The sequence below is a fragment of the Paenibacillus sp. FSL M7-0420 genome, from assembly GCF_038002345.1.
In the GTDB taxonomy this organism is placed as follows: domain Bacteria; phylum Bacillota; class Bacilli; order Paenibacillales; family Paenibacillaceae; genus Paenibacillus_AQ.
Map to the genome: position 1 here is coordinate 4440093 of NZ_JBBOCJ010000001.1, position 461373 is coordinate 4901465.

Genomic DNA, 461373 nt, shown 5'->3' on the forward strand with positions numbered 1-461373 from the left:
TCGTTGTCGCCTCCGGCAGGCTTGCCCTCCAAGGTGAAACGGACCCACACCATCAGATCGGTCCCTGCTTCATTTTTACCGGTCAGCACCCAGTAGATCTCATTCTCATTCCAGACAGATTTCTGGGCCTTGGTAACCTCTGTTAGTCCGGCACGCGCCCGGGCCAGCTCCTTGGCCTCACTCCGCTCGTTCCACTGGTCCTTCATAATGTAGGCATAGAACTGGCTTAGTCCGAACAGAAGGAGCAGCACCACGGTAATCCCCAGCCAGATCCATCTTCTCCTCTTCTTCTTCACCACGCTGCTTCCTTTCCCGTTCCCCTGAATTACCGTTTAAGCAGGCTCTCGAACGTCTCCTGTGCTTTGCGGCGGATGGCTTCCTCATCAAGTGTCAGGCATTGTCCATGCTTCACAACCTGCTGGCCGTTCACCCATACATGCTCCACATCCTTGGCACTTGCCGAATATACGGCATGGGAGAGCAGATCGGTATGCGGCAGCAGATGCGGCTGGTCAATATCAAGTGCGATGAAGTCGGCCTTCATTCCTGCGGCAAGCCGGCCTACCCCGCTTAGGAAAATAGACTGCGCCCCATACTCCGTAGCCATCAGAAGCGCCTCAGGAGCCGGTACCGCTGTGGGATCACCACTTACGCCCTTGTGAATCAGAGCCGCCAGCCTCATCTCTTCGAACATATCCAGATTGTTGTTGCTTGCCGCGCCGTCTGTACCCAGGGAGACCTTAATCCCGGCTCTCAGCAGTTCAGGAACACGCGCAACCCCGCTGGCCAGCTTCAGGTTACTGCCGGGGTTATGCGACACGCCAACGTTATGGCGGGCCAGAATCCCGATCTCTTCATCGTTCAGATGAACCCCGTGGGCAATGAGCGAAGGACGGGTGAACATCCCGAGCTTCTCCAGATGTGCGACCGGACGCAGGCCGTAGTCGGCCACATTCTGCTCCACTTCATGGCGCGTCTCGGACATATGGGTGTGCATTGGCAAGTCCAGATCATGGGCAGCCTGCACAAACTTCATGAAAAACTCTGGAGGACAGGTGTACGGTGCGTGCGGTGAGAGCATGGTCGTAATTCTGCCGTCAGCCTTGCCGTGCCAGTTACGGGCAAAAGCAATCGCCTCAGCGAGCTTGGATTGCTGTACCTCTTCCGGGCACAGCCCAATTACGCCGCGCATCAACACAGCACGAATACCGGACTGCTCGGTCACTTCCGCTACCCTGTCCATATGATCATACATATCGAGGAAGGTGGTTGTCCCGCCCTTCAGCATCTCCAGCACGGACAACGAGGTTCCCCAATATACATCATCACCAGTGAATTTCTCTTCCATCGGCCACATCTTCTCCTGCAGCCAAGACTGAAGCACCATATCGTCGCCGTATCCGCGCAGCAGTGACATTGCAGTATGACCATGGGTATTGACCAGACCAGGCATGAACAGCAGACGGCTGCCGTCTACGACCTGTGCGCCATCCTCCACTGCCGGCTCAGCTTCACCTATGTAAGTAATCAAATCATTCTCCAGGGTCATGTACCCGCTCAGAACCGGCTTGTCACTGCCCGGAACCAGGAAGTGCCCATTCTTGATTATCGTGATCTTACTGCTCATCTTCAGCCTCATCCTTTCCATCATGCAGATAATAGGCCAAGCTCTGCAGATCGGTGGTGAAATCTGCGGCATGAATCCGGATATTGGCAGGCGTCTTGAGAATAACCGGTGCAAAGTTCAGAATCGCCTCGATACCGGAATCGACAAGAATATCAGCTACGTTCTGGGCTTCGCTGTCGGGCACGGTAATAATCCCGATCCGGATGCCCTGCGAGCGGATTGTACTGCTTAGCTCCTCCATCGGCTGCACAACCAGCGAGTTGATCTGCTGGCCTACCTTCGGCGGATAGGCATCGAAGATGGCAGTAATCTTCATCGTATCCTTTAAGTAAGCGTTGTAGTTAGACAAGGCATGACCGAGATTACCGGCTCCAACCAGTGCAACATTAATTTGCTGGTCAAGCTTCAGGATATGGCGGATCTTCTCAATCAGATAAGATACATCATAGCCGATGCCTTTTCTGCCAAAATCACCGAAATAAGCCAAATCCTTACGGATCTGGGCGGGATTCAGATCAAGCTTCTGGCCCAGCTCCTGGGAAGAGACTGTGGAGATTTCACGTTTTTGGAGATCGTTCAGGAAACGCAGGTACACTGGGAGCCTGCGCACGACGGCCTCCGATATTTTATCCGATTTCATGTATTCTCCTCCTTCAAGTTGATGTAACATCACAAATTCGCTTCATGTAATGCCGATTATAGCAACCGTGCCCCGCCGCCTGCCGGAGTGGCAGGGCAGGCGGGAACGGATCTTCAGGTTAATCATGACTTATTAATAATAGCAATAGCAGATGAATTAGGAAACCCCGCCGTCATCCAGCCATTCGGCAATTCTCGGGACCATCTGCTCGGTGAGCATATGCTCCATCTTGGGACCGGGGAGCGAGTACAGGAAGTACTTTCCGTAATGCGATTCGATGACTCTGGTATCGTACACAATTACGATGCCCCGGTCCTGCGCCGTGCGGACCAGCCGCCCGAAGCCCTGCTTGAAGCGGATGACGGCCTGCGGCACGGACAGCTTCATGAACGGATTCTTCTTCTGTGCCTGAAGCAGCTCCGACTTCGCTTCTGCCAGCGGGTGATTCGGCGGCTGGAACGGCAGTCTGACAATCGCCAGGCAGGTCAATGCTTCTCCCGGGATATCCACCCCTTCCCAGAAGCTGCTGGTACCCAGCAAGACCGAAGCCGGGCTATCCTGGAAGCGGCGGATCAGCTTGCTCCGGCTGCCGCCTTCCACGCCTTGTCCCAGCACCGCGATATCCTGTGAGGCAAGTGCCTCCTTCAGCGGTTCATACACCTGGCGCAGCATCTTGTAGGAGGTGAACAGCACCAGCATCCGCCCCCGTGTTGTTACAGCTGTCTCGGCAAGGGAGTGCACGAGGGTGTCCACAAAGCGGGCATCCCCTATACTTCCCTTGACGCTCGGGAAGTCCCGGGGAATGACCAGGAGCGCCTGCTCACGATACTTGAATGGCGATGGAAGCAGTGCAGTCATCAGACGCCGCTGCTCGGCAGCCTCGCCAAGACCCAGGTTATCGATCATGAACTGGAAGGATTTATCCACGGATAAGGTGGCCGAGGTCAGGATAATGCTCTTCTTCTTATCGAAGAACAGCTCCCTAAGCTGGGTGCTGACATCTACGGGAACAGCATACATTTGCAGCGACTTACCCTTATAATTACCGCTTCCCTCCAGCCAATACACGATATTCTCATCGTTCAGGCTCATGAAGAAGCGGATCTGCTCTCTAATGGATGCCAGATCCTTGAATAACCCGCCGATATCGGTCACAAGGCTGTCTGAGGAGGATTGGCTGTCCGTGTCACGCATCTCACTGAGCATTTTGTCGCCCTTGCGGATGATATCGCTCAGACTGAGGTTCAGTGTATTCTCAAGGGCAGCCAGCTCCTCCCAATCCTTCGGCTTCTTGCCCGGCTGCAGGCGTGCCACCAGCTGGCCTGCTTCACCGGCCCCGGCATCGCTGCGCTCGGGCAGCAGGCTGAAGAGCCGGTCGCTGAGCGCATCCCAGGACTCCTTCACCGTCAGCAGATCTGGATAGATCCGGTCGATCACGCCGCTCCATTCTGAAGCCTGCTCACTGCCCGAAGACTGCAGACTCTGGCGGAGGGCAGGCAGCTGCCCGCTCCGGCTATCCTTATAGAGACGGGTGAGGGTATGGGCGAATGTGAAATATTTCATCTGCATGCCAAGATGCTTGCCGGCAATATCCTCCAGATGATGGGCTTCATCAATAACAAGATGGTCGTACGCCGGAAGAAGCTGATGCCCGGCTTTGACATCTGCGAACAGCTTGGAGTGATTGGTGACCACCACATCGGAGATCCCGGCTTCATGCTTGGCCCGGTGGTAATAGCATTTGCGGAACCAGGGACAGGCGCGTCCCAGGCAGGAGTCGGTATCACTGGCTACAGTCTCCCAGAAATCGCCGCCCCGCCCGCTTAAGTTCAGCTCCTCATCATCGCCGGTCGTCGTCTGGGTCAGCCAGACGAGCATTTGCGCAGCGGTGAGCGCTTCTTCCCTTGGACTCGTAAAGTCCTTTTTGTTCATTCTATGTTCGAACTTGCGCAGACACAAATAGTGCCCTCTTCCCTTAAAGATGGAGGCCTTGAACGGGAACGGCACAACGCTGGTTAAGAGCGGGATATCCCGCTCCCGCAGCTGATCCTGAAGGTTAATGGTATGCGTGCTGACCATCACCTTCTGATCACTTTTCACACTATGGTAGATGGCCGGAAGCAGATAACCCAGCGATTTGCCGGTGCCTGTTCCCGCTTCAATCAGCAGATGCTTGTCCTGCTCAAGCGCTGTAATGACCTCATGGATCATCAGCTCCTGGGCTTCTCGGCTCTCATACTGGGGAAGAACAGCCTTCAGCCGCTTGGTTACCTCATCCATATATTCTTCAAAGGTAATATTATCCAGCGGATTGACGCTTCCTTCCTCCCGTGGCGTAGCCAGCTCTGCCCAGTCCCCCACAGCCAGTGCAAGCTGGCGGTAGAAGCTCAGCTCACCTTCCGGCTGAAAGGTCTCCATCTCCCGCTCCCGCAGCAGACCGTCGAAATACCAGGCCAAATCACTGTCTTCGTCCGCGAACAGCTCATTCAGCCGCTGAATCGTCAAGAGCGGCAGACTCTGCAGCTCTTCCAGACATTTGAGCAGCACAATAGCCGTGGCAAGCGCATCACTGTCCGCCTGATGGGGACGGTCATGCGTAATGCCGAAGTGGCTGCTTACCGCGCCAAGCTGATAGGTGCTCAGCGAGGGAAAGCATATTTTGAGAAAATCGATCGTATCCAGAATCCGCCCCTGAAACGGCAGATAGCCGCAGCGGTCCAGCGCATTCTGCAAAAAATGAAAATCAAACGCGACATTGTGTCCGACGAGGACGACATCATCCAGCAGCGGCACCAGCTCCATCATCATCTCATCGAGCTCCGGCGCATCCTGTACATCGCTGTCTGTAATTCCGGTCAGGCCCGTAATAAAAGGAGGAATTGGCGCTCCGGGCTTGACATAGGAACCATACACCCGGGAGATCGTCCCGTCTTCTTCTATAATGGCAAGGCCAACCTGGATGATCTCTCCCACAGATTGGGTTCCCGTAGTTTCAAAATCAAGCACGGCAAATTTCATTATAAGTTCTATTCCCTTTCACTTGAGACTCTTTATCAGCATAACAGAAGTTACGAAAAAAGGCGATGCACACCCCGGGAAACGGGGCGCATCGCCTAAAGAAACCGAGGATAAATTATAAAAGCGAAACCAGCTGATGGCCAAACTCCAGCTTCCCGCCCCGTCTGCGGCATACCTCCAGATTCACATTCGGCTCCGGCAGATCCGGGTCATGCAGCAGCGACAGGCTGAACAGCTCACTGGCCTCATTGAAGCGTTCCTGGGAAGCCCGGATACAGCCCAGCGCATTATAGATCATCGCCTTCAGCTTCTCCTCACGGATCAGGCCCAGCATGTGATTCAGATGTCCCCAGGCGGTATCGCCTTCTCCCTCCTGCAGATAAGCCATGGCCAGATACAGGCGGGCAGCGAGGCTGTCCGGATACTGTGCCGTAACCTCCCTGAACTGTTCAATGCATTTGCGGTACATCAGCAGCTTGTAATAGCCCTGGCCTCTGACAAAAGCATCCATCCCAAGCTCGGGCGCTTCCTCTTCCGGCAGCTCGTCTGGCGGAGCCTGAAAATCCGCCTGTTCCCGGAACTCGCTCAGCTTCTCGGCGAAGACCAGCCATTCGTCCATTACATTATCACTGATTCGGTGGAGCATATTATACTTGGATAAAAGATCGCTTCGGCGGGCACCCTCCGCAGTAGGATAGTCGGCTTTGATCTCCTGGAGCATCTTGTTCATCTCAGCAAATAAATGTTGAAACACCGGACATCCCACCCTTACTGATAATGAAGTCAGCTTAAGCTTGCCTTACTTCATTATCAGCAAGTACAGGGGTCTTCATCCCTGCCATTGATTACATGGCTCAAAGCTCAGAATTCAGGCAATCGTCGCGTGAATCTCATGATCCGCCAGCTTCACCGGCTTGTTGCCCGCATCAACGAACACTACAGTCGGCTTGTGCGCCGCCAGCTCCTCGGAGGACATGACAGCGTAGGATATAATAATCACTGTATCGCCAGGCTGTACCAGACGCGCCGCTGCCCCGTTCAGACAAATGACGCCGCTGCCGCGCGGACCCGGAATGACATAAGTCTCCAGACGGGAACCGTTATTATTATCCACGATCTGCACCTTCTCGTTCTCCAGCAGATCTGCAGCTTCCATCAGATCTTCATCAATGGTAATGCTGCCCACATAATTGAGATTGGCTTCAGTGACCGTTGCCCGGTGGATTTTGGATTTCATCATATGTCTAAACAAGAGCGTGTGCCTCCTTAGGAATAAATACATTATTATCGATCAGACGGGTTCTGCCGAACTTCACGGCCAGAGCCATTATAACCTCTCCGCCCGCATCCGTCAGCCTGCTGCCGCCTTCCAGCTCTTCCAGATCAGGGAAGGTTAGAATCTCCGCATAATCAATGACCGCAAGCGGCGATTCAGCAATGACCGAGACCAGCAGGGCCCGTGCTTCATCTACGGTACGAATGCTGCCTTCTTCCATAGCCTGGCGCACCTCGCGCAGAGAACGGGACAACACCAGCGCCTGTCTGCGCTCCTCGCTGCTCAGATAGACATTGCGGGAGCTAAGCGCCAGCCCGTCTTCCTCGCGCACAATAGGACAGGCGATAATGTCCACATTCATGTTAAGGTCAGACACCATCCGGCGGAGAACCGCTACCTGCTGGGCATCCTTCAGTCCGAAGAAGGCGTAATCCGGCTGCACGATATGAAACAGCTTGCTGACCACAGTAGTTACTCCGTCAAAATGTCCCGGACGCGAAGCGCCGCAGAGCTGCGACGTAAGCGAGGAGACCGATACGCCTGTACGGATCGGCTGCGGATACATCTCTTCTACACTGGGGATGAACACCAGGTCCGCACCTTCACGTTCAGCCAGCGCCAGATCACGCTGCTCATCCCGCGGATAAGAAGCAAAGTCCTCATTCGGGCCAAATTGCAGCGGATTGACAAAAATACTCATCACCACCGTGCCGCTCTTCTCCCCTGCCTTACGCAGCAGACTGGCATGTCCTTCGTGCAGATAACCCATGGTGGGTACAAAACCAACGGGGCCATGGCCCCCTTGACGCATATATTCAAGCGCTTCGCGCATTTCAGCAATCGTTCGGATGACTCTCATGTTATTTCGCTCCTTTGCCGGCATTGCCGTATAAAGATTCCAGGACCGTCTCGTCTGCGCTGAACACATGCTCTTCCGCAGGGAATGAGCGGTCTTTCACTTCCTGAACATAGCTGGTGATGCCTTCACGGATTAAAGTGCCGACATCGGCGTAGGTTTTGACGAATTTTTTCTCCCGGTAAGGTGAGGCATACCGCAGTACGTCATGGAACACCAGAACCTGTCCGTCACAGTAGCGCCCGGCACCGATGCCGATGGTCGGTATGCTGACTGCCTTGGAGATGGCTTCTGCCACTTCCTCCGTGACCAGCTCCAGTACCATGCCGAATGCCCCGGCTGCTTCCAGTGCCTTCGCTTCGTCCATCAGCCGCTGCGCATCCTTAGGATCCTTCCCTTGAATCCGGTAGCCGCCGATCATATTGACCGACTGGGGGGTCAGGCCGATATGGCCGAGCACCGGAACGCCAGCAGCTACAACAGCGGACACTGCGGAGCAGATTTCGAGGCCGCCTTCCATTTTGACCGCATGGGCTTGGCCTTCCTGCATCAGTCTGCGCACACCGCGCAAGGTCTCATCCACGCTTCCGTGGTAGGTCATGAACGGCATATCAGCCACTATAAAAGTATTAGGCGCCCCGCGCTTCACCGACCGGGTATGGTAGACCATATCCTCTATGGTAACCGGCAGCGTGGTGTCATAACCAAGCACGACATTTCCCAGGGAATCACCGACCAGAATCAGGTCGATTCCGGCTTCTTCCGCCAGCAGGGCTGACGGGTAGTCATAAGCGGTCAGCATGCTCAGGGGCACACCGTCCGTTTTCATTTTTTTCATCTTGATAATATTCAGTGCGTGTTTGTCTGCCATTGCTCTCATTCCCCTTTTCCATAAAATACGCGGTATCCGCGCAAACAAAAAAACCTTTTAGCATGGTCCGCTAAAAAGGTCCGAAGGGCAAAAAAGAGTCACTCGCGATCGTCCCTTCTGTCTCGGTCCTTACGGCTCAGAGCAGAATCCAACGTAACCGTTACATCCAGTTATGAAGGTACATCCGGTAAACAATTTCCTGTTAAAAGATTGAATTGCGAGAGTACAGCTCGCCATGCGATGCCGCCTCATGAGCACAGTATACCAAAAAAACACAAAAATAAAAACCTTAAAATGTGACATGGCCGCCCTCATGGTCGTGAGGAGCGGCCTTATAGACATGTCTGCAAAGAAGCTGAGGGTGTATGCGGATCAAATTAAATCATTTCAATTTCGCCGGACAGTACACTCACGACCTCACCGGATTCGTTACGTATCAGCAGCCCGCCGTTATCGCTCAGTCCGACAGCAGTGGCTCCGGTGCGGCCTTGGGGAGTATTCACACATACCTGACGCCCCAGTGTCACCGACATTGACTCCCACAGCTCCTTCACGGGCTGGAAGCCTTGCTCCAGATAGACACGATACAAATATTCGAGTTCCTCCAGCACGGCTTCCGCAAGCCTTGTGCGGTCTACAGGAATGCCCCCGCCTTCGATCAGCAGCGATGTACCGATCCCGCGCAGCTCCTTCGGGTAGTCATCCTCCGTCAAATTCGCAGCGATGCCGATACCGGCGATGCAATAATGCAGCCCGCCTTCGCGAAGCGAGGATTCCAGCAGGATTCCGCAGATTTTGCGGCCGCCGGCAAGCAGGTCATTCGGCCACTTGATGCCGGCTGGCACCCCGGTAACCTCACGGATTGCTGTGCAGACAGCCACTCCGGCGAGCAGCGTCAGCTGCGGAGTCAAAGCCAGCGGCAGATCCGGACGCAGCACCAGGCTCATCCAGATGCCTTTGCCGTGGGGGGAGTGCCATTTGCGGCCCATCCGCCCGCGCCCGCCGGTCTGCGCTTCGGCCATGACCGTTGTTCCCTCCGGGGCGCCGCCTTCGGCAAGTATTTTGGCTTCCTCCTGTGTGGAACCGACAGTATCCAGCCGCTGAATTCCTTTGGCCCACCCGGGAACGAACGCCTCCCGTTTCAACACGCCGGAATGCTGCGCATGACCGCTATTCATCTCTATCCATCCTTTGCGCTGCTTGCAGCAGTAATTGGTTGTCATTGGCAAGGTCACCTGCCGCGACAGCCAGCAGAAGCTGGTTCAGCAATACGCCCAGCCACGGGCCGGGACGCTTCTCCAGCGCCGCTGTCACCTCATGGCCGCTCACCGCCAGCTCAGCGAGCGTACGGATCGGCATCTCTGCGGTCCAGGACCGCAGGAGGCTGGTGGTGACAGGAGACGCGGCTTCAGCCCCCGCCGCATCAAGCACCGTCAGCCACCCTTCGGCGGCTGACTGGCCCTGGCCCAGCACGGCGGCGATCCACCGCCGCCGCAGCCGCTCCCCGGCGCCGGAAGCCTCCGGCCGCGCCGAGAGCAACGCCGCGTCCCAGGCTTCGCGGACGCGGAGCACGGCGACGACGCCAGTGCGCGTCGCCCCCGGGAACGTCCATGCCCGCAGGAGCTCATCGGCGCACTGCGCCGACGATCCCAGGGCATGCAGCAGGAGCGCCCAGCGCAGGCGGGCGCTCTCCAGGTTCCCGAGACCGGCGAGGCGGGCGGCGGCAGCCGCCAGGTCCCTGCCGGTCCAAGGGAACGGCGCTTTGCCGCGCGGCAGCAGGCCGCTGCGCAGCAGGAGCCCCAGCCCGCGCTGCGGGTGCGGGCCTTCCAGGATGCGCTCCACCTCGGCGCGCACCCGCTCCACAGCAATATGCGCCAGCTTGTCACGCTGGCGCAGCAGACCGCGCCAGGTATTCTTCGCAATCGCGAAATCCAGCACGGAAGCAAAACGTACGCAGCGCAGCATCCGCAGCGCATCCTCCTCGAAGCGTTCCTCCGCTTCGCCTACACAGCGGATCACGCGAAGCTTGAGATCCCGCTCTCCCCCGAAAGGGTCAATCCGCCCTCCGTCAAGGCCGCAGCAGATGGCATTGATCGTGAAGTCACGGCGGCGGAGATCCTCCCGCACATCCCTGACGAAGACGACATGCTCCGGACGCCGGTGATCGGCATAGCCGCTCTCCGTCCGGTAGGTCGTAACTTCCAAGCTGTAGCCCTCCTGCAGCACAGTGATCGTGCCATGTGCCAGTCCGGTAGGGACACAGCGCGGAAACAGGGCCATCACCTCCTCCGGCAGTGCGGAGGTAGTGATGTCTATATCATGCACCGGACGGCCCAGCAGCTCATCGCGCAGGCAGCCGCCGACGAAATAAGCTTCATGACCGCCTGCCAGCAGGCCGGCAACAACAGTCCCGGCGGCTTCGGCCATGCCGGGTGGTGCCATTCTCCATTCCATAACGGACTCCTTACCCCCGGATCGGGTCTAATCCGGATACCTTGCGCCCAAGCACACGGTAATAGATATCTTCATATTGGTTGGTGATCATATCTCTGCTGAAATCATTACAGGACCGCTCCAGACAAGCGCGCCGGAAGCTCTCAGCCATTGCTGCATCCGAGAGCAGCCGGATGGCATACTCTGCCATCGATTCTGTATCGCCGACTGGCGCAAGGAATCCGGTCTTGCCATGCTGAATCAGCTCCGGAATCCCCCCGGCCTGTGAGCCGATAGTCGGAACGCCGCAGGCCATCGCTTCCAGGGCGACCAGCCCGAAGCTCTCCTTCTCAGAAGGCAGCAGCAGCAGGTCTGCCAGCGAGATCACCTGGGCAATCTCGTCCTGCTTACCCAGGAAGCGGACATGATCGTCGAGGCCCATCTCGCTGATCTTGGCTTGAATCTTAGGCAGGTCAGGGCCTTCGCCGACCAGCAGCAGCTTGGAAGGCACCTGCCGGTTCACCTTGGCGAACACATCCACCACATCACTCACCCGCTTGACCGGGCGGAAATTGCTGATATGCATAAGAATCTTCTCATCCGGGGCCGCGAAGTCGCCGCGCAGATCCGTTACATCCCGGGGATAATAGACACGCTTATCCACGAAATTATAAGTCAAATCGATTTCACGCGTAATATCAAGCGCCCTGCGAGTCTCCTTGATCAGATCACGGGAGACTGCGGTCACCGCATCACTCTCGTTAATGCCCAGCCGGATCAGATCCTTCAGGGATTCATCCTGGCCCAGTACTGTAATATCCGTACCATGCAGCGTGGTAACCACTTTGATATCATTACCAAGGATCTGCTTGGCCAGAAAAGCACATACCGCATGCGGAACCGCATAATGCACATGGAACAGATCCAGATTTTGCATTTTGGCTACCTGCGCCATCTTGGTCGCCAGCGCCAGATCATATGGCGGATAGCGGAATACATAATAATCGTTAACCTCTACCTCATGGTAAAAGATATTTTTCTGAAACGTTCCCAGCCGAAACGGGATGCTGTGGGTAATAAAGTGAACCTCATGGCCTTTTTCAGCCAATAGCTTGCCCAGTTCAGTTGCCACCACGCCCGAGCCGCCAAGAGAAGGATAACAAGTGATGCCTATCTTTAGCCGCTCCATAGCTCCGCCCCTTCATTTAACTTAGCTCTATTACTTCAAGTAACGATATGAATTAATTATAGTTGTTTTCCGGGCTTTGTCGAGTGGCGCCTTATCCGCGTGCAGCACTGAACAGATCTACAGTATACGGTACCTTACCGGCGAACCCTTCGGCATAAGGAATGAGCCTCCGCTGGCCGAGCAGCATGTCTCTGGAACGGACGCGCTCGATATACCCTTCCGTCAATGGCGTTGCAACGGCATCATCACCCGGAGCGAGTCCAAATTGGGAACGGTAGCAGGACAATGCCTGCTCCTTCAGCGGATACTGCGCAGTCACATCTACGATTAGATCCGTCCGTCCGAGATCATTAATGAAGTAGAAATATAATTGCGGCTCGGGGATAGCGGGCTTGTCCGGCATATATTTGCGCAGCTTGGCATTAAATACCGCTTCCTCCACCAGCTTACTGCAGGCAATATGATCAGGATGGCGGTCTTCCCAGTAAGGGGCAAATACCATAGACGGGGCATAGCGGCGGATTTCCGCTGTCACAGCCGCCAAATGGTCCTCTGTCATATACAGGCCGCGGTCAGGCAGCCCCAGATTACTCCGCACCGCAGCGCCCAGCACTGCGGCAGCCTGCTGTGCTTCCTGTTCCCGCAGCTCCACCGTGCCGTTCGAGGACATCTCTGCCCGGGTCAGATCGCACATTCCTACCTTGAAGCCGGCAGCAGTATGCTTGGCAATCGTCCCTGCCATGCCGATCTCGGCATCATCTGCATGCGCGCCGAATACCAGAATGTCAAGCTTCATGACTCGTCCACACCCGGCTTGTATTTATGTACCAGCTCACGCCAGCCGAAATCCCCCCGGTCAATAGCCTTCACCAGAATTTCTGCTGTAGCAATATTCGTGGCCACAGGAATCCCGTACACATCGCACAGACGGAGCAGCGCTGTAATATCCGGTTCATGCGGCTGGGCCATCAGCGGGTCACGCAGGAAAATAATTAAATCCAGCTCATCCGTAGCCACCATCGAGCCGATCTGCTGGTCGCCGCCAAGCGGCCCCGACATGTAACGGTGAATGGAGAGCTTGGTCACTTCCATGATACGCTGGCCCGTGGTTCCGGTGGAGAATAATTTATGACCTTCAAAAACATGCTCATAAGCAGTTACGAAATTAACCATTTCATCTTTTTTGCGGTCATGTGCGATAAAAGCAATTTTCAACATTCTGTTTCTCTCCCCGTCTATTCTATAAAATGCTCAAAACCGTAAATCAAGCCGGTATAGCCCATCACCTTTTGAATCCCGAGCTTGACTCCAGGCATATACCCCGCGCGCTCATAGGAGTCATGACGGATCTTCAGCGACTGTCCGAACCCGCCGAATACAACCTCCTCCTGGGCAAAAACACCCGGAAGACGCACACTGTGAATACGGAAGCCGTTATAATACCCGCCGCGTGAGCCTTCAATAATCTCTTCTTCCTCCGGATGTCCCTGGCGGAGCTCCTGCCGCGCCTCAGAGATCATCTCTGCCGTCTTAATCGCTGTTCCTGAAGGAGCATCCAGCTTCTGGTCTCCGTGATATTCGATAATTTCGAGATGAGGGAAATACTTTGCGGCCTGGGCAGCGAACTTCATCAGCAGAATCGCACCGATGGAGAAGTTAGGCGCAATCAGTCCGCCGATTCCCTGCTCCTCGCATTGCTTGTCCAGCCCGGCGATCTGCTCCGGCGTGAAGCCTGTGGTACCGATAACCGGACGGACGCCGTACTTGACCGCCAGCGCAGTATTGCTATATGCAGAGTGTGGAATCGTAAAATCCACCATTACATCGGCCTCTGTGTCTGCAAGCGCAGTCTCCAGATCCGAAGTCACAACTACACCGCAATCCTCAAGGCCAGCCAGCCGGCCGGCATCACTGCCATGTGCAGAGCGGTCAACCGCTGCCGCCAGCTCAAGTTCATCATCCTGCAATACCAGCTTCACAACCTCTTTGCCCATTCTGCCTCCAGCTCCGGAGACAATAACTCTGATCTTGTCACTCAAATGAATTCTCCCCGCTTTCCCTGGCTCTGTTATTATTGTATATAGTGTTGCAGCGATTTCTGCAGATCCTTCATCAGCAGACGCAGTCCGCTGTCATCCGGGTGCAGCGACATGACTTCCTTCAATACTGCAATCGCCTGCAGATGTTCATTCATCCGGCTGTGCGCAATCGCCAGCCATACATAAGCATCCCCGTAGAGAGGGTCAAGCGATACGGCTTCCTTCAGCAGCGTAATCGGATGGTACGGATTCACACTGTCCGCTGCTTCATCCTCCAGCAGCCGCTTCGCTTCCTGCACAAGCTTAAGAGCCTGCAGATGCTGAAGATGCAGCTGATACTCCGGTTTGGTTCCATCCAGTCTGCGTGCGGCTACAGCATGTTCAAGCGCTTTGTCCAGCATGCCGCTGCGGGCATAGGTAATAGCGCAGCGGTATCTGACTTCCGCATCATCGGGACTTGCGGCAATGGCCGCCTCAAACAAGGTGATGGCCTCAGCAAAGTCACTGCGGAGTATCGAGCGGTAGGCCGCTTTTACATAATCATTATGGTCCATATCCTCACCATCCTTACGGCTAAATCCCGTTCGTTTGGTACAGCATATGTAGCATAGGCCTAATCGGTGTTTTTGGGCGTCCAGCGCCCGGCATCACGCGTATTGAATTTGTGCATAACCTTATTATGGGCCTCAGTTAAGTCGATACCGAGTGAATTGGCGAAACAAACGGTAATGAAGAGAATGTCGCCCAGCTCCAGCTCAATCGAATTATCGGCTTCATCCGCTTTTTTCGGCTTTTCGCCGAATTGATGGTTGACTTCGCGCGCCAGCTCCCCGACTTCCTCGGACATCCGGGCCAGCATCGACAGCGGACTGAAGTAGCCTTCTTTAAACTGTGAGATATAGGCATCCACCTCACGCTGAATGTCACCAAGACTTTTATCCATAAATTGTCGTTTCACCCCCGTGTGTTCTTGCCTTCTGTTTGCCCCTATGTTATCGTAAAGACGTTTTGAAGACAAATCTTTTTTGCAATGCCGCCTGGAGCTAACATGCTCTCCGGGGGGATCATTACATATAAATTGCCCATTTAGAGGCGTAGGCGAGGGATGTTATGAGTTCAACCATTAAAATCAGCACAGTCAGCAAAACAGTGGCCCCCATCATGCTGGGCACGGCCATCTACGCATTCGGACTCCTGTATTTCATCATTCCCAACCAGCTGATGGAGGGCGGAGTTACCGGGATTACCATCCTGCTCAATTACGCCTTTAACATCCCGATCTTCTTAACGACACTGCTGCTGAACCTTCCGCTCTTTCTGCTCGGCTGGAAGGTGCTCGGGGCGAATCAGATCGTCTATACCGGACTCGGCATCGGCTCGCTGTCTTTTTTCCTCTGGTTATTCGAGCGGATGATTAAGGCAGGCTGGATTGTGACGTTCAGTACCGAGCATGATTTTATTCTTGCTTCATTATATGCAGGGGTTACCCTGGGTCTGGGTCTGGGGATTGTCTTCCGCTTCGGGGGCACCACCGGGGGTGTAGATATTGTGGCACGGATACTCGGACGCAAGTTCGGCTGGAGTATGGGACAGATTATTCTGGCCGTGGATATCATCATTATCGGGGCTTCCCTGCTCTACATTCCCCGTGAAAAAATACTGTATACGCTCGTGGCGGTCTTCATCGCCTCACGTGTAATTGATTTCATCCAGGAAGGGGCGTACGCCGCCAAAGCCTTCACCATCATCAGCGACGAGGCTCCGCAGATTGCAGAGCTGATCACCGTAGAAATGGATCGAGGCGTTACCTTAATCCCGGCGATCGGCGCTTATTCCAAGCAAGCGAAGCATATGGTCTATTGCGTGGTCTCCAGACAGGAGATCCGCCGGCTAAGCCTGCTGGTGAAGTCAGTGGACCCTAAGGCCTTCGTCATTATCAGTGAGGTTCATGACGTTCACGGCGAAGGCTTCCGGGAGACCTGAACTATACACACATAAGGACGGACCCCACAAGCCGGCAATGGCTGCTTGTGGGGTCCGCCCTCTTTGTATCCTCTGTTGCCGCCGCTCAACCCTACACGGTTTTTAAATTCCCCTTCTGGCCGCGGTACTTACGGTAAGCTGTATACACGAGCACCGTAAGGATGAACGCGCCTGCCAGCAGGGCCCAGCCCCCGTATTGCTGCGGAGCCAGCGGCAGAGACAGGACCGGCTCGCTGCGGTCCTTGCCGAACATCACTCTTGCTGCATCCTGCCCATAGGATACAATCTCCAGCAGGCGTGCCCGTTCCACGGGCTGCTCCGAGCCTGCAACCCCACCTGCGTAAGACATCCAGGAATCAAAGCTGCTCACCGCCTCAGCAGGCCGGGAGATGATCACCGCAGGCCGGATATTCGCATACCGGCTCTGAAGTCTTGCCAGCGCCGCTGTCCAGCTCTTGAGATCATTCGCGGCGGCGCTTTGCTCCATATCGTTCAGATCCTCACGGACCAGCTTATAGTACTGCAGCCACATGGGCTGGCGGGGGTGATTCAGGCTGTTAGCGGCAAGCCGCAGCTTCGCCGCAGCCGCTTCCCATCTCTCCGGGGACGGCTGGGCCGCAGCCAGTGCCGACTTCATGTCCAGGATCACAGAGGATAGTGCATTGACCCCCTCTACTGAGGTCATCCCTTCAAAGGACGAAGAGATGAAGATCTGAGAGACCTCCTCTGCCTCCTGGCGGGCCTTCAGCACATCGCCTTCAAGCACATAGCCGTACAGAGCTTCCGCAGCCTGCTCCAGCCGCTGCGCTCCGCTTCTGGCCGTGAGAGCAGCGGGATCACTGGGCACACTTCCGGCTGCTTCTATGTAAGCTGTACTTCCCTGGTCTGCAGCGGCATCCCCTGCTTCAGCCTGAACACGGCCTCCGCTGATACCGGCCAGCAGCCAGTACAGCATGATTCCTGACAGTATGATTACTTTTCTGCGCGGCATAAGACATCCCTCCCACCTTAATGTATGGCGGAAGGACAAGAGTTAGAACAGAGGCTCAGTGCTTCATGGCAGTTCTGTCCGGAAGTGCAGGACGTCTTGTCCGGCCGCAGAACAGCCAGGCAGCAGCCGTACTGAACAGTGTAAGCCCCATGGTGAAGTACTGAACAGCGGTAAGATCATCATCAAGCACAGAAGGCAGCCAGGGATACACGCCTTGTGAATAATCCACTACATCATTAGCGAACGTCCACGCAAGCGCCACAGGCAGCATTCTCCGGAAGGTGAAGAACCGGGCATAGATCAGAGCTTCCACGGCCATTCCGGTATGGGAGATCATCAGCATCCAGTCCTTCCAGGTGAGGGAATCTCCCTGATAACCGCCGGCCACAATGATGCTGACCGCCCATATTCCGTACTTCACAGAGGTTAGGACTGCCAGCGCTTCAATCAGCTCACGCACCAGCGTCCCTGTAAGCCCTCTTGGCGGATACAGCAGCAGCAATAATGCAGCCGTGAAGAACAGACTGGCCGTAGGGCTGTCAGGAACGAACGGCAGGAGCCAGAGCGGTTCATTCTGCGCCGTGAATGTGAGCTGGTTGCCGTACCACATATATCCGTAGACCGTTCCGAGCAGATTCACGATAAACAGCAGCCATATTATTCTCCGGTCCCTAAATAACTTCTCAAACCAATGACCCGGCATATGTACAACTTCCCCCCGACTGTAGCAGCTTCATTTCAATACAACACTGATTTCATTAGAACTCTTATGACATAACAAAGACCTGAGCGCATACACGATCAGGTCCTGCGTTACTTTATTTTACTGTCCGCTTTTTTGTTTGGCAAGCCAGCCGGCCAGCTCATCGATATCCTGCTCGGTCAGCCCTGCTCCCATAGCTGTCTCCACCATTGGCGGCATCTGACCCTTACCTTCTTTTATAATAGTAAGAATCGCCGCCTTATCATGCTTATCGCCTACACCCCGAAGCGAAGGAAAACTGCCGGAGCCCTTCATATCTACCGCATGGCAGGTTATACAGGTTGCTTGCTTATAGAGTGCCATCGCCGGATCATCCTTGTCCACAATGGCAATATCCTTCGGCTTGACGGCGCTGGTGGTTGGCAAGCCCGCCGCCCTGTTCTCGGCCGCTTTCTCCTCGCGCTGAACATCCTCTGGAATCTGGCCGGTTTCAGCCATCTCATGCTTGTATTCTGTCCAGGCTGTGTTGGTCAAATAGACGATTGCCGCGAGGGACAGGAACATCAGCGAGGACGCAATCGGTCTGCGGTAGAACCGCCGTTCGGGGCCGGTATCCAGGAAAGGCGCCAGCAGCAGCGCCCCGAAGGCCACGCCTGTCACGCCCAGCGTTCCCAGCACGATATAGTCACCTGATGCATAAGGAAGCTTCAAATACTGATAGAGAAAGAGAAAATACCAGTCGGGAATCGGAATTACCGTTGCTGCCGGATTGGCAGGGAACCCGAGTGGAGCCGGCTCCGAGATGGTCAGAACCAGGATTCCCACCAGCACCACTACGCCAACCATCCATTCCTTGAGCAGAAAGTTAGGGATAAAGGCTTCCGATTTGCCCGGATACGCCGTATAATCCGGCGGGGTAATGAATCCGTTTCCTCTGCGGACCCGGGAATCCCCGACGAATATCACCTTCTCTTTGGAGTCGTCTCCGTGTGCCATGACCGTGCCTCCTATACGTTATTTTACAGCGGACCGGATATGCCTTGTCTGCGGATCATAATGAAGTGCCCGACAAGCAGTATAAGCAGAACCGCCGGGAGGAAGAATACATGTAAGGCGAAGAACCGGGTCAGCGTCTCGGCGCCGGCAATGCTGCCGCCTTGCATCAGCTCCTTGAGCACCGGTCCCATGAACGGAACCGAATTGGCGATCTCCAATGTAACCTTGGTGGCGAAGTACGCCTTATTGTCCCATGGAAGCAGGTAACCGGTAAGTCCCAGTCCCAGCATGACAAAGAAAATCAGCATCCCAACTACCCAGTTCATCTCGCGCGGGGCCTTATACGAACCGGTGAAGAACACACGCATCGTATGAAGGAACATCATGACAATGACGAGACTCGCGCCCCAGTGGTGCATGCCGCGGACGATTTTACCGAAGGCGACCTTGGTCTGCAGGTATTCCACGCTGGCGTAGGCATTAATGATATCCGGGACATAATACATGGTCAGAAACATTCCTGAGAGGATCTGTATTACAGTGATGAAGAAGGTTAGTCCGCCGAAGCAGTAGACAAAGGCTGAAAAGTGGTGTGCGGGATTGACATGCTCGGGGACCTCGTGGTCGGCAACATCTCTCCAGATCGGTGTAATATCCAGACGTTCGTCAATCCAGTTATATACGTTTTTGAACACGCCGTTCACGCCTCCTTCGCCGAAACAGTATTAGGGACGATTTCACCGAGATATACCCAGCCTCCGTCAATCTTGGTGGTGTACTGGTCCAGCGGCTTGGCAGCCACGGCCAGTTGCCGGCCCTGCTTCGTATAGCGGGCGCCATGGCAAGGGCAATGATATTCATCGGGATGCGCCTTGTTGTTATTCCAGCCTACAGTGCAGCCCAGATGCTTGCAGATCGGTGAAAGCGCATAAATATCTCCGTTCGCGTCCTTACGGATCCACGCCGTAAGCATCGCTGTACTGGCATACCATCCGTCCTGCTGCGGAAGCTCGAAGGTGAACTCCTGGGGCTCTTCTGTAATTTTGGACGCTTCTGCTACCTTGATGAATTCTCCCTCGCCTTTTTTCTGCAGAATCGGATCTACAGCAAACCGGACCATCGGCAAGATAACTCCGGCACCCATAAAGGCGGTAGCCCCTCCTAGTGTGTAGGTCAAAAACTGTCTGCGTGACATCTCGTTTCGGCTGGGCGGTTCTTGCGGAAGTGACTCTTCTTCTTCATTAAGGCTGCTCATACTGTATGTAACCCCCTTTTCAAAATGTGAGAAGGCACCTGCAGAGTTGTTGCATAGGTATTTTAGGTAAAAAATCCGTTTTCAATGAAAAATATCACAGTTCATATAAGTTCATCCTAATCATAGCTTAGGGTCTAAAACCCGTCAAGAATATTGTCTAAATTGTGACAGGCGTTTAAGGCCGTTTTTTGATAAATTGTTGATTTTCCGTCACATTTAACTCATTTTTCATTCTGCCACAGAGCCTGGATTTCACTCCGCACATATGCGCTTACCGGGGCTCTCGTATCGGCAGCTATCTCAGGCAGGCAAAGGAGTAAATCGCTTTCAAATACCTCCTCCCTGCGCAGCCCCTCATTGGCAGACATCACGATCGCGTACTGGAAGCCACTGGATTTGACTTTCCGGCAAAGTTCATTCAACAAAGCTGTCATTCCAGGCCCTGCATACTGTACCGCCGGATAAGTCACGACCCGCCCCTTGTAAGGTTGTTCGGCCAATTCCAGGAAATCACGCTGCCGTTCAAGTAACTTAACTGTCTCAGGCGGAGTCTCCGTGCCTTGAAGTCCGCTATAAGGAATAATGCAGGTATCATAGTATTGTCCATCGGTCTCCCAGGCTCTACTGTCAAAATCACTGAATTTCATAGATTCGCCCCCTCTAGCCGCATCCCGCAGCATGAATGTTCACTTTAAAAGCATCATAAACAAGTGTATACGGCTTGGCAATCCTTATATAGCAAAATAACCCCACAAAGTGGGGCTTTAGCTTAGATGATGACTCAGGTACTTTGCGGGGACCCCAAAACATATAAATTCTTATCTTCCAAAAAAAGAAATGCGCCAGGCGCATTTCTCTATGCCAAACTTTTCAGTTCTTCAGTCAGATTCCGGAAAGCCGCCTCATCACCAGCAGCCAGCGCCGTGTCGATCTTCCGGTACAACATGTCGGTACGACGCTTTCTTAACGCTTCATCCCACACCATTTCCGCAGCTAGCCCCAGCATCACTTCATAAGTAGCCTTCATTTTGTCCATTCGATACACCTCCGCTGTTTAAGAAATTCCGTATTCCAATGCTTTTTTCACATAGCTTTCACTTGTGCGTGCCATCCTCAGCAGATCCTGCTCAGTCAATTCACGGACCACTTTGGCCGGTGTGCCCAAGGAGAGCGTGTACGGAGGAATGATTGTGTTCTCGGTTACAATGGAGCCGGCTCCTACTAAAGCATATTCACCAATCTCTGCTCCGTTCAGTACAATTGCACCCATTCCGATTAATGTGCCCTTGCCTATCCGGCAGCCGTGGATGATTGCTGAATGCCCGACCGAGATGTCATCCTCCAGCACCAGCGGCAATCCGTCCGCCACATGGCCGACCACACCGTCCTGGATATTGCAGCGCTCCCCGATGATCACCGGCGCCAGGTCACCGCGAAGTACAGCGTTGAACCAGACACTGGATTGTTTGCTTATTCTTACATCGCCAACGAGCTTAGCGCCTTCCGCCACATAGACCGTTTCGTCAAGCTGCGGTATGTAACTCCCATAGGCAATCCGCATCTCTCTCCTCCTTACCTGAGCAGATGCTTCGGCACAGCCGCTTCACATCCCCAGGGTGTCATCATGGCCACTGTTCCTGCGGGTTCCTCACCAAGCTTAAGCATGCCCAGATGCAGCATCATCCGCAAGATTCGCTGTTCGAGAATGGAAGCGGCATCATCGTAATAAAAGGGCTTGATCAGCCAGCCGATTCCTTCTGACAGCGAGGCTGTGGTCACCCATCTGCCGGCACTTAGACTAATCCAGTAGACCAGCGAAGGCAAATTGGGAATAGCCCCTTTATACAGTCTTAACCAAAAGGAGAATAACTGCATCAGCTTTTCCGATTTCCCCTCCGCCAGAAAATGCTCGCCTGCCGCTGTAAGCTGCAGCCTGTAGCCCTCCTCGGAGATCCAGCGGCGGTGGCGGGCATAATCGTACAGCAGGGCAAATCTCGGCGGATAATGCTCACAAGCCCTGCCGTAGCCGAACCTCCAGCCGCCCTTGCCGAGTAAAGGCTCTGCAATCTGCAGCGCATTCATCACTCCCTGCTGATTGCGCTTATAGAGCGCGCCTTCCTGGTTCAGTTCAGGCTCATTCTCCTTCACATACCGCAGGAACAGCAGCAGATCTCCGGCCAGTAAATCCCCCTCTCCCCTGTACACCGCCGGCTCCGGGCCCGGAACAATCCGCTCCTGCAAATACTGTCCCATCTGCTCACGGAAGCGCTTCTTCAGATCCAGCGGCACCTGGAACAGATACCGGCTCTGCTGGGAAGCTCCGCTGAACAGCCAGCCGCTGTTCTTAAGCCGGCTGACCAGCTCGCGGTAGTCACCGCTTTTGCCGGGCGGGGCATCGAAGGATGCCTGCCTGGCCGCAGCCAGCAGATCCTCCAGGCTGAAGTGGCTGCGTTCATCGAAGAGCAGGCTGTTCAGCAACCGCAGCTCTCCTGGGGAACTCCCCTTAATATGGGACTCCATGAACTCCCGGCTGCCTAAGGTGATCAAAATATTCTGAATCAAATCATGTTTGGAATTCCGTTTGCATTCACACTGATAGCGTCCCGCAATGGCGGTCAGCTGACCAATGTCTGCATAAGTGAGCATATCCGCCAGATTCATCTCTCATCGCCTCACTGTTTTACTACCATTATGGGAAATACAGCCCTTTTTATTCCTTCTGCCGCAAAAAAAATAACCCGAAGGGTCGGGTTAATGCTGTTTTTGTAAAATATGACGGGTACAGTTGTACAATAAAGGATTCCATTCCTGCTCGTTCTTCTCCAGAATCGTGAGTGAGAGATTGCCGAGCCGTTCCGAATATTTGTCTTTGTAGAGTGCGGTGTAGAGCTGTGCAAGGAATCCTCCATGGGAGATGACCAGGACATTCTTACCCGGGAACCGGGCCGTAATATCCTCCAGGAACGCAAGTCCCCGGACCTGAAGCGCCTCATCGCTCTCCTGTCCCAGAGACAGCAGCTTCCAATCCTTGCCCCACTTGGCTTCACGGGCTTCGGCTGTCATGCCCTCCACCTGGCCGTAGGCTCGCTCACGGATACGGTCATCCGGCTCAAGTAAAGGAATGCCCAGCTTGGCCGCTACGATCTTGCCGGTCTCTGCTGCACGGGACAGACTGCTCGTAATACAATAGTCCCAGTGATACGGCTCCTGCAGCAGCCGGTCACCCAGCATCTCAGCCTGCCGCCTGCCTTCATCATTCAGTGGAATATCACTTTGTCCCTGAATTTTACCTACTGCATTCCAATCCGTCAGCCCATGGCGTATTAAGCCGATCAGCATCGCCTATCACCGTTCCCTTCCCTATTTATGTTTGCTTAATAATGTAACACGAATGAAAACAAATGTCTTCTTTTTTAGAACAAGTGGAAACACATACATTCTTGTATTCAAATCAAAAACCCTCTTCTCCATGCTCGGGAAGGGGGTTCTCATTGTCTGCGGTACCGGTTCAGACGGACCAGCAGGAATATGGATAATCCGACGCCCAGCGTCGACAATACCATCCAGTACTGCGGATGTGCAGGGCCCATACTGGCCACCAGCGGCTCAATAATCCCGCCCTCAGACTCTACCGGATAGGAAGAAGACCAGTCCAGGGTTAAGCCTGCCACACCTGTCTCGACGATCCCGCTCTGTGCCGCCGTCGTATTCGAGGGGGTCTTGAACACGGTGAAATATAGGAAGCTTGAGATAAACACCGCTAAGAAACAGGCAATCCAGAGGCTTAAGCGATGCCGGAATACTGTAGAACTCCCCGCAGACTTCCCGTCACCGGGCATAAGCCAGGGGCTCTCCAGATAGATCCGCTCCATCACCTTACTGTTAATCGCTTCTGCCCGCTCATCGCTGACATCGAATCTTGTATCCTGCATAAGCTCACTGGTCTCCTGCCACAGCGCCCATTCGGCACTGCAGTAGGAGCAGGTTGCGATATGTCTCTCAAGTCTAATCCGCCTGGGATCTGTGGGGGGAGCGTCCCACAAGTGTGGAATGGAATCCTGCGCTTCCCTGCAATTCATAGGCCTTACACCCTCTCAGCCTGCTCTTCAACGTCAGGCTCATAGAAATAGGATTCGAGCTGGAGCTTCACACTGCTCCTTGCCCGGAACAGCAGTGACTTCACTGAACTGACGCTCTGATCCAGAATCACGGCAATTTCCTGGTAATCCATCTGATCATATTCACGCAGAATCAGCGCGGAGCGCTGCTTCTCCGGGAGATTGTTAATCGCTTCGCGGACGAGCTCCATCCGTTCCTTGCGCAGTGCTGCCTGTTCCGGGGCAACATCAAGCGGTGCCACAGGTGTATAGCCGCTCTCTTCAAGCGACACATTCCCGGCACGGTTCTTGCGAAGCTCACTGAGCACTGTATTGCGGGCAATGGTGTACAGCCATGTGGAGAAAGAAGCATCCACTTCCCGGAAGGAATGAAGACTCCGGAAGGCTTTGTAGAAGGTCTCTGAACAGAGGTCTTCGGCAATCAGCTCCATATGGGAGTTCTTCAGCATGTGGTACACAAAAGCCAATATCTTGCGTTGATATCGTCGCATGAGTTCCGAATATAATTCTGTATCGCCTTGCTTGATTAGCTGGATCAACTGGGAATCCGTCATGGTGAGTCGGCCCTCCTCGCCCTTGCACGTGTAATCCCGTCCGGTCCGTATCTACTTATACCGGGCAGGTAACAAAAAGTTGCGGCATACCTTCATTTTTTGCAGCACAAAAATCCAATCTTCCTATGTATATTCAACTTACCGTTATTTAAGGCTTCCAACCTTCAATTCCTTTTGTAGACAGAAGAATGGCAGCATTCTCCTTACAGGACAACACAGCCCGTCTCCACTTGTTCAGCAAGCGGTTACCTATACTTGGAAGGAATCTATAAACATACTTAACCCAGTATAGCATAGTTTCTAACGGGAGGAAATTAATAGACTTTGAGAGATGCGCAGACAGTCCGATGAAAGCGGTCTTTTTTTCTTTAAATAAAGTGTTGACAATATGTAAACGGATACATATAATAAAAGTACAGTATGGTTTCTCTCCACTCCTATCCAAACACTACACGGTTCCAAGAAATTGTGAACTGTAACCGCTTATTATGTAAGCGGTCTTTTTTTTGTCCATTTTTACGAACATTTGGGTATTTACTCGCCGCTTGTATACTGCCGGAGCCGGGGCATCATCTGATAGCAGTTGGATTTGCTCTATTAAATAAATAAGAACCGAGGCATCCGGCCCCGGCTCTACTTTTACATATATACGGTATAATCATTCTCCTGCAGCAGAATTCTGGCCCGCTCCATATCGTTCTCCTGGCGGAAGGACAAGCGCATGATCCCTGGAACATCCTCGCGGCTCTCAATAATCTGCACGTTGCTAAGGTTGATGCCCTGGTCGCCCAGCTCCGTAGCAATCCGGCCGATAATGCCGGGGTGATCGGGAACATCAATATGCAGATCGAACAGAGGAGTGATCATTCCCTTCCGCCGCTCAGGAAGCTGGCTGCGGAACTGATTCGCCTCCTGGAAGGCCGACTCGATTCCTGCGCCATCCCCGCTCTCCAGCAGATGGATGAATGAGGACACCTCGTCGTTCCAGTCCTTCAGCAGCCGCAGCATCACAGAGCGGTTATTCAGCAGAATATCGCGCCAGATGATCGGATCGCTCGAGGCAATGCGGGTAATATCACGGAAGCCCCCGGCAGCCAGCGTGCTATACAAGGAGTCCGAATGATCGTAGGCATGAATCTGATTCACCAGGGCTACCGCAATAATATGCGGCAGATGGCTGATCGCTCCAACAATCTCATCGTGACGCTCCGGATCAAGCCGGACAATCTGCGCTCTCGTATGCAGCAAGAGCGACTCCAGTGCCTGATATGCCGCTTCAGGTACACCCGGCGGGGGCGTAAGCACGTAGTACGCATTCTCGAACAGTAAGGAGGAGGCAGCTTCTACTCCCGAGCGCTCCGATCCGGCCATGGGATGGCCTCCGATGAAATGTACACCGGGAATATCCAGTGTAAGGGCACACTCCGCGATGCTGGCCTTGGTGCTGCCGACATCCGTAATGATGCAGCCCGGCTTCAGCGGCAGCTTGCTTAACCGCTGAAGATAGTCCTCAAGCATGCCTACCGGCACACACAGAAAAATATAATCCGCATCCAGTGCAGCTTCCTCAAGTGATAATGTAGCCTGATCAACCACACCTCTGCTCACATATTTGGCAGCAGATTCAGGGCGGTGGGCATGGCCTACAACGGTCAGACCCTCCTTGCCTTTGAAGCATAGGGCCAGTGAGCCGCCGATCAGGCCGACACCGAAAATTGCTATTTTTGTCGTCATGTTCTTAGTACTACCTGCCTTCTGTGGTATCGTCAATCCAGCTTCTGAGCCCTCACGGTTATGCGCGAACTTCCTGCTCCTTCAGCGCCTGCTCCAGGGCAGCTACGAAGGCTGTGTTCTGCTCGGCGGAGCCGATGGTCACCCGCAGGTAGGTCGGATACCGGTGGAAGCCTGTTCTGACGATGATTCCTTGACGCAGCAGCGTATCGAAGACTTCAGCAGCCGGCTTGCGTACATCCACCATAATGAAATTCCCGTGAGCCGGGAACGACGTAAGCCCGAGACGCGCGAATTCCGCCTCAAGCTGCACAATCCCTGCACTGTTAAGCGCACGGCACTGCTGCACATATTCCTGATCGGAGAGTGCCGCCACCGCCGCCACCTGAGCCAGGCGGGTCGTATTGAACGGCTCGCGCACCTGATTAATCAGGGAGATTACCTGGCTGCTGGCCACCCCATAGCCGATACGGAGCGCCGCAAGACCATAGATCTTGGAGAAGGTACGAAGGACTACCAGATTAGGATATTTGTCGATCAGCTTAATGCCGTCGGTGTAGCTGAGATCCGTTACATATTCGTAATAGGCTTCATCCAGGACTACCATCACGCCGGCAGGTACTGCATCCAGGAACGAAATCAGCGCGTCCTCGGGCACAATGGTACCGGTTGGATTGTTGGGATTACAGATCCAGACGATCTTGGTCCGGCCGGTAATCTTCGCCAGCATCGCATCCAGATCATGCGTTCCGTCCTTAAGCGGGACTTCTATAGTCACAGCCCCTTCGATATCCGCATTGCTCTTATATACGGAGAAGGTCTGATCGGCCATAATTGTCTCGTCACCGGGCAGGAAGAAGGCACGGGCAATCAGCGCAATAATCTCGTCAGATCCGCATCCGAAAATAATACGCTCACCCGCCACGCCCAGATGCTTAGCCAGCGTCGCCGTCAGCTCAGCGGCAGAGCCGTCCGGGTATAAAAAGAGATTATCCAGCTCCGCTACAATAGCGGCCTTCGCACTTGGTGCAGCCCCGTAAGGGTTCTCGTTGGATGCCAGCTTAATGACTTCGCTTAAGCCCAGCTCCTTCTTGACTTCTTCAATCGGCTTCCCCGGCTTGTAGACAGGAAGGTCAACGATATTCGGTTTTGGATTCATGGGTGATCCTCGCTCTCCAAATATTAATTAGGTCTTAATTGTGCCACAAATTCACGAATTTGCAACAGTCCGGCGCTTCTCGTCTGCGGCTGGGACAGCAGGGGAATAACCTCCTCCACCTTGCGGACAATGGCGCTACCGACTACTACACCATCACAGATCTTGGCAAAACGGGATACCTGTTCTCCAGTGGAGATCCCGAATCCCACAGCGACAGGCAGGTCCGTAGACCGGCGCACGGACGCAATGAACTCATCTACTCCGCTGTGGAAGCTTGAGCGTTCCCCGGTTACACCGAGCGAGGATACGCAATAGACAAAGCCGCTGGCGCCGGATACGATCCGGGCAATCCGTTCGCTGGAGGTCGGGGCCACGAGCGGAATGAGATTCACTCCGGCGGCACGGCTGCGTGCACGCATGTCTTCTGATTCCTCAACCGGCAGGTCAGGAATAATCAGCCCGCTGATCTCATGGGTATTCAGCTCCGCAAAAAACGTATCCAGCCCCATCTGCAGCACCGGATTATAATACGTGAACAGGATGAACGGCAGCCCGCTGCCTGCCTGCCGGGCCTTCAGCGCCGTCTCCATGCAGGTGCGCAGATGAACCTTGCTGCGCAGGGCTCTTGCAGACGCCCGCTGGATGACCGGACCGTCGGCCAGCGGATCGGAGTAAGGAACACCAAGCTCCAGGATATCTGCTCCGGCTGCCTCCAGCTCGGCAATAATATCTAGCGTAGTCTCGAGATCAGGATCACCTACGGTAAGGAACGGAATAAGGGCAGTACGGCCTTCCGCCTTCAGCCGGTTAAACGTCAGGTCCATCCGGTTTGTCGTTTCAGTTGTCATTGCTGCTCCGCCCCTTCCGTATAAGCCATAATGGATTCCACATCTTTGTCGCCGCGGCCCGACAGGCAGATCACCACAATATCATCCTTAGTCAGCGTCTTGCCGAGCTTCACCACATGGGCAATGGCATGAGCCGATTCCAGAGCGGGAATAATCCCTTCCGTCACGCAGAGCAGCTTCAGCGCATCCAGCGCTTCCGCATCGGTCACCGGCACATACTGGGCACGGTGAATGTCCTTGAGATAGGAATGCTCTGGCCCAACGCCCGGATAATCAAGTCCGGCCGAGATGGAATGGGCCTCGATGACCTGTCCATGCTCATCCTGCAGCAGATAGCTCAGCGAGCCCTGGAACACGCCATGACTTCCCTTGCTCATGGTTGCGGCATGGAATGGAGTGTCTACGCCTTTACCGGCAGCTTCAACACCAATCATCGCCACCTGCTCATCCTCCATGAACGGGTAGAACATGCCGATAGCATTGCTGCCTCCGCCTACGGCGGCAACCAGCAAATCCGGCAGACGCCCTTCCGCCTCCAGAATCTGGCGGCGGGTCTCATCCCCGATAATCCGCTGGAAGTTGCGGACCATCATCGGATACGGATGGGGACCAACCGCAGAGCCAAGCACATAGAACGTATCTTCCACATTGCTCACCCAGTAGCGGAGCGCCTCATTCCCGGCATCCTTCAGCGTTCTGGAGCCGGAGGTCACCGGAATAACCTCTGCCCCGAGCAGCTTCATGCGGAAGACATTCAGCGCCTGACGGCGGGTATCCTCTTCACCCATGAACACCTTGCATTCCATACCGAGCAAGGCGGCTACCGTAGCTGTCGCTACTCCGTGCTGGCCTGCGCCGGTTTCGGCAATCACCTTGGTTTTACCCATCATTTTGGCCAGGATGCCTTGTCCGATAGCGTTGTTGATCTTGTGGGCGCCGGTATGATTGAGGTCCTCCCGCTTCAGATAGATCTTGGCTTCGCCAAGCTCCTTACTTAGCCGCTCTGCATAATACAGCGGGGTCTCGCGGCCCGAATACTGCTTAAGCAGATAATCGATTTCCTTCTGAAAGGCCGGGTCTGCCGAGAATTTATTGTAAGCCTCTTCCAGCTCAATCAGTGCAGTCATCAAGGTCTCAGGAACGAAGCGGCCTCCAAAAGAACCAAAACGTCCATTTTTGTCCGGTACTTGTATCATGATTGCTTCACCCTTTCTACGAAAGCTGTCATTTTGGCAATGTCCTTACTGCCGTTACTCTCAACTCCGCTGGAGACATCCACGCCATAAGGGGCATAGCCGTCCAGCAGCTCGTTCACATTGTCCGGATGCAAGCCTCCGGCTATAAATAAAGGCAGCGCATGCTTCGCCGCCGCTTGCTGGTATAAGGGAATCTGCTCCCAATCAAATGTATGGCCGGTACCGCCGCGCTCCTGCGGATCATAGGTATCCAGCAGCAGCGCATCAATGGTGCCCGCATAGCTATCCAGCAGAGCTTGAACCTCATCCCCTGCATCAGGATTACGTCCGGCAACCGAAAGGGCCTTCCAGACCTTAACCTGGGGAAAAGCCTCCTTGACCTCCGCGCAGAACTGCGGGCTCTCTTGTCCATGAAGCTGCACAACATCCAGCGGTACAGCTCTCAGCAGCTCTGCCAGCTCGGACAGGCCGGGGTTAACGAATACGCCCACCGGGCGGGGCGCAGGCTCAGACTTCCAGTTGCCCAGCTCTGCAATCAGCTCCGCAGCCACATCAATAGTAACCCTGCGGCGGCTGGGCGCAAACACCAGGCCCACGTAATCGAGCGGCAAACTATTCATAGATTTTAGCACTTCAACGCCCTGAAGTCCACAGATTTTTACGAGAGTTTCAGTCACGTTGCACACGGTCCTTCCCGGCAGGAAGCGGACCGAGCAGCTGATGGACCGCCTGCTCTACATCCGGCTGGCGCATCAGGTATTCTCCGACCAGCACACCGGTTGCCCGGGTCTTGCGGAGATACGCAATATCCTCCGGACCGGTAATCCCGCTCTCGCTGATTACGGGAAGACCGGCGGGCAGCAAGGCTGCCAGCTCCTCCGTAGCGGAGAGTGAGGTTTCGAACGTCTTGAGATTCCGGTTATTGATGCCCAGCAGAACCCCGGGATGTTCAGCCTTACCCGTAGACAATACCGTCTCCAGTTCAGTGCGGTCATGGACCTCAATCAGGATATCGAGTCCAAGCGCGGCAGCGGAGTCGGTGAACCCGGCGAGCTGCTGCGGGGTCAGAATGGCCGCAATCAGCAGAATCGCATCCGCGCCAAGCAGGCGGGCCTCATAGATCTGCTTCTCATCGATGATGAAGTCCTTGCGCAGCAGCGGAAGCTGCACCGCCTCTCTTACCTGCTGCAGATACACACCGCTGCCCTGAAAATAATCCTTGTCCGTCAGCACGGACAGGCAATCAGCGCCTCCCGCTTCATAGCCCCGGGCAATCGTCACCGGATCAAAATCGGCCCGGATCAGCCCCTTGGACGGCGAGGCCTTCTTCACCTCGGCGATCAGCCCCATCTCCCGGTTCCGGCGTTCAGTCAGAGCGCTGCGGAAGCCTCTGGTAGCAGGCAATGCGGCAATGGAGCGCTCCGCCGCGGCGAGCGAGAATTGCTGGCTTAACGCTTCTACCTCTTTCACTTTCGTGGCAACAATCCGGTCAAGATACATAATCAAGCTCCTTTGTCATCGCTTTTAACTGTTCCAGCTTGCGCAGGGCCGCCCCTGAATCCACAACCTCTCTGGCACGGTCCACGCCTTCCTTCAGTGTATCGGCAAGACCGGCGACATAGATGCAAGCCCCGGCATTAGCCAGTACGATATCACGGTACGGATTGATATTCCCCTCCAGCACTGTAGTGATAATCGCCGCATTCTCTGCGGCATCGCCGCCCATGACATCCTCCAGCGGATGCTGGCTGAGGCCAAGCTCCTGCGGTGTAATTTCGTAGGTGGTGACTACGCCCTGCTTCAGCTCGGAGACCTGCGTCGGTGCCGAGATGCTGATCTCATCCAGGCCGTCCAGACTGCTGACAATCATCGCCCGCTTGGAGCCGAGCTCACCCAGAACCTTAGCGACAATCTCTGTCTTATTAAGGTCATAGATACCCATCAGTTGCCGGTCTGCTCCGGCCGGATTGGTCAGCGGGCCCAGCATATTGAAGACCGTCCGCACACCCAGCTCACGGCGGGGAGCAGCGGCATGCTTCATGGACGGATGATAGATTTGAGCGAACAGGAAGCAGATGCCGATACTGTCCAGACATTGCCGCGCCTGCTCTGCATTCAGATGAATATTGACGCCGAGCGCCTCCAGCACATCTGCACTGCCCGCTCTGCCGGACGCCGAACGGTTGCCGTGCTTCGCTACTCTCACAGAAGCAGCAGAAGAGATGATCGCCGAAGCTGTGGAGATATTGAATTTATGAATACCGGAGCCGCCCGTGCCGCAGGTATCCAGCAGCTGGCTCCGCTCGGTAAGCACCTGTGTGCCGAAACCGCGCATCGCCTCTGCGAAGCCGGTGATTTCTTCAACGGTCTCGCCTTTGATCCGCAGCGCGGTCAACAGCGATCCGATCTGCGCGGGTGAAGCTGCACCTTCCATAATCGTGCCCATAATCTCGCGGGCCTGCGTACGGGTAAGATCCTTTCCCTCGATTAAACCGACAATTCCTGATTGTAGTAACTGGCTTGCGTCCATAGTTCATGTCCTCCTAAAATTTTTAAGTTTTATGGAGCATTCTCTGCTCTTCTGATCTCGTCTCTGCTAATTCCCGGTTCACGGGGTATATTCATACATATAATCCTGGTTGATGACCTGCTTCTCCTTCATTTCAGCGGGGAACATCGCTTCCGCCATACGGATTGCCTTCAGCATTCCCTTGGCCTTGTTCACTGTCTCCTCATATTCCTTCTCCGGCACAGAATCCCAGACGATTCCTGCTCCGGCCTGCACATAAGCGCGGCCTTTGCGGAAGATAATCGTCCGGATCGTGATGCAGGAATCCATATTCCCGGAGAAGCCGAGATAGCCGATCGCTCCGGCATAAGCGCCGCGGGCTTCCCGCTCCAGCTCGGCAATAATCTCCATCGCCCGAAGCTTCGGCGCTCCTGATACCGTACCGGCCGGAAGGCAGGAGAGGAAGGCATCGAAGAAATCCTTATCCTCTGCCAGCGTTCCGGTCACATTCGAGACCAGATGCATGACATGCGAGTATTTCTCGATCTCCATAAATGTATTGCATTTCACGCTGCCGAATTTCGAGACCCGCCCCAGATCATTGCGGCCCAGGTCGACCAGCATGAGATGCTCCGCACGTTCCTTCTCGTCCTCCAGCAGCTCTGCGGCGAGCTGATGATCCTCTGCCGCGCTCGCTCCGCGCGGCCGGGTTCCGGCAATCGGCCGGGTCTCCACCCGTCCGCCGTCCACCTTGACCAGCGCTTCCGGCGAGGTGCCGACGATGATCTCCTCATCCATTTTCAGATAATACATATAGGGGGATGGGTTCAGGATGCGCAGCATCCGGTACACATGCAGCGGAGAGACCTCGGTCTCGATATGCATCCGCTGTGACAGCACCACCTGGAAGATATCTCCGGCACGGATGTATTCTTTGGCCTGCTCTACGTTACTTATATACTGCTCCTTGGTGAGATTCGAGTGAATCTCTCCCAGCTCGATATCCTGCGGAATGCTGCGGCGGTTGACGTTCTCCTTCGGGCCTTCCTTTTGCAGCTCCTCGGCCAGACTCACTAAGCGGTTGCTCAGTTCCTCGTAGTTCGCCCGGATATCCGAATCCGTATCGCCATCCTTAATATGAAGATTCCCCACCAGCAGGATCTGCTGCTTCACATGATCGAAGACGATAATGCGGTCACAGAACATAAAGCGGATGTCATCCATATTCAGGTCATCTACCGCATGTGCGGACAGCTTCTCATAATACTGCAGCAGATCATAGCCGAAGAATCCGATGGCTCCGCCCGTAAACGGCGGCATACCGTCCAGCTTGGGACTGCGGTAGGAACGGAGCAGCGCTTTCAGCTCCTCGACAGGTTTGCCGGACAGCTGTTTTTTCTCGCCGCCGACCTCCACCTGGATCTTCCCCTTTTTGCCGGAGATCATCAGGAACGGATCACTGCCGATAAAAGAATAACGCGCCCATTGAATGCCGCCCTCTACACTCTCCAGCAAAAATGCGCGATCCTGCTCGGCAAACCGCTGGAACAGCCGGATCGGCGTTTCCATATCAGCCAGCAATCTTGTTACGACCGGGATCAGATTGTATTCGCGCGACAGCGACACCACTTCTTCAATGCTCGGATTCGTCACTTGGGTAACCTCCTAGGGGATAACGGATATTGTCCGAAATACAGAAAAACCTCTACCGGAGTAGAGGTTTGTTGATAGTCAGTATGTGAATTAGCGTCTCGGACCGTCATGAACCCAATCGAATGCTATAGATTCCTCCATGGATACAGGGATAGCGCAGATGCAACTCATCATAAGCTACGGCTATACAGGTATGCCAAAAAAGAACACTAACAATCAAGGGTCTGCTCTGCAATAGGTCCTACACTCAGCTCAACTATACTCTACTCAACTCATTCTAAACTCTGCTTTACTCGGCTAACTTCACTATACATGATGACGGTAGTCATTGACAACCCCGCGGGCTATAATTTATTACTTGCTCTGTGAGAGATCCGGGCGAAGCCGCTGGGCTTCATTCAGATACACATGACGGATATCGCGCTGGGATTTGTCGGTGTTCACCTGCACCATCAGGCGGATGCAATTCGGCAGGCTGCCCTTCACAGGGATCTCCACGGAACACATCAGCGGAACCATCTCCCAGCCTTCAATCTCACGGATCGCCCTTGCCGGGAAGGTTGCATCCAGATCAGCAGTCATCGTAATCCACACACTGCAGATATCCTCTGCGATCACATCATTGCGCTCCACAATTTCCCTCAGCAGGATCACCGTTTCACGTAAAATTTCCGTCTCTTCATTCTGGGTTACGGTCGTTGCACCGCGTATGCCCCGGTTCACCATGGGCTCCCCTCCTTCTTAAGCTGGGCTATGACTTCTGAGACATCGCTTGCCTGCACATCACTGATGATACTTACTTCACCAATGGCCTCCGGCACGATAAAAGTCATTCGGCCTTCCTTGAATTTCTTGTCATGCATCATCGCTTCCATCAGCTCTTCCCCGCTGTACTGCGAAGGAAGCCGGGTGGGCAGCGACAAGGCGTTGAGCATGGACACTGTGTCCTCGTAGATCTGTTTGTCCCGGCCCAGCCTCGCTGCGAGCAGAGCAGATCCGGCCATCCCGATTGCAATCGCCTCTCCGTGCAGGAAGGTCCCATAGCCTCCGACAGCTTCAATGGCATGTCCGATGGTATGCCCCAGATTCAGAATCGCACGCTGTCCGTGCTCGCGTTCATCACCGCCGATTACCTCCGCCTTGATGGCACAGCCGCGTTCCAGCGCATATCCCAGCGCCTCGGGGTCCAGTGCCAGCAGCTTGTCCGCATGCTCCTGGCACCAGTAAGCGAACTCACGGTCCAGAATCAGCCCGTGCTTGACCACCTCAGCCAGGCCTGAAGCGACTTGCCGGGGCGGAAGCGTAGCTAAGGTGTCCAGATCATATAACACCATAGACGGCTGATAAAAGGCGCCCAGCATATTCTTGGCCAGCGGATGGTTAACGGCCACCTTGCCGCCTACACTGCTGTCATGGGCGAGAATGGTCGTTGGAATCTGCATGAACCCGATTCCCCGCATATAAGATGCAGCAACGAAGCCGGCCAGATCGCCGACGACACCCCCGCCAAGCGCCAGCACGGCGGAGCTGCGGTCCAGACCGCCTTGAATGGCTGTGGAAATGACTTCTTCATAGACGGCCAGTGACTTCGAAGCTTCGCCCGCCTGAATGACATGGCTGACCACCGTATATCCGCTGCTGCGGAGGGAAGTCTCCACCTGCTCCAGATAACGCGGCGCTACTTCGGTATCACTGACCACCAGCAGCGGGCTGCGCTGCGCGAATCCGGCTTCGGTGCAGCGTTCGCCGATACTCTGCAGCAGACCGCTGCCGATATAAATCGGATAAGAACGTTCCCCTAAGTCAACAGTAATGCTGCGCATCTTAGTAGCTCTCCAGCTGAGCCAGGTAATTATTGTAGTTCGCGCGGATCTCTTCCAGAGAGTCACCGCCGAATTTATCCAGGAACGCCTTGGCAATCTCCCAGGCTACTACACTCTCCAGTACGACACAAGCTGCCGGAACGGCACAGGCGTCTGAGCGCTCCACCTGGGCTGTGAACGGCTCCTTCGTGTCGATATCCACACTCTGCAGCGGCTTGTACAACGTCGGAATAGGCTTCATTACCCCTCTGACGACCACCGGCATTCCATTAGTCATTCCGCCTTCGAACCCGCCCAGCCGGTTGCTCGCCCGGAAGTACCCTTTCGAGGCTTCATACATAATCTCGTCATGGACCTGTGAGCCGCGCAGCTTCCCGGCTTCGAAGCCGATCCCGATCTCCACGCCCTTGAAGGCATTGATCGACATCACGGCTCCGGCGATGGCACCATCCAGCTTGCGGTCGGACTGTACATAACTGCCAAGACCAATAGGCAGACCTTCGACAATACATTCCACAATCCCGCCGATGGAGTCGCCTTCTTCCTTGATCTTGTCTATGTAAGCCTCCATCTTCTGCTCCGTCTCCTTGTCCACTACCCGCACAGAGGATTCTTCAGTCCGGGTAATCAGCTCATCGATAGGCAGATCGTTAGCAGGTGCTTCAATCTCTCCGATCCGGATAACTTGTCCGGCAATCTTCACTCCGAAGGCTGCAAGCAGCTGACGGGCAACCGCGCCTACAGCCACTCTTGCTGCCGTCTCACGGGCGCTGGAGCGCTCCAGCACGTTACGCAGATCGGTATGGTTATACTTAAGTCCGCCGTTCAGGTCCGCATGACCGGGACGCGGACGGTTCACCCGGCGCTTCTCTTCGTCACTGCCCGGAATCGGCTCAATGTTCATAATGTTCTTCCAGTGTGTCCAGTCCTTGTTCTCCACAATGAGAGCTACAGGAGCTCCGGTAGTATAGCCGTGGCGTACACCGCCGGCAATCTGGGCAGTATCCTTCTCAATCTGCATCCGGCGTCCGCGGCCGTAGCCCTTCTGTCTCCGGTGCAGCTGGAAATTAAGCTCATCAAAGTCAAGTGTCAAATTACTGGGCAATCCCTCAATAATGGCTGTAAGCTGGGGGCCGTGCGTCTCCCCCGCTGTTAAATAGCGTAAACTCATGCTGCGTTCCCCCTTCACACTTTTGGACTGTAAACCGCTAAAATGTTAAATGTCTTTGCTTATTATAGTATAGGCTCTCCGCTTTGACAAGAAAGCAATAGCCCGGCCCGCTGCGTCCAGCAGAACAAAACAAGCGCCGCTCCTGCTCTTTCGAGTAGAAGCGGCGCTGCTGTGCCCCCCGTTCAGGAGCCTGTCTCCAGACTGTCGCTGCCTGGTGCCGGAAGGCGGCCGCCGGTTCTGCCCTCTTCCGCAGTAAGCAGGCTCTGGAGCTGCAGCTCCTCGATGCCGAGAATCTGCCCGCATTCGCGGACGGTGAGGAACCCCCGCCGGTAGGCGGTGATGACCTTGCTTTTGTCCATCTGGGTTAACGACCTTTCACTTGGCGTTAGGTTTCTTCCTACTTCCCAGTATCACTGAAAAGCGCCTAAAGCATACCCTGCACCAAGGGAGACTCCAGCAGACTACGGCTATTTCTTCCGGTAAAAGAAGGTTTCGGTCGACTCGAAGCCATATTGCGCAGGTGTGAATATCTGCTCCGTGCTGCCCACGAACAGATAGCCCCCGGGACGCAGACTGGCCGAGAATTTGTGATACAGCTTATTCTTGGCTTCTTCGGTGAAGTAGATCATGACATTGCGGCAGATAATCAGATCGAAGCCTTCGTCGAATTTATCCAGCAGCAGATTCTGCTTGCGGAAATCGATATTCTTCTTCAGTCCTTCACTGACCTTGAAGACCGGGCCATCGGGTGTAAAATACCGGTCTGCCACATCTTTGGGCACATCCTTCAAGGAGCGCTCCAGATAGATCCCCTGCTTCGCTTTGGCCAGCGCCCCGTCATCAATATCTGTAGCCAGAATTCCGGTCTGGGCCAGAATATTCTTGTCCGAGAGAATCATCGCCAGCGTATAAGGCTCTTCACCTGTGGAACAGGCGGCACTCCATAGCTTCAGTCTGCGGCCGGAGCGCTGAAGATCCGGCAGAATCACATCCCTCAGCACTTCCCAGCGGTTCGGATTCCGCCAGAATTCGGAGACATTGATCGTCATGCGGTCCAGGAACTCATAGAACAGAGCCTTGTCTTTCATCATGGCCGCATAGAACTCATTAAAGGTATTGTAGCCGTTCTTCATACGGAGCGTCGTCAGCCGCCGCTTCATCTGTGCTTCCTTATACTGCGCAAGGTCAATGCCTGTGCTTTGTTTGATATTATGAATAAATCCGGTGTAATCAGGGTCCGGGGTTAATGAGGATTCTTCACGTTCAGCCATAATAATCTCCTGTCTCCTGCCCGGATCTTACATCCAGGCCGCGATGTCTTTATGATACTGTGCCAGCTCATCCGGAGCGAAGAAATTGGCGATCTCACGTGCTGCGCTGTCCGGCGAATCCGATCCGTGGATCAGATTAAGCGGAGTATGGCTGGCATAATCCCCGCGGATAGTGCCCGGCAGGGCCTCCCCGACTTTGGTTTTGCCGATCAGGAGACGGGATAATGCGATAACATCATCGCCTTCCCACACCATGGCGAACACAGGGCCGGAGGTAATGAAGCTTACCAGCTCCGGGAAAAAATCCTTGCCGTCATGCTCCGCATAATGCTTCTTGGCCTGCTCCTCAGTAACGGTAATCAGCTTGGCAGCGACCAGCTTGAATCCCTTGTCTTCCAGGCGGGCAACGATGCGTCCGATTAGTCCGCGCTGTACACCATCCGGTTTGATCATCAGATACGTTTGTTCCATAGAGTCACTCTCCAATTCCCCTTATTCTAAATGAATAGGCTGTTTATGGTCTGATATTATCAGAAACCCCGGCATCTGTGAACGTAAATTTGCAGTGGAGTTCTTATATTTTCAATAAGCCCGGCCAGTCACGAAAAAGGCGATATCGCGCAAATTGCGCTTGGTCCGGTTGCTTGGCAGCTGCTCCAGCGCATCCAGCGCCTTGGCGATATAACGGGAGGCCAGCTCCTCCGCACGGGAAATCCCGTCGCCGGAGAGAATCAGATCGATCGCCCGGCCGACCCCGCTGTTCCCTTCACGAATCGCTGCAAGCTCTTCCAGCAGGCGGCCGCGGAGCCGGTCATCCTGCAGACTGTAGATGACAGGAAGAGTGATATTCCCCTGGCGCATATCGCTTCCGGGCGGCTTGCCAATTTGCTTCTCTGTTCCGGAGAGATCGAGCAGATCATCACGGATTTGAAACGCCATCCCAACGTTATATCCGTAATTATAGAGGAGCCTGGCCGTTCCCGGCTCCGCATCTGCAGCCAGAGCGCCAAGCTGACAGCTGACGGCAATCAGCAGCGCTGTCTTCCGGCGGATTCTCCGCAGGTAGTGGCGCACGCTCTGTCCGCTGTTGAAGAAGTCGCGGATCTGCTCCATCTCTCCGATGGACATCTCTACCATGGCTTTGGAGAGAATCTGATGAATCAGGGGATTCTTCAGTCCTGATGTCATCACGAGTGCCTTGGCATAAATATAGTCGCCGGTGTACATGGCGATCTTGTCGCCCCATTTCGCCTTGACGGTAGGTTCTCCCCGCCGGAGCTCCGCATCGTCAATGACATCATCGTGGACCAGTGAGGCGCTGTGAATCAGCTCCAGCGGAATTGCGACGCGCTTCAGCTTATCGAGATCATAGGTCCCGAATTTGCCGCCCATCAGAACGAATACCGGCCGGAGCCGCTTGCCCCCAGCTCTCAGCAGATGCAGCGAGGTCTCGCTCAGCAGGTCATCATCCCCCTGGACACTGCGGTACAGCTCTTTCTCAATCTGATCCATATCTTTGTTCAGCAAGCCGAATATTTGCAGTCGCTTCATTCTTTCACCCGTGTCAGCAGATTGTGGCTCCAAAGCTCCATCTTCACTTCCTGCGGCAGCAGGCCCATTTCATAGGCATAGCGGAAATAGAGGTTCAGACCTTCCTGCTGCCTTTCCCCAAAGTCATAACATAAATTACGGAAGTAATCTCTCCAATAGGAGGCCGTGCCCCCGATCGTGCAGCAGGCTTCGTGAATTACCGGTCCCAGCTCATTCAGGCCGCGTCTCTTGCTCCGCTCGAAGGCTTCAGCAATCTCGGCAATGGCCTCAGGATTCCGGGCCGCAGCCCTGCGGTTGACCGCCCATACAGCAAAGGTCATAATGTGGCCCGTCCATTCCTTCCACAGCTCGCCCAGATCCGTTACTTCATAGCCCTGATCCTGCCAGGAGGCGCGGATGGCATGGTCACCGATCAGGAGCCCGGCATCCGCCTGCTGCATCATGGTGTTCAGATCGGGATCGCTGCTAATGTACTCCGGGCTAGTGCCTAAGGCCTTGTGCATCAGGATCTTCAGCAGATTGACCGAGGTAGCCGAAGTATTCGTCACGGCTATCGTTCCGCTGCCAAGCTGCTGTAACGGCTTTTTGGAGAAAAGAAATATCGACCTCACCGGACCGTCCGCGCTGACGGACAGACCGGGCAGCAGCAGCAGCCGGTCGCTGGCCGCTGCGTAAGCAAAGGAGGATAAAGCCCCAACTTGAATATCTCCTGCTGCCATGCCCCGGTTAAGCACAGCTGGCACCTCACTCACCATTTCAGCAGGAAAGCTTAAAGAAGAGGGATCGAAATAATGATAGACCGGCCATGAATTGGTATAGCTGATTTTGCCGATGACGGTGTGTTTCAGGTCTGTCACCCTTCATTCCCCCCATCTGCGAAATAAAGTATGCTCAATCCCGAAGCTGTCGAGCACCTTGCCCACCATGAAATTGACCAGATCATCCATAGTGGCAGGACCGTAATAGAACGCCGGCATTGCCGGAATCAGCTTGACGCCCATCCGCGACAGCTTCAGCATATTCTCCAGGTGAATCGCATGCAGCGGTGTCTCCCGGGGCACCAGAACGAGCGGACGGCCCTCCTTCAGCATGACATCCGCTGCCCGCGTCATCAGATTGTCCGAGCTGCCATGCGCTACAGCAGACAGTGTTCCCATCGAGCAGGGCATAATAATCATCCCCTCTGTCCGGAAGGAGCCGCTGGCAATCGAAGCTCCTATATCCTGTACCGGGTGATACAGAAGAGAACCGGGATAGCTGCCGAACTGCTCGTTCAGCAGTCCTTCCCGGTCAGTTACGGCATAACCCAGCTCCTCCTTGAAGACACGCCAGCCTGCATTACTGACAACCAGATGTACTGTATAACCGAGAGACAGCAGGGTCTCTGTCAGCCGGATGCCGTAGATCGCCCCGCTTGCACCGGTAATGCCAACCACGAAGTTCTTAGGCGTAAGTTCGGTCATTTGTTGAACTGCACCACCAGGTCAATCAGAGTAAAGGAAAAGACCACAATGCTAAGTACACCGTTCATGGTGAAGAAGGCGGTCTGCAGCTTGCTTAGATCACCCGGAGACACAATGTAGTGCTCATAGAACAGAATAATATAAGCAATCACCATACCGGCCACATACCACCAGCTCAGTTCCGTGATGAACAAGAGAGAGATGAAGCCCAGGGCTGTCAGCAGATGAAAGACCTTGGCAATCCCCAGCGCACGGGCCACCCCGAAGCGCACAGGAATCGAATACAGCCCCTCCTTGCGGTCGAAGTCCACATCCTGGCAGGAGTAGATGATATCAAAGCCTGCTGTCCAGAATACGATAGTGAAATAAAAGATCATAGCAGTCAAGTCCACCGTTCCTGTAACCGCAACCCACCCGCCGAGCGGCGCAAGGGCAATTGTAAGTCCGAGAATCAGGTGACAGGCCCAGGTGAAGCGTTTGGTGAAGGAGTAGAAGACCAGCAGAAAAACAGCAATCGGCAGCAGCTTCGCTGACAGCGGATTGAGCTTGAAGGCTGCCCAGAACAGCAAAAAGAACGAGAACGCGATGAACAGCGTTACCTCTCCAACCTTCAGCAGTCCTGCCGGAATGGCTCTTCCCGCTGTCCGGGGATTCTTCGCATCACTGATCCGGTCGATCAGCCGGTTAAGCCCCATAGCGGCGCTGCGTGCGCCGAACATAGCAACAACCACCCATCCGATCTGGCTCCAGGAGGGCAGTTCACCGAACATAACTACTGAACCAAGCAACGCTCCCATAAAGGCAAAGGGTAAAGCAAAAACCGTGTGCTCAAATTTAATCATTTGTAGAAAAATACCGATTTTCTTAAACATTACAGTTCTCCTTGACTCCAAGATGTAACGCCGCGATGCCACCGTTCAAGGGGAACGATTCCACTTTTGTAAGTCCTGTATCCCGGAAGATCTCCTCTAATTGCTTCCTGTCCGGGAAGAGTGCCAGTGATTCAGGAAGCCATTTATATTGCTCATACCGCTTGGCGAAGAGCCTGCCGAGCAGCGGAAGCACACGCTGGAAATAAAAATAATAAATACCTTTGAACGGCTGCTTCATCGGCTTCGACAGCTCCAGGCAGACCACCATACCGCCGGGCTTCACCACGCGCTTCATCTCGCCCAGCACCTGAACAGGATCAGGCACATTACGAAGTCCAAAGCCAATCGTGGCGTAATCAAAGGAATTATCACCGAACGGCAGCTCCATCGCGTTCCCCTGAATCAGGGAGATGCGGTCCTGCAGTCCGCGCGCTTCCACCTTGCGCCGTCCCACCTCCAGCATGCCTGCGCTGAAGTCCAGTCCCATGACATTTCCGGTCTCGCTCGCATCAGCGAGGGCAATGCTCCAATCACAGGTACCGCAGCACAGGTCTACTGCCGAGTCCCCGCGCTTCATGTTCATCTTGCGCATGGTGAACTTCCGCCAAGCCTTATGACGCCGGAAGCTCAGAATATCATTCATCAGATCATACTTGCCGGCAATGCTCTCAAATACCGAATGGACAAATTGCTCCTTCGGCTTGTCGCCCTGCCCGCCTGTTACGGTAACTTTATCTACTGTCATTCTCTAACCCTCCACGGCAGCTTGTCCGGAAATTTTCATTTGCAGAAGCAGGCGGTCCAGTGCAGCTCTAAGCTGAGCCGCCAGATCCTCGTCCCTGATCCCCTGCAATAACGACTGAATGGACGCAAGCGAGGTATGCAGCTTGTCCGTCAGCAGCGTATCGCATTTGCATCTCAGCTTCAGCTTCTGCCAATCCTTGGGGTCCAGAGTCTGCCCCTTAAGCTGCTGACGCTCCTCTTCGGTCGCCGACTCCATCACCTTCCAGTAAGCATAGCCCACCAGCGCACTTGCCGGAGCTGCCCCCCGGCGCAATTCCAGGGCTGCTGTCTCACACTGGCTGAATTCGGCGAGCAGCTTCTGCCAGATGTCTCTAAGAGACTCTTCGATCATCGGTGTAAAAGAAAGAAACAGCCGCATATTGAGCTGTACCGTGTGCTTCAAGTATTGTTCGGCCGGGACAAGCGTTCCGCTCATCTTGCCGTAAAGATTGGCCTTCATCACATTGAAATCAGCGATAGCTGCGCTCAATGTGCCAACCATTTCAATCTGACCGTGTCTCGCGAGCAGATGGTAGAACCAGCTGCTGAAATAATCACCGGCCAGAACCTTCAGCTGGCGGGTACGCATAATATCGCCGCCGGGCTCTTCATGATTCCGGTCAATGCTCTCATGGGTATCCAGTCCAAGCTGGACGAGTCCGGTTACCAGGGTGAACAGCTCTGCCTGCTGGAAGTCTGCCCCCCGGCCTCTGCCGAGAAAAATATATAACAAATGACCCCGCCCGTCTGAGAACGGCGGCAGTTCCGTATGCCGCTGAATCATATCGTAGTCGGTGTAGGGTTTAGCCAGTTGCGGTATGCGGTACGGTTTCATTTTAGCCTCCGAAGCCATTGACGTTTGTCAAACTCTTTGTTCACAATCTTGTCTATTATATCACATGTTTTTTTGTCACGCACGGGTGAAGCCTTCTAGTTTTAATTACCCGGTTCAGGGATAAATGAACTGCTTTTTCCACAGCTCGCTTTCGCTAATGCGGAAGCCGTTCTTCAGCGAATCGGGAAGAGGCGAATTGCCTGCGTTCTCCAGCGCCTCCTGCAGCTGGGGGCTCCACTCGCTGCGGCGGATATCACCGGCAAGGAGCAGGCGGCGGGTATCCAGCCACCTATCCTCTGCCACCACACGCAGCAGCAGCTGGTCTACGTTCGAAGTCTCCTGAATCGCGAACCCGGTAGCCAGAGCCATGTTGCGGTACAGCTCCTGCGGTTCGTGGGCATCACCGTTCACCTTGAGATCCAGAGACAATACCCCGTTCTCCCAGCCTGCCTTGTCAATCATCAGACTGAAGGGAATCTCACTGAGCGCATCTACCAGATTGTCATTCTCCAGTACCAGGCCATCCGGGCCTATCGTCTGTACTGCGCTATACTTACTCTGGGCAGTTATAACGTTGCCGGCCAGTTGCGGCAGCAGCAGGGTAACAGCTGCACTAAGCAGCAACGCCGTTCCGATCAGCCAGCTCCGGTTCATAACATGCCTCCCTACTCATAGTTTCCGCTGCTATGCAGGATTATACGGCACCGCAGAGCGGCCCATATCTAGTTATATTTTGAAAAAAAGCAGGCTATGCCTGCTTTTCAGCTTTCACTCTCTAATTGTCCGTGTTTGCTCCAGATTTCAGCCTTGCCGCGGATTTTCATTGCTGAGGTGTGATCGGTGAATTGGGCAATGAGCACCTCGCCTTTGTCCAGCTTCTCCGTATGGTGAAACCGTGTGTCCAGCCCTCTGGTCAGCCCGATGACCTGAACACCGTTCTCCTTGGCCTTGACTACGATATAGTCGCTGCCGGACGGTGCAGGATTCACTTCATTCTTCTTCTCAGTCATTGTAATCCTCCTCAAAGTTTATGAGCCTCTCTCAAAAACAAATGCCGCCCTGGAAGGCGGCATCGTTGGTATTCAAGGACTATGGGGCAGATATGTAGAAATCTTTATTTGATTCCGTCTTTCAGCGCTTTACCGGGTTTGAAAGCCGGTACTTTGCTTGAAGGAATTTCGATTTCTTCACCAGTCTGCGGGTTGCGGCCTTTACGTGCGGAACGTTCGCGCACTTCAAAGTTTCCGAAGCCAACCAGCTGAACCTTATCGCCGCTTTGCAGTGCACCTGTGATCGCTTCAAAAACTGCATCTACCGCTTTCGTAGCGTCTTTTTTGGGAAGTTCAGTTGCTTCTGTAACTACGTTGATCAAATCTGATTTATTCATGTCTTCTCACCTCCCTGGTTAAAAGTTCCGGTATCATACACTCTTTCCGTTTCAACGTAAAATATACGTGATAATCCCGTTTAATACTAGAAACTGGCACCTCTCTTCTAGAAGCGCAACAAACTTATAGTAATACAGCCCACCCATAATTTCAAGGCGTTCCTCAAAAAAGGAGCAGAAAGTAGCAGGTTTCCCTTCATTCCGCTGCAATTGCGCAGTCTATTACTACCAGTTATGCCGTAAAAACGGAAGCTTTCCAGGGAGAATTCCCCTTTTCCACTCTAGCAGTGAGAGGGCCCGGAAATAGCAAAAGAGCGGGAAAAGCTCCCGCTCCAAAGGACAAGCCTATTTCATTTAGAGGATGATGGCGATCAGGCCGCCTGAACCTTCATTGATAATCCGGCCCAGCGTTTCCTGCAGCTTGTAGCGGGCATTGTCCGGCATCATCGCGATCTTGCCCTGAATGCCCTCACGGACTATGGAATGCAGGGACCGGCCGAAGATATCGGATTCCCAGATTTTGATCGGGTCATTCTCAAAGTCCTGCATCAGGTAGCGCACCAGCTCTTCACTCTGCTTCTCTGTACCGATAATCGGCGAGAACTCCGACTCGACATCCACCCGGATCATATGGATCGACGGCGCCGTAGCCTTCAGCCGGACTCCGAAGCGGGAGCCTTGGCGGATCAGCTCAGGCTCATCCAGCGCCATCTCGGCCAGAGAAGGTGCGGCGATACCATACCCCGTGGTCTTAACCATTTCCAGCGCTTCCGAGAAGCGGTCATATTCGCGCTTGGCGTGGGAGAAGTCCTGCATCAGCTGGAGCAGGTGATCCTTGCCGCGAATCTCGACCCCGACTACCTCCATCAGCACCTGATCATACAGCTCTTCGGGAGCGTAGAGGTCAATCTCGGCTACCCCCTGGCCCATGTTCATGCCGCTGAGGCCTGCCCGGTCGATGAAATCATATTCGGTAAACTGGGAGACCAGGCGGTCCACATCGCGCAGACGGCGGATATCCTTCACGGTATCACGGACAGAATTCTCATAGCTGCTGCGCAGCCAGTGATTCTCGCCCAGCACCATCACCCAGCTCGGCAGGTTAACATTAACTTCATGTACAGGGAATTCATACAGTACTTCGCGCAGGACACCAGTCACATCGTCCTCGGTCATATTCGCAGCGCTGAGCGTCATCACCGGAATATCATATTTGAGGGCAAGCTCACTGCGGAGCTGCTGGACTTCCTCACTGCGCGGCCGGGTGGAGTTGATGACCAACACGAAGGGCTTGCCGACCTCCTTCAGCTCTGCGATCACGCGCTCTTCGGAATCGACATACGAGCTCCGTGGAATCTCGGCAATCGTACCGTCGGTGGTCACTACCACACCCAGAGTCGAGTGCTCCTGAATGACCTTGCGTGTCCCGATTTCAGCCGCTTCCTGGAATGGAATCGGTTCCTCGAACCATGGCGTCGAGATCATCCGCGGACCATTCTCATCCTCATACCCTTTTGCGCCTTCCACTGCATAGCCTACACAATCGACCAGCCGGACGTTAACCTCCAGGCCTTCGGCCACCTTAATCTGCACCGCATTGTTGGGTACGAATTTAGGCTCGGTAGTCATAATAGTTTTGCCTGCCGCACTTTGCGGCAGCTCATCGACCGCTCTTACCCGGTCTGCTTCACTCGTGATGTTCGGCAGAACAATCGTTTCCATGAAGCGCTTGATGAATGTCGATTTCCCCGTGCGAACCGCGCCGACGACGCCAAGATAAATGTCTCCGCCGGTACGCTCGGCAATGTCCTTGAAAATATCCACTTTTTCCAAAAGAGATCCCCTCCTCATATTACTCCGAAGAAAAAATGCCTGAAGAGCATCGACTTCGCGTTCCGCCGGCAAACTGACCCTTGCAGGACAACCACCGGACTAAGCTTTGCCCGCCCGAAGCCTAGCTTACTTGCCTGAGGCGAAGCAAGGTTGCCCCGCGCTAAACTCCGAATGCTCGGACATGCATTTGGACTAGTATCATCATATGTATCCGTAACGGATTTATGACCAGCGTCCGCGCATTTTTGCATCTGAAATTTCGTATACCCGCTCTAGCTCGCCACTGCGTCAAGACACCCGGAAGTCTTCTCATCAAGTCTATGAGGGCGGCTTGCGGCCTAGAACTACTATCCGTTCTGAGATTTACCGTATCAAAAAAAGCAACAATCCCCCGCTCCCGGAGAACTGCTGCCTTAATTGATAATAGTATATTGCTATTCCTGCGGAGCCTGCGGGACGGGACGGCCATCCACCCACAGATAAGGGAGAGACTTGACGGGGACATAATAGGAGGCCTGCGCAAGCTCCAGACGCAGGTCACGGTCTGCCGCCGGGCTGCTGCCGTTCTTATCAATGGCTGAGGAGATATCCGCGCTGTAATCAACATAGACTGCCCCGCTGCGATCCATCAGCAGCCCGAGCGGCTGGCCCGAATATACGCTGCTTAGCTTGATTGTCCCTGTCCCTGCCCGTTTGGCATCGATAGACACCAGGCCCGGATACAGCTCCTCCCCTGCCGGAAGCTTCCCGCCGTGTGCAGACTTATAGAGGTTCACCTTGCGCTGGATATCGTTAACCTTCTGCACGGTCACCAGGTCCATTAATTTGACCTGTGGGTCCGTCTCCTCATCCAGCACCAGAAAATGGGCGCTCCCGCCCTTCTCGAACGCTGCCGCCGGGATCTCGTCCAGGTACCCTTCCTGCTGCAGCTTATTCAGGTCAATCACGAATTTCTCGTATCTGGGCGTGTCCTGATCGCTGGTCAAGATCGGCAGCAGCCCCTTCTGCTCCTGATAATCATCGACCGCCGCCTGCACCCGCTTCACACTCTCGCGGTAACTGCTGCCGGACTGCTGCTGCTCCCGGGGATACATGCAGCCGGTTAGAGACAAGATCAGCAGAACAAGCAGCGGCAGCAGCATCGCAGACCTATTCCGGCTCTGCCGGAGCTTCACCAGATGCATAGAGTCCACTCGCAGGGCTCCTCTCTGTTCGTTCAGGGTTGCATTTGCACCGGGAGTAACCATCACCATAAGTCCTCCGCTTCGCCACGGCGCGCCGCTTCCAGTCTGCGGCGTACAGCCGCCTTCAGCGGGTCCTCAGGAATATGCACATGGACGTCGCCCCATACAGCGGCCTGACAGGCCAGGCGGACGCCTTCATCCAGCAGGCTGCCAAGCTTGCGCTTCTCCGCCTCCGCAGGAGGTCTGAGTGCCACGGCATCCGTACGCTCTACGGACACTTTGCACATCATGCATCCCGCCTTGCCTCCGCAGCGGGTAGGCAGGACGATTCCGGCTTTGCGCACAGCCTCCAGCAGCGTAACACCATGCTTGACAGAAGCTGTGCGTTGTTCCGGAAGGAAAGTGACCGTTATTTGCGATTTCGCATTCATCTTACAGCCTCCTTCCTTCGAATCAGGTTATATACGTATAGATTCGGATATCCCCAGCAGCTCGTCCAGCCTAGACTGCAGGCCGCCGGCTTCCAGATGATTCTCCTCAATGAGCTGCTCCAGAAGCGGCAAATGACCGGCTACATCCCGCTTCATCAGCTCCGCAATAGCCCGGCAGCGTTCTTCCCTGCCGCGCAGCAGATTGAAGATCAGCTCATGGACAAGCGGCATCAGGGCCAGGCGGCCGCTCCCTTCGAGTGTACATTTCGGGGCATAGGACTGCAGCTTGCTGATATCCACTGCATATTGCCCGGAGCCGCTCCCGATCCTGAATCCGCCCACCAGCTCAACCTTCACCTCCCCGATGAAGTAGAGCCCGCGCAGAGAGTAACAGCCTCCGCTATAATCCTCCTCCGGTGCGCAGACAGTGTATCTCAGCAGTGCCCGATGAAGCTGCGCGGTATCCTCCAAATCACAATAGAGGTCAATATCGCGCGGAGCAGCACTCAGCTGAACCCCGTGCAGCAGCAGACCGCAGCTTCCCCCCAGCAGCCACACCGGCGGCTTACCCGGCCCGATAACATCCAGCTCCCGCGTTATGCTGCCCAGTGCCGTCTCCAGCACATAAGGAATTCCTGAACCGGCCATCAATCTACACACGCCCCATTCCTGTAAAATCAACTAACGATTCTGTCAGAAATACGTCTGCCTGAGTATAATGTAAATGCTTACATAATTGAAGCAGCCCCGCCCAGAACTCCGATCAGCAGGATGACAAAAGCAATGACCGATAAAACAGCTCTAAGCAGTCCCTTCGTCTTGCTGCGTGCAAAAGTAATCAAAAAAACGGATAAGCCCATAATCAGTACCGCAATCAGAGACAGCCACATTTTTGTCATCGGGTCCATAGGTCATGCGCCTCCATTTCACTTTTCCCGGATTGCGACTATTATAGCGTGAATCGCGGCATTTTTTAAGTATAAATTTTAAGCATCAGCCGATTTCCCTGCCAAAAAAAGGGCATAACCCGCGGAATCAGCTTACCTTCCGGAGTTATGCCCAGTCTGAAAAGGAGCCATCCCTGCAGGAATGGCTTACTTCACGGATATGCTATTTTTTCAGCATCATTTTCATTAAAGACTCCATCGTACCGGAACCGGCGCCGCCTTTTTTAACAGTATTGACGATCTCCTGCACGGTAGCCTCGCTGACTGGCACTTTAGCCATAGCTGATACCTGTTTAATTAACTGGCGGAGCTGGGCTTCATTCTGTGTGGTGCCCGGCTTAACCGTACCGGCCAGCTTTTTGATGGCACCTTCCGAAATGTTTTTGCCCGTCTTCTTGTTGATGGCGTTCAAAGCATCCTTGGAAAAATCTCTGCTCACTGTTCATCCCTCCTCCGTCAATCCCCATTAACAACATATGAGATATTCCGGCAAAAGGTGAACGTGATCAGGAATGCCACTGCTCCCAGGTCTCCTGGGAGATGGCCTCCATCTCCGTCTTACGGTCACGGCCCATCAGGGCTTCTACCGCATTACGCGGTGTTCTGCCCTTGAACAGCACATGATAGATCTGGTCGGTGATCGGCATCTGTACGCCCAGCTTCAGCGAGATCGCATAAGCCACCTCCGTCGTCCGGATGCCTTCGACAACCATCCCCATCGAGTCCAGCACCTCATTCAGCGGCTGGCCCTGGCCCAGCATGGAGCCGGCGCGCCAGTTGCGGCTGTGCTGGCTTGTTGCCGTTACAACCAAGTCACCCAGTCCGGCAAGGCCGGAGAAGGTTAAGGGATTCGCACCCATCTCTACCCCGACCCGGGAGATCTCGGCCAGGCCGCGGGTAAGCAGTGCCGCCTTCGCATTATCCCCGAACCCCAGCCCGTCGGACAGCCCCGCACCCAGCGCGATAATATTCTTCAGTGCACCAGCCAGCTCTACCCCTAGCTGATCCCTGTTGGTATACACACGGAAGTCATTGTTAATGAACAGCCCCTGCGCCGCCTTGGCACGGCTCTCATCCGGCGAAGCCACGACGACCGTGGTCGGACAGAGGCGTACCACTTCTTCAGCATGGCTCGGCCCGGAGAGCACCACAATATCGCCTTCGCTGCAGCCCAGCTCCTCCGAGATCACTGTGGACATCCGCTTCATGGTCTCGGTCTCGAAGCCCTTCGTGGCGTGAATGCAGAGCATATCTTCCTTCCAGAACGGCTTAAGGCTATGCGCCACCTGGCGCATTCCGGAAGAAGGCGCCACAATGACTACCGCCTTCGAACCGGAGACGGCAGTCTCCATGTCCGTGGTGGCAATAATATTTCCAGGGAGCTTAATCCCCGGCAGGAAATGATGATTCGTATGTGCTTCGTTAATCTCGGCAGCCTGCTCAGGCTTTCGCGTCCACAGATAAACCTCCGAGTGGTTAGCCGCCAGCACAGTAGCCAGCGCAGTTCCCCAACTGCCCGCGACCAGCACGGTTACTTTATCAGACAACGCGATTCCCCTCCTTGGCTTTGGAGCCGATTTTGTTCTCACGGCCCTGCGAGATCTTCACGATGTTGCTGCGGTGACGCCAGAAGGCGAACACCACGATGACCAGGCTTCCCCATAGCTCCGGCGTCGTATGCTCCGTGAACAGCAGACACACTGGAGTCAGAGCCACAAAGATCAGCGAGCCCAGCGAGACATACCGTGTAAGTACAATAGCGAGAATGGCAATCGCACCGGCAATCAGTGCAGGCCAGAATACCAGTGTAGCCATCACTCCAATCGTCGTTGCAATCCCTTTCCCCCCGCGAAAGTGAAAATAGACCGGCCAGTTATGCCCGATGATGGCAGCGAGTCCGCAGACCACTGCGACCCAGCTTCCCCATCCCCCGGCCCATGTGCCAAGCCAGACTGCGGCAATTCCCTTCAGTACGTCCAGAAACAGCACCAGTATGGCCGGTCCCTTCCCCATCACACGCAGTGTATTGGTCGCTCCCGCATTGCCGCTTCCATATTGGCGGATATCAATCCCCTTAAGCAGCCGGGCGAGCAGTACACTGAAGCTGATGGAGCCAAGCAGATAGCTTATAACGATAACCAGAAGTTCAAACGCCACTACTCTTCTCCCCTAACCTTCGTTCTCGGATTTACGCCGTGTAAAGAGGCGGATCGGTGTCCCCTCGAAATTGAACGCTGCACGCAGCTTGTTCTCCAGGTAACGTTCGTAGGAGAAGTGCATCAGCGAAGGATCATTGACGAATACCACGATGGTCGGCGGCTTCGTTGCCACCTGGGTGACATAGTTAATACGCAGACGGCGGCCTTTGTCCGTAGGCGGAGGATTAATCGCCACGGCATCCGATACCACATCATTCACCAGATGGGTGGTAATCCGCAGGGCGTGCTGTTGGGCGACATGCTGCACGACAGGCAGCAGCTTCTGCAGACGCTGTTTCGTAAGCGCAGACAGGAATACCACCGGAGCATAGCTCATGAACAGGAAGTGATCGCGGATGTTGCGTTCGAAGTTCTGCATCGTCTTGTCGTCCTTCTCAATGGCATCCCATTTGTTGACAACAAAGACCGAAGCCTTGCCCGCATCATGGGCATACCCGGCGATATGCTTGTCCTGGTCGATGATGCCTTCTTCGCCGTTGATTACAACGAGTACAACATCAGCGCGCTCAATCGCCTTCATGGCTCTCATTACACTGTATTTTTCCGTGTTCTCATAGACCTTGCCGCGTTTGCGCATGCCCGCTGTATCGATCAGCACATAACGCTGCCCATCCCGTTCGAACGGTGTATCAATCGCATCGCGCGTAGTCCCCGCAACATCACTGACAATAACACGTTCTTCGCCCAGAATTGCATTGACCAGTGAGGATTTACCCACATTCGGACGTCCGATCAAGGCTACACGGATGACATCTTCATCATATTCCTCATCCACTTTATCCGGCAGACGTTCAACAACCGCGTCCAGCAGATCGCCGATTCCGGTTCCGTGACTTCCTGAAATGCCGATCGGATCACCGATTCCAAGGGTGTAAAATTCATAAATATCTTCGCTGCGCTTCATGTTATCCACTTTATTGATAGCCAGAACGATCGGCTTGCCGGAACGGAACAGAATCTGTGCCACTTCCTCATCCGAACTTGTGAGTCCGCTCTTCGCCTCGCACATGAAGACGATCACATCCGCTTCCTCAATCGCCAGCTCCGCCTGAACGCGGATGGATTTCAGAATAGCGTCTTCTCCGTCAATCTCAATCCCGCCAGTATCAATGACACTGAAGGATTTGCCGTTCCAGTCGGAGACTCCATATATCCGGTCACGTGTAATCCCCGGTTTATCTTCTACGATGGCCAGTCTATCGCCAATCAGCCGGTTAAAGATCGTCGACTTTCCGACGTTAGGCCTGCCGACAATGGCCACTACGGGTCTTGCCATATTCATTCCTCCTGTCTTCCTTACGTTACTCATCATAGCAAAAAACATTCCAATTGGCTAACCGTCTTACCCAGGTATTGCCGCTATCCTGTATGCCCTGGAAAAGACAATCGGCGAACCCTCTGATCGAGGGCTCGCCGATTACTTTACCCGTTATGATGAGATAACAAAGGGATTAGTTGTTACCCTTGAATTTGTCCAGCTTGTCGCCGAAACGTTCAGCCAGTGTGAAGCTGAGGCCTTCGTTACTGAGCGATACGTTAGGATTGTTCAGCACTTCCTTAGGCGCTCTGTCTCTGCTGTTGCTGCGTTCTGGTCTGGCCGAAGGAGCCGGAGCTTCTTCAGTTTCCTTGATGCTCAGGCTGACGCGCTTCTCGGATGGGTTGAAGTCAAGTACTTTCACTTGTACTTCCTGTCCTTCCTTGAGCACTTCATGCGGAGTACCAATGTGCTTGTGGGAGATCTGGGAGATATGCACAAGGCCTTCAACGCCTGGCAGCAGTTCAACGAATGCGCCGAAGTTCACAAGGCGTTTAACTTCGCCCGTAACTACATCGCCAATGTTGATCTTGCCTGCTGCGGAATCCCAAGGACCCGGAGCAGCTGCTTTGATGCTGAGGCTGATTTTGCCCTTTTCAGGATCAACCTTAAGTACTTTAACGCGAACCTTGTCACCTTCGGATACTACATCGGATGGCTTCTCCACATGGTTCCAAGCGATCTCGGATACGTGAACCAGTCCGTCTACGCCGCCAACATCAACGAATGCGCCGAATTGAGTCAGGCGTTGAACAGTACCTTCGATGATTTGGCCTTCAGACAGCTCAGCCATAATCTTCTGCTTGTTAGCTTCGAATTCTTCCTCCAGAACTTCTTTGGCGGAGAGAATCACCTTGCTGTTCTCACGGTCAAGCTCTTTCACTTTGACACGCAGTGTGCGGCCCTTGTAGTCGCTGAAATCTTCAACGAAGTGACGCTCAACCATGGAAGCCGGGATGAAGCCGCGTGCGCCAACGTCAGCCACAAGGCCGCCTTTGACAACATCAGCTACAGTAACTTCGAAGGATTCCTGGGAAGCGAAATACTTCTCCAGATCTTCCCATGATTTCTCGCTGTCGATGGCACGCTTGGACAGCACCAGGCTCTCCTTGTTGTCGTTGATGCTGACAACCTTGCATTCCACTTCCTGGCCGACTTCTACCGCTGCTGCGGCATTGTCCAGCTGAACGGAAGACAATTCGCGAATAGGAATAACGCCGTCGTATTTATATCCAATGCTTACATAAGCTTGGTTATCTTCAATTTTGACGATTGTTCCTTTCACGGTATCGCCTTTTTTCAGAGAAATGATTTCCAGACCTTCCTGGCTTGTCACTTCTTCTTCATTGCTGGCAACAACTTCTGCAGACTCGGTTACAGCGGATTCTACAGTTTCTGCCCCTTCTACGGTCTCGTTATTCTCAACGTTATCCGCAGCTTCTTGATTCTTGATTTCTTCAGACATGTGATTACCCTCCTCGATTCAAAACCCCATTTATTTAAACCCGCGTAGAGCAGAGTTCAAAACAATCATTGCTTCGTTAAACCATTTCACTGTGTTGATTAGTATGTTCCAAAAAATAGCGGTTATGCTGTAATTTATAAGCTATTCACCGAAACAGGAGATTGCCTTCCGGACTTACCGCGAACTGGGCTTGCCGGTACTGATCATTTCATGGATGCGTCCCATAATTACATCGGTTACAGCGTCCAGAGAATCACTTCCCGCACCTTCAAATGCGCTGAGGTCTATGGGTGCCCCATACACAACAGTCATCCGGCGGAACGGCTTGTAGGACCCGATAATGGCTGCCGGTACAACGGCTGCGCCGCTGCGGAGCGCGAAGCTTGCCGCACCCTTCTTGGCTGAACCTGAATCGGAGTTCCGCGTTCCTTCCGGGAAGATGCCCATCACATGTCCGCTGCGAAGCGTATTGAGAGACGTCTTAATGGATTCTTTGCTTACGCCGCCACGCTTGACAGGAAATGCGCCCAATTGCTTAATGAGCCAGCCCAGCACCGGAACATTGAATAATTCCGCCTTGGCCATATATCGTACCTGTCGCTTCAGCTTAATTCCGATCGTCATGGGATCAAGCAGGCTGATGTGATTCGCGCAGAGCAGGACTCCACCCTCCTTCGGCACATTCTCTCTTCCCACAATCTTGAGCGGGAACAGTATGGCATAAATCATACGAAGCAAGGCCACGCAAAATGCATAAATCATAGATGATTTCTCTCCCCGTTAACATAGGTTCTGCAGTGGGAGACGATGGCTTCCACGGCCTGAAGGATATCCATATGCGTCGTATCCAGAAGAATAGCATCCTCGGCACGGCACAGCGGTGAAATCTCCCGGCCTTCATCAAGCCGGTCCCGCGCTGCAATATCATGTTCAAGCTGCTGGAGAGTCACTGTTTCCGTATCCTTCAGTTCCTTGTAACGACGGAGAGCACGCTCCTCCACACTTGCCGTCATGAAAATCTTCACTTCGGCATCCGGCAGTACGGTTGTACCGATATCCCGGCCATCCATCACGACTCCCTTGCGGAGCGCCATCTGACGCTGCAAGTGACTCAGTCTGGATCTAACACCCTCAATCTTCGAATACTGCGACACCTGGCCGCTGACCTGAAGACTGCGGATATGCGGGGTCATGTCTTCCCCATTAATCAGCACTTTCTGCACATCTTTCTCAGGCAGAAGCTCAATCGCCATATTCTGGACCTTCCGGTCCACCAGCTCATGCTCCTCTGCTGCTATGCCTTCACGAAGCATATACCAGGTGATTGCCCGGTACATGGCACCCGTGTCTACATAAATGTAAGACAGCTCCCGTGCTACCAATCGGGCTACAGTGCTCTTGCCTGCCCCGGCAGGTCCGTCGATGGCGACGTTAATTCGGTCGTTAGTATGTGTATCCTGCCTGTCCAACGGGGCATTCCTCCTCAAACACTCTTCCGCAGAAATACGCATATCGACATATCTCTCTTGGAACTTGCTGATATTCTCAAGAAAAAAGCAGGCATTGCCTGCGACTTATAAAATTATACCACAGTTTGAACCCCAGTGCAAAATGACATTGAGGTTTTTTAGGGAGAAAAAAGCTGATTCAGGGCCCTCTTGAAGATTCGCGCGCAGGGAATCAGCGGTTGCGGAAATCGAACTGGCGTTCAAAGCAGTACCGGATAATTTTTTGCCGCTCCGTATCGGAAATGGCCGAGAATTTAACCATGACCAGATTCCGCCCGGTCTCCAGCGGTTTGATCCGTACAATCTCGCCTTCGAAATTAACATGCTCCGTGCTTCCGTTGCGGTAGGAGACGAGCAGCCAGCAGGCCAGCTTGTCGGCCACCTCCAAAGCAATCTTCGCATCGCTTAAGAATGACGTCCCGCCGCCGCCAATATCCTCGGTGCGCACCAGAAAGCGGCTGCCCAGGGCATCCTTAACGGCCAGCTCCAGCTCGGCATTGACACGGAAGAAGCTGCGCCGCTGAATTTTGAAGATGGACTCCGCCGCTGGCTTGCGCAGCCGGACCATCCGGATGACATCTTCCTTGAAGCCGAGCACATGAGTATTGAAGTAATTCTTGATGCCGCCCTCTGTGAGAAAATACACCGACAGCTCATCACCGACGAACAGCTTCTTAAGCCGGCCGTTGCTCTCCTGCATAGGGATCTCTATCAGGATACTCTCATCCTCCATGTCCGCAATCCTTGCCCGGTACTGGATCTCAGACTCTGCCGCATCGCTGGACGCCACCTGGAGGTATAGATATTCATTGATTTTGGGATACAAACCTGTCACCGCCGCTTGAGTTAGTAATAAATGCTAAACCGATTATAGCACGCCCTATTGAGACCGGTCAGAAATATTATTAGGCATTGAACACCAGCAGCCGCAACCGGCGCGCAGCAACAAAATAACCCCACAAAGTGGGGCTTTAGCGTAGGTGTTGATTCAGGTACTTTGCGGGGACCCCAAAACATATAGATTCTTATTTTTCAAAAAAGACGCCCTCCGTTTCCGGAAATGCGTCTTCTCTATTATAACCGGGCTTATCCGTCTTAAGTGGAACGTCCGGCTATTTATCCTGTGCTCCCGAGGAGGTGCGGATCTGTTCCACCGCTTCCTCATTACCGTCATCGGCATTCAGATAAATCCTGAACTGTGAGCCGTTGATTTTGCCCCCGAATTCATAGGTCAGCAGCTCCACCGCATCTTCATTCTCGATCCAGGCCAGCCGGTTATAGAGCTCCTTGAACTCCGGGTTAAGCATCGCTCTGGCTTCAGCCAAGGAAAGCTTCGGCTTCGGCAGCACACGCTTCTCCTTATGCTCATTCACATAGTCACTTGCCTGAAATCCTATGGCCTCCCCCGTATCCAGTCCAACACGAACCGTCATTTTCTCGGGATAGATGAGCACGCCGTCCTGGCTGCTGACAAAGGTCAGATTGCCCAGATTATCGTACCGGTCAGCACTGACTGCGGTCATGCCGGGATATCCCTTCTTCTTCAGGAACTTGCCCGCCTTCTCCACAGCCTGCTTCATGGATACTTTGGCCGGCCCTACCTCGCGGTTGTCGTTGTAAGAGATCAGCAGTCCGCCTTCCGCCGTGAAGTCCATCGAGACCGGCTTCTTATGCTCTGCTGAAGTCACAGTCGCTGTATAAGAAGCCCACTCCGTTCCCTTCCCATTCTCCTGAATCTTCACCTGTGCCTGCCCGCCCAGCTCGGCGAACTTCATCGCCTTGCCCTTGATCTGGTCAGCGGTAACCGGCTTGCCGCCCAGCTTTTTCACCGACCGCTTATCATAGATACTTGCAACCGAAGGGCCGTAGTCCAGCTCCGGGTAAGCCGCCACGCGTTTATCCACGGTTTTGAATCCGTCGATGATCGTGTTATCTTCGGCCTTCTGCTCTGTAGCCAGTGCAGTCTCTACATCCATCCAGCGCAGCTTTTTGCCGATGACCTTGTCCTGAACCTTCTGCAGGTCCTTGGAGATTTCAGCCGAATTCTGGTAGAGTGTCTTCAGATTCGCCATCTCCCCCTCTGTCAGCGGCTTCTTGGTGAAGTCACGCACCGCAGCTTTGTAAGAGAAATTAGCGATCTTGGAGAGGAACTCCTCCGTCTCACTGAACGGCAGCAGCGTCAGCGGCAGCTGGTTAATCTCGTTCTGCGCCTCGCTGGTAATCCGCCATACATTGACCAGTCCCTTGCGGTGCATTCCATTAGAGGTGGTGTTCACCGCAAGCGTATTGCCCAGCTCACCGTGAAGCCGCTCCACATGGAAGGAGAGATCATGGAACGCGCGCTGATACTGATTCTCCGCTTTGATCAGAATCGAATTCTTCTCCTGATTCTCCTGATACCCCCAGACGAGCGCTCCAAGCAGCAAGAGTGCGGTAAGCGGGAACATTATGGCACTTAATCTTTTGTACATAGGTCCGCATAGCTCCTTTCAGTAGCTTATTGCCGTTAGTTTGACAATAACTGAGAAGTCTTATGCACTTTTTCAAGAATCCGGTCTTCAGGCCCGTTCCTCAATCTCAAAGCCGCTTACACAGCTGCACAGACATTGCTTGAAGCCGGTCTGGACAACCCCCTGCTCCTTGTTCCCTCTTAATATGTAGGTTTCGCCGCACTGCTTGCAGACAATCCGAACTTTTACTCGCAAAAAAAGACACCTCTCTCTCCTTTCTGGAATTCCTTGCCTTAAGGAACTGCCCTGTAGGATTAAGTGTGTCCATCTCGATTATAGGTTAACCTCTTCCTCACGCTTCAAAAAGCGAAACGGGGAACGGCTGTTAGCCCGCGCTACCTTCCCCATGCCTCCGTACCATAAAACTGCCATCAGAGGCACGATAAACCAGATCCAGTAGTTAGCTGTCGTCGCGAGCAGAAAATCATAGATTCCATGCCACAGCCAGGGCAGAAGCAAGGAAATCAGCAGAATCTTACGGGTCTTGACCCCGCCGGAGAACTTGGCTCTGCCCATATGGTAGCCCATAATTACCCCGAACATGGCATGTCCGGAGACTGGAAGCAGCGCCCTTAGAATCATGGTGCCGATTGAAGCATTGCTGTACCATGCATACATTACATTCTCTATTGTTGCGAAGCCGAGCGAAATCGCTACGGCATATAGTATTCCATCATAGGGCTCGTCAAATTCGGTATGATTGTAAATCATATGGTACAGCACAAACCACTTCAGGGCCTCTTCCACCCCGGCTGAGATCAGAAAGGAATCCACATAAGGACCGCCGTCCAGCCCCAGCACAAGTCCCCTCTGGATAATCATCACCGGCAGCACGATCATCAGGCCAAGCAGGAACACCTTAAGCACCATATGGAGCGGTTCCTGATCATACTTGTCTTTCAGGTAGAAAAAAGTCAGCAGCGCAAGTCCCGGTGCAACTGCTGACGAAATAACCGATAACAAAAGCACCGAATAGCCTCCCTTGCGCTAATACCTAATCTCTGCTGAAGCCGTTATGGCCGGACTGGTACCTTCCCGCTATCTCTTATTCCTGGCGTTTGAAATGATTGCACAGCGTCTGAATCGCATTCTCCGCCATAACCGTCTTGCCGTATTCGGCCAGAACAGCCTGAGTTACCGGAGAGGAATCTCCGAATTCAGCGAGCACGCCTACCAGCCCTGACAGTGCAGCCTCTTCAAATTCCTTCGGATCGAAGTAGAGGTACCATTTATCATTATAAGAATACAGTTGTCCTTGAGAAGTAATATTGCCGATGAGCACATGAGCTGCTTCCACCAGAACCTCGAAATCGCGGAAAGCATATACAATGGAGTCGCTTTGTTCAAGAGTAACTTCCATTTCGTAAATCTCTTCAGGCAATTCATCTTCCCCGGCCCCACCGTACTGATGGTGATCATATTTCCCCCGGGTCACAATAACGACCATGCCTTGCGCGGGCAATGCGAACACTTCCACGGCAAGCGGACCCGTAGCGTCAAAACCCAGCTCGCTGTACGCCTGATCCATCATTTCCGTAAAGAGGTCGTGCACCTTGGGAACCTCCTGCCACATGTCTTCCTTCTGGATGCCCCGCTCGCTCAGGTCGTCAAAAGTGAGGAAAATCCGTATCTTATCTTGACTTAATCGCTCTATTCTCATGACAGGATCCTCCTTTTGCAAGCTCATTTAATATTAATGTATGATGAGTCCCGAGTAATGAGCCAAAAATGGTTACTATGTATGTATGTTATCATTTTGAAGCTACAAATGCACGTAAATAAATATAGATTCAGCCCAATTTGCTGCCCATTATATGTAAAGCCATATTAAAAAAGAATCATTTTGGCGATGCCGGCATCGCCAAAATGATTCTGCAGCGGTTAAATCCGGTTACAAACCGGGTATGGCGGTATGAGTATCTTTGAGAATCTGCTCGACTTCATGCTTCACATCAGGGTTGCTGCGGATGAAATCCTTCAGCATGTTCAGATTTGATTCTTTGGACTTAAGGAAATCCTCTTTATGATCGCCACCGCCGGATACATGTGAGCCGGAGTGGTCATGGCTGCTGCCCGCTGCCGTGCTGCCGAAGCCGGTCATGGCCATCCCCATAATTTTGTCCTTGGCCTTGTCACCCGCATTGTAGGAAGAACCGTTCGAGTGCATCAGGGCCGACATCATGGCGCTGCGTTTTTTGGACATAATCATACTGGCGGCTGCACCAATCAGCACCCCGCACAGAAATGACGAAGTATTCATATCTCCAACCTCCTTGTATGGTAAAATCATGCTTAGTGTTCGCGGAAAGGTAGCCGCTCATACAGCCAAACAACAAGAAAGCGAGATGAAAAAAGTGGGTAAAGCAACAATAACGCTGCTCCTGGCGGCTTGTCTGCTGTCAGCTTGCACTAGCGGCGGGAATACAGGCAGCCAGGCTGCGGAGAAGACGCCTCAGCCTGCGGCAGCAACAGAGGCGGCGGAGACAGCCGCATCTGCTACACCTGGGGCAACAGCCTCAGCTGCACCTGAGGCCACCGCCTCACCGGAGGCTACGCCTGCGGCAGCCAGCGATGCGCAGGTACCGCTGCTGTATCATATGAACAAGAATTATGACATTGTCCCGAATGATCCGGCGACGAATAAGAAGGTTGTCCTGCTGACCTTCGACGACGGGCCGAAGGAAGCGGAATTAATCAATCCGCTGATGGATACGCTGGACAAGCACAAGGCCAAGGCGATCTTCTTCGTCAATGGTTACCGGGTGAAGGAGCATCCCGAGCTGCTGGAGCTGATCCACAAACGGGGCGGCGTGCTCGGCAACCATAGCTGGGATCACATCGTGCTGAAGGATAAGCCGGAAGCCGAAGTGAAGAAGCAGATTGAAGATGTGCAGAATATCGTCAAGGAAATTACCGGTGAGACCCCTCACTTCTTCCGCCCGCCGCATGGTGCCGGCGGTGACGTAGGCAAAAAAATTGCCGCTGCAAACGGCATGCTCTATATGACCTGGTCCAATGGCTCCCTCGACTGGGAGATGAAGGCCAAGGATACGGGCAAAACGGAGAAGCTGATCAAGAATGTAACCGATCAGCTGCACTCCGGCAGCAATATTCTGATGCATGAGCTTCCTTGGACGGTAGAGGCACTTGACACTCTGCTGACTACGCTTGAAGGCAAGGGCTACAGCTTTGTAGATCCGCGCAGCATTGAGCTGAAGATGCGCTAAGCTCCGAATCCGTCCATACAAGCAGAAACGGCTGCCCCGCAAGGAGGGCAGCCGTTTTTTTGTCATGCTTATGTGTCCATCACATTGAATCTCTGCGATCCGGAGTGCTGCCGTCCGCAGCGCAGGGTCAGCACATGCATCTCGGCCGGACTGCGCCAGCGCAGCGGCAGATGCGCCGTACCGAACCCCCGGCTGATCAGCATCTTCAGCGGCGGGAGACCCGCATTATAGCTCCGGGGGATCTCATACATCCCCGCATTATACCTGCGGTAGAACTCATCGGTATGCCGGTTCCCGATCAAGGGCAGTACAACCTGGCCTCCATGGGTATGCCCGGCCAGAATCAGGTCAGCCGGAACCTCCTGCTGCCGGGACAGCCAGAGCGGATCATGCACGAGGATAATCCGGAAGGCTTCCGCATCCGCTTCAGCCACAGCAGACAGCGGCCCATAGGCCTTCTTGCCGCCTTGCCGTGGGAAATCCACCCCGGTCAGAATAAACTGAGCACCGTCCCGCTCAATGACACAGTTCTCATCCACCAGCAGCCTGGCTCCGCTTCCCCGGATGATGTTATCCACCAGACTGATATTCGCCCTGTAATCATGATTCCCATGTACGGCATATACAGGGGCAACCGAAGCGGCCAGAGTCATATTTTTCAACAGGCGTTCTATGGAAGCACCCTTCTCCGTCATATCACCGCCCAGGAAGACAGCGTCCACCTTCCCCCGCAGCGGGGTCAGCATCTCCTCCGGCAGACGGCGGCGGTGAATATCCGTAATGAACAGTATCCGGTAGCCGTCGAAGACGGTAGGAAGCCGCTCCAGTACAATATCCTGATGATTCAACCGTTTCTTGAAGGCAGCAGCAACCATAAGGAGGCCCATGACCCCTGCTCCCCCAAGGCTCACACCTAATAGAATCAGGAGCACCCTAGTCAACTCCATAGGCTGCCCAGATCCGGCGCCCCGTTAATTCCCCACCACAGGAGGAAGCCCAGCAGCATCAGAAATACAACAATCAGCGAATTGATGAACATTTTGCTGAACCGGATTCTCTCTGACGGATAACTGTCCGCACGCGACGGTGTCTGCTCCCCTTCCTGCTGTGCCGCCTCACGCTCCGGCCTCCCGGGGGCCCTGCGCCCGGATAAGCGCTCCTTCCTGGACAGGGTCCCTGCCACCGGCACCGGACTTCCCGCACGCTCTTCTGCTGCCCCGGAGGCCGGCTGACGCTTGCCCGCTCTGGCCGGAGGCTGTTGTTCTCTCTTCTGCTGTTTCTGGCGGGACCTTACCCGGCTTAATTGTTCTGTCATGATACCCTCCTGTAACGAATAACCATACCGGAGAACAAATCTATAAGGAAATGGCACAAGATAGGTGCCCACAGACTGCCCGAATGGATGTAGATAAGTCCAAGACCATAGCTGCTGAGGAAGACCCAGCCCGTTGGAATCCAGTGCCGCAGATAACGGACATGAATAACGGCAAACAGTATACTCGTCCAGTACGGCCCAAGCGAATGCTGGATCGCTCCGCGGAAGAGCAGCTCCTCGCACACCGCAACCACCGCCGAAATGACCACAATATGCCACAGCGGCCGTTTGCCGAACAGCAGCTCATTAATCCCCCCGTCATCCATGCTGTCTTCAGGAACAATATGGGTCAGCAGGAAGTCAACAGCAAGCATAATAACTGCAAGGCCAAGGCCCCAGTACACGAAATGTACACTATCCGGAAAATTTAATATGTGAATAGGATTTCTTTTCTGCAATAATATCCATATCAAACCGATAAATAAGGTAAGGCCCTGAGTAATGTACAGATTAATGAGTAACAGCTTGTCTGTTAACTGCTGTGGATCGGCCTTTTTAATTTTGATGTCACCCAATTTGAATTTTTTCATTATAACCTGCCTGTTCTATAAATGTTTTTACATAAGTAAATGTTTTTACATAAGTTAATTCACCTATACGAAGGAGCACCTAATCATGAACAGCCGTACCTCCCGCACTCAAATGATGTACACACTAGGTTTTTTGTTTTTTCTAATATCCGCATTCGCTTCATTTTTCACGGGAGTCAAGGTTGGAGCTGACAAGACAGAGGCCAAGTATTCACAGCTGAAGGACCACCCAAGCGCCCAGGAATTCTCCGGCTCCTACCAGCAGCAGGATCTTGTCACCTTTTATCATAACGTATTTTTGCCTTACCGGGAATTCAAGCGCAATTGGAACGAACAGGTGGGCGTTCTTGCCCGCAGCACGGATGCACGCCAGAATGCGGCAACACTGAAGAATCTGAGTATTCTCGCGGACAAGCAGTATGATAAGGTTACCCAGGATTCGCTCTTCACCAATTCGCCGATGCTCTATGAATCTCAGCTCAATATTCTTAAGAGTCTCACACTCTTCTCCCAAGCCTCCAGTAAGGTGACTGCGGGAGCTTCCGGCGCGGAAGCCGCCAAAGTGCTGAGAAGCGACAACTTCACAACCAGTGCCGTGAGATTCGGGCTGCTCGCCCAGAAGAACTTCTATGATTCCATGCTGAAATGGGGGTCGAAGACCCACCCGTCCATTCCGCAGCAGTCCGGTGAGCTAAAGACACTCTCTTTCATTCAGTGGAAAAAAATGCCGCTCTTGCTCAAGAATGCTTCCATCGCCAATATCATGCTCAACCGCGGCATCTACGCCGGATATGATCCGCAGGATATCACTGCCAAGATTGACGACATGATCTACTCCGGGACCGCCAGCTCGCTGAAGCTGAATGATATTCAGTCCTCCGTCACCCTGCTCATCTCCACCGGTGCGGTGCAGGAGCAGGACTTCATCAAGTGGCGGGAACAATATTACGGCAAAGAGATCATGCCGCAGCTCCCTTTCTTCTACGAGTAGGACCAGTTATTGCATCATAACGAATATTACGGTCCACTTCAAGGCGGACCCGTGCAGAAGAATCCTATTGACACACTTGGCATCACCATGTTACATTATGACAAATTAATCAAGCAAAACCGATGATGGAACAAAGATTACTTGCAGTCTTCAGAGAGCCGGTGGGTGGTGAGAACCGGTGGCGGACATTAATCTTTAGCGCTCCTGAGATATTGTATTGAACACAAGAGTAGGTACAATCGGATCACTCCGTTACCAGTGTGGCCTTTGCAGGCCAATGAGGCTGCTTCTTAACCGTCGCAGTGAATTAGGGTGGTACCACGACAACTCTCGTCCCTTACTACGGCAGTAGTATGGGGGTTGGGAGTTTTTTTATTGCCATATTCCTATGAATCGGGTACCTTTGTATGCTGTTTCTTTTATGCGACAGCGCGTTACCCTGATGTCAAGCTGCTTATTACGCTCTTGTAAGTTCTGGTACTGCGGATTGCCTTACCCGGTGATCCTTGGCATATACAATAGCTTTCCCATTTGAAGGAGGACAAGAGACCATGTTTAAAGTATTAGTATCGGACCCGATCAGCGATTTGGGCATTCAGCAATTGATGGACGCAAGCGATGTGACTGTAGACAAGAAAACAGGACTAAGTGAAGATGAGCTAGTTGCAATCATTGGCGAATATGACGGCTTACTCGTTCGCAGCCAGACTACCGTGACTGACAAAATTATCGCCGCCGGTACTAATCTCAAGGTTATCGGCCGGGCCGGAGTCGGCGTGGACAACATCAAGCTGGAGTCAGCCACGCAGCGCGGTGTAGTCGTTATCAATGCTCCGGACGGCAATACCATTACAACCTGTGAACATGCTTTTGCCATGATGATGGCCTTGGCCCGTCATATTCCTCAAGCCTATGCGAAGACGATTTCCGGCGTATGGGACAGAAAAACCTTCCTCGGCGTAGAGCTGCGCGGCAAAACACTGGGCGTACTCGGCATGGGCCGGATCGGCAGCGAGGTGGCCAAGCGCGCCAAAGCCTTCGGCATGAGCATCCTGGCCTATGACCCGTTCCTGACAGCTGACCGTGCAGAGAAAATGGAAGTGAAGCTGGCTTCGGTAGACGACATTGTGCGCGGTGCAGACTTCATCACCGTTCACACACCGCTCACCCCTGAGACCCGCCACATGATCTCCCGTCCGCAATTCGAAGTGATGAAAAAAGGCATGCGCATCATCAACTGTGCCCGCGGCGGTGTCATCGATGAAATGGCGCTGGTAGAAGCGATTGACAGCGGTATTGTAGCCGGTGCTGCGTTCGACGTCTTCGAGAAGGAGCCGCCTGAAGCAGACCACCCGTTCCTTACACATCCGAAGATTATTGTGACTCCGCATCTGGGTGCTTCGACGATTGAAGCCCAGGAGAACGTGGCCATCGATGTATCCGAGCAGGTCCTCCATATCCTGCGCAACGAACCGTTCATCAACGCGGTGAACATTCCGCCGGTTGCACCTAGCGTGATGAACAAGCTGCAGCCGTACTTCACCCTCGGCGAGAAGCTGGGCAGCTTCGCTACGCAGATTACGGACGGAGCGATCCGCGAGATCCATGTGGAATATGCCGGTGATCTCTCGGATGTGGATACCCAGCCGCTTACCCGCTATGTCGTCAAAGGTGTGCTCACCCGCCACTTTGCCGGAGATGTGAACATCGTCAACTCGATGCATCTGGCGAAGACCCGTGATGTGAATGTAGTGGTGACCAAGGCTTCCAAAACCAAAGGCTTCACCAACCTCATCACGGTAACACTCAAGGCTGAGCATGATGAAGAGCGTCTGGTCGCCGGTACCCTGCTGCAGGGCTATGGCGAACGGATCGTTAAGGTCAACAAGTTCCCGGTCGATATTGCTCCGGAAGGCCATCAGCTTGTCATCTCGCACAACGATAAGCCGGGTATCATCGGACTCGTCGGCACCCTGCTTGGCGAGAACGGCGTCAATATCGCATCCATGCAGGTTGGCCGGACTATCATCGGCGGAGCGGCCATCATGCTCCTGACCGTTGATAAGGGTGTACCGAAGGAGGTCCTGGTGAAGCTGGCCGGACTGCCGGAGATCAACACCGCTGAGGAGATCATTCTGCTCTAATTCTTATTTCTTCACAATAAAACACTCTTCGGGAGTGCAGGCTTAAGGCTGCGCACTTCCAAAGAGTGTTTTTGCGTTATATAAGCGGAAACGGCTTTGCCTTCCTTTTAAAGGACGGTACTGCGGATTAGATGATCATTTGCGCTAATCCGTACTCTTGTCTAATATATACCTTATACATGACAACCATTGACATATATAAATAACACATTCAAGGGAGGTTGCAGAATGAGAGCGGATCGCCTGATCACTATCGTTCAACTCTTACAGAGCCGCGGCAAAATCAGCTCCAAAGAGCTGGCGCAAACGCTGGAGGTCTCCGAACGTACAATCTTCCGGGATATGGAGGCACTTAGCTTCTCCGGCATCCCCGTGCTCGCCGAGCGCGGCCGGGAAGGCGGCTGGAGGCTGGCTGAAGGCTACCGGAATTCCCTGACCGGAATGAACACCAAGGAGATTGCCGCACTGCTGGTGCCCGCTGATCCGGCAATTCTGCACGCTCTGGGCATTCAGGAGGAGTTCTCCTCGGCCGCCCGCAAGCTGCAGGCTGTCGCTACCCGGCAGCCAGTCACCCCCTTCAGCTTCCTCAGCCAGCGGATTCACATCGACGGAGCCGGGTGGCATCCCTCCGGGGAGACCTATCCCTGCCTGACCGCTTTGCAGGAAGCCTTATGGGAGAACCGCAAGGTGAGCATCACCTATCTGCGCGGGGAGGACGCTGCGAAGCGGCTGGTTGCACCGCTGGGGCTGGTGGTCAAGCGCGGCGTATGGTACGTAGTTGCCGAGCATAGCGGCGGGCTGCTGCGGACCTACCGGGTCTCCAGAATCACTGAGGCCAAAGTCACAGATGAGCTATTTGAGCTGCCGGAGGATTTTGACCTGTCCCGCTACTGGGAGACCTCCACCGCCGCATTCAAGTCTGCCTTGCCCAGGTACCCCTCCAGCCTGCTTGTAAGAGAGCAAACAATGAAGGAGCTGCAGAAGGAGCGATACGTCGCCCTGTTGCACCAGGAGCCTTCTGAGGCCCCGGGCTGGATCAGGGCCGAGGTCGAGTTCAACACACCGGAGTCTGCGTGCCGGATCATCCTGTCCCTGGGTCAGGGCATCAAGGTGACGGCACCGCCTGAGCTTGCGGATACGGTTGCTGCGGCTCTGCGCGAAGCGGCAGCATTATACGATTTTTAATAATAGACCAAATGCACTAGTATCCCCTATAATATTACAATACACATTATTATTTATAGGGGGACTTTACATTATGGACTGGATGAACAAGCTGCCGTTGAAACAAAAAATCGTCACCGGATGTTACCTGGTTGCCGCTTTATTCGCTGTCCCTGTCTTAATTACGCTAATCCTTATGGACAGGCTGCTCATCGGCATTATTCTTGTCGCTGTCCTGGCAGCGCTGACTTACCCGCTTGCGCGCTTCATTGAGAGAACGCTTACATCTTCATTTGAGGATATCTCCAATGTGACGCACACGATTGCCAAAGGCGACTTCACCAGCCGTGCTGACGAGAATGGCTCCATGGGCGACATTAGCCGCTCCTTCAACACCATGATTGACAAGCTCAAAAAAATCCTCACCGATGCCTCACAGATTACCCGTCAGGTTATGGACGCCAGCCGCGGGATTGAAGACAAGAATCAGAACCTGAAGTTTGTCATGGCGCAGGTGGCCTCCTCCTCCAATGAACTGGCCCTCGGTGCTAACGAAATCTCGGTGGATATCGCTGATATGACCGAATCGATCAAGGATATCGAAATCAAAGTCTCCAATTATACGAATTCCACCAAGGAAATGAATAGAAGGTCTGTACATACGCTGGAATTGGTAGAACAGGGGCGGCAATCGGTGGATACCCAAGCCGAAGGCATGCGCAAGAACATCCAGGCTACCCGGAAGGTGGCGGATACCATCGAAGCCCTATCGCATAACGCACGAGGCATTACGATGATTACCAAGACGATTACTGAAATTGCTGAACAGACCAATCTGCTGTCGCTCAATGCTTCTATTGAAGCCGCCCGTGCAGGCGAGCATGGCCGCGGGTTCGCAGTTGTTGCCCAGGAGGTCCGCAAGCTGGCCGAGGAATCCACCGCTTCAACCAAAGAGGTGTTCGGTCTGGTACGCAGCATCGAAGCGGATATCAAGCAGGCTATTGATAACATCGCCATTAACGAAGAGGTAGTCCAGGTGCAGAATGAGATGATTACGGAGACGGCCAACATCTTTGCTCAAATTGTGCATAGTGTCCAATACATAACCGAGCAGATTGCCTCTTTCTCCGCAGAGAGTGACCTTATGCTGGAGAGCGCGCTCAAGATCTCCGGGGCGATCGAGAATATCTCAGCCATCACCCAGGAGACCGCCGCAGGGACGGAAGAGGTATCCGCAGCAATGAACGAACAGATTCATGCTCTGCAATCCGTAGCTGAGGAGACAGAGAAGATGACCTCCGCAGTCTTCAACCTGCAAAAAACGATTCATATTTTCAAATTTTAACCCCGGCACAAAGAGACACGCCTGCGGAATTTTCTGCGGGAGGTGTCTCTTTTTTTGGGCAAAACAAAGATTGTTATGTAATATTCACAAATTGTTGAAATTGTGCATAACGGTAAAAAACGTGCTTTGCACTTCTTTACTATAGTCGTTCTATTGTCATAGATTGTCTATAAGCTAACCTCTCACATCACCGCTACTTAAGTCCTATCACCGAAATTTGCAATGCTGTATATCTAGCGATTTCTTAATATTTTGCAGTAAATCAGGAATGTAATGAGTCTTTGGGCTCACTTCCCATATTAACCAACCTAAATGGCCATTTGCATTTTAAGACTTTAGTCTTCCAGAGACAACCATTTTCAAAAGTTTGAAAATCCAAATATTTAGCCATTTTTACTCCTGAATATTCGTCAAATTCCGAGTTTCTTCTCACAGGGGTTATTGACAAAAGAGGAGCAAGGAATATATTGTAAAGGAAAATTCTCCACAAATTCATTTATAACCGCATACCGGCAAAATTCACCGAAAGGGAATGACGCAAAGCCATGGATCTACAGTCTCATTTCTGAAGTGGGATCATGACAGCCAGGTTGCTGAAAAACTGTGAACGCCTTAGGTTTCGCGTTTGATTATGGTGATTCGTGCAACAGACCTGTGCTCCAATGTTGAGTACAGGTTTTCTATTGCTGACGTATACAAATAACAACTTGCGGGGTGGATGTTCTGAAGACAGTTGCAGATTATATGGCGGAAGCATTACGCAATCTGGGAGTCACTCATTCTTTTGGAATCATAGGCAAGTCTATTTGCCCCATCGCTTTGAAAATGGTTGACTACGGTATAGAGTTCATCCCCGGCCGGCACGAATCCAGCTCCGGCTTCGCCGCCGGCGGTTATGCTCTGAAGACCGGCAGTCTCGGGGTAGCCTTCGGCACCTCCGGTCCGGGCGGAACGAATCTGCTCACCGCAGCAGCGCATGCCAAGGCCAATAATCTTCCCGTCCTCTTCATCACCGGACATCAGTCCATCAAGGAGCTGGGCATTCCCCAATGTCAGGATTCCACTTCCTATCTGGCTGATTTGGCGGATATGTTCCGGCCGGCCACCCTCTTCAGCAAGCTCGTTGAACGCGGCGATCACTTCAGCACGATTTTCAACCATGCCCTATCCATCGCCCTCGGTGACCGGAAAGGTCCGGTCCATCTCTGCATTCCGTTTGATGTGCAGACAGAGCGGCTCGCGGAATGCCGGATTGTTCTGCCGGAACGCGAGGGACTAGTCAGTTATCAGAACTATGACCGGGTCATCTCGGCGATTAATCAATCCGCCAGACCGCTGATCATTGCCGGTAAAGGCGTCAACCGTTCAGGTGCCCATCAGGAACTGGTCCAGCTGGCCGAAACCTTCAACATTCCTGTAGTCACCTCTCCAGGCGGCAAAGGCGCCATAGCTTATGATCACCCGCTCTACCACGGTCCGGTCGGCGTCGGCGGCTCTTCGCACGGCGATGAATTGCTGAACAACAGTGATCTGTTCATTGTTCTGGGCTCCCGGCTGAGCGACATGACCATCTGCAACCTGAAGCCGGAGAATCATCCGCAGCAGCTGATCCAGTTCGATGTAGATCCAACCTTTGTCGGCAAAATACTGTCCTCATCCACCATCGCTGTCGGCGGGGACTTAAGGGACAACCTGGCACTGTATCTTCAGAAGCTGGACTCCTCTACGGTCACCAGGCATGAAATCACAATCTCCAATGCTTACAATGACGAGCTGCCCGTGCTGGCCGGCCTCTCTCTGGCTTCGGTAATGAGCACGATGAGCGACTTGATTCCTTACAACAGCAGCGTGTTTGTAGATGACGGCAGCCATGGCTTCAATGCTGTGAAATGGTTCAATGTCCGCAGGCCCGGCAGCTTCATATTCGATGCCTACTTTGCCTGTATGGGCAATTCAATTGGCATGTCCATCGGCGCCAAGGCTGCCTCTCCCGGGGAGACTGTCTTCTGTATTACCGGGGACGGCTGTTTTATGATGCTCGGAGCTGAAATAAACACGGCCGTTTGCAAGGACATTCCGGTAATTTTCATCGTGGTGAACAATATGCAGCTGGATATGGCGCTCAAGGGCATGGAGAAAACGACCGGCCGGATTGACGGTACGATCTTCGAGGTTCCGATGGATGCCGTGAAATTCGCCGAATCGCTGGGTGCAGCCGGCTTCCGCTGCGAGACGCAGGAGGAGTTCGCTGCCGCAATCCGCGAAGCTGTGGCCCTTAACAAGGCAGCTGTCATTGAACTGCTGACTGACCGTGATGAAATGCCTCCTACGGCGCACCGAACGCTGGATCTTACGTAAGGAAGCCATATCCGCACACCTTTTCTAACCTACTGTCAGGAGGACATAACGTGAACAAGAGCATGAACAGCGGACTCGATCATTTCACTGATCTCTCAGGAGATTATGGGGCCAAGGCCCTGGCTCCGATCAAAGAGCATTTTCCGGAATTAGCCGAATATATCATGGGCAATGCTTATGGCGATATTTTTCAGCGGACCACGATTGGCTCTGACTGGAAGGAGATTGCAGTGATCTCGTCTCTGATTACGATGGGGCAATATGAACAGCTGGGGGTTCATTATGTAATGGCGCTCCGCGTTGGCATGACCGTCGAGCAGATCAAGGGTGTGCTGCTGCATCTGACCCCTTGCGTCGGTGCCCCCCGGGTGATTTCGGCCTTTAATGTGCTGCTGGATACCCTGGAGGAGATCAAAGAAAAATCTTCATAATTCTACAAATTTCGACTTTTCAATTGCACATTTCAGGATGATCTGGTTATAATGAAGGCAAAATATCCCAAATCGAACTGCGGTTTTGTCGAATAGAGTCGCAGAAATAATGTTTTGGAGGTATTGGAAATTACACTTAGGGAGAGATCAACATGGGACAATTTATTTTGAAGACAGATACTGCGAAGAAAGTAATCAATATTGAGCTGGAGGGAACCTTCTCTAACGAGGACGGGCTCAAATCCATACAGGCTTACCAGCAGACCATTAACCCGATCAGCCCTGCTGAATATGCACTAGAGATCGACTGCCGCAAGCTGAATGTAACAGCTCCTGATGTTGTACCGCTGCTTGAAGGCTGCTTCATCATGTTCAAGGCTGACGGCTTCCAGAAAGTGAGTCTTACCCTGGAAAATAACCCGATCCTCAAAATGCAGCTGGCACGCCTGGGCCGCAAAGCCGGACTTGAGAACCTGGAGATCACTTCAACCGTACAAGCTTAATAAATACAATTTAAACCTAAATCAGCCGCTTGAAACGCACATGCTAATTCATTCATTGAACCGGCTGCTAATGCCGGAAGAGAGTTTTGTAAGAAGCAGATTCGTGAGAAGTATAGCTAACAAAACTTTAGGAGGTCTGTACTATGGCGGGGATTCGCATTAAGGACATTGATATCTACCATCCAGACAAAAGAATCGGCAATGACTTTTTCATACAGCATTTTGACGATAAAGGTATTGATATCCGTGGACTGCTGGCTACTCTGGGCCGTCAAAACCGCTACAGCATCGACAGCCCGGATGAGAACTCCCTGACAATGGCTTTTGAAGCCGCAAGTAATGTTCTGGAGAAGACCGGTCTTACCGGCCCTGACATTGACCTGATCGCTTATGCAAGCCAGACTCCTGAATATATATTTCCTACGAACTCATTGATGATTCACCGCCTGATTAACGGGGCCTCGCATACCATCTGTATTGACAGCAATGCCAACTGTGCCGGAATGACCGCCTCGGTTGAACAGGTCAGCCGCCAGATGATGGCGAACCCGAGAATCCGCCGCGCTCTCGTCATCGGCTCCGATTATGTGGCGCCGCATGCGGACAAGAATGATCCGGTATATTACGCGAACTTTGGTGATGCCGCTGCCGCTGTCATTCTGGAGCGCGATGAGCATTCGGTCGGCTTCATTGACTCTATCTACCAGACAGACACCTGTGTGTACGGCAACTCTCTGTTCCCGGCAGAAGGCCTGGCTAAGCTCGGACGCACCGGTGTGGCCGCAGGAGAGTTCAATGTGAAGTTCATTCCATTCGATGATTCCATCTGTGTGGATGCTGCTTCCGAATCGATCAACACTCTGCTGAGCAACAACGGGATTGCCCCTGAATCGGTCAAGGCTGCCTGCTTCTCACAGCTGTCTCTTCCGAACATCCAGGCCGTCTCCGGCAAAACCGGCATTAACCCTGAGGCCGCAGTCTACATAGGCGATGAGTTCGGCTATACCTCGACCAGCAGCCCATTCATTGCCCTTCACAAAGCCGTCACTACAAGGCAGCTTGAACGCGGAGACAAGGTCCTGTTCTGGACCGTAGGTGCCGGATGGCAGAACGTTGCATTTGTAATGGAGTACTAGTCTTACCGACCGTTCACTTCTGTTTCAGAGTAAGCAAACGGCCCGCAGCAGAGTTTCTGCCTGCGGGCCGTTTCTGTTCTTAATGCCTCTACTCTGCTCTAAAGTCTGCCTTCGTGCTTGCCCTCATGCTTCTCCCAGCCCATCGTGCGCGATACAGCATCCTGCCAGGCGCCGTATCTGCGTTCCCGTTCCTCCGGCTCCATCTGCGGCGAGAAGACCTTCTCGGCCGTATTGAAGCTCTCCAGCTGCTCACGGGTCCATACCCCGGAGGTAAGTCCGGCGAGCAGCGCAGCGCCAAGTGCTGTAGTCTCCGCATAGGTTGTACGTGTCACTTCGCTGCCCAGAATATCGGCCTGGAACTGCATCAGCAGATTGTTGCGCACCGCACCGCCGTCTACCCTCAGACCGGTGAGCGGCATGCCGGCGTCCTTCTGCATCGCGTCGATGACATCGCGGGACTGGAAGGCCAGTGATTCCAGTGTAGCCCGTACCAGATGTGCGGAGGTGGTCCCCCGCGTCAAGCCGAATATGGCGCCCCGCGCATACATATCCCAGTAAGGCGCACCCAGGCCGGTAAAGGCAGGCACCACTACAACTCCTTCACTCTCGTCCACCTCGCTGGCCTTCTCTTCCGAGTCGGCGGGCGCGACGATCAGCCCCAGCCCCTCCTGCAGCCACTGCACAGCCGCTCCAGCCACAAACACACTGCCCTCCAGCGCATAATAGAGCTCATCGCCCATGCCCCAGGCTACAGTGGTCAATAGGCCATGACTGGATGCCACAGCTTCAGTGCCTGTATTCATAAGGATGAAGCAGCCTGTTCCATAGGTATTCTTGGCACTGCCGGCTTCCAGGCAGGTATGGCCAAAGAGTGCCGCCTGCTGGTCCCCCAGCACCGACCGGATAGGAATCTCCAGACCGAACCACTGCTGGTCACAGATACCGAAATCTCCGCCCGACATCCTCACCTCCGGCAGAATGGACGGCGGAATACGCAGCTTGTCCATCAGCTCTTCATCCCACTGGCGCTCATGCAGGTTATACATCATCGTTCTTGAAGCATTGGTAACGTCTGTAGCGTGTACGGCACCCCCGGTCAGCTTCCAGATCAGCCAGGTGTCTACCGTTCCCGCCAGGAGCTCTCCCTTGCCCGCACGCTCTCTTGCTCTCGGTACATGATCCAGAATCCATGCCAGCTTGGTCGCCGAGAAATACGCGTCGATGACCAGCCCCGTCTTGTCCGCAATGACTCCGGCCATCCCCTGCGATTTCAGCTCCTCACATTGGTCTGCTGTCCGCCGGTCCTGCCAGACAATTGCCGGATAGATCGGCTCGCCTGTAATTTTATCCCAGATAAGTGCGGTCTCCCGCTGGTTGGTAATGCCGATTGCCGTGATGTGATCAGCCGGTACGGAGCTTGCTGCAATGGCATCTCTGGCTGCTGCAAGCTGACTCTCCCAGATCTGCTCCGGGTCATGCTCCACCCAGCCCGGGCGGGGAAAGGATTGCCGGATCTCATATTGCCCCTGCGAGATCACTTCCGCCTCTGCATCAAAGAGAATTGCCCGTGAGCTGGTAGTACCTTGGTCCAAGGATAAGATCATAATGCCCAGCCTCCTGCAAGCCTTAGCTTGAAATATATGTTTCACGATGAACAATATTAATGTGCTGATTTCAACAAAAAGCACCTCTGCTCTCAGAGGCGCTGTCATGCATGGTCTTGGTTTACTGTTTTTCGACAGGAAGCCGCAGGGTAAATGTGGTGCCTTCTCCTAGCTTGCTGGAGGCATAAATACTGCCGTGATGCGATTCGACGATATTCTTCACAATCGCCAGCCCCAGCCCCGTACCGCCCGACTCTCCGCGCAGACGCGCTTTGTCGGCTTTGTAGAAGCGTTCGAAGATAAACGGCAGATCCTCGGGGTTAATGCCGGCCCCCTGATCTCTAATCTGTATCTCCACATAGCTCCGGCCTTCCAGCGTTGTTGTATCCGCAAGGATGGTTATCCTCCGGTCAGCCGGGGTGTGGCGGAAGGCATTATCCAGCAGATTGGTCAGCACCTGCTCCAGCTTGTCTTCATCGGCAGCCCCCAGCAGCATCTCCTGTTCAGGCCTCTTAAGCTCCAGCATGATATCCCGCTCCTTGGCTCTGACGGAGAACTTGCGGTATACCCGCTCCAGCAATTCTCCCACATCCACCCTGGACTTCAGCATATCCGTATGTCCTGCTTCCATGCGCGCCAGGTCCAGCAGATCCTTCACCAGACGGCCCATACGCAAAGATTCATCGTGAATGACCTGCACCAGTTCACTGCTCTCCTCCGGGGAGGAAGCCATCCCGTCTAATAGTGCTTCACTGTAGCCCTGCATCATGGATAACGGAGTGCGGATCTCATGGGATACATTGGCCACGAAATCACGCCGCATCTTCTCCAGACGCACCTCTTCCGTCACATCCCGCAGAACGGCAACAGCTCCGCGCAGATGATCTTCGGAATAGAGCGGTGCCATGTGCACCGACCATACCCCCTGCCGGACATGAACATTGGAGCGTTGATCGCCCCCGCCCTCAAGGGTGCTGAAGAACAGCGGACGCAGCGGAGGCGGCACCTCACTGGAAGCGGAGGCCTTCGGAACGAGTCCGGTATCCTCTTCCTCCTCCCAGGCAAGATCACTCCACGTTTCGAGGAGGGTCTGGCCATGCGGATTGGTGAGGATGATCCGGCCTTCGATATCGAAGGTGATTACCGCATCGCTCATGCTGCGCAGAACACTGGATAAATGCCCTTTTTCATTATTCAGACTGCGTATATTCTCTTCCAGCTCTTCCGCCATATGGTTAAATGATGTAGCAAGCTGGCCGATCTCATCGCTTGTGACCAGGGTCAGTCTTGTTCCATACTCGCCGCGGCGGATGTCATTCGCTGCCTCAATAACCTGCTGCATCGGCTGGGTGATCTTCGTGAACAGGAACAGGGCGAAGAAGGTGGTCAGAGAGAACCCGATCATGCATGTATACATGAACAGGCGCTTGATTGCCCCGGAATTGGTGAAATTACTGTCGATGTAAGGCAGCAGGAACAGCCCGAGTGTAATGAGCACGACAGCAACCAGGAAGATGATCGTGATCCACAGCTTACCGACAAGGCTTCTCCAGAAGTTCACTTATTTAGGCACCTCTAGCTTATAGCCTACTCCCCATACCGTTGTAATCATCGCTGCCGATTCCGGGGATACCTTATTCAGTTTTTCACGCAGACGCTTGACATGGGTATCCACAGTGCGCAGATCTCCGAAGAACTCATAATTCCATACATCCTTCAGCAGCTCCTCACGCGAGAACACCTTGTCCGGTGAGATGGCCAGATAATGCAGCAGCTCGTATTCCTTGGGCGTCAGACTTACCTCTTGGCCGCCTGCACTTACGCGGTGTGCATCATGCTCAATAATCAGGAACGGGAACACGATATTGTTGCTTGAATTACTCTCTTTGGACAAAAATGCCGTTGCGGAAGAACGGCGCATGATCGCCTTGACCCGGTAGATCACCTCGCGCGGACTGAACGGCTTGACGACATAATCGTCTGCCCCCATCTCAAAGCCCTGCACCCGGTTGATCTCCTCACCCTTAGCGGTAAGCATCAGGACCGGTGTGGACTTCACCCCTCTGAGCCGGGTCAGCACTTCAATCCCGTCAATCCCAGGCAGCATCACATCCAGCAGAATCAGACCGTAGTCATTCGCGGTTGCTTTGCGCAGGGCAATTTCCCCGTCCTCTGCCTCATCAATTTCATAGCCTTCTTTTTCAAGATACATTTTGAGCAGGCGGCGGATACGTTCTTCGTCATCCACCACCAGAATTCTATTCAAGTGCTCAGCCATTTACACAACAACCCCTTCATCAATTACAGTAGAACGTCACCCTGGATCATACGCATGCCTGAAAGAAGCCTGAGCTTATCAGTCGGTTCCCGCATATGAATGAAGTCCGGCGATAACCAGATTAACGCCGACCAGGGTAAACATTACGATTAGAAAGCCGAGTACAGCGAGCCAAGCGGATTTGCGTCCCTGCCAGCCGCGGGCCAGCCGCAGATGGAGATACGCACTGTAGAACAGCCAGGTGACGAGAGCCCAGACTTCTTTGGGGTCCCATCCCCAAAATCTGCCCCAAGCCACCTCGGCCCATATCATTGCAAAAATCAAAGCCCCCAGTGTGAAAATCGGGAACCCGATGGCGATTGCCCTGTAGGTAATCTCATCCAGGTCATTCTCATCAATTCCATCAAGTACCGGATGAAGGGCCTTCCCAAGCGGCTTACGCACAGCCAGCCGAAGAAGCCCGTACAGGAGCAGTCCGGACAGCAGTGACCAGATCACAGTGTTGAACTTGCGCCCTGCATTGACGCCATTCATCCAGGATGGTGCTTGAAACAAAGGCTTCTGAAGCCCGAGAAACGGCTGGAAGCTCTCAATTTCGCTATGGTACGGTGCCACAATCGGCGGCATTTTATAACTCACTTTCTCTATTGTACTATCTTCCTGCCCGGGGCTGTCAATCGTAACGTTCGAACGGACAAAAACAGATTCATAGCCCGCGCCGCGGAAGGCAAATACTGATCCAAGAAACCCAATTATAACAATGATCGAGAACAGAGTAAATTCGACCAGCCGCTGCTGCTTGCGGTCACTGCGTTCCTTGCTGTCAAACTTCACTGTCCGCAGCAGATACATCAGCCCGGCGGCAAAGCCAACCGCGAAGAAGGATTCCCCGAGGGCAGCGAGCGTGACATGAATATTCAGATAGATCGACTTCAGCGAAGGAATGAGCGGCTGTACTTCCTGCGGAAATACCGCCGCATAAGCCATTACAACAATCGAGATCGGAACCGCGAATACCCCGAGAATCATCTTGCGGTAAATGGCGAAGATCACCGTAAAAGCCACCATCACCATCATCGATAGGAAGGTCATGAACTCATACATGTTACTTACCGGAATATGACCGGCCCCCATCCAGCGGGTAATGAAGTAAGCCAGATGGCAGAGCAGCCCGAGTGAGGAGGTGATAAAAGCAATCCGGCCCCAACGTGCAGTATGCTCCTCCGGCTTCCTGCCCGACCATTTGCGGCCCATAATAGCAATGGTGAACAACATGAAGGCACCGCTGTATAAGAAAAATGCGGCTATAAAGACGTCACTGCTGAAATCGAGCAAGTTCATGCCATGCCTCCTCCGTTGTCCAATGATTTGTCATCGACTATCATGTCTATCTGCTCCAGAATAGCAACGAGCTCACGGCGGAAGCCGAACCAGTTCTTGTTCGTGTGGCCTCCAAGCACCAGCTGTCCATCCTCAACGATCAGCCAGATGCGTCTGTGCTGCCAATAGAAGCCGAGAATCAGTCCCAGCATGACAATACCCGCACCAATCCAGACGAACGGCATTGCCCGGTCCACACGTATATTGAGATAGGTGGTGGATTCCGAGAAATCCACATCCGTCATACTGCCGACCTCAAGCTCCAGAAACCGTGTGCCGCCTCCAAGCTTATCGTTGATGGCCTCCTGCTGGAAGCGCTCCTTGTCCACCTGCTTCGGGAAATAGAAATATTGCTGCCCCTCTGCCGGCAGATCCGGACCACGGATCAGGAAGAGAAACGCCGGAGCGTTCGGATAAGGGGAGGTGGAGACCGGACGGCCTTCCTCATTCAATCCGAAATCCATATACTTCTCCTTCAGTTCAAGCGTGTACGGTCCCGCCTTGAAGCTGCGCTGCGGATTCTTCATATCCAGTCTGAACTTGCCGTAGCTCTCGCCGGTTGCAGCATTGACCAGATCAGGCTGCACGGAACGCAGCACAGGCGTAAGATCATAGTCAAACTGATACGCTTTCATTCCCTGGTAGCTTAGCGGAGAATTCACCTGAATGTCGTGCCTGGCCACTTCCGCCAGCTGAGGCTCCTTGGAGGGATCGCTGCAGTCTGCCGTACATTCATATAGAACCGCCTTCGTCTCGTAGAGCTTAGGGAGAACCTTCTTGCCCCGGAATTCCTCGGGCATCTCTTGTTCACTATAGAATTCTACCGTGAATTTCTCATTCTTCAGGTACATGCTGGTGTCTGGTATCCTTACTGTCTCTCCCTGCGGGAAGGCAAGATGCTGATCCATATTCAGACCCGGCAATCCCCTGGCAAGCACAGCAAGCAAAAATATAATCAGGCCGATATGTATTACATAAGGTCCCCAGCGGCTGAAACGGTGTTTCTCGGCCAGTAAAGCGCCGCCCTCCGTCCGCACGCGGTATCCTTTCTTCCTAAGCGGCTGAACGATCCGTGCCACCCATTCCTCCGGCTCCCCCTCCACCTCTGTATTCAGCGTAAGCTTTTGACGGGTAAGGAACTGGCGGTGCTTGCGGATCTTCTGCCGGGTTAGTGCCTTGTAGAGCGGAAGCACGCGGTCCAGGCTGCAGATGACCAGAGAAGCTCCAATCATAACCAGCAGTGACACGAACCACCAGGATTCATAGGTATGCGAAAGGCCGAGTCTATAATATATATTCCCGGCTGTTCCATACGTTTGTTCATAATAGGTTGAAGCGTCAATATTCAGAAAGGTGCTCTCTTGCGGAAATATCGTACCTAGCATCGCACCCAGCAGCGTCAGCACAATCAGGTAGATGGCTATTTTGACGGAGGAAAAAAAGTTCCAGACCTTGTCGATCACTCCCGGACTTACCTTTTGTGAACGGCGGGCCACCCCGTCGTAGCGCATCTCCAGGTTCCCCGAAGCGTTCTCTTCCTTCTCATCCAGCGGCTTGCCGCAGGCTTCACAGAGTACCGTTCCTACAGGATTCTGGTGACCGCATTCGCATTTGGTGTTGCTGATCAGCGGCTCATGCTTACTCATGGTCCCACCAGCTTCCCGATTTGCTCGTCAAGCGAGCTCAGATCCAGCTGGCCGATATGAATGCTGTCCACCCTGCCCTTCGTATTAATGAAGAAGGTAGTGGGCAGCGGGGAGACCCCGTAGCTGCGGACCGCGTCGCGTCCCTTATCCATTACAACCGGAAAATCAATATCCACGAGCTTCACGAAATTGTCCACCGTCATCTGATCCTCGCCCACATTCACGCCCAAGACCACAACACCCTGGTCCTTCCATTTCTCCCACTGCGCCTGCAAGGCAGGCATTTCCTTCACGCATGGTGCGCACCAGGAGCCCCAGAAGTTCAGAACAACCGACTTCCCTCTGAATTCCTCCAGCGTATGGGTCGCACCGTCCAGCCCAAGCAATTCAAAATTTGGCGCTTTTCCGCCTTCTTTAGGCTTGCCGTCTCCCCCGAACACAGAGGAGCTGATGGCATAACCCCCAAGCAGAACGATTAGTAATAGTATCACGATTTGGATTGGCTTCCTGGCTTTGCCCATGCAGGGGTACCCCCTTCTGTGACGCAACTCATTACTTTAGTTGTAAGGTGTGAACATCCTATGAACATTATAACGAATATTGTCACAGTTTTAGGAGGGGAAATTGTGAACTTTATGTGTCTTTGCGTGTCTGATTGTCCCGGAGCATTCCCGCTTTGGCAATTTGCTGCAGATGATTGATCTCATCCTTCGTCAAATGGCGGTAGGAGCCGCGCTTGAGATTCTGGAGCAGGATATCCCCGAAGGAAATCCGCTTCAGGCGGATCACCGGATGCGACACGGCCTCGAACATCCGCCGGACCTGGCGGTTGCGGCCTTCATGGATGGTGATGCTGATTACCGCTTCCTTATTGGCTTCATCGATATCCTTGTACTCGACTTCCGCCGGAGCGGTCATGCCGTCTTCCAGCTTAATGCCGGCCTTCAGCTTGTCCAGCGCTGTGCCGTGCGGCACACCCTTGACCGTGGCCAGATACGTCTTCGGCACATGATGCTTCGGATGCGTGAGCAGGTTGGCAAACTCACCGTCATTCGTCAGCAGCAGCAACCCTTCCGTATCATAGTCCAAGCGGCCTACAGGGTATACGCGCTCTGTGATTCCTTTCAGGTAATCCGTTACTACCTTGCGGCCCTTGTCATCCGAGGCGCTTGTAATTACCCCTTTGGGCTTGTTGAACATAATATAGATTTTATTCTCGCCCCGGATCAGTCTGCCCGAGACTTTAATAATATCGGTTGCGGGGTCCGCCTTCGTGCCAAGCGTAGTTACGAGTTCCCCGTTGACTTCCACTTTACCGGCCAAAATCATTTCTTCACATTTGCGTCTGGACGCAACACCTGCTTGCGCCAATATTTTCTGTAATCTTTCCATTTTCGACTACTCACCTCAGGTTAATGATAACCATCGGAGGCATAAATCACAAGATCATTCCATGGAAAAAATGCTCCGGGGCAAGTTTCACTATGCGGCTCCACCGTAAGCGGCGACATTTGATAGCGCCCGGACAGCTCCAGTATAAGCTTCCCCGCCGCAAACAGCTGCTGCTGGCGCTCCGGAAGCTGGGGCAGCTGCTCCGCCTCCCCGTAGTTGCCTTCGAGGCAAATATGAATATGCTCCGGGTCTGTCAGCAGCGGCGCCGCATAGACCGAGCCGTTCAGCCCGACCCAGAAGTCGAAGCCTTTGCCGTTAATAGACGGACAGCGGGAATGATGCAGAATAAAGCCCTTGTAGTCCACCCTTTGTCGTCCTCCCTCCGTATTGCTGAAATAGCATATGTAGGGAGGGGGAACGTTGTGACCTGCGGACGCTGTTTTTGTGCCCTATCGGAATCGTCATTACATAGCAGCAGAGGAAGACGTAAACCTAATATAACAGGGATGTAAGGAAGCTGTAATCTAAATCGATAGTCAGAGTGATGAGAGATTCTTAGACTTAAGACGACAGCGAATCATACTATATTTTTGTAACGGAGGAAAAGAAATGTTGCTTAAAGGAACATGGAAAAAACGAGTCATCGCAATATCAGCAGTCTCGACGCTGCTCGGAGGTTCGGTTCCCGTCTCAGCCGCACAGCTGGCTCCGAATCCGGTGCCCTATGCGCATGAGATTCAATCATTGACAAGTGAAGACTACAGCGATCTTTCTTTTTTGAAGCCGCTGCTGAAGGACAAAACCGTCGTCAGCCTTGGTGAAAATTTTCATCGGGTAGGCGAATACGCCAGCATGAAGACGAGATTGGTAAAATATCTGCATGAGGAGCTGGGGTTTGAGGTCATCGCTTTTGAGTCGGGTCTGGCTGAGGCTTCCGTCGTCAACGATGTGGCTGATGAATTGACTCCAGCAGAGATGATGGATAATTCCATATTCGATATCTGGAAATCCGCAGAAACCCTGGAGTTGTTCAACTACATCAAGCAATCCCGCCAGACGGACAAGCCCTTGCAACTGGCCGGATATGATATGCAATATACATCCCCCATGCTGACGCTGGCCGCCCGCAGCAGCATTTCCAAGGTCAATGCTGCTTATGGCCAGGAATTTATGGATTTTGACAACGAGGCCATCGGGAAATTTAATGAACTGATGAGTCAATACAGCCTGGAGACCAAGAGCAATGCTGTTTACCAGAAGAAGACAGGCCAGCTGATCCAGAAGTATGTCCCTAAATATAAGGAATACATCAGGTTCATCCAAGAAAACCGGATTCAGTTGGACGCAGCTTACCCTAAAGCTCCCCACATGGTAGATACTGTCCTAAAAGGGCTGGAGGACCGGGTGGCGTTGTTCATACAAGCCCAGCTAAAGAATGTGCGGGAAATTTACGAAGCCCGGGACAAAGTCATGGCTGAGCATGTGGAATGGCTGATGAAAGCCAGATACCCCGGCAAAAAAATCATCCTGTGGGCCCACAATGACCATTTGGCTAAAAAAACCTCGAACATTCGCGTCCTCGAGCAAGGAAAGTGGCAGAACAGTTTCACCAGTATGGGCGAACTGCTGCATCAGAAGCTGAAGGATAAAATGTATGTGGTAGGCTTATATATGTACCGGGGCAAAGCGGCAGTTATTTCAACCTTGAAGGAATTCCCTATAGGTCCGATGCCAAAGGGCACTCTGGAAGCGAGAATCATGCGAAGCGGATATGCCCGGACCTTCGTAGACCTCACCGGACATACCCAGGCAGATGCAGACAACAGCTGGATGTTTCAGCCACTGTATGCTGCTGAGGACGGGCTGACCAGAGAGGTTATTGTTCCGATGGCGATGAAATTCGTACCGAAGGAACAGTTCGATGGCCTGATCGTCATAGATAGAGTATCCCCGCCAAACCGTAATTACTAACGGGGCATGACAGATCTCCTCCTGCCTCCTACCCGAATACCAGCAGACAAACGGCAATGGCAGCAATAAAGCCGACGACGTCCGAGAACAGGCCCACTTTCAAGGCATAGCGGCCGTTGCGGATGCCTACGGCGCCGAAATAGACAGTCAGCACATACAGGGTGGTGTCTGTGCTGCCCTGTATAGTTGAAGCAATCATACCGATGAGAGAGTCCGGGCCGTGGACGCGGATCAGGTCTGTAGTATAGGCGAGTGATCCAGTGCCCGTCAGCGGGCGCAGGAGACCGAGCGGAAGCACCTCTGACGGAATACCCAGTCCCTCCATCAGAGGGCTTACAAAGCCCATCAGGAAGTCCAGCGCACCGGACGCGCGGAACACACTGATCGCCACCAGCATGCCGACCAGATGGGGGATAATCGCGATCGCGGTACCGAAGCCATCCTTCGCCCCCTCCACAAAAGATTCATAGACCGGAACCTTACGCGTGAAGGCATACAGTGGAATAAAGGTAACCATTACCGGAATCGCCCAGGCAGAGATCAGACTGATCAGTTGTAACACGGACGGTCACCCTTTCACCGAAGAATGTGGGAGCGCCCCGCTCCCGTTTGCCGGGCCGCTCCCGGCCTTCAGGACTGGCGGCGGTCCGGGCGGCCTGCGAAGCAGGGTCAGGCGGCGGAACAGCCTGTCCGCAGCAATCGCCGCCAGGGTAGCCACCGCCGTCGCCGCCAGGGTGGTCCCGACGATGGCCGCCGGGTCCGCCGATCCGTAATTCAGCCGGATCGCAATCAGAGTCGCCGGAATTAGAGTGATGCTGGCAGTGTTCAGCGCAAGCAGGGTACACATGGCCGGCGTTGCGGTCTCCTTATCCGGGTTCAGCGTCTGCAGCTCCTGCATCGCCTTAATGCCCATCGGAGTGGCTGCATTCCCCAGCCCCAGCAGGTTGGCGCTCATATTGGAGAGAATGTAGCCGATCGCGGGATGCCCTTTGGGCACATCCGGGAACAGAAAGGAGACTACGGGACCCAGCACTTTGGAGATTTTCTTCAGCAGGTCGGCATCCTCCGCAATCCGCATAATGCCCAGCCAGAACACCAGCACACTGATCAGCCCGAAGCTGACGGTCACCCCGCTCTTCGCGCCATCGAATACGGCGGCGGTGAACTCGTTCATCCGTCCGTTAACTGCCGCAAAGCCAAATCCGATCAGGATCATTCCGAGCCAGATTCCATTTAACATACCTACCCCTCCCCCGGTTCATTCTGAATACTGTTTGTCTATCTACCCGTTATTCCCCTGTGTGGAACAACGCCCGCAGCGCACTGCCGAAGGCCTGCAGCCAAGTCCCCGCCGGATAGGCGGAGGCGCTCGCAGCGTTGTATTTTTCCACATATGGTGAGGTCTCCGGCGGGAGCTGGCCAGGCGTATACACCGGAACCCGCCCGATCTCCTGATCTCCCAGCTGCAAAATAATCACACCCCTGAAACCGAAGTTAACATCGCCCTCACTCCCGCTGGCATTCATACCTGCCCTGCCCGCACCTGCACTTACACCGGAGCCCGCACCTGCACTCCCCGTACCCGCAGCATTACCACCCGCAGCAGCCTGCGTATCCGCATTAAGCACCAGCTTGTTGACGAGCCTGGCTTCCTCCCCCTGACCAAGCGGATACGCGAAGGCCTTGCCGGTCACCAGACTGTAGCCTTTGACGGCCTCGCCCCGCTCGACCAGCGTCTTCAGCGGATAATGGTTGAAGCCGAAGTCCAGCAGCGAGGAATGGTCGTTCCAGTCATTACCGTCGTTCAGCGTAACCGCCACGAGCTGCTGCCCGTCCCTTGTAGCGGAGCTGACCAGGCAGCGCAGCGCTTTTTTGGTATACCCCGTCTTCACCCCGTCCGCTCCTTCGTAGAGGCGCAGCATCTTATTCTTGTTGCTCCATTTATAGTCCCATTTCTCATAGGGATTGTCCGCCGTCTTCTCTTTGGTGGCTACGATCTCCTTGAATACCGGGTTATGCATCGCATATGCGGTCAATACGGCCAGATCATTCGCGCTGGAAAAGTGGCCTTCTGCATCTAATCCATGCGGATTCGCAAAATGCGTATTTTTCAAATTCAGCTCCTGCGCCTTGGCGTTCATCAGGTAGACGAACCCCTGCTCCGAACCGCCGACATGCTCGGCAATTGCAGTTGCCGCATCGTTGCCGGAGCGCAGCATCAGCCCGTACAGCATATCCTTCAGCGTCATTTCCTCGCCCAGCTTCAGGTACAGGGAGGAGCCCTCCTTGGCAAAAGCATTTTTGCCAACCTTGACCTTCGACGTTATGTCGCCGTTCTCTATCGCCACAAGGGCGGTCATAATTTTGGTCAGACTGGCAATCAGCATCGGTTCATCCCCGCGGCTGCTGTACAGAATTCTTCCGGATGTCACATCAATCAGCGCCGCCGCCCTGGCATGGGTAGAGATCGAACGGTTCTCTGCACTAACGGCAGACACCGGCACCAGCGCAAGCAGCAGCACACACAACAGTAAGGACAGCATAGATTTTCGGGTTAATGTCTTCATGTTCATCCTCCGGCTTCTTATCCGTTCCTTACGCAACGGTTCATCAGTCTTGCCTGGTTGTACAAGTGTATGCGGGGCATGGGGCAGGTATGTCCTATCCTCCATCATCCGGCAAAAAAGGGATACCACCCTCTTAGGTGATATCCCTGACAATTCATGCTTTGCTTAATTCGCTCAATCCTAATGCGTTGACGAATGGTCAGACGAGCCGGACCCGGTCTCCACAACGGTTTTGGTTACCTTGGAGCCGGGAATATCTGAAGCTTCGGGAACCATGCCGGGCTGGAACATATTCTGGATTTTGTCGAGCAGGTTAGGCGTGGCATCAATAATTTTCTCGAACAGATGGGTCTGATTATCCAGCGGCACAATATGTACCCCTTCCCTGCCAACGACCAGAAAAGCGATTGGACGAATAGACACGCCGCCCCCGCTGCCGCCCCCGAAGGGTAGCATTTTGACACCGGACCCGCTGCTGTTCACGCCCGGACCATCATCCTCCACCCTGAAATCACTACCGCCTGCTGCGAAGCCGAATGTCACCTTGCTAATCGGCAGAATGACCGTGCCATCAGGCGTTTCAACCGGATCTCCTACAATTGTATTTACATCAACCATGCCTTTAATATTCTCCATTGCGGTCTGCATGAGACCTTGAATCGGATGATCTGACATTGTTTGTCTCCTCCTCGTGTGTATATAAATGTACCTGCAGTATTTATCTTGCCCACTATAGATTGGAGTATGTAGATTATTTAGGAACGTTCACGGCTGAGCAATTTCTTCCACCGGCCCAGACCGCCTTCCACTCTCGACACACGCCGCAGCAGGAGAAGCCCCGCATAGAGCGCATATCCGGCGGACAGCTTGCCACTGCAGACGGCTTCCGTTGCAAAAGACGGCTGATCCCGGAAGACAGGTGTCACGAATATCCCCGGCTTATGCACCAGTCTGACCATACGGGAGAGCACGCCGATCATCGTCCACTTCAGTCCCCATAAGGCCCCCACCGCCGTGGCGGTCGTTGCAGCCTCCCCCAGCGAGAAGTCCGTGGACCAGTCCAGCTTGGTGATCTGAATATGTGACAGGGTGTCTTTAAGCCATTTTTTCAGACCGCGGGTGGCATGTAGCGCAGTGCGTACATTCTTTAGCCATTGCGTCACAGATTCCTTATCGACCTGTCCCTCCTTCTCGCTATCCAGCTTCACCGGTGCGATTCCGGTTTTCTCCACCTTGAGCTTAATTCCCTGTTCAAGGCTCTGGAAGACCAGCGCAGGCACCTCATAATGAAATTTAACGAGGCCATACACAGCTCTGATATCGAATTCGATGCGGTCATCCTTACCCAGCCTGCGGACACGAAAGTGAAAATGAATCGATGACGCTAGAGCCAGCAGGAACAGCAGAACAACGAGCAGCAGCAGGATTAAGGGTATTGCCAGCCATAACGTCACACGGTTAACCTCCAAGCAGACTTTAGAATAATAAACATGGAGCCTCTGGATTAGTATGGCAATTACGGCTGGATAACATTCGGTGATTTCGCAAACTTCTCCATTTTTCATGAAAAAATGCCGCTGCCCCCGAAGGGACAACGGCCTCTCTGTCACAGCGGCAGTCCGCTGCATTATTCCGGCTCATCAAAAGTCATCTGGCTGTCCAGCTTGCTGAACAGCAGCTGGGTCTCCTCTTCCAAGCCCTCGGAGGTATCGAAGCTCGACGGCTCCGGCAGCTCCTTCAGGCTGGCCAGCCCGAAGCTGTCCAGGAAGGACTTGGTCGTGCCATACAGAATCGGACGCCCGACAGCCTCCGCCCGGCCCACCTCGTGGATCAGATCCTTGTTGCCCAGCGTATGGATGGCCCGTTCGGATTTGACGCCCCGGATCTCCTCAATCTCCACTCTCGTGATCGGCTGGCGGTAAGCCACAATGGCAAGTGTCTCCAGCGCTGCCTGGGACAGGGACGACCTGGAGGGCGAATACGCCAGACGTTCGAAATACTGCGCATGCTCCGGGAGTGTCGCCAGCCGGTAATTACCGGCAATCTGGACCACCTGAAGGCCACGGCTCTGCGAGTGGTAATCCTCTCTTAAGTCATCCAGCGCTCTTGTAGCCAGATCGGGCCGCTGCTCGGTAATCTCGGCAATCTGCCGGACCGACAGGCCTTCATCCCCTGAGAGAAACAGCAGGCCTTCAATAATTGATTTCAGCGTGTTGTAGTCCACTGACATCCTCTCCTCCTCTCCACTCCATCACAATATCCTCAAATAATTTCTCCTGGTAGCAGTAAATGGCCTTCATCTTCATCAGCTCCAGGATGGCCAGGAAGGTGGTCACAATCTCATGCCGGTCCATCTCCTCATGCAGCAGGGCAGAGAAGCGCATTCTGCCGCCGATCCCTTTGCGCTGGAGCGCTTCGGATACATCACGGATACGATCTTTTACCGAGATCTCATCCCGGGTAATCCGCTGGTACGAGGTGCGCCGGGCAGCCTTGCTTAGCGCCTTGCGGAACGCAGCGATCAGATCGGCGGTATGCAGACCCTTCAGTGTATTGTCCGTCTGCGCAGGGACGAAGGGGCCCAGATCCTCAGGCTCCTTCGTAAAAATCAGGCTGCGCTCGCTCTCCATATCCAGCAGCTGCACCGCGATGCTCTTGAACTTACGGTATTCAATCAGTCGCTGCACCAGCTCCGCACGCGGATCATAGCCGTCATCCTCATAATAATCGAAATCCTCGATTTCAATGACGGGCGGCTTCGGCAGCAGCATTTTGCTCTTAATCGACAGGAGAGTGGCAGCCATCACCAGAAATTCACTCGTGATATCCAGCTCCAGCTCCTTCATTCCCTGTAGGAATTCCATATACTGCTCGGTGATCTCGCTGACCGGAATGTCCTGGATGTCGATTTCCGCCTTGTCAATCAGATGCAAGAGCAGATCGAGCGGACCTTCGAACGTCTCCAGCTTGTACAATACAGTCACGCGGTTTCCTCCCGCCCAAAAAAAGTAAAGTGCAGCGCCGCAAGGACGCTACACAAGTAGAAAGATCTATATTCATGCTTTCTTCTCATACTTATAAATAAGCACGATTTACGCTCTTTCGTCAAGAGGTGTATTATTTGAACAGCTTATTCAGGTTAGCCATTTCGATAGCGGCAGTCGCTGCATCCCAGCCTTTATTGCCGGCTTTGGTCCCCGAGCGCTCAATGGCCTGTTCGATATTCTCCGTCGTAACCACACCGAAAATAGTCGGAACACCCGTCTTAAGATTAATCGCCGCTACGCCCTTGGCAACCTCGTTGCACACATAATCATAGTGTGTTGTAGATCCGCGAATGACGGTGCCCAGCGTGATAACGGCGTCATATTTGCCGCTTTCGGCCATTTTTTGGGCGATCAGCGGAATTTCGAATACGCCCGGTACCCAGGCCACATCCACTTCATCATCGGCGACGCCATGGCGCTTGAAGGCATCGAGGGCCCCGGAGAGCAGCTTGCTGGTAATGAACTCATTGAAACGTCCTACGACAACCCCATATTTCAAGCCCTCAGATACTAAATGTCCCTCAAAATAATTCGGCATGCTACTCATCAACCCTTCGTGTATAGGATAGGAAATCTATGATTAAATTTTGGTATTCTCATTCTGTTCGATCTTGTCAAAATTCAGCAGATGCCCAAGCTTCGCCTGCTTCGTATGCAGATAATTGGTATTGTCCTTATTCTCCGGCATCTGGATCGCTACGCGCTCCACCACCTCAAGGCCGTAGCCTTCCAGCCCCTTGATCTTGCGCGGATTGTTGGTCAGCAGCCGGATCTGGCGGATGCCGAGATCCTTAAGAATCTGTGCCCCGATGCCATAATCCCGCAGATCCGCCGCGAAGCCCAGCTTCAGGTTGGCATCCACAGTATCCAGCCCTTCTTCCTGCAGCTTGTAGGCGCGCAGCTTGTTGATCAGGCCAATGCCCCGGCCCTCCTGGCGCATATAGAGGAGTACCCCTCTGCCGGCTTCTTCAATCTGGCGCAGCGCCGCTTCGAACTGCGGGCCGCAGTCGCAGCGGTGCGAATGGAACACATCGCCGGTCAGGCACTCGGAATGCACACGTACGAGTACCGGCTCATCCCCTGAGATATCGCCTTTAACCAGGGCAACGTGCTCCTTGTCGTCCACCTCATTCGTATAGGCAATGGTCTGGAAATCACCGAAATCCGTCGGCAGATTCACTGCTACCTCACGGGTAACCAGATGCTCCTTCTCGTTACGGTAGTGAATGAGGTCCTTGATGCTGATCAGCTTAAGGTCATGCTTATTAGCGATCTCAATCAGGTCAGGCAGGCGGGCCATCGTACCGTCCACCTTCACCACTTCACAGATGACACCTGCCGGATAAGCCCCGCACATGCGGGCCAGATCAACCGCAGCCTCCGTGTGTCCGGAACGCCGCAGGACTCCGCCTTTTTTGGCGATCAGCGGGAACATATGCCCCGGTCTGCGGAAGTCGGCCGGCTTCGCCTTCGGGTCCAGCATGGCCTTAATCGTCTGGGAGCGTTCACCGGCCGAGATGCCGGTCGTCGTATCCGCGTGGTCAATAGATACCGTGAACGCCGTACCATGATTATCGGTATTCTGGGACACCATCGGATGCAGGTCCAGCTCCTCTGCACGCTCTGCTGTGATCGGTACGCAGACCAGGCCGCGTCCTTCGGTAATCATGAAGTTAATCACTTCCGGGGTAGCCCGTTCCGCCAGAGCGACGAAGTCTCCTTCATTCTCACGGTCTTCATCATCTACAACGATAACGACCTTACCGCGCATTAAGTCGTAGATCGCATCTTCAATCGGGTCTAGAATACTGTCCTTATCAGCTTGCTGGCTCATATTACTGTCCTCCTAATGGCTATACGCTCGCCTGACGGCTTGCCGTATGCCTGATCTATAGATTATACGAACCCGTTGGCCGCCAAAAAATCATGGCTGATCTTCGAGCTTCCCCCATCCTCTTCATTGCCCGCACGCGAACCGTAATGGAGCAGATGGTCCACATATTTACCGAGCACATCACATTCAATATTCACCCGGTCTCCTGCCCGCTTGTGGGCCAACACTGTCTCTCCCAGCGTGTGCGGGATAATCGATACGGTGAAGGTTTCGGCTTCCGTCTTCACAACCGTAAGGCTGATGCCGTCTATCGTAATGGAGCCTTTGGGAATGATGAATTTGAACAGGGATTTGCGGTCTGGGGCAATCTCGAACACCACTGCATTCTGATCGCGCCTGACGCTGCGAATCTCACCGGTTCCATCCACATGTCCCTGGACAATATGCCCTCCGAAGCGTCCGCCGGCCGCCATGGCGCGTTCCAGATTCATTTTGGACCCGGTGCGCAGCTCCTTGAGCGTACTGTTGCGGTAGGTCTCGGGCATAACGTCTACGGTGAAATGATGGTCTCCAAGTGAGGTTGCCGTAAGACAGACCCCATTGACCGCCACACTGTCACCGATCTTCAGATCTCCCATAATGAGTGAAGCGCCGATATTCAGCACCATCATCTCCCCGCCGCTGGTGACGCTGCGCAGGACTCCCACCTCTTCAATTAAGCCGGTAAACATACCATCCCTCCTTCCTGAATATTCGGTTACTGCAGAGGAACCGGGGTGCCGCTGATACACACATTATCCCCGAGCACTTCCACTTCCAATCCTTCAAGCTGGATGGCATCACGCATCAGCTCCACACCCCCGAAGTCGAAGGTACCCGCTGCTTGCGCGCCGCCGCCGACAATCTTCGGAGCGAAGAAGAGGACCACCCGGTCAACCAGTCCCTCCGCAAGCATCGCCCCATTCAGCGTTCCGCCGCCTTCCAGCAGAATGGACCCAATCTCCATTGCACCGAGCGCAGCCATAGCCGCCTGCAGCTCCACACGCGGACCGCTGCCCGCAGCAATCACCTCTACCCCTGCAGCCAGCAGCGCTGCTCTGCGGCCAGGATCGGCTGCCTCTGTCGTCACAACCACCGTAGGCGCGAGTCCGTCCTTGACCACAGCGCTGTCCAGCGGAAGGCGCAGCGAGGAGTCAATGATAATCCGCACCGGATTCCGTCCGGGTACATTCAGTCTAGTTGTCAGCGAAGGGTTATCGGCAATCACCGTATTCACCCCGACCATAATCCCCTGATGGCGGTGACGCAGGGTATGTACGATCTCCCGTGCCTCTGCATTCGAGATCCACTTGCTGTCTCCGGTCCGGGTGGCGATTTTGCCGTCCAGTGTGCTGGCGCTCTTCAAGGTTACGAACGGCTGCTTCGTCAAAATATACTTGATGAATTTCTCGTTCAGCCGCAGCGCCCGGCCCCGCAGCAGACCTACTTCAACATCAATCCCCTGCTCGCGCAGCATCGCAATTCCCCGGCCTGCCACCTGAGGGTTGGGGTCCTCACAGGCGACAACCACCCTGGCCACGCCTTCATCGATCAGACGCTGGCTGCAAGGAGGCGTAATGCCGTAATGACTGCAAGGCTCCAGCGTAACATAGGCTGTACTGCCTTGCGCTTTACCGGCTGCCATATTGAGCGCATGCACCTCGGCGTGTCCGGTTCCGCGCTGCAGATGGGTTCCAATCCCGATCATGGCGCCGTCCTTCACGACTACGCAGCCGACCACAGGATTAATTCCCGTCTGGCCCTGTGCCCGCTCCGCCATATCCAGCGCAAGGGACATGTAAAACTCATCGTTCATCTTATCCATGTCTTGCCTCCTATCCCAAGGCTGTAGTCTTCATGTGTACCAAACCCTAAACAGAAAAACCCGTCTCAATCTCCAGGAGGAGTTCAAGACGGGATATACGAGAGGTGATCGCAGCAAAGAATATATGCGTAAATAAACGCCGGACCTCCGGCATTGTGAAAGTTCGCACATAAGTTCCGAAAACACTGCTGCTCGGCCGCCTGTTGCAAGCGCGGCGCGTGAATCTCTCCTTCTTCCATCCAGACTATACTGTCGGTCCCGGAATTACACCGGGTCCACCGTCCGTAGCAATATCATACGAAGCGGGTAGCGGACTGAGCATCAGAAGCGGCAATTATTAAGCCAGCTCCAACAGCATCACCGCCGGTAGGGAATCACACCCTGCCCTGAAGGATTGATCTATTCAGTTGAATACCAAGTTAAGCCTACAACAAAATTATCACTTCGCCGGATGAAATGCAAGTGTGCTTCGGAAATTTACTATATTTATGTAACTTAATTCCCTTATACACCCGTCTCACGCTGCTTGTCCGCTCTCAGCAGATCGCGGATTTCCGTCAGCAGGAGGATATCCGGTGCCGGGGCAGGTGTCTCAACGACTTCAACCTTAACGGTCTCCTTGCGTCTGAACCGGCTGCTCAGCTTCACCACCATGAAGATAGAGAAGGAAATAATGAAGAAATCGACTACGGTCTGGAGGAACATGCCGTATTTGACAGCAACATCTCCTATACCAAAGCTAAGTTCCTTCAGATCAATACCTCCGCTGATCAGACCGATAAGCGGCATAATAATGTCTCCCACCAGCGAGGTAACAATTTTGCCGAATGCCGCTCCAATGATTACGGCAACCGCCAGATCAAGTACATTCCCTTTCATGGCGAAGCTTTTGAATTCCTTCCACATGACGAACCATCCCTCCGAAACTTTGAATTTGAAATTATTATAGCATTTATAGCAACACATATAGCAAGATGCAAGTTGAAAAATGTATAAGTGGAGTAGGATTAACGTATGCACTTGGATGGACGCTCCGCTGTTTAGGCGGGATGCGAAGTACCTAATTTTCTAAAAAACGCAAAGGAGCGAGTCTCCAATAACGGAGAATCGCTCCTTTTTTACATGTTAAGCTTTAGGAACCCTATCCTGCTGCTCTAATTCTGCCTAATCCTGCTTGCGTGTTCTGCGGAATACCCGGCTGAGGATGAAGCCACCCAGAATCAGGCCTGCACCCGTCAGGTAGATCGGCAGCGGGCTGCTCTCTCCGGTCTGCGGCAGTCTGCCGCTGCCGTCATTCGTACCCGAGACCGCCCCTTGCGGAACCGGATCGTCTTCAACATCTACTTCCGGATTGCCCAGCGGGATATTATCGTCAATTGGCGTTACCACTTCAGGTGCTGCCGGTACCGGAGTAACAGTTGGTGCCGGTGCAGATGGCTGCGCCGTTCCCGGCAAGCCTGGTCCTGCAGGAATCTGTGACTCATCGATAATGACTCCCGGTTCGAACGTACCGGCTGGTGTTGGTACCGGAGTAAATACCGGACCTCCGGCAGGCGATGTCGGAACAGGTGTAGCCTCTGGCCCCGTAGAATCTGTAGGCACCGGCGATGGAACTGTAGTCGGAACTGTGGTCTCTACAGGTGTCTCAGTCGGCACAGGAGTCACAGTCGGCGTTGGTGTTACTGTCGGCGTTGGCTGCTCCGCCAACTTATTATACAAGGTAAGATTCAGCACGGCCGATGAGCCGATCGTCACCGGATGCTCGGTGGAATCAAGCACATAGCCCTGCGGTGCTATTGTTTCAATCAGGACATAACTGCCCAGCCACAGATTGTTGAATGCCGCGATGCCTGCTGTATCAGTGGTACGGGTATTCACCAGCACCCGGTCATTTCCGTTCAGGCGGTATAGCTCATAGGTAGCTCCCGCCAGCGGTTTTGCAACATTGCCTGCTTCCAGCTTGAAGACATTAAGCGTCCCTCTGACGCCGCTGCCTGTTCCCGAGCCGCTGGACACTCCTACGATGATCTCCTTGGTCGTCTCCTTGGTGATAAGCTTAACGTTATTGCCGCTGAAGCTCACGGAGTTAACCAGCTTATCGCCAGTGTTCGCAACGATCAGCGACTGATATTCCAGCACATAAGCGGAATGGATGTCACCAGGGAAGCTTAAGACGAAGGACTGTCTGCCCTGTGCATCGGCGCTGATCGTCAAGCTGTAATCGGTATCCTTCACCAGCGGAGGGCCGCTCTTCGTGACCTCTCCGTTCACGGCCGTAACCGTACGGTACAGCTGGAAGCTGTCCGGCAGCAGGATCTGATTCGTGCTTGGCACATCGGTGATCACGGCATCTTTTACATGGGACTGGGTGCGGTTGATCGCAATGGTCCAGTTCAGCTTATCTCCATTCTGCGTGCCGTCTTTGAACACATATTCATCCCCGTGCGGGATATCTACCGTGGCCTTCAAATCCTTGGAGACCTTCTTCATGCCGTCCAGCAGGTTCGCTGTATTGGCTACCTTGGTTCCGATTAGCTGTCCGGCCAGGCTGGTCTTGAATACGATGTAATAAGGCGAATTAATGGCTGTGTCAAAATCAACCTTCAGCTCATTGCCGCTTCCCACGCTATAGCTGAACTCATTGCCGTCCACCTCAGCGCCTGGGCTATGCGTTCCATCCTTGGCAATATTCATCTTATATACTTTAAGTGAGCCAGGTACCAGAGACTGTCCGTCACCCAGTACATCCGTCACTACAGGATCGGCAATGGATTTGCTGTTGTAATTGACGCCTACCGTCCAGGTCAGCTCTTTGGCAGAAGCATCATACGCCCCTGATTTGAACCCGTTGTTCTTCACCTCGGAGTTAGGAATGAACTTCCCGCTGGCTTCGGTCCACTGTGGCTTGTTCTGGCTGTCCTTCCAGTCAATCCGGGCCACATTGATGAAATCATTCGTATTGCCGGTAAGCCAGTCATTGCTGAATTCCGTCTGATAACTAATGGTATAAGTCCCTGTAACCGGTGCGTTAAACTTCACCTTGAAGCCTTCATTCGGCTGAGCTGGTGAATTCACAATCAGGGTATACGCCGATGGAGGGATCACTGTGCCGGAAAGAGTACGGACCACCAGTGAACCCGAGATGTACTTCTGTCCTCCCTGCGGGAAGCTGTCTGTAACCACCACTTCGTTCATTGGGTAATTGTCGCCGTTGAATGTGATTTTCCAATCGGTGGTGTGTTTGTTGTAATTCACGCCGGACAGATTCTTATAGATAATAATAGGCCGGATCAGTTGAGAAGCGTTGCTGCTATAGGTGCTGTCAGAGACAGTGTTGGTAATATTCGTATCTTTGAACACACGGTCTGCGGCTTTGGTCGTATATTCGATCAGATAAGCCGATTTCACCGTATTCTTGAACTCCAGTCTGAATCCGTTGCCGGATTCGCCGTTGACAGGCGTGACTGTGTAATCACTGCCTGCATTCAGAGCCGTCCCTTTGGCAGCTTCTCCGGCTGCATTCAGCGTAACCGGATAGATCCGCACCGAGTTCTCCAGGAGCACCTGGGAGCTGTTGAACACATCCGTCAACACCGCGTTCTCCGGGGAGATCGTCCGGTTATTGTAGTTGTATTCGATAGCCCAGTTAATAGTCTGAGTGCCCCAGTCATAACGGACGACTTTTTTGTTAAGGCTGCCGCCTCGTTCAATGACTACTGTATCCGAAGCACTTACCGGGTCACGGCCGTCCCCTGTAAAGGTTGCCGTGTTGGTGAAGCTGGACAAGTTGTCGCTTACTACCTGCGTGGTATAAGTGATACGGTATGCCCCTGTGATCACAGGGGCCGTGAACTGAAGCTTCAGCGTCCCGCCGGAGACGCCGGCAGTATATTTGCTGCTGTCTACCAGCTGGCCTTGCGTAACTGTGCCGTCAAGCTGAACATTCAGCTGGTACACGGCAAGCGTAACCGTGCTGTCCAGTGCCAGCCCGTCAGGAATCGGGTCAGTCACAGCCGCGCCGCTTACCGGCTCCAGTCTTTTGTTCACATCGACGGTCCAGTCAATATGATCTGCGTTGAAGCCGCTGGAGATTCCCTTCTTGGTAATCGTCGAGCCTACAGTAGGCTTGAACGATACCGTAATCGTCTGGACCCCGCCGTTCACCGGGAACAGAATCTGCTGGACGGTGCTGCCGCTGATCACTTTTTTGTCAAATTGGGTATTAATACGTAAGGTCCCCTGCACATTGGCATGACTCTCGATGTAATCATTGAAGGTCATCACCACCTGATGGGTAGCCTGGCTGACCGTGAATGTGCCTACCGTCCCATCGTCCGATTCCAGTCCGCCCTGAATGTCATTGAAGAGCTGGAACTGCTCGGGAAGCTGGAAAGCAAAAGTGTCTCCCTGGCTATAGCCGTGGCCGTTAGGAAGCGACCAAGTATAGTCCAGCCTCACGGTGGAATCCACATCATACACACTGCCTGTCACCGTCTGTCCATCCGGACCATATACCGCCATGGATACGCTCGTAATAATGTCCCGGTCCTGTTCAATGGCCGCCGCTGTAGCCTGCCGGGTGAAGCCCAGCCCTGAGACCAATTGCACAAATAACATGACCAGGACTACTGCCAGGCTTGTTCTTTTTTTCACCATTTCCCATAAGCCCCCGTTCTTTCGATTGAATGATTTGAAGCATACCTGCTAAAAAGATGGCTGCTGAACGCACCGGTAAGGACACACTCCACCTGAAGTTTCGTTATGTATACGGGCTAAGAGTCCATCTTATGTAAATAAACTAGTAAACCTGACTTTTCTGCCCACTACAGACGATATATACTTATATCACCTAAGAGTAGAACTTTAGAATCAGAAATGGTTAAAATTAAAGAAATTATTATGCAACCCTTACTTCAGGATTCAAGGAGAGATTTCAAGTGAACCGTACTTTATTTTGGGACCGTGCCCGTGACAGCGATTTCGTCATGCTCTCCGCCTCCCATCTCGTTGCTCTGTCCGTCATCGCCCTATGCTGCCTGGCGCTCTTTGGGGCCCGCTTCGCCCTGCGCAGCCGGTCCGGCCTGCGGTTAGGCGTACGCCTGCTGCTGATCCTGCTGCTGGCTGCTTCTGAGGGAGGCCTGCATGTCTGGTATCTGTCCCATGACAGCTGGAGCCGCAGCTCCTCCCTGCCGCTGGAACTATGCGGAATTACCCTGCTTCTGTCAATCGTGATGCTGCTCACGCGCAGCAGGCTGCTGTACAGCTTTCTTTATTTTGCCGGGATCGGCGGTGCATTCATCGCCCTGCTTACACCTAATCTGGTCTATCCGTTTCCGCATTTCCGCTTCCTGCTCTTCTTCATCGCCCACGGGTCGATCATACTTGCATCCCTGTACATGACCTGGGTCGAAGGATATAAGCCCACCTGGCGCTCACTGTTCTTCACCATGCTCTGCCTGAACCTTGTCGCCGCGTGCGTCTACGCCGCCAATAAGCTGCTGGATTCCAACTATATGTTCCTGATGCGCAAGCCCAGCACGTTCTCGGTACTGGACTATTTCGGCCCTTATCCTTATTATCTGCTGGTTGAAGAAGGCTTCGCCTTCGTCATCTTCCTCCTGATGTTCCTGATTTTCTTCAAGCTGCCGGAGCTGTACACCGCCCGCCGTGCCTCAGCCCGCGGGAAACTTGGCAGGTAAACGGAGGGGATGAATTCAGGGGCACTTGTGCTCCTCATTCCCGCCTCGTGCCGACTTTCTGCGGTTTCAGGGGCATTAGTGCCTCTCATTCCCGCCTCGTGCCGACTTTCTGCGGATTCAGGGGCATTAGTGCCTCTCATTCCCGCCTCGTGCCGACTTTCTGCGGATTCAGGGGCATTAGTGCTCCTCATTCCCGCCTCGTGCCGACTTTCTGCGGATTCAGGGGCATTAGTGCCTCTCATTCCCGCCTCGTGCCGACTTTCTGCGGATTCAGGGGCATTAGTGCTCCTCATTCCCGCCTCGTGCCGACTTTCTGCGGATTCAGGGGCATTAGTGCCTCTCATTCCCGCCTCGTGCCGACTTTCTGCGGATTCAGGAGCACTAGTGCTCCTCATTCCCGCCTCGTGCCGACTTTCTGCGGATTCAGGGGCATTAGTGCCTCTCATTCCCGCCTCGTGCCGACTTTCTGCGAATTCAGGGGCATATTAGTTGGAAAAACGTATCTTGTTTCGGATGTTTTGGAGCTTTCGAGGAAAGTAATTGGATAAACGTCATTTAATTTTGTGCATTCCCTCTACTCTGTTCTATTGCAGCATTTTAAGTGCTGTTTTTCCAACTGTTTCCTGACAAGCCTTCCTCAGCTCCTGAGCAAGTGGAGGAAATCCAACTACTATTTGTACAATTCCCCGCACGGCAAAAAGCACCCGGCTGGATTACCCGAGGCCACTGAAAAACTAGCCTTTCTTAGAAAAAGTAAAAAAACGTATTTAAAAGACGACGTTATTCGGTTTCTCCGAATGGACGTCGTCTTTTTCTTACCTATTTCTTCAACTTTGGTTACTCCATGAGTTTCAATATTCGTTTTAAATTAACAGTGAATATCGCCATGGCTCCTTGAATCTCCATGCCAACTAAACCCGTGGAAGATGCAACATCGTACCCGTGTCTGTGTTTGAGTTCGCTATTCTTGGCTTCTATTTTGTAGCGCTCTTTCGCTTTGACCTTAAAGGGTTCACTTTCCTGAAACACAGCTTGCTTGGCATGTTCGTTGCTCTTTATACTTACCGAGTAGGTCTTACTCCGAGCGCCTTCTGTGTAGCCCCCTTCCTTTAAAGGACATCGCTTACACTGTTCAATATCATAAAAGTAGGTATCCTTTTGGTTTTTGCCCTGTCCCTTTTTGCCTTGCCGTGCTCTTCGAATGGCCAGATGCCCGGCTCTGCAGACATACATACCCGCATCTTTATTAAAATCGAATTCGTCTTCTTTTCTTCGGTTTCCTTGCGTAATCTGTGGATGTAATTTGGCCACAAGTTCAATGCCCTGCTCCGTACTGTAAGCAATATTGTCTTTTTCTGAATAGGCCTTGTCTCCAATGACTGTCTCTACGCTCATGCCCGCAGCTTTGCTCTTTTCAATAAGAGTTTGCAATTCCTTCCCGTCGTTTCGTTCTCCCGTGGTAATGGTCGCTGCCGTAATGATTCGCTCTTCACTCATCGCGATATGGGTCTTGTACCCGAAAAATGAGGAATCTGCGCTTTTGTGGCCTACTTTGGCATCTGGATCAGTAGAAGTCTGCAACTGTTCAACATCGTCAGCGACGGTTTCTTTCAATAGATTGAAGGGTTCTTTGACCTTGGGGAGTCCGGTAAAACGTCCGTCCTTTTCAATGACCTCAATGAGATCTTGGCAGTACCCGATTTCATCTTCCAGTACATTCGTAACGGGCTTCACTGGAAAGGAACTTTTCATAGATTCATCTAAGGCATAGATTGCTTTTCGTACCTTTTTGGAACGTTCTCGCAGCAACTCTTGCGGACTTTTTTGGGTATAGCGGGCTTTGGTGTGGGTAGCATCGACAATAATGGATTTGCTGCGAATGATTCCTTGCTGAATGGCAATCTCCACCGTTTTACCAATGAGTATATCGAGCAACTTCATATCTTTCAGCCGCAACTTACGAAATTTGCTCAGTAAACTAGAATCAATAACCTCTTCCTCTGGCGCCATATGTAGAAAAAACTTGAACGACAAATCGGTTTTGGTGCGTTCCACAAGATCGCCGTCAGACAAGTCATAAATGGATTTAAGCAGTAGATATTTAAACATTCGGACCGGGTCTACCGCGGTTCGTCCATTATCTTGGCAATACCTTTCGTTTAGTTCCTCATAAACAAAGCTGAAGTCCACCAACTCGTCCATGCGCCGCAACAAGTTATCTTTTGGAATGAGTATATTGTAAAGTTCGATATACGGGCTCAAGATAAAACTTTGCTGCTTAGGAAGCATGAAGACCACCAGCCTTTGATTTAATTCTTTAATTGTATCGAAAAAAAGAGACATTCTTTGTGTCGAATGTCTCTTTCAGTTCTTTATGGACTTTTTCAGTGGCCTCGGATTACCCAGCCGGGTGCTTCGGCGATGCCTTAGGAAGAGGAGAACCTTCCCCTATAGCATCAATGGAGTGCTTGTATTAAGCTTCTACAATTTCAACGGTTGTCATCTTGTCGCGGCCTTTGAAAGCGTCAACCAGATCCATGCCTTCAACCACTTTACCGAATACTGTGTGTACTCCGTCCAGGTGCGGCTGTGGAGCGTAAGCGATATAGAACTGGCTTCCGCCTGTGTTCTTGCCGGCATGGGCCATAGCCAGGGAGCCGCGCTCGTGCTTGTTCGGGTTGATCTCGCAGTTGATGGTGTAGCCAGGACCGCCGGTGCCTGTTCCGTTCGGGCAGCCGCCTTGGGCTACGAAGCCTGGAATCACGCGGTGGAACAACAATCCGTTGTAGAAGCCGTCTTTTGCCAGCTTCTCAAAGTTTGCTACTGTATTAGGCGCATCCTGATCGAACAAGTCGATCAGCACGACGCCGCCGTTTTCGAGTGTAATTTTCGCTTGCTTAGCCATATGTAAATGACCCCTTTCGAAATGACAGATGTAGAACTCGTTTATTAGTTTACTATGAAACGGGGCACAAAGCAAAGCAAGCGGGAAGTATTCCCGCCTGCCGCTATAGTACAACCCTATAGTCTTCTTATTTCGTAACGGCTTGTTTGGCAATCCGTGCAGGCACAATATCATTGGCAACAATGTCCTGATGGGACTCGCGGCGTACAACCAGATCGCTCTGCCCGTTCTGCACGAACACCACTGCCGGACGGCGGATACGGTTGTAGTTGCTGGCCATGGAGTAATTGTACGCGCCTGTGCAGGCCACAGCCAGCAGATCGCCGCTCTCCACCTTAGGCAGCTCAACGTCCCAGATCAGCATATCGCCGCTCTCGCAGCATTTGCCGGCGATGGATACCTTCTCCACGTTAAGCTCAGTCGCACGGCTTGCCAATAGCGCTTCGTACTTGGATTCATACAGGGCCGGACGCGGATTATCGGTCATGCCGCCGTCAACAGCTACATATTTGCGCACTCCCGGAATTTCCTTGCTGGTTCCAACCGTGTACAGGGTCGTTCCGGCATCCCCTACGATGCTGCGGCCCGGCTCCACCCAGATCTGCGGCAGCGAATCGTTAATACCGGTGAAGTGGGTCTTCACTGCATCTGTGATGGCTGCGACATATTCGGACACCTGCAGCGGCGTATCGCCGTCCACATAACGGATTCCGAAGCCTCCGCCCAGGTTGACTACAGGAAAGGAGATTCCCAGCTCTTCCTTGATGGTACGGGTGAACTCGGCAATACGTTCAACGGCAAGCTGGAAGCCCTCGGTCTCAAAAATCTGCGACCCGATATGCGAATGCACGCCGAGCAGATTCAGATTAGCCAGACTGTCAGCCAGGCTGACCGCTTCACGGGCCGAGCCGTTACCGATATCGAAGCCGAATTTGGAGTCGGTCTGTCCTGTGGAAGCGTAGGCATGATGGGCATGGGCTTCCACTCCAGGCGTCACGCGCAGCAGAATATTAACCGTCACTTCTCTGCGGGCGGCAATGGACTGAAGCAGACGGAGCTCCACCAGATTATCGGCGACAAAGCAGCCAATCCCTGCATCGATCGCCATCTCAATCTCATCCGGTGTCTTGTTATTGCCGTGGAAGTGAATGCGTTCCGCCGGGAAACCGGCTTGCAGCGCAGTATACAGCTCTCCATCGGAGACCACATCCAGCGACAGACCTTCCTCATCCGCAAGCCGGCACATCGCCATTGTCGAGAACGCCTTGCTGGCATAAGCCACCTGGAACCCGAGACCGGAAGCTGTGAACGCCTCCATATACTCGCGGCAGCGGCGGCGGACCAATTGCTCGTCCACTATATATAGCGGTGTTCCATACTCCGCCTTCAATTCGGTTACATCACATCCGCCGATCTCCAAATGACCTGCATCATTGATTCGGCTCGTCCCGTGTAAAAACATTGCGCAGTCCTCCAATTTCTGTGGAATTATCCGTTCCACCCTGTCTAGTATATGATTTGGGGCCCCGATGCGTTCCTGAAACAGATGCTCAGAATACAGATCCGGCTTATTGCGGGGCTGTTCAGTATATTCAGTATAACAGACAGAGGGAACACCATTGAATGGACTTTTTTGCAGTTGATTTGTATTTTCCTACGACTTGCGCGGGGCATCCTTATTCTCAGGCATCCGGGTGTTATCTCTTGTTTTGTTGAAGGATGGCCTTGTTTTGGAGCTGAGCACCGGCTGGCGCAGGAGGATCTCCGCCATAGCTTTTGCATTAAATGGTATAAACGGCCACATGTAAGGAGAGTTATACGAACGGTGCGTGGTCAGCAGCACCACCAGCAGCGTCGTCCCGATCATGAAGCCGGGGATGCCGTAAGCAGCCACCGCCAGCAGCAGCGCAAGCCGGACAATCCGGTTGGCCAGCCCCAGCTCGTAGCTCGGCGTTGCAAACATCCCGATAGAGGCCACCGCCATATAGAGCACCACTTCATTGACAAAAAGACCGGTCTGCACAGCGATATCACCGACCAGAATAGCGGCGATCAGCCCCATCGCGGAGCCGAGCGGCGTCGGTGTATGCACTGCAGCCATCCGCAGCAGGTCTACCCCCAGCTCAACGATCAGGAACTGGGCAATGAGCGGGAGATTGGCAGATTTTTGCGGACCGATGAAATCAAGCATGCCGGGCTTCAGCTCCGGATGGAGAACCATCAGCATCCACAGCGGAAGCAGGAACATCGATGCAAAGATCCCGATGAAGCGGACCCAGCGGAGATAAGTCCCCATAAAAGGCGTCTGGCGGTTCTCTTCCGCATGCTGGCACAGATCAAAGAACGTCGTCGGCAGCACCATGACACTCGGGGAAGTATCGACAAACACAACCACCCGGCCCTCCAGCAGATGGGAAGCGACGATATCCGGCCGTTCCGAATAACGGACCAGCGGATAAGGGTTCCAGCCGCCGCCGACAATCGCTTCCTCCAGCTGCTTGTCCGCCAGGGGAATGCCGTCGAGATTGACGCTTTTCAGCTTGTCCGTAACGGCCTGCACCTGGGTCTTATCCACGATATCATCGATGTAAGCTAAGCAGACATCTGTCCGGGTCCGCCGTCCAATCTGATGCATCTCCAGCTTCAGCCCAGGGTCGCGGATACGTCTTCTAACCAGAGCCACGTTGCTTAGCAGCGTCTCTGTGAAGCCGTCCCGCGATCCGCGGACCACCCGCTCAATCGAAGGCTCATCCGGGCTGCGGGAAGGATACGAACGGGTATCCATGATAATAACCTGCGATTCCCCTTCAATGAAGATCGCGCTCATGCCGGCTAACACTTTGTTGATGCTCTCGCTGAACAGCTCGCCCTTCTCCACCTGGACATGGGGAATATATTCACTCATGAAGCTGGCGAGGACATCTGTCGATACATTTTCGGGGGTCAGATACGTCAGGCGCTTCAGAATTTCATCGATAATCGTATCCTTGGCGAAGCCGCTGATGCATAGCAGCGCAGCGCTTTTCCCGCCGAAGGACATTTCCCTGAACACAATATCGAAGGAGGAGCCCAGCCCAAGTACCTCGGTCAGTGTATTTTTCGCATCCGCCAGGGATTGCGGGATCTTGTCGTTGCCTTGCCAATAGGTAATCGACTGCTCCAGGGAGTCAGAGCGTTCATTGTCCCTTTTTTGCTGCATAGGGTCCTTAGGCTTGCCTGCAGAATCCGCTCCCTTACCGGCTTTGGCCTTCTTAGGGGCGGACTGCTTGGGCGCAGACTTCTGCGATTGCTGAGGCTGACCGTCCTCCTGACCTTCCTCCTGATCCTCAGGCTCTTCATCATCTCCAAATAATCTGGCAAAAAAGCCTTTATGGCTCTTATCCTCACTTTGTTCGCCCAGTTCGTCCGAAGCTTCCATATCCTGTGACTGGCCTCTGCCGTCTTCATGGGCTCCCTGTCCCGCGCCGGAATCCGCAGCTGAATTATCCGTTCCTGAATGATCTGTCCCTGCCTGTGCAGCTCCGGTCTGCCCGGGTGTACCCGTACCTTCGGAATCTTCTGATTCCGGGCCTGCAAAACCGGCGGAGGCAGAATCCCCGGCAAAATGTGTTCCCTGCTGCGAATCGTCTGCTGCCTGGTCTCCCGCACCGGATTCCGCAGCTGCTTCCTCCGGCTGACCAGACTTGCCCAGTTCATCAGCAGCTTCCATCTCCTGAATCGGTCCATCCATATTGCCGGAGCCGTCCCCGTCCTGCTCCTCCGGCCCGGCATCGTCGCCGAACAGACTGCTGAAGAACCCTTTGATCCCTCCGCCGGACGATTCCTGATCGTCTCCGTTCTCGGATGCGGGATCATCCCCTGGACTGGCCTCATCATCTGTAGCCGCAGCATCTTTCCCGCCGACAGCCCCGCCATCTCCAGATGCAGCGTCCTTACCTCCGCTATCCTCACCTTCTCCAGTTGCAGCGTCCTTACCTCCGCTATCCTCACCTTCTCCAGATGCCGCACTCTGACCGCCACCAGCTTCTCCAAGATTCGCCGCCTGGGCTACTTCATTTCCGTCCCCGCCACTATCTGACGGAGCAGCATCCAAGCCCGATGGGCTCTCCTGCCCGCCCTCAATCGGGCGCGTCACCGCCCCCAGCTCCGCCGACGCCTCCAGCTCCTGACCCTTGCCGCTCTGGGACGCAGCCGGTTGCTCTTCCTGCTCCGGTGCCTTTTTCTCCGGCGATTTCTGCTGCGCAGAACGGTCTTTCTTTTTATCCGTCTCTACCCGATCACCGCTGTGAATATACTTCACTCCCTAGCCCCCTTTACTGTTGATAGACAAACCAGTCGAACAATGACCCTGCCACCTTGCCGCATACCATCGCCATCAAGAGACCAAGCAACAGATGGGTCATATGCAGACGTTTGGCCAGGATCGGCAGGACATTCAGCACCTCGGTCAGAGCCGCCGCCAGCATGCCGATGAATATGCCGTTGAACAGGCCGACCCCCAGCTCGATCAGCGGGCCCGCCGCCATTTTCCAGTTCCAGAAGTCACTTACCGTTCCCAATAGGGAACCGCCGACCATCGCTCCCTCATACCAGTGAACCTTGTCATAGGAGGAGGTAAGCTGCGCCAGCCGGGGGATGATGTCCAGCACTACGAATAATGCAATCACTCCTCCGCCCACCGCGATTCCCCCGGCAATCCCGAGCAGCAGATGAAGTCCGAGCGACAGCGGTGCGGTCATGCGCCCCCCTCCCGTCTGCCGGGTGCTTCGTCACTGCGGCGTTTCATTTTGCGGTACTCCTCGTTGATTACATATTGATCGATATTCTTCTGATACAGGAACATTTCTACCTCAAGGGGAGTCGGCTCCTCGTTCCATTTCTTTTTGAACAAATGATTGAAAAAAATCACCATCCCAAGTCCGATGCCCAGCGAATAGGCAATCTGAAACAGATAAGGATGCTCGTCCCTGCGTCCCGTCAGCATCTCCACAATCCGGATCTGTACCTCCAGCATGCTGACATCGGCATGGAAATTCATAATCGTCAGCGCCGAGCCGAAGAACAGCAGCAGCCAGACCAGAACGAACAGGGCTATAGAAGGTTTAGCAGCCGTAGCCGGACCTTCAATCTGTACAATGGTGCGGCCTTCGCCAATCGGCTGAATCTCCGCATCGGGATACACATCCTGAATCCGGGGAATGACGGTCAGCAGATCAATCAGAATCAGATTGCCGTCACTCTCCTTCGGCTGAAGCACAAGCAGTGTATACAGCGGCTCCCGCCACTGCGGATCAGTGATCAGATAAGCGACATCGCGCAGCAGCACCCCCTTGCCCTTGGGCACCGTCACCCGGTTCTTAAGCTGGATATATATGGATGTAGCCGGAGAATCAGTGTTCATCTGCGGGCCTCCTTAAGCTCAGGTGTGATGCGGTCCTACGGCAAGAATAAGGGTAGTATGGGAAAAAAGGCTTATTTTTACTCTTCTCCTCCGCAATTCATCGTGAGTAAGCAGGACCACCGAAACTTTTCCTGCCTCAGGGCCGTCTATAGTTACAGTTATTTACACAGAAGGGATGGAAGGTCATATGAGAAAAGCATTGCACCACTCCTTACGGATGGTTCTCTCTGCATCGATGCTTCTGGCATTCGCTGCGCCGCTCACAGCACATGCAGCCGAGAAGATCGAGGTATACGATTCCTATACCAGCAAGAGCAGTAACGTCCAGCTGTATTCGGTGAGTCAATTGGACGGGAACCAGTTCATCAATGCCGTCATTGCCCGGCAGCCGGATGGGACCTATAGTAAATGGCCGGAGGCTTTTCAGCATTTCCGGAAGAGTGACAGCGGGAACCTGCAATTGACGGGGATGGATGATCCGGAGCAAGCCTATGTCTACGATACGCAGAGCCAGTCCATTATGCGCAAAAGCGAATACACCCTATCCCCTGACGGCCGCTGGGGTGTGCTGGAGCGTTCCCGTTACGAACGTCAGCCGGAGGGCTATGTCGCGAAATTCAACGATCAGTATCTGAGAAGTACCGTAACCGGCAAAGTATCCGTCTATTATTCTATTCAGCAGTATTACAATGCCCGGTGGATCAACCAGCATACGCTGCTTGAGAGCGGATATAATGAGGCTGCCAGGCAGAATGTGATCAGTACGTACGATCCGTCCACTGGGAAGCGGCAGGAGCTGCTGAAAGGGACCTTGAACAACTGGAACTTGACGAAGGGACTGCTGCAATATGTCAAAAACGAGCCCAAACGTCTCCCTTGGATCTATAATCTGAAGGACGGATCGTCACGCCTGGTCAAGGACACCCGCGAGCTTGAAGCCTTGTTCCCTGCTCCTCCATCTTCAAGACCGGAAGTCACATTCCCTAAGGGTATGCTGTTGAAAGAGCTGCCTGTCACGGAAATGCCGATCACCTTAGCCTATGAACACAACCTGAATCTGGACGGAAAAAGTGTGGATGTATCCACAGTATTCACTAAGGGCGGACAAGAGTGGATACCGGTGAAGCCGCTTGCCGCGGCCCTCGGCTGGAAGATCGAAGTCATGAACATTAGCGCAACCGGCGACCCTTCCGCTGCTTATATCTACAAAGTTACAAACGGCAGCAGTCACGCAGTCCTCACCCCTGTGAACAGCTTCAATTCGGCAAGCAGGCTGTATATCGCACCAGCGCAGCTTAAGGAGCTTGGGTACAAGAGCATCAAGGTCACTCCATATGTGAAATAAAATCACTCCAGCGGCGGCAGCCTTCCCCTGCTTCTGCTATAAGGCAAAGAGGATGTTCCCGGACGGCGCGGCCGTGTAGGAACATCCTCTTTGTCTATGCTGCGCTGGGTCCTGGGGTATGTCCCCTCAGACTGCAGCGCTATGAAGTTAATTCTGTTTGGCCGGCTGCAGCTGACCCCGCTGCTGACTGGAGATGAAGAACAGTGCTGTCCAGATCAGCGCGAAGCCGACAATCTGCGGCAGGGTTACAAGCTGCTGATAGACCACCCAGTTAATCAGAATACCGGTCATCGGGAAGCTGAGTTCGGCCAGGGTTGCTACCGAAGCTTTGGTCGTATTCAATCCCTTGTAGTAGAGCAGCATGCTGAGCAGTCCGGGCAGCAGCGCCTGCAGCAGCAGGTTAATGGCAACTGCCGCCGAGCCGCTGACTCCGCCGCTCATCTGCCACGGGGCGCCTTCCATACTTGTAATGACGAACAGCAGCGGAAGCGCCAGAATGAAGCGCAGTGAGGTTACTGTCTCATATTTCATTGAGCCCAGCAGATAACGGCCCATGACTGTAGAGCCGCCCCACAATGCAGCAGCGCCCAGCGCCATCAGGCTTCCTACGCCCATGAAGCTGTTCACATGGCCGAAGGGAATCGTCCAGCCGAAGGTCAGCAGGTACGTCCCGGCCAGCGCAACAATAAGCAGCGGTGCGAAATTGCGCGGCAGGCGTTCTTTTAGAATAACAGCGGCAAGACCAATGGCGAACAAGGGCTGAAGCTTCTGGAGCAGCAGCACGGCATTGAAGTCTCCGCTGGACAGGGCTTTGGTGAACAGAATGGTCGCTACGGCTGAGCCGCCCCACGATACCACGAGCAGCGCTGCGGCCTGGCGCAGACGGACACCCTTCAGCTCTGCGCGATTGCGCCACATTACCGGAGCGGCAACCAGGAAGAGCACAACATGCTCAAGCAGGACAATCTGGGACGAAGTCAGGGATTTCAGCAGGATAATGCGGAACAGCGGGTCAACTCCCCATAAGGCCGCCCCCAGAACCACCAGCCAGAATCCGCTGCGCACCGGTGCGGTACGCACGCCTTGGGATGAAGCAGATACATTACTCATCTTTCATTCTCCTTGTCGATACAAACCCTCGATAGAGACCAAAAACCCCCGTGAGTCCTGAGAACAGGACATACATCGGGGGCGTTATCAATAAAGACATACGGAATAGGCCCGCCTGCCTTTATCTTATGATCCTCTCCCATCCGGACTTTACCGTCGGCTCTGGATTGTCACCAGATCAGTCGCTTCCTCTTGTGATAGAGTAACGAGTCGCGGGCTTAGTTCTCTCGAACATCACCGCCGGTCAGGAATTTCACCTTACCCCGAGAATCTTGTATTCTGTTATTATTTTCACAATCCCAGAATACCTCTGATTCTTCATTTCGTCCAGCTTTTTATGAAAATAATCATTATATTTCATTCAATAATCATCAAAGCAATCATTCTGCCAACCAAATCTGCGTGCCGCATCCAGGTTCTGGTTCGTTTGGCAGAAATGGCGGCTTGCGATACACTATAGTATGAGCATTAATCATACCCAATATAGAGATTTTTTTGGAGGTCATCATGAAAAGAAGCTTTCCGACCAATCTGCTGTATTCCATCTTTGCTCTGGCCGGCATTGCCATTAGCGGCTTTTTTACTTACTTTATTGTCTCTTTTACCGGAGGGATGCTGTTCTATGGCCCACTTGTCCTGGTCGTTGCATCAGGGCTGGCTGTATTCTCCATACTCAGCATCTTCGGCTTGTTCAGCAGGAAGGTACGCCGGATGCTCCTGGCTGCTTTTGCCGGAATCTGTGTGCTGGCAGCCGCAGGCCATGAGATCAGGCAATCGTATGTGAACAGCCTTGCGGAAGTGAGGGAGCCTGAAGTGGACTTGTACCAATATGCCCCCTTTGAGGCGAATACCAAAGTTGCCTCTATTGAGCATAAGGCGTCCTATCAGCTTACGGAGCAACTGCCCCGTTTGGATGGTGCAACCGCGCTCTATCCGCTGTATTCTGCTTTTGCCCAGGCGGTGTATCCGCAAGATACCTATAACTCCAGCATTGAGCTGACCGGAAATGATCTCGTTCTGTGCACCAGCACTTCCGAGGCTTACAGGCGGTTGATCGCCGGAAACGCTGATATTATCTTCGCTGCAGCCCCTTCGCTGGCCCAGACGAAGCAGGCGAAGCTGGCAGGCCGTGAACTGAAGCTCACCCCGATCGGGCGCGAAGCATTCGTCTTCTTCGTCAACAAGCGCAATCCGGTGGACAGCTTAACGATAGAGCAGATTAAGGACATCTATTCCGGCACCGTCACGAACTGGTCGGAGGTTGGCGGCAAGAAGGCGTCTATCCGTGCTTTTCAGCGGGCAGAGAACAGCGGCAGCCAGACCAAGCTGCAAAAAATCATGGAGGACCGCCAGCTGATGGCTCCCCCGAAGGAGAATGTCGCGGATGTGATGAGCGGGATTATCAGCCTAACCGCCAGCTACCGCAACTTCAATAACGCGCTCGGCTTCAGCTTCCTGTTCTACGCCTCACAGATGAATGCCAGCGATGAGATTAAGCTGCTGGCCATCGATCAGGTGCCACCCTCCAAGGAGACCATCCGCAGCGGCGAATACCCGCTCACCGTCGAATTCTACGCCGTAACGGCCGGCAGCACCAACCCGAACATCGAGCCGTTCCTGGACTGGATTCTATCCGCCGAAGGCCAGGAGCTGGTGGAGAAAACCGGGTATACGCCAGTTAAATAAGCAGAGGCACCAGCATCCTTTACGGGGGATGGATGCTGCTGCCTGCGCTTGCCTATTGTAATCGGTTTTTCGATTACATTTGGTCCACGCGCCCCGCGCCTGCCCATTGTAATCGGTTTTTCGATTACATCCGGCCGCACGCCGCTGCGCTTGGTATTATCCCCTTTAAGTAGACACTCGAAAAAACCTCATGTGTTAACATGAGGAAATGAGTGAACTGGGAGGGGATTTTGGTATGGCCAAAAAGGGACAAGTGTTTCAATCGTACACGGAGGCATTCAAGAAAGAGGCTATTCAAGCCTATTTTACAGGAGGGGAGAGCTATAAGGTCGTCTCCGACAGGTTGGGGATTGTGAACTGTACCCAGCTTAAAGTATGGGTAAAGAAATATCGGAATGGGGAGCCACTCCATACACCAAAAGGGGCAACAAGCCCTTTAAAAGGACGTCCACGTTCTACATTTGCCAGTATAGAAGAAGAACGAGATTACTTAAAGGCACAGGTGGACTACTTAAAAAAGCGGTATCCAAATCTGTAAAGGGAGGGAAGCTTGGACTGCATGACAAATACGCCGTAATTGAAGAACTACGTGACCAACATGGCATCACCCGCCTATTAGCCATTGCAGAGGTATCGCGGGCAAATTACTACAAGTGGCGAGGTGCAGAGGTTCGACGAATGGATGCCCATGAGCAAGAGCACGCCATGAAAGAGCATATGGTGGCGATTCACCTGGTTCATCCCTATTTCGGGTACCCTCGAATGCAGGCAGCCCTGCGGGAGGCAGGCTACCTCGTCAACCACAAGAAGGTATGGCGGCTCATGAAAGAGCTATCGATCCAGTCTGTCATTCGCAAGAAAAGGCGTCGTGCGGGCTCTACTCCTTCCGTGGTCTACCCGAACCGATTAAAGCGTAAGTTTCATGCGACAGCACCTCAGCAGAAGCTAGTAACGGACATTACGTATATCTCAGACGGCACCCGTTTTTATTATCTGTCTGCGATTCAGGACCTCTTCAACAATGAAATTGTAGCTTGGCAGATCTCGGAGCGAAACGACGTAAACCTCGTCTTGGATACGGTTGAACAGTGGACACGGAAAAGAGACGTGTCTGAGGCCGTGCTCCATTCGGACCAAGGCTTTCAGTACACGTCTCAGGCGTACAACACACGATTAGAGGCATTCAGCGTCAAGGGCAGCCACTCTCGCAAAGCAACCTGCCTGGATAACGCCTGCATCGAATCCTTCTTTTCGCATCTGAAGACAGAAAAGTTGTACCTTCACCAGTGTAAGTCAGAAGCAGAGATTCATCAAGCCGTTGAGGAGTATATCTACTTTTACAATTACCAACGTTTTCAGGCGAAACTGAAACAGCGCGCGCCGATTGAGTATCGACACGCGCTGGCTGCTTAGCTTTTTTCATCTGTCTACTTGACAGGGGTATGACCAGCTCACCCATTGTAATCGGTTTTTCGATTACATTTGGTCCACACGCCTCGCGCCTGCCCATTGTAATCGGTTTTTCGATTACATTTGGTCCACACGCCTCGCGCCTGCCCATTGTAATCGCTTTTTCGATTACATTTGGTCCACACGCCCCGCGCCTGCCCATTGTAATCGGTTTTTCGATTACATTTGGTCCACACGCCTCGCGCCTGCCCATTGTAATCGCTTTTTCGATTACATTTGGCCCACACGCCCCGCGCCCATTGTAATCGGTTTTTCGATTACATTTGGTCCACGCACCCCGCTGCCTGCCCATTGTAATCGGTTTTTCGATTACATTTGGTCCACACGCCTCGCGCCTGCCCATTGTAATCGGTTTTTCGATTACATTTGGCTCACACGCCCCGCGCCTGCCCATTGTGTCCGGATTTCCACTTACATTCCGGCCCGCACACAGACAGCAGCCCTCCCGGAGGTCCCTCCGGCGAGGGCTGCTGTCTGTAAACTTATCCCTTATAATACTCAAAAATCCGTCTGCGCTTCTCCCCGTCCGGGTCGTTCACCACACGCGAGGACTGGTCAAATATCATCGTTGCCCGCATCTCTGGTGTGTACTGCGGCCAATCCAGTCCCGGCGCTGCCGGATCTCCACCATGGGCGAAGGCTGTCCAGGCGGTCTGCATTGCCTCCGCCACTGCCTCCATGTCCGGCGTCACGTTCAGGCCATACTGCTTCAGCAGCGGGAGATTGTTGAAGACATAGAGAATCTCCGCTCCGTGAATGGCCTTCTCCAGCAGCGGATGCCCGGGCACCGTCCAGTCGAAGCGGTACATCCAGACGGGGGCATGTCCCTGCTGCTTCTCCGCGAACGAAATCGAGCTGGCCCAGAAGAACAGGTCGGTCAGCACCTCCGCCTGTCCTTCCCAGGTATGGCTGTAATCCGAGGTCAGCTCAGAGAGGTCGTCCACTCCCATCAGCTGCTCCAGCGCTTTGAGCGATTGCTCGAAATTATCGGCCTTCTGCCCCTCGCGGAAGAACAGATTGCCTTCGTGCAGATTCGTTCCGATCAGCACAGGAATACCGCTGGCGGCTCCAGCCGCAATGGCCTGTACCGGCTCAACCGGCAGGGTTCCCGGCTCAACGACCGGCTGGAAGAACATATTCATCGAGTCTCCGGACAGCTTGTACGCCATCCGGCCTGCGGCTTCCATAATCTCTCCGGCCGGGAGCTTATGCAACAGCTGTGTACCGCTGCCGGGCTGAAGGCCCAGCTCGGCTAGCAATGCGGCAGCAATCTGCCCGCCCTGCTCCCCGTTCAGCGTCTGCGCCGCCCCGCTCTCCATAATGGCCCGGGCGAACAGTCCCTTCGCCGCAGGCATCGCCAGCAGCGCGGCAATGCTCATGCTTCCTGCCGATTCACCGAAGACCGTGACCCGCGCCGGATCACCGCCGAATGCAGCGATATTCTGCTGAACCCATTCCAGGGCAGCAATCTGATCCAGGAGGCCCAGGTTGCTGCCCAGCCCTCCGCCCAGCGGAGAGAGATGCAGGAACCCGAGCGGACCCAGCCGGTAATTCACGGTAACCACCACGACATTCCCGGAGACAGCCAGATTGCTGCCCTCGAACATCGGCTGGCTGCCTGCGCCGGTAACGAAGGTGCCGCCGTGAATCCACACCATCACCGGCAGCGCCCCGGTCTCCTCCGCTGCCGCCGGGGACCAGACATTCAGATATAGACAATCTTCATCGTAGACCGGGGTGGTACCACCGAACCGCGTCCCGCTGGTGCTGACCGGCTGCAGGCTGACCGGTCCGAACTTGATGGCCTCCCGTACGCCACTCCAGGACTCCGGCGGCTGCGGTGCCCGGAAGCGCAGCTCTCCGAGCGGCGGGGCAGCGAACGGGATGCCGCGCCACACGTTCACGCCGTTTCCCGCTTCTCCCTTCAGTTGCCCATAAGCTGTATTCACCAGTTGTCCTGACATTGCACTCATTCCTTTTCGCTTTATTCCTCAGTCTTTTCTTCAATGACTCTGTAGAGCCCGGAGCGGAAGCGGAACCACTGGAAGATATGGGTCATTACCACTTTAAGCACGGCATAGCCCGGAACCGCCAGTATGATACCGAGTACACCGAACATTTTTCCGGCAAAAATAATCACAAAAATAATCGTAATCGGGTGAATCCTAAGCGATTTCCCCATAATCTGCGGCGAGATGAACTTCCCTTCGATCAGTTGAACTGCGGTCCAGACAATGACCATCTTCAGCAGCATGAACGGTGAGGTAACCATCGCCACGATCAGCGCAGGGGTAATCGCAATGGCCGGCCCCAAATAAGGAACTACAGCCGTACAAGCGGCAACGATCGCCAGAACCAGCGAATACTCCAGCCCGATAATCAGGTACCCGATATAGAGCAATGCTCCGATGCAACAGCTGACAATAATCTGGCCGCGGATATACGATGCGATCTGATTGTTCATCTCCTGCATAACCATCCGGGACTGCGGCCGCAGTGCGGTAGGGATGAGTCTCATGAGATAGTCGGGCAATCTTTTGCCGTCGCGCAGGAGATAAAAGAGAATGAAGGGTGTAGTCACTACAGCCAGAACAATTTCGGTCAGGGTTCCAACGAAGCTGCCTACGCCGCTGACAGCATTATTCAGGAAGGTTGTGGCCCAGGTCGTCACCTTGCTGGTGATATCACTAAGGTCCGTGCCTACGCTCGACTGAATCTTATTGAACAGTTCACTGCCGGTAAGCTGGAGGAATTCCTCCTGGATCTGCTCACTGTAGACGGGGAAGTTGTCAATCAGGCCCATAAGCTGGGTGCGGATAATCGGGATGACCATAAGCAGAACCAGGGTAATGATCCCCATAATGATCAGATACAGAATGACAATGCCATACGCCCGCTTCACCCGGCTTCTCTTCTCCAGACGGTCCACCAGCGGATTCAACAGATAATAGGCGATCCCGGAGAGCAGCAGCGGCGCTGCCACCGTATGCAGAAGCACAGACAGCGGCTTGAACACAAACGGAATCTTTGAGAATACGAGTATCGTTAAGCCCACCAGCAGCGCAATCAGCAGACCCACCACAAACTTGTTGTTCAGAAAAAACTTTTTGAATTTATCCGGCCATACCTGCCGTTTATCCATATCCTGCCGCCCCCTAGCTGCAACTCTTACCTGTTAAGTGTGATTATTTGCACTATGTATAAGCATAGTAACCCTGTGGCTGCAAGTCAAATCAGGGACAATCAACGCAAATAGCAGCCATTGTTAATATCAAAGGTGGCTCCTGTATAAGCTCTGGCTCTGCTGCTCAGCATAAAAATCACCGTATCGGCCACATCCTCCGCCAGCAGCGGTTCAGGATTTAACTGGTGTTCCCGGTATTCCTGCTGCCTCCAGGCGGGGATATGTCCCATCATCGGGGTGTCCGCCATGGTCGGAGCCACTGCATTCACGCGGATCAAAGGGGCAAAATTCATTGCGCAGCTCTTGGTCAAGCCAAGAATAGCAGCCTTCGTTAGACCGTATACTGCATCGGAGCTGCCTTCCTGGCCGGAGACTGATGACATGTTGACGATGACGCCCTTTTGCTTCTGCTCCAGCAGCATGCGTCCGAAGGCCTGGGAGAAGTAGACATACCCTTTGATATTGATATCCATCACCCGGTTGATCTCCTCCGGTGTATACTCCAGCAGGCTGCGGCCCAGATAGATCCCTGCATTGTTGACCAGCCCGCTCACATCGGCATGCTCTTGCTGAATGGCTGAGAAGAAGTGCTCCACCCCGCTGTAATCGGCGACATCCAGCCGGTAAGTGTAGAGCTTATCCGAAGCGGCTTCGTGCTTCAACTCCTCCAGACGGGGACCATCCAGGTCACAACCAATGACTTCAGCTCCCGCCTCCAGACTATGTCTGACAATGGCCTTACCAATACCTGAAGCAGCACCGGTCACTATTATTTTCATTCCTTGCAGCATCCTTTGACATTCCTCCCTGTAATAGACTTAATAATTACAACCTTACTGAAAGCGCAAATCAACAATGCTTCCGGTCCGCTTGAAGCCCACCGACTGATAGACCTTATTGGAATCGGGATTCGCCGCATCGGCGTAGAGCATGGGCGTCACGCCCTGTGTGCTGAGCAGCTCGGCACACAGGGCAGCTACAGCCGCACTCGCATACCCGTGCTTGCGGAACTCACGCGGAGTGAACACTTCATTAATCCGCGCTTGCCTGGCAGACTGATGGGCCAGATTAACCATGGACACCGGCTGTTCCCGGTCGATCCATAGACGGAGCTTGCCCGAATCCGTAACCGCCGCGGCATAGTCCAGATGATCCTCCGCTGCACTCTCCGTACCGAAGCAATCCTGCACGAATCCGGCTAAGTACCCGGCGATGAGCGGAATATCACCTGGCCCCGCCTGCTGCAGCTTGCCGCTGACACCATACGGCAGCTGCACCTCCGGGCAGTGATAAGCTTCCATCATCATCCGTACGTAGTGAGACTTACCGGTAAGTTCGCTGTACGCATCGGCGAACAGCTTCCCCGTCTCCGGCGTTCCGTTAACCCCCGGCAATTCGCGGTCCTCCAGCATTTCTGCCAGCTCCCGGACAAGGGAACGGCGCCTCTCTTCAGCCAGCTCTGGTGATAACCACAACCACGAGTTACGCCCGGCGGCATGGGCGAAGATCAGATCATTCTCCTCTGTCCTGATCCGCAGTGCTTCCTCGTTCTCGACAATCAAATGAATGAGATTATATTCTACCTCTTCCTGCATGAACTGCCCTGTGTGCAGCACATCATCCCCCGGCCCGAAGCTTACAAACATCCCGCTTCCCCCTCTTAGACTTTTCTATCTATTGTAAAGCCCTCTTTGGAAAAAATAAACAGCCCTTAGCCGGAGAATTCCAGCGGCGGGCTGCACTGATCACTATATTATCATTTCTTCTTCTTACCTTTGGCACCCTTGGGAGTAGCGGCCTTGAAGCCTTCTTCATACGTATAGAGCAGATTCTCTTCGAGCTGTTCTCCCTTCAGCACCTTGCGCACCAGGCTTTTGGCAGATTTAGGGGTGATATCCCTGTACCATACGCCTTCCGGGTAAGAGATCACGACACATGCATCCGAGCATCTTCCGTTGCAGCGGGTTACTGTTGTATGTATCAGCGCATCTGCCCCTTGCTTCGTAATCTCATCCTCAATCGCTTCCGCTACCTCTTCACCCTTATGCTTCTTGCAGTCACTTCCGTTACAGATCAGCAAATGGCTGACCGTTCCTTGCAGATTCCAGGTTGTCATGGCCTTCTTCGCCCCCTCTAATACAACTATACCCTGCTTGTCTCTGACCCTAAACTTTACCTTCCGATTCGAGGATCGTCAATAGCAGGAAAGACTGTTATACTATTACTGAGAATGATTATCATCTAAGAAAAGAGTGACTCGAAACATGCAGACGCGAAATGCCGGCAGTTCATTGCCTACTCCTCATAGCTTTTATATTCCGGTACATGTTACGGCACTGGATCAAGCCTCCTTTAACCGGGAAAATCCCATTTCCCCCTTCACCTCATTCCTGGTAGTTGTCACCGGCGGAAGCGGAGTCATCGAGCGAAATGGAGAACGTATCCGTCTATCCGGCGGTCATACCTTGTGCAGTGACAGTCCGGTGGATATCAGGCTGCCCCGCAACCATAAGCTGCAGGGTGTGTGGATCGAATATGCGGTGATCTCCGGCAACAGCCGGCCCTTCAGCCCGCTGAACCATGATCTGCCGGTCCGAAGCTGCCCTCCCCAGGTAAGCACGCTTGCTGTGCAGCTTCTTAGCAGCTGGAACCAGCCGGAGCAGCGCACGCCATTTGCCTTACAAGCTCTGTTCACTGACCTGCTCACTGAGCTGCATAATAGTGCTGCCGAGTACAAAGAACCGCAGGCTCATTGGATTGACCGTGTACTACATCATATAGAGTCTAATTATAATGAAGATTTGACGAGAGAACAGGCTGCCGGACTTGCCGGAGTGACCCCGGAGCATTTCTCCCGTGCCTTCCGCAGATTCACCGGGCAGACCTTCAATCAATATATAACGCTGCTGCGCATCCGTAAGGCCCAGCAGCGTATCCTTACAGGAGCCCCGAATCTGAGTACGCTGGCGCTTGAGGTTGGTTATAGCGAAGGAACCTATTTGAGCCGCAAATTCAAGCAGGTTGTAGGGATTTCGCCTTCAGCCTATCACCGTAAGAGCAAATCCGTAGTCTCGCTGAACTTCAATCATACGGCCAGCCTCCATGCGCTCGAAGTCGTTCCCCGGCTGGGAGTCTATTCGTCCTGGATGGAGAACATGCAGCCCGTTCCCTCCAGGAAGCTGCTGGATGAAGGAATCGGCTCCGCAGGTCTATACGAACGTCTATCGTCAGCCCGGCCGGATGTCATTATCAGCTACTCCTTGCCTGACAAGAGCAAGCAGCTCCTGTCCGTCGCACCGGTGATTGAGATTCCCTTCATGCAAATGGACTGGCGGGAGCAATTCCGGCTGATTGCCGAGGTGACCGGACGTCAGCCTCAGGCAGAGGCCTGGTTAAGCCTCTATGACTGGCATTGCTACCAGGCTAATCAGCTGCTGGACCGGCGGATCGGTGACCGTGGAACCGCCATGGTCCTGGAGCTTGGCGCAGAGACGGCCTACTGCTTCAGCAGCAGCTACGGGCGCGGGACACAGATTCTGTATCATGATCTTGGCTTCCGCCCGCCGCTTGGCCTCGTTGCCGAGGGACTGCTGGATAAGGGCTATCTGGAGATTGCCTTCCATAACATCGCCCGCTACCCCGCTGACCATATCTTCATTACCTCTAGTAGGGAGGCTGCTGAAGCGCTGGAGCCGCTGCAGAGCTTTCTTCACCCTGTACAGCAATATCATATCGATGACTCTCCAGGCGGAAGAATCTATTACCTGAATCAGCCTGGCATGTTCTACGGGTTCGACCCGCTCTCCTCCGAGGCTCAGCTGAAGGTCCTAGTGCAGGCGCTGACATCATAAATTTACATGGCCGGACATCACATTCAGCCATAGTCTAATCATAGCAAACTCTGTAAAGTGTTATTGAGAATGATAATCGTTCTACATTAAGGAGGCTGCATCTTGAAAATCCCGTATTTACGTTCTCGCCGCATTCACCCGAAAGCTTGGATGGTCCTGTCTTTGCTTCTGGCATTGACTCTTATCGTCTCAGCTTGTGGAAACAACTCTTCTAATAGCAGCAATGGTGCTGCTTCAGCTAAGGCTACCGGAACACCCGCTTCCTCCGCTCAGCCAGAGAAGGCTGCTGCAACCGCAGCTCCCGCCTTCCATACTGTGACAACTGTGAATGGAGATATTGAGGTGCCGGCAGCACCGAAGCGGATTGTTGCCGAGGAATATCTGGGCAGCTTGATTGCCCTGGATACGATACCGGTCGGTGCGCCCGGGCTTACCCTGGAGAATATGTACTTCAAAGAATTCCTCACAGGAGTCGCAGATACCGGCACATACGGTAAAATGTCACCGGAGAATATCATCGCGCTGAATCCCGACTTGATTATCTCCGGCAATGCAGACAGCTATGCGGCGCTCAGTCAGATTGCCCCAACGGTCATTGTGCCATATGGCGATTTGAAGAATGCGCATGAAGAACTGACCTATTTCGGTAAGCTGCTGGGCAAGGAGCAGGAAGCGGCAGCCTGGCTGGCTGATTACGATAAGCGTATTGCTGACGCCAAGGCCCGTGTGGATGCAGCCATTCCTGCCGGGGCCACCTTCAGTATTCTAGAGCATGCAGACAAGTCCACCTGGGTCTATGGGGATAACTTCGGACGCGGAGGACAGCCTATTTATCAGTCGCTGGGGCGCAAGCCGCCGGCTGGAGTGGCTGCTGAAATTATGGAGAAGCAATGGGCAGAATTATCCGCTGAGACCCTGGGTAAATATGCGGGTGATTATCTGGTCATCACTGACAATGCATGGACTGCTCAAGACTTCCAGGCAGACCCGATCTGGGGCAGTCTGCCGGCAGTCAAGAACGGGAAGATCTACGTATGGAAAGAAGAGCGCTCCTGGTACTATGATCCGATTGCCGTTCTGGCCCAGACGGAGGAGCTGGCCGATTGGCTGACCGGGGCACAACAATAATGGAGTCATGAATAAGCTGCCCGGAGCCTTCAATGGCTTCCGGCAGCTTTTCGCGTTTACCCTATCCATTACTCGGAGATAATAGCTGTAGCCCGCCGCGCCGGAACCGGCAAAATTATTCTTGCGGTGCACAAGGAGACCCCATGAAGATTATAAGTATCTATGTCCTGTTAGCTGTTCTTACGCTTATGTTAATAGTCATCATTGATGTGATGTCCGGCATCAGCCTGCGTGCATCCATTCATTCGCTCTCGACCATCTTTGCTACAACCACCCTACAGGAAGCCATCTGTATCACAATCTTCCTGCTTCTCCCGTTCGTTCAGGTAGCCGTTCATGCTTCTAAGAAGCGTCAATCCCGCCGGAAACCGTCTTAATTCTTCTAACGGTACAATCCGAACTTGCGCCGGACAAGATGAATGAGCAACAGCAGGATGGGAATCACCGCACAGAATACCAGCAGAAGCGTCTGCAGAAAAGTCTTCCCGTCATTCATATGCTCCGGATAATTCTGCGCGCTGACAAAAGAGCTGAACAGCATAATCACGCCTGCCGGAATAACCAGCCTGCTTGTATCGTTTACCTTGAACAGATCGTTGGCAATCGCAACAGCAGCATAACAGTAGACGGTCAGCTTAAAGAACGCCCCGATAATCAGTGTAAGCATAACCAGGGCATCCAGCCGTTGAATGAAATTGGCCATATTCACAAGGGTAATGGTCGTAAACATGGGAAAGGCGGTACGGCTGTACAGGTTCTCGCCAAGCACAGACATTTCGATTGCATGTGTGAAGCTGAGCAGACAGGCGCTGACAATGATGGCTGCGATTCCGGTTTTCTTAATTTTCCGGGATTTGTTGAAGTGGGGCAGAATGGTAGTGAAGCACATCATTTCGCCGAACGGAAAGATCAGGATGTTGGGATAGGCTGATTTCAAGGCTTGCTTGTAATCATTCATATGAAGCGGAAACAGATTCTTATACTCCACCAGCCCGGCTGAGATTACAGCAATAATACAAATGCACCCCATAATGATCACGATCCACAGGACAATCTCGGCAGTCCTCGCGAACACTTCTATCCCTTTGCTCAGGATATACATCACGGCAATAATCATGATGGAATTAATGATCAGAATCGGGGTTTTGTCATAGGAGGCCGAGATCAGCAGATCACCCGCTTCCCGCAGATTTCTTGAACCGTTATAGAGAAGCACCGGCAGGAACAGCAGACTTACCGGCCAGCCCAGCCATGGCCCGAGGATAGAACGCGTATACCCGCTTATGATCTGGTTCGGGAATTGGAGGCAGAGATGTGCGAACACCAGATACAGCAGAATACCCCCGGGAAGGGCAATCAGAATGGCGAGCCAGACTGCATGTCCGCTCTCCAGGCCAATAGGTACAAGCACGGCGGTTCCCAGCTCAAACAGAATGATCAATGCAAGCAGCTGGCTCGGGCCGATCACTTCTTTTTTCATAACATCAATCACCTGATTTCTGCGGTTAAGCCAATTATTTACCTTCGGGGATATAAGGTTTCAGACTCATGCCTGTACTGCGGATGTAGGCCTTGATCTTGAGGTCCAGCTTGCCTTGCGCGAAGATCCGGCCCCAGTCCCCGTCCAGCGCCGCCCATTCCTGCGGATTCGTCCGCTTCAGCTCATTGCCGAAATTGAAAATATCGCTCTCCAGCTCTTGTCCCTTATGAAAAGCCTGCATCACTTCAATCCTCGTCTTCTTCTCCAGCTCTTGCTCAAGCTTCATAATTTCTTCCCGCTTGCTGAGATCCACGAAACTGTCCGTTTCATTGACGCTCCCCTCCTCGGCAATCGTCACATGAAAGACGGGAAGGCCGTCTTCCATCGTGGTCTTCACCTCTGTTCTGGAATAAATGATATTGACGGCAATGGATTCTTTTTTATCATCTGAATCAATATCCAGCACTGTTTCTTCTATCTGGTTAAGCAGCCACTCGGTTCCCCGTGCTTCTGAGTCCTTCATCCAATAGAGCAGCTTTCCCTGCCTGAAGACCCCGAGTCCGCTCATTATCGTCTCCGTCAGGGTCTCCGACCCCTCCAGATTGCTTTTCTTCTTCCCTTCCTCAGCGTCTCCCTTAATCTTCACCGCATTGATTGTCAGATCCCCTTCTCCTGTAATGCCATGAATGACATCAAATACGCTAATGGGCCGGTTCTCTCCCCAGACGCTGGAGGTATTCTGCGCTTTTTTGACCAGCCCCAGAGCAGGCAAACTCTCTACAGGGGTCAGGAGCTTCAAGACAGCGGCGGCATCGCTGCCGCGGGCAACCAGTATTTCTGAATTGAGCCGCAGCTCATGGGACCGCTCGAAGATATCGAAGATATCGTTAATCCCATCCCGCGCCAGGGACTCTCCAAGTACAATAAGCTGCGTATGGGCAAAAAAAAGCTGGCGGGTCACATGCTTCGACGCCCGCCGCAGCGCACCGAACATCGTTTTGTCGGTGGCCGATACCACCACTACAGCAGGCTTGCCGCTTCCGGGAGAGGTACTTGTAGATGTTGAAGACGGATTAACCAGCTGAAAGGTGACCCGGTATTCATCGGTCTCCGGAACGAGATCCATCCCGATGCCGCTTACGACGGCCAGCTCATTCAATTCCCGGCTGTTCCAGCAGCCGCCCAGCGGCAGGACCAGCACTGCTATGGCGATCAGGCGCAGCAGCCTCTTACCGTTCATCCCGTTTCCTCCCGGTGTCCCCTTTCCCTGCAGGAGAGGCTGAAGAGCGGCTGCTGTTGTTCACCAGCCGCTTTCTGAGCTTCGTGAAGCTCTGGGGGGAGCGGATGAAGGTATCCTTCAGATTCCCCGGAACAAAGGGGCCTATAGGAGTCATGTACGGAACACCGAGCGAGCGCAGGCTGCACAGATGGGCAATCAGCATAATAGTAAATATAGCGATGCCATACAGCCCCATAAATGCGGCAATCGCCATGATGATAAACCGCAGCATGCGGATGGAGAGCGCCATGTTGAAGGCAGGCGTAGCAAAGCTGGATATTCCTGTGAGCGAGACCACGATGACCATCGCCGGCGAGACGATCCCTGCCTGAACCGCTGCTGTCCCCAGCACCAGACCGCCGATGATGGATACGGTCTGGCCGATCGGCGAAGGCATACGTACCCCTGCTTCCCGGATAATCTCGAAGGTAACCTCCATCAGGACCGCTTCTACAAAGGCAGGGAACGGCACCCCCTCCCGCTGTGAAGCCAGATTGATCAGCAGCGGGGTCGGAATCATCTCCTGATGGAAGTTCAGCGCAGCGACGAAGATCGCCGGACCATACATCGAAATGACCAGGCACACAAAGCGGAGCATCCGGATCAGCGAGGAGATATCATACCGCTGATAATAATCCTCGACCGTATGAAAGAACATGAAGAAGGTAGTTGGGGCAATCAGCACAAACGGAGTACCGTCCACGAAGATGGCAATCCGTCCATCGAGCAGATTGCCCGCCACACTATCCGGGCGCTCTGTATTGAACATCGTGGGGAACGGGGAATATTTATTGTCCTCCACGATCTGCTCAATATATCCCGACTCCAGAATCATATCGACCTTAATCTCCTTAAGCTTATCCTTAAAGGCCTGAATCGTCTCTTTGTCGGCAATGCCGCGGATATACATAATCGTGATATCGGTGTGGGTCACATCGCCCAGCTTCATTGTTTCGGTCCAGAGGTCCGGGTTCTTGATGATTTTGCGGACCAGGGCAATATTCGTGCTGATGGTCTCGGTGAAGCTTTCTTTGGAGCCGCGGATGGCGACCTGGGTGCCCGCCTCAGAAACCGCCCGGGACTCCCCGCCGCAGGTGCTTCCACTGATGCCTCCCCCCACTCCGTTCACCAGAATAACCGTATCGCCCGAGAGCAACGCCTCCAGCAGTCCGTTAATATCTGTAACCAGCTTCTCCTTGCCAATACTAAGGGCATTCTCTTTAATATAGCTGTAGACTTCCTCCGGGGTTACCGCAAGCCGCGCACGGTCATTCAGAGCTTGAAAGGACATCACATGCGAGATGTAGTCATCGACCATCACTCTGTCGGTAATGCCGGCGATATATATTGCAGCCACACGGGCTGTTCTATTAATTAATTCATAAGTACGTATAACCAGATCGGGACTGTTCCCGAGCCTTGCTTGAATAGTACTGATGTTGTCTTCCAGCTTAGGGGAGACCGGCGAATTTATATTCTCCATATCCGCACCTCCTGGCTCTTACTATTCGCCTGCTATCCTTTTTTTATACAGCATATGGAATGTGTAAAAGCTGAAACAAGCTGCCCCCGGTACGGAATAATCCGTGTAAGGGACAGCTTGTGCAGATAGAGCTTATGGTATAGCGCCGGTACACCGGCTGGTATCTCAGAGCGGGGGGAAGATGTTAATGATTATCTACTACGCCAAGCGCCTTGTTCTTCTCCTTGAACCGGTCATTATGGGAGGAGACGTAGGCCACCTTCTCAGCGGTAGGGTCCATGTACAGCTTCGCGCTGTTCAGGGCAAGCACCGCGTCGGTGAATGTTCCGGCAATCAGCCGTACCTTGCTCTCATGATCCACGAAATCTCCGGCAGCGAAGATACCCGGCAGATTGGTCTCCAGCTTCCCGCTGACGTTCGCACACCATTCTCCCATATCCAGCCCCCAGTCCTTGAGCGGGCCGAAGTCGCTTCTCAGCCCGTGGTTGACAATGACGGCATCGACCTCAAGCTGCTCATGCTCCCCGGTCTGTATATGGCAGACGGTCACCTGATCGATCAGCTCTCCGTCGCTGCTGTGCAGCTGGCTTACCGCACAAGGCACACGCACATCAACCGAGGAGGCCTTCATCCGGGCAATATTCTTCTCATGCCCGCCGAACTGCTCCCGGCGGTGCACCACGGTTACGCTGGCGGCAATCCCCTCCAGCTCATTCGCCCAGTCCACTGCGGAATCGCCGCCGCCCGAGATCAGCACCCGTTTGCCGCGGAAGGGCTCCAGCTCCTGTACCGTGTAGTGCAGGTTCGTCACCTCATAGCGGTCCGCGCCTTCAATCTCCAGCTTCGCCATCTGCAGAATGCCGTATCCGATGGTAAGTATGACCGTACGGGTCCAGTGCTGCTCGCCTGTGGCTGAGGTCAGGATATACGTTCCGTCCTCCTGGCGGGCCTGGTGAACAATCTGCTGTCCGAATACAAGGGTAGGATCGAAGGTGCGCGCCTGCTCTGCCAGCTGATCAATTAACTGGCGGCAGAGAATAGGTGTTACTCCTCCGACATCCCAGATCATCTTCTCAGGATAGATCAGCATTCTGCCGCCCAGCTCATCCTTCGCTTCAATCAGCTTGGTCTTCAGATCCCTCATTCCGCTATAGAACGCTGTATACATGCCTGCGGGGCCGCCGCCAATAATCGTCACATCGTATAATTCCATTGATTCGTTCATTGATATCCCTCCAAGGTCTGGTTGTATTTAAGATTTGGTACGGGCCAGAAGATACAGAAAGTATGGAGCACCGATGACAGCTACCACAATACCGGTAGGAATCTCGGACGGCTGCAGAATCCGCCGTCCGATCGTATCCGCCGCAATGACAAGCAGCGCGCCGATCAGCGCGGAGGCGGGCAGCATCAGCTGATGCTTCGGTCCAACCAGCCGCCGCGCCAGATGCGGGCCGACCAGCCCGACGAAGCCGATGCCTCCGCTGACCGCTACGCTGGAAGCCGCAAGCCCGACCGCTGCTGCCAGCAGACGGAACTGCTCTCTGTTCACATTAGCACCGAGTCCTGTCGCTGTCTGCTCACCCAGATTAAGGACATTCATCACCCGTGCCTTGTAGATGACATAAGGCAGGAGAATCACGATCCATGGCAGCAGGGATAAGACAAACTTCCAGCTGGTGCCCCAGATGCTGCCCGCCAGCCAGGTGGCAACGAACTGATACTTGTCCGGGTCGAGGCGAAGCGTCAGCACGATCATCGCCGCGCTCATGCCTGCCGCCACTGCGACCCCGGTAAGCAGCAGCCGGATCGGCGAAATGCCCTGATGCCGCTTGTAGGCGAGGCTATAGATCAGAGCAGCAGTACAGGCCGCCCCGGCAAAGGCCACCACAGGCAACAGATAGACCGGTGCCGCCGAGGTCGTCGGATAGAAAGAGATCAGCAGCATAACCATCAGTCCGGCCCCGGCATTAATGCCGAGAATTCCCGGATCGGCCAGATCATTGCGGAAGACCCCCTGCATCACTGCGCCGGATACGGCAAGTGCGGTACCAATTAACAGAGAAATGACAATCCGCGGCAGGCGGAACTGGAACAGAATCAGCTCCTGCTTCTCCGTCCCCTTGCCGACCAGCGTATCCAACAGCTCAAGCGGAGTAAGTCTTATGTATCCTGTATTCACACTTATAAGGAACATCATCACAATCAGAACGGCCAGCACGCCGATCACCCTCAGGCCATACTTACGCCTTGCATCTTCTGAAGAAATTATCTTATGGCTCTGCATCTTTACAGCTCCCTTCTTTCTTTTCGGGCCAGATACAGGAAGAACGGTACCCCAATCAAGGCTATAATCGCACCCACCGGCGTTTCATGCGGCGGATTGATCATCCGGGCAGTCAGATCGCCCCCGACCACCAGCAGCGCACCCAGCACCGCAGAGCAGGGAATAATCCAGCGGTAATCCACACCCACCAGATAGCGCGTCAGATGGGGGATGATCAGGCCGACGAACCCGACAGCTCCCACTACAGCTACCGAGGCTCCGGCCAGAATCAGGACAATTAGCGTACCGGCCAATTTCACCAATCCTGTGCGCTGCCCAAGCCCCTTGGCAATATCCTCACCCAGGCTGAGCATCGTAATCGAACGGGACAGCACGATGGCTCCCAGGATAGCCGCTATCACCCATGGGGACATGATCTGCAGCTGGAACCATTTCGTTCCTGCCAGACCACCGGCATACCAGAAGGCAAGATCTTGTCCGATGCGGAAATAAAGGGCGATGCCTTCGCTTAGCGCAGAGAGCAGCGCACTGAGGGCAGCACCTGCCAATACGAGCCTGGCCGGGGTTAGTCCGCCCTTCGCCAGCGAGCCTACACCGTAGACAATTCCCGCTCCGGCTCCGGCGCCAACGAAGGAATAGAGTATGAGATACATGAACGGCAATCCCGGAAAAAATGCAAAGCAGACAGCCAGCGCAAAGCCTGCTCCAGAGTTAATGCCCATCAGTCCCGAATCCGCCAGCGGATTACGGGTCATCCCTTGCATAATAGCCCCTGCCACAGCGAGGCCGGCTCCCACCATTACGCCGCCCAGCACACGCGGCAGCCTAAGCTCGCGGATGATCTGATGCTCGGTAATATCGGGATTGAAATGAAAGACTGCGGTCCATACGACCGACAGCTTAATATCTGCGGCCCCGAACGATACGGAAATAGCGATACCCAGCGCCAGCGCAATCAAACCGCCAATAAGAATTAATGTTGCCGCCCAGGGACGGGACCGCAGCTTCAGCGGCTTGGCCTTCTCATCCAGCCCGCTCCCGGACACTGCCTGTTGATTCATGAATGTCACCTGTTTCTTTGAAATTGATTCTCATTATCATTATCAATATTGTAAAGGAACAGGTCAAGGTTTGGCAATGGACAAAATAAAAACAAGTAGAAACGGCTTTGCCGTCCTTTAAAAGGAGGGCAAAGCCGTTTCAGCGAGAAGGCGGATCGTATCTTATCGCGGCCTTTAAACGACCAAATGGTGCCGCTAGCCCTAGCCCCATAGCCGCAACCAAATAATGAGCCTAATCCGACAGTGCCCGCATAATATTGGATTTTGCCTCTGCCGCAATCGCTTCATTCCCGTCATCGACCGCTTGCATTAAGATCAGCATGGGGATGTATACCGCGATCAGCCTCGCCAGCAGCATCGTGTCCTCGTCCGCTCCTCCGTACGTTTCGAAAAACACGCCGCGGGCGTAAGGTGGTAAAAAGCTATAAGCAACGCTCAAATCGCAAGCCGGATGGCCTACGCTCAGATCGCCCCAATCAATGATGCCGGAAACGATCCCGTTCTCATTCACAAGCATATTTTTGAAATGAAGATCGCCATGCAGCAGTACATTCACCGCCTCGACACGGTCCTTTTGCAGACTGTTAATATACGCTTCGATCACACCGGACTCCTCCGGCGACAAGTGTTCAGCCAGCTTCGATAGAAAGCCCTCCATCTTCACTTTGCGCGATGCTATGTCTGTCAAGCTTCGATGATCCTGCTGAACTCCGCACTCCAGCGCCGTCTGCACTGGAAATTCATGCAATCTCCGCAAAAATCCCGCCAGCGTCTCTGCCGATAAAGCCCGGCGTTCTTCCGTCAGACCGATTGGGAAATCGCCTGGCACGTGGGCATAGCCAAGAAATGGTGCCGGGTATTCATCACTTGCTTCGCCATAAAACAGCGGTTTCGGATAGGGGATGGTCAAATAGGCCTCCAGCTCCGGCAGCAGCTTCCCTTCCATACGAATCGCGCCAACTGCAAACGTTCTTCTTGGAAACCGGAACACGTACTCGTCACCGATGAGAAAAACCGTATTGTCCCAGCCCCAGCCCAATCGCTTCACTTGCTTCGATGACAGCTGAGGGAATTGTCTGCCGATCAGCGTCCGCGCCTGCTCTTCGTTAACCTCCCACTCCGCATCCCATACATTCGTTCCTCCCATGAATTGTCTGCCTCCTCGTTCCTTCGCTCAATCATGCATTCGATACACCGAACCCACCTATGAGGTCGCCTCATTTTTATGCTTATCAACAACAAAGTTTAACATAGCTATATTATTAAAAACAGCCTATCCTCCCAGTTCCATCCTGTTAGAGATGTAGCTGGAGCATAGGCTGTCAGATTGGCGGTTAGTTGAGTTCTATACATTCTGAAGCGTGCCGCCGAATATTTTGCGGATGTACCCTTGCAGCTTGCCGATATGCGGCACGAAGAGGCTTTTGTCATACACATAATTGGATTGGGTTACCAGCTGTGAATAGAGCAGGAAGAGGATGGCCGCGAGCTCCCGGTCAATCTGCCGCTCATGCTCCATCAGAGCATACATCTCATCCAGCGCCTCATAGAGCTGAAGCAGAGCCGCCTCATTAATGAGCTTACGGCGCAGCGGTACAAGAATATCTGTAGCAATAGCATCAATCCGCAGAATAACAGCCGCCAGTCTCTCGTTCACACTATTCTCCTCCTGCAGTGACTGAATGGTTAAGCGCTTGCTTATTACCATCCTATGTCTGCCGGACCCCAGGCATGCCTGGGCAGCGGAATCAGCTACCTCGTGTAATCCTCGTATTCGTCTCTCCTGTTCAGCTTGGAGTACATATATTCATCATTCTTCAGCTTATAGAGCTGGCCCATTGCACCAAAGATCAACACTAGAACTACAATCAGACCATAGGCATAGCTAAACTGGTTGAAATAGAAACACAATACAATGGCTGCAAAGGTCATAAGCAGCAGTGCAAGTGCGATCCGGCTCAGAATTTTCTTCATCAGGGTTCCTCCGCAGAAAGTTTTAGTCTAAATGTATCATAATCTGCGGACGAATCCTGTCGAAAGCTGGCAGCTAGATCATTTTCGAGAGTACCGTTCCCGCCAGCAGCTCACCGAGCGTCTTATCGAGCGGCAGCGGCTTATTGCCCAGGCAGGTGCGGAGCGCGGTCAGCAGCACACGGACATCATATTTGCTGGGATGGACCGGAATCACTTCTTTGTCCAGCGCCAGCAGATTATAGACGGCCATCATTGCGGAGCGGACCGAATACTCCACGGTGAACACGCAGTCGTCCGGCACTTCGGCGAACTGGCCGAGGAAGGCCAGATTCACACTGCCCTGCGGCACGACCTGCGGACGGTCACCAAGAACGCGCGGCATGAACTGTGCAGTGATATAAGGCATCATACAAGGGATGACGTTAGTGGTATGCTCCAGAATCCCGGGAATGCGGTCCGCAAGACCCATATGGTAGCACAGTTCCTCCAGCAGCTCGCGTCCGGTGCAGTCGCTCATTTTTTTCTTGATATAGTCGCCTTCGGCATCCGGGAACAGGCCATACGCCCACAGTACCTTCACATTGTCCGGCTGGTTGATGAAATGCGGCTGCTTCGGTGCGGTCCAGGACATCATCCAGCTGGAGTCTTTGATCGTGACCACGCCGCCCATGCCGGGAGCATCTCCCGTCAGCTCCAGCAGATAAGGGAATACAATCTCATCATCGGTAAAAGTCATTGTGAACGACAGCCATTTGGACTTGTCGATATCCCCGCAGAACACTTCAGGGCGGCCGAAATCCGGGGATTTGGCAGCAAGCTTCTCCCAGAGGCTCCAGCACCCGCGTTCAGTAACGGACCGGTTCAGCACCGCCGGGTGGTCCAGATCGCCAAGGGTAGAATTCTCTGTCATTGAGCCGTTCGTGACCATGACCAGATCCCCGCGTGTCACCGGAATCGTCTTCGGAGAACCATTAACCTGCACCTGAATCGCGGTTACAACCTTCTCATCGCCGCTCATACTAAGCTCCAGATCCGTAACCTCATGCCCTTTGTCAAAATGAACGCCCTCACGTTCCAGCCATTTCATCAGCGGCAGGATCAGCGAGTCGAACTGGTTGTATTCGGTGTGCAAAATTCCTTTCAGCTGGTTCATCCCGGAGATCAGGTGCATGAACCGCTCCATATAACGCTTCACCTCTACCACGCTATGCCAATTCTCGAAGGCGAACATGGAGCGCCAGAAATACCAGAAATTCGTCTCCAGGAAGCTCGGGTCAAAAAACTGCTCAATCGTCACCGAGCCCAGTCTCTCTTCGGTAGCCAGCGTAAGCTTACCTAATTGCAGCGCATGTGCGGTAGAGAGCCCAAGCGATGAGAAGTCGGCGGGGGTGCCTTGCTTTTCGACCAAACGGCAATGCGATTCAATCGGTTCAGCCAGGTTGAGCTCCCGGAATTCATCCAGCACCGTCCGGTCCGGATTGGTCAGGGAAGGGATGAAGCCGAACAGCTCCATGAAGCACTCGAAGTGCTCTTCAATCTCGCGTCCGCCCCGGGCGCTGTAGCCATCCTTGGCATTGCCCGCCCCGTCCATGGAACCGCCGTATACAGCTGATTGCTCCAGAATATGAATATTCCGGCCGGGCATATGCCCGTCACGGATCAGGAAGGCCGCCGCCGACAGGGAGCCGATCCCTCCTCCGACGAGATAAGCCTTGCGTGAAGCGATGCCTTCCTGTACCTGCGGATGAATTCTTTGATATGTACCCATGTGTCCTCTTCCTTCCTTGTTCAGGGGATAAGTGCCTGCTAACTGCCTTCACTATAACCGCCGTGAACCAGGGATTCTATGGACAGCTGGACGCAACTGTCCAGGGATTACACATCCGCCCGATATTGTGTCATAACTTCACCGGATGAACTGCAGACTGATAATGCTCAAGCCCCCGGGCAATGCATCCGTCCATAATCCGTGATACCTTGTCCACCACTCCGGCCGGATCTGTATTCGCCCCGGCTCTGAGCCAGTGGATCACCTGTTCAAGGATGGCCAGCGTGTAGAAATCGGCTATATCGAGTCTGGCCTGCATTCTCACAGGCTCCGGAATCTGCTCCTGTCCCGGCCACGCCTGCCCGTCTAGCTCCTCCACTACGCTGATCATGACGCGGTAAATCACTCCGTACAGGAATTGCTCCAGATGCTCGCGTCCCAGCGAATGGAAGGTATTCAGACAGATCGTTTTGTTATTTACGGTGTAACGCAGGACGCTTAAGAATCCTTGCTTCCAGCCCGCCCAGCAGCAGTATTGGTCCAGTCCTTCAATCACTTCTGACTTGTAGATCCAGCCGAGCAGCTCATAGATATCCTGAAAATGATTATAAAACGTATGGCGGGTCACCCCGCAATCCGCTGTGAGCTGCTGGATCGTTATTTTGTTCAGGGGCTTGGTGAGCATAAGCTTCTTCAGAGACCGGGCTAACGCGTTCTTCGTTAAGAGTGAATTGGACATCTCTGCCTCCTGTGAGCGCTTGGATTTTATATTCCAATTATAACCAATTGAGAGTTTGTTTTCATCCCGCCTGCTCCGCAGCTCTTGTTACTCCCGCTCCCCTAGCCGGACTGCATAGGTCTTGTATCCCGCTTCGCTAATCTCAAGGCAGTTCAACTGCTCCCCGTACACGCAGCCGCCGTCGATGCCTATTTTGTCGCCCAGCGGACTGAACCAGACGCCTGCCCCGTCCTGCAGATCTACCGTAGAGGTATGGCCGAATACACCCGTCTTCTCCGTAGAAGTTACAGGATGATTGTAGAAAGGCTCCCGAATCCAGATAAAATCATACTCCCGCTGCATCCGCCAGTCGGCAAGGGAAGGATTAATGCCAGCATGAACGAACAGATGGGTCTCCGTCTCATAGTAGTAAGGCAACGAACCCAGGAAATCCAGATGCTCCTTATACTCCGTACGCATGAACCGCTTCATCTCCGTGTAATCCTTCCAGCCTGAATCCGGGTGCAGCAGCACCGAATCCCGCCCTCCGCAGTAGCTCAGAAGGGTGTGGAATCCCCCATTGGTTATCCAGTGGGTATCCCGCTTATCATCCTCTCCCGCCAGCGCATCGCAGGCCATCTGATCATGGTTGCCCCGCAGCACAATCACCCCTTCCGCTTCGGCAAGCCGCTTCACCTGTTCCACGACCGCTCTGCTGTCCGGGCCTCTGTCCACATAATCCCCCAGCAGGATCAATTGATCCCTGGAGGGGTTATACTCCGCCCGCCGGAGCAGCAGATTGAATTCCTCTATACAACCGTGAATGTCACTGATCACTAATGTTCTGATGCCGCTCTCCTCCTTCTTCAGATGAAACTGTCTTGACCTGGAGTATTCATTATACTAACACAAAAAAGAGGTTCACCCGCCAAGCGTTCAGCTTAGCAGGGAAACCTCCTGGTTACATTCTATTCCATCCGCGCGGATGACGGGTGCTGTACCGGCCGTTCCGCAGCACGGTCCCAGCGCCAGAGGGCGTCATGCCCCTGCAGATGCAGGCCGCCGTACCATTCATCGATACTTTGCAGGTGTAACCGGTCGGCTGCTCCGGCCAACACCTGCTCTCCCCATGCAGTCATCGTAACGCTGCGGTTCAGGAATTCCGGTACTTCCCTGTAGTCTGTAAGCTCTGCCACACCGTCAATCTCAAGCAGAGGCTTCGTCCCGGCCGTCAGTGTGCGCAGGATCTTCCAGTATTCCGTATCGCCCATGCCAAGCCGGTGCAGCTCATCCGTAACCTGACGGAACAGCTTAAGCGGCGTATCCATTCCGTTAGCTACAGCTTGGAGGGTGGTCTCTTCGACGATCCCGAGACCGTTCTCTACAGAAGGCAGACGGGAGAGGTGGGCCTTGAAGGCATCATAGGCAAAAGCAAGCGCGCCCGCAGCCAGCTCCTCCCGCTTCGCCGCAAGCAGGTCTGCGAGCTTCCGGGGATCGGCAGCGGCATAGGCCTCCCACAGCAGGCTTCCCAGCTGCAGCTCCTTGCGGCTTATATTCCGCCAGGTTCCCGGCAGGGTACTCAGCTGAGCTTCCGTCAGCTGTCCCAGACCATGGAACAGCTCAATCCCGGGGAAATCTCCGATGCAGAGCAGGCTCAGCTTCGTGTTGCCCAGCTTTTGCCCATTGAACCAGTGTAATAGATAGGCCAGCATACTCTGGTCGAACAGATCATGCTCGAACCATAGCACCACCTCATCATACTGGCGGAATCCGCTAATCCTCCGCTCCTGCTCCGCACAGCCCGCCAGATATTCAGCCGCCGGAATGCCCATCGTGGCCTGTAGCACCTCCGCCCGCAGCAGCCGGTTCTGCTCTTCCGCCGGATCGATGAATACCGGTCCCGCCGAATAGATCTCTCTCCACACCAGCACCTCCCCCTGGACAATCCCCTGCTTCAGCTTGTCTCCCACCGTGTCACCATTCACAATATGCAGCATTCGCTGTCCTCCCTCATGTAACAAATGAAATGCAGCCGCCAGATCGACAACAGGCAATGCCCCCTTCAGCTTGCGTCTGCCGTCATACAGCCTTTTCTTCAGCGTACCCGCCGGAATTCCCAGATAGACGGAGATCTCTGGCAGCGAATATCCATAGAAGTAGAACAATTGCAGCGGTACCCGCAGCTTGGCAGACAATTCCGACACTGACCTGTGGAGCACCTGTGTCCATTCCCGGTATTCAACAATCTCCGCTGCGCCGGGAGAAGAGCCGGCGACATGCACCGCTGCCTCCAGAGGCAGCAAGGCTTGACGCTTACGCCGCAGCAGCCGGTGACACTGCCTGACCACAATGGTTTTGAACCATCCCGGAAACGCTGCAGGCTCCTGCAGGCTGGCAAGGTTCATATACGCTTCCAGCAAGGCTTCCTGTACCGCGTCTTCCGCAAGCTGCACATCTCCCAGCCTGTCGTAGGCCACTACGTAAGCCATCCCACGGACATGCCCGCTAAGCTGCCGGAAGGCTTCGGCATCGCCCTTCTGCGCCTTTTCAATCCAATGCAGCATACGTCTGCAAACCTCATTTCTGTATTTTTATCGTGTTCTAATAATAAGTGCCGGTCCGGGAGGAAAAGGTTACATAGGGGGTCCGGAATGTATTGACCAGTGTCAGATTTATATTTTGGAAAATTAAATTTGTAATGATTATATTTATTTAAATTAATTTCGAATGATATGTGTTACTATTAATTCATTTAGCCCAGCTCGGAGGCCAAGTCTGTTACCCTGGAGGATCTAGTGATACCCAAGGCCTATATCAGCGAAGACAATACACTTTCGGGAGGCTTACTATTGAATCATAAACCGGGCAAGCTTGTTCTCTCCACACTAATGATAGCAACTGCACTATATTCTTCGACCGGAACAGCTACTGGCGCTGCCGCTCCTTCATTAACTGGAATCACTGGCCACTGGGCACAGAACGAAGTTACCGATTGGGTTGACAAAGGGTTCATTCAGGGATATGCCGACGGCAGCTTCAAACCGGACAATAGTCTGAAGAGAACAGAGTTCATGGCGCTCATCAACCGCGCCTTCGGATTCACTGAAACGGCACCTGTCTCCTACCCGGATCTCTCTTCAAGCAGCTGGGCCTACACTGAGGTTGCCAAAGCCGTGAAAGCCGGATATATCAACGGATATTCAGATGGTACGATCGGTAGCGGCAAGTCCATCAGCAGACAGGAGGCCGCTGTGATCATCAACCGGTTATTGAAGCTGGATGCCGCGCAGACCCGCACTCTTTTCAGTGATTCCAAGGATATTGCCGCCTGGGCACTGGATTCTGTCAATGCTGTAGCTGCGGCAGGAGTCATGAAGGGTTACTCCGAAGATAACAGCTTCAGACCCGGCAGAGATATTACCCGTGCGGAAGCCGTAGTGTCCTTAACGCGCACCAAAGTAATTGAGGAGGCTCCGGCTAATACTCCAGTAAATGGTGGAGGCACATCCTCAGCAACCGCCTCACCGACAGCTAGTCCAACCTCTACACCCACTGCTACACCTACGCCGGTTCGGAGCACCTATGTCCCTTCCGATCCAACGGCTGCGCCTACAGCTACACCAGCACCGGCACCTACACCCACTCCTGCAACTACGCCGATCCCTACAGTTACCCCTACACCTACACCTACACCTATACCTACTCCTGATCCGGGGGATACGTCAGCCCCTCTACTTAGCAGTGTAACTCTTGAAGCAGTTACTGTAGGAGATAATGTGTACGGGACAAGCAACGAAGCAGGTTATTTGTACCTGGTTCCTTCCACTGTAGCAGTGACCACGGCAGAGCTGGAAGGCTCCATCCATGCTGCTCTGGGTAAAAAGCTGGCGGTAACCGCCTCCGTCTATTCTTCGCTGAATACTCAGGGCCTGCCTGCTGATCATTATGTTGTGTATGCTGTAGATGCCTCCGGCAATATCTCGGCCCCTTCCAGCACGATTGAGGTTAGAGCGATTGAACTGACTATAGGGCTTCCTGCCTCCTTGACAGAGTCCAAAACCTATGACGGCACTGCTTCAGCAGCTGTAACCGCGAATTCGCTGACCGGTGTGCTGAGCGGTGACGATGTTGATGTTCATACCTCTGCTGCCTACAACAGCGCAGCGCTTGGGGTGAACAAGACGATAACCGTTACCTACACATTAAGCGGAGCGCAGGCAGCTAGCTATATCGCACCAGCTCCCTATATCGTGAATACGGGCAGTATCGCACTGAATCCATTAACCATCGCAGCCCCTAATTTGACCTTGGCAAAGTTCAAGGACGGAACCACTACAGCAGCAGTGACCCCCGGACAGCTTATAGGGGTAGTTCCCGGGGAAGATGTCACTGTGAGCGCCGTTGCCAACTATGATACATCAGCCGTTGGGACGAACAAGACCATAACTGTAGTCTATACGCTTAGCGGAACAGATGCGGGCAATTATATTGCACCTGCGAGCTACATTGTCACCAACGGGGAGATTGACCGGGATCAGATCACACGCTCCAGAGTCTATGACGGAACGACTGCGGCAGCGGTAATCGTTGGTGCGGTAAACGGTATCATCGACGGAGATGATGTGACTGTGCATGCCTCCGGGACCTATGACAGTCCTAATGTCGGTGTGAACAAAATCATCACCATCTCTTACACCTTAACAGGAGCAGATGCAGGTAACTATTTCCCACCTGCTAGCTATTCCATTAATACAGGTATTATCACAGCCTTACAGTTGGACATTACAGCACCCGTTCTCACAGAGTCTAAGCTCTATGACGGGAATACATCGGCCCAGATCACTCCAGGTACCCTGATCGGAGTTATTCCGGGGGATGATGTTACAGTGAGCGCTACAGCAACTTATAACGATGCTGCTGTCGGCAGCGGCAAACTCATCACCGTGGTCTACACCTTATCCGGCGACGATGCAGGTAACTATGCGGCACCGGGGAATTACATGATCTCAACAGGTGTGATTGTAGCGCCTTAAGAAGAGATTTGTGAACATATGGTAAAAGATAAAAGCGTCCCGCGAGCCGTGAACCGGCTGGTTGGGGCGCTTTTGTTGTGGTTGGGGTTGGTTAGAGTAGGCTATAAGTCAGTAATGAATTCGGGCGGAATATAGTCTGCGAGCCAGATATTATGATTTCCGTGATAGAACTTGATTCCTTCCTGTGCGGCCCGCCCGGCATCGATAGTTAAGATCACAGGACTTGAGTCCTTTCGTCCTCCCACCAGCTTCGCTGTATCCGTATCCACCGAGAAATGAACATACTGCCTCTTCATGGGTTTCAGTCCTTCGTGCAGAATCGTCTCCACCCATTGCCTGGCTGTACCGTGGTATAGAATGGGGGGCGGAGTTTCATTTTGCTTGATTATTTTTTGCGGGACAGAGTGACCATACAGCGCCCTGATTCTGCCCTCCGCAAGCTCATGCCGCTGCTTATCCGATGCTGCGATCATCTTGTCCAGATCCTCTGCACCGACCGATTCCCACTTCTTGTCCTGATGCAGCGAGTGGAGCAGTTGCTCGATATCCACCCATCCCTGTGCATCCAATTCCAGTTCATATTCCCACGGTGCGTGACGCAGGGCGTAGGAGACCACTTTGCTGAGCTTTGCATAATCCACCTGTGTATAGACCTCCATAGTCATTTTGCATTGTTGTCAGTATTCAAAATCATCGATTGTGACGAGTTTAGCCTAGTTTAGCATATGTGAAGCTTCCGGTATAACCATGCGCAAGGCCATAGGCGTGCTCCGTCAACAAGCGAAGAGGACTGAGATTCCGTTATGTCTGCCTACGAGGCGGGTATGCCAGAGCACGCGGACTCAGAATCCGCTATGTGACCAGATTCCGCTTGATTAGGAGCCGAAAAGACAAGATAACGGAATCTCAGTCCGTTTCAGGCTCAAAAAGAGACGTTTCGGCCAAATAAGGGAATCTGAGTCCGGTTCGTACAACGACCGGCAGTGGGGGGCATGGTCTCACTTTGAGTGCACGCAAAAAGCCGCCCCCCTTGGGAGCGGCCCGCCTTGCACCCGTCACTGTACATCACATACTTAACTCTTGCTACGCACCACAGCTAACCCGACTGCTGTATCGGACTTACGGAGCTGCGGCAGTATCAGCCTAGACGCGCTGTACCTTCCACCGCTACTGCGCAATCTGCTCGCGGATGTTCGCGAGAATCTTCTTCTCCAGCCTCGACACCTGCACCTGCGAGATGCCGAGGCGGCTGGCGACTTCCGACTGGGTCTGATCACGGTAATAGCGCAGATACACGATCAGACGCTCGCGCTCGGTTAGCGCACCGATGGCCTCGTTCAAGGCCAGCTTGTCGAACCAGCGCTCCTGCGACTCGTCGGCGATCTGGTCGATCAGCGTGATCGGATCGCCGTCGTTCTCGAAGACGGTCTCGTGGATCGAAGTCGGCGGCTTGTTGGCTTCCTGGGCGAAGACGATTTCTTCGGGCGTGACGCCCAGCGCTTCGGCCACTTCACCGATGGTCGGGAGGCGGTCGAGCGTTTTGGACATCTCATCCTTCATCTTGCGCACCTTGTTGGCCATCTCCTTCAGCGAGCGGCTGACCTTGAGTGTGCCGTCATCGCGGAGGAACCGCTGGATCTCGCCGATAATCATCGGCACGGCATAGGTGGAGAACTTGACCTCATAGCTGAGGTCGAATTTATCAACGGACTTCAGCAGTCCGATACAGCCGATCTGGAACAAATCATCCGGTTCATATCCGCGGTTCATAAACCGCTGCACCACCGACCAGACGAGGCGGATATTGCAGTTGACCAGCGTGTCGCGGGCCGTATGGTCCCCGGCTTGACTGAGCGCGATTAGACGTTTGACCTCCGCATCGTCCAAATAGGTCGGCGGAGCTTTTTTTGCTTCTGCATCCATGGCTCCAACCCCTAATTGTATAAAGCTTTTTTCGAGACGATGGTTTTCTTCATCGAGATTGAGGTTCCGCGTCCCGGTTCGCTGATAACCTCGAATTCATCCATGAAATTCTCCATAATGGTGAAGCCCATACCTGACCGCTCCAGCTCCGGCTTCGAGGTATACAGCGGCTGCTGGGCCAGCTCCAGATCCTCAATGCCCCGGCCCTTATCCTCAATCGTCAGGTGCACGGTCTCATTCTCAAGCGAAGCGGATATGCTGACAACGCCTGCGGGATCACTGTCATAACCGTGAATAATACAATTGGTGACGGCCTCCGAGACGACCGTCTTCAGGTCATTCAGCTCCTCCATCGTCGGGTCGAGCCGGGAGACAAAGGCAGCCACTACCACACGTGCAAACGATTCATTCTCCGACAGCGCGGCAAACTGGACACTCATGAAGTTACGAGCTTCGCTACTAGTCATAACGCGACCTCCAAATCCGAGAGTGCAGCGCTCTCGTCGTCATATAGGGGCATGATTTTGAACAGGCCCGACATTTCCAGCAGGCGCTTCACAGGCGCTGTGGCATCGCAGACTGCCATTTTGCCGCCCTTACTGCGGATCAGCTTGTACCGCCCCAGAATCACTCCGAGACCCGAGCTGTCCATGAACTGCAGCTCCTTCAGACTCAGGATCAGATGCTCCACCTGGCCCCGCATAATCGCTTCATCCATATCCATACGTACATAATCGGCTGCGTGATGGTCCAGTTCCCCGGACAACCGGACAATCAGCACACCCCGGTGATGCTCCATCTCCACATGAGAATTCATACTTGCCACTCTCCTCTTCGTTGCTTGGACAACCGCCCTGTAACTATTTCTTTCCCCTACAAGGACAAGGTTTCTACACCGCAATTGAGGATTCCTGCCTCACGACAAAACTAGAAGAAAACCCCTAAGAACTTACACAAAGCCCCTGGTTCAATCTACAAAATGCAAGAAATTAATCATTCGTAAACATAGCGCCTGTTGCCCGCTTGAACAGCTTCCACCAGCCCGCCTTGGCTACCGTTTCGCCTGCCTTCAGCTCATATTCCTTCAGGACAGCGGTTCCCTGGTAGACCACCAGCTTGCCGACCGTCTGGCCTTCGGCCACCGGAGCCTTCACCTGCTCATTCAGCACCAGCTCATGGCGGATACCCTCCTGGGTTACTCCTTTGCGGAGCAGGACACTATAGTCTTCCTTCGCCACCAGCGGGAGCTGCGACTTCACGCCCTTCTCAATCCTCACCGTGCCGATGGTGTCGCCTTCTTTGTGAATCATATGCAATTTATATTGGGAAAAGAGGTAGTCGAACATCGCCGAGACCTCGCTGTTGCGGGTCTTGGTGTTCGGCTCGCCCAGCACCACCGCTACAGCGCGCAGGCCGTCTCTGGCCGCCGTTGCCGACAGGCAGAACTTCGCTTCGGACGTATATCCCGTCTTCAGCCCGTCAGCCCCCGTGTAGAACCGCACCAGCTTGTTGGTGTTGACCAGCCAGAACGGCTTGGTGGAATCCTTGCGCAGGTAATCCTGATACGAGCCGGTGTATTTGATAATCTGCTCATGCTTCAGCAGCTCCCGGCTGATGACGGCAATATCATGCGCGGAGGAATAATGATTCGCAGCCGGCAGGCCGTTGCAGTTGGCGAAATGAGTATCCTTCAGGCCCAGGTCCTGCGCCTTCTGGTTCATGAGATCGACGAAGGCGCTCTCCGAGCCTGCGATTTTCTCCGCCATAGCTACGGAAGCATCATTGCCGGAGGCCATTGCGATGCCCTTCAGCATATCGTCAACCGTCATTTCTTCACCCGGCTCCAGAAAAATCTGCGAACCGCCCATCGATGCCGCATACTCGCTGGTCCGCACCTTGTCGGTCAGCTGCAGTTTGCCCTCGTCCAGCGCCTCCACCGTCAGCAGCATGGTCATAATCTTGGTAATACTGGCCGGCGGAAGTTTATCATGGCTGTTCTTCTCATAGATGACCGTGCCCGTGCTGGCATCCATAAGAATGGCAGAACGCGCCCCTGGCGCAAGCGTAGCAGCCGCCCCTCCGGCATTGCCGGAATTTGCGGTGCCTTTGGCTTTTTCCTCCGCCCAGGCTCCGGTAGCGCCTCCCAGAACCGATACAGTAATGCATAACGCAAGCGTAACATAACGAATTTTCCTCACAATGGTTCCCCTCCTGAACTTAACCTTCATTTCACAGGTACTGTGTTCCAGTTTCGTCAGAATCGCAGGAAATTATTCCATTTCACGCACAAAAAAAAGGCCTTCCCCCGGTATCTTCACAGATACTTGAGAAAGCCCCTTTCCGGTACTGCTATGATAACCTAGCCGCCGATAGCCAAAGCGCTGAAAATTACAGGTCCCACCACTGTAGCAACGGAGCCGACATCCTGGTTCTCTACAATCAGCTGATAGTTCTGGACCCCGGCCGGAACGTTGACATCTACCATATGCAGCGAAATAATACCGTCGTCATTGAAATTCTCCTCCAGCTCTGTCCGAGCGTAGAAGATTTCTGTACCTGCCCGCCAGATGCGGACCAGCACATTGGGCGTATCCAGCGTAACATCCACGCCGATGGTAGCTTTCAGTTCAACCTTATTGGGAAAATGTCCTGGAACTGCGGGATCGATATAAACCGATGTTCCTGCAATCTGTATACCTGCCGGAGAAATGGGAACAGGTATGGAGACCCCGTTAGTAATAGGTGTAACTACGGATGCGTTATAATCCAACAGTGTTTTGGCCACGCATGATCACTCCTTTTCATATTCTACTAAAGTATATGAAAGATATGAAAAAGAGCTTGTGCATTTCTATCACTAGTATCACCTATTTATCTAGCGTGCGTTGCTATAATTCACTGCTGGACGGCTCCCGCCCTTATGCCCGAGATACAGCCTCGACAGTAGAGGAGAACGCACCGCCCAAGTGGCGGCCAGCAGCGGCACCCCCACTCCGATCAGCGTAAAGGGCAACAGCCCGTAATCCGTCCCGAGGAGATATTTGAGCCCGTAATTCAAAGGCAAATGCAGGTACATAATCGCAATGGAATTGCGTCCCAGACTGCCCATCCAGTCCAGCGGAACAAGCTTCGAGAGACGGTACACAGCGGCGCAGATAGTCAATGAGATGAGCATCGGCACGGCCAGATCGAGCAGCAGTGAAGTATACTCCTTGTATTTCATATTCAGGCTGTATTGAAGGACTCCCGTCCGCTCCAGCAGCAGCACAAGAGCACATAACGGAAGCAGCACCGGCAGCGCCGAATAGCGGCGGATTAGCGCAGGGATGGCCTGTTTGCCGTAGAATCCGATCGCATAATAAGTAATGGCGAGCAAGGACACATCTGCATTCCAGGGAAGGTTGAAGTTCTTGAGCGAAGTCAGGGAGATGAGATGTGACAGGAGGTAAGCAGAAGCGATCAGGAGAAATTGCGTGCGGCGGGAATAACGGACAATGTATCCGAAGAGCAGTTGAGTGAACAGCAGGCAGGTGATGAACCAGAACACCCCGTAAGGACCCGTGAGTGACAGTCCCCCGTAGAGCAGTCTCGCTATATTCTCGGCGAACCCTTTTACATTGAAGTTGAACAGCAGCAGCACTGCCGCAATCAGGAGTCCGTAGGCAAAATAGGGAGTCATCAGCCCCTTGGTCCGTTTGGCCGCCCAGCCCAAATACCGTCCGGGTTCAACCGGCTTAAATACAAGTCCGCTAAGCATAAAGAACAAAGGCATCCGGAACCAGGACAGATAATGATTCGCTGCCGCATCGCCGGAGTGGCCCATTACTACAAAAATAATACTGAATCCCTTGGCGGCATCAATCCATAATTGTCGTGGTTTGTTCACGTCTTCCTCCCATCTCCTCCCAAATCAGTTTTAATTTAAAGTAATTATAAAAGGGTTTGTTTTTATTTTCAAATTTCGATGAAATATTTCAGTGTTATTTCTGAAAGAATATTCACTTAACAACGGAACAAACTCTGTAAAAATAAGTCATTCTGCCTAGACGGGAGACATTGTCCCATCCGGGTAATAAATAGGGCTAAAGTCCGGCTGTGTTGCCGGTGACGTAGCGGGCAGGAAAAGCGTCTGGTATGGTGCGGGGAAGCAGGAGGCGGGATGCGGAATGTGGTCGGTTTTCCGATTACATTTGGACCACACGCCTCCGCAGCGCCGAATGTGATCGGTTTTCCGATTACATTTGGAACGCGCTCCTCCGCAGCGCCGAATGTGGTCGGTTTTCCGATTACATTTGGACCACGCGCCTCCGCAGCGCCGAATGTGATCGGTTTTCCGATTACATTTGGACCACACGCCTCCGCAGCTCCGAATGTGATCGGTTTTCCGATTACATTTGGACCACGCGCCTCCGCAGCTCCGAATGTGATCGGTTTTCCGACTACATTTGGGCCACGCGCCTCCGCAGCGCCGATTGTGATCGGTTTTCCGATTACATTTGGACTACGTGCCTCCGCAGCGCCGAATGTGATCGGTTTTCCGATTACATTGGACCGCGCGCCTCCGCAGCGCCGAATGTGATCGGTTTTCCGATTACATTTGGACCACACGCCTGTGTGTGTGCATATTGTATGCTGTTTTCGGCATACATTCGGCCCACGGGCCTCCGTGCGAGAACAATGTATGCTGTTTTCCGCATACATTTGCTCCACGGGCCTGCGTGTGAGCCTATTGTATGCTGTTTTCCGCATCCAGCAATAGCAAAGGGCCACCCGCTGCCGGATGGCCCCTCCTCACACTGCACATATGCTTAATACAAATGACAGGCCGTCTGATGGCCTGAATCCAGCTCCCGCAGCACCGGCGCTTCCGACTTGCAGCGGTCCATCGCATGCGGACAGCGGGGGTGGAAGGCACAGCCTGTGGGCGGAGTCTCAGGGTTCGGAACATCCCCGGTCAGGACGATGCGCTGCTTCTTCAGGCCCGGATTCGGCACCGGAACGGCAGACATCAGCGCCTGCGTATACGGATGCAGCGGCTTCGCGAAGAGTGCCTTCGTCGGCGCCAGCTCGACAATCCGCCCCAGGTACATGACGGCCACCCGGTCGCTGATGAACTTCACGACTGACAGGTCATGCGAGATGAACATATAGGTAAGACCGTATTGCTCTTGCAGATCCTGCATCAGATTCAGCACCTGGGCCTGGATGGAGACATCCAGTGCCGATACCGGCTCATCGCAGACAATGAACTTCGGATTCAGCGCAAGCGCGCGGGCAATACCGATCCGCTGCCGCTGGCCGCCGGAGAATTCATGGGGAAAACGGTGAGCCTGATAGGGGGACAGGCCCACCACCTCCATCAGCTGCTCAACCCGGCTCTTCAGCTCTCCGGCGGGAGCTGATCCGTGGGTACGGAGCGGCTCCTCCAGAATGCGCTGGACGGTCCAGCGGGGGTCGAGCGAAGCGTAAGGGTCCTGGAACACCATTTGCATATCGGTACGGAACCTGCGGAGCTGCTCGGTATTCAGGCTGCGCACATCGGTGCCGCCGAACATAATCTCGCCTTCTGTCGGCTCAATCAGCCGCAGAATGGCCCGTCCGGTGGTCGACTTCCCGCAGCCGGATTCTCCGACCACAGCCAGCGTCTCTCCCTGCTCAACGGATAAGGTTATGCCGTCAACGGCTTTGACTGCACCTACCTGCTTAGAGAAGAAGCCCCGGCGGATCGGATAATGCTTCTTCAGATTGCGGACTTCCAGTAATGTGGTCATAGTACTCCCTCCTGCTGCAGGATACAGCGGCATGTGTGGCCCGGCTGTACCTCAAGCAGCTCCGGGAGCTGCTCCCGGCAGCGGTCCACCGCTACAGGACAGCGCGACGCGAACCGGCAGCCGGGCGGCAGATTGGCCGGATTCGGCACCTGGCCCGGAATCGAGCTGAGGCGGTCCTCATCCCCCGCCAGCTGGGGCAGGGAAGCCAGCAGCCCTTGAGTATAGGGATGCAGCGGCTGGCTATACAGGGTAGCCACATCCGTCTCCTCGACGATCTGACCCGCGTACATGATGACGACCCGGTCGCACATCTCGGCGACGACCCCCAGATCATGCGTGATCATCAGGATTGACATCCCCTCGTTCTTTTGCAAATCCCGCATCAGATCAAGGATCTGTGCCTGAATCGTCACATCCAGCGCTGTCGTCGGCTCATCGGCAATGAGCAATTGGGGGTTACAGACCATCGCCATCGCAATCATCACCCGCTGCCGCATCCCGCCGGAGAGCTGATGGGCATACTGCTGGGCAATCTTTTCCGGCCGGGGAATCCCTACCTTGCGCAGCATCTCCACCGCCCGCTCAGCCGCCTCCTTCTTGCTCAGCTTCAGATGGTAACGGGCGGATTCGGAGATCTGGCGGCCGATCTTGAACACCGGATTCAGCGAGGTCATCGGCTCCTGAAAAATCATCGCAATCCGGTTCCCCCGGATGCTCCGTACCTCATTCATAGACATCTCCAGCATATCCTTGCCCTCGAAGCGGATCTGGCCGGAAGCAATCCGGCTGATGCGCTTCGGCAGCAGCTGCATGATGGAGAGTGAGGTGATGCTCTTGCCGCAGCCGGATTCACCGACAATGCCCAGCGTCTCTCCCTTGCGCACTGACAGACTGATGCCGTCCACCGCACGGATCGTACCCGCCGCTGTCTGAAACTCGGTGCATAGCCCTGATACTTCCAGCAGTTCTGTCATGATTGCCCCTCCTTAAATATCCCTGCACAAATTAAAACTTGAAGCTTCGTCGTCACTGCGGTGAACATTTGGACTTCCGGCCGCTGCCCATCCCCAGATTTCTTGATTCAATCCGCTGTTCGCGGGTGAAATCCGGTGACAAAGGCGGTCGCTACCGCTCCTTCAGTTCCAAATTTCCCCTCCGCTACTTTTGCTTTTTGTTTATTTCTTTAGTACCTCTTATATAAATCGGTTCCCTTGTTGTGTAATTAGCTCTCTTTATCCTCTACGCCCAGATATTTCAGCGCCGTCAAGGCATACACCTTCGCACACTGGATAATTTGCCAGACAGGAGCCTTCTCGTTGAAATTATGAATGGTGGACAGCTCGGCCGGGCCGTATTGCAGAACGGGAATGTTATGCGTCCGGAAATGGCGCGCATCGCTGGAGGCCCATTGCAGCACACCATAGGCTTCTTCCCCGCTTACCTCACAGATACTCTCAACCAGGTCCTTGACCACCGGCTCCTCATTGGAGGTCCAGTTGGCATTACCCTGGAAGCCGAAGCCCTTGACCTCGGATTCAATGCCGGCTTCAAGCAGCAGGGAGCGGGCACGGTCCAGCACATCCCGATAGTCTACCCCGAACGGTACACGGGAATCGACCTGAATGGTGCAGCGGTCCGCCACTACGTTCACCTTGGTTCCGCCCTGAATCGTTCCGATGTTGACCGTCACATGGTCGAATACCTGATAGGCGAGGGAATCTTCTTCTTCGCTGCCCTTCACGTAATCCTGCGAGATGCGAATAATCTCCTTAACTTCCTCGGGAATGTCCACTTTGATATCCCATAGCCGCTGTAAGGCTTCAATCCCTTTGGCGGCCTTCACAATGGCGCTGTCTCCAACCACAGGCGACAAGCTGCCGTGACCTGGTGTACCTTCCACGGTGAATTCGAACCAGCAGCTGCCCTTTTGCCCGATGGTCGGGTTCAGCGGGCCGGAAGGCTCGGCAATCACAGCAGCGGTTCCGGTAATCAGGCCGCGCTCCAGCACCCAGGGAACCCCGAGATGACCGCCGGTCTCTTCATCGGGCACTATCAGCAGGGAGAGATCCCCTTTTAGCGGAACGCCCAGCTTCGACAGCAGTGCAGTGACGTAGATTAACCCGGCCAGGCCCGCTTTCATATCCGAAGCGCCTCTGCCCAGCAGATAGCCGTCCACAATATCGCCGCAGAACGGATCGAAATCCCAGCGCGAGCGGTCTCCCGCCGGAACGACATCGGTATGTCCGCAGTAAATCAGCTTTTTGCCGGTGCGCTCCTCCGCGCCTGCGCCCAGTGTGGACACCAGATTGAACATGGTTTCGGTGGCCGGATAGATCGCGGTATCGATACCGGCTTCTTTCAGATAACCAATAATATAAGCGCTGATCTCCCGTGAATCGCCCGGCGGATTCTCCGAAGGGTAACGGATCAGCTGAGAGCAGAGCGCAAGCAGTTCCTCCTGCCCGGCATCAATGGCCTCCAGCACCTTGCTTTTCCAGTCTGTCATGGGTTACGAATTCTCCTTTGTGTTCCAGGCTGCACGCCTTGCGGCTGGCAGGAGGAACTGTGAATTTGTGACAAAGAAGAGGGACAAGGCCTAAGGCCTGCCCGCTCTCTTTTAGCCAAACCTGCTTATTCTGTAATCGACAGCGGATAGAAGCGGATGACTTCGTCCGGATAGAAGGCGTAGCCGCTGATCTTGCTGCTCATCCCTACAATGCGGTTATACTCGTAGAGATACGCCCAAGGTGCTTCTGTCGTGATGATCTCCTGAGCCTGCTTGTAGAGCTCTGTGCGCTTCGCTGTATCTGTCTCCAGGTTCGCCTGCTCCCACAGCTTGTCTACTTCAGCATTCTGGTAGTTGATGTAGTTGGAAGAGCCCTTGCCGTACAGCAGGAAGCCGAGGTGATAGCCAGGATCATTGACGAAGGAAGTCCATTTGGAGATATAAGAGGTCAGATTATTGGTCTTCTGCTGCTCCAGGAACTGTGCGCGGGCCAGCTTGTTGATCTTCATGTTGACTCCGATTTTGGCCAGCTCAGCCTGGATCAGGACCGCATCATCTTCCCAGTCATCGAAGCCGGAGCCCAGCGTGAAGTCGAAGTCAAAGCCCTTCTCATAGCCTGCTTCCTTCAGCAGTGCCTTGGCCTTGTCCAGATTGTACTCATACACATAGCCTGCATCGGTGAAGCCCGGCGTGTTGCTGGCTACCGCACTCTTCATCTGCTTGGCCTGGCCGTACATCACCCCGCTCAGCAGCTGATCGTAAGGAATCGCATAGTTGATCGCCTGACGGACTTTTACATTATCGAATGGCTTAACTTTGTTGTTCATGGCGAAGAACAGAATCCGGTTACTTGCATTGGAAGCGACCGTCAGCGCCGAATTACTCTCCAGTGTGGATACATCCTTCGGAGGAATCTCAATCGCCATGTCTACATCGCCCTTACCCAGCAGCAGCACGCGGTTCGAAGCTTCCTTGGTGAACTTCAGGGTTACCTTGCCGAGGCTTGGCGCACCCTGCCAGTAGCTGTCATTAGCTGTGAAAACAGCTTCGGTAGCCGGGTCCCACTTCGTAAGCTTGAACGGGCCGGAACCGGCGGCATTCGTCTTGAGGTAGTCTGCACCCTGTGCTTCTACCGTCTTCTGGTCCACGATGGAGAAGGTGTACATTGCCAGAATCTGCAGGAAATTATGATTGGCCCCCGTCAGAGTAACTTCAACGGTCGAAGCGTCTTTTACCGTAACGGATTTAATTGATGCCATGCCGTAGAGGAAGCTGCCGGAGCTGGACTTCGCCACACGTTCAAAAGAGTACGCCACCGCTTCGGCATCCACCGGATTGCCGCTCTGGAAGCTCACGCCGGATTTCAGCTTGAACGTATACACCGTGTTGTCAGCATTCACTTCCCAGCTCTCTGCGAGCATGGGCTTGATGTCTTCGGTATTGGCGATGCTCGCGCCATTCTCGGTCTTGATGCCGTAGGTGACCAGCTGATCATATGCGGCCAGCACAAGCGTATCGGAGGTCAGATCATTGGCTTCCGCCGGGTCGAGCGTGGTGCCGCCCTCGGAATAGGCCACCGTCAGGTTCTTTTTGAGCGGGGCTGCCGTTGCTGCTGCGGTATCTGTTCCTGCCGAAGTAGCAGCAGGGGTCTGCGGATTGGCGCTGCTGGCGCATCCGGCAAGCATGATTGAAAAAGCGACGAGTGTGGACAACAGTTTAACTTTTTTCATCGGTAATTCCTCCCTTTTCTATATCCTGCCTGCATAACAACTACTTGTGCTGCTGATGATTGTCTGCCGCTTGCGCTCCAGCTGACGTTAATTTATCTATCTCTAACGGGGACGGGCGGCCTTGGGGGGATTCCCTTGCTCCGCCTCATTTCCCCGAACGCAACCGCGGGTCAAGCACATCCCGGAAGCCGTCTCCGAGGAGGTTGAAGCCTAAGATGGAGGTGGCAATGCCGAGGCCTGGAAAAGTAACCAGCCACCATTGCCCGGAAATGATATATTCCCGGCCTTCGGAGATCATCGCGCCCCATTCGGCAATCGGGGGTCTGACCCCAAGCCCCAGGAAGCTGAGACTGGACGCGGTCAGGATGGCGAAGCCCATCCCGAGCGTAGCCTGCACCATTAGCGGAGCCAGGGCATTCGGCAGAATGTGGCGGTACAGAATGACTCTATCCTTCACACCAATGGCCCGGCTGGCTTCGATATACTCCTTCTCCCGCAGCGAGACCGTCTGGCCGAACATCAGCCGGGCGAATTCGGGAATGCCGACAATACCGACAGCGATCATTGCGCTGCTGAGACCGGCGCCGATCGAGGCGGCAATCGCCATCGACAATACCAGGGACGGGAAGGACAACAATACATCCATAACCCGCATAATGATGGTTCCGGTCCGGCCGCCGTAGTAAGCCGCAATCCCGCCCAGCGGCATCCCGATCAGGAAGGAGATCGAGACCGCGATCAGGCCGGTCCAGATGCTGATCCGTGCGCCGTACAGCACCCGGCTGAGAATATCCCGGCCGAAGTTGTCGGTTCCGAACCAATGGCTGCCGGAGGGCGGCTGCAGCTTATTCGCCATATCTGTGACGAACGGATCATGCGGAGCCAGCCAGGGTGCGAAGACGGCAACCACGGTCCAGATCAGGATGAAGGTCAGCCCGATGGCCGCCAGGCGGTTGTGCAGCAGCAGGGATAATAGGGTCCGGGGCTTGGCCGGTGCGGGCTTCGCCGGGCTGCCCTGTGCTGAATGTGCTGCAGTGCTCACAAGCAATCTCCTCCTCTCACACAAGCTGTTCTATTCATAACGGATTCTCGGGTCAATGAACCCGTAGATCAGGTCGACCGCCAGGTTAATTCCGCAGTAGAGCACGGCACTGACCAGGGTGAATGCCTGGATCGGCGCGTAATCCGCTGCCAGTATAGAGTCGGTGACATAGCCGCCGATTCCCGGCCAGGAGAAGATGGTCTCCGTGATGACCGCGCCGCCCATCAGGAAGCCGAACTGGAGTCCGAGCACGGTTAATGTAGGAATGAGCGCATTGACCAGTGCGTGCTTGTAGATGACGGCCGATTCCCGCAGCCCCTTGGCCCGGGCGGTGCGGACGAAGTCCTGATCGACCACCTCCAGCATGCTGGAGCGGGTCATCCGGGCGATGATCGCCATCGTGCCGGTACTGAGGCAGATCGCCGGAAGCAGCAGATGCGCGAGGCTGCTTTTAAGTGCAGCGGTGTCGCCGGAGAGTATACTGTCCAGCACGTACAGCCCGGTGATATGCACCGGCGGGTTAAGATCCCCGCTGATCCGGCCCATCGGCGCCGGTGCCCAGCCCAGAATGGAGTAGAAGATATAGATGAACATCAGTCCGAGCCAGAAGATCGGCACACAAGCACCTATCAGGGAAAACACACGCGAGATGTGATCCAGCAGGGATTCCTTACGGGTTGCGGCCACAATGCCTACCGGAATGGCGATTAGAACCGCAATCAGGATGCTGGCCAGGGTCAGCTCAATCGTAGCCGGGAAGCGCGAAGCCAGGTCACTGGCGACCGAATGTCCGGTGTGATAGGCGTAGCCGATATCGCCTTGCAGCAGCTGCCCGATATAAGCGAAGAACTGGATATACAGCGGCTTGTCCAGCCCCATATCCTGGCGGATCTTGTTCACTATCTCCTCCGGAGCCTGCTCTCCGGCCAGCATAATCGCAGGATCGCCCGGCAGGACTCTCGACAGAATGAAGGTGATGACGATAATGCCGAGCAAGGCTGGAATCATCTGCACCAGTCTTTTTAATGTATAAGCAAACAATGAATCAACCCCCTTACGACTTCGACTGCTGTGCCTCTGTGACGGAATTCCGCTCTCATGTCAGGTAATACGTGTATGCTGTGTCTTATTAAAGTGTTGAGCTAATTCTACATAGAATTTCACAGCCCCTCTACGTCCCGTTCAGCTAAAAAAATGCACAACCGTTTGTCGGTTGTGCACTATCAAGGACTATGAATGTTAGATTTACTCACACGACATTCCAGAAATCTTCCAAAGCGCCCTATTTTTCCTGGAGGTAATAGTAAATCAGGCACAAATGGCAGACGAACTGTTCGCGCGGATCATTCAGATCGAAGCCAGTGATATCCCGAATCCGCTCCAGCCGGTATTTGACGGAGTTGCGGTGGATATAGAGGCTGTTCGCCGTCTCAATCAGACTGCCCCGGCACTCCAGATAATGATAGAAGGTCAGCAGCATATTGCTGTCATGCTCCTGGTCGTATTGCAGCAGCTTGCCCAGCTTGCGCTCGAACAGCCGCCCGAATCCGGGACCGTCCAGCCCCTCCAGCAGATGATAGACCTCCATCTCTTCGTAGCGGGTAATCCCGCCGGGGCCTTGTCCGAGTCTTCTGGAGATGGACAGCGCTTTGCGCGCCTCGTTATAGCTGGTGTGGATGTCCCACAGGTATTCCGAGGTGCCGATACCGCAGCGGTAGCTGCTTAAGCCTTCTGCCTTGTCCTGTAGCCAGCTTCTGAGCGTCTTCTCCCACGGCTCCTCCGCGTCGCCGCCCGGCGTGAACCTGCGCCCCTCCTGCGTAGGCAGGAACAGCACCGCCCGGCTCGAACGGTACTCGGCGTGCGGCGTGACGCCGCGCTTCTTCGCCTCCCGCTCCAGCAGCCGGTTCACCGTCTCCTCGCTCGGCGCCGTCTCCCCTTCGATGACGGCCACCTCCCACTTGTGCTCAGGGTTCATCCCGAGCTGGCGGGCCCGCCGCTGCACCTCATGCCTCGACGGCAGCGGCGGGGTCAGCAGCTCATCGATGAAGTTGCCGCGCAGCCGGAATTCCGTATCCTCGGCTACCTTGCGCCGCATTATTTCAAGGGCAAACACAAGCCGGGCTTGCTCGATGCCCACCTCCTCCATATCATCCAGCCGCTCCTTGTCGACGAGCAGCCGGGCGACCGTCCGGCGGTCCACATGGATGTTCCAGCTAAGCGGAGAGCCGCTCTGGGTCCAGTCATAGTCTGCCGGGGAGGATACGATAATCTTCCGCTCCGTATCCACGAGTGCCACCGGGGCCTTAAGGAACTCGGCCACACTGTCGCTGACCGCCTGAATGCCGCTGTTCTCCAGCACCATGGTGGTCAGCGTGCGGTAGACCTCCTCCGCCCGGCGCAGCAGCATCGCCTGCCGTCCCAGCAGCAGCTCCATCACCGGCTGGGTGATATCCGTGTACGGAATCTCGGGCGGGATCTCCACAATCGGCAGACCGCAGGCATTGCTGGCCTCGATGGCACCTTGGGGGATCTCCTTCAGGAAGCGCGCCGGCTTAATTGCCAGCGCCGCTGCGCCCAGATTGTCGAGCGTGTAGATCACCTCGGTCAGCAGTGAAGGATCATGCCGGATCGAATAGGCCGTCGTCAGCAGCATCACCCCTTCGCTGATCCAGCCCTTTAGATCCGGGACCTCCATAATATCCACGAACCGGACCACCCGGTCCAGCCCCTGCTCGCCGCTAATGACCTTCGCTTTCCCAAGAACCGAGAGCTCCATCAGCTCCCGCAGCGTAATTCCTCGTGTATTCACCCTTCCGCCTCCCTCTGCTTTCTTCAGTATTTCATGATTTTTCCTGAAATATGCCACATACATGCCGCCAGCCACTTTTTGCGTTCCCGCTAGTTTATCAGAGATTCCCGCCGAGCCACAGGAAAATCATATCCAGTTGGCGATATTTTCGGTGTGAAAACGCATTAGGAAGAAATTGGATGGTGATGGATGGATCGGGAGCGGTTGCTGGGAGGGGGCTGGGGAGGGTTGAGAAGCGTAGGGGCGCGATAGGGGAGACAAATGGGAAGTTGGTGAGAGAGTGTAAGGGGAGGCGGATTCAGAGGGATTTATCCCTTTGGTTACGAGCGTGGAGCACGTTTCGCCGAATTCGGAGGGATTTATCCCTTTGATTACAGGCGGCGGGCACGTTTCGCCGGATTCAGAGGGATTTATCCCTTTGATTTCGGACGGCAGATGTATGCAGATATGTTACCTATGGCTAAGTGCTCTAACCAAATTAGTTACTCTACACCTTCTGGCTATTTCCCATTCCATAGCGCTGCATCATACTCCCTATGTACCTGACCAACTATAATTTACCAGATTGCTCTCCTCACTAATTATTCTGTTCAGTACGGCTAAGCTTAACGATTCAACGGATCTGTAACTAACTATTCCCTAATTTATCTCCCCTCCCATTCACTGAGCACAATAAATGCCAAATGTTACTCAAAAGATACTCATCCACGCCGCCCCACTCTCCTGCTTCCCCAAAGCTCTCCCCCGCCAATACTCCCCCCATAGTCAATCTGCCCAATTCAGGGGCACTAATGCTCCTCATTCGCTCCTTTTGCCCACTAACGCCCAATTCAGGTGCACTTCTGCTCCTCATTCGCTCCCTTTGCCCACTTTCGCGAAATTCAGGGGCACTAATGCTCCTCATTCGCTCCTTTTGCCCGCTTACGCCGAATTCAGGGGCACTTGTGCTCCTCTAATCCCCTAACCACAAACAAGCGTCCCCCGGGCCTGAGCCAGGAGGAGCGCTTTAAGGAGATCATAGCTATTAGTTTGCCACACATTAGTTTACACGCATTGATTTTCACACATTGATTTTCACGCATTATTTGCCGCACATCGCCTATACACGTAGTCTGCCCCACACTTACAAGGACGCGAGTTCTAGCAAATTGCAAAGCCTGCCCAACACAAAAAGCCATTCTACATGCGATGCACAGCTCCCTCACCAGAAGCTGACGCAGCAGCCGCTGCACCAAGGCAAAGTATGGGATCGAACGCCCGGATGCCCAGCCGTTCTTCCAGCTCCGCTGCCAGCCCTATGGTCGCGAAGCCGGTGCACGCCAGCACCAGCACTTCCGCGCCGCGCTCCACGAGCCGGGCGGCACCGGCCAGCGCGCCTGCCCGTCCGGCGGGTGTGTTCAGATCCAGCGTGGTTGTCACGCCGTCGGGGCGGTCCATGCCAACGTAGGCATCGCCGAGAATGCTGCGGATGAGCGGCGGCACCTCTTCCAGAATCGTCAGCACCCCCACCCGGCTGCTGTACGCCATGGCCGTATGAGCCGCGCAGGAGCCTGCTCCCAGCACAGGAACATTCACCACTGCCCTGGCTTCTGCCAAGGCAGGGTCAGCTGCACAGCTGATGCCGATTACCGTGCAGCCCTGCTGCTCCAGTTCCCGCGCAAGTGAGATAATCTTCGGAATGGATTCAGCCTCTGTCTGCGCATCATGCACACCCTGAGGCTGATCCGGGATGCAGCGGCTTATCACCGGCAGACCGTAACACCGCTCAATTAAATCTCCATGTAACTGGATCGCAGAGCTCTCCTGCAGTGTAATAACACGTATGATTCCAAGCATCCTATCTCCTCCTGATTCGCCCTGATTTAGATGCTGCAGCAGCATAACCAGCCGCCCTATTTCAGCCGTAAACAGCAATAGCAGCCGGAAATCCAAAGGTTCACTACAGTAATGATTGAACCTCGCGTTCAGCAGCTTCCATTCCGCTTACAGCAATTCCCCAGCCTGCATAATCAGCTTATCGTCGATGTACACATCCGGCTTCATGACTACTGCGTCAATATGTACGCCAGCCGCGACAACTCCGCCGAACGTGTTATTGCTGCCAAAAGCCACATGAATCGTCCCGTACACCTTCTCATCCTCCAGCACCACGCCCGTGATCCGGGCCTTGTTGTTGGTCCCGATCCCGAATTCGCCAAGCAGCCTGCCATCGCCATCTCCAAGCATGTCCAGCAGCTTCCCGCCATGCTCCCCGTCGGCATGAACCAGCCGGCCATGCTCCACGGTCAACACCATCGGGCCGTCCAAAGCACCGATCCCTGCAACCGAGCCATCCACTTTAATCTGGCCCGTAGCAGTGCCTTCCAGCGGCGCAATATAAGCTTCACCGGAGGGCAGATTGCCGGACTCTCCCGGATTTAGATATAATCCGGTGCTGAGAATACCATCCCGGCCGTCAATAGAGAAACTAAGAACCAGACCTTCCTTCTCCACACGCACCCGGCTGCCCGCAGACAATAGCGCAGCAACCTGCTCGGTCAGTGCCTTAACCTGCCCATAATCCGCAGTAATCGCCCCGTGGCTGAACATATCATCGGTGATTCCCGGCATGGTCGCTACCCGGGTTCCCGCTGCGGCTGCCTGCTTGCGCGCCGCTGTATGTGTCATCGAATGGGTCGTGATGCATACGGCCACATCCGCCTTAGCCATAGCTTCTGCAACCGGAGCCGGAGGCTCCTCCCCCGATCTGCTCCGCGGCTGCATGACCAGCAGCATCGATTCCGCTCCCAGCCGCTTGCCTGCCTCATAGACCGACTCAGCCAGATCACGCTTATCATCATCAGCTACTACGGCCAGCAGTTCTCCGCTGGCAACCCCGAGACAATCCTTAAGAACGTTCATACTAATTGCTATTCTTGCTTCACTCATCTTCATTTCCTCCCGGGATTAAACCATTTCTGCTACCAGCTTGCCCATCAGGGCATTGGACAGCACGGCGGGCACTCCTGCGGAGGCCGCCCACTGTCTATGCTGCTCCACATATCCCATACAGTCAAGCACTATCACGTCCGCATGATCCCGCAGACGCTCTGCTGCGGCGCGAAAATCCGCTTCCGTACCCGTATAAGGTGATGCCGCTGCGAATGGCAGCCGTGCTCCGGCTCCTGCGAATTTTTCAATCATTGCGTCCTCCTGCTCGGGCAAAGGGCCAATCAGTCCCAGACGGCGCCCGTCCAGCATCGCCTGCACGACCGGAGGAATGATCCGGTCCGGCTCAATCAGATGGGCAGCAGACGTATGCAGTCCCGGAAAAACTCCCGTACACGCCAGCAGGATCGTCCGAATCCCAGCGGCTTCCATAGCATCAATCTTCCCTTGGAGAACGGACTGTATCCGCTCCCGCGAAATTACCGCAGCGGACCCGTCCGCCATGCGGGTGGTCAGCACATACTCTCCCGGCCCTGGACTGTAGAATTCACGCACCTGTTCAGCCGTGAACCCGTCCAGCACCCCGGACTGAACCAGTCCCGCCTTGCCTTCCAGATATTTCTCAATGATGGGCGCGACATCCTGCCTGGGTGCTTGCCCAATCGTAATCAGCCCGATATTCTTCATTCTTGTCCCTCCAGACGCTATAGGTTACAAACCAAGCTGTGCTAACAGAGCAGGCGCTGAAGGAAGCTCAGCGCCTGACTGTACATGTACATCTGTTATCCTGTTAATGAGAGATGACTGCCGGTTTACCCAGCGTCTGCAGCACGCTCATGGAGCCGTACAGCTCGGTAATCTTCGCAAACTCTGCTTCGTTGTAGAAGGAGCATGTCCCCTGCGTTACTTCCTTGGCCGTCTCGATAGCAAAACGCACCGCCTGAGCAATATCCACCTCATGGCTGGCACCGGTACCACAGCCCGGAACCATAGACTGGGCAGTAATCGCGAGGCCCACCACCGGAGCAGAGGTAGCTACCGCAGGCTGAAGAATGGAATTGATATGATACAGCCCGTTGCCGTAAGGGGTAATATCCTGAGTCGTCACCGGAAAAGTCACCGGGTACTGTCCGGTCGTCATTTCCTTGATCCGCAGCAAATCTTCGCTGACCCGCAGAATATAGCCTTCTTTAACCGTCGGTGAGATGGCGATCCCTTTGTGGTTAACCACACGGTTGCCTTTGGTCGTATCAATCGATAGAACCGCTTCCATCTCCGGCAGCACTTCATGCTCATTCATCTGCAGAATATCTACAGGAGAATCCATGAAATCCACCGGCTCGTGCGGCAGGGTTGGAGCATCCGGGCAAATATGGGTGGTAACCAGCACATCCCCCAGCAGCACATCCCCTTTGGTCTGCATGTCTGCCAGCTTCAGCGCAGAAGCAATCGCCGCGACCGCACCGTCTGCATCAGAGACCAGGCCAATCCGGCTCGGGCGCGCCCCGATACCACCCAGTCTGCCGACAATACCAAACGTTGGGGCAGATCCGCCAGTGAGCTTGCCTTCGCTGCCCGGGATCGTGATTTTAACGAATTCTGTGCTGCCCTTCTCCCCTTCGACCTTCTGAATCTCAACCTTAACCGCAGGATATTCTGCGAATAACTGCTTGACCTGCTTACCGTTAACATAAGCGCTGTCCAGTGCGTTCAAGACTGTAATCGTTTGCTGAAGTGCCATTCTAATTCCTCCCCGGATGCATGCTCATGTTTGTCATGTTTGCATTTATACTATCTCATCTCGCAAAATGTCCACAATGTACCGCCCTGCCAAACTGGAACAGCATTTCTTGTCCTTTGCAGATAAACCTTACGCGCAGCGTACACTCTTACGGCTTACCGCCCATGAATAAAGGTTAATTCTCCCAAGCAGCGAAATATATCAGGGTACTGATGCTTTATTTTCCAGACAGGAGGTGCTTCATACGATGAAGTCTGCACATCAGATTAACAAGGACAAGCTGGTCCAGATTATCAGTGAAGAGGCCCGGCGGACGGGGTTCTCAGGGGTCGTACAGGTGACGGAACGGGAGCATGTCCTTGCAGCGGCAGCTTTTGGGATAGCTAATATCGGGGACGTACGGCTCAACCAGGCCCACACCCGCTTCGCCATCGCTTCCGGCAGCAAGCTATTTACCGCCATTGCAGTCTGCCAGCTCGCAGAGCAGGGTTTGTTTTCTTTTGACGCCAAAATACTGGACATCCTGCCGAAGCAGGAATTCCCATTGTTCGATCCGGCGATCACAGTGCATCAGCTATTGACTCACAGCTCGGGCATACCGGATTACTTCGATGAAGAAGAGATGGAGGATTTCGCGGCACTGTGGAAGGAGACCCCGATGTACACGCTGAGGCGGCCCGGAGATTTCCTCCCGCTGTTCGCCGGACTGCCGATGAAATTCGCCCCAGGCGGGCGGTTTCACTATAACAATGCAGGATATATCATGCTTGCTATGCTCGTAGAAGCCGTCAGCGGGCAACCTTTTACGGAATATGTAGAACAACATATTTTCCTGCCTTGCGGGATGAAGGATTCCGGTTACTTCGCGCTTGATGCGCTTCCGGCCCACACCGCTCAGGGATACATCGACAGCAGCAATGGGAAAAAGACCAGCAACATCTACTCCATTCCGGTGGTCGGAGGCGGGGACGGAGGGGCATTTGTTACGGCGGCGGATATGCATAAGCTGTGGAGCGGCTTGCTTGAACACAAGCTGTTACAGGCAGAGACCACGGCTCTGCTGCTGACACCGCATATATATGAGCGAAAGGACAGCTATTACGGTTATGGCGTGTGGATACAGTCCGGCCCCAGCGAAAAGGTGCTAAAGTACCATATCATGGGCTACGATCCCGGGATCAGCTTCCACTCCGCATATTATCCCGAACGGAGCTTAACAATTACTGCTCTCTGTAACAAGAGTAACGGGGCTTATCAGATGATGTCTGCGATGGAGGATTATCTGCCGGTGGGGTAGCGGTATGTTCCGTTTAGCAGTTACGGAGTATGATTCAATTATCCTCAGATACACTTATAGCCTTAGCTCAGTTTCTGGGCTAAGGCTATTTTACTTTTAATCTGCCGGGTGGAGTGGGGTTAGGGTGTGAAAGTAATAATATTGAGATTTCGATTGATAACTGTTGCTGAGGTTACATTGGTATCCGTGGTGACAATTGCACGAACTTGGTAGGATACAGAAGCTGTAGCCGGAGCTGTATCAACATAAGTGTCCGCAATAGGAAAACGTTGAGTTCCCGAAGCATTCCCGCTACGGTTAAGGGTTCTTGTAGAGATCAACGTTGCATCGCGGTAGATTCGAAGCTCAGCAACAAGTGACCAGTTGGACGAAGTGATCGCTTCTAATGATATAGCGTAATCTATTTTCAGCCGCTGGGATACCACTTCGTTCTGAGTCACCGAAACAACAACGACTTCTGTATTCAAAGGAGGATAGATAGCTATTGAGCCTGTAGTGTTGGTAAATGCCAGAGTAGGTGTCCCCGTTGCGCCTGTAGCTCCCGTTGTCCCTGTGACTCCTGTTGTTCCCGTTACACCAGTTGCTCCGGTAGCTCCCGTGACTCCTGTTGTTCCCGTTACACCTGTCCCTCCTGTTACTCCGGTTGCTCCTGTGATTCCCGTTGCCCCGGTTACACCTGTCGCTCCTGTTACTCCGGTTACTCCTGTAATTCCCGTTGTTCCTGTCACTCCTGTCGCTCCTGTTACTCCTGTTACTCCTGTTACTCCTGTTACTCCTGTTACTCCTGTTACTCCTGTTACTCCGGTTGCTCCGGTGACTCCTGTTGCGCCAGTGGTTCCGGTCTCTCCCGTCGCCCCTGTAATTCCAGTTGCCCCGGTGGCTCCCGTTCCTCCCGTAACTCCCGTTGCCCCGGTTACTCCCGTTACTCCCGTTGCTCCCGTTGCTCCTGTAGCTCCGGTAGTTCCCGTTACACCTGTGGTTCCGGTCTCACCCGTTGCCCCAGTAACGCCAGTTGCCCCGGTGGCTCCCGTTCCTCCCGTAACTCCAGTTGCCCCGGTGGCTCCCGTAACTCCCGTTACACCTGTGGTCCCCGTAATTCCAGTTGCTCCAGTTCCTCCGGTTACTCCTGTAGCTCCGGTAGTTCCCGTTACACCTGTGGTTCCAGTCTCGCCCGTTGCCCCCGTTACTCCAGTTGCCCCGGTTGCTCCCGTTACACCTGTGGTTCCAGTCTCACCCATTGCCCCCGTCACACCTGTCGCCCCGGTTACTCCCGTTGCTCCGGTAGCTCCTGTAGCTCCTGTAGTTCCCGTTACACCTGTGGTTCCAGTCTCGCCCGTTGCCCCTGTAACTCCAGTTGCCCCGGTTGCTCCTGTGGCTCCTGTAACTCCGGTAGTTCCCGTCACACCTGTGGTCCCGGTCTCACCCGTTGCCCCAGTAACTCCAGTTGCCCCGGTTACTCCTGTATCTCCGGTTGCTCCCGTTACACCTGTGGTTCCAGTCTCGCCCGTTGCCCCTGTCACACCTGTCGCCCCGGTGATTCCCGTTCCTCCCGTCACACCTGTCGCCCCCGTGGCTCCAGTTACACCAGCCGCTCCTGTTGACCCTGTGACACCACCCCCTCCAGAATAACCTAGTAATTCTGCAGAAACTAAGCGATGAGGGGTAGTTAGCTGACCTGAACTTCCTTTTCCCCATACAGATATTTCTGTGTTATCAACAGCTCCACCAGTGATTGTAAATACAAATTCAAAGGAATTAAGATTACTGTAATAATCTCTTGAAATCACCGTATTGGGTAGAATCTCATCCTGGCTTAAGATAAACAATGATCTCATCCCACTGAGATTGTAACCCTGTGTTAAGACGATCACGGGTTGGGTTGTACTTTGATTGGCGATTATTACAGTCGATGATATCGTTGGTCTTGAGCCGTTTACAGCATTATTCTCAATAGGCCCCGTATTCCATACCGCCATTCCCCGGCCTCCTTCTCCAGAATTTAGCTACTTCATTGCTTAAAGTGTCAATCTCTATTAAATGAACTGCAGATTCATCCAGAACCTATCGGCTCCTTCCATATGAATCCGGTAATAAAATATAATGTAGTCTATCCTATTCAAACCAATTTCAACTGCGTATGCTGTTGACCCTAGTAATCAGTAGTTTGGTTCCATTCGTTACGAGATTCAGGCTTATGCAAAGGGAATTACTAGGTACGTAGGGAACAGGCGGAAGAATTACCCGGATGTCTTCAGAACAAAATGCCTGCGGCATCCCCATTGTGATCGGTTTTTCGACCATATCCGGCCCACGCATCTCTACCGCACCGAATGTAGTCGGTTTTTCGACCATATCCGGCCCACGCGCCTTTGCCGCACCGAATGTGATCGGTTTTTCGACCATATCCGGCCCACACGCCTCCGCCGCACCGAATGTGGTCGGTTTTTCGACCATATCTGGCCCACACGCCTCCGCTGCACCGAATGTGGTCGGTTTTTCGACCACATCCGGCCCAGATGACCACGCGCTGTTCATGTGTTCGGACCTCCCCCCAACTTTATGCACTACTTATCCCCATCGGACGTAAATCATAATTTCCCTAATCAAAAATAAAACAAGCCGTACGCCAGCAATCTGCTGATTCGTACGGCTTGTTTGTATTAACAGGATTCCAGCGTAATACTCCGTTTCCAGCTAGTAACGCGTTACCCCGTCCTTGGTCACCAGCGCAAAAACCAGCGGCTGCGGCGGAACTGGCTGGGCGGAGATGCGGTAAGCCTCCAGCACTTTGACTTCGGCCTCCTGCACCTTGCTCTCGCTGGCATCGTTCACATGCAGTACTGCCAGCGTATCGCCTGCAGCCACGGCGTCGCCGACCTTCAGCGAGAGCTGAATGCCGACCGCCAGATCGATCACGGACTCCTTCGTCTCGCGTCCGGCACCGAGCAGCATCGCGGCCACACCGATCTCTTCAGCCTGGATGCTCTCCACATAGCCTGCGGTCGCAGCCTTGACCTCGATGAATCTGCGGGCAGCAGGCAGGGTATCAGGCGAATCAATCTGCGAGACATCGCCGCCCTGGGCTGACACCATCTGCTTGAACTTAGCGAGGGCGCTGCCATCTTCGATATGGGACAGCAGCATGGAGCGCGCTTCTTCCTCATCCTTCGCCTTGCCGCCGAGCACCAGCATCTGGCTGCCCAGGATCAGGCAGACCTCCTGCAGATCCTTCGGCCCGTGACCGTTCAAGGTTTCGATACCCTCTTTGATCTCCAGGGCATTGCCGATACCGAAGCCCAGCGGCTGGTCCATATCGCTGATGACCGCTACCGTGTTGCGGCCAAGGTGTGTCCCGATATCCACCATGGCCTGGGCGAGCGCGATGGAATCGTCCAGTGTCTTCATGAATGCGCCGCTGCCAGTCTTCACATCCAGCACGATGGCGTCAGCGCCTGCGGCGATCTTCTTGCTCATGACGGAGCTGGCAATCAGCGGGATCGATTCCACCGTGGCCGTCACATCACGCAGGGCATACAGCTTCTTGTCCGCCGGCGTGATGTTGCCGGACTGGCCGATCACCGCCGCACCGATCTCGCCCACCTGGGCGAAGAACCGTTCCCGGTCCATCTCCACCGAGAATCCCGTGATCGACTCCAGCTTGTCCAGTGTGCCTCCGGTGTGGCCGAGGCCGCGCCCGGACATTTTGGCTACCGGAACTCCGGCCGCTGCGACCAGCGGTGCAAGCACCACCGTCGTCTTATCACCCACGCCTCCGGTAGAATGCTTGTCCACCTTGATGCCCGCAATCGGGCTAAGGTCCACCTGGTCACCAGACATCGCCATCTCCAGAGTCAGGTCGCCGGTCTCCCGCGCATTCATTCCGCGGAAATACACGGCCATTGCCCAGGCGGAAATTTGATAATCCGGGATTTCCCCTTTGCTGTAGCCTTGGATCAGGAACGCTATTTCTTCGCGGCTAAGCTCACCGCCGTCTCTTTTTTTCTGAATAAGATCAACAGCACGCATCAGATCTGTACCTCACGGACGAAGGCGCGCACCAGTCCGATGAATTTTGGCTTGGTCAGGTTCGCCACTTTGACCACCTGCTCATGGGTGAGCGGCTCCAGCTCATCGCCAATCGCCATGTCGGTGATACAGGTAATGCCGAGCACACGCAGCTTGCTGTGACTGGCCACGATAACCTCCGGCACGGTGGACATTCCCACGGCATCGCCGCCGAGATAAGCCAGCATTTTCAGCTCAGCCGGGGTCTCATAAGTAGGGCCGCTGATGCCGGCATATACGCCTTCCTGCAGGACAAGCGCTTCACCGTCCACACCTGTAACGCCCCCTGCAAGCTTCTTCGCCAATGCAATATATTCAGGGTCATAGGCACTGGACATATCAGGGAACCTTACGCCCAGCTCCGGATCATTCGGTCCGATCAGCGGGTTGTCGCCGGTCATATTGAGATGGTCGGTAATCAGCATCAGGTCGCCTGCCTTGAACGCTCTGTTCATCCCGCCGCCTGCGTTGGTAATAACAAGGGTGCCGATGCCCAGCTTAGCCATTACATAGACCGGAAGAACTACCTTGCGCATCTCATAACCTTCATAGTAGTGAAAACGGCCCTGCATGATCATAACATCCTTGCCTTCCAGCTTACCGATCACGAATCTTCCGGCATGGCCTTCTACCGTTGAATGGGGGAAATGCGGAATTTCTTCATAAGGCAGGTAGACTGCATCTTCGATCTGATCGCCCAGGTCGCCAAGACCTGAACCCAGAATAAGGCCGATTGCCGGTGTATAACCGCCGAATTTGGATTGAATATATGCAGCAGCTTCCTGAACCTGAGTGCCGTATGGGACTGTTGTTGGTGTTGTCATCGATTGATCCTCCCGGATATGGATTGTGTATAGATTAACGCGTATGTGAAGCAGTACCTACATTTTGGGAATAAAAGCAAGCACAAGCTTCAGGAACTGCTCGCGCACACGCTCAGCGGTCTTCATCACCTCTGCATGATTCAGCGGCTGTGGAAGAATACCGGCTGCCATGTTGGTGATACAGGAAATGCCCAGCACTTCAATTCCGGCATGACGGGCAACGATGGTCTCGGATACGGTGGACATGCCTACGGCATCTGCTCCCTGGCGGCGCAGCATCACGATCTCAGCAGGCGTCTCATAGTTCGGTCCGAGCAGACCCGCATATACGCCTTCCTTGAACTCAAAATTCAGTGCGGCGGCAGCTTCCTTGGCAGCTGCAATCAGACGCGGGCTGTACGCCGAGGACATATCCGGGAACCTTACGCCCAGCGCATTGTCGTTCGGTCCGCTCAGCGGATTGCGGCCGGTCAGATTCAGATGATCCGTGATCAGCATGAGATCCCCTGGTGTGTATTCCGTATTCACGCCACCGGCTGCGTTGGTGACCAGCAGGCTGGTTACGCCCAGCTCCTTCATCACCCGTACCGGGAAGGCTGTAACCTCAGGGCCGTAGCCTTCATACATGTGGAAGCGGCCCTTCATCATGACCACGCGGCGGCCTTCGATCATGCCGATCAGCAGCTCGCCTTCATGTCCTTCTACCGTGGACACAGGGAAATGAGGAATCTCATGATAAGGAATAACGACTTCATCTGTGATCAGATCCGCCAGAATGCCGAGGCCGGAGCCTAGGATCAGCCCGATTTCGGGGGCGACGGTGCATTTATCTTTGATATATACGGCTGCTTCTTGAATATGGTTAAGAGTCACATTGGTCATGGTTTGGTTTCCTCCAGAATTAGATTAGTTGAGACAAAAAGCTCGTCCCGTACTGCGGCGCCTTCGCTCCGAAGTTGTCGGCGATTGTGGCGGCCACATCCGAGAAGGTCTGGCGGATGCCCAGGCTGCCTGGAGTCTTGAATCTCGGGCTGTAGACCAGGAGCGGCACATACTCGCGTGTGTGGTCCGTTCCGGCATGGACCGGGTCATTGCCATGGTCTGCGGAGATGATCAGCAGATCATCCTCACCGAGGGTAGAGAGCAGCTCAGGCAGCGCCTGATCGAATACCTCCAGCGCACGGCCGTAGCCTTCCGGATCACGGCGGTGGCCGTAGAGGGAATCGAAGTCCACCAGATTGGTGAACAGGAATCCGTCGAACGGCTTGCGCAACTCGTCGATCGTAATCTGGATGCCGTGTTCATTGCTTTTGGTCGGATAGGTTGCGGTTACCCCTTCGCCGGTAAAAATATCATTGATCTTACCCACAGCAATCACATCCTTGCCGATATCCTCCAGTGCATTCATCACCGTCGGCTCAGGCGGCTTCACCGCATAATCATGGCGGTTAGGTGTACGCACGAAGTTGCCCGGCTCGCCCACATAAGGGCGGGCAATCACGCGGCCAACAGAGAACTCGGGAGCCATCGTCAGCTCACGGGCGATTTTACAAGCGCTATATAGCTCCTCCAGAGGGATAATATCTTCATGTGCCGCAAGCTGGAACACGCTGTCCGCTGAAGTATAGACAATCCATGCGCCCGTCTTCATCTGCTCCTCGCCGTATTCCACAAGAATCTCCGTGCCGGAGGCCGGCTTGTTACCGATGACCTTGCGTCCGGTAGCCGCTTCGAATTTCTCGATCAGCTCCGCAGGGAAGCCATCAAAATAGGTGTTAAAAGGAACCTCGATCTTCAGTCCCATCAGCTCCCAGTGGCCGGTCATGGTGTCCTTGCCTACGGATACCTCCTGCATTTTGCCGTAGTAGCCTGTAGGGGCCGTTACCGGTTCAAGCGGCGGCAGCGGGGCAATATTCGCCAGCCCGAGCTGCTGCAGATTCGGAAGCTTAAGACCCGGAACCCGTTCCAGAATATGGCCCAGCGTATGGGAGCCTGTATCTCCGAAATTAGCGGCATCCGGTGCTTCACCGATACCTACACTGTCCAGAACAATAAATCCGATGCGTTTAAATGAGGACATTGCCGTCTTCACTCCTTTTATAGTTTGCATAATCTTCTCGTCTGCTCTAAGCATGAAGAAACTCCGGGAGAACCTCTCCCGGGAGCGATTTCTTCAGTATGATTCCATCATAACTTTCTTACTCACAAAAAGCATCTTTTCGGCCTAATCCGATCCGCCCGCCCGTATTCCTAAGGTCCCTCATCCCTGTACAGCCGGCTATTTCGCCCGGGGATGATGATTCTCGTAGACCTCCTTCATATTCTTGCGGGCAATTCCGCTGTAGATCTGAGTGGTCGAACTATCGGAATGGCCCAGCATCTGCTGCACAGAGCGCAGGTCCGCCCCGCCTTCAAGCAGATGCGCAGCGAAGGAGTGGCGCAGAGTATGCGGTGTGATGTCCTGCTCAATCTGAGCTTCACGCGCGTATTTTTTGATGATTTTCCAAAAGCCCTGACGGGTCAGCCGTCCGCCCAGACTATTCAGGAACAGCGCAGGCTCCTCCCGGCTCGCACGCAGCAGCTTGTCCCGCATCCCCGAGGTATAACGGGCTACGCAATCAGCCGCAATCACGCCGATCGGGACCACACGCTCCTTGCCAGAGGCGCCGCTGCAGCGTGCGAACCGCAAGGATGTGTTCACATCCTCCACATTCATCGAGATCAGCTCCGTCACACGGATACCCGTCGCATAAAGCAGCTCCAGCATAGCCTTATCGCGCATCCCCTGGGGAGCAGCTTCATCCGGAGCCGCCAGCAGACGCTCGATCTCCGTAATGCTGAGAATGACCGGCGGCTTGTGACTCGGCTTAATGGCTTCCATATCCAGCGTAGGATCTTGGACAATCAGCCGTTCCTTCAGCAAAAAATGAAAATAGGCGCGCAGCGATACCGTATTCCGGTTCACCGTGGCTGCTGCCTTCCCTGCTCCGCGCAGGGCACCCAGATAGAGCATAATATGCGTTCTTCTAATATCTTCGGCCGCGTCCAGGCCCCGCTCTTCCGTAAACTCCAGAAACTGCGAAATATCCCGTCCATAGGATTCCAGCGTACTAGGAGACAATCCTTTGTCCCCGGACAAATACTGCATAAACGGCTGTAAGTATGACTTCATCAATTCACGCTCCTGTCAGACTCAGGCTGCTTCATGCGGCTTCGCAGCGGGTTGAGATCCAGCAGCCGGAACAGCGTTGTTCCATGACATGCTATAGATTGATTCGACATACTTCTCCCTTAATCCTGCAATCCGGCCCGTTACTCCCCGTACCAGTAAAAAAGGCGCAGGCGATCCCCCGCACTTATCCCCTGTTCCCCATACTGGACATCCTGAAACGCCCGGACGGCGGTGCCTTCCGGAATCTCAACATTGCGGGCCGGGCTGATCCATGCGCTGACCCAGCTCAAAACATAATACAGCACACAGCTTACCGCCACAAGCATCGTCATGAAATACAGCCGGCGCACCGTGCGGGGCAGAGAAATAATCATCCAGGCAGCCTCCTCAAAATGATATCAGCATCTGCATCATCATCCTGTATATGCTCCCCTTCTGCTGCACTTGGGTAAGCGCAGGCAAGGCGGCGAGTAGAAAGAATGCGGGCAGAACTCGTCCTTCACTTTATGCGCCGGAGGAACGTGTTATGTATGTTAAGTAATATTTGGCTCCCTGGCCGCCCTCACTGAGACGGCTCTGCCGAAATCAGGTGCAATTTTACACCTTATTCCCCTGTTTAGTCCACGTTTGCCAAAATCAGGTGCACTAATGCTCTTCATTTGCTCAATATAGCGTACTTGGACTGGATTTAGGTGCACTTGTGCTCTTCATTTGCCCGTTTAGCCGACTTTGGCTGAATTCAGGTGCACTTGTGCTCTTCATTACTCTCCTTCAACTGCCCGTCCAGCACACTTTTAGTGAATTTAGTGGGATTTATCCCTTTCTTTTCCTTATCCAGATCACTTTCAGCCAATTCAAAGGGATTTATCCCTTTCATTCCCCGCTACAGCCCACTATCCTTGCTCTCCAGGCAATCAAAAAGCTCCCCTCCAGCCATTCAGCCGGGGGAGAGCTTGCGCGGTCATTCCTCATTTGAAGATGAGCTTAGGAATTTCGCAATGAAGCATTCTTAAGTCCACGTTCTATATACGCTTATTCGGGAGTATTATCCTCTGCCGGATTCTTATCCTTGCAGCGGTGGCATATTCCGTGAAAATCAAGTCTATGATCAACCACCGTGAAGTTGTATTCCTGCTCCAGCCGCTCTTCCAGCGGTCCGAGCCAATCCTCACGAATCTCATCCATACTTCCGCACTGCACACAAATCAAATGATGATGATGATGCTTCGCCGTATCCGTACGCAGATCATAGCGGGCCACACCGTCTCCGAAATTGATCTTCTCCACGACATGAAGCTCGCTAAGCAGTTCCAGGGTACGATACACGGTGGCAAGACCGATCTCGGGCGCCTTTTCTTTCACAAGCATGAATACATCTTCCGCACTTAAATGATCATCCTCGTTCTCCAGGAGAACTCTTAAGGTCGCTTCCCGTTGAGGTGTAAGCTTGTATCCTTGGGATTGTAGTTGTTGCTTAATCTTGTCTATTCGGGCTTCCATTGTCTGCCTCCCCCTTGGAAAATTACCACACCGGGCTTCAAGCCACTTCTTCCATTATAGGGGGATTTCCTTTAAGAAGTCAAACGGTTTTAGCATCTCGACAGGGCTGGCCCATTCATTCACAGATCCTCCATATTTGAAAATTCTTCCTCATCCGGCCGACACCAGAAGAGGCGTCACCCAGCGCATCATCACCGGAGTCACGTAAGCCTCGAAGCCTGAGATTCCCATCACCAGCAGCGCCATCCCCAGCGAGAGCAGCGTATACATCATGAACGGATGAGTCACCTGCGTGCGGCGCTGCTGTCCCAGCACCCGGCTGCGGATCATTAGCAGAGAGAAACCGAGGGCCGCCGCGCTACATACCAGCAGAACCGGAATCAGCACCAGATTATGCGGAGCGACGGAGACCAGGGCGAACAGCATGCCGTGCCAGGAATATTGGCTGACGAGCGTGCCGACGGTGAAGCCGATCAGCACGCCTTTGAGGAAATCCAGAATCAGAATTCCCGGAAGTCCGATCACGGACAAGCCGAGCACCCAGATCAGGCCAACCCACTTCAGATGAAAGGCGGCGATGCTCCAGTATGAATCCTGCGCGGCAGGCAGTCCCTGCTGATCGACCGTCACGAAGAAATTGCTTAAGTAATCGCCCAGCTCCTGCTGCTGATCCAGCGTAAGCGCAGTGACGATAAGCGCTCCGAAGACCACCCCGACCAGAAATAATACCGCGACAAAAATATAAAGAGGCGTCTGTTCCTTCACCATCAGCTTTAAACTGCGCACCCTGACATTCCCCTTTCCGGTCACATGTTACACCATATGAGGGAATGTCCTGATCTATGACTTGTCCTTAGCTCTTGAGCACCTTGCCGTAGGTGCCACCGCCTCCCGAGGAGAGGACGAGCTGCCCGCTGCGGGCCAGCACGATCAGCCCGGCCAGCTCTGCCCCCGCTACAGCGGCAAGCTCAGCTTCTCCAGCCCGGTGCAGAATGTTCATCTCTGTGCCAAAAGCCTCCAGCAGCAGGTTCAGCTTACGCTTGCCGAGGCCGGGAATGAACTCCAGCGGCACCTGGTAATGGTAAGGCGGCCGATATTCCGGAACCTGCGGCAGCGGACGGTCGGCAATGTGCAGGATGCGGTCCAGCACACCCTGGACCAGCTTCGGACTGCCGCAATACGGGCAGCGCTCCGAGGTGCTGTAGGCTTCATCGATGATGCTGCCGCAGCCGCCGCAGTAGGTCCGGTGATATTTGCCCAGCCGGGGATTCAGCCCGAAGTTGGCGCTGACCCTGCGTCCTGCCGAGCGCTGGAGCGCCAGCTTCAGCTCCTCGAAGGAGGGCTCCCGCATCTCGATGACATTGTACTCGCGGCCGATTTTGCCGAGAGAATGGGCATCGGAATTAGTCAGGAAGCTGTAACGGTCAAGCTCCGAGATATACCCTGCCATCTCTGAATCCGCACTGAGGCCAAGCTCCACCGCCGCGATGCGGTCCAGATCGAATAACTCAGCCATCCGCTCGGCCGCACATCCATAGAGTCCCTTGTGAGGCGTGAAAATATGGGCCGGAATCAGCAGTCCGCCCCGCCCGGTAATCTCGTCCTGAAGCACCCTGGAAGGGGCGTACAGGCGCTGGGAGCTGAGATTCACATTACGCATATGGGCGCTCATCCAGGTGCTGAAATCCTCCATTGTCCCGAGGTCCGGCATGAAGGCCAGGACATGGCACTCCCGCCGCCCGGGCTCGCGGATCTCAATCTCGGTTCCCAGCAGGATCGTCGTTCCCCGGTACGCAATTCCGCCGCCCGCAGCTATCGTCATCTCGCCTGAGTCCAGCGCCGCAACAATATCCCGCAGCACCCCCGGAGAGTGGCTGTCGATAATGCCGATCAGGCCAATCCCCTTGCGCTCCGCCGCTTCCCGGGCAATCCCGGCGAAGGTCAGATCACGGCTGCCGCTGATTTTGACCGCCTGGCCCTCTGAGGTCCGTCCGATATGCACATGCAGATCGCAATAGACACTGCTGAGTTCTGCCGCTAGTGCCATTGGCCTGTCAGCGTGTAGAGATGCCAGGCATAGACCGCCATCATCGTCTTCGCATCGGCAATCCGTCCGTCCGCAATGTACTGGTAGGCTTCCTCCAGCGTCAGCTCCGAGACCTCCAGGAACTCATCCTCATCCAGCGCCATCTCGCCCGGCTGGGCATCCTCGGTCACATAGAGGTGAATGATCTCGTCGGCGAAGCCGGGAGAGGTGTAGAACGACTTCAGCAGCCTCAGCCCCCCGCTATGAAATCCGGTCTCCTCCTGAAGCTCACGGCCCGCAGCCGCCAGCGGATCTTCACCCGGGTCCAGCTTGCCTGCGGGAATCTCCACCTCGGTACGGTGCATCGGCTGACGGTACTGCTCCACGACCAGCATTTTACCTTGATTCAAAGCCAGCACAGCTACAGCTCCAGGGTGCTTCACGACCTCACGGGTTGCAGTGTTGCCGTCCGGCAGTCTCACAGTATCCACCTGAAGCGAAATAATGTGGCCTGCAAAAATCGGCTTCGTTGACAATGTTTCTTCATCCAATGCGGGGTTGCGGTTGATTTCATCTTTTTTCATAGATTTGTGGTCTCCTTTGGCATCGTTATGCATAGGGTGTATTATAGCAAACTTAAGAAGAAAGAAGGAATGCAGGCATGAATAACATCCTTGTCCAAGCAAGCTCATCCGCAGTTACAATGGTAGGTAAACCGGAACAGATTATGGCCGTAATGGCCGGGTGGATGAAGCAATACGGGCGCGATATGCCCCTCTCTTACATCCTGCTGCTCCAGGCAGATTCGCGGATCAAAGCTTCCAAGGCTGGATAATGCCGCTTCGTTCTTCCGGTCAGCGTCTATAATATTCCAGAGTATAAGAAGGAGCTGTCTCCCGGATCATCCCGGAAGCAGCTCCTGTTTATTATTTGTTATGCGGCAGCAGACCGCCTTGGTATTAGCCTTGGCATGAACGGGTCCCTGCTGCACAGTGTCTTGATCGGCTCAGCCCTTCTGGCTCTCGGCCACAATGGCTACAACCAGGCTGGCCACCTTGACGATGTCTGCGGCCTTGATCCGCTCCTTCGTGGTGTGGATATCCTCGTAGCCAACCGCCAGATTCACAACCGGAACGTTCAGCCCGTTGAACACATTGGCATCACTGCCGCCGCCGGAAGCGAACAGCCGGGTCGTCAGACCCAGCGAAGTGATCGCCCGGTCAGCCAATTGAACAACCGGATCATTACCATTAAAGCTGAACGCCGGATAGATCATCTCGCTGCGGAATTCACTCTGCGCACCGTGGTCGCGTGCGGTAGTCTCCAGCGCCTCACGCATAGAGGCAATCTGCTTCTCTACCTTCTCCTGCACAATACTGCGGGCCTCCGCATCGAGCTGTACATGATCGCAGACCACATTCGTCGGTCCGCCGCCGGCGAACTTGCCGATATTCGCTGTCGTCTCGTTGTCGATCCGTCCAAGCTTCATCGCCGAGATCGCTTTGCTCGCTACCTGAATGGCGCTGATACCATCCTCCGGGTTCACGCCTGCATGGGCGGATTTGCCGAAGATCTGCATCGTTACCTTCGCCTGGGCCGGTGCTGCAATCGCGATGGCTCCCACTTCTCCGTTGGAATCCAGCGCGAAGCCCATATCTGCATCCAGATGCGCCGGGTCCATGGCGCGTGCGCCCATCAGCCCCGACTCTTCGCCTGCCGTAATGACGAACTGAATCTGGCCGTGCGGCAGCTTCTGCTCCTGAATGACCCGGATTGCTTCGAACAGGGCAGCCAGTCCCGCTTTGTCATCCGCTCCAAGAATGGTGCTGCCATCACTTCGAATCCAGCCGTCTTCCCCCAGGGCAGGCTTGATCTTCTGGCCGGGCACCACGGTATCCATATGGCACGTGAACAGCAGCTTCGGCGCGCTCACTCCGCTGTCCGCAGGCCAGGTCACGAACAGGTTGCCGGCTCCGTGCCCCGTTCTCTCCTGCGAATCGTCCTCCACCGCAGTCAGCCCCAGGCTGCTGAACTTCTCCTTGAGCACATCGGCAATCTGCCGTTCATTCCGGGTCTCACTGTCAATCTGGACAAGCTCCATGAACTCATGGATCAATCGGTCTTTTGATATCATATGGACTTCCCTCTCTTTCTCAGATACGTTACAATGGTTGTACTGCGTTCAATTGTGGGCTTATGCTCATAACTTAAACTAATCTCAAAGGAGTCACTCATGCAACGACAAAAATGGTTCCGCATTATCATCTACATCATGCTGTTCGCTATGATCGCCTCTACGGTGCTGTTCGTCATCGAACCGTTTATGGCCGGTTAATCACGCTTAGCGCTTAAGTAACAGCGTCCGGGTTCCCCGGGCGCTGTTTGGCTATACGGAAACTGCTCCAGGAAATAAGGCACCAGCTCTTCAGCGACCGTCCCGATGTCAAAAGCGCGCCCTGTACATTCCTCAAGCGAGGTCACTCCGTATTCCGCAATCCCGCAAGGGATAATGCCTGTGAAGCCGCTTTGCCCGATCCCGGCCGATACGTTGAAGGCAAAGCCATGGCTGGTGACAAACCCACGGCGGAATTTACACTTGTTGAACTTTACGCCGATTGCACAGATTTTCTCATCACCGACCCACACCCCTGTATACCCCTGCTTGCGGGTTCCCGTAATGCCATAGGCCTCCAGATACGCAATAATCACCGACTCCAGCTTGCGCAGATAGCCGTGCAGATCAACCTTGCCGTTCTCGCCCAGCTTCAAAAGCGGGTACCCGACCAGCTGGCCGGGCCCGTGATATGTAATATCTCCCCCGCGGTCAATCTCAAACAGCGCAATGCCCTGCTGCCTGAGCTGTTCCCCGCTGAGGAGCAGATGCTCCGGGTGATTCTGTGAACCGATGGTGTATGTGGGCGGATGCTGCAAAAGAATCAGCTGCTCGGAAGCAGTGCCCGCGTCAATCGCATGCACCGCTTCCTTTTGCAGCTCCCAGGCCGCCCCGTACTCCATCACCGGAAGAATGGTAACTGTAAGTTTGCTTAGGTTCAGGTTCTCCGTCATCGTAAGTTCCCCTTTGCTTCTCATTCTCCCTGTCCCAGGAGTCCGCAGCCGCCTTACTTAGTAGAGCTTCGTCTCCGGGGTGTAGCCTTCCACATTATCCTTCACGCGCTGCAGGAACCGTCCGCTGATGACTCCGTCCAGAATCCGGTGATCCAGCGACAGACAGATATTCGCCATCGAACGTACGGCAATCATATCATTGATGACGACAGGCTTTTTGACAATGGATTCAAAAGTCAGAATTGCCGCCTGCGGATAGTTGATAATCGGGTAAGACAGAATCGAGCCGAACGAGCCGGTGTTGTTCACCGTGAACGTACCGCCCTGCATATCGTCCAGCCGCAGCTTGCCCTCCCGTGTCTTGAGTGCCAGTTCGTCGATCTCGCGGGCCAGCCCGGCGACATTCTTCTGATCGGCTTTTTTGATGACCGGCGTCATGACCGAATCCTCTGTGCCTACGGCCAGTGAGATGTTGATGTCGCGTTTGACGATGATTTTGTCAACGGCCCAGACCGAGTTCATGATCGGGTAATCCTTAATTGCACTGACCACAGCCTTCATCAGAAAAGCGAGATAGGTCAGGTTGATCCCTTCCTTGCGCTTGAACTCATCCTTCAGCTTGTTGCGCAGCACCACCAGATTGGTCACATCGACCTCGATCATCGTCCAGGCATGCGGGATCTCCGAGACGCTCTGGCGCATTCTGGTAGCGATCGTATTACGGATCGGCGTAACGTCGATCAGATATTCCGAGCTGCTGCCCCGTCCGCCTTCGATCTCAATCGTCGGAATCTTCGGCGATTCGCTGAGGTGCAGGCCGGAATTGCGCACCGGCTGAAATTCATCCTGCACCGGCTGGAACACAGGCTGCTGCGCAGCGGGTGCAGGGGCGGCGTCAGGTACAGGCGCAGCAGCAGGGGCTGCTGCGGGTGCCGGCGGCTGCACGGAGGCGCCGTTCTCCAGGAACGTGAGCACATCCTTGCGTGTGATACGTCCGCCCAGGCCGGTGCCCGGCACGGCCGCCAGGTTGATGCCGTGCTCGGCGGCCAGCGTCTGCACAGCCGGAGAGTAACGGGCGCGCATTGGAGCTGCGGCGTCATAAGCCGCAGCGGGCACGGGCGGCCGCGCGGCGGCGTGGGCCGCCTGCGGGGCGGTGCCGGATGCCGCAGCCGGGGCAGCGGCAGGTGTAGGGGCGTCACCGGAAGCTGCCGGTGACGGGGCCGCCGCGGCTGGCGCAGCGGAGCCAGCCACTGCGATGCGGGCGATGATCTCGCCGACGCTGACCGTCTGTCCCTCTTCGGCCAGCAGCTCGGCCATGGTGCCGTCTACCGTTGCAGGCAGCTCCGCGTTCACCTTATCCGTGATCAGCTCGCAGATCGGCTCATATTGCTCTATCGGATCGCCCGGCTGCTTCAGCCATTTCCCGATGGTCGCCGAGACCAGCGATTCAGCCAGCTGCGGCATAATTACATCCGTCAGCGTTGTATTGTCAGACATAATGTCACTCCTTAATGGTTTGTAAGCGTGGACTTCTTGAATTTACTTCGTACAAAACTGGCTTCGGAAACATACGCTTAGTTTGGTAAGCATTAGCTTCCTGGCCTCCGAACGAACATTCAGCCATCAAATCCTGCACTTAATGCAACATTCGCTCATAAAAATCTGCCCAAAATTAAAAATGTTGCACGAAATGCAGCATTCCTGTTCATACAGGCGGCAAAGCGGATATTTTGTTGCATTTCCTGCAGCATTCTGCCTAATCCACTATTTATTTCGTATCTAAAGCCACTTTCTGCAACATTCTTGCCCGGGTCCGGGTCGCGGTGTCCAGGCAGGATGAATTATTGAACTTAGTACTGCGCCAGACGCAGCATCTCAGCCTTCACCTTGTCCTTGCTGAGCAGGAAGAATTTCTCCATCGGCGGTGAGATCGGCATCGCCGGGACATCGGGTCCGCACAGGCGGAAGATTGGCGCATCGAGGTCGAAGAGACAATGCTCGGCGATGATCGCCGCCACTTCAGCGCCGATGCCTCCGGTCTTGTTGTCCTCATGGACAATCAGCACCTTGCCGGTCTGCCGGACAGCGGCAATAATCGCCTCGCGGTCCAGCGGCTGGAGGGTGCGCAGATCCAGGATATGCGCGGTGAGGCCATGCTCCTTCTCCAGCTCCTCAGCAGCCTGCATCGCAAAATGCAGCGGCAGGCTATACCCGATCACCGTAATATCGCTGCCTTCACGCAGCAGATTCGCTTCACCAATCGGCACCGTGTAGTCGCCTTCCGGCACATCTCCCTTGATCAGCTTGTAGCACTTCTTGTTCTCGAAGAACAGCACCGGATCAGGATCGCGGACAGCGGCCTTGAGCAGGCCCTTGGCATCTGCAGCCGAATAAGGAGCCACAATCTTAAGTCCCGGCGTCCCGAAGAAGATCGACTCCGGGCACTGCGAGTGGTACAGCCCGCCGAAGATGCCGCCGCCGATCGGCGCACGGATGACGACCGGACAGTTCCAGTCATTATTGGAACGGTAGCGGATTTTGGCGGCTTCGCTGATAATCTGGTTCGTTGCGGGCAGCATGAAATCCGAGTACTGCATCTCGGCAATCGGCTTCATACCATACATTGCAGCACCGATAGCCACCCCTGCAATAGCAGATTCCGCAAGCGGTGTGTCCAGCACCCGTTCTGCGCCGAACTGCTCCTGCAAACCTTTGGTTGTTGTGAAGACGCCGCCCTTCACGCCGACATCCTCACCCAGCACGAACACCGACTCGTCACGTTCCATCTCTTCCTTCATCGCCAGCCGGATTGCATCGATATATTCCATCATCGCCATGGCTTAAGCGCCCCCCTTCAGGCCGGATTCATCGTAGACATGCAGCAGCGTATCTTCCGGTTTCGGGAACGGCGCATTCTCCGCGTAGGTTATAGCCTCTTTCAGTTCAAGATTATATTCGGCAGCCAGATCACGCTCCTGCTCGTCACTCCACAGACCGAGTCCGGTCAGATAGGTGCGGAACGCGGCGATGCCGTCTTTTGCCCAGTTCTCATCGACTTCTTCCTGCGTCCGGTAAGCCAGATCGTTATCCGAGGTGGAGTGCGGCGACAGGCGGTACATCATCGCTTCAATCAAGGTTGGGCCTTCACCGGCAAGCGCACGTTCCCGGGCCTCCTTCACCACACGGTACACCTCCAGCGGATCATTGCCGTCCACCCGGACACCCGGGAAGCCGTAGCCCAGCGCCCGGTCACTGACCTTGCCGCCAAGCTGCTTGTGGGCAGGAATCGAGATCGCATACTGATTGTTCTGGCAAAAAATAATCATAGGCAGCTTATTCACACCGGCAAAGTTACACGCTTCATGGAAATCCCCCTGGTTGCTGGAGCCTTCCCCGAAGGTCACGAAGGAGACGAACTTCTTCTTCTGCATCTTCGCCGCCAGCGCGAAGCCTGCCGCATGCGGAACCTGGGTCGTGACCGGGCTTGAGCCCGTTACAATCCGCAGGCGCTTGCTGCCGAAGTGGCCCGGCATCTGCCGGCCGCCGCTGTTGGGATCTTCCGCCTTCGCGAAGACGGAGAGCATCAGCTCGCGCGTGGTCATTCCGACAGAGAGGACAAACGCATAGTCCCGGTAATAGGGCAGGAAATAGTCATTCTCCCGGTCCAGTGCAAATGCCGCCGCGACCTGTGCCGCCTCCTGCCCGATGCCGGATACATGGAAATTGATCTTGCCCGCACGCTGCAGCAGCAGACTGCGCTCATCATATTTCCGTCCGAGCTGCATGAATCTGTACATATCGATAACCTGGCCGTCTGTGAGTCCAAGCTGCTTATGTCTGTTAACGGTGTCTACAGTACCTTGGGATTCCATATAAGAGGTACCTCCTAAAAAGTATTGCCGGCGCTCAGCTTCCAGCCCCGCTATCTCTAACAGGTTCAGGATGCGTCCGCCAGGCGGGTTGACCCTAATACTAAATATATATGCCCTGATCCTATCACCAGGTACTAAATCCATTATAATCTTTTTCGCGGCAAAAAGAAAAGCCAAAATCCCGCCGCCAAGGCAAGGCTCTGGAACCGAACAAATATAGCCGGTATGGAGCGATATCGGCGCATTACACGCCTTCCGCTCCCTCCGGCCTTCTTGTTAAGCTCTCTATCGCACGCTAGAATCCGATTGCTCTTCCATCCACCGCCAGCATCGCCTCACCCAGTACCTCCGACAGCGTCGGATGGGCATGGATGGCCTCCCCGACCTCCCAAGGCGTGGCGTCCAGCACCTGGGCCAGCGCCGCTTCGCCGATCAGATCGGTCACATGCGGGCCGATCATCTGCACGCCGAGGATATCCCCGTTCTTCGCGTCAGCCACCACCTTCACGAAGCCGTCCTTCATGCCGTAGACAATGGCTTTGCCGATGGCGGAGAACGGGAATTTGCCGGTCACCGTCTCACGGCCGAGCTCCTTCGCTTCCTTCTCTGTGTAACCGACACTTGCCACTTCCGGCCGTGTATAGACACAGCGGGGAACCAGATGCGCTTCATACGGATGGAGCGCTTCACCCGCCAGATGGTTAACGGCACGGATGCCCTCATGGCTGGCGGCATGAGCCAGCTGCAGACCGCCGATACAATCGCCAATCGCATAGATATGCGGTTCACCTGTCTGCATATTGGTATTCACCGCAATGACACCTGTATCGAAGCGGATGTCTGTATTTTCCAGTCCGAGATTCTCGATGTTCGCCACGCGTCCCACGGATACGAGCAGCTTATCCGCCGATAGACTCTGGCTCTGCTCCCCCTTGCGGGCTTCAATCGTAATCCCTGTCTCCGACACTGTGCAGGTCTCGGCATCCACCGTTGTTCCGGTGAGCACCCGGACTCCGCGTTTCTTCAGCAGACGCAGCAGCTCGCGGGCCACTTCTTCATCCTCCTGCGGCAACAGCTGCCCGGCTGCCTCGACGACCGTCACCTGCACTCCGAAATCAGCCAGCATGGATGCCCACTCCACTCCGATTACCCCGCCGCCCACAATAATAATCGAGGCCGGCAGCTCCTCAAGCGTCAACGCTTCCTCACTGCTCAGAATCACCTTGCCGTCGGGCACCAGGCCCGGCAGAACACGCGGACGCGAGCCGGTAGCAATGATAAGATTCGTAGAGACCACAGTCTCCATCTCTCCATTCTCCAGTTCTACAGCCACTGCGCCGCTTCGCGGGGAGAAGATCGAAGGCCCGATGATCCGGCCTTTGCCCTTCAGCACCTGAATCTTGTGCTTGCGCATCAGATACTGCACCCCCTGATGAAGCTGCTCCACTACCGCTTCCTTGCGCTGCTGCACTTTGGGGAACACCAGCTTGGTGCCCGTAGTCTCTATACCGTAGCTTTCGCTCTCGTTGATTTCAGCCAATACCTCTGCACTGCGCAGCAGTGATTTGCTGGGAATACAGCCGCGGTGCAGGCAGGTTCCGCCCAGCTTGTCCATTTCAATAACGACAACGGATTTGCCCAGCTGCGCAGCGCGGATCGCTGCCACATAACCGCCGGTGCCTCCCCCAAGTATCGCCACATCACAGGTCATTGTCATGATATGTATCCTCCAGTCATTCCTCTTGAATTCAGTTCAATCTATTATATTGTACTCTCTTTCGGGAGGAATACAAAACGTACAAACGTCATGTATTCATGGACTTTTGCAGGTTAAAGCGTTATCATATGGGTGAATTCAAAGAGCTGCGAAGAGGAGCGACTGTGATGAAACTGCTGATTTCACGCTTCATTGCCATCCTTATTCTGGTGATCCCCGGCCTCCTGGCGATGACGGGCTTCCTGATGATGAAAGATGATCTGTTCAACTATTTCGCGATGCATGGAGACGATACTGCTGTGCCGGAGTTCGCCTGGCTGCATTTCGGCGGCGGTCTGCTCTTATTCCTGGCCGGAATGACCTTCCTCGGCGGCTGGATTCTGGCCCGTGACCGCAAAAAGAACTACGTCGGCCCCCGCTTCCGGGAGAAGCAGCAAACGCAGCAGCCCCCGTCCTCCGAAGCCCGCTCCTAATTATATTCCATTGAAACAGGGGATGCCTCAAGCCATGAACGAACCGGCTGCTAAGGCATCCCCTTGTTGTTTGCTATCGAACTTTTAACTGGAGGACTCCCGATTCACACCAGACGCCGCGTGAACCGCACGCTGTACTCTGTGAGAGTGCGCTAAGAGTCTATCGCTCAACCACTACGTGCCTGTCACTCAAGTGCTAAGTGCAGTTTGTACAACTAAAATGCTCGGATCAGGCCCATTGTGAGGTTTAGCTGCACTTCGTACACTTATAAATCTCTGCATTGCGTTTAAAGACTAATGTGCCTGATCTTAGTTGTACGGAATACATCTATGCCAGCTTATTCGTTAATCCGCAGCATTATAGCTGCACGAAATACAACTATCCGCGAGATAAGAGATAAGCTTCACAGTATGTGGTACGATATTAGAGCTTACCAACAGCACAATTGCACAATGTACAACAGAAAAGGGTAATCTCCAGCAGAATTCAAAAGCTATTGCACTTCGTACAATAGAATTCGAACAAACCCCACTTTTCTGCTCAAATCAGCAAAATCTAATGTACCAAATACAGTAGAATACCATTTCCCACTCAAAAATCAGATTTCTATTGCACAATATACAGTTACCTTACCAATTCCACCGCCGTAGCCCCTACGTACAGCCTTCAACGCAAGGGTGAGCATTAGTGTGAGCTCCTGCGTCTGCGCCAGCATCAGCGCCAGCGTCACACTTCCTTGCCTCACCCTCACCATGCCTCAACCATCCCTCACCCTTACTCCCCAGCCGCTTCCTTACTTCCCCGCACCAGCTCGCTGTAAAGGCCGCCCTGCCGGAGCAGCTCCTCATGCGAGCCCTGCTGAAGCAGGCGTCCGCCCTCAAGCACCAGAATGCGGTCGGCTGCGCGGATCGTGCCCAGGCGGTGGGCGATCACGAAGCTGGTCCGGCCGCGCATCAGCGCCTGAAGCCCTTCCTGAATCTTGATCTCGGTGACCGTATCGATGCTGCTCGTCGCTTCATCCAGCACCAGCATGGACGGATTCGCCAGAATTGCCCGGGCAATAGCCAAGAGCTGCTTCTGTCCCTGGCTGATGCCGCTGCCGTCCACAGACAGCATCCGGTCGTAGCCGTCCTGGAGTCTCATGATGAAGGCATGGGCATTGGCCAGCTTCGCAGCCTCCTCCACCTCTTCATCGGTTGCATCCAGCCGGCCATAGCGGATATTATCGCGGATCGTCCCTTTGAACAGGAAGGAGTCCTGCAGGACGAAGGCCATATGGCTGCGCAGACTCTCACGGGTGACCGTTGACAGCTCCCGCCCGTCCAGCGTAATGCTGCCCCGGCTCGGATCGTAGAAGCGGGACAGCAGGCCGATTAGCGTCGTTTTGCCCGCACCGGTAGGTCCGACCAGCGCAATCATCTCACCGGGCCTCGCTTCAAATGAAATATCCTGCAGCGTATCCGCCCCCCCATCATAGGAGAAGGAGACCTCCGAGAACTTCACAGCGCCCTCAACACGCGCAAGCTTCACCGCCGCGCCCTCATCCCGGGCCTCCGTCTCTTCATCCAGCACCTCGAAGACGCGCTCCGCACCGGCGATCGCCGACAGCAGGGTGTTCCACTGGTTCGCCAGATCATTCAGCGGCCGAGTGAACTGGCGGGCATATTCGGCAAAAGCGATAATAATCCCCACCGTCACCAGCCCGCGGATCGCAAGCAACCCCCCGACTCCGGCCACGATGGCAAAGCTCAGATTGTTCAGACCATTCATCAGCTTGGGAATGAAACCTGAAATCGCTTGCGCCCAATACCCCGACAGCATAATCCGTGTATTACGCTCTCTGAAGCCGCTAATCACCCGCTCCTCCTGCGAGAAGGCTTTGATAATCCGCTGTCCGGACAAGGTCTCTTCGATGAACCCGTTCAGCTCACCCATATTCCGCTGCCGCTCCTTGAACAGCGGGCCGGTCCGCCGGGTAATCCAGCGCATCCCCAGCATCATCAGCGGCACCACAATGAAGGTTAGCAGCGTCAAGAGCGGGCTGAGCCACAGCATCACGCCAACCGTGCCCACCAGCGTCAGGATACTGGAAAAGATCTGAATCGCCGAGCTGTTCAGCGTCGAGCTGATATTCTCGATATCATTGGTCAGACGGCTCATAATCTCTCCCTGCTGCCTGCGGTTGAAGAAGGAGATCGGTAGGCGGTGCAGGTGTGAGAACAGATCCGTCCGCATCCGGTAGACCGTCTCCTGGGCCACTTCGATCATCCAGACATTTTGCAGCCAGGAGACCAGGGAATTCAGCAGGTAGACGAGCGCCAGCACCAGCAGGAAGACGCCCCACGTTCTGCCGCCCTCCCCGCCCAGATAATCGTCCACTGCCCGGCTGATCAGGTAGGGTCCAAGGAGCGACAAGGCTGAGCTTAGTAGAACCATGAACAGCACCAAGATCAGCTTTGTCCGGCGTTCGGCGAGATAAGTCCATATGCGGCCTAATGTGCCAGACCAGTTCTTGGCCTTCGCCTTCGGCTTCCGGCTGCCCATCGCCCCGAAGACCTTGGCTTCGCCGTGGCCTACATCCAGCTTCGGATAGCGGAACGGCTCAATGAGTGCTTTGAACATGCTGCCCCTCCCCTGTCTGCGATTGATAGATTTTGCGGTACAGCGCGGACTCATCCATTAGTTCGGAATGGGTACCCTGCGCAATGAGCCGGCCTTCGTCCAGCAGCAGAATCAGATCCGCCGAGGCGGTGGAGCTGATTTTCTGTGTGATCAGGAAGGTCGTGCAGGACAACTTCTTCAGCTCCGCCAGCAAAAGCCCCTCCGTCACCGCATCAAGCGCACTCGTGCTGTCATCCAGAATCAGGATCGCCGGTCTGCGCACCAGCGCCCGTGCAATGCTCAGACGCTGCTTCTGCCCGCCCGACAGATTAACTCCGCGTTGCCCAAGGGCAGTATCGTAGCCCTGCGGCAGCCCGGCAACTGTGTCATGAATCTGCGCTGCCGCTGCTGCCTGCTCAATCTCTGCCTGACTCGCCGCTGCATTTCCCCAGGCTATATTCTCCCGGATCGAGCCGGTGAATAGCAATACCTCCTGAGGTACATAGCCAATCGAGCCCCGTAAGGTCTGCATATCCATCTCCGTATGCTTCTGTCCGTCCACCAGGATGCTCCCGCTGCCGCATTCATACAGCCTGGGAATCAGCGTGACCAGAGAGGATTTGCCTGAGCCGGTCGCGCCCATAATCGCCACGCGTTCCCCCGGCTGCACCGTGAAGGAGATATCGTCAAGCACCTTAATGTCACTGCCGGCATAACTGAAGCTGACCTGCTGGAATTCAACCTTGCCTTGAACAGCTGACGCAAGACCTTCTCCAGAAGTCATACCCAGCTCGCCCGGGCCATCGCTTGCCGCCATCACTTCAGTGACCCGTCCCGAAGACGCCCGTGCGCGGGAGAAGCTGACCATAATCCAGGATAGCGCTGACAGCGCTCCCATCGTCCGCAGCGAGTAGTTAATGACAGCAACCGTCTGCCCCAGCGTCGCATCCCCTGTAGAGATCTCTATCCGCCCAAACCATAACACGGCCAGAATACCGGCGTTGACGATGATCATAATGAACGGGGTTGAGGTCTCGGTAAGCCGCAGCGCAGCAATAGTCGATCTCATCAGCTCTCCGCTGAAGGTTGCGAACCGTCCAATCTCATGGCCCATCCGCACAAATACACGGATCAGCCGGATTCCGGTCAAATTCTCCTGAATCACACCATTCACGCCGTCGAGCCGGCTCTGCACATTGCGGAACAGCTCGGACGCTCTGCGCATCAGCCAGATCATGAAAATCACCAAGAACGGCAGCGTCACGGTCAGCAGCAGCCCCAGCTTGATATGTACAACAAGCGCCATAATCACGCTACCGATCACAACCAGCGGAATACGGGTCATGAACCGCAGTCCCATGAAGATCGTATCCTGCATCTGCGATACATCGCCGGTAAGGCGGGTGATCAGGGATGAGGTCGGGAAGCGGCTAAAAATATCGTAAGAGAACGACTGTACCTTTTCATACAGCTTGTCACGCAGGTCGAATGCGAACCCCTGACTGGCATGCGACGCAAAAAAGGAGCTGAGTATTCCCGCCAGAAACGCCACAGCGGCACTCCCTACCAGCACCCCGCCCCACAGCCAAACGACAGCCGTGTCCTGTTGCCGGATACCGTCATCAATGATTTTGGAGATCAGCAGCGGCTGCGACAGCTCCACGGCCAGCTCAATCAGCATCATGACCAGCGCGGCAATGGCGGCGACCCTGTATTTTTTAAGAAAAGTCAACATTAGCTTCATCGAAGATACCCCATTTGCTTATTCGTAGAGCGCATCCCGCAGGCGGGTAGACATGGCAGAGCCTTGTCCCGACTTCAAAATGACCCGGCGCAGCGCCTTGTTGCTGCGGTTCAGCTCGGTGAGCTCGGCTAGCATGTCTTCCAGTAAATTCTCCGTATCGGGGATGAGCTCCCCCTTCTCCTTCAGCGCATTGATCTGTTCCTTATATTGCTCCAATTTCTCTGTCACCTGACTAACTTCCCTTCTGTTCACTATATTACCCTGCTGAAGACACAATTGCGTTCATTATAGCACATCCCGGGCGGAAGCAATGTTTGCACTGGCTACTCCGGCCCCGAGTATGATACTCTAGTAAGGTCGATTTTTTGGTCGTGTAGCAGATTAGCTGAACAGTGAAAGGATAGATGGACGTGGCACAATTATTTTTCAGGTATGGAGCTATGAACAGCGGCAAATCCATTGAGATTCTCAAGGTTGCACATAATTATGAAGAGCAGGGCAAGTCGGTGCTTCTCTTCACACCTTCCATTGATAACCGGGATGAAGTGGGATATATCTCCTCCCGGATCGGACTGCGCAAGCAGGCCATTCCGATCGACGAGCAGACCGATATCTACAGCATAGTCAGCAGCAGTCTGCCGAAGCCGCACTGTGTACTGATCGACGAGTGCCAGTTCCTGAGCAAGGACTGCATCCTGCAGCTGGTGCGTATTGTGGATGAGCTGGACATTCCGGTGATGGCCTTCGGCCTCAAAAATGATTTCCAGAACAATCTGTTCGAAGGCAGCAAATACATGCTGATCTACGCCGACAAGATTGAAGAAATGAAGACCATCTGCTGGTTCTGCGCACGGAAAGCCACCATGGCGCTGCGGGTCGAGAACGGCAAGCCGGTATACAGCGGCAAACAGATCCAGATCGGCGGCAATGAAGCCTATTATCCGGTCTGCCGTAAATGCCACAAGAATCCCCCATTGTAAAATACCCAGCCTGGGAATTGCAAAACGCATTTCGGCCCTAAGAAAGGCTGAAATGCGTTTTTTCAGTAACCTCTATCTTCAGATCAGTACAGAATCTCAATCTGTCTATATTCCTTCACAGGTTCAGTGCTTATGAATACATCCGGTTCCGTATGGCCGGTCACAAGCGCATTCAGCGTGTTCAGCTCATAATACCATTCTCCCGTATCCTGATAGAGATGTCTGCCGTTATAAGAGATTCTGCCAGATTCATTGGGACCCAGGCCAAAGGCCCGCTCGCTCAAAGGATTATACCGCTGGTCATACCGTACCGGCTTGCCGCAAGCCATGGAGTAGTGATAACTAAACAGGTATTCCCGTTCAATCTTATCCACTTTGACGCAGCCTATAGTCCAAGACTCAGCCCCGAGGTCCAGGATGACGCTCTTGTTTTGAACAACCTCGAACCCTGTCTTGTTCTGCACAATCACTAAATGATGGAAGGGAAGACCATAAGACAAATCGTAACTGAACAAGGTATCCGGCAGAGAAAAGTTAGCCCTGTAATTGTTGCGCGCAGTTGAAAAAGGAGCGCCCCTCACTTCCTTCTCCCATCTGATGGTCGTAAATTGTAAGAGCAATCTCTCTTCGTTCCGGCGGCCTTTATGCCAGGTCTTGTACATTTCCTCCCACCTTTATTCAAGACTTGTGAATCGCTCCCAGCGCCCGGTGCTCTGCCTCCTTGCGGACGAACAGGTCATACTGAACGTTAACCTTACCGCCGAATTTAGCCCGCTGGGTTGTCGCCTTCATTCCGCCGTTCATCCGGGAACGGTGCGGGATGCCCGCTACTGCAAGGCGGCTTTTGACCTGAAGATATTGTCCTTGATCGAATGTAGTGTACACTAATGTGCGCTCCCTCGGGACGAAGAAATGCCAGATGCTTCTTAGTAAGCCCACATGTGTCACCTCCCTCTAGTTCAGATAACGTTCATGAAGAACCCGTAGATGATGCAGCTCATGTCCGATGATTAGACAAAGCTGAGCTCGCACAGACATGGCAGTCCCGCCAAAGTTACCTGTACGGGCATAGGTGTCCTCAGCAAGACTGTCTGCCAGCGCCAAGGTGGACTCCCGGACGCTCCGGTAGTGTGCAATCATCTCTTGCAGGGTGAAGCGGTCGAACGCCCCGGCAGCCGCATAATCATTCTCCTCATAGCCCGGCAGCGGCGCCTGCTCCCCTCTCGCAAAACACAGCAAGCGGTAAGACATAATACGGTCATTATCCGTCAGATGCCCTAGCATTTCCTTGATACTCCACTTCCCGGGGGCATAGCGGTAGGCCCCTTGCTCCTCTGTCAGCCCGCCAAGCAAAGTCAGCACCTGCTGAGTCTGCTCTCTTAGAATGACGCGAAGTTCTCCTTCCGGCGGCACCAGTGAAATATATCTGGACTGAAATTCGGTATACTCTCCTTGCGCAGGACGCTGAATCATGGTAAAAACCCCTCTCCAAACCAATTTTTAAGAAATATTTGCCGGATTGTGTCAAAAGCTGTTGTTGTATCTTAGCCTATTATGTATAATATCACCAGGATTACAGATTAGTTAATCTATTTCCCGGGAGTGTAAGCATGCTGGATTTTGTGCTTTATATGGTATTTTCTATTTTAGAAACATCTGCAATGTTTTATTTGGCTTTCAAGGTTTTTAAGATTGATGTATATCCTGTAGAAATGATATTTGCTTCTACATTAATGGCATTTGTCTCGTTTGTTCTCCGTAATGATTATGAAATGGTGCTAACAGATGTATTCTTTCAATATTTGTTGACCTTCTGCTTTATCTGGCTTTTATTTCGAATTCATATTTTTTACGCTGTTTCTATGACAGGACTGACATACCTTGCCTATATGTTCATTCAATCCTCATGCTATCTCTTTATGAAATTAATAGGACTGTATCAAGTTGGATTACCTTATACGTCAATAGCTGTATACGTCCTTCAATTTATTTCTGCTACCGCAGCTATAACTATTGGAACTTATATCGGCAAGAAGAAAAAAGGATTTGACTTTGTGCCTGACAAACAAAATGTCAAAGTTAAAATTGAACAACGTGAAATTAAAATTTTAATTCTAAGTGCACCCTCCTTAATCTTTGTTATATTATTGGTGATCCTAACAGAAAAATATTCGCAATATTTCTTCCTTATGCCCATGATTTATGCTGTTTTGCTCTATGCTTACCTATATCTTTCATATAAAAAGGATCGAACGCACAATGAATTTATTAGCTAATCGAATTGCAGTCACAATCAAAAATGCTAATCCCGAGGAAACTCATTCCATAGAAATCATGCAATATGCGCTTGGCATTATCTTAAATACGTTGTTAATCATAGTAAGTACAGCAGTTATAGGCCTTATTGCCGGCCGTTTAACAGAATGTTTAACCTTTCTGTTAAGCTTCTGTTTCCTTCGCCTCGCCTCTGGCGGGTTTCATTTAAAAACAGCTATGGCTTGTAATATTGTCACTACTTTATTAAGTACCCTGCTCCCTTCTTTAATCGCATTTTCAGAATTCGGCCTTTGGATTGCTAACTCAGCCAGTTTACTCATCATGATTTTATTCGCTCCAAACCCTGACAAAAACGCAAGAATCCCCGCTTCAATTTATCCTATTTTGAAGTTGGTTTCTATAGTAATGGTCTCCTCTAATTTCTTACTTCAATCAACTGTGCTAGGATTGGCATTTTTAGTCCAGTCATTAACAGTAATTCCCTGGACAAGGAGGCAAACACATTGAGAAAAACTATCGCAAGACAGCTTTCATCCGCTCTTGCCGGATCAGCTCGTTTTTTTGTTTCAATCATGAAACCAGCGATTCACAGCCCGGAAGCACCAAAAGAATTACGCAAGTAATTACACAAGGATGGGGAGTACATGCGTGTCTTACAAAACGACGGCTCATCCCGCAGTATCAAGGATGAGGAGATATTGTATTTCTCTAATTACAAGAATACAATATTCGTCCATACGAAAGAAGGCGAATTTGTTCTCCCTACCACCCTTTCCGATTTGTATGCAGCTTACGGAGAAATGGGCTTTGAACGTCTTGACCGCAGTAATGTAGTCAACATTGGCAATATTGACGGTTATGATCAGGAACGGAAGATTGTTCTGTTCAATCAAGGGGAACAATTTGCAACGGTATCTGAATCCAAGGAACCACGTATCCGCAGATTTCTGGCTTCGCATAAGAACGAACCACAGTCATAGAATGTAAAGAGAGCAGCGATTCCCTTTTCAAAGGGGGGCGCTGCTTTTTTTGTAGTCATGACAGGCTAAGAAAAACAAATTCAATCATTATCACATATTATCCAACTTATGTAAAGATAAATTCAGAGGGCGAATGACAGCAGACGGATTATATTCCAGATGGTACCATTTACATAGAAGCATTTCATTAATATCTTAATTATCTTGTCCACTACTCTCAACCATGATGGAGGAATACAATGGATACTTACTTTCATCCTTCTCCGCGCCCCTCATCACTTGAGCTATTGTCTGACGAACAATTAATGAACATCTACGAATTGGCGCTGGAAGCCAAGGCTTCACCGGATTTTATCCAGATTATCAGGAATGTACTCACCACGCGGAATCTTTCAGGTACCCAACATCATTAGAATGCGAAGCTCTCCACCCATATGGTATACCTCCACAGATGCCAAAAAACCATCCTCCACAAATGTGTGGGGATGGTTTTTTGTGTGTAAACAAACTTTTGTCTACTCGATAATTTCAGTCTTGAACACATTCTCCAGCTTCCCGCCAAGCCGCTTCTTGAGGGGAACCTTGATATCGCGTCCCAACTCCTTGAAGAAGGTCTCGGCATCACATTTGACGTTCTGGGCCATAGCAATGACGGTTCCATCGGCAACGATATTCTGGTTCACTTCAAGCGGCACATCTACTTCAATATCGTATTTTTTAGTTAGTGTCTTGATGTATCTTGCAAAAATCTCCAACAGCTCTTCGTTGTTGAAATTCTCGATGGCCGCTTTCCCTTTGCTGGTGAACTTCATATTGATTCTCATGATTCTTATCCCCTTTTCTGTCTAACCATTTGTAGTTTGTTTATGGATCAAGATGAATAGATGGCTGCAAATAAGGGCAACATTATTCATTTTGCAATCACGCTAAGCCGGGCCCTTCTTTACTTGTACACGCCCTTGATCTGTTGTACTTTGAACTGGGTGAATTCCTTCAAGGCCTGAATCACCTGGTCCTGTTCCTCTTCCTTCAGCTCAAAGATGCCTTCACGCAGCCATTCTCCGAATAAGTATGCCTGACGCCCTTGGCGCGGCTGCCTGCGGAGACTGTCCAGACTTCCCTCGAATATATCGTTCAGAACATCGGTCAGGTTGTACTTCTCGATCTTCTCTATAACCATTCCTGCCCCATATTCCGTCTCATAAACGATGACCTCGTCAGAATCAAAGGAAACATATGACGTTTCTTTGTCTTCCTTCGCCCGGAATTCCTTCAGCTTGTTGAACGCCGTCTCGTAAATGTAGTCCTGGGACTGATTATGCTTAGGCAGCTTGTAGCCCTGCTTCAGCGTCTTGATGTACTCAATATCAGGCATATAGTCGGCCAAATGATACATCCGGTTCTTGAGATCCCCTCCGAGTGCTTCAATGATCTTATCCAGGTTATCCTTAAGCGGGATACTCTCTCCCCGTTCAATCTTGCTGAGCTGTGAATAACTGATGCCGCTCTTCTCTTCCAGCCCCCTGAGCGTTAACCCGCGGGCCTTCCTGAAGTGCCGGATGAAATTCCCCAGCTCATCGGGGTAATTATCGAAATCGTTCATAAGAGCCACCTCTACCTATATCATAACACAAGACAACAATTTGTGTTTCATAATAACAATTGTTTGTGTAAATTCTTTGGATCAGAAGCGTAAAACCCTCCATATCCCCTTAATATATGGGGTTAATTCCCATAAATGAGAGGCGATCCATTCCGTTTTCCTTATTCTCTCAAATACACCCCAATCTTATCCGATATACTCTAATGTAAACTTAATACCACAACTGGAGGAATGTTCATGTCTTACACAATGGAAGTCAATATTGCAAAAAACCAGGTGATCGTCAGAGCCTACGGCCTGACTGAGAGTGACGTACCCGCCTACATAGCAGATTTTGAGAACGCTCTGAAGCAGCTGAAGCCTGGCTTTACCGGAGTAACTGATGTGACAGGTTCCCCAACCGTGCTCTCTCCTGAAGTAGCCGCAATGCTCGCTCCCACCGGTGACAGCGCGATAGAAGCAGGGGTAGGCGGCTGGGTATACGTTGCAGACTCCCCGGTCTGGAAAATGCAAATGAAAAGACTGTTCGGCAAATTTGCCGTACATTATCCTACATATCAGGAAGCCGATGCTTACCTGAGCAGTCTGGGCAACCAGTCCGTTAACTGAGCAGGAGGAGGGATTCCAACATCCTGAGGATCGACATATTCAGGTATGCCTGCACATGTCAAAACCGTTCCTTACCGGAACGGTTTTGTGTGTTGTTTGCGGATTCACCACGTATAATAACCCAAGTGTTTTTTATTATTCAGCAAGATCTTCGTCAATGCTGCAACACACAATATAATATAGATTGCCAGGAAAACCGGCATAGAAAGGAACCCCCTCTAAAAAATGTTACTGGCTACGGTACTTGTTGCATCATTTGGAGAAATTCTGGTGTTTAGAGCAAGTTAGTGGTCGGTTTGTTGCTTGTTTTTCCATTACATTTGGTTCAAGTGCCTCTGCCCCGCTTAATGTAATCGTTTTTTCGATTACATTTGGGCTGCATGCCCACGTAGCGCCGAATGTAATCGGTTTTTCGATTACATTTGGGCTGCATGCCCACGTAGCGCCGAATGTAATCGGTTTTTCGATTACATTTGAGCCGCATGCCCACGTAGCGCCGAATGTGATCGGTTTTTCGATTACATTTGAGTCGCATGCCCACGTAGCGCCGAATGTGATCGGTTTTTCGATTACATTCTCATTGTGTTCGGCTTTTCGTGTACATCCGACCTGTCTTCAGTGAAACAAAATACCACTTGCTATTGGGGAATACAATTTCCCATTAGCAAGTGGTATTTATTTTTTATCCAGCCCCTAACCCCTTCAACCCACCTTATGCTCAATCCGCAGCTTGTCGGCTACCATGGCAATAAATTCTGAGTTAGTTGGCTTGGATTTGGAGATATTAATGGTATAGCCGAACAGGTGGGAGATGCTGTCGATATTGCCACGGGTCCAGGCGACTTCAATCGCATGGCGGATGGCGCGTTCTACGCGGGAAGGCGTGGTCTTGAACTTCTCGGCTATAGCCGGATACAGCGTCTTGGTGATGGCACCAAGGATCTCAATGTTGTTATAGACCATGGTGATGGCTTCACGCAGGTACTGATAGCCTTTGATATGCGCAGGGACGCCGATTTCATGAATAATTGAGGTAATATTCGCATCCAGGTTCTTGCCCTTGGACAGCGGAACCACATTACTGGAAGATCTGGAAGAAGAATAGCCGGACATGCTTCCGGAAGTGCTCATACTGCCCTGCGTGCCGACCAGCTGGCGCACACGGTTCGCCAGAACCTCCATGTCAAACGGTTTCAGAATATAATAAGAGGCGCCAAGCTGAACGGCTCTCTGCGTAATATTCTCCTGGCCAAAAGCGGTCAGCATAATGATCTTGGGCTGCGGGTTCAGATCCATATCACGCAGGCGTTCCAGCACGCCGAGGCCGTCCAGATGCGGCATAATGATATCAAGGATAAGGACATCGGGGACCTTGCGTGCTCCGCTGAGCATCTGTAGTACCTCTTCCCCATTATAGGCAATGCCTGTCACGGTCATATCTTCTTGTTCAGTAATGTACTCGGCGAGCAAATTCGTGAACTCCCTGTTATCATCGGCCAACAACACTTCAATATTCTGCACTGGCTACTTCCTCCTTATATATCTGCTATTCAGAAAATAATGATCATCTTCTCTCCCTATAACTTTCGACATCAGGTTTTAATATCCTTCTGTCGAAAATTATTTTTCTTTATTTTTTTTCGGTGTTGATTTATAATTAAATATTTTGTTTCATGTTTCGAGGATAATCGCTGCCCTTCGACAAAAAAATCTTAAGGCTAAACCGCCTTAAGATTGTATTGAGGCTCCTGATCCTGTTGAACCACACCGGAGTCCCTAAGCATCCACTCAATGAAGCAGCCATACCCTGACTTGGGATCATTGACGAACACATGGGTCACTGCACCGATTAGACGGCCGTTCTGGACAATCGGGCTGCCGCTCATTCCCTGGACAATCCCTCCGGTCTTATCGAGCAGACGCGGATCGGTGATGCGCAGCACCATCCCCTTAGTAGCAGGGGTCTGCTGACGGGCCACATGGATGATCTCTACGTTGAAGCGTTCGACCTGTTGACCATCGACAACGGTAAGAATTTGCGCCGGTCCTTCCTTCACTTCAGTGCTCATGGCCACCGGAATCGGCTCCTGATATAGGCTGTGCTCAGGATTACGGGTCATTTTACCGAATATTCCGAAATCCGTGTTGCTCTCCACATTCCCGAGAACCTGGCTTTCCTTCAGAAAATGGGCCCGTTTCTCCCCAGGATCGCCATCCTGGCTCTTGGAGATTGAAGTCACGCTGGACTGCACGATATGGCCGCTGCCAACCACAATCGGCGTACCTGTGTTCATGTCGGTGATGACATGCCCAAGAGCCCCGTACACACCCTGCTTCGGGGCGTAGAAAGTGAGGGTCCCTACACCTGCTGCAGAATCACGGATGTAGAGCCCGAGCCGCCACACCTTGTCTGTGCGGTCATACGCGGGCTTTAGCTGAGCTGTGTGCTCTTTACCGCCGCGTTTGTAAACGATGCTTAAGGAATCATTACTCCGGCCGGCTTGCTCGACCAGCCTTGCTACCTTCGATACCTCGTCCAGCTTCACCCCGTTGATGGAGATCATCAGATCGCCGGGCAGGATGCCGCTGTTCTCGCCTGGTGAAATCTTGGACTGCTCCGACACTTCAATCAGATGATGACCTACAACCAGCACGCCTGCCGACTTCACCTTCACGCCAATCGTCTGACCTCCGGGGATGACCTTAAGTTCATTCTCGGTTCCCTGTACCGCCCTAAGCGGCCGATGTTCAAGCGGTGCTGCGTGGATCTGTGAGGGTCCCGTTATGCCTGATAAACTGAGAAAGAAGGCAAATAAAAGGCCGGGCATTAACTTCCTGAGGTTAGGCTTCAATGGCTGTCACACTCCCTTTTGCTTCTTTCGCTTGACGAAAAAGGTGGTCGCCAATTGCGTACCTATAAGATAACCTTGCCCCCAGGCTTTTATTACTGTCAATCATTGTCCCGCTTAGCTTGCAGCTGCCTTGCTGGCCTCGGCCAGACCCAGCATCTCCTGCGCGTGATGCAATGTTTTTTCGGTAATTTCCACACCGCCCAGCATCCGGGCCAGCTCCATTACGCGGCCTTCGGCCGAGAGGGAGTCCACCTCAGTCATCGTGCGTCCGTCTTCGACTTTTTTGGCAATCAGGTATTGATGATCCGCCATACAGGCCACCTGCGGCAGGTGGGTAATGGAGAACACCTGGCAGGTGGAGGACAGCTTATACAGCTTGTCCGCGATGGACTGGGCCGCCCGTCCGCTGACCCCGGTATCCACCTCATCGAAGATAAGGACAGGAATCGCATCATGCCGCGCAAAAATACTCTTCATCGCCAGCATGATCCGCGACAGCTCTCCGCCGGAGGCAATCTTGCCCAGCGGACGCAGCGGCTCGCCGGGATTCGGGGAGATCATGAATTCAGCACTGTCGATCCCCTGCCGGGTCAGACGGTACCGCCGTCCCTGATACTCCATGCCGCGCGGATCTTCGAGCGTCTCCATCTTCACCTGAAGGGAGGTCCGCTCCATCTGCAGGTCCTTCAGCTCCCCTTCGACCTGTGAAGCAAGCTCCGTCGCACACTGCCGCCGCGCTCCGCTCAGCGCTTCGGCTGACTCCATTAAGATATGAAGCAGGCCATCGCGTTTGGCCGTTAATTTCTCAATATATTCGTCCTTATTCTCCAGCAGATCCGTCTCCCGCTCAATCTGCTGATAATACTCCAGAATCTGCTCCACGCTATCCCCGTATTTGCGCTGCAGTCCGGTGATCAGATCCAGCCGGTTCTCAATATCCTCCAGCCGTGCCGGATTGAACTCGATCTCTTCACGGTAGTCGCGCAGCTGAAACGCCGCATCCTCCAGCTGGTAATAAGCCGACTGCAATTGCTCGAAGACGGCCCGCAGACCCTTCTCGTCATACCGCACCGCATCTTCCAGCCTGGAGATTACATTGCCAATGGACTCCAGTCCTTGCCTGTCATACAGCAGCTCGTATGCGCCGGATACTGAATCCATCATTTTCTCACTGTGGGATAGTTTTACCCGTTCTTCGGCAAGTAATTCATCTTCTCCCGGTTTTAGTCCCGCAGCAGAAATTTCCTCCAGCTGAAAACGGTACAAATCCAGCATCTGATACGCCTTTTGGCTGGATTCCTGAAGTTCCCTGAGTTCTTTTTCCACTTTGGCGAAGGCTGTATATTTCTCCTGATAATCCGCTTTGAGCGGTCCGATCACCGCTTCCCCATAGGTATCCAGCAGCCCCAGGTGACGTTCAGCCTTCAGCAGGTTCTGATGCTCATGCTGTCCATGAATATTGACCAGCTGCTCCCCGATTTCGCGCAGCATGCTCAGATTAACCATTTGGCCGTTCACGCGCGAGGTGCTTTTGCCCTGGGAGGTAATCTCCCGGCGGATCACCAGATGCTCCTCACGCTGCGCACTGATGCCCAGCCGCTCCAGCGTATCCCAGACCGGATGGCTTCCCGGCAAGCTGAAAAGCGCTTCCATTTCGGCCTTCTCGCACCCGTACCGGATGGAGTCAGCGGAACCGCGTCCCCCGGCAATGAGTGCGAGTGCATCGATAATAATTGATTTCCCGGCACCGGTCTCCCCTGTAAGGACATGGAACCCCGGATAAAAATGCACATCCACCGCCTCAACCACGGCCAGATTGCGTATAGACAATGTCTCTAACACGAATACAGCACCTCCGACATGATGATTGCCTGTCTGCCCGTAAGCAGAACTACGATATATAACCCATAATTTGTGAAATAACGTCCTTGCTGTCCTCCGGCTGGCGGCAGATTATCAGAATGGTGTCGTCTCCTGAGATCGTACCCATAATTTGCGGCCAGTCGATATTATCGATCAGCGCAGCCACGGAATTGGCCGTTCCCGGCAGACATTTCATCACCACAAGATTCGCGGAATAGTCGATTTGCACAAAATTGTCCACCAGCACCCGCTTCAGCTTCTGGGTCGGGTTATAACGCTGGTCGGTGGGCAGGGAATACTTGTAACGCCCGTCATCCATCGGAACCTTGATCAGCAGCAGTTCTTTGATATCGCGGGATACGGTAGCCTGTGTTACTTGAAAACCCGATTCACGCAGTGCCTCTACGAGATCATCCTGGGTTTCGATTTCCTTTTGCGAGATAATTTCTCTAATCTTGATATGCCTGTGTCCCTTCATTGTTGCCTCCCGTATTTATATAGTGCTTAACTGGATTCTCCGTCGTCCTTGCCGAAATTAATTACATGAATGTTGGAATTCACCGTATCCACATAGAGTACCCCGCTGCAATCCGGGTAGATCAGCAGATAGGGGAGGATGTGGTCCCGGAGTCCGCTGCCGGTGAATTCAAGCTCCTTGCGGGGGCGGGACAGGATGACCAGATAGTAATGCTCCTCATTCCTGCTGGCTACGTAATCAATGAACAGCCTGCTGTACATCGGTGCCCCATTCACCTGAAAAGACAGCGGAATCTTCAGCTTGCCGCCGATGACCTCGTACCCCGCATCCTCCAGCAGAGCGATGGACGGATGGGACTGAATGACTTTGTTGAGCGGCACCCGGTCCTTCATGAAGGAACCCGGGGACCCCTGCAGCCAAATATAGATTCTATAAACGATAAAGACTGCCGCCGCCAGTCCCATAAGTGCCACTACAGCCTTGTCCGAGCTCGCCACTCCAATCACCTCGGTGAATCTATTCGCGTGCGGGCGGGTAAAATCCTGCTTCGGACTGACAATCTGCCGCTAATTTCCGGTTCGGGGAGACCAAATAAATTCTTATATTAGGCAGCAAAAGAAACTCATCGCTTCGATGAGTTTCCATGGCCCGCAGCGCTGAAGGTTGCATTCGCTTCCTTAATGACCGAGTCGGCAAGCGCGGCGAAATTATTCGGCTGTGCTTCAGCCGCTGAAGGCAGCCCCGCAGCTTCTGCAGGCAGCAGCTTCCAGTGTGCCAGAAATTCAATATTACCTTCCCCGCCGGTAATGGGGGAATACGTCAGTCCTGCAAGCGTGTAGCCCAGCTCGGCTGCCATGGACAGTACGTTCACCAGCACCTCCCGGTGGACAGCAGGTTCGCGGACGACTCCAGACTTGCCCACCTTCTCGCGTCCAGCCTCGAACTGCGGCTTAATCAGCGCAGCGATATCAGCAGGACGGCTAACCAGCGCCATAAGCGGCGGCAGGATGATTTTCAGTGAAATGAAGGAGACATCAATACTCGCAAAGTCTGGTACCGGTCCTTTCAAATCAGGCGGGGTCATGTAACGGAAGTTGGTCTGCTCCATTACGGTTACCCGGTCATCATTACGTAGGCTCCAGTCGAGCTGGTTATGTCCCACATCGATAGCGTACACATGGGCCGCGCCGTTCTGAAGTGCACAATCGGTGAAGCCTCCTGTAGAGGAGCCGATATCCAGCATGTTGCGGCCGGTCAGCTCGATGCCGAACTGCCGCAAGGCCTTCTCCAGCTTCAAGCCGCCGCGGCTGACATAGGGGTGCAGTGCTCCCTTGACTCTGAGGGCAGAGCTGCGGAGCACCTTCATCCCCGGCTTTTCAATCCGTTCTTCGTTCGCAAGCACAAGCCCCGCCATAATGGCAGCCTTGGCCTTCTCCCGGCTGTCGTAGAAGCCTTGCTCCACCAACAGCACATCAATTCGTTCCTTAGGGTGTTCCATGTTCATCTCCCGATCACTTCGGTCCGCCTTCCGCCTCTGTCTTACGAGGTGGAAGTTGACTTATAGGTATAAGTGCTAAGCCCCTTCATGGACTTAATGCGTGCGCACACGGCTTCAACGGTAAGGCCGGTTTCCTGGCGTTGCTCCTTAATCGACCCATGCTCGACGAAAATATCCGGCACTCCCATCAGGTGGACATGCGCATCATATATTTCATGCTCTGCAAAGAACTCCAGCACCGCACTGCCAAGGCTGCCGGCCTGGCTCGCTTCTTCCAGCACCACCATCCCTGTTCCGGCATGTGCCAGATCAAGCAGCATGGTGTTATCCAGCGGCTTCAGGAAGCGCGCATTCACCACACCGACCTGAATCCCTTCACGCTTCAGCACTTCAGCCGCCTCTTCAGCAACCTGAACCATCGGGCCGCAGGCAAGCACGGCATAATCCTCACCAGGACGCAGACGTTCCCAGGTGCCGATAGGCAGACTGTGCAGCTCTGCATCCAGAGCCACACCGGTGCCGTTAATCCGCGGATAACGGTAAGCAATCGGTCCTTCATTATAGTCCAGCGCCGTCTTCATCATGTGGCGCAGCTCATTCTCATCCTTCGGCATCATAAGCACCATGTTCGGGATATGACGCATAAAAGCGATATCGTACACGCCCTGATGGGTCTCCCCGTCCGCGCCGACAAAGCCCGCACGGTCGATGGCGAACATAACATTGGCATTGTGGCGGCAAATATCATGGACAATCTGATCATAAGCACGCTGCATGAAGGTGGAATAAACTGCATACACCGGCTTCATTCCTTCCATCGCCAGCGCCGCACACAGGGTGGCCGCATGCTGCTCAGCAATCCCGACGTCAATCATCCGGTCCGGGAATTCCTTGGCGAACGGGAAGAGCCCCGAGCCGCCCGGCATCGCCGGTGTGACGGCAATCAGTCTTTGATCCTGCCGTCCGAGCTCAATCAGCGTTTCCCCGAAAACTTCGGTATACATCGGGAGGCTGACTGCCTCCACGGCCTTAAGGGACTGGCTTGATTCAATTTTGTAGGGTGAGATTGCATGTGATTTATAGAAGTCAGTTTCAGCCGGTTTGTAGCCCTTGCCCTTCGTCGTCAGCACATGAACCAGCACAGGCCCTGATACATTATCTGCCTGATGGAAGGTGTCGATCATCTTCTCCAGATCATGACCGTCCACGGGTCCCAGATAGGTAAATCCGAGTTCTTCAAACAGAACACCGGGTACCAGCATGTTCTTCAGACCATCCTTCACATTCTGCGCAGTCTTCGCCAGACGGCCGCCGATGGCCGGAATTTTCTTCAACAGACCTTCGACCTCATCCTTAGCCCGCAGGTAATGGCGGTCCGAACGGATCTTGCTTAAATAGTTATGCATGGCTCCTACATTCGGCGCGATCGACATCTCATTATCATTCAGAATCACCATGAGCTTGCGGCGCTCATGGCCGATATGGTTCAGCGCTTCGAAGGCCATACCGCCGGTAAGGGCGCCGTCTCCGATCACCGCGATTACCTTATTGTCTTCCCCCTTGAGGTCACGGGCCATCGCCATGCCCATTGCCGCTGAGAGAGAGGTGCTGCTGTGTCCGGCTTCCCAGACATCATGCTCGCTCTCCGAACGCTTCACGAAGCCGCATAGTCCGCCCTGCTTGCGAAGTGTATCAAACCGATCTTGGCGGCCTGTCAGTATCTTGTGCACATAGGCCTGATGACCGACATCATATATCATCTTATCCCGGGGACTGTCATAACAGTAATGCAGGGCCAGCGTGAGCTCCACTACCCCGAGGTTAGATCCGAGATGCCCCCCTGTTACAGACAGCTTCTCGATCAGAAACTGACGAATTTCCTCCGCAAGTGCAGCCAATTCTCCGACTGAGTAAGACTTGAGTTGCTGAGGATCGTTTATTTGTGGAAGCAGCACGAGTATTCCCCGCTTTCCTAGATGTTGTAAAATATAAACCCCATTATAACACAAACGAAACGGCTGTCGAAACACAGCCGTTTGCGAAACTTCATTTAGTGGTCGCGTGACATCAAATATTCGGCAATTTCCAGCAGCCGGGACGGGTCGTTGAACCCGCCTTCCAGAATCGCATCTTGCGCTGCTGCGGTCAATTCCTTGACCTCTGCGCGCGAAGCCTCCAGGCCGATGAAATACGGATAGGTTACTTTTTGCTGCTTGATATCACTGCCGGTTTTTTTGCCCAGCTTGCTCTCATCGCCGATGAGGTCCAGAATATCATCCTGAATCTGGAAGGCCAGGCCAATCTGTGTGCCGAACCGGCGCAGAGCTTCCAGCTGTCCCTCATCCGCACCGGCGATTCTGCCGCCAGCAAGCAAGGAGAAGATCACCAGATCGCCAGTCTTGTGCAGATGAATGTACTGAAGCTGCTGCAGGTCGGTCATTCCCTGTTCACCTTCCATATCGGCCACTTGGCCTCCGACCATCCCGCGCGGACCGGCCATCTCGGCCAGATCCTCCACGATGGACAGCACACGCTCTGCCGGAACCCCATGCTTACGGGAGGCTTGTACCACACTGTAGAACGCATGAGTCAGCAGCGAATCCCCGGCCAGAATGGCCATGGCTTCCCCGAAGACCTTATGATTCGTCAGCTTGCCGCGCCGGTAGTCATCATTATCCATCGCCGGCAGATCGTCATGGATCAGGGAATAGGTATGGACCATTTCAATCGCGGCTGCCACTGGCAGCGCGGCTTCACGGCTGCCGCCCAGCGCTTCGCAGGCGGCGGTGACCAGCAGCGGCCGCAGGCGTTTGCCTCCGGCCTGCAGCGAGTATTCCATCGACTCCCTGAGCACCTGGGGAACGTCCCACTGCTCCGGTACGGTCCTGCTCAGAGCTGCGGCAACCCAGCGGCTGACATCTGCTATATACTGCTCCAGCGGTTCGCGGCCCTGCGCCGCTGCCGAACCCCCCGATGGCTCAAGCTCAGAATGACTCATCGCTATCGCCTTCCAGCCGGCTGCCGAACGGCTTCTTGCGCAGTTCGCCATCCTCCACGGTGATCATCTCAATCTTGCGCTCCACCTGCTCCAGCTTGCTGCCGCATAGCTGCGAGAGCTTCATTCCCTGCTGGAATAAATCAATCGCCTTCTCCAGGGGAACGTCACCGTGTTCAAGCTCACGCACGATACCCTCCAGGCGCTCCATAGCTCCCTCAAAATCCAGTTCAGCTTCCTTCGCCATTCGCTGTGCCATCCTCCTTCATTCCCCATACGTGGCAGTTTAGTTGTCCGTCATTAAGCTTTATGTTGACCACATCGCCAAGCTCTACTTCCTTCAGCGATTTGATTAAATGCTGCTCCTTCTCGTCATACACGAGGCTGTAGCCACGTGACATGACCTTAAGCGGGCTGAGCGCATCCAGATGGCGCAGCTCTGCCCCAAACCGCGCGCGCTTATCGGCAAGGCGCGCCTGCATGGCCGCCGTCAGCTCACGGGTGAGGCCATCCGTGCGCCGGCGGGCAGCGCTGACGCTGCTAAGCGGATGGAAGCGCTGCAGGCTCTGGTGCAGCAGCGCGCTGCGCCCCTGCGCGCGGCTGTGCCTTGCCTCTGCTGCGCGGAGCAGGGCCGCGCGCAGCATATCCAGCCGCTGCGCGTGCTGGGCCAGCTGCCGGCGGGGGCCGGCCAGCGCCAGCGAGCGCTGCAGTGCAGCGAGGCGTTCGCCGCCGCGCTGCGAGCGGCGCAGCAGCCCTTGGCGCAGCCGCTGCCGGACCATGCGCAGCTGCCCGGCCAGCTCGGCTGCGCTCGGCACAGCGAGCTCCGCCGCTGCCGTAGGGGTGGCCGCCCGGAGATCGGCGGCGAAATCGGCGATCGTGAAGTCGGTCTCGTGGCCCACGGCCGAGATGACCGGAATCCCGGAGGCCGCAATCGCCCGGGCGACGGCCTCTTCATTGAAGGCCCACAGCTCCTCCAGGGAGCCGCCGCCGCGCCCGACAATCAGCACATCGGCCTCTCCCATGGCATTCAGGTTCTGTATGGCCTGTACAATGGACGGTCCAGCCCCCTTACCCTGCACTAGTACAGGGTGGAGTACAATCGCAACCTGCGGGTAGCGCCGCTGCAGGGTGATGATGATATCCCTCACAGCTGCTCCTGTCGGTGAGGTCACAACCCCGATGCAGCGCGGGAATTGCGGCAGCGGACGCTTGCGCTCCGCTGCGAACAGGCCTTCCTTTTCCAGCTTGCTCTTCAGCTGCTCGTAAGCCAGATACAGGCTGCCGATTCCGTCAGGCTGCATATGTGTCGCATAGAACTGGTATTGCCCGTCCCGTTCATATACAGTCACATTTCCCCTGGCTATTACCTTCGTGCCTTCCTTGGGCACGAACGGCAGCCGCGAGTTATGCGAAGCGAACATGATGGCTTTGATCCGGCTGCTCTCATCCTTCAGCGTGAAGTACATATGCCCGCTACCGTGATGGGTGAAATTCGAGATTTCACCGCGAATCCATACGTCGGACAGCAGCGCATCCGAATCCAGCTTCATACGGATATATTTGTTAAGCTCCTTGATGGAGTAGATCTGCCGCTCTGCCGCCATAAGTCCGGCCTACTTCAGGCCGCGGCGGCGTTTGGCGGCGATCAGTGTGTTGCTCATCAGCATGGTGATCGTCATCGGTCCTACGCCGCCCGGCACAGGCGTGATATGCCCAGCGACTTCCCGGGCACTCTCATAATCGACATCCCCGGCAAGCTTGCCGGTATCCAGACGGTTCATCCCGACATCAATCACAACCGCGCCCGGCTTCACGAACGAGGCGTCGATGAAGTTGGCCCGTCCAATCGCTACCACCAGGATATCGGCCTGACGGCTAAGCTCAGCCATATTCGCTGTGCGCGAGTGGCACATGGTTACAGTGGCATTCTCACGCTGTAACAGCAGAGATACAGGCTTGCCGACAATATTACTGCGGCCGATCACGACAGCATGCTTGCCGGAGATCTCCGTACCGGTCCGCTTAATCAGTTCAATGACCCCGGCAGGCGTGCAGGGAAGCAGACTGTCATCCCCGATGACGAGATTCCCTACATTGACCGGGTGGAAGCCGTCCACATCCTTCTCTACAGAGATGGCGTCAATCACAGCCTTCTCTTCAATATGCTTCGGAAGCGGCAGCTGAACGAGGATGCCGTCAATATCGCTGCGGCCGTTCAGGTCCGCCACCAGTGCCAGCAGCTCCTGCTGGGTGGTAGCGGCATCCAGCCGGTGCACCTCGGAATGGAAGCCCAGTTCAATACAGGACTTCTCCTTGTTACGCACATAGACCTGGGAAGCCGGATCTTCACCGACCAGAACGACAGCCAGACCCGGCTTTACGCCGCGCTCCGCTAAGTCTGCAACCTCCCGGGCAATCCCGATCCGAATGTCGTCCGATACCTGTTTACCGCTGATAATCGCTGCTGTCATGTAAGTCTCTCCCCTATTGTCTATTGAAGGCTTATTAGCCTGTTACTGCCGCCTGCTGCTGAATCTGAATCGAATCTGAATCGAATTTAAATGGAAGCTGAAGCTGAACTACAGCTCAGCTCTAAGCGTGTCCACATCCTGAATCATTTTACCGAGGACACCATTCACGAATTTACCGGAATCTTCTGTGCCGAAATGCTTGGCCAGATCAATCGCCTCATTGACGGACACCTTGGCCGGCACATCGCTGGCGAAGATCATCTCGAAGGTAGCCAGACGCAGAATCTGACGGTCTACACGTGACAAGCGGCTCATCTGCCAGCCCTTAAGATAATGCTCCAGCATATCGTCAATCGCCATTTTGTGCTCCCACACGCCGTTGACATGCGTAACAACATAAGCCTTCAGTTCAATCTCATCGGTAATAACGCGCTCGGTTTCATTCTCATCTGCCGCTTCTTCAATCAGCATGTCAACCGCTTCGGTAACCTCTACATCGTTCATTTCCATCTGGTACAGGCTTTGTACAATAATTTCTCTCGCTAAACGTCTCTTCATGTGTTCCTCCTACGAACTAGCCTCTTGTTTTGGTGTTACAGATTTCAACAATTACAACCGGACCAGCTTCTATCCTACATTTCCTCACATAAACGTCCGCATAGGCCGATTTAAGAGCATTTATACCCTTAATTTCCTCAAAAAACCCACTCCGAGCCGATTCAGGTGTATTTATACCCTTAACTTTCTCAAAAAGCCCACTACGGGCCGATTCAGGTGTATTTATACCCTTAATTTTCTCAAAAAGCCCACTCCGAGCCGATTTAGGTGCATTTATACCCTTAACTTTCTCAAAAAGCACACTCCGGGCATTTATACTGCCTTTTCAGCAAAAAACCGCGCAGCCTTTCTTCCGCAGGTCAGCAACTCAAAGTAACGGGTTCCAGGCTTCCGGGAGAAAGACTATCGCGGTTCATTTGAAGGGACGCCAGCGTCCGGACAGCCGCTCTGCGATCTCCTGCCATTGAAACAGGGGACCCTGCGCGGTATCCTTTCGTTTGCCGAACGTATATCCGATGAACACTACCAGTGCAAAGAACAGCATATCCCAAAAACCGCTAATCAGATAAATCAATCCGAGAAAGACACCGAAGGCAACTCCGGTAATTCTACCCCCGTGACTTTCCCATACTTCTCTCCAGGACATCAGGGAAACTCACCTCTATTCCACTCGACTTTTGAAGCTTGGTGCCTGTGTGAGGTTAGCAATGTATACAGACACATCTGCAACCGGAATTCCGGTTGTCTCCTGTACGAAATCATGCACCTGACGCTGTACATCCGTTGTAAGCAGCGGCAGTGAATGCTCGCCGTCGACGACCGCCCGGATCATAATCTCAAGACCCGCCTGTGAGACACGGATGCGCGATTTCAGGTCGCGGATGCCCTTCACTTTGCCCGCAGCCTTCAGACTCAGGTTCTCAATGGTCTCCATTGAGATCTGAATATCCCCGTACTCTGTACGCTGATCCACAGACGGCAGGGAAGCGCGGTCGCGGCGCAGGGAGATGTAGAAGAAGCGGATGCTCAGCAGGAACAGAATGACCGCCACCGAGATCGCAGTGATATAGACCGCCGGTCCGTCCGAAATCTCATACTTGTCCGGAATGACACCGCTTAAGAGGAGGATGGCAGTTACAGATAGTATTCCAATGCTTAAGCTGTACAGGAACAGCAGAAGCCTGTCCAGAATTTTGGCCACGAGTCTCACAACCTCCTTAAATTAAGGTAAACCCTCGACGCACTGTCGGGGGTTTATGGAAGAACTGAACCCTTACTTCACGCGGATAACCGCATCCGTGTCCTCGCTCTTGTCAATGCTTGTATTGCTTTTGAACTGCACATCATGAATATGCACGTTCACTTCCACAACGGTCAGACCGGTCATGGTTTCGATGGAGCGCTTAACATTGCGCTGAATTTCAGCAGCCACTTCCGGAAGACGGTAGCCGTATTCGATAATTACGGACACATCCACCGCAGCCTCGCGCTGGCCAACCTCAACCTTAACCCCTTTGGACAGGTTCTTGCGTCCGAGAAGCTCCACGATTCCGCCGGCGAAACCGCCGCTCATTCCGGCCACACCTTTCACCTCAACGGTTGCCAAACCGGCGATAACCTCGATCACCTCTGGAGCGATCTGGATTTCACCGATTTCCGTACGTTCAAATTCTGTCGGCAATGTACTCATTTGGACTTCACACCTTTCCAGCAAAAAAAGTTGTAGGGGCACTTCAAGCGGGCAGTACACCTCTTATTAAACATACTATATCATTTGACGAACTTTATGACAAACCATGAGAAGCCGTCCTAAACTTCATACTCCTCAAGGAACTTGATATCGAAGTTCCCGTCCAAAAACACCGGATGCTCCAGCAGTCTCTGGTGGAATGAAATGGTGGTATGTATGCCTTCCACCGCAAATTCAGCCAGTGCACGCTTCATTTTGGCGACTGCCTCTTCCCGGGTCGGTGCCCAGACGATCAGCTTGGCAATCATGGAGTCATAAAAAGGTGAAATGGTATAGCCGGGGTACGCCGCGCTGTCCACCCGTACGCCGAGTCCGCCCGGAGGCAGATAGAAGCCGATTTTGCCGGGAGAAGGCATGAAATTACGTTCAGGGTCCTCCGCATTGATCCGGCATTCGATCGACCACCCGTTGATCACAATATCCTCTTGGGTGAAGGAGAGCGTATTGCCTTCCGCCACAGAGATCATTTCCTTGATCAGATCCACCCCGGTAACCATCTCTGTCACGGGATGCTCCACCTGGATACGGGTATTCATCTCCATGAAATAGAACTGGCCGTCAGGTCCAAGCAGGAATTCCAGCGTGCCCGCCCCCGAGTAATTAACCGCGAGCGCGGCCCGCACAGCGGCTTGGCCCATCGCTTCACGGGTCTCCGGTGTCAGGATGGAGCAAGGCGCTTCCTCCACCAGCTTCTGGCGGCGGCGCTGCACAGAGCAGTCACGTTCACCCAGATGGACTACGTTGCCGTGATTGTCGGCGATGATCTGAATCTCCACATGCTTCATGCCGGTCAGGAATTTCTCCAGATAGACCCCGGCATTGCCGAAGGCCTTCTGCGCCTCCTGCTGGGCAGCGGTAATCTGCTTCACCAGCGATTCCTCGTCCTCGGCGATGCGGATGCCCTTGCCTCCGCCGCCTGCTGTAGCCTTGACGATGATCGGATACCCGATATCCCGGCCCAGCATCACCGCTTCTTCTATGTCGCCGACAAGCCCGTCGGAGCCCGGAATAATCGGAACCCCCGCCTGCTTCATCGTCTCCTTGGCTACTGCCTTGTCGCCCATCCGCGTAATTGCATCCGGCGACGGGCCGATGAAGGTAATGTTACAGGATTCACAGATCTCGGCGAAATCCGCGTTCTCGGCCAGGAAGCCGTAGCCGGGGTGAATAGCATCGCATTCCGTCAGCGTGGCAACGCTCATAATATTAGTAAAGTTCAAATAGCTGTCCTTGGCGGGCATCGGTCCGATACAGTAAGCCTCATCTGCAAGACGGACATGCAGGGAATCGCGGTCCGGCTCCGAATAGACAGCCACTGTGGCAATACCCAGCTCGCGGCAGGCCCGGATAATGCGGACCGCAATCTCGCCGCGGTTGGCAATCAACACTTTTTGAATGTTCATGCGTTTCCTCCCAAAGTTTAGCGAAGCTTGCAAGCTCCTCCTCATTCTCGCGGCAATTATTCCGCTCTCACCAGAAACAGCGGCTGGCCATATTCCACCAGTTGGCCGTTCTCAACCAGGACAGAGACAATCTCGCCCTTCACTTCGGCTTCCAGCTCATTCATCAGCTTCATTGCTTCAATGATGCAGACCGTGGATTTCTCATTTACCCGGTCCCCGACATTGACAAAGGAAGGTGTCTCCGGTGAAGCGGCACTATAGAAGGTCCCGACCATCGGCGAGACGATTTTATGTAATGCGCCTTCAGCGGAGGGTGCGGGCTGCTGCGCCGCAGCAGGAACTTCACTAACAGCCGGAGGGGCAATGATCTGCGGACTTTGCGGCTGCGGGGCTGGCGTAAAGGGGTAGGTATAAGGAGCCGCCTGAATTACTGTTCCTTCAGCTTCAGAGCGATCCGGTTTACGGATAGCCAGCTTCATACCTTCGCTTTCAATCTCCAGCTCGTGCACGGAGGAAGTCTGGTCCAGCAATTGAATCAATTCCTTAATCTCGCTTAACTTGAACATTGGGTAGTTCACTCCTTCAGCTTTCTCTCGAAGCCATTTTGGGACGCTGGCTGAGCAGGGTACGATATCCGTTCTGACAAGCATACCTGTAAGGCTGGGCTGCTCTGTTATTCTCTTGAATCGCTACCTGGTGTAACCGCTGCCTGCGTAATCTTCTTTTTGTATGCATCGATAACTTTATGTATTATATCACAAACGCTAGAAATGGAAAGAGCCTGGGACGCGCCCGGGCTCTTTCGGCATTTTATTCTATTTTCCCTGATTATATTCAGCTGGCTTACTGCTCCGAGACGTATTGGACCTTAATCTTATCCTGGGTAACGCTCAGTTCCTTCATTACAAAATCCACGATGCCGACCGCCTGCTTCACATCCAGCTTATCGCTGAGCACTACGATCGTATAGGCGTCACCGGCTTCTTCTTTCACAATGGCCTCGCCGTATTTTTGTTGAAGCTTTTCTTCAATCCCGGTGATTTTGGATTCCTTCTCTTCCAGCTTGCTCAGTTGCTCCTGGGCTGCTGCATTCTCGGCCGGTGTCTTATCCATATCGTTAATCAGCGCCAGCAGATCATTATGATCCTTCAGGTTCTTCTGCTCGCGTTCGTACAGGTAGTTCGTGAACAGGCTGCTGGCCGATACGCTCTGCGAAGCCACCTCATCCAGAATAGCCTCGTCGTCCTTCGCCGGAGTCTTGTCTACAGCGGCTGACGTATCCTTGCTGTCTTTGCTGTCCTTAGTGTCCTTGTTCTCCTTGCTGTCCTTGCTGCCAGCCGTATCCTTGCCGTTATCAGCCGTAGTAGTGGCCGCTTTGTCCGTTGCTGCAGTTGTATCCTTAGCAGTGTTACTGCTGTCTGCAACCACACTGCTGTCATCTATCACAGCCGGAGTCGTAATGTCCTCAGTTGCCACTGTCGATGCTGCTTCATCCTTGGATGTCTTGCTGCTGTCATCCACGGTTCCTACTGCAATCCCTTTGTCCGTGCTGACCTCTTTGATGACAAGTCCGCTGTCCAGCGTAGTGGAGGTTCCGCCGCCCGTCCCGTCTTTGATAGTGTCCACCTGGATGCTGCCTGCGGTTTCTTTGGGGATGGGAGCCCCCGTATCTTCCGTGAACAGATAATATGCAGAGAGCACTACCATCAAACTGAGCATAGAAACCAGCCAAATCGTTTGTCTTTTGCCCTTCATTGTTTATACCTCCTATAATTTTGTTGCCAGCCCTCTTGTCGTGTGTGTCATGTGTATCGTACAAGCCTCTTCTGTTAAAGCATATGCCGGGGTTGCCGGAGACATGCCTATTCCTGCTTGCGCGGGACAACAGAAATCCGGTAGACCGGTACGTTAAGCCCTTTTTCAACCGCCTGCTCAATCAGACTGCGCACGACCTTATTCTCTGCCCCTTTGGCAACCACCAGCACTCCCCGTACCTGAGGCTTCACCCGCTTGGTGATGATCGGAGCCTCGTTCCCTGACTGGCTGTAAGTGACGATCTGGCCGTCCCTGGTGTACTGGGTGGTATGGCGTTTACCGCCGCTGGCATCCGTTTCTTCACTTTGCTGCTGCGAGTCGTTCATATTGCGCTGCACGATAATCTCTTCTGTGGAATCTACGGTGACCATGATATCCACAGTACCGACCCCCACGATTTTCTCCAGAATCTCCTTCGTGCGGTTCTCCATCGCCAGTTCGATACTGTCAAAAGAATTCGCGTTTCCGGTCTCCGGCTGCAAAACCGTCTGTGAGGTCCCGCTGTCCGGCGGTTCACGCCCTGTGTTCTCGTTGTCCAGCTTCTTCACATTCACGAAGGAGTTGAACAGCATGATCGCAACGCCCAGCAGGCCGATTATGATCAGCCAGCGGAAGGTGTGGCTGCGCTTCGGGCTGCCGCTGCCGCCTCCGGCCCACTGCTCCAGCTTTTTCAGCCAATTGCCCATTGATTTCCCTCCTTCAATTATGATTTCACGGTACCGCCCCCGCTGCTTTGCACCTTGATCAGAGCGGGGTCCAGGTTCCAGTTCTTCTCCAGCAGCTGGATAATTGTTCCGGCTTCTTCCGCCAGGGTCTCCTGCACTCCCTCTATGCCGCTCCCGGAAGAGGAGGAAGCCGGAGCCGAACCACCACCTGAGGAGGACGCTTCCTGCGCTTCACCATCCCCGCCGCTGCCTTCCAGACTGACCTGGACCGGTTCTACAGGGTTAATCTGTATCGGCCCGGCTGACGGGAGGGATGCTGTACCCTTGCCCGGGACAGCGCCTCCAGAGGCGCTCTGCTCCGGCGGAAGAGCTACCGTGACCGAGGAGATCAGCGGCACCTCCTCGCCCAGCGGCGCATTCGGATTCGGGCCCATGGCCAGGGCCACCGTCACCTTCACCCCGCCGAGCCCGGTGCTCCCGGCAATCTGGTCGCGCATCTGGCCGGCGATTTCCTCGGCAGCCAGCTTCAGGCTCTGGTCACGTGCTCCGGCGGCAAGCATCCGGCCGTCTGCCAGAATCTTGTCCAGCGAATCCGGTGCGCCCTCCGCCTTGTTCAGCAGCCCCCCGCTTCTCTCCTGCTGCTGCATCGCCACGGTCAGCTCCTTGCTGGCATCGCCCTTCAGCAGAGAGATTATCGGGCTGAGCATCGTTAGCAGAACCAGCAGACTGAGCACCAGCCTGGCATAGCGTTCCATGGATTTGCTGGGCAGCAGCATCTCCACGAATGCAGCCATCAGCACGACGAGAATCAGCTCATGGAGCCAACTGCTGAGCCAGGACATGGCGCACCTCCTTATCCTTTCGTTCTATCGCATCATCACGGTCACATTGCCCGCAGTCAGCATAATGGTTACAGCCAGGAAGAACATCAGCGAGACGGCGGCCAGCGCCGCGAAGACGTAAATCATGCTTTTGCCGATCGTCTGCAGGCAGGTCACAATCGGTGTCTCGCCCAGCGGCTGCATCACAGCGGCGGCCAGATTGTAGATCAGGGCGAGGATCAGTATTTTGATTGCCGGGAACGCGCACAGGAAGAGGATAATGATCACTCCCGACAGCCCGATGGCGTTCTTCACCAGCAGTGAGGCCGAGATGACCGTGTCCGTGGCATCCGCGAACATTTTACCGATCACCGGCACGAAATTTCCTGTTATATATTTGGCCGCGCGTATGGTCACTCCGTCTGTAACCGAGCTGGTAATCCCCCGGACGGAGATCACTCCTAGAAACACCGTCAGCAGCACCCCGAGCAGCCCGGCCCCGATATTGCGCAGCAGATTCGCCAGATGGGTCAGCTTGTATTTCTCCGACATGGCGCTCACCAGATGCAGCACCGCCGAGAAGAACAGCAGCGGGAAGACCAGCGTATGAATCAGCGTGCCTACGGTATGGATCATGAATACGATCAGCGGATGGGTCACCGACACCGTGACGATATTGCCCATGGAAGCCAGCAGCGCGAACAGCAGCGGAATCATAGCCATCATGAAGTCGATCATCCGGTCGATGGCATCCTTGGCATAGCCGATAGCGACATTGAAGCTGTTAACGGCGATGACCAGCACCACCATGTAGCAGAGCATATAAGCAATCCTGCTGACTGATTTCCGTTCAAAAGCGGTCTGCAGCGTCTCCAGAATCATGCTCAGCACACTGATCATCACAATCGTGACCAGCAGCTTGCCGTTGTAGAGTACCTCATGCCACATGAAGTTCATCAGGCCGGACAATACGCTTTTGAAGCTTAAGCCCTTATCTCCCGGCAGCAGCATATCCATCAAGGAAGGCGTCCGTCCCTCCGGGAAAAATCCACCGTAATCCTTCATCAGCTGGTCCCAGTAAGACTCGACTTTGTCTTTTGGCAGATGCTCCACCTGCCCTTTCACCCACTGGTCAACAGGAGACGTAGGGCCTCCGCTGCCGCCTGTAGCCGGGGACGAAGGAACCGGAGCCGTGCTTGCCGCACTTGCAGAACTTGTATCACTTGCGGCGCTTGCGGCGCTTGCGGCGCTTGCGGCGCTTGCGGCGCTTGCCGTGCTTGCACACAGCAGAAGCAGGTGGAGCACCAGCAGTAGAGCTGGCAGAAGCAGGAGCGCTTTCACCCCTTTTGGCGGCCGAAAAATATGATGCTCCTGCATTCCCCTCACCTCCGCTTTACTCCAACTTGTCCGGCATGTCCGCTGTATCAGGCTGGCAGCAGCTTCATGACCGTTTCAATAATAATGCTGATAATCGGAACAGCCAGCACCATGATCAGCACCTTGCCGGCCAGCTCAATCTTGGAAGCAATCGATTCCTGCCCGGCATCCCTCACGATCTGCGCCCCGAATTCCGCAATATAGGAGATGCCGATGATTTTGAACACGGTTTTGATGTGGATCATTTCCATCCCGGAGGACTCCGCCACCCGCTCCAGCGTACCTAGAATCGTTCCGATCTTGCCGATCAGGAACAGGAAGATCAGGATGCCGGCCGCCGTGGTCAGCAGGAAGGCGAATACCGGCTTTTGTTCCTTCAGGACGAGGATAAGGACCGTCGCCAAGATGCCAATTCCCACAATCTGAATGATTTCCATAACTTCAGCCTACTGAAAAAGAAAAATCGTTTTGATTTCCTGCAGCAGCCCATCCAGCATCCGGATGACCATGAACAGGACGATGATAAAGCCGACAATCGTTACCCAGTGGGCGATATCCTCTTTGCCCATCTGCTTAAGCACCGTATGGATCATGGCGATAATGATGCCGATGCCGGCAATCTGAAAGATCGCGTTGACTTCAATATTCATTCCTGGCACCTCGCTAAAAGATCAAAATGACGATCAATGCTCCAAGCAGCAGACCCAGGCTTTTACTCACCTTCTCGTACTTGCCCTGATCTTCTCTGGCCGCTGTCTCCTCCTGCTTCAATTGCTGTAAAGCCAGTGCAATATGCGTGCTCTGATTCGGCCGGTCACTGGTTCCGAGCGTGCAGCTTAGCTGCCGGATGATCTCCTTCTCCGTGCCCCGCAGCGATGCGCTGCTCCAGTGGGCTTCCATCGCCCGCCGGATGGCCTCTTCCGCACTGTAGTTATGCGGCGGGTTCATCTCCTCCGCCGCCGTAAGGAAAAAAGCTCTCAGCGGCTCCTTCGTCTGCATCCCGATCCGGCGCAGCGCCTCCGGCAGCGGCGTGTAGCCGTACTGGATCTCGGTCTCCAGCCGCTGGAGCGCGGCAATTAAGGCCCGGATATGCCTCGGCCGGTCGGCATACTGGGCCGCCTGCTTGAAGCCGGCCAGGGTTCCCGCCAGCACGATCAGTACCGCGCCAAGCAGCTTAAGCATGGCGGTCACCCCCTGGCACCGGCTGCTGCTCCGGCGAGACCAGCAGCAGCCCGCGCTTCTGGGCGTCCAGAATGCGGAAGGACAAGCCAGAGGCTCCGCGGTGCAGTATCACATACCGCTCGAACATCCGGTGCTCCAGCAGCCCGCCAAGTCCGGGCCGCCGGGCAAGCTCGGACACTTCCTTGCCGTGCGCGGAAGCGACCACCGAGATCCCGGCGTGCAGCGCCTCTGTCACTGCCTCTGCGTCCTCCATGCGGCCGATTTCATCGGCGATCAGCACATCGGGCGACAGGGAGCGGATCATCATCATCATGCCCTCCGCCTTGGGGCAGCCGTCCAGAATATCCGTGCGCGGCCCGACATCGAAGGCCGGAATTCCCCGGCGGCTGCCTGCGATCTCAGAGCGTTCGTCGACGATGCCGACCTTCAGCCCCGGCCGGCTGCCTTCCCGGCCGCCGCTTGCGCCAGCTGACAGCTGCCTGGCCAGATCTCGCAGCAGTGTGGTCTTGCCATGCTGCGGCGGGGACAGAATCAGCGTATGCATCACACGCTGCCGCCCCCGGTCCAGCAGATACGGCAGCACGCCGTCGGCGATGCCGTGCACCTCACGGGCAATCCGCACGTTGAAGCCGGTAATATCACGCAGATGCTCCACGCCGCCCCCGCTCAGCACCGTCCGGCCGCAGAGACCGATCCGGTGTCCGCCCGGAATCGTAATGAAGCCCTTGCGCAGCTCCTCTTCCATCGTATAGAGGGAATGATTGCTGATGAGGTCCAGCAGCCGGTGCGTATCCTCCCGGTCCGGCCGGTAAGCCTCGCCGGGAAGCTGGGTCAGGGTGCCGCCGGCACCGATGAAATGATACTTGCCGGAATAGTTGATCTCCAGCGGCCGTCCCTCACGGACGCGGATCTCCTCCACCTTGTCCAGGAGCGCAGCGGGGAGGCCGCCTAGCAGCGCTCTTACTTTTTCGGGAAACAACAGAAGCCAGTCATTTGTCATACCAGGTACCCCCAAGCTGTCCTCTACTAAATAGCTTTATTTCATATTTATGCTTGTACTTATGCTTTATGCCTATCATCTATCATTTCTTGAGAATCCCGAATAAGAGAATAGCCACCCCGCAGCCAATCCAGCCCAGCTTGCCCCAGGACAGCTGCTCTGCCATCCCTGTAAGGCCGACAGCCGTGGTCAGAATGAGGATTGTAGGGCCGACAAGCGCCAGTCCCGAATTGACAGCCAGCGCCTTATCCACCTGATTCAGCTTCAGCATAATCAAGGCCGCCGCAATCTCTACACTGCCGGACAGCAGCCGCAGGGCCGACATCCAGCTTACATACTTGTCCAAATATCCCAACTCCCTTTTTACAAATCTATGGGCCCGCCCGCCATTTCACTGCAAATCAAACAAGCTGTTATCCATGGATATGCGGAAGGGGGCGACTTTAGACAAGAAGAAATGGGGATACTAGCACAGATTTCAGGAGGTGTGAAAGATATCATAGTGCCGCACCCCATAAAAAAATATCATCGGTATGATAAAATTAATTTTGCCGTATCCAAAGATAACTGAGCAGAGAAGGGGATCATAGTCATGCAGGTTCGTAATTTCGTAGTACCGCTTGTATCAGGAACGATAACCAGACAGGTAAAAGAGGTAGCTATTATTATATTTTCAGCCTTCCTGGTAGCAGCCGGCCTGCGGCTATTCCTGATTCCGCACCAGCTCCTAAGCGGCGGGGTAGCCGGGACAGCTTCCATCATCGGGTATTTGACCCATCCAAAGTATATTTCGTTGTATTATTTCGCCATCAATCTGCCAATCCTGATCTGGGGCTTCGTCGCCGTGGGCAAAAAGTACATCTGCTACAGCATGCTGTCCGTCCTGTCCACTACCTGGTTCCTGACGGTGATTCCTGTAGTGAAGCTTACCAAGGACCCGATTCTGGCCAGTATCTTCGGCGGGGTGATTATTGCGGGAGGGGTGGGCTTCTCACTGCGGGCGGGCGGTTCTTCCGGGGGCTTCGACATTCTCGGCTCGATCATTACCCGCAAGCGGGATATTCCTATGGGCACCGTGCTGTTCGTCATGGACGGTCTGGTGATCTTAAGTCTCGGCTTCTTCAAAAGCTGGGATTCCGCGCTCTACGCGATGCTCTGTATCTTCGTCAAAAGCCGGGTGGTGGACATGATCCACATCCGCCATATCAAGCTGACCTGCTTCATCGTCACGAAGGAGCGCGAGAAAATGCTGAACCGGCTGACCAGTCTGCCGCACGGCATCACGGTTGTGAACGCCGAGGGCGGATACAGTCACGAAGGCAATACGATGCTGATGACCGTAACCACCCGCTATGAGCTGGCAGATCTGCGCAAAACGATTCTGGAGACCGATCCGAAATCCTTCGTTAACGTGCTGGAGACGGTAGAGATTATGGGCAGGTTCCGGCGGCTGAGCTAAGCAGGAGCAAGCTTGCTGCCACCCGCCGGAGCGTCAGGCAAGTAACATATTTTGCGGCAAAAGAAAAGAGTGCTGTTCTCCGCTTTTGCGGGTAACAGCACTCTTTTTAACTTAGGATTAAGACTCGATTCTTAGCGGCGGTCCTGCGGGCCTCCAACGAAGGCTTGCTCTTGTGTATCCAGGTTATAGGCGGTATGCAGCGCCTGGATGATCTGCTGCAGGTTGCCGGATTCAATCACACAGGATACCTTGATCTCGGAGGTGCTGACCATCTTGATGCTCACGCCTTCATTCGAGATCACCTCGAACATTTTGGCGGCAACCCCCGGGTGGCTGACCATTCCGGCGCCGACAATCGACACCTTGACCAGACTGTCCTCGGAAGTCACTTCACGGTAAGGCAATACGCTGTGCAGTTCCTCGATAACCTCCTTGGCCTTCACAAGATCTCCAAGCGCTACAGTGAAGGAGAAGTCAGCCGTCTTGTTCTGCACTCCGCTCTGCACGATAATATCAACATCCACACCTTCATCGGCCAGCTTGCCGAATACCTGGGCGAGTACCCCCGGCACATCAGGAACTCCCAGAATACTGATCCGGGCCACATTCTTGTCATACGCAATTCCGCTAACCACTACACCCTGCTCCATGCTTGCTTCCTCCTTCACCACCGTACCTTCATTATGGTTAAAGCTTGATCTGACGACCAGCTTCACTTGATATCGTTTGGCATATTCCACGGCACGCGGATGCAGCACTGCTGCCCCGAGATTCGCCAGCTCCAGCATCTCGTCATAGGAGATTTCCTTCAGCTTGCGCGCCGTCTTCACAATCCGCGGGTCAGTCGAGTAGATTCCGTCTACATCGGTGTAAATCTCGCAGACATCCGCCTTGATGGCTGCTGCCAGCGCAACCGCTGTCGTATCTGAGCCTCCGCGGCCCAGCGTAGTGATCTCGCCATCCAGTGTCATGCCCTGGAAGCCGGCTACAATCACAATCTGCTCCCGCTCCAGCGACTCCAGCACCCGGCGCGGAACAATCTCACTGATCCGTGCCCGGCCGTGGGTCTCATCGGTACGGAACCCGGCCTGCCAGCCTGTATAGGATACGGCATTCCGGCCGATCCCGTGAAGCGCGATCGACAGAAGCGCTACGGAGATCTGCTCCCCGGTAGTCATCAGCATATCCATCTCGCGTGCGGGGGGCTGACCGTTCAGCTGATTCGCCTGATCGATCAGATCATCTGTGGTATCTCCCATAGCGGAGACCACCACCACGCAGCGATGTCCTTCATCCTGCTTGGCTGCGATCCGCCCGGCGACCCGCTTCATACGTTCAATGTCGCCGACGGAGCTGCCCCCGAATTTCATGACATAAAGTGACAAAGTTCCATTCACTCCCTATTTCGCTCTATAGTAGCTTAAATTTTGGTTAATGCTTTAACACAGTATAATACGAAAATCATAACATGCGTTAATGGTTTCACAAAATAAAATGCCCATTTTTGATGAACCCGGCCATAACCCCGAACCTTCACGACCTAAATCAGGTGCACTAGTGCACCTCAATCGCTCGTCCAGCCCGCTCCGGCCCAATTCTGGTGCACTAGTGCACCTCATTCGCTCATCCAGCCCGCTTTGGCTCAATTCAAGTGCACTAGTGCACCTAATTCGCTCATCCAGCCCGCTCCGGCCCAATTCAGGTGCACTAGTGCACCTCATTCGCTCATCCAGCCCGCTTTAGCCCAATTCAGGGGCACTATTGCTCCTCATTACTCCCTTCACTCCACATTCTGCCCCACCTGAGACGTCCGCCAGAGGGATTTATCCCTTTTATTCCTAATGCGCCGACCGTTTTCTGCGAATCTGAGGGATTTATCCCTTTGATTTACCCTTCATGTCCACTTTTAGCTTAATCTGAGGGATTTATCCCTTTAATCCCTCCGTTCAGCTAACATTCCACTAAATCTGAGGGATTTATCCCTTTCATCCTTTTAATCCCCTTTCCCTTCACTTCTTCCCTCTCGCCCAGCCTGACACAGCAAAAAGACCTCCGCCGCATCAAGCGGGGAGGCCCTCAAGTTACATCTGAAATCCAAAAAGGCTCTTACGCGCGGGAGATATATTTACCTTCGCGGGTATCGACCAGGAGAACATCTCCTTCATTGATGAACAGCGGTACCTGGACCGTATGACCGGTCTCCAGAACAGCGGCTTTGGTTGCGCCTTGAGCCGTGTTGCCCTTCACGCCAGGTTCGGTCTCGGTAACCTTCAGCTCTACGCTGGTCGGCAGGTTGATCCCAAGAATTTCGCCCTGGTAGCTGACGATATTTACCGTCATGTTCTCTCTAAGGAAGTTAAGCTCCCATTCGAGCTGCTTGGCTGTCAATTCGAACTGGTCGTAAGTCTCGTTGTCCATGAACACATGCTCAGAGCCGCTTGCATACAGATACTGTACGCCACGGTTCTCGATGATGGCGCGGCCAATCGTTTCACCGGCACGGAACGTGCGTTCAACCGTATTGCCGTTACGCAGGTTCTTCAGCTTGGAGCGGACGAAGGCTGCGCCTTTACCCGGCTTCACGTGCTGGAAATCTAGGACGGTGAAGATGTCCCCTTCTACTTCTACGGTCAGGCCTGTCTTGAAATCGTTAACTGAAATCACAAAAAATCCCTCCTGGAATCCATAAATGAACTGAATAATAGTGTCTTACAGTACCAAATAATCCTTCGATGAATGTGTCAGCAGCGTGATGCCGCTCTCGGTAATGACAATATCATCTTCAATCCGTACGCCGCCAAGACCTGAGAGATAGATTCCCGGCTCCACAGTGACAACCATCCCCGGCTGGATGACTTCATCCGCCAGCTTGGACAAGCGCGGCCATTCATGTACTTCCATTCCGAGACCATGGCCTGTGCTGTGGCCGAAGTATTCACCATACCCGTAGCGGGTGATGATATCTCGGGCCAGGGCATCACATTCACGGCCGGTCATGCCGGGCTTGATATGCGCCAGCGTATGAAGCTGCGCTTCAAGCACAATATCGTAGATTTCCTTCAGCTTAGGGTCCGGTGATCCCAGAGCAATCGTACGGGTCACATCGGAACAGTAACCGTCCAGGAGCGCGCCGAAATCGAAGGTGACGAATTCGTTGTTCCCGATAACCTTGCTGCTCGCTACACCATGCGGCATAGCTGAACGCTCACCGGAAGCGACGATTGTATCGAACGAAGACGAAGTTGCACCATGCGTACGCATGTAGAATTCCATTTCCAGATCGACATCGCGTTCCGTCATGCCCGGCTTGATCACATTCAGGATATGACTGAATGTGGCGTCTGCCAGATCGGCAGCCCGCTGCATCACAGCCAGCTCTTCCTCGTCCTTGAACATGCGCAGGTTCTCAACAGCCTTAGATACCGGTACCATAGCTGCCGGGGCAAGAGCCTCCGCATAAGCGGTGTACGCACTGAAGGTCACATCATCCTGCTCGAAGCCGACACGGACTTGTCCGCCCTTCGGCAGCAGTTCCCGCACAGTGTCAATGAATTTCGAGTCATGCTGTACCACCTTGAGGCCATTCACCTGTTCCGAGGCCTGTGTCATATACCGGAAGTCCGTCAGCAGATAACTGTCATCACCGGTAACCAGTACAACCCCGGAGGAGCCGGTGAACCCACTCAAATAGCGGCGGTTATATCCGCTGGTAATTAACATCGCATCCAGTCCCAGTTCCTGCAGAACCTTACGCAGCTTGGAGACGCGCTTGTTGCCCATTTTCATTCTCCTCTCGAAATAGCCACATTGTATTTTACCATAGCGGCAGGCCAACTGAGAAGTTTTTTCGAAGGGCCTAGGCCAGCTTCGTCTGCTGTTCGCGTTTGCGTTCATCCGTATACTCGATTGCCGCCGTATATCCGATGAATAATCCCCATAGCAGGAAGAGACAGAATTCGCTGATCACCGTGATCCAAGGCAGCTTGAACGGCGGCTGGAGCAGGAATAAGCGCGAGCAGGCCAGGAACAGGACCGACCACCACAGCACCCCGTAGAACATCCCAGGCCAAGGTCCGTTAAGCTTCCGGAACACCAGCACATAGATTAAGGACGAGAGTACCGACAGAATGATAAAAAATAAATACCCGAGCAAATGCCCGGCAGGCGTCAGCAGAAATTCATGCTTGAAAAAGGGTTCCGCCAAAAATCCCGGAATGACCTTAGTGAAGTGCAGAACATACATCAGCCAGTGCAACCCTCCCCAGATTAAACCGGCGAAATAACCCAGTTCAATGGAGAAATAAAAAGGATTCGTCTGGACGCTTTTGTGCTTGCTTGAAGAACTCATAGAGCTCCCTCTCTTTCGGTATGGGGTTAATCCGGTTTCCACTCCGCTCTCTACAGCTAGTATGTACAGCTAACGGCAATCCAACTAGTAATGTGTTTAAAAATTAGTTACAATGTATTATATAAATCATATCAATATACGGGAAGGTGAATTGGTTGTCCCAGGAAACTCCCAGTTACGGCGGCCAAGCCGTCATCGAAGGCGTCATGTTCGGCGGCAAGCATATCAACGTAACAGCCGTAAGACGAAAGAATCAGGAGATTACATTTTTGGAGGTGCCGAAGAGCGATAAGAGCTGGGTCCTTAAACTGCGCAAGATTCCGCTGCTTCGCGGCATTGTCAGTATTATAGATTCCAGCGCCAAAGGCTCGAAGCATCTGAACTATTCGGCAGAATCCTATGCCGAGGATGAGACGGAGCCGGAAGAGCTTGCCAAGCAGCAAGCGAAGAACAAGAAGAAGGACGAAGGCTGGAGCCTCGGAATGATCTTCGGCGTAGCTATAATGGGGATTCTTTCTTTCCTGTTCGGCAAGCTGATTTTCACGCTGGTCCCGGTATTCGTAGAAGATTTTTTGTTCAAAAATGTATTTGACAACTATATTCTGCACAACCTTGTGGAAGGCGGCATCAAGCTGATTCTCCTGCTCGTCTATCTCTGGGCGATCTCGCAGACGCCAGTGATCAAGCGGCTCTTCCAATATCACGGAGCTGAGCACAAGGTCATCAGCGCCTTTGAAGCTGGTGAAGAGCTGACCGTAGCGAACGTACAGAAATACAGCCGTCTGCATTACCGCTGCGGAAGCAGCTTCATGATGCTGACGATTATCCTCGGTGTAATTATCTACTCGGTCGTCCCGTGGAATTCCCTGATGGAACGGGTACTGCAGCGTATCGTTCTTTTGCCGGTGGTCATCGGAATCTCGTTCGAGGTACTGAAGGGCACGAATGCGGTAAGAGATATTCCCGGCCTTAAGTATCTGGGGTACCCGGGCCTGTGGCTGCAGCTGCTGACTACCAAGGAACCGAAGGACGATATGGTAGAGGTGTCGATCGCTTCCTTCAACCGTATGCGGGAGCTGGACGCTGCAATTGAAGCAAAAGGATATTCGGAGGCAAGTGTGTCAGGCGGCATTTTGGATCCTGCGAAAGGATGATTAGCCAATGATCAGACATGCTTTGATATTTTGGATTACGACAGCTCTTGCCGTATGGGGCCTGATGGTAGATATTATGGCACGCGGCCTGATGGCCTTGTCCATCTTCATCTTACCCCTGATTCTGCTGGGACTGTTGTATTACGCCTACAAAGTGGCCCCCGGCAGAATGGGAGGCGGACCCGGTCGTCCGCGCACCAAGGTTAAGCCTTCAGCCAAAACGATGTCCAAGGTTGCCGGCATCCGCAAGACCACTGGCTCACCCGGTAAGCGCAAAAGCTATCCCTTCCAGGTCATCGAAGGCAGCAAGGGGAAGAATGATGATCAGCTGCCCAAATATCACTGAATACTGAATGTAACGAAGCAGAGCTGCAAAAGGCATCCCCACTTGAGGAAATCACGTGGGGATGCCTTTTTTCTGGAAAGATAAGAATTTATAGGTTTTGGTTTAGTTACCGCCTTGGAGCAGCGGGATGAAGGGTTGCCCTCCAGGTATAGGAAGGCGGTGCCGGACGATAGTTAGCAAAGAACTCTTCTCCGGCTGCGATGCCCGCCGTATACAAGGCGTCAGTCTGTGCCTGCGTGATATGAAACTCGGTGGTGGAGATGCCCAGCGTAGGGATTTTGACCGTACGAACGAATTTATCCGTCTCAATATACCGTTCATCATGCGCGGAGAGCATCGTCTCCACCATCGCCTCCAGCATGCTGAACGGCCCCGTAATATGATGCGGCTGCGGAGCCGTCTTCCCGATCAGCTGGTAGCCTATGGTTGGTGTTCTGCGCCCGGGGGACTGGAAGCCGTCCTTCTTCTCATCGAACAGCCAGAGCGGGAAATTACTCAGCACCCCGCCGTCCACCATATAGACCAGCTGCCCGCTGAACGGCTTCCCCCTTGCCGCCTCTCCGGCCAGCCGCAGGATCACCGGATCGAAGAAATACGGAATGCTGCAGCTCATCCGCACCGCCTTGGCGACTTCGAAGCTGTCAGGCTCTATCCCGTACAGCACCAGATCGTCGGGCAGCACCACAATCCGCCCGTTGGTGATGTCTGATGTAATTACCCGCAGCTTGCCGCGCGGCAGATCCCGGAATCTTACTACACCCTTATCCAGCAGCAGGCCGCGAATCCACGCTTCCAGCGCCTGGCCCGAGTACAGCCCCTTCTTGAGGAGCACGCGCAAGGCCGGTCCAATGTAGGCAGTATTGTATAACGCTCCCCGTTTCAGGAACGCGGTGAACGGCGTATGCCGGATAATCCGGCTCATGGCCTCCCCGCTGTACCCCGCTGCCAGCAGTGAGGCAATGATCGAACCGGAAGACGTCCCTGCCACCCTACCGAAGGTGCGGCCTGCGCGTTCCGTCGCCTCCACCGCACCTGCCAGGGCAATCCCTTTGACTCCCCCGCCTTCAAATACTGCGTTAATCTCCATACATGGCAAACCCCCGTTCCATAGAATGTATTGTTATCTATGAGCACGGGGGACTATTCATTACTTAACTCTTGAAATAGAAGCTGAGCAGGCTGGCCAGCCCATACGGGTCACGGACGACAATATCATTCGCCCGGAACAGGATGCTGCCTCCCACCTCATCGTACTTCTCATTATACTTGAGCTGGTTGATAATCTGATCCCCGCTCTGCCATTCCGCTGTCTGCTTGGTATCCCCTACCTTGTAGGAGGCCAGGCCGATGTACAGCTTAACCTTCGTTCCCTTAACCTCGTTCACCCACCAGTCCACCAGCTTGTCATAACGGGCGGCGCTGAAGGAGAGGCTCCAATAGACCTGCGGAGCAACATAATCGATCCAGCCGCTCTGAATCCAGGTGCGCACATCTGCATACATGTCATCATAGGCTGACACCCCTGCTGTAGTATCTGAGCCGGTGCTATCCGCTTTTTTGTTGCGCCATACCCCGAACGGGCTGACCCCGTAAGAAACGGACGGCTTCGCTGCATGAATCTCCTGCCCCAGCTGGCGGATGAACTGGTTGATATTATCCCGCCGCCAGTTGCCTTTGCTGCTAATTCCTTGTGTATTGAAGGTCTTGAAGGCCGTATCATCGGCAAAAGCTACATTTGAAGGATAAAAGTAATCATCCAGATGTACTCCATCGATATCATACCCTCTGACCACCTCCATCACCGTGTCAATGATATGCTGCCGCGCATCTGGAATCCCCGGATTTATGTACAGCTTGTTCTCGGCCTTGACGATCCAGTCCGGATGAAGCTTGGCGACATGGTTAGAGGCTAGACTGCTGGTAGATGCGTCTGTGGTAGCCCGGAACGGATTGAACCAGGCGTGCAGCTGCATTCCCCGGCTGTGGGCACTGCTAACCATATAGGCCAGCGGGTCGTAGCCGGGCTCCTTCCCCTGAGTCCCGCTAAGCACCTTGGACCAGGGCACGATCTGTGAAGGATAAAGTGCATCCCCAGACGGTCTGACCTGGACGAATACACTATTGAATCCGGCCGCCTTCAGCTTGTCCAGCAGGCTGTCGAACTCCTTCTTCTGCTTGTCGGGATTGCCTGCCGAAGACGTAGAGGGCCAATCCAGATTATACACAGTGGATACCCAGGCGCCCTTCATCGCCTTACTGGTCTTGGCACCAGGAATAGAAGGTACGGTTGGTGACGGTACCGTTGGTATTGGCACAGACGGCGTAGGTGGTACAGTTGGTGTAGGCACTGACGGAACTGACGGCACCGCAGGCGTTGAAGGCGCGCCGATCTCCTTGCCGGAATATAAGGAAATATGCTTCGTCGCCTGATCCCAGAGTACCTGAAGCCCAAGCTGCTCGCTTACAAACCGCAGCGGGACCATGACCCGCCCCTGTGTGATCTGCACAGAAGTATCCAGACGGACAGACGCCCCGTTAACGATGGCACTTGTTTTGCCGCTGGTCAGCTGCAGTATATTATTATCCTTGCTGATGGTTGCTGTCTTACTGGCCTGATCCCATTTCACACCGGCCCCCAGTCCCTGGCTAATCACACCGGCAGGCACCATCGTAACGTTGGTACGAGTAATATACGGCGGCACATCCGGGTTCAGCGTCTCCCCATCCAGTTCAATGGTAATTTGCACAGAAGCTGCGCGCACACCCGGCGTCCACACGGGCAGACATAACATAACGACGAGCAGTCCTACGATCCATTTACGGTAATTCATAATTCCTCCCAGGTCTTGAAGTTGTATATATAAAAAATGACCCTCTCATCCTTAAGTAAGGGAGAAGGCCGCTCTTTGGTGTAAACGGAATCCTTCCTGAAGTGAAAAAGGAACGGTACCCGTTTTGACGTAAAAAAACTGGAAAGGTTGCGCTAATCAAACAAAAAAAGCCACGTTTATGAATCGCTGGCCATCTCATGGTGAATATCATACAAGGTCTGCACACGCGCTTCATCCCGGCGGAAATACTCCACCAGCGTTTCGATCCGGGTGATGGAATCCCAGCTCAAGTGATGCTCAATGCCTTCAACATCCTTATAAATATGCTCTTGCTGCACCCCAATAATCCCGAGGAACTCCTCCAGCAGCTGATGGCGGTCCACAAGACGTTTCCCCACTTTTTTTCCTTTGCTTGTTAGGACAAGCCCACGATATTTCTCATAGATGAGATATTCGTCCTTATCCAGTTTTTGGATCATCTTGGTCACAGAGGAGGGATGGACTTCCAGCCCCTCGGCAATATCCGAGACCCGCGCATAACCCTTCTCGTCGATGAGCTTATATATGCGCTCCAAATAATCCTCCATGCTGGGTGTTGGCATTCTAGCTTACCTCTTTTCTATAATGAGCGTAACGGTGGGACCGGGCCTTGCTCTAACAATGATACATGCTTCTGCCGCTCCTTGGCAAGTCCTGCCGGTCATACGCTTCCCCGGTTAGTGATGTTTACCATGATTCCATTCGCCTGCGGATTGGCACAATAACGGTATCCTCATCCCGAAGGAGCGTGAAATAATGACCTTAATCACACCCGAACACCCTCCTGCCAAAAGACAGCGCAAGCCCACCGGACTGTTCATCCCGGAGCTGGTTTTCTTCGAGCCCGATGCGCTCAATTATCCCAAAGGGGAGCGGATTATGGAATGGGTCAAGTCCCGGAATATTCCTTACCGTATGACCACCTCGCATAACCGGATTACCAACCTGCCCGGCGAGACTGAAACCGAGCAATACAAAATCGCCAAACGGACGCTTGTGGTCGGCTTGCGTAAGACGCTAACTTTTGACCAGTCGAAGCCGTCTGCCGATTATGCGATTCCGATTGCCACCGGGTGCATGGGCCACTGTCATTATTGTTACCTGCAGACTACGCTGGGAGCGAAGCCCTACATCCGCGTCTATGTCAATACCGGGGACATCATCGATGCAGCCAAAAAATATATCACCGAGCGTTCCCCGGAAATTACAACGTTCGAAGCGGCCTGTACCTCAGACCCGCTCGGCCTTGAGCATATTACCGGCTCGCTGACGGAACTGATCGAATTCATGGCGGAGGAGCCGCTCGGGCGGCTGCGCTTCGTAACCAAATACCAGCATGTCGAGCCGCTGCTTAAGCTGAAGCATAACGGCCATACCCGTGTACGCTTCAGCGTGAACGCCGACTATGTAATTAAAAACTTCGAGCCGGCCACCTCACGCTTCGAGGAACGCATTGAGGCCGCCGGACAGATCGCCCGTGCCGGGTATCCGCTGGGCTTCATCATTGCCCCTATTATCTGGCATGACGGCTGGGAAGACGGCTACAGCGAGCTATTGGAGAAGCTGGCGCATGCCCTGCCGCCAGGGATTGGCCAAGGGCTGACCTTCGAGATGATCCAGCACCGCTTCACCAAGACGGCCAAGACCGTCATCGAGAAGCGTTATCCCAAGTCGAAGCTGGAGATGGACATCGAGAAGCGCAAGAAGAAATGGGGCAAATGGGGACAGAATAAATATGTCTACCCGGACGAACAGCAAACCGCCCTGCGCGAATTCATCACAGAGCGGATTTTTGAGCATTTTCCGGAAGCAGGCATTGATTACTTCACTTAAAGCTTCATTTAGAAAATCAGCCAGCGCGGCGTAATGCCCTGCAGCCAGATCGTAATGCGGAACATCTGGTCGGTGAACAGCAGGATGCCCATGAATACCATCAGACCGCCGCCCAGCTTCATCAGCAGGTTGGAGTATTTCAGGATCTTGCGCGCCCCGCCCAGGAAAAAGGCCAGTCCGAAGAACGGCAGCGCAAAGCCGATACTGTACGCCGTAATCATCGTAAACCACGTTCCCGGATCACTGGCCGATAGCGCGATAATGGCTGTTAGAATCGGGCCGATACACGGTGACCAGCCTGCCGAGAACCCGATGCCGAAGATGAAGGAGCCCAGGTACCCGGCAGGCTTCCATCTCAACTCCAGCTTGCGTTCACGCAGCAGGAACTGCGGCTGGAACACGCCCAGCAGGAAGAGCCCCATGACAATAATAAGGATCGCCGACAATTGACGGATCAGATCCCGCTGGCCGTTGAAGAATTCACCGAACAAGCCGGCTCCGAAGCCGAGGGTATAGAACACTGCCGAGAAGCCCAGAATGAACGCCAGCGTATGCGAGAGGGTCCGGAGACGGACCTCTTTGCTGTTGCTGCCGCTCTTCAGCTCCTGCACCGATAAGCCGGTAATATAAGATAGATAAGAAGGATAGAGCGGCAGGCAGCAAGGCGATATGAATGACGCCACTCCGGCGGCAAAAGCGATTCCTGCATTCAGGTTGGACACGGGCGCATCTCCTTCCATAGTCGGGGTCACTCGGGTCACTTCATGTAGCAGCAGTACAGATACAATTATGTAGTTGGTGCTGAGGGCGGCCGGTTATATGCTTATTTGTTAAGTAGGCAGCCCTTTTTTTCCGATCAGGGTTAGGGTCAAAAGTGCAATTAACAGCAGAACAATCGTTGCTCCAGGAGCCAGATTCCATACTCCAGCAATGACCAGTCCGCCAATAACGGCAATCTCGGCAATCGCCACGGACAGAATAACCGAAGACTTGAAGCTCCGTGACAGCAGCAGACTAATGGCTACAGGAATGGTCAGCAGCGCAGAGACCAGCAGCGAGCCGACAATCTTGATCGCCGTACTGATCACCAGAGCCGTTAATACCGTAATCAGCATATTGAGCAGCTTCACCGGAAGTCCGCTGACACTTGCCGCGTCCTCTTCGAAGCTGAGCAGGAAGAATTCCTTGAAGAATAAGGTTACGACGACCACAACGGCAATCGTTACGATTCCCACCACGATAAGATCCGTAGTATTGAGCGTATAGATGCTGCCGAACAAATAGCTCATTACATCTGCATTATACCCTTTGCCCAGGGTGAAAAAAAGGGAGGCCAGCGCTACACCGCCCGACATGATGATGGCAATGGACAGCTCGGCGTAGCTTTTGTAGGCTTTGCGCAGCTTCTCAATCGCAAATGAGGCCACAACCGCGAAGATTAGCCCCGCCCCGAGCGGATAAAAGCCTGTCAGAAAGCCCAGCGCGACCCCGGCAATCGTAACATGCGCCAGCGTATCTCCGATCATGGACAGACGCCGCAGCACCAGAAAAACGCCGATCAGCGGCGCGGTAATACCAATCATCAGCCCGCCGGCCAGCGCCCGCTGGAAAAAATCACTAAACAGGATTTCCAAGATGATGTTCTCTCCTACTTTCAAATATGAAACCTTTCATTGCAAAAGCTTTTAGCCATCCCTCCCAAACCCTCCCTTCCCGAAGGGAGGGCCCCAAGGGCTCTGCCCTCTGGACACCCGTGAAGTGCAATTGGCGTGGGAGGAGGGGTTGTCGCAGCTTAGGGACGTTGGTGAAAAGAGCGCTTTGCCTCCCTGCGGGATACGCTTAACTGGAGACGGGATCTACATACGTCACAAGACTAAGAAGATCAAAAGATTAAGATCAAAAAATTAAGATCAAAAAATTAAGATCAAAAGATTAAGGGATCGTCCTATGTTGTACAATGGACGATCCGAAAACTGACTTGAGCGTTCTATGTTGCACAATGGACGATCCAACTGATGAGATCCTGACAACATCTCATCCTCTTATTGCAGAACGTACAACAGAATCTTAACTTTTGAGCGGTTAATCGGGTTCTGTTGTATTTCGTACAATGGATATTGGCAGAAGGGCTGGAAAACGGCCGATATCAAAAAATCTAATGTACAAACTGCAACAGAACAGCAAAAAGGGCAGAAATTCGGGCAATCTACTGTACAAAATACAAAAGGCTGCATTTCGAGCGGTTGGACCGTTTAATAATCAGGGTAACTATTCTCTTGTCAGCCAATGTCAACGATCAAGACAGGGTATGCTGCAAATTATCGACGGCGCAGTCCTGCACATCATGCGAGTGGCGGCAGTAGAAGTTGATTTTACCGTTCTTCTGGACGGGCTCGCTGCCCAGGTAATTCTTCATCATGTCGATATCATGCGAGACCATCAGGAAGGTCATATGGTGATGGGCATGCATGTGCATGATCAGCTCGAAGAATCCGGCCTGGGTCTCGGCGTCAATGCCGACGGTAGGCTCATCCAGAATCAGCAGATCCGGGTGGTTGATCAGCGCACGGGCCAAGAAGACACGCTGCTGCTGGCCACCGGACAGCTGGCCGACTCTTTTCTCGGCAATATCCTGAATCCGCATGACTTCAAGCGCATCCTCACACTGCCGGTGCTGGGCCTTGGATACGCGGCGGATCAGGTTCTTGTTGTTATACAGGCCGGACAATACGACCTCACGGACGGTCGCCGGGAACAGCGGGTTGAACGCATTCTTCTGCGGCACATAGCCGATCCGCTCCCAGTCCTTGAACCTCCGCACCGGCTGGCCGAATAATTTGATTTCTCCGCTGGTGGCAGGCAGCAGGCCGACGATCATTTTAAGCAGCGTAGTCTTGCCCGCACCGTTAGAACCGAGGATACCGAGGAAATCACGTTCTTTTACCGTATAATTCAGATTCGAGATCACCTTCTGTTCCCCGTAGGAGAAGGACAAATCCTGTATTTCGATCATATGCTGATGGCAGTCCAGGGATACCGGTTGCATGTGAAGTACCGCCTTTCACTTATACTTTCCTTATTATTGTAAGGCCAGAATGAGATTTTGCAAATTTTTCTCCATTAAGGTGAAATAGTTGTCCCCGTTCTTCTGCTGGGCCTCGGTCAGCCCTTCTACCGGATTCAGCACCATCGTGGATACCCCGGTCTCACTTGCCAGGGTCTTAGCCAGCTTATCGGATACAAGCTCCTCGAAGAAAATATAACGGATGCCCTCTGCCTTAACCAGCGCCGCCAGCTTCACCAGATCCTGCCCGCGCGGCTCAGCGTCCGGCGACAGCCCCATTATGGCATGCTGCGACAGTCCATAATCACGCGCTAGATACGAGAATGCCTGATGAGATACGACAATCTCCTTGTTAGGCAGCTTGCCCAGCTCTTCGGTGAACTTCAGATCCAATGCGCTCAGGCGGTCGGCGAGCTTCTGGTAGCGCTCCTCATAGCCTTCAGTATGCGCAGGATCAACGGATTGAAGACTATCCTTGATATTCTTGGCCATTACAAGCGCGGACTTCGGACTTACCCAGGTATGCGGGTCGGTGTGCAGGCTGTCGCCATGCCCGTCTGCTTCCGCTTCTTCACCTTCATGGCCGTGATCATGCCCGTCTTCTTCATCCGTAGTAATCAGCTTCACCCCTTGGCTAACCTCTACAGCCTTGGTCTTACTGTCACTATCGAGGCTCTTGAGGAAATTGGGTACCCAGCCCTCCAGCCCGGCTCCGTTATACAGGAACAGCTGCGCCTTGGAGGTTGCGATGATATCCTGGCTGCGCGGGGTCCAGTCATGCGGCTCTACCCCTACAGGAAGCAGGTTGATAACATTGGCATCTCCGCCGCCGATTTCGGCAGTGAATTCATATATTGGATAAAAAGTAGTTATAACGTTCACTTTTCCTTCAACGATACTGCCACTGCTCTTCGGACCACATGCGGTCAGCATCAGAACCAGCAGTAACGCGGCGACGGGCAGCAGCCGTCTAACCATTCTTGTATGTAACATTTCTCTATCGACCCCTTAAATCGTAAAATTTACTATCAGAATTATAATAGTAATCGTTACGATAAGTCAACTCCGATCTGCATTTCGTAGTCTGCAAGCTGCCTTCTACCCGGTTATCTTGGAGCAAAAAGAAGCAATCCCCGCTGCCTGTGGCCTGCGGAGATTGCTGTACGGTCATTATGCGGATGCTCTTGGCAGCCTTATTTCACAATCGCTCCGTTCGGCATGCTGTCCGGCACGGTAGCAATGGTCAGCTGATCGCCCTTGGAGGCGGCCAGGATCATGCCCTGCGACAGCTCACCGCGCAGCTTCACCGGCTTCAGGTTCACAATACAAATCACCTTGCGCCCCACCAGCTCCTCCGGTGTGTAGAACTTCGCAATGCCGGACACCACCTGGCGCTGCTCATAACCAAGATCCAGCTGCAGCTTCAGCAGCTTATCCGCCTTCTTTACCGGCTCGCAGGCGATGACCTGGGCTACGCGCAGCTCCGCCTTGGCGAAATCGTCGATGCCGATTTCTTCCTTATGCTCCTCTTCCTCCGGATCGGCAGCCGCCGCATCCGCAGTCACAGCAGCCCCTGCAGGCGCAGCTTCAGCAGCTGCTTCTGCAGGCTTCCCGGCTCCCATCGCTTCGGCGATGTACGCGACCTCCTGCGCCACATCCAGGCGCGGGAAGATCGGGTCGCCCTTCACCAGCCGGGTACCCGCTGGAATCAGGCCGAAGGATCTGCCGCTCTCCCAGGTGGTCAGCTCGCCCGGCTGAATGCCCAGCTGCTCCCAGATCTTCGCCGGAGCGCCGGTCAGGAACGGCTGAAGCAGGATGGACGCGGTGCGCAGTCCCTCGACCAGATGTCTCATCACCGAAGCCAGCTCCCCGCTGCGGCTCTCGTCCTTGGCGAGCACCCAAGGCTGGGTCTCGTCAATATACTTGTTTGTCCGGCTGATCAGCGCGCCGATGGCAGTCAGGGCTACGGAGAATTCCATCTTCTCCATCGCTTCTTCTACCTTAGCGTAAGTGCTCTGCACCATCGCCTCAAGCTCACCGTCAAATGCGGTAACCTGCCCGGCATAAGCCGGAAGCTCGCCGCCGAAGTATTTCTCCACCATCGCCCCCGTCCGGTTCAGCAGGTTGCCAAGGTCATTGGCCAGATCGTAGTTAATCCGGTCCACGAAGCTCTCCGGCGTGAAGGTTCCATCCGAGCCGAAGGGAACCTCGCGCAGCAGATAATAGCGCAGGGCATCCAGGCCGTAGCGGTCAATCAGCGTCACCGGATCGACCACATTGCCCTTGGATTTGGACATCTTGCCGTCCTTCATCAACAGCCAGCCATGGGCGAATACCTTCTTCGGCAGCGGTTCGCCGAGCGCCATCAGAATGATCGGCCAGTAGATGGTATGGAAGCGGACAATTTCCTTCCCGACGATGTGCACATCCGCAGGCCAGTACTTGTCATACAGGCTGCGGTCCTCCGAGCCATAGCCGAGAGCCGTAATGTAGTTAGTAAGCGCATCAATCCACACATACACTACATGCTTCTCGTCGCCTTTTACCTTAACGCCCCAGTCAAAAGTCGTACGGGATACAGCCAGATCCTCCAGACCCGGCTTGATGAAGTTGTTAATCATCTCATTCTTGCGGGATTCCGGCAGGATAAACTCCGGGTTCTCCTCGTAGAACTTCAGCAGGCGGTCAGCATACTTGCTCATGCGGAAGAAGTAGCTCTCCTCCTTGACCAGCTCCACCGGATGTCCGCTGTCCGGACTTTTTCCTCCGGTAATCTTGCCGTCAGCATCACGTTCAATATCCACCAGCTGGGTCTCCGTGTAGAAGGTCTCATCCGAAATACAGTACCAGCCTTCGTACTCCCCTTTGTAGATATCCCCCTGCTTCAGCAGGCGGTCAAAAATATCCGCAACCACCTTCTTATGGCGCTCCTCCGTTGTACGGATGAAATCATCATTCGAGATGTCCAGCTTCTTCCACAGATCCTTAATGCCGACTACAATCCCGTCCACGAACTCCTGAGGGGTCTTTCCGGCCTTCCCGGCCTTCTCTTCAATCTTCTGCCCATGCTCGTCCGTTCCGGTCAGATAGCGCACCTCATAGCCGCGCAGCCGCTTGTAGCGGGCCATCGCATCACCGGCTACCGTAGAATACGCATGCCCGATATGCAGCTTGTCGCTCGGATAATAGATCGGTGTTGTCAGATAAAAGGTTTTGTTCTCACTCATTACTTCATCATCCCTTCGTTATCCCTAGTCGTCCATTTCACACAAAAAACTCCCGCCCCTCTATGGGGCGAGAGTAAACTCACGCGATACCACCCAACATTCCCCGGCTCCTCACAGAGCGCAGGCTTCGTCAGTTCCTTAACGGAACTGTCCATTAACGCTGGAACACGCCGTGTGCTTACGCAGACCCCGGCTTCAGGCCTTCCGCTCGAACACAGTTCCTCCCGGACCATATTCAATCTGGCATCCCATACCGGCTCCCAGCAGTCCCGGCTCTCTGTAATGGTGTCCACATCTACTTATCCGTTCCTCGGAATATCACTTATTATTCAAAATATACCCATCCCGGCGGCCCGTGTCAAGTCGTATGCAGCGGCTTGTCCCCGGATGGCTGCTCTTTGCGCGGCGGCACCGGGTCAAGTCCTCCCGGATGGAAGGGATGGCAGCGGGCAATCCGCCGGGCAGCCAGCCATGAGCCCTTGAGCGGTCCATGGACCTCAATGGCCTCCAGTGCATAAGCCGAACAAGTCGGGTAGAACCGGCAGGTAGCGGGCTTGAGCGGCGAAATGAACTTGCGGTAGACCCGGATAGGGGCCTGTACCGTTCTTCGTAAGCTAGCCATACTCAGCGTCCCTCTTTGCTGCGCACGGCCCCGGACGGCTCTTCTTCTCTTCCCTGCTCACAATCCTTGCAGTAGCCGAACACCTCGAATTTATGCTTGACCACCCGGAACTGATCCGGCGGATCGGTTAGATTCATCGGGCAGAATTGAATCGGGTACGTCTTCATGCACTGCAGGCAAATCATATGGTGATGATGGTGATCCTGACTGCAGCTTGCCTTGAATTTGACGCCTTCTTCAAATACAATCTGCTCCAGTACCCCCAGCTCCTCCATAACGCGCAGGTTACGGTAGACGGTATCGAAGCTCAGTCCGCTATACTTGCGGCCCATATGCTCATATACATCCTTCGCAGACAAATATCCCGTATTCTCGCCGAATAATTTGGCAAGCGTCTTGCGCTGATCGGTGATTCGCAGCCCCTGCCCCGACATGGCTTCCAGGATTTGATCTGTCGACAGCATTCGCTCATCTCCCATAACATTAGATCGTTTGTGTTGCACTCTCTTTATAATGCCCCAAAAGCACTGCCCCGTCAATAAAAGTGCCCGTTGCCTCCCCGCATCCAGATACTTGCGGCAGATTACAAAACGGCAGCCGCCCCATCAGGAGCGCTGCCGTTTTGTATTGTAGAAGAAATTATTTTTTCGCCGGAAGCGGCGTGAAGACAAAGTTCACAGGCAGGTTACTGCCTGAGGCGACGGAGAACACAATCTCCACACGCCCTTCATATTCTCCGGTGCGGTAGATGACAGCATTCGTGTCTGAGGATAAGCCTAATACGCCCTTATTGGGCAGGTTCACCATTGAACCGTTTACGATCAACGGCCCCAGATAAGGACCCCCGCGCGGATTGAAGGTGATCAGCGTGTTTGCTGCAACACGATCCAATACGATTTTGTACAGTACCCCGAAGTTACCGGCGTTAGAAACATATGTTCCATTCATTGGATCAAGGCCGTCCAGGTTTTTGTCCATTTTATTGTCGCCCAGAAGCAGCTTGCTTTGCGTGGTACCTACCAGCTCGGTCACGTTCATGACGCGGGTAGAATCGGGGAATGTTCCCCGGGTATGCACGCCGTCAATGTCAAGAACCGGCAGATAAGGCAGCTCGGCGACAGGATCTTTGCTCTGCTCCACCATAACTACGTTATACTGAATCGGCAGATCACTGAACAGGTCTGCGCTCAGCGACATTACGTCTTTGGGCTTCATAGCGATTTTGTTCAGGTCTGTCATAATCGGAAGACTTTGCCCAGGCTGCAGGGTAATTTGCGATTGCGCCAAGCCGGTAACCATGGAATTGAAGTATTTCTCCATCGATACTTTTCCAGTATATTCCGGTGAGGTCACCGGTCCGGCAATTCCTAGATATTGGATGTTAATGGTTGTCGGATACAGGTTGTTATTGGTTGCAATCACATAGAGCTTCTGTCTGGTAGCCATATTGTTCATATGATGCACCAGGAAGCGCGTATTGCCCACTGAACTCTCCCGGTACAGTACACCTTCCGTCTGAACGGTCTCCGGGCTGTTACTGCGGATCAGGGTGTAGCCTTCGGACGACAGCGTATACGGCAGGTTAGGGAGCGCCGGGATCATCCCGCCGTCCATACTGATGATATCCCCCGGAATGGTGAACAGCTTCGTTACTTCATCCTGTGTATACAGTTGTTCATTGGTGATTGTAATCATCTTCTCAAAAGTACTGCTAAGACCGTGCTTGTCCGTAACCGTCAGCTGAATGGACAGCGGTCCCGGGGTGAAGTACGCCAGGGAACGATTGTTCCAGGTTGCGGTCAGCTCTTCATTCTCAGGATCATAGCTGGTATCGGTCAGGACTACCGGCTCACCCATTTTGTATTCTTCTTTATCTGTTGTGAATTGGGCTACTGGCGGCTGATTAGGCTGCAGTACCTGAATGGTTACCGGATAAGGGTCACTCCACATGTTATTGGCATCGCGTACCGAATACATAACTGTATAGAAGCCCGGCTGATCATAGATATCCAGCTTGTTGTCGCTCCAGCGTTCTTCAACAATCGGCGTACCGTTCGGGGAAGAGCTGTAGGTTACATAATTCACAGTAGTCTCACCAGCATAGATTTCTTTGGGCTGAACTGTGAAGGAGGCAGTCGGCTTGGTATTTAGCGTAAGAATAACCCGCTTCTGCACATTGTCTACGGTATAAGGAATATTAAGTGCATAGGTAATGGACGTTAACGGAATCATGAAGGTGCCTTTGAACTGGTAAGCCGGTCCCTTCATAGTGAACTTGGTGCCATTTACGGTATAGATTTTGCTGTCGGTCTTGAACCGCATAATGCTGGTACCCTTGGTCACAATGACCTCTTTGGTTTTGGCGTCATAGGTGAAAGCAACGCCGACCATTTCCACCATTGCGCGGATCGATACGTAGGAGACGCCGTTCTTGACTGCCATCGGCTGATTGGCGGTGTAAGGCGTTCCGTTTCTGAACATCTTGTTGCTGTTCATCATCAGAATAAGCTGGCCTGCCCCTGCAGCAGAGGTAGTAGTCATGCTTGGGGTTACAGGCGTATCCGTTAACGGAGTAGCCGTAGGCATAACGGCATCCGTCGGCACAGTACCGTCCACAGGAGCAGCTGTTGCACCTGGAACCTCAGTAGCGGCCGGAGCCGGAGTCTCTGTTACTGCCGGAATGCCTTGAACCGGTGATGCTGTAGGTACTGGTGTTGGTGTGGGTACCACTGTACCTGCAGGCGGTTCAGTCATTAACGGAGGCAACGGGTCTGTTGATTCTGGCTGAAGCTGTGTTTCAGAAGTATCCACCGCTGCGGCAACATGGCCTGTCACGGTCTGTGTGCTGACTGGAGCTGCAAAAGCCGGAACGGCTGCTGCTAATTGCGATACAGCTAATACTGTTACCAAGAACATTTTCCTAAAATTCATTGTACGACTCCTTCTGCTCCCATTGTAGTGTATAAGGCAGTATATTCAATGCTTTCTGTCCACCTTATAATCCCCGCAAAAACGCAACCGCCCTCTTCAGGACAGCAGCATATTTTGCCACGTTCATTTTACAAAACATAGTATTAGACGCAAGCAACGGAGAAAAGTTTCATTCTGTGTAAAGAAAGATCTATATAAATCCAATTAGCTCCATTATTGATCGGGTGCCCCCACCTGTCACCAGGAGAGTATAATAGTAGCAGACTTCATGTGAAAGGAGTATTTAAGCTGAAATGAATCCATCTGAAGGGTTATACAAACTTATCGACGCCCGCTGTGTTAAACCGGCTGGATCTGAATCTGAAATACATAAGTCAGACAGGCATACCCTCCTCATAGGAATTAAAGGCAGCGGCGAAGTTGAAGCTAAAGGCTATTGCTCTGAATTTGGTTCTTGCGATGTACTGCTGCTGCTCCCTGATACACCGTGGCGCTTGTTAGTGAAGGAGAAGAACTCTCTGGAATACTGCTGTTTTACCTTTGATGTGTATACTATAGACGGACAGCATACGCTTCAGCGCGGAGAGCTGGAGGACGATATTTTCCCGCCTGCCCATTGGTCTGAAGCGTTAGCTAAGACTGACCTGATCTGCTCTTGCTGGCAGGGCAGCAGCTGGGAAAGAATGGAGTCATCTATCCGTTTTCAGGAATTGCTGCTTCAGTTATGGAGACCAGACAGTTCGGAGACTAAGCATCGCACTCCCTCAACTGCAATGATTGACCAGTCCAAAGCCTATATAGACAGTCATTTCGGGCAGCCCATGACCAGAGAAAAGCTTGCCGAAATGACAGGAATGAGCGTCGCCCATTATTCCCGGCTGTTCAAAAAACAGGTGGGCCGGAGCCCGATGGAATATCTGAATTCTGTCCGCATTCGTCATGCGGGTGATTTGTTGCTCGGCTCTGAAATGACGCTTCGTGACACAGCGCACCGTGTAGGCTATCAGGATGAGTTCTATTTCAGCCGTAAATTCAAATCAGCCATTGGCATTTCACCATCTGTATATGTTAAAAAACACCGTATGTCCACTCGTATTGCCTCCATGGCCCATCCCTACACCTCTCATTTGCTGGCATTAGGTTTAACACCTTATGCGGCATTAATTAATAATTCACGGGGATCTGCCTATAGCTTGAATAACGTTATCAGCTTGGGTCATGATCAGCCCGACCTCGGCAGACTGGCAAGTGCCCGGCCGGAGCTGATTATCAGCTTCGAACATTCAGATTATGCGGAACCGGACAAAGCAGGCTTGTTCCCCCATTTTGCCCCAACGTGTACCGTGCCATTTGAAGGGGATTGGCGTGAGCATCTCCGGATAATTGCGAGAGCGGTGAACCGTCTGGAGATCGCCCGGCAGTGGCTTGAGGCGTACGAAGAGCTGGCTGAGAGTCTTCGGCTCAGTGTCAGAGAAAAGCTGGAGGACGAAAAAGTTGCTGTGGCGCAATATGAGAACGGGTGCTTCCGCCTGTTCGGCAACCGTAACTTGGGTACCGTGCTGTATAAAGATCTGCAGCTTGAGAGACCCCGGCAATTACTGAATGTAGAGCATTCCATTCTTCTTACTCCAGATCAGCTTTCAGAATGCAGCATTGACCATCTGATTCTGTTTACATCGGGTAACACCGCACAGCGTGATTTGATCCATCGTTCGCTAGCTTCACAAGAAGCATGGAGGGAGTTAAATGCCGTACGAAAAGGAAACGTCTACGAGGCCGCTGATTCAAGTCTCTATTCCTGTTACACCTCGCTGGCCCACGATTTATTTCTGCGCCGTTCAAGCGATTTGCTCCTGAGCCATATGTCCAGGCGATGAGCATTTTTGTCCATGGCACCCAACTATGCCACTCCTTATAATTAAGTTGTGATAATGATTATCATAATCAACTGCGAAAGGTGTGTGGCTTGTGTTTCCTTATACTCGAAAGTTCAAACACAAATTTAGCCGTGGAGTCATCGGCCTGCTTGGAGTAATAATGCTGAGGCTAGTCGTTGGATGCAGCAATAGCGGGAATAATGGAGGTTCGTCGGCTGCCGGTTCCACTTCTCCAGTACCTGCCAAGACGGCTGAAAATACGGATACCCGTATCATCTCAACCATTAAGGGAGATATAGAAATTCCGGCACATCCGAAAAAGGTTGCGGGCATGCTTTATGTTTTTGCTGACCATCTGCTGGCACTTGGAATTGAACCTCATGCAATGGTTACATACAACGATCTGGGATTCCCCCAATACCTGTCAGACCAAATGAAGGATACTATCGTTATTGGCTCAGGGGAAGCACCTAACTTAGAAGCACTGCTCGAAGCGGAGCCGGATCTCATTCTTGCTTCTAAGACACTGAATGAAGCGAACTATGAGCAGCTATCAAGGATTGCGCCAACGATACTTTTCGACAATGAAAATGAAGATGATTGGACCCGATTCCGGCAAACGGCAGAAATTTTCGGGAAAGAAACTGTGGCTGATCAGGTCCACGCCGATTATGAATCAAAGATAGCTGCGGTCAGGAACGAATTGGCTGCCACTGCTGCCACTGAGACTGTCGCCTATATGCGGATACAGGACAAGCAATTGCAGCTGATTCAACCGGAAGATAATTTTACGCTCTTCGGCCCTTTGGGACTAACCCCCGCTTCCACAGAAGGTATAGATTTCAAGGACTCATGGAATGTAGCCATCTCCGAAGAAGTACTTCCGGAGCTGAATCCTGACCGTATGTTCATCATTCTTCGCCCAGGTGACAGTAATCAGACGGCTCTGGATAATATTATGAGCACTTCAATCTGGGCCAACCTTACAGCTGTCAAGAACAAACATGTGTATATCGGTGATGCAAATCTGTGGTTTGCCGGCTATGGCCCAATCGGACTAAGCAAGGTGATCGATGAAATCTCGAATGCCTACCTGCCGGAATCGTGAGGGACGAGCCATGACTCCCACTCCTGACAGCCTGCTCATACGAACGATACGCGACAGAAGAACCATACAGGAATTTAATGGAATGCCCATTGCCCGGAGCACACTGCTCAACTTACTGGACAATGCGGTATGGGCACCTTTTCATTCCAAAAAAGAGCCTTGGCGATTCATCCTGTACACATGGGAGGACCGGACAATATTTGCCGACGCTATTCTGAAGACACGCCCGGAAGCATTCGTTCAACAATTCGGTGCACAGATACATGATACGTATTGCAGAAGACAAGCCTGCTCCAAAACCGCGTACTGCTGCTGTAGACTTGCTGACAGTTATAGAAGGCAATCATTCGGATAATTGTTGACAAGAGATCGTGGTCGGTTCCTGCTTTAAAAAAACAGAGGGCTGTCCCGCAAAGCCATTTCACGGCTTTGCGGGACAGCCCTAATTACTGGAAAGGCAGACTTACTGTGCTTCAGCCGTCCCGAACCTGCTACGGTATTCCTTGGGTGTCATTCCCGTCTGCTTCTGGAACACCTTGGTGAAATAACGGCGTTCCTGATAGCCGACGCCCAAGCTGATGGCCGTGATGCTCTTATCGCTGCTGGCGAGCATGAATTTGGCAGCATCAATCCGCTGCTGCGTGACATATTCCACGAAGGTCACCCCGAAGCGGTTCTTGAACAGCAGGCAGAAATAACTGCTGCTGATGCCAATCGTATTCGCCACCTCATCAATGCCGAGATCCGCATGGAGGCGCTCCGTAATGAACTGTGCGGCCTGATTCATCAGCTGCTCCGGTGTTTTTTTGACAGGATCGTCAGCCATAGGCACTTCCTGAAACAACGGGATGCTGTTGTACAACTTATCCTTATACTGCCTGCTGCGTATCCGGGACCCGATCTCCCGCACCTTGTCGCCAAGCTCCCCGTAATGAATCGGCTTGCAGATATATTCCTTCACACCCAGCCGGATCGCTTCACGCGCATAATCGAATTCCTGGTAGCCGCTGAGCAGCAGCACTTCGCTCTCCAGCCCCATCTCGCGCAGCTTGCCGATGAACGTCAGTCCGTCCATTACCGGCATACGGATGTCACATAGCACCAGATCGGGCGGCTGCTCCTCAGCAAGGCGCAGTGCCTCCATCCCGCTGCGGGCCATCCCCGCAACCTCCATCCCCATGTCCTGCCAGGGCAGCACAGTATTGAGATTGCTCAGAATAGGCGCTTCATCGTCAACCAATAATACTTTTAGCATAATGGCCTTCCCCCTGCCCGTATTTCGGAATGACGCACTGGATGATCGTTCCTTCCCCAGGACTTGCACATATGAAAATCCCATATCTGTCGCCGTATTCGATCCGTATCCGGTCTGCGACACTGCGTACACCCAGCCCCCGCCGCTCCAGATGAATGCCCTGCCCGGGCTTGCCTGCCGGCTGCTGCTCTGCCGGATCATTCACCATGTATTGAAACATCGATAGCTGAGACGGGGTCATCCCGATTCCGTTATCCGTTATCCGCAGTATCAGATTGCCTTGGTTCTCCCACACCTTGACACTCACCAGACCCTTATACCCGATCCCCTCAAAACCATGCTGAATGCTGTTCTCCACCAGCGGCTGGAGCGTAAGCTTCAGAATTCCGCAGCCCAGCAGCTCTGGCGGAATCTCAAGCTCATAATCGAACAGGTCCTCGAACCGGAACTTCTGGATATCCAGATAATTGCGCAGATGCTTAACCTCTTCCTCCAGCGTAATCTCATCCCTGTCCTGAATGCTGATCCGCAGAATACTCGCCAGCCGGTAGACCATCTCACTGACCTTGCGTCCTTCATTCTGCACCGCCAGCACATTGATCGATTCCAGCGTATTGAACAGAAAATGCGGCTTGATCTGGGCTTGCAGCACACGCATTTCCGCCTGATTCTTGCGCTGCTGCTCCACATGAACCCGGCTGAACAGCGTGTTGATTTTGTCCATAAGATCATTGAAGCCTCTGGCCAGCAGCGTCATCTCATCGTTGCCCTTCTCCTCGACGCGGGTAGTGAGGTCTCCGTCCTCCACCCGGCGCATGAAGCGCACAATCACAGCAATCCCGCCTGTAATCCGGTTCATGAAGAACAGATTGAAGATGACAGCACCTAGAAGGCATAGGAACATCACTACGACGAACCAGCGGGCGAACACCGTCACCTCATGAGACAAAGTATCCCAGGAAGTGATGGAGACCAGACTCCAGGGATACTCCTTGAGATGGTAGACCGACAGAATGCTTTTCTCGCCGCCGAACTGTGTCTTGAAGCTCTGAAAGCCGGGCTTAAACATAATCTCCTTCGTGGTGAAGCCGCGGAAATCCTGCCCGTCCAGCTGCCTGTCCGGGTCGAGCAGAATCATCCCGTCATCGTTAACCAGCATGAAAGACACCTTCTGGTCGGTGCCGCCAATCTTAAGATTGCGGAAAATCGACTCGAACTCCCAGTTCTTGATCTGCACCACCAGAATGCCGATATTCTGAAAGAAGCTAAGCTCCTTAACCAGCCGGATTTGCGTAAATACAGCCTCCGTCCCGGTCAGCTCAGGGTACTCATGCGGGGCCAGCCATTTCGGAACCCCGTTCAGCTTCATGACCTCCTGGTACAGCTCGCTGCCTTTGAACTTATCATAGGGCAGGGTGCGGAAGTTCTCCTTGTTGAAGACCGAGACGATCTCCGAGCTGCCTTTCCCGTTGAAATTATACAGGAAGGCATAGCTGATCGACGGATGATTATAGAGCAGACTGCGGAAATTACGCTGGCTGGCATTCAGGCTGAGCTGCTCGGCATCGGTTAAATCCTGCTTGGAGGGATCATCCGCGCTGAGCGCCATATGAAAGACCGAGGTGGCAATTCCGTTGTCAGTCACATTGTCCATATCCTTGAACACATTAGAAATGCTGTAGCTGATCGCTTTGAGCGAATATTCGGATTGCTGGCTGTACTTCTTCTCAATGGAATTATAAGTCACGAAGAACATAATCATGCCAAGAATGAACAGCGGAATGATAATCAGGCCTAAGAATGCCGTAAACAATTTGTAGCGCAGATTCATCGGCTGTTGCTCCTGACATGATTGATATTATCCTTTTACACTGCCTGCGGTGACGCCTTCAATAATCTTCTCTTGCAGAACCGCATAAATCACGATGACCGGAACCACACTGTAGACAATTCCCGCAGACATCTGTGCGTAATTCATCTGATACTGATCGCGAAACTGGACCATCCCCACCGGGAGCGTACGCAGCTCGTCATTGGAGAGAAAATAGTTGGCCAGCAGGAACTCATTCCAATTTCCCAGGAAATTAACAATGAATACAGTAACCATCGCCGGAACTGTCAAAGGTACAATAATTCTAGCAAATATACCCGGGGCCTTCAAGCCATCCATGACCGCCGCTTCTTCGATTTCACTGGGCAGCGAACGCATGAAGGCCGCCAGAATAATGATCGTGAACGGGATCGCATTGGCAATGTAAGGAATAATTAGCGCCCAGTGGGTATTGAGGATATGCAGCTTGCGGACAATCGTATAGATGGGCAGCATCAGCGCATTGTTCGGAATCAGCATCCCGATCAGAACCAGCGAGAAGAGAATGGTGTTCCACTTCCCCTGGCGCATCCGCGTGACCGCGAAGGCGAACATAGACGCGAGCAGAATAGACACTACAGAAGCAAGAATCGAAATATATAAGCTGTTGAAAAAATAAGTGCTGATCTTGGCATTCACCCAAGCTTCCACATAGTTGGACCATTCGAAGCTCTTCGGAATGCCGAAGGGGTTGAGGGCAATCGCATTATTATCCTTCTTCACCGAAGAGAAAAGAACGAAGAGAAACGGAAACAGCACAATCACCAGATACCCCAGCAGAGCGATGTGCGGCAGACTTTTTTTCAGCAGACGCGGCATCAGTATTCAATCCTTTCCGTACGGCGGGCAAACACCAGCTGGTAGAGGGCGGTTACCACGAGCGTGAACAAGAAGATCAGAACGGCGATCGTATTGCCGTACCCGTATTTGAAGTTGGTAATCGCATACTTAATCATATAGGTGGCCATCACCTCGGTTGAACCCGCCGGTCCCCCCTTAGTCATTACAATGACGATATCGGCAGCCTTCATCGCTCCGGCAATGGAGAGCATAATCACCACCGAGATGATGGGTACGATCAGCGGCAGGGTAATGCGTGTAGCCCGCTGGAACCCCGTAGCGCCGTCGATAGCCGCTGCTTCATCTAATTCACCGGGAATGGAGAGAATGGCCGCCAGCACCATGACAATATAGAATCCGGTCCACTGCCAGGCATTCGTGATCAGAATCGACAGCATGGCGAACCGTTCGTCCGACAGCCAGTAGACCGGCTCAATGCCGACCAGACCCAGTACTTTATTGAACAATCCAATGTTCGGCTCGTAGATGAAGCCCCAGAGAATCCCGATAACCGCTGTAGACATAATGGATGGCATGAATACCGCCGTCTTGTACAATCCCTTCAGCTTCTTCACATTTGCAATCAGTAAGGAGAAGAACACAATCAGCGGCACCTGTATGCCTACGGAGAACAGAATGAACCAGCCGTTATTTTTCACGGAAATCCAGAAGCGTTCATCTCCCAGAGCTTTCTTGAAGTTATCCACTCCGGCATATTTGACCGTCTCGGATACACCGTTCCAGCTGGTGAAGCTATAGTAGATCGAACTGAAGATCGGATAGATGAAGAACATAATGAACAGCACCAGTGCCGGAATAACGAACAGAATGAACACCAGAGGATTTCTCAGTGCCTTATTCATGACTACCTCCATATTGCTTTTCTTTTGAAAAATGCACCCTGGAGCAAGCACCAGGGCACATGTAGTTTACCGCTTCTTCTTATTCCACTGCCGCGTTGGCCTCTTCCTGAATCTTCTGGAGTGCTTCGCCCATCTTCTCAGGAGTCGTCTGCCCGCCGATCAGGCTCTGAATCTGGATATTACTGATTTCAGTGGTGACATCCGCCTGAACCAGCGAGTCAAAGGCCGGGAAGGACGACTTGGAGCTGTTCAATACGGCAACAATCTCACTCATCAGATCATCCGTAATGTTCTTGTTCAGCACAGCCTGATCAATCTTCATGGCAGGCAGGACTCCGTCCTCTACCAGGCCGCGCAGCTGCATCTCTTCATTGAACATATTCTTAATGAAGGATTTCACTGCTGCAAGCTGCCGCTCATCTTCACCCGCCGAAGCCGAGAAGCCATAACCATTGTTCACATCGCGCATCAGCGCCGTCTGATCCCCCACTCCGCCTTCAACCGCCGGAATATTGAAGAAGCCTACCTTGCCGATTAGACCTTCGCCGGATTGGCCGGCTTTGAACACGGAAGACTTCCAGGTCCCGTCATACATCAGGATGGCTTCACCGCTGGTGAACTGGGTAGTATATTCAGCATATTCGAAGCCCAGCTCTCCCTTCTTGAAGTAGCCTTTATCCACCCATTCCTTATATTTCGCCAAGCCCTTGATAACATTCGGATCATTCCACTTCGCTTCACCGGTAGCGAACTTCGCGGTCACATCCGGCCCGGCATAACGGGACCAGAGATGGTTGGCCAGCATCAGCGGTACCCAGCCTGCTTTGGAGGCACCGGCCATCGGCACTTTACCATCCGCCTTAATATCGGCCAGCTGCTTCTCCAGTTCGGCGAAGGTCGTTGGAGCCTTCCAGCCCTTACCGGTATAGTATTCTTTATTATAGAAGAAGCCTTCTCCAGATCCGCCGATCGGCAGGCCGTAGATTTTGCCTTCATAGGTGAACGGGTCCAGATTGGAGAACTTGTCTTTGATCCCTAATTCATCAAGGATCGGGGTCAGGTCCAGCAGCTTGCCTTCTTTGGCATAGATCTTGGAGTCCGGGCTGCCGAACAGGTCGAAGATCTCCGGAGGGTTACCGGCCGCCATTTCACCGCGCAGCTTCTCCTTACGGTTCACATCCGAATCTACTCCATCAAGCTTGAAGGTCAGTCCAGGCACATCCGCCTGCACCTTGCCCACCACATCCTCCAGAATAGCCAGTCGTTTCTGTTTGTCCGCTCCAACCTGGGTATGACGGATCGTCATTTCAAAAGGCTCAGCATTAGCCGGTTCTTCCGTTGCGGCAGCATTGGTAGCAGCAGCCTCTTCCGTCGCAGCAGGCTCTGTCGTCGGAGACGCATTATTCTTGTTACCTCCACAGCCAGCCAGCAGCGCCGAGCTGACGAACATCAGGGACAACAGCAGTGTTAGACTTTTTCTCATTACGGGTGACCCTCCCTATTTAATGATTTCCCTTACAACTCTTATTATAGAAAACCAGATTTGTTACCGTAAGGTTAAGATTCATCTTCAATAGGGATAAAATCCTCTACTGGAAGCGGATTCAGTCAGATTTCCTGACATACAAAAAAGCGAAACTCCTCAAAATAGAAGCTCCGCTTTCGAAATTATTATATGCAATTAGACCAATGCAGACTCTTTACGGCCCTCTTCGATCAGCCGGTACGCACGCTGCACTTCTTCATCCGAAGGTGACTCCACCCCTTCAAGCTCATAGGGACGGCCGAGTTCTTTCCATTTGTAGATCCCCATTACGTGATAAGGCAGGATTTCGAACTTCTCTACTCCATTAAGTGTGCCAATGAACCGTCCAAGATTCTGTAAATCCTCTTCCTTGTTGTGAATGCCGGGAACATAGACATGGCGAATCCACATTTTACGGTTATTATCAGATAACCAGCGGGCCAGCTTCAAGGTACGGTCGTTGGATTTGCCGGTCAGCTTGATATGCGCTTCATCATCAATATGCTTCAGATCCAAGAGCACCAAGTCAGTAACATCCAGCAGATCGCTGATTTTCGATCCATCATTATAGCCGTTGGTATCAAGCGTGGTATGCAGATTCCAGCGTTTCTTCACCTCGGTGAACAGTTGCTTCACGAAATGCGCCTGGAGGGTTGGTTCACCGCCGGATACGGTCAGACCGCCACCGGACGTTTTATAATAATTCAGGTAAGGCTCAATTTCCGCCAGCACTTGCTCGACGGTCATTTCCTTGCCTTCATTCAATTCCCATGTATCCGGGTTGTGGCAATACTGACACTTGAGCAGGCAGCCCTGCATAAAAAGCACGAAGCGGATACCCGGGCCATCCACCGTTCCAAACGTCTCCAAAGAGTGGATATGTCCTTTAAGCATGAGATGTCATCCTTTCGAAAAAAAACTTAAAATTTTAACCACTTTCAGACAAGAGTGTACCGCCCTCTTGCAAGGGCGGCAGCTCTTTGATTGATTTCAGTTCTTGTAGAACAAGAATGCTTCTTACATGGAATCGTGGAATGTACGGTTGATAACATCCATCTGTTGTTCACGGGTCAGCTTGATGAAGTTAACAGCATAGCCGGATACACGAATGGTCAACTGTGGATAGTTCTCAGGGTGATCCATAGCGTCGAGCAGTTGTTCACGGTTAAATACGTTAACGTTCAAGTGCTGAGCGTTATTGTGGAAATATCCGTCCATCATGAAGACCAGGTTGGACTTACGGGAATCTTCGTCTTTACCCAGCGCCTTAGGAACGATGGAGAAGGTATTCGAGATACCATCCTGTGCATCGGAGTAAGGAAGTTTGGCAACAGAGTTCAGGGATGCCAGGGCGCCCTTCTTGTCGCGTCCGTGCATTGGGTTAGCACCTGGAGCGAATGGTTCGCCTTTTTTACGTCCGTCAGGAGTAGTACCAGTCTTTTTACCATATACAACGTTTGAAGTGATAGTCAGTACCGATTGAGTCGGCACAGCATCACGATACGTTTTGTTTTTGCGGATCATCGACATGAAGGTTTCAACCAGTTCAACAGCAATGCCGTCAACAGCGTCGTCGTTGTTACCGTAGCAAGGGAATTCACCCTCAGTTTCAAAGTCGATAGCAATGCCTTCTTCGTTGCGGATTGGCTTAACCTTAGCGTATTTGATTGCGCTCAGGGAGTCAGCAGCAACGGACAGTCCGGCAATACCGCAAGCCATTGTACGCAGAATGTCGCGGTCATGTAGCGCCATTTCGATACGTTCGTAGGAATATTTGTCATGCATATAGTGAATGATGTTCAGCGTATTGACATAAGTCTTAGCCAACCATTCCATCATTGGTTTGAAGCGTTTCATTACTTCATCGTAATCCAGGTATTCAGAAGTGATCGCAGGATATTCAGGACCTACCTGAGCACCGGATTTCTCATCTTTACCGCCATTGATCGCATACAGCAGAGCCTTAGCCAGGTTGGCACGGGCACCGAAGAACTGCATTTGCTTACCGATACGCATTGGGGATACGCAGCAGGCAATTGCATAATCTTCACCCCAGTATGGACGCATTACATCATCGTTCTCATATTGGATAGCGCTGGTCTCAATAGATACCTTGGCACAATATTTCTTGAAGCCTTCAGGCAGCTTCTCGGACCACAGTACAGTCAGGTTCGGTTCTGGAGCCGGTCCCAGATTGTACAGGGTATGCAGGAAGCGGAAGCTGTTCTTGGTTACGCGGGTTGTGCCGTCTTCAGCCATACCACCGATGGATTCTGTTACCCAAGTAGGGTCACCGGAGAACAGGTCGTTATAGTCAGGCGTACGCAGGAACTTCACGATACGCAGCTTCATTACGAAATGGTCAACGATTTCTTGAGCTTGCTCTTCAGTCAGAGTACCTTCTTCAACGTCACGTTGAACATAGATATCAAGGAAGGAAGATACGCGTCCCAGAGACATTGCCGCACCATTCTGTTCTTTAACAGCTGCCAGATATCCGAAGTATACCCATTGTGTAGCTTCTTTGAAGTTCATTGCCGGCTTGGAAATATCCATGCCATGAGCTGCGGCCATTTGTTTCAGTTCGCCCAGAGCACGCATTTGCTCGGACAGCTCTTCACGCAGACGGATAACATCTTCTGTCATGGAGTCTACTTCAAGCTCAGCCAGTTGCTGCTTCTTGTCTTTAATCAGGAAATCAATACCATACAGAGCAATACGGCGATAGTCGCCGATGATACGTCCGCGGCCATAAGCATCAGGAAGGCCTGTGATTACGCCGGATTTACGCACAGCTCTCATATCTGGTGTATATGCATCAAATACGCCCTGGTTATGCGTTTTGCGGATGTTCGTGAACATGTCAACGATATTCTGCGGAAGCTCGAAGCCGTAAGCCTTAGTAGCATCGATCATCATCTTGATACCGCCGAACGGTTGGATGGAACGTCTGAAAGGCGCATCAGTCTGAACGCCGACAATCTGTTCCTTGTCCTTGTCAATGTAACCAGGAGCATGGGAAGTGATAGTGGAGACAGTATCGAGGGAAACGTCCCATACGCCGCCTCTTTCTCTTTCTTCCTTACTCAGCTGGGAGATAATCTTCCACAGTTCAGTTGTGTTGCTGGTAGGACCTACAAGGAAATCTTCAGTTCCTTCATAAGGCTTGATGTTCTTGGCAATAAAGTTATTAACGTCAACTTTCTTGGACCATGTACCCTTTGTGAAATTTCTCCAGCCAGACTTAACCTCTTGTACTTCTTTTTCAATCACCGACATGCTAAATCCCTCCATTTATATTTAGTATATTTGTAGAGATCGCGGGCTTGAAGGTTAATCCCGTGTCTCGTGATCCCGTAGCTGACAGTTGTTATAAAATTCACAATCACATCTTTATATCAGGGATCGTTGTCTATATAAACATTTTAGTTTATTTTCTGAAAAAGGACTGTGACAAATATCACTCTTTCGGTGATATTTGTCACTTCCATCCAGTCCCATATTAACCTTTAACCTTATTCTTTGCCAGGCAACCGTTAATTAGTTATCGAATTTGCCGTAGAATGCGTTGCGGTATACATCAGCAAGCTCGGATACCAGCGGCATTTTAGGGTTGGCAGTTGTACATTGGTCTTCAAATGCACGGTCAGCCAGATAGTCTACACGGGATTCGAAGTCCTTAGGATCGAAACCAAGCGCCGAGAAGGATTCTTCGATGCCGAGTTTTTTGTTCATGTCGCGGATCGCATTGATCAGGCTCGTTACGCCTTCTTCGGTAGTGCGTGCTGGCAATCCCAGAATACGGGCGATTTCAGCATACCGTTCGTCAGCTACAAAGTGCGAATATTTAGGGAACGAAGCGAACTTCGTAGGCTTCTTGGCATTGTAGCGAATAACATGCGGCATCAGGATCGCATTAGTGCGGCCATGTGCGGTGTGATACTGTCCGCCCCATTTGTGCGCCAAGCTGTGGTTAATCCCCAGGAATGCATTAGCAAAGGCCATACCGGCAAGTGTCGAAGCGTTGTGCATTTTCTCACGGGCCAGCTTGTCGCCTTGCAGTGCGGATTTCTCCAGCCACTGGAATACCAGCTGAATGGCTTTGATTGCCAGACCATCGGTATAGTCACTGGCCATTACGGATACATAAGCTTCGATTGCATGTGTCAATACGTCCATGCCTGTATCGGCAACTGCAGTTCTTGGCAAGCTGTATACAAACTCAGGATCGATAATAGCTACGTCTGGAGTCAGCTCATAGTCGGCCAGCGGATACTTAGTATTATTACCCGTAGTCTTATCTGTGATAACTGCGAACGAGGTTACTTCGGAACCTGTACCGGAAGTTGTAGGAATCGCAACGAATTTCGCTTTGTTGCCGAGCTTAGGGAATTTGTATACCCGTTTGCGGATATCCATGAACTTCTGCTTCAGACCGTTGAAGTCAGCATCCGGATGTTCGTAGAACAGCCACATGCCCTTGGCAGCATCCATTGGGGAACCGCCGCCGAGTGCGATAATGCAGTCCGGCTGGAATCTGTTCATCATTGCCGCGCCTTTTTCTACAGTAGTTGTCGATGGATCCGGTTCAACTTCCGAGAACACTTCAATGGCTACAGGAGTCTGACGTTGACGCAGATAGTGCTCAACTCTTTCAACATATCCCAGTTTCACCATCATAGGGTCAGTGATAATGGCTACACGTGTAATGTCAGGCATTTTGGCCAGATACTGAGTGGCTCCCTTTTCGAAGTAAATCTTGTCAGGTACTTTAAACCATTGCATATTCACGGTACGACGGTTCACCCTTTTCACGTTGATCAGATTGATGGCAGTCACGTTCTGCGATACCGAGTTGCGTCCGTAAGATCCGCAGCCCAGTGTCAATGAAGGGATATTAGTGTTGTAAATATCGCCGATTGCGCCGTGTGTGGATGGCGAGTTGACGAGAATACGTCCGGTCTGCAGACGGTTGGAGAACTTCATGATTACTTCTTCGTTGTTGGAATGGATAGCCGAGCTGTGGCCCATGCCGCCAAATTCAACGATTTGAGCTGCGCGTTCGATACCCTGGTCAGCATTCTTCACTTTGTAGCAAGCCAGAACCGGGCTCAGCTTCTCAGCGGACAATGGATATTTAGTACCTACACCTTCAAGCTCAGCTACCAGGATCTTCGTTCCGGCAGGAACCTGAATGCCGCACATTTCAGCGATCTTCACAGCGGATTGGCCAACGATAGCCGGGTTAACCGCACATTTCTCTACGTTCATTGCACCGCTGGTAAGCTTAGCTGCTTCTTCTTTGTTCACAAAGTAACAGCCGTTTGCAATCATTTTCTTTTTCACTTGATCGAAGATGGCTTCTTCAATGATAACTGCCTGCTCGGAAGCACAGATCATACCATTATCAAAAGTCTTCGACAGGATAAGGTCTGTTACAGCCTGATCAATATCAGCACTCTTCTCAATGAAGGCAGGCACGTTACCAGGACCTACGCCGAGTGCCGGTTTGCCGCAGCTGTAAGCTGCCTTGACCATTGCCGATCCGCCGGTTGCCAGAATCAGTGCAACGTCCGGATTGTTCATCAGTGCGTTTGTTTTGTCCATCGTAGGAAGCTCAATCCATTGGATGAAGTTCTCAGGTGCGCCTGCTGCTACGCCTGCATCATGCAGAATTTTGGCTGCTGCCGCACTGCACTCTTGCGCTGACGGGTGGAAACCGAATATAATAGGGTTACGTGTCTTAGCGGAAATCAAAGCCTTAAACATCGTGGTGGATGTTGGATTGGTTACCGGTGTGATACCCATAATGATTCCGACTGGTTCAGCAATCTTCTGGAAGCTGTCATAAGCGTTATCCTCAATAACGCCTACAGTCTTGTCGTACTTAATACCGTGCCAGATATATTCAGTGGAAAAGATGTTCTTTGTAATTTTGTCTTCGTATACTCCGCGTCCTGTTTCTTCAACAGCCAGTTTTGCCAGGTACATATGCTTGTCGAGTCCGGCCAGCGCCATTGCATGAACGATTGTGTTTGTCTGCTCTTGATCCAGGCCCATGAACGCCTCGTGGGCTTTCTTTGCTTTATCCACCAAAACCTGAATGTACTCTTCAGCGGTGGTTTGTTTCACTTGGGCGGCGACTTCGTTTTTAACTGCCATCTCCCTCGTCCTCCTGTCAATTTTTAGGTTGTTTCTTTCTATACATTTATCTTAGCACATCCTTTTCACCTTGTATAGTGAAATCTTTCACAAAGTTTAAAGTTTTTTTTGAGTTGTTTTCAAAGCGCTTTCATTCGATCATATACTAGCGTTTTTTCCATATTATATGTAATATTTAATTGATATTTGTCTATTCTGCGAACGCAATACGGCAGGTTACAGTGTTGATGGCCCACTTTGCCTTGCGATGCCGGGCGGGCCTCAGGAATTCTGCTCATGAATGCCAAGCCGTCACCTCGGTTTATCCATGGCTCTTCTATAGACTTACTCTGACGGTGAATATAAATATAAATCTCTGCTTACAAGTGGAAACGGCTTTGTCGCCCTTTTAGAGGACGGTACCGTTTCAGCGAGAATGATCAGGATGCTGTATAGCGCAAAGCACATAAATTCTTATCTTTGAACAAAATTACCCTGCGGGTGAACGCATGCTAATGCCTCTCTCACCGGCCGCTTTTAAGGAGCAGTAATGTTGCAGTTTTTGCAGGATTTCTATATACCTTTTACGGGTTGCAAGTACAATGTTGCATTATTTGCACAAATTTCGGTGTTTAGAGCACGTTAGCGCTGAATTTGTTGCAGTTCGTGCAGGATTTCAGCATTGACCGCTTCTTTGGGGCAGTATTGTTGCACTTTTGGCAGGATTCCTCTTAAAATGTTACTGGCATAATTTCCTGAAAGGAAAAAAAGGAGACAGCATCTCCGCTGTCCCCCTTATTCATCTCTTCCCCCAAGTCTAGGAAGAGACATCCCAGGCTACTCCACCTTAATGGTATCGAAGAATTTCTTCTGTACGGTTGCGGCTGCAGCGTCGAGTTGGGCCTTGGAGTCCGTGCCTTCCTTGGCGAACAGCTCCTGAATGACATTGGACATGGTTGCATAGTAGTCCTGGGTGTTGTATTGCGCCTCAGGTTTGCCGTCGAGCAGAGCCATAATATCTGTATTGTATTGATATACGATATCAGAGTATTTGTCATACACTGCTTTGGTTTTCTTGCCGAACTCGGAATCAGCGGCATAGTAATCAAGAAGCGGCGGAATGAAGTATTTGCCGTCCGCCTTGCGCTGCTGCAGAATGGCATCGAGCGCTTCCAGGCCTTTATCCGAGAAATAGTCGAAGGTAATATAACGGAAGGCCATCTCCTGCTCATCCTTGCTGGCGTTAGGGTTGATGACCAGATAGTCGCCGCCGAGAACACCGGTATGCTTGCCGCCTTTCTCAGCCGCAGGCATTGGATAGGTCAGCACATCCTCAGGCTTGAACCCGCCCTGATTAAGCGCCTGTTCAATGACACCGTCAGATCCGGCCATCACCATCGCGGTACGGCCCTGCTGGAAGGCACCTACCGCATCGCCCCAGCCGAGCGCCCAATCCTGGGGAACGGCCCCAGCTTCCCATCTCAGCTTCTTATAGAAGTCCAGCGCTTTGATCCCGGCTTCGGAATTGAAGGTTGCCACTACCTTGCCGCCTTCAATCTTCTGAATCTCCCCGCCTGCTTCAAACAGGAAGTTGGTCCAATTCCAGCCTGCTTCGTTGCCCTTGCCCATTGGCGCAATCCCGGAGATGCCTTTCTTGGGATCGGCGACTCCTTTGGCTGTGTTCAGCATGTCGTCCCAGGTCCAATCCATTGGAGGTACGGCTACACCTTTGTCATCCAGCATCTTCTTGTTGATCATTGTTGTAGTGACGTAACCCTTCTGGGTAACCCCATACACCTTGCCGTCGATGATGAACTGGCTCTGCAGCACAGGGTTGATCTGATCCTTGAACTCATAGTTGTTCCACAGATCGGTGATGTCGGCTACCCAGCCCTTCTCAATCAGGAATTTGGCTTCGGTGGCATACGTGTTGAAGAAGGTCGGCGCTTCATTCGCTGCCATCTTCACCCCGATCTCGCTTACATTATACTGCCAGTCGTCCTTGACGATCTCCACGTTCGGATAGACTTCCTGGAACCGCTTGATTTTGTCATCCTCCTGCGCTCTCACCTCGGTCAGGTCCGGCGTTGGATAGTGGATTTTGATTGTTACCTTTCTCTGGGTGATATCGTCAGCCGGTGCTGCAGACGGAGTGGCTGACTCTTCGGCCGCCTGGGTTGCTGCTGGTGCAGGTGTCGCTTCTCCCCCGTCAGCCGCCGGCTTGTTGCCGTTATTATTGCCGCCGCAAGCAGACAATAACGTCCCCGTGACCAGGAGGCAGGCGAATACGCTGGAAACTTTACGCATGGTAACTCCCCTTTTCCATATCATAATGAGCTTACAAATTCATCTTAAAAGAGAAACCGTTTACAAACGAGGTGTATTTATATCCCCTTCATGTGCAGGTTTACGATCTCAACCGGACCTCTTCCTTCCTGCTTAGCCTTTGACCGCAGACAATGAAACTCCGCGCATAATGAACTTCTGGAAGACCAGGAACACGAGGATCGGCGGCAGAGAGACGATGAACAGAATTGCGAATTTGATGTTCGTGTTCAGTGCTTTTACATTAATAACGTACTTATAGATGGCGGTAGCGAGCGTATACTTCTCCTCACTGTGCATGACCAGCGACGGCCAGAACCAGTCATTCCAGGCTGTAGAGAAGATGAAGATCGCCAGTGTTGCAAAAATCGGAACCGACAGCGGCACCGCGATGGTGAAGAAGCTTCTCGGCTCCGAAGCCCCGTCCATCCGTGCGGCTTCCAGAATCTCGGGATGAATCCCGTCGAAAAAATTCTTAAGCAGCAGGAAGAAGAACGTGTTCGCGCCTGCCGGCAGCCAGAAGGCCGCATATTGATTGAGCAGGCCCAGCTCCTTCAGATTGACAAAGTTCGGAATCATATAGCTCGTGGCCGGAATGAACAGCGTCATCAGGAAGAAGAAATAGAAGGCCTTGCGGTAAGGCACATTCATCCGTGAGATACTGAAGGACGCGAGTCCCAGTACAATTAAGGTTGCAACCATATTCCCTGCAAAAATATAAAGGGTGTTCCGCAGAAACATGGCCAGATCGATATAATCCAGCGCATCCTTCAGATTGCCGAAATGCCATTCCTGCGGAAAAAAATGCGGCGGAAAGGAATTGACCTCGATATTCGACTTTAGCCCGTTGAACATCGTCATGAGGATGGGGTACAGCATGCTGAATATCATCAGGACAATGAACAGCACCATAATTCCGTAGACCACCCTGTTGCTGGTCTTTTTCAGGTCATGCTCCGAGAGAATACCTCTGTCTGCGCTCTTCATCCTAGTTGTCCTCCTTGTTAAGCTTGAACTGAAGAATGCCCAAACCGCCCAGAACAACAAACATCAGCATCCCCAGCGCAGTCGCCGTACCATAATCCAGTCTAGTAAAAGCATACTTCACAATAAGCAGCGCATACGTCAGGGTAGCATTGTTCGGCCCCCCGTCCAGCAAGGCCATCTGTGACTGGTAGCCCTGAGAGGTGGCGATGACCTGAAGAATCAGCATCAGCAGAATCAGATTGCGCAGCGAAGGCAGTGTGATGTGGCAGATACGCGCCCAGACTCCGGCTCCGTCAATCTCGGCGGCTTCATACCAGTCCCTGGGAATACTAAGCACCGCAGCAAGATAGATCAGCATCCCCGAGCCGAACTGCTGCCAGGTCTCCATGAAGACCAGCGAGATCATCGACCACCGGGTATCGGTCAGGAAGGCGATCTGCTCCACTCCGGTGCTGCCGATTACCGCATTTATCGGTCCAACGGGATCATACAGCCAACGCCACAGCCCGTATAGGACTACAGCAGGCATGACGTATGGCAAATACGCAGCAACGCGCACGAATCCGCCGAATTTCCGCAACTCGGAGATGGCAATGGCAAAGGCAATCGGAACCCAGAAGCCGATCACCAGGCAGAGCAGCATATAGTACAAGGTGTTTTTGACAGCAATCAGCACATCGGGGTCAGTAAGTGCCCTGGCATAATTGTCCAGGCCGACGAAGGTATTCCCTTTGACGAAATCAACGGTGTAGAAGCTGTACAGGAACCCTTTGAAGATAGGCACCCACATAAACATAATGAAGATAATCAATGCGGGGACAAGAAACATCACGCCCCAATAATTCTTCTTCCAGCGGTTCTGCTTGTACGGCTTGCTCTCCAGCTCCGCTGGAAGGTGATCATGTAACGCAGCAGACTGATTCATTCCGGCTCCCTCATTCCTGTCGTCTTTCAGCACTTTTCGGGAAAGCGCCTCTTGTCTTCATTGTAGGAAATGAGGGAGAGACTTAACATGTCTATATCTATGGCAATCGTAAGCGTTCTTACTTCTTCAGTTCGCTGGGGCTGAGCCCGTAGTATTTTTTGAAAATTTTGCTGAAATGCTCCGGCGACTCGTATCCTACCCGCTCCGCAATCTCATACCGCCGCAGATCGGTGTTCAGAATCATCTCCCGGCTGTCCTCCATCCGCAGCTTAATGACATATTCCCACAGGTTATAGCCTGTATTCTTCTTGAACAGATAGCTCAGATAATTAGGGCTGACATGATTCTTCTTCGCTACTTCATGGATCGTCAGACCCTTCTGGGCGTAATTCCCGTCAATGTATTCCTTTGCCTTCTGCACGATCAGATTGCTGTGCGTGTGCAGTTCCTCGGGTGACGGATCAGCAGCATAGTTGTTCCAGTTGAAATCCCCATAATAGAACACATAATGATCGGCATGCTCGTTGTTCCAGAGGATCGCCTTCGAGGCTTGCCGGTTCAGCACATCCATGAAGCTCAGCCCCTTCAGAATCTGGCTGATGCCGATGACAGCCCGGAGCTGCAAATAGCGGTTAATATTGTAGTGGAGGCTGCGACCCAGCACCTCCAGCCGGCTCAGCTGGCCGGTGGATGGCTCCTCGTAGCTCTGCTCATCCCACTGGATGATGACCGTAATCTCCTGGTCCGGCGAATAGAAGGCTGTGGAATTCCACTCCTGATCCAGCAGCTCCTTGGCAATATTCAAGGCGGCGTAACGCAGCAGGCTATGATCGCGGGTACTGTACCTCTGCTCAGGCCGGTCATGCGGCAGGGGAAGCTTGATTTTGATCACCGCAAAATACGGCCCCTGCAGCCTCAGCTCATCCAGCTTGCGCCGCTTCTCCTCTGCCCCCAGCACCGCCGCAGTCTCCGTAAGCAGGCTGTTCAGCAGCTCGCTGTACTCGGGAAGCGGCTCCTCCAGGCGAAAGCGGTCTCCATTCCCGTCCATATATGTGGCCAGCTCCGGCGACGGTCTATTCATCTTCAGGACGACACTGCGCACCGAATCCAGGAACTGCTCACTGTTCAGCGGCTTGATCAGATAATCTCTCGCACCCAGCCGGACGGCCATCTGGGCGTACTGAAAGGTCTCATGCGCAGAGATGACGATCGTCTGCATCCAGGGCCTGGTCATTTTGGCATGCTGCATCAGTTCGATCCCGCTCATCGCCCCCATCTGGATATCGGTCACAAGCAGATCGATCTCCTCCATACGGATACAATCCAGTGCCTCATACCCGCTGCCGGCCGTATAGATATGGTCAATATCCAGCCCGGAAGCAGCCAGCAGACTGCTCAGTCCTTTGCAAATGAGCGGCTCATCATCAACAACCAGTATATTGAACACCGTATTCTCTCCTTCTACTCTATAGTCTCTGACTTCGGAAGGATCACACTTACTATCGTGCCTCCGCGCTCGCGCGCACTATAGCTGATCCCGTAATCCCCGCCGAAGTGCAGCTGCACACGCTGATGGATATTGCGGATACCGTAGCCGTTAACCGGGTTCGGGCTGTCATCATTGAGTATCTGTTCGATAGCCTTATAATCGACCTGCTTATAGCCGTTATCCTCAATGGTAATCCGAATCCGGTCATCCTCCAGCACAGAGGTAATAATGATTTCGCCGTCCTCCTCCATATGCTTAACCCCGTGGATAATCGCATTCTCGATCAGGGGCTGCAGAGTGATCTTGGGAATCAGATTCCTGGTCGTCCCGGGAGCGATGTTCCAGATAACGGCGAACACATAATCATGCCGGTGCTGCTGGAGCTTGATGTAGGCACCGGCATGCTCAAGCTCCTCTTCGAGCGTGATCAGCTCCCGGCCCCGGCTTAAGCTGATCTTCATCAGCTTGGATAATTCCTTGATCATTTCCGCGGATTCCACGTTGCCTTCGAGCGAGCTTTTCCAATAAATACTCTCCAGAGTGTTGTACAGCAGATGCGGGTTGATCTGCTGATAGAGCAGCTGCAGCTGCGATTCCTTCTGCTTCAGCTCCATCTGGTATTTGTACATAATCAGGCTGTTGAGCCTGCGGGCCATATCATATGTGGCGTTAATCAGCACACTGACCTCATCGTTGCTTCCTCTGCGGGGAGTCTCGGGCACACGGTTGCCCGGCTCATACTTGCGCACAAAAAAAGCCAGCTTCTGCAAAGGGGTCATCAGCGAACGCCAGAAGTAGGTAATGATGATCAGTCCGAAGAGCGCGTAAGCCACCGTTATGTATTGAATGACGCGTTTCATTTCGTTCTGCTGCTGGAGCAGGGATTTGACGGGTACCTTGTAGACCAGCTTTTGCTCAAAGGCATGATTGTTGTTCACCACATAGATGAAGTCATCAGTGATAATATCCTCGGTTCCCTCCGGATCTCCCGCCTCCGAGCCGTCCGGCAGGACGATCACCTCTCCGGTTGAATTCGTGGTGGAGGCCAGTACACGGTTGCTCATATCCGTCAGATAAATTTCTCCGTCCGGCAGAGAGATGGATCTCAGCGATTCACCGATCTTCGATTCCATCTTGGTCACCACCAGCACGCCGAGCGTCCCTTCTCCACGGTAGATATTATTGACAGCCCTGACATAAGTAAGCGTCTTCAGATCTTCGGCCTGCGGACTCAGCTTCTCCACGAACATCAGGTAGCCGCGCCCCCGCTGCTGCACCACTTGATCGAACCAGAACGGCCGTTCCTCCTTGGAGAAAAAATACACTCCTGCCTTCTTCACCTGCGGAAAATTGGGAGCGAAAAAGTAGTAGTTATCGGGATCATATACATACAGCGAGTAGTAAATCCCGTCACCCCGCTCCGCTCCCTGCGAATAGCTGCCGAGCAGCTTCTCTATCGTCTCATAGCGCTTCACGCGCTCCATCACCGTGTCGTCCCCGCGCATATTGAGCTGCTGGAGGACCGGATTCTGGATGACGGTGGTCGTGATTTTGTTCACCGTATCGATGTCCCTGTTAATAATGGCGAAATTCTGCTTGTTCAGCTCCACGTAGGCATTGGTCACATGACGCTTCAGAATCTCCTCTGCCTTGTAGTTGCCGTAGCTGTTCAGAATCAGAATAGGCGTAATCATGATCAGGAACAGCAGAATCAACTGCTGCTTAACACTGAGCCGGACAATGGGTTTTACAAGCGTGGACAACATCTGGATTCACCTCCAGTTCCAATAATACAAGTGGAAACGGCGTTCCATCCTTTTAAAGGACGGTACCGTTTCAGCGAGAAATAGAAGGATAAGTTATCGTGTGAAACAAATGAGTTCTTATATTTTAACAAACCTACAAGCGCTTACACAGGTTTATTTCAAAGTTGTTTATGTCTATTTGTATGGAGTTTTTCAGCCAAGTGAAAACCAGCCCACACACGAACACCCCGTGTTGGACTGGTTTTATAGTGTTTCATCCTGAGCACATTGAGCCGGACGGCTTATGCTAGCTGTAATTCTTCCTTTACTGTTCTCAAAAAAGCAAGCACAGCAGCAATCATCTGCTCCAGCCCCGGTTGTTCAATCGGAAAATGACCTGCACCCTCTAGAATCACAGATTCTTTCCTGCCTTTAAGATGGTCATAAAATGGTCTGCTGAAACGGTAAGGCGTCATAGGATCTAATTGAGGATGAACGAGTAATACCGGACAAAGGTCAAACTGCTGAGGTTTCAGGACCGGTTTCATATTTAGAAAGGTTCTTAATAAGCGTAAAGGGATTTTTGTTCCTGCCGCATGAGGATCATTCATAATGAGTCTGGTCAGTTCAGCGTTGTTCGTGATCCATTTCATCCGGGATACTTTATTCACAGAGATCTGCAGGGTATCTGTTAGTGCAGGGAATTGATTCATACACCATCCGCCTAACCGGCTAATGAGTTTGTTAGGAGCTAGCTGATCACGAACCTTCACCTCACTCGTATCCACAAATGTCGTTGCAATCAACCCTTTGACCTGCTTACTTTGTACTGCGGTGTGATAAGCCAACATACCGCCAATACTGGAGCCCAGCAGAATAACAGGCTTGCCGTCCCGTTTCAGCTCCTGTTCGATCAGTTCATTCAGGATGTCAATCCAGAGTTGATAATCCAATGATTCCCCTGAATCGGTATAGCTTAGACCATAGGGAGGCAGATCCGGAGAGACGACTTCATAACCATAGGTTTGCAGCATGCGCGCATAAGGCGCGAGCAACCTGCCATTGCCGCCAGCTCCATGAATGAAAATGATTTTTAAAGGTGCGTCAGGAGCTGGCATACGGTCTAGATGAATATGGGCATTATTCCAGATCATCCATTCCTCTGTCGGCAGATATCCTGCATGGACCTGCATTTCTTCAGGGAAAAATCTTTGGTATTGTTTCCAATAAGTCACCGATTGGTTATAGGATGAATCCTTGTTCATGAATAAGCTGTTCCTCTCTCAGGGGACCGGGATTTCTTTTTCCATAATGTAATCATCCATGACGAATCCGTTCCCGATATCTGCCACTTGTTCCCTAAGGGTCCGAAAGCCCTTTCTTGTATAGACCGCAATACTTGATTCATTATCACGATTGACTGTCAGCCATATGTGAGTCAGGTTACGATCTTGACACAGCTTCTCCAGAAAGATCAATGCTTGGCTGGCATAGCTGCGCCCCCTGTACTCCTTGCTGATATAAAGCTTGCTCAAAAAGAGCTTCCCTTCCTCTTCTCTGGCTGACATATATCCGGCTGTGGAGCCTTCGCCATTATGGATCAAGTAATATTCGTAGCCCTGATGATGGATCTGATCCGTTATCGCGGGAACCGATTGGAACTTTTCAATCATGTAATCAATCTGCGCGATGGTAATAATGGAGCCATAATGTTCGTGCCATATTTCTGCTGCCAATCGGGCAACCTCAGCAGTTTCTTCCGCTGTATTCACTTGTAGAAATCTAAGCTCCATAATATGTACCTGCCTTTCCTGAGTCTCTCGTATCACCCTATCCTTGGACACGGACATTGAAGCAAAAGTTCACGCTCTGGTATACCCGTTCAATTGCAGCCAGGAGGCACAGGCATCCGTCCATGTCTTGGTGTGCGGCTCTTCAGGGGCTAAGCCCAGACCGTGTACACCGTGCGCATAGATATGCAGATCGAACGGAACCTTATGACGGCTAAGACCTGCGGCGAACAGCAGGCTGTTCTCCACCGGGACATAATCATCATCAGAGGTATGCCAGAGGAACGTTGGCGGCGTGTCCGGGGTCACCTGGAACTCGCTGCTGAGCTTAAGCGACAGCTCTGCATCGGGAACGGCTCCCAGCAGATTCTCCTTCGAGCCCTGATGTGTGACCCCTTCGGTCATCGAGATAACCGGGTAGCATAGAATGAGGCGGTCAGGACGGCTGGACAGCCGCTCCAATGGCTCCGGGTGATCAGGATTGCCCAGATCATAAGATACCCCGGCGGTAGAAGCGAGATGTCCGCCCGCCGAGAAGCCCAGAATACCGAGACGGTCTGGGTCAATGCCGAATTCGTCCGCGCGGAAGCGGATCGTACGCAGCGCCCGCTGCGCATCCAGCAGCGCACTTGGGTATTGGTAAGGCGCAACACGGTAACGCAGCACGAATGCTGAAATTCCGAGTGTATTCAGCCACTCCGCAACCGGACCGCCTTCATGGTCGGCACGCATCGCATACCCGCCTCCCGGACAGACCAGAACAGCGGCATTCCCCTTGCCTTCAACTAAATAAGGTGTAATCGCAGGCTGATCCTCTTCACTAGCTCCCAGTGCTCCAGGCGCACCTTCAGGCCATAGCAACAACGTTTCCATCATCATCCCTCAAGCTTTCCTTCTATAATAGAATAGATTATAGAGGCCAACAGCTGAACCCTCTAGCGCCATTCTATCAAGCTCTTACAGTTCATGCAATCCGGATACGACAAGGTCCGCCGCCTTCAGCAGCTCCGGCCGTCCGATCCCGACCACGTACATGCCGGCAGCCTTGCCGGCGGCTACTCCGGCCTCGGCATCCTCGAACACCACGCAGTCCTGCGCCTGCAGCCCCAGCTCCCGGCAGGCGGTCAGGAACACCTCAGGGTCCGGCTTCGCCCGCGAGACCTTATTGCCGTCTACCACCGTATCGAACAGCCCCGCGATATTCAGCTTATCCAGTATGAATTCCGCATTCTTACTTGCAGAGCCAAGGGCAATACCCACGCCGCGTGCTCTGAGCGCACTTAGATAGGCTCTGACACCGGGCAGCAGCTCTGATTCATCCAGGCCTGAGATATATTCTACATAGAGGCGGTTCTTCTTCTCCGCCATCGCCAGCTTCTCTGCTTCGCCGAAGCTCAGACCGCCGATCTGAAGCAGAATATCCAGCGACCGCATCCGGCTGACGCCCTTCAGCCGCTCATTGTCCTCTTCGGTGAACGGGAAGCCCAGCTCCCCGGCGAGCGAACGCCAGGCCAGATAGTGATATTTAGCCGTGTCTACAATCACGCCATCCAGATCGAAGATAGCACCCTTCATATGCTCCAGCATTATGTCATAATCCTCTCTGATTGGACTCAGACGCTAACTTCAGGATTGCACCGGGCGGGCACGGCACAGACTCACCGCCGAATCCGGCGAAGCTTACCGCTTCGCGGTTGCCGGGCGCGGCCGTAACCGTGATCTCTTCGCGGCCGATCCGCAGCCGGAAGCTGCCGCCGCGCAGCACAACCGGCAGCTCTACAGACTCCCAGGTCTCCGGCAGAGACGGCTTAAGGGTGACGGTCTGTCCATCAAAGCGCACACCCGCGAAGCCAAGAACCACAGCCATCCATGCGCCTCCATTCGCCGCCGGATGCGTCCCTCCAATATAGAGATCGCCGACATACTGCTTCGACTCCCCGGTAAGATCTACGGTGGCCGTGCGCATGAAATAAGGATATCCCCAGTCCGGCAAGCCGATATCCGCAGCAGCCAATGCGTAGATACACGCGCTGAGGCTGGAGCCATGCTCGGTTCGCGGCTCATAGAATTCCCAGTTCGCCTGCTTCACTTTCCTGCTGTATCTGTCCCGGAACAGGTGCAACATCAGCACCACATCGGCCTGCTTCAGGATTCTTGTGGTAGCAGCCAGCCCATTGCCTCCGCCCCAGTACTCATTCGGGTGAATGACCCGTGCCCTCAGCTCAGCCAGAGACACATCCTCCAGTTGCAGATAACGGTCGAATTGTTCAATCACCAGCGTATCCGGGTCCGGCTGCGGAACATAGAGCTGTGCCAGCATGGCTCTGAATTCATCCAGGAACGGCCCGTCTGCGTAAGATTCAGCAAGACCGTTATACACGGCCGGATATTTGTCCTGCAATCTTTCTGCTGTCTGCAAGGCAATCTTCAGTGTCTCCTGAACCATAGCGCTCGTAAATGCGTTATTATTCACGCGCTCGTGATATTCATCCGGGCCGGTAACATCCAGCAGCTCATACCGCTGCTTCACGGGATTATAATAAGCATAGGAATAGAAGAAACGCGCACATTCCCAGATGACCTCCGCCCCGCCGTCCGCCAGGATGCTGTCATCTCCTGTGAAGGTCACGTATTGCCAGAGGCCGTGCACGACATCTGCACTGATATGAATCTGCTTATCGCGGAAATAGGTCCGCATGGGTCGCCCGGTAAATACATCGTTCACATTGAACAGGGTACAGGCATCATCCCCTGTATCCTGACTCTCCCAAGCATAAAAAGCCCCCAAATATCCATACTCCGCCGCCTTCCGCCGCGCACCGTCCAGCGTGTGGATGCGGTACATCATCAGGTTACGGGCGGTGCCCGGGTCGCTGTGCAGGAAAAAGGGCAGCATGAACATTTCTGTATCCCAGAATACCGCGCCCTTATAGACCTGCCCGGACAAGCCGCGCGCCGGAATCGAGACCTTCTCCGACTTCGTCGGTGCAATGATCAGCAGCTGATACATACTGTACCGCAGCGCGAACTGCGCCTCCTCATCGCCTTCAATGACACAATCACTGCGTGACCATCGCTGCGCCCACTTCCGGCTGTGAGCCTCCAGCAGTCCGGCATACCCTGTCTCAGCGGCGGTCTGGACGGTCTGCACCGCCCGCTCATCAGGTCCATCTTCTGCAGGATCGCCTTCGCCATCCAGACCGGTGAACACGGCTGCATATTTGCACCATGTATAAGTCTCACCTGCCTTAGCTTCTATAAAAATATGGCGCAGTGCGGTTCCTCCATCCAGCCCGATAACACCGTCAACCCGCTTCGCCTGTTCAGCCGTACCGAACGTTATAAGCTCCGCCACCGCCACCTGCTGCCCCAGCTCCCCGGTAACTGCTGTTGACAGCAGCACCCCGCCGGCAGAGCTGCTCTGCTGCTCGAGCAGATGTGGACCGTTAATATCCCACACCGTGCCATCGATTCCTGTAGTAATCTCTATCCGGCAATCGGCGTTGCAGTGAAGAGTCCATTTCGCTGCCAGCAGGTGGAGCTGATCCATACTAACGAAACGCTCTGCGGTCAGGGTCAGCTTCCCGCCGCTGCGGATAGTGAACACCGTCTCCCTCGAGTGGACTGCTGTGCGTAGGTTCAGGCTCTGTGTATGCTCCATCGGTTCTGTTTCCAATACGCTTAGCTGTATGCCGTCACAGGTGACTACCGTATACAGTCCATTCGGGGCGTTCACCGGCTCGCGCCATTTGTCGCCCGCCCGGTCATATACTCCGGCCAATGTAACCGCCGCAAGCTGCTCCTTCCCGAACTCCTCAAGGACTCCCCGGAAGCCCATATAGCCATTGCCGGTCATAAATTTGTTGCCGTTCGCCGTAATCCGCCCGGGTCCGAAGCTGCGCTCACTTACCGTCCAGTCCATTACACAGCCATCCCTTCAGCGAGAGGAAGCTCGATTCCTGCTTCATCTACGGTCACCCGCTGATCATAGATCAGCACCTCTGTGCTTCCGCCATTGACTGCTCTGAAGGAAACCGACTCTGCATTTACCGTAATGCCCAGCAGTACGCCCCTGCACATCACCTGGAAGCTGTAAGCGGTCCACCGCTGCGGCAGCACCGGCCGGAAGGACAGACAATCTCCATCCGAGCGCATTCCGCCGAAGCCGTAGACGATGTTCATCCACGCTGCGGCGATCGATGTGGTGTGCAGCCCTTCCCGGGTATTGCGGTTATAGTTGTCCAGATCCAGGCGCGTGGCGAACTCGAAGAACCGGTACGCTTCCTCCGATTTGCCCAGCTCACTGGCCAGAATCGAGTGAATGGATGGCGAGAGCGAGGACTCATGAATACATCTCGGTTCATAATAATCATAATTAGCCAGCTTGGTCTCGCGGGAGAACTGCCCGTTGTAGAGGAACAGGAACATCAGCACATCCGGCTGCTTGATCATATCGTAACGGTACAGGCGGTCATACGACCAATTCGAGTACAGCGGGAATTCCGTAACCGGAATCGAATGAATGTCGATATGCGGCATATCAAAAAATCCGTCATGCTCCTCGTAGATGCCGCTGCCGGGATCGAACGGGATTTTCATATGGGCACGCTTGTGGTCCCAGTCGGCCAATTCCTCCTCGCGGAGCGCAGTAACCGCTATAACCGCCGTATATGCTTCAAGCGCCTCCGCCTTCATGAGGGCTACTGTTTCGAGCGTATATTCGAATAACTTCTGGGCCATCAGATTGATGTAGCAGTTATTGTTAACCATAAGCTGGAATTCATCCGGCCCCATTACGCCGAAATATCCGTATTCCCCGGTGCGTTGACCCCACTGGCCGCGGGCTGCGTAGAAACGGCTGATCTGAATCAGCATCTCGGCGCCTTTGCTGTAGAGGAATTCCAGGTCGCCGGTGTTCTTCACATAATGCCAGATGCCGTAGGCGACCGCCGTCCCGACATGAAGCTGCAGATTGGAATGCTGCCACAGGTCACAGCTCTCTGTCCCGTCAATCGTGGCAATCGGATAGAATGCGCCAGCGCAATCTACATCCTTCCCGCGCTGGAGCGCCTGAGGCAGCGTCTTGTAGCGGAATTCCAGCAGACTGCGGGCCGCCTTCGGGTTATTGAACAGATAGAACGGCAGACAGTAGGACTCGGTATCCCAGAAGGCCAGCCCCCGGTAAGCTTCGCCGGTTAACCCTTTGGCACCGATATTGTACCCGGGATGGTCCCCGTGATACGTCTGGTACAGCTGAAAAATACAAAAACGGATGCCCTGCTGATTCTCCGGGTCGCCCTCAATCCGGATATCGCTGGTTGCCCAGATGCTGCTCCAATAGGAGGCCTGGTCAGCAACCACCTCTTCCTCCACCAGCCGGTCCGCCGCTGCTGCAAGCTCCATGCCTTTTGTCCAGAGACGGTCTGTAGCTGGGGCAGCATCCGTGCCTGTCACATTGACCACAAGCTTCGTGAAGGAAGCAGGCTCCCCTTCAACCAGCATAAGCGGGAATTGCCGCCCGATATATCGGTCATCTTCCACAAGCTCCGTATGCAGCGACTGCGAAGACTTCAGGACAAAGCCCGAGAACAGCTGATTTCCGGTTGTCAGCGTACGGGCCATAATGGCAGTTATTGCTCCTTCCCCGCCGCGCTGCTGCTCTTTCCACATACTCTGGCCGTGTTCCTCATGAGTCATGCCGAAGTCAAGGCCAGTACAAATATCCACTTTCCCCGTGAAATTAAGCGCGGTGAAGCTAATCTGCTGCAGTCCCAGATGGGACAGAGTCATGCTGACCAGGCGTGTGAAGCAGAGCTTCAGCTTTTTCCCGTCCGAGAGCAGCCAGATGAACTCCCGTGTATAGGTTCCCGCCTGGAAATCCAGTCTGCGCGTATAAGCCTCTATGCGGGAGTGCGCCAGATCCAGGGTTTCACCGTCCACCGAGATCCGGGTATGCAGCCAGTCCACGGCATTGACCATGTAGCGCAGCGACCGGATAATGCCTTTATAATGATTGCCAACCTCCATCTGCTCATTCAGCCCGTTGAAATAGCTGCCCGGCAAGGAATCACCGCTGTAGCCCTCGTCCGCATACCCCCGTACCCCCATATACTCATTGCCCAGTGAAAAAATCGATTCCGAAGTCCGGTTGCGTTCCGGATCAAAGCCTTCCTCAATAATTGCCCAGGGATCGACCTTCAGATAGGGATCTGCTACTTTTGCCATAATTGAAACTCTCCTTCGCTAAGTGAGGCTTGTTCCGCTCCTCCGCTCACAGCGGAAACAACGGACACTTTAGTTCCAGAGTATCGCTAAGCCCGCCCGTGACCAAGGTCCGCCTGTAAGCGAGTTATGTGCATTTGTACGGATCATATGGAATGCGGACGACAAACGCAAAAAAGCCGCTCCCCCTCTGCATCTATCCAGAACAGGTGGCAACTGATATAATATCGTGTGAAACATATAAGTTTTTATATTTTAAAAAAGCCTATCATGCGCCCAAAAACATAACCTTGCTCACACAATTGAAGTGAAATTTATCACAATGTTAAAAATTCGACACTTTTATACGAAAATACTTACCCATAAAGAGGAATTTCAAGGTATAATTAATTTAAAATTTACTGAAAAACTGAGGGAATAAAGGGGATGTCGATTATGATAAAGGAACATTATAATGTTATCGAAGCCCGCGGCAATACAAACTGTTTCTCCGAGCAGAATTTTAACCGCCTGTTGGTCACCATGAAGGAACGTGTAGTCCCTGAAGGATCACACCTGTTCTGGGAAGGCGATTTCTCGGATAAACTGTTTTATATCAAGCGTGGACGTGTGAAATTAACCAAATCTACAGACGAAGGCAAGGAACTGATTCTGTATATGTATCAGTCCGGCGACATGGTAGGTCAGGCTGATCCGTTCTTCAGCACGAAGCACAGCTTCACAGCCGAAGTCATTGAAGAGAGTGAAGTAGGTGTGATCGAGCAGAAGGATCTGGAGATTCTGATCTGCCAGCACTGTGACTTCGCCATCGACTTCATGAAATGGATGGGCATTCATCACCGTCTCACCCAGACGAAATTCCGCGATCTGATGATGTACGGCAAACCGGGCGCACTCTGCTCCACACTAATCCGTCTTGGCAATACCTATGGTGAGAAGACTGGCGACAGCATTCTGATCAACAAAAAAATCACGCATACAGATCTGTCCAACATGATCGGCGCTACCCGTGAGAGCGTTAACCGCATGCTAAGTGATCTGCGCAAAAAAGATGCAGTGGAGTATGAGAATGGCATGATTGTCATCAAGGATCTGGCGATGCTTCAGGAAATCTGCCACTGCGAATTATGTCCCAATGAAATTTGCCGAATTTAATTTCCTATCAATAATACCCTCTATTCACCTCATTGAAACATATCTGACCCAAAAAATTTAATAGAGTGGTCATGACGCCCTGACCGGCGTCTTTTTTTCTGCTCACTTCCCCTTATCAGTAAGCTATACCCACACGGGCTCTTATGAAATCGCTAGCATCAATTTGACTATAAGTGAATTCCGCTGTATCTGCTACAGATATTTCAGTACCGCCTTGGGGCAGAATGTCTTGTCTCACACGATAGGTTCCCAAGCGTTCGCCGTTCTGCAGAGCGGTTGGGCACACAATGGTCCATTTAAGGTTCGACCGCTCCAGCAAGCGATAGGCTTGCTCATGTTCTTCTGCGGCACGGGTGGACCTGCGTTTAGATTCGCTGGATTGGTAACGCAGGAGTTCAGGTGAAAGCTCACTTTGGAGAATACCCGCAGTTCCTACGGTAATAATGCGCTCTATCCCTTCCTGATACATGGCTTCAATGATAAAAGGCGTACTGTCTGTAAGCGTGGTTGTCCCATCAGTGTTCAATGCACTAATAACTACATCATTTCCCTGCACTGCCCGGGCAACATCTTCTTGATTAAGAACATTACCTTCGATGATCGTCAGGTTGGCATGGATCGGCTGAACCTTCTCCGGCTTACGGACCAACACTGTCACGTGATGTCCATCCTGAAGAGCATAGGTAACAATGTGGCTCCCCACCCGGCCGGTGGCACCAAGAATCAATATATTCATATGAAAATAACCTCCTGGTAAGAATTATTCCTATTATAGCAGGGATAGAGCGACAAAAAAGCCCCGCAGCCATGTAGCAGCTGCAGGGCTTTATATGGAAGTTAGCTTGCTTTCTTAGTCTGAGGAGGAGCAGATAGTTTACGCGGAGTTCGCACAGGCGAGATCAGCCAGTAAGCCATGCCGACGAATACACCGCCGCCGATGATATTGCCGAGCGTGACAGGAATCATATTATGCAGCCAACCGGCGATGCTGACGGTCTCCGGGTGATTCGGGAGCAGCACGGCTACGCTGAGCAGCGTCATGTTCGCTACACTATGTTCATAGCCGCTCGCGATGAAGGCGAACAGACACCACCAGATCAGGACCAGCTTCGCTGCTTCACTCTTGGCGCGGGAGGACATCCACAGTGCCAGGCAGACCAGCCAGTTACAGAGAATACCGCGGAAGAATAGCTCTGAGAACGGCAGGCTCATCTTTTTGGCGGCAGCTGCGAAGATCAGATGCTCGGCAGGGGCTGCCTTGAAGAGGCCCGACCCCTGAATCAGCAGCGCCAGCACCACAGCACCGGCCACATTGCCGAGGAAGACCAGGACCCAGTTCTTCACCGTATCCCAGACTGTTGTTCTCCCGGCAAGCGTGCTTACTGTGAAGAACATATTATTACCTGTAAACAGCTCTGAGCCTGCGAATACAACCAAGGTCAAGGCAATCCCGAAGGATGCCCCCATAATCAGCGGCTGGAACGGTGACTTGATCGCCGCCAGCGGTGCCCCCAGGGAGAAGATCAGAATAATACCAATACCCACATATGCTCCTGCCAGGAGGGCCGCCAAAAAATATTTGGGCAGACTCTCATTCATTTTGTCGCGCTTCCCTACGGCTGTCTCAACGATATTCTCTACGCTCTGCGTAAACATATCCGCACCTGCTCTTCCTTTAATTTAGGTTTGTTACTGCCGCAGGCAGAGTGACCTTAACCACTCCGCCCTCTACTGTAACCGGATAGACTTCTGCCTGCCCCCGGTCCGGTGCCTGAACCTCTCCGGTGCGAAGGTCGATCTTCCAGTCATGCAGCGGATCATATAAATAATAGCCTGATACAATGCCTTCCGCGAGCGGGCCGCCCTTCGGGTGGGGACTGTGGTTGCGGACCGCATAGACTGCGCCGTCCGATGTGCGGAATATCGCTAATTCGACGTCTCCTGCATGAATTACCCGGCCGATCTGCAGCATGAAATCTTCCACTCTGCCTATCGTATATTCCCGATTACTCCGTTCCATTATGCTCTCTCCCTCTCCCTTTGAACTATACCTGTGTCTCTTCAAACAGCGCGGTGCGGGTGTTTTTGTCGTCCAGCATTTTCCGCCAAGGATCTCTCACCTGGGCCAGGGCAAAGTCAATACGTGCCGCCAGCTCTTTACGGTTGTCGTCATTGCCCATAACCACTGTCTGGATATGCTCAAGACCCATACGCTCAACCCATTCGGAGGTTCTCTCCAGGTAGTTGCCGGTCTCACGGTAGTACTGGATGACTGCGGAGCAGACCTCAACCAGTTCCTCGTCGGTCTTCACCTTGCAGAAGGCATCTGCGATCCGTGGCTTAATCCCGCCATTGCCGCCGATGAATACTTCCCAGCCGCCGTCATTGCCGACAATCCCGATATCCTTCGTGCAGGACTCTGCACAGTTACGCGGACAGCCGTTAACCGCCATCTTGAATTTGGCCGGCATATCCAGCCGCTCATATTTACGCTCAAGCATAGCGCCCATGCCCATCGAATCCTGTGTGCCAAAGCGGCAGAACTGCGAACCCACACATGTTTTTACCGTACGCAGCGACTTCGCATAACCATAGCCGGACGGCATATCCAGCTCCTCCCACACCTTAGGCACATCTTCTTTTTTGACACCGATCAGGTCCAGGCGTTGTCCGCCCGTCACCTTCACAACCTTCACATCATACTTCAGGGACACATCGGCAATCCGCTTCAAATCCTCAGGAGTGGTCACCCCGCCATACATCCGCGGTATAACTGTATACGTTCCGTCCTTCTGAATATTGGCGCTCATCCGTTCATTGACGAACCGGGATTCCTTCTCATCCTCATGAGTGTCCGGGTAGATCATGCCCAGATAATAGTTCACTGCAGGGCGGCATTTGGAACAGCCTTCTGCCTGCTTCCAGTCCAGGACATGCATGACTTCCTTGGTGGTCCGGAGGCCTTTCGCCGTAATCTCGGCAACGATCTCATCCCGGCTAAGCGGGGTGCAGCTGCAGATTCCCTGCTTGGCGCTCTGCTGGAAGCTGTCTCCGAGAACGAATTGCAGAATCTGCTCCACCACCGGCTTACAGCCGCCGCAGGAGCGGGTTGCACCCGTACAGGCTTTGATCTCATCCACCGTAGTGAAGCCGTTCTCCGTAACAGCATCCACAATCGCTTTTTTGGTTACGCCGTTACAGCCGCAGACGATTTCTTCGTCGGCCATCGCTTCAACAGACATGCCTTTCTTGGCTCCGCCTCCGCCGCAGCAGCTTGTGCCCATAACCTCATCATAGATTTCATTGGTCATCTCTGTGCTGTTTTTCACAAGCTTCTGCAGGTTGGCAGATTCCGTTACATCACCGAATAGAACGGCACCGACAATCACATTATCCTTAAGCAAAATCTTCTTGTAGGTTCGCTTCCATTCATCCTTGGCAGAAATGACAGTATGCTCCGGCGTTTCGGTGAATTCACCAGCCGAGAATACATCTACCCCGGAAATTTTGAGCTTGGTTGCTACAACTGAACCTTCATAGCCTGGAGTCTGACTACCTGACAGATGCTTGGCGAGAACCATGCCCTGCTCGAATAACGGTGCGACGAGTCCGTAGCAGGTTCCCCGGTGCTCTGTACATTCGCCGACAGAATACACATCAGCCATAGAAGTCTGCATATAATCGTCAACTACAATCCCGCGGTTAACGGTGATTCCGCTGTCTTTCGCAAGCTGGACATTCGGCTTGATTCCAACAGCCATCACTACAAACTCTGCGGGCAGTTCACTGCCGTCACTGAAGCGCAGACCGGTCACCCGTTCTTCGCCGGTCAGTTCGACCGTCTGCTTGCCCATGGCGAATTTCACACCTTGACGCGTAAGCTCTGCCTGTAGCATGGAAGAAGCGGTACGGTCCAGCTGACGCTCCATCAGATCCTCCAGCAGATGCACAACGGTAACATCCATGCCCAGATTGACCAGGCCCTTCGCAGCTTCAAGACCTAGCAATCCTCCGCCGATTACAGCCGCCGTGCGGTACTGCTTCGCTGCTGCCAGCATCGCATCACAGTCCGCGATATCGCGGAAGCCGACTACCCCATCCTTGGTGCTGCCGGGTACGGGTAGAATGAAAGAATTTGAGCCTGTGGCAATAATTGCTTTATCGTAAGGAACCGCCAGTCCGTTATCGGTCAATATTAGTTTGTTCTGTTCATCGATCCTGGTAACCGTCGTACCGGTATGCAGTGTAATATGATTATCCTCATACCACCCGAGATCATTGAGAATGATGTCTTCAATCGTTTTGCTGCCTTCAAGTACATAGGACAACATAATCCGGTTATAGTTGGGATGCGGCTCACTGCCGAAGACAGTAATATCATAAGCGCCGCCCAGCTTCAGAATCTGCTCAATAGTGCCTACTCCCGCCATGCCATTCCCAATCAGCACTAACTTTTCTCTTTCCGCTGCCACTGGTAGACCCTCCTTCAGAAACTCTGATTTCTTCAATAACTTTACCTGATAGAGAAATTATACTGTCCCCAATTCCCTGGCAAGTGTGACCACAGTCACACCTTATGTGAATTTTTTCACACAAGTGGAGATGACTTCTCCCGTTCTTACATAGGACAACTTATGGCGTGAAGCACAGAGATATATTATTCAAAAAAAATGGATACCCGTGCAGTTTCGCACAGATATCCATTCATTCACTTATTTCAGTACCAGAGAGATCTCCAGCTTGTCCTGCGGACTGAGCTTCATGTCCACTCCATTACCGAGCAGACCTTTATCGTTGACTTTCAGTCTCCATTCCTCGCTGCTAAGCGGGGTATATTCCATCACGGTGAGCACCGTCCGGTTATCCTCGGCAAGCCGGACCATACCGCTGTTCTTGAGCAGTCCCTTGACCGACATATCCTGCATAAAAGAAAGCACATGCGAATGTGTCAGCTCCGGCTGCTCGCTCCCCCCGTTCACAGTGATGATAACAGGCTGAAACATCTTTCCGGTTCCGGCAGGACCTGCTGTCATTGTAATGGCCGAACCCGGCTCCAGGGTCGTATTCAGCTCTTGAACCTTCTTGCCGTTCACCTGAACCTCCCAGCTCATATCCGGACCCAGGGAGACCTTATTCACCTCAAGAATATTAGCTCCATCTGCTGAAAATGTAACAACGCCGCTCTTCTTGAACAGCTCTATCATTGAATTTCCGGGCACGTAAGCTTCGTTAAGCAATCTGGCCGAGCTCCCGGCCATTTCGCTGTCACCTACCTTGACCGAAAAGGTTAATCCCTGTCCCCCGTTACTGCTGCCGCCATTCCCTGATCCCAAGCCACAACCGCTTGCCGCGGCCAGCAAGAGAAGGCACAGCATGAAGCGCATCCATTTCGTGGACATCCCGCGGCACCGCCTTCATATGTATTTTCCCGGACTCTTTAAGGATAACGCATAGAGGAAGGGTTCTCAAATCATTTCTGCCGGAAGAAAAAGTAAAAAGTCCCCGAAGGGACTTATTCAATGCAGCAGGTCCTATTGATACCGCAGGAACAAAATATTGTTCTCCAGATGCACATGCTCGAAGGTCATGCCTTCCAGTTCTTCAAGGCGGGCATACGTCAGGCGATATGTTGTGCAGGCATGTGCGGGCGGCGTGTAATCATTAGTTACTCTGCGAAGCTCACGCAGAATCTCTCCGGCCCCGTCATGCTCGGCTTCCAGATTATGCAGCAATCCGCGCAGCTCAGCAAGTCCTTCTTCGGTTGGGTTCTGAGTGTAGGCCAGCATCTTAGGGAATTCACTCTCTTCTTCCTTTGCCGTATGCTGCAGCAGCTCTTCACGCAGCATATTGAACAGGCGGTGCATTTCTCCCAGGTGCGGTGAATCCTCACCGTGAACGCGGAACACCTTGGTTACATTTTGGCTGATTAGCGGAAGCTCTTCACGCAGGTAGCGGTGATGCTTGTTCACAATATAATCCACCAGTTCCTCTGACGAAGCCTCGTTCCAGGCGGTATCCTCTTCCAGCACCGGATGCTGCTGCTGCAGCGTGTTCAGCTCCTGAACCATTGCTTCCGGGTCAAGACCCTTCTCGGCAGCGGCTTCAGCCAGCGGCTTTGCACCTCCGCAGCAGAAATCGATCCGTTGTGCCTTGAAATAATCAGCTGCTTTGGGGAACTGCAGAACAATATCTCTGACCATTGCTTCCGGGGTGAACCCGGGATGAATTGTTGTATCGTTTAATTGATTGGACGCCATGTTGGCCCCTCCTCAGGTTAAGATGTAGGTTTGTGCTTCTTTCACTTCTACACCTTATCACTGGCCTTAGGCGGAACTTGTGATTGTACGCACTGAATATAACAAATTTTAATGAACGCGAACTTTTTGTTTTTAAAATGTTAAGTATACTAGACATTTTGTTTTATATATTTTACAATATGCGTGAGGTGAGGGAATGGGGAAAAATCTGAGGCTCAAAGCCTCCAGAGCGGCAAAGGACATGTCGCAAAAACAGCTCGCAGATGCCGTGGGGGTCACAAGGCAGACAATTATTGCGATTGAGAACGGTGATTATAACCCCACTCTGAGGTTGTGCATAGACATTTGTGTAACACTTGGGAAGACGCTGGATCAATTATTTTGGGAGGGAACGAAGGATGAACAGAACGAACCTGGATGAGAGACAATTGCAGAAGCGGCACAAGGCGGGGAATCAGGCATTTCTTTTGGTGGCATTCTTATTGCTGGCAGACATGGGGCTGCACAACTACGGAATGAAGTGGCTGGAATATCCGCTTGGTAATTACGCAATTTTCATGCTGGGTGTGGGTTCCTATCTCGTACGGCTGATCTGGAGCGGTGCATATGTGGGACCGGGTGGCGGGCAAAGCGGAGTGAACGGGAGAAGCATAGCGGGTGCAGTTCTGGCGATTGTGGTGGCGGCCTGCATCCTTATCATTACTTTCGTGAATCCAGCCGCCCAATCAGCAGCTACCAGCGGCGCGAACGGGAAGGTGATTCTGATCATTTCCCTTACAGCAGGACTGGTCATCTTAAGTACCGTGTACTTGATCCGGCGGAGGAATAACCGGGCGGACTAGAGCCGCTTTTGCTGTTGTGAGTCACTAGAAGTAGAAATAAAGAATTTAAACAAAAAAGCAAAAGAAGCGGAGGGGAAATTTGGAACTGGAGGAGCGGAGCGATCGCCTTTGTGTTTGGATTTCTACCGCGAAGAGCGGTTTGTATCGGGGAATCCAAACACAACAGCGGCCGGAAGTCCAAATGTTCACCGCAGCGACGACCTGGCTTCAAGTTCAAATCTTTTTTCGAGTTCACCTTTTTTATTGAACTGTCGCCTGCATATAAGTCCGCTTGCCCTGCGCATCCTTCAGGTAGGGGCCAAGTCCGGCGAACCGTGAATGATCCACATAGACACCCGTCATCCATCTGCCTTCGGTCAGGCCGCCGTTCCACTGCAGCACCAGATCGGGGGCAGAGATCCACTCCTGATACACTCTGATGTTCTTATCCTTATATTCTTTGGCCGGTTTGTTCAATTCGCTCAGCGGTGTCGGGGTAAGGTAGGTGGGCACGAAATATACAGAGATCAGCTCCATATCCTCCTCACTCAGAAAAGCATCCTCCCCCAGATAAGGCTGGAGCAGCCGGGTATTCTCATACATGGACCATATCACAGCTTGAAGTACCATGCTCTGGCTAATTCCATTATGAAAAGTAAAGCGGCGCTGAACATTTGAGTCGCTCCCTTCCTTAGCCGCTACAGGCTCCAGACAATGCCGTTCACAGCCGATACATTTCCAGCCGGACGGGCCTTGAATCCATTTCTGAAACACGCTCCCGCTGTCATTGTCCCCTTTATATAGAGAAGAAATGATCTCATAGGGCACACCGATCCACGCATCCCACAGAGAATCCGGGAGATGGTTATGAAGCATGAACAGCACCTTGTCATAGATCAGCTGTACTTTAATCGAAGCAGTCTCCAGTTCGGCGACATCCTTTTTTCCATAGGTTATTTCCCGGGAAAACAAGGTGATGGTCATGGTCCTCGCCTCCTAAAAGTTGTGTGAGCCCTCCGCTTCCTTCCTCAGCATCGTCCAAAACACATCTCGTAAGCATCCGCCTGCCGCATAACCCTGGGCTTTTCCACCTTTTGTTAACGCTTCCACACATCCGTAATATTTAGTATGTTCTATTATATTACACAGGTAGGGCCTAAGTGCAAGGTTTATTTGGGCAAAATCTGCATAAACAAGCAGAACAGCATATGAAAAGCCCCTTACCCGCATACCCGGCAAGAGGCTGTCATCAAAAATATATTACGCTACTGCTACTCCACCCAGCTCTCGGCCCAGGACTGGATTTGCTGCATGACCGGCTCAAGCGCACGGCCCTTCACTGTCAATTCATATTCAATGCGCACCGGTGTCTCCGGGTACACATGACGTACCAGAATGCCCTCGCATTCCAGATCCTTCATGCGCTCGGACAGCATCTTATCGCTCATTGACGGAATCAGTCCGGAAATATCCTTGAACCGCTTGGGGCCGCTCATCAAGGTCTGAATAATGAGTCCGTTCCAACGCTTGCCCAGAAACGAAAAAGCCGTCTCAAATCTCGGGCACATCGTCAATTGATGTTCTTCCATGGTTATCACCTCTCACTTATGAAGCTTACAATTAGTTAGTATATATAATTTTACCACATTTATTCTGGAATGAACATCGTTTGCCAAAAAAAAGTTCATTAACCCCAATTATTATATTTACGCTCTCAATCCTTGGTGTCTTCTGCCTTGCGTCTTAGCTGGATAGCCTCTGTAACCACATAGGCAAGATCATCGTTGCTATAGAGGGAGAGTACGCCAAGCACCGTATCATCGGAGATGAAGCCGGCCTCCTCCTCAGATACCGTCAGAGCCAGCGCATTGGCCAGCGCCTGATTGCCCTCCTGCTGCGGATAAGCCTGCAGATACAGGGCATGCGGGTCCAGCTTATTATTCACACACCACTGGGCAAATACGAGAATCATCATTTCCTCGTCCCGCTTATAGCTCTCGATAATCCTCTCTTCCATCGACTTGTTGTCATAATCCTCCATGTTGTTCTCCTCTCTGCTGCGAATCTGACCGCTCAGCGGCTTAGTCTTGCTGCTAATTCATGGCTCGGCAATACGGCCGAAGCGGAAATACCGCATTGCTCCGGTGTCGCTATATGGCTGAGATAATGGCTGACCGCGCCGCTGAAGCCTCTGCGCTCCAGTACTGTATCCCAGCTGCCGAAGTTCTGAGTGCGCGGCAGCGAGCCCTGCTCATATAATATAACCCGTTCCATGTCCGTCACCTCAACCGACCTGCCATGTCCGTGCAGCTCCAGCTTCTCCAGATCGGCCCCGGCATCCCGGACCATGCTGTAATGGCCGGTGGTCCCGTTCTCCCAGCCAAGCATTCCTGAGGCGTGCAGAAGCCGCCCCTCCGTATCCGCCTTCAGGCTGGTGTGCAGCAGCTCATAATCCCCGCCGGACAGCCAGAGCAACAGATCCAGCATATGGATTAGATCATCATGGATCGTCTCATGGCTGCTGCCCTGCTGCAGCTTCGTCCGGTGTTTGACAGCAGTGGATTGGCTGATGCCTCCGGCCTTATGCAGCCAGGATTTGGCGGCGGCATACATCGGGGCATAGCGGCGGTTGAAGCCCACTCCCAGCAGCAGCCCCTTGTTCTCAGCAAGCTCTGCCATCCGGCGGGATTCCTCCAGATCATAGGAGAGCGGCTTGTCCACATACACGGACACCCCATGCTCCAGGCAAGAGGTAACCAGCTCATAGTGCGTAGTTGTAGGACTATGTATGAACACAGCATCCAGATCCCAGGACAGCAGCTCCGTAAGCTCGGTTGTCCCCCGCTGAAGGCGATAAGCCTGGACTGCCCGCTCGACCGTAGCAGAGGAATGGCTGAGCACTCCCACCACCTCGGCCTGATCATGCCGGGAGAGCAGCGGCAAATAGACTTTACGGGCAATATCGCCTATGCCGATCATTGCCACTCTTTTACGGACAGGTAGTTTCATTACAGCAGCATCTCCCTTACATGTTGGGGGAATTTCTATTCCCTTATAGATGTATTATACCGTGACATGCTGCGGGAACAATGATCTTTGCTTCAATAATTGCTTTAATTGCTTTTTTTTCAGTATGATGAAATGGATGGAGTGAAGAAGGGGCATAGTATAATGAGAAAATGGCTAACAATTATTCTGTATGTTTCGTGCATAATCCTCGCGTTTGTCTACAGGTATGAACTCCTGGCCTGGCTTAGAGAGGATCATCCTTTGTATTTGTCCATGCTCGCCGCTACAGTGCTGGCCTTATTTCCGGTCCTGCCCTACAAGCTGATTATCGGATTGTTCGGGTATGCTTATGGAAGCTTCGCAGGAGCGTTAATCTGCTGGAGTGCTACTACGATCGCGGCAGCCCTTGTCTATGGAGTCGTTACATCCATGTTCCGGAGCAAATCGATGGCCTATCTAAGCAGCATTTCCGCGCTGGACAGATTTGTGTATGCTGTGCAGCAGCGTCCTTTTGCATCTGTAGTGATCGCCCGCCTGGCACCGTTCATTCCGCAGATGGCTGTGAATATCTACGCCGGTGCCGCCGGACTGCCTTTCTGGAGCTATCTTGGAGCCACTGCACTTGGCAAAATTCCCGGCATCGCCCTCTACGCCTTCCTGGGAGGACAGATGTTCCAGCATCCGCGAAGTGCAGTTGTAGCTATAATCGTGTATATTGCCGTACTGGCTGTAGCCGGATTATCCATGCGCCGCCGTCCTTCTGCGGGCCGCTGACGCTTCAAGAATTTCCGGTATGCTGGCAGTAAGCCTCTATTTGATTTATAATTAAATTGTGATCTATTTAATTGCATTCTACAGATGGAGGGATAACAATGAGTGAATTTCAAGCTGATTCTATAAATTTCAAGACCGAACAAGCCACCTTCGCCGGTGGATGCTTCTGGTGTATGGTATCCCCTTTTGAAGAGCTTCCGGGCATTGTCAAGATTATCTCCGGTTATACAGGCGGACATACTGTGAATCCGACCTACGAGGAAGTATGCTCGGAAACCACCGGACATGTTGAGGCGGTACAGATTACGTTCAATCCGGATATTTTCCCATATAGCAAGCTGCTTGAGCTGTTCTGGCAGCAGATTGACCCTACCGATGCCGGAGGGCAATTCCATGACCGCGGAACTTCTTATGGAACGGCAATCTTCACCCATTCGGAGGAGCAGCGCCAGCAAGCAGAGGCTTCCAAGGCGGCCCTTCAGGCCAGTGGACGCTTCTCTGCTCCCATTGTGACGCCTATTCTTCCGGCTAAGCCCTTCTACCCAGCCGAAGAATATCATCAGGGCTATCATCACAAGAATCCAGCCCATTACAAGCGTTACCGCAAGGGTTCGGGCCGGGAAGCATTCATCGAAGCTCACTGGACGCATAAGGAGGACCCGCAGAGCCTGAAGGAGCGCCTGACTCCGCTTCAATATGAAGTAACGCAGAACAGCGCTACGGAATCTCCATTCCGCAACGAATTCTGGGATCACCACGGAGACGGGATCTATGTGGATATTGTCTCCGGGGAGCCACTGTTCAGCTCAGAGGATAAGTTCGATTCCGGCTGCGGCTGGCCGAGCTTCACGCGTCCGATCCGGGACTATGTGGTCAAGGAGAAAACCGACCTCAGCCACCTGATGGTCCGCACCGAAGTACGCAGCAAAACAGCGGATTCCCACTTGGGCCATGTATTCAATGACGGCCCCGGAGCGAACGGACTGCGGTACTGTATCAACTCGGCAGCTCTGCGCTTTGTTCCCAAAGAGGACCTGGAGAAGGAAGGCTATGGCGAGTACCGCGTGCTCTTCCAGCATGTTTAAGGCTGGAGGTCCCGGTTTCTCTGCTCCTCTAATGGACAGCTTTAAGCACTTACCTGCGCGCTAGCACAATGTTTGCTGTTTTCCGCATACATTCGGACCACACGCCTGCATTTCCTGAACAAGAACAAAGCCTCCAGCCCGGATTCACGGGTAGGGAGGCTTTATTCTTTACAAATGATCCTTATCTTTACCGGTACAGCTTCTACTTGTTCTGCTTATCCGTATTCTCCTCTTCCGGTGCAGTTGGTACTACAGGTGCACTCTCAGGATGAGGCTGCGATTCCCGGCCCGGCAGATGCTTAGCGCCCAACCGCACTTGTTCAGGGTGCGCAGGTTGCCGCCGCTTGAAGCTTCGCCGTAACCAGAGCACCAGCGCAACCACCACTCCAGCTACGAGCAGGACGGGGAGAGCAGCCGCCAGTACCACAACAAGCCACTGGAACATCACAGACAACGCCTTCATGCTGCCATTCAGCGCTTCTGAAGCCCGTACACCCAGCGGTCCCTGGGCATTGGTCTTCGTAAGGGTAAGACTCTTCTCCGTCTGGTAGAGGCGAAGCTCCACTGTAGAGAAAGATACGTTCTGATCGATATACCGCATTCTGCCCTTGATCTGTTCGATTTGCTCCTGAATTTCCCCAAGCTGGTTGGCGAACTGGACGAGATCGGCCGGTTTGGTTGCTTTTTTCATAAAATCAATATACTGCGCCTCCATCATCTGCTTCGCCTTAAGGCGTGACTCCAGGTCCACATATTCCTCCGACACATCCTGCCCCTGGATGCTTCTCTGGAGCTTTTCATGCTTAATCTTCTCCAGATTGTTCAGGAACGGAGAGAAGCCCGCCGCAGGCACTTTTAGGATAAAGGTTCCGCCCTGTTCATATTCAGACATATTCTCTGAGAATTCGATAATGTAGCCCCCGGCCAGAGTAACCATATTCCGCACTTCAGTCTGCGCTGCCCCGTAGTCGCTTACCTCCATATTGAGGTTCGCCTTGTAGATTAGCTTCTTGTTCAGCCCTGCTACCACATCGGTTCCGGTGAATCCGGCAGAAGCATCTGTCCCTTGCTCAGCCCCCGCCCCAGGGACTGCCGAATTTCCGCCGCCGCCTTTCTGGTCAGCCTGATCATTAACAGCCATCGCAGTATTCGAGGTTAGACTATCCTCCTTGACCTCCACCGCAGCAGGCGCACTCTCTGCCGATCCGTCTGATGCTGCTTCATTTCTGAACGCGCTTTCTGTATTCGCGGCCGAATCTGAATTGCTACTCGACGCGCCGCAGCCCGTTAGAACCACGGCTACAACCACTAGATACAACAAGTAATGCAGACCCCATTTTCGCATGCTCATTCCTCCATCAAGTGTAATTGTATACTGCTTCCTGTGTTTCAGCTTCCGCGGCGAAAGGCCGTTATCTGTATCGGTCCGTTCCGCGCTTATCCCTCTTGACGTTCCAAAAGCTGGAAGGTTGCAGCCATTTACGGAAAAAAACAAATAAGACCATTCAGCCATAGATAGCCAAGTGTGGTCCTGTTTGCGTATTGCCTCTTTATTTGTTACAATTACGATGATAAAACGGCAAAAAAACACCAAAAACCCTATTCGCATAGAATAAGGTTATGGCGCTATTCGGACAAGCTCCACCTTGCCCGGGCAGCTGTAATTGATTTCTTGCCGATTTATGATGCCTACTACTACAAGAGGAGGTGAACCCTCATGGCAAAAGACGTATTGTGCGCAGTTAATTCTTGCACCTACTGGGCTGAAGAGAACAAATGCAACGCTGAGTCGATCTTCGTTGCTTACCACAGCTCCAAGCAGCCTACACAATCTGAGGAAACAGATTGCAAAACCTTCGAAAGCAAATAATGAATGATTGCAGAAGTTGAAGGAGCCCTCCACAGGTTCCTTCTTTCTTTTCTCATTCTATCAAGAATGAGAATTATTATCAAGTGTTTCCTGCAAAAATAAAACCACTGCTGGCCGGAGACTGTACTCTCCCGCTTGCAGTGGTTTTTCTGTGCGAATCCAAGGATCTTAAACGGAACAACTCCGGCTGTTAACGGGTCACTGCGCCGTGCTGCTCTCTCACCAGGACCGCAGCCTTCACCATATTACGCAGTGCGCCTGTGGTCTCTTCCCAGCCCCGTGTCTTCAGTCCGCAGTCGGGATTAATCCAGAACTGCTGGACATCCAGCACGCGCAGCGCACGTTCGATGGCCGAAGTCATCTCCTCTACCACCGGTACGCGCGGACTGTGGATATCATACACACCCAGTCCAATCCCCTTATCGTATTCCTGCTCCTCGAAGCTGACGATCAGCTCACCATGGCTGCGCGAGGTCTCAATGGAGATGACATCCGCATCCATCGCCGAGATCGAACCGATCATATCATTGAATTCGCTGTAGCACATATGCGTATGCACCTGTGTGGTGTCCTTGACATGATTCGTGGCGGTCCGGAAGGATTTCACCGCCCAGTTCAGATAATACTCATGATCTCTCGCCTTCAGCGGCAGGCCTTCGCGGATCGCCGGCTCATCGACCTGAATCATCTCGATCCCAGCCTCCTCCAGTGCGGATACTTCATGACGCAGAGCAAGGGCGATCTGTCCGGCCACTGCTTCCCGGCTGAGATCATCACGGACAAAGGACCAGTTCAGGATCGTGACCGGTCCGGTCAGCATTCCCTTAACAGGCAGCTTCGTCAGTGACTGGGCATACACGCTCTCCTTGACGGTCATCGGCTCGATGAAGGCAACATCGGCATAGATGACCGGCGGCTTCACGCAGCGTGAGCCGTAGGACTGAACCCAGCCGCCTGCGGTGAACAGATAGCCGGCCAGCTTCTCCCCGAAGAATTCCACCATATCCGTACGCTCGAACTCTCCGTGTACCAGCACATCCAGACCAAGCTCCTCCTGAAGCGTAATCGCTTCAGCGATCTGCCGCTTGATGAACAAGTCATAACGCTCCTGGTTCCAGACTCCCTTGCGCCATTTCAGACGGGCCTGGCGGACTTCAGCCGTCTGCGGGAAGCTGCCGATGGTCGTGGTCGGCAGCAGCGGCAGACGCCACTTCTCCTGCTGAACCTTGACACGCTCGGCGAACGGAAGGCTGCGGCGGTCCGGCAGCTGGGCAAGGGCATGCACCTGCTCCGCTACATCCTTACGCCCGCGCTCCGGCAGGGCACGGAATACGGCCAGCACCTCACGGCTGCGCTCCAGCTCGGCGGCATAACGCTCTCTTCCTTCATTCGCGGCTGCCGCAATGAGAACCAGCTCGGCCAGCTTCTCATTGGCGAACGCCAAGGCATTCTTAACCGCAGCCTTCAGCTTGACCTCGCCCTCAACCGTTACAGGCACATGCAGCAGACTTGACGCTGGCTGGAGAATCAGCTGCTCCTTAGGCACATAGGTCAGCAGCTTCTCTACCAGCTCCAGCTTGGCATCGGTATCGGCGCGCCAGATGTTGCGTCCGTCAAGGATACCGGCTCCGAGTGTCTTATCCTGCGGCCACCCGAGGCGTGCAACCGACTCCAGATTCTTGCCGCCGTCATGGACGAAGTCAAGACCCAGACCCTGCACAGGCAGCGCGAGCAATGCTTCAAGCGGCTCCGCAGCTTCGAAGTACGTCTGCAGCATCAGGTTCAGACCAGGTACGGCCGCAGCAATCTCACTGTAAATGTTCTGCAGCAGCGCGGTATCCTCAGCCGTTAAGCCGGTAACAATCGCCGGTTCATCGATCTGTACCCAGGCCACTCCTTCCGCCTTCAGCTCCTGCAGCAGCTGCACATACAGCGGGAGGAAGCGTGCGGCAACGGCGGCGATGTCTGCTGCCGGGAAGCCCTTGGACAGCTTCAGGAAGGTATACAGTCCGACTATAACCGGCTTGCCCTCAATGCCTGCCCGCTCCTTGGCGAAGCGGTAGGCGGCCAGCGGTTTATTCGCTGTCAATACCGGGGACAGGCTGCCGATCTCAGGTACAATGTAATGGTAATTCGTATTGAACCATTTCGTCATCTCGCAGGCCGGAGCCTCTGCATTGCCGCGCGCCATTGCAAAATACAGATCCAGCGGAATCTCTCCGCCCTTATATCCATAACGCGCCGGTACGATCCCGAACATGGCGGCAGTATCCAGCACATGGTCATAGAAGGTGAAGTCGCCCACAGGAATCAGATCAATTCCGGCCTGCTGCTGGGTCTGCAAATGTTGAAGCTGAATATCCTCCATCTGCGAGCGGAAGCTTTGCTCATCGATTTTGCCGGCCCAATAAGCCTCCAGCACTTTCTTCCATTCACGGTTCTTGCCGATTCTCGGATAACCGAGGCTGCTTGTATTGATTCCTTTACTCATAGGTGTCCACTCCTCTGTATAGTTGTTTATCGCTTATGCCTGCAAGCCTTAATCTGATGCCATCTTACTGCACGGCTTCCGCGCCCTGCAACAGTTTCCACGCAATCCGGCTATACAGATTCCCTATAGCAGAACGCCAAAAAAAGCCGCACCCCCATGAAGGAGGAGCAGCTTAGACTCTGCGGCCCGGCGAAATCAGAACCAGATCAGATAGACCACACCGGCAAGCACAATCCGGTAGATTGCGAAGGGCAACAGCTTGATCCGGTTAATCAGCTTCAGGAAGAAACGCATCGATACCAGTGCGAATACGAAGGCGCTAATGAAGCCGGCAATGAAGAACGGCAAGGCATCCAGCGTAAAATACTGCCAGTTCTTCAGCAGTGAAATCAGGCTTGCCCCGGCCATAATCGGTACCGCCATGATGAAGGTGAAATCGGCTGCCGCACGGTGGCTCATGCCCAGCAGAACCCCACCGGATATCGTCGAGCCGGACCGCGAGAAGCCCGGCCACAGGGAGATACATTGAATCAATCCGACTGATAGCGCCTGCCTATATGTAATTTGGTCCACACTCTCAGTCCGGGCATTCGCAGGCGCAAAACGGTCAGCACAGATCATGAACAACGCTCCTACCACAAGTCCAATCAGCACAGTAAAGGTAGAGAACAGATGCTCATCGATGTAATCCTCCAGCAGAAATCCGAAAATACCGGCAGGCAGCAGTCCAATGAGGATATGCGTCAGCTTCAGCCGTCCTTCAACCGGAGCCTGCCGCTGCCCTTCCGGCACTACGGCCAGATCCTGGCGGCTAAGCTTCCTCAGGCCCAGCAGATCAATGAACCGGTTACGGAAAATAATGACGACTGCAAGAATGGAGCCTAATTGAATCACTACCTTGAAGGAGTTGGCCGTGTACTTCCCCAGGAACTCCTGCGATTTAAGCCACATATCATCAACGATGATCATATGGCCTGTCGAGGATACCGGAGCAAATTCGGTCAGCCCTTCTACAATGCCCAGGATGATTGCTTTAACAATGGTCAGCAGCTCCATGGCGATCCCCCTTTATTGTTTTCAATATAATAATTGTAAACTCGCACAGCTATTTCTGAAACTTACAACGTATATGCAGTATTGCAAATTTTAATCCAGCTGACTTGACAGGCAGAAACCTACAGTTTATATTTATATGCATGCGCATGCATTTATTGTTTATCCATCCCATATAGAACGAAGGAGCGACATTCATGACGAAAGATCTGTTCACCCCCTATGAGTATAAAAACTTAAAACTGAAGAACCGGGTGGTGATGCCGCCCATGTGCCAATATTCAGTTACCAATAAGGATGGCATCGCTAACGACTGGCATTACAACCACTATGTAAGCCGCGCTGTCGGCGGCACTGGACTGATCATTGTCGAGATGGCGGATGTGGACCCGGACGGCCGGATTACCGATTATGATCTGGGCGTCTGGTCTGATGAGCAGATTCCTGCGCTGGCGCGGATTGTGGAAGCCAGTCATGCCCATGGAGCCAAAATCGGAATTCAGGTGGCCCATGCCGGGCGCAAAGCGGAGGATGCCAAAGTTCCTGTCTCCTCTTCGGCTATTCCTTTTGACGGCAACTCCAAGACTCCTCATGCCCTGACGACAGAGGAAGTACAAGAAATGGTCCAGAAATTCAAACGGGGCGTAGAGCGTGCGGTTCAGGCCGGGTTCGACACTATTGAGCTGCACGGCGCCCACGGTTATCTGATTCACCAGTTCCACTCGCCGTTGACCAACAAACGGACTGATGAGTACGGACAGGACCTGACCTTGTTCGGCCGGGAGGTAATCACTGCCGCCAAGAGCGTGATGCCTGAGGATATGCCGCTGATCATGCGGATTTCCGCCAGAGAATATGTGAAAGGCGGCTACGGCCTCCAAGAAGGTCTGGAGATCAGCAGAGCCTATAAGGAAGCCGGAGCCGATATTTTCCATATCAGTTCAGGCGGTGAGGGAGCAGCTGACGCAGAGAATGGACCGGGCAACCATGCAGCCTATCAGTTACCGCTGGCAAGAACCATCCGCGAGGAGCTGAACGTGCCGGTGATTGCTGTCGGCCGGTTGGATGAAGCGGTTCTTGCCAACGCCGTCATTAGCAATGAAGAAGCTGACTTGGTAGCGGTGGGCCGGGGAATGCTCCGTAATCCTTACTGGACGCTGGAAGCCGGTGTGACGCTGCGCAAAGACGCAGATATACCTAAGCAGTACACATTAGGATTCCCGCGTTAAGGACAATTCGTCAGCAGCTTGCCTATGGTGATGGTATACTGTATAACAACTACTATTCATTACAGGTATACACCGGGAGGATGAAGACATGACTAACCCCCCTTCAAATGATCTGATTAACAGCTGGTTATCGCTCTCTCTGATACAGATGAAGGTGGCCGCAGTCCTTGAAGCGAAGCTGACCGAGAACTATGAGTTATCGCTTAAGGAATTCTATGTATTGCTGTTTCTGTCCGAAGCCCCTGAGCAAAAGCTGAAGCTCCAGCAGCTGGAATCGATGGTCGGGCTTAGCCAGAGTGCTGTGTCCCGGCTGGTCAGCCGCTTCGAAGCCAAGGGCTGCGGAGCGCTGGAGCGCAAGTCCTGCGAGGCAGACCGCAGAAGCATCTATACGTCCCTGACTGCCATTGGGCAAGATAAGGTTGACCGGGCGAAGCAGACCGTTAATGAAGTGCTGCAGGAAGCCTTTCCTGTAGACGACACGCAGCAGCTGCTGAAGCAGCTTATCCGGCTGAAGCAATCCTAGACCCGGGCAGATGCCTGCCGGGTGAACCCGCCCGTCCCTCCCGAGGGGCGGCGGGTTTTTGTCTGAACCTCCATTTCCCCTAGAGCATACATCGTACTAATACGAAATTAAGAATAGCGGGGTGTATGAATGGTGTTCACAGTTATGCAGCTGGTTGGCGGTCTTATTCTCTCTGTAGGCTGGATTCCGCAGATTGTGCAGATCCTCAGGACCCGTTCTGTTGCAGATCTCAGTCTGAAATCTTACCTGCTGATGCTGCTGGGCATCGCACTTATGGAGGCTTATGCGGTTAACCTGGCCGCGCAGGGGGTCGGATTTGCTTTTCTGATCACCAATTCCTTATCACTAGCCGTTGTAACAACGGTAGTCCTGCTGATTATCCGCTAACGGACCCAAGGGTAATAAAGCATTCTTAAGGCTGCACCCCCGTCCCATCTGCGTTATACTTTCTGTAATACAAGGATGTGGGAGGTTCAAGAAATGAAGCAAAATAAGTATGACGACGCGGGTTTTTTTGAGAATTACAGCCAGATGCCCCGCTCTACGGGCGGACTGGAGGCTGCCGGAGAATGGGAGGTCTTCCGTACCCTGCTGCCTGATCTGTCCGGCAAGCGGGTGCTTGACCTGGGGTGCGGGTTCGGCTGGCACTGCCGGTATGCCCGGGAGCAGGGGGCGGCTTCCGTCGTAGGCATAGATCTCTCCGCCAATATGCTGGAGCGTGCCCGTACGATGACAGACGACCCGAAGATTGAGTATCTCCAGCTCGCGATTGAGGATGCCGCATTCGGGGCAGAGCAATTTGATACCGTGATCAGCTCGCTGGCGATCCACTATGTTGAAGATTTCGGCAGTCTCTGCCGCCAGGTCCGGCATTGCCTGAAGCCCGGGGGAGCCTTTGTCTTCTCTGTGGAGCATCCGATCTTCACCGCGCTCGCCTCGCAGGATTGGCATTACAGCCCGGACGGGAAGAAGCAGCATTGGCCCGTGGACCACTATCATCTGGAAGGGCTAAGGCTGGCTGATTTTCTCGAACACGAGGTTGCCAAATACCACCGGACCACCGCCACCTACCTGGGTACACTGCTCGAATCAGGCTTCGTCCTGAAGGAGATGTCGGAGCTGCAGCCGACCCCTGAGATGCTGGAGAAGAATCCGGCCTGGCAGGAGGAGACGCGGCGTCCAATGTTCCTGCTGCTGTCCGCGGTGAAGCAGTCCACGGACTAATCTTAACGCACAAAAAAAAGACCAGCCGGACGGTAGTCCGCTGACCTTTTATCATCCCCGTGGTTCACGGAGTTCACATTGCATTATTCACATTCACTGTACCTTCCTGAGTCTTGGCAAGTGCGGACGGAATCTTAGGTGCCTGAACCAGCTTCCGTCTGCCCAGAGAGGTTGTAAAAGTGATTACATAACCGGCTACAACTACAGCCATCACAGTGTACAGGGTTTCTCTTAACGGCATATAGAAGAGGGAGAAAGCCAGAACGATTACATCCATCAGGATAAATACGGTTCCTACCTTAATACCTTTCCATTCACTGATCAGCACGGACAAAATATCGTCCCCGCCGCTCGCCCCGCCGCCCAGCAGGACCATTCCTGCGCCCAGACCTGTCAATACCCCGGACAACAGCGCCGCAACCGGCAAGTTATCCTGCAGGTCAATAACCCAGCCGGAATAGCGTTCCATCAGCCCGTAGAATACCGTGAAGGCCACTACGGAGATGAAGGTGTTCACTACGAATGATTTTCCTTTGAAAATGATTGCGATGATGAGTACCGGAATGTCCAAAATCAGGATGCTAAGTGATGGTGAAATCCCCAGTACATACTTGCCGAGCAGCGACAATCCTACGAATCCGCCTTCGGTCAAGTGGTTCTGATAATTAATGTGATAATACGTAAATGCAAGCAATAGTGTTCCGGTCAAAATAATAGCTAACCGGAGCGGCAAACTCATGCCACTGTCTTGTTTCCTCATTACTCGGTCTCCCCTTATCGTATATGGCGGCTAGACGTTCCTGCCAGCCTCTACGAGGGGTTATACCGGAGGAGATGTTGCTCCTTCGCATACAATACTTCCTTCCCTTCGCAGAAGCGGCTTCGTCAATGAACAACGGTTCGCGCACATGCTACAGGGAAGCTAAGTATAAGACAGATCATAACGTTTCCAAATCGTCCTTTGGGGAATCGTCCTTCGGGGACACATGGTATCCTGATCCTTTCTTTAGTTTGATATGTTCTGAATAGATTATACCACGCGGAGGGGCCACTCTAAACAGTTTCCACTAAAAATAAGCAATCAGCCCGGATTCCGCAGCAGACGGTTGACGGTCTCGCGGCGGACGCCGATCAATTGTCCGATCTCTTCCTGTGTCAGCAGATCTGTGAGCTGTGCGCCATGAGAATATTCGGTCAGCCAGCGGGTCAGCAGGGCCATCCGCTCCCCCGGCGTTCCAACCGTGAGATGATCGAGCCTCGTCTGCATGAACCGCACCTTCTCCTGAAGCAAAAGGGCGATCTCCATCACCTTCTCAGGCTTCTCCCTCAGCTCCCGGTACCATTCTGCAGCCGGAATCAGCTCGACCTCACTTTTCATCATTGCCACTGCGGTTCCATGCGCCTCCTTCGGCGAAATGAGGGAATGATGCGGAACGGTCTCACCCGGATATAGCAGGTTGAACAATACCATGTTCCCGTTCTCATGCAGTCTCGTGACCTTGAACAGTCCGCTCTTCACCTTGAACAGGTTCTGGCCGCCGTCACCCTGGCGGAATAAGACCTCACCTCTATGCAGAATCATTTCGCATTCTCCTTTGCCTTCTCTGTATATATATTTTTAATTATACCGAAATAAGACACCAAATTGGAGGGGCAAGCGTAAAACAGTCCTGTTACAGGGTCTAAATGGCAAAAACCGCCTGGGAGCAGAGGTCTGTCTCTGCTCCCAGGCGGTTCCAGGGAAAGGCAAGATACGTTATTTTGCTGTGATCGGCTTCTTCCAGAGCCCCAGGATCAGACCGGAAATCACGGAACCGATCAGCACGGCCAGCAGAAACAGCGCGGCATTGCTGGACAGGAAGGCTACGAACACACCGCCATGCGGTGCGGGAACGTTGAGGTTCCACAACTGGGTAAGTCCGCCGGCTACGGCAGAGCCCAGAATACAGGAGGTGAGCACCCGCAGCGGATCAGCCGCAGCGAACGGAATAGCCCCTTCGGTGATGAACGACAAGCCCAGCACATAGTTGGTTACACCGGATTTGCGTTCGGTCTCCGTGAATTTATTCTTGAAGAACGAGGTGGCCAGGGCAATCGCCAGCGGAGGCACCATCCCTCCGGCCATCACTGCGGCCATCATCATTCCGTTTGTATTGCCGCTGGATGTAAACACGCCGATGGCGAAGGTGTAGGCTGCTTTGTTGAACGGACCGCCCATATCAATGGCCATCATCCCGCCAAGCACCAAGCCCAGCAGAATCTTGTTGCCAGTACCGAGATTGTTAAGCGCATCGGTCAATCCTCCGTTAATCCAGCTAAATAACGGATCGAACAGGAAGAACATAACTGCGCCAGTAATCAAAAGGCTGAATACAGGATAGAGCAGAATCGGCTTCAGTCCGTCCAGTGTGCGCGGCAGGCCCGAGAAGGCTCTGCGGAGCATAATCACAACGTAGCCGGCCAGGAACCCGGCAGCCAGACCTCCGAGGAAGCCTGAATTAGAGTTAAGGGCCATCAGACCGCCGACCATACCCGGCATCAGCGCAGGCCGGTCACCGATGCTCATCGCGATAAATCCGGCAAGGATCGGAATCAGGAAGTGGAAGGCTCCGTCTCCGCCGCCAATGCTCTGCAGCAGCTTGACCAGCGGATTGTCGGGACTGGCCACCTGTTCGATCAAGAAGGAGATCGCCAGCAGAATGCCTCCGCCGACTACGAACGGCAGCATATGCGAGATGCCGTTCATCAGGTCTTTGTAGATTTTGCTTCCAATAGAACCGGACTTCACAGGCGCTGAGCCTTCTTCATTGCGTCCAGAGCCGCGGTAGATAGGCGCATCTCCTGCAACTGCGATCCGGATCAGCTCTTCTGACTTGCGGATACCGTCGCTAACCGGACGCTGGAGCACAGGCTTGCCGCTGAAGCGCTCCATCTCCACGTTCTTGTCGGCGGCAACAATGACCCCGCTGGCCCGGGCGATCTCATCTGCGGTCAGCACATTCTGCGCACCCTCCGAGCCGTTCGTTTCGACACGGATATTGACACCCATCTCCTTGGCCTTCTTCTTGAGGGCATCCTCTGCCATGTAGGTATGGGCAATACCTGTAGGACACGCTGTTACAGCAACAACGAAGCTCTGTGAATCCGGGTTCCCGGTAATGATTCGTGCCGGTTCAGCTTGCGGTGCGGCTGCCTTAGGAGCAGCCTTCACTGCCGCTGCCTTGGCTTCCGCTTCCGCCTGGGCTTCAGCCTCCGCTTGCTTGGCATCGAATAAGGCGGACACCTCGGCAGGGGTCTTGGCACTCATGATTTGTTCGATGAATTCGCTTTCAATGAGCAACCTGGACAGTGCAGCGAGTGTCCGCAGGTGCATATTTCCAGCTCCGTCCGGCGCGGCGATCAAGAAGAAGATGTGGGCCGGCGCTTCATCCAGGGAGGCAAAATCAATTCCGGCGCTGCTCTTCGCAAAGACTACTGTTGCTTCGCTAACGGCCTTGGTCTTGGCATGAGGCATAGCAATGCCTCCGCCGATGCCTGTGCTGGACTGGGCTTCACGCTCCAGAATCTTCTCCTTGAACAGCTTCGCATCCGTGATGCGTCCGCTGGCCGCGAGGCTGGCAATCAGCTCGTCAATGACCCCTTCCTTCGTTGTCGCCTGCAGCTCCATAATCATCGTTTCCTGTATCATTAAATCTGTAATTTTCATCAATTCTCAACTCCCCGAATGTACTTGAACCTGTTAACCTCTGTTATTCATAGCTGAGATATGGCAATAAGCGGACGAAGCTCTTCAATCAATGCCCGGTCTGCCAGATCATCGGAGAACGCTGTGGCACTTCCTGATGCCACACCGGCACGGAATGCTTCCAGCACATTCCCTGTCAGCGACAAGGTGCCCACGAATCCGGCAATCATCGAATCTCCCGCACCTACTGAATTCCTCACCTGGCCCTTAGGAGCGCTGGCATGGTATACTTCTTGCCCGGTAAGGAACAATGCGCCTTCGCCAGCCATCGAGACCAGCACGTGCTTGGCACCACCCGTAAGAAGCTTGCGTCCGTAAGTGATAATCTCTTCTCTGGTACTGATCTGAACACCGAACAGCTCTGCCAGCTCATGGTGATTCGGCTTGACCAGCAACGGCCCCCGGGATAAGGCGTCCTGCAAGGCCTGCCCGGTCGTATCAATAACGAACTCCGCGCCCTTCTGCCTGCATACTGCAATCAGTCTGCTGTAGAAATCTCCACCCAGCGAAGGTGGCGTGCTGCCTGACAGGATCACAATGTCACCCGGCTTCAGGGCTTCCAGCTTAAGCAGCAGCGAAGACGTCTCGGTCTCCGTAATGACAGGCCCGGCTCCGTTAATCTCTGTCTCCTGCCCGGCCTTAAGCTTGATATTGATCCGGGTATCGTCCGCAATATGAACGAAGTCGCCGGAGATCCCCTCCTGGCCCAGCCAGGTATCAATGTAGCCGCCGGTGAAGCCGCCCAGAAATCCGGTGGCCGTATTCTCAACGCCCAGCTGCTTCAGAACGCGGGATACGTTGATTCCCTTCCCGCCGGGCAGCTTCATATCGCGCTTCATCCGGTTGAGTCCGCCTAGTGTTAACTCTTCTACCTCCACGATATAATCGACGGAAGGATTGAGTGTCACAGTATAGATCATCATTCATCCCTCATTTATAATGTTTGTCTTCCCATCCCGTCACACCAGTGTATAATCCACATCCAGCTTCTCAAGCTGCCTCCTGAAGCTATCCGGTGTGCCCTTATCCAGAATGCAGTGATCCATCTCCTGCAGATCTGCAACCTTGCAGAAGGAGATCTGCCCGATCTTGCTATGGTCGGCCAGCAGGATCGTCTGCTTCGCTACAGCGATCATTTTGCGCTTGGTGGCCGCTTCCAGCATATTCGGCGTCGTAATCCCTTCACGGATATCCAGCCCGTTGGTGCCAAGGAAAGCCTTATCCACCCGCACCATATCCAGCGAGCGTTCGGTCATCGGTCCGACAAAAGCCATGGTGTCCGGCCTTAGCATCCCGCCTGTAATAGACACCTCAATATGGCGGCAGTCCTTCAGCTCGTTCAGCGCCATGATTGAGTTGGTAATGACCTTGAGATTGCGGAACGATTTCAGCGCCCGGGCAATCTGCAGGGTAGTGGTACCTCCGTCAAGGAGAATGGCATCACCATCCTCAATCATCTCCACAGCCTTCCCGGCAATCCGCAGCTTCTCTTCCAGGAACCGGTCTTCCTTGTCCGTAACCGCCGCTTCAAAGTTCACACTCTGCAGGGATACTGCCCCGCCATGCGTACGCTTCAGCAGCCGCGCTTCCTCCAGCTCCTTGAGGTCCCGGCGGATGGTCGATTCCGAGACGGACAGCTCCTGGCCCAGCTCCTGAACCGAGGCTCTTGTGTGCTTCTCGACAAACAGCAGAATCATCCGTTTGCGTTCTTCTTCAAACATGCAGCTCACTCCTTAGGATGTGCAGCTACCCGCTGCTGGATTCCTATATATACAGTAACTACCTGAATTGAAAGATAAGATGACTGGATTCAAATCACTTGTGACTGATGTTGATCATTTGTGCTCATTTATGATTGTAACAGCGTTTTCATGAACTGTAAAGAGGCTACTATTCCAGCCGGATACACTACTGCTGTAAGTATTCGCGTATGCTCTGCTCATTTATGCTCATTTCAGCCTTGTAACTATATCATCCGGTGCGGCAAATTACCTCCCGATTGCCCATTTCACAATGGCAGCGGGCGACATATTTATATTACATATGGGGAAAAGCGGGTGAACAGGAGATGGCCTATTACAATAACAACGGATATGGCAGCGCGGGCGGTAACGGCGGTAATGGCAGCAATGGCGGCATTAACGGCCAAGGAGGGAGCGGCAGTGACGGCCCAGTAGGAACCGAGGAGCTCAGTGCAGAGGATTATGCGATTATTGCCGCCGGCTTTGGCGTGCTCGGGGAACTGTTTGCTTTTTTCTCTCTGGTAAAAGCCAAGCAGGTGACCAAGGAAACAGGCGGACAGGTAGGTGCCGGCATCGACCCCGTGCTGTTCGTACAGAACCGCAAAAAAAAAGCAGCCAGACGAAAGTCCCGCCGGCTGCGTTGATCCCTTATATTTTCCGAATCCATCGCTTAATTCAAAGGTATGACATCATGCTTCACAAATATGGTCTGCACTCTCTCCCGCAGCTCTTCTTCAGGCAGAAGGACAATGACAATAATACGCTCCAGATCAGCATGCTTCGCATACGCCTCCGCGTCATCTTGCGGAATCCCCATTCCGATCAGGCTGACCGCAAGGCCGTCTGTCTCCAGATCCGCCCCCGCGAGCTTGCGGGCTGCCGGACCTGCTGCGACCGCAGAATCCGCGACCATATCCAGGCCTACCCCAAGCCCGCGGGCTGTACCGTACAAGCCATTATTCCCCTGCCCCGTCTCCACTTCTCCAATCGCGGCATCCTTGCTGATGATCTCCAGCGTGTTCTTCTGCTTCGTGACAGCTGAGATATGCTTCGCCTTGATCCCACTTTTCTTCAATTCTTCGATCGCCAGCACCGCATCACTCCGGTGTCCAAAAATCCCCAATACCAATGTTGGCATGCGGCATCCCTCCTATTACTGCTACTGCAATATTTCCACTCTGCTACTGCGATATTACCACTCCGCCTGTGGCTTGAATCCCGCATGTGGCGGCGGCTCCCGGTCAGGCCTGAATCAATCTCTTCTAATTGGGTTATAAAGATACGTATACATAAACATAACTTAAGAGATAGGGGGGGCTGCTGTGCTTCAAAGCAAGTATTTTCGGACCTGCCTGGCCATTATCGCCTTTTTGACGATTCTGTACCTGGGCTCGAAGGTCATTTTTCTGTTCACACCGCTGGTATCTATCATTCAACTGCTGCTCGTACCCATGATGCTGTCGGGCTTTATGTATTATCTTCTGCGGCCGATTGTCAACTATCTGGGGACCAAAAATGTTAACCGCGGGCTGTCCGTCCTGCTGATTTATCTTGTGTTCGCCGGACTGTTCGTCTTATTCTGGGTGCTGGTCTGGCCTACACTGCGCGAGCAAATCCAGAATTTCATCGACAATACGCCATATCTGGTCGAGGGTATACAAAACCAGTTCAACAAACTGCAGAACGACCCGTCACTCTCCCGCTTCTTCAAGGGTGACACGGATGTGACCACACGCCTGACGGAGTATTTGAACAGTGCCATTAACTGGGTGACCAATTCGATGTCCAACCTGATCACAGTGATCTCCAGTATTGTCGTGGTTATCGCTACCCTGCCGATCATTCTCTATTACATGCTGAAGGACGGGCACAAGCTGTCCCCGATTCTTCAGGGCCTGATTCCGAAGAAATACCGCAAGGAAGGCCAGGAGATGTTCAAGGATATCGACTCTGCACTCAGCGGCTTCATCGTTACACGTGTCCTGCTTAATGTGGTGCTGGGCATCTTGCTATACATCGGATTTTTGCTGATCGGCCTGCCTTATTCTCTGCTGCTCGCCGTGATCTCCATCCCGCTGAATTTCATTCCCTATGTGGGCTCGCTGCTGGCGGCGGTTCCCGTTGTTATCGTGGGGTTCATCGAATCGCCTTCACTCGCGATCTGGTCAGCCGTCGTCATTCTGATCGCGCAGCAGATTCAGGATAACGTGCTGTCACCGGTCATCTATGGCAAGTCGCTGGATGTTCACCCGCTCACAACAGTGCTGCTTGTACTCGTGGGGGGCGACTTCTATGGACTGATCTGCGTCCTCATTGCGCTTCCGGTCTATATGATTATCAAAATCATCTTCCTGCGCATTTACGAGATCATTGTCGCCGAGCGGGTGGATCAACCCGTACCCGAGCCAGGTGCTCCGCCGGGGATTGAGATTGAGATCGTCAAGGACGATAAGGTATAGCAAGTGGAAACGGCTTTGCCGTCCTTTTAAAGGACGGTACCGTTTCAGCGAGAAATAGAAAGATAAGTTATCGTGTGCAACATATAAATTCTATATTTTAAAACAATCCCACAAAGTGGGGCTTTAGCGTAGGTGATAACTCAGGTACTTTGCGGGGGCCCCAAAACATATAAATTCTTATCTTTTAATAAAAAGCCCTCCGGCGCTGATGATCTCCGCGCCGGAGGGCTTTTCAATGTACACGCTTGAATGTATCTGGACTTCATCCCCGCAGCGAGCGGACCACGAAAGTGTGGTTGCCCTTAGGCAGGTTCTGCCCGTCACGCAGCGTCACGGAGCCTTTGGTATGTGCGATGATCGTCGCATTGAATGCAACCAGCTGGTCCCCTTTCCAGACAGTAACCGCTGATTTGAAATAGACGGCATTATCAAACTGCAGACGTTCTCTCATAATATATCCGACCGAATGGAGAACCGGGGGCAAAGCCCTCTCTTTGGGAGCCAGAGCCTTGATGTACACAATATCGCGGAAAGGGACGGCAATCTCCTGATGCCCGATGACGGCTACCGAAGCTGCAAGATCCCATCTGCGCAGAACGCCTTTCATAATCGTATATGGCTGCTCGCCGCAGTACATAATGACCGGTCTGCCAACCCAATGCTTCATGGCTCCACGCCCTTCCCTGTGCCTGAACTACTTATACCTTCGGTATGGACCAGTCTATGCCCTTAAGCCCATGCTGCTCCAGATACTGGTTGGCCTGAGAGAACGGGCGGCTGCCGAGAAATCCGCGGTGTGCTGAGAACGGGCTCGGGTGCGGGGACTGGATCACCTTGTGTCTGCTGCGGTCAACTACCGCGCCCTTAAGCTGGGCATGGCTGCCCCACAGGATGAAGACCATCGGTTCCGTCCGCTCGTTCAGCTTCTCCATAATGGCATCCGTGAAGGTCTCCCAGCCCAGCCCCTTATGCGAATTCGGCTGGCCCTCGCGTACTGTCAGTACGGCATTGAGCATCAGCACACCCTCTTCCGCCCAGTGCAGCAGCGATCCGTGGCCCGGCACCTCCAACCCGAGATCACTGTGCAGCTCAGCGTAGATATTGCGCAGAGACGGCGGAATCCTTACACCCGGCTCTACCGAGAAGCTAAGGCCATGGGCCTGTCCGGCGCCGTGATAAGGGTCCTGTCCCAGAATGACTACCCGGGTCTTACTGTAAGGCGTCAGCTTCAGCGCCGAGAACAGCTTGTCCTTCGGGGGATAGACTGTATACTGCTTGTACTCGCGTGCCAGGGCATAGCGCAATTCCTCAAAGTAAGGCTTCTGCGTCTCTTCCTGCAGCACTTCATCCCAATCGTTGCCAAACATTCGGTTCTCCTCCCAATTACCCTGCTATTAGTATTGTTTCATTATCTGTTATTAACCAGAATAACAGGAACTTATTTGCGGCCATAGTCCGCCTTGATCTCGCCCCATGACTTCGTCTGCCATTTCAGCACCTTGTTGTCATAAGTATGGCTGCGCAGCCAGCTCTCCGCCCGGTCAATCAGCTGCCAGATCTCCTCTGTAGAGGCATCCCGAGGCAAGGTCGTGGCCACCTTTTTCTGCTTGACCCATTTCATTGCATTGACAGAATCACTATAGACCGTCTTGCTGCTGCCTTCCTGCTTAAGATGAGCCAGCGCATGCACAATCGCCAGGAATTCTCCGAGGTTATTGGTACCTTTACGGATCGAACCGCAGGAGAAAATCACATCCCCGGTCTGGGTATCTACGCCTTTGTATTCGACCGGTCCGGGATTCCCCCGGGTGCCTACATCCACGGAGATGCTGTCATAATCGATCTCCTCAGATGTCTCCACTCCGGCACTCCGGCTCCAGGACTTGCCTGACTTGCTTGTGCCGGAAGTCCCTGAAGCTGCCGCACCCGTTCCCCAGTTGCCCTTCCAGCCTGCCTTGAAGGCTGTCTCAGCAGCCGCCTTGCTCTCATAGGACTTATATTTCGCTCCGGTATAATGATCCGTCTGCGCCTGACATTCCGCCCATGTATTGTAGACTCCGGGCTGCTTGCCTTCCCAGACTACGTAGTATTTCTGCTTAGCCATTCCTATTGCTCCCTCCTGCCGGTGTAACCTTATCCAGAATAATATTGTACTGCATACTGCGTTCTTATTGAAGTCTGAATACACCCGCACGCCTGCTGCCCTCCCGAATATCTGTCTGGATAATTACCGGCAGGCGCGTTCATACTAATACGGCAGCTCAGTCCAGCACAGCCAGCGTAGTATCAATAATGGTCTGGAGCTTGCCCGCATCCCTCGTTGCCTTGACCATAACCCGCAGTCCAACCAGGGCATTGTGCAGATAAGCAGCAAGCGCCGGAGCCGCATGCCGGGAGGAGAGTTCTCCAGTCTCCTGTCCATGCAGGATCAGCTGTTCCATTAATCTCTCGGTATTCAGAAAAGCTTCATTGGCCCGCTCAGCTGCTTCCGGATCATGAGCCGACAGCTCCACTGCCGTATTCACCAGCATACAGCCCTTCGGCTCCGCTTCACTTCTATAGACTGTGGCTTCGAATAAGAGGCGGATGGCTGCCTTGGCAGAGGTGATGCCTTCGATCCGGCTCTCCAGCCTGGAGCTTTGAATGGAAGCAAAGCGTTCCAGCGCTTTTATATATAAGGTATGCTTGTCTCCAAAGGTGTCATACATGCTTCGCTTGTGAATTCCCATGCCGGCTACAAGATCCTGCATTGACGTCTTCTCATAGCCCTGCTGCCAGAAAATCGTCATTGCCTTGAGCAATACATCATCAATGTCAAACTCTTTGCTTCGCGCCATGATCATGCTCCTTTCGCGGTCTATTTTACCATTTATAGAACGATCGGTAAATATTATTGTAGCAGTGTTAACTAGATCACATCAATTCCGCACCAATCATTCTATATTAATTTTAAGGAAAATACCATCAGCATTACACACCCCAAGGAGGTTATCACATGAGAAAACTCGCAGTAATACTTGCGGCATTTACCCTGACCCTGCTGATCGGATGCGGCAACAATAACAAAAGTACAGAGAACACTAACACCTCAGCGAACACGGGCAATACGGCTACCGCTGCCCCGGATGCGGTCACTTCAGCTTCAGTGGTCGACAACGGCGAAGCCTTCAAGAAGGCGATCAGCAAGGACGGCACCTGGATTGCAGCCACCCTGAAAGACCTGAGCTTCTCCGAGGAGCTTGTGGTGGACGGACAATTCATTAACAAGGAAGAGCCTGCCCGCAAAATCGCGCTCTATACCCAGGATGCCGATCACAACATCACGAACTCCTTCAAGCTCACCGCCCCCAAATTGACGATCCGCAGCGAGAATGCCCGGATTCAGGGAGGGACCTTTGTGGGTGATGTCTATGTGGAGGCTGACGGCTTCGCCGTCGTGAATGCCACCATTGAAGGCAATGTCTATTTCTCCGATGCCAAGTACCAGGCTACCTATACGGCAGCTGATCAGGGTAAGGTAACCGGCGTCACCGAAGTGAAAAAATAATGCGGCTGGGTGCGGGGTGTTCCTCTTCGGGCAAGCGGCCGGGGAGGATACCCCTTTTTCTTGTTCCTGCCCGCGAAAAGGGGTGCTGGCCTAATGAAGTTCATCCGTAAATATGCTATTCTTCCTCTTCTGCTCCTGATGCTCTCCTCCTGCGGCGGACAGGATGTAGCGGAGCCGGAGCCGCAATACCGGATTCAGTCCGGCCATGATCTGAGTATTCTGACAACGAGCGACACCCATTATTTAGCGCAGGAGCTAAGAGATCTCGGACCTGCCTTCCAGCAGTTTCTGGCTGCCGGTGACGGCAAGCAGCTCGGCTACAGCAAGGAGATGATGGAGGCGCTGGGCTATGATATCGGAATCCGCAAGCCGGATGTAATGATTATCAGCGGGGATCTCAGCAACAACGGGGAAGAAGCCAGCCATAAGGAGCTGGCCGGACATCTGAAGCGCATTGAGCAAGATACCGGAACCCGGATCTATGTGATCCCGGGCAATCATGATATCCGGAATCCCTGGGCCCGGAGCTTCCGCGATAAGCGCCAATATGCCGCAGATTCCGTGAGCGTCAAGGCATTCCGCCAAATCTACGGCAGCTTCGGTTATGATGAGGCCCTGCTGAGAGACGAGGATTCGCTCAGTTACCTGGCCGCCCCGTCGGAGGATCTGTGGCTGCTCATGCTTGATACTGCACAGTATAAGGACAATAAAGCACTGGGACATCCCCAGCTGGAGGGACGGGTCAGCGGCCGGACCCTGGAATGGATCGCCGCCTGCGGCGCGAAGGCCGCGGCCGCAGGCGCGCAGCTCGTGACGGTCATGCATCACAGCCTGCTGAATCACAGTGAATTCATTCAGGAGGGCTTTACTGTAGAGGACCATGCCAAAGTTACAGATGCCTTGATGCAGAGCGGTGTGCGGACGGTTCTCAGCGGGCATATACACATTCAGGACATCAGTGAATATAGTCATGACGGGGAACATATCTATGACATCGCCAGCAGCGCTTTATCTGTTTTTCCCCATCAATACGGACTCTTAACCTATTCCTCCGCCCGTCAGACTCTGGATTACAGCACGGCAAGATTAGGGATGGAGCAATGGGCAGCAGCCACCGGCAATACCGATCCGAATCTGCTGGGCTTCAGGGCCTACAGTGAAGCCAGCTTCCGCAAGCGGTCTGCCACCCGGAGTTATTCCCGTCTGGCTGAAGACCCCGCTTATGCCAGCTATACGGAGGCTGAGCTGAAGCAAATGGCTGACGTTGTCGGAAGGCTGAACGAGAATTACTTCGCAGGCTCTGCCAGTACGGGCAATGCCGCCGTGACGGCCACAGCAGGCTACCGGCTCTGGCAGGACGCCCCGGCAAGCGGAACGAGAAGCTATGTTCTGGAGATGGCCTCGCAGCAGCCGAAGAACAATCATGAACTGCATGTCCAGCTTCCTCAGCGGTAATGTTTGAAAAACTGGAAACAGGTGTAAAATAGACAAGTATGCTTACACCTACTGCTGAGGAGATGATGATCACCATGTTCACACGTATGGATGAGATTATGATTGAAATCCCGGACGTCGAGAAACCAGATCCTAATGCTGCAGCAGCCGTACAAGAGCTGCTCGGAGGCAAATTCGGTGAAATGTCAACACTCAATAACTACTTGTACCAGTCCTTCAACTTCCGCTCCAAGGACAAGCTGAAGCCCTTCTACGACCTGGTAATGAGCATTACCGCCGAGGAGCTGGGCCATGTTGAGCTGGTCTCCCACGCCGTGAACAAATGTCTAAGAGGTTCCACGGCTTATAAGAAACCGGATTCCACGCCGCTTGCGGATGTCAAAGACGCACGGCTGTCTTATCATTTCCTGGCAGGCGCACAGGGGGCCATGCCGTTCGATTCGATGGGCAATCCATGGACCGGAGCCAATGTGTTCAACAGCGGCAACCTCGTGGAAGATCTCCTGCATAACTTCTTCCTGGAGTGCGGGGCCAGAACCCATAAAATGAAGGTCTACGAAATGACCGACCACCCTGCAGCCCGGGCGGTAGTCGGCTTCCTGCTTGTCCGTGGAGGTGTTCACGTGGTCGCTTACGCCAAGGCGCTGGAGATTGCCACAGGCGTCAATGTTACCAAGCTGGTGCCTATTCCTTCCTTGGACAACAAAGCATTCAATGAAGCCAGAAAGTACGAGGAAAAAGGCGTTCATACGAAGCTGTATACCTGGAGCGATAAGGATTTCAGCTCCATTGACCAGATCTGGAAGGGTACTCACCCCGAGGACGGGCTTCCGCTTGAGGTCATTCAGGGCGTACCGGAAGGCTTCCCTATCCCCGAGGCCCCGGAATTGAAGGAAGAATTCGCACCGGGCATCTCTGCCGAGGAATTCAAGGAGATTGCCAAACGGCTTAAAATGGCCGGGAATATTCATGACTAGCAGCCGGAGCCAAGCATAGCGAATAATATCACCCATAGAGAAGCGGATGTCCCGGAAGCCATGAACTGGCTGCCGGAACATCCGCTTTATTTGGGAATGGATTCTTCTAAGATCTCTACCTTATAGCTCCGGTAACTCCGGCTCAAGCAGTAGTAGGGTATCGGCAACAGCCCGCCCATTCACAAGCAGCACTATGGAATGCTCTCCGGGATAGTGCTTCCGTGTAGTCAGGTTGGCCCAGCGGTGGGTCCGTGTACCGGAGAGTCTGGTGCCGCCGGGCACGGTTTTGTCGGATAACAGAAACAGCTTGCGTGAGGTCTTGCCGCCGGCCTTGACGAAGTTGATCCCGTATTCAATGCGGATGCGTACCGGTCCGCCCTCCCGGATGGTCAGAGCGTATTGCAGCTCACAGTGCTCTCCGATCCGCAGTACAGCCGGGTCTGCCGTGAGGACAGCCGAGCTGACCAGCGGGGTACCGCTCTCCTCCGGAGCATATCCGAACAGCTCCATGATCTCAGGATCTGCCTTGCGGATCAGTGAGCGGCAGCCATGCCGCACAATCCAGTTCGTGTTCGCGTTACTGCCCAGCCAGCGGCGGGCGGTAGCTATCACGATATCGGGGTGATCCTTCGCGATATCGTTCAGGTTGTTGGCTACACTTTTGCGCACATAGAGTGACGGGTCAGCCTTCAGCTTCTCCAGCAGCGGCAATAGCGGAGACGGATCGCGCTTGAACACCGGCAGTGCCTGGCCCCAGGGCAGGCGGGGACGGCATCCCTCACTGGCGAGCCGCCGCACATGCTCCCCCGGATGCTCCGCCCAGATCAGCATCTGGTCCATCATCGCTTGCGGATCACGCAGCAGGAACGGCCTGACGGCAAATTCCGCCGAGGACCTCTGGGTGAACCGCTCCAACGCCTCCATCGACAGCTCCCAGTGCTCCCCGCTTCCGCCATACACCTCCACGAAATCCGGGAAGATCAGATACGGGAAGCCGACACAGTCCTTATCTATCGCATACAATATCTTCAGCGCTTCCTCATAGGCCGGGGGCAGGCAGCTGCCCAGTGTCTCTGTAATCCTCCGCATCCGCGCCTTCAGCTCCAGCTCCTCCCACGGCTCCTTCATCGCCTCAGCCATAAAGCGGTCTGGCTCGAACGAACCGTAGACGGCTTTAATTTTCATTCCCAGGCTATGCAGGAATTCTTGGTTGTACATTGCTTTCAAGGGTTCGGCCATTCTTGAGTTCCTCCTGCTGGTGTAATTAGATTCTCTTAATAATGAGAGCATACCATACGAACCGGACATCCCTGTGTCAACTTTCAGCTGGATATATATACACCAACTATAGCCTATGTTCAAATCCGGCAGCCTGTCGTACAATAAGGTTTAAGTTTTTTTGTCCGCTGACGATGTACTACCTCATGAAAGGACTGGGACTTTTGCCACAGACACTTGTTAAAAACATTGATTTTTTCGTAGCCGCACTGTCACAGACCTTCGTATCCGCCCTCCAGCTTGACCCTGACGGAATGTACTCCCAGGTAGGCAGCGGAGTTGTTGAGAAATTCTCTGATGAGTATGTCCGGCTGAAAAGATTCGACGGCACCACCTCGCATTACGCCCGCGATATTACGAAATTCCAGCACAACCATGCCTGAGAAGGCTTCGGGGTCTCTTCATCAGAGGAGAAGCAGCGCTCGCCTGTGATCCTTCCTCCCCTCTTCAAACGCAGACCCTGGACCCTGATCCGGGTCTGTTTTTGCGTTGACTTTTCACAAAATATTAACGTGTGCATTCCAATAAACTATTGACTTGACGCTGCTGGAGAACTAAACTGAAATCGTTAACAATTCCATGTACCCGGGGAGAACCTATGATTACCATCAAAGATATTGCCCGTGTTGCCGGTGTGTCCCATACTACCGTATCGAGGGCGCTGAACGGCAACCCGCTGATCAAGAAGGCCACCCGGGATAAGATTGAACGGATCGCCGCCGAAATGAATTATGTGCCGAATTACAGTGCCAAGAGCCTGGTCACCAAGAGATCGTTCATCATCGGCCTGTTCTTCTCCAGTATTGAGCAGGGGACTTCCGCAAGCTTCCTGGTGGATGCCATCAAAGGCATTACGCACAGTCTGGATGAGAACTATAATCTGACGGTAAACGGGATCGACGGTGTGCAGCATTTCAGCAATATTCAACCGCAGCGCTTCGACGGCATTCTGGTCATGAGCCAGAGCGATGAAGACAATGCCTTCATCTATCATGTGAAGAAGACGGGCATTCCGCTAGTGGTGCTGAACCGCCAGCTGGAGGACCCCGGCATCATGAACGTGGTCGCCAATGACCGCGAAGGCGTCAAGGAAGCGATTGATTATGCTGTGCAGCAGGGTCACCGCAAGCTGGCTATTATTGAAGGCAAGCCCGGCTTCAAGTCCTCAAGCGAACGTAAGCAGGGCTTCCTGGACAGTCTGATTGCAGGCCGGCTTGCGCTGAATCCTGATTATTTTGCCCCCGGAGATTACAGCATTGAGAGCGGATATGCGGCGATGAGCAAGCTGCTTAGCCTGGAGGACCGGCCTACGGCGGTGTTCTGCTCCAATGATGATATGGCGATTGGCGCCATGAATGCCTGCTATGCCCACAAGGTGCAGGTGCCGGAGCAGATCTCACTGATCGGCTTCGATGATATGATGTTCGCCCGCTATACGAATCCTGCCCTGACCACGGTCCGCAAGCCGATTGCCGAGATCAGTGAGCTCGGCATTACCATGCTGATCCAGCTGCTTCAGCAGCCGGAGACCCCGCCGCAGCAGCTGTTCGTTAAGACTTCGCTGGTGGTACGGGATACGGTTGCCGGAGTATAACTCTATCAATACCCCACCCGCTATTTTCTGCAGATACGGAGCCTTCCTGGACAAGAGAAGGAATTCCGGATCTTGCTTAAAATAAAATGTTAACGTGTGCAATTAATCACTGTATTCTAAAGGAGATCATGACCATTATGACAAACCGTTTATCCAGAAGCACTCACCCGGGGCTAACCCTCCATCCGGAACGGATGATTCAGTTCGGCGAAGGCAACTTCATGCGTGCGTTCGTAGACTGGCAGCTGCAGCAAATGAACAATCAGGGTCTGTTCAACGGAAGCGCTGTCCTCATTCAGCCCATTGCTCAGGGACCCGGAGGAGTAGCTGATCTGATGGCCGCTCAAGACAACCTCTACACTGTGCTGCTTAATGGCATCATGGACAACGAGACCGTCAATTCCCGCGAAATTATCAGCTCGGTCAGCCGGGTGATTAACCCATACATGGATTATGAAGCTTATCTCGCGCTCGCCGAGAATGATGATCTGGAGTTCATCACCTCCAATACTACCGAAGCCGGCATTGCCTATCTTCCAGGCGACCGCGCAGACGATGCTCCCCCTAAGAGCTTCCCGGGCAAGCTGACCGCCCTGCTCCACCGCCGCTTCGAGCTTGGCAAGAAAGGCTTCGTTATTATTCCTTGCGAGCTGATTGACCGCAACGGCGAGAAATTGCAGGAGATCGTAGAACGTTATGCGGCTGACTGGAATCTTGGCGCAGAATTCCTGCAATGGCTGAAGTCCGAGAATACCTTCTGCTGCAGTCTGGTGGACCGGATTGTTCCTGGTTATCCGCGTGATCAGGCGGCCGCCCTCGAAGCCGAGCTGGGCTATCTCGATAACGTAATGGTGAATGCAGAGCCGTTCCTCTTCTGGGTCATTGAAGGCCCGGAGTCTCTGGCAGAACGCCTGCCGCTGGCCAAGGCCGGACTGAATGTCGTGGTAACACCGGATATGACGCCTTACCGCGAACGCAAGGTTCATCTGCTGAACGGACCTCATACCGCTATGGTCCCTCTGGGCCTGCTTGCCGGTCTTGAGACGGTTGAAGACGTCATGAATGACGGTACCTTCTCCCGCTTCGTGAAGCAGTTGATCGAAGAGGAGCTGATCCCGATGCTGGATCTGCCTGCCGATGAGCTGCTGTCCTATGCCGGCGCTGTGCAGGAGCGGTTCCGCAATCCGTTCATCCGCCATGAGCTGACCTCCATCTCGCTCAACAGCATTTCCAAATTCAAGGCCCGCCTGCTTCCGGTCATGCTTCGCTACCAGCAGGAACGAGGCCAGCTTCCGGAGCGGATGACCCTCGCCTTCGCCGCCCTGCTGCTCAGCTACCGGGGAGACCGTATTCCCCGGCAGGACGGCGCTGAAGTGCTGGCAGTGTTCGATCAGGCCTGGAGCCAGCCGGCCAGCTTCGTGAACACTATTCTTGCCGACACCAGCCTGTGGGGACAGGACCTGACCCGGCTGCCGGGGCTGGCTGATGCGGTTGCCGCCCATTTGCAGCAGCTGGAGCTTGAAGATTCCCGCGCAGCATTACAGGAACTCGTCGGATGAACCGGCGTGTTTGTACGAAGGAGCTCAGGAAAGCGCAGAATCACTAACTTTTAGGAGGGCCAACATGAAGAACTTAATGAAAATGAACCCGAGAGATACGGTAGCTGTAGCCTTACGGCCGATTGCTGCCGGAGAAGAACTGACGATAGACGGACTGACGCTTCAGGCCGCCCAGGAGATTCCGCAGGGTCATAAGATTGCCCTGACCGGTTTCAGCAGCGGAGACATCATTACCAAATACGGTTCCCCGATCGGCCATGCCACGGCTCCGATTGCCGCAGGCGACTGGATTCATACGCATAACATCAAAACCAATCTGTCCGGCGAGGAAGAATATGAGTATGTGCCCGATGTCCATCCGGTGATCTATCCGCGCCGTGATCTGACCTTCCAGGGATACCGGCGGAGTAACGGCAAGGTGGGCATCCGTAATGATCTGTTCATTATTCCGACCGTGGGCTGTGTGAACGGCGTGGCCGAGCAGATGCTGCAGGAGTTCAAGGCCGAGCATCCCGATCTTGGCGGATTCGACAACCTGACCGTGCTGAAGCATCCTTACGGCTGCTCCCAGCTGGGCGATGACCACCGTATGACCCGCAGCATTCTGCTTGATGCCGTCAATCATCCCAATGCAGGCGGTGTACTCGTCTTCGGCCTTGGCTGCGAGAACAATATCGTCTCCGAGTTCCGCAGCATGCTGGGCGATTATGACGAATCCCGGGTTAAATTCCTGGTGGCCCAGGAGGTCGGCAATGAGCTGGAAGCTGGACTTGTCCTGCTGGAGGAGCTGTATGAAGCCGCAGCGAACGACGTCCGTGAGCCGGTTCCGCTCAGTGAGCTGAACATCGGGCTGAAATGCGGCGGCTCTGACGGGTTCTCCGGCATTACGGCCAACCCGCTGCTGGGCGCATTCTCCGACTTCATCATCTCCCAGGGCGGAACCTCGGTGCTGACGGAGGTGCCGGAAATGTTCGGTGCGGAGAAGGTGCTGATGGCCCGCGCAGAGAGCAAGGAGGTCTATGATGATATCGTCTCGCTGATCAATAACTTCAAGCAGTATTTCCTCTCCTACGGCGAGCCTGTCTATGAGAATCCGTCTCCGGGCAACAAGGCTGGCGGCATCAGCACGCTGGAGGACAAATCACTCGGCTGCACCCAGAAGGCCGGATCGTCGCCGGTGGTGGATGTATTGCAGTATGGCGTGAAGCTGCGCAAAAAAGGGCTGAGCCTCTTACAGGCTCCCGGCAACGATCTGGTCGCTGCGTCTGCGCTTGCCGCTTCCGATTGCCAGCTCGTGCTGTTCACAACTGGCCGCGGCACGCCGTTCGGCAGCTTTGTGCCTACAGTCAAGGTGGCGACCAACAACGACCTTTTTGCCAAAAAAGGCCACTGGATGGACTTCAACGCAGGTCCCCTGCTGGAAACGCCGATGGCCGATGTGCTGGAGGAATTCATCACGTATATCATTGATGTCGCCAGCGGCCAAAAAACACGGAACGAGCAGAATGAAGTGCGTGAGCTGGCTATTTTCAAAACAGGCGTTACCTTGTAGAACTTATTCCAATCCATTTAAAGGGAGATCCTACTCATGTTCCTAAACGAGGACTTCATGTTGTCCGGCGAAACAGCACGGCTACTCTTTCATAATCACGCCAAAACCATGCCCATTATCGATTACCACTGCCATCTGGACCCGCGCGAAATCTATGAGGACCAGCCCTTTGAGAATCTGACCGCAGCCTGGCTGTACGGGGATCATTACAAATGGCGGCTGATGCGCGCAAACGGCGTGCCTGAATCGCATATTACCGGCGACGCCTCTGATTATGATAAATTTCTGGCCTGGGCCCGTACACTGCCTAAGGCAGTAGGCAACCCGCTGTACAGCTGGACGCATCTGGAGCTCCGCCGTTTCTTCGGTGTAGAGGAGCTGCTGAATGAAGCCACGGCGCCGGCCATCTGGGAGAAGGTCAACCGTAAGCTGGCTGAACCGGGCTTCACCCGGCGCGGCCTGATCCGCAGCAGCGGTGTCAAGGTGATCTGCACCACCGATGATCCGGCAGATTCCCTGGAGTATCACAAGCTGCTGCAGGGGAGTGAGACCGCCTTCCAGGTGTTCCCGACCTTCCGTCCTGACAAGGCGCTGAACATCGATGCCGAAGGCTTCGCCGCCTGGACCCTTAAGCTGGAGTCGGCCTCCGGCCTGCCGGTCAAGAGCTATGCCGGACTGCTGGATGCCCTACGTAACCGGGTTGCCTTCTTCCACGAGCAGGGCTGCCGCCTGTCGGACCATGCGCTGGATGTCCTGCGTTACGAAGCGGCTGCGCCTGAGGTGGTGGAAGCTATTTTTGCCAAAAGAATGCAGGGAGCTGCGCTGTTACCGGAGGAAATCACCCGCTACCGCACAGAGCTGCTGACCGCGCTGATCGGCTTCTATCATGACAAGGACTGGACCATGCAGCTCCATCTGCATGCTTATCGCAACAACAATACGCCGATGTTCCAGCGGCTTGGACCGGATACCGGCTATGACGGCATCAACGATCTGCCGCTGACCACAGCGCTGTCGCAGCTGCTGGACCGGGCCGAGAGCGGCAGCGGCTTGCCGAAGACGATCCTCTACTCGCTGAATCCCGGCGATTACCCTACCCTGCTCGCTCTGCTGGGCTGTTACCAGAAGGATACCCCCGGCAAGCTCCAGCTTGGCTCCGGCTGGTGGTACAACGATACGCGCAGCGGCATGCGCCAGCAGCTGACTCTGCTGGCTGAGGGCAGCCTGCTCGGCAACTTCGTCGGCATGCTGACCGATTCGCGCAGCTTCCTGTCGTATACCCGGCATGAATATTTCCGCCGGGTCCTGTGCGGACTGCTTGGTGAACTCGCCGAACGCGGGGAAGCGCCGGATGACCTCGAAGTCCTCGGGGCTATGGCCCGGGATATCTCCTACAATAACGCAGCCGGGTATTTCGGCTTCCAGACTGCCGGCAGTGAAGCCGGAGTCACTGTCTAGATGGAGGCATGCTGAAGATGCCGACTATCTATATCGCCGGAGACTCAACCGCCGCCCAGAAGGGCGGCGGGGAATGGCCGATGGCCGGATGGGGCGAGTACCTGCGGCAATACGTCAACCGGAAGGTGCGGATTGAGAACCGGGCCATCAACGGACGGAGTACACGCTCCTTCCTGGCTGAGGGCAGACTGGCAGACCTGGAGCGGGACTTCCTCCCCGGAGATTTCCTGCTGATCCAGTTCGGCCATAATGACCAGAAGCTGGAGGACCCTCTCCGTTACACGGAGCCGCATACCGATTACCGCGAGAATCTCAAGGTATTCATCGATTCTGCCCGCAGCCGGGGCAGCTTCCCTGTGCTGCTGACCTCCGTGAGCCGCCGCCGCTTCACTGCGGACAGTGAACCGGACCCGCAGGCTGTGGGACTCTATCCGCAGGTTATGCGGGAGGTTGCAGAGGAGACCGGAACACCTCTGCTTGATATTTTTGCCGCCTCCCAGCAGCTCTACCGCAGACTGGGGACCGAAGCATCAGCCGGGCTGTTCATGCACCTGCCGCCGGGTGCCCACCCCAACTACCCGGACGGCATTACCGATGACACGCACTTCTCCCAATCCGGAGCGCAGCAGATCGCAGCGCTGGTAGCTGAAGCGCTCGCACAGTGTGAGGAGCTGAGGCTGCTGCACCCGTATCTGCGGGTGTAATTGGGGGATGCAGGGGAGTGTGTCGCGCGGATTAGGTTATGCATCGGCCTGTGGAGCATTGCAAACGCAGCGCATATTATTCGCCATTCTTACATGTTGCTCACTCCTCAGTCAACATGATCAGGCCGCCTGTGACCACTTTCGGACACAGGCGGCCTTTTTAGGGAAACCGGCCCTTCGGCGCTCCATGCGAACTCTTATATCTGAATACAAAGGAGTCTAACCCTATGACCGTTCCGTTTCAACTGGGCGTCCGTGCCCATGACTTCAAGCGGTGTCCGCTGCCGCAATTAATAGATAAGCTGAAGGAGCATGGCTTCCCGGCAATTCAGTTTGCGCTGCATAAGTCTTTTCCGGAGAGTGTGGCGGAGCTTGGCGCACTGAGTCCGGGGACTGCTTCCTATTATGGCGATGCCTTCAGACAAGCCGGTATCAAGATTGCTGTCCTTGGCTGTTATGTAAATATCATTGATGCTGACCCTGCCAAACGCGCGCAGGCGCTGAGCGACTTCAACACTCATCTGCGGCTGGCCCGTGACTTCGGCGCAAGTCTGGTAGGGACAGAGACCGGCAGTATGGGTCAGGGGTATACACCGGATAATTTCACGGAGAAGGCTTTTCTGGAGGTCGTCGCCTCGGTTAGCGCCATGGTTGCTGAGGCCGAACGGTTCGGAGTAACTGTAGGCATCGAGGCAGGCGTCAACCACCCGCTCTACACGGCCCCGTTAGCCCGGCGTCTGCTGGATACCGTGCCATCCAATAATCTGCAAATTATACTGGATGCCGCGAATCTGATGACCCCGGAGAATTACCTTCAGCAGGAGCAGATTGTGGCAGAAGCGCTGGAGCTCCTCGGAGACCGGATCGCGGTTCTGCATCTGAAGGATTTCACCGTTAAGAACGGCGCCATCGACATCGTTCCTGCCGGACAAGGCATGCTGGACTTCGCCCCGCTGCTCCGCTACATGAAATATAAGCGCCCGCATATCCAAGGCCTGCTGGAGAGCACTCCAGAGGAACATCTCCAGGGCAGCGCGCAATTCCTGCGGCACATGTATAACGAGGTTTAACAAAAGTGCTCTGTGGATGGATGTTGAGTGCTGGATGAGGGTAATCTTGCACAAATTGCAGCATTTCCCCCAACTTATACACTCATAGCTGGAATTGTTGCACAAAAGGCAGGATTCCTCCTCTAACTAAGCATCCTGGCCTGCACATTCCTGCATTTCCTGCAACAATCCTCTGGCAAGCCCCGGTTTCAGGGTAGCCAAGTTGCATAACTTGCAACATTTGAGTTATTTGAGGGTATTTGCTCTAAACGAGCGGTTCACTAAGCAGCGCGCTCTAGGTGTAGCAAACAGACCGCCCATAGTTAACCGGGCGGTCTGTTGCTTGAGGCTGCTATTCCCCGGCCTCGGGGGAAATCACACCTTTTTTGAGAATAATATTCCCGTAGAGCGCATCTTCCCCTGTAATCAGAATGACGTAGCTGTGCTTGGAGCGGTCATAGAAGTCAAAACGCTCTTCATACTCCACCTGCACCGCAGGATCATGCCGGGTGAGAATCTCCTTGTACGTGTCCCATATCACAGGGACTGTGGGGTCTCCCTCCACTACAGCCATGAAGGCCGCCTGAGCCGGAGCATAATGATCCAGCGGTAGCAGCTCCAGGATGGCGTCAAGCAGCAAGGGGATACCGATCCCGTCAGCCCGCAGCACCCGGGAATGCAGCGCATGTCCCGGATAATTGGCATCCGCCAGCACCAGCTCATCCCCGTGGCCCATCTCCATCAGGGTGCGGACGAGCTCGGGGGAGAGCAGTTTGGGTATTTTTTTGAGCATAATCCTATCTCCTCCCGTCTCTTACATCCCGTAGAATGATCTCAGCGCCACCAGCTCCTCAATCCGGTGCGGCGGCAGCTCGCGCTCTCCCCCGATCATGCGGGTCAGGAAGGTCAGCTTCGCCGTATACTCAAGCCGCTCCATGTTCATATAAGCAGCCATTACATCCTTGCCCCAGGTCAGGGCCCCGTGGCTCTCCAGCAGCACAGCGGTCTTCTTGCCCAGGAAGGGAGTCAGCGAATCCGGGATCTCATCGGTCGAAGGCGTCCCGTATACCGCCAGTGGAATGTCCCCCATGGCAATGACGGATTCAGGCATCATCATTTTGTCCAGAGCTTCACCCTTGATGGCAAAAGCGGTAGCATACGGCGGATGCGCATGCACCACCCCGCCCATCTCCGGCAGCTCGTTGTAGATCTTCAGGTGCATCTTCACTTCCGTGGACGGCCGGTAGCCCTCCGCTGCATTCAGTATCTCTCCCTGCAGATTGACTTTGACCAGCATATGCGGCTGCAGATAGCCTTTGCTGACTCCGGTGGGCGAAGTAATGACCTCGGTGGCCGACAGGCGGGCGGAGATATTGCCGTCATTGGCCGCGATGAAATCCTTGTTGAACAGATTCCGGCCGATATCGCAGATTAGGCGCCGTAGTTCTTCTTCGTGATTATTCATAATTGCCCCCTTGATTGCAACTTGATTGCTAGTTGATTGCTGTATGAAGCTTATCAGTTCTGATGTGTTAAAGACGGCTGGTACCGGAGCGTTGAGCAGGACCGGGCGGCCACCCTTCGGACCTCTGCGGGATCGACAGCACCGAGCGCCGCCAATTGCACCAAAAGGTTGCCGATCGCGCTCGCTTCTACCGGTCCGGCAATAACCTCTTTGCCGGTGGCATCCGCCGTCAGCTGGCACAGCAGCTTGTTCTGAATGCCGCCGCCGACCATGTGAATGCAGCGCACCGGACGGCCGGTGAGTGCCTCCAGCTCGCGGATCGTATCCGCGTAAGACCGGGCCAGACTCTCCAGAATCGAGCGGATGATCTCCGCCCGAGTCTGCGGCACCGGCTGTCCGGTGCGGATGCAGTAGGATTCAATCCGCAGCGGCATATCGCCCGGCGTGCTGAAGAGCGGATCGTTCGGGTCCAGCATGGCGATGCATGCACCCGGCCGGTCCAACTGCCCGGCCAGCTCGGCGGCTTCCTGATGGCTCAGCGGTTCCCCCGCTTCAGCCCAGCTCCGCTGGGTCTCCTGGAGCAGCCAGAGGCCGGTGATATTCTTCAGCAGCCGGTTCGTGCCGCCGAAGCAGCTCTCGTTGGTGAAGCCGCTGGCCCGGGCTGCATCGCTTAATACGGGCTCCGCTGTCTCCAGGCCGACCAGCGACCAGGTTCCGCAGCTGATGAATGCAGCGGATGGCAGCGGATCGCTGAATCCGTCGATCCGGTCTGGATCGCTAATGCCAGGATCAGCGCAACGAGAATCGGCATTGCTGGACTCAGCGTAGCTAGAGCCGAAGCCGCCGTAAGGAATGGACGCCACGGCCGAAGCCGTATCATGCGAGGCTCCGGCGATGATCTTAAGCGGACCGCTGCCCAGCTCTTTCTGGAGCGCGGGCCGGAGCTCCCCCAGCACCGTTCCTGCCGGAACCAGCCGGGGCACAAGCGTAACCGGCAGCTCCAGCCTGCGCAGCACTTCGGCAGCAGGCGCTGTGGACTGCGGATTCAGCAGGCCGCTGGTGCTCCAGATGGTCTGCTCGGCCACGGCCACGCCGCTGAGCATATAATGGAACAGATCCGGCATCATCAGGAGCTGTCTGGCAGTTGTCCGCAGCTCCGGCTTCGCCATAAGATCGGCAAACAATTGATACACCGTATTAATCGGGCTGGACTGGTTGCCCGTCAGCTTGAATTGCTCGGCTGGTGGCAATGCAGCCTCCAGTGCCGAAGCGATGTCCGCCATCCGCTGATTCCTGTAATGATGCGGAGCGTCCAGCAGCCCGCCCTGCTCATCCAGCAGGCCGTAGTCGACTCCCCAGGTATCGACGCTCAGAGAATGCAGCGGTCCGTAGCTTGCCGCAGCCGCTGCAATCCCTTGCTTGATCTCCTCAAGCAGCCGCTGCACATCCCAGTGCAAATGTCCGTTGACCTCTACCGGTCCGTTAGGGAAGCGGTGAATCTCCTCCACCGTCACCTTTCCGTCCCTGTAGCATCCCAGCATCACTCTGCCGGAGCTGGCTCCCAGGTCGATGGCCAGCAGCCGGATTCCTTGGTTACCGGTTACCTCCATCACTTGCGTCTTCGCCTCTGTCATCTTCCCACCTCTTCACGTGGAGGATTAGTAGAGCGGGCCAAAGTTGCGGCAGGCTCTGTAATCGGCACTCTCCAGATTCTCTGTGCCGAACAGCGACCAGACGCGCGGGCGGAAAATCCGTGATTCTTCCACGTTATGCATGCTGACCGGAATCCGCAGGATCGAGGCCAGCGTAATGAGATCCGCACCGATATGCCCGTAGCTGATCGCCCCGTGATTAGCGCCCCAATTGTTCATCACATCGTAGACAGACTGGAAGGAGCCCTGGCCGGTCAGCTTCGGGGCGAACCAGGTTGTCGGCCAAGTAGGGTCCGTTCTCTGATCTAGCGTGTCATGCACCTCTCCCGGCAGCTCCACTGTGTAGCCTTCCACCAGCTGCAGTACAGGTCCCAGACCCTTGACCAGATTGAGCCGGGCCATGGTGACCGGCATACCGCCACGAGTCAGGTAATCCGTCGAGAAGCCGCCTCCCCGGAAATATTCCTGGGAAGCCGGACGGAACTGGGTCTGCGCGATACAGGCCGCCGCCTCTTCATCCGTGATGTCCCAGAACGGCTTGATCGCCGGCTTGCCGTCAATACTCTGCTCGCCGGTGCCGTCCAGCGCTGCCGAGCCGGAATTAATCAGATGCAGCAGGCCGCCTTCCGCTGCTCCCTCCAGCTCATACCCGGTCACACGCTTCACGGCAGCCGGACTCCAGAAGGTGCGCACATCAGCAAAGATCTGCGCCGTATTCGTCAGCAGGTAATTGAACAGCATCGTCACCCCGTTCAGGCTGTCATTCTCAGTGGCGACGATATAAGGCGCCCGTCTGCCGTTCCAGTCGAACGAGGAGTTCATAATCGTCTCCATGAAGTCGCCGTTAGGGAAGTGATCGGTCCATTGCCGCTGGCCCTGGAAGCCGCCCAGCAGGGCATTGTGACCACTCGCTTCTTCTTCGAAGCCAAGCTTTGCAAGCTGCGGATTGCCGGTCATGAGATCACGGGCAATCAGCGTCATTTTGACAACTGTCTCCCACTGCTCTTCCTTAACGTCCTCACTGAGCTGCAGATGCTGCGGGTTATTATCCGCCCCCACACGGCAGTTATCCTTCACCCAGGCCAGCGCCCGCGTGAACTCCTCGGGATCATAGATCCCTTCCTCAAATCTGCGTACAAATTCGGACATATCGATATATTCATTGCGCATGCCGAGATATTCCTGGAAGAACTGCTCGTTCACAATGGAACCGGCGATTCCCATAGACACGGAGCCCATCGACAGATAGGACTTCCCTTTCATCAGAGCAGCCGCCAGCGCAGACTTCGCGAACTGCAGCAGCTTCACCTGCACATCCGCCGGGATCTCCTCGCTGCTGGATTCCTGGACATCCTCTCCGTAGATGCCGAAGGCAGGAATGCCTTTTTGCGCATAAGCAGACAGAACTGCCGCCAGATATACCGCCCCGGGGCGCTCCGTTCCGTTGAAACCCCATACCGCATGCGGGATTGTCGCATCCATATCCATCGTTTCCGATCCGTAGCACCAGCACGGGGTGACTGTAATGGATACGCCCACACCTGCACCCGCGAACTTCTGCGCCGCCGCCGCAGCCTCCTTCACACCGCCAATAGTAGAATCGGCAATGATACATTCCACCTGAGAGCCATCAGGATACCTTACATTCTCCTGCAAAAATGCCGCCACGCGCTGCGCCATGCCCATCGTCTGCGCCTCCAGCGATTCGCGCACTCCGCGTCTTCTGCCGTCAATCGTCGGCCGGATTCCAATCTTCGGATAATTTGCTGTCACTGCTGTTCCTCCCCCAAATCGTTAGTTGATAGTATGAGAACATTACACTGGAGCTATAGCTCCGATTAGTAAGCGCTACCAAATACAGCCTCTGCGGTCTGCACCCTTTTGTCTTTTGCCGCCGACTAATCCATTTCCTCTACATCATAGAATCACTTACCTGTAAAGTCAACACTATTCCACACTTTAAATTTGGTTTTTGTGTGGTTTTATGTGATATAATTTCAATGAACTGTGGAATTGTTTGTGATTGTGGGATTTATGTTAGGCAGCAGATTATAGTAAACTGTATACAACTACATAACGTAAGGGTGGGCATGATATGAAGGCTTTTGAACGGCGGGATCTGGTCATTAATGAGCTCTACAGGCATAAGAAGGTTCACGTTGCGGATCTGGCGCAGAAATTCGGTGTATCGGAGGAGACGATCCGGCGCGATCTCGACCGGCTGGACAAGGAGGGCATTGCCAAGAAGAATTACGGCGGGGCGATTCTGAACGTCCACACCAACGAGGACCCTTCCTACTCGCACAGGCATCAGGTCAACATTGAAGCGAAGCGGATGATTGCGGCAAGGCTGCTGGAGCTGATTAATGACGGGGACAGTGTGATGACGGACACCAGCACAACGGCTTTTGAAGGCTTGCGGAGAATCGTCGAGGACAAAAAAAATCTGACCATCATCACCAATTCCCTGGCGGTATTGTCAGAATTCCAGCATTCCGGGCAAAAGCTCATCTCCACGGGGGGCCTGCTTGGGCCGGAGACCAGCTCTTTCGTAGGGCCTACGGCCTCGCAGACCATCCTGAAATATAATGTGGATGTGGCTATTTTCAGCTGCAAGGCACTCTCCATGAACGGCGGACTCTGTGATTCCAACGAGGCGGAGACCGAGCTTAAGGTGCTGATGCAGCAGCAGGCGAGCAAGGTGGTCCTTCTGGCTGACCATTCCAAGTTCGACCGGATCGCCTTCATCCGGCTGTTCAGCTTCGACAAGGTCGATTATATCGTCACCGATCAGCGGCCGTCTGAGGAATGGATCGAGTTCCTTGCCAAGTATCAGGTCTCCCTGCTCTACCCTGCGGATTCACAATAAGTCTTAACGTTCACGCTTAAAAGCCTGCGCCGACACGTACACGAACCGTTCCGCTCTGGCCATCATATGGAACTTCTGCTCCGGGAAGTGGCGGTACAGGTAATCCACGAAATAGCCCGGATTCTCGGCGTTGCCGGCGAACAGGTCATAATGCAGCGGAACCACGGTCTCAAAGCCTGAGGTCGCCGCAAACTCCGCCGCTTCCCGGTAATTCATATTGCCGACAATATTGCGGCTTCCCCGGTAATAGTCACGGCCGTTAATCGGCAGCAGCGCCAGATCGATCTTGCGGCTGCCTACCTCCTCAATCAGCTCAGGGAACAGCACGGTATCCCCGGCATGATAGAGCGTTACCCCGTTCAGCTCCAGAATGTAGCCGACATACTTGGGATTGCCCTGTTCATCGCGGTCCAGTTGCTCATGCGCCGCTGCCACCGGATATACCTTCAGGCCTTGTGCGGGCTCTGCTTCACTGGCAGGCAGGGCAGCGGTGAGGCGCTCCTTGCCAATGCCCAGCTCCTGCAGACGCTCCAGGCAGACCGCCGGAGCCATGAACTGCGCCTGCGGATTCAGTCCGGCAAGCACGGGCAGGGCCTCCTCATCCAGATGATCCGAGTGGTCGTGGGTAATCAGGCAGACCTCCATATTCTTAATATCTGCCGGTGCAACCGGCGGCGGGAAGCTGCGGTCCGGATTCGGTGATACATACGGGTCAATATATACGGTTACATCTGCGCCCTTGACAATAACGCTGGCTTGTCCGAGGAACCAGACCGCCAGGCAGCCGTAAGGCACCTCGGTGCTGCGGATTTCTTCGATTAATTCTTGTCCTGCTAATGGCATAGCGGGTTGCTCCCTTCCTCTTCTATCGCTCATTCATCATGGCTGGCTCTTTCATCCCTGTTTAGTTTATACCCGCGAGAAGACAAATGGAAGCGCTTGTGATAATCCCTGCTTGTTACCAATGCCATTTCATGGGTACAATTATTAGATAGTCTACTTCTATAATGGACAGGTAAAGGACAGGTGAAATGAATGCAGAATTACGGATTCGCAAGAGTCGCCGCCGCTTCCCCGGAGCTCCGGGTGGCCGACTGCGTATTCAATGCAGACCAGATAATTGAAGCCATCAATACAGCCAGCACCCAGGAGGTGGAGTACCTGGTACTCCCGGAGCTGTGCATCACCGGCTACAGCTGTGCGGACCTGTTCCTCCAGCCCCGGCTGCTGGAATCCGCGATGCAGGCGCTGCTGCGGATTACGGCGGCAACGGCAGAGCACCGGATGATTGTCATTGCCGGTCTGCCGGTCTCCATCAAAAGCCGGCTGTTTAACTGTGCCGCAGTCCTCCAGCAGGGCCGGATTCTCGGGATGGTGGTCAAGACCTGCATCCCCGGATACAGCGAATTCTATGAGCCGCGCTGGTTCGCAGGAGCCGAAGAGCTGGAGGTGTCCGAGCTGCGGATCGGCGGATCGGCGGTGCCGGTGGGCAATGATCTGATTTTTGCCTGCGAGAGTGACGGGAATCTGTCGTTCGGTGTGGAGATCTGCGAGGATCTCTGGGTGCCGGTGCCGCCAAGCAGCCTGCTGGCCCAGGCCGGGGCCACGCTGCTGTTCAACCCGTCGGCCAGCAACGAGCTGGTTGGCAAGGCGGATTACCGCCGCCAGCTGGTCGGCGGCCAGTCTGCCTCCTGTGTGGCCGGTTATGTCTATGCCAGCTGCAATACGGGCGAATCGACAACAGACGTTGTCTTCGGCGGACATTCGCTGATCGCGGAGAACGGCCAGCTGCTGGCCGAATCGGAACGCTTCACCCATGTGAGCCGGATGATTACCGCCGACATTGACCTGCCCCGGCTGCAGTATTCCCGCACCGTGATGGGCACGTTCCGGGCCGGCAAGGGCGGACGCAATTACCGCGAGATTCTCTACGCCACGCCGCTCAGCAGCGGCAAAGAGCGGGAGCTGAAGCGTTCTGTAGGCGTCAACCCGTTCGTGCCGGGCAATCCGCTCCAGCGGGACGAGCGCTGCCAGGAGATTCTCTCGATCCAGACCTCCGGTCTGATGAAGCGTATCCGCCACATCGGCACCAAGCAGGCTGTGATCGGCATCTCCGGCGGCCTCGACTCTACGCTTGCGCTGCTGGTTGCCGTGCGGGCTATGGAGCTGCTCGGGCGTCCGGCCAGCGATGTGCTGGCGGTCACGATGCCGGGCTTCGGCACGACCAGCCGCACGTACGACAACGCGGTAGGCTTGATCAAGGCACTCGGCGCCTCAATGAAGGTCGTTGACATCAAGGCGGCCTGCCTCCAGCACTTCCAGGACATCGGCCACGATCCGGAGGTGCATGACCTGACTTACGAGAACGTCCAAGCCCGCGAGCGTACCCAGATTCTGATGGACCTTGCCAACAAGAACGGCGGGATTGTCATCGGCACGGGCGACCTGTCCGAGCTGGCGCTGGGCTGGTGTACCTATAACGGCGACCATATGTCGATGTACAGCGTGAATTCAGGCATTCCGAAGACGCTGATCCAGTATGTTGTCGCCTGGTATGCGGACCACGAAGCACACGAGACGGTGAGTAAGTATCTCTACAGCATTATCGAGACAGGAATCAGCCCGGAGCTGCTGCCGCCTTCGGCAACCGGAGAGATTGTCCAGCTGACCGAGAATATTCTGGGCCCTTACATTGTGCATGACTTCTTCCTGTATTACATGCTGCGTACAGGCGCTTCTCCCGGCAAAATGCTCTATCTCGCCCAGCACGCCTTCGGCGGGGCTTATCCCAAGGAGCAGCTGACCGCCTGGCTGAAGGTGTTCATCACCCGCTTCTTCACCCAGCAGTTCAAGCGCTCCTGCCTGCCGGACGGACCGAAGGTCGGTACGGTCAGCCTCTCGCCGCGCGGCGACTGGCGCATGCCAAGCGATGCTTCCGCCGCGCTCTGGCTGCAGGAAATCGAAGAACTGTAGCTCCTGGCCGTTGCTACATGGCCGAAGACAAATAGGCGTCCCCCATCATCACAGGATGATCAGGGACGCCTCTTTTTTTCAGCAATCTGCTTCACTCGTACCTATTATCAAGAATCAAGACTTCATCGCTGCCGAACGGGGTCTGAATCGTTACCGTCTCTCCCGGACACGCCAGAATCAGCCCTCTGCCCATGGGTGACCAGAGTGAGATGCAGAATTCATCCAGCTCCGCTTCACCGGGGATGACAATCCGGTACGGCTCATCAAGCGTCTCCTGGCCGATCCGCAACGACACCCGGGACCCGACCAGCACCATAGAACGCTGAAGCGCATCGCTGTCACCGGACAGAATCTGCTCCACCGTCTCCTGATAACGCTTGATCATCGCTTGAACCTCTGCCCGCTCAGCCGGAGACTCCCACGTTCCCCTGTCCAGAATGGAGAATTTATGCTCATCGAGATAGACCAGCTGCTGCACCAGCTCCTCACGGAAGGAAACCGTTTTGAGACTATGGCTCATAGTAGATTTCACCTACCTTCTTCATCAGGTCATGCTCGAAAATACGCTTGTTCCTGCTCATAGCCCTCAGTCCTCCCATATAAGAAAATAGATCCCGCGCAGGGACCTATTCTCTATGATAGCATCTTTCTATGGAAAGACAATCTCATGTACAGGGAATGGACGGCAGCGGTTCAGTGCTTCACAGAAGGTGCAGATTTCCCGGATGCTTCGGCAGCGGACCGGCTGTACATATTCAGGTCCTGCAGCTTGATCAGCACCTTGCCGAACCGTCCGCCTTGGCGGACAACGACTTGCTGCTGCGGGTAGGCCGTGTGCAGATAATCCGTAACTGTCTTGCGGGTAGTCTCTCCCCCGTCCAGATGATGCAGCGGCAGCATCTCCATCACCTCTGCGGCTGCTGCTTCCAGTGATAGCTCCTTGCTTTTCGTTTCGCGGGTAATGATGGTCTCATAGGAATAGCCCTTCAAATATAATAATTGAGTCAGATAAGCCATATCCGAGGACTCTGCATGAACCTCCCGTCCCGTCAGCAGCGGCAATACTTCATTCATCAGGCTATGCTCCTGCACACCTGCCGAGGTGCTGATATAGCAATATTGCCGGGCACAGCTGATCACCTTCTCCGTGCTCTCCCAGTCGAAGACCGCCGGACACATGGACACGAAGACCAGATCGAAGGCGTTCAGCCAGCCGCGTGCGGCAATGTCGATATTCTCGAACGCTTCATGCACCAGCTCCACCTGTCCCGGAGCGAATCCGGCAGTGTTCTTCAGGAACAGCTCCGCTAAGGGAACATTAGGCTCTACTGCTGTAACCTTGGCCCCCCGCTCGATAAAAGGAACCGTGAACCCGCCCGAAGCCGCCCCCACATCGAGCACAGTCAACCCGTTAAAATCCACGCCCTGGCCTTCCATCCAGCCGATAATCCGCTCGCTCCGGTCCCGCCCGGCACTGCTGAATACCTCTTCATTGAACACCTGCGCCTTATGATCGAAGCTCGTGTGCGGGTTCATGCCCATCGCCTTGAACTTGTTGGCCATTGCCTTGGGATCTTCCTTCCAGGCCTTCTCCCATACGCTTGCATCGAATAATCTGTTGCTCATCACTGAATCATCCTCTCGTGGATACATAATAATCTTAATGTAGGACTATTGGCTTTACGGACTTAACAGACTTTGAATATCTATAAAAACTCCTAAGTTGAAACGGATGTACCCTCCTTTAAAAGGACGGCTCCGTTTCATACTTAGTGGCACTGCCTCATTTTCTCAGCAAGCTCGGACATCATTTTGTTACGCAGATAGTCCTCCATCTGCCCTTCGGCCTTGACCATCTCCTGCTGGATCAGACACTCGCTGGGATGGTCCAGGGTGCAGTCAAACAGCGATGCAGTCCCTTCAATAGCATGGATGATATCCAGAAACGAGATTTCTTCCCCTTTGCGCCGCAGACGATATCCGCCATTCGCCCCGGATGCAGATTCGATAAGCCCGGCCTTGACCAGCTTGGTCAGAATCTTGGATAAATACGTAGGCGATACATTCTGGCGCTCGGCTAGCTGCTGCACGCCCATCGGCTTATCAGGAGTGTGCGCCACCAGGAACAGCATCGTGTGCAGGGCGTAGTTCGTTGCTTTGGAGTATTTCATGTCTTATTCCACCTTACCTATGGACTATGTCCGCAATTACAGACTTCACTTGTCTATGATAACCCTTATGCGGAGGGAATGCAAGGGGCAGGAGAGGGGAGTGGGCGGAGAGATTGGGAGAAGAAACACAAGTGAACACAGCTTAGTTGTCCTTTAAGCAGCCAACCTACGTCCGCACCGGCACATTGTGTTCGCATTTTCCAGCACAACAAGAACACAGAGCCCCATAATCCATGAGGCTCTGCAACGCAGCATTATCTGTGGCTGATATGCCCCGTCTACACTCTGCTTACTTCCGCAAAGGGTACTGGAATCTGTATTCCCCGGAGCCGAGTGTTACCTTCACCACCTGTGCCAGCTGCTCAGCGGAATGAATGCCGGGGACCTGCTCAAGCGGCTGCCCGGCCGCCATTCCTGTCTCCGACACTTCGGCCAGCAAGGCGTCCGGCAACAGCACCGTAGCTGAGGTATTCGGCGGAATCACGGCGATCAGCCCGATTGTCCCGGAGTCTATCGTCCATTCGGAGCGGATCGTCCCGTACATGGATTCCAGACTGGCGGCAGCCGAGGTTAGTCCGCCTCCCGGATGCGGCTGGATCAGGAACTGCTTATAGCCCGGCCCCTCCTCTGTCTGCTCGATCCCGGCCACATGGCGGTACAGGAAATCCCCCACTGCCCCATAAGCATAGTGGTTGAAGGAATTCATCGACGCACTCCAGAAGCTTCCGTCCTCCTTAATTCCGTCCCAGTGCTCCCAGATCGTAGTTGCGCCGCGGGTAATCGGATACAGCCAGGATGGATAGTCCGTCTGGAGCAGCAGCTTGTAGGCAGCCTCGTAATGTCCCGCATCCGCCAGCACCAGATTCAGATAAGGCGTGCCGACGAAGCCGGTCGTAAGGTGGTACCCGCTCGCTTCCAGCAGCTGTATAAGTCTCGCTACCGTGCGGTCCTTCGCACTCCCCTCCACTAGTCCGAACATTAATGCCAGCACACAGGCTGTTTGGGTAGCCGGACCTTTCTCCCCCGCTGGCAGGATATACGCTTGGTTGAACGCATCTTTGACCTGGTGATGAAGCTGTGAGTAATTCTCTACATCTTCTGTCCTGCCGAGCACCTTCGCCGTCTTCTCCATCAGCTGGACCGAATAGGCATAGAAGGCAGTTGCGATATAATTCCGGTCCGTTGCACCCACATGACTGTCAGCCTTGGCATCCAGACCCAGCCAATCTCCGAAGTGGTCGCCGGTATTCCACAGGAACTCATCCGTACCCTGGCGGCGGATATACTCCACCCAGCCCTTCATGCTGCTGTACTGCTGCTCAAGAATCCGCTTATCCCCGTAACACTGGTAGACCGTCCACGGACAGATGACCGCCGCATCGCCCCAGGCTGCAGAGGAATGCGCCTCCTCCCCAAGCACATGCGGAATCACGTAGGGAACGCCGCCATCCTCCCGCTGATCCGCAGCCAGATCCCCCAGCCATTTGCTGAAAAAAGGTGCCACATTCATCAGATACGCCGCCGTGCGGATGAACATCTGTGCGTCGCCGGTCCACCCCAGCCGTTCATCCCGCTGCGGGCAGTCGGTCGGCACATCGACGAAATTGCCCTTTTGCCCCCAGAGGATGTTGTGCTGGAGCTGATTCAGCAGTGCATCGGAGCAAGTGAAGGTGCCGGTCGGCTCCATATCGGAATGCAGCACCACGCCCGTGAAGTCCTGCAGATCCAGCGGGTCCGGGAAGCCGATCAGCTGGACATACCGGAAGCCCTGGAAGGTAAAACGCGGCTGAAAGCTCTCCCTGCCCCCGCCTCCGGCGATATAAGTAACGGTCTGCCGGGCTGTCCGCAGGTTCTCGGTATATACATTTCCCTGCTGATCCAGCACCTCGAAATGCCGCAGCTGATATTCCTGACCCGCCGCGCCATCTACGGTGAACCGCAGCCAGCCGACCATATTCTGGCCCATATCGAGCACCGTCTCCCCCGCCGGAGTGCGGATGAGAGCAACAGGTGCCAATTCCTGGACCGCCCGGACCGGATCATTCTCCTGTGCAAGCAGAATATTCTTGGCATACGGAAGAATCTCCGCAGCCAGCCACAGCGTGTCATCGTAACCCGGCGTGCTGAAGCCGTGCTGCGCCAGGCGGGCGTCATAGGTCTCCCCGTGATACAGCTCCGACATCAGCAGCGGGCCGGGCGACACCTTCCACTGCGGACCGCTCCCTATGATCTGCTCCGTGCCGTCCTCATAGGTGAGATGAAGCTGCAACAGCAGCGCTGTGCGGCTGCCATAGATATGCTTCCTGTGCTCCCAGCCGAGATTCCCTTTGTACCAGCCGTTCCCGAGCCAAGCTCCGGCCACATTGTCCCCAACCACCAGTTGTTCCGTTACATCATACGTCTGATACTGCAGGCGGTGGCTGTAGCTGGTCCACCCAGGATTAAGATAAGTATCTCCGACCCGCACCCCGTTCAGCTCCAGCTCGTACAGCCCGAGACTGGTCACATAGATCCGGGCCCGGGCGAGCGGCCGCTCCACCTGGAAGCTTCCGCGCAGCAGCGGACTTTGCTCTGCATCTTCCGCAAGGCAGGCCAGCGGAGCCGTAATCCATTCTGCGGTCCACTCCTCCGGCGAGAGCAGCCCCATCTCCCACCAGGCCGCCTGCGACCACTCCGTAGGGCGGTTGTGCTGATCCCATATTTTCACCCGGTAATAATAAATCTGCCTGGACTGCAGCTCCAGCCCCTTCAGCTCGATATGGAGAGATTCACCAGACTCCACTCTGCCCGAATCCCACCATACGCTCCCGAAATCCGCCGCACCTGCCACCTGTAATTGATACGCCTGCTGTCTCACATCGCGCTCATCCGTATGCAGCTGCCAGCTGAATCTCGGTAAGCGGATATCCAGTCCCAGCGGATTCTCCTGGTACTCCACTCGCGGTTTTTGGATAGCTATCATTGAATACACCTCACCTTTTATAGGATTAATCCTGTATACCTGTATATATGATGCGCTTTCTATTACAATTATAGGATTCCGTATGGTTTGCATGACCTGCAATATGGACATTTCACCGGGGTAAAAAGGACTTTATGCCATCTCGAGGAGGGAACTGATGGATTCGGCCAACCATACGCTAAAAGGGGAGTATTTCTTCCGGGGCAATCTCCTGTTATATGTGAACCGCGCTACCGAGACCTATGATCTTCCGCTTCACTCCCATGACTTCATGGAGCTGACCTTCGTGGCCGAGGGCAAAGGCTTTCATTATATCGGCCAGAAGGCTCACCCGACCGGCAAGGGCCAGCTGCACTTCATTCCTGTCGGCGTGTCCCATGTCTTCCGTCCGTCTTCACCCAGCTCTCTGCGCGAGCCGCTCGTCGTGTACAATTGTTTGTTTAAGCCGGAGCTGCTGGACCGTCTTGCCTGCGTGATTCAAGACCCGCCGATTGCCTCCTACCTGGAGCAGATCAGAGAACAACGGCTGCCTTCCTTCTCCCTGACGGATCTGAATGGTTCCATAGAGAACCTGTTTCTGGCGCTTCACCGTGAGCTTCACCTGCCGCAGAGCGGCTCGGACAGCTATTTGCTGACCCTGTTCATTCAGCTTCTAATCAGTATCTACAGGCTGGAGCATGATGAGATTCAGTTTCCGCTGGGCAAGCAGACGCAATTTTTGCAGATTCTGAATTACGTCCACCTGAATTATGTGCAGGAGATTACCCTGACGCATCTGTCACGCAGCTTCGACTGGAGTGAACGGCATCTTCAGCGGCTGTTCAAGGCGCATACCGGGCAGACCTTCTACCGGTACCTGCAGAACGTCCGGATTCAGAAGAGCTGTCTGCTGCTGGTCCAGCAGCCCAAGTCGCCCGTTCACCTCATTGCAGAGCAGGTAGGCTACCGCGATCCGTCAACGTTCAATCAGGTGTTCAAGCGGATTATCGGCACCACACCGGGGATCTACCGGCAAGCACCGGGAAGGAAACAGATGGAAGCGGTGAACCCGGAGGAACAACTTTAACGCGGAATCATTGATGTTATCAGGAAATAGTGTTAGGCTATCAACGGTAAACTCCATTCCAGCTACACAGAAAGGTAGTCCTATGATTAAAGTTCAACACCTGTCCTTCTCCTTCCCGCAAAAAGAGCTCTACACTGACATTTCGTTTACGCTCGAAGAGGCGCAGCATTGCGCTTTTATCGGAACCAGCGGCAGCGGAAAAAGCACCCTGATCGATATCCTCATCGACCGGAACAGATATTTGTTCGACGGTACAATAGAGATGGAGCCTGATTGCAGCATCGGGTATGTGAGCCAGTTCGCCAAGCCTGACCAGTCTCTAGACACCACCGTGTTTGAATATATAGCCGGACCTTTCATTAAGCTACAGGATGAAATACAGCTCATCTGCACTGAGATGGAGACCTCGGCGGATATTGAGCCGCTGCTGGAGAAGTATCAACTGGCTCTGGACGCTTTCGAAGCCTTGGGCGGAGATGATTACGAGAGTCTCATTCACAAAAAGCTGAATCTGGCTGACCTCATGAAGCGCAGGGATCTCAAGGTATCCGAGCTGAGCGGCGGGGAATTCAAGCTTGTTCAGGTCATGAAGGAAATGCTGAACCGCCCCGACTTCCTGATTATGGATGAGCCGGATGTCTTCCTGGACTTCGAGAACCTGAATGCGCTCCGGCAGCTGATTAACTCTCATAAGGGAATTCTGCTGGTGGTTACGCACAACCGTTATCTGCTTAACCATTGTTTTAACAAAATCATTCACCTAGAGAATAAGGAGCTTCAGGAGTTTGACGGCCGCTATCTGGAGTACAACCTCTCCCTGCTTCAGACCAAAATAGAGCTGCAGGAGCTGGCCCTCGCTGAACAGGAAGAGATTGAGCGCAACGATGTGATCATCGATAACCTCCGGGCCATCGCCACGTATAATTCAGAAGCCTCCAGAGGAAGAGCGCTGAAAGCGAGAGTGAAGTTCCAGGAAAGACTGGAGGCCCGCAGAATCAAAGCGCCGTTCGTGGACATTAAGCAGCCGCAGATTCATTTGGGGATGGTGCATGAGCCGCAGGACACTGATGCTCCTGTAGTGACAGTCCAGGATTACCGGGCGGCCTTCGATGAGCTGCTGCTGGACAAGGTTAGCTTCGAGCTGAATGCTGGCGATAAAGTCGCCCTGATCGGTCCGAACGGTACCGGCAAAACAACCCTGCTGCGCGATATTGCGCGGGGCCGGCACGACTCTATAACCCTCAGCCCGGAGGCTGCGGTAGCTTATCTGTCCCAGCTTCAAGGCGAAGTGCTGACCGATTCCAATACCCTGCTCGAAGAATTCATCGAGGCCGGGATGGCTACGTATGATGAGATCCGCTCCCATCTGGCAGGCTACGGCTTTGAAGGCGAGATCGTGAACCAGAGAATAGCAGCCCTGTCCGGCGGCGAAAAGAATTTGTTACAGCTGGCCAAGGTGTCTGCCCTGAAGGCCAATGTCCTGCTGCTCGACGAGCCGACCAGCCATCTGGACACCTACACGCAAATCGCGCTGGACAAAGCCATCCAGGAGTACAAGGGCGCGATTCTTATGATCTCGCATGACTTCTACTCCGTGGTCAACGGGATGGACTATGTGCTGATTATTGACGATAAGACGGTCCGCAAAATGACGATCAAAAAATTCAAGAAGATGATCTATGCCCGGCATTTCGATAAAGACTATCTGGAGCTGGAGCAGAAGAAGAAAGCAGCCGAAACCCGGGTAGAACTGGCGCTGAAGGATAACAATTTTGAGCTTGCCAAAAGTCTGGTCATCGAGTTGGAAGAGCTGATTAAACAGATGTAAACAGGGTTCCTCCGGGAGCCCTTTTCTGCATTGACAGCAGCGAAAAAGAATCGTTAAACTGAACGTACTACGCGAGATTCCATCAGGAGGCACCTACAGGAGGCAACTTAGATGAAGAAGCTTCTTCTCTCCCTGCACAAGATCCGTTTCAAAATGTTCGTGATCATCCTTGCCTGTATGCTGACCGTCGCGCTGTCGATCAGTCTGATTGCCTACCGGTATATCACCGATCTGCTGACCGAGAAGCAGATGAGCCAGATGAAGTCGTATGCCGACCGGCAGTTCGAGCAGCTCGAACGGATTCTGGCGGACATCAAGGCTCCGCTGGGGCAGCTGGCCGGACAACTGGCCGAGACAGACCAGTCCCGTGAAGCGGTTACCCGCGTCCTGCGGATGTATCAGTATTCGGTGTACCCTTTTTCCAGAGGCATGTATTTCATCGCCCCGGATTATTCGATTTATGAGACGGCGCAGACTACAACGCTGCCCGATGAGCTGAAGAACCGGCTGTATGCCGGAGCCCGGTCCTCCTGGACCTCCCTGCAATCCTTCGGCCCCTACCAATCCGCTAATAAAGGCCTGGTGCTGACCATTGCCGTAACCGTTTACAGAGGAACAGAGATCCAGGGCATCCTGGCGGCTGACCTCGACCTTCTGGCCATTAACGGGCTGATCACCGGGATGAATCCCTCCCCGGCAACCTCTACACTGCTGTTCAATTCCGGGTTGCAGCCGATCCTCAGCTCGGTGAAGGTCAGACAGGATGAATACAGCGGGCTTTTTCCCCAGATCCAGAGCTTTCTTAGGCATAATGAAGACGGCCTCCTCCCCCTGTATACCGATCACGAAGAGTTTGTTGCTCTGTTTGGCGGTCCCAATTCGCAGGGCTGGCGGCTGGTCAGCTTTGTCGATAAGCAGGATATTCTCGCACCGGTCACCCAGCTCCGCTATTATGCGATCTATCTGACCCTCTTTTTCATCCTGCTGTCGCTGATGATCTCCTTCTTCCTGGCCCGTTACATTGACGGCCCCATCTCCGGCCTGATCCTCCAGATGCGCCGCATCCAGAAGGGGAACCTCGGGCTGCGGGTCCAATTGAAGCGCAAGGATGAATTCCGCACGCTGGCGGATTCCTTCAATATCATGCTGGACCGTATCGGGGAGCTGATTGACGACAAGCTGCGGACGGAGAAGCTGAAGAAGCAGTATGAGTTCCGGGCCTTGCAGGCGCAGATCAACCCGCATTTCCTGTACAATACGCTGAACTCGATCAACGCCCTGGTCGATCTGAAGCGGACAGATGAGATCGCCAAGGTGCTGCATGCACTGGTGAATCTGCTGGATTATTCCATGGGCAAAGGCGAGGCGCTGACCACGCTGGAGAAAGAGCTGGAGGGGCTCAGTCATTATATCTACCTGCAGCAGATCAGGTACCAGTACAAATTCGAGGTCAGCATAGACGTTGACGAAGACGTGCTGGACTGCCGCATTCTGAAGCTGACCCTGCAGCCGATTCTGGAGAATGCCATCTTCCACGGGATAAGGGGGAAGCGGCGCGGGGAAGGACTGATTACTGTACGCGGCAGGCTGCTGCAGTCCAGGCTGGTGCAGCTCGAAGTAGAGGACAACGGCACCGGGATCGCACCGGATCGCCTTAGCGGGCTGCTGGACCCCTCCGCCCCGCCGCCCGGCGGAGCGGAGGGGATTCCGCATTATTCTTCGATGGGCCTGCGGAATGTCCACGAACGGCTGCAGCTACATTTCGGCGAGGCTTACGGCCTGAAGATTACAAGCACAGAAGGCGCGGGGACGATCATCAGCATCACCTTCCCCGTAGTGAGAGGAGAACCGGCAGATGAGCAATAATCCGGTTGTACTGGACAAGATACGATGTATTGTAGTGGATGATGAGGCGCTGATCCGGGAGCGGTTCCGGTATGCTTTTCCGCTGGAGGAGCATGGATTCGAAATCATCGGGGAAGCAGAGGACGGCGAAGAAGCGCTGGAGCTGTGCAGACAGCTCAGCCCGGATATTGTGATCACCGACGTGGTGATGCCGGGGATGAACGGGCTGGAGCTGACCGGACAGCTGAAGCAGCTCCTGCCGAGGATCAAAGTCATTATTCTGTCCAGCTTCCAGGAGTTTGAGTTCGCCCGCAAGGCGGTGGCGCTGGGCGCACTGGGCTATCTGCTGAAGGTAACCTCGGGCTATCAGGAGCTGCTGGAGATTCTGGATCAGGCCCGCAGCGAGATCGAGGCCGACCGGGAGCGGATGCTGCTGTCCATTGAGGAGCGCAAGCAGCTTCAGGACAGCCAGCCGCTGCTGCGCAAGCAGCTGATCCTGGATATCCGCAGCGGAATGGCCCATTCCCCGGCCAGGCTCGGGGCCGCCTGCGATTTCGTGAACTGGCACCGGCCGGGCCCGGTATTCACGCTGGGGCTGGTCAGCATCGACCGCTACAGCAGCCTGTCCCAGACCTTCCATTCCAAAGATCTGGCGCTGTTCAAATACGTGATGATGCGGATGATCGAGGAGTTGGCGGAGACCAGCCTCCCCTGCAATGTATTTGACTGGGATGAGCAGAGCATCGGTCTCTGGATACTGCTCCAGGACCCGGGCGATGCTGCACAAGTGTCGCCGCTCTGTGAGAGCATACTCCACCATGCGCGTAAATACCTGCCCTTTACGGTGTCGGTCCGGGTTAGCAGGGCGCACCGGATGGAGGCTTCGCCGGAGGGGTGGCCGTCCGCTTTCGGAAGTGCATTCGGGGACTTAGAGGAGCTGAAGGCCGCCTTGTTCTATGAAGGCCATGGCAGCTATCACGCATATAGCGCTGTGCACGGAACGGTTCAGGGTAAGGAACCGGGTACTGCCTTGGTGGCTGCCGCCTCCTCCCGGCATAGTATGCCGGAGCTTCCCGATCCGGCTGAACGGCTGGCCGGACTGAACGACCCTGCCGGGCTGCAGCGGCTGGTGCATGACGATTATATCCGGCCCCTGGTGTCGGTGAAGCCGGAACCGGAGCGGCTGCTGCACTGGATGGAGGAGCTGGCCGGGCGCTGGACCGCTGCCGACTCCCATTCCCGCAGCCGGTTCCTCGCCGGAATTGGCGGCGTGGAGACGATCCATGATGCGGAGGAGTTCCTGCTTAGCCTGTTCCTGTGGAAGCAGAGCGCAAGCCGGCTCGCCTTCGACCAGCCGGTACAGCGGGCCGAAATCCAGAAGGCGCTGGATTATGTCGCCCGCCATTACCGCGAGCCGCTCAGCGTGGCGGACATCAGCGACTACACGGCCATCAGCCCGAATTACTTCAGCCACCTGTTCAAGGCTCAGACCGGCATCAACTTCTCCGACTATGTGACCCGTTACCGGATCGAACGGTCCAAGCAATACCTGCGGGAGACCGAGATGCAGGTCGGTGAGATTGCCGAACAGATCGGCATCCCGGATTACAAATATTTCGCCAGAATCTTCAGGCGGCTTGTCGGCAAGACACCCAGCCAATACCGCGAGGAGGAGGGCAGGCGGAGCGGCCGGAAGTAGCGGAGTGGCCGGGTGTAGCGGAACGGCCGAAAGTAGGCGAGTGGCCGGGTGTAGCGGAGCGGCCGGAAGTAGGCGGGAGCAGGCTGACGCAGGCGGTGCGCCCTCTGGCTAATACTGAGAGTTTTCTCTCCCACCGGTCGCCTGTATGGAGAGCATTGCTGCACATATTGCAGGATTTTTCTATAACTGTTACTGGCGGCGGTACAATGTTGCATGATTTGCACAAATTCCGGTGCAAAGAGCAAGTTAGCGCCGACTATGTTGCATTTCGTGCAGGATTTCAGTATAGACCGCTTCTATTGGGCAATATTGCTGCATTTTTTGCAAAATTTCCTAAGCAATGACAAAGAGGCCGTCCCGAAAGCCGTGGATCATGGCTTGGGACAGCCTCTTCTATTCTTTTTTATAAGCGGTCAGCCTTACAGGGTATCATCCGCCACGACCAGTTCGAACACCGAGCCGGCGGCGAACAGCGTTCCGTTCTTCGGCTTGAAGGTCACGGAGGTCACAGCGGCGTTGTTCTTCCAGCGTCCGCCGTACAAGGCCAGGCGTCCGCCCGCAGCGCCGATCAGCGACAGCATATGCTTATGGCGGTCAGTGTCGGCATGGCGGATAATGGACAGCGCTCCGCAGCCGAACTGGCCCGCTTCCGCTTCCCCGCCGGGGATCACCCCAATCTCATTATCGCTCTGGAGCACGGTCTCATGCGTCTTGTCCATGGCAGATGCCCGCCGGATCGCATAATTGGCCGCAGAGGCATCCCCGTTCAGCTCGATCAGCAGCCGGTCCTCCGTCCCGGAGGCATTGGTTCTTGCCACTGCAACCGCACGCAGACCTACAGCACCAGCCGGGACCTGGAGCGTAACGGAGGCTTCGCCCGCTGCTGAGACCACATGCCGGGCCGCCGGAGCTTCAGCCTTATAGGCGCTGATGATGGAGCCCGGCAGGAAAGACTCGCCGCCCATACCGGGGAAATAATGCAGATGGTTCAAGGCCTCCGTGTTCCTTCTACGGCCGTTCTCCTGGCTGACCGGATAGAAGACCTCTTCAAAAGCAGCATGCTGGCTGATCCATGGCTTATGGAAGGCGGTGCTCCGGTACTCCGGATACATCACCACCAGATTGCCAAAGGAATCCGCCGGGGCAGCGGCCGCCGTTGACCAGCCCACCCGCTTCTCCGTAAAATATTCATCAATAATTTTATTATCCGCGATGCCTTCCCCCCCAAGGCGCTGGATGGGATAATTGGCGGATGACGTATCATTATTAAGCTGCTGATAGACCCGGTCGCCCTGGCGGGTAGCCAGATTCTGGCTGGATCTCATCTGCATCATCAAGACCAGATGGTTAGCATCTGCGGGCAGTGAGCCGAAGGTGAATTTCTTCGACTTCTCGTCAGGCAAGCGGTCTGCTGCCAGCCTGGCCTCATCCACGGCATACAGTGTAACAATGGACCCGATGGCCCATTGGTTGACGCCGCCGGGAACATTCTGCCACGGCCGCAGGGCGATGGAATCCACAGCCGCCGTGCTCTCCCAGGCCCCGGAGTGGCGCTGCAGCCGGGTCTCCAGCGAGGACCCCATACTTTGCCACAGCTTCAGGTTATCTGTGCGGAAGGCATACGGGAACAGCAGATACCCTCCTCCGTATCCGGCAGAGGCTGGAGGGATGTCCACGCCCTGCGCAATGTTGGTATTCGTAGTGCTGACTGTTGTAATCGCTGTGCCGCTTGCTGTGAATTCCCGGCGGTTATAATGGCTGGCCGTATCGCCGTTCAGAATGACCTCGCAGAATCTGCGCTCGGTGTAGGTCTGGGCGGCGTTCACTTCAATCACCAGATGGCGCGTGCCTGCTGGCACGAGCGCCGCCAGGGAGGTGAAGGTGACCGCCGTCTCCGGCGCACCCTGGACCTTAATTTCAGCAACACGGACAAGCGGCAGTGCAGATAGAATACTCATGAATCATCGCTCCTTCGATTTTTGGAATAGGTAACCTGTAGTGACATCATTCAGAACAAGGGCTAACTATGATCCGGCACCCGGGCGGCAGCGGCCAAACCGGCTGTGATCCGGCGGGCAATGAAGGTATCCTCCTTACTCATTCCGGCAGCTTGCGCAGCTTCATCATTGCCGGCCGACTCCCGGGGTAAGTCTTCCGGCCATATGTCATCAGCAATATAGGCCAGCGCAGCGGCATCGGGAATCCGGCCCTGTCTGCGCAGCTCCTCTACCGCCGGAACCATCAGCAGCTCACCGGAACCGGCTGTACCGGCGGCTTCCTCCAGCCAGCGGATATCCAGGTAAATCTCATCCGGGTAGAAGCCTTGGCGGAGACGCAGCAGCAGCCGTAAGTCCCCCATCAGCCACGGCTGCCAGCGTCCTTTCCCCTCCTGCCTAAGCAGCTCTGTCCCCGTCAGGACGGCCGTTAGTGTTAATGGAGACTCTCTGCGGGAATTGCCCTTCCCGTCACCGGCTGGAAGAAGTGCCCCCGCCCGGAGGAAGCCGCAGCCGTTCTTGGTGGCGATCTCCACTACAAACTGCGCACCTTCCTGCCATGATCCCAGACTCCGGGCTTCGTACAGAACGCGCACTCCGGCTTCTTCCAGCAGCCGGTCTGCCGCCAGTTGGGTCAGTACCGGCTCCAACTGCTCGCCGTTCCACGCCCCCTCCTTGCGAAGCAGCTCCAGCAGCTTGCGGACGGCCGCAGCCTCCTGCTTATCCGCTCCATGGAAAGCAGTGAGCCGGGACCGGGTAACCTCCGTCATCAGAGCACTGCCCGGCGCAAGCAGCACTACGCGCTTGCCTGTCAGGCCCAGGGCGGCAGCACAGATCACCTCAGCTGTTCCCGCTCCGGTAACCGCAACATCGAATGTACCAAGCGGCGGAACTGCCGCTGCCTGAGACGCTGCATCCGCTGTACCGCCGGGAAGCAGACGGGCGGCTGTGTTGCGGACGTACCCCCGCGCATCGGCGGAGGCTGCGGCAGCCAGCTTCCCGCTTAGGCTGTCATCCGCCCCGGCCTGCGCCAGAATGGCGGCGGCCCGCAGCTCCAGGCTCCAGCGGAGCGATTCAGGCCGGTCGCCGTGCATCCGGTAATCCTCCCCGGGAACGCCGGAGGCCAGCCAGTTCTTCACGGCCGCAGCCGCTGCTGCCTGCTGCTCCTTGTCCAGCAGCGGCAGGACAGCAGACAAGTAATCCAGCAGGAACGTGCTGTGCACTGCACCCGGCTGCTCCGCAAGTGCACGGGCCGCCTCTTCCAGCCCGGCGGGGCTCTTCAGCATCCGCAGCAGAACGAAGGATGCCACCCAGAAGGGCACGCATTTCGGATGGTTGCTGAGCTTCCTGCCATTCCTTGCGCCAATAAGGCCAAGCAGATAAGGAATGGCCTCCTCCCTGCCGAGCAGCGCCAGTGTTATGGCAGCATTGAAACCAGCCACGGCAGACTGCTCCTCCAGTATTCCTGCCAGTAACCGGACCACCTTCGGGTCACTGCCTGCGCCTGCGGAATGGCCCAGCAGCCAGACCGCCTTCCAGCCCTCTTCCGTGCCGAAGTACCCGGCAAGCTGCTCACTGTATGTGGCGGCGTTATCCCCATCCAGCTTCAGACCGGCCAGACTGCCCTGCCGGAAGTGTAGGTTCCGCCCTGCGGTCCGCCGCAGGTCCTCCTGCTCCAGTACGCCGCGTTCAGCCAGTCGCTGCTGCAGCAGCGAACGGTCCACCTGACGGGGCGCGCAGCCGCCTTGTACGCTCAGTGCAGCCGCTACGCCGGCTGCTTCGCCAACCTTATGCATGTCCTTCTGCATCCGCACGCCCATGCCGGCATCCCTGTCCACCGACAGCGCGCGGCCTGCCACCAGCAGCCGTTCCAGCCCTTTTGGCAGTAGCGCCCCGTAGGGAATATCGCACCACAGCCCCCGGACGAACAGGCCCATCACCGCAATCCACAGCTGGCTGAACTCACTCTCATTGCCGGTATCGAAGCCGTGATTATCCAGATGGGAATAGCTGCGGGCGATCACCTCCGGCGAAGGCCGGTCTTCGATGTAATCCTGCAGCGTGATGGTGACATCCCCTTCGATAAGTCCGCCTTCTCTCACGCCAAGCATGGAGGACACAGCGAAGTAACGCGCCCCCTGAGCGTAGCCTTCCCTGACCCACTCTCTTCCGCGGGTGAATGCCCGGGAGACATCCCAGGGATCATACGGGTCCACCCACCCGGCATCCAGATTGTCGTACCCGATCTCACCCTCCAGGATCCGGCGCGGAATGAACGAGTAGTTATGATAGATGCCGTCCAACTCCCGGCCGTAGCGGAGCCTGCCCCCGGCCATACGCACCAGATGGGCGTTGCCGGTGCTGTCGATGGTAACCCCGGTGCGGATCTCCAGCGGCCCGGCCGGACTCAGTAGCCGCACACCTGCGACTCCCTCACCTTCCATGATTACCTCATAGACCACCGAATCCAGCCAGACCCGGATTCCCTTCTCCCGGCAGAGGGCGGCGAGCGCCACCCGCTTCGCATCGGGATGGAAGCCCTTGGTCCTCCCTCCGAACACGGCAGCCGCTTCGGCAGTCCGGCGGTCAATCTCTTCCTGAAGCCCCCCGGGAGACCCGTAGTAATAACGGTGGATGCCGCCCCGGGTGGCGACACCGCCCAGAGCGGTATCATTCTCCACCAGGATTACACTGGCACCTTCATCGGCGGCCGCAAGGGCCGCTACACAACCAGCCGTCCCTCCTCCAACGACAAGTACATCTGCTGAGACGGCTTTTGACTGAATCATGCACACACCTCCTGTTGCTTAGCCTTTGATGGAGCCGGCCAGACCTTCGATGAAATACCGCTGCAGGAACAGGAACACGATGATAATCGGCACCACCGACATCACCGCTCCCGCGGCAAGTCCCGTCCAGTCTACGCTGTTCGTCCCGAAGAAGTTATACATGCCGACCCCCAGCGTACGCAGCGACGGCTTGCTTAAGGTGAAGGTCAGCGGGACGAAGAATGCATTCCACGCGCCGATGAAGCTGAAGATCGTCACTGTGCCGAGAATCGGCTTGGACAGCGGCAGCATGATGCTGAAGAACATCCGGAAGTACCCGGCGCCGTCAATCGTGGCGGATTCCTCCATCTCTTTGGGCAGGGAGGCGAAGTAGCCGACGAACAGCAGAATCGAGACGATTTTGGACGGACCGGACTCGGCCAGAATGACCCCCATCAGCGTATTATTGAAGCCGAGACCGACAATCAGCTCGAACAGCGGGAGAATCGTGAACCCCTTGGGCAGGAACATGGAGATAACCAGCAGGGTCATAATCAGTTTTTTGCCAGGCATGTTGCCTCTCCCCAGCGCATACCCGGCCATTGAGGTAATTACCAGGACAAGCAGAACTACCGATGCGGTAACAATCACCGAGTTGAAAAAGTACTGATAAAAGTTCGCCAGCTCCCACGCCCGCACAAAGTTATCGAAGGTCGGCTCTTTGGGGATGACGTTAATGCCGCCCAGGAACATTTCGCTCTGCGACTTGAAGGATGACGAGATGATCCAGATGAACGGATAACTCCAGATTAAAGTGAAGCCCAGCAGCAGAAGCTGGACAGGCAGTTGTCTGAGCAGCCGGTTAAGCCTGTACATGGTTATTCCGCTCCTTTCGCGCCGGATCTGCGGGCATATTTGCCGGTCAGCGCCTGGATGATGACGACTACGAGCACAGCCAGACTGAACAGAATGCCTGCGGCCGAGGCGAAGCCATACCGGGACGAACCGCTCTCCGGCTCAAACGCATACCGGAAAATATAAGTCTGCACCACATCGGTCGCTTTGACCGGGCCGCCCTCAGTCATCGTACGAACCAGATCGAAAGGGTCCAGGTTATTGATAAACGTCAGCAGGGTAATGACCAGGCCAATCGGGGCCAGCATCGGAATCGTGATCCGGAAAAAGCTCTGCACTCTCCCCGCCCCGTCAATTCTCGCCGCCTCGTACAGCTCACCCGGGATCGTCTGTAATCCTGCGAGCCAGTAGATCATGGGGGTCCCGAAGCTTTTCCAGACGGAAACCGCCAGCAGGGTGGGCAATGCCAGCTTGGTAGAACCCAGGAAGTTAATCGGCTCACTGATGATTCCGGTATTCAGCAGCATCTCGTTCACCGCACCGCCCAGCGGATTCAGCAGAATAGAGAAGATCACTCCGATTACCGCTGTCGTAGAGATCACAGGCACAAACAGCAGCAGCCTATAGATATTTCTCCCCGCCAGGAACTGGTTGTTGAGAATAACCGCCACCACCAGCGCCAGCGGCATCTGGATCAGGACATGGGTCAGGGCGAAGAAGAAGGTGTTCATGAACGCGTTCCAGAAGCCCGGGTCGGCAGCCACCTCCCGGAAGTTGCCCAGTCCGATGAAATCGGTCGGCCAGCCGATGCCGTCCCAGTTGAAGAACGAATAATACCAGCTTGCAATCATCGGCCATAGGGTAAAAGCGGAAAAGAACACCAGCATCGGCAGCACGAACAGATAATGATAGCGGTGCTTCTTGATTTGTTTGAACAGCTCCGCTCTCCGGGAGAGCGGAGCCTTGCCGGCGGGAGCAGGGATCGTCTGCTGCGTGCCGTAGCCCATGATGCATTCACTCCTGTCTGTTTCTGTATGGTTTCTGTATGTTTCCGGGGCCTGAGCCAGGCTCAACGCTTGTTCAGCGCTTATTCAATGATGTAGTTCTGCATCGGGTCCCAATCCGGGTATTTCAGGTCATCTCTGGTGAAGGTGATTCCGCCGTCATTGGCGATTTTGATCTGCTCATCAATCACCTTATTGGCCTTGGTATCGTATTCCTCTGCGAGCGGCACCGGGTCTTCATTGCTCATCACCGCCTTCAGGAAAACCTCCTGAATCTTCGGCTTCGGCATCGAGTCGCTGATGCTCTTCGAGAACTGGTCATAGTTCTGGTTGTTCGTATTCACCGCCGGAGCCATGCGGATCGTCTCGTCCATGACCTTCACAATCTGCTGCATATCCGCCGACATCTCAATGCCTTCCATCGCTGCCGGCATCAGCACCAGCTCTTTGGCATATTCATAATTCGCCCGCTCGAACGCTTCCGAGCCCAGGAAGTCCAGTACCTTCCATGCCGCATCCTTGACCTTCGACTGCGAGCTCATGGCATACCGCGGCTCGGCAATGGTCGGCGTGTCGCGGTAACCCTTGCGGCCTGCATCCGGCACCGGCGCTGCGGCAATGCCCATGTCCATTCCTTCGTTCAGCTTGCGGATCTCTTCCGCCTGCCAGGCTGCGCCGATGAACATGGCTACGCGTCCGGCGGCGAACTGCTGGTGCATCTGCGCGGTATCCCAGTTTTCCCAGCCCGGAGCCACAATCTTCTGCGCATTCAGCTGACGCAGAATCTCGACCACCGGCGTCGCCGACTTCGACGAGAATAGGCCGGTCTTCAGATTAATGATCGTATTTCCTTCATATCCGATTACACCGCCGTCAAGTCCCGAACCCAGGCCGGATACGCTCAGCCCGAACACCGCCGGAGCCTTGCCCATCATGGCAAAGCCGTAGACCTGACCCTTGCCCTCCTTCGTAATCTTCGTTGCAGCTTCGACGAATTCACTGTGTGTCTTCGGCGGCTCACTGTAGCCGTATTTCTCCAGAATGGCCTTGTTGTAATACAGCAGTCTTACCTTATCGAAGCGCGGGTCGCGGACCGGAACGCCGATGATCTCCCCGTTCACCCGGGTCTGGCTGGTGCGGCTGAAAGCGCCCTCCGGGAAGCGGGCCTGAAAGGCATCGTCCATGTAGCTGTCCAGCGGCTCCGCCCATTTGTTGTCGTAGACGGTGCGGGCCTGCGGCTGGCCACCTTCGATGAAGAAGAGGTCCGGGCCCTCATTGGCGGCAAAAGACAGCTGAAGCGCATTATTATACTGCTCTGTCGGATTGGCGATAACGGTGACTTTGACGTCCGGATTTGATTTCATGAAGATGTCCATTTGTTCCTTGTAAAAGGCTTCATCGCCGGGTCTGGCCGAGACGATGGAGAAATTCACCTTCTGGACCGCAGCGGCTGTAGCCGCAGGTGCTTCAGATGATCCAGCCGGAGCAGTTGTCCCGCTGCTTTCCCCCGTGTTATTGCCGCCGCAGCCGGCCAGCACCCCTGCCATCATGCCCGTCAGGGCAAATACCGTTGTCAGCGCTCTCATGAATGAACGTTTTTGGGTCAATTGCATACACTCCCCTTTAAGTAGGCTCGGTGATGATTGATATACCTCGTCTGTATCGTTACTTCTCCTTACAGCCTTATTGTAGCAAGTACCGCGAACCGCGCGTATCCCATGCATCTACGATCCGGGTGGAGATATCTATGCAATTAGTGGGGGACGGGGTGCACATGTACAGTCGTCGCGGGCAGCGTCCAGCGAAATCAGGAGCACTTATGCTCCTCATTCGCTCACCTAGCCGACTTTTGAGGAATTCAAGTGCACTTCTGCTCTTCATTGGCTCATTTGGCCAGATAGAAACTTGTATGCATTAGCCAGCAATCTGAGCGCCTGCTCTCCTCATCAAAAAAAGCAGTGCCGCCCATACAGGCGAACACTGCTCTTTCATTATGGTGCGGTCACTTTCAGCGTAACCACCTCGTACGGTGTCAGGACGCGGAAGACGGTCCCTCCGCTGGCCGCCAGCCTGGACTCCGTAACCGGCTTCTCCATCAGGTTAAGTTCCGTCAAGCCGGCTGGGTCCAGCGGCAGGTTAAGCTCCACCCGGTCCCGGCCGCCGCCGGATTCGTACAGGCGGAGTACAGCACCGCTGCCGTCCTCCGCGATCTTGACGGCATCCACGATCGTATGCCGGCTATGCACATCCAGCAGCGGGCCGGACGGCGGCAGGCTGCCCTCATGCTGAACGGCCGTACAGGCAAGCAGCGGCTGGTTCAGCTCGAACCCTTGCTGCACAACGTTCCCTGCTCTCCAGTCACCTTCGTGCGGATAGAGGGAATAGGTGAATTCGTGCACCCCGATATCGGCGGTATGGTCCGGCCAACGGGGCGAACGGAGCAGGGACAGGCGCATCGTATTTCCTTTGATATCGTAGCCGTACTTACAGTCGTTCAGCAGGCTGATCCCGTAGCCGCCCTCCGACAGATCCGCCCAGCGGTGCCCGCATACCTCGAACTGGGCTTGTTCCCAGCTGGTATTGTTATGGGTCGCCCGCTCAATGCTGCCGAAAGGAATCTCATACACTGCCTTCGCGGCCCGGATATCCACCGGAAAAGCAGCCTTCAGCAGCTTATGCTCCTCCCGCCAATCCACCCGGGTCTCGAAATCCACACGCCGGGAATGGCGGTGGAAGATGATATGCTGTTCCACCCGTGACTGGTTCAGCTCCCAGGTGAAACGGAGAATATCGCGGGTGTTCCCCTGCAGGACCGCTTCACTGGACAGCAGTCTGGCTTCCGCAGCGGGCTGCTCCGCAAAATGCGGGTCCATATCCCACGCATCCCAGACCGTCGGCCGGTCATGGAACAGCTGCAAGCCGTTGGCGGCGGCGCCTGGGGCGACAAGCTCCCGGCCGTTGCTTTTGTCCAGCCAGGAGCTGATCCGGCCCAACCTATCGAAGGTAATGTGAACATTCTCTGTCTCCCAGCGGTCAAGTAGGGCAGGTATCTCTGTTGATTCTCCGCCAAGACTTGCCGGGTCCGCAGCAGCTACTGCCACAGCCCCTCCTGCTCCTCCGGTCACCCTATGGCGCAGCCAGATTACCTTGTACCCCATCGCTGGAACTTCTCCCGGCGCAATGAACAGCTTCACCTTGCCGCCAGACTCCAGCACATCGCAGGGAAGGGCCTGACCCTCCGCATCATAAGGCCGCTGAGCGAGCAGCTCCGCACCGCCTTGAACCAGAACCGTATCCTTCCGCGCCCAGGACAGGCTGTTGAACACAATCAGCGGCGTGCCTTCTCCCCGCGTGTCTATAGCAGCTGCCAGTGTGCTGGTGGCTTGACTGCGGGCCTGTTCCCCATAGCCAAAAACATCCTCATAATGCGCCTCCGACTTCACATACACCTCCGGGATGGAGGTGCCGGGAATGATGTCGTGGAACTGGTTCAGCAGCAGCAGCTCCCAGCCTTGGCGCAACGGCCCCTGTTGCACCTCCACACAACGCTCAAGCGCTGCCGCGCCGGACAAATAGGACAGAGCATTCCAGATTTCCGCTTCGCGGTAGAGCGCCTCCGCCTTGCGGTTCCAGCGTTTATTTTTGGCGTGTGTGGTATAGGTTCCTCTGTGCAGCTCCAGATACATATCCCCGGACCAGACAGGCAGCTCAGGGGCAGCATCACGGATTCCGTCAAAAAACGCATGGGCCGTGCTGAACCGGCTCTCCGGCAGCCCCGGCAGGGAAGCGGAGCGTTCAATCACTTCCAGCATTTCGCGCGTGACCCCGCCGCCTCCATCCCCGTAGCCGTAGAGCAGCATTTGTTCGGGGTGTGCTTTTTGCTGGCGGAAGCTGTCCCAATGCTCCCCTACATCCGCCGGAAGTGTATTCTCATTCAGGCCGTGATTAAGGAAGGACAGAATCCGCGTGCCGTCGATGCCCTCCCACTGAAACAAATCATACGGAAAAGCATTCGTGTCATTCCAGTTCATCTTCGTAGTCATGAAGTAATCAACACCGGATTGCTTCAGCAGCTGGGGCAGGGAGGCACAATAGCCGAAGGTGTCCGGCAGCCATTCCACCCGCGGAACCTGGCCGAATTCCTGCTCATAGAAGGCACGCCCGTAGAGAAGCTGCCGGACCAATGACTCTCCGGAGGGGATATTCAGATCCGGCTCGACCCACATCCCGCCTACCAGCTCCCAGCGTCCCTCTGCGATACGCTGTTTGATGCGCTCATACAGGTCGGGATAGTGCTTTTTGGCGTATGCATATAGCTGCGGCTGGCTCTGGGAATACCGGTAATGCTCATAATGCTCCATCAGCGTGATGACTGTCGAGAAGGTCCGGCCGGTCTTGTGCACCGTCTCCTTCAGCGGCCATAGCCAGGCCAGATCGATATGGGACTGGCCGACCATGTGCATCGTACCGGCTACTCCCGGGTCCCGGCTTCCTCCGGCAGCTTTGAGTGCGCTTCTAAGCTTCGCCTCCGCTTGCCCCATCTGCTCTTCACTTAGCGCTGCCGGGTCCCCGGCTTCCTGAATCAGCGCTTCCAGTGCGCGTTCAAGATATAGCCGTTCTGCGGAATGTTCCGGCAGCCGCTGCAATGTCCCGTAACCTACGGTTACCGTAAAATATAAGCTCTCCGCCGCCGTATCCACGCTCACCAGTCTGGCCTCCTCGAACCTGACCGGCGGGGCATCATTGTCCTTCTGCCCGTTGAGCGGATCTGTGGGAATCGGCGGCACATGATACAGCTCGATCTCCAGCTTCAGCTTACCGCTTGCCGCCAGTTCAACGGAGAGCGGCACGAAGCTCCGGTTCTTGTCCAGGCCGTGATACGGTGTGCCGTTCACAGACAGCAACCCCTCGCCCCCGGCCTTGAACACAAGGCCGGTCGTTCCTGCCTGCCATGCAGCAGGCACCTGTGCGGTTGCCGTAAGGAACAGGGTCTCCCGCACCTTGCTCGCAAGACGCCCGGGGGAAGCCGTCTCCCCTTCCGGTCCGTAATAACGGTAATCCCCTTCGTCTACATACTCCGCTCTGCGCAGCGACCACTCTTCAATCTTCAGGCTGTCCCTATACCGGCGCAGCATCAGCTCACTCAGCAACCGTCCGGTCCGTCTTGTCAGCGGCATATCCCAGCCTCCTCTATTGAGTTAGATGCTCCTGTTTCAACCCTCGCGTCAGGCAAAAGTCAAATGAACTGTGTGGATCTCATAAGGCTTGAAATCAAGCCGGATCGCAGGTCCGTCCACCGTCTCAGTCTCCAGCGGCCGCTCCATCAGATCGCGCAGCTGCCAGGAGGAGACGGCATAATCGCTGCTGACATCCGCCGTGCAGCGTGTTCCGGTGAACTCATGCAGCCGGACGATACAGCCGCTGCCGTCTTCGGCCAGCTTCACGGCATCGATAGCAATGTTCGGGGCATCGCAGGTGATCAAGGATTTGCCGGCTCCTGCGGTGTAGGCTCCTTCGACGGCCAGCAGCGGCTGGTTCAGCGCCCATGCTTCCTGCACCGTACCCGCAGCCACCCAATCCCCTTCATGCGGAAGCAGCGAATACGTAAAGTTATGCTCTCCCTGATCCGCCAGCCGGTCTGGGCTGGTCGCCGATTTGATCAGCGACAGCCGCATCGTATGATCCTTAATGTCATAGCCGTATTTACAGTCATTCAGCAGGCTCACCCCGTAGCCCCGCTCCGACAGATCCGCCCACTGATGGCCCACGCTCTCAAACCGTGCATAATCCCAGCTTGTATTCCAGTGGGTCGGCCGCTTCACGTTACCGAACTGGATATCATAGGTCGCTTCTGTAGCCCGCACAGCCACAGGGAAAGCCGCCTTCAGTAGCTGGTGCTGCTCATGCCAGTCAACATAGGTCTCGAAATCAATCCGCGCGCTTCCGGCATAGACCTTGACCTTCTGGACAATGGTGGAATCCATATAACTCCAGGCGAATTCCAGCACCGCCTGAAGCGGGCCGCTTTCGGTCAGCTTGACGGAGCGCAGATCGCTGATGATCCGCATCTTCTCCTGATAGTACAGATCGATATCCCAGGCATCAAACATCTTCGGCTTATCCTCGAAGACCTGAAGCACATTGCCGCATTCGCCCGGTGCCAGCACCTCGCGTTCTGCGCTGCGGTCGAAGATCCGGCTAAGCTGTCCTTCCGCATTCCACTCCAGAATATAATAAGGAGTAGTCAGTATGGAATCCTGCCAGCGGAAGGGAACGGAGGGTTCTGGCTGAGCGGCTTCTGAACCGTCAAGCTGAGCGGCAACAATCACTGTACTGCCCATCGCCGGGACCGCCGCTGTCTGCACCAGCCACTGCCCGCCGGAGCGCTGTGCAGTCAGCAGTTTGCCCTCGGCATCCGTCCAGATGGCGTTTTCTGCATCGTGAGACACGGTTGCCAGCCGGGGCGCGGTGAAGAAGGCGCTGTTAAACAGTGTATATTCTGTGCGCAGCGGGACTTCCGCCGGAGAGAGCCCGGCTTGCGGCACAGGTGAACCCCCGGCAGACTCCGCAGGGAGACTGGCATGCGCTGCAGGCGAACCTTCGGCAGACGCAGACGCTGGACCGACAAGTCCTTCCACAGCTGCTGTCCGCGCGGCCAGGCCAAGCTGCTCCGCTTCGGCATATTCTACGCGGGAATCCTGGTACACCTCATGAATGGAGGAGCCGGGAATAATATCGTGGAACTGGTTGCGCAGAATAGTCTGCCAGCCTTCCAGAAGCGAGTCCGCAGGATACTGCTCGAATCCGCCGCTTTCCGCCGCCCAGAGCATCTGCAGCCATTCCGCTTCGCGGTAGAGCAGCTCCAGCTTGCGGTTCATTCTTTTATTATAGGCTTGGCTGGTATAAGTCCCCCGGTGGTACTCCAGGTATAGCTCCCCGTCCCAGGTATGCACATACTCCTCTGTAGCATCTATCGTCTCATGGAGACGCTCGAAGTACTCCGCTGCCCGGCCCGTCTTCACCTGCGGAAGGCCCGGCATACTATCCAGCCGCCGCCGCATCTCCAGCATCTCGCGGTTGACACCGCCGCCCCCGTCCCCGTATCCGTAGGATAGCAGCAGCTCACGGTTCAGGTTCTTGTCCCGGTACTGTTCCCAGATCCCCTGCACGGAGAACGGCTCGATCAGGCCGTTATAGGTGTAATACCAGGCACCCGATTCCGGGCCCTCCGGCGTCGTGATGAAGTGGGTCAGCACCTCGCTGCCGTCAATTCCTCTCCACTGGAACGTATCATGCGGCATCCGGTTGTACTGGCTCCAGCTGATCTTGGTCGTCATGAAGGTGTCAATGCCTGACTTACGCAGAATCTGCGGCAGCGCCCAGCTATACCCGAACACATCCGGCAGCCATAAATATTTGCAGTCCACGCCGAACTCCTCACGGAAAAACTTCGTCCCGTACAAAATCTGCCGCACCAGCGACTCGCCGCTTGTCAGATTACAGTCCGCTTCCAGCCACATCGCCCCTCCGGCTTCCCAGCGGCCCTCTTCCACCCGCTGCTTAATCTCCTGATAGATCTCAGGGTAATCCTGCTTGATGTATGCATAGAGCTGAGGCTGGGTCTGCAAAAAAATGTACTCCGGGAACTCCTTCATCAGCCGCAGTACAGTGGAGAAGGAGCGGGCGGCTTTCTCGCGGGTGTGGGTCAGCCGCCATAACCAGGCCACATCGATGTGGGTATGGCCGATGGCGGTTACCGTCACCGGATGCTCCTGCTCCAGCCGGGACAGGTCGGCGAGCAGGCTTGACTCGGCTTCCTGGACTGAAGCATAAAACGCCGCGCTTCCGGGTCTGGACCAGTCCAGCAGGTTGAAGGCCTTGTTCAAGTCAGCCAGCAGCTCATGCTTCTGAATCTGGCTGTCTGGAAGCTGCTTGATTGTCCCAAGCGCCGCCCGGCCGGTGTAATAGAGGTTGTCGGCGGACTCATCCAGATAGGCCAGCTCCGCCCGCTTGATCTTGTGCTCCTGCGGAATCAGCTGCCCATCGCCGTTCAGGCCCGACCATAAGCGGAAGGTGAAATCCAGCTCACGGCCAGCCGCGCCGTCTTCCAGAAATACCTCCTGGTGGTTGGAGTCCACCCCCTGATAAGGCTTCCCGTCCAGGTACAGCAGCGATTCGAACCCGCTGTTATTGCCCCCGCCGGTACGCCCGAAATCGAACAGCCCGACAACACGTTTACCCTGCCACTCGACTGGAACGGTTACCTTGCGGTGCAGCCACAGATAAGCATCATAGCCGGTCCAATACTCCCCGGTCCGCAGCTTCCTGTCACCATCAAGTACAGGCGGATAGGCACCATTAGCCCCCTCCTGATCCTCAGTAACCAGCCATTCCTCAAGTGTAATCCCCTCACGGTACCTGTAACTCTCCAGCTCTCTCAACCGCGCGCCAAGCTTCTCTTCTGTCCAGAACATATTCGTTCTCCTCCTTCGTTATAACACGTGTTATTAAGCAGGCAAAAGTGGTGGGCGGGCGGAGATCAGGAGCACTAGTGCTCCTAATTCCTGCGCCTAGCCAACTTTCGGTAAATTCAAGTGCACTTGTGCTCCTCATTCGCTCATCTAGCCAACTTTCTAGAAATTCAGGTGCACTAGTGCTCCTCATTCGCTCATCTAGCTCACCTCAAGCAGCACACCCAGCCCATTTCCAGCCAACTTAAAGGGATTTATCCCTCTCTTTCCAGCTTCCGGCCTACTTCCAGCCGAACCAGAAGGATTTATCCCTCTAAATTGCCGCACCCAGCCCACTTTCAGCCAACTCAAAGGGATTTATCCCTCTCATTCCAGCTTCCAGCCCATTTTCAGCCAACTTAAAGGCATTTATCCCTCTCATTCCAGCTTCCAGCCCATTTCCAGCCAACTCAAAGGGATTTATCCCTCTCATTCCAGCTTCCAGCCCACTTTCAGCCAACTTAAAGGGATTTATCCCTCTCTTTCCAGCTTCCAGCCCATTTCCAGCCAACTCAAAGGGATTTATCCCTCTCATTCCAGCTTCCAGCCCATTTCCAGCCAACTTAAAGGGATTTATCCCTCTCATTCCAGCTTCCAGCCCATTTTCAGCCAACTCAAAGGGATTTATCCCTCTCTTTCCAGCTTCCAGCCCATTTCCAGCCAACTCAAAGGGATTTATCCCTCTCATTCCAGCTCCCAGCTCACTTTCAGCCAACTCAAAGGGATTTATCCCTCTCATTTCAGCTTCCAGTCCATTTTCAGCCTTGCCAGAGGGATTTCCCTCTAAATTGCCTCATCCAGCACATCTAGCCCACCCGGTGCATTTCATTTTACAAACCGGACTATCTCCAAGTACCTCCAGCAGCTAAGCAGCTAACACTTTAGCTCCACTTCCACCAGCAGCTACGCGCTTTCCCCCGCCCTCAACACGGCCGGGAGCCAGATTTTCTCGGCCTGTCCTGCTGCACTCCCGCCGCTCATCTGTGCGAGCAGGCAGCGTACTGCCTCTTCCCCCATACTCACATAGGGGATTTCAACGCAGCTTAAGGATGGCAGGCTGAGCCGGTGGCCCTGGATGGTATTATCAGCTGCCATGATGCGCAGGTCTTCGCCGATCCGCAGGCCCAGCTTATGGGCCGTCCGGTACAGCTCCGGGATCTCGCTCGACCAATTGACCAGGAGCGGCGCATTCGGCTGGCCGGAATCTCCCGCCAGCCCCTGCAGGCATTCTGCCCAAGCGCCCCCATGCTCCTCCAGGCGAATAATTACCGGTTCCATCCCACGCGATGTACACCAGCTCGTGTAGGCTTCCCGGCGGTTTCGCTCCGCCCAGTTATCCGCGTCAAGCGCATGATACACCTCGGCGTAGACCGGCCCCGGGTGCTGTGCCGTGCCTTCCCGCATCAAGTAATCCAGTGCGGTCTTCACACTGCCTGAATAATCAGCCAGTACCGAGTATACTCCCAGCACTTCCGCATATCCTTCCACGGAGACGTAGGGGACTCCGGCAGCGCTGACGCGGGAGGCCCATTCTTCGTCCCGGTAGCTGGTGTGGTCCAGGGTGACAATGCCGTCGATCTTCCGCTGGTGATACAATTCCAGCAGCTCGGCCCTGCCGCCCGTATTCCCCTTGGGGCGCGGGGAACAGAGCAGGATGTGATACCCGCCCAGCTCACACTCCCGCTGCATCCCTTCCAGCAGCCGGATGAACAGCGGATGACGCGTATCCCCGTATGCGGCAAGCGTCATGCTTCTGCCTGTCTTCATGCTGCGCGCGCCCGCGTCCACATGATAATTCAGCTCACGGATCGCTTCCAGCACAGCCTCACGTGTATCTGCCCCAACCCCTATGCCTGGCGTATCGTTCAGCACCGCAGAGACGACACTGCGCGACACGCCCGCCCGTTTGGCTACATCGAAGCTGGTGACTCTTTTTTTGCTCATACTTTTCAGCACCTCAAGGGAAGTATAACACGTGTTATGAAACAAAGTATAGCGCTATCTTATGGCGATGGAAAGGCAAGCTAAAACCGGGAAGTCCCCCCTCTCAACAAGTCACAATCCGCATACCCATCCGCACAAAAAAGCCCCGCAGCCCATAATCAACGTCATTCATGGCACGGGGCATTTTATTTATTTCTGCAGCTCCTGGTCCTTTTGCTTCAGCAGGTCTGCATATTCTTCCTTGTACTGCTCCAGCTTCTGCTTGAGCTCGGCATTGCCGGGACTCGTCTTCAGCAGGCTGCTGGTCGTCAGGATGTTAGTGACCACACTATCAATCTTCTCGTCAATAATATCAATTTTACTCTTGGCCGCAGTCAAAGCAGGATCTGGCGTAGTCACCGGCACTGGACCAACCAGCGAGCTTCTCTCGTCGGACAACGGAGGCGCCGGTTGCCCCTTATCCTCCAGACTAATCGTTTTGCCCTTCACCGTCACTTTGAACCCGGCCAATTCGCCAATCGCCCGTACGGGCGCGTAGCTCTTGCCATCAATGACAATGGCCGGATCTGCCAGCTTTTTTCCATACACATTTACCGTATACTCCGCCTGAATGGCCTTTCCTACCAGTGTTGCAGAAGCACCAAGCGCCTGCGCACCCACCATCAGTATCGCTCCGGCAATGACGCCGGCAGCAATCTTTTTCATAAGAAATTCACTCCCTGTATAAGACTATGACTATTATTCTATCATTTTATAGCGGCGGGTGCTTCTCTTCGGCTGTAAATTGGCTTACAGTTATTTTTTTCCAATGAAAAAAGAGTTCTGATTGTCCCCTAATTACCTCGGATCAGACCAACTTAGAGATTGACAACACGGCTATTCCTCTCTATCATAGTTAAATGATAATGATTATCATCTTCATTCAACTACATACCTTCTAAAGGAGCATAGCACATGCCAAGCCTCAAAAAATTAGTACTCCCGTTAACCCTGCTTCTCTTCACCTTGATTCTGGCCTCCTGCGGCAAGTCGGACAATACGGCTGCGTCCACTCCCACAACAACCGCCGCCACAAGTCAACCAACCCTAGCTCCTGAAGCCAGCCCGGCGGCTGTCACGGAAGCTGCTGCAACACGGAAGTATACGGATTACAAGAAACGGGAGGTTGAAATCCCCGCGGATCCTCAGAAAATTGTGTATGTTGGCAGTAATCCGGGTGACCTGCTGGCGCTCGGGATTAAGCCTGCGGGAGCTTCGCTAAGCGTCATCGGCACTCAGGTGGCTTACCCCGATCTGCTCGAAGGGATTGAGGACATCGGGTATCCGTTCTCTGCTGAGAAGATTCTGGCCTTATCCCCAGACCTGATTATCTTCGACGATTGGGACGAGACCGGGATTGAAGCATTAAGTAAAATCGCGCCGACCGTGGTGGTGGGACTGGACGGCACCTTCCCGACGGAGGAGCGTGTCCGGCAACTCGCTGACTTGTTCGGCCGCACGGAAGCTGCGGACCGCTGGTTCAATGATTATAAGACGAAGGTTGCGTCCGTGAAGAAGCAGCTCAACCTAACTGAAGGCGATACAGCTACCTCCCTGCTGGTGCTCGGCTCCGAGCTGTACATTATGGGCGGCAAAGGTCTGAACGAAACGCTGTACGGACAGCTTGGCTTCAAACCGGCAGAAGGCGTACAGAAGCTGGTCGATGCCGGCGAACGGTTCGTAACCATCTCTGACGAGGTGCTGCCACAGTATATTGGAAAGCATATGTTCCTCCTTACCGACAGCAGCAGCAAGACGGCTGCAAGACAGAGCGCGCTGATGAACAGCGGCTTATGGAAAGCGATCCCTGCCGTCAAAGAAGGCCGCGTATATACCTTCGACAGCAAGTATAACTTCGATGACCCGATTACGCTGGACAGGCTGCTGGATGAGATCGCGGGCATTTTCAAAGGTAAACAGTAATTAGAAAAATCGCGTTGACCGCATGTAATCGGTTTTTCGATTACATGCGGCTCACCTGTCTCGCGACATGGCGCATTGTAATCGGTTTTCCGATTACATTTAGTCCATGCGCCTCGCGACAGTGCATTGTAATCGGTTTTCCGATTACATTCGGTCCATGTGCCTCGCGACAGCGCATTGTAATCGGTTTTCCGATTACATTTAGTCCATGCGCCTCGCGACAATGCATTGTAATCGGTTTTTCGATTACATTTAGTCCATGCGCCCACACAACGTGCATTGTAATCGGTTTTCCGATTACATTCCGCCAGGGCGATATTTCCCTGCTGCTCTCCAAAAAAGACTAAGGCTGCCTGGGAAAATCCCGGCAGCCTTAGTCTTCTTCTACACTAAACCGCTACTTCCTCTTACCCGCCCACCTTCACAGAAACCGCACCCTTCGCAGCGATATCAAGAGTCAATAATTCTTCCCCCTCCAGCCGCACAGCCACGGTCTCCGGGGTCTCTCCGTCGTTGAACAGGACGACCGCTAGCGAGCCGTCCGCGTTGCGGAAGGCAACCGAACGCAGATGCTCCCGGCTCGCCGCAGACTCCAGGCGCAATGCCCCCGGGCGGATCACCTTGCTGAAATGTGCCAGTGCATAGTAGTCCAGGGTATACGTCAGCTCCCGGGTCTGCTGGTTGACCGTCACTACCCCGCGGCAGGTGCTCTCCCCGAAGCCCGGCACCGTAGGGCCGTTCTGTTCATCCAAGGCCATATTCCATAGCACGAACGATTTGCTGTGATTCCGCAGAATCTCAATTCCCGTACGCATCACATTGGAGAAGGCCTGCTCGAACGGGGGAATCCATTCCCCGCCGGAGCCTTCGGTGAAATGGACCTCATGATCCGGGTAGGCCGCCTGCACCACCGACTGTGCGGATGCCGCCCCGCCGTACCAGTGCCAGGCTACGCCGTCCACCTCTGCCCCGGCTGCCTCCAGCACAGACAGCGGATAATCCGGCCGGTCCCAGTTATGGTCGTAGCAGAAGATTTTGGCGGCCAGCCCGTGCTGCCTGAACGCAGGCTTCAGATAATCCCGGATGAACTCCCGCTGCTCCTCCGGCAGCATCAGCATACTGGGGTAATGCTGCGGCTCATAGAGCGGCTCGTTCTGCACAGTGACAGCATAGATAGGTAAGCTATGAGCGGCATAGGCCTGAATATAGCGGACAAAATAATCCGCATACACCCCGTAATACTCCGGCTTCAGCCGCCCGGCGATCATCGAGCCGCTGGTCTTCATCCAGCCCGGTGCACTCCAGGGGGAGGCCATCAGCTTCAGCTCAGGATTCAGCCTGAGTGCCTCCTGTACCAGAGGAATGATGTCCGCTTCATCGTGGGCGATGGAGAATCCGGCCAACTCTGGATCACTCCCGCCTTCAGACAGGTCGTTATAGCTATAGACCGTTCTTGCATAATCCGAGGCGCCCATGGGATTACGCAGGAAGGACAAGCCGATCCCCGCCTGCGGATCGAACAGCTTCCGCATCACCTCCGTCCGCTGCTCTGCGCTTAGCACCTGATGGATCAGGTAGGCGGCCGAGTCGGTGAAGGAAGCCCCGAAGCCATCCATCTCCTGATAGGTCTTACTCGCATCAATGTCAACGGTGACCGTAACTCTACCAGCAGGAGTCTGCGGCAGCGCCGCAGCAGGCTGTTCCACGAACAGCCGGTCCTCTCCGCCGGACTGGTACATGATCATTTCCCGCATGTGTTATCCCTCCATCTTCTTATATAAAAGGGCCCAAAACGGGCCCTCCCTTGCGCCTTGCCTACTTAATGCCCAGCTTTTCTTTATTGGCCTTCATCTTCTCGCTGCGGACCTCTACAATCTTGCTCCAGTTGTTCTTGTCCAGGAAGGCCTTATGCTCCGCCAGAACGCTGTCAAAGGTTGCCTCGTCCTTGGCACGGATCATGCTGACCAGCGTAGTGTTCCAGTTCGTATTAATGGCCGTCTGGCCGCGGGCCTCCGGCGTTCCCTGATCCGGGTTAATGTTCTCCAGGATGAAGTGCGGCTTCAGCTTGCCCTTGCCCCATTCCTGCATCTGCTTGATCGACTCGGGGAACGCATCCTTGCTCAGCGCTTTGTGACGGTCATGTCCGAAGAACATGAATTCGCCCATCCGGTAGTCCTTCTTGAACTTATCCGCATTATTAAGCTGCAGGTCCTTCACTTCCGGCAGCAGCTCAACTGTACCGTCCGGGTTCGATTTATACGTCACGCCTTCAACCCCGTAGTTCATCAGCTTCTGTCCTTCTTCGCTCAGCAGATACGTGAAGATTTGAATCGCTTTGGCCGGGTCTTTACAATTCTTCGTGATGTAATTGATCATCCAGCCGGTAATCCCGGATTGATTGAGAGTCGGCTGATGTCCTACAGTGCTCTGCGGCCCGTCAATAGCCATGTACTCCTTACCTGGATTGGCACTCATGAAGATCTGCAGATTGCCGCCCTGCTGAGGCGTACCGTCGAGCAGCATCGTAGCATATTTGCCGGATTTCACCTTTTCCTCAAAGCCGGTTCCGTCATCCGCGAAGCTGTCATCACTGATCGCCCCGTCCCGGTACACCGCATTCAGCGTCCGCAGCCAGGTCAGATAATCCTCATCCAGATTGCGGTTGTAGAACTTACCGTCCTCCGTCTCCAGCGGAACGCCGATGAAATCCTGCAGCGCATCCCCGAGCGAGCCGGTCCCTTCCCCGATCGCATTGAACCCGAAGGGAATCATGTCCGGGAATTTGCTCTTAATCTCATTCATTGTCTTCTGGAAGGCCTCCGGGGTCCCGAAGTCAGGGCTGCCCAGCGCTTCATACACATCCTTGCGGATGACAAAAGCCGTCTTCGCCGGAATATTGCCGCTGTCATAATCCGCCTGTGTATTGGAATAGTTCGGATAACCGTAGGTTTTGCCGTCCTTCAGCTGGAACCAGTTCAGCGTGTCGGCAGCGGCCACCTTGTTGAAATACGGGTCATACTTCTCCGCCAGCTCATTGAGCGGAAGCGCCCAGGTGGCGGCTTTTTGCACAACCGGGGAATTGGAGTCAAAGATCGTCAGCAGATCCGGCATATCGCCGCCCGCGAAGAACGTATTCAGCTTCGTATCGTCCCCGGTAATGAACTTGATGTTGATGTTCAAATCCTCTTTGATCTTCTTGGTGACTACATCCTTGCCGAAGTCCGTATTCCACCAGTCTGCGTTCACATACCAGGTTAAGTCCGTAGTCTCGCTCTTCTTATCCAGCTGCCAGGCCGGAGTCTCCGGGTCTACCGTATACCGGCCTTCAAGCGACACCTCTACTTCCTTAGTCGAACCGCCGCCGGAGCTGCACCCTGCCGCCACCAGCATAGCCGCCATCAGGAGCAGCACAGGCTTAAGCGTCTTTTTGCCGAGAACTTTAGTCATCTTGATCATCTTCTTGACCTCCTATAATGTAGTGAACCTCTTCTACTCCTTAACCGCTCCCAGCATCATGCCCGAGATGAAGTACCGCTGAAGGATGGGATACATCGCAACAATCGGCAGTGTGGTAATGACAATGGTGGCCAGCTGAACGCCTTTGGTGGTGGTCTCAATCACGACGGAGCCTCCGATATTCTGCATGGACTGGGTCTGCGACTGCACAATAATCTCATACAGCTTCATCTGCAGCGGGTAGAGCGCCTGATCGGTAATGTACAGCTTCGTGGTCATGAAGTCGTTCCATTGTCCCACCCCGTTGAACAGGGCGATGGTAGCCATCGCAGGCATGGACAGCGGAATGAAGATTTTGAGGAAAATATGCCAGTCGCCTGCTCCGTCAATCTTGGCCGACTCCTCCAGCGAATCCGGCACGTTGCGGAAAAAGTTCATCAGAATCACCACATCGTAATAACTGAATAATGCCGGGATAATGTACACCCAGAAGCTGTTCAGCAGCCCGAGCGATTTGATCAGCAGATACGTCGGAATCATTCCGCCGGAGAAAAACATCGTGATGACGCCCATCGCCACATACAGCTTGCGGCCGCGGATGTATCTTTTGCTGAGACCGTAGCCGATCATCGCGCAAAAGAATACGTGGGTGATCACCCCTATGAACGTCTTGGCGACCGAGACAACGAAGGATTGACCGATCGTGCTGTCATTGAAGACCGCCCGGTAATTCTCCAGCGAGAATTCTTTGGACCAGAAGATGAATCCGCCCTCGGCCAGCGCCCTGCCCGAACTAAGGGAGGAGATAATTACGTTCCATAGGGGAACGAGGATAATAACCATGAAGCACACCAACAGCACCTTATTCACCGCATCAAAGATCCGGCTGTCGAGATCTTCCCGTATGACCTTCCGATTCACTCTAACGCCCCCTCTACAACACGGATTGATTATCGTTCAATTTACTGGTGACCTTGTTGGCCATAAGCAGCAGGATTACCGACACAATGGAGACACCGAGGCCGACAGCCGTAGCATAAGAGAAATCGCCCTGCGTCATCCCCATGCGGTAGACATAAGAGTTGATGACCTCTGCTTTCTCCCGGTTCTGCGAGTTCATCAAGACCAGCGTCTGATCCAGATTCGAGCCGAGCAGGCCGCTTACCGTCAAAATCAGATTCAGGCTGATGATCGCCTTCATGTTCGGAAGGGTGATATTCCAGATCTGGCGGAGCCGTCCCGCTCCATCAATCCGGGCCGCTTCGTAGTAGGTGGGGTCAATCTTGGCCATAATCGCCAGATACAGAATGGTGCCCCAGCCGGCTTCCTTCCAGATATCGGACAACGTGGCAATCCACCAGTACTTCCCGGCATCCAGCAGGATGTTGGACGGCTTCGAGATCAGCCCGAGATTCAGCAGCAGCTCATTGAACAGCCCCGAGGTGGAGAACCAGGTGATCAGCATCCCGCCCAGGACGATCCACGACAGGAAATGCGGCAGATAGGAGATGGTCTGGACGAATTTTTTGAAGCGGCCCATGTTCAGCTCATAGATCATAATGGCGAGAATAATCGGAATGATGAATCCGATGCCCAGCTTCAGGAAGCTGATCCCCAGTGTATTCACGACCGCATCCCAGAAGTATTCATCCGACAGAATAATCCGGAAGTTGTCCAGACCCACCCAGGGTGCAGTGGACAAGGTATCAATGACCGTGTAATTCTTGAAGGCAATCGTCAGCCCGTAGATCGGTATGTAGCAGAAAATAATCATAAAAATAATGCCCGGCAGCACCATCGACTGAATCTCCCACTGCCTCTTGTAATCGGTTACAAACTCTTTGATCCGCTGCCCCACAGGCTTCTTGGCGGACGGCGGGATCACTGGCGGGATGGAAGCTGATGCAGTAGACGCTGATGGCTTATTCATGATCTTGTCCCCCTCTCCATTGAGATATCAAGTTGGTGCTCAATTTGTTGCTCAAAGCAATAAAAACGTTTTTATTTTGGCGCAAAAAATCCCCCTCCTGTAAAATCAGTTTCACCCGCTGCCCTCTATCTGCGGTCCTTCCGCTCCAGCTTCACATGACTTGAGCCTCTTACGACAAGCTCGCCCTGCAGCTTCTGTGCTGCGCCCTGCTCCTTGTCTTGAATCATGCGGACCAGATGATCAATCGCCAGCATGCCCTGTCTGGCAATCTGATTCCTTACCGTCGTAAGCGGCGGCGAATAATAAGGGGCGATATCAATATCGTCGAAGCCCATCACGCTGACATCCTGCGGCACTTCATAACCGTAGCTCTTGAGTGCTTGAATACAGCCCATTGCACTGATATCATTGCCGGCCAGGAAGGCGTCAGGGACTCTCGCGGGATGCAGACGGAGATAAGACTTCACGGCATTATAGGTGCTGTCCTCCTCAAAATACCCCTGAAGGATAAAATCCTCCTCAACCGGAAGCTGGTATTCACGCAGCGCCGCCAGATAGCCTTCCTTCCGCTGCACGCTGTCGAACATCGTATCCACGCCGGAGATATAGGCAATCCGCTTATGCCCCAGGCTGATTAAATACTTCGTAGCCTCATAGCCTGATTCGTAGGAATCAAAGATAATGCTGCCCATCCCTTCATCCTCCAGCACCCGGTCCAGAAACACCGCCTTGATCTTGTCTTTCTTCATAGCGGCAATATCCTGCTCGTCGATGCCCAGCTCCTCATAGATAATGACGCCATCCACCCGCCGTCCGAGGATATTGCTCATAATGACTTGTTTGTCCTTGGTGACGAATACATTCAGGCCATAGCCCATGCGGTCGCACTGACGGGACATGGATTCTACCAGCTTATAGAAGTACGGACCGGACACACTTGTCGTGAAGAACCCCAGCATCTTCGTGGTCCCTGATTTCAGCAGCTTGCCGTTCAGATTCGGCACGTAATTCAGGCGCTGGGCTACCTTGAGAATATGGGCTTTGGTCTCCGGGCTCAGCACATCCACATCATTCAGGGCGTTGGAGACCGTGGAGATGGAGACCCCGGCTTCCCGTGCGACATCTTTGATCGTTATCTTAGCCATATCAATGTTCCTTTTTGATAAAAACGTTTTTATTGACTCTAAAGTAACATGAAATCGCTTTAAATACAACACTTTTTCTCATGAGCTCTTTTCAGCCGCCTTTTCTGCTCATTATTGCCGCCGGACGCAAGCATAAGCTGGTTCAGCATACAATAACTTCTATGTATTTGAATTTATCTTATTTTACTATAAGACAGCGGGATTTAGCTATGCCAGGGTGAGGGTGCGGAGCAGACTTATGCCAAGTGGAAACGGCTTTGCCGTCCTTTTAAAGGACGGCACCGCTTCGGCGAGAAATAGAAAGATAATGCATAGGGTGAAACATATACATTTTTATATTTCGAAGGAAAGCCTTGCTTAGTCTGGCAGGCCTTCCTTTGGCATATCGTATTATTTGGTCAAGCCCAAACGCCGGTATCTCATGACTCTGCGGTACATGGATTTATCCTTGAGCTGATTAAAAATATAAGGATCGGGATTCATATTCACTTCAATAATCCACGGCTTCAGCGCGCGGTCCAGTCCGATGTCTACACCGAACTGCCGGTGGTGCGGATAGGTCTTCCGCAGCTGTGACGCTATGCGGACGCCCAGGCGGTTCATTTCCCCCTTAAGCTGCACAAGCTGCTGCGCAGACAGATGGGTGGAGAGCAAATGCTCCACTGCGGTCGGTTTGCCGCCGCTGTGGTAATTGGTCACAATTTTGCGCGGGTGCCCGAGCCGCCCGATAATCCCGGTAGCTTCCCAGACTCCCTTGGGACTGAGCTGTACCATCACCCGGATATCGAAACGGCGCCCGTGGTGCTTCAGCAGGTGAATGCCTTTTTGCAGCAGATAGCTCCTCTTGCCGATTCTTGCCGCCAGACTGTGATGAAAAGCCTCAAACGTAGCGAACCGGCGCACGGTCTCCTCATATTGATACATATATCCCTGCCGCTCCCTCCGCTCCGCGCGGATTACACCCATGCCATACGTTCCCCGTTCCGGCTTGATATAGATCATTCCATAGCCGTGTATCATCTGCTCCAGATTGCGCCTGTTAAATCTCCGGGTATCGGGGATAAAAACCTTGATTGTCTCGTTCTTAAGCAGCAGTTGTGTCTTATACCATTTGCTCTGACCTGACTGAACTTTTTTGGCTGTCACTTACGCACTCTCCTGTCCGGGATGGGAGCCACCGCTCCCAATTTACATAAAGTTACATATTCACTGCATCCTATGCCGGTGGAGGTGCAGTTGAATATATCATTTGTCCCGCACAAAAAGATTAACTTTCTCAGGATGATGGCCCTATCAACCGCTGCTCAGCAGGCATACCCTAGTGAAGACGCTCAAATGTCAATATATGTATGGAGATGAAGCTATGTCCGTTGCTGCCGTAAGCGTGGCCTCAAGTGCTCCACCGATCGATGTCCTGATTCCTGCTATCGAAAAAGATCTCGCCACCCTCCCTTATGTAATTGATAGTCTTCGCCGTTATGTCCAGCACTCTATCAGTAATATCTATATTGTCTCGCCGGAGAATAGTAGAATCAGACAGCTGTGCTCCCGGAAAGCTTGCGTCTTTGTCAATGAAACCACCGTCCTCCCGTTCACCAAAAAAGCGATCCGCTATTCCTCCTCCCGCTGGAACCGGTCAGGCTGGCTGTATCAGCAGCTGCTCAAGATGAATGGGGATCAGGTGTGCCGTGAGAAGTATTTCCTAGTCATTGATGCAGATACAGTGCTCATCCGTCCCCATCGCTTCCGTTCCGGCGGGAAAAGCATCTTCTATTGCCGCAGCTGGAGCCAGCCGGAATATTTCCGCACCTACCGCAAGCTGCTCGGTGCCCCTGCGCCTTCACCCAAGTCGTTCGTGACCCACTACATGCTGTTTGATTCCGCGAAGCTGGCCAGTCTCAAACGAAAAATTGCAGCTCGCCACGGCATGTCCTGGCACGCGGCTATTCTGCACTCTATCAACAAGAAGCGGCAGTTCGGCTTCTCCGAATTCGAGACCTATGCCAACTACGTGTACAGCACAAACCGCACCTCTGTGCTGCTCAAGAATGCCAATAATAAAGCACTGAAGACCCCGGCGGGCTCGCTGACTGAGGCGCAAATCCGGAAGTACGCCGGGTCTTACCGTTCGCTCTCCTTCCATCAGCGCAAGGGATACTCCACTCCGGGCAAGCCTTAAGGAGGCAAGAAACGTGATGCATACTATTCTTCTGTGCGGCGGCTCCGGCCAGCGGCTGTGGCCTCTGTCCGGCAGCATCCGCTCCAAGATGTTCCTGCCGCTGCTGCCTGCACCGGGCGGGGGCACAGAATCCATGATCGGGCGGGTATGCCGTCAGCTCGGTCAGGCCGGACTGGATGAATCCCTGTTGCTCGTGGCCCATCAGGAGCAGGTAGCCCTCATACAGCGGTATACCGGGAGTAAATATCCGGTGACCGGTGAGCCTTGCAAGCGCGGCACCTTCACTGCTGCCGCGTTAGGCGCGCTGCATTTGCTTGCCGCCGGAAAGGCACAGCCGGAGGACATCCTCTGTATCGCTCCGGCCGACATGTTCGCGGATGATGATTTCTTCCGCCAGTTCCATCAATTCGAGGCACTTCTGGCCGATTCTGAGGCCGAACTCCTCCTGCTTGGAACAAGGCCTTCGTATCCCTCAGAGCAATACGGCTATATCGTTCCGTCACTGGAGGACTCTTGCGGGTATGCTCCGGTATTAACTTTTGCAGAGAAGCCGGATAAGGTGAAAGCCCTGGAGCTGATGCGGGAGCAGGCCTTATGGAATTGCGGGGTATTCGCTGCGCGGCTGAGCTTCCTGCTGGAGCATCTGGAGAGGCTGGGGCTGCCCGTGGAATTCGCAGCATTAACCGTGCAGTATCCAGAGCTTCCGGTCCGCAGCTTCGACAAGGAAGTGGCAGAACGCAGCACCAAAGCGGTTGTCGTAAGGCATGAAGGGGAATGGTCCGACCTGGGAAGCTGGGATACGCTGACAGACCGGCTGCCATCGCAGGTTATTGGAGCAGGCGGGCTATGGGGAGAATGCGGAGACAGTTACCTTATTAACGAGCTGGAGGTGCCGCTGCATGTCATTGGTGTCTCCGGCATAGTAGCCATAGCCGGTCCCGAAGGTATCCTGATCGCTGATAAGAAGGACGCTAACACCATCAAGGATATTCTGGCGGAGAATTCAGTAACGGAGCCGAGGTATGGTGAAACGGGCTGGGGCAGCTATACCGTTGTAGACCGGGAATCAGACGGCTCCCGGCTTGTCCTTACGGCAATGCTTACCCTGCTGCCGGGCCATGACCTGCCTGAAATGACCTGTGAGCATTGTGCCAAGTCCTGGATGATTGTGTCCGGTCACGGAGAGGTTAAGGTGAACGGAGCTACATCCGCTGCATGTGCTGGCGGAAGCTATACCATAGCGAGAGGACAACAGCATACGGTCAGCGCCTGGAGCGCAATGAAGCTTATTGAGGTACGGATAAGCGAAGCAGGAGAGGACGGGAAGGTCTATAGCTGCTGATAGGAAGATGCGGGCTTCCTCTCCACTGCCGACGGCACAATCAAGAGGGATACTGCAAACATCAAAGGGATACCGCAAACGCCAGCCATCCGGCTGTGTGCGGTATCCCTTATTTGCAGTGAATGCTGTTGCCTGCCGTTAGACAATCTGCCGGCGGACCGCCGGATGGCACAGCTTCTAGGCGAACGGCGGCAGAAACCGGAACCACTTGAAGTCAAACCGGCTGCCCGGCAGGAACAGGAAGGTGACGGTCTGGCTGCCGCTTAACGGCGGCTCCAGCGTGAATTCACGCTCCATATAGCTGGCGCTTCCGGCAAATTCAATCAGCTGCTTCGATTCACCGGCAGGACCGCTGAACAGAATTTGCATTGTATTGTTCGCAAGCGCTGAGCGTCCGCAGATGAGGAGCCGTGAGCATTCCGCTGCGCCGAAGTCCATTCCGGCAAATATAAGTGACACATTGTTGCCGATGCCCTCGACAGCCTCCTCCGTTATAGTGAAGGTATCGCCGTAGACCGCAGTGTTGGCCAGTGCATCCAGACGCTCGAACGCCTTGGTCTTGCTGACAAACGTGAAGCCCTTCAAATGAATCTTCTTGCGCAGAACGAAGGACAGCGAGGTAATCCCCGTCAGCCGTCTGGGCAGCGTATACCGTTCCTCCTGGTAGACATTCCAGCGGGAAGGCTTCTGGTAAGTCACGGTTGTGAGCCTCCCGGCACCGGGCTGCCCGGGCACGCCTTCCCATATCTCTATCGGAAATTCCTGATCATCCAGCGAGAAGATCGGCAGAATAATCTCATCGGCCCCATATCCGCCGAAGTCGATTCGTTCGAAGCAGATCAGGCTCTCCCCTTCGCGGGCGGTAGCCACCCCCCGTTCATTGCCGTTGGTCAGATTCCGGCTGTGGGTGCTGTTAAATCCTGCTGAAACAAACTCATAGGGATTCAGATAAGCCTGCCCGAAGCCCGTAAGCTTGAATTCCATCTGCGAATAGAGCCGAATCCCGTCAGCGCCATTGGCTGTCCCGCAGCGGATGTATACCTCTCCGTCACCTAAGGCCGTGATTACGGCTTCATGGCCGCTCGTCTCAAGAGTGGCGATATTGGCATCAATTCCGGCGGCATTCGTAATCCGCCACTCGACATCCTGCCAGGTGGCCCCCTGAGGATGAAGCTTAACACGGACTGGAAGCGACGTGCGATCAGGCGTCAGAGTATTCCCCCCGGGGCAGATGATCTCCAGCTTGCGGACCGGGATCTCCCCAGCCCTGCCGCTCTCCGGATGACCGGAGGACACATCCGCCTCCAGCGGATAATGCGCATACAGATACAGCTCATCTTCAGTTGTCGTTCCCGCTGCCGGAAGCACCGATTGCAGCGTAAGCTCAGCCGGAGCCAGATCTGCCGAAGCCGCACGCAGCGTAATCGTTCCGGCCTCCAGTGTGCCGGCAATCACTGCCAGCAGCTTGCCGCTGAACAGGCGGCGGCTTACGCCCTGGTAGGAATCATAGTCCGTGCTGTCCCCGTTATCCAGACCGATCAATCGTCCGGGACCCTCCATACTGAGGTGAACGCGGTTATTGGCATTCGCTACCGGCCGTCCCTCCTGATCCAGAGTGCTGATCGTTACGAAGATAAGGTCCGTACCGTCTGCTGTAATTACCTGCTTGTCGGGAGCAAGGACAAGCGAAGCTGCATCTCCGAACGAGGAGATTTGCTCTACAGCAACGACCTCCCCCTTCTCATCATAAGCCACTGCCCGCAGGACACCATCCGCATAAGGCAGCTGCCATTCGCCAAGCAGCTTGTGTCCATGGGCATGGTCGATATCCACGCTGCCCTGCGAGACTTCATTCAAGAACAGTTCAATGCGCGGAGCGTTCGAGCAGACACGCACATCTATCAGCTGACCCTGCGAGAAATCCCAGTACGGGAAGATATGAATCATCGGATGCGTACGGTAATCTGTCCATTCCGCCTGATAGATATAATAGGAATCCTTAGGGAAACCGGCGGTATCCAGCTGTCCGAAATATGAGTTCTTGGTGTGATACGGGGTAGGCTCCCCGATATAATCAAAGCCCGTCCACAGAAACTGTCCCAGCGAGAAGGAGGCATCCCGGTCGGCGGTGATACAGGCCTCCGTGCTTTTGGCGCCCCAGCTGGTAGAACTGTTGCCTAGCGATGAGCACTGCTGATCATCATCGGCAAGCACAGATTGAGCCAGCGGGAAATGATAGACTCCCCGGCTCTGCACTGTCGAGCAGGTCTCACTGCCGTAGATGATCCAGTCGGGATGCTGCTTGTGATGCTGCTCATAATATTTCTCCGCATAGTTGTAGCCTGCAACCTTGACGATATCAGCGCATTTCTGCGCATTCTCCCAAGGCATATAGTTTGAGCCGATGGTAACGAAGGCATTGCCCCGCGGATCATGAATCAGCACTTCCTCCTGCAGCTCCCGGGTGAGCTCCTGGCCGCGGCTGTCTGCATGGGTATCGTATATCTCATTGCCGATACTCCACATGAGCAGACTTGGACGGTTGCGGTCCCGCCGCACCCAGCTGGCGATATCGCGCTTCCACCACTGCGGATAGAACCGTGCATAGTCATAAGGCGTTTTGCTACGCTCCCACATATCGAAGGCTTCAGACACGATCAGCAGCCCCATTTCATCGGCCAGCTCCATAAGCTCTACCGCCGGCATGTTATGCGCGGTACGGATGGCGTTGACTCCCATCTCCTGCAGCAGGACGAGCTGGCGGCGCAGCGCCGCTCTGTTCACAGCAGCCCCCAGAGCGCCCAGGTCATGATGCTGACAGACTCCGTATATTTTGACATGACGGCCGTTGAGGAAGAAGCCCTCGTCACTGTCCAGCTCCAGGGTCCGGAAGCCGAACCTCTCCCTCTCCGCTTCAATCACTTCATCCTCAGCCAGCAGTTCGGTTTGCAGACTGTAGAGATTGGGACTGGAAATATCCCATAGCAAGGGCTGGTCAACAGTCAGGCGGCTGCGGGTATGTACGGTTAATTCACCCTGCACCGTCACCTCAGTAACTTGCCCTGCAACTAAGGCTCCTGCTGCATCCAGAATGCTATGCCGCAGCTTCAGCTTCGTCCCCGCGCCCGCTGCTTCAGCGATATGCAGCTCAGCATCCACATCTACAGTCCAGGCCTGACCTTCCGTTGCCCTGGCTGCAATATACAGCCCGTCAGCGGCGATATGCGTCTTCGGCACCGTCTTTAGCCAGACGGGCCGGTAAATTCCGGCACCGGAGTACCAGCGGGAATTGGGTGATTCGTGGATTACACGCATATAGATTTCATTCTCTCCGGCGACCAGGTGCGGAGTTATCTCGAATTCAAAGGTAGAGTAGCCATATTTCCACTCACCCGCTACCTGTCCGTTCACATATAGTGTCGAGTTCATATACACTCCCTCGAAACGCAGGAACACAAGCTCATTCACCGGCACTGCATCGAACCGGAGGCGGGTGCGGTACCAGCCCTCTCCATTCTCGTAGAGGTTGCGGGTATCATAGATCAGCCAATCATGCGGCAGCGTAACAGGTATCCAGTCCGCACCTGCGGCCACCTTGGCAAGCTCCGAATGAAGCGGCTGCTTGCTGAAATGCCAACCTTTGCTGAGTTTCCTTTTTAGACTCATAGCTATACTTCCTCCTTATCCTCACCATAGCTAAGCTTCCTGAATGACTTCACCCCTCATCCCTTCAATGCCCCAACCATTACGCCCTTGACGAAATACTTCTGCAGGAACGGATACAGCAGCAGGATCGGCGCTGTGCTCACAATGATTGCCGCATATTTCAGCGTTTCGGTCACATCACGGCTATGGAGCAGTGTTGTAGTCCCCAGCATGCTGGCATTATCATTCTCAAGAATGATGTTTCGGACCACGAGCTGGATCGGGAACAGGCTCTGGTCGCGCAGGAAAAGCATGGCGTTGAACCAGCTGTTCCAGTGGCCTACGCCGTAATACAGAATCAGCACCGCAACCACCGGCATGGACAGCGGAATGAAGATGCGGAACAGAATGGTGAAATGGCCTGCACCGTCCAGGAAGGCGGACTCCTCCAGCTCCTTCGGTATCGCCATGAAATAAGTGCGCATGATGATTAAGTTGAACGTACTCACCGCCGTTGGCAGAATCAACGCCCACAAGCTGTCGAGCAGGCCATATGATTTCACGATCAGGTAGAATGGCACCAGTCCTCCCTGGAAGAACATCGTGAATACGATGAAGAACATAATCGGCTTTTGCAGCATAACCCCTTCTCTGGACAGGAAATAGGCTCCCAGGGCAGTAAGCGTCATGTTAATGACAAGCCCTACCGCCAGGATGAACAGCGTATTCTTGAAGCCGGTCAGAATCACGGGGTTGTTCAGCACCGCCTTGTAAGCTGCCAGCGAGAAGCCTTGCGGCCACAGCAGAATGCCGTTGAAGGAGACCAGCCGGTTCCCGTTGCTTAAAGAGGAGAACAAGATATACAGCATAGGATAGAGTGTAAGAATAATCATTAGAACCATAATAATAGAATTGCAAATATCGAAGACACGTTCGCCGAGCGACGCTTTAATCATAGGTGTGCACTCCTTACCAGAGACTGTTCTTACTTGCGCGTTTACTGAATGAGTTGGCGAGCAGCAGAATGGTGAAATTGATGACGGAGTTGAACAGGCCTACCGCTGCACTGTAGCTGTAGCTGAATTCCAGAATCCCTTTCCGGTATACAAAAGTGGATATGACATCAGCCGTCTCATAAATACTGGCGCTGTATAACAGAATGATTTTCTCAAATCCGACATTCATAATATTTCCGAGTGCCAGAATCAGCATAATCATAATCGTCGGCAGAATACCGGGCAGGGTAACGTGGCGGATCTGCTGTACCTTGGTGGCTCCGTCAATTTTGGCAGCCTCATACTGCTGCTGGTCAATGCCAGTAATGGCTGCCAGATAGATGATTGTGCCCCAGCCGATCTGCTGCCAGATCTCACTGATGATATAAATGGGGCGGAAAAATTCAGGCTGTTGCAGGAACGAAATCCGGGCCCCGCCAAAAAAGGCAATAACATCGTTGATCAAACCATCCGATAAAGTGAAATAACGCACGATTCCTGCTACCACCACAAGTGTTATAAAATGCGGCATATATGTAATCGTTTGCGTGATCCGGCGGAAAAGCGGGCTTTTCAATTCATTCAGCAGCAAGGCCAGAATAATGGGTGCCGGGAAGCCGATCAGCAGATTGAAGAAGCTTAGCAGAACAGTGTTCTTAATGACACGGAAGAAGTAGATACTGGAGAAAAAAGCTTCAAAATGCTTGAATCCGACCCATTCGCTGCCCCAGATCCCTTGGGAAGGGACGAATTGCTTAAAGGCGATAATGGTCCCGTAGAGCGGAACATAGTGAAACAATACATAATATAGGATGACAGGCAGCACCATCAGATACAGCCATTTATTACGCAGGATGTCTTTCCCCAGTCTGGTTTTAAGCATATTCCTCTCTCCTTTGCTGCAACTGCATGGTCTTAGGCCGGGCTGCCGGTACCTGTTATCTGTGTTGCAGCCCCTGCCCGCCCAAATTAACGGTTCAGATAACGTTCATACGCCGCTTGTTGAATTTCCAGCGCGCGTTCGATACCGAGATCCTTCATCTGCTGCACATATTTATCGTAATTGTCTACGGAATCGGTGCCCAGGATGATCTTGAGCTCGGCCTCTTTCACAAAAGCGTTAATGTCGTTCATAATGCTGCTCATTTCATCTGCTTCTTCGGCAGTCGGTGTGACCGGAGGAAGCAGGTGGCTCTCGTGATTGGTTTGTTTCCAGATGCCGATGGATTCGGTCGTTGCCGGATATTTTGCCGGCAGATTATTGTCCTGCTGAATCATCGGGAAGTTGGTGCCATGAGAATATTTGCCCATTACCTGGTCGCTGCCGAGGCCATCCGAGTTCTTCACCACAAGATCGGTATAGACGGGCTTTCCGTCTTTGAGCGTGTAGGTAATGCCTTCAACCCCATAGGTATTCAGCATTTTGCCTTCTTCGGTAAAAGCGTAATCCAGCCAGCGCATCGCAGCCTCGACATTCTTGGTTGTCGCTGAGATCGCCGCCGAGCTTGTCCCCGCATAGGCATTATCCAGCTGTCCAAACTCCGGAAGCCCGCCTTTGACGGCAGCCGGGTATGGAGCGGCCACGAAGTCGGCCTTCGGATCTGTTTCCTGTACGGCTGAATTATATTTCTCAATATAATACTGCCAGCCGATTGTTGCTCCGCTGACATTAGAAGTCATTTTCTTATCCACTGTAGCTGAATCAATCGAAGCGAAATCCTTATCGATCAGGCCTTCTTTGTACCATTGGCTCATCGTTTTCAGATATTCCTTATAGCCAGGCTCCAGATAGCCGTAGACTACTTTGCCGTCGTTGACGTAGAAGTTCCCCATCACACCGAAGGCTCCGGCGAATCCGCCGGTCCGTTCTCCCAGGAACATCGTGCGGAAGGTTACAGGGGAGGCCGCCTTTTTCTTCTCTTTAAAAGCAGTCAGTACGGTATGCCATTCGTCAATCGTCTCCGGGACACTGAGCTTCAGTTCATCGAGCCAATCCTTGCGGATAATCGGCCCGCCGTAGACCCGTCCGATCTCCGAGCGGATGAACGGGAAGGCGTAATAAGTGCCGTCATCCGTTTTAATCATTTTGTCGATTTCCGGATTCTCCTGAAGCGTTCTCTTCAGATTCGGCGCGTATTGATCCATAAGGTCATTGAGCTTCAGAATATACCCCTGCTCAACGGCTTTATCGGGACCGCCAGGGTATTGCAGCCAGGTATTGAGGAAGATATCCGGCAGATCGCCCGATGCCAGCAGCAGACTGAATTTCTGATCGGTCATGGGGGTTCCGCCCAGCTGCTTGATGGCGATGCCTGTACGTTTCTCATATTCGTCATCGACCGGCAGCCGCTCCGGTGTGCCTCCCAGCTGTTCATTCATATAGGTCAGCTCTATTCCGCCTTTCATCGGATAAGCAAAAGCTGCTGCGGCTTCCTTGGAAGCCGGGCCGTTCCCGGCAGGGTTGTTAGGGACACTCTCATCATTTGCATTCTTGGAACTAGTGCAGCCGGCAGCCAGCATGGTGAAACCTAACAAAACGGCGAGCGGTTTGTGAAGCCTTTTCATTCCAGATAATTTGATCACTAGTATGACCTCCGTAATTTGTGTAGTTGACGACTTAATGCCTCTACAATGTATGCTGAATCTTGTATACAAACAATATTCAAAATGCGTAATTCATTGTCAAAAACGCAAAAGAAGGATAGATCCGGCCTGCTTCTATCCTCCTGTCAGGAAATTGTGTATTCTGTTTGTTTATTGCAGAGCTTTGAACCGCCCCGGCGTGATGCCTTCATACTTTTTGAATACCCGAATGAACGCACTGCTGCTGGAAAATCCTACACGGGAGGAGATCTCCTCGATGGTGACGCCTTGCTGAAGCAGTTTCTTGGCTTCGGCTGTACGCACCTGACTGATGTAGTCATGCAGTCCCTGCCCGCTCTGTTCTTTGAACAACCGTGATACATACTGCGGCGTGATCCCGAAACGGGCACCAATCATGGACACACTAAGGTTGATATCCGCATAATGATCCTGCACAAAGGCGGATACCTGGTCTCCGATTCCAGAATTTGAAGCAAGCTTTTCCGAGGCTTGGCTGCAGGCCAGCTGGATCAGCTCGGTCAGCTCGTTACGGAAATCTGCGCGCGTTGAGCAGGCCAGAAGCCTTTTCATCGGACGCCATTCTTCCCATAGCTTGGAGCGCTTCGTCTCCTGAGGGACTGCCTTCATAATAGAGCTGCTTAAATCAATCATGGCATATCTCACAAGCTCAATAGACACCTGGGAGCCGAAGAAGCGGGCCAGAATCTCCTCCACCATCGCTGCCGCTTTCCCGAAGTCACCGCTTTTGACCAGATTAATAAAAACAACCTCGTCATTGATCGTCAGGTAATAATCCGTCTGCTGCTGCTCAATATCCCCATACCAGACCGTCGTATTCTCCTCCAGCACCAGCCGGTATTCCTGAGCCTCCAGCGCCTGCAGATACCCCTGATGCAAACTTCCCATGCCCGAGAGCAGCTCACTGCCGGCCATGGCGATCTGCAGACCGTATTTCCGCTGAATGAACTCCAGGGTATGGCTGAGTGCTTCTTCAATATCCTCTTTCCATCTGCCGGAACGCCCGGTGTTAATGTTCATCACTGCCGCCAGCATGCCATCCATCTCGGTGAAGCTCAGGACGTGATTCGGTCCGGTGAAATCCATGATGATATTGGATACGATGAAATTGGACAGGCTTGGCGAAGGCCCCTCTTCCCCGCCGGACTGAATATAGAATAGAAGCACCGCAAAATCCTCGGAATCCCACTGGAAATGATGAACTCTGGCCACTTCCTCCAGCGATAATCCGTTCTCCGCCTGCCCTCTGAGCAGCTGCGACAAGTAGTAGGTCTGGAGCACACGGAGCTGCCTGAACTGCCGGCTGTTCACATCATCCCTCTCCCGGATGGTAGCCAGCGCACTCTCCCGAATGAAGGAGAATTCATCCAGTACCCGCTGCGTCTGTTCATCGGCGGAGGGCGAGAACATATGGACCAGCTCGCGTACAGGATTATAGTTCTTACGGGCAAAGTAAGAAATAACCACCGCCCCGATCAAAAAGCTGATGAACAGCCCAAGCAGGTTCAAATTGCGGATTTGCCGCGCTTTTTCCCAGAATACGCTTGAAGGAAATACGCTGATATACTTCCAGTTGGTGTTATCGGAATCAATGAAGGAGACCATGTTCTCCGTGCCGGCAATATCCTGAAAAGAAGTGCCCGCAGTCTCACCGCCAGCCTCAGCGTCAGGCATTGGCTGCTGCGGAGAAGCCTCATTATTGCGGAATAATACCTGATTATGATCATCGGTAATGTACACATCACCGTTATTTACCCAGTCCACGTTCTTCAGCATGCTATGAATCTTGCTGCCGTTCAGCGGGAGAACCAACATCCCCTTCTGTCCATTGCTTGCAGTGGCACTGGTGAAGGGCTTCATCATCACAACCTTCTGCTCCCAGCGCTTAAACTCAATAAACGGAAGGGCGGCTTCTCGCCCTGCAGTCTCACCGTTCAACTGTGCCAGCCACTCCTGATAAGACAATCCGATCATCTTACTGTTCATTGCATAAAAGGTTTCACTGTCCGTATACGTCTCATCTGTCAGCACACGGTCCAGACTGCTTGAATACAGATAGATCCCATCGATGAAATCATTGGCGGATTTGTATTTGCTGAGCTCCTGCCGGATCTGATAGATCTGAAAGGAACTGGCCCTCTCTGCGCCAGGTGTGAGGGATAAGAATTTGTTCACACCGCTATGAATCGATAACTGCATCGCTAATTTCTCAGCTTGATTAATCTCGCTGTCTACAGTATTCTGCATCTGCTTAAGCATGGCGTTGCCGGCACGTTCAATCTCATATTCGACAATCTGTTTGGTCTGCAGATAGATGATAGCGCTAACAATAAGCGGGATAATCATGATTACTGAATAGGAGATGATCCATTTAAAGGCTACACTTCTGCTGAACCTCAGGTGCTTGTGCTTCATCTTCTACGCTCCTTACCTCATATAGAATTCCACTATATGATAGTTGTGCCCGGGGGGCAATCCGCAATATGAACCAGATCGTCAATTTGTAAACAAGTCCGCTATACTATGCCATCCGGCTGGACAAACAAAACCTCTTTGCCGGCAGAAGACCTGAAGGGACAGCCATTGTCCCTTGGTCTTACACCTTCAAAGAGGTTTCTCCAGCTATAGGATTTGAAATACGGGCTGATCCTGAATGTAATGCACCGGCACCTGCGGGAACTGCCGGGCCAGCCGCTCCGCCAGCAGCTTCATTCCCGGCGCTTCGCTCTCGGCATGGCCGAGCATGATGAGCGCCCTGTCCTTGCCCTGGCGGACCGCATCGCGGATATACTCAGGCACCTCCCATTCAGGGCCTTCACCGGCGATGACCAGATCAAGCGACTCCTGCTCGTACATCGGGATGACCGACTGGCCATTTCCCCGGTAACCGACCAGTACTCCCGCTCTGGAGCAGGTGGCGGAGAGGTTCCCGGCAACGCGGACATAAGGGATATTCAACTTCTGCTTCAGATACTCTGCAACCCCGGAAACGGTCATCTCAGGAATGGAGAGGATCGACACCTCGGGCAGATGCCGCTCTACATATGCTTCCCATTCCAGCTCCCGCAGCAGCCCTTCGGTAATCCCGTCCGGCGTATAGCGGTGTATCGTGTCATGGAAGCGATAGAGGCTTACCCCGCTGCTTGTAATCAGTGCAGACTTCTCCTGATAGACGGAATCTTGCTCAAGCGTACTCCCGTGTCCCTGGTGGCTATAAAATACACCTTCATGCGTGATCACCAGGTTGGCGCCAAGCCGGGCCGCCTGCTCGACTACATATTGCGAAGCGGCGAAGGCAGCCACGATTCCCTGCACTTCTGTTCCCGCAGCGTCCGGCGTAAGCCTATCCACCGTATTCACGGGCAGTTGTACCCCTGCATTCAAGTGCTCCATCACATCACTGAAAGTCAGTGCCATGAGATCTACTCCTCCTTGATGTTAGCCAAATGAGTTCCTGGCCTGTCAAAAGACAGGACAAGGCTGTCCGGAACGCAGACGCTCCCTTAGTAGATGGTCCGGCCTAATGCATCTGCAATTCCGCTCTTGCGGTAGAAATACGTATTAATCTGGTCACGCCATTCCTTGGCATGAGCCGCCTGTCCCTTAAGGCGTTCCTCCACCTGAGTGTACAGGCCGTCTGCGATGCTGCCCTTCAGTCCGCCCCATGCGTCCAGAAGCCCTTCGGCGCGCTCTGCACCTTCGAAATGCGTATCGTAGATATGCTGGATCACGGTTTTGCCGGAATGCAGCACATGAGTGTACGGCACATGATGGAAGAACAGCAGCAGCTCATCCGGGCATTCCTCCAGCGAATCATAACGTACGGCGTTGCTGCCCATGTACTGTGCGCTATAGCCGGTACCGGTATTCACGGTACGGTCTACCCCGATGCCCTGATGATCGGCATAGTGGTAGGTGCCCCACATTGAATATTCATAGCCGTCCACATTCGGGCCGTAGTGATGCTCGGGATTGATCATCCAGCCTACGCCAAGCGGCGACGTATATGACTCATAGATCTCCCAGGAGTCCAGCAGAATCCGGCTGATCACTCCGGCAACCGCTGTGTCCGTGCCGAATGTCAAGGCGATCCATTCGGCCGCAATCTCCTCCGCACTCAGCTCAGGATTCCAGGCCAGACGCCCGAAGCCGTAGAGATTCGCCTGAGCCAGCAGGTGGCCGGTCCAGTTGCGGTCATTGCCCACATTGGATACCGCCGCAATCCCGCTCAGGCGGTTGCCCCACAGCGATCCGTCAACGATCCGCTTAACAGGGGCCGGGCCGCCCTTGGCCTGCGTATCGAATTCCATAATCTCCTTCCACTGCGGAACGAGATAGCAGACATGGCGCTGCTGTCCGGTATATTCCTGGGCGATCTGGAATTCGATCACATGGTTCGTCCGTTCCAGGGCGCCGAAGAGCGGAGATACAGGCTCTCTGACCTGGAAATCCATCGGGCCGTTCTTGATCTGCAGAATGACGTTATCATGGAACTGGCCGTCCAGCGGCTTGAAATGGTCATACGCCGCTCTGGCCCGGTCCGTCTTGCGGTCACGCCAGTCCTGCTTGCAGTTGTATACAAAGCAGCGCCAGATCACGATGCCGCCGTAAGGCTCCAGGGCTTCCGCCAGCATGTTGGCCCCGTCTGCATGATTCCGCCCGTAAGTGAACGGGCCGGGACGGTTCTCCGAATCAGCCTTGACCACGAAGCCGCCGAAATCGGGAATAGCAGCATAGATGTCGGCGGCTCTCGACTTCCACCATTCCTGCACGCCTGCATCCAGCGGATCTGCCGTACCCACTTCCCCTTCGTGCATAGGTCCGGCAAAGTTCACGCACAGGAACAGGCGGATGCCATAGATGCGGAAGATGTCGGCGATTCTTGCCACATCCGGCAGATAGGTGGAGATAAACAAGGTCTCCAGCGCATGAACGTTCACGTTGTTGATCGCTATCGCGTTAATGCCGGCGGTAGACATCAGCCGCGCATAGTCTGTAATTCTGTCCATATCCTTCGTGAACTGGTTATTCTCATACAGGAAGGATCTGCCGGAATAGCCGCGCTCCACGCTGCCGTCGAAATTATCCCAGTGATTAATCATCCGCAGCGAATTCACAGGATTCACTATTTCATCCAGATTCTCAATGTCCTTGCCGCTGGCAATCAGGCGCAGCAGATGGAAGACGCCGTATAACACACCTGCCTGGGAGGAAGCCCCTACAGCGATGCATTTCAGGGACTGGCTGGTTCGGATGGCGAACCCTTCTGCTCCTACAGCTTGGACGGTCTTGTCATCGAACACGCCCTGGATCAGCGGATGATCACCCGTGAAGGTGCCGAAGGCCACACCGAAATCTTCCGGCTGCGGCTTGGAGACGGCTTCAAGGCCCAATAGCGAGGCAATGCCTCTTGTCCATTCCTGAAGTGCAGCCTGGATGGTCTCCCCGGCTTCTGTAACGGATACCGCCCCGCACCATTTCGCATATTGCTTATATAGGGGGCCTTGCTGAAGCTTAGGATAGCTTAGCCACGCATTGTATCCGCTGTCATATTGTGCAGCATACTCATTCCCGGATTGTTGTCTCATGTCCATATCTCCTCTGCATACATCTTGTATACTAGATTTCATTCAGGTTCATCCTACCACGCAGCCGCAGCCCCGGAACATTGTCAAATCACGCTAATATTTACCCAAATCAAGCAGAATCCTGTATACTAATAACAAGTGTACAGCCTGTACATCCCTATCAAGAGAACGCAAAGTATCAGGGGGCGATCCTATTGGTTGCAGCTTTTGAACCGCCGGTCCCGGGGCAAAGCCTTAGTGAAACGATTATCCCGGATGTGAAAACCACGCTCAACCTGTTCGGCATGCATCTGCGCAAGGTGAGCGGGGAATGGGATTATCCGCAGCACGCCCATCCCCAATATGAATTCAATTATGTGCTTGAAGGAGAGCAGCTGCTCACGGTCAACAACCACAGCTACCTTCAGCGCGCCGGGGATCTGGTCCTCTTGAGACCGGGCGATATCCACTCCAGCCGCAGCGGAAACGGCGGGGCCTTCACCTATTTCTGTATCCATTTCGATATCGATGACAAGCTGTTCATCTCCCTGCTCAGCCGGCTGAATCATGTATTGTTCACCTCAGAGAGCAATGTGGCCAACCGGTTAGGACCGCTCCTCAGCAGGCTGGTGGAGATTTCCACCTCCGGCTCCGGCAGCATCACGATCTCCCAGCGCATGAGGCTGCAGTCTGCCGTCTTCGAGCTGTTCGCCCAGCTCTGGGAGGTCTTCTCCCTGGAGGCTGACAATTCCTCCCCGGGCACTTATGAGCGGATCGAGCTGGCCCACCAGATCCGCAGCCGCCTCCAGAGCCTGGTCTATCAGCAGTTCACGCAGGAGGTGCCCTATGACAGTCATTATGGCGTTGACGACATCGCCGCTGAGCTGGGGATCAGCCCCTCACACTGCTACCGGGTCTTCCGACAGGTATTCGGCCTCTCCCCCCGCGTCTACCTGTCGGAGCAGATGCTGCATGAAGCCAAGGTACTGCTGGATGACCACAGCCTGAGCGTCAGCCAGATCTCCGGCCTGCTCGGCTACCGCGATATCGCCCATTTCAGCAGACAGTTCAAGCGCTGGAGCGGCCAGTCACCGCGGGAATACCGCGAGGGCAGGAGCTAGGCAGAGCGCGGAGCCTGTAGAGCTTTATATCAAGTAGAAGCGGCTTCGCCGTCCTTTTAAAGGACGGTACCGTTTCAGCGAGAAATAGAAGGATAAGTTATCGTGTGCAACATATAAGTTCTTATATTTTTAGTAAAAGCCTGCCTTCATCGTTGATGAGGGCGGGCTTTTTGCGCTATTGCGGGCGGGGCTTGATGTAGGCCAGCCCTATTTTTTGATATACATGGCGAAATGCTCCTGGAGGTTCTTGGAGTCGATATCCGCCCGCAGATGGTGGTGCAGCAGCTCGTCGATCCCCGCGCTGTCCCCCTGCACGATATAATCCAGCAGTTGCTGATGCTCCTGCTGAATCGCCGCCAGCTTCTCGTCCTTCAGCATATGCAGCTTGCGGTAGCGGATGTAGTGCACATTGAACTGCTGGAGCACACCCCACAGGAACTCACGCCCGGCCAGGCCGAACATCGTGCGGTGGAACTGGTCATCGAGCTGCAGGAACACCTCCGCTCCCTCCGCCTGCTCAATACACTTCTGCTGCTGCGCAAGGTTGTCCCTCAGCTCATGCAGCCCTTTCAGCGGGATATTCCCGGCCAGCGATTTCATAATCTCCTTCTCCAGCACATTGCGCAGGTAGATAATCTGTTCCACGGACTCCAGGTCTATGTAGGATACGAGATTGCCTTTTTTGGGATAAATATCGACGTATTGCTCCAGGGACAGCTGCTTCAGCACATCACGGATCGGCGTCCGCGACAGCTGGAAGCGCTCGGACAGAGCCGTCTCACTGATCATCGCCCCCGGCTTCAGCTCAAGGGAGAGAATCTCCTGCTTGAGGTAGGCCATTATTTCTTTTTTGGAAGTCATGGAATAGACCAACTTTCTGTTCGGGATTGTTCTTCCCCCCATTATATAGAAAAGGGATATGAATTTCATTGACAAAGATGAACGCATATTCTATGATCATTACGAATTGAGTCTTGTATACAAGATTATGCCACATGTAACGCTGGTTCTGTAAGGTCAATTGTCACAAGGCTTCGGAAGGTTATCATTTGTATTTATGCTTATCTTACTTAAGGAGGAAAATAACAATGAATATGACATGGAGATGGTACGGCGAGGGCAATGACAACATCACTCTTGACCACATCCGTCAAATTCCGGGCGTTATGGGCATCGTCTGGTCGCTGCACCACAAGGTGGCCGGTGAGGTCTGGGAGATGGAAGACATCCAGAAGGTGGCCGATCAAATCACAGCCAAGGGCTTCAGCACAGCGGTTGTTGAAAGCGTCAACGTTCATGATGATATCAAAATCGGACTGCCGTCCCGCGACAAATACATTGACATCTATATCGATACGATCCGCAAGCTGGCCAAGGTTGGCGTCAAGGTCATCTGCTACAACTTCATGCCGGTGTTCGACTGGACCCGTACCGAGCTGTACAAGGAGCTGCCGGACGGCTCGAATGCCCTCTTTTATGAAAAGGCTGCCATTACCGACAATCCGCGTGAGATGGTAGACCGCATCCTGAAGGGTGCCGGACAATTCACGATGCCGGGCTGGGAGCCGGAGCGGCTGGCCAAGCTGGATGAGCTGTTCGCGGCGTATGCTGACGTTACCGAGGATAAGCTGTTCGACAACCTGAAGTATTTCCTGGAGCGTATCATTCCGGTGTGTGAAGAAGTAGATATCAAAATGGCAATTCACCCGGATGATCCGGCCTGGCCGATCTTCGGACTGCCGCGCATTATCCGCAGCCGCGATACGATCCGCCGCTTCCTGGACATGGTGGACAGCCCGTATAATGGCCTGACCTTCTGTACCGGATCGCTTGGAACGAACCCGGAGAATGATCTTCCGGCGATGATCCGCGAGTTCAGTGACCGGATTTATTTTGCCCATATCCGTAATGTGAAGGTGTTCGAGAACGGCGACTTCATTGAGGTATCCCACCGGGGCCGTGATGGCAGCGTAGATGTTGCAGAGGTTGTTAAGGCGTATCATGAGAGCGGCTTCACCGGTTATGTGCGTCCGGACCATGGCAGACATCTCTGGGGCGAGGAAAAGAACTGCCGTCCGGGATATGGCCTCTACGACAGAGCGATGGGTATCATGTATCTGCTCGGCGTATGGGACAGCCTGGAGAATGTCAAGGGGGCCAAGTAAATGCTGAGTCTGAGCAGAAGCAGCATCGCGGACCGGGAAGCCTGGGAAGCCGCAGGGGTAGAGCTGCCGCAGTTCGATTTCGCAGCGGTAGCGCAGAATACGCTTGCGAAGCCGGAGTGGGTTCACTTCGGGGCAGGCAATATCTTCAGAGGCTTCGTGGCGAATGCGCACCAGAAGCTGCTGGACAGCGGCAAGGCCGATACCGGCATCATCGCCGCCGAGACCTTCGACTTCGAGATGATCGACAAGGTCTACCAGCCTTATGACAATCTGACTCTGCTGGTGCTGATGAATGCGGCGGGCGACTTCCAGAAGCGGATCGTCAGCAGCATCGTCGAAGGCATCACTGCAGATAAGACGCGGGAAGCGGATTACAGCCGCCTGACTGAGATTTTCGAGAATCCCAGCCTGCAGATGGCGAGCTTCACGATTACGGAGAAGGGCTATTCGCTGACCGGTCCTGATGGACAGTACCTTGGCATCGTGCAGAAGGATATCGCCGGAGGACCGGAGCATCCGGTTCACGCCATGAGCATCGTGGCATCCTTCGCCTACAAGCGTTACCTGAAGGGCCAGTATCCGATGACCTTCGTCAGCATGGACAATTGCTCGCATAACGGCGACAAGCTGAAGAACGGTATGGTTACGATCGCCAAGGAATGGGCCGCTAAGGGTTTTGTAGAGGAAGGGTTCGTAGCCTATCTGGAGAATGAGCAGAAGATTACCTTCCCGCTGTCCATGATCGACAAAATCACCCCGCGCCCGTCCGAATCCGTCCAGGCAGCATTGCTGGAGCAGGGCATCGGCGGCATGGATGTGATCGTCACCTCCAAGAACACGTACACTGCTCCCTTCGTTAATGCGGAGATCAGCGAGTATCTGGTCATTGAGGATAAGTTCACCAACGGACGTCCGGCACTCGAAGCAGCCGGTGTGATCTTCACGGACCGCGACACGGTCAATAACGTGGAGACGATGAAGGTAACCACCTGCCTCAACCCGCTGCATACGGCGCTGGCAGTAACCGGCTGTCTGCTCGGCTACACGCTGATTGCCGATGAGATGAAGGACGCCACACTTCGCAAGCTCGTGGAGACCATCGGCTACAAGGAAGGCCTGCCGGTTGTCGTTGATCCCGGCATCCTGAGTCCGAAGCAATTCCTGGACGAGGTGCTGCAGGAACGGTTCGCCAACCCGTTCATCCCGGACACTCCGCAGCGGATCGCTACGGATACCTCGCAGAAGGTCGGCATCCGCTTCGGCGAGACGATCAAGTCGTATATCCGCCGGGAAGATCTGGACCCGTCGCAGCTGACTGCCATACCGCTGGCTATCGCTGCCTGGTGCCGGTACTTGCTCGGCGTGAACGACGAAGGCGCTGCGTTCACGCTCAGTTCCGACCCGCTGCTGGAATCGCTGCAAGCGCGGCTTGCGGGAATTACACTGGGCGCGGATGCTGCGAAGGCCGCTGGCGTGCGCGCGGTGCTGGAGGACCAGGCCATCTTCGGCGTGGACCTGTACGCCGCCGGACTTGGCGGGACTATCGAGGACATGTTCACTGAGATGCTGGCGGGTCCGGGTGCGGTAAGGGCTACGCTGGAGAAGTACACGGCCTGAGTAGTGGGCGGTGGCGGCCCGGCGGCTGGATGGTTGGGCCGCCGGGGCGTTTGGAGGCCGGGTTGTTTGGAGGGCAGGCCGTCAGGGATTCAAGTGCATAAATACACCTCATTTTCGCGGATGAGCTCGATTCGGAGAATTCAAGTGCATTAATACACCTCATTTCCGCGAATGGGCTCATTTCGGAGAATTCAAGGGTATTAATGCTCTTCGTCTCCCCTGTTCGGCTAAATTTGCGAAATTCAAGGGTATTTATGCACTACATTTCCACAGTTTGCACGGTTTGGCTGCCCGCCCGGCCCATCGGACTACACCTATATCACACCAAAAAGACCAGGAGAAAGCTCCTGGTCTTTTTGGTGTTTGAAAGCAACTGGGGGAAGGGTCTGTTCTACTCCTGCTCCAGATATTCAAAGTAATCAAAATCCGCCGGATGCAGCGTTCCGCTGAGATCCTGGGCACACATGCCGATGAAGGTGCCGGTGAAGCGGATGTAGGCCGGGAAGTCATCGGACAGATGGTAGATTTCCAGGGCCGGCCCGATCTTCTCCCAGGAGGATTCACCAACCTTGTAGTAGAACTGGGCGAGCTCGCCGTCGATGACGACCTTAAGTGCTACGCTTACTCCGGGAGGCAGCGGCACTTCAGGCGTCAGAGTGTCTTCATAGACTCCATCCTTGGAGCGGATGAGTCCCAGAGTTCGGCCAAGGACTTCATCGTGCGTGATCCGCAGATAGAGGTAATCCTTCGTATCGTAATAGACGATCAGGCCGGCCATCTGCTGGAAATGCTCCGGCTCGAAGTCCACCGAGGTCTCGGCGCTGCAACGGAAGGCCTGCTGGCGCAGGGCCACCAGGCTCTGGCGGTGCATGGAGCTCATGGATTCTCTGCCCCGCAGGCGCAGATAGCCGGGACGCTCCTGAAGCGAGAGCCAGGACTCATCCGCAGGCACCCGCAGGGTGCTCCAGCGGACATCCAGCTGCGGAGCCTCGAAGTCGTCACGCGGAGCCGCTGGTGTAAAAGGATGGGCCGGAAGATCCGGGCCTTCCACGGTCAGCGCTGGAGTATTCCCGCCCCCGAACAGGGCCAGCCAGCCCTCTTCTGTGAATATGACGCGCTGAATCGCCGTCTCCCGGCCCAGATTGCAGTAGTTGTCCTTCACGGGACGGCCGCACAGATGGACCATGTACCATTCGCCGGTCTGCGTCTCTACCAGACTGGCATGGCCTGCTTTTTGCAGCGCAAGCTCGGGATTACCGGCAGAGGTCAGCAGCGGATTAACGGGAGCGGTCTCGTAAGGACCTTCAATCTGCTTCGCGCGGGCTACGGTCACCGCATGGTTATACTGCGTACCGCCCTCAGCGGTAATCAGATAATACCAGCCGTCCTTGCGGTACAGATGCGGGCCTTCGGTTAGGGCCAGCTCTGTTCCCTTGTAGATCGGAGTAACCGGTCCGACCAGGCGCTGCTCTTCCACCGAATATTCCTGGAGCACAATACCTGCGAAGCTGTTGCGCCCGGTGCGGTGATCCCACAGCATGTTGACCAGCCATTTGCGTCCGTCTTCATCATGGAACAGCGAAGGGTCGAAGCCGCTGCTGTTCAGGTACACAGGCTCGGACCAAGGGCCTTCAATATTCTCTGCAGTTACCAGATAGTTCGGCGTATCCTTGAAGGCGCCCTGACGGCTTTTGACATCGGTATAGATCAGATAAAAGAGTCCATTATCGTACGTGAGGCAGGGCGCCCATATGCCCCCGGAATCCGGGTCCCCTTCCATATTGAGCTGCGAGCTGCGGGTCAGCGCATACGTCAGCGGCCGCCAGTTCACCAGATCGCGCGAATGATGAATCCGCACGCCGGGGAACCATTCAAAGGTTGAAGTAGCAATGTAGTAGTCATCTCCAGCCCGGCAGATCGACGGGTCCGGATGAAATCCGCGCAGAATCGGATTATGAATCAGATTTCGGCTCATCATTTCTCCTCCAATGCTTGCCGTCCTGCTTCCAGTAAGGCAATGATTTTGTCAGTGTCGTAGATACAGCCCTTCCAGGTTCCGCCGCTGGCTGCCTGAAGTGCAGCCCACAGACGGGTATCCTCCGGCAGGCCCGGGTCGACCGCCAGGCCCGGATGCGGAGTCCGCGAAGCCAGGATCAGCGTTCCCGCTTCCTTGGTCAGCGGCTCATCTCCCTCACCTACCAGATTCACGCTTCCTTCCAGAGTCACCGTATCGATCCGCACTTCCACCCAGTCATTATCGCGCAGCTTGCCGAGCGGGCCGCCAGCCAGCGCTTCCGGACCCATGTGGCCGATACAGGCACCGGTGGATACGCCGGAGAAACGGGCATCCGTGATCAGCGTGACATATTTGCCGTAGGGCAGATGCTTGAGCGCCGAGGTGAGCTGGTAGGTCTCCTCCATCCCGGTCCCGCTCGGCCCGCGGCCGATGACAGCCAGAATATCCCCGGCATGGACCATGCCCAGCTTGATGCTGCGGATAGCGGCTCTCTCTGTGGTGAACACCTTCACTCGTCCGGTATGGCGATAGACACCCTCGCTGTCCAGAACGGCAGGATCGATCGCGGCCGATTTGATGACTGCGCCTTCCGGGCAGAGATTGCCGACCGGAAAAGTCATGGTGGACGCCATGCCCTGGCGCTTGGCCTCTTCCGGGCTCATGATCACGGAATCCGGGTCTACGCCGTCCGCTTCCAGCAGCCGCTGGCGCAGCTCCGTCCGGCGCTGTGAGCTCTCCCACCAGTCCAGATTCTCGCCCAGTGTCCGGCCCGTAACCGTGAGTACAGATTCGTCAAGCAGTCCCAGCTTGCGCAGATGCAGCATGACCTCAGGAACGCCCCCGGCCAGGAACACCCGGATGGTCGGGTGCGGTACCGGACCATTCGGCAGTACGCTGACAAGACGCGGTACCATCCGGTTCACCCGGTTCCAGTCCTCGACAGTCGGAACCTTCAGCCCGGCGGCATGGGCGATGGCCGGCAGATGCAGCAGAAGATTCGTGGAGCCGCCGAAGGCAGCGTGCAGCACCATCGCATTCTGGATCGACTGATCTGTCAGAATGTCGCTCATGACAATTCCGTTCTGATCCAGATGCTGAAGAGCCCGGGCCGACTGGCGGCCGATATTCTTCCAGATCGGCTGGCCCGAAGGGGACAGTGCCGAGTGCGGCAGCGCCATACCCAGCGCCTCTGCAATGACCTGGGCGGTAGCCGCCGTACCGAGGAACTGACAACCGCCGCCCGGGGTTGCGCAGGCCCGGCAGCCGAGATCTGCCGCTTCTTCGAGGGACAGCTCTCCGTTGCTGTACCGTGCCCCGATGCTCTGCACCTTGCCTGCGTCTTCTCCCTCCACCGGCGGAAGGGTTACGCCGCCGGGGACGATAATTCCCGGCAGCTTATGCATACCGGCAAGGGCCAGCAGCATGGCGGGCAAGCCTTTGTCGCAGGTAGCTACGCCAAGCACACCCTTGCGGGTAGGGAGTGAACGAATCAGCCGCCGCAGCACGATGGCCGCATCATTACGGTAAGGCAAGGAATCGAACATGCCTGTGGTGCCCTGGGAACGGCCGTCACAGGGATCACTGACATAACCGGCGAACGGAATCCCCTCATTCGCGGTGAGCTCCTCCGCAATCTCCTCCATCATCACGCCGATCTCCCAGTGGCCGGTATGATATCCGAGCGCCAGCGGAGTGCCGTCCTCACGGCGGATGCCGCCCATCGTTCCGAGAATCAGGTACTGGGGCCGGTTCAGCAGCAGCGGATTCCAGCCCATCCCGGCATTCTGTGTCATCCCAAAAATCTCTCCGCTCGGTGCATTCCGCAGCACCTCCCCGGTGATCGGCAGCTGGCCTGCCGGACCTTCCGCAGCGGTATGTACCGGAACAGCTTCAATGATGTCTTCCTTCATAATCTCTTGTACGGTCAATTTCATATGAATCCCTTCTCTCCCTCAGAATGAATGTGCCCGGATGTCTATGACAGTGAGAGCTTCCCCGCCAGCGCCTTCACCTCACGCAGCGCAATCTCCCGCTTCGCATCGAATGCGTGCTGAAGCATCGAGGTGCTCACCGCAGCAACCGCCCTTCCTGCGGCATCCAGAACAGGCGCAGCGGCGCAGCTGATGCCCTGGATAATCTCCTCCTGATCCAGCGCATAGCCGGTCTTGCGGATCGCAGCCAGGGCTGCGGTGAACTCAGACCAGTCTGTCAGCGTGCGGGAAGTGACCGCAGACAGCATTTTACCCGGATAACGCCGCTCCAGTTCCCCCTCCGGCAGCAGTGCCAGCATCATCTTGCCCATCGCAGTCGCATGGGCCGGAAACCGCATCCCGGGGCTGGACTCCAGCCTTACCAGGGACTGCCCCTCCTGCTTGGCCAGGTAAATAATCTCATCGCGGTCCAGCACCGACAGCTGAAAGGTCTCCCCTACCGCTCCGACACTCTGCACCGACTCTGCCAGGAACCGCTCTACCAGATTCATATTCTGCTTAAGCGAATCATTATAGACGGTATTATAATAGGAGATTCCGGCACCAAGCACGTACCTCTCGCCCGCATCCTTCACCACCCACCCCAGAGTCTCCATGGTGCGCAGCAGCGAGAACATCGAGCTTTTGTTAATACCGGTCTCCTCACAGAGGTCTGTCATCTTAAGCGCTCCGGTCTGTCTTGAGATGGCCTTAAGAATCAGATCAGCCCGTTCCAATGCCGGAACCCAGTACTTCTGGTCCACACCTTCATTCCCCTCTCATAAATCCATTGATTAAGCCTTCCAAGTTCACTATAATAATCATATGTTTATAATACCAAACCAGGAGGCAAAAATAAAATGAAACTTAGCCACCCGAATGCAGGTGTCATTCCTCCCGTCCCGACCATTCTGGATTCCGCCGGGAAATTCGACCGTGACGGAATGAAGCTGCTGATCGACAGCCTGATCGCCAAAGGGGTTCACGGTCTGTTCTTCCTTGGAACGGCCGGAGAATTCACCCTGTTCACCGCAGAGCAGCGTGAAGAGATCGCAGAGCTATGCCTGGAGTATACGAATGGCCGTCTTCCGGCCTGGATCGGCACCGGCAGCAATACCGTTGCTGAGACCCTCCGGCTGTCCCGCCATGCTGCTGAACATGGCGCTACCGGCATCGTCATTATGAATCCGTATTACTACAAGCTGAACGGGGATGCTCTGTTCGCGCATTATGCCGCTGTGCTGGAAGCGGTCGATGTACCGCTCATGCTGTACAACTTCCCGGCCATGACCGGCCAGGATCTGACTCCGGCCTTCGTAGCCCGGCTTGCCGCACATTATCCGAATGTAGCGGGCATCAAGGATACCGTGGACCAGCTTAGCCATATCCGCCAGATGATTTTGCAGGTGAAGGCAGTCAGTCCGGACTTCTCGGTATTCTGCGGCTTCGACGAATATTTGCTGCCTACGCTGGCTGCCGGAGGAGACGGGGCGATCGCTGCCAGTGCGAACTTCGCTCCGCAGCTGATGCTTGGCGTGTACGACAGCTTCAAGAAGGGAGACCTGGCAGGCGTCCTTCAGTTCAACCGGCAGATCGTTGAAATTCCGGCGCTGTATGCCATCGACGACCCGTTCATCGCTTCGATCAAGGAAGCTGTCCGCTTGTCCGGTGTTCCGGTATCCACCTTCAGCCTGGCTTCGCCTGGGGTATGGAGTACGGAGCATGAGGAGAAGCTGAAGCAGATTTTCAGCCAGGCGGGTATTGCCCAAGGGTAAGCGATTTATATAGTGCGCACTCATCCGTTCATATTTTTCAAGGTCAGCCCGTCTATCAAGGTCAGCCCGCATTGGGGCTGGCTTTTTTTGTACAGCTTCTTGCACAGTTCCGTGTAAACTGCCTCCTGATGTTCCTCCTATCTTCGCGGTGAAGTTTAGTCTATAATTTTGTTCAGGTGCACAATGAGTGAAGTAGAGGCAATAGAGGCGGTTACCCGCTCAAGACGAGGAGGGCGTTCCGGTTGTTTCAGCTATCCGAGAAGCAGGCGCAGGAGATTGTAGACAAGATGATGATGGACATCCCCTATAATATCAACATCATGAATCATGAGGGGATCATCATCGGCAGCGGGCATAAGGCAAGGGTGGGCACCGTTCATCGGGGGGCTGTCGAGGCGCTGTCCACCGGGCAGAGGGTCGAAGTCATGGAGGATGGGCGATATGAGAAAAAAGGCACCAACGAACCGATTGTCATCGGCAACACCCGCGTAGGTGTGATCGGGATCTCCGGCAGCCCGGAAGAGGTCCGGCCCTTCTGCAATATCGTAAGGACCACGGTAGCGCTGCTCATTGAGCAAAGAAATACGCTGGAGCATCTGGCCAGCGAAGCCAGCCGCAAGAAGGCTCTGCTGGAGATGCTCCTTGACCATCAGGGAGCGTACTCCCAGAAGCTGCGAAAAGAAGCCGCAGCCTATCAGATCGATCTTCTGCTCAAGACCACCGTGCTGTATCTCAAGCATGTGCGGCCGGAGCTGGATGAGGCGAAGCTTCTGTTCCTGCATCCGTCCTTCCAGCTCGACGGGGATACATGGGTAATCCTGGTCCAGAACCGGCCGGACTGCAGCCCGCTGATTGCGCAGCTGCTGCATAATCAGCCACAGCTCCTGCTGTCTTCGGGCCGGCTGGAGGCCAGTATCGCGGAGGGTTACCGTCAGGCAAAAGCTGCCCTTGGCGTTCTTCTGGCACTACGCCCTACTGAGCAATCAATCCGCTACGAGGATGCGGAATTCCTGGTGAAGCTCAGCCAGGCGAAGCTGTCAGACAAGCCGGGCACGGCGATCAAGCTGGAGGATACCGCCGATCTGCTGGAGACGCTCCGCAGCTTCATCAATCACAATTGCAGTGTCTCGCAGACGGCTGAGCAGCTGAACATCCACCGCAATACGCTGCAATACCGTCTCAAGCGGATCGAGAGCATCACCGGCAAGGACCCGAGGAACCTGCTGCAGCTCTTCGAGCTTACGCATGAGCTGCTGGCGTTATATAAGTAACGGTTTGCTATACAAGAATAGCCCCGGGGAACCGTATCCCCGGGGCTATCTCTATGGCAGATAGCTATTCAGCCAGCTTCAGCAGCCTGGCGATATTCTCACAGGTCCGCTCGACATTGGCAGGGCCGTCAGCCAGCAGCTTCTCCAGGCTCGAAGCGCCGGGAACGATGCCGAAGACGGCATCGATTCCCTCGGCGTAGAGCGTCTCGATGCCCTCGCCGATGTAACCGGCCAGGGCGATGACTTTTTTGCCGCTGGCCTTGGCGGTGCGGGCTACGCCGTACGGCGTTTTGCCGAATTTGGTCTGGAAGTCAATCCCGCCTTCACCCGTGAAGACGAAGTCCGCCTGCTCCAGCTTCTGCTGAAGCTCTGTGTATTCAATTACGATCTCGATTCCCTTCTGCAGCGTTGCCCGTGTGAAGATCATCAGACCCGCGCCCAGTCCCCCCGCTGCACCAGCTCCGGGAAGGTCGCGGACATCCTTGTGAAGCTGCTGCTTCACCACCGCCGCATAATGGGCCAGATTGGCGTCAAGCTGCTGCACCATATCGGGCGTGGCCCCCTTTTGTGGACCAAATACGGCTGAAGCCCCCTGCTCTCCGCAGAGCGGATTGGTCACATCACAGGCAACGATGAGCTGAACCTGCTGCAGTCTCGCATCAAGTCCCCTAACGTCAACTCTCGCCAGTTGCCCCAAGCTGCCGCCGCCGCGCGGAAGTACGCTCCCAGCTTCATCGAGGAATCTGGCGCCAAGCGCTTCGGCCATTCCGGCACCGCCGTCATTGGTGGCGCTGCCGCCGATGCCAATGATGATTTTGCGGATACCACGGTTGAGACATTCCAGAATCAGCTCGCCTGTTCCGTAGGTGGTGGTGATCAGCGGATTCCGCTCCGCCTTGTCCACCCGCTGAATGCCGCTGGCCGAAGCCATCTCGATGGCCGCCGTCCGGCCGTCACCGAGAATGCCGAATTGTGCCGTCACCGGCTGTCCCAGCGGTCCTGCAACTTCCAGATAATGAATCTCTCCGCCGGATGCGTCGACAAGGGATTGTACGGTCCCCTCCCCGCCGTCCGCCATCGGAACATGGATGTAGGTTGCTTCAGGGTATATTTTGCGGAGTCCGGCCTCCATCGCTGTACATACTTCTTTCGCGGTCATGCTCTCCTTGAAGGAATCCGGCGCCAGCACAAAGGTTCTCTCTCTCATTTCCACACCTCATCTATAATATTGATCTTAGAGTAAAAATCCGTAAACCAGCGTAGCCACAATCGTCATCGTGCCGCCAACGATGGCCTCATACGGGATGAGCCCCATGCGCTGCTTGATTGACATTTTCATACTGTCCGCCGTGACATGGAAGTAAGTGCCCTGCGGCAGCGAGTCGATGACCGTAGCTCCGGTATGAACCATCACAGCGGCAGCCAGCGGAGCGGTGCCCATATTCAGAATGGCCTGCCCGAAGGAGCCGGTAGCGACAATAACACCCGTGGATGTTGAGGCGGTAGCCGCAGCCATCAGTATGCCGGAAATCGGTGCCAGGAACGTCCCGGAAATCCCGGACAGCTCAATCAGATGCACCACCTGGGCGGACAGATCGGAAGCGGAGATCAGACCGGCGATGCCGCCTGCCCCGATCAGAATCAGGACGGTTGCGGTCATTTTGCTAAGACCGGAGGACGTATATTGCAGCACCTTGTTGCCTTGCCCCATCGCCAGCATCCCGATAATCCCTGCCAGCGGCAGAATATAGAGCGCATCCACCTTAAGCTTGGTCAACGCTTCGATCCCGGAGATGGAGCCGATCGGGTTAATCATGAGCAGGACGATCGCCACGAGCGGAGCCACAATAGCTCTGCTGAGCGGCGGGTAAGCGGCTGTGTTCGCAGTGTCTGTCCCGTTCGCAGCCTCCGCCGGGGTAACCATAACCCCCTTTTTCTTCAGCAGGGTGGCTAAGATAACGGTTACAATTAATCCGCAGATTGCCGGGATCACGCCTGCCAGCATGACATTGCTGAGATCAAGATCGAAGCCGCGCGCAGCAGCAATCGTATTCGGATTCGGTGAGATAATATTACCCGCCTTCCCCCCGCCCGACAAGGCCAGCAGCAGCGCCAGCTTCGAGATCTCCATTTTGTTGCCTACGGATAAAGCAATCGGAGCCACAATCAGTACCGCTACCGGGATGAATACGCCCATTGCCGTAATGACCATTGTGGCCAGCGCGAGGGCCAGAATGGCCTTGCTTCCGCCGAACTTTCGAACAATAGCCTGGGCTATGGCCTCAGCCGCACCCGACTCCATCATCACACCAGCCAGCACACCGGCGGCCAGCACCCGCAGCACCGTGCCCATTACACTTTGTGTACCGCTTACAAGAACACTCACGGTCTGTTCGAGATTGGCTCCGCCAATCAGCGCCCCTGCAATGGCACCCAGGAATAGAGCGTAGACCGGATTCAATTTTCTAAGGATCAGAATAATGGCAATTGCCAGCCCTGCAAGCGCCCCATACCAACCAATGATTAATCCTTCCATTTCAAAGTTCCCCCTAACAACTTGTTGAACACGCTCTCATTATAAGGTCTGGGGGGAGGAAAAGAATATTGATGAACGGACGAAATGCATTGTGCATGTGACTAACGGATTAGGGGAATACGGGATCTTCAAACAGGCATGAAAAGTTGAATTTGCTTGACTTTGTTATCTCTCTCTAGCTTAACGGTGGTGCTTGATGCGCATGAGTGGCGGTAAATAAAAAACAGGTCAATCATGGTAGCATCTGACCATAATGACCTGTTTGATGTAACGGAATAGGGATATTTAGGTTAGAACAACTTTATATGAGGCTGATAAGGGTTAAGTCTGTTTGAACATTGCCATCGCAACAACTCTTAAATTCTTAGCTTCTCACTCGGTTATTGGTCCGTATCTATCCAAAATGTACTGCTTCTCTGCTCAAAGTTCTTTTGCAGTTGTTCTGCTATATTATCTAATCCTAATCTTTTAGCTTCTTCAATTTCAATTATGTTAGTTTTTAGGATTCTTATAGCACCAATCAGGGTCATAAGGTAACGATTTTAGTTTTTGCATATCCTCCCAACTGTAGACCCAATCATAGTCCGCGACCCAGAAGTAATCATCGGGGTTTAATTTCAGGTATTCATATATAAAGCGAAATATCAATTCTTGGGCACCATAAATCTCCTCAATTCCACCCACCTGATATAGTGAAAGACTCGGATCCAAACCAAAAATGACCTCGTTATTCTCATAAGTAATCTCGTAGTTATCAAGTCCATCAACATAAAATATAAATTGCTGATTATTATCATTAACCAAAGGCTTATCAGTAACATTTAAGGTTGTATATAAGAACTGTTCATTCTTATATTTTTTATAGTTATCAAAATACAATCTAGCATCTGCATGAAAAGCAGCTACTATCGTGTCGCTCAACAATTTTTCAGGGGTATATTTTTCTTGCTTCATTAAAATAAATGCTGACGTTCCCATACTACTTTATCACCCTTCCTAATTCGTCTAATGAATTAACGATAGTCACACCCAGCTCTTTAATTTGTTCTATTTTTTGTATATCTCTCGGAGACAAATTACCAAAGGGCTTATCTATATACAGAATAACTTTTTTTTGTTCTGGATTGAAATAGAACTCGTCAGTCGCATCTTTCATTTTCTCCAGTTGCCCTTCCTTGACAGCTTTAAGTGATGCCTTAACTTCAATCATTTCATCTTTTGTAACCACATCTAAGTCACCTGCGGCTTGACCATCCTTCTTCAATACCTTCTGTCCAAAACCAGTTACTTCCTTCTGTTGTCTTAAGAACTCAGCGACCTTTGCTTCAGTAGCTTTGCCAACGTCTGAACTATTCAAAAAGCTATCAATATCACGATTAATATTTTTCGGATGTTGATCAACCCACGTCAGTTCGTTGCCAGCAGGATTTTTGTAGGTCGTTTTACTTCCGTCTTTAACTATATTACCAATATTTTGAAATTTTTCCTTCCCCTCAACCCCACCATCACCCAACCCATCCATATACCGCTGCTGCACCGGTGTCTTCGGCAAGGCTGGAGTATCTGGGATCTCTCCTATATTGAACACAAACCGTTCTGGCGTCTGCACCACCGGACCCAGATTCGGAAGCTTCTGCTTGATCCCTTGCAGGGCATCCTTCGCTGCTTGGCTGATGACCTCTTCTACCTCGCCAAGCACTTTTCCTACTTTGCCAGCTTTCGTGACTTGTAGTCCAGGAACCAGGATGGAAGCGACCGAACCCAGCATTTTCGCCTTCTCTTCCGGGGTCCCTTCGTCAAATTGATGATACGCCATCTTCGCCGCTTCCACCAGCACTTCCGGATGGTCAATCAGATATTGCGCTTGCTGCTTCATTTCTGTGGTGGTCTTGACCGGGTCCACCACTAGTTTGAAGGCAAGGGTTGCCGTATCCGCCACGCCCATGACGACCTCTTTCACCAACCCTTCGGTAAAAGCCAGCACCACCGTATCCGCCTGACGAACCCGACTCTCCCATTTCGTCAGCCCGTAGGTATCCTCCAGCCACCCCAGATAACTGGTGTACATCGGGGTAAGATATTCATTCGGTACATAGACTTTCGCCTGATAAAAGTCCCACGTGGTCTCATTTTCCTTGTTGTCTGCGGTAATTGGCGTGCCGTCCGGCAGGGTAAGCGGCGGCCCGTTCAACCGCCGCTCTGCTTCGATCTGCTCTTGAACCTGCTTAAGAACCGCTGCGGTCTGAATTTCCTGCCGCTTCGCCGCAAGCTGGCCCCGCGCATACGCTCCGGCGGCAGTCTTCTCCATCGCCAGCCGCAGCAGCAGCAGATATTCTTCGTTATGTAATAAGGGGACCTTGTCCGCCGTAATTGACGGATCATACTCACAGGCGGTGACTGCTGGTTGTCTGTAGTGGACGCTTAGATCCTTACCGTTTTCATAGTAGATCTTGGCTACGCCTAGAGAGGCCAGCTTCTGCCGGGCTTCTTCGGCCTTTGCATGAACTGTCTCCATCTGGGCTTGATTGCCGAACGCCTGATACACTTTGAAGGCCATCTGGGCCTTAGCGATCTCATTGCGCGCTGCGAAGATATCGTTCAGCTTACTTTGTGCAGCGATACTCTCTACGGTCAGCAGGCCGGAGGTCTGTATGACACTCCTGAGCTGCTTCACCACCGGGTCCCTGCTCAGCTCATCTTTTCCCGATAGAGCCGCAATCGAAGCGATGAGGTTCGTCGCACTTCGCTGCACAAATTCGGGGATGGAGACCCGTCCGGCGGTTGGTTGCAGCCCCAAGCTGCCGAAGGCTGCAAGCAAAAGAGTAAACTGCCCCGTCAGCTTGTCCGTCTCCCGCTTATTCTCTTCCTGCAATTCCGAGACGCCTCTCAGGGCGATCCGGATAATATCCTCTAACTTCTCCGCTTCTACAGTTAATTCATTGATCAGAACCTGGGCCTTGACCAGATGATCGCCCATGGGAATACCGCCCCAGCTGCTGGACTGGCCCTTCAATTGAAGGTACAGCCGGTTGGTGTCCTGACTCACCTGGCCGATTTTCGTTTGCAGGCGCCGGACTTCATCTTCGTTAAATACTAGCTTTGTGGACGCCATGTTCACCCTCCTGCCGCATACCACATTTAACTGTAATTTATGTTATACAAATTCACATCCAAAGAATCATAGGTTTACAATCCCTGGAAAATATATGAAGTTTTAAGATAATTATTAACTTGGTTGAAAGATACCTTTTCTGGTTTTGATCCAAGTTTGCATTTATGATCAAACTATCATTCTCTTTTCTGAATAATTGATCGTAGTTGGCCTGAGATACCTATTTCGTCAATTTTTCTTTGACATAAGAATGATCAAGTAAATTAAGCAGGCTCGGGGTTAAATACTTTACCTGGTATTGATTCAAATCGCTATTGATAATTAACTGACCATTCTGTTTTCTAATAAGTTGATCTGAACCATCTTCTAAAAACAAGAGGTTCTTAACATACTGTTTTAATATCTTCCCTATAAACTTAATCAAAATTTCTAATCCTTGATCAAGGGTGTTTCCAAATAATTGAACTCTAATACAAATATTCACATCTATTTTATAATGATTTCTTACAAATCTAATATCAGAAATATCCACTAGTTCAAGAGCTAAAGCAAAGTATTCAGTTCCAATAACTATTTCTTCCTCATCATTGTGAACTGACACCTCTTCGTTTAAATCTGTATATATTATTTCGCTAATAACTTCTGACAATGATTCAACACTCAAATCAGATTCTAAAAACAATTCAAAGTTCATGCATATCTATCCCCCATATATCCGCGTGATTTTCCCGTCAACAATAATTAATAACTCTTGCAAGTTTTTCAGATCTCCGTTTGGATTAGCTTTCCTTATAATTTTCCCAGTGATTTCAGTTATTTTTTCTGAAGTGAACCCATCTAGATTAAGTACAATTCTCTCTGCCTGTGATTTTGTCTTTGTTCTAATATTTCTTAAAATATTGTCCACATTTGTATCCATTGTTGGTGCGTAACAGTCAAATACTTCACCTTCAATTAAATAATCTGGATTTGATGATTCTTTTACTCCATATCCATTTCCACCATTTACTTCATCTAGAATTTCAATATCATATCCCTGTTCTGCAAAGTTATCTGCTGTTTCGTGCTCTTTCTTAAGACCATGTGAATCACCTTTAGTATAATTCCCTTTAGGTTTTCCGCCTGCCGGCAAAGAAGGCTCAGTCAGTTTAACCTTCCCCGCCCCATCACCCACCCCATCCAAATACCGCTGCTGCACCGGCGTCTTCGGCAAGGCTGGAGTATCAGGAATCTCCCCTATCTTGAAAACAAACCCTTCCGGCGTCTGTACCGCCGGACCCAGATCCGGGAGCTTCTGCCTGATCCCTTGCAGGGCATCCTTCGCTGCTTGGCTGATGACGTCTTCTACCTCGCCCAGCACTTTACCTGCTTTGCCTGCTTTGGTGACCTGTAGTCCCGGGACAAGAATGGAGGCAACCGAACCTAGCATTTTCGCCTTCTCTTCCGGGGTCCCTTCGTCAAATTGATGATACGCCATCTTCGTCGCTTCCACCAGCACTTCCGGATGGTCAATCAGATATTGCGCTTGCTGCTTCATTTCTGTGGTGGTTTTGACCGGGTCTACAACTAGTTTGAAGGCAAGGGTTGCCGTATCCGCCACGCCCATGACGACCTCTTTCACCAATCCTTCGGTAAAAGCCAGCACCACATCTCCCGACTGACGGACCTTGTTCTCCCATTTCGTGAGACCATACGTGGTATCCAACCACCCCAGATAACTGGTGTACATCGGGGTAAGATATTCATTCGGTACATAGACTTTCGCCTGATAAAAGTCCCACGTGGTCTCATTTTCCTTGTTGTCTGCGGTAATTGGTGTGCCGTCCGGCAGGGTAAGCGGCGGCCCGTTCAACCGCCGCTGCGCTTCGATCTGCTCTTGAACCTGCTTAAGAGCCGCTGCGGTCTGAATTTCCTGCCGCTTCGCCGCAAGCTGACTCCGCGCATACGCTCCGGCGGCATTCTTCTCCATCGCCAGCCTTAGCAGCAGCAGATATTCTTCGTTATGTAATAAGGGGACCTTCTCCGCCGTGATCGACGGATCATACTCACAGGCGGTAACCGCTGGTTGCTTATAATGAGCGCTCAGATCCTTACCGGCTTCATAGTAGATCTTGGCTACACCTAGAGAAGCCAGCTTCTGCCGGGCTTCTTCGGCCTTTGCATGAACTGTCTTCATCTGCGCCTGATTGCCGAACGCCTGATACACCTTGAAGGCCATCTGTGCCTTAGCGATCTCATTCCGCGCTGCGAAGATATCGTTCAGCTTACTTTGTGCAGCGATACTCTCTACAGTCAGCAGGCCGGAGGTTTGAATGACCTTCCTGAGCTGCTGCACCACCGGGTCCCTACTGAGCTCATCTTTTCCCGATAGAGCCGCAATCGAAGTGATGAGGTTCGTCGCACTTCGCTGCACAAATTCGGGGATGGAGAACCGTCCGGCGGCTGGTTGCAGCCCCAAGCTTCCGAAAGCAGCGAGCAAAAGACTAAACTGCCCCGTCAGCCTGTCCGCCTGCCGTTTATTCTCTTCCTGTAGCTCCGATACGCCTCTTAGGGCGACCCGGATGATATCCTCTAATTTCTCCGCTTCTACGGTTAATTCATTGATCAGAACCTGGGCCTTGACCAGATGATCGCCCATGGGAATACCGCCCCAGCTGCTGGACTGGCCCTTCAATTGAAGATATAGCCGATTGGTGTCCTGACTCACTTGGCCGATTTTCGTTTGCAGGCGCCGGACTTCATCCTCGTTAAATACAAGCTTCGTTGATGCCATCTTCGCCCTCCCGCTGTACAGCATGTTTAACTGTAAGTTATGTTACACAAATTCACAGAATCATAGACTTATAACTCCTTGCAAACATACGGAGTTCTAAGATGATTAATTAACTCGCTTGAAAGATACTTTTTCTGGTATTGATCCAAGGTTGTATTTATGATTACGTTACCATCCAAGTAGAAGTCACCGGGCCAAATGTATGTGGAAAACCGAATACAATGTGCTTCCACCAAGGGATTCGGGCCAATGTATGCCAAAAACAGCATACATTGCGCTGTTGAGCAGGTGTGTGGTCGAATGTATGCCAAATACAACACACATTGTGCCGGTGCGCAGGTGTGTGGTCCGAATGTATGCCAAATACAGCATACATTATGCCAGTGCGCAGGTGTGTGGTCCGAATGTATGCCAAATACAGCATACATTGTACCGGTGCGCAGGTGCATAGGCCAAATGCATGCGATAAACCGAACACAATAGATGGTCCCGCGTACTTCTTCAGAATGGAGTTCCAGTATTCCACATAAGGATTCAATATTTATCCATTATTGTTGTGCAGATCCCTTTATTATCGGAATTCGGAGCCGTAAAGTTTATCAAAAAAATATTTTCATGACATATATTGGCTGCCTGTTTCGCGCTATACTCTATTGTAAGCGTTATTACAAATGTACTTACGGAGGTGATTTCATTCGTGTATACCCGTATCATCACCTTCATGAACAACCTGAAGCTCAGGACCAAGCTCTTCCTCTCCTTTGGCAGCGTCGTCCTGATTCCGGTGCTCATTGTGGGGGTGTTCCTGACCAGTGAACTGCGGAATATGGCGATGAACAATGCGCTGAAGCAGATTACGGCGAATGTCGACCGTGTGAAAAAACGGACCAGCGAGATGCTGAACGTTCCGGTGGATATCGTCTACCGCCTGTCCAATGACAGCCGGCTGGAGGAGGCCGCGAATCACCGTTACGAATCGGTCTATGATGTGGTGCAGGCCTATTGGGATTACCCCGACTTCCGGGATTTCGTCCGCCTGTACAAGGAAGTCTCCAGCATCCGGCTGTATATCGACAATCCGACGGTGCTCAACAACTGGGAATTCCTCCAGGCCGATGAAGCGGTTACCCGGGAGCCGTGGTACCAGCTCGCCCTGGCCCAGAAGGGACTGGCGTTCTGGAGTTACATTCCTGACAGCCGGAACGGCCAGTATTATCTCAGCCTGATCCGCAAGGTCGACTTCCTCAAGCAGCGCACAACCGGTGTGCTGGTCGTGAATGTCAATTCGGATCAGCTCAGCAGCATCCTGAAGCAGGAGAGCTTCGAGACCTTTATCGTCGATGAGAACGATAATATTGTCGCCTCCAACCGTGCAGGCACCCTCGGCAAGTCGCTGCACGAAATCAACCTGAAGCCGCTGTCCACCCTTGCCGGGCACGGGCCTGCAGATATCACGATTGACGGGCAGTCCTTCAAAATGCTGATCGACGACTGGCATCCCCAGGGCAGCCTGAACAGTCTGCGGATTATCTCTATTTTCTCCGTTGAGAGCATTGTAAGTGAACCTAACCGGATTATTTCCCTGGCTTCTTCCGTCATTATCTCCTCCCTATTTCTTGCAATCATCCTAATCTACTACTTCTCACGCCTGCTAACCGGACGAATGCTCCATCTCAGCAAGCATATCTCCAAGGTCGCTTCCGGGAATCTGGAAGCCCGGCTCGTGATCGACGGCAAAGATGAGATCGGCCAGCTGGCCCGGCAGTTCAACCACATGGTCCGCAATATCAATGACCTGATGAGCGAGGTGCAGGAGTCCAACCAGCAGAAGAATGCCATCCTGCTGAAGCAGAATGAGATCAAATTCAAAATGATGGCCAGCCAGATCAATCCCCATTTCCTGTTTAATGCCCTGGAGTCGATCCGGATGAAGGCCCACACCCGGGGCCAGACCGATATTGCGCAGGTAGTCCGGCTGCTGGGCAAGATGATGCGCAAGAACTTAGAGGTCGGCGGAGGCAGAATCACCCTGCAAAGTGAGCTGGAGACCGTGAACTGCTACCTGGTCATCCAGAAATTCCGCTACAATGACCGGCTGGCCTACGAGCTGTATGTAGATCCGGCAGCGAATACGCTAAGGATTCCGCCGCTTATTATTCAGCCGCTGGTGGAGAATTGTGTCATTCACGGCCTGGAGGACCGGATGGACGGCGGAATGGTCCGGGTAGATATCCGGGTGGAGGAGGCCATACTTAAGGTTCAGGTCTCCGATAACGGAACCGGAATCCCGCCGGCCCGGCTCGCAGAGCTGCGGCAGATGCTGGACAACAACGATGACTATGAGACCCACAGTATCGGAATGCGTAACATACATCTGCGGCTGAAGCTGACCTATGGCCCGGAATGCGGCTTGATTCTGGCCAGCCAGAGCGGATACGGAACACAAATCAGCTTCGCCATCCCTTTAAGGAGTGATTCCTATGTATAGTGTGTTAATTGTTGATGATGAATTGTCTATCCGCGAAGGACTTGTCACTCTGCTGGACTGGGAGAGCCTCGGCTACCGGGTGGTAGATACAGCGGCCAATGCGATTGAAGCCAGGCATAAGGCTAAGCTGTATTCCCCGGATCTGATGATTGTGGATATCCGTATGCCCGGGAAGGATGGACTGGAGCTGATCGGTGAGCTGCGGGAGGATCATGAGGAGCTGCATATTCTCATCCTGAGCGGCTATGCCGACTTCAGCTATGCTAAGCGCGCGCTATCTTACAATATCGATAACTATCTGCTTAAGCCGGTCGATGAGGAGGAATTGCAGCTGTATCTTACCGGACTGTCCACCGTGCTGAACGCACGGCTGGCACACCGCAAGAATCATGAAGCCGTTAAGGTCTGGAGCCGGGAGATGCTGGTTCAATCCCTGCTGATGGAGAGCAGTCTGCATCCCGCCCCGGCACTGATGGAGTCGGCGCTGGAAGCGGGGCTGCTATGGGATTCCTACCAGATCGTGCTGATCCGGCTGCTGCTCCAGGATCATGCGGACAACGGACCCTCTAGTAGCGTCAAGTCCCGGCTGACGTCAAGCTTCGAGGACAACCGCTGGGGCATCGTTTTCGCGCTCGATTCTTATCTCGGGGTGCTGCTGCAGCCCTCTTACCAGAAGGAGCTGGTAAGCAAACGGATGGCCCTGCAGATCCGTGAGGCTGCTGCCGCAGAAGGACTGGAGTGCATCATCACTGCCGGGGATATGGTGGACATTCTGACGGAGCTGCCGGTCTCGCATCAGTCGGCGCTGGCGCGGATGAAGGATCATTTCTTCTATGATGAGCCGGGGATGATTGGACCGGATTCGCTCAGGCTGAAGCAGGGGCTGCCTGCGAACCCCCAGGATACGGAGAGCAGGCTCGCTCCCGTGATGGACCGGCTGTACTTCGCCCTGGATACCGGCAATCTCAGCGTAATCTCTGCCCTGATCCAGGAAGCAGGGGACCTTATGGCTGCTGCGGGCTTATCCGAGATGGCGGTGAAATCCTATTATGTCCGGGCCGTCACCTCCATGTCTGGCAAGCTCTCCGTTCATTATAAGGAGCTTAGCGCTGCGCAGAGCCGGATGGAGGAGCAGATTCAGCAGATCTACAGGCATACCTCCCTCCCCCAGCTCCAGCGCTATATCACAGGTCTGCTGGAGGAATATGCTGGCGGGATTATCCGCGACGATATGGATGTCCTGATGAAGCGGATGGTCGATCTGATCCACCGGCACTATGACGAGAATCTGAAGCTGGAGACGCTGGCCGATGTGTTCACCTATAGCAGTGCCTATCTGGGTAAGCTGTTCAAAAACACCATGGGCTGCTCCTTCAACACTTATCTGGATACGATCCGCATTGAGAAGGCCAAGGAGCTGCTGGACCAGGGCTGCAAAATCCATCAGGCAGCCAGCAGCGTCGGCTTCAGCGATGTCGATTATTTCCGTGAGAAGTTCAAAAAAATCACAGGCACCTCCCCCTCCGCTTACCGGAGAAAGGAGCCGGAGAATGTTTTTTCAGAAAGCGCTTACGAAAAAGACTGATTTCCCCCTGTTTTTACACTTAAATCTTCGGGTGTTTCCCGTCCTGGCGGCAGATTATGATAAAGCTATATCGAAGGAGGGACATAAATGAAAGCGATTACCACCGCGATGAAGCCGGAGCCTAAGAAATCCTCCTCCAGCTTCTGGGAGAAATTCCGGCAGCAGAAATACCTCTATATGATGGCTGTTCCTTTTGTCCTCTGGGCCTTTGTCTTCAGCTATCTTCCGTTATGGGGGTGGATGATGGCCTTCCAGAAGTATAAGCCGGGCAAATCCTTTTTCGAGCAAAAATGGGTCGGCCTCCAGTACTTCCGGGAGCTCTTCCAGGATGAGCAATTCTTCAACGCCCTGCGCAATACGCTGGCCATGAGTATTATGGGACTGCTGGCAGGCTTTATCATTCCGATTATCTTCGCTATTCTGCTGAATGAGGTCCGGCTGCAGGTGCTGAAGCGCTTCGTTCAGACGGTGTCGTATCTGCCGCACTTTGTGTCCTGGGTGGTTGCCGCCGGGATCATTACCAAGATGCTCTCCACGGACAACGGCGCAGTCAATGACCTGCTGATGGGTCTTCATATCATCAGTGAACCGATCCAGTTCATGGCTAAGGGCAATCTGTTCTGGGGCATTGTCACCGCCTCGGATGTCTGGAAGGAGACGGGCTGGAATACCATTATCTATCTCGCCGCCATCTCGGGCATCGGGCCGGAGCTGTACGAAGCAGCCAGGGTGGACGGAGCCAGCCGGCTCCAGCAAGTGCGTCATATTACTTTTCCGGGCATCCGGGGTACCATCGTGATCCTGCTGATTATGTCCATCGGCCATCTGATCAGCATCGGGTTCGAGAAGCAGTTCCTGCTCGGCAACAATCTGGTGCGTGACTACTCGCAGACCCTTGACCTGTATGCCCTGAATTACGGGCTGGGGATGGGACGGTTCTCCTTCGGAACGGCGATTAATATTTTCAACTCTGTGGTGAGTGTGATCCTGCTCTTTACCGCCAACGGCATCTTCAAAAAAATAACCAAGGAAAGCATCATATAGGAGGCCCTGCTCATGATTAAAAAACTGGCTGCGGCATCCTGGTCGGACCGCATCTTCGATTTGGTTGTCTATCTCGCGATTACGGTGGTTACCGTCGCTACGCTATACCCTTTTCTGAACGTGTTGGCGATCTCCTTCAATGACTCGACAGACAGCATCAAGGGCGGGATTACGATCTATCCCCGGATGTTCACCTTCAAGAATTATGAGACGATCTTCGCCTTCTCCGGACTGATTACCGGGTTCAAAATTTCGGTGCTGCGGACGATTATCGGGACCCTGCTCGGACTGGTCAGTGCCTCCATGCTGGCCTTCACCTTAAGCCGGGTGGACTTCCAGGCCCGCAAGTTCGTCTCTACCTTCCTGGCGCTGACGATGTACGTATCGGGAGGGCTGATCCCCTTTTACATTCTGATCAAAGATTTGCATATGATGGGCACCTTCGGCGTGTATGTTCTGCCCGGTCTGGTGAGCGCCTTCAATGTGTTCGTGATCCGCTCCTTCATCGACGGTCTGCCGTACGCTCTTCAGGAATCTGCCAAGCTGGACGGAGCCAATGACTTCACCATCTACTGGCGTGTCATTCTGCCGCTGACCAAGCCTGCGCTGGCGACCATCGCCCTGTTCCTGGCTGTCGGCCAGTGGAATGCCTGGATTGATACCTATCTGTATAACGGCTCGAAGGACTCGCTGACCACCCTGCAGTTCGAGCTGATGAAGGTCATTCAGAGCACCACGACCAATGCGGATAATTTCCGCGGGCGCAACATGACTGAGGTGATGGCTCAGATCTCCCCGGAATCGGTCAAAATGGCGATCACCATTGTCGTCACCGTACCCATTCTGGTGGTCTATCCGTTCCTGCAGCGCTATTTCGTCAAGGGCATGACGCTGGGTTCGGTCAAAAGCTAAGCTGCTTAAGCGGTATCTTCAGGCTGCGGCCTGTGAATACAATATGATTCTACCAGACAAAGGGAGGGTTTCAATTCATGACAAGAAAGACGGCGAAACCGGTTGTGGCGCTGATGGTGCTGACCTTGCTGCTCAGTGTGCTGGCAGGCTGCGGCGGGGGCAATAATAACGGCAACAAGAATACGGCTGAGAATACCGGGGCCAAGGCCACGAACAGCGGCAATGCCACGGCAACAGCTGAGGCTACGGCGGCGGCTGAGGACCTAAGTCCCCTGACACTCTCCTTCTTCGCGGAAGATCCCAATCCGAACTGGAACAATATGAAGGATGAGGTCAGTACCGTCATTACACAAAAGACAGGCGTCACCCTCGATGCCGAATTCGCTGTCGGTGATCCGCAGCAGAAGATTGCCCTCATTGCAGCGGGCGGGGATTATCCCGACATTATCTCTGCTAAAGGCGACATCGGGAAGCTGGTGGACGCCGGCGCGGTCCTGGATCTCACCGATCTGATCGATAAGCATGCCCCTAACATTAAGCGCGTGCTCGGCGATAATCTGGCCCGGGCCAAGTACACGAATGAAGACCAGTCGATCTACGCTATCCCAACCTGGGCAGCCGTGGATGAGAAGAAATTCGTAGCGGGCGGCGGCTTCGAGCTGCAGCACCGGGTAGTGAAGGAAGCCGGTTACCCGGAGATTCGCACCGTCAAGGATTACGAGAACGTAATTAAAGCCTATCTGGAGAAGCATCCGACCGATGAGAACGGCAACAAAAACATCGGCGTCTCCCTGAATGCAGATGACTGGCATATGTATATTTCCGTAACCAACCCTGCAGTTGCGACAACCGGCGGCTCCGATGACGGTGAATATTTCATCGACCAGGAGACTCATGAAGCAATCTATCATTTCCGCCGGCCTGAAGAGAAGGAATACTTCCGCTGGCTGAACCACATGAACGATATCGGCCTGCTTGATAAGGAGAGCTTCGTTCAGAAATACGACCAGTACAAAGCCAAAGTAGCGACTGGACGCGTGCTTGGCCTGATTGACCAGGACTGGGATTACAACGACGCGCAGCAGGCGCTCAAAGCCGCCGGCAAATTCGATCAGACCTACGGACACTATCCGGTCACCTTGACAGAAGAATACAAGGAAACCAGCTTCTGGCCTACCGGCTTCATGGGCGGCTACGGCATCTCCATCTCCACCACCAACCCCGATCCTGTGCGGACGATCAAGTTCCTGGATTACCTGGCCTCCGATGAAGGTCAGATCCTGAACAACTGGGGTGTTGAAGGCAAGCACTATAAAGTGGAGAACGGCAAACGCGTAGTTCCTGCCGAGGTTCAAGACCGCATTAATAACGACAACACCGCCTTCACGAAGGAAACGGGCATTGGCTTCTACTGGAACATGATGGTTCACTATGGTGACGGTGCCAAGGATTCTACGGGCAACTACTACACCAAGAACTTCCCTGAGCAGCTGGTGCTGGGCTATAGCGATGTTGAGAAAGAGACGCTGGCAGCCTACAAAGCTACGACCTGGAAGGATCTGTTCCCGAAAGAGGAAGAATTCAAGGAGAAAGCCTACGGCGCAGCCTGGAACATTTCAATTCCCGGTGAGGATGAAGTCTCCATTCTGGGCAATAAAATGAAGGATATTACGTGGAAGCGCATCCCGCAAGCGATTCTGGCCAAACCGGCTGAATTCGATAAAATCTGGGATGATTACATGGCCGATCTGGAAAAAGCCGGCGTGAAGAAAATGGAAGCTGGCTATACCAAGTATGTGCAGGACCGTGTGGAGCTGTGGACTAGCAAATAAGCAATTCAGATAGCTTGAGCTTAAATGCACAGATCAAAGGAGTAGTCGCCACTGCGGAGATTTTGGACTTCCGGCCGCTGTTGTTGTAAGAATTTCTTGATTTATGCCGCTCTACGCGGTAGAAATCCGTAAACAAAGCGGACGCTACCGCTCCTACAGTTCCAAAATCTCCTCCGTCGCTCCTTCCTATTGACTAAAGTTTGTAGTTCAACCTATATTCCATTGCAGAAGGGCACCCGTGCGGAATAGCACGGGTGTTGTTTGCTGTGCTAGGATGCTGTAGTCGCTGGAACGATCGCAACTGCATTTTATACAACAGAATGCTGGAAGAAGGGCTTCGAAATACAATCTAGCTATGCAGCTCGTAGTAAGTTTTGTTAATCATATCGGTGTATATGGAAGGCGGGTATTCCTTCACCTGATCATAAGCGATTTGGGACAGGCGTAGTGCTTCCTCCTTCAGGCCCCGGCGCATACAGATCTGTGCGCGGTAAGCATAAGCTGTCAACAGGTTGGCGCGGTCAAGCGGGTGGTAGACCTGATCCCCCGGCTCGGCCTTGGACAGGCTGACCAGCGCTTCATCGTCCTGGCCGAGATGAACCCGGGCGATGCCGCACATGAGCTGGACGCTGGATGCATACGGTTCATCCTCCAGCGGATACTGCTCCGCCAGCGAGAGAACCTTACTGTATTCTCCCTTAGCTACCGCGAGTCTGATCTCTCCGATCTCCACCAGCTTCAGTGAATCTTGTGATTCAGTGAATTCTGCGAATGCCCGGGCCTTCTTCATGGCTTCCTCTGCCGCCAAGGTCTCTCCTTCGGTCAGCGCCAGAATCCCAAGCACCCGGTACAGATGATCCGTCATATAGTAGATTCCCTCTTCCCGCGACACCTGAAGCGCCGACAGCGCCGCCGCACGGCTTCCCGCATAGTCCCCCAGGGCAGACAAGCTAATGCTCTCTGCATAATGAAGCTCGATTTCAAAGATAAAATCATTCCCCACCTTATTATCCTCGTACTCCTTACGGACCCGGCGGATCAGCTCCAGCCCTTCCGCGTATCTGCTCTGTGCGAAATTCAGGGCATAGGAAATATACTGCACCTTCGCCCGTTCCACGAATAAGCCGAAGCGTTCATAGATCAGCGCTGCCCGCGCAAGCTCCGCTTCCCCGCCTCCGGCGCCTGTATAGAAAAGGGAGCTTACATAGAACTCCAGCAGACGCGCAGCGTCAATCGTCATCGGAAGCGTTCGCTCCGTTAGCGGCTGGAGCCGCTGGATGACCTCTCTGTAATTCTTCGCCTTAAACTCCGCCTCCATCTCCCGGACAAGCGGAGCCAGCTCCGCCTCCTCCTCGCCTTCAAGGAAGTAGCCCGGATCAACGCCCAGCCGGCCGGCCAGAACCTGCAGGCTGTTCATTGAGGGCAAGGCCCGGCCATTCTCGATTTGACTCAGCATGCTCTTGGTCATATGGTCTCCGGCGAGGTCCGTCTGCGTAAGCCCCTTAGCCTTGCGCAGTTGCTTGACTTTCTCTCCGATGGTTTGTTTGGTGGTCATCTGCTTGCCAACTTTCCAGGTAGCTTTTCTTTTCAGTATAGCTTACCTATACCCTAAGAGAAAGCTGGAAATACCTTAAAGTTAAATTATATTAAACTTTTTGTTGCATTTCTGAACTTTCACTCTTACAATAAGTTTAATTAAATTTAACTTTTGACCAAGGGAGTGCTAGTATGTCTCAAATAACATCCGCAACCCATGATAAGACAGCGACTAACCGTAACATATTCCTCTTCTTCGGCAGCAAACTGGTCTCTGTTCTCGGCTCCAGTATGTACACCTTCGTAGCCGGTCTGTACATTCTGAACGAGACCGGTTCCGGGAGCAGTTTCGCTGTTACACTGCTGTGCGGTCTTCTGCCCGGCATCCTGATGTCCCCATTCGCCGGTGTGCTCGCCGACAGAGTCAGCCGCCGCAGGCTGCTGATCGGCTCGGATCTGGCGAGTGCCCTGATTATGTCCCTGGCCTTCCTGTTTGTCGCGCTGGAAGGGATGTCCGTATGGCCTATCTATCTGTCACTCATTCTATTATCTATCTGCTCTACCTTCTATAGTATCTCTGTCTCCTCCTCGATGATGATGCTTGTAGACAGCGGCTCCGTCCAGCGGGCCGGATCACTGAATCAGATTGCCGGATCGGCTGGCCACCTGCTGGCTCCGATTCTCGCCGGCCTGCTGTATGCCTTTCTCCCGCTACAGGATTTCATGCTGTTGAACGCGGCAGGCTTCACCGTTTCGACTGTGATGGGCTGCATGCTGAAGTACAAGCCGATTCCGCGGCTTCAAGCTGCCAGTGAACCCGCCGAAGCCGCAGGTCCCCGGCCGCTCTTCGAACGTCTGGGCACTGCTGTTAACGGGGTCCGCACGAATCTGCAGGAAGGCTTCGCTTATGTGATCCGCCGTCCGGTCCTCCGTTCCCTGATGGGGATTGTGTTCTGGATTAATTTCTTCGTTGTCGCCCTGAATGTTGTGCTGCCCTATGTTGCAGTACAGACGCTGGGACTCTCCTCAAGGCAATATGGAGTCCTCGAAGCGATGCTGGCAGCAGGCGTACTATTGATGTCGCTGCTGCTTGCTATACTTCCCCAGAGCAAGAGTCCGGTGAAGCCAATCCTCGGAGGCTTAAGCGCGCTGGCAGTGTTATTCCTCGCACTGGCGGTTCCGCTGCTGCTGCATTTCACCCCGAATGCCACCTTCCTTCTCTTCTTGCCGCTGCTGGTCCTTATCGGCGTCATGATTATGTTCATTAACATTCCGATTCAGGTCTATCTGCAGCAGACCACCGAGGAAGAGTACCGTGGACGCGTATTCGGGCTGGTGGAGGGCATCGCCGGTTCCATCGCTCCGCTCGGAATGCTGCTCTATGGAGTCCTCCTCGACCGGATTCCCGGCTCGTTCATTCTGCTCGGCTCCGGTGCAGCTATTCTGGCGGTCACGCTGGCCGGATGGAGAGGCCTCATCCGCAGCGGTGCCGCTGATCAACAGGTTGCCCAGGGGAAGACAGAGCAGGCGGGAGCCTGAATGTCTGAATTGACCATAGCTGGCAAGCTGTCCAATTGATACGCTTAACACAGCAGAATCTAATCAAGGAGGCGGAACGTTATATGCACGCGCACCATAGACAGACGCTGGAGAAGCTGGCGGAGAAGCTGGAGCAAGACCCTTCTTGTCTGGCGGCAATCACCAGCGGATCTGTAGCCAAGGGGACCGCCAGCGAGACTTCGGATGTGGATGTACATCTGGTCTTCACCGATGAAGCCTATGCGGAATATGAGCGGAACAACAGGCTCTCCTATGTGGACCGGGAAGTCAGCACCTATGAAGGCGGATATGCCGATATCAAGGTGATCAACCGACGGTTTCTGGAGCTTGCCGCCCGGCGGGGCAATGAGCCGACAAGGTATGCTTTTACCGGTGCAGAGGTTCTATTCTCCAGAATTCCGGAGCTGGGTGAGCTGGTGGCCCGGATTCCCGTCTACCCCGAGGAGAACCGCGAGCGTAATTTGCGGGAATTCTGCGCTCAGATCTACCTGTACGGGCTGTATTTCGCCAAGGAAGCGGGCCAAAATAATGACGCCTACCTGCTCGCTCATACGGCGGGCCAACTGGTGTTTTTTAGCGGAAGGATGATTCTGGCGTATAACCGGCTGCTTTTTCCAAGCCACAAAGGTCTGCTGGATGCTGTCGATGCTGCAGAAGCCCAGCCGAAGAATTTCCGTACGCTGGCAACAGAGCTGCTGCAAGCGCCCAGTGCACATAAGAGTGTGCGCTTCGCCGCGAAGATGCTGACTTTCTATAATCATGGCTTGTCCTTCGAGCAGGCACTCGGGATCTATGTGCTGAACAACGAGCGTGCCTGGATGGACCAGTCCCTTTCCTTACAGGACCGCTAGTGCAGCGTCAGAATTAATTTATGGATAGGATCAGTAAAGCGGAACTATATAGTGGAACAGCAAACAGCGGCCCCCCACAAAGGGAGTCGCTGTTTGCTGTTGCTGGAAATTGCAGCTGTCGATGGTCTCACTCTGCTGGCACTTTACTATAGTGGAAGTACCTCAGAGACCCGGCGCCGCTGTGCTTCGGCCATGATCAGGGACTGCAGCTGCACCCGTTCCCAGGTAGCGTCCAGGCCCTCGGCCTGTTGACCGCCCATGATTGCTGCAAAAGCCTCCAGCTGGCCCACATAATAGTTCAGCGGTTCGAATTCACATAGGGTGGTACGGTTGTCCGGCAGATCATGCCGGATTTTGAGCTTGTAGAACCCCTTGACTGGCCGGAAGAAATCCGGGACTGTGAGTACAGTATGGTCGAAATACAGGGTATGCGAGGCCCGGAATGGCAACTCGAAGGAAGTGAGACACTCCGCCCTCAGCCCGTTCTTGTATTGCAGCGCCGCCTGAAAGGTCCAATCGCAGCCATCCGGCCCGTCAAAGGCCGACTGCGCCAATATCTCCTCCGGCTGAAGACCGGCAAGGGTCTGCACGAACTGCAGCCAGTAGCAGCCCAGATCGGCAAAAGCACCTCCGCCCTTCCCCCTGACACTCCGGTAATTGCCCGCATGCCCGTTCTTGGCTGGAACAGAGATTCTGGTACTGATTCTGCGCAGCGCACCGAATTCGCCCGAATCGACGATGCCCTTCAGCGCCTGCTGCCAGGGGTGACAGGCAATCATCAGACCCTCGGCCAGCTTCGGGGCAGCAGGGTTACTCTTCACCAGCCTTAACTGCTCCGCTTCTTCAGGATGCAGACAGATCGGCTTTTCCACCAAGACATGCTTGCCCGCGTTCAAGGCCCGGATCGCCCACTGCGCATGAAGCTCATTACTGAGCGCAATATACACCCCGTCCAGCTCGTCTATCTCCAGCAGCTCATCCAGACTGCCCGCCACATTGGGAATCTGGTACGCCTCCGCCATGGCCTCCGCTTTCGCCAAGGTACGGTTGGCAATCGCCGTGATCTTCACCTTGTCCACGACCCGAGCCGGCTCCAGCATCGCTGGAACAGCAATATTCGAGGCGCCCAGAATGCCGAGCTTATAGCTTGGCTCCTCTACCACACTGCTCATATCTGCGCCAGCGCAGCATAGGTGTTGAGGTACAGCACATTACATTTGGAGCAGGCCGGGGACAAGCCTTCGTCCATAATCCGCCGCAGCCGATCATATCGCGCAGAATTCCATATGTCTGTCAGCGTCAGATCCTTCACATTGCCAATAGCCAGCTCCCCAAAAAATTTACAGGCGCTCACCATGCCATTCGGGGCAATATCCACCCGGGTACTGAGCGCCAGACATTTCGACGTACTGCGGGATTTCATCGGCTTGCCGGCCACGAAATCCTCAATCTCATCAAAGTCCAGCCCCGGCTGATAGCGGATTCGGGTATTGTGCCAGGTGTTACTGTTAATCCGCCGCAGGTCATCGGTTAGTCTGGTGATATTCTCCGGCTGGATATGGTATTTGAACGCATGCCAGCTGCTCCGGTGATCCGGCGGAAGCTCGGCCAGCCACTGGAAGTGTTCATCGTAGAAGCGGTCCATCGCAAGACTGGTGTCTTCCGAGATATACCAGGGGAAGCAGAGCAGAACCAGATCCACACCCTTTTGTTCAAAAAACTCCACCAGCTCATATAATCTCCCGATCATATTGTCGTTGATCACATTATGCACCGAGATCCGGCCGCGGAAGCGGCCCTGCTCGCGCAGCTCCAGCAAACGGTCAACGGCGTCGATGACCTTCTGGAACGAATTCTTGCCGCGCAGGAAATCATGCTCCTCCTGGAACCCCTCGATCGGGATCAGCAGCTCCAGATTGTCGGAGATGGCACACAGCTCCTCTTCGAACTTAGGGATCATATAGGCATTGGTGCAGATGGTCGTGTCCCGGGGATGCTCCTTGAGCAGCTCCAGAATCTCCTTGGCCTGCCGGTGGAACAGCGGCTCTCCTCCCCATAAATACAGGCGGGACTGCGCTTCATCCGTCTCCTCCAGCAGCCTCTGGATCATTCCCAGATCCATATCCAGATTCTGCTCAGCGGTATCCATATCATGATGGTAGCCGTCTTCATTCCATTGATAGCAATGCTTGCAGCGCAGATTACAGCGGTTGGTCAGCTTGAGGGACATAATCTCGGGCATCACCGTCTTGAAGCCGGGATCATGCTTGCGTTCCCGGTGCGGGACCACCACATTCTTGATTGTACGTTTCAATGCCTCAAAGGACTGCTCGTCCAGGCTCACTCTACTGGTAGGCTGCATTAGATTCTCCCTCCAGCTGTGGATAATTGTCCGGCATAGCTTGCCGCATAGTCCGGGTATTGACCGCTGGCGGCTCTGAGATTATCTGCCAGCTTGCGAAGTTCATCATAATCATATCCTGACGCGGCCCACTCCCCGTAAGTGATACCGTAACCAAGCCCCACCCACAGATCACTGTTAATCTTCTCGTGCGAGCCGAAGGGATCGAGCAGCACCAGCGGTGTACCCGAAGCCAGGGAATCAATCAAAGCGCCGCCGCCCGGCTTGCTAATGACTGCGGAAGCCTGCCGGATGACTCCGTACATCCCCTCCCCGTAGCTCTCGCAGGGCGGAAAATGCCCGGTCCGGTTACCCGTTACCTCTGCAAACGGCGGAAAGGTATATTGCCCGCTGCCGTCCTTCGTCCAGGTGCGCCACTGCGGATCATTCATATAATAACGTCTGCCGCGGACAGCCCCGCCAATCTCCTGAATGCTGTAAGCGGCGATATCCAGCTCGTACCCCGCCGTCTCCAGCGCATCAAACTTCTCGCGGAAGGTTCCGATTCCCCAGCCGCCCCCATGAACGACCAGCCGTCCGTTCCGGGCCGCAGCAGGCAGTGCTTCCGCAGGTCCGGCATCAATGCTGCACAGAATCTCCTGCTTCCCGGGATCATACAGGCTTACTTCATGGTAGCCTTCCGCGTAACCCGGATTCAGTTTGCGGAGATTCTTCCACGATGGCGACAGGTCAGCGTCGATATACAGCAAATCGGCATATACAGTCATACCTGCCATCTCACGGTACCGGTCCATGACATGTACCCAGTGCCCGGACAAGACGATGAAGCGCTGCCGTTCCTCTTGCTTCCATTGCTCCAGCAATTGTTCAACGGCTGCAGGGTCAAGGCTGCTTCTTATATCGGACGGTATTTTCTGTGAGGTCAGGGCGACAGCAAAGCTCTGCTGGTATGCCCTGCGGCTGTTGTCTGTCTGCTCCTTTTTGTGGTCAGGCATTAAGGCCTCAAACACCTCAACCTCTGCCTGAAGGCCCATCGCTGTGAACTTCCGTTCCAGCAGCAGACCAGGGACATAGAAACCCAAGCCAAAGCCTGAGCATAGAATCGTCACGGTGTTATTCATTGGAGGATTCCTTTCTTTATCGCAGGATAGTATAGCCTGTGCGCAGGAGAGACTCGTCCAGCGTACGGATGAGGCTCTGCTTGCTGTCTTCACTCCGGTAAGTCAGGGCCGCATACAGCTTGCCCTTCGTGGAACCGGCAGCACGGGCGGGGTCCAGCGGCTGGAGCGCGCTTGAGGTCAAGGGCATCACACCTTCACCTGCCTCCAGCGAGAATAAAATCCCCGTCTCCTCCATCCGCTCCAGCAGCTCCTCATAATGAACTTTGCCCATAGCCGCCAGCGGCACCTGTATCAGACAAGTGTGCATGCCCTCCTGCTTGAACCGGCGGTCCACATGATGCTTAATCAGACTCATCGACTTGCGGGCATTGATCTCGACGAGAGGCGCCAGGCTTCCGTCACGCAGCTGCATCGAATCGACACATACTTCACCGTAATATCCGTCAGAGTACAGCTCACGGCCTATGCTGTGCATGGTCTCCCAGTAGCCTTCCTTGTCCAGCTTGTCCAGCAGAGACGGATGCGGGGAGTGGGATTCGCCGAAGGCGAAGCCCTGGTTCACCAGCTGCTGAACCGACAGCAGATTGATCCGGCCTTCCGGATCAATCTGAAACTGGCAGGAGAAGTCTGTCTCCCGGTCCAGCAGAGGCTCAAGGACAAACCGGATTCTTTTGCCCTGATTGCGGCTCGACTCCAGATACCCGGCCATCCGGCGCAGCATACGCTCGGAATCCACCAGCTGATTTCCTTTACCGGATACCCCATACTCGTCCTTGATCAGGAAGGCCCCCTTCTCCAGCAGCGCTTGTCCCGATTGCAGCAGCTCCTCCAGACTGTGGACCACTACCGCAATATTCGGCAGCCCGAGCCGGTCCCGCATGGCTGTAGAATAGCTCTTGGTATTCACTGCCCGTACAATCTCTTCATCAGGCAACGTGGGCAAAAGCTTGTACCGGCTAACCGCAGCCTGTGTCCCGGGAAGCACGGCAAAGGGCTCCAGCAGCGCTCCTTCCGGTATTAAGCGTTCCGGCTCCTGCCCGGCCTCCATCCGGCCCAGCAGTTCAAATACATTCAGCGCCGCCTGTGCGGGAGCAGACGCCTCCGCCTCCAGACTGAGCGGCCCCATGTTGGTGCTGAATGAATAACCGAGCGATTGCAGATAGTCATATTGTGCCCGGTTCATCCCCTGGCGGGTTAAGAGAACATCGCCGCTCCCGCAGAAGACAAACAGCATTTCATCCATCGCCTGAACGATAGCCAGCGCCTTCGCATCGGGAATGGCCGGCAAGGAGGCCAGATCCTCCTCCCGCCAGTACCGCTCCGACTCCAGGCTGCCGCAGTGCACAGCGTTCCTCATTGTACGGCAAGCCCGGCGACATAAGCGGAGAACCGGTCCACTGATTTCAGGTGCTCCAGATCAAAGGTGTCGAAATCTACCTCTATATTGAATTCATCCTCGACTCTCAGAATAAAATTAATGATCTGCAGGGAGTCAAGTGCGGCGTCCAGAGTCAGGTCAGAAGCTCCGCTGAGCGTCTGAAGCAAGCCTGGTTCCTCCTTGATTTCGGCGATAATCTCAATGACTTTCTGCTGCATGTGTCTACCCCTTTCAGGTTGCATAATTGGAATGAATAGGATGAATATACCAAATTTTAAGTTGTTAATATATGGTTGAATGCGCCAAAATATTGAGATATACTAGGGTGGATTCCAGTCATCCAACATAAGGAAGCAGGAAACGGAGGTTTGTTTATGGAAGCTTTTCCGCTATTTACGGGGGACTATTTATTCGACTCCTGTTCGCCCGTACAAATGCTCCTGACTCAAAAAACGGTCACTTCCGTACGTCATCAGCACGACTTCGTAGAGCTGGCCTACGTGGTTCAAGGGACAGGCATTCATCTGGCTGGCGAAGATAAAATGCAGGTAATGCAGGGGGATGTGCTCGTGATTCCGCCGGGGGTGTCCCATGTCTTTCATCCGCAGGATCTGAGCGGCGCGGAGCCGCTGCTGATCCTGAGTTGTATGCTAAGGCCCGGGCTTGGCAGGATGCTCAGTCAGCTGCCGGGGCCCTTGTCCGAAGAGGTCCGCAGGCCGCTGCTGAAGCTTCTGGAGGTGCGGCAATGGTTCGGATACAGGGAGAAGAACAAGGAAATTCTCTTCCTGCTCGGGCGGCTGCAGGGGATGCTGAATTCTGGCCTGCTCATGGATGAGCAGCGGCTATACCCGCCGCTGCTGGAGCTGGCGAAGCTGATTATGCCCGCAGCAGACGTCCCCTTCACCAGGCGCCCGGAGCCTCAGTATGACCCGCTGCATGATGTCATCCTATATATGATCAGCAACTATAGTGAGCGGATCACGCTGAATGAGATGAGCGGGCACCTCTCGATGAGCTCCCGCCAGTTCCAGCGGCTGCTCAAGAATAAGACCGGCAGATCCTACATCCAGATCTTCCAGGAGATCCGGATGAAATACAGCTGCATCCTGCTCCTGTTCACGAAGCTTGGCGTGCAGTCCGTGGCCCTTAAGGTCGGCATTTACGACATGAAATATTTCTACCGGCTCTTCCGCGAATTCAGCGGCATGACTCCCGCTTCTTATCGCAACCGGCTGCACAGCCACTCCAGCTCGGCGAAGGAGATGATAAGCAGTGTTGAACATTGCTCCTGTTAAGAGTACCCCATACCCTAAGCTGCGCAGCTGCATTGATGATTGCATCCAGTCTGTAGCGCAGTGGCAGAGCCTGGACAGCAAAGGCATGTACGGCGATGCCTGGCAGATGTTCCTGGATGAGCCGCAAGCCCCGGATCAGCCGCTGATTGAGCGGATCCGTCTGCCCCGGATCAATACCGGCTATTTGTCCGCGTACCATGGCCTTACCTTCAGTTATATAGAACGCACTGAACCGGCAATGGATAGAAGCCACATGCTTGACCTGCTGGAGAATCAGCTGTCCTCCGGCATGCCGGTTCTGGTCGGCTTCGATTCCTATGACTGTCCCTGGTGTGTAGTATACCGCAGGCTGCATACGAACCACGCCTGTCTTGCCGTGGGTCTGGACAGGGAGAAGAGCCTGATCTATCTGACGGATGCCTACTATGGCAGGGATCTTGAAGCGATAGATTTCGGCATCCTTGAAGGGGCCTGTCATTTCTATGCTTTATTCGGGCGGTGTGAAGTCTCCCGTTCCTGCTCCGACTGGCAGACCATCCTTCAGGAGGTACTTACCAGCCAAGCCCCGCTGGTTCGTCCGGATCAGGTGGGCGTCCAGCTCAGAGCGTATGCCCAGGCCTATCTGGAGACCGGGATTAAGGCTGATAACTCAGCCGAAGCCAGTTCAGCCTTCAAAATCTATGCCAACGCCCTGCCAATCAGCCGGATCCGGTTCAGCCAATTCCTGCAGCTGCTGGAGCGCGAAGGCCCGGCGCCTGCTCTCTCCCGGGCAGCTGAAGGCTACCGTCAGGCAGGCGAGAAGTGGGATCTGATCAATCAGTTCATGATTAAGGGGATGTACTCGGGCAACAAACCCGCCGCACGGGTGAAGCTTCACAGGAATATGTGTGAGATCATCCGCTTAGAGGAGCAGCTTCTGGAGGAGCTGGTGGATTTGGCGATGACGACGCAGCCTAGCAGATAGATTATCGTGTGAACCCTTGGTGTGTGATTGGTTACACAAAGAAGCAGCGGCCCCCAACCGGGAGCCGCTGCTCTACTTGTGTCACACTATCCTGTTATTCTGCTACTTGCGAACCGAGAGGACGAACCGCTCCAGCGCGCTTATATCCGTAATGCTCTGATTGCAGCCCTGATTATCCATACATACGTACTGGCCCACGGAAGCAAAATTATCTGCTGCCGCCAGCTCCGGCTTGGTCTTGACGGTCAGGAAGGCAAGCTCCTGCTGCCGGTTGCAGAACAGGCAGTAGCCCTTCTTATGCACCGGCAGCATCCGGCCTTCCACACCAATGAACTGCCCTTCATGCGGATAGACGATGAACAGCTTGTTTGTGGCGATGTCCACCCAGGCCAGATACGTGACATAGCGGAAATCAAATGACTGCAGGTCAGGCAGCTTCATCTTTTTATTCTTGGGAAACAGCTTCTGAATCTGCTTCAGTGTAATCGGCGGAAACGGCTCCAGATAAGGCTCCAGCCCGCTGGTATACTGCTGGAAGTCCTCGGCCTTCTCGAAGGTGGAGATTGCCCGCAGCATCTGCTCCTGCCCCTCGGTCAGTGAGGCGAAAGCCCCCGTCACGTTGAGCTCGGCGCTGTATCTTACGGTCTCCAGGACACGGCGGTCCGCTACCGAACGCAGTGTTTTCAGCACAAAATCCGCTTGTTTCTTAATATAATTATATTGATGGTTTCTAATAAATGTTGGTTTCACAGCTCTTCAGCCCCTTATTATGATTGATTACAGCAATAAGGTGCAGAGCCTGCGATTAGAAACGATAATATCTGTTTGGGCGATCAAGATTGTCCTGCCGCACCCCACGCAAAGTATCGCCCCGGATCAGGCTCTGCATGAGGACTCCCTAGCTAATGAGCAATTCGTTGCCATCCGTGTAACCCCCTATCAACTAACCTGACAAAAGTATAGCAGGAAATTACGGACGGAACAATTCCAATAGTGTACACAGCAGAGTGCCTGAAGGGATGACGGCGGCATGGCGTAGCTATTTTATAGCAGGAGTGTATTAAAAGATTCCGCATCCAGCTCCAGCTTGTAATGCGTGCCGTCATTCGAGAGGGTAACCGTCCGCGATTCCTTGAACGGATTGGCAATGACGAGAACCCGTCTGCCCTCCGGCGTCTCGAAGGCGACTGCATTTCCGGTCCATTTGCCCTTGAGTCCGATTCTGCTGGAGCCGGGACCCACGAAATGGGCGAAATGCTTCATGACATAGAACTCGGGATTATGCACTGCCTGAACGCCGCCCGGGTCTACAGTAATCATAGAGTTCTGTTCCCATCCCCACGTACTGCGCCCCTTAGGCAGCAACACCATATTCCAGTAGATATACGCGTTCACGCCGTTAGTGAAATAATGCTGATACAGGTTGAATACATATTTGGCATAGAACCAGGTATTCTCCCCGTCCCCGCACTCATTCTCCGTCTGCATATAACGCAGTTCAGGATAGGCCTGTACCGTACGCTGGATGCCGTATTTACCTACCCACTGGTATCCGACTCCCTTCACATACTTATAAGCTTCAGGATCACTTAATACCGTATGGGCATAGGCATCGAAGCTGCTGTCCTTCTTCTTCATCCACTCATCCCAAGGCTCCGGCGCGTTGATCGTGCCCAGCCAGATCTCCGTACCCAGTCCATGCTGTTCAAAAGCCGGCCCCAGATAATCACGGATGAATTCACGGAGTTGTTCGCCCGTCCACACGCAGGAAGGGAATTTCTGATCGGCCACCACCTCGTTCTGCACATGCACCTGATGTATAGTAATCCCCTCTTCGGCATACGCCTGGACGAACTTCACGAAGTATAGCGCATAGGCCTCCAGAATATCCTTCTCCCAGCGCAAGGTGCCGTAATTGTAGGCGCGCGGGAATTTCATCCACGTGGGCGGACTCCAGGGGGAGGCGAATAATTTCAGCTCCGGGTTCAGCTTGAGAGCTTCGCGGATATAGGGGATCAGATACTTGCGGTCCCGCGCGATGGAGAAATGCTCCATGGCGTAATCGCCGTCGGTCTCATTCAGGCTGTACCATTCCAGGGCATAGTCGCTGGCCCCGATCGGCAGGCGGCAAATGCTGAACCGCTGATCCCCTTCCGGGTGAAACAGCGAATGCAGTACAGCGCTTCGGTCTTCATCCGCGAGGAGGTTCAGCGCCTCGAACCCCAGCTCATTGAAGCATCCGCCGAACCCTTCGATATTCTGATGCAATTGTCCGGTGAACGCCAGATCCACTGCTTCTGCAGTGGTGGCTTCCAGGGGATGGGATACCCAAGGCTCATTTTCTGTACTCGATATCCATACTTGTCCTGTAACGTCCACGCTTCTGCCTCCTAATGCTATTAGTTAACTAATAATCATAACGCCCCAAGCATCAAGCGTCAGTTCTTCATCCTGCGCCACCGCATTGCCGGACAACAGCTCCTGACCGGCCTCACGCGGATATTGGAAGCTGAGCGGCTGGGCTGAGTAGTTATAGTAGTAGCGGATGGTGCTTCCCTGGCGGTTCACACCGGACTTCACGATGAGCGGGAACGACAGCTGCTGGTCCGCTCCCCATAATCCGGCCGTTTGGAGCGTATCGCGCAGGATCTCCGCAAGTGCGGCAGGTCCGGTCATGCAGCCGATGTAGGTGGCTGTTCCTTCGCCGAAGGTATTTCTGGTGACCGCCGCATATTCGCCCCACTGGGGATGATCATAGCTGGCCAGCACCTCCGCTGAACCGGGAACAATCATCTCCATCCAGGTGCGGACGGTGTGAACGCCTGCTTCGGCTCCCTCAGGGAACAGCTTGCCGGTAAGTCCCGTAACCGCATTCGGTGTGGCAAAATGACTGTAAGCAATCCCGCAGGCCTCATGAATGATCCCGGGTTGTGCGGTATGACGAACCTTCACCTGTTCATCGGTGAACCCGCTCTTGAAGGAATAGACTACATGGCCGCCGCTGCGGACGTAGTCATTCAACTGCTGCAGCGCTTCATCGGAGACGGCGTATAACGCAGGAACCACGACCAGCTCATACTCGCTTAGGCGCGGGCTGCCCGGCTGGATGAAATCGCAGGCGATGTTCATTTTATATAATTCATCGTACATCCAGCGGACCACATCGTTGTAGTTGAGACCGCCGGGAAGCTTGAACCAGTCGATCGCCGACAGCGCCTCATTGCTGACCATAACAGCCACCTTACTGGTCTTCTTCAGTCCGATCAGCTGGTCGCTTAACCGCTTGAAGTCCGCGCCGATAGTCATAGCTTCCTTATATACCGGGTTAGGCAGGAAGTCATGGCTGAGCAGCCCCTTCCAGTAGGTCTCGAAGGAGTTATGAATCGAATGCCAATGCCAGTAAGCGACCATCGAAGCACCTGAGCCCAGATGGCTGAATGCCAGCTGCCGCAGCTGGCCGGGATACGGCGTCCACTCCGGGAACGCCTGTGCCTGCGTCTCCAGCACGAAGTAATTATCCTGCTTCAGCGAGCGGATCAGATCTCCCCCGAAGGCAATCTCGGCACCGGTCAGCTGGTCCTGGGAGGGATGATAAATATCTGTACCGGCAATGTCAAAAGGCTGCGAAGCCGCAAAATGATCCACCGAAGGCTGAACACCGAAGGAATGGCCCCGCCACTCGAAATCGAAGTTATGCGTGGTGAACTGCCCCGGCTGCTTATACTCATTCACAATTCCGACCTGCCACGCCAGGAACTCATTCACCAGCCCCCGCTGGAACCGGGCGAATTCCGCCCCCAGACTGCCGTTAATCGTCCCAACCATGGACGGGAAGTCCTCCCAGCTGTCGATCCGGTTACTCCAGTAATCCAGACCGAACTGGTGGTTGATGGCTTCGAGCGTTCCATAAGTCTCCCTCATGTATTTGACGAATCTAAGCTGGACGTTCGGCCCGACCGTCTCATAATGCTTGGTCTCATTATCGATCTGGTAGCCGATCACCGCCGGATGCTTATGTACCACAGCCATCAGCTTGCGGATGATACGCTCCGAGTAGAACAGATACGCCGGACTGGTGATATCCATAATCTGTCTGGCACCATATTTGCCTTCCCCGTTCACGGTGACCGCCAGCACCTCCGGGTGCTCCTTGACCATCCAGGCCGGAACCGCATAGGTAGGTGTTCCTACAATGACATGAATTCCGGCCTCATGCATCGCATCCAGCACTCTACGTACAGAGGAGAAGTCGAATACCCCGTTCTGCGGCTCATGTGTGCTCCAGGTGGATTCGGCAATCCGGACGGTATTAATGCCCGCATCCTTCATCATTTGGATGTCCTGCGCAAGACGGTCATAAGGCATGTATTCATCATAATAAGCAACGCCGTATAACAAGTGATCCATTATAGTCCTCCTGAAAGTTTTGATAGCATACGCTAAGAGTTTTGATAGCATTTTACACGATAAGTTTAGCCTTTTACCGCGCCCGCTGTCACGCCCTTGGTAATCTGTTCGTTGAAGATGGCATAGATAACAATGGCCGGGATCGATGTCAGCACCATGACCGCAAATTGTGAGCCGTAGTCTGAGGAATACTGGCCGGCGAAGTTCATGACCGAGAAGGGCAGCGTCTTCAGCGCATCCTTGCTGAGGAAGGTCGATGCCATAATGAATTCATTCCAGCAGTTCAGGAACGTTGTAACGATAACCGTCACCAGCGCAGGCGCGGTAAGCGGCGCGATGATCTGGAAGACAATCCGGTAAATGTTCGCGCCGTCTACTACCGCGGACTCTTCCATTGCTTTTGGAATGCTCCTCATGAAGCCGGTCAGGATGAAGGTCCCCAGCGGCACAGACACTGCGGTGTATGGCAGAATCAGCCCCAGATAGGAATTCGTCAAGCCCAGCGCCTTGAAGATGGCGAAGTTAGGCAGCAGGGTCGCATGAATCGGAATCATAATCCCCAGCAGGATAATGGTGAAGAAGACAGGGCGCAGCTTCCACTGCATACGGGTGAAGGCATAGCCGAGGGTAAGGGACAGAATCACCGTTAACAGAATAGTTACTGAGGTCACGAAGGCACTGTTAATGAAGTAGCGCAGGAATTTGCCGTCTACCCAGGCGTTAATGTAGTTCTGCCATTGGGGGTCACTCGGCCATTTCAGGACGCTGGAGGAGTAGAACTCATTGCTGCTGAGGAATGAGAAATCTACCAGCCAGATGAGCGGGAACAGCTGGACCAGGGCGACGATCAGGAAGAACACCCATAGTATGGTTTTTGTACTTTTTGTCATGGTGAGTCCTCCTTAGAATTCCGTCGCATCACTGCGGGTCAGTTTGTTGCTGAGATAGGTGGCAAGCAGGCAGACAATGATGAACAGAATCGAGATGGCGTTGGCATAACCATATTGGCTTGCCGAGAACGCCTTGTTATAGAGATACACGGCCAGGAATTGGGTGGAATCGCCGGGACCGCCGTTGGTGGTCAGGAACACCGTTTCCATCTGTTTCAAGGCGGTAATCATAGCCAAAGTAATCTGCACCGTAATAACCGGTGACAGCAGCGGAACGGTAATCCGCCAGTGCAATCGGAAGCCGGAGGCTCCGTCCAGTGAAGCGGCTTCATACATATCATCGGGAATGCCTTTGAGTCCTGCATAATAGAACAGCAATCCCCAGCCGAAGCCGGCCCAGATCAGGATGAACAGCATGGAGATCAGCGCGGTGCTGCTATCCCCCAGCCAAGCGTGCTTAAGGAAGCCGAGTCCCAGAGAATCCAGCATTTTGTTGAAGGCCCCGAAGGTCGGGTCCAGCAGGGACAGCCACATTTTCGAGATGACGACTACAGATATTACGCATGGGATGAAGAAAATCGTTCTAAACCACTTCTCTGCTTTCCCGCCCAGACGGTCCAGCATAATGGCAAAAAAGATGGCAATCGGATGTTGGATCAGGATAAAGCCCAAACCGAGCAACACGGCATTTCTAAGCGCCAGCCAGAACCGTGAATCGTGAAACAGCAGCTCTGTATAGTTGGCGAATCCGATGAATGCCGAGGGCGTTCCTGGAGACAAAGTGTCTCTGAACGAGTAATAGGCGCTGAGTACAATCGGTACAAGAAAGGTTAGGGCGAACAGGAGAATCCCCGGAAAGACGAACAGAAAGATTGCCATTTTGTTGTTGAATACTTTTTGCATGGAACTCCAACTCCATCCTTAAGATTAGAGAGGGGCAAGAATGCCTCCCGCCCCGTCTCCTTTCACTCTCTATAGTGGTGATCTGTTATTGTGTTTCCGCAGCCTTCTGAAGATCGGCCAGCAGCTGCTGCGGCGTTGATCCGCCGGCGAAGAACTTGCCGAAGGCATTCTGTGCATCATCCTTGAACTTAGGCGTGCCGGAGTCGAGGGCGATGGAGCCCGCTGTGCTTGTTGCACCGGTCAGAACCTCGGTCAATTGTTTCTGCAGCTCGCTCTCTTTGCCGGACAGCTCATACTTCTGTGCCGGTACAGCTGCTCCGGTATCCCACACAATCTTGGCCCATTGATCGGCGGACATCATATAGTCGAAGAACTTCTTGGCTTCTTCAGGATGCTTCGAGCTGCTGACCAGCGAGTATCCGCCGCCGTTCCAGGCCAGAAGATCGGTGTCCTTGCCTTTGCCGCCTTCGACAACCGGGAATTTCAGTACATTCACATTGTTGCGGAAGTCTTCCGGCAGCTTGTCATTCGTTGCCATCCCTGCTTCCCACGAGCCCATGTACCACATGGCTGCACGGCCCTGAGTGAACAGGTTCTGCGATGCGCCGTAATCTGCTGTCATGAACGATTCCTGGAACAGCTTGGTGTCTCTGGCCTGGGCCAGCAGCTCAGCAGCCTTCGTGAAGTTCTCATCGCCAGTGAAATTCTTCTTCTTCGCTACCGCATCCAGCATCAGGTTCTGATCGCCGGTGAGGCGTACGACAAGATCCTGGAAGAAGGCCGCGAAGCTCCACAGGTCCTTACCGTTCATCGACATCGGCTCAATGCCTTTGGCGCGGAACTGCTTGCCCGCTTCCAGCAGCTCGGCATAGGTGGAAGGAATCTTGATGCCGTTGTCATCGAACAGCTTTTTGTTATAATAGATCACTTCATAGTCACTGTTGCGGGGCAAGCCGTAGAGCTTGTCGTTAAAGGTGAATGATTTGTACACGCCCGGCAGGAATTTGTAAGTATCTCCTTCGTATTCCGCAGGGTTCAGCTCTTTCACATAGCCGGCTTGTACCAGCGTATTCAGCTCTGCTCCGCCGTGAACCATGGTCACATCCAGCGCTTCGTTGGAGGCCATGTACGCCTTCAGCTTGTTTTTGAACGGCTCCTCGGCGAGGGTTTCGATATCGATCTTGACATTGGGATTCGCTTTGATATAGTTGTCGATTACCATTTGCTCTGCCAGACCCTGGCCCGATTTACGGTCGGGAAGGTTCGAGAACAGACGCAGCGTTACTTCCTTGTCCGCAGAGCCGGCTGTGCCGCCGTTCGTACCGCTGCCTGCATTATTGTTCTTGTCATTGCCGCCTCCGCATGCGCTGAGCACCGAGACTGCCGCAAGGGCCGTAACCAGCAGTATATTACGTGTGGATTTTGAATTCATAGCCATGTCATTTCCCCCTAATTGTTATGGATCGTGGGTTGCCTTCTTTGTTTCTGAACACATCGTACCAGAGCACCAGAGCCAGGGTCAGTAGAGAAAAAGAGAGTAAAGTTGAAAATTGTCGACTTCAATCGTCAGCTCCCTTGTGTATACCCGGCATTACGCATAAGATAAAAAACAAAAAGGTTAGTGATCCTGTGCTGCGCTACTACTTGAATATGAACCTGCGATACAAGATAACCATACTGATCTTCCTGCTGATTACAGGGGTGGCCTGCACGCTGGGCGCTTACTCCTATAAGATCTCCAAGCAGCAGATTATCAATAAGGTGAGCAATTCCAACCAGAGTGTGCTCAAGCAGATTGACAGTAATCTCGCCCGTATGCAAAAGACGTTAGCCGACTGGGTCACCGTATTCAGCCTCGCTCCAGTCGTCCAGGACACTCTGAGGAGCAATACCCCGGATTCGGCGAAGATCGAGAACCAGCTCTATAACGGACCCACCGCGTCGATCATGAACCAGATGCTGGTGACCGGAAGCTTCGACTATCTGGCTCTGTATGGCAGCTTGTCCGAGCCGCTGTTTCAGGTCGCTACCGATGACAGCAGCGGTGCGTATAGTTTGAGCAAAATTACCTCAAATGATACTTATAAACAGACCGTTGCCTTAAACGGTGCCTCCTACTGGTTCCCGCTGACGGAAGAGAACAATGTATTCATTCAGAGCAACCGCAATGACAAGCTCGGCATGACCCGGATTATCCGCGATATTGTGAACGGGAACCGGATCGGCTTTGTATTCGTCGGCATTAATCTGGAGACCATCCGCCGAACCTATCTGACGAATCTGTATGACAAGGATCACGGCATCCTCATTCTGAGTGAACATGGCGCACAGCTGCTGTCGGCAGGCAAAGAGACCTACAGCCCCGAAGCCGTAGACTTCGTGATGAAGCAGGCCAAGGCCGGCATTCTGTCCGGCAACACCATCGTCAGCCTGGAGGGCAAGGATACGCTGCTGAATTACAACATCAACGAGGATGGCTGGATCACTCTGTACAGTGTTCCACTGCGTTCGCTGACCCAAGAGCTTAATTCCATCAAATCGGCAGTGCTCGTGATGGTATTAGCCAGCCTGGTGCTGAGTATTCCTCTGCTGATGTTCTTCTCCTCCTTCCTGACCGCGCCGATCAAGACGCTGCTGCTGTCCATGCGGCGCTTCCAGAACGGGCAGTTCGAGGAGAAGGTGGAGATCAAATATTGGGATGAGATCGGCCAGCTGAGCCGGGGCTACAATAATATGGTCGGCAACATCAAAGCGCTTGTGGACGATGCTTATCTGCTGAAGCTGAAGGAGCAGGAGGCAGAGCTGAAGGCACTGCAATCGCAGATCAACCCCCATTTTCTCTACAACATGCTCGACACGATCTTCTGGGAAGCGGAGGCGGCAGGACAGGACAAAATCAGCGAGATGGTGATCAACCTCTCCCGGCTCTTCCGGTTAAGTCTGAATCAGGGCAAGAGCTTCACCAGCGTAGCCAAGGAAAAAGAGCTGATCGAGCTGTATCTGTCGCTCCAGAAGATGCGGTTCCAGGAATCTCTGGAGTATGTGATCGACATTCCTGAGGAGCTGTACGCCTATGTCATCCTGAAGCTCAGCCTGCAGCCGTTCATTGAGAACGCGCTGATCCACGGCATTGAACGCAAGCGCGGCGGCGGACGGGTAAGCATCAGCGGACAGCGTACCGGAGATCAGCTGAGGTTCGTGATTGAGGATAACGGGGGCGGAATGAGCAGTGATACGCTGCAAAAGATTCTTGCCATGCCTGACGAGACAGATGTGTATACTGCCCGGGATGTCGGCGGCTATGCGGTGCAGAATGTACAGGCACGGCTGAAGCATTTTTATAAAGGTGACTATGCCTTGAACTATACCAGTGTCCCCGGAGAGGGAACTCGCGTGGAGATCGTAGTTCCGGTGATCGTAAATGACATGCAAGAATAAAAGAAGCCGGGGCGAATAAACAATACGAATACAGATCGGAGGGGATGTCCCTTGTATAATATGATTATTGTGGACGATGAGGAGCGGGCGCGGGTAGGCATAAGGACTCTGATTGACTGGCATTCGCACGGCATCCATATTGCAGGCGAAGCCAGAGACGGCCTGGAGGCACTTGAACTCCTGGATACCTATTCCGTCGATATCATGCTAACGGATATCCGGATGCCGCAAATGGACGGCCTGGAGTTAATCAAGGTTGTCTCGGAGAAATACCCCCGCGTCAAATCGGTCATTATGAGCGGATATGATGATTTCGCCTATGCCCAGCAAGCGATAAGATCCGGGGTCAGCAACTATCTGCTGAAGCCGAGCCGCCGTCAGGAGATTCTGAGTACGGTTCTGGCCATCACGGAGCAGATTCAATCCGAGAAGCTGGAGATTACCACGCTTGAGCATCTGCGGCAAGGCTTCCGGGAGAGTCTGCCCCTGCTGAAGGAGAAGACGTTAAGCCAGCTCATTCTCACTGAGAGTCCTGCGTATTCCCGGCTGCTGGCTAATCTGAAGATGAACCAGCTGGTTTTTCCCTATTTGCTGTACGGCATCATTCTGCTGCGGATCGACAATTTCCAGCTGCTGCATGAGAAGTATATGCATGAGGATACGGAGCTGTTGAAGTACGGGCTGAAGAATATTTGCGAGGAGTCGCTGCCGGAGGCTGTGCTATGCGTTGCCTTCGAGCACCAGGACGATATTGTGCTAATCCTTAATATGGACGAGCTGCCGGATCAGGAGGAATTAAGCGGTTATATCCGGATTATTCAGGAGAATATCGCCAGCTTCCTGAAATTCACCGTGTCCGCCGGGATCGGAAGTATCGACAAGAATATCGGGCATCTGCGCCATTCGTTCGTGGAGGCCTGCCAGGCCTTGAATACAACCAACTACACCGGCATCGCTAAAATCGTGGAGTACAGCGGAGAATTCGATGCCGAGTCCTCTCAATCCTCCTATCCCCTGCATGAGGAGCAGGAGGTGCTGAAGGCGGTACGCGGCGGTTCCCCCGCAGACATCGCCGATAAGCTGACGCTGTTCAACGTAGCCCTGCAGCCCGAGACGGTGTCCAGGGACCAGGTGATCAAATCGAGCTTCGCCCTGTTCTTCGCCCTGTATAAATTATGTATCGAGAACAATGTCAATGTAAATAAAGTCTTTGGGCAGAATCTGACCGAGCTGATCCATGTCCTGTCCCGCTCCAGTCTGGATAATCTGTTCCAGTCTCTGCTGGAGACGGCCCAGCGGGTCAGTGAGCATCTGACGTCCAAGAAGAACAGCAACAAGCTGCTCGAAGCGGCCAAGAGCTATATCGGCGAGCACTTCATGAAGGATATCAACCGCGAGATCGTCGCCAGGGAGATCTATATTACCCCGGGATATTTAAGCCTGCTGTTCAAGCAGCAGCTTAAGATCAGCTTCATCGATTATCTGCATAAGGTCCGCATCGAGCATGCCTGCCAGCTATTCAAAGATCCCGGAATGCGGATTGAGGATATCGCTCTGCAGTCCGGGTACAACGACACGAAATACTTCTACCAGGTATTCAAAAAGTATAAAGGGCTCACGCCCAATCAGTTCCGCAGCAATACGGAATAATGGATATTGTTCATACTGCCCGCCCTGCTCCCTGCACCGGATGCTTCATATGCGTGCAGGGGCTTGTGGCCGCACCCGGTCCAATTGTGTTCGGTTTTTAACATACATTTTGGTCCACTCGCCGCATCCAGGCCAATTGTAATCGGTTTTTCGATTACATTTGGTCCATGCGCTGCATCCAGGCCAATTGTGATTGGTTTTTCGATTACATTTGCCCCACCCGCCGCATCCAGGCCAATTGTGATCGGTTTTTAACATACATTTTGGTCCACGAGCCTCGAAAGGCCAGCAGCCTCTCCAAAGGAGAAGCTGCTGGCCTGCTTGTGTAGGTGGCACTAAAGAGCCGATGTTGAGTTATTGACCGAAATTGCTGTACTATGACCAAATTGCTGTACTATGACCAAAATGCTGTGTTTTCGCACCATATTTCTGCTCATTGCACCGGAATGCTGAGCTCTGTCCCGCCGGAGGTTAGCACCGTAATCCGCTCTCCGGCAAGCTTGATCTGGAGCAGGTCTTCAGGAGTCTGTTCCAGCATCAGGCCGAGTTCCTTTGCCCCGTCTGTCAGCGGCGCAGATGAAGGGTCGCCGTACACAGCAGAAGCCAGCCAATGAACTCCAGGCTCCAGCGATGCCGTCAGGGTAGGCAGCACGGTCCGTGGATGAAGCAGGTTCGTGTTGGCATTCGGCGAGATTAGCTGAGCCTTGGTATAACCCATCAGCCCCTTGATGGCGCTTGTGCCCCATGGGGTCGCTGCCGCCGCCTCCAGTTCGTCCAGCTGCTGCACAAGCTCCGTCTCTTGTCCCAGCGCGAAGCCTCCCTCGGCAACGTCCAGCGCCCGGCCCGTCTCGATCCGGTGAATCCGGATATGCCACGGCAGACCCGCTACCACCCATGTACGTACCTCAACATCAGCCCAAGGCTTCCAGACGGACCGCAGGACGTTGTCTGTGATCTCTGATTCCAGATTCCGCCGCCGAACGCGGTACAGATTGTCCCCGCCTTCACTTAGCGCCAGCATGGAGTCATAGGCACCCTGCGACAATCCCCATTCTGAGCGGGGAACGCTGAACCCGAAGCCTGTGGAATAGACGAATTTCTCGTATTTGGCCGAGGTATGGGTATGCTCATTGGTGGACAGATGCCCGCTGTTGAAGGCGGCTACATGACCGGAAGCCGGTTCGCGGACCAGAACCAGATGCGGCGGATGCTGCACCGTCACAGCCGGAAGCTCCGGCAGCGGCAGCTCCGGTTCTCTCCAGAACGGATGCTCCGCGCCGAGGGCAAGCGGCAGGAAGGTCTTCAGCGCCCAGTAAGGCGAGCCGGGCGCATTATAATTCTCCGCCATGACCAGATTCGGATACGTGTATCCGATGGTCAGCACACCGGCTGCATCGAAGATAGGCTGGCGGAACCACCAGCGCAGGTTGCGCAGGACGATGCCTTTGACCACACCGGCAGAGAAGCCCTCCACCTCTGCATACGCCAAGGCGTTCCAGAAGGCAGACTGGGCGAACCGGTACGCCAGACTGCGGCCATAGGGAAGCGCAGCGCCATCCGGGGCGAACCAGCCTATGAATTCAGCGGCGAACAGCCGGGCGCGTTCTTTGAACAGACGGGAACGCTCCGGGTCTTCCCGTTCCATCAGCTTCGCATACAGCAGCGAATAGTAATGGATGGCGAAGGGCCCATAATAATCGCAGTGTCCGCCAACACCGTCACTGTACCAGCCTTCACCCAGATAAAAGGCATCCATCCGCTCCAGATTCCGCTCCAGTTGAATCGCATCATAGGGGCGTCCTATCGTACGGAAGCCGACATTCACCAGCACGTTGAAGAACAGCCAGTTGCAGTCATAGCAGGGACGGGAATTGATCTGATTCAGCCAGTTGTATAGATGCTCCTGTTCCTGCTTGTCAAGCGGCAACCAGATATGCTCCGGCACTGCCGCCAGCGCGAAGCCGAAGGCGGCCATCTCCACCAGCCGCTGGTCGTAGTCCTGCACCTCGCCCCAATACTCCTCATGGGCGGGATCGGTGCCGTGCCGGATGCCGTCCAGCACAGTGGCCCATAGCTCACTGTTCCCGCCTCCGGCGAGCAGTGGAATTAGTCCCCAGAGCACCCGGGAGAAGCCCTCCATTCCGGCGGTGGCTGACGGATAGCTCGCTCCCGTAATCCCGATCTCAAGTCTTGCGCTGCCTCTGCTATAGAGCGGCCGAAGCGGCTCTGTCAGCTGCTCAAGGGCAGCCAGCAGGTCGTCCCGGGTCTTCAGCGGATTGCTCTGAATCCCCAGCTTGCCCGTCGCCGGATCGCCTGTCCCCAGATTTCCAACCACCGGAGTCCTCTTATCGTTCGTCATGATCATACTCCTCCTACTCCCAATAGAACGGGCCTGCTCCCTTAATCCGGGCCAGTGCCTCGACATAGAAGAAATCCCCGTAGATCAGCGGCACATCGATGTTCCGGTCCTCAGGAAAGTTACTGGTACCGTGAAGCAGCAGCCCCTGTTCGGCGGGATTGTCCCAAGTTCCATAATTGCGGTAGAGAGATTCCGTGATTCTAAGCGCCCCGTTCCGGTAGACTTGAGCCTCTGATTCTTCCACCAGCCCGGCCAGCAGCAGCAGACCGCTTGCCGCACAGGAACCGGCCGAAGAATCGCGAATCTCGCCAACATCGCCGGGAGCGCGGAAATCCCAATGCGGCACCTGATCCTCCGGCAGCCGGGTCAGGAAGAAATGCGCAACCTGCTTGGACGCATGCAGGTAGCTAAGCTTGCCCGTATGGTGATAGGCCAGCGCCAGCCCGTATAGTGCCCAAGCCGCGCCGCGCGACCAGGCCGATTCCGGCGCATAGCCCTGTCCGCCCAGCTTCTCTGCCACTTCGCCCGTCTCCGGGTTGAAGTTGACAATATGATAGACGGAGCCGTCCGGCCGGATGAAATGCTCCAGCACCGTATCCATATGTGCCTCCGCGATATGCCGGTAACGCGGGTCTCCCGTGACTTCGGAGGCCCAGAACAACAGGCTGGTGTTCATGCTACAGTCAATGATGGCGACCCCGCTGTTGTCCTCGCCTTCTCTCCAGGGATTCCAGGCCCGGATGTAGCGGCCCTTCAGGTTGAAGCGGGCGGCCAGATAGTTGGCGGCCTTCAGCCCGCGAACCCGTGATTCTTCCCTGCCCGTCAGCTTGTAATTGGCAACACTGGTCAGCAGCCACATGAAGCCCAGGTCATGGTCCAGCTTCACATAGCCGTCCAGCACCTCATCCAGCCGCTCCTCGCAGCGCTCGGCTACCGCTTTCAGGCTCTCATCGCCGCTCCCTGCGTAGAGCTGCCAGAGCATGCCCGGCCAGAAGCCGGCAGTCCACCAGCTCGGCACTTCCAGTACATACTTGCCGCCTTGGCTGGCATGCGGGAACTCCGCCCCGATGCTGATACTGTTCGTTCTCGTCTTCTCCAGCGCCTTACTCCAAGCCTCATCTACCCATGTCTGATCTATGGTTCTGCTCATCTGAATCCCGCCTTTATCTGAATGGTATACGCCTGCCGTCATCTACAGAAATTCAAAAGTAAACAACAATACGCCTTCCGCCCCGGGCTGGAGAACCTGAAAGTCCAGACTATGCCACACCTTGTCCTGGCCATAGTGATCCTGGTACACATGTGCGGTAATCTCCGGCCGGACGATCTGCGGATTATAGGTTACCTCAACGCCGTTCCCCTCAGCAGCTCCCGGCAGCCTTACGCTCCCCGGTTCCCGCACCTCCGGTCTGCGCCACGTTACGAACCGTTCCGTCCAGCTTGCCGGAGCTCCGTCATAGCGGTAAGTGTCCGTCAGCTCCAGACGGGGCAGCTCCTCCTTGTGCCAGACCAGCGAACGGACCAGGGATTGCAGTCCGGCTACCGGGTACGCCCGGGCCAGCTCCAGCATCAGCTCATCCTTCGCCTCCGCTGCCGATGCATACAGCACCGTTGCCTGGAACTCCCGTCCTGCCCCCTGGTACTGGCCGTCAATAATCGGCACACTGTGGCCCTGCGACCCGTTACAGTCATAGCCGTAACGGCCGGCACCGAAATAGTCCGCCGTGTACTCACCGCTGCCCAGATCGGCCGCGAAGATCTCCCCCCGGCCGCTCAGAATGAATTGGCCCAGGTCATTATGATTATGCGGCTCGTCGTTATGGCCGCCCTTGGCCGCGAAGCCGAAGGCGCCGGCAGCGGAGATATGCCGTGCTACCAGCCAGGCTGCATCGGGCAGATAGCTGCTGCCTGCCTCCCACGACTCCTTCTCCTCTCCGGCTCTTGTCCAGATCAGATTGCGCAGCGCCGGGGCGAAGCGGCTGCAATGATCCTCTGTGAACGGGGCGCGCAGCGCAGAAGGCGGGCGCAGGACATCCGGATAGACGTCCGCCAGATAATGGGAGAGTCCCATATGCACCCGCACCCGGGGCACGGAATCGGAGAAATTAGCGACATAGCTGCCGTCTATGAAGCATTGCTGCTGGAAGCGGGCGATCTGTGCCACCTTCTCCTGCTTGAACCAGTCCAGCGTGCCTCCGCTTCTTGCACGGAGCAGATCGCTGTAATAAGTGAAATAGCCGAACCCGTAATTCCAGTAGCCCAGCCCTTCCTGGCAGGCCCCGTCTGCCCCGAAGCCCTGCAAATAATAATTCATGCTGCTCTCTGTCTTCAGCAGAATCTCCGCCAGCATGTCCTTGTCCTTCACAAGCAGCAGTGCAGCCGCCCCGACAGAGCCTGCGCAGACCGCCGCCCAATTGTGAGTCGAAGTCTCCCAGAAATAAGGGCCATGCGCAAGGAATGGCCGGAAGATTCTATTCTCCACCTCACTGCGTATCCGGGAGCGGAGCAGCAGCGGGAGTCGCTCTCCGAGCAGCAGCAGACATTCGCTTAAGGTAAAGCCTGTCTCGGAGGAGAACAGATCGATATGGCGGTTGATCTCAGCAGCCTCATGCTTCTCAGGAAGATGAGCGGGAACACACCATGTGTACTCATCGCAGATCGCCCATAGAATATCTGTAAGCTGCTCCAGAGCTGCTGCGTTCTCCGGCTCCAGCAGACTAAGGAACACATACGTATTCAGTCTTCTTCTCCGTTCAAAATAAGGCCGCTCATACTCCAGTCTCGACCCCGTCTGCCGGAAAAGGGTAAACAAACGATACGTCAGCAGCGGTATAGGCTGCCCTTCCAGCCTCCGTGCCTCTGCACGAATCTCACTGATACTGGCCTGCAAAAATTTAGAAGATGCCGCCTCTCTCCAAAAAGCAGCCGAATCTCCTTGCGGATAATATAAGCTGAGATCTGCCGGCTTCATGTTCTCTACGATTGCCTTAAGTTCCTGTATGTTCATGCCCAAGCTCCCTCTCCTGTTCGCTGTGTCTGCATCCCTTATTCCAAAGCATGGTCCCGCATCACATTCTCGCCGTCTGCGATTCTCCGGGCCGTCCATTTCATGTCCTCTCCCGACCAGAAGGGGTCAGCCGGAGGCAGCCCCAGCGGCAGGAAAACAGCAGCACACAGATACAGACTGCCCGTATTAATGTAGCTCTCGGCCAGCTCCGGCTGATAGCCGTAGATCCCCGGCTGCAGCCAGCCGTTCTCATCCAGCGTGCCCGGGTATTGCATAATCCGGCTAATGACAGCGGTCAAGGCGCAGCGCACCTGGGCCGGGGGCAGCGAATCTTCCAGGAGATGCTGGAGCGCCGCCTGCGACAGCAGCTGAAATGCCCCGAACCGGTAAACGATAGAACGCCCAAGGAACGGATACGTTCCGTCCGGGGCGATGCTGCGCTCCAGCACGGAGGCATATCTCTGCGCCCGCTGCAGGACCAAGGGTCTAAGCCGGGCATACTCCTCATTCTCCTGTTCGAAAAGGGTAACCACATCCAACAGCATCGGCTGAATCACGAAGCTGTTGTAGTAATCCCAGTGGAAGTCCTTCCCGTCGCCGTAGACTCCGTCACCCTTGTACCAATCCATGAACATGTGGACCGCATAACCCACCCGCATCCGGTCATACTCCGGGTCGCCCAGCAGGTATAAGGCTGCTTCCACCATCGCACTGAACAGCAGCCAGTTGCTGCCGCTGGGGGCGGTCCGCCGCGTCTGCTTGAGCGCCGCAATCAGATTGCTTTTGACCCGTGTGTCCAGCCGGGCTGTAACCGCTTTCGGTGCCCGCACCAGAGCATGGGCCAGAAATGCCGCATCGACCAGCGGCTGGCCTTCAGTCTTGAATTCCATATAGTCAGGCGACTGCGGATCGACCGCCGCAGCAATTGCTTCCAGCATCAGCCCGGCATAACGGGCCCTCAGCTGCTCTTCTTCACCCTCAAGCCCCTGAAGCTCCAGCCAGGGAGCCATTCCGCAAGCCAGCCTTGCAAAAGCTTCCAGATGCGCAAACTGGCTGCGCCCGCTATGAAACTCCGCAGGTAACTGTTCTTTCAGTTTCCGCGCGGAGAGCGCCTCCAGGACCGGCGTTCCAATCCGCAGCATCGTATCCAGCCAGTATTTACGCTGTTCTATCCCACTCATCCCTAGTTCCACCCTCTCAGGTATTCTTCTTCTCTAGTGTATTGTGGTATTATTGCAATGTCTTTGCGAATAGTGATGAAATATTGCGTATATTGTGATCAACATGAAAGGGGCTGTGACAATGAAGCATGCCCGGTATTATGAAACGTTCGACGGCGATATTCTGGCCGGTATCGGCAATTCTCCGATCTCTCCGACGAGGGATTTCCATATCCATGACCACTATGAAATCTTCCTGTTCCTCGGCGGCAGCGTGAACGGCTTCGTAGACCAGTACAGCTATCCGCTGGAGCGCGGCGACGTCCTGTTATTCAATAATCATGAGATTCATAAAATCATCAACCGGTCCCCCGAGCCTTATAAGCGGCTGACCATTCATTTCAAAGCCCCATTGGTCTACCCGTTCTGTACGGCGACCACGAATCTGCTGGCCTGCTTCCAGAACCGCCAGCCCGGGGAGAATAACCTGGCGCGGATGGAGGAGCCGCTGCTCTCAGAGTATACCGCCCTCTCCTCCCGGCTGATTGCAGCTCTGGAGCGCAAGCAGTACGGCAGCGAGGTGCTGGCCCTGACGTATCTGATTCAGCTTCTGGTGCTGGTCAACGAGCTGTACAGCCGCTCCCGTGCTGCCGTGCCCAGCACCATCTCTTCCCATATTCAATCTGCCATGAGCTATATCGACAACCACCTGCACCTGAATCTGTCGCTGGATCACATCGCCGGGGAGCTGGGCCTGGATAAATACTATCTCAGCCATCTGTTCAAGCAGCAGACCGGAGGCACCATCTACCGTTATGTCCTGCTCAAAAAGATCGCGTTATCCAAGCAGCTTCTGTCCGCCGGCAACTCCGTGTCCGATACCTGCTACCTGTCCGGCTTCAATGATTATGCCAATTTCATCCGCACCTTCAAGAACATTACGGGCATCCCACCGGGAAAATACGGCAAATAAAGACGGCAGCGCCTATCCGCAGCGCTGCCGTAAAATGAACGATATAACTCGAAGCTTCGTCGTCACTGCGGTGAACATTTGGACTTCCGGCCGCTGCCCAATTTAGATTCCTTGATTAGAACCGCTCTTCGCGGTAGAAATCCAAATACAAAGGCGGTCGCTACCGCTCCTTCAGTTCCAAATTTCCCCTCCGCTTCTTTTTGCTTTTTGTTAGTAACCCCGCTCCCCTCCCCTATACTCCGTAGGACTTACGCCCGTATAGTCCTTGAACACCTTGGAGAAATAATGCTGGTCGCCGAAGGACAGCAGCTCCGACAGCTCCTTCACCTTCAGCTCCGGCCTCAGCGCAATCAGCCGGCAGGCTTCGGCTATCTTCAGCCGCATGCTGTAATGCACGAAGGTCTGGTGCGAATAGCGCTTGAAGATCCGGCTGACATAGGAAGGGCTCACGTGGAACTTAAGCGCGGCCTCGGTAATGGAGAGCGGAGCGTAGAGCTGCTCCTGTACATATTGCTCCAGCTGCCGGAACAGCTCCTCACTGCTCTTAGGCCGCTGCTGCCCGGCAGAGATCGCTCCCTCCGGCAAACCTATTCTGCTGCCCTCCTGCTCCTGCAGATGGGCGACCAGCCGCTGCATCACTTCGGCAAGCTGCTGCCGCTCCACCGGCTTCAGCAGATAATCGAATACCTGCAGATTCAGCGCTTTGCGCGTATACTCGAAGTCGCTGTACCCGCTGATCAGCACCGCCTTGAGCGCCGGATTCACCTGCCTGCACTGCCCGATCAGCGCAAGCCCGTCCAGCTTGGGCATGCGGATATCGGTCAGCAGGATATCCACCGGGTTAGCCTTGATGTATTCCATGGCATCCAGCCCGTTCGAGGCGGTGGCGGATATACGGACAGGCAGCTCCATAGACTGCAAAAGAGCCTCGATATTCCGCAGAATCGGCTTGCTGTCCTCTGCAATGATAGCGGTATACATAGCGGTACCTCCCCGGTTCTAGTAGAAGTCTTTACTCATAGATGCGATAATCTGGACCGTGGCACCCTTTTCCCCGCCCAAGTGGTTGTAGATGTTGAAGAACAGCCGGTTCCTGTACATCAGCTTCAGCCGGTTCACCGTATTCACAATCCCTATATTCCCAATTCCTGAGGTATCATGCCGAAGCTCGCTAACCCCGGAATCCGAGTCCTCAATATTGTCCAGAATCTCCCTGATCCTGCCCGGCGCGAAGCCTTCTCCGTTATCCCGGATTTCGATGGCCCACAGGCCGTTATATACCTTCACCCGCACCTCAATCCTCCAAGGAGGGTCTGTATTCTTAAAAGCATGCTCGATACAATTCTCCACGAACGGCTGAATCACCAGCCGGGGCAGCTCAATCCGCTCAAGGCCCCCGTCCCCGTCAATCTCCCACTCCAGGTCGTCCTCGAAATTATGCTGAATCAGGGACAAATAATGCCGGGTATGCTTCAGCTCCTCCGTCAATGTCACATGCTGATAAGGGGAGGACACAATATAGCGCAGGCTGTCCGACAGATGCTTGCACATTTCAGTCACAACGCTATTCTTCCCTTCCTGGGCGGCAATACTGATCAGATACAAGACATTGTGGATGAAATGGGGGGCGATCTGGGCCTGCAAGGCGGAATTCCGCGACTTCACTTCTTCGTGGAGCGCAAGCTTTTCCCGTTCGATGGATTCCTGCAGCCGCTCCAGCAGCTCCTGAAAAGCGCTATTCAGTTGAATCAGCTCATTGTTGTGGGTACGGGGGCCCGTCTTCATATTCAGGTTGCTGTAGTTCATCCGCAGAATCTGGCTGCGCAGCTTGCGGATCGGAAGCAGCAAGTTCCGGGTCGAGAAGTAGATGAAGATGAACGAGAACAGAATCAGCGCGGTGATCAGCAGAATGGAGAGGTATTTCACCGAATTGACCGGGCCCAGCACCACATTCCTTGGATTCACCACGTAGGTAGTCCAGCCCGTCTCAGCAGAGCGGTGATACGCCACATAGTTCTGGCCGCTGCTTAGATAGATTCCGTTAGCTGCTGCAGATTCAGAGGGAGACGCTGCGAATTCGGGGACCTTCTCCCCTTCCCGTAGTGCCGGAGAGCTGGAGACCAGCCGCCGGTCCTGATCCATAATATAGACTTTGCCGCCCGCCAGGCCTGCAGCAGATCTGTTCAAATACCGCTGGTCGAGCTGCACCGCCAGATAGCCGAACACCTGACCATTCTGGTTCCTGATCGCCCGCACAAAAGAGATGGCATCCGCCCCCTGCCGGTACAGCGCGTAACCGCTTGCATTCCAGGTCGGCAGGTTGCTGCTCTCTTCCAGAAACGGCCTGAGCGAAGCCGGGCTATCCGCATATCCGATATAGGATGCCACCCGCTCCCCTGTCAGATCATAGATCATCATATCCTCAATGTTCAGACTCGGCCCCAGCGCCTGGAACATGATGTCTTTCAGCCGGCGGCTCCGGGTCAGCCCTTCAAGGGTAAGCTGTGAGTAATCGCCTGCGGACAGCAGCGTGAACACCTCTTTGTTCGACAGAATCCGCTGGGAGAGCTGGTTCTGGTTACTGATATACAGGTTCAGCTGATCGCTGACCTGGGCAGCAGCCAGCTTCATTTCGTTCTCCGTCTTGTCCTTGAGCGGCTGGATCACCATATAATTCACGTAGACCAGGAAGCAGCCCAGCACAATCAGCAGCAGCAGCATGAAGGTGAAGAAGAACTTTGTTTGCAGACTGGCCTGAACCCTGCCTCCGCGTAATTTCTGTATAATAGTCGCCAAGCCCGAGCCCTCCCTGAACCTTAGGATGCTGCCTACTTTACAACCAATCGGGCGAAATGACAAGCCATCACCGGAGTTCAGAATATTACACAGAAAGTGTCAAGTACAAACATGTACCTTGTGCTCTCCTCATTCTATAATGGGCAATGTAAACGGATTCAGTTCACAGAAAATACACTACGGGGGCGATCACATGAGTAAGCAAATGAAAAAAATCGCAACAGGCCTGCTCGCTGGAATCATGACCTTAACGCTGGCGGCATGCGGCTCTGACAATTCAGGCAAGGGCAATGCTGCGGCAACGGACAACGGAGGCGGTAACAGCGGAGGCAGCAGCGGCAAAAAGGTAACCATCGAGCTGGCCATCTCCAAAAGCTCGCAGGATTCGGCGTTCGTGGCCCAGGATGTGCTGGATGAATTCGAACAGAAAACCAATATCAAAGTGAATCTGCAGCTGCTTCCGGCAGAGCAGACCGCCACCGTACTCCAGACCAAGCTGGCCGTTGACGAGGTGCCTGACCTGATTCAATATAATCTCGCCAGTGCGACCACGGACCTGAATCTAGAGCGTAATTTCGAGATTCTCGATAATGAGCCTTGGGTAAGCCGGCTGCTGAACAAGGATGTGCTCTCTGCTTACGATCATGTCTACAGCTTCCATTACAGCCAGGATACAGGGATGCAGGGAGTCGTCTACAACAAGGATATTTTCAAAGACCTAGGACTTGAGATTCCGAAGAATTACGAGGAGTTCCTGGCGGTCTGTGAGAAGATCAAGGCCAGCGGCATTACGCCAGTGTTCATGCCGTTCAAGGACAACTGGGCGGCGAATATCTGGCCGGCGGCTGCTTTTGCCGACTGGGCGGCCAAGAACGAGCCGTCTCTGTTCGAAGACATTAATGCCGGCCGCAAGAAGTGGTCCGATGTTCCCGAGTTCGCCACCTTCCTGGAGCAGCAGTATGAGGTCTACAAGAAGGGCTACACCAACACCGACATTCTCAGCGACAGTTACGATATGGCTGTGGGCAAATTCCTGAACAAGGAAACGGCGATGATGTTCATGGGCGACTGGCTGATTGTGAACGTGGCTGAGAAGGACCCGAATGTGCATCTGGGACTGTTCGCCATCCCTTCTTCTGAAGACGCCAATCTCGGCGCAAGCCCGCTGGGCGGCCAGTTGTTCATTCCGAAGAAAGCCAAGCATATGGATGAAGCGAAGAAATTCCTGGAGTTCCTCGCCACCAAAGAAGTTGCGCAGAAAATGGTGGACAGCCAAGGTTCCGTCTCCAACTTCAGCGATGTTACTACGCCGAAGCTCCCGGAATACAAGCAAGAGATTGTCGATCAATATATCACCCCGAAGAAAACTACGCTGACCACCGACGCTTACATGATCGTGGACCGCAGCGAGCTGTACCGTCTGCTTCAGGATGAATTCGCCGGCGGCCTGGACGCCAAGGGCGTACTTAAGGCCTGGGATGAGAAATTCAGCCAGCTGATGAAGGACAAAGGCGTCGAAGGCTTTTAACTAGAGCAAATAACTATTACAACAGGCAGAATAAAGCCCGTCCAGGGCTTTATTCTGTCCCTGGCTATATAGGAGTGTGAAGAGATGAATGTATCCAAGAGACTATACTCGTATTACCTGATCTGGCCTGCACTGCTCATCTATTCGATCTTCTTCGTGCTGCCAGCGCTGATCGGACTCTTCTATTCCTTCACCGACTGGCGGCTGGACCGGGAAGCTATCAAGTTTATCGGCTGGGACAATTTCGAACGGATTTTCACAGATCGAACGCTATTGCTTGCGATGAAAAATACAACGATCTTCGCCATCGTTACCGTACTCGGTAAAAATCTGCTCGGCATCGCGCTTGCGGTCGGCCTGAACATGAAGCTGAAGTCCAAAAACCTGCTGCGGGCGATTTTCTACTCGCCGTCGATCCTCAGCGTGCTGGTCATCAGCATTGTGTTCACGCCCATGCTGCGCTCCGACGGAACGATTAACCGTATCTTCGAAGCTGTGGGGCTGCCTTCGCTGAGCCAGGCCTGGCTGACCAATCCGGCCCTTGTCATCTGGACCGTAGCCTTTGTGTCCATCTGGCAGCATACCGGCTTCCAAATGGCGATCTACCTGGCCGGACTCCAGTCGATCTCCAAAGAGTATTATGAAGCCGCCACCATTGACGGCGCCGGTTCCTGGCGGAGCTTCCGCAGCATCACGATTCCACTGCTGCTCCCTGCGATCAACATCAATCTGATGCTCACCCTGATCGGCGGGCTCAAGGTGTTCTCCGAGGTATTCGTGCTCACCGGCGGGGGGCCGGGCAATGCCTCCCAAGTAGTCGGCACGATCATCCTCCGCTCGTTCGGAGAAGGAAGCTGGGGGCTGGGTACAGCCGTCAATACCCTGCTCTTCGCTGCTGTAACCATCATCGCCATTCCCCTGCTGATCTTCATGCGGCGTAAGGAGGTATCGGAATAATGAGCTTTTCACGTAAAATGGCCTGGCGCAACTATCTGGTAGAAGGGTTCCTGATCCTGGCCTCCCTGCTGATTATCCTGCCGCTGCTGATCATGCTGTTCGGAAGCTTCATGACAAGCGCCGAGGTGCTGAAGTTCTCCTTGCGGCTCCCGGAGAAGTGGAACTTCTCCAACTATACAACGGTCTTCCGTGAAGGGGGACTGGGGCGGGCATTCCTGAACGGGATGCTGATTACCGGCGTCTCTTCCGTGCTGAATATCTTCACCTCCTCGGCAGCCTCGTTCATTCTGGTGCGCCGGGAGACCAAATGGTCGAATTTCCTGTACATGTTCTTCTTCATGGGCCTGATCGCGCCGATGTCCACGATTACAACGATCCGCGTTGTGCAGTGGATGGGCTTCTACGGCAGCATCACCAGCGTCATCCTGATCTATGCTTCGCTCAACACAGCGTTCAGCGTGTTCCTGTACAGCGGATTCATCCGGTCTATTCCGAAGGCGCTGGATGAGGTAGCTTTCCTGGAGGGGGCGAATACATTCGATGTGTTCTTCCGAATCGTCACCCCGCTGATCGTCCCGGTGAACGCCACCGTAGCGATTATGGTCTTCATGTCTGTCTGGAACGACATTACCATTCCGCTCTATTTCCTGACAGACAGCTCAGACTGGACGATGCCGCTCTCGGTATACAATTTCTACGGCAAATACAGCCGGGACTGGAATTTGATTTTCGCCGATCTGGTGCTGACCTCGCTGCCGGTGCTGATCCTGTACATTTTCTGCCAAAAGTACATTGTTAGCGGACTTACGGCGGGAGCGGTGAAGGGATAATGAAGGTGTGGAGAATAGGTTCTGTCAACCTGTGATGTAAAAGGAGCTATCCCGACAGCCATTGAAATAGTTGCTTGGGACGGCTCCTTTTTAGTGAAATTCACGTAAGCACTTCCCCCTGAATTGCTCGCTCTCTTTGAAAGGCTTCTGCTTCATCAGAAAATAGTTTATAATAAATCCCTCGTTTAACAATTAATTGTTGGTGTGTTCCGAATTCTACTACCTGACCTTCATTTAATACAATAATCCTATTCGCATATAAGACAGATGTATATCTATGCGATATGTATACACCTATCTTTCCTTCTATATAATTTTGGAATTGCAGAAATACTTGTTTTTCTGATTCCGGATCAAGAAAAGAGCTTGGTTCATCCATAATATAAAGATCAGCATCTTTAAAGAAAGCTCTGGATATGGCTATTTTTTGCCATTGCCCACCAGAAATTTGAACCCCTCCTTCAAAGTTCCTTCCTAGCTGTTGATCTATTTGATTGGGGAAACTTTTAATTAGTTCATCTGCACCAGTAAGTTGGGCTGAATTCCCTATTTCAGAGGTACTATCCATCTTTTCGAGGTCACCAAAACCAATATTTTCTCTAACAGTAAAATCAAATTGGATAAAATCCTGAAATATAACACCAATTTTTTTGTATAATGTATCTTTACTGTAATTATGTATGGATATTGAATTAATTAATATTTCACCTGTAAAATCATCATATAAGCCTGTCATTAATTTAATTATCGTTGATTTCCCCGATCCGTTTCTTCCAACAAATGCAACAGAGTCATTTGTTTGTATTTTGAAATTGAGGTCTTTTAGCGCGTAAACTGTTTGACCAGGATAAATAAAGGAAACATTTATAAACTCTATACTTTCTATTTGATCCATTTTAACGAAACTCTGCTTTAACAGCGTATTTTCATAACTTTTTTGACTTTTATTTAGAAATGAGAATAATTCATCCAAGTATAAATTATTTTCGCACAAGGAAATTAATCCTTGAGAGATAGCATTAATATTCTGGTTTGTAAGCAATACTGCTTGTACCAAACCATATATACTACCTAAGAGTAGACTCTCTTGAAATGACACATATACAATAATATAAAGAACTATCGAGATAAAAAGAGTACTAATTAATTGAAAGAATAGATATAAAACTGTTCGTCTTTTTGATAGGTCTTTATCCTCCTTATAAAATCTATTAAAAATATCTTTGTACCTAATACTTAAATAGTCATTTAAGCGATATAGTTTAATTTCTTTGAATGCCTTATCATTCGTTAACAAAAAATTAATATAACTTGCTTTCCTTTGCAAAGGAGATCTTTTTCTTTTTGAAATATATTGAATTTGTGCGAACTTCAATAACGAATAGAATGAAAATAAAGGTGACACAAGAAGAATAATCACTAACCACCACTTGAAATTTAGTATAATAACAATACTAGAAATCAGAGTAATAATTGAGCTTATAAGATTTATTAATAACTTATATACTTGGATGGGCCGGTCTATCGAATCTTGCATAACTCTTCTTAGCTGATTATGAATTTCAGGATCTTCATAATCACGTAGCATAAAATCAGAGGTTTTTGTTACTATTGAAACTTGCAAGTGGTTTATTAATAATAGCTGGTATAACTTTTCAAAGTGTTCAAGAATAGACGTAACAAAGAGACTACAAATCAGAACAAAAATCAAAGGCAGAATAGGGTATATCATCACGTTGAATGATCGCTCTTCGATTTTCATCACTAAAAATTGAATGGAAAAAAGATTTATTATTGGTAAAAAACCTTTAATTATATAACAAAAAATAATTAATGAAAAATAACTTCTTTTTGCCCTCCATAATAATTTCCCAAGTTCCGGCCAGTACCGAAATGATGCAAATATAGTTTTGATATTGATCCCATCCATCTTACCCTCCAAAGCTTTACCTTCTCCCATTATTTCGCGCTAAATCAATCGTTAATGGTAAGTTTTTGACGACGACTTTCCGTATAGATATTCATTGGGTTTTCTTCAAGTGTTTTTTTGATCATTTGATGTTTCAAGAGATTAATATTATCCTTTGAAGTACCCGTATCATTAGTTAATATGTAATCTATCCATTTGCTTACCCAGTCAAATCCATAATTAAAATCTAGCAGTTTGTTAGAATATATGTTAATGATCAGTTGGTCACCATTCTTCATCATGACTTTTGGTTCTACAGAGGATACAGCATAACGTTGAGTAATTTCTAAAGAGTAGCGCTTTGGAGCTATATGAAGCCCATCAGCTATATTGTATAAATAATCTATAACAACACCGAACTTCTCAGCCCTATCCCTACTCATTCCTTTGTAATGGACCTGTGTTGTTCCAATTTTTATAATTTTAAATTCATTACTTTCAAGCCGCTTATCATGCGTATATTCATAGATACGTATGCCACTAAATAGACACAACGCAATTCCAACGGTTAACCACGTAATCAGACTTTTCTTCCCACCTCCTCGACGATACGAAAATATAGTTGCCATTCCATAAAACAATAGAACCGCAGCAAAAATCGAAATAATATTCCTAAAGTTTATTAGGTAGGGATTGTAAATATTAAGCACTGGAGATACATATCTGAATTTTTCGTGTAGAGTCCATGGAATTAATCCAATGGTTAAATATAAAGTAATCAGAATCAGTATTCCTAAACCATGCTTGCGGATTACTTCACCTACCAAAAGACCTGATACAACAGCAAAAAAGCCGGAAAAAAGGGCAATAAGCCCAATATTAAAGTCTGGAACATCCCCAAACCAGATACGTAATGTGCCCCATATTATTATTATCACAGGTGAAGTTATGATTACTGCTACAATTCCTTGATTAAAAATTTTACGGTTGGTAGAGATTATTGACAAAAATACAAATTGCTCTGCTTGATATCTTTTGCTTAAATTAGCCGCCTGCAGTGCAAACAAAGCAATAAATAATAAATCCAGGCTAATTTTCAAAATCAAATCTTCATTCATTTGAAAATTAAAATATACTATTACCATTAAAGAAAACAGGTATATTCCTGTATTGGCCTTGCCAAAGAAAAGAAGCAACCAAAATCGTATTAGATTTAAGTTCATAATCTCCCCCTTGCTTTCCACAGACGATTGCTAAAATACATTAGAATTAATGCAATACACAATATAAAAGTTCTTCCTACAAAAAAAGACGAGTCAAAAAAATGACTGGTAATCCAATCCGGGTTAAACCATATCGAAAAGGCCGGAGAATTCACTGACATCCCTATAACAAGAAAAATAATATTAAATATATTTACGTATACCTGTTTTTTTAATAATAAGCTCAAAAGAGCAGCAATTTGAACAGATATACCAATTGTCGTAAACGAGGTGTAAATTAACGGAAGTATTAAATCAAAAAAGTTGACTCCATAAAATAACACATGACCTCCGAGAATAAGGATTAAGCAACTGGATTGTGCCAGAAAGATAATCCCCCACAAAACACAAACTTTACATACAAGATATAGGTAGTTTGAATGCAATTTAGGAATGATGGTTGAATAGATCATCGCTTGCTTATCATCGTCATAAAGAAAAGAATATAGAATTGGCATTGCTAAAATACAGAAAAATAATTGTCCGTGCAACAAGAATACCCACATTTCTTTATCCTTTGAACCCGTAGATAAATACAGAAACATAGGTATCAAAAAAGTGATCAGGAAAACCAAAATGTTATATAATAAATTTTTCTTTAACAACAGTATTTCAAATCGAACTAAAACTTTCACCTCCCTCACTCTATTAAGGCCCCCTCTCATTATCAGATATATACAGATAAGCATCTTCCAGGTTTGGAGTCTCTAGTGTATATTCCCCATATTTTTCCGGAGGACTGTTATCTAGCAAACGAACTTGCATTAACCCCCTTTTCCTAACAACAGATATGATCCGGCTTTCATTACTTAATTGTTGCAACTGCCCTTTATCCACTTCAACTAACCATATTTTCCCTTCCACTTTATGGATAGCCTCATCAACACTCCCATTATAAAGACAGCTTCCTTTCTTTAAAATAAGTACATTGTCACAGGTGCTTGAGATATCCGGTACAATATGCGTAGATAACAATACAATGCGATCTTCCGAAAAACTGTGAAGCAAGTTTCTAAAAGCAATTCGCTCCTTTGGATCAAGCCCCACCGTAGGTTCATCAATAATTAACAACTGGGGAAGGTTTAACATAGCTTGAGCGATACCAAATCGTTGTTTCATACCGCCTGAAAGTTGCTTGATTTTTTTATGAGCATGTTCTTCAAGACCCACTTCAACTAGTCTTTGTGAAATTTCTTCCTGTATTCTTCGTTGACCTATTAACCCCTTTAAAGCAGCAAAATAATTCATGGACTCAGTGATTGTTGCATCAGGGAAAAAATCAAAATTTTGTGGAAGATATCCTAACATGGAACGAATTGCATCAGGCTCTTTTCTTAGCGAATATCCAAACATACTTACATCGCCCTCGTTAAACCCTAGCAGTGTTGCTAGAATTTTCATTAAGGTAGTTTTACCAGCCCCATTATCACCAAGCAAACCAAAAATCCCCTTATTAATTTGAAAACTTAACTGATTAATGACTTGATTACTGCCGTATTTTTTACTCAATGCTTCCACTTCAACTGACAATCATTTCTTCCTCCTTTATCATCTTGTTATTAAACAATTTATCTTTATCCTCCTCGTCCAACCTCAAGTATAATCTGATGCAATCATTTATTGCACTTCTAGTAAACTCACAGGAAATTTCTAGCGGATCTTCTATAGCTCCAGTGTTCTTTAAATTTTCATGTGGGCAATCTCCACCACATAAGTTAATTGCCCAACATTCCTTACACTTTGTTCTTTCTTCTAGACTAAATTCCTTTAATATTTCCTTCTCCCTAAGGCGGGAAACTCCTTTATTCACATTTCCCAGAGAATAATTTTTTTCACTAACAAATCTTTGACATGGATACAAATCTCCATGAACATCAACAGCTAGCATATGGGAAGCAGCCCCACAATAATAATGCCGTTTGGAAGATGAATGAACCCTTCTTAGATATTTGTATATATTTGAGATTTCCCGAGCCTTCTTATACTCCTTACTATGTATTAAAGTCTCAAAATAATTTACCAGTTTGGTGAATTCAAGTGAGTAATCCTCATAATCCTTAACATTAAGCATCTGAACTGCAGGATACATAGCAACATTTCGAAATCCAATTTCATTTAAATGTTTTAATGTATAGGTAATATCGAGTTGAACCGGGGAGACAGTAGCTCTCGCTGAGATCATTCCATTCTTTCTTAATTTCTCAGTCCTATTAAGAATAAGATCATAGCTGCCTTCTTTATTCTGAAAATAGCGGTTAAAATCATGAGTTTTCTGATCTCCATCCAGACTCACTTGTATTGCTACCTGATGCTCCATTAAATAGTCAACAACGTCTTTAGTAAGCAAGGTTCCATTTGTGGTCATACTATACCTTACTCTTTTCCCTGTTTGTTTTTCTTTGCTTTGGACATAAGGAATGATATCCTGAATGAGTTTATAATTAAGTAATGGCTCTCCACCGAAAAAACAAATGCTTAGTTCTTCCTCCAAAGCTTGATCAAATAAAAAATCTATAGCTTGGGTAGCTGTATCCATGTCCATCCTGCCACGGTCATTGTATTCTCCATTAACACCATAACAATAAGAACATCTCAGATTACATTCTTGAACCAGCATAAGAATCAGAGAAGAGACCCCGTTCGTCTCTTTTATACAAGCACAGGAATCTGTATTAATGTCATCCACTGAATCTTGCACACGTAAAACTCCTGCTTTCTCTAGCGTAGTAAGTAATTCACTTAACTCTTCCATGCTATATTTATTTTTTAGAAGTTGGTAAAGTTCTTCAATAGTTTTCCCGTCACTGTTGCAAATATCTACTATTGTGTCATCTACTTGAAATATCCCGCTATTCTCAACATTATATAGATATAAATTATCTTGCTCTTCGAAAAATTTTACAGCTTTAATTGTTATTAGACTATTAAACATTAATAACTTCACTTCCTTCTCAAAATATTAGAAAGCCTAAGAATTGCTTCTTAGACTTTCTTTTGTTTATAGATGAAAATTCAATCAATCCCCATCATTACGAATACACCAACCACTCTCGTTGTTTCCACAAATAAAGTCAAAAGCATCACAGTCTACGCATTTGTCTCTTGCATCGCATGTTATGCAAAACATAGGTGACACACTACCACTTGCAACGACATTAACAGGTTTAAACATCCGACTACCTCCTATATTTTGGAATTATGTAATACTTAGTTAGTTTAGCTCGTTCATTCGCTTTTATCTACATATAAACAGGATTTTTTTGAATATTTTGTTAATGTTTTTAAATTAAAGTATTTTTTAACTAATAGAGATCATGTTCGGCTTGGTTATTATCAAACGGAATGCATGGACGTAGCGGTTGGTCTCCAACTCCCCCACATTGCGGGAAGGAGAAAAGGCTCCGGCATTCGCTGCATCTGCATCTGTTAACGGAATCTACCTGAGCAGCAGCCTGAGCCGTCCCTGTTCGAGGACATTAATGCCGGCCGCAAAAAAGTGGTCCGATGTTCCCGAGTTCGCCACCTTCCTGGAGCAAACAGTATGAGGTCTACAAGAAAGACTACACCACGACATTCTCAGCGACAGCTACGATATGGCAGTAGGCAAATTCCTGAATCAAGGAAACGGCGATGATGTTCATGGGCGACTGGCTGATTGTGAACGCGGCCGAGAAGGACCGAATATGCATCTGGGCCTGATTGCCCCAATGTCCACGATCACCACGATCCGTGTCGTGCAGTGGATGGGCTTCTACGGCAGCATCACCAGCGTTATTCTGATCTACGCTTCGCTCAACACGGCGTTCAGTGTGTTCCTGTACAGCGGATTCATCCGGTCCATTCCGAAGGCGCTGGATGAGGTGGCTTTTCTGGAGGGGGCGAATACATTCGATGTGTTCTTCAAGATCGTCACCCCGCTGATCGTCCCGGTGAACGCTACCGTAGCCATTATGGTCTTCATGTCCGTGTGGAATGATATCACCATACCGCTCTACTTCCTGACCGACAGCTCGGATTGGACGATGCCGCTCTCCGTGTACAATTTCTACGGCAAATACAGCCGGGACTGGAACCTGATCTTCGCCGATCTGGTATTAACCTCCCTACCCGTACTGATCCTGTATATCTTCTGCCAGAAATACATTGTTAGCGGACTTACGGCGGGAGCGGTGAAGGGATAACCTCAGCCCCTTTTGTGGCTTTCTAGGACTTTGGATCATTCGGGCCGGAGCATTCAGACATAACATACAGCAGACAACCTGATGCGGCATCCGGGAGATCCGGCGCGCCTGCCCATCCGGTTGTCCGTCCGCCGGGCCCGGCGAGTCCATGAGCCAGAAGCACATGAAAGGGGTTTTTAATTATGAATACAAAAATAGCAAACCACAGAAGAAATCTAGCATCAAATTTTAATCCTTACGTGTTTGCGAGTTATGAACTTTCCTATTATTTTGGCTACGTCGCTGTCATTGATCCTGTATACAATAAGGTCACCAAACGGATTCCGGTAGGCCTTAACCCTGGTCCTATGTGCTTGAATCCAAGTGAGGATAAGCTCTATGTAGTAAATACGGGCAATGATTCGGTCACTATCATTGATGCATATAACTTTAACGTTATCAAAACCCTTCACATTGGCTCTTCGTCCACCTCTAGCGCTCCTGTTGCTATCTTCGCTGCTGCTAACGTGAACAAAGTCTATGTAGCCCATTCGGGTAACAGGGCCGTTACAATTATTGACTCCGTCACAGATACGGTTATTAAGCAAGTGGATTTGCCTAGCGGAAGCGGCTACCCTTTTGCCTTTGCCGGTAAGGTGAACAGTCTCTTTGTCTTTGTTGCCTGCAAGTCTAAAGATAATGATAAAGGTAATGTTGTCGCCATTTCCGTTGACGATGATACCGCCCATCCAGTTGGGGATGATACTCCGCTTGAATTTGACGGGACCCACAACCCCTTGACCGTGTACCCAGGCGGAGTGGAACTGGTCACACTTGGGCAGACTGGCATGCTGACTCATTTTGAACAACTTACAATGGGTCCGTCCAAAACTTCAAGTATGCTGGACAATACGGTATCCGGGATCTATCTGGATAACAAAATGTTATTTTGCACCTCGCGGGAAGATAGAGCCTATCTGAAAAAATTCAACAACCTGTTCATGGACCAGCAAGGAAACATCACCCATGATCAATTCACAGAAATCCCTAGCTACAAAGGCCAGGATAAAATCCGTGTTTCAAGTGATCAAAGTACTATTTGCATCACCATTCAACCCACCACTTTCCCGACAGGTGGTCTGCAAATTTACGATGTAAACGCTGCTAGCTCAAAGTTTGTTCCGCTCCCTTATGTCGGTGATTTAGCACTTTACGATGACATCATTGCCTATGTAGGACAACTGACTTCGATTCAACCGATTGCTTTGGGAAATCCAAGTAATCCCATTCCTGCTATTCCGATTGGCACAAGTCTCTCAGACCGCGTCAACGTGAAGAACATTATTTCCGGTTATAGCAATCAGTCCTTGTAATGCACATTTAATATAAAAATCGAGCTCTCTTCAAGTCGAAACGGACTTGAGGACAGCTCTTTTTTTGCCAGAAATGCATTGTAAGCGGACTTACAGCGGGAGCGGTGAAGGGTAATCTCAGCCCTTTTTGTGGCTTTATTGGACAAATGTATTAATCGGGCCGGAGCATTCAGACATAACATACAGTAGACAACCTGATGCGGTATCCGGTAGATCCCGGCGCGCCTGCCCATCCGGTTGTCCGTCCGCCGGGCCCGGCGGGTCCATTATCCAGCAACACATGAAAGGGGTTTTTATTCGTGAATACGAATATGGCAAAGCGTCGCAGAAATTTATCATCAGGTACTAATCCTTACGTGTTTGTGAGTTATGAACATTCCCTTTACTTTGGCTATATTGCTGTCGTTGATCCTGCACAAAATAAGATCATTGAACGGATTATGGTGGGCCCAAAGCCCGTATCTATGTGCTTGAATAACCAGGAGGATAAGCTTTATGTAGTGAGTAATGCCCAGGATTCGGTCACTATCATTGATGCGTATGAATTTAAAATTATCAAAACCCTTCCCATTAACACTTCGTCCGCTAATAGCGCTCCTGTTGCTATCTTCGCTGCTGCTGGCGTGAACCAAGTCTATGTAGCCCATTCTGGTGACAAGGTCGTTACAATTATTGACGCCGACAAGGACGAGGTTATTGTACAAGTGGAATTGCCTGACGGAAGTGGCTACCCGTTCGCCTTTGCCGGCCAGATGAATAGCGCCTTCGTCTTTGTTGCCTGCAAGTCTAAAGATAATGATAAAGGTAATGTTGTCGCTATTGATGTTAATTCTAACATCGCTCAACCTGTTGGGGATGATATTGAGCTTGAATTTGACGGGACCCACAACCCCTTGGCCCCATCCGTAGCGGGGCTAACCACATTTGGACCGACTGGCATGTTGACTTTTTTTTCATTTCATTTAATTGTTGAATCCAAAACTACAAGTCTGCTGGACAATACGGTATCCGGAGTCCACCTGGACAACAATTTGTTATTTTGCACATCGCAAAAAGATAGAGCTTATCTGAAAAAATTTAAAAAGCTAGCTCTTACCGGGACAGGAAACATTATCTATGATGAGTTTACAGAACCCGCCAGCTTCAAGGGCCAAGATAAAATTCGTGCTACACGTAGTCAAAATTATATTGGCGTCACCATACAGCCCACCACTTCCCCGACAGGTGGTCTGCAACTCTACGATGTAAACACTTCTAGTTCAAAGTTTGTTCCGCTCCCCTATGTAGGTGATCTAGCGTTTGCCGGTGACAGCACGGCTTATGTAGGAGAGGTGAACTCGATTGTTCCGATTGATGTGGGAACGGCAACAGCGCTGCCCGCTCTTCTGATTGGCTACAATTCCACTGATCGCATCACCGTCAATAATATAATCTGCGGTTATAGCAATCAATCCTTGAATGTAGATTTAGTATAAAAATCGAGCTGTCGCTTCAAGTCTAACTGGACTTGGGGGACAGCTTTTTTTCTATCTTACTGGACATTAGGACTATTCGGGCCGGAGCATTCAGACATAACATATAGCAGACAACCTGATGAGGCATCCGGGAGAATCCGGCGCGCCTGCCCATCCGGTTGTCCGTCTGCCGGGCCCGGCGAGTCCATTAAATAGAGCTGCATGAAAGGGGATTTTATCTATGAATGTGAATCTAACAGCAAACCATAACAGAAATACACGCAGCGGCCTTTCTTATGTGTATGCATCTTATGTACTCAACAATTACGCAGGATATGTTGCTGTTATTGATCCCAATACTGATGAGATCATCAAGCGGATTTCAACAGGCCAAAATCCTACCGCTATGTGCCTGACTCCCTCTGGGGATAAGCTTTACGTGGCGGATGAGACTGGGAATGTAGTCTTTGTCTATAGTACGGATAACTTTCGCCTTTTAGGCGGAATTGCAGTTGGCAGCAAACCTGCTGCTATCTTCATAGAATCTAGTGGCAACAAAGGCTATATAGCCAGCTATGAGGCTTCCAGCGTGATCATTTTTGATGCCCACACTTATAGTATAATTACAACTAAAAATATAAAGAACTACGGCATGCCTTTCGCCATTGCGAGCAATGAAAAGAGCCCCTACGTCTATATTGCCTGCAAGAGAGATCCTGCATTAGGAGATTCTGTTCTTGCCTTTGACATTAATGATACTGGGGCTAATGTTATTTCGATTGGACCAGATCTGAAACGTGTATATGATTCGACCCGCAACCCCTTGATCGTTCACCCGAATGGACACACACTGATCGAGCTCGCTGATGTTGGAGTCCTTAATTATGCTGATTTTACGGGTAATTTCACATCTAATACGACAAGTTTTCTGGACAATACGGTATCTGGGGTTTATCTGGACAACGGCTGGTTATTCTGCACTATGCGAGAAGAAAGGGACTTTTTGAAAGTATTTGAGAACCTGGATATTGATGTGTATGGGAACATCACCTCTGAGTATAGCAAAGAAATCCCCAGTTACAAAAGTCAGGATAAAATTCGCACTTCGCTTAACCAAAAGTATGTTGGTGTCACCCTTCAACCCACGTATAACCCGGCGGGTAAATTGCAAATCATCGATGTAGACAGCTTTAATTCGAGGTTTTTTGAATTTGACCTTGTCGGCGATCTGGCGTTCTACTCCGACTCCAAAGCCTATGTGGGAGAAGTAAGCAGGGTTCGTCCCGTTAATCTGGCCACTGGAACAACTATACCTATTATAGACGTCGCGGGAAACTACATGGTGAGGAACATTATTTCCGGATATAGCAATCAATCTTCCTAATGCATTTTTAGTATAGAAACCGAGCTGTCTCTTTAAGTCGAAACGGACTTGGGGGCAGCTCTTTTTTGCCAGAAATGCATTGTTAGCGGACTTACGGCGGGAGCAGTGAAGGGGTGAGCTCTGCCCTTTTTGTGACTTTCATGGACAAATGGATTATTCGGGTCGGAGCATTCAGACATAACATATAGCAGACAACCTGATGCGGCATCCGGATACAACCGGCGCGCCTGCCCATCCGGTCGTCCGTCCGCCGGGCCCGGCGGGTCCATTATCCAGCAGCACATGAAAGGGGTTTTTATTCGTGAATACGAATACTACAAACCGTCACAGAAATTTATTATCAGGTACTAATCCTTACGTGTTTGTGAGTTATGAACATTCCCTTTACTTTGGCTATATTGCTGTCGTTGATCCTGCACAAAATAAGATCATTGAACGGATTATGGTGGGCCCAAAGCCCGTATCTATGTGCTTGAATAACCAGGAGGATAAGCTTTATGTAGTGAGTAATGTCCAGGATTCGGTCACTATCATTGATGCGTATTCCTTTAAAGTTATCAAAACCCTTCCCATTAGCAGTTCGTCCGCTCAAATTGCTCCTGTTGCTATCTTCGCTGCTCCTCGCGTGAACAAAGTCTATGTAGCCCATTCTGGTGACAAGGCCGTTACAATTATTGACGCTGACAAGGACGAGGTTATTGCACAAGTGGAATTGCCTGACGGAAGTGGCTACCCGTTCGCCTTTGCCGGTAACATGAATAACGACTTTGTCTTTGTTGCCTGCAAGTCTAAAGATAATGATAAAGGTAATGTTGTCGGTATTGATGTTGAATATAACACCGCTCAACCTGTTGGGGATGATATTGAGCTTGAATTTGACGGGATCCACAACCCCTTGACCTTTTATCCAAACGGAGCGGGGCTGGTCACATTTGGACCGACTGGCATGGTGGTTGTTTCTTCATTTCATGCAATTTTAGAGTCCAAAGCTACAAGTCTGCTGGACAATACAGTATCTGGAGTATACCTGGACAACAATTTGTTATTTTGCACATCGCAAGAAGATAGAGCTTATCTGAAAAAATTTAAAAACCTATTTTTTAACGGGCAAGGAAACATTACCTATGATGAATTTACAGAACCCGCCAGCTTCAAGGGCCAAGATAAAATTCGTGCTACACGTAGTCAAAATTATATTGGCGTCACCATACAGCCCACCACTTCCCCGACAGGTGGTCTGCAACTCTACGATGTAAACACTTCTAGTTCAAAGTTTGTTCCGCTCCCCTATGTAGGTGATCTAGCGTTTGCCGGTGACAGCACGGCTTATGTAGGAGAGGTGAACTCGATTGTTCCGATTGATGTGGGAACGGCAACAGCGCTGCCCGCTCTTCTGATTGGCTACAATTCCACTGATCGCATCACCGTCAATAATATAATCTGCGGTTATAGCAATCAATCCTTGAATGTAGATTTAGTATAAAAATCGAGCTGTCGCTTCAAGTCGAACTGACTTGGGCGGCAGCTTTTTTTCTATCTTACTGGACATTAGGACTATTCGGGCCGGAGCATCCGGACATAACATATAGCAGACAACCTTATGAGGCTTCCGGGAGAATCCGGAGCGCCTGCCCATCCGGTTGTCCGTCTGCCGGGCCCGGCGAGTCCATGAGCTAGAAGCACATGAAAGGGGTTTTTATTCGTGAACACGAATATGGCAAACTGCAGAAGGAATCTATCAGCAGCTCATCCTTATGTCTATGTAAGTTATGAAATAAATTCCAATTATGGATATATCGCCGTCATTGATCCTGTACAAGATACGATAGTCAAAAGGATTAGAGTGGGCAGCCGGCCTGGACCCATGTGCATGGACCCCGCAGAGGAAAAGCTTTTCGTGGTTAATACTGATAGTGATTCAGTTACCATCATCGATACGAATACCTTGAAGGTTCTGAATAGTGTTCATATTGGCAATTCGCTCTACAGGAGCTATCCTAATGCTATCTTCGCTGCTCCTAAAGGCGATAAAATCTACGTAGGCCATTCAGGTGATTCGAGCGTTACAATTATTGACTCCGTCACCAATGAGGTTATTAAACAAGTGGAAATGGTCCCACCCGGAATTGGCATCCCTTTCGCCTTTGCGGGCAATAAGAATAGCTCCTATGTCTATGTTGCACGCACGTTTGCTGATTTGGCACGAGATAGAGTGGTCGCTATTGGCATTGACGATGATATCGCTCATCCGTATGGTGAAGATATTGAGCTAAACTTTGAACCAACCAGCAACCCCTTGGCCGTTCATCCGGACGGGCACACCCAAGTCACGTTAGGATATAACGGCATGCTCACCTATTTTGACGGTGATGCAATTGGGGAATCCAGTACGTCAAGTTTGCTCGCCAACACGGTTTCCGGGGTCTACACGGACGACAAAAGACTATTCTGTACTATGCGCGAAGACAGAAATTATCTGAAAGGAATTAAAAATCTGTCCATAGATAAGTATGGAATCATCACCTATGAGAGTTTTGTGGATTTCCCCAGTTACAAAGGGCAGGATAAAATTCGTCTTTCCCGTAAGCAACTCTACATGGGCGTTACCATTCAACCCACTGATTTCCATACAGGTGGAGTGCAAATCGTTGACTTAAGCGAAGGCTATCGCGATTTAGTTACACTTCCTGTTGTCGGTGATCTGGCGTTTTATTCAGATACCAAGGCTTATGTGGGAGAACTGAACACGGTTCGTCCGATTGATGTGGCAACTTTCACAGTTCTACCCGCTATCCAGATTGGGCGAGAGAACATCACTGTCAAGAATTTAATTTCTGGTTATAGCACTCAATCCTAGCAGTAATCAATTATATAGGCCATTAACCGTTAAGGCGGAGCTGTCTCTTAAGGTCGAATTTGACTTGTAGGCAGCTCTTTTTTCATCCTCATGAGTCTCTTATCTTCTTCGTTACCCCTGCCCGTTGTGTGGACGAAACTGGACGTTATAGTTGTTCTGACTTGAGAATCCATACATACCCTATAACAGACATCCAATCGCAGTTTTCTGACAATATATTACATATTCACCCTGGTTGTCGGTCCGCCGGGTCCATCCGATTCATACACAAGAAAGGGTATTTCAACCTTATATGGTCATGTCGCTGTAATTGATCCGATACAAGACCGGTTGACCAAACGAATTCCGGTAGAAGCCAATGCTGGCCCTATGGCTATGGATCCGACAGAAAAGAGATTATACGTTGTGAATACCGGCGCAGATACTGTCACCGTCATTGGCCACAAAGCCTATGTAGCCAATTTCAATGACAGAGCCGTAACGATTATTAATACCCAAACGAATAAGGTTATAACAAAAAAGGATATGGGCCCCGGTAAGCCTTTCGCCTTTGCGAGCAATGAGAAAAGCTCCTTTGTCTATGTCGCCTGCAGGGTTGCCGATGGACGCGATTACATTGTCGCCTTTTCCATTGAGGATAACATTGGCTATCAGTATGGCAACGAATTTAATCTTACCTTTGATGAGACCCGCAACCCCTTGACTGTTTCCCCGGATGGAAACACCCAAATCACGTTGGGAACTAACGGTATCCTTTGTTTTTTTGATGATGATGTGAAAGGCCAGCCTACCACATTAAGTTTACTGGACAATACGGTATCCGCAGTCTACCTGGATAACAAATTGTTATTTTGTACCTCGCAAGAAGGAAAGAGCTATCTGAAACGAATTGTTGACCTCACTGTTAGTCCGAACGGACAAATAAGCTATGATGATTTTAAAGATATTAACAGCTTCAAAGGGCAGGATAAAATTCGTTTTTCCCGCAATCAAAAGTATATAGGCATTACCGTACAGCCAACTAATTTCCCGAGGGGTGGTCTGCAAATCTACAATATAACCGCTATCCAGTCCCGGTACGTCTCGCTTGATTCAGTCGGCGATCTGGCATTCTTCTCAGACACCAAGGCCTATGTGGGAGAATTTCAAGGGATTCGTCCGATCGATCTGGATACTGCAACGGCCCTCCCCGCTATCACACTTGGTTCCTATGACACCACTCCAGTTCAAGTCAAGAATATTATCTCCGGTTATCGCAACCAATCCTAGCAACGCCCTTGAAAGGAGATGTAACCATGACCACAGACATGACCAAAACAAAGACAGCAGCCTCTGGTAGTTTTTACCTCTATGTTGACTATGTAAATTATAATGTTTCCGGGTATCTTGCCTTTATAGATCCTGAGCGCGATGAGGTGATCCGCACTATTATAGTGGGCTTCGATCCTGGCCCAATGTGCATTGATGTTGATGAAAAGATGCTTTATGTGCTGAGCAGCTTGGGCAGCTCCGTTACTGTCGTTGATACAAAAACAATGAAGGTTACGACTAGCCTTCACGTTGGCCAAGGAAATGCTTCCTACCCTGTTGCAATCTTCGCTTCTCCAGTAGGCGGAAAACTCTATATAGCCGATTCCGGTGAAAAAACAGTTGTGATTATTAATACCCTCACGAATGCTATTATAAAGGATGTGGATGTGGGCCCAGGCAAGCCCTTTGCCTTTGCGAGCAATAAGAATAGCAATTTTGTCTATGTTGCCTGTAAGGTTGCCGATGGTGAAGATTACGTTGTCGCTATTTCTCTCAAGGATGACAGCGCTTATGCGTATGGCAAGGAAATGGGGCTTACCTTTGACGGAACTCACAACCCCTTAGTGGTCCACCCGGATGGGCATACCCAAATTACGCTGGGAACTACTGGTATGCTTGTTCACACAGATGATAAAATTGGCAAGCCGGTTACGTCAAGTTTGCTGGACGATACGGTTTCCGGCGTCTACCTGGACAACAAAATGTTGCTTTGTACCATGGACGCAGGAAAAAAATATCTGAAACGATTTACAGATCTGGCTGTTGATAAAGAAGGGCACATAACTTACGATGATTTTATAGATGTCCCCAGCTTTGAAAGTCAGGATGTAATTCGTTATTCGCGTATGCAAGGCTTTATTTGCATCACCATACAGCCCACAACTACACCCTTGGCTGCAGTGCAAATCTACACTTCAACCGGTATTAATTTCCCGCTAGCAAGATTTCCTCATGTCGGCGATCTGGCGTTTTCCTCGGATACCAAGGCCTATGTGGCATTAATTAATAGTATTTGTCCGATTGATCTGAACACCGCAAGGGTCCTGCCCGAAATCCCGATGAGTCCTATAAACAAGGATACTAACCAAGTCAGAAGTATTGTTTGCGGTTATCGCAATCAATCCTAGCAATGCTCTTTTTACAAGCCAGCAGGATGTTGCCTTTGAGGCAATGAGAATAGCGATTTTGTCATCCACACATGGCTCATCGTTTTCTGAGTAAAGACAAAAATACAGCGGATCTCCAATTATTGGAGATCCGCTGCTTTGTTAGACTTTAATGTTCTGGAGCATGGACAGCGTTAATTCATTAGCAACCCGTCCAATCCGCCTGCTTACATATGCCCCAGCAGATTGGAGATGACTTGCGCGCTCTCGGCGCGGGTCATGGTCTCCTGAGGCGCGAATTGCTGGTTGCCGCGTCCTTGGATCAGGCCCATCTGTTCAGCGGTAACGGCAGCGTTCTTCGCCCAATCCTGAATCCGGGAATAGTCACTGAACGAGCTGGCAGCAGATTCACTGCTGCTCTTGCTTCCCTTCAAGTGTACATAAGCACGGACAATCATGACTGCCATTTCCTCGCGGGTAATGCGCTCATCCGGAGCGAAGGTCTCCTTGCTGCGTCCCTGCACAATGCCTGCTTCGTTCACTGCTGCTACAGCTTCGGTGTACCAGGCTTTGGCATCCACATCGGTGAAGACTGATGCGGCTGAGCTTGCCGCCTTAAGGCCAAGCGCACGTGTAATCATCGCGGCGAATTGCGCCCTTGTGACTTCTCCTTGCGGATTAAATTGGCCGCTGGAAATCCCTTCAATAATATGCTTCGCAGCCATGGACTTGATTACACCGCTGGCCCAGCTGTTGCTGCTGACATCGGTGAAGCTCTTATCGTACTCCAGTACGGCGTACTGGCTGAAATGCTGGACAGCGGCAGTAAACTTTCGATTACTATCTACCAGCTTACCGCCCACATATTCCACTGCTCCGCTGGCAGCGATATGGTAGACGCCAAGCAAATCGCGGTTCGCCATAGAATCTACTGCGAAGGTCACAGTCAGCGGCTTGGCAAAAGCCGTCACCGGTACGGTGCTTCCGTCCGCAGCAACAACCTCCAGGCTGAAGCTGATTACCTCGCTCGCCGCTGTTAACCGGACAGACCCGTTGACTGCCGGATTATTCATCCGCTGTTGTAGGCTGTCAGCGTCTGTCTTCACCGCAGATAGCCTGATGGCAACTCCATCGGCTTGACCTCCACCTGCAACAACAGTATTCAGGATACTCTTCAAAGCTTCCGGGCCCAGATCAACAGCAATTGTATTCCAGGCAAGACGCAGGGTGTTCGCGCCTGTCATGCTTGTGACTCCTGCCGGAAGCAGCACGGATTCCGTAGCGTCCGTAAGCTGAATGGTTACGATTCCGTCTGCCGGAGCCGTGAAATCATCCTGATGAAGCACCTTCTCCGTCTGTGGAGACGGGGAAGGCGTTACAGCCGGTTTCGGTGTTGGTGTTGCAGTCGGTGCCGGTATCCATACCGGCTCATTCGTTGGAGCCGATGTGGCTGACGGTTCAGGAGCTGGTGTTGGCGTCGGGGTTGGTGGCTGCTCCACCGGCGGCAGCTCTTCTTCGCTTACCGTCACCGTTCTTGTCACTTCTTCGGCTGCGTTGCCGGCTGTATCTCTGACATTATAATGGAAGATATATTCCCCTGCTTGCGCCGTATCCAGTTCGGTCAAGCTGTAGACATCACTGGTTACGGTGGTCTCAATGCGTTCTGTGATATCTCCGTCCTGATCGTCATAAGCGGTAGCTCCCGCATCGGTGTATTCCGCTCCGACCGGCAGATTGACTGTCGCCTCGCCATTTAGGGTGATTACCGGCGGTACCGTATCCGGTTCCGGCAGCGTGATCGTTCCGCTGGCAACGCCCGCTGCCGCTGCTTCTCCCTTGCTTAAGGTTACCGAGAAGGTGAAGCTGCCTTCAGCATCCTCAGTGGCTTCCTGGAATGCAGACAAGGTAATGTCACCCAAGGTAACGCCCGTAGCCTGGAAGCCAGGCCATCCGCCTATCGTCTGCGCCAGCCAGTTCTGTACAGCTTCTTCACTATTCGCTTGCGCCTTCTTGACGCTGTAAACCGCTCCTTCAATCATACTCTTCGCCTCAAGCACAGCCTGTTCATTGGCTGTACTGACCAAGTCCTTCGCCACAGCCAGATAGCTGATCAGCGAAGCCTGGCTGAAAGTATTGTTCACCGAATATTTCACCGTACCGCTGACCGGCAGCGTGAAATCATGTTGAACCTTCACTCCGCCCAGACCAGCAACCAGTCCGGTCTTTACCGTCTCGGTCACAATCTCTCCCTCGGCATCAGGATAGCTGATTGTAATATCCATCGTCCGGTTCAGGTTATTCCACCAGTCCAGATGATAGGAAGTAACCGTATATTTACCTGCACTCAGAGGCAGGTTGTAGACCAGCGGCGTATTTTTCGTATTCGAGCTGTACACTCCGGTCTGGGCTTTATTGGTGGTAACTACATCACCGCCCAGCCCTTTGACACTGTAGTTACCACCCGTATTCGTATGTCCCCATACTGAATCCCCTGTGGACAGTTGATCCGCTTTATGATTCAGCAGACTGTCGCCTGCAAGACCCTTGACCGCTGAATAAGGCGGAGTGTCGCCATCCCCGGCAACACCCATGTCCAGGAAGTACACCAGCCCCTCAGGAACCACTTCCACATAGGTAATAGTCTTCAGGCTTCCATAGGTGCCAGTGACCGCTACCCGTTCATATGGAGTATTGAAGTTAAGCGTATCGAGATTCCACTTCACAGCTACCTGTATGGTCGTGCCGTCTGCGAGCATGGCCTCAACTTTGGCTGGAAGCTCCGGCAGTTGCCCTGCATAGGTGGCCCTGTCTGGAATGGACGCAAGCTCTCTCACATCTCCGAGCAGCAGCAGATTCAGAGAGGAAGACAGACGTTCCGCCAGCTGCGTTGCCCCTTCCTGGTCCAGCCGGTAGAGAACGGGATCATTCAGTGCTGCCTGGGCTGTATCCAGGGCATTCGTGAACATCCTCCAATCCTTCTCCGGGTAGCCCTCTTCCCTGCTGACCGCAAGCGCAGCACTCACCGCCTGCTGAAGACCCGCCGTATCCGGACTGCCTGCTCCTTCACCGCCGATGACCGCTACGGAATCCACGGCCAGAGTTCCGCTCAGCACCTTGAGCTGAACCGTATGCTCAGCGTATTTCAGTCCACGGAGCGTGAAGGTCTGGTATAGCTCCTTCGCTGCGTTAGCAGCGCCCGCGACTACCAGGGTCTCGCCGTCCACCACAGCTTCCAGCTTCGCGGAGCCGTCGTTTGGCCCCAGAATATCAAGTCCCGCACCGGTAAAAGTATACTTCAGCACCGCACCGGCCCCTTGGCTGGTAGAGAGGGAACGCTGATAGACATACATGCCTTTGCCATTCTCATGGGCCCAGCCGCCTTCATAGACCAGCTTGGTCCCTGGGACCTCAGCCAGATCCGTCATCTCCAGATTATCCAGCTGCTCGGCATAGTAAGGGGTATAACCATCTACTTTTTCAACCTTCAGATTATCGAAGCGCGCATGATAGAAGCCGCTGGCGAGCTGTACGCGCCCGGAGAGCTTCGGATTCGGATCGGTGTAGGAGGCAAGCTCAACCTGATCCAAATAAGCAGTCACCGTATCACCGGCCACCTGAATGGCAAGGTTATGCCACGCGTCATGTGCCGTATTGAAATTCGAAATCTTCACACCGCCGGAGCCGGTAGCTGCGTTGCCGCTGGCCACAACGGTGCCGCTGGACAGCAGCTGCCAGCCGCCATCGAACCAGAACTTGAGCGCATAAGGGGTGCCGTTAATCGTCTGCGGCCCGCCCTGGTATCTGGCTCCAACCGCTGCGTAATTGTTCCCTCCATACGTGCTATTCTGTTCAAAAGATACATCGGCACTCGCCTTGTAATTGGTCCAGCGGTAATCCCCGATTGCAGTAACCGGGTCGCCGCCATTCCAGGCGCCGCCTACCCCGGTGGTCGTCTGGTCCAGCTGCTGCCGCAGGACATAGTTATCCGTGCCATCGACCAGATAGCCCTCGAACGCTCCGTTGAGGTCCTGCGTATAACGCGGCATGACACTATACGGGCCGCCGCGCGAGCTGACATAGCTCTGCATGCCAGTAATCTGCCCGCCCTCTCCGATCACGGGAACACTCCGGTCGCCATAATTGAAGTCATCGGCGTACAGCGTCTGATCCTCCGTATTCTGCACAGAACCGGTAGCATCGGTATCAAGCACTGTGCGTTCGCCCTCCACCGGGAGCGGTGTGTTGAATCCTGCCTTATTGCGGTTATCCAGCGTGGTAACCGTGACAATGGAGAACGGCTTCACACGGATGGTATACACACCGCTGCCGTCTGCATGCACATCCCCAAGATCTTTCATATAATTGCTGTTAAAAGCCTGACCTGTCTCCGCCGCACGCGTCTCCCACATTTCCAGGGAAGGATTGCCGGTATAGGCCATGTTGACGGCTTGGAGCTTGTAGATCTTCTCAGCCTCGCTGTCATTGATAATTACCGTCGAGAAATCCTGCTTGTCAGGTGAAGCCAGTGTCATATAGCTCGGAGTTCCGTTGCGCCCGCTTACCGGGTTCGTGCCGGTTGCTCCGGTGTAGCTCGCCTGGGGAACAGCTCGCCAGATTCCTGCCGTATTGTCTTCGTTCTCCCAGCCGGTCTTGGCGAACCCATTAAAATGCTTCAGAACCAGCAGTCCAGCGTCATAATGTATGAAGCCCGACCACGGGTCACGGGCGCTGAGCAGCTCCTTGAACGAGTACTGCCCGCCTTCATAGAAGGAGCCAATTGCCGGCTGATAGATGAAATGCGTCCGGCGTGAATTCACAAAGCCCTTAATAATGGTATTGCCCATCTCCAGCGGTCCGCCGGTGCCGCCGATCCCCGTGCCGGGCTTAGATGGGTCCTTCATATTATTGTGGGGCCGGAAGGCCGAGTTACTGAACGTGGCCTGTGCTTCACTATTCCAGATCTCCTTGTCGAATTCATCCGCCAGCCGCTTGAAATTTCCTTTGCTGTCGTCATCAGTATTGTAATGATACCCGGCAGCGGCTACAGCTTCGCGCAGGGACAAGTCATTCACCAGCGCATCGCCGAAGGAGCCGATGCCGACTTCATCGGAAATGACCAGCTTAATGCTGTGGTACAGCTCTTTCTCCTGCTCGCCTTCAAACCCGGTAACATCCGCTTTGACCCTCTCGCCATACTGCTTCGTCCAAGCCAAATCCGGCGCATGTTCATTAATATGAGGATTCACATAATCCACCATATAGCCGTATTCGCGGTAAGCGGCCAGAATGGTGTTTTTGTACCAGGTATAGATTTTATCATTGCTGTTCGCCCAGGCCGGAGCATTCCAGCGCAGGAAGCTTATCTTGACGGCCGGATTAATGGCCTTAGCATCAGCCGCAAGCTGGAAGCCGGGGTGCCGGGCTACATTGGCTGCTTCATCCTCCGTGCGCATCGTCGCAGGGTCGGGACCGGTAGAGTTGTTGCGGTCATTGCCCATCTCGATCTTGACATGGTCGATCAGCGGGCGGTCGCCGCCGAACAGGAGCTTCAGCATTTGCGCATACGCCTCCGGCTGCTCGGACTTATAGTCCATCAGCAGGGCGCTGGTGCTGTTGCCGCTCAGTACGCCGAACCCCTTGAAGGTCAGGCCATTGACATTGTCAGCCTTGATATCATTGCCGTCCAGCTGGACTCTGATCGCAGAAGCATCAGTCTCGCTGGCAGAAGCTACAGGTAACCCTAGTGCAGGGAACATCCCAGCCACGAGTGTAGCGGACATCAGCACGGAGAATAGCCTTTTCTTCACACGGTTCTTTCTGTTCATTCATTAATCCTCCTCTTTCTCACTTAAGTAAGCGCATTCAACATGTCGTTAGAAGATTGATTGACTTGGACAGACCTTCGTCTAAATTTACAATGCGGATATACAAATACCTGGCAGACTGCGACAAGCTGCAACTGCCAGGCGGATACTCTACTCACCTCAATCCTCGATTGGGACTGGATAGGATATTTTTATTACCTACAAGTGGTTTACACTGCATAAGAAGCACTAAAGAAATTAACAAAAAGCAAAAGAAGCGGAGGGGAAATTTGGAACTGTAGGAGCGGTAGCGACCGCCTGAAAGCTTTCCGCAGGAAAGCTCGCTTCGGAAGCATCAGCAGTCACCGGATTTCACCCGCGAACAGCGGTTTAAATCAAGAAATCTGGTGACAACAGCGGCCGGAAGTCCAAATGTTCACCGCAGCGACGATGCAGCTTCAAGTTCAAAACTTAAGTGCGTCTTATATAGTTAAAATCTGACTCCACTACCCTTTAATCCCCGAAGCCGCAACGCCCTGAACAAAGTACTTCTGAAGCGCCAGGAACACAATCACTACCGGAATGATCGACACCACACTCGCCGCCATGATCAGTCCGTACTCCGCAGAATACTGGGAGATGAACATGCGCAGACCGATCTGGATGGTCTTGAGCTTCGTATCGGTCAGATAGATCATTGGCCCGAGGAAGTCATTCCAGGTGGCGACGAAGGTGAAGATGGTCAGCGTAGAAAGCGCGGGCTTGGACAGCGGAAGCATGATTCTTGCCCAAATTCCGTATTCGCTGAGTCCGTCAATCCGGGCTGCTTCACATAATTCATCCGGTACG

Annotated in this window: 412 protein-coding genes, 2 pseudogenes, 3 riboswitches and 1 other annotated feature (2 of these 418 running past the window's edge); of the genes and pseudogenes, 100 read left to right on the plus strand and 314 right to left on the minus strand. The window is 53.5% G+C overall.

Going from position 1 to position 461373, the window contains the following annotated elements; all coding sequences use genetic code 11:
* The 16 genes from MKX51_RS19000 to MKX51_RS19075 form a co-directional block, all read right to left on the minus strand.
* Nucleotides 1–296, minus strand: partial view of a cell wall elongation regulator TseB-like domain-containing protein gene (locus tag MKX51_RS19000; protein ID WP_340939731.1) — the 5' portion only. The gene continues 226 nt to the left of window position 1, outside the view; only the first 296 of its 522 coding nucleotides appear in the window; the start codon lies at nt 294–296; its stop codon lies beyond the left edge, outside the window.
* Between the two features lie 29 nt (nt 297–325).
* Nucleotides 326–1627, minus strand: coding sequence for an amidohydrolase (locus MKX51_RS19005; RefSeq protein WP_340993472.1), 1302 nt, complete (start codon nt 1625–1627; stop codon nt 326–328).
* A complete protein-coding gene (locus tag MKX51_RS19010; protein ID WP_036698060.1) occupies nt 1617–2267 on the minus strand; it encodes a redox-sensing transcriptional repressor Rex in 651 nt (216 codons plus the stop codon). Before MKX51_RS19010 ends, MKX51_RS19005 begins: the two co-directional genes overlap by 11 nt.
* A 156-nt stretch (nt 2268–2423) precedes the next feature.
* Entirely contained in the window at nt 2424–5285 is a 2862-nt protein-coding gene (gene dinG / locus MKX51_RS19015) for an ATP-dependent DNA helicase DinG (RefSeq protein ID WP_340993473.1), read from the minus strand.
* 115 nt (nt 5286–5400) lie between these two features.
* Nucleotides 5401–6039 carry a tetratricopeptide repeat protein gene (locus MKX51_RS19020; RefSeq protein ID WP_340993474.1) on the minus strand — a complete coding sequence of 213 codons (639 nt, stop codon included), beginning with the start codon at nt 6037–6039 and terminating at the stop codon, nt 5401–5403.
* Between the two features lie 114 nt (nt 6040–6153).
* Nucleotides 6154–6537: an aspartate 1-decarboxylase gene (panD, locus tag MKX51_RS19025; RefSeq protein WP_036727238.1), complete on the minus strand. Its 384-nt coding sequence runs from the start codon at nt 6535–6537 to the stop codon at nt 6154–6156.
* Nucleotides 6530–7420 carry a pantoate--beta-alanine ligase gene (gene panC, locus MKX51_RS19030; RefSeq protein ID WP_340993475.1) on the minus strand — a complete coding sequence of 297 codons (891 nt, stop codon included), beginning with the start codon at nt 7418–7420 and terminating at the stop codon, nt 6530–6532. Before panC ends, panD begins: the two co-directional genes overlap by 8 nt.
* A 1-nt stretch (nt 7421) precedes the next feature.
* Nucleotides 7422–8288: a 3-methyl-2-oxobutanoate hydroxymethyltransferase gene (gene panB, locus MKX51_RS19035; RefSeq protein ID WP_340993476.1), complete on the minus strand. Its 867-nt coding sequence runs from the start codon at nt 8286–8288 to the stop codon at nt 7422–7424.
* Between the two features lie 377 nt (nt 8289–8665).
* A complete protein-coding gene (locus tag MKX51_RS19040) occupies nt 8666–9466 on the minus strand; it encodes a biotin--[acetyl-CoA-carboxylase] ligase (RefSeq protein WP_340993477.1) in 801 nt (266 codons plus the stop codon).
* Nucleotides 9459–10742, minus strand: a complete 1284-nt coding sequence (locus MKX51_RS19045; RefSeq protein ID WP_340993478.1) for a CCA tRNA nucleotidyltransferase — start codon at nt 10740–10742, stop codon at nt 9459–9461. Before MKX51_RS19045 ends, MKX51_RS19040 begins: the two co-directional genes overlap by 8 nt.
* 10 nt (nt 10743–10752) lie before the next feature.
* Nucleotides 10753–11910 carry an N-acetyl-alpha-D-glucosaminyl L-malate synthase BshA gene (gene bshA / locus MKX51_RS19050; protein ID WP_340939716.1) on the minus strand — a complete coding sequence of 386 codons (1158 nt, stop codon included), beginning with the start codon at nt 11908–11910 and terminating at the stop codon, nt 10753–10755.
* Between the two features lie 91 nt (nt 11911–12001).
* Entirely contained in the window at nt 12002–12706 is a 705-nt protein-coding gene (gene bshB1 / locus MKX51_RS19055; RefSeq protein ID WP_340993479.1) for a bacillithiol biosynthesis deacetylase BshB1, read from the minus strand.
* Complete coding sequence (gene mgsA / locus MKX51_RS19060; protein ID WP_036727258.1) at nt 12703–13128, minus strand: methylglyoxal synthase; 426 nt, start codon at nt 13126–13128, stop codon at nt 12703–12705. Before mgsA ends, bshB1 begins: the two co-directional genes overlap by 4 nt.
* 17 nt (nt 13129–13145) lie before the next feature.
* Nucleotides 13146–13949 (minus strand): 4-hydroxy-tetrahydrodipicolinate reductase, encoded by an 804-nt coding sequence (gene dapB / locus MKX51_RS19065; protein ID WP_340939710.1) that lies wholly within the window; start codon nt 13947–13949, stop codon nt 13146–13148.
* Between the two features lie 32 nt (nt 13950–13981).
* Complete coding sequence (locus MKX51_RS19070; RefSeq protein ID WP_340939708.1) at nt 13982–14503, minus strand: tetratricopeptide repeat protein; 522 nt, start codon at nt 14501–14503, stop codon at nt 13982–13984.
* A 59-nt stretch (nt 14504–14562) separates the two neighbouring features.
* Nucleotides 14563–14892, minus strand: coding sequence for a nucleotide pyrophosphohydrolase (locus MKX51_RS19075; protein ID WP_036698080.1), 330 nt, complete (start codon nt 14890–14892; stop codon nt 14563–14565).
* Nucleotides 14893–15059: 167 nt separating this feature from the next.
* Between MKX51_RS19075 and MKX51_RS19080 the strand changes: the two genes are divergently transcribed.
* The gene (locus MKX51_RS19080) at nt 15060–15932 is read left to right on the plus strand and encodes a YitT family protein (RefSeq protein ID WP_200869567.1); all 873 of its coding nucleotides are present in this window, start codon (nt 15060–15062) and stop codon (nt 15930–15932) included.
* 91 nt (nt 15933–16023) lie between these two features.
* Here the strand turns inward: MKX51_RS19080 and MKX51_RS19085 are convergent, their stop codons facing one another.
* The 53 genes from MKX51_RS19085 to MKX51_RS19345 all read right to left on the minus strand — a co-directional run bounded on the left by MKX51_RS19085 (nt 16024) and on the right by MKX51_RS19345 (nt 60473).
* A complete protein-coding gene (locus MKX51_RS19085; protein ID WP_340993480.1) occupies nt 16024–16923 on the minus strand; it encodes a sporulation protein YpjB in 900 nt (299 codons plus the stop codon).
* Between the two features lie 55 nt (nt 16924–16978).
* Nucleotides 16979–17626 carry a DUF1405 domain-containing protein gene (locus tag MKX51_RS19090; protein ID WP_340939704.1) on the minus strand — a complete coding sequence of 216 codons (648 nt, stop codon included), beginning with the start codon at nt 17624–17626 and terminating at the stop codon, nt 16979–16981.
* A gap of 120 nt (nt 17627–17746) precedes the next feature.
* Entirely contained in the window at nt 17747–18622 is an 876-nt protein-coding gene (locus MKX51_RS19095; RefSeq protein ID WP_036727265.1) for a menaquinol-cytochrome c reductase cytochrome b/c subunit, read from the minus strand.
* Nucleotides 18623–18645: 23 nt separating this feature from the next.
* A complete protein-coding gene (gene qcrB, locus MKX51_RS19100; RefSeq protein WP_036727267.1) occupies nt 18646–19317 on the minus strand; it encodes a menaquinol-cytochrome c reductase cytochrome b subunit in 672 nt (223 codons plus the stop codon).
* Between the two features lie 5 nt (nt 19318–19322).
* Nucleotides 19323–19877, minus strand: a complete 555-nt coding sequence (locus MKX51_RS19105) for a ubiquinol-cytochrome c reductase iron-sulfur subunit (protein ID WP_036727269.1) — start codon at nt 19875–19877, stop codon at nt 19323–19325.
* 221 nt (nt 19878–20098) lie between these two features.
* Entirely contained in the window at nt 20099–20524 is a 426-nt protein-coding gene (locus tag MKX51_RS19110; RefSeq protein ID WP_340939700.1) for a DUF2487 family protein, read from the minus strand.
* A gap of 209 nt (nt 20525–20733) precedes the next feature.
* Entirely contained in the window at nt 20734–20913 is a 180-nt protein-coding gene (locus MKX51_RS19115; RefSeq protein ID WP_036698090.1) for an IDEAL domain-containing protein, read from the minus strand.
* Between the two features lie 18 nt (nt 20914–20931).
* Nucleotides 20932–21438 (minus strand): gamma carbonic anhydrase family protein, encoded by a 507-nt coding sequence (locus tag MKX51_RS19120; RefSeq protein WP_340939699.1) that lies wholly within the window; start codon nt 21436–21438, stop codon nt 20932–20934.
* Nucleotides 21439–21449: 11 nt separating this feature from the next.
* Nucleotides 21450–22538, minus strand: a complete 1089-nt coding sequence (locus tag MKX51_RS19125) for a hypothetical protein (protein ID WP_340993481.1) — start codon at nt 22536–22538, stop codon at nt 21450–21452.
* A 90-nt stretch (nt 22539–22628) separates the two neighbouring features.
* Nucleotides 22629–23216, minus strand: coding sequence for a histidine phosphatase family protein (locus MKX51_RS19130; protein ID WP_339310367.1), 588 nt, complete (start codon nt 23214–23216; stop codon nt 22629–22631).
* Nucleotides 23217–23365: 149 nt separating this feature from the next.
* Nucleotides 23366–23809 carry an anti-sigma factor gene (locus MKX51_RS19135; protein WP_340939697.1) on the minus strand — a complete coding sequence of 148 codons (444 nt, stop codon included), beginning with the start codon at nt 23807–23809 and terminating at the stop codon, nt 23366–23368.
* A gap of 152 nt (nt 23810–23961) precedes the next feature.
* A complete protein-coding gene (locus MKX51_RS19140; RefSeq protein WP_209993900.1) occupies nt 23962–24549 on the minus strand; it encodes an RNA polymerase sigma factor in 588 nt (195 codons plus the stop codon).
* 639 nt (nt 24550–25188) lie between these two features.
* Complete coding sequence (locus tag MKX51_RS19145; RefSeq protein WP_076079185.1) at nt 25189–26283, minus strand: prephenate dehydrogenase; 1095 nt, start codon at nt 26281–26283, stop codon at nt 25189–25191.
* 58 nt (nt 26284–26341) lie between these two features.
* A complete protein-coding gene (gene hisC / locus MKX51_RS19150; RefSeq protein ID WP_340939692.1) occupies nt 26342–27439 on the minus strand; it encodes a histidinol-phosphate transaminase in 1098 nt (365 codons plus the stop codon).
* A 23-nt stretch (nt 27440–27462) separates the two neighbouring features.
* Nucleotides 27463–28287, minus strand: coding sequence for a tryptophan synthase subunit alpha (gene trpA, locus MKX51_RS19155; protein ID WP_036698114.1), 825 nt, complete (start codon nt 28285–28287; stop codon nt 27463–27465).
* Nucleotides 28284–29483, minus strand: coding sequence for a tryptophan synthase subunit beta (gene trpB / locus MKX51_RS19160; protein ID WP_340939689.1), 1200 nt, complete (start codon nt 29481–29483; stop codon nt 28284–28286). The genes trpA and trpB overlap by 4 nt, the downstream gene beginning before the upstream one ends.
* The gene (locus MKX51_RS19165) at nt 29480–30160 is read right to left on the minus strand and encodes a phosphoribosylanthranilate isomerase (protein WP_340993482.1); all 681 of its coding nucleotides are present in this window, start codon (nt 30158–30160) and stop codon (nt 29480–29482) included. The genes trpB and MKX51_RS19165 overlap by 4 nt, the downstream gene beginning before the upstream one ends.
* The gene (gene trpC / locus MKX51_RS19170) at nt 30153–30983 is read right to left on the minus strand and encodes an indole-3-glycerol phosphate synthase TrpC (RefSeq protein ID WP_340993483.1); all 831 of its coding nucleotides are present in this window, start codon (nt 30981–30983) and stop codon (nt 30153–30155) included. Before trpC ends, MKX51_RS19165 begins: the two co-directional genes overlap by 8 nt.
* Complete coding sequence (gene trpD / locus MKX51_RS19175; RefSeq protein ID WP_340993484.1) at nt 30973–32013, minus strand: anthranilate phosphoribosyltransferase; 1041 nt, start codon at nt 32011–32013, stop codon at nt 30973–30975. Before trpD ends, trpC begins: the two co-directional genes overlap by 11 nt.
* A gap of 78 nt (nt 32014–32091) precedes the next feature.
* Nucleotides 32092–33645, minus strand: coding sequence for an anthranilate synthase component I (gene trpE / locus MKX51_RS19180; RefSeq protein WP_340939685.1), 1554 nt, complete (start codon nt 33643–33645; stop codon nt 32092–32094).
* A 354-nt stretch (nt 33646–33999) separates the two neighbouring features.
* On the minus strand, nt 34000–34371 hold the full coding sequence (aroH, locus tag MKX51_RS19185) for a chorismate mutase (protein WP_076079179.1): 372 nt from the start codon (nt 34369–34371) through the stop codon (nt 34000–34002).
* Entirely contained in the window at nt 34365–35468 is a 1104-nt protein-coding gene (gene aroB, locus MKX51_RS19190) for a 3-dehydroquinate synthase (RefSeq protein WP_340993485.1), read from the minus strand. Before aroB ends, aroH begins: the two co-directional genes overlap by 7 nt.
* A gap of 1 nt (nt 35469) precedes the next feature.
* Complete coding sequence (aroC, locus tag MKX51_RS19195; protein WP_340993486.1) at nt 35470–36639, minus strand: chorismate synthase; 1170 nt, start codon at nt 36637–36639, stop codon at nt 35470–35472.
* A 182-nt stretch (nt 36640–36821) separates the two neighbouring features.
* Entirely contained in the window at nt 36822–36998 is a 177-nt protein-coding gene (locus MKX51_RS19200; RefSeq protein ID WP_179090429.1) for a hypothetical protein, read from the minus strand.
* Between the two features lie 108 nt (nt 36999–37106).
* On the minus strand, nt 37107–37910 hold the full coding sequence (locus MKX51_RS19205; protein WP_340939683.1) for a CheR family methyltransferase: 804 nt from the start codon (nt 37908–37910) through the stop codon (nt 37107–37109).
* A 27-nt stretch (nt 37911–37937) separates the two neighbouring features.
* Nucleotides 37938–38381: a nucleoside-diphosphate kinase gene (ndk, locus tag MKX51_RS19210; protein WP_036727303.1), complete on the minus strand. Its 444-nt coding sequence runs from the start codon at nt 38379–38381 to the stop codon at nt 37938–37940.
* A 111-nt stretch (nt 38382–38492) separates the two neighbouring features.
* On the minus strand, nt 38493–39461 hold the full coding sequence (locus MKX51_RS19215) for a polyprenyl synthetase family protein (protein ID WP_340993487.1): 969 nt from the start codon (nt 39459–39461) through the stop codon (nt 38493–38495).
* Nucleotides 39458–40318 carry a menaquinone biosynthetic enzyme MqnA/MqnD family protein gene (locus MKX51_RS19220; protein WP_340993488.1) on the minus strand — a complete coding sequence of 287 codons (861 nt, stop codon included), beginning with the start codon at nt 40316–40318 and terminating at the stop codon, nt 39458–39460. The genes MKX51_RS19215 and MKX51_RS19220 overlap by 4 nt, the downstream gene beginning before the upstream one ends.
* Nucleotides 40319–40321: 3 nt before the next feature.
* Complete coding sequence (locus tag MKX51_RS19225; RefSeq protein ID WP_340993489.1) at nt 40322–40924, minus strand: UbiX family flavin prenyltransferase; 603 nt, start codon at nt 40922–40924, stop codon at nt 40322–40324.
* Nucleotides 40921–41796, minus strand: coding sequence for a UbiA-like polyprenyltransferase (locus MKX51_RS19230; RefSeq protein WP_340939678.1), 876 nt, complete (start codon nt 41794–41796; stop codon nt 40921–40923). The genes MKX51_RS19225 and MKX51_RS19230 overlap by 4 nt, the downstream gene beginning before the upstream one ends.
* Nucleotides 41789–42541, minus strand: coding sequence for a demethylmenaquinone methyltransferase (locus tag MKX51_RS19235; RefSeq protein WP_340993490.1), 753 nt, complete (start codon nt 42539–42541; stop codon nt 41789–41791). The genes MKX51_RS19230 and MKX51_RS19235 overlap by 8 nt, the downstream gene beginning before the upstream one ends.
* 3 nt (nt 42542–42544) lie before the next feature.
* Nucleotides 42545–43414 carry a heptaprenyl diphosphate synthase component 1 gene (locus tag MKX51_RS19240; RefSeq protein WP_340993491.1) on the minus strand — a complete coding sequence of 290 codons (870 nt, stop codon included), beginning with the start codon at nt 43412–43414 and terminating at the stop codon, nt 42545–42547.
* 114 nt (nt 43415–43528) lie between these two features.
* Entirely contained in the window at nt 43529–44068 is a 540-nt protein-coding gene (locus tag MKX51_RS19245; protein WP_340993492.1) for a hypothetical protein, read from the minus strand.
* 107 nt (nt 44069–44175) lie between these two features.
* Nucleotides 44176–44424, minus strand: coding sequence for a trp RNA-binding attenuation protein MtrB (mtrB, locus tag MKX51_RS19250; RefSeq protein ID WP_051478165.1), 249 nt, complete (start codon nt 44422–44424; stop codon nt 44176–44178).
* 104 nt (nt 44425–44528) lie between these two features.
* Nucleotides 44529–44801, minus strand: coding sequence for an HU family DNA-binding protein (locus MKX51_RS19255; RefSeq protein WP_019909963.1), 273 nt, complete (start codon nt 44799–44801; stop codon nt 44529–44531).
* A gap of 354 nt (nt 44802–45155) precedes the next feature.
* Nucleotides 45156–46634 (minus strand): stage IV sporulation protein A, encoded by a 1479-nt coding sequence (spoIVA, locus tag MKX51_RS19260; RefSeq protein WP_036727319.1) that lies wholly within the window; start codon nt 46632–46634, stop codon nt 45156–45158.
* A gap of 434 nt (nt 46635–47068) precedes the next feature.
* Nucleotides 47069–47818, minus strand: coding sequence for a DUF3939 domain-containing protein (locus MKX51_RS19265; protein WP_340995651.1), 750 nt, complete (start codon nt 47816–47818; stop codon nt 47069–47071).
* A 62-nt stretch (nt 47819–47880) separates the two neighbouring features.
* Nucleotides 47881–48249 carry a 2Fe-2S iron-sulfur cluster-binding protein gene (locus MKX51_RS19270; protein ID WP_340993493.1) on the minus strand — a complete coding sequence of 123 codons (369 nt, stop codon included), beginning with the start codon at nt 48247–48249 and terminating at the stop codon, nt 47881–47883.
* Between the two features lie 27 nt (nt 48250–48276).
* Nucleotides 48277–48900 carry a hypothetical protein gene (locus tag MKX51_RS19275; protein WP_340993494.1) on the minus strand — a complete coding sequence of 208 codons (624 nt, stop codon included), beginning with the start codon at nt 48898–48900 and terminating at the stop codon, nt 48277–48279.
* 77 nt (nt 48901–48977) lie between these two features.
* The gene (locus MKX51_RS19280; RefSeq protein ID WP_036698144.1) at nt 48978–49157 is read right to left on the minus strand and encodes a DUF2768 family protein; all 180 of its coding nucleotides are present in this window, start codon (nt 49155–49157) and stop codon (nt 48978–48980) included.
* A 202-nt stretch (nt 49158–49359) separates the two neighbouring features.
* The gene (locus MKX51_RS19285) at nt 49360–49635 is read right to left on the minus strand and encodes a stage VI sporulation protein F (RefSeq protein ID WP_340939664.1); all 276 of its coding nucleotides are present in this window, start codon (nt 49633–49635) and stop codon (nt 49360–49362) included.
* A gap of 67 nt (nt 49636–49702) precedes the next feature.
* Nucleotides 49703–50743 (minus strand): NAD(P)H-dependent glycerol-3-phosphate dehydrogenase, encoded by a 1041-nt coding sequence (locus MKX51_RS19290; protein WP_340993495.1) that lies wholly within the window; start codon nt 50741–50743, stop codon nt 49703–49705.
* The gene (plsY, locus tag MKX51_RS19295) at nt 50736–51353 is read right to left on the minus strand and encodes a glycerol-3-phosphate 1-O-acyltransferase PlsY (RefSeq protein ID WP_340939660.1); all 618 of its coding nucleotides are present in this window, start codon (nt 51351–51353) and stop codon (nt 50736–50738) included. Before plsY ends, MKX51_RS19290 begins: the two co-directional genes overlap by 8 nt.
* 12 nt (nt 51354–51365) lie before the next feature.
* On the minus strand, nt 51366–52691 hold the full coding sequence (gene der, locus MKX51_RS19300; protein WP_340939658.1) for a ribosome biogenesis GTPase Der: 1326 nt from the start codon (nt 52689–52691) through the stop codon (nt 51366–51368).
* A 175-nt stretch (nt 52692–52866) separates the two neighbouring features.
* Entirely contained in the window at nt 52867–54195 is a 1329-nt protein-coding gene (rpsA, locus tag MKX51_RS19305) for a 30S ribosomal protein S1 (RefSeq protein WP_340939654.1), read from the minus strand.
* Between the two features lie 174 nt (nt 54196–54369).
* Complete coding sequence (locus MKX51_RS19310; protein WP_036727329.1) at nt 54370–54957, minus strand: lysophospholipid acyltransferase family protein; 588 nt, start codon at nt 54955–54957, stop codon at nt 54370–54372.
* On the minus strand, nt 54954–55664 hold the full coding sequence (cmk, locus tag MKX51_RS19315) for a (d)CMP kinase (protein WP_340993496.1): 711 nt from the start codon (nt 55662–55664) through the stop codon (nt 54954–54956). The genes MKX51_RS19310 and cmk overlap by 4 nt, the downstream gene beginning before the upstream one ends.
* A 211-nt stretch (nt 55665–55875) precedes the next feature.
* A complete protein-coding gene (locus tag MKX51_RS19320) occupies nt 55876–56529 on the minus strand; it encodes a flagellar brake protein (protein WP_340939649.1) in 654 nt (217 codons plus the stop codon).
* Nucleotides 56530–56815: 286 nt separating this feature from the next.
* The gene (gene ypeB / locus MKX51_RS19325; RefSeq protein WP_340993497.1) at nt 56816–58174 is read right to left on the minus strand and encodes a germination protein YpeB; all 1359 of its coding nucleotides are present in this window, start codon (nt 58172–58174) and stop codon (nt 56816–56818) included.
* 87 nt (nt 58175–58261) lie between these two features.
* The gene (locus MKX51_RS19330) at nt 58262–58408 is read right to left on the minus strand and encodes a hypothetical protein (RefSeq protein ID WP_179090427.1); all 147 of its coding nucleotides are present in this window, start codon (nt 58406–58408) and stop codon (nt 58262–58264) included.
* A gap of 78 nt (nt 58409–58486) precedes the next feature.
* Nucleotides 58487–59182: a glutamic-type intramembrane protease PrsW gene (gene prsW, locus MKX51_RS19335; RefSeq protein ID WP_340939644.1), complete on the minus strand. Its 696-nt coding sequence runs from the start codon at nt 59180–59182 to the stop codon at nt 58487–58489.
* A gap of 76 nt (nt 59183–59258) precedes the next feature.
* Nucleotides 59259–59873: a genetic competence negative regulator gene (locus MKX51_RS19340; RefSeq protein WP_036698160.1), complete on the minus strand. Its 615-nt coding sequence runs from the start codon at nt 59871–59873 to the stop codon at nt 59259–59261.
* Between the two features lie 231 nt (nt 59874–60104).
* Entirely contained in the window at nt 60105–60473 is a 369-nt protein-coding gene (locus tag MKX51_RS19345; RefSeq protein WP_340993498.1) for a hypothetical protein, read from the minus strand.
* A gap of 85 nt (nt 60474–60558) precedes the next feature.
* Between MKX51_RS19345 and MKX51_RS19350 the strand changes: the two genes are divergently transcribed.
* A complete protein-coding gene (locus MKX51_RS19350) occupies nt 60559–61440 on the plus strand; it encodes a polysaccharide deacetylase family protein (protein WP_340993499.1) in 882 nt (293 codons plus the stop codon).
* A 68-nt stretch (nt 61441–61508) separates the two neighbouring features.
* On the opposite strand, the gene MKX51_RS19355 is transcribed toward MKX51_RS19350, so the two are convergent.
* From MKX51_RS19355 to MKX51_RS19365, 3 genes are read right to left on the minus strand one after another with little or no spacing between them, the layout of a single operon-like run.
* Nucleotides 61509–62327, minus strand: a complete 819-nt coding sequence (locus tag MKX51_RS19355) for a metallophosphoesterase (RefSeq protein WP_340993500.1) — start codon at nt 62325–62327, stop codon at nt 61509–61511.
* A 50-nt stretch (nt 62328–62377) separates the two neighbouring features.
* A complete protein-coding gene (locus tag MKX51_RS19360) occupies nt 62378–62755 on the minus strand; it encodes a hypothetical protein (RefSeq protein ID WP_340993501.1) in 378 nt (125 codons plus the stop codon).
* Nucleotides 62752–63345, minus strand: coding sequence for a CPBP family intramembrane glutamic endopeptidase (locus MKX51_RS19365; protein ID WP_036698166.1), 594 nt, complete (start codon nt 63343–63345; stop codon nt 62752–62754). Before MKX51_RS19365 ends, MKX51_RS19360 begins: the two co-directional genes overlap by 4 nt.
* Nucleotides 63346–63430: 85 nt before the next feature.
* On the opposite strand from MKX51_RS19365, the gene MKX51_RS19370 reads away from it, so the two are divergent.
* The 8 genes from MKX51_RS19370 (at nt 63431) to MKX51_RS19405 (ending at nt 73417) form a co-directional block, all read left to right on the plus strand.
* Complete coding sequence (locus MKX51_RS19370) at nt 63431–64336, plus strand: hypothetical protein (RefSeq protein ID WP_036727342.1); 906 nt, start codon at nt 63431–63433, stop codon at nt 64334–64336.
* A gap of 113 nt (nt 64337–64449) precedes the next feature.
* Nucleotides 64450–64677: a binding site (T-box leader), on the plus strand.
* A gap of 210 nt (nt 64678–64887) precedes the next feature.
* The gene (serA, locus tag MKX51_RS19375) at nt 64888–66480 is read left to right on the plus strand and encodes a phosphoglycerate dehydrogenase (RefSeq protein ID WP_340752855.1); all 1593 of its coding nucleotides are present in this window, start codon (nt 64888–64890) and stop codon (nt 66478–66480) included.
* A gap of 228 nt (nt 66481–66708) precedes the next feature.
* A complete protein-coding gene (locus MKX51_RS19380; RefSeq protein ID WP_340993502.1) occupies nt 66709–67665 on the plus strand; it encodes a helix-turn-helix transcriptional regulator in 957 nt (318 codons plus the stop codon).
* Nucleotides 67666–67738: 73 nt separating this feature from the next.
* Nucleotides 67739–68989, plus strand: a complete 1251-nt coding sequence (locus tag MKX51_RS19385) for a methyl-accepting chemotaxis protein (protein ID WP_340939628.1) — start codon at nt 67739–67741, stop codon at nt 68987–68989.
* 501 nt (nt 68990–69490) lie between these two features.
* A riboswitch (cyclic di-GMP riboswitch) is annotated at nt 69491–69587 on the plus strand.
* 146 nt (nt 69588–69733) lie between these two features.
* A complete protein-coding gene (locus tag MKX51_RS19390) occupies nt 69734–71347 on the plus strand; it encodes a thiamine pyrophosphate-binding protein (RefSeq protein WP_445322017.1) in 1614 nt (537 codons plus the stop codon).
* A gap of 50 nt (nt 71348–71397) precedes the next feature.
* Nucleotides 71398–71778, plus strand: a complete 381-nt coding sequence (locus MKX51_RS19395) for a carboxymuconolactone decarboxylase family protein (RefSeq protein WP_340939625.1) — start codon at nt 71398–71400, stop codon at nt 71776–71778.
* Nucleotides 71779–71930: 152 nt separating this feature from the next.
* Nucleotides 71931–72281 (plus strand): hypothetical protein, encoded by a 351-nt coding sequence (locus tag MKX51_RS19400; RefSeq protein WP_036727352.1) that lies wholly within the window; start codon nt 71931–71933, stop codon nt 72279–72281.
* A gap of 143 nt (nt 72282–72424) precedes the next feature.
* Nucleotides 72425–73417: a 3-oxoacyl-[acyl-carrier-protein] synthase III C-terminal domain-containing protein gene (locus MKX51_RS19405; protein ID WP_340939623.1), complete on the plus strand. Its 993-nt coding sequence runs from the start codon at nt 72425–72427 to the stop codon at nt 73415–73417.
* 98 nt (nt 73418–73515) lie between these two features.
* On the opposite strand, the gene glpK is transcribed toward MKX51_RS19405, so the two are convergent.
* The 8 genes from glpK to MKX51_RS19445 form a co-directional block, all read right to left on the minus strand.
* On the minus strand, nt 73516–75021 hold the full coding sequence (gene glpK, locus MKX51_RS19410; protein ID WP_340993504.1) for a glycerol kinase GlpK: 1506 nt from the start codon (nt 75019–75021) through the stop codon (nt 73516–73518).
* Nucleotides 75022–75142: 121 nt separating this feature from the next.
* Nucleotides 75143–76582 (minus strand): HAMP domain-containing sensor histidine kinase, encoded by a 1440-nt coding sequence (locus MKX51_RS19415; RefSeq protein ID WP_340993505.1) that lies wholly within the window; start codon nt 76580–76582, stop codon nt 75143–75145.
* A complete protein-coding gene (locus MKX51_RS19420; RefSeq protein WP_036727360.1) occupies nt 76583–77299 on the minus strand; it encodes a response regulator transcription factor in 717 nt (238 codons plus the stop codon).
* A 78-nt stretch (nt 77300–77377) separates the two neighbouring features.
* The gene (gene ccsA / locus MKX51_RS19425; RefSeq protein ID WP_036727362.1) at nt 77378–78640 is read right to left on the minus strand and encodes a cytochrome c biogenesis protein CcsA; all 1263 of its coding nucleotides are present in this window, start codon (nt 78638–78640) and stop codon (nt 77378–77380) included.
* Complete coding sequence (gene resB / locus MKX51_RS19430; RefSeq protein ID WP_340993506.1) at nt 78637–80325, minus strand: cytochrome c biogenesis protein ResB; 1689 nt, start codon at nt 80323–80325, stop codon at nt 78637–78639. The genes ccsA and resB overlap by 4 nt, the downstream gene beginning before the upstream one ends.
* Complete coding sequence (gene resA, locus MKX51_RS19435; RefSeq protein WP_340939613.1) at nt 80322–80846, minus strand: thiol-disulfide oxidoreductase ResA; 525 nt, start codon at nt 80844–80846, stop codon at nt 80322–80324. The genes resB and resA overlap by 4 nt, the downstream gene beginning before the upstream one ends.
* A gap of 112 nt (nt 80847–80958) precedes the next feature.
* On the minus strand, nt 80959–81717 hold the full coding sequence (locus MKX51_RS19440; RefSeq protein WP_036727368.1) for a pseudouridine synthase: 759 nt from the start codon (nt 81715–81717) through the stop codon (nt 80959–80961).
* A 20-nt stretch (nt 81718–81737) separates the two neighbouring features.
* A complete protein-coding gene (locus MKX51_RS19445; protein WP_076079153.1) occupies nt 81738–82082 on the minus strand; it encodes an N-acetylmuramoyl-L-alanine amidase in 345 nt (114 codons plus the stop codon).
* 244 nt (nt 82083–82326) lie between these two features.
* Here MKX51_RS19445 and MKX51_RS19450 point away from each other — a divergent pair, with 244 nt between their 5' ends.
* Complete coding sequence (locus tag MKX51_RS19450; RefSeq protein WP_340993507.1) at nt 82327–83688, plus strand: erythromycin esterase family protein; 1362 nt, start codon at nt 82327–82329, stop codon at nt 83686–83688.
* A 28-nt stretch (nt 83689–83716) separates the two neighbouring features.
* Here MKX51_RS19450 and MKX51_RS19455 read toward each other — a convergent pair whose 3' ends face one another.
* The 13 genes from MKX51_RS19455 to MKX51_RS19515 all read right to left on the minus strand — a co-directional run bounded on the left by MKX51_RS19455 (nt 83717) and on the right by MKX51_RS19515 (nt 97656).
* Nucleotides 83717–84250 (minus strand): spore maturation protein, encoded by a 534-nt coding sequence (locus MKX51_RS19455; protein WP_036727371.1) that lies wholly within the window; start codon nt 84248–84250, stop codon nt 83717–83719.
* Nucleotides 84251–84256: 6 nt separating this feature from the next.
* Nucleotides 84257–84928, minus strand: a complete 672-nt coding sequence (locus MKX51_RS19460) for a nucleoside recognition domain-containing protein (protein ID WP_076079151.1) — start codon at nt 84926–84928, stop codon at nt 84257–84259.
* Between the two features lie 49 nt (nt 84929–84977).
* Complete coding sequence (locus tag MKX51_RS19465) at nt 84978–86261, minus strand: D-alanyl-D-alanine carboxypeptidase family protein (RefSeq protein WP_340993508.1); 1284 nt, start codon at nt 86259–86261, stop codon at nt 84978–84980.
* Nucleotides 86262–86435: 174 nt separating this feature from the next.
* Nucleotides 86436–86930 carry a GerW family sporulation protein gene (gene ytfJ / locus MKX51_RS19470; protein ID WP_076079149.1) on the minus strand — a complete coding sequence of 165 codons (495 nt, stop codon included), beginning with the start codon at nt 86928–86930 and terminating at the stop codon, nt 86436–86438.
* A gap of 80 nt (nt 86931–87010) precedes the next feature.
* Nucleotides 87011–87709 (minus strand): DUF2953 domain-containing protein, encoded by a 699-nt coding sequence (locus tag MKX51_RS19475; RefSeq protein ID WP_340993509.1) that lies wholly within the window; start codon nt 87707–87709, stop codon nt 87011–87013.
* A gap of 173 nt (nt 87710–87882) precedes the next feature.
* Nucleotides 87883–88479: an SMC-Scp complex subunit ScpB gene (gene scpB / locus MKX51_RS19480; protein ID WP_340995653.1), complete on the minus strand. Its 597-nt coding sequence runs from the start codon at nt 88477–88479 to the stop codon at nt 87883–87885.
* The gene (locus MKX51_RS19485) at nt 88448–89239 is read right to left on the minus strand and encodes a segregation and condensation protein A (protein ID WP_340993510.1); all 792 of its coding nucleotides are present in this window, start codon (nt 89237–89239) and stop codon (nt 88448–88450) included. Before MKX51_RS19485 ends, scpB begins: the two co-directional genes overlap by 32 nt.
* Nucleotides 89240–89372: 133 nt before the next feature.
* Complete coding sequence (gene ribH / locus MKX51_RS19490) at nt 89373–89840, minus strand: 6,7-dimethyl-8-ribityllumazine synthase (protein ID WP_036727378.1); 468 nt, start codon at nt 89838–89840, stop codon at nt 89373–89375.
* Nucleotides 89841–89882: 42 nt separating this feature from the next.
* Nucleotides 89883–91136 carry a bifunctional 3,4-dihydroxy-2-butanone-4-phosphate synthase/GTP cyclohydrolase II gene (locus MKX51_RS19495; protein WP_340993511.1) on the minus strand — a complete coding sequence of 418 codons (1254 nt, stop codon included), beginning with the start codon at nt 91134–91136 and terminating at the stop codon, nt 89883–89885.
* A 62-nt stretch (nt 91137–91198) separates the two neighbouring features.
* Nucleotides 91199–91867: a riboflavin synthase gene (gene ribE, locus MKX51_RS19500; RefSeq protein ID WP_340993512.1), complete on the minus strand. Its 669-nt coding sequence runs from the start codon at nt 91865–91867 to the stop codon at nt 91199–91201.
* A gap of 26 nt (nt 91868–91893) precedes the next feature.
* On the minus strand, nt 91894–93000 hold the full coding sequence (gene ribD / locus MKX51_RS19505) for a bifunctional diaminohydroxyphosphoribosylaminopyrimidine deaminase/5-amino-6-(5-phosphoribosylamino)uracil reductase RibD (protein ID WP_340993513.1): 1107 nt from the start codon (nt 92998–93000) through the stop codon (nt 91894–91896).
* 223 nt (nt 93001–93223) lie between these two features.
* A riboswitch (FMN riboswitch) is annotated at nt 93224–93398 on the minus strand.
* Between the two features lie 106 nt (nt 93399–93504).
* Complete coding sequence (mscL, locus tag MKX51_RS19510; protein ID WP_340993514.1) at nt 93505–93906, minus strand: large conductance mechanosensitive channel protein MscL; 402 nt, start codon at nt 93904–93906, stop codon at nt 93505–93507.
* Between the two features lie 258 nt (nt 93907–94164).
* The gene (locus MKX51_RS19515; RefSeq protein WP_340993515.1) at nt 94165–97656 is read right to left on the minus strand and encodes a collagen binding domain-containing protein; all 3492 of its coding nucleotides are present in this window, start codon (nt 97654–97656) and stop codon (nt 94165–94167) included.
* Between the two features lie 281 nt (nt 97657–97937).
* Between MKX51_RS19515 and MKX51_RS19520 the strand changes: the two genes are divergently transcribed.
* Nucleotides 97938–98699, plus strand: a complete 762-nt coding sequence (locus MKX51_RS19520; RefSeq protein WP_340993516.1) for a YwaF family protein — start codon at nt 97938–97940, stop codon at nt 98697–98699.
* Nucleotides 98700–99536: 837 nt separating this feature from the next.
* Here the strand turns inward: MKX51_RS19520 and MKX51_RS19525 are convergent.
* The 6 genes and pseudogenes from MKX51_RS19525 to MKX51_RS19550 form a co-directional block, all read right to left on the minus strand.
* The gene (locus tag MKX51_RS19525) at nt 99537–100988 is read right to left on the minus strand and encodes an IS1182 family transposase (protein WP_340993517.1); all 1452 of its coding nucleotides are present in this window, start codon (nt 100986–100988) and stop codon (nt 99537–99539) included.
* 184 nt (nt 100989–101172) lie between these two features.
* Complete coding sequence (locus MKX51_RS19530) at nt 101173–101604, minus strand: peptidylprolyl isomerase (RefSeq protein ID WP_036727386.1); 432 nt, start codon at nt 101602–101604, stop codon at nt 101173–101175.
* A gap of 127 nt (nt 101605–101731) precedes the next feature.
* A complete protein-coding gene (gene lysA / locus MKX51_RS19535; RefSeq protein ID WP_340993518.1) occupies nt 101732–103066 on the minus strand; it encodes a diaminopimelate decarboxylase in 1335 nt (444 codons plus the stop codon).
* Between the two features lie 192 nt (nt 103067–103258).
* Nucleotides 103259–104788: pseudogene (locus MKX51_RS19540) on the minus strand (spore germination protein); the annotation flags it as partial.
* Nucleotides 104789–105917: 1129 nt separating this feature from the next.
* Nucleotides 105918–106343, minus strand: a complete 426-nt coding sequence (locus MKX51_RS19545) for a stage V sporulation protein AB (protein WP_339249408.1) — start codon at nt 106341–106343, stop codon at nt 105918–105920.
* The gene (locus MKX51_RS19550; protein WP_340939590.1) at nt 106340–107005 is read right to left on the minus strand and encodes a stage V sporulation protein AA; all 666 of its coding nucleotides are present in this window, start codon (nt 107003–107005) and stop codon (nt 106340–106342) included. The genes MKX51_RS19545 and MKX51_RS19550 overlap by 4 nt, the downstream gene beginning before the upstream one ends.
* 187 nt (nt 107006–107192) lie before the next feature.
* On the opposite strand from MKX51_RS19550, the gene MKX51_RS19555 reads away from it, so the two are divergent.
* Nucleotides 107193–108350 carry a hypothetical protein gene (locus tag MKX51_RS19555; protein WP_340993519.1) on the plus strand — a complete coding sequence of 386 codons (1158 nt, stop codon included), beginning with the start codon at nt 107193–107195 and terminating at the stop codon, nt 108348–108350.
* 147 nt (nt 108351–108497) lie between these two features.
* Here the strand turns inward: MKX51_RS19555 and MKX51_RS19560 are convergent, their stop codons facing one another.
* Nucleotides 108498–109460 (minus strand): DMT family transporter, encoded by a 963-nt coding sequence (locus tag MKX51_RS19560; RefSeq protein WP_340993520.1) that lies wholly within the window; start codon nt 109458–109460, stop codon nt 108498–108500.
* Between the two features lie 127 nt (nt 109461–109587).
* Nucleotides 109588–109735, minus strand: a riboswitch (FMN riboswitch).
* 232 nt (nt 109736–109967) lie between these two features.
* Between MKX51_RS19560 and MKX51_RS19565 the strand changes: the two genes are divergently transcribed.
* The 4 genes from MKX51_RS19565 to MKX51_RS19575 all read left to right on the plus strand — a co-directional run bounded on the left by MKX51_RS19565 (nt 109968) and on the right by MKX51_RS19575 (nt 112861).
* Nucleotides 109968–111146 carry a PstS family phosphate ABC transporter substrate-binding protein gene (locus MKX51_RS19565; RefSeq protein WP_340993521.1) on the plus strand — a complete coding sequence of 393 codons (1179 nt, stop codon included), beginning with the start codon at nt 109968–109970 and terminating at the stop codon, nt 111144–111146.
* 235 nt (nt 111147–111381) lie between these two features.
* A complete protein-coding gene (locus tag MKX51_RS33235) occupies nt 111382–111684 on the plus strand; it encodes a transposase (RefSeq protein ID WP_445321984.1) in 303 nt (100 codons plus the stop codon).
* Entirely contained in the window at nt 111606–112559 is a 954-nt protein-coding gene (locus MKX51_RS19570; RefSeq protein WP_445322057.1) for an IS3 family transposase, read from the plus strand. Before MKX51_RS33235 ends, MKX51_RS19570 begins: the two co-directional genes overlap by 79 nt.
* A gap of 29 nt (nt 112560–112588) precedes the next feature.
* Nucleotides 112589–112861 carry a hypothetical protein gene (locus MKX51_RS19575; RefSeq protein ID WP_340993522.1) on the plus strand — a complete coding sequence of 91 codons (273 nt, stop codon included), beginning with the start codon at nt 112589–112591 and terminating at the stop codon, nt 112859–112861.
* A 237-nt stretch (nt 112862–113098) separates the two neighbouring features.
* Here the strand turns inward: MKX51_RS19575 and MKX51_RS19580 are convergent, their stop codons facing one another.
* The 5 genes from MKX51_RS19580 to MKX51_RS19600 form a co-directional block, all read right to left on the minus strand.
* Entirely contained in the window at nt 113099–114580 is a 1482-nt protein-coding gene (locus tag MKX51_RS19580) for a carboxylesterase/lipase family protein (RefSeq protein WP_340993523.1), read from the minus strand.
* Nucleotides 114581–114600: 20 nt separating this feature from the next.
* Nucleotides 114601–115758, minus strand: a complete 1158-nt coding sequence (locus MKX51_RS19585) for an AI-2E family transporter (protein WP_340993524.1) — start codon at nt 115756–115758, stop codon at nt 114601–114603.
* A 101-nt stretch (nt 115759–115859) separates the two neighbouring features.
* Nucleotides 115860–116591 (minus strand): SDR family NAD(P)-dependent oxidoreductase, encoded by a 732-nt coding sequence (locus MKX51_RS19590; protein ID WP_340993525.1) that lies wholly within the window; start codon nt 116589–116591, stop codon nt 115860–115862.
* Nucleotides 116592–116633: 42 nt separating this feature from the next.
* Nucleotides 116634–117446: a GNAT family N-acetyltransferase gene (locus MKX51_RS19595; protein WP_340993526.1), complete on the minus strand. Its 813-nt coding sequence runs from the start codon at nt 117444–117446 to the stop codon at nt 116634–116636.
* Between the two features lie 110 nt (nt 117447–117556).
* Nucleotides 117557–117916 (minus strand): (2Fe-2S) ferredoxin domain-containing protein, encoded by a 360-nt coding sequence (locus MKX51_RS19600; RefSeq protein ID WP_340939579.1) that lies wholly within the window; start codon nt 117914–117916, stop codon nt 117557–117559.
* Between the two features lie 148 nt (nt 117917–118064).
* Here MKX51_RS19600 and MKX51_RS19605 point away from each other — a divergent pair, with 148 nt between their 5' ends.
* The 3 genes from MKX51_RS19605 to MKX51_RS19615 all read left to right on the plus strand — a co-directional run bounded on the left by MKX51_RS19605 (nt 118065) and on the right by MKX51_RS19615 (nt 121156).
* Nucleotides 118065–119651: an AraC family transcriptional regulator gene (locus MKX51_RS19605; RefSeq protein ID WP_340993527.1), complete on the plus strand. Its 1587-nt coding sequence runs from the start codon at nt 118065–118067 to the stop codon at nt 119649–119651.
* Between the two features lie 102 nt (nt 119652–119753).
* Nucleotides 119754–120779: an ABC transporter substrate-binding protein gene (locus MKX51_RS19610; RefSeq protein WP_445322018.1), complete on the plus strand. Its 1026-nt coding sequence runs from the start codon at nt 119754–119756 to the stop codon at nt 120777–120779.
* Nucleotides 120780–120922: 143 nt separating this feature from the next.
* Nucleotides 120923–121156 (plus strand): hypothetical protein, encoded by a 234-nt coding sequence (locus tag MKX51_RS19615; protein ID WP_340993528.1) that lies wholly within the window; start codon nt 120923–120925, stop codon nt 121154–121156.
* A 5-nt stretch (nt 121157–121161) separates the two neighbouring features.
* Here the strand turns inward: MKX51_RS19615 and MKX51_RS19620 are convergent, their stop codons facing one another.
* The 13 genes from MKX51_RS19620 to MKX51_RS19680 all read right to left on the minus strand — a co-directional run bounded on the left by MKX51_RS19620 (nt 121162) and on the right by MKX51_RS19680 (nt 135393).
* Nucleotides 121162–122259, minus strand: a complete 1098-nt coding sequence (locus MKX51_RS19620) for a GerAB/ArcD/ProY family transporter (protein WP_340993529.1) — start codon at nt 122257–122259, stop codon at nt 121162–121164.
* A gap of 34 nt (nt 122260–122293) precedes the next feature.
* A complete protein-coding gene (locus MKX51_RS19625; protein WP_340993530.1) occupies nt 122294–123499 on the minus strand; it encodes a Ger(x)C family spore germination protein in 1206 nt (401 codons plus the stop codon).
* A complete protein-coding gene (locus MKX51_RS19630) occupies nt 123489–125021 on the minus strand; it encodes a spore germination protein (protein WP_340993531.1) in 1533 nt (510 codons plus the stop codon). The genes MKX51_RS19625 and MKX51_RS19630 overlap by 11 nt, the downstream gene beginning before the upstream one ends.
* Before the next feature lie 184 nt (nt 125022–125205).
* On the minus strand, nt 125206–126246 hold the full coding sequence (locus MKX51_RS19635; RefSeq protein WP_340939567.1) for an NAD(P)/FAD-dependent oxidoreductase: 1041 nt from the start codon (nt 126244–126246) through the stop codon (nt 125206–125208).
* A 27-nt stretch (nt 126247–126273) separates the two neighbouring features.
* The gene (locus MKX51_RS19640; RefSeq protein WP_340993532.1) at nt 126274–127308 is read right to left on the minus strand and encodes a FecCD family ABC transporter permease; all 1035 of its coding nucleotides are present in this window, start codon (nt 127306–127308) and stop codon (nt 126274–126276) included.
* A gap of 2 nt (nt 127309–127310) precedes the next feature.
* Nucleotides 127311–128369 (minus strand): FecCD family ABC transporter permease, encoded by a 1059-nt coding sequence (locus MKX51_RS19645; protein WP_340939565.1) that lies wholly within the window; start codon nt 128367–128369, stop codon nt 127311–127313.
* A 232-nt stretch (nt 128370–128601) separates the two neighbouring features.
* A complete protein-coding gene (locus MKX51_RS19650) occupies nt 128602–129516 on the minus strand; it encodes a phosphotransferase (protein ID WP_340993533.1) in 915 nt (304 codons plus the stop codon).
* A gap of 198 nt (nt 129517–129714) precedes the next feature.
* Complete coding sequence (locus tag MKX51_RS19655; RefSeq protein WP_340993534.1) at nt 129715–130026, minus strand: hypothetical protein; 312 nt, start codon at nt 130024–130026, stop codon at nt 129715–129717.
* A 95-nt stretch (nt 130027–130121) separates the two neighbouring features.
* The gene (locus MKX51_RS19660) at nt 130122–130343 is read right to left on the minus strand and encodes a hypothetical protein (RefSeq protein WP_340939561.1); all 222 of its coding nucleotides are present in this window, start codon (nt 130341–130343) and stop codon (nt 130122–130124) included.
* Between the two features lie 73 nt (nt 130344–130416).
* Nucleotides 130417–132111 (minus strand): oleate hydratase, encoded by a 1695-nt coding sequence (locus tag MKX51_RS19665; RefSeq protein WP_340993535.1) that lies wholly within the window; start codon nt 132109–132111, stop codon nt 130417–130419.
* A gap of 130 nt (nt 132112–132241) precedes the next feature.
* Nucleotides 132242–132850 (minus strand): TetR/AcrR family transcriptional regulator C-terminal domain-containing protein, encoded by a 609-nt coding sequence (locus tag MKX51_RS19670; RefSeq protein WP_076084289.1) that lies wholly within the window; start codon nt 132848–132850, stop codon nt 132242–132244.
* A gap of 87 nt (nt 132851–132937) precedes the next feature.
* Nucleotides 132938–133666 carry a metallophosphoesterase family protein gene (locus MKX51_RS19675; protein WP_340993536.1) on the minus strand — a complete coding sequence of 243 codons (729 nt, stop codon included), beginning with the start codon at nt 133664–133666 and terminating at the stop codon, nt 132938–132940.
* Nucleotides 133667–133797: 131 nt separating this feature from the next.
* Nucleotides 133798–135393, minus strand: a complete 1596-nt coding sequence (locus MKX51_RS19680) for a sigma-70 family RNA polymerase sigma factor (protein WP_340993537.1) — start codon at nt 135391–135393, stop codon at nt 133798–133800.
* A gap of 285 nt (nt 135394–135678) precedes the next feature.
* On the opposite strand from MKX51_RS19680, the gene MKX51_RS19685 reads away from it, so the two are divergent.
* Entirely contained in the window at nt 135679–137862 is a 2184-nt protein-coding gene (locus MKX51_RS19685; protein ID WP_340993538.1) for a YDG domain-containing protein, read from the plus strand.
* Between the two features lie 101 nt (nt 137863–137963).
* On the opposite strand, the gene MKX51_RS19690 is transcribed toward MKX51_RS19685, so the two are convergent.
* The 7 genes from MKX51_RS19690 to MKX51_RS19720 form a co-directional block, all read right to left on the minus strand.
* Complete coding sequence (locus MKX51_RS19690) at nt 137964–138503, minus strand: RNA 2'-phosphotransferase (protein WP_340993539.1); 540 nt, start codon at nt 138501–138503, stop codon at nt 137964–137966.
* Between the two features lie 526 nt (nt 138504–139029).
* Nucleotides 139030–139785: an RNA polymerase sporulation sigma factor SigF gene (gene sigF / locus MKX51_RS19695; RefSeq protein ID WP_076084301.1), complete on the minus strand. Its 756-nt coding sequence runs from the start codon at nt 139783–139785 to the stop codon at nt 139030–139032.
* Between the two features lie 11 nt (nt 139786–139796).
* On the minus strand, nt 139797–140252 hold the full coding sequence (gene spoIIAB / locus MKX51_RS19700; RefSeq protein WP_036727460.1) for an anti-sigma F factor: 456 nt from the start codon (nt 140250–140252) through the stop codon (nt 139797–139799).
* A complete protein-coding gene (gene spoIIAA, locus MKX51_RS19705) occupies nt 140249–140602 on the minus strand; it encodes an anti-sigma F factor antagonist (RefSeq protein WP_036727462.1) in 354 nt (117 codons plus the stop codon). Before spoIIAA ends, spoIIAB begins: the two co-directional genes overlap by 4 nt.
* A gap of 172 nt (nt 140603–140774) precedes the next feature.
* A complete protein-coding gene (locus MKX51_RS19710) occupies nt 140775–142013 on the minus strand; it encodes a D-alanyl-D-alanine carboxypeptidase family protein (RefSeq protein WP_445322019.1) in 1239 nt (412 codons plus the stop codon).
* Between the two features lie 131 nt (nt 142014–142144).
* Entirely contained in the window at nt 142145–142570 is a 426-nt protein-coding gene (locus MKX51_RS19715) for a hypothetical protein (protein ID WP_339310445.1), read from the minus strand.
* A gap of 90 nt (nt 142571–142660) precedes the next feature.
* Nucleotides 142661–143671 (minus strand): acyltransferase family protein, encoded by a 1011-nt coding sequence (locus MKX51_RS19720; protein ID WP_340993541.1) that lies wholly within the window; start codon nt 143669–143671, stop codon nt 142661–142663.
* Between the two features lie 273 nt (nt 143672–143944).
* Between MKX51_RS19720 and MKX51_RS19725 the strand changes: the two genes are divergently transcribed.
* A complete protein-coding gene (locus MKX51_RS19725) occupies nt 143945–144364 on the plus strand; it encodes a hypothetical protein (protein ID WP_340993542.1) in 420 nt (139 codons plus the stop codon).
* A gap of 229 nt (nt 144365–144593) precedes the next feature.
* On the opposite strand, the gene MKX51_RS19730 is transcribed toward MKX51_RS19725, so the two are convergent.
* From MKX51_RS19730 to MKX51_RS19780, 11 genes are all read right to left on the minus strand, one after another.
* Entirely contained in the window at nt 144594–145556 is a 963-nt protein-coding gene (locus MKX51_RS19730; RefSeq protein WP_340939548.1) for an ABC transporter ATP-binding protein, read from the minus strand.
* Nucleotides 145553–146530, minus strand: a complete 978-nt coding sequence (locus MKX51_RS19735) for an ABC transporter ATP-binding protein (RefSeq protein ID WP_340993543.1) — start codon at nt 146528–146530, stop codon at nt 145553–145555. The genes MKX51_RS19730 and MKX51_RS19735 overlap by 4 nt, the downstream gene beginning before the upstream one ends.
* A 248-nt stretch (nt 146531–146778) precedes the next feature.
* Nucleotides 146779–148062, minus strand: coding sequence for a M20 family metallopeptidase (locus MKX51_RS19740; protein WP_340993544.1), 1284 nt, complete (start codon nt 148060–148062; stop codon nt 146779–146781).
* A 125-nt stretch (nt 148063–148187) separates the two neighbouring features.
* Nucleotides 148188–149792: an ABC transporter substrate-binding protein gene (locus MKX51_RS19745; RefSeq protein ID WP_340993545.1), complete on the minus strand. Its 1605-nt coding sequence runs from the start codon at nt 149790–149792 to the stop codon at nt 148188–148190.
* 145 nt (nt 149793–149937) lie between these two features.
* Nucleotides 149938–150834: an ABC transporter permease gene (locus MKX51_RS19750; protein WP_445322020.1), complete on the minus strand. Its 897-nt coding sequence runs from the start codon at nt 150832–150834 to the stop codon at nt 149938–149940.
* 30 nt (nt 150835–150864) lie between these two features.
* Nucleotides 150865–151875, minus strand: a complete 1011-nt coding sequence (locus MKX51_RS19755; RefSeq protein ID WP_340939543.1) for an ABC transporter permease — start codon at nt 151873–151875, stop codon at nt 150865–150867.
* A 241-nt stretch (nt 151876–152116) separates the two neighbouring features.
* The gene (locus MKX51_RS19760; RefSeq protein WP_340993546.1) at nt 152117–153643 is read right to left on the minus strand and encodes a PucR family transcriptional regulator; all 1527 of its coding nucleotides are present in this window, start codon (nt 153641–153643) and stop codon (nt 152117–152119) included.
* Between the two features lie 1179 nt (nt 153644–154822).
* Entirely contained in the window at nt 154823–155479 is a 657-nt protein-coding gene (locus tag MKX51_RS19765; protein WP_340993547.1) for an aspartate/glutamate racemase family protein, read from the minus strand.
* Between the two features lie 147 nt (nt 155480–155626).
* Nucleotides 155627–156571 carry an aminopeptidase gene (locus MKX51_RS19770; RefSeq protein ID WP_340993548.1) on the minus strand — a complete coding sequence of 315 codons (945 nt, stop codon included), beginning with the start codon at nt 156569–156571 and terminating at the stop codon, nt 155627–155629.
* Between the two features lie 18 nt (nt 156572–156589).
* Nucleotides 156590–157258 carry an AroM family protein gene (locus MKX51_RS19775; protein WP_340993549.1) on the minus strand — a complete coding sequence of 223 codons (669 nt, stop codon included), beginning with the start codon at nt 157256–157258 and terminating at the stop codon, nt 156590–156592.
* Between the two features lie 103 nt (nt 157259–157361).
* The gene (locus MKX51_RS19780; RefSeq protein WP_340993550.1) at nt 157362–158312 is read right to left on the minus strand and encodes a DUF1177 domain-containing protein; all 951 of its coding nucleotides are present in this window, start codon (nt 158310–158312) and stop codon (nt 157362–157364) included.
* 247 nt (nt 158313–158559) lie between these two features.
* Between MKX51_RS19780 and MKX51_RS19785 the strand changes: the two genes are divergently transcribed.
* A complete protein-coding gene (locus MKX51_RS19785) occupies nt 158560–159609 on the plus strand; it encodes a serine hydrolase domain-containing protein (protein WP_340993551.1) in 1050 nt (349 codons plus the stop codon).
* A 119-nt stretch (nt 159610–159728) separates the two neighbouring features.
* On the opposite strand, the gene MKX51_RS19790 is transcribed toward MKX51_RS19785, so the two are convergent.
* From MKX51_RS19790 to MKX51_RS19845, 12 genes are all read right to left on the minus strand, one after another.
* Nucleotides 159729–161585, minus strand: coding sequence for a collagen-like triple helix repeat-containing protein (locus MKX51_RS19790; RefSeq protein ID WP_340993552.1), 1857 nt, complete (start codon nt 161583–161585; stop codon nt 159729–159731).
* A gap of 151 nt (nt 161586–161736) precedes the next feature.
* Nucleotides 161737–162144: a hypothetical protein gene (locus MKX51_RS19795; RefSeq protein WP_340993553.1), complete on the minus strand. Its 408-nt coding sequence runs from the start codon at nt 162142–162144 to the stop codon at nt 161737–161739.
* Between the two features lie 159 nt (nt 162145–162303).
* On the minus strand, nt 162304–163635 hold the full coding sequence (locus MKX51_RS19800; RefSeq protein ID WP_340993554.1) for a pyrimidine-nucleoside phosphorylase: 1332 nt from the start codon (nt 163633–163635) through the stop codon (nt 162304–162306).
* Nucleotides 163635–164498, minus strand: coding sequence for a purine-nucleoside phosphorylase (locus tag MKX51_RS19805; protein WP_340939530.1), 864 nt, complete (start codon nt 164496–164498; stop codon nt 163635–163637). The genes MKX51_RS19800 and MKX51_RS19805 overlap by 1 nt, the downstream gene beginning before the upstream one ends.
* Before the next feature lie 57 nt (nt 164499–164555).
* Nucleotides 164556–165380 carry a purine-nucleoside phosphorylase gene (locus MKX51_RS19810; protein ID WP_340993555.1) on the minus strand — a complete coding sequence of 275 codons (825 nt, stop codon included), beginning with the start codon at nt 165378–165380 and terminating at the stop codon, nt 164556–164558.
* A 19-nt stretch (nt 165381–165399) separates the two neighbouring features.
* Nucleotides 165400–166578: a phosphopentomutase gene (gene deoB, locus MKX51_RS19815; RefSeq protein ID WP_340993556.1), complete on the minus strand. Its 1179-nt coding sequence runs from the start codon at nt 166576–166578 to the stop codon at nt 165400–165402.
* A 198-nt stretch (nt 166579–166776) separates the two neighbouring features.
* Nucleotides 166777–167670, minus strand: coding sequence for a site-specific tyrosine recombinase XerD (xerD, locus tag MKX51_RS19820; protein WP_340993557.1), 894 nt, complete (start codon nt 167668–167670; stop codon nt 166777–166779).
* A gap of 140 nt (nt 167671–167810) precedes the next feature.
* Nucleotides 167811–168044 (minus strand): DUF4227 family protein, encoded by a 234-nt coding sequence (locus tag MKX51_RS19825; protein WP_076086452.1) that lies wholly within the window; start codon nt 168042–168044, stop codon nt 167811–167813.
* A 658-nt stretch (nt 168045–168702) separates the two neighbouring features.
* A complete protein-coding gene (gene fur, locus MKX51_RS19830; RefSeq protein ID WP_036732017.1) occupies nt 168703–169170 on the minus strand; it encodes a ferric iron uptake transcriptional regulator in 468 nt (155 codons plus the stop codon).
* A 150-nt stretch (nt 169171–169320) separates the two neighbouring features.
* Nucleotides 169321–169956, minus strand: coding sequence for a stage II sporulation protein M (gene spoIIM / locus MKX51_RS19835; protein ID WP_076086458.1), 636 nt, complete (start codon nt 169954–169956; stop codon nt 169321–169323).
* A 67-nt stretch (nt 169957–170023) separates the two neighbouring features.
* A complete protein-coding gene (locus MKX51_RS19840) occupies nt 170024–171217 on the minus strand; it encodes an endonuclease Q family protein (RefSeq protein ID WP_340993558.1) in 1194 nt (397 codons plus the stop codon).
* Nucleotides 171208–171780 (minus strand): NUDIX hydrolase, encoded by a 573-nt coding sequence (locus MKX51_RS19845; RefSeq protein WP_340993559.1) that lies wholly within the window; start codon nt 171778–171780, stop codon nt 171208–171210. The genes MKX51_RS19840 and MKX51_RS19845 overlap by 10 nt, the downstream gene beginning before the upstream one ends.
* A gap of 77 nt (nt 171781–171857) precedes the next feature.
* Between MKX51_RS19845 and MKX51_RS19850 the strand changes: the two genes are divergently transcribed.
* Nucleotides 171858–172031 (plus strand): hypothetical protein, encoded by a 174-nt coding sequence (locus MKX51_RS19850; protein WP_340827352.1) that lies wholly within the window; start codon nt 171858–171860, stop codon nt 172029–172031.
* Between the two features lie 171 nt (nt 172032–172202).
* Here MKX51_RS19850 and MKX51_RS19855 read toward each other — a convergent pair whose 3' ends face one another.
* Nucleotides 172203–173330 carry a M20/M25/M40 family metallo-hydrolase gene (locus MKX51_RS19855; RefSeq protein ID WP_340993560.1) on the minus strand — a complete coding sequence of 376 codons (1128 nt, stop codon included), beginning with the start codon at nt 173328–173330 and terminating at the stop codon, nt 172203–172205.
* Between the two features lie 99 nt (nt 173331–173429).
* On the opposite strand from MKX51_RS19855, the gene prli42 reads away from it, so the two are divergent.
* On the plus strand, nt 173430–173531 hold the full coding sequence (prli42, locus tag MKX51_RS19860) for a stressosome-associated protein Prli42 (protein WP_155991680.1): 102 nt from the start codon (nt 173430–173432) through the stop codon (nt 173529–173531).
* Here prli42 and lipB read toward each other — a convergent pair.
* The 5 genes from lipB to lpdA all read right to left on the minus strand — a co-directional run bounded on the left by lipB (nt 173528) and on the right by lpdA (nt 179851).
* Nucleotides 173528–174262 carry a lipoyl(octanoyl) transferase LipB gene (lipB, locus tag MKX51_RS19865; RefSeq protein WP_340993561.1) on the minus strand — a complete coding sequence of 245 codons (735 nt, stop codon included), beginning with the start codon at nt 174260–174262 and terminating at the stop codon, nt 173528–173530. The genes prli42 and lipB overlap by 4 nt on opposite strands.
* Before the next feature lie 57 nt (nt 174263–174319).
* Nucleotides 174320–175759 (minus strand): dihydrolipoamide acetyltransferase family protein, encoded by a 1440-nt coding sequence (locus tag MKX51_RS19870; RefSeq protein WP_340993562.1) that lies wholly within the window; start codon nt 175757–175759, stop codon nt 174320–174322.
* A gap of 353 nt (nt 175760–176112) precedes the next feature.
* A complete protein-coding gene (locus MKX51_RS19875) occupies nt 176113–177099 on the minus strand; it encodes an alpha-ketoacid dehydrogenase subunit beta (RefSeq protein ID WP_340993563.1) in 987 nt (328 codons plus the stop codon).
* Between the two features lie 3 nt (nt 177100–177102).
* Nucleotides 177103–178134, minus strand: coding sequence for a thiamine pyrophosphate-dependent dehydrogenase E1 component subunit alpha (locus tag MKX51_RS19880; RefSeq protein ID WP_340993564.1), 1032 nt, complete (start codon nt 178132–178134; stop codon nt 177103–177105).
* 295 nt (nt 178135–178429) lie between these two features.
* The gene (gene lpdA / locus MKX51_RS19885; RefSeq protein ID WP_340993565.1) at nt 178430–179851 is read right to left on the minus strand and encodes a dihydrolipoyl dehydrogenase; all 1422 of its coding nucleotides are present in this window, start codon (nt 179849–179851) and stop codon (nt 178430–178432) included.
* Between the two features lie 167 nt (nt 179852–180018).
* Between lpdA and MKX51_RS19890 the strand changes: the two genes are divergently transcribed.
* Nucleotides 180019–180324 carry a DUF2627 domain-containing protein gene (locus MKX51_RS19890; protein WP_340993566.1) on the plus strand — a complete coding sequence of 102 codons (306 nt, stop codon included), beginning with the start codon at nt 180019–180021 and terminating at the stop codon, nt 180322–180324.
* Nucleotides 180325–180923: 599 nt separating this feature from the next.
* Here the strand turns inward: MKX51_RS19890 and MKX51_RS19895 are convergent.
* Genes MKX51_RS19895 through MKX51_RS19910 form a run of 4 tightly spaced genes read right to left on the minus strand, consistent with a single transcriptional unit; the run spans nt 180924 to nt 184898 of the window.
* Nucleotides 180924–181079 carry a hypothetical protein gene (locus MKX51_RS19895; protein ID WP_340993567.1) on the minus strand — a complete coding sequence of 52 codons (156 nt, stop codon included), beginning with the start codon at nt 181077–181079 and terminating at the stop codon, nt 180924–180926.
* A gap of 20 nt (nt 181080–181099) precedes the next feature.
* Nucleotides 181100–182947 carry an ABC transporter ATP-binding protein gene (locus tag MKX51_RS19900; protein ID WP_340993568.1) on the minus strand — a complete coding sequence of 616 codons (1848 nt, stop codon included), beginning with the start codon at nt 182945–182947 and terminating at the stop codon, nt 181100–181102.
* Complete coding sequence (locus MKX51_RS19905) at nt 182928–184670, minus strand: ABC transporter ATP-binding protein (RefSeq protein WP_340993569.1); 1743 nt, start codon at nt 184668–184670, stop codon at nt 182928–182930. Before MKX51_RS19905 ends, MKX51_RS19900 begins: the two co-directional genes overlap by 20 nt.
* 18 nt (nt 184671–184688) lie before the next feature.
* Complete coding sequence (locus tag MKX51_RS19910; protein WP_340993570.1) at nt 184689–184898, minus strand: hypothetical protein; 210 nt, start codon at nt 184896–184898, stop codon at nt 184689–184691.
* A 182-nt stretch (nt 184899–185080) separates the two neighbouring features.
* Here MKX51_RS19910 and MKX51_RS19915 point away from each other — a divergent pair, with 182 nt between their 5' ends.
* Nucleotides 185081–185650, plus strand: coding sequence for a thymidine kinase (locus MKX51_RS19915; protein ID WP_036731981.1), 570 nt, complete (start codon nt 185081–185083; stop codon nt 185648–185650).
* 83 nt (nt 185651–185733) lie between these two features.
* Here MKX51_RS19915 and MKX51_RS19920 read toward each other — a convergent pair whose 3' ends face one another.
* The 3 genes from MKX51_RS19920 to MKX51_RS19930 are packed head-to-tail and all read right to left on the minus strand — an operon-like array spanning nt 185734 to nt 187123.
* Nucleotides 185734–186312: a hypothetical protein gene (locus MKX51_RS19920; protein WP_340993571.1), complete on the minus strand. Its 579-nt coding sequence runs from the start codon at nt 186310–186312 to the stop codon at nt 185734–185736.
* A gap of 16 nt (nt 186313–186328) precedes the next feature.
* Nucleotides 186329–186589, minus strand: a complete 261-nt coding sequence (locus MKX51_RS19925; protein ID WP_340993572.1) for a hypothetical protein — start codon at nt 186587–186589, stop codon at nt 186329–186331.
* A gap of 15 nt (nt 186590–186604) precedes the next feature.
* Nucleotides 186605–187123: a DinB family protein gene (locus MKX51_RS19930; protein WP_340939512.1), complete on the minus strand. Its 519-nt coding sequence runs from the start codon at nt 187121–187123 to the stop codon at nt 186605–186607.
* Nucleotides 187124–187260: 137 nt separating this feature from the next.
* On the opposite strand from MKX51_RS19930, the gene MKX51_RS19935 reads away from it, so the two are divergent.
* The 5 genes from MKX51_RS19935 to MKX51_RS19955 all read left to right on the plus strand — a co-directional run bounded on the left by MKX51_RS19935 (nt 187261) and on the right by MKX51_RS19955 (nt 189320).
* Nucleotides 187261–187926: a hypothetical protein gene (locus tag MKX51_RS19935; protein WP_340939510.1), complete on the plus strand. Its 666-nt coding sequence runs from the start codon at nt 187261–187263 to the stop codon at nt 187924–187926.
* On the plus strand, nt 187910–188434 hold the full coding sequence (locus MKX51_RS19940; RefSeq protein WP_340939509.1) for an accessory gene regulator ArgB-like protein: 525 nt from the start codon (nt 187910–187912) through the stop codon (nt 188432–188434). Before MKX51_RS19935 ends, MKX51_RS19940 begins: the two co-directional genes overlap by 17 nt.
* Nucleotides 188431–188550 (plus strand): cyclic lactone autoinducer peptide, encoded by a 120-nt coding sequence (locus tag MKX51_RS19945; RefSeq protein ID WP_340939508.1) that lies wholly within the window; start codon nt 188431–188433, stop codon nt 188548–188550. Before MKX51_RS19940 ends, MKX51_RS19945 begins: the two co-directional genes overlap by 4 nt.
* 21 nt (nt 188551–188571) lie before the next feature.
* Entirely contained in the window at nt 188572–188907 is a 336-nt protein-coding gene (locus MKX51_RS19950; RefSeq protein ID WP_340939506.1) for a LytTR family DNA-binding domain-containing protein, read from the plus strand.
* 239 nt (nt 188908–189146) lie between these two features.
* Entirely contained in the window at nt 189147–189320 is a 174-nt protein-coding gene (locus MKX51_RS19955) for a sporulation histidine kinase inhibitor Sda (protein WP_083685839.1), read from the plus strand.
* Nucleotides 189321–189422: 102 nt separating this feature from the next.
* Here the strand turns inward: MKX51_RS19955 and MKX51_RS19960 are convergent, their stop codons facing one another.
* Together MKX51_RS19960 and MKX51_RS19965 are read right to left on the minus strand one after the other, a co-directional pair.
* Nucleotides 189423–189731, minus strand: coding sequence for a hypothetical protein (locus MKX51_RS19960; protein ID WP_036698353.1), 309 nt, complete (start codon nt 189729–189731; stop codon nt 189423–189425).
* Nucleotides 189732–189850: 119 nt separating this feature from the next.
* Entirely contained in the window at nt 189851–190510 is a 660-nt protein-coding gene (locus tag MKX51_RS19965; protein ID WP_036731967.1) for a helix-turn-helix domain-containing protein, read from the minus strand.
* 237 nt (nt 190511–190747) lie between these two features.
* Here MKX51_RS19965 and MKX51_RS19970 point away from each other — a divergent pair, with 237 nt between their 5' ends.
* Both MKX51_RS19970 and MKX51_RS19975 read left to right on the plus strand, forming a co-directional pair.
* Complete coding sequence (locus MKX51_RS19970; protein ID WP_340993573.1) at nt 190748–191119, plus strand: hypothetical protein; 372 nt, start codon at nt 190748–190750, stop codon at nt 191117–191119.
* Nucleotides 191120–191363: 244 nt separating this feature from the next.
* Complete coding sequence (locus MKX51_RS19975; RefSeq protein WP_340993574.1) at nt 191364–191741, plus strand: hypothetical protein; 378 nt, start codon at nt 191364–191366, stop codon at nt 191739–191741.
* An 80-nt stretch (nt 191742–191821) separates the two neighbouring features.
* On the opposite strand, the gene spo0A is transcribed toward MKX51_RS19975, so the two are convergent.
* From spo0A to MKX51_RS20105, 26 genes are all read right to left on the minus strand, one after another.
* Nucleotides 191822–192640 carry a sporulation transcription factor Spo0A gene (spo0A, locus tag MKX51_RS19980; protein ID WP_340993575.1) on the minus strand — a complete coding sequence of 273 codons (819 nt, stop codon included), beginning with the start codon at nt 192638–192640 and terminating at the stop codon, nt 191822–191824.
* Nucleotides 192641–192837: 197 nt separating this feature from the next.
* Nucleotides 192838–193971 carry a SpoIVB peptidase gene (gene spoIVB, locus MKX51_RS19985; RefSeq protein WP_340993576.1) on the minus strand — a complete coding sequence of 378 codons (1134 nt, stop codon included), beginning with the start codon at nt 193969–193971 and terminating at the stop codon, nt 192838–192840.
* A gap of 114 nt (nt 193972–194085) precedes the next feature.
* Nucleotides 194086–195813: a DNA repair protein RecN gene (gene recN / locus MKX51_RS19990; RefSeq protein ID WP_340993577.1), complete on the minus strand. Its 1728-nt coding sequence runs from the start codon at nt 195811–195813 to the stop codon at nt 194086–194088.
* Between the two features lie 49 nt (nt 195814–195862).
* Entirely contained in the window at nt 195863–196312 is a 450-nt protein-coding gene (gene ahrC / locus MKX51_RS19995) for a transcriptional regulator AhrC/ArgR (RefSeq protein WP_036698370.1), read from the minus strand.
* 26 nt (nt 196313–196338) lie between these two features.
* A complete protein-coding gene (locus tag MKX51_RS20000; RefSeq protein ID WP_340993578.1) occupies nt 196339–196809 on the minus strand; it encodes a hypothetical protein in 471 nt (156 codons plus the stop codon).
* 125 nt (nt 196810–196934) lie between these two features.
* Complete coding sequence (locus MKX51_RS20005) at nt 196935–197810, minus strand: TlyA family RNA methyltransferase (RefSeq protein WP_340993579.1); 876 nt, start codon at nt 197808–197810, stop codon at nt 196935–196937.
* Nucleotides 197811–197851: 41 nt separating this feature from the next.
* Nucleotides 197852–199765, minus strand: coding sequence for a 1-deoxy-D-xylulose-5-phosphate synthase (dxs, locus tag MKX51_RS20010; RefSeq protein ID WP_340939494.1), 1914 nt, complete (start codon nt 199763–199765; stop codon nt 197852–197854).
* 95 nt (nt 199766–199860) lie between these two features.
* Nucleotides 199861–200808 (minus strand): polyprenyl synthetase family protein, encoded by a 948-nt coding sequence (locus MKX51_RS20015; protein ID WP_340993580.1) that lies wholly within the window; start codon nt 200806–200808, stop codon nt 199861–199863.
* Nucleotides 200795–201052 (minus strand): exodeoxyribonuclease VII small subunit, encoded by a 258-nt coding sequence (gene xseB, locus MKX51_RS20020; protein WP_036698378.1) that lies wholly within the window; start codon nt 201050–201052, stop codon nt 200795–200797. The genes MKX51_RS20015 and xseB overlap by 14 nt, the downstream gene beginning before the upstream one ends.
* The gene (xseA, locus tag MKX51_RS20025) at nt 201036–202409 is read right to left on the minus strand and encodes an exodeoxyribonuclease VII large subunit (protein WP_340993581.1); all 1374 of its coding nucleotides are present in this window, start codon (nt 202407–202409) and stop codon (nt 201036–201038) included. Before xseA ends, xseB begins: the two co-directional genes overlap by 17 nt.
* A gap of 9 nt (nt 202410–202418) precedes the next feature.
* Nucleotides 202419–203276, minus strand: coding sequence for a bifunctional methylenetetrahydrofolate dehydrogenase/methenyltetrahydrofolate cyclohydrolase FolD (folD, locus tag MKX51_RS20030; RefSeq protein WP_340939492.1), 858 nt, complete (start codon nt 203274–203276; stop codon nt 202419–202421).
* Nucleotides 203277–203384: 108 nt separating this feature from the next.
* On the minus strand, nt 203385–203834 hold the full coding sequence (gene nusB, locus MKX51_RS20035; RefSeq protein WP_036698385.1) for a transcription antitermination factor NusB: 450 nt from the start codon (nt 203832–203834) through the stop codon (nt 203385–203387).
* Between the two features lie 412 nt (nt 203835–204246).
* The gene (locus MKX51_RS20040; protein WP_036698387.1) at nt 204247–204480 is read right to left on the minus strand and encodes a DUF2273 domain-containing protein; all 234 of its coding nucleotides are present in this window, start codon (nt 204478–204480) and stop codon (nt 204247–204249) included.
* A 15-nt stretch (nt 204481–204495) separates the two neighbouring features.
* Nucleotides 204496–205035: an alkaline shock response membrane anchor protein AmaP gene (gene amaP / locus MKX51_RS20045; protein ID WP_340939491.1), complete on the minus strand. Its 540-nt coding sequence runs from the start codon at nt 205033–205035 to the stop codon at nt 204496–204498.
* 72 nt (nt 205036–205107) lie between these two features.
* Nucleotides 205108–205524 (minus strand): Asp23/Gls24 family envelope stress response protein, encoded by a 417-nt coding sequence (locus MKX51_RS20050; protein ID WP_036698392.1) that lies wholly within the window; start codon nt 205522–205524, stop codon nt 205108–205110.
* 119 nt (nt 205525–205643) lie between these two features.
* A complete protein-coding gene (gene accC / locus MKX51_RS20055; RefSeq protein WP_340993582.1) occupies nt 205644–206987 on the minus strand; it encodes an acetyl-CoA carboxylase biotin carboxylase subunit in 1344 nt (447 codons plus the stop codon).
* A gap of 56 nt (nt 206988–207043) precedes the next feature.
* Nucleotides 207044–207553 carry an acetyl-CoA carboxylase biotin carboxyl carrier protein gene (accB, locus tag MKX51_RS20060; RefSeq protein WP_340939489.1) on the minus strand — a complete coding sequence of 170 codons (510 nt, stop codon included), beginning with the start codon at nt 207551–207553 and terminating at the stop codon, nt 207044–207046.
* 277 nt (nt 207554–207830) lie between these two features.
* Complete coding sequence (locus MKX51_RS20065) at nt 207831–208742, minus strand: SpoIIIAH-like family protein (RefSeq protein ID WP_340993583.1); 912 nt, start codon at nt 208740–208742, stop codon at nt 207831–207833.
* A gap of 107 nt (nt 208743–208849) precedes the next feature.
* Nucleotides 208850–209488, minus strand: a complete 639-nt coding sequence (gene spoIIIAG, locus MKX51_RS20070) for a stage III sporulation protein AG (protein ID WP_340939486.1) — start codon at nt 209486–209488, stop codon at nt 208850–208852.
* Between the two features lie 17 nt (nt 209489–209505).
* Nucleotides 209506–210309, minus strand: a complete 804-nt coding sequence (spoIIIAF, locus tag MKX51_RS20075; protein ID WP_340939485.1) for a stage III sporulation protein AF — start codon at nt 210307–210309, stop codon at nt 209506–209508.
* 24 nt (nt 210310–210333) lie between these two features.
* A complete protein-coding gene (gene spoIIIAE, locus MKX51_RS20080) occupies nt 210334–211665 on the minus strand; it encodes a stage III sporulation protein AE (protein WP_340993584.1) in 1332 nt (443 codons plus the stop codon).
* Nucleotides 211666–211712: 47 nt separating this feature from the next.
* On the minus strand, nt 211713–212102 hold the full coding sequence (gene spoIIIAD, locus MKX51_RS20085; protein ID WP_036698407.1) for a stage III sporulation protein AD: 390 nt from the start codon (nt 212100–212102) through the stop codon (nt 211713–211715).
* A gap of 9 nt (nt 212103–212111) precedes the next feature.
* On the minus strand, nt 212112–212315 hold the full coding sequence (gene spoIIIAC / locus MKX51_RS20090; RefSeq protein WP_020426549.1) for a stage III sporulation protein AC: 204 nt from the start codon (nt 212313–212315) through the stop codon (nt 212112–212114).
* A 13-nt stretch (nt 212316–212328) separates the two neighbouring features.
* Nucleotides 212329–212847, minus strand: a complete 519-nt coding sequence (gene spoIIIAB / locus MKX51_RS20095) for a stage III sporulation protein SpoIIIAB (protein ID WP_340993585.1) — start codon at nt 212845–212847, stop codon at nt 212329–212331.
* Nucleotides 212840–213847, minus strand: coding sequence for a stage III sporulation protein AA (gene spoIIIAA / locus MKX51_RS20100; RefSeq protein WP_340993586.1), 1008 nt, complete (start codon nt 213845–213847; stop codon nt 212840–212842). Before spoIIIAA ends, spoIIIAB begins: the two co-directional genes overlap by 8 nt.
* A gap of 82 nt (nt 213848–213929) precedes the next feature.
* A complete protein-coding gene (locus MKX51_RS20105; protein ID WP_425355101.1) occupies nt 213930–214193 on the minus strand; it encodes a YqhV family protein in 264 nt (87 codons plus the stop codon).
* A 246-nt stretch (nt 214194–214439) separates the two neighbouring features.
* Between MKX51_RS20105 and MKX51_RS20110 the strand changes: the two genes are divergently transcribed.
* Nucleotides 214440–215306, plus strand: a complete 867-nt coding sequence (locus tag MKX51_RS20110; RefSeq protein ID WP_340939481.1) for a YitT family protein — start codon at nt 214440–214442, stop codon at nt 215304–215306.
* Between the two features lie 131 nt (nt 215307–215437).
* On the opposite strand, the gene MKX51_RS20115 is transcribed toward MKX51_RS20110, so the two are convergent.
* The 4 genes from MKX51_RS20115 to MKX51_RS20130 form a co-directional block, all read right to left on the minus strand.
* Complete coding sequence (locus tag MKX51_RS20115; RefSeq protein ID WP_340939480.1) at nt 215438–216691, minus strand: aspartate kinase; 1254 nt, start codon at nt 216689–216691, stop codon at nt 215438–215440.
* A 721-nt stretch (nt 216692–217412) separates the two neighbouring features.
* The gene (efp, locus tag MKX51_RS20120) at nt 217413–217970 is read right to left on the minus strand and encodes an elongation factor P (RefSeq protein WP_036731916.1); all 558 of its coding nucleotides are present in this window, start codon (nt 217968–217970) and stop codon (nt 217413–217415) included.
* A gap of 45 nt (nt 217971–218015) precedes the next feature.
* Nucleotides 218016–219086, minus strand: coding sequence for a M24 family metallopeptidase (locus MKX51_RS20125; RefSeq protein WP_340939479.1), 1071 nt, complete (start codon nt 219084–219086; stop codon nt 218016–218018).
* Nucleotides 219087–219162: 76 nt separating this feature from the next.
* Nucleotides 219163–219654 (minus strand): YqhR family membrane protein, encoded by a 492-nt coding sequence (locus MKX51_RS20130; protein WP_340939478.1) that lies wholly within the window; start codon nt 219652–219654, stop codon nt 219163–219165.
* Nucleotides 219655–219860: 206 nt separating this feature from the next.
* Here MKX51_RS20130 and MKX51_RS20135 point away from each other — a divergent pair, with 206 nt between their 5' ends.
* Together MKX51_RS20135 and MKX51_RS20140 are read left to right on the plus strand one after the other, a co-directional pair.
* On the plus strand, nt 219861–220808 hold the full coding sequence (locus tag MKX51_RS20135; protein ID WP_445322073.1) for a DUF1385 domain-containing protein: 948 nt from the start codon (nt 219861–219863) through the stop codon (nt 220806–220808).
* A 7-nt stretch (nt 220809–220815) separates the two neighbouring features.
* A complete protein-coding gene (locus MKX51_RS20140; RefSeq protein ID WP_036731908.1) occupies nt 220816–221154 on the plus strand; it encodes a hypothetical protein in 339 nt (112 codons plus the stop codon).
* A gap of 106 nt (nt 221155–221260) precedes the next feature.
* Here the strand turns inward: MKX51_RS20140 and MKX51_RS20145 are convergent, their stop codons facing one another.
* From MKX51_RS20145 to mntR, 3 genes are all read right to left on the minus strand, one after another.
* Complete coding sequence (locus MKX51_RS20145; RefSeq protein WP_340993588.1) at nt 221261–222241, minus strand: patatin-like phospholipase family protein; 981 nt, start codon at nt 222239–222241, stop codon at nt 221261–221263.
* 64 nt (nt 222242–222305) lie between these two features.
* Nucleotides 222306–223985, minus strand: a complete 1680-nt coding sequence (locus MKX51_RS20150; protein WP_340993589.1) for a family 10 glycosylhydrolase — start codon at nt 223983–223985, stop codon at nt 222306–222308.
* A gap of 176 nt (nt 223986–224161) precedes the next feature.
* Nucleotides 224162–224587: a transcriptional regulator MntR gene (gene mntR, locus MKX51_RS20155; RefSeq protein ID WP_340939475.1), complete on the minus strand. Its 426-nt coding sequence runs from the start codon at nt 224585–224587 to the stop codon at nt 224162–224164.
* A gap of 193 nt (nt 224588–224780) precedes the next feature.
* Here mntR and splB point away from each other — a divergent pair, with 193 nt between their 5' ends.
* Nucleotides 224781–225857 carry a spore photoproduct lyase gene (splB, locus tag MKX51_RS20160; protein WP_340993590.1) on the plus strand — a complete coding sequence of 359 codons (1077 nt, stop codon included), beginning with the start codon at nt 224781–224783 and terminating at the stop codon, nt 225855–225857.
* An 8-nt stretch (nt 225858–225865) separates the two neighbouring features.
* Here the strand turns inward: splB and MKX51_RS20165 are convergent, their stop codons facing one another.
* From MKX51_RS20165 to MKX51_RS20200, 8 genes are all read right to left on the minus strand, one after another.
* A complete protein-coding gene (locus MKX51_RS20165) occupies nt 225866–226579 on the minus strand; it encodes a cytochrome c biogenesis CcdA family protein (RefSeq protein WP_036698435.1) in 714 nt (237 codons plus the stop codon).
* 108 nt (nt 226580–226687) lie between these two features.
* Nucleotides 226688–227491 carry a metal ABC transporter permease gene (locus MKX51_RS20170; protein ID WP_340939473.1) on the minus strand — a complete coding sequence of 268 codons (804 nt, stop codon included), beginning with the start codon at nt 227489–227491 and terminating at the stop codon, nt 226688–226690.
* 662 nt (nt 227492–228153) lie between these two features.
* Nucleotides 228154–228903 carry a metal ABC transporter ATP-binding protein gene (locus tag MKX51_RS20175; protein WP_036731897.1) on the minus strand — a complete coding sequence of 250 codons (750 nt, stop codon included), beginning with the start codon at nt 228901–228903 and terminating at the stop codon, nt 228154–228156.
* 33 nt (nt 228904–228936) lie between these two features.
* Nucleotides 228937–229914: a metal ABC transporter solute-binding protein, Zn/Mn family gene (locus MKX51_RS20180; RefSeq protein WP_340993591.1), complete on the minus strand. Its 978-nt coding sequence runs from the start codon at nt 229912–229914 to the stop codon at nt 228937–228939.
* A gap of 200 nt (nt 229915–230114) precedes the next feature.
* Complete coding sequence (metG, locus tag MKX51_RS20185) at nt 230115–232148, minus strand: methionine--tRNA ligase (RefSeq protein WP_340993592.1); 2034 nt, start codon at nt 232146–232148, stop codon at nt 230115–230117.
* Nucleotides 232149–232506: 358 nt separating this feature from the next.
* On the minus strand, nt 232507–232770 hold the full coding sequence (gene yidD / locus MKX51_RS20190; RefSeq protein ID WP_339249555.1) for a membrane protein insertion efficiency factor YidD: 264 nt from the start codon (nt 232768–232770) through the stop codon (nt 232507–232509).
* 2 nt (nt 232771–232772) lie between these two features.
* Complete coding sequence (locus MKX51_RS20195) at nt 232773–233234, minus strand: Fur family transcriptional regulator (RefSeq protein WP_340939469.1); 462 nt, start codon at nt 233232–233234, stop codon at nt 232773–232775.
* 175 nt (nt 233235–233409) lie between these two features.
* Nucleotides 233410–235701 (minus strand): copper amine oxidase N-terminal domain-containing protein, encoded by a 2292-nt coding sequence (locus tag MKX51_RS20200; protein WP_340993593.1) that lies wholly within the window; start codon nt 235699–235701, stop codon nt 233410–233412.
* A 293-nt stretch (nt 235702–235994) separates the two neighbouring features.
* Here MKX51_RS20200 and MKX51_RS20205 point away from each other — a divergent pair, with 293 nt between their 5' ends.
* The 3 genes from MKX51_RS20205 (at nt 235995) to MKX51_RS20215 (ending at nt 239041) form a co-directional block, all read left to right on the plus strand.
* Nucleotides 235995–237578 (plus strand): helix-turn-helix domain-containing protein, encoded by a 1584-nt coding sequence (locus MKX51_RS20205; protein WP_340993594.1) that lies wholly within the window; start codon nt 235995–235997, stop codon nt 237576–237578.
* Between the two features lie 91 nt (nt 237579–237669).
* Entirely contained in the window at nt 237670–238686 is a 1017-nt protein-coding gene (locus MKX51_RS20210) for an iron-siderophore ABC transporter substrate-binding protein (protein WP_340993595.1), read from the plus strand.
* A gap of 10 nt (nt 238687–238696) precedes the next feature.
* On the plus strand, nt 238697–239041 hold the full coding sequence (locus MKX51_RS20215; protein ID WP_340993596.1) for a nitroreductase family protein: 345 nt from the start codon (nt 238697–238699) through the stop codon (nt 239039–239041).
* Nucleotides 239042–239149: 108 nt separating this feature from the next.
* Here the strand turns inward: MKX51_RS20215 and MKX51_RS20220 are convergent, their stop codons facing one another.
* From MKX51_RS20220 to MKX51_RS20310, 19 genes are all read right to left on the minus strand, one after another.
* Entirely contained in the window at nt 239150–239941 is a 792-nt protein-coding gene (locus tag MKX51_RS20220) for a response regulator transcription factor (RefSeq protein WP_340939458.1), read from the minus strand.
* Entirely contained in the window at nt 239919–241772 is a 1854-nt protein-coding gene (locus tag MKX51_RS20225; RefSeq protein ID WP_340993597.1) for a cache domain-containing sensor histidine kinase, read from the minus strand. The genes MKX51_RS20220 and MKX51_RS20225 overlap by 23 nt, the downstream gene beginning before the upstream one ends.
* A gap of 27 nt (nt 241773–241799) precedes the next feature.
* Entirely contained in the window at nt 241800–242630 is an 831-nt protein-coding gene (locus MKX51_RS20230; protein ID WP_340993598.1) for a carbohydrate ABC transporter permease, read from the minus strand.
* Entirely contained in the window at nt 242630–243514 is an 885-nt protein-coding gene (locus MKX51_RS20235) for a carbohydrate ABC transporter permease (RefSeq protein WP_076079921.1), read from the minus strand. The genes MKX51_RS20230 and MKX51_RS20235 overlap by 1 nt, the downstream gene beginning before the upstream one ends.
* Nucleotides 243515–243593: 79 nt before the next feature.
* On the minus strand, nt 243594–244997 hold the full coding sequence (locus MKX51_RS20240) for an ABC transporter substrate-binding protein (RefSeq protein WP_340939454.1): 1404 nt from the start codon (nt 244995–244997) through the stop codon (nt 243594–243596).
* Between the two features lie 198 nt (nt 244998–245195).
* A complete protein-coding gene (pflA, locus tag MKX51_RS20245) occupies nt 245196–245933 on the minus strand; it encodes a pyruvate formate-lyase-activating protein (protein ID WP_340939452.1) in 738 nt (245 codons plus the stop codon).
* Between the two features lie 123 nt (nt 245934–246056).
* Complete coding sequence (pflB, locus tag MKX51_RS20250) at nt 246057–248318, minus strand: formate C-acetyltransferase (RefSeq protein WP_340939450.1); 2262 nt, start codon at nt 248316–248318, stop codon at nt 246057–246059.
* A gap of 261 nt (nt 248319–248579) precedes the next feature.
* A complete protein-coding gene (adhE, locus tag MKX51_RS20255; RefSeq protein WP_340939449.1) occupies nt 248580–251201 on the minus strand; it encodes a bifunctional acetaldehyde-CoA/alcohol dehydrogenase in 2622 nt (873 codons plus the stop codon).
* A gap of 816 nt (nt 251202–252017) precedes the next feature.
* Nucleotides 252018–253487, minus strand: coding sequence for an ABC transporter substrate-binding protein (locus tag MKX51_RS20260; RefSeq protein WP_340939447.1), 1470 nt, complete (start codon nt 253485–253487; stop codon nt 252018–252020).
* Between the two features lie 132 nt (nt 253488–253619).
* Entirely contained in the window at nt 253620–254492 is an 873-nt protein-coding gene (locus MKX51_RS20265; protein WP_340939445.1) for a carbohydrate ABC transporter permease, read from the minus strand.
* A 1-nt stretch (nt 254493) separates the two neighbouring features.
* Complete coding sequence (locus MKX51_RS20270; protein WP_340993599.1) at nt 254494–255417, minus strand: carbohydrate ABC transporter permease; 924 nt, start codon at nt 255415–255417, stop codon at nt 254494–254496.
* Nucleotides 255418–255535: 118 nt separating this feature from the next.
* The gene (locus MKX51_RS20275) at nt 255536–256864 is read right to left on the minus strand and encodes a response regulator (protein WP_340993600.1); all 1329 of its coding nucleotides are present in this window, start codon (nt 256862–256864) and stop codon (nt 255536–255538) included.
* A 14-nt stretch (nt 256865–256878) separates the two neighbouring features.
* Nucleotides 256879–258672 (minus strand): cache domain-containing sensor histidine kinase, encoded by a 1794-nt coding sequence (locus MKX51_RS20280; protein WP_340993601.1) that lies wholly within the window; start codon nt 258670–258672, stop codon nt 256879–256881.
* A gap of 281 nt (nt 258673–258953) precedes the next feature.
* The gene (locus tag MKX51_RS20285; RefSeq protein ID WP_340993602.1) at nt 258954–259916 is read right to left on the minus strand and encodes an alpha/beta hydrolase; all 963 of its coding nucleotides are present in this window, start codon (nt 259914–259916) and stop codon (nt 258954–258956) included.
* Nucleotides 259917–259934: 18 nt separating this feature from the next.
* On the minus strand, nt 259935–260444 hold the full coding sequence (locus MKX51_RS20290; RefSeq protein WP_340993603.1) for a GNAT family N-acetyltransferase: 510 nt from the start codon (nt 260442–260444) through the stop codon (nt 259935–259937).
* 69 nt (nt 260445–260513) lie between these two features.
* Entirely contained in the window at nt 260514–261314 is an 801-nt protein-coding gene (locus MKX51_RS20295) for an alpha/beta hydrolase (RefSeq protein WP_340995657.1), read from the minus strand.
* An 84-nt stretch (nt 261315–261398) separates the two neighbouring features.
* Nucleotides 261399–262028, minus strand: a complete 630-nt coding sequence (gene pgmB, locus MKX51_RS20300) for a beta-phosphoglucomutase (protein WP_340993604.1) — start codon at nt 262026–262028, stop codon at nt 261399–261401.
* A 4-nt stretch (nt 262029–262032) separates the two neighbouring features.
* The gene (locus tag MKX51_RS20305) at nt 262033–264363 is read right to left on the minus strand and encodes a glycosyl hydrolase family 65 protein (RefSeq protein WP_340993605.1); all 2331 of its coding nucleotides are present in this window, start codon (nt 264361–264363) and stop codon (nt 262033–262035) included.
* The gene (locus MKX51_RS20310; RefSeq protein WP_340993606.1) at nt 264363–266666 is read right to left on the minus strand and encodes a glycoside hydrolase family 65 protein; all 2304 of its coding nucleotides are present in this window, start codon (nt 266664–266666) and stop codon (nt 264363–264365) included. The genes MKX51_RS20305 and MKX51_RS20310 overlap by 1 nt, the downstream gene beginning before the upstream one ends.
* Nucleotides 266667–267098: 432 nt before the next feature.
* Between MKX51_RS20310 and MKX51_RS20315 the strand changes: the two genes are divergently transcribed.
* The gene (locus tag MKX51_RS20315; RefSeq protein WP_445322021.1) at nt 267099–267818 is read left to right on the plus strand and encodes a Crp/Fnr family transcriptional regulator; all 720 of its coding nucleotides are present in this window, start codon (nt 267099–267101) and stop codon (nt 267816–267818) included.
* A 115-nt stretch (nt 267819–267933) separates the two neighbouring features.
* Here the strand turns inward: MKX51_RS20315 and MKX51_RS20320 are convergent, their stop codons facing one another.
* From MKX51_RS20320 to ric, 6 genes are all read right to left on the minus strand, one after another.
* On the minus strand, nt 267934–268554 hold the full coding sequence (locus MKX51_RS20320) for an NAD(P)-dependent oxidoreductase (RefSeq protein ID WP_340993607.1): 621 nt from the start codon (nt 268552–268554) through the stop codon (nt 267934–267936).
* Between the two features lie 101 nt (nt 268555–268655).
* Nucleotides 268656–269474, minus strand: coding sequence for a formate/nitrite transporter family protein (locus MKX51_RS20325; RefSeq protein WP_340939431.1), 819 nt, complete (start codon nt 269472–269474; stop codon nt 268656–268658).
* 19 nt (nt 269475–269493) lie between these two features.
* Nucleotides 269494–269838 carry a nitrite reductase small subunit NirD gene (nirD, locus tag MKX51_RS20330; protein WP_340939430.1) on the minus strand — a complete coding sequence of 115 codons (345 nt, stop codon included), beginning with the start codon at nt 269836–269838 and terminating at the stop codon, nt 269494–269496.
* Nucleotides 269839–269863: 25 nt separating this feature from the next.
* Nucleotides 269864–272290 carry a nitrite reductase large subunit NirB gene (gene nirB, locus MKX51_RS20335; protein ID WP_340993608.1) on the minus strand — a complete coding sequence of 809 codons (2427 nt, stop codon included), beginning with the start codon at nt 272288–272290 and terminating at the stop codon, nt 269864–269866.
* Between the two features lie 240 nt (nt 272291–272530).
* A complete protein-coding gene (locus MKX51_RS20340; RefSeq protein WP_340939428.1) occupies nt 272531–273217 on the minus strand; it encodes a hypothetical protein in 687 nt (228 codons plus the stop codon).
* A 132-nt stretch (nt 273218–273349) separates the two neighbouring features.
* Nucleotides 273350–274075, minus strand: coding sequence for an iron-sulfur cluster repair di-iron protein (ric, locus tag MKX51_RS20345; protein WP_445322022.1), 726 nt, complete (start codon nt 274073–274075; stop codon nt 273350–273352).
* 196 nt (nt 274076–274271) lie between these two features.
* Between ric and MKX51_RS20350 the strand changes: the two genes are divergently transcribed.
* Complete coding sequence (locus tag MKX51_RS20350) at nt 274272–274496, plus strand: helix-turn-helix transcriptional regulator (protein WP_036698494.1); 225 nt, start codon at nt 274272–274274, stop codon at nt 274494–274496.
* Nucleotides 274474–274917 (plus strand): DUF6773 family protein, encoded by a 444-nt coding sequence (locus MKX51_RS20355; RefSeq protein WP_340993609.1) that lies wholly within the window; start codon nt 274474–274476, stop codon nt 274915–274917. The genes MKX51_RS20350 and MKX51_RS20355 overlap by 23 nt, the downstream gene beginning before the upstream one ends.
* Before the next feature lie 240 nt (nt 274918–275157).
* Here MKX51_RS20355 and MKX51_RS20360 read toward each other — a convergent pair whose 3' ends face one another.
* The 4 genes from MKX51_RS20360 to MKX51_RS20375 form a co-directional block, all read right to left on the minus strand.
* Nucleotides 275158–275880 carry a hypothetical protein gene (locus MKX51_RS20360; protein WP_340993610.1) on the minus strand — a complete coding sequence of 241 codons (723 nt, stop codon included), beginning with the start codon at nt 275878–275880 and terminating at the stop codon, nt 275158–275160.
* 287 nt (nt 275881–276167) lie between these two features.
* Nucleotides 276168–276485, minus strand: coding sequence for a winged helix-turn-helix transcriptional regulator (locus MKX51_RS20365; RefSeq protein ID WP_036698497.1), 318 nt, complete (start codon nt 276483–276485; stop codon nt 276168–276170).
* Between the two features lie 125 nt (nt 276486–276610).
* Entirely contained in the window at nt 276611–276937 is a 327-nt protein-coding gene (locus MKX51_RS20370) for a hypothetical protein (RefSeq protein ID WP_340993611.1), read from the minus strand.
* Between the two features lie 32 nt (nt 276938–276969).
* A complete protein-coding gene (locus MKX51_RS20375; protein ID WP_340993612.1) occupies nt 276970–277905 on the minus strand; it encodes a Gfo/Idh/MocA family protein in 936 nt (311 codons plus the stop codon).
* A gap of 162 nt (nt 277906–278067) precedes the next feature.
* On the opposite strand from MKX51_RS20375, the gene MKX51_RS20380 reads away from it, so the two are divergent.
* Both MKX51_RS20380 and msrA read left to right on the plus strand, forming a co-directional pair.
* The gene (locus MKX51_RS20380) at nt 278068–278679 is read left to right on the plus strand and encodes a TVP38/TMEM64 family protein (RefSeq protein ID WP_340993613.1); all 612 of its coding nucleotides are present in this window, start codon (nt 278068–278070) and stop codon (nt 278677–278679) included.
* 98 nt (nt 278680–278777) lie between these two features.
* Nucleotides 278778–279764 carry a peptide-methionine (S)-S-oxide reductase MsrA gene (msrA, locus tag MKX51_RS20385; protein WP_340993614.1) on the plus strand — a complete coding sequence of 329 codons (987 nt, stop codon included), beginning with the start codon at nt 278778–278780 and terminating at the stop codon, nt 279762–279764.
* Between the two features lie 202 nt (nt 279765–279966).
* On the opposite strand, the gene MKX51_RS20390 is transcribed toward msrA, so the two are convergent.
* Nucleotides 279967–281109: a DUF4349 domain-containing protein gene (locus MKX51_RS20390; RefSeq protein WP_340993615.1), complete on the minus strand. Its 1143-nt coding sequence runs from the start codon at nt 281107–281109 to the stop codon at nt 279967–279969.
* Between the two features lie 372 nt (nt 281110–281481).
* On the opposite strand from MKX51_RS20390, the gene MKX51_RS20395 reads away from it, so the two are divergent.
* Nucleotides 281482–281634: a DUF1540 domain-containing protein gene (locus MKX51_RS20395; RefSeq protein WP_076079942.1), complete on the plus strand. Its 153-nt coding sequence runs from the start codon at nt 281482–281484 to the stop codon at nt 281632–281634.
* Nucleotides 281635–281824: 190 nt separating this feature from the next.
* Here MKX51_RS20395 and metE read toward each other — a convergent pair whose 3' ends face one another.
* Nucleotides 281825–284125, minus strand: a complete 2301-nt coding sequence (gene metE / locus MKX51_RS20400) for a 5-methyltetrahydropteroyltriglutamate--homocysteine S-methyltransferase (protein ID WP_340993616.1) — start codon at nt 284123–284125, stop codon at nt 281825–281827.
* A gap of 195 nt (nt 284126–284320) precedes the next feature.
* A complete protein-coding gene (locus tag MKX51_RS20405) occupies nt 284321–285181 on the minus strand; it encodes an undecaprenyl-diphosphate phosphatase (protein WP_340939409.1) in 861 nt (286 codons plus the stop codon).
* 194 nt (nt 285182–285375) lie between these two features.
* On the opposite strand from MKX51_RS20405, the gene MKX51_RS20410 reads away from it, so the two are divergent.
* The 4 genes from MKX51_RS20410 (at nt 285376) to MKX51_RS20425 (ending at nt 288154) form a co-directional block, all read left to right on the plus strand.
* Nucleotides 285376–286407, plus strand: coding sequence for an NADH:flavin oxidoreductase/NADH oxidase (locus tag MKX51_RS20410; RefSeq protein ID WP_340993617.1), 1032 nt, complete (start codon nt 285376–285378; stop codon nt 286405–286407).
* A gap of 88 nt (nt 286408–286495) precedes the next feature.
* Nucleotides 286496–286930 carry a MarR family winged helix-turn-helix transcriptional regulator gene (locus tag MKX51_RS20415; protein WP_340993618.1) on the plus strand — a complete coding sequence of 145 codons (435 nt, stop codon included), beginning with the start codon at nt 286496–286498 and terminating at the stop codon, nt 286928–286930.
* A 129-nt stretch (nt 286931–287059) separates the two neighbouring features.
* Complete coding sequence (locus MKX51_RS20420) at nt 287060–287317, plus strand: PQ-loop domain-containing transporter (protein WP_340993619.1); 258 nt, start codon at nt 287060–287062, stop codon at nt 287315–287317.
* Between the two features lie 93 nt (nt 287318–287410).
* Nucleotides 287411–288154, plus strand: a complete 744-nt coding sequence (locus MKX51_RS20425) for a class I SAM-dependent methyltransferase (protein WP_340993620.1) — start codon at nt 287411–287413, stop codon at nt 288152–288154.
* Between the two features lie 73 nt (nt 288155–288227).
* Here MKX51_RS20425 and MKX51_RS20430 read toward each other — a convergent pair whose 3' ends face one another.
* The 5 genes from MKX51_RS20430 to MKX51_RS20450 form a co-directional block, all read right to left on the minus strand.
* Complete coding sequence (locus MKX51_RS20430) at nt 288228–288914, minus strand: YitT family protein (RefSeq protein ID WP_036698508.1); 687 nt, start codon at nt 288912–288914, stop codon at nt 288228–288230.
* Between the two features lie 321 nt (nt 288915–289235).
* Nucleotides 289236–289736 (minus strand): Crp/Fnr family transcriptional regulator, encoded by a 501-nt coding sequence (locus MKX51_RS20435; protein WP_036731809.1) that lies wholly within the window; start codon nt 289734–289736, stop codon nt 289236–289238.
* 174 nt (nt 289737–289910) lie between these two features.
* Nucleotides 289911–291860 carry a PTS fructose transporter subunit IIABC gene (locus tag MKX51_RS20440; protein ID WP_340993621.1) on the minus strand — a complete coding sequence of 650 codons (1950 nt, stop codon included), beginning with the start codon at nt 291858–291860 and terminating at the stop codon, nt 289911–289913.
* Between the two features lie 47 nt (nt 291861–291907).
* Nucleotides 291908–292819, minus strand: a complete 912-nt coding sequence (pfkB, locus tag MKX51_RS20445; protein ID WP_076079951.1) for a 1-phosphofructokinase — start codon at nt 292817–292819, stop codon at nt 291908–291910.
* Between the two features lie 39 nt (nt 292820–292858).
* Nucleotides 292859–293620 carry a DeoR/GlpR family DNA-binding transcription regulator gene (locus MKX51_RS20450; protein ID WP_340993622.1) on the minus strand — a complete coding sequence of 254 codons (762 nt, stop codon included), beginning with the start codon at nt 293618–293620 and terminating at the stop codon, nt 292859–292861.
* 347 nt (nt 293621–293967) lie between these two features.
* On the opposite strand from MKX51_RS20450, the gene MKX51_RS20455 reads away from it, so the two are divergent.
* Nucleotides 293968–294285: a hypothetical protein gene (locus MKX51_RS20455; protein ID WP_340993623.1), complete on the plus strand. Its 318-nt coding sequence runs from the start codon at nt 293968–293970 to the stop codon at nt 294283–294285.
* A 26-nt stretch (nt 294286–294311) separates the two neighbouring features.
* On the opposite strand, the gene MKX51_RS20460 is transcribed toward MKX51_RS20455, so the two are convergent.
* On the minus strand, nt 294312–294779 hold the full coding sequence (locus MKX51_RS20460; RefSeq protein ID WP_340993624.1) for a hypothetical protein: 468 nt from the start codon (nt 294777–294779) through the stop codon (nt 294312–294314).
* 184 nt (nt 294780–294963) lie between these two features.
* Between MKX51_RS20460 and MKX51_RS20465 the strand changes: the two genes are divergently transcribed.
* Nucleotides 294964–296100, plus strand: a complete 1137-nt coding sequence (locus MKX51_RS20465; protein ID WP_340993625.1) for an AI-2E family transporter — start codon at nt 294964–294966, stop codon at nt 296098–296100.
* A gap of 262 nt (nt 296101–296362) precedes the next feature.
* Here the strand turns inward: MKX51_RS20465 and MKX51_RS20470 are convergent, their stop codons facing one another.
* From MKX51_RS20470 to MKX51_RS20485, 4 genes are all read right to left on the minus strand, one after another.
* Entirely contained in the window at nt 296363–296767 is a 405-nt protein-coding gene (locus tag MKX51_RS20470) for a hypothetical protein (protein ID WP_076079955.1), read from the minus strand.
* 31 nt (nt 296768–296798) lie between these two features.
* Nucleotides 296799–297467 carry a uracil-DNA glycosylase gene (ung, locus tag MKX51_RS20475; protein ID WP_076079956.1) on the minus strand — a complete coding sequence of 223 codons (669 nt, stop codon included), beginning with the start codon at nt 297465–297467 and terminating at the stop codon, nt 296799–296801.
* A gap of 71 nt (nt 297468–297538) precedes the next feature.
* A complete protein-coding gene (gene rnhA / locus MKX51_RS20480; protein ID WP_340993627.1) occupies nt 297539–298204 on the minus strand; it encodes a ribonuclease H in 666 nt (221 codons plus the stop codon).
* Between the two features lie 157 nt (nt 298205–298361).
* Nucleotides 298362–298937, minus strand: coding sequence for a TetR/AcrR family transcriptional regulator (locus MKX51_RS20485; protein WP_340993628.1), 576 nt, complete (start codon nt 298935–298937; stop codon nt 298362–298364).
* 158 nt (nt 298938–299095) lie between these two features.
* Here MKX51_RS20485 and MKX51_RS20490 point away from each other — a divergent pair, with 158 nt between their 5' ends.
* The 3 genes from MKX51_RS20490 to MKX51_RS20500 all read left to right on the plus strand — a co-directional run bounded on the left by MKX51_RS20490 (nt 299096) and on the right by MKX51_RS20500 (nt 302079).
* Entirely contained in the window at nt 299096–299647 is a 552-nt protein-coding gene (locus MKX51_RS20490; protein ID WP_076079959.1) for a hypothetical protein, read from the plus strand.
* Nucleotides 299648–299740: 93 nt separating this feature from the next.
* Entirely contained in the window at nt 299741–301102 is a 1362-nt protein-coding gene (locus MKX51_RS20495; protein WP_340939397.1) for a metallophosphoesterase, read from the plus strand.
* A 74-nt stretch (nt 301103–301176) separates the two neighbouring features.
* Nucleotides 301177–302079: a manganese catalase family protein gene (locus MKX51_RS20500; protein WP_340944480.1), complete on the plus strand. Its 903-nt coding sequence runs from the start codon at nt 301177–301179 to the stop codon at nt 302077–302079.
* Between the two features lie 120 nt (nt 302080–302199).
* Here the strand turns inward: MKX51_RS20500 and MKX51_RS20505 are convergent, their stop codons facing one another.
* Nucleotides 302200–303318, minus strand: a complete 1119-nt coding sequence (locus tag MKX51_RS20505; protein ID WP_340993629.1) for a hypothetical protein — start codon at nt 303316–303318, stop codon at nt 302200–302202.
* Nucleotides 303319–303521: 203 nt separating this feature from the next.
* Here MKX51_RS20505 and MKX51_RS20510 point away from each other — a divergent pair, with 203 nt between their 5' ends.
* From MKX51_RS20510 to MKX51_RS20540, 7 genes are all read left to right on the plus strand, one after another.
* Nucleotides 303522–303740: a hypothetical protein gene (locus tag MKX51_RS20510; protein WP_036698535.1), complete on the plus strand. Its 219-nt coding sequence runs from the start codon at nt 303522–303524 to the stop codon at nt 303738–303740.
* Nucleotides 303741–303955: 215 nt separating this feature from the next.
* Nucleotides 303956–304951 (plus strand): LacI family DNA-binding transcriptional regulator, encoded by a 996-nt coding sequence (locus MKX51_RS20515; protein ID WP_340939394.1) that lies wholly within the window; start codon nt 303956–303958, stop codon nt 304949–304951.
* A 137-nt stretch (nt 304952–305088) separates the two neighbouring features.
* Nucleotides 305089–306510, plus strand: a complete 1422-nt coding sequence (locus tag MKX51_RS20520) for a tagaturonate reductase (protein ID WP_340993630.1) — start codon at nt 305089–305091, stop codon at nt 306508–306510.
* Nucleotides 306511–306574: 64 nt separating this feature from the next.
* Nucleotides 306575–308062 carry a UxaA family hydrolase gene (locus MKX51_RS20525; RefSeq protein ID WP_340993631.1) on the plus strand — a complete coding sequence of 496 codons (1488 nt, stop codon included), beginning with the start codon at nt 306575–306577 and terminating at the stop codon, nt 308060–308062.
* A gap of 36 nt (nt 308063–308098) precedes the next feature.
* Nucleotides 308099–309520 carry a glucuronate isomerase gene (gene uxaC, locus MKX51_RS20530; protein WP_340993632.1) on the plus strand — a complete coding sequence of 474 codons (1422 nt, stop codon included), beginning with the start codon at nt 308099–308101 and terminating at the stop codon, nt 309518–309520.
* Between the two features lie 17 nt (nt 309521–309537).
* Complete coding sequence (locus MKX51_RS20535; RefSeq protein WP_340993633.1) at nt 309538–310224, plus strand: rhamnogalacturonan acetylesterase; 687 nt, start codon at nt 309538–309540, stop codon at nt 310222–310224.
* A 227-nt stretch (nt 310225–310451) separates the two neighbouring features.
* A complete protein-coding gene (locus MKX51_RS20540) occupies nt 310452–311294 on the plus strand; it encodes a sugar phosphate isomerase/epimerase family protein (RefSeq protein WP_340993634.1) in 843 nt (280 codons plus the stop codon).
* 331 nt (nt 311295–311625) lie between these two features.
* Here the strand turns inward: MKX51_RS20540 and fucU are convergent, their stop codons facing one another.
* From fucU to MKX51_RS20560, 4 genes are read right to left on the minus strand one after another with little or no spacing between them, the layout of a single operon-like run.
* A complete protein-coding gene (gene fucU / locus MKX51_RS20545; RefSeq protein ID WP_340993635.1) occupies nt 311626–312066 on the minus strand; it encodes an L-fucose mutarotase in 441 nt (146 codons plus the stop codon).
* A gap of 21 nt (nt 312067–312087) precedes the next feature.
* On the minus strand, nt 312088–312738 hold the full coding sequence (locus tag MKX51_RS20550; RefSeq protein WP_340993636.1) for a class II aldolase/adducin family protein: 651 nt from the start codon (nt 312736–312738) through the stop codon (nt 312088–312090).
* Between the two features lie 53 nt (nt 312739–312791).
* Nucleotides 312792–314372 carry a rhamnulokinase gene (locus MKX51_RS20555; protein WP_340993637.1) on the minus strand — a complete coding sequence of 527 codons (1581 nt, stop codon included), beginning with the start codon at nt 314370–314372 and terminating at the stop codon, nt 312792–312794.
* A 24-nt stretch (nt 314373–314396) separates the two neighbouring features.
* Nucleotides 314397–316163 (minus strand): L-fucose isomerase, encoded by a 1767-nt coding sequence (locus tag MKX51_RS20560; protein ID WP_340993638.1) that lies wholly within the window; start codon nt 316161–316163, stop codon nt 314397–314399.
* A 322-nt stretch (nt 316164–316485) separates the two neighbouring features.
* On the opposite strand from MKX51_RS20560, the gene MKX51_RS20565 reads away from it, so the two are divergent.
* Entirely contained in the window at nt 316486–317259 is a 774-nt protein-coding gene (locus MKX51_RS20565; protein WP_340939381.1) for a DeoR/GlpR family DNA-binding transcription regulator, read from the plus strand.
* A 3-nt stretch (nt 317260–317262) separates the two neighbouring features.
* On the opposite strand, the gene MKX51_RS20570 is transcribed toward MKX51_RS20565, so the two are convergent.
* The gene (locus MKX51_RS20570; protein WP_340993639.1) at nt 317263–318102 is read right to left on the minus strand and encodes an MBL fold metallo-hydrolase; all 840 of its coding nucleotides are present in this window, start codon (nt 318100–318102) and stop codon (nt 317263–317265) included.
* 192 nt (nt 318103–318294) lie between these two features.
* Between MKX51_RS20570 and MKX51_RS20575 the strand changes: the two genes are divergently transcribed.
* A complete protein-coding gene (locus MKX51_RS20575; RefSeq protein ID WP_340993640.1) occupies nt 318295–320232 on the plus strand; it encodes an NAD(+) synthase in 1938 nt (645 codons plus the stop codon).
* 91 nt (nt 320233–320323) lie between these two features.
* On the opposite strand, the gene MKX51_RS20580 is transcribed toward MKX51_RS20575, so the two are convergent.
* The 4 genes from MKX51_RS20580 to MKX51_RS20595 form a co-directional block, all read right to left on the minus strand.
* Nucleotides 320324–320752 carry a GreA/GreB family elongation factor gene (locus MKX51_RS20580; protein ID WP_340939378.1) on the minus strand — a complete coding sequence of 143 codons (429 nt, stop codon included), beginning with the start codon at nt 320750–320752 and terminating at the stop codon, nt 320324–320326.
* A gap of 173 nt (nt 320753–320925) precedes the next feature.
* A complete protein-coding gene (locus MKX51_RS20585; RefSeq protein ID WP_340993641.1) occupies nt 320926–321858 on the minus strand; it encodes a class I SAM-dependent methyltransferase in 933 nt (310 codons plus the stop codon).
* 143 nt (nt 321859–322001) lie between these two features.
* Nucleotides 322002–322403, minus strand: coding sequence for an RrF2 family transcriptional regulator (locus tag MKX51_RS20590; RefSeq protein ID WP_340939376.1), 402 nt, complete (start codon nt 322401–322403; stop codon nt 322002–322004).
* 289 nt (nt 322404–322692) lie between these two features.
* Nucleotides 322693–325365: a glycoside hydrolase family 78 protein gene (locus MKX51_RS20595; RefSeq protein WP_340993642.1), complete on the minus strand. Its 2673-nt coding sequence runs from the start codon at nt 325363–325365 to the stop codon at nt 322693–322695.
* A gap of 157 nt (nt 325366–325522) precedes the next feature.
* Here MKX51_RS20595 and MKX51_RS20600 point away from each other — a divergent pair, with 157 nt between their 5' ends.
* The 4 genes from MKX51_RS20600 to MKX51_RS20615 all read left to right on the plus strand — a co-directional run bounded on the left by MKX51_RS20600 (nt 325523) and on the right by MKX51_RS20615 (nt 331803).
* Nucleotides 325523–326431, plus strand: coding sequence for a helix-turn-helix transcriptional regulator (locus MKX51_RS20600; RefSeq protein ID WP_340993643.1), 909 nt, complete (start codon nt 325523–325525; stop codon nt 326429–326431).
* 82 nt (nt 326432–326513) lie between these two features.
* A complete protein-coding gene (locus tag MKX51_RS20605) occupies nt 326514–328259 on the plus strand; it encodes an ABC-F family ATP-binding cassette domain-containing protein (protein WP_340993644.1) in 1746 nt (581 codons plus the stop codon).
* 111 nt (nt 328260–328370) lie between these two features.
* A complete protein-coding gene (locus tag MKX51_RS20610) occupies nt 328371–330125 on the plus strand; it encodes a sensor histidine kinase (RefSeq protein WP_340993645.1) in 1755 nt (584 codons plus the stop codon).
* Nucleotides 330115–331803, plus strand: coding sequence for a response regulator (locus MKX51_RS20615; protein ID WP_340993646.1), 1689 nt, complete (start codon nt 330115–330117; stop codon nt 331801–331803). The genes MKX51_RS20610 and MKX51_RS20615 overlap by 11 nt, the downstream gene beginning before the upstream one ends.
* Before the next feature lie 419 nt (nt 331804–332222).
* On the opposite strand, the gene MKX51_RS20620 is transcribed toward MKX51_RS20615, so the two are convergent.
* The 10 genes from MKX51_RS20620 to MKX51_RS20665 all read right to left on the minus strand — a co-directional run bounded on the left by MKX51_RS20620 (nt 332223) and on the right by MKX51_RS20665 (nt 349583).
* Nucleotides 332223–333761 carry a hypothetical protein gene (locus tag MKX51_RS20620; RefSeq protein ID WP_340993647.1) on the minus strand — a complete coding sequence of 513 codons (1539 nt, stop codon included), beginning with the start codon at nt 333759–333761 and terminating at the stop codon, nt 332223–332225.
* 62 nt (nt 333762–333823) lie between these two features.
* Nucleotides 333824–336586: an FAD-dependent oxidoreductase gene (locus MKX51_RS20625; protein WP_340993648.1), complete on the minus strand. Its 2763-nt coding sequence runs from the start codon at nt 336584–336586 to the stop codon at nt 333824–333826.
* Between the two features lie 18 nt (nt 336587–336604).
* Complete coding sequence (locus MKX51_RS20630) at nt 336605–337441, minus strand: carbohydrate ABC transporter permease (RefSeq protein ID WP_340993649.1); 837 nt, start codon at nt 337439–337441, stop codon at nt 336605–336607.
* A gap of 2 nt (nt 337442–337443) precedes the next feature.
* Complete coding sequence (locus MKX51_RS20635) at nt 337444–338427, minus strand: carbohydrate ABC transporter permease (protein WP_340939366.1); 984 nt, start codon at nt 338425–338427, stop codon at nt 337444–337446.
* Between the two features lie 80 nt (nt 338428–338507).
* Nucleotides 338508–340031, minus strand: coding sequence for an ABC transporter substrate-binding protein (locus MKX51_RS20640; protein ID WP_340993650.1), 1524 nt, complete (start codon nt 340029–340031; stop codon nt 338508–338510).
* A 384-nt stretch (nt 340032–340415) separates the two neighbouring features.
* Nucleotides 340416–343601 carry an alpha-mannosidase gene (locus tag MKX51_RS20645; RefSeq protein ID WP_340993651.1) on the minus strand — a complete coding sequence of 1062 codons (3186 nt, stop codon included), beginning with the start codon at nt 343599–343601 and terminating at the stop codon, nt 340416–340418.
* Between the two features lie 48 nt (nt 343602–343649).
* Nucleotides 343650–346898 carry an alpha-mannosidase gene (locus MKX51_RS20650; protein WP_340993652.1) on the minus strand — a complete coding sequence of 1083 codons (3249 nt, stop codon included), beginning with the start codon at nt 346896–346898 and terminating at the stop codon, nt 343650–343652.
* A 310-nt stretch (nt 346899–347208) separates the two neighbouring features.
* Entirely contained in the window at nt 347209–347673 is a 465-nt protein-coding gene (locus tag MKX51_RS20655) for a hypothetical protein (RefSeq protein WP_340993653.1), read from the minus strand.
* A 164-nt stretch (nt 347674–347837) separates the two neighbouring features.
* Entirely contained in the window at nt 347838–348878 is a 1041-nt protein-coding gene (locus MKX51_RS20660; protein WP_340993654.1) for a LacI family DNA-binding transcriptional regulator, read from the minus strand.
* Nucleotides 348879–349067: 189 nt separating this feature from the next.
* Nucleotides 349068–349583: a hypothetical protein gene (locus tag MKX51_RS20665; RefSeq protein WP_340939356.1), complete on the minus strand. Its 516-nt coding sequence runs from the start codon at nt 349581–349583 to the stop codon at nt 349068–349070.
* Nucleotides 349584–349832: 249 nt separating this feature from the next.
* Between MKX51_RS20665 and MKX51_RS20670 the strand changes: the two genes are divergently transcribed.
* The gene (locus tag MKX51_RS20670) at nt 349833–350840 is read left to right on the plus strand and encodes an ABC transporter substrate-binding protein (RefSeq protein ID WP_340993655.1); all 1008 of its coding nucleotides are present in this window, start codon (nt 349833–349835) and stop codon (nt 350838–350840) included.
* 407 nt (nt 350841–351247) lie between these two features.
* Here the strand turns inward: MKX51_RS20670 and MKX51_RS20675 are convergent, their stop codons facing one another.
* From MKX51_RS20675 to MKX51_RS20700, 6 genes are all read right to left on the minus strand, one after another.
* Nucleotides 351248–352594, minus strand: a complete 1347-nt coding sequence (locus MKX51_RS20675) for a glycoside hydrolase family 30 protein (RefSeq protein WP_340993656.1) — start codon at nt 352592–352594, stop codon at nt 351248–351250.
* A 61-nt stretch (nt 352595–352655) separates the two neighbouring features.
* The gene (locus MKX51_RS20680; RefSeq protein ID WP_340939353.1) at nt 352656–354296 is read right to left on the minus strand and encodes a sugar ABC transporter substrate-binding protein; all 1641 of its coding nucleotides are present in this window, start codon (nt 354294–354296) and stop codon (nt 352656–352658) included.
* A gap of 33 nt (nt 354297–354329) precedes the next feature.
* Nucleotides 354330–355217, minus strand: coding sequence for a carbohydrate ABC transporter permease (locus MKX51_RS20685; protein WP_340939351.1), 888 nt, complete (start codon nt 355215–355217; stop codon nt 354330–354332).
* Between the two features lie 13 nt (nt 355218–355230).
* Nucleotides 355231–356226 (minus strand): ABC transporter permease, encoded by a 996-nt coding sequence (locus tag MKX51_RS20690; RefSeq protein WP_340939349.1) that lies wholly within the window; start codon nt 356224–356226, stop codon nt 355231–355233.
* A 125-nt stretch (nt 356227–356351) separates the two neighbouring features.
* The gene (locus MKX51_RS20695; protein ID WP_036698589.1) at nt 356352–357371 is read right to left on the minus strand and encodes a LacI family DNA-binding transcriptional regulator; all 1020 of its coding nucleotides are present in this window, start codon (nt 357369–357371) and stop codon (nt 356352–356354) included.
* A gap of 390 nt (nt 357372–357761) precedes the next feature.
* The gene (locus MKX51_RS20700; protein ID WP_340993657.1) at nt 357762–358517 is read right to left on the minus strand and encodes a YheC/YheD family protein; all 756 of its coding nucleotides are present in this window, start codon (nt 358515–358517) and stop codon (nt 357762–357764) included.
* 217 nt (nt 358518–358734) lie between these two features.
* Here MKX51_RS20700 and MKX51_RS20705 point away from each other — a divergent pair, with 217 nt between their 5' ends.
* On the plus strand, nt 358735–359550 hold the full coding sequence (locus MKX51_RS20705) for a DUF6492 family protein (RefSeq protein WP_340995662.1): 816 nt from the start codon (nt 358735–358737) through the stop codon (nt 359548–359550).
* Nucleotides 359551–359566: 16 nt separating this feature from the next.
* Nucleotides 359567–360892 carry a sugar phosphate nucleotidyltransferase gene (locus MKX51_RS20710; RefSeq protein ID WP_340995663.1) on the plus strand — a complete coding sequence of 442 codons (1326 nt, stop codon included), beginning with the start codon at nt 359567–359569 and terminating at the stop codon, nt 360890–360892.
* Between the two features lie 177 nt (nt 360893–361069).
* Here MKX51_RS20710 and MKX51_RS20715 read toward each other — a convergent pair whose 3' ends face one another.
* From MKX51_RS20715 to MKX51_RS20745, 7 genes are all read right to left on the minus strand, one after another.
* On the minus strand, nt 361070–364558 hold the full coding sequence (locus MKX51_RS20715) for a glycoside hydrolase family 2 TIM barrel-domain containing protein (RefSeq protein WP_340993658.1): 3489 nt from the start codon (nt 364556–364558) through the stop codon (nt 361070–361072).
* A 56-nt stretch (nt 364559–364614) separates the two neighbouring features.
* Complete coding sequence (locus MKX51_RS20720) at nt 364615–365493, minus strand: carbohydrate ABC transporter permease (protein WP_036698597.1); 879 nt, start codon at nt 365491–365493, stop codon at nt 364615–364617.
* Between the two features lie 13 nt (nt 365494–365506).
* Nucleotides 365507–366415, minus strand: coding sequence for an ABC transporter permease (locus MKX51_RS20725; RefSeq protein WP_340939340.1), 909 nt, complete (start codon nt 366413–366415; stop codon nt 365507–365509).
* Nucleotides 366416–366501: 86 nt separating this feature from the next.
* On the minus strand, nt 366502–368097 hold the full coding sequence (locus MKX51_RS20730; RefSeq protein WP_445322074.1) for an extracellular solute-binding protein: 1596 nt from the start codon (nt 368095–368097) through the stop codon (nt 366502–366504).
* A gap of 189 nt (nt 368098–368286) precedes the next feature.
* Entirely contained in the window at nt 368287–370569 is a 2283-nt protein-coding gene (locus MKX51_RS20735; RefSeq protein ID WP_340993659.1) for an AraC family transcriptional regulator, read from the minus strand.
* A 207-nt stretch (nt 370570–370776) separates the two neighbouring features.
* Nucleotides 370777–371571 (minus strand): Nif3-like dinuclear metal center hexameric protein, encoded by a 795-nt coding sequence (locus tag MKX51_RS20740; protein WP_340993660.1) that lies wholly within the window; start codon nt 371569–371571, stop codon nt 370777–370779.
* A gap of 86 nt (nt 371572–371657) precedes the next feature.
* Complete coding sequence (locus MKX51_RS20745; protein WP_340993661.1) at nt 371658–373742, minus strand: alpha-glucuronidase family glycosyl hydrolase; 2085 nt, start codon at nt 373740–373742, stop codon at nt 371658–371660.
* Nucleotides 373743–373936: 194 nt separating this feature from the next.
* Here MKX51_RS20745 and MKX51_RS20750 point away from each other — a divergent pair, with 194 nt between their 5' ends.
* Nucleotides 373937–374842 carry an AraC family transcriptional regulator gene (locus MKX51_RS20750; protein WP_340993662.1) on the plus strand — a complete coding sequence of 302 codons (906 nt, stop codon included), beginning with the start codon at nt 373937–373939 and terminating at the stop codon, nt 374840–374842.
* 207 nt (nt 374843–375049) lie between these two features.
* Here the strand turns inward: MKX51_RS20750 and MKX51_RS20755 are convergent, their stop codons facing one another.
* Nucleotides 375050–375703, minus strand: coding sequence for a GntR family transcriptional regulator (locus MKX51_RS20755; protein ID WP_340939331.1), 654 nt, complete (start codon nt 375701–375703; stop codon nt 375050–375052).
* 227 nt (nt 375704–375930) lie between these two features.
* On the opposite strand from MKX51_RS20755, the gene uxuA reads away from it, so the two are divergent.
* Both uxuA and MKX51_RS20765 read left to right on the plus strand, forming a co-directional pair.
* Nucleotides 375931–377007, plus strand: coding sequence for a mannonate dehydratase (gene uxuA, locus MKX51_RS20760; protein WP_340939329.1), 1077 nt, complete (start codon nt 375931–375933; stop codon nt 377005–377007).
* A complete protein-coding gene (locus MKX51_RS20765) occupies nt 377008–378624 on the plus strand; it encodes a mannitol dehydrogenase family protein (RefSeq protein ID WP_340993663.1) in 1617 nt (538 codons plus the stop codon). It abuts the gene before it with no gap.
* Nucleotides 378625–379015: 391 nt separating this feature from the next.
* On the opposite strand, the gene MKX51_RS20770 is transcribed toward MKX51_RS20765, so the two are convergent.
* Genes MKX51_RS20770 through MKX51_RS20780 form a run of 3 tightly spaced genes read right to left on the minus strand, consistent with a single transcriptional unit; the run spans nt 379016 to nt 383375 of the window.
* Nucleotides 379016–380599 (minus strand): glycoside hydrolase family 43 protein, encoded by a 1584-nt coding sequence (locus MKX51_RS20770; protein WP_340993664.1) that lies wholly within the window; start codon nt 380597–380599, stop codon nt 379016–379018.
* Nucleotides 380599–382575 carry a YjhG/YagF family D-xylonate dehydratase gene (locus MKX51_RS20775; protein ID WP_445322023.1) on the minus strand — a complete coding sequence of 659 codons (1977 nt, stop codon included), beginning with the start codon at nt 382573–382575 and terminating at the stop codon, nt 380599–380601. Before MKX51_RS20775 ends, MKX51_RS20770 begins: the two co-directional genes overlap by 1 nt.
* 41 nt (nt 382576–382616) lie before the next feature.
* The gene (locus tag MKX51_RS20780) at nt 382617–383375 is read right to left on the minus strand and encodes an IclR family transcriptional regulator (protein WP_340993665.1); all 759 of its coding nucleotides are present in this window, start codon (nt 383373–383375) and stop codon (nt 382617–382619) included.
* 96 nt (nt 383376–383471) lie between these two features.
* Here MKX51_RS20780 and MKX51_RS20785 point away from each other — a divergent pair, with 96 nt between their 5' ends.
* Both MKX51_RS20785 and MKX51_RS20790 read left to right on the plus strand, forming a co-directional pair.
* Entirely contained in the window at nt 383472–384386 is a 915-nt protein-coding gene (locus MKX51_RS20785) for a dihydrodipicolinate synthase family protein (RefSeq protein WP_340993666.1), read from the plus strand.
* 242 nt (nt 384387–384628) lie between these two features.
* Nucleotides 384629–385657, plus strand: a complete 1029-nt coding sequence (locus MKX51_RS20790) for a CdaR family transcriptional regulator (RefSeq protein WP_340993667.1) — start codon at nt 384629–384631, stop codon at nt 385655–385657.
* Between the two features lie 64 nt (nt 385658–385721).
* On the opposite strand, the gene MKX51_RS20795 is transcribed toward MKX51_RS20790, so the two are convergent.
* The 6 genes from MKX51_RS20795 to MKX51_RS20820 all read right to left on the minus strand — a co-directional run bounded on the left by MKX51_RS20795 (nt 385722) and on the right by MKX51_RS20820 (nt 394078).
* On the minus strand, nt 385722–386864 hold the full coding sequence (locus MKX51_RS20795) for a glycerate kinase (protein WP_340993668.1): 1143 nt from the start codon (nt 386862–386864) through the stop codon (nt 385722–385724).
* 27 nt (nt 386865–386891) lie between these two features.
* Nucleotides 386892–388193, minus strand: coding sequence for a GntP family permease (locus MKX51_RS20800; protein WP_340993669.1), 1302 nt, complete (start codon nt 388191–388193; stop codon nt 386892–386894).
* A 492-nt stretch (nt 388194–388685) separates the two neighbouring features.
* Nucleotides 388686–389171 carry a hypothetical protein gene (locus tag MKX51_RS20805; protein WP_340993670.1) on the minus strand — a complete coding sequence of 162 codons (486 nt, stop codon included), beginning with the start codon at nt 389169–389171 and terminating at the stop codon, nt 388686–388688.
* Between the two features lies 1 nt (nt 389172).
* Entirely contained in the window at nt 389173–391305 is a 2133-nt protein-coding gene (locus MKX51_RS20810) for a hypothetical protein (RefSeq protein ID WP_340993671.1), read from the minus strand.
* Nucleotides 391306–391525: 220 nt separating this feature from the next.
* Nucleotides 391526–391999, minus strand: coding sequence for a hypothetical protein (locus tag MKX51_RS20815; protein WP_340993672.1), 474 nt, complete (start codon nt 391997–391999; stop codon nt 391526–391528).
* 6 nt (nt 392000–392005) lie between these two features.
* Entirely contained in the window at nt 392006–394078 is a 2073-nt protein-coding gene (locus MKX51_RS20820; protein ID WP_340993673.1) for a CdiA C-terminal domain-containing protein, read from the minus strand.
* A 697-nt stretch (nt 394079–394775) separates the two neighbouring features.
* Between MKX51_RS20820 and MKX51_RS20825 the strand changes: the two genes are divergently transcribed.
* The 5 genes from MKX51_RS20825 (at nt 394776) to MKX51_RS20845 (ending at nt 401939) form a co-directional block, all read left to right on the plus strand.
* Complete coding sequence (locus MKX51_RS20825) at nt 394776–396566, plus strand: sensor histidine kinase (RefSeq protein ID WP_340993674.1); 1791 nt, start codon at nt 394776–394778, stop codon at nt 396564–396566.
* Nucleotides 396559–398151, plus strand: coding sequence for a response regulator transcription factor (locus tag MKX51_RS20830; protein ID WP_340993675.1), 1593 nt, complete (start codon nt 396559–396561; stop codon nt 398149–398151). Before MKX51_RS20825 ends, MKX51_RS20830 begins: the two co-directional genes overlap by 8 nt.
* Before the next feature lie 87 nt (nt 398152–398238).
* A complete protein-coding gene (locus MKX51_RS20835; RefSeq protein ID WP_340993676.1) occupies nt 398239–399195 on the plus strand; it encodes an ABC transporter permease in 957 nt (318 codons plus the stop codon).
* Between the two features lie 12 nt (nt 399196–399207).
* Entirely contained in the window at nt 399208–400107 is a 900-nt protein-coding gene (locus tag MKX51_RS20840) for a carbohydrate ABC transporter permease (RefSeq protein ID WP_340939312.1), read from the plus strand.
* Nucleotides 400108–400184: 77 nt separating this feature from the next.
* Nucleotides 400185–401939, plus strand: a complete 1755-nt coding sequence (locus MKX51_RS20845; RefSeq protein WP_340939311.1) for an ABC transporter substrate-binding protein — start codon at nt 400185–400187, stop codon at nt 401937–401939.
* A gap of 349 nt (nt 401940–402288) precedes the next feature.
* Here the strand turns inward: MKX51_RS20845 and MKX51_RS20850 are convergent, their stop codons facing one another.
* Complete coding sequence (locus MKX51_RS20850; RefSeq protein WP_340993678.1) at nt 402289–403494, minus strand: helix-turn-helix domain-containing protein; 1206 nt, start codon at nt 403492–403494, stop codon at nt 402289–402291.
* Nucleotides 403495–403667: 173 nt separating this feature from the next.
* Between MKX51_RS20850 and MKX51_RS20855 the strand changes: the two genes are divergently transcribed.
* Nucleotides 403668–405014 carry an MFS transporter gene (locus tag MKX51_RS20855; protein WP_340993679.1) on the plus strand — a complete coding sequence of 449 codons (1347 nt, stop codon included), beginning with the start codon at nt 403668–403670 and terminating at the stop codon, nt 405012–405014.
* Nucleotides 405015–405097: 83 nt separating this feature from the next.
* On the plus strand, nt 405098–405886 hold the full coding sequence (locus tag MKX51_RS20860; protein ID WP_340993680.1) for a nucleotidyltransferase domain-containing protein: 789 nt from the start codon (nt 405098–405100) through the stop codon (nt 405884–405886).
* A gap of 146 nt (nt 405887–406032) precedes the next feature.
* Here MKX51_RS20860 and MKX51_RS20865 read toward each other — a convergent pair whose 3' ends face one another.
* Genes MKX51_RS20865 through MKX51_RS20885 form a run of 5 tightly spaced genes read right to left on the minus strand, consistent with a single transcriptional unit; the run spans nt 406033 to nt 410965 of the window.
* On the minus strand, nt 406033–407058 hold the full coding sequence (locus MKX51_RS20865) for a Gfo/Idh/MocA family protein (RefSeq protein WP_340993681.1): 1026 nt from the start codon (nt 407056–407058) through the stop codon (nt 406033–406035).
* The gene (locus MKX51_RS20870) at nt 407055–408248 is read right to left on the minus strand and encodes a radical SAM protein (protein WP_340993682.1); all 1194 of its coding nucleotides are present in this window, start codon (nt 408246–408248) and stop codon (nt 407055–407057) included. The genes MKX51_RS20865 and MKX51_RS20870 overlap by 4 nt, the downstream gene beginning before the upstream one ends.
* Complete coding sequence (locus MKX51_RS20875) at nt 408248–409369, minus strand: UDP-glucuronosyltransferase (RefSeq protein ID WP_340993683.1); 1122 nt, start codon at nt 409367–409369, stop codon at nt 408248–408250. Before MKX51_RS20875 ends, MKX51_RS20870 begins: the two co-directional genes overlap by 1 nt.
* Nucleotides 409370–409385: 16 nt before the next feature.
* Nucleotides 409386–410714, minus strand: coding sequence for a hypothetical protein (locus MKX51_RS20880; RefSeq protein ID WP_340993684.1), 1329 nt, complete (start codon nt 410712–410714; stop codon nt 409386–409388).
* A gap of 8 nt (nt 410715–410722) precedes the next feature.
* Complete coding sequence (locus MKX51_RS20885) at nt 410723–410965, minus strand: acyl carrier protein (RefSeq protein WP_340752608.1); 243 nt, start codon at nt 410963–410965, stop codon at nt 410723–410725.
* Nucleotides 410966–411121: 156 nt separating this feature from the next.
* Here MKX51_RS20885 and MKX51_RS20890 point away from each other — a divergent pair, with 156 nt between their 5' ends.
* Nucleotides 411122–412042 carry an AraC family transcriptional regulator gene (locus MKX51_RS20890; protein WP_340993685.1) on the plus strand — a complete coding sequence of 307 codons (921 nt, stop codon included), beginning with the start codon at nt 411122–411124 and terminating at the stop codon, nt 412040–412042.
* The gene (locus MKX51_RS20895) at nt 412020–413006 is read left to right on the plus strand and encodes a hypothetical protein (protein ID WP_340993686.1); all 987 of its coding nucleotides are present in this window, start codon (nt 412020–412022) and stop codon (nt 413004–413006) included. Before MKX51_RS20890 ends, MKX51_RS20895 begins: the two co-directional genes overlap by 23 nt.
* A gap of 102 nt (nt 413007–413108) precedes the next feature.
* On the opposite strand, the gene MKX51_RS20900 is transcribed toward MKX51_RS20895, so the two are convergent.
* From MKX51_RS20900 to MKX51_RS20925, 6 genes are all read right to left on the minus strand, one after another.
* Nucleotides 413109–413756, minus strand: coding sequence for a FusB/FusC family EF-G-binding protein (locus MKX51_RS20900; RefSeq protein ID WP_340993687.1), 648 nt, complete (start codon nt 413754–413756; stop codon nt 413109–413111).
* A gap of 294 nt (nt 413757–414050) precedes the next feature.
* Nucleotides 414051–415322, minus strand: a complete 1272-nt coding sequence (locus MKX51_RS20905; protein ID WP_340995667.1) for a glycoside hydrolase family 30 protein — start codon at nt 415320–415322, stop codon at nt 414051–414053.
* Between the two features lie 87 nt (nt 415323–415409).
* On the minus strand, nt 415410–417413 hold the full coding sequence (locus tag MKX51_RS20910; RefSeq protein WP_340993688.1) for a beta-galactosidase: 2004 nt from the start codon (nt 417411–417413) through the stop codon (nt 415410–415412).
* Between the two features lie 65 nt (nt 417414–417478).
* Nucleotides 417479–418303, minus strand: coding sequence for a carbohydrate ABC transporter permease (locus MKX51_RS20915; protein ID WP_340939289.1), 825 nt, complete (start codon nt 418301–418303; stop codon nt 417479–417481).
* Nucleotides 418304–418315: 12 nt separating this feature from the next.
* The gene (locus MKX51_RS20920) at nt 418316–419206 is read right to left on the minus strand and encodes a carbohydrate ABC transporter permease (protein ID WP_340939286.1); all 891 of its coding nucleotides are present in this window, start codon (nt 419204–419206) and stop codon (nt 418316–418318) included.
* A gap of 85 nt (nt 419207–419291) precedes the next feature.
* A complete protein-coding gene (locus MKX51_RS20925) occupies nt 419292–420644 on the minus strand; it encodes an ABC transporter substrate-binding protein (protein ID WP_340939284.1) in 1353 nt (450 codons plus the stop codon).
* 191 nt (nt 420645–420835) lie between these two features.
* Here MKX51_RS20925 and MKX51_RS20930 point away from each other — a divergent pair, with 191 nt between their 5' ends.
* On the plus strand, nt 420836–422644 hold the full coding sequence (locus MKX51_RS20930) for a sensor histidine kinase (protein WP_340993689.1): 1809 nt from the start codon (nt 420836–420838) through the stop codon (nt 422642–422644).
* Between the two features lie 60 nt (nt 422645–422704).
* The gene (locus MKX51_RS20935; RefSeq protein ID WP_340944469.1) at nt 422705–424294 is read left to right on the plus strand and encodes a response regulator; all 1590 of its coding nucleotides are present in this window, start codon (nt 422705–422707) and stop codon (nt 424292–424294) included.
* Between the two features lie 433 nt (nt 424295–424727).
* Here the strand turns inward: MKX51_RS20935 and MKX51_RS20940 are convergent, their stop codons facing one another.
* From MKX51_RS20940 to MKX51_RS20955, 4 genes are read right to left on the minus strand one after another with little or no spacing between them, the layout of a single operon-like run.
* On the minus strand, nt 424728–426653 hold the full coding sequence (locus MKX51_RS20940) for a DUF2264 domain-containing protein (protein WP_340993690.1): 1926 nt from the start codon (nt 426651–426653) through the stop codon (nt 424728–424730).
* Between the two features lie 13 nt (nt 426654–426666).
* Nucleotides 426667–427803 carry a glycoside hydrolase family 88 protein gene (locus tag MKX51_RS20945; RefSeq protein WP_340993691.1) on the minus strand — a complete coding sequence of 379 codons (1137 nt, stop codon included), beginning with the start codon at nt 427801–427803 and terminating at the stop codon, nt 426667–426669.
* 42 nt (nt 427804–427845) lie between these two features.
* Nucleotides 427846–429660: a hypothetical protein gene (locus MKX51_RS20950; protein ID WP_340993692.1), complete on the minus strand. Its 1815-nt coding sequence runs from the start codon at nt 429658–429660 to the stop codon at nt 427846–427848.
* Nucleotides 429661–429698: 38 nt separating this feature from the next.
* Nucleotides 429699–430841 (minus strand): DUF2264 domain-containing protein, encoded by a 1143-nt coding sequence (locus MKX51_RS20955; RefSeq protein WP_340993694.1) that lies wholly within the window; start codon nt 430839–430841, stop codon nt 429699–429701.
* Between the two features lie 121 nt (nt 430842–430962).
* Between MKX51_RS20955 and MKX51_RS20960 the strand changes: the two genes are divergently transcribed.
* Entirely contained in the window at nt 430963–431793 is an 831-nt protein-coding gene (locus MKX51_RS20960) for a helix-turn-helix domain-containing protein (protein ID WP_340993695.1), read from the plus strand.
* Nucleotides 431794–432003: 210 nt separating this feature from the next.
* On the opposite strand, the gene MKX51_RS20965 is transcribed toward MKX51_RS20960, so the two are convergent.
* Entirely contained in the window at nt 432004–432774 is a 771-nt protein-coding gene (locus MKX51_RS20965) for a response regulator transcription factor (protein ID WP_340993696.1), read from the minus strand.
* Between the two features lie 18 nt (nt 432775–432792).
* Nucleotides 432793–434589 carry a sensor histidine kinase gene (locus MKX51_RS20970; RefSeq protein ID WP_340993697.1) on the minus strand — a complete coding sequence of 599 codons (1797 nt, stop codon included), beginning with the start codon at nt 434587–434589 and terminating at the stop codon, nt 432793–432795.
* A gap of 193 nt (nt 434590–434782) precedes the next feature.
* Between MKX51_RS20970 and MKX51_RS20975 the strand changes: the two genes are divergently transcribed.
* The 3 genes from MKX51_RS20975 to MKX51_RS20985 all read left to right on the plus strand — a co-directional run bounded on the left by MKX51_RS20975 (nt 434783) and on the right by MKX51_RS20985 (nt 437904).
* Nucleotides 434783–436117 (plus strand): ABC transporter substrate-binding protein, encoded by a 1335-nt coding sequence (locus tag MKX51_RS20975; protein WP_340993698.1) that lies wholly within the window; start codon nt 434783–434785, stop codon nt 436115–436117.
* A gap of 84 nt (nt 436118–436201) precedes the next feature.
* Complete coding sequence (locus MKX51_RS20980; RefSeq protein WP_340993699.1) at nt 436202–437074, plus strand: carbohydrate ABC transporter permease; 873 nt, start codon at nt 436202–436204, stop codon at nt 437072–437074.
* Nucleotides 437074–437904, plus strand: a complete 831-nt coding sequence (locus MKX51_RS20985; RefSeq protein WP_340993700.1) for a carbohydrate ABC transporter permease — start codon at nt 437074–437076, stop codon at nt 437902–437904. The genes MKX51_RS20980 and MKX51_RS20985 overlap by 1 nt, the downstream gene beginning before the upstream one ends.
* A gap of 100 nt (nt 437905–438004) precedes the next feature.
* Here the strand turns inward: MKX51_RS20985 and MKX51_RS20990 are convergent, their stop codons facing one another.
* From MKX51_RS20990 to MKX51_RS21010, 5 genes are all read right to left on the minus strand, one after another.
* Complete coding sequence (locus MKX51_RS20990) at nt 438005–439834, minus strand: ABC transporter ATP-binding protein (protein ID WP_340993701.1); 1830 nt, start codon at nt 439832–439834, stop codon at nt 438005–438007.
* A gap of 44 nt (nt 439835–439878) precedes the next feature.
* On the minus strand, nt 439879–441036 hold the full coding sequence (locus MKX51_RS20995; RefSeq protein ID WP_340993702.1) for a hypothetical protein: 1158 nt from the start codon (nt 441034–441036) through the stop codon (nt 439879–439881).
* 687 nt (nt 441037–441723) lie between these two features.
* Nucleotides 441724–442605: an ATP-binding cassette domain-containing protein gene (locus tag MKX51_RS21000; RefSeq protein ID WP_340993703.1), complete on the minus strand. Its 882-nt coding sequence runs from the start codon at nt 442603–442605 to the stop codon at nt 441724–441726.
* Nucleotides 442595–444007, minus strand: coding sequence for a PapB family radical SAM/SPASM ranthipeptide maturase (papB, locus tag MKX51_RS21005; protein WP_340993704.1), 1413 nt, complete (start codon nt 444005–444007; stop codon nt 442595–442597). The genes MKX51_RS21000 and papB overlap by 11 nt, the downstream gene beginning before the upstream one ends.
* A gap of 628 nt (nt 444008–444635) precedes the next feature.
* Complete coding sequence (locus MKX51_RS21010; RefSeq protein ID WP_340993705.1) at nt 444636–444764, minus strand: hypothetical protein; 129 nt, start codon at nt 444762–444764, stop codon at nt 444636–444638.
* Between MKX51_RS21010 and MKX51_RS21015 the strand changes: the two are divergent.
* From MKX51_RS21015 to MKX51_RS21050, 8 genes and pseudogenes are all read left to right on the plus strand, one after another.
* Nucleotides 444765–445256, plus strand: a pseudogene (locus MKX51_RS21015) (carbohydrate ABC transporter permease); the annotation flags it as partial.
* 182 nt (nt 445257–445438) lie between these two features.
* Nucleotides 445439–446608 (plus strand): YncE family protein, encoded by a 1170-nt coding sequence (locus MKX51_RS21020; protein WP_340993706.1) that lies wholly within the window; start codon nt 445439–445441, stop codon nt 446606–446608.
* Between the two features lie 299 nt (nt 446609–446907).
* A complete protein-coding gene (locus MKX51_RS21025; RefSeq protein WP_340993707.1) occupies nt 446908–448083 on the plus strand; it encodes a YncE family protein in 1176 nt (391 codons plus the stop codon).
* A 220-nt stretch (nt 448084–448303) separates the two neighbouring features.
* Nucleotides 448304–449446, plus strand: a complete 1143-nt coding sequence (locus MKX51_RS21030) for a YncE family protein (RefSeq protein ID WP_340993708.1) — start codon at nt 448304–448306, stop codon at nt 449444–449446.
* Nucleotides 449447–449747: 301 nt separating this feature from the next.
* The gene (locus MKX51_RS21035) at nt 449748–450929 is read left to right on the plus strand and encodes a YncE family protein (protein ID WP_340993709.1); all 1182 of its coding nucleotides are present in this window, start codon (nt 449748–449750) and stop codon (nt 450927–450929) included.
* Nucleotides 450930–451148: 219 nt separating this feature from the next.
* Nucleotides 451149–452303 (plus strand): YncE family protein, encoded by a 1155-nt coding sequence (locus tag MKX51_RS21040; protein WP_340993710.1) that lies wholly within the window; start codon nt 451149–451151, stop codon nt 452301–452303.
* 405 nt (nt 452304–452708) lie between these two features.
* Entirely contained in the window at nt 452709–453572 is an 864-nt protein-coding gene (locus MKX51_RS21045) for a YncE family protein (protein WP_340993711.1), read from the plus strand.
* Between the two features lie 26 nt (nt 453573–453598).
* Entirely contained in the window at nt 453599–454741 is a 1143-nt protein-coding gene (locus MKX51_RS21050; protein WP_340993713.1) for a YncE family protein, read from the plus strand.
* Between the two features lie 206 nt (nt 454742–454947).
* On the opposite strand, the gene MKX51_RS21055 is transcribed toward MKX51_RS21050, so the two are convergent.
* Nucleotides 454948–460545 (minus strand): S-layer homology domain-containing protein, encoded by a 5598-nt coding sequence (locus MKX51_RS21055; protein ID WP_340993714.1) that lies wholly within the window; start codon nt 460543–460545, stop codon nt 454948–454950.
* A gap of 485 nt (nt 460546–461030) precedes the next feature.
* A protein-coding gene (locus MKX51_RS21060) for a carbohydrate ABC transporter permease (protein ID WP_051493958.1) crosses the window boundary here: on the minus strand, nt 461031–461373 show its final stretch. Its footprint extends 497 nt past the window's final position; 343 of the gene's 840 nt are visible here — the last part of the coding sequence; its start codon lies beyond the right edge, outside the window; its stop codon occupies nt 461031–461033.

What these genes read in the sequence shown, in the direction of transcription:
- bshB1 (WP_340993479.1), bottom strand. Translation starts at nt 12,706, where the DNA reads ATGAAGCTTGACATTCTGGTATTCGGCGCGCATGCAGATGATGCCGAG.
- MKX51_RS19135 (WP_340939697.1), bottom strand. Translation starts at nt 23,809, where the DNA reads ATGCAGGATACAAGATTCGATGTCAGCGATGAGCGGGCAGAAGCGATT.
- MKX51_RS19225 (WP_340993489.1), bottom strand. Translation starts at nt 40,924, where the DNA reads ATGACCGAACTTACGCCTAAGAACTTCGTGGTTGGCATTACCGGTGCA.
- MKX51_RS20550 (WP_340993636.1), bottom strand. Translation starts at nt 312,738, where the DNA reads ATGAATAATCACGAAGAAGAACTACGGCGCCTAATCTGCGATATCGGC.
- MKX51_RS20355 (WP_340993609.1), top strand. Translation starts at nt 274,474, where the DNA reads ATGAACAGAACGAACCTGGATGAGAGACAATTGCAGAAGCGGCACAAG.
- MKX51_RS20690 (WP_340939349.1), bottom strand. Translation starts at nt 356,226, where the DNA reads ATGAATAAGCCATCAGCGTCTACTGCATCAGCTTCCATCCCGCCAGTG.
- MKX51_RS20420 (WP_340993619.1), top strand. Translation starts at nt 287,060, where the DNA reads ATGGTGTTCACAGTTATGCAGCTGGTTGGCGGTCTTATTCTCTCTGTA.
- metG (WP_340993592.1), bottom strand. Translation starts at nt 232,148, where the DNA reads ATGAGTGAGAACAAAACCTTTTATCTGACAACACCGATCTATTATCCG.
- MKX51_RS20935 (WP_340944469.1), top strand. Translation starts at nt 422,705, where the DNA reads ATGATTATTGTGGACGATGAGGAGCGGGCGCGGGTAGGCATAAGGACT.
- MKX51_RS19775 (WP_340993549.1), bottom strand. Translation starts at nt 157,258, where the DNA reads ATGAAGAATATCGGGCTGATTACGATTGGGCAAGCACCCAGGCAGGAT.
- MKX51_RS19040 (WP_340993477.1), bottom strand. Translation starts at nt 9,466, where the DNA reads ATGAATAGCGGTCATGCGCAGCATTCCGGCGTGTTGAAACGGGAGGCG.
- MKX51_RS20150 (WP_340993589.1), bottom strand. Translation starts at nt 223,985, where the DNA reads ATGAATTACCGTAAATGGATCGTAGGACTGCTCGTCGTTATGTTATGT.
- MKX51_RS19960 (WP_036698353.1), bottom strand. Translation starts at nt 189,731, where the DNA reads ATGAGAATCAATATGAAGTTCACCAGCAAAGGGAAAGCGGCCATCGAG.
- MKX51_RS19440 (WP_036727368.1), bottom strand. Translation starts at nt 81,717, where the DNA reads ATGGAAAGATTACAGAAAATATTGGCGCAAGCAGGTGTTGCGTCCAGA.
- MKX51_RS20725 (WP_340939340.1), bottom strand. Translation starts at nt 366,415, where the DNA reads ATGCTTAAAACCAGACTGGGGAAAGACATCCTGCGTAATAAATGGCTG.
- mgsA (WP_036727258.1), bottom strand. Translation starts at nt 13,128, where the DNA reads ATGTTGAAAATTGCTTTTATCGCACATGACCGCAAAAAAGATGAAATG.
- MKX51_RS19615 (WP_340993528.1), top strand. Translation starts at nt 120,923, where the DNA reads ATGAAGATTATAAGTATCTATGTCCTGTTAGCTGTTCTTACGCTTATG.
- bshA (WP_340939716.1), bottom strand. Translation starts at nt 11,910, where the DNA reads ATGGAGCGGCTAAAGATAGGCATCACTTGTTATCCTTCTCTTGGCGGC.
- MKX51_RS19140 (WP_209993900.1), bottom strand. Translation starts at nt 24,549, where the DNA reads ATGACGGATTCCCAGTTGATCCAGCTAATCAAGCAAGGCGATACAGAA.
- MKX51_RS20525 (WP_340993631.1), top strand. Translation starts at nt 306,575, where the DNA reads ATGAAGAACTTAATGAAAATGAACCCGAGAGATACGGTAGCTGTAGCC.
- MKX51_RS19215 (WP_340993487.1), bottom strand. Translation starts at nt 39,461, where the DNA reads ATGAAGCGACTGCAAATATTCGGCTTGCTGAACAAAGATATGGATCAG.
- MKX51_RS33235 (WP_445321984.1), top strand. Translation starts at nt 111,382, where the DNA reads ATGGCCAAAAAGGGACAAGTGTTTCAATCGTACACGGAGGCATTCAAG.
- MKX51_RS19780 (WP_340993550.1), bottom strand. Translation starts at nt 158,312, where the DNA reads ATGGCACTTCAGCAAACGATTACAGTCTTGAACGCACTGGACAGCGCT.
- xseB (WP_036698378.1), bottom strand. Translation starts at nt 201,052, where the DNA reads ATGGCGAAGGAAGCTGAACTGGATTTTGAGGGAGCTATGGAGCGCCTG.
- MKX51_RS20520 (WP_340993630.1), top strand. Translation starts at nt 305,089, where the DNA reads ATGACAAACCGTTTATCCAGAAGCACTCACCCGGGGCTAACCCTCCAT.
- pflA (WP_340939452.1), bottom strand. Translation starts at nt 245,933, where the DNA reads ATGCTTAAAGGACATATCCACTCTTTGGAGACGTTTGGAACGGTGGAT.
- MKX51_RS20195 (WP_340939469.1), bottom strand. Translation starts at nt 233,234, where the DNA reads ATGCTGTCGACAGATCAAATCCTGGAAGCCATGTCGGGGCAGGGGCTG.
- MKX51_RS20230 (WP_340993598.1), bottom strand. Translation starts at nt 242,630, where the DNA reads ATGCCGCGTCTGCTGAAAAAAAGTCTGCCGCACATCGCTCTGCTGGGG.
- MKX51_RS19810 (WP_340993555.1), bottom strand. Translation starts at nt 165,380, where the DNA reads ATGACCAATGTGACTCTTAACCATATTCAAGAAGCAGCCGTATATATC.
- MKX51_RS20065 (WP_340993583.1), bottom strand. Translation starts at nt 208,742, where the DNA reads ATGAAGGGCAAAAGACAAACGATTTGGCTGGTTTCTATGCTCAGTTTG.
- MKX51_RS20570 (WP_340993639.1), bottom strand. Translation starts at nt 318,102, where the DNA reads ATGCCATTAGCAGGACAAGAATTAATCGAAGAAATCCGCAGCACCGAG.
- MKX51_RS19840 (WP_340993558.1), bottom strand. Translation starts at nt 171,217, where the DNA reads ATGGCACTAGCGGCAGAACTCAGCAGTGTCTATTGCGATCTGCATGTG.
- MKX51_RS20830 (WP_340993675.1), top strand. Translation starts at nt 396,559, where the DNA reads ATGTATAGTGTGTTAATTGTTGATGATGAATTGTCTATCCGCGAAGGA.
- MKX51_RS19730 (WP_340939548.1), bottom strand. Translation starts at nt 145,556, where the DNA reads ATGACCACATTACTGGAAGTCCGCAATCTGAAGAAGCATTATCCGATC.
- MKX51_RS20005 (WP_340993579.1), bottom strand. Translation starts at nt 197,810, where the DNA reads ATGGAACACCCTAAGGAACGAATTGATGTGCTGTTGGTGGAGCAAGGC.
- MKX51_RS19075 (WP_036698080.1), bottom strand. Translation starts at nt 14,892, where the DNA reads ATGGATAAAAGTCTTGGTGACATTCAGCGTGAGGTGGATGCCTATATC.
- MKX51_RS19765 (WP_340993547.1), bottom strand. Translation starts at nt 155,479, where the DNA reads ATGCTTGGAATCATACGTGTTATTACACTGCAGGAGAGCTCTGCGATC.
- MKX51_RS20395 (WP_076079942.1), top strand. Translation starts at nt 281,482, where the DNA reads ATGGCAAAAGACGTATTGTGCGCAGTTAATTCTTGCACCTACTGGGCT.
- MKX51_RS20295 (WP_340995657.1), bottom strand. Translation starts at nt 261,314, where the DNA reads ATGGAAACGTTGTTGCTATGGCCTGAAGGTGCGCCTGGAGCACTGGGA.
- trpC (WP_340993483.1), bottom strand. Translation starts at nt 30,983, where the DNA reads ATGTATCTTGACCGGATTGTTGCCACGAAAGTGAAAGAGGTAGAAGCG.
- trpB (WP_340939689.1), bottom strand. Translation starts at nt 29,483, where the DNA reads ATGATACAAGTACCGGACAAAAATGGACGTTTTGGTTCTTTTGGAGGC.
- spoIIIAF (WP_340939485.1), bottom strand. Translation starts at nt 210,309, where the DNA reads ATGTCCTGGCTCAGCAGTTGGCTCCATGAGCTGATTCTCGTCGTGCTG.
- MKX51_RS20260 (WP_340939447.1), bottom strand. Translation starts at nt 253,487, where the DNA reads ATGCGTAAAGTTTCCAGCGTATTCGCCTGCCTCCTGGTCACGGGGACG.
- MKX51_RS19560 (WP_340993520.1), bottom strand. Translation starts at nt 109,460, where the DNA reads ATGAGTAATGTATCTGCTTCATCCCAAGGCGTGCGTACCGCACCGGTG.
- MKX51_RS19880 (WP_340993564.1), bottom strand. Translation starts at nt 178,134, where the DNA reads ATGGAATCCCAAGGTACTGTAGACACCGTTAACAGACATAAGCAGCTT.
- fucU (WP_340993635.1), bottom strand. Translation starts at nt 312,066, where the DNA reads ATGCTCAAAAAAATACCCAAACTGCTCTCCCCCGAGCTCGTCCGCACC.
- MKX51_RS20590 (WP_340939376.1), bottom strand. Translation starts at nt 322,403, where the DNA reads ATGAAATACTCCAAAGCAACGAACTACGCCCTGCACACGATGCTGTTC.
- MKX51_RS20495 (WP_340939397.1), top strand. Translation starts at nt 299,741, where the DNA reads ATGAAGTTCATCCGTAAATATGCTATTCTTCCTCTTCTGCTCCTGATG.
- MKX51_RS20765 (WP_340993663.1), top strand. Translation starts at nt 377,008, where the DNA reads ATGCTGAGTCTGAGCAGAAGCAGCATCGCGGACCGGGAAGCCTGGGAA.
- MKX51_RS20775 (WP_445322023.1), bottom strand. Translation starts at nt 382,575, where the DNA reads ATGAAATTGACCGTACAAGAGATTATGAAGGAAGACATCATTGAAGCT.
- MKX51_RS20955 (WP_340993694.1), bottom strand. Translation starts at nt 430,841, where the DNA reads ATGAGTGGGATAGAACAGCGTAAATACTGGCTGGATACGATGCTGCGG.
- spoIIAA (WP_036727462.1), bottom strand. Translation starts at nt 140,602, where the DNA reads ATGAATTCTCATGTGGAGATGGAGCATCACCGGGGTGTGCTGATTGTC.
- MKX51_RS19010 (WP_036698060.1), bottom strand. Translation starts at nt 2,267, where the DNA reads ATGAAATCGGATAAAATATCGGAGGCCGTCGTGCGCAGGCTCCCAGTG.
- MKX51_RS19515 (WP_340993515.1), bottom strand. Translation starts at nt 97,656, where the DNA reads ATGGTGAAAAAAAGAACAAGCCTGGCAGTAGTCCTGGTCATGTTATTT.
- MKX51_RS20915 (WP_340939289.1), bottom strand. Translation starts at nt 418,303, where the DNA reads ATGACAAAAAGTACAAAAACCATACTATGGGTGTTCTTCCTGATCGTC.
- MKX51_RS20990 (WP_340993701.1), bottom strand. Translation starts at nt 439,834, where the DNA reads ATGGATGGGATCAATATCAAAACTATATTTGCATCATTTCGGTACTGG.
- accC (WP_340993582.1), bottom strand. Translation starts at nt 206,987, where the DNA reads ATGAACATTCAAAAAGTGTTGATTGCCAACCGCGGCGAGATTGCGGTC.
- MKX51_RS19495 (WP_340993511.1), bottom strand. Translation starts at nt 91,136, where the DNA reads ATGAGCCAGCAAGCTGATAAGGACAGTATTCTAGACCCGATTGAAGAT.
- MKX51_RS20665 (WP_340939356.1), bottom strand. Translation starts at nt 349,583, where the DNA reads ATGAAAAAGATTGCTGCCGGCGTCATTGCCGGAGCGATACTGATGGTG.
- ahrC (WP_036698370.1), bottom strand. Translation starts at nt 196,312, where the DNA reads ATGAAGGGACACAGGCATATCAAGATTAGAGAAATTATCTCGCAAAAG.
- MKX51_RS20505 (WP_340993629.1), bottom strand. Translation starts at nt 303,318, where the DNA reads ATGGCCGAACCCTTGAAAGCAATGTACAACCAAGAATTCCTGCATAGC.
- lipB (WP_340993561.1), bottom strand. Translation starts at nt 174,262, where the DNA reads ATGACGGAGAACCTGAACCTAAGCAAACTTACAGTTACCATTCTTCCG.
- mtrB (WP_051478165.1), bottom strand. Translation starts at nt 44,424, where the DNA reads ATGACTGAGAAGAAGAATGAAGTGAATCCTGCACCGTCCGGCAGCGAC.
- MKX51_RS20200 (WP_340993593.1), bottom strand. Translation starts at nt 235,701, where the DNA reads ATGAATTTTAGGAAAATGTTCTTGGTAACAGTATTAGCTGTATCGCAA.
- MKX51_RS20595 (WP_340993642.1), bottom strand. Translation starts at nt 325,365, where the DNA reads ATGATAGCTATCCAAAAACCGCGAGTGGAGTACCAGGAGAATCCGCTG.
- MKX51_RS19390 (WP_445322017.1), top strand. Translation starts at nt 69,734, where the DNA reads ATGGCGGAAGCATTACGCAATCTGGGAGTCACTCATTCTTTTGGAATC.
- MKX51_RS19355 (WP_340993500.1), bottom strand. Translation starts at nt 62,327, where the DNA reads ATGGGCCTCCTTATGGTTGCTGCTGCCTTCAAGAAACGGTTGAATCAT.
- MKX51_RS19365 (WP_036698166.1), bottom strand. Translation starts at nt 63,345, where the DNA reads ATGAAAAAATTCAAATTGGGTGACATCAAAATTAAAAAGGCCGATCCA.
- MKX51_RS20390 (WP_340993615.1), bottom strand. Translation starts at nt 281,109, where the DNA reads ATGCGAAAATGGGGTCTGCATTACTTGTTGTATCTAGTGGTTGTAGCC.
- fur (WP_036732017.1), bottom strand. Translation starts at nt 169,170, where the DNA reads ATGGAAGCCCGAATAGACAAGATTAAGCAACAACTACAATCCCAAGGA.
- MKX51_RS20675 (WP_340993656.1), bottom strand. Translation starts at nt 352,594, where the DNA reads ATGCGGGAAATGATCATGTACCAGTCCGGCGGAGAGGACCGGCTGTTC.
- MKX51_RS19590 (WP_340993525.1), bottom strand. Translation starts at nt 116,591, where the DNA reads ATGCTGCAAGGAATGAAAATAATAGTGACCGGTGCTGCTTCAGGTATT.
- ribD (WP_340993513.1), bottom strand. Translation starts at nt 93,000, where the DNA reads ATGGATAAGATGAACGATGAGTTTTACATGTCCCTTGCGCTGGATATG.
- MKX51_RS20575 (WP_340993640.1), top strand. Translation starts at nt 318,295, where the DNA reads ATGCAGAATTACGGATTCGCAAGAGTCGCCGCCGCTTCCCCGGAGCTC.
- MKX51_RS20405 (WP_340939409.1), bottom strand. Translation starts at nt 285,181, where the DNA reads ATGGAGCTGCTGACCATTGTTAAAGCAATCATCCTGGGCATTGTAGAA.
- MKX51_RS20555 (WP_340993637.1), bottom strand. Translation starts at nt 314,372, where the DNA reads ATGACAGAGGCGAAGACGCAAGTGATGGAGGTAACCGGTAACCAAGGA.
- MKX51_RS20375 (WP_340993612.1), bottom strand. Translation starts at nt 277,905, where the DNA reads ATGAAACTACCTGTCCGTAAAAGAGTGGCAATGATCGGCATAGGCGAT.
- MKX51_RS20635 (WP_340939366.1), bottom strand. Translation starts at nt 338,427, where the DNA reads ATGGGCTACGGCACGCAGCAGACGATCCCTGCTCCCGCCGGCAAGGCT.
- MKX51_RS19380 (WP_340993502.1), top strand. Translation starts at nt 66,709, where the DNA reads ATGAGAGCGGATCGCCTGATCACTATCGTTCAACTCTTACAGAGCCGC.
- MKX51_RS19360 (WP_340993501.1), bottom strand. Translation starts at nt 62,755, where the DNA reads ATGACAGAACAATTAAGCCGGGTAAGGTCCCGCCAGAAACAGCAGAAG.
- MKX51_RS20710 (WP_340995663.1), top strand. Translation starts at nt 359,567, where the DNA reads ATGCATACTATTCTTCTGTGCGGCGGCTCCGGCCAGCGGCTGTGGCCT.
- MKX51_RS19270 (WP_340993493.1), bottom strand. Translation starts at nt 48,249, where the DNA reads ATGAATGCGAAATCGCAAATAACGGTCACTTTCCTTCCGGAACAACGC.
- MKX51_RS20235 (WP_076079921.1), bottom strand. Translation starts at nt 243,514, where the DNA reads ATGAATAAGGCACTGAGAAATCCTCTGGTGTTCATTCTGTTCGTTATT.
- MKX51_RS19345 (WP_340993498.1), bottom strand. Translation starts at nt 60,473, where the DNA reads ATGAATACTTCGTCATTTCTGTGCGGGGTGCTGATTGGTGCAGCCGCC.
- MKX51_RS19805 (WP_340939530.1), bottom strand. Translation starts at nt 164,498, where the DNA reads ATGACAACACCAACAACAGTCCCATACGGCACTCAGGTTCAGGAAGCT.
- MKX51_RS19090 (WP_340939704.1), bottom strand. Translation starts at nt 17,626, where the DNA reads ATGCCGGGTCATTGGTTTGAGAAGTTATTTAGGGACCGGAGAATAATA.
- aroC (WP_340993486.1), bottom strand. Translation starts at nt 36,639, where the DNA reads ATGAGTTTACGCTATTTAACAGCGGGGGAGACGCACGGCCCCCAGCTT.
- deoB (WP_340993556.1), bottom strand. Translation starts at nt 166,578, where the DNA reads ATGTCCTCATTTAAACGCATCGGATTTATTGTTCTGGACAGTGTAGGT.
- MKX51_RS19230 (WP_340939678.1), bottom strand. Translation starts at nt 41,796, where the DNA reads ATGTTTAAGAAAATCGGTATTTTTCTACAAATGATTAAATTTGAGCAC.
- MKX51_RS20670 (WP_340993655.1), top strand. Translation starts at nt 349,833, where the DNA reads ATGCCAAGCCTCAAAAAATTAGTACTCCCGTTAACCCTGCTTCTCTTC.
- MKX51_RS19240 (WP_340993491.1), bottom strand. Translation starts at nt 43,414, where the DNA reads ATGAAACCGTACCGCATACCGCAACTGGCTAAACCCTACACCGACTAC.
- MKX51_RS19950 (WP_340939506.1), top strand. Translation starts at nt 188,572, where the DNA reads ATGCGTGTCTTACAAAACGACGGCTCATCCCGCAGTATCAAGGATGAG.
- MKX51_RS19460 (WP_076079151.1), bottom strand. Translation starts at nt 84,928, where the DNA reads ATGTTAAATGGAATCTGGCTCGGAATGATCCTGATCGGATTTGGCTTT.
- MKX51_RS19200 (WP_179090429.1), bottom strand. Translation starts at nt 36,998, where the DNA reads ATGGACAAAAGCAAGGTCATCACCGCCTACCGGCGGGGGTTCCTCACC.
- MKX51_RS19400 (WP_036727352.1), top strand. Translation starts at nt 71,931, where the DNA reads ATGGGACAATTTATTTTGAAGACAGATACTGCGAAGAAAGTAATCAAT.
- MKX51_RS20320 (WP_340993607.1), bottom strand. Translation starts at nt 268,554, where the DNA reads ATGAATATATTGATTCTTGGTGCCACCGGCCGGGTGGGGAGCCACATT.
- MKX51_RS20945 (WP_340993691.1), bottom strand. Translation starts at nt 427,803, where the DNA reads ATGAGCAGAACCATAGATCAGACATGGGTAGATGAGGCTTGGAGTAAG.
- MKX51_RS20565 (WP_340939381.1), top strand. Translation starts at nt 316,486, where the DNA reads ATGAAGGCTTTTGAACGGCGGGATCTGGTCATTAATGAGCTCTACAGG.
- metE (WP_340993616.1), bottom strand. Translation starts at nt 284,125, where the DNA reads ATGAGTAAAGGAATCAATACAAGCAGCCTCGGTTATCCGAGAATCGGC.
- MKX51_RS19785 (WP_340993551.1), top strand. Translation starts at nt 158,560, where the DNA reads ATGAAGTCTGCACATCAGATTAACAAGGACAAGCTGGTCCAGATTATC.
- MKX51_RS20535 (WP_340993633.1), top strand. Translation starts at nt 309,538, where the DNA reads ATGCCGACTATCTATATCGCCGGAGACTCAACCGCCGCCCAGAAGGGC.
- MKX51_RS19605 (WP_340993527.1), top strand. Translation starts at nt 118,065, where the DNA reads ATGCAGACGCGAAATGCCGGCAGTTCATTGCCTACTCCTCATAGCTTT.
- spoIIIAA (WP_340993586.1), bottom strand. Translation starts at nt 213,847, where the DNA reads ATGACAAATGACTGGCTTCTGTTGTTTCCCGAAAAAGTAAGAGCGCTG.
- MKX51_RS20430 (WP_036698508.1), bottom strand. Translation starts at nt 288,914, where the DNA reads ATGAGGAAACAAGACAGTGGCATGAGTTTGCCGCTCCGGTTAGCTATT.
- ribE (WP_340993512.1), bottom strand. Translation starts at nt 91,867, where the DNA reads ATGTTTACCGGCTTAATTGAAGAGGTGGGAGTCCTGCGCAGCGTCACC.
- MKX51_RS20130 (WP_340939478.1), bottom strand. Translation starts at nt 219,654, where the DNA reads ATGAGTTCTTCAAGCAAGCACAAAAGCGTCCAGACGAATCCTTTTTAT.
- ung (WP_076079956.1), bottom strand. Translation starts at nt 297,467, where the DNA reads ATGTTTGGCAACGATTGGGATGAAGTGCTGCAGGAAGAGACGCAGAAG.
- MKX51_RS20795 (WP_340993668.1), bottom strand. Translation starts at nt 386,864, where the DNA reads ATGAGAGAGAGAACCTTTGTGCTGGCGCCGGATTCCTTCAAGGAGAGC.
- MKX51_RS20850 (WP_340993678.1), bottom strand. Translation starts at nt 403,494, where the DNA reads ATGACCACCAAACAAACCATCGGAGAGAAAGTCAAGCAACTGCGCAAG.
- MKX51_RS20985 (WP_340993700.1), top strand. Translation starts at nt 437,074, where the DNA reads ATGAGCTTTTCACGTAAAATGGCCTGGCGCAACTATCTGGTAGAAGGG.
- MKX51_RS19555 (WP_340993519.1), top strand. Translation starts at nt 107,193, where the DNA reads ATGAGAAAAGCATTGCACCACTCCTTACGGATGGTTCTCTCTGCATCG.
- MKX51_RS19105 (WP_036727269.1), bottom strand. Translation starts at nt 19,877, where the DNA reads ATGAGCAGCCTTAATGAAGAAGAAGAGTCACTTCCGCAAGAACCGCCC.
- yidD (WP_339249555.1), bottom strand. Translation starts at nt 232,770, where the DNA reads ATGGCTAGCTTACGAAGAACGGTACAGGCCCCTATCCGGGTCTACCGC.
- MKX51_RS20800 (WP_340993669.1), bottom strand. Translation starts at nt 388,193, where the DNA reads ATGGAAGGATTAATCATTGGTTGGTATGGGGCGCTTGCAGGGCTGGCA.
- rpsA (WP_340939654.1), bottom strand. Translation starts at nt 54,195, where the DNA reads ATGTCTGAAGAAATCAAGAATCAAGAAGCTGCGGATAACGTTGAGAAT.
- MKX51_RS19115 (WP_036698090.1), bottom strand. Translation starts at nt 20,913, where the DNA reads ATGGACAAAATGAAGGCTACTTATGAAGTGATGCTGGGGCTAGCTGCG.
- MKX51_RS19680 (WP_340993537.1), bottom strand. Translation starts at nt 135,393, where the DNA reads ATGCTGCATTGGATTGAAAAGGCGCAGAAGGGCGATGCCGAAGCCTTC.
- MKX51_RS19420 (WP_036727360.1), bottom strand. Translation starts at nt 77,299, where the DNA reads ATGGCTGAGCACTTGAATAGAATTCTGGTGGTGGATGACGAAGAACGT.
- MKX51_RS20225 (WP_340993597.1), bottom strand. Translation starts at nt 241,772, where the DNA reads ATGAATCTGCGCTACAAATTGTTTACGGCATTCTTAGGCCTGATTATC.
- aroH (WP_076079179.1), bottom strand. Translation starts at nt 34,371, where the DNA reads ATGGTGAACCGGGGCATACGCGGTGCAACGACCGTAACCCAGAATGAA.
- MKX51_RS19895 (WP_340993567.1), bottom strand. Translation starts at nt 181,079, where the DNA reads ATGGTGAGGGTGAGGCAAGGAAGTGTGACGCTGGCGCTGATGCTGGCG.
- MKX51_RS20910 (WP_340993688.1), bottom strand. Translation starts at nt 417,413, where the DNA reads ATGGATCACTTGTTATACGGCGTTGCTTATTATGATGAATACATGCCT.
- MKX51_RS20615 (WP_340993646.1), top strand. Translation starts at nt 330,115, where the DNA reads ATGAGCAATAATCCGGTTGTACTGGACAAGATACGATGTATTGTAGTG.
- MKX51_RS19080 (WP_200869567.1), top strand. Translation starts at nt 15,060, where the DNA reads ATGAGTTCAACCATTAAAATCAGCACAGTCAGCAAAACAGTGGCCCCC.
- MKX51_RS19465 (WP_340993508.1), bottom strand. Translation starts at nt 86,261, where the DNA reads ATGAACATGAAGACATTAACCCGAAAATCTATGCTGTCCTTACTGTTG.
- MKX51_RS20805 (WP_340993670.1), bottom strand. Translation starts at nt 389,171, where the DNA reads ATGGGAACGTCAGCATTTATTTTAATGAAGCAAGAAAAATATACCCCT.
- MKX51_RS20220 (WP_340939458.1), bottom strand. Translation starts at nt 239,941, where the DNA reads ATGCTAAAAGTATTATTGGTTGACGATGAAGCGCCTATTCTGAGCAAT.
- MKX51_RS19130 (WP_339310367.1), bottom strand. Translation starts at nt 23,216, where the DNA reads ATGCTGATCGGCTTAATACGCCATGGGCTGACGGATTGGAATGCAGTA.
- spoIIAB (WP_036727460.1), bottom strand. Translation starts at nt 140,252, where the DNA reads ATGACTAGTAGCGAAGCTCGTAACTTCATGAGTGTCCAGTTTGCCGCG.
- MKX51_RS19370 (WP_036727342.1), top strand. Translation starts at nt 63,431, where the DNA reads ATGAACAGCCGTACCTCCCGCACTCAAATGATGTACACACTAGGTTTT.
- aroB (WP_340993485.1), bottom strand. Translation starts at nt 35,468, where the DNA reads ATGCGCAGCATTACTGTTGACTTAGGGGAACGTTCTTATCCGATTTAT.
- MKX51_RS20280 (WP_340993601.1), bottom strand. Translation starts at nt 258,672, where the DNA reads ATGTTGTCCACGCTTGTAAAACCCATTGTCCGGCTCAGTGTTAAGCAG.
- MKX51_RS19145 (WP_076079185.1), bottom strand. Translation starts at nt 26,283, where the DNA reads ATGACGACAAAAATAGCAATTTTCGGTGTCGGCCTGATCGGCGGCTCA.
- resB (WP_340993506.1), bottom strand. Translation starts at nt 80,325, where the DNA reads ATGAGTAAGCATGAGCCGCTGATCAGCAACACCAAATGCGAATGCGGT.
- MKX51_RS20680 (WP_340939353.1), bottom strand. Translation starts at nt 354,296, where the DNA reads ATGATCAAGATGACTAAAGTTCTCGGCAAAAAGACGCTTAAGCCTGTG.
- MKX51_RS19970 (WP_340993573.1), top strand. Translation starts at nt 190,748, where the DNA reads ATGTCTTACACAATGGAAGTCAATATTGCAAAAAACCAGGTGATCGTC.
- MKX51_RS20810 (WP_340993671.1), bottom strand. Translation starts at nt 391,305, where the DNA reads ATGGCGTCCACAAAGCTAGTATTTAACGAAGATGAAGTCCGGCGCCTG.
- spoIIIAE (WP_340993584.1), bottom strand. Translation starts at nt 211,665, where the DNA reads ATGCAGGAGCATCATATTTTTCGGCCGCCAAAAGGGGTGAAAGCGCTC.
- MKX51_RS19710 (WP_445322019.1), bottom strand. Translation starts at nt 142,013, where the DNA reads ATGAAGGTTAAGTTCAGGAGGGGAACCATTGTGAGGAAAATTCGTTAT.
- nirD (WP_340939430.1), bottom strand. Translation starts at nt 269,838, where the DNA reads ATGGAACGGAGTAATCGGGAATATACGATAGGCAGAGTGGAAGATTTC.
- MKX51_RS20490 (WP_076079959.1), top strand. Translation starts at nt 299,096, where the DNA reads ATGAGAAAACTCGCAGTAATACTTGCGGCATTTACCCTGACCCTGCTG.
- MKX51_RS20350 (WP_036698494.1), top strand. Translation starts at nt 274,272, where the DNA reads ATGGGGAAAAATCTGAGGCTCAAAGCCTCCAGAGCGGCAAAGGACATG.
- MKX51_RS20855 (WP_340993679.1), top strand. Translation starts at nt 403,668, where the DNA reads ATGTCTCAAATAACATCCGCAACCCATGATAAGACAGCGACTAACCGT.
- MKX51_RS20365 (WP_036698497.1), bottom strand. Translation starts at nt 276,485, where the DNA reads ATGGAAGAACATCAATTGACGATGTGCCCGAGATTTGAGACGGCTTTT.
- MKX51_RS20740 (WP_340993660.1), bottom strand. Translation starts at nt 371,571, where the DNA reads ATGGCACTGACTTTCAGTGATGTGATGGAGCACTTGAATGCAGGGGTA.
- ribH (WP_036727378.1), bottom strand. Translation starts at nt 89,840, where the DNA reads ATGCCGAATTATTTTGAGGGACATTTAGTATCTGAGGGCTTGAAATAT.
- MKX51_RS20340 (WP_340939428.1), bottom strand. Translation starts at nt 273,217, where the DNA reads ATGTCCACGAAATGGATGCGCTTCATGCTGTGCCTTCTCTTGCTGGCC.
- MKX51_RS20625 (WP_340993648.1), bottom strand. Translation starts at nt 336,586, where the DNA reads ATGATTCAGTCAAAAGCCGTCTCAGCAGATGTACTTGTCGTTGGAGGA.
- MKX51_RS20540 (WP_340993634.1), top strand. Translation starts at nt 310,452, where the DNA reads ATGACCGTTCCGTTTCAACTGGGCGTCCGTGCCCATGACTTCAAGCGG.
- MKX51_RS20315 (WP_445322021.1), top strand. Translation starts at nt 267,099, where the DNA reads ATGATAAAGGAACATTATAATGTTATCGAAGCCCGCGGCAATACAAAC.
- MKX51_RS19745 (WP_340993545.1), bottom strand. Translation starts at nt 149,792, where the DNA reads ATGAAAAAAGTTAAACTGTTGTCCACACTCGTCGCTTTTTCAATCATG.
- MKX51_RS19640 (WP_340993532.1), bottom strand. Translation starts at nt 127,308, where the DNA reads ATGCAGAGCCATAAGATAATTTCTTCAGAAGATGCAAGGCGTAAGTAT.
- MKX51_RS20890 (WP_340993685.1), top strand. Translation starts at nt 411,122, where the DNA reads ATGGAAGCTTTTCCGCTATTTACGGGGGACTATTTATTCGACTCCTGT.
- MKX51_RS21010 (WP_340993705.1), bottom strand. Translation starts at nt 444,764, where the DNA reads ATGCATATTCGGTCCTTCTCGGCCGCGTTCACAATCAGCCAGTCGCCC.
- MKX51_RS20265 (WP_340939445.1), bottom strand. Translation starts at nt 254,492, where the DNA reads ATGAAGAGCGCAGACAGAGGTATTCTCTCGGAGCATGACCTGAAAAAG.
- MKX51_RS20785 (WP_340993666.1), top strand. Translation starts at nt 383,472, where the DNA reads ATGAAACTTAGCCACCCGAATGCAGGTGTCATTCCTCCCGTCCCGACC.
- MKX51_RS19965 (WP_036731967.1), bottom strand. Translation starts at nt 190,510, where the DNA reads ATGAACGATTTCGATAATTACCCCGATGAGCTGGGGAATTTCATCCGG.
- ndk (WP_036727303.1), bottom strand. Translation starts at nt 38,381, where the DNA reads ATGGAACAAACGTATCTGATGATCAAACCGGATGGTGTACAGCGCGGA.
- MKX51_RS19725 (WP_340993542.1), top strand. Translation starts at nt 143,945, where the DNA reads ATGCGGAATGTGGTCGGTTTTCCGATTACATTTGGACCACACGCCTCC.
- ccsA (WP_036727362.1), bottom strand. Translation starts at nt 78,640, where the DNA reads ATGAACTTGCTCGATTTCAGCAGTGACGTCTTTATAGCCGCATTTTTC.
- MKX51_RS20620 (WP_340993647.1), bottom strand. Translation starts at nt 333,761, where the DNA reads ATGAGTATTCTATCTGCACTGCCGCTTGTCCGTGTTGCTGAAATTAAG.
- MKX51_RS19385 (WP_340939628.1), top strand. Translation starts at nt 67,739, where the DNA reads ATGGACTGGATGAACAAGCTGCCGTTGAAACAAAAAATCGTCACCGGA.
- MKX51_RS19350 (WP_340993499.1), top strand. Translation starts at nt 60,559, where the DNA reads ATGAAAAAAGTGGGTAAAGCAACAATAACGCTGCTCCTGGCGGCTTGT.
- MKX51_RS20310 (WP_340993606.1), bottom strand. Translation starts at nt 266,666, where the DNA reads ATGGCAAAAGTAGCAGATCCCTATCTGAAGGTCGATCCCTGGGCAATT.
- MKX51_RS19855 (WP_340993560.1), bottom strand. Translation starts at nt 173,330, where the DNA reads ATGATATCAAAAGACCGATTGATCCATGAGTTCATGGAGCTTGTCCAG.
- MKX51_RS20650 (WP_340993652.1), bottom strand. Translation starts at nt 346,898, where the DNA reads ATGTTCTGGACAGAAGAGAAGCTTGGCGCGCGGTTGAGAGAGCTGGAG.
- xerD (WP_340993557.1), bottom strand. Translation starts at nt 167,670, where the DNA reads ATGAAGTCATACTTACAGCCGTTTATGCAGTATTTGTCCGGGGACAAA.
- MKX51_RS19635 (WP_340939567.1), bottom strand. Translation starts at nt 126,246, where the DNA reads ATGAACGAATCAATGGAATTATACGATGTGACGATTATTGGCGGCGGC.
- MKX51_RS20500 (WP_340944480.1), top strand. Translation starts at nt 301,177, where the DNA reads ATGTTCACACGTATGGATGAGATTATGATTGAAATCCCGGACGTCGAG.
- MKX51_RS19800 (WP_340993554.1), bottom strand. Translation starts at nt 163,635, where the DNA reads ATGCGTGCTGTTGATCTTATTCAGAAAAAAAGAGACGGCGGTGAGCTT.
- lysA (WP_340993518.1), bottom strand. Translation starts at nt 103,066, where the DNA reads ATGTTTTTACACGGGACGAGCCGAATCAATGATGCAGGTCATTTGGAG.
- xseA (WP_340993581.1), bottom strand. Translation starts at nt 202,409, where the DNA reads ATGGCGGCAGAGCGGCAGATCTACTCCATCAAGGAGCTTAACAAATAT.
- accB (WP_340939489.1), bottom strand. Translation starts at nt 207,553, where the DNA reads ATGTTCAAGTTAAGCGAGATTAAGGAATTGATTCAATTGCTGGACCAG.
- MKX51_RS20655 (WP_340993653.1), bottom strand. Translation starts at nt 347,673, where the DNA reads ATGAGAGGGATAAATCCCTTTGAGTTGGCTGAAAGTGAGCTGGGAGCT.
- MKX51_RS20205 (WP_340993594.1), top strand. Translation starts at nt 235,995, where the DNA reads ATGAATCCATCTGAAGGGTTATACAAACTTATCGACGCCCGCTGTGTT.
- uxaC (WP_340993632.1), top strand. Translation starts at nt 308,099, where the DNA reads ATGTTCCTAAACGAGGACTTCATGTTGTCCGGCGAAACAGCACGGCTA.
- MKX51_RS19625 (WP_340993530.1), bottom strand. Translation starts at nt 123,499, where the DNA reads ATGAACGGTAAGAGGCTGCTGCGCCTGATCGCCATAGCAGTGCTGGTC.
- pfkB (WP_076079951.1), bottom strand. Translation starts at nt 292,819, where the DNA reads ATGATCTATACTGTGACACTCAATCCTTCCGTCGATTATATCGTGGAG.
- MKX51_RS20325 (WP_340939431.1), bottom strand. Translation starts at nt 269,474, where the DNA reads ATGTTTACGCAGAGCGTAGAGAATATCGTTGAGACAGCCGTAGGGAAG.
- MKX51_RS20960 (WP_340993695.1), top strand. Translation starts at nt 430,963, where the DNA reads ATGAAGCATGCCCGGTATTATGAAACGTTCGACGGCGATATTCTGGCC.
- MKX51_RS20435 (WP_036731809.1), bottom strand. Translation starts at nt 289,736, where the DNA reads ATGATTCTGCATAGAGGTGAGGTCTTATTCCGCCAGGGTGACGGCGGC.
- MKX51_RS20715 (WP_340993658.1), bottom strand. Translation starts at nt 364,558, where the DNA reads ATGAGTCTAAAAAGGAAACTCAGCAAAGGTTGGCATTTCAGCAAGCAG.
- MKX51_RS19645 (WP_340939565.1), bottom strand. Translation starts at nt 128,369, where the DNA reads ATGAATCAACAGGCAGTGTCCGGGAGCGGGCTGGATGAGAAGGCCAAG.
- MKX51_RS20840 (WP_340939312.1), top strand. Translation starts at nt 399,208, where the DNA reads ATGATTAAAAAACTGGCTGCGGCATCCTGGTCGGACCGCATCTTCGAT.
- MKX51_RS20600 (WP_340993643.1), top strand. Translation starts at nt 325,523, where the DNA reads ATGGATTCGGCCAACCATACGCTAAAAGGGGAGTATTTCTTCCGGGGC.
- MKX51_RS19870 (WP_340993562.1), bottom strand. Translation starts at nt 175,759, where the DNA reads ATGTCTGACAATACAACGCTGACGGATGTAATTATGCCGCAGCTGGCT.
- MKX51_RS19085 (WP_340993480.1), bottom strand. Translation starts at nt 16,923, where the DNA reads ATGCCGCGCAGAAAAGTAATCATACTGTCAGGAATCATGCTGTACTGG.
- MKX51_RS19845 (WP_340993559.1), bottom strand. Translation starts at nt 171,780, where the DNA reads ATGAAAAAAGATGAAATCAACCGCAACCCCGCATTGGATGAAGAAACA.
- MKX51_RS20820 (WP_340993673.1), bottom strand. Translation starts at nt 394,078, where the DNA reads ATGGCATCAACGAAGCTTGTATTTAACGAGGATGAAGTCCGGCGCCTG.
- MKX51_RS19255 (WP_019909963.1), bottom strand. Translation starts at nt 44,801, where the DNA reads ATGAATAAATCAGATTTGATCAACGTAGTTACAGAAGCAACTGAACTT.
- serA (WP_340752855.1), top strand. Translation starts at nt 64,888, where the DNA reads ATGTTTAAAGTATTAGTATCGGACCCGATCAGCGATTTGGGCATTCAG.
- MKX51_RS19450 (WP_340993507.1), top strand. Translation starts at nt 82,327, where the DNA reads ATGTTGCTTAAAGGAACATGGAAAAAACGAGTCATCGCAATATCAGCA.
- rnhA (WP_340993627.1), bottom strand. Translation starts at nt 298,204, where the DNA reads ATGGCTAAGCAGAAATACTACGTAGTCTGGGAAGGCAAGCAGCCCGGA.
- MKX51_RS19525 (WP_340993517.1), bottom strand. Translation starts at nt 100,988, where the DNA reads ATGCTTCCTAAGCAGCAAAGTTTTATCTTGAGCCCGTATATCGAACTT.
- MKX51_RS19340 (WP_036698160.1), bottom strand. Translation starts at nt 59,873, where the DNA reads ATGAGAATAGAGCGATTAAGTCAAGATAAGATACGGATTTTCCTCACT.
- MKX51_RS20865 (WP_340993681.1), bottom strand. Translation starts at nt 407,058, where the DNA reads ATGAGCAGTGTGGTAGAGGAGCCAAGCTATAAGCTCGGCATTCTGGGC.
- trpA (WP_036698114.1), bottom strand. Translation starts at nt 28,287, where the DNA reads ATGACAACTGAAACGACAAACCGGATGGACCTGACGTTTAACCGGCTG.
- MKX51_RS20135 (WP_445322073.1), top strand. Translation starts at nt 219,861, where the DNA reads ATGTTCGGCGGCAAGCATATCAACGTAACAGCCGTAAGACGAAAGAAT.
- mscL (WP_340993514.1), bottom strand. Translation starts at nt 93,906, where the DNA reads ATGTGGAAGGAATTCAAAAGCTTCGCCATGAAAGGGAATGTACTTGAT.
- MKX51_RS20940 (WP_340993690.1), bottom strand. Translation starts at nt 426,653, where the DNA reads ATGACGAACGATAAGAGGACTCCGGTGGTTGGAAATCTGGGGACAGGC.
- MKX51_RS20015 (WP_340993580.1), bottom strand. Translation starts at nt 200,808, where the DNA reads ATGAGTCATTCTGAGCTTGAGCCATCGGGGGGTTCGGCAGCGGCGCAG.
- MKX51_RS19735 (WP_340993543.1), bottom strand. Translation starts at nt 146,530, where the DNA reads ATGACAGAACTGCTGGAAGTATCAGGGCTATGCACCGAGTTTCAGACA.
- MKX51_RS19790 (WP_340993552.1), bottom strand. Translation starts at nt 161,585, where the DNA reads ATGGCGGTATGGAATACGGGGCCTATTGAGAATAATGCTGTAAACGGC.
- folD (WP_340939492.1), bottom strand. Translation starts at nt 203,276, where the DNA reads ATGACAGCAGCGATTATCAGCGGTAAACAGGTATCGGACGACATTCGG.
- MKX51_RS19120 (WP_340939699.1), bottom strand. Translation starts at nt 21,438, where the DNA reads ATGCGGATTGCCTATGGGAGTTACATACCGCAGCTTGACGAAACGGTC.
- MKX51_RS20270 (WP_340993599.1), bottom strand. Translation starts at nt 255,417, where the DNA reads ATGAATCAGTCTGCTGCGTTACATGATCACCTTCCAGCGGAGCTGGAG.
- MKX51_RS19045 (WP_340993478.1), bottom strand. Translation starts at nt 10,742, where the DNA reads ATGGAATGGAGAATGGCACCACCCGGCATGGCCGAAGCCGCCGGGACT.
- MKX51_RS19875 (WP_340993563.1), bottom strand. Translation starts at nt 177,099, where the DNA reads ATGGCGATGATGGAATATATCGATGCAATCCGGCTGGCGATGAAGGAA.
- MKX51_RS19665 (WP_340993535.1), bottom strand. Translation starts at nt 132,111, where the DNA reads ATGGGTACATATCAAAGAATTCATCCGCAGGTACAGGAAGGCATCGCT.
- MKX51_RS19575 (WP_340993522.1), top strand. Translation starts at nt 112,589, where the DNA reads ATGACCAGCTCACCCATTGTAATCGGTTTTTCGATTACATTTGGTCCA.
- panB (WP_340993476.1), bottom strand. Translation starts at nt 8,288, where the DNA reads ATGGCAGACAAACACGCACTGAATATTATCAAGATGAAAAAAATGAAA.
- MKX51_RS20610 (WP_340993645.1), top strand. Translation starts at nt 328,371, where the DNA reads ATGAAGAAGCTTCTTCTCTCCCTGCACAAGATCCGTTTCAAAATGTTC.
- MKX51_RS20415 (WP_340993618.1), top strand. Translation starts at nt 286,496, where the DNA reads ATGACTAACCCCCCTTCAAATGATCTGATTAACAGCTGGTTATCGCTC.
- spoIIIAB (WP_340993585.1), bottom strand. Translation starts at nt 212,847, where the DNA reads ATGCTTAAGCTGCTTGGCGCGGTACTGATCGTGCTGGCGGGAACCCTG.
- MKX51_RS20145 (WP_340993588.1), bottom strand. Translation starts at nt 222,241, where the DNA reads ATGGAGATTAACGCAGTATTTGAAGGCGGGGGAGTCAAAGGGATTGCC.
- MKX51_RS19955 (WP_083685839.1), top strand. Translation starts at nt 189,147, where the DNA reads ATGGATACTTACTTTCATCCTTCTCCGCGCCCCTCATCACTTGAGCTA.
- prli42 (WP_155991680.1), top strand. Translation starts at nt 173,430, where the DNA reads ATGCAACGACAAAAATGGTTCCGCATTATCATCTACATCATGCTGTTC.
- MKX51_RS21055 (WP_340993714.1), bottom strand. Translation starts at nt 460,545, where the DNA reads ATGAACAGAAAGAACCGTGTGAAGAAAAGGCTATTCTCCGTGCTGATG.
- MKX51_RS20040 (WP_036698387.1), bottom strand. Translation starts at nt 204,480, where the DNA reads ATGTCCTGGAGAGAAGTATGGGAAAGTCACGGGGGTAGAATTACCGGA.
- MKX51_RS19110 (WP_340939700.1), bottom strand. Translation starts at nt 20,524, where the DNA reads ATGAAATTCAGTGATTTTGACAGTAGAGCCTGGGAGACCGATGGACAA.
- MKX51_RS20425 (WP_340993620.1), top strand. Translation starts at nt 287,411, where the DNA reads ATGAAGCAAAATAAGTATGACGACGCGGGTTTTTTTGAGAATTACAGC.
- MKX51_RS20695 (WP_036698589.1), bottom strand. Translation starts at nt 357,371, where the DNA reads ATGGCTAAGATAACGATCAAAGATGTCGCACGGGAAGCCGGGGTCTCC.
- MKX51_RS20515 (WP_340939394.1), top strand. Translation starts at nt 303,956, where the DNA reads ATGATTACCATCAAAGATATTGCCCGTGTTGCCGGTGTGTCCCATACT.
- MKX51_RS19630 (WP_340993531.1), bottom strand. Translation starts at nt 125,021, where the DNA reads ATGGAGAATATAAATTCGCCGGTCTCCCCTAAGCTGGAAGACAACATC.
- MKX51_RS19585 (WP_340993524.1), bottom strand. Translation starts at nt 115,758, where the DNA reads ATGGATAAACGGCAGGTATGGCCGGATAAATTCAAAAAGTTTTTTCTG.
- MKX51_RS19070 (WP_340939708.1), bottom strand. Translation starts at nt 14,503, where the DNA reads ATGGACCATAATGATTATGTAAAAGCGGCCTACCGCTCGATACTCCGC.
- mntR (WP_340939475.1), bottom strand. Translation starts at nt 224,587, where the DNA reads ATGCCAACACCCAGCATGGAGGATTATTTGGAGCGCATATATAAGCTC.
- MKX51_RS20920 (WP_340939286.1), bottom strand. Translation starts at nt 419,206, where the DNA reads ATGCAAAAAGTATTCAACAACAAAATGGCAATCTTTCTGTTCGTCTTT.
- MKX51_RS21030 (WP_340993708.1), top strand. Translation starts at nt 448,304, where the DNA reads ATGAATGTGAATCTAACAGCAAACCATAACAGAAATACACGCAGCGGC.
- MKX51_RS20745 (WP_340993661.1), bottom strand. Translation starts at nt 373,742, where the DNA reads ATGAGACAACAATCCGGGAATGAGTATGCTGCACAATATGACAGCGGA.
- MKX51_RS19905 (WP_340993569.1), bottom strand. Translation starts at nt 184,670, where the DNA reads ATGAAGCTAATGTTGACTTTTCTTAAAAAATACAGGGTCGCCGCCATT.
- MKX51_RS20735 (WP_340993659.1), bottom strand. Translation starts at nt 370,569, where the DNA reads ATGAAGCACAAGCACCTGAGGTTCAGCAGAAGTGTAGCCTTTAAATGG.
- ytfJ (WP_076079149.1), bottom strand. Translation starts at nt 86,930, where the DNA reads ATGTCAGATCATCCGATTCAAGGTCTCATGCAGACCGCAATGGAGAAT.
- uxuA (WP_340939329.1), top strand. Translation starts at nt 375,931, where the DNA reads ATGAATATGACATGGAGATGGTACGGCGAGGGCAATGACAACATCACT.
- MKX51_RS20705 (WP_340995662.1), top strand. Translation starts at nt 358,735, where the DNA reads ATGTCCGTTGCTGCCGTAAGCGTGGCCTCAAGTGCTCCACCGATCGAT.
- MKX51_RS19940 (WP_340939509.1), top strand. Translation starts at nt 187,910, where the DNA reads ATGAATTTATTAGCTAATCGAATTGCAGTCACAATCAAAAATGCTAAT.
- MKX51_RS20215 (WP_340993596.1), top strand. Translation starts at nt 238,697, where the DNA reads ATGACTCCCACTCCTGACAGCCTGCTCATACGAACGATACGCGACAGA.
- MKX51_RS20875 (WP_340993683.1), bottom strand. Translation starts at nt 409,369, where the DNA reads ATGAATAACACCGTGACGATTCTATGCTCAGGCTTTGGCTTGGGTTTC.
- MKX51_RS19670 (WP_076084289.1), bottom strand. Translation starts at nt 132,850, where the DNA reads ATGTCCAATTCACTCTTAACGAAGAACGCGTTAGCCCGGTCTCTGAAG.
- MKX51_RS20470 (WP_076079955.1), bottom strand. Translation starts at nt 296,767, where the DNA reads ATGAAGCATTGGGTTGGCAGACCGGTCATTATGTACTGCGGCGAGCAG.
- MKX51_RS19530 (WP_036727386.1), bottom strand. Translation starts at nt 101,604, where the DNA reads ATGGCTAAGCAAGCGAAAATTACACTCGAAAACGGCGGCGTCGTGCTG.
- MKX51_RS19795 (WP_340993553.1), bottom strand. Translation starts at nt 162,144, where the DNA reads ATGAACAGCGCGTGGTCATCTGGGCCGGATGTGGTCGAAAAACCGACC.
- MKX51_RS20440 (WP_340993621.1), bottom strand. Translation starts at nt 291,860, where the DNA reads ATGAAAATTACAGATTTAATGATACAGGAAACGATGATTATGGAGCTG.
- resA (WP_340939613.1), bottom strand. Translation starts at nt 80,846, where the DNA reads ATGGGCAAAGCCAGGAAGCCAATCCAAATCGTGATACTATTACTAATC.
- MKX51_RS19900 (WP_340993568.1), bottom strand. Translation starts at nt 182,947, where the DNA reads ATGTTCAAAGCACTCATTGAGCCGTTCCGCTATCCGAAGCTGGATGTA.
- MKX51_RS19770 (WP_340993548.1), bottom strand. Translation starts at nt 156,571, where the DNA reads ATGAGTGAAGCAAGAATAGCAATTAGTATGAACGTTCTTAAGGATTGT.
- MKX51_RS19580 (WP_340993523.1), bottom strand. Translation starts at nt 114,580, where the DNA reads ATGTCAGGACAACTGGTGAATACAGCTTATGGGCAACTGAAGGGAGAA.
- MKX51_RS20290 (WP_340993603.1), bottom strand. Translation starts at nt 260,444, where the DNA reads ATGGAGCTTAGATTTCTACAAGTGAATACAGCGGAAGAAACTGCTGAG.
- MKX51_RS20975 (WP_340993698.1), top strand. Translation starts at nt 434,783, where the DNA reads ATGAGTAAGCAAATGAAAAAAATCGCAACAGGCCTGCTCGCTGGAATC.
- MKX51_RS20770 (WP_340993664.1), bottom strand. Translation starts at nt 380,599, where the DNA reads ATGAGCCGAAATCTGATTCATAATCCGATTCTGCGCGGATTTCATCCG.
- MKX51_RS20485 (WP_340993628.1), bottom strand. Translation starts at nt 298,937, where the DNA reads ATGGCGCGAAGCAAAGAGTTTGACATTGATGATGTATTGCTCAAGGCA.
- MKX51_RS20305 (WP_340993605.1), bottom strand. Translation starts at nt 264,363, where the DNA reads ATGGACTGGACGGTAAGTGAGCGCAGCTTCGGACCCGGGCGGATTACG.
- trpD (WP_340993484.1), bottom strand. Translation starts at nt 32,013, where the DNA reads ATGGACGCAAGCCAGTTACTACAATCAGGAATTGTCGGTTTAATCGAG.
- panC (WP_340993475.1), bottom strand. Translation starts at nt 7,420, where the DNA reads ATGAGAGTCATCCGAACGATTGCTGAAATGCGCGAAGCGCTTGAATAT.
- MKX51_RS20410 (WP_340993617.1), top strand. Translation starts at nt 285,376, where the DNA reads ATGACGAAAGATCTGTTCACCCCCTATGAGTATAAAAACTTAAAACTG.
- MKX51_RS20720 (WP_036698597.1), bottom strand. Translation starts at nt 365,493, where the DNA reads ATGATTAAAGCGTCGCTCGGCGAACGTGTCTTCGATATTTGCAATTCT.
- MKX51_RS19890 (WP_340993566.1), top strand. Translation starts at nt 180,019, where the DNA reads ATGAAACTGCTGATTTCACGCTTCATTGCCATCCTTATTCTGGTGATC.
- MKX51_RS19545 (WP_339249408.1), bottom strand. Translation starts at nt 106,343, where the DNA reads ATGACCGCACCGCTGTCGCTCGGACTTCATCTGCTGCTCGGGATTGCC.
- MKX51_RS20360 (WP_340993610.1), bottom strand. Translation starts at nt 275,880, where the DNA reads ATGACCATCACCTTGTTTTCCCGGGAAATAACCTATGGAAAAAAGGAT.
- lpdA (WP_340993565.1), bottom strand. Translation starts at nt 179,851, where the DNA reads ATGACAATGACCTGTGATGTGGCGATACTTGGGGGAGGCACCGGCGGT.
- MKX51_RS19930 (WP_340939512.1), bottom strand. Translation starts at nt 187,123, where the DNA reads ATGATTCAGCGTCCTGCGCAAGGAGAGTATACCGAATTTCAGTCCAGA.
- MKX51_RS20450 (WP_340993622.1), bottom strand. Translation starts at nt 293,620, where the DNA reads ATGTTTGAAGAAGAACGCAAACGGATGATTCTGCTGTTTGTCGAGAAG.
- MKX51_RS20630 (WP_340993649.1), bottom strand. Translation starts at nt 337,441, where the DNA reads ATGTACAGGCTTAACCGGCTGCTCAGACAACTGCCTGTCCAGCTTCTG.
- MKX51_RS19850 (WP_340827352.1), top strand. Translation starts at nt 171,858, where the DNA reads ATGAATAACATCCTTGTCCAAGCAAGCTCATCCGCAGTTACAATGGTA.
- MKX51_RS19650 (WP_340993533.1), bottom strand. Translation starts at nt 129,516, where the DNA reads ATGGGAGGAACGAATGTATGGGATGCGGAGTGGGAGGTTAACGAAGAG.
- MKX51_RS20755 (WP_340939331.1), bottom strand. Translation starts at nt 375,703, where the DNA reads ATGACTTCCAAAAAAGAAATAATGGCCTACCTCAAGCAGGAGATTCTC.
- MKX51_RS20980 (WP_340993699.1), top strand. Translation starts at nt 436,202, where the DNA reads ATGAATGTATCCAAGAGACTATACTCGTATTACCTGATCTGGCCTGCA.
- nusB (WP_036698385.1), bottom strand. Translation starts at nt 203,834, where the DNA reads ATGAAGAGACGTTTAGCGAGAGAAATTATTGTACAAAGCCTGTACCAG.
- MKX51_RS19245 (WP_340993492.1), bottom strand. Translation starts at nt 44,068, where the DNA reads ATGAACCGGAGCTGGCTGATCGGAACGGCGTTGCTGCTTAGTGCAGCT.
- spoIIIAD (WP_036698407.1), bottom strand. Translation starts at nt 212,102, where the DNA reads ATGGAAATCATTCAGATTGTGGGAATTGGCATCTTGGCGACGGTCCTT.
- MKX51_RS20815 (WP_340993672.1), bottom strand. Translation starts at nt 391,999, where the DNA reads ATGAACTTTGAATTGTTTTTAGAATCTGATTTGAGTGTTGAATCATTG.
- MKX51_RS20140 (WP_036731908.1), top strand. Translation starts at nt 220,816, where the DNA reads ATGATCAGACATGCTTTGATATTTTGGATTACGACAGCTCTTGCCGTA.
- MKX51_RS20925 (WP_340939284.1), bottom strand. Translation starts at nt 420,644, where the DNA reads ATGGCTATGAATTCAAAATCCACACGTAATATACTGCTGGTTACGGCC.
- ric (WP_445322022.1), bottom strand. Translation starts at nt 274,075, where the DNA reads ATGGCGTCCAATCAATTAAACGATACAACAATTCATCCCGGGTTCACC.
- MKX51_RS19205 (WP_340939683.1), bottom strand. Translation starts at nt 37,910, where the DNA reads ATGGCTGAACGTGAAGAATCCTCATTAACCCCGGACCCTGATTACACC.
- MKX51_RS20050 (WP_036698392.1), bottom strand. Translation starts at nt 205,524, where the DNA reads ATGAGTACATTGCCGACAGAATTTGAACGTACGGAAATCGGTGAAATC.
- msrA (WP_340993614.1), top strand. Translation starts at nt 278,778, where the DNA reads ATGAGTGAATTTCAAGCTGATTCTATAAATTTCAAGACCGAACAAGCC.
- MKX51_RS20860 (WP_340993680.1), top strand. Translation starts at nt 405,098, where the DNA reads ATGCACGCGCACCATAGACAGACGCTGGAGAAGCTGGCGGAGAAGCTG.
- MKX51_RS20835 (WP_340993676.1), top strand. Translation starts at nt 398,239, where the DNA reads ATGAAAGCGATTACCACCGCGATGAAGCCGGAGCCTAAGAAATCCTCC.
- MKX51_RS20845 (WP_340939311.1), top strand. Translation starts at nt 400,185, where the DNA reads ATGACAAGAAAGACGGCGAAACCGGTTGTGGCGCTGATGGTGCTGACC.
- pgmB (WP_340993604.1), bottom strand. Translation starts at nt 262,028, where the DNA reads ATGCTGGAGCATATGAAGGGTGCTATCTTCGATCTGGATGGCGTGATT.
- MKX51_RS19550 (WP_340939590.1), bottom strand. Translation starts at nt 107,005, where the DNA reads ATGAACACTGATTCTCCGGCTACATCCATATATATCCAGCTTAAGAAC.
- MKX51_RS19310 (WP_036727329.1), bottom strand. Translation starts at nt 54,957, where the DNA reads ATGATTTATGCATTTTGCGTGGCCTTGCTTCGTATGATTTATGCCATA.
- MKX51_RS20380 (WP_340993613.1), top strand. Translation starts at nt 278,068, where the DNA reads ATGAGAAAATGGCTAACAATTATTCTGTATGTTTCGTGCATAATCCTC.
- pflB (WP_340939450.1), bottom strand. Translation starts at nt 248,318, where the DNA reads ATGTCGGTGATTGAAAAAGAAGTACAAGAGGTTAAGTCTGGCTGGAGA.
- MKX51_RS21050 (WP_340993713.1), top strand. Translation starts at nt 453,599, where the DNA reads ATGACCACAGACATGACCAAAACAAAGACAGCAGCCTCTGGTAGTTTT.
- glpK (WP_340993504.1), bottom strand. Translation starts at nt 75,021, where the DNA reads ATGATCTTATCCTTGGACCAAGGTACTACCAGCTCACGGGCAATTCTC.
- MKX51_RS20125 (WP_340939479.1), bottom strand. Translation starts at nt 219,086, where the DNA reads ATGGGCAACAAGCGCGTCTCCAAGCTGCGTAAGGTTCTGCAGGAACTG.
- MKX51_RS20285 (WP_340993602.1), bottom strand. Translation starts at nt 259,916, where the DNA reads ATGAACAAGGATTCATCCTATAACCAATCGGTGACTTATTGGAAACAA.
- MKX51_RS20995 (WP_340993702.1), bottom strand. Translation starts at nt 441,036, where the DNA reads ATGAACTTAAATCTAATACGATTTTGGTTGCTTCTTTTCTTTGGCAAG.
- MKX51_RS20580 (WP_340939378.1), bottom strand. Translation starts at nt 320,752, where the DNA reads ATGAGCCATAGTCTCAAAACGGTTTCCTTCCGTGAGGAGCTGGTGCAG.
- MKX51_RS20885 (WP_340752608.1), bottom strand. Translation starts at nt 410,965, where the DNA reads ATGCAGCAGAAAGTCATTGAGATTATCGCCGAAATCAAGGAGGAACCA.
- MKX51_RS21020 (WP_340993706.1), top strand. Translation starts at nt 445,439, where the DNA reads ATGAATACAAAAATAGCAAACCACAGAAGAAATCTAGCATCAAATTTT.
- adhE (WP_340939449.1), bottom strand. Translation starts at nt 251,201, where the DNA reads ATGGCAGTTAAAAACGAAGTCGCCGCCCAAGTGAAACAAACCACCGCT.
- MKX51_RS19125 (WP_340993481.1), bottom strand. Translation starts at nt 22,538, where the DNA reads ATGAATCTGGCGGATATGCTCACTTATGCAGACATTGGTCAGCTGACC.
- spoIIIAG (WP_340939486.1), bottom strand. Translation starts at nt 209,488, where the DNA reads ATGGGCAATTGGCTGAAAAAGCTGGAGCAGTGGGCCGGAGGCGGCAGC.
- MKX51_RS19740 (WP_340993544.1), bottom strand. Translation starts at nt 148,062, where the DNA reads ATGACAGACTGGAAAAGCAAGGTGCTGGAGGCCATTGATGCCGGGCAG.
- der (WP_340939658.1), bottom strand. Translation starts at nt 52,691, where the DNA reads ATGGCAAGACCCGTAGTGGCCATTGTCGGCAGGCCTAACGTCGGAAAG.
- MKX51_RS19620 (WP_340993529.1), bottom strand. Translation starts at nt 122,259, where the DNA reads ATGAAAAAAGAAGTGATCGGCCCGAGCCAGCTGCTTGCATTGATCATT.
- MKX51_RS20110 (WP_340939481.1), top strand. Translation starts at nt 214,440, where the DNA reads ATGCAGGTTCGTAATTTCGTAGTACCGCTTGTATCAGGAACGATAACC.
- MKX51_RS20455 (WP_340993623.1), top strand. Translation starts at nt 293,968, where the DNA reads ATGGCCTATTACAATAACAACGGATATGGCAGCGCGGGCGGTAACGGC.
- splB (WP_340993590.1), top strand. Translation starts at nt 224,781, where the DNA reads ATGACCTTAATCACACCCGAACACCCTCCTGCCAAAAGACAGCGCAAG.
- MKX51_RS20730 (WP_445322074.1), bottom strand. Translation starts at nt 368,097, where the DNA reads ATGAAAAGGCTTCACAAACCGCTCGCCGTTTTGTTAGGTTTCACCATG.
- ypeB (WP_340993497.1), bottom strand. Translation starts at nt 58,174, where the DNA reads ATGTACAAAAGATTAAGTGCCATAATGTTCCCGCTTACCGCACTCTTG.
- MKX51_RS19600 (WP_340939579.1), bottom strand. Translation starts at nt 117,916, where the DNA reads ATGACAACCTGGAATCTGCAAGGAACGGTCAGCCATTTGCTGATCTGT.
- MKX51_RS20870 (WP_340993682.1), bottom strand. Translation starts at nt 408,248, where the DNA reads ATGCAGCCTACCAGTAGAGTGAGCCTGGACGAGCAGTCCTTTGAGGCA.
- dinG (WP_340993473.1), bottom strand. Translation starts at nt 5,285, where the DNA reads ATGAAATTTGCCGTGCTTGATTTTGAAACTACGGGAACCCAATCTGTG.
- MKX51_RS20370 (WP_340993611.1), bottom strand. Translation starts at nt 276,937, where the DNA reads ATGGAGGATTATGACAACAAGTCGATGGAAGAGAGGATTATCGAGAGC.
- MKX51_RS19095 (WP_036727265.1), bottom strand. Translation starts at nt 18,622, where the DNA reads ATGGCACACGGAGACGACTCCAAAGAGAAGGTGATATTCGTCGGGGAT.
- MKX51_RS19920 (WP_340993571.1), bottom strand. Translation starts at nt 186,312, where the DNA reads ATGTACAAGACCTGGCATAAAGGCCGCCGGAACGAAGAGAGATTGCTC.
- sigF (WP_076084301.1), bottom strand. Translation starts at nt 139,785, where the DNA reads ATGGATGCAGAAGCAAAAAAAGCTCCGCCGACCTATTTGGACGATGCG.
- MKX51_RS20950 (WP_340993692.1), bottom strand. Translation starts at nt 429,660, where the DNA reads ATGAACATACAGGAACTTAAGGCAATCGTAGAGAACATGAAGCCGGCA.
- MKX51_RS19005 (WP_340993472.1), bottom strand. Translation starts at nt 1,627, where the DNA reads ATGAGCAGTAAGATCACGATAATCAAGAATGGGCACTTCCTGGTTCCG.
- MKX51_RS19565 (WP_340993521.1), top strand. Translation starts at nt 109,968, where the DNA reads ATGAAAAGAAGCTTTCCGACCAATCTGCTGTATTCCATCTTTGCTCTG.
- MKX51_RS19825 (WP_076086452.1), bottom strand. Translation starts at nt 168,044, where the DNA reads ATGATTATTTCTCTGCCCCGCACGGTGCGCCGGCTGTATTTCATGACG.
- MKX51_RS19405 (WP_340939623.1), top strand. Translation starts at nt 72,425, where the DNA reads ATGGCGGGGATTCGCATTAAGGACATTGATATCTACCATCCAGACAAA.
- hisC (WP_340939692.1), bottom strand. Translation starts at nt 27,439, where the DNA reads ATGAATCCAAAACCGAATATCGTTGACCTTCCTGTCTACAAGCCGGGG.
- MKX51_RS20585 (WP_340993641.1), bottom strand. Translation starts at nt 321,858, where the DNA reads ATGAGCAACAGATTATTCGATGCAAGCGTATGGGAGAAGGCCTGGAAG.
- MKX51_RS19935 (WP_340939510.1), top strand. Translation starts at nt 187,261, where the DNA reads ATGCTGGATTTTGTGCTTTATATGGTATTTTCTATTTTAGAAACATCT.
- MKX51_RS20605 (WP_340993644.1), top strand. Translation starts at nt 326,514, where the DNA reads ATGATTAAAGTTCAACACCTGTCCTTCTCCTTCCCGCAAAAAGAGCTC.
- MKX51_RS19280 (WP_036698144.1), bottom strand. Translation starts at nt 49,157, where the DNA reads ATGGACCCGATGACAAAAATGTGGCTGTCTCTGATTGCGGTACTGATT.
- MKX51_RS20965 (WP_340993696.1), bottom strand. Translation starts at nt 432,774, where the DNA reads ATGTATACCGCTATCATTGCAGAGGACAGCAAGCCGATTCTGCGGAAT.
- MKX51_RS20660 (WP_340993654.1), bottom strand. Translation starts at nt 348,878, where the DNA reads ATGAGCAAAAAAAGAGTCACCAGCTTCGATGTAGCCAAACGGGCGGGC.
- spoIIIAC (WP_020426549.1), bottom strand. Translation starts at nt 212,315, where the DNA reads ATGAATATTGAAGTCAACGCGATCTTTCAGATTGCCGGCATCGGCATC.
- MKX51_RS19235 (WP_340993490.1), bottom strand. Translation starts at nt 42,541, where the DNA reads ATGACAGTAGATAAAGTTACCGTAACAGGCGGGCAGGGCGACAAGCCG.
- MKX51_RS19595 (WP_340993526.1), bottom strand. Translation starts at nt 117,446, where the DNA reads ATGTTTGTAAGCTTCGGGCCGGGGGATGATGTGCTGCACACAGGGCAG.
- MKX51_RS20180 (WP_340993591.1), bottom strand. Translation starts at nt 229,914, where the DNA reads ATGTTACATACAAGAATGGTTAGACGGCTGCTGCCCGTCGCCGCGTTA.
- MKX51_RS20175 (WP_036731897.1), bottom strand. Translation starts at nt 228,903, where the DNA reads ATGCAACCGGTATCCCTGGACTGCCATCAGCATATGATCGAAATACAG.
- MKX51_RS19265 (WP_340995651.1), bottom strand. Translation starts at nt 47,818, where the DNA reads ATGCATCTGGTGAAGCTCCGGCAGAGCCGGAATAGGTCTGCGATGCTG.
- MKX51_RS20240 (WP_340939454.1), bottom strand. Translation starts at nt 244,997, where the DNA reads ATGAGAAAAAGTCTAACACTGCTGTTGTCCCTGATGTTCGTCAGCTCG.
- MKX51_RS20460 (WP_340993624.1), bottom strand. Translation starts at nt 294,779, where the DNA reads ATGCCAACATTGGTATTGGGGATTTTTGGACACCGGAGTGATGCGGTG.
- papB (WP_340993704.1), bottom strand. Translation starts at nt 444,007, where the DNA reads ATGTTTAATAGTCTAATAACAATTAAAGCTGTAAAATTTTTCGAAGAG.
- MKX51_RS20645 (WP_340993651.1), bottom strand. Translation starts at nt 343,601, where the DNA reads ATGCCGCTGACAAGACGGACCGGACGGTTGCTGAGTGAGCTGATGCTG.
- MKX51_RS19660 (WP_340939561.1), bottom strand. Translation starts at nt 130,343, where the DNA reads ATGAAGAAAATTCTGAGCCGGATCGCACTTGCACTGCTGCTTATGACC.